The organism is Streptomyces sp. NBC_00203, assembly GCF_045206325.1.
In the GTDB taxonomy this organism is placed as follows: Bacteria; Actinomycetota; Actinomycetes; order Streptomycetales; family Streptomycetaceae; genus Streptomyces; species Streptomyces lutosisoli.
Map to the genome: position 1 here is coordinate 6,125,488 of NZ_CP108126.1, position 453,199 is coordinate 6,578,686.

414 protein-coding genes, 4 tRNA genes, 4 pseudogenes and 2 riboswitches (2 of these 424 running past the window's edge) are annotated in these 453,199 nt (G+C 69.8%); of the genes and pseudogenes, 282 read left to right on the top strand and 140 right to left on the bottom strand.

Annotated features, from left to right (window positions below; all coding sequences use genetic code 11):
* On the top strand, positions 1–1,418 hold the 3' portion of the coding sequence (locus OG975_RS27420; protein WP_406332041.1) for an ATP-binding protein. It extends 82 nt beyond the left edge of the window; only the last 1,418 of its 1,500 coding nucleotides appear in the window; its start codon lies off the left edge, out of view; the stop codon is at positions 1,416–1,418.
* A 283-nt stretch (positions 1,419–1,701) separates the two neighbouring features.
* Here OG975_RS27420 and OG975_RS27425 read toward each other — a convergent pair whose 3' ends face one another.
* A complete protein-coding gene (locus OG975_RS27425) occupies positions 1,702–3,663 on the bottom strand; it encodes an amino acid transporter (RefSeq protein ID WP_406332042.1) in 1,962 nt (653 codons plus the stop codon).
* A 690-nt stretch (positions 3,664–4,353) separates the two neighbouring features.
* On the opposite strand from OG975_RS27425, the gene OG975_RS27430 reads away from it, so the two are divergent.
* Positions 4,354–5,766 carry a hypothetical protein gene (locus OG975_RS27430; RefSeq protein ID WP_406332043.1) on the top strand — a complete coding sequence of 471 codons (1,413 nt, stop codon included), beginning with the start codon at positions 4,354–4,356 and terminating at the stop codon, positions 5,764–5,766.
* A gap of 299 nt (positions 5,767–6,065) precedes the next feature.
* On the opposite strand, the gene OG975_RS27435 is transcribed toward OG975_RS27430, so the two are convergent.
* Together OG975_RS27435 and OG975_RS27440 are read right to left on the bottom strand one after the other, a co-directional pair.
* Positions 6,066–8,051, bottom strand: a complete 1,986-nt coding sequence (locus OG975_RS27435; protein ID WP_406336491.1) for an amino acid permease — start codon at positions 8,049–8,051, stop codon at positions 6,066–6,068.
* 94 nt (positions 8,052–8,145) lie between these two features.
* Positions 8,146–8,700: a hypothetical protein gene (locus OG975_RS27440; RefSeq protein WP_406332044.1), complete on the bottom strand. Its 555-nt coding sequence runs from the start codon at positions 8,698–8,700 to the stop codon at positions 8,146–8,148.
* Positions 8,701–9,051: 351 nt separating this feature from the next.
* Between OG975_RS27440 and kdpF the strand changes: the two genes are divergently transcribed.
* From kdpF to OG975_RS27460, 4 genes are read left to right on the top strand one after another with little or no spacing between them, the layout of a single operon-like run.
* The gene (kdpF, locus tag OG975_RS27445; RefSeq protein ID WP_406332045.1) at positions 9,052–9,141 is read left to right on the top strand and encodes a K(+)-transporting ATPase subunit F; all 90 of its coding nucleotides are present in this window, start codon (positions 9,052–9,054) and stop codon (positions 9,139–9,141) included.
* 8 nt (positions 9,142–9,149) lie between these two features.
* Complete coding sequence (gene kdpA, locus OG975_RS27450; RefSeq protein ID WP_406332046.1) at positions 9,150–10,850, top strand: potassium-transporting ATPase subunit KdpA; 1,701 nt, start codon at positions 9,150–9,152, stop codon at positions 10,848–10,850.
* A 59-nt stretch (positions 10,851–10,909) separates the two neighbouring features.
* The gene (gene kdpB, locus OG975_RS27455; protein ID WP_406332047.1) at positions 10,910–13,003 is read left to right on the top strand and encodes a potassium-transporting ATPase subunit KdpB; all 2,094 of its coding nucleotides are present in this window, start codon (positions 10,910–10,912) and stop codon (positions 13,001–13,003) included.
* 24 nt (positions 13,004–13,027) lie between these two features.
* On the top strand, positions 13,028–13,696 hold the full coding sequence (locus tag OG975_RS27460) for a potassium-transporting ATPase subunit C (RefSeq protein ID WP_406332048.1): 669 nt from the start codon (positions 13,028–13,030) through the stop codon (positions 13,694–13,696).
* Positions 13,697–13,954: 258 nt separating this feature from the next.
* Here the strand turns inward: OG975_RS27460 and OG975_RS27465 are convergent, their stop codons facing one another.
* Positions 13,955–15,427 carry a sensor histidine kinase gene (locus tag OG975_RS27465; protein WP_406336493.1) on the bottom strand — a complete coding sequence of 491 codons (1,473 nt, stop codon included), beginning with the start codon at positions 15,425–15,427 and terminating at the stop codon, positions 13,955–13,957.
* An 89-nt stretch (positions 15,428–15,516) separates the two neighbouring features.
* Positions 15,517–16,266 carry a response regulator transcription factor gene (locus OG975_RS27470; protein ID WP_406332049.1) on the bottom strand — a complete coding sequence of 250 codons (750 nt, stop codon included), beginning with the start codon at positions 16,264–16,266 and terminating at the stop codon, positions 15,517–15,519.
* A 361-nt stretch (positions 16,267–16,627) separates the two neighbouring features.
* Between OG975_RS27470 and OG975_RS27475 the strand changes: the two genes are divergently transcribed.
* The gene (locus OG975_RS27475) at positions 16,628–17,155 is read left to right on the top strand and encodes a GNAT family N-acetyltransferase (RefSeq protein WP_406332050.1); all 528 of its coding nucleotides are present in this window, start codon (positions 16,628–16,630) and stop codon (positions 17,153–17,155) included.
* On the opposite strand, the gene OG975_RS27480 is transcribed toward OG975_RS27475, so the two are convergent.
* Positions 17,142–18,158 carry a M56 family metallopeptidase gene (locus OG975_RS27480; protein ID WP_406332051.1) on the bottom strand — a complete coding sequence of 339 codons (1,017 nt, stop codon included), beginning with the start codon at positions 18,156–18,158 and terminating at the stop codon, positions 17,142–17,144. The two genes, OG975_RS27475 and OG975_RS27480, sit on opposite strands and share 14 nt — an antisense overlap.
* A 14-nt stretch (positions 18,159–18,172) precedes the next feature.
* Entirely contained in the window at positions 18,173–18,562 is a 390-nt protein-coding gene (locus tag OG975_RS27485; protein ID WP_406332052.1) for a BlaI/MecI/CopY family transcriptional regulator, read from the bottom strand.
* Positions 18,563–18,887: 325 nt separating this feature from the next.
* Between OG975_RS27485 and OG975_RS27490 the strand changes: the two genes are divergently transcribed.
* Together OG975_RS27490 and OG975_RS27495 are read left to right on the top strand one after the other, a co-directional pair.
* Positions 18,888–20,555, top strand: coding sequence for an MGDG synthase family glycosyltransferase (locus tag OG975_RS27490; protein ID WP_406332053.1), 1,668 nt, complete (start codon positions 18,888–18,890; stop codon positions 20,553–20,555).
* Positions 20,552–21,424 (top strand): polysaccharide deacetylase family protein, encoded by an 873-nt coding sequence (locus OG975_RS27495; protein ID WP_406332054.1) that lies wholly within the window; start codon positions 20,552–20,554, stop codon positions 21,422–21,424. Before OG975_RS27490 ends, OG975_RS27495 begins: the two co-directional genes overlap by 4 nt.
* On the opposite strand, the gene OG975_RS27500 is transcribed toward OG975_RS27495, so the two are convergent.
* Both OG975_RS27500 and OG975_RS27505 read right to left on the bottom strand, forming a co-directional pair.
* Entirely contained in the window at positions 21,385–22,065 is a 681-nt protein-coding gene (locus tag OG975_RS27500) for a class F sortase (protein ID WP_406332056.1), read from the bottom strand. The genes OG975_RS27495 and OG975_RS27500 overlap by 40 nt on opposite strands.
* 169 nt (positions 22,066–22,234) lie before the next feature.
* Entirely contained in the window at positions 22,235–23,128 is an 894-nt protein-coding gene (locus OG975_RS27505; RefSeq protein WP_406332057.1) for a hypothetical protein, read from the bottom strand.
* Between the two features lie 485 nt (positions 23,129–23,613).
* Between OG975_RS27505 and OG975_RS27510 the strand changes: the two genes are divergently transcribed.
* The 3 genes from OG975_RS27510 to OG975_RS27520 all read left to right on the top strand — a co-directional run bounded on the left by OG975_RS27510 (position 23,614) and on the right by OG975_RS27520 (position 26,919).
* Positions 23,614–25,428, top strand: coding sequence for an APC family permease (locus tag OG975_RS27510; protein WP_406332058.1), 1,815 nt, complete (start codon positions 23,614–23,616; stop codon positions 25,426–25,428).
* A gap of 94 nt (positions 25,429–25,522) precedes the next feature.
* Positions 25,523–26,632, top strand: coding sequence for a magnesium and cobalt transport protein CorA (locus tag OG975_RS27515; RefSeq protein WP_406332060.1), 1,110 nt, complete (start codon positions 25,523–25,525; stop codon positions 26,630–26,632).
* On the top strand, positions 26,629–26,919 hold the full coding sequence (locus OG975_RS27520) for a hypothetical protein (RefSeq protein WP_406332061.1): 291 nt from the start codon (positions 26,629–26,631) through the stop codon (positions 26,917–26,919). Before OG975_RS27515 ends, OG975_RS27520 begins: the two co-directional genes overlap by 4 nt.
* Positions 26,920–26,998: 79 nt before the next feature.
* Here OG975_RS27520 and OG975_RS27525 read toward each other — a convergent pair whose 3' ends face one another.
* Positions 26,999–27,835: an SAM-dependent methyltransferase gene (locus OG975_RS27525; protein WP_406332062.1), complete on the bottom strand. Its 837-nt coding sequence runs from the start codon at positions 27,833–27,835 to the stop codon at positions 26,999–27,001.
* A 33-nt stretch (positions 27,836–27,868) separates the two neighbouring features.
* Complete coding sequence (locus OG975_RS27530; protein WP_406332063.1) at positions 27,869–28,504, bottom strand: hypothetical protein; 636 nt, start codon at positions 28,502–28,504, stop codon at positions 27,869–27,871.
* A gap of 455 nt (positions 28,505–28,959) precedes the next feature.
* Between OG975_RS27530 and hemL the strand changes: the two genes are divergently transcribed.
* The 10 genes from hemL to OG975_RS27580 all read left to right on the top strand — a co-directional run bounded on the left by hemL (position 28,960) and on the right by OG975_RS27580 (position 39,177).
* The gene (gene hemL / locus OG975_RS27535; RefSeq protein ID WP_381246995.1) at positions 28,960–30,276 is read left to right on the top strand and encodes a glutamate-1-semialdehyde 2,1-aminomutase; all 1,317 of its coding nucleotides are present in this window, start codon (positions 28,960–28,962) and stop codon (positions 30,274–30,276) included.
* Entirely contained in the window at positions 30,273–30,974 is a 702-nt protein-coding gene (locus tag OG975_RS27540) for a histidine phosphatase family protein (protein WP_406332064.1), read from the top strand. Before hemL ends, OG975_RS27540 begins: the two co-directional genes overlap by 4 nt.
* 218 nt (positions 30,975–31,192) lie before the next feature.
* The gene (locus OG975_RS27545) at positions 31,193–32,440 is read left to right on the top strand and encodes a hypothetical protein (RefSeq protein ID WP_406332065.1); all 1,248 of its coding nucleotides are present in this window, start codon (positions 31,193–31,195) and stop codon (positions 32,438–32,440) included.
* A 90-nt stretch (positions 32,441–32,530) separates the two neighbouring features.
* Positions 32,531–33,157 carry a TlpA family protein disulfide reductase gene (locus OG975_RS27550; RefSeq protein WP_406332066.1) on the top strand — a complete coding sequence of 209 codons (627 nt, stop codon included), beginning with the start codon at positions 32,531–32,533 and terminating at the stop codon, positions 33,155–33,157.
* 21 nt (positions 33,158–33,178) lie between these two features.
* Positions 33,179–33,940: a cytochrome c biogenesis protein CcdA gene (locus tag OG975_RS27555; RefSeq protein ID WP_327435150.1), complete on the top strand. Its 762-nt coding sequence runs from the start codon at positions 33,179–33,181 to the stop codon at positions 33,938–33,940.
* A gap of 3 nt (positions 33,941–33,943) precedes the next feature.
* Positions 33,944–35,836: a cytochrome c biogenesis protein ResB gene (locus OG975_RS27560; RefSeq protein ID WP_406332067.1), complete on the top strand. Its 1,893-nt coding sequence runs from the start codon at positions 33,944–33,946 to the stop codon at positions 35,834–35,836.
* Positions 35,833–36,942: a c-type cytochrome biogenesis protein CcsB gene (ccsB, locus tag OG975_RS27565; protein WP_330306519.1), complete on the top strand. Its 1,110-nt coding sequence runs from the start codon at positions 35,833–35,835 to the stop codon at positions 36,940–36,942. The genes OG975_RS27560 and ccsB overlap by 4 nt, the downstream gene beginning before the upstream one ends.
* A 113-nt stretch (positions 36,943–37,055) precedes the next feature.
* The gene (locus tag OG975_RS27570; RefSeq protein WP_406336495.1) at positions 37,056–37,658 is read left to right on the top strand and encodes an RNA polymerase sigma factor; all 603 of its coding nucleotides are present in this window, start codon (positions 37,056–37,058) and stop codon (positions 37,656–37,658) included.
* A complete protein-coding gene (locus OG975_RS27575; protein ID WP_406332068.1) occupies positions 37,655–38,659 on the top strand; it encodes a CU044_5270 family protein in 1,005 nt (334 codons plus the stop codon). Before OG975_RS27570 ends, OG975_RS27575 begins: the two co-directional genes overlap by 4 nt.
* An 83-nt stretch (positions 38,660–38,742) precedes the next feature.
* On the top strand, positions 38,743–39,177 hold the full coding sequence (locus tag OG975_RS27580; RefSeq protein WP_406332070.1) for an SRPBCC domain-containing protein: 435 nt from the start codon (positions 38,743–38,745) through the stop codon (positions 39,175–39,177).
* Here the strand turns inward: OG975_RS27580 and OG975_RS27585 are convergent.
* Together OG975_RS27585 and OG975_RS27590 are read right to left on the bottom strand one after the other, a co-directional pair.
* The gene (locus tag OG975_RS27585) at positions 39,172–40,716 is read right to left on the bottom strand and encodes an ABC transporter substrate-binding protein (protein WP_406332071.1); all 1,545 of its coding nucleotides are present in this window, start codon (positions 40,714–40,716) and stop codon (positions 39,172–39,174) included. The two genes, OG975_RS27580 and OG975_RS27585, sit on opposite strands and share 6 nt — an antisense overlap.
* Positions 40,716–42,839, bottom strand: coding sequence for a hypothetical protein (locus tag OG975_RS27590; RefSeq protein ID WP_406332072.1), 2,124 nt, complete (start codon positions 42,837–42,839; stop codon positions 40,716–40,718). Before OG975_RS27590 ends, OG975_RS27585 begins: the two co-directional genes overlap by 1 nt.
* A 308-nt stretch (positions 42,840–43,147) precedes the next feature.
* Between OG975_RS27590 and OG975_RS27595 the strand changes: the two genes are divergently transcribed.
* The gene (locus tag OG975_RS27595) at positions 43,148–44,848 is read left to right on the top strand and encodes a serine/threonine-protein kinase (RefSeq protein ID WP_406332073.1); all 1,701 of its coding nucleotides are present in this window, start codon (positions 43,148–43,150) and stop codon (positions 44,846–44,848) included.
* 1 nt (position 44,849) lies between these two features.
* Here the strand turns inward: OG975_RS27595 and OG975_RS27600 are convergent, their stop codons facing one another.
* Together OG975_RS27600 and OG975_RS27605 are read right to left on the bottom strand one after the other, a co-directional pair.
* A complete protein-coding gene (locus OG975_RS27600; RefSeq protein WP_406332074.1) occupies positions 44,850–45,833 on the bottom strand; it encodes an isopenicillin N synthase family dioxygenase in 984 nt (327 codons plus the stop codon).
* Positions 45,826–46,296: a nucleoside deaminase gene (locus OG975_RS27605; protein WP_327430742.1), complete on the bottom strand. Its 471-nt coding sequence runs from the start codon at positions 46,294–46,296 to the stop codon at positions 45,826–45,828. Before OG975_RS27605 ends, OG975_RS27600 begins: the two co-directional genes overlap by 8 nt.
* Before the next feature lie 100 nt (positions 46,297–46,396).
* Here OG975_RS27605 and OG975_RS27610 point away from each other — a divergent pair, with 100 nt between their 5' ends.
* On the top strand, positions 46,397–47,767 hold the full coding sequence (locus OG975_RS27610; protein ID WP_406332075.1) for a PucR family transcriptional regulator: 1,371 nt from the start codon (positions 46,397–46,399) through the stop codon (positions 47,765–47,767).
* A gap of 100 nt (positions 47,768–47,867) precedes the next feature.
* On the top strand, positions 47,868–48,443 hold the full coding sequence (locus tag OG975_RS27615; protein WP_406336496.1) for an SPFH domain-containing protein: 576 nt from the start codon (positions 47,868–47,870) through the stop codon (positions 48,441–48,443).
* 36 nt (positions 48,444–48,479) lie between these two features.
* Here the strand turns inward: OG975_RS27615 and OG975_RS27620 are convergent, their stop codons facing one another.
* Positions 48,480–49,184: a class I SAM-dependent DNA methyltransferase gene (locus OG975_RS27620; protein ID WP_406332076.1), complete on the bottom strand. Its 705-nt coding sequence runs from the start codon at positions 49,182–49,184 to the stop codon at positions 48,480–48,482.
* Between the two features lie 86 nt (positions 49,185–49,270).
* Entirely contained in the window at positions 49,271–50,245 is a 975-nt protein-coding gene (locus OG975_RS27625; protein ID WP_406332077.1) for a zinc-binding alcohol dehydrogenase family protein, read from the bottom strand.
* Positions 50,246–50,355: 110 nt separating this feature from the next.
* Here OG975_RS27625 and OG975_RS27630 point away from each other — a divergent pair, with 110 nt between their 5' ends.
* Entirely contained in the window at positions 50,356–50,712 is a 357-nt protein-coding gene (locus OG975_RS27630) for an ArsR/SmtB family transcription factor (protein ID WP_406332078.1), read from the top strand.
* Here the strand turns inward: OG975_RS27630 and OG975_RS27635 are convergent.
* Together OG975_RS27635 and OG975_RS27640 are read right to left on the bottom strand one after the other, a co-directional pair.
* Entirely contained in the window at positions 50,685–51,101 is a 417-nt protein-coding gene (locus OG975_RS27635; protein WP_406332079.1) for a hypothetical protein, read from the bottom strand. The two genes, OG975_RS27630 and OG975_RS27635, sit on opposite strands and share 28 nt — an antisense overlap.
* The gene (locus OG975_RS27640) at positions 51,098–51,316 is read right to left on the bottom strand and encodes a hypothetical protein (protein WP_406332080.1); all 219 of its coding nucleotides are present in this window, start codon (positions 51,314–51,316) and stop codon (positions 51,098–51,100) included. The genes OG975_RS27635 and OG975_RS27640 overlap by 4 nt, the downstream gene beginning before the upstream one ends.
* A gap of 113 nt (positions 51,317–51,429) precedes the next feature.
* Between OG975_RS27640 and OG975_RS27645 the strand changes: the two genes are divergently transcribed.
* From OG975_RS27645 to OG975_RS27655, 3 genes are read left to right on the top strand one after another with little or no spacing between them, the layout of a single operon-like run.
* Entirely contained in the window at positions 51,430–52,374 is a 945-nt protein-coding gene (locus OG975_RS27645; protein WP_406332081.1) for a Scr1 family TA system antitoxin-like transcriptional regulator, read from the top strand.
* On the top strand, positions 52,337–52,450 hold the full coding sequence (locus OG975_RS27650; protein ID WP_406336497.1) for a DUF397 domain-containing protein: 114 nt from the start codon (positions 52,337–52,339) through the stop codon (positions 52,448–52,450). The genes OG975_RS27645 and OG975_RS27650 overlap by 38 nt, the downstream gene beginning before the upstream one ends.
* 5 nt (positions 52,451–52,455) lie before the next feature.
* Entirely contained in the window at positions 52,456–52,662 is a 207-nt protein-coding gene (locus OG975_RS27655) for a DUF397 domain-containing protein (protein WP_406332082.1), read from the top strand.
* A 121-nt stretch (positions 52,663–52,783) separates the two neighbouring features.
* Here OG975_RS27655 and OG975_RS27660 read toward each other — a convergent pair whose 3' ends face one another.
* The 6 genes from OG975_RS27660 to OG975_RS27685 all read right to left on the bottom strand — a co-directional run bounded on the left by OG975_RS27660 (position 52,784) and on the right by OG975_RS27685 (position 57,034).
* Positions 52,784–53,059: a hypothetical protein gene (locus OG975_RS27660; RefSeq protein ID WP_406332083.1), complete on the bottom strand. Its 276-nt coding sequence runs from the start codon at positions 53,057–53,059 to the stop codon at positions 52,784–52,786.
* Between the two features lie 46 nt (positions 53,060–53,105).
* Complete coding sequence (locus OG975_RS27665; RefSeq protein ID WP_406332084.1) at positions 53,106–53,372, bottom strand: hypothetical protein; 267 nt, start codon at positions 53,370–53,372, stop codon at positions 53,106–53,108.
* 93 nt (positions 53,373–53,465) lie between these two features.
* On the bottom strand, positions 53,466–53,654 hold the full coding sequence (locus OG975_RS27670) for a hypothetical protein (RefSeq protein ID WP_327430758.1): 189 nt from the start codon (positions 53,652–53,654) through the stop codon (positions 53,466–53,468).
* A gap of 5 nt (positions 53,655–53,659) precedes the next feature.
* Positions 53,660–54,235 (bottom strand): DUF5994 family protein, encoded by a 576-nt coding sequence (locus tag OG975_RS27675; protein WP_406332086.1) that lies wholly within the window; start codon positions 54,233–54,235, stop codon positions 53,660–53,662.
* 405 nt (positions 54,236–54,640) lie between these two features.
* The gene (locus OG975_RS27680) at positions 54,641–55,882 is read right to left on the bottom strand and encodes a PP2C family protein-serine/threonine phosphatase (RefSeq protein ID WP_406332087.1); all 1,242 of its coding nucleotides are present in this window, start codon (positions 55,880–55,882) and stop codon (positions 54,641–54,643) included.
* A 549-nt stretch (positions 55,883–56,431) separates the two neighbouring features.
* Positions 56,432–57,034, bottom strand: coding sequence for a TetR/AcrR family transcriptional regulator (locus OG975_RS27685; RefSeq protein WP_406332089.1), 603 nt, complete (start codon positions 57,032–57,034; stop codon positions 56,432–56,434).
* A 113-nt stretch (positions 57,035–57,147) separates the two neighbouring features.
* Between OG975_RS27685 and OG975_RS27690 the strand changes: the two genes are divergently transcribed.
* Together OG975_RS27690 and OG975_RS27695 are read left to right on the top strand one after the other, a co-directional pair.
* On the top strand, positions 57,148–57,888 hold the full coding sequence (locus OG975_RS27690) for a hypothetical protein (protein WP_406332090.1): 741 nt from the start codon (positions 57,148–57,150) through the stop codon (positions 57,886–57,888).
* A 55-nt stretch (positions 57,889–57,943) separates the two neighbouring features.
* Positions 57,944–59,764, top strand: coding sequence for a protein kinase domain-containing protein (locus OG975_RS27695; protein WP_406332091.1), 1,821 nt, complete (start codon positions 57,944–57,946; stop codon positions 59,762–59,764).
* Between the two features lie 93 nt (positions 59,765–59,857).
* Here OG975_RS27695 and OG975_RS27700 read toward each other — a convergent pair whose 3' ends face one another.
* A complete protein-coding gene (locus OG975_RS27700; protein WP_406332092.1) occupies positions 59,858–61,255 on the bottom strand; it encodes a purine-cytosine permease family protein in 1,398 nt (465 codons plus the stop codon).
* A 187-nt stretch (positions 61,256–61,442) separates the two neighbouring features.
* Here OG975_RS27700 and OG975_RS27705 point away from each other — a divergent pair, with 187 nt between their 5' ends.
* Entirely contained in the window at positions 61,443–62,417 is a 975-nt protein-coding gene (locus tag OG975_RS27705; RefSeq protein WP_406332093.1) for a DMT family transporter, read from the top strand.
* On the opposite strand, the pseudogene OG975_RS27710 reads toward OG975_RS27705, so the two are convergent.
* A pseudogene (locus tag OG975_RS27710) lies at positions 62,320–63,201 on the bottom strand (LysR family transcriptional regulator); the annotation flags it as partial. The gene OG975_RS27705 and the pseudogene OG975_RS27710 sit on opposite strands and share 98 nt — an antisense overlap.
* Entirely contained in the window at positions 63,201–63,593 is a 393-nt protein-coding gene (locus OG975_RS27715) for a PLD nuclease N-terminal domain-containing protein (protein ID WP_406332094.1), read from the bottom strand. The gene OG975_RS27715 and the pseudogene OG975_RS27710, both read right to left, overlap by 1 nt.
* A gap of 389 nt (positions 63,594–63,982) precedes the next feature.
* On the opposite strand from OG975_RS27715, the gene OG975_RS27720 reads away from it, so the two are divergent.
* From OG975_RS27720 to OG975_RS27785, 14 genes are all read left to right on the top strand, one after another.
* Positions 63,983–65,440: a menaquinone biosynthesis decarboxylase gene (locus OG975_RS27720; protein ID WP_406332095.1), complete on the top strand. Its 1,458-nt coding sequence runs from the start codon at positions 63,983–63,985 to the stop codon at positions 65,438–65,440.
* Positions 65,437–66,339, top strand: coding sequence for a menaquinone biosynthesis prenyltransferase MqnP (gene mqnP, locus OG975_RS27725; protein WP_406332097.1), 903 nt, complete (start codon positions 65,437–65,439; stop codon positions 66,337–66,339). The genes OG975_RS27720 and mqnP overlap by 4 nt, the downstream gene beginning before the upstream one ends.
* A gap of 31 nt (positions 66,340–66,370) precedes the next feature.
* Positions 66,371–67,051 carry a UbiX family flavin prenyltransferase gene (locus OG975_RS27730; RefSeq protein ID WP_406332098.1) on the top strand — a complete coding sequence of 227 codons (681 nt, stop codon included), beginning with the start codon at positions 66,371–66,373 and terminating at the stop codon, positions 67,049–67,051.
* 132 nt (positions 67,052–67,183) lie between these two features.
* Entirely contained in the window at positions 67,184–67,639 is a 456-nt protein-coding gene (locus tag OG975_RS27735; RefSeq protein ID WP_406332099.1) for an Lrp/AsnC family transcriptional regulator, read from the top strand.
* A gap of 49 nt (positions 67,640–67,688) precedes the next feature.
* On the top strand, positions 67,689–68,852 hold the full coding sequence (mqnE, locus tag OG975_RS27740) for an aminofutalosine synthase MqnE (RefSeq protein ID WP_330306542.1): 1,164 nt from the start codon (positions 67,689–67,691) through the stop codon (positions 68,850–68,852).
* Between the two features lie 177 nt (positions 68,853–69,029).
* Positions 69,030–69,716, top strand: a complete 687-nt coding sequence (locus OG975_RS27745; protein WP_406332100.1) for a 2OG-Fe dioxygenase family protein — start codon at positions 69,030–69,032, stop codon at positions 69,714–69,716.
* Between the two features lie 5 nt (positions 69,717–69,721).
* Positions 69,722–70,510, top strand: a complete 789-nt coding sequence (locus tag OG975_RS27750; protein WP_406332102.1) for a class I SAM-dependent methyltransferase — start codon at positions 69,722–69,724, stop codon at positions 70,508–70,510.
* On the top strand, positions 70,507–71,817 hold the full coding sequence (locus OG975_RS27755) for a diaminopimelate decarboxylase family protein (RefSeq protein WP_406332103.1): 1,311 nt from the start codon (positions 70,507–70,509) through the stop codon (positions 71,815–71,817). The genes OG975_RS27750 and OG975_RS27755 overlap by 4 nt, the downstream gene beginning before the upstream one ends.
* Positions 71,814–73,064: an MFS transporter gene (locus tag OG975_RS27760; RefSeq protein ID WP_406332105.1), complete on the top strand. Its 1,251-nt coding sequence runs from the start codon at positions 71,814–71,816 to the stop codon at positions 73,062–73,064. The genes OG975_RS27755 and OG975_RS27760 overlap by 4 nt, the downstream gene beginning before the upstream one ends.
* Positions 73,061–74,344 (top strand): ATP-grasp domain-containing protein, encoded by a 1,284-nt coding sequence (locus OG975_RS27765; protein ID WP_406332106.1) that lies wholly within the window; start codon positions 73,061–73,063, stop codon positions 74,342–74,344. The genes OG975_RS27760 and OG975_RS27765 overlap by 4 nt, the downstream gene beginning before the upstream one ends.
* A complete protein-coding gene (locus OG975_RS27770; RefSeq protein ID WP_406332107.1) occupies positions 74,341–75,504 on the top strand; it encodes a GNAT family N-acetyltransferase in 1,164 nt (387 codons plus the stop codon). The genes OG975_RS27765 and OG975_RS27770 overlap by 4 nt, the downstream gene beginning before the upstream one ends.
* Positions 75,410–76,003, top strand: coding sequence for a GNAT family N-acetyltransferase (locus tag OG975_RS27775; protein ID WP_406332109.1), 594 nt, complete (start codon positions 75,410–75,412; stop codon positions 76,001–76,003). The genes OG975_RS27770 and OG975_RS27775 overlap by 95 nt, the downstream gene beginning before the upstream one ends.
* Positions 76,004–76,171: 168 nt before the next feature.
* Complete coding sequence (locus tag OG975_RS27780; protein WP_406332111.1) at positions 76,172–76,480, top strand: DUF4229 domain-containing protein; 309 nt, start codon at positions 76,172–76,174, stop codon at positions 76,478–76,480.
* Positions 76,481–76,527: 47 nt separating this feature from the next.
* Positions 76,528–77,178, top strand: a complete 651-nt coding sequence (locus OG975_RS27785; RefSeq protein WP_406332112.1) for a TetR/AcrR family transcriptional regulator — start codon at positions 76,528–76,530, stop codon at positions 77,176–77,178.
* Here OG975_RS27785 and OG975_RS27790 read toward each other — a convergent pair.
* The 3 genes from OG975_RS27790 to OG975_RS27800 all read right to left on the bottom strand — a co-directional run bounded on the left by OG975_RS27790 (position 77,165) and on the right by OG975_RS27800 (position 80,575).
* A complete protein-coding gene (locus tag OG975_RS27790) occupies positions 77,165–78,184 on the bottom strand; it encodes a hypothetical protein (RefSeq protein ID WP_406332113.1) in 1,020 nt (339 codons plus the stop codon). The two genes, OG975_RS27785 and OG975_RS27790, sit on opposite strands and share 14 nt — an antisense overlap.
* Positions 78,181–79,473 (bottom strand): DUF6716 putative glycosyltransferase, encoded by a 1,293-nt coding sequence (locus tag OG975_RS27795; RefSeq protein WP_406332114.1) that lies wholly within the window; start codon positions 79,471–79,473, stop codon positions 78,181–78,183. Before OG975_RS27795 ends, OG975_RS27790 begins: the two co-directional genes overlap by 4 nt.
* A gap of 220 nt (positions 79,474–79,693) precedes the next feature.
* Positions 79,694–80,575 carry a MaoC/PaaZ C-terminal domain-containing protein gene (locus OG975_RS27800; protein ID WP_406332115.1) on the bottom strand — a complete coding sequence of 294 codons (882 nt, stop codon included), beginning with the start codon at positions 80,573–80,575 and terminating at the stop codon, positions 79,694–79,696.
* Positions 80,576–81,359: 784 nt separating this feature from the next.
* On the opposite strand from OG975_RS27800, the gene OG975_RS27805 reads away from it, so the two are divergent.
* Positions 81,360–83,276 carry an AMP-dependent synthetase/ligase gene (locus OG975_RS27805; protein ID WP_406332116.1) on the top strand — a complete coding sequence of 639 codons (1,917 nt, stop codon included), beginning with the start codon at positions 81,360–81,362 and terminating at the stop codon, positions 83,274–83,276.
* A 66-nt stretch (positions 83,277–83,342) separates the two neighbouring features.
* On the opposite strand, the gene OG975_RS27810 is transcribed toward OG975_RS27805, so the two are convergent.
* Together OG975_RS27810 and OG975_RS27815 are read right to left on the bottom strand one after the other, a co-directional pair.
* Positions 83,343–83,660 carry an AzlD domain-containing protein gene (locus OG975_RS27810; protein WP_406332117.1) on the bottom strand — a complete coding sequence of 106 codons (318 nt, stop codon included), beginning with the start codon at positions 83,658–83,660 and terminating at the stop codon, positions 83,343–83,345.
* Positions 83,657–84,340 carry an AzlC family ABC transporter permease gene (locus OG975_RS27815; protein WP_406332118.1) on the bottom strand — a complete coding sequence of 228 codons (684 nt, stop codon included), beginning with the start codon at positions 84,338–84,340 and terminating at the stop codon, positions 83,657–83,659. Before OG975_RS27815 ends, OG975_RS27810 begins: the two co-directional genes overlap by 4 nt.
* A gap of 68 nt (positions 84,341–84,408) precedes the next feature.
* Between OG975_RS27815 and OG975_RS27820 the strand changes: the two genes are divergently transcribed.
* Positions 84,409–84,984: a helix-turn-helix domain-containing protein gene (locus tag OG975_RS27820; RefSeq protein ID WP_406332119.1), complete on the top strand. Its 576-nt coding sequence runs from the start codon at positions 84,409–84,411 to the stop codon at positions 84,982–84,984.
* 111 nt (positions 84,985–85,095) lie between these two features.
* On the opposite strand, the gene OG975_RS27825 is transcribed toward OG975_RS27820, so the two are convergent.
* Positions 85,096–85,299: a cold-shock protein gene (locus OG975_RS27825; RefSeq protein ID WP_003998944.1), complete on the bottom strand. Its 204-nt coding sequence runs from the start codon at positions 85,297–85,299 to the stop codon at positions 85,096–85,098.
* 345 nt (positions 85,300–85,644) lie between these two features.
* Between OG975_RS27825 and OG975_RS27830 the strand changes: the two genes are divergently transcribed.
* Positions 85,645–86,493: a menaquinone biosynthetic enzyme MqnA/MqnD family protein gene (locus OG975_RS27830; RefSeq protein WP_406332120.1), complete on the top strand. Its 849-nt coding sequence runs from the start codon at positions 85,645–85,647 to the stop codon at positions 86,491–86,493.
* Positions 86,494–86,566: 73 nt separating this feature from the next.
* Positions 86,567–88,309: a serine/threonine-protein kinase gene (locus OG975_RS27835; RefSeq protein ID WP_406332121.1), complete on the top strand. Its 1,743-nt coding sequence runs from the start codon at positions 86,567–86,569 to the stop codon at positions 88,307–88,309.
* Here the strand turns inward: OG975_RS27835 and OG975_RS27840 are convergent.
* Positions 88,302–88,916 (bottom strand): hypothetical protein, encoded by a 615-nt coding sequence (locus tag OG975_RS27840; protein WP_406332122.1) that lies wholly within the window; start codon positions 88,914–88,916, stop codon positions 88,302–88,304. The two genes, OG975_RS27835 and OG975_RS27840, sit on opposite strands and share 8 nt — an antisense overlap.
* 117 nt (positions 88,917–89,033) lie before the next feature.
* Between OG975_RS27840 and OG975_RS27845 the strand changes: the two genes are divergently transcribed.
* On the top strand, positions 89,034–91,463 hold the full coding sequence (locus OG975_RS27845) for a protein kinase domain-containing protein (protein ID WP_406332123.1): 2,430 nt from the start codon (positions 89,034–89,036) through the stop codon (positions 91,461–91,463).
* Between the two features lie 74 nt (positions 91,464–91,537).
* On the opposite strand, the gene OG975_RS27850 is transcribed toward OG975_RS27845, so the two are convergent.
* The gene (locus tag OG975_RS27850) at positions 91,538–96,106 is read right to left on the bottom strand and encodes an FtsK/SpoIIIE domain-containing protein (RefSeq protein ID WP_406336498.1); all 4,569 of its coding nucleotides are present in this window, start codon (positions 96,104–96,106) and stop codon (positions 91,538–91,540) included.
* Between the two features lie 240 nt (positions 96,107–96,346).
* On the opposite strand from OG975_RS27850, the gene OG975_RS27855 reads away from it, so the two are divergent.
* Positions 96,347–96,652: a WXG100 family type VII secretion target gene (locus tag OG975_RS27855; RefSeq protein WP_381246874.1), complete on the top strand. Its 306-nt coding sequence runs from the start codon at positions 96,347–96,349 to the stop codon at positions 96,650–96,652.
* Positions 96,653–96,737: 85 nt separating this feature from the next.
* Here OG975_RS27855 and OG975_RS27860 read toward each other — a convergent pair whose 3' ends face one another.
* Positions 96,738–97,430 carry a hypothetical protein gene (locus tag OG975_RS27860; protein ID WP_406332124.1) on the bottom strand — a complete coding sequence of 231 codons (693 nt, stop codon included), beginning with the start codon at positions 97,428–97,430 and terminating at the stop codon, positions 96,738–96,740.
* A gap of 85 nt (positions 97,431–97,515) precedes the next feature.
* On the opposite strand from OG975_RS27860, the gene OG975_RS27865 reads away from it, so the two are divergent.
* The 8 genes from OG975_RS27865 to OG975_RS27900 all read left to right on the top strand — a co-directional run bounded on the left by OG975_RS27865 (position 97,516) and on the right by OG975_RS27900 (position 102,910).
* Positions 97,516–97,821 carry a hypothetical protein gene (locus OG975_RS27865; protein ID WP_406332125.1) on the top strand — a complete coding sequence of 102 codons (306 nt, stop codon included), beginning with the start codon at positions 97,516–97,518 and terminating at the stop codon, positions 97,819–97,821.
* Positions 97,818–99,134 carry a putative T7SS-secreted protein gene (locus tag OG975_RS27870; protein WP_406332126.1) on the top strand — a complete coding sequence of 439 codons (1,317 nt, stop codon included), beginning with the start codon at positions 97,818–97,820 and terminating at the stop codon, positions 99,132–99,134. Before OG975_RS27865 ends, OG975_RS27870 begins: the two co-directional genes overlap by 4 nt.
* Positions 99,135–99,185: 51 nt before the next feature.
* Positions 99,186–99,764 carry a hypothetical protein gene (locus OG975_RS27875; RefSeq protein ID WP_406332127.1) on the top strand — a complete coding sequence of 193 codons (579 nt, stop codon included), beginning with the start codon at positions 99,186–99,188 and terminating at the stop codon, positions 99,762–99,764.
* Positions 99,761–100,429 (top strand): hypothetical protein, encoded by a 669-nt coding sequence (locus tag OG975_RS27880; RefSeq protein ID WP_406332128.1) that lies wholly within the window; start codon positions 99,761–99,763, stop codon positions 100,427–100,429. Before OG975_RS27875 ends, OG975_RS27880 begins: the two co-directional genes overlap by 4 nt.
* Positions 100,426–100,989: a hypothetical protein gene (locus tag OG975_RS27885; RefSeq protein ID WP_406332130.1), complete on the top strand. Its 564-nt coding sequence runs from the start codon at positions 100,426–100,428 to the stop codon at positions 100,987–100,989. Before OG975_RS27880 ends, OG975_RS27885 begins: the two co-directional genes overlap by 4 nt.
* Before the next feature lie 126 nt (positions 100,990–101,115).
* Positions 101,116–101,670, top strand: coding sequence for a hypothetical protein (locus OG975_RS27890; protein ID WP_406332131.1), 555 nt, complete (start codon positions 101,116–101,118; stop codon positions 101,668–101,670).
* Positions 101,667–102,461 carry a hypothetical protein gene (locus OG975_RS27895; protein WP_406332132.1) on the top strand — a complete coding sequence of 265 codons (795 nt, stop codon included), beginning with the start codon at positions 101,667–101,669 and terminating at the stop codon, positions 102,459–102,461. Before OG975_RS27890 ends, OG975_RS27895 begins: the two co-directional genes overlap by 4 nt.
* A gap of 8 nt (positions 102,462–102,469) precedes the next feature.
* Positions 102,470–102,910: a hypothetical protein gene (locus tag OG975_RS27900; protein WP_406332133.1), complete on the top strand. Its 441-nt coding sequence runs from the start codon at positions 102,470–102,472 to the stop codon at positions 102,908–102,910.
* 26 nt (positions 102,911–102,936) lie between these two features.
* On the opposite strand, the gene OG975_RS27905 is transcribed toward OG975_RS27900, so the two are convergent.
* The 7 genes from OG975_RS27905 to OG975_RS27935 form a co-directional block, all read right to left on the bottom strand.
* Positions 102,937–103,809, bottom strand: a complete 873-nt coding sequence (locus tag OG975_RS27905) for a hypothetical protein (protein ID WP_406332134.1) — start codon at positions 103,807–103,809, stop codon at positions 102,937–102,939.
* Positions 103,810–104,071: 262 nt separating this feature from the next.
* Complete coding sequence (locus OG975_RS27910) at positions 104,072–104,320, bottom strand: DNA-binding protein (RefSeq protein WP_381246849.1); 249 nt, start codon at positions 104,318–104,320, stop codon at positions 104,072–104,074.
* Between the two features lie 13 nt (positions 104,321–104,333).
* Positions 104,334–108,674 carry a DUF6531 domain-containing protein gene (locus OG975_RS27915; protein ID WP_406332135.1) on the bottom strand — a complete coding sequence of 1,447 codons (4,341 nt, stop codon included), beginning with the start codon at positions 108,672–108,674 and terminating at the stop codon, positions 104,334–104,336.
* 7 nt (positions 108,675–108,681) lie between these two features.
* A complete protein-coding gene (locus tag OG975_RS27920; RefSeq protein ID WP_381246844.1) occupies positions 108,682–108,993 on the bottom strand; it encodes a hypothetical protein in 312 nt (103 codons plus the stop codon).
* A gap of 393 nt (positions 108,994–109,386) precedes the next feature.
* Positions 109,387–110,436 carry a hypothetical protein gene (locus OG975_RS27925; protein WP_406332136.1) on the bottom strand — a complete coding sequence of 350 codons (1,050 nt, stop codon included), beginning with the start codon at positions 110,434–110,436 and terminating at the stop codon, positions 109,387–109,389.
* On the bottom strand, positions 110,424–111,080 hold the full coding sequence (locus OG975_RS27930; protein ID WP_406332137.1) for a hypothetical protein: 657 nt from the start codon (positions 111,078–111,080) through the stop codon (positions 110,424–110,426). Before OG975_RS27930 ends, OG975_RS27925 begins: the two co-directional genes overlap by 13 nt.
* 156 nt (positions 111,081–111,236) lie before the next feature.
* On the bottom strand, positions 111,237–111,962 hold the full coding sequence (locus OG975_RS27935) for a hypothetical protein (protein ID WP_406332138.1): 726 nt from the start codon (positions 111,960–111,962) through the stop codon (positions 111,237–111,239).
* A 202-nt stretch (positions 111,963–112,164) separates the two neighbouring features.
* Here OG975_RS27935 and OG975_RS27940 point away from each other — a divergent pair, with 202 nt between their 5' ends.
* The 16 genes from OG975_RS27940 to OG975_RS28015 all read left to right on the top strand — a co-directional run bounded on the left by OG975_RS27940 (position 112,165) and on the right by OG975_RS28015 (position 127,053).
* Complete coding sequence (locus OG975_RS27940) at positions 112,165–112,815, top strand: hypothetical protein (RefSeq protein ID WP_406332139.1); 651 nt, start codon at positions 112,165–112,167, stop codon at positions 112,813–112,815.
* Between the two features lie 124 nt (positions 112,816–112,939).
* Positions 112,940–113,263, top strand: coding sequence for a hypothetical protein (locus OG975_RS27945; RefSeq protein ID WP_406332140.1), 324 nt, complete (start codon positions 112,940–112,942; stop codon positions 113,261–113,263).
* 53 nt (positions 113,264–113,316) lie between these two features.
* The gene (locus tag OG975_RS27950; protein ID WP_406332141.1) at positions 113,317–114,042 is read left to right on the top strand and encodes a hypothetical protein; all 726 of its coding nucleotides are present in this window, start codon (positions 113,317–113,319) and stop codon (positions 114,040–114,042) included.
* A gap of 457 nt (positions 114,043–114,499) precedes the next feature.
* Positions 114,500–115,219: a hypothetical protein gene (locus OG975_RS27955; protein ID WP_330306583.1), complete on the top strand. Its 720-nt coding sequence runs from the start codon at positions 114,500–114,502 to the stop codon at positions 115,217–115,219.
* 20 nt (positions 115,220–115,239) lie between these two features.
* A complete protein-coding gene (locus OG975_RS27960; protein WP_381246825.1) occupies positions 115,240–116,091 on the top strand; it encodes a hypothetical protein in 852 nt (283 codons plus the stop codon).
* Positions 116,088–117,401 (top strand): CpaF family protein, encoded by a 1,314-nt coding sequence (locus OG975_RS27965; protein WP_406332142.1) that lies wholly within the window; start codon positions 116,088–116,090, stop codon positions 117,399–117,401. Before OG975_RS27960 ends, OG975_RS27965 begins: the two co-directional genes overlap by 4 nt.
* A 122-nt stretch (positions 117,402–117,523) precedes the next feature.
* Positions 117,524–118,462 (top strand): type II secretion system F family protein, encoded by a 939-nt coding sequence (locus tag OG975_RS27970; protein WP_406336499.1) that lies wholly within the window; start codon positions 117,524–117,526, stop codon positions 118,460–118,462.
* Complete coding sequence (locus tag OG975_RS27975) at positions 118,459–119,382, top strand: type II secretion system F family protein (RefSeq protein ID WP_406332143.1); 924 nt, start codon at positions 118,459–118,461, stop codon at positions 119,380–119,382. Before OG975_RS27970 ends, OG975_RS27975 begins: the two co-directional genes overlap by 4 nt.
* Before the next feature lie 47 nt (positions 119,383–119,429).
* Positions 119,430–119,681 carry a hypothetical protein gene (locus OG975_RS27980; RefSeq protein WP_028805786.1) on the top strand — a complete coding sequence of 84 codons (252 nt, stop codon included), beginning with the start codon at positions 119,430–119,432 and terminating at the stop codon, positions 119,679–119,681.
* A gap of 122 nt (positions 119,682–119,803) precedes the next feature.
* Positions 119,804–120,184, top strand: a complete 381-nt coding sequence (locus OG975_RS27985; protein ID WP_406336500.1) for a TadE family protein — start codon at positions 119,804–119,806, stop codon at positions 120,182–120,184.
* Positions 120,184–120,639, top strand: coding sequence for a TadE/TadG family type IV pilus assembly protein (locus OG975_RS27990; protein ID WP_406332144.1), 456 nt, complete (start codon positions 120,184–120,186; stop codon positions 120,637–120,639). The genes OG975_RS27985 and OG975_RS27990 overlap by 1 nt, the downstream gene beginning before the upstream one ends.
* A gap of 89 nt (positions 120,640–120,728) precedes the next feature.
* The gene (locus OG975_RS27995) at positions 120,729–121,145 is read left to right on the top strand and encodes a pilus assembly protein TadG-related protein (protein ID WP_406336501.1); all 417 of its coding nucleotides are present in this window, start codon (positions 120,729–120,731) and stop codon (positions 121,143–121,145) included.
* A 293-nt stretch (positions 121,146–121,438) separates the two neighbouring features.
* A complete protein-coding gene (locus OG975_RS28000; RefSeq protein ID WP_406332145.1) occupies positions 121,439–124,438 on the top strand; it encodes a BTAD domain-containing putative transcriptional regulator in 3,000 nt (999 codons plus the stop codon).
* A 146-nt stretch (positions 124,439–124,584) separates the two neighbouring features.
* Positions 124,585–125,322: a prepilin peptidase gene (locus OG975_RS28005; RefSeq protein WP_406332146.1), complete on the top strand. Its 738-nt coding sequence runs from the start codon at positions 124,585–124,587 to the stop codon at positions 125,320–125,322.
* Positions 125,323–125,393: 71 nt separating this feature from the next.
* The gene (gene mqnC / locus OG975_RS28010) at positions 125,394–126,593 is read left to right on the top strand and encodes a cyclic dehypoxanthinyl futalosine synthase (RefSeq protein WP_327430835.1); all 1,200 of its coding nucleotides are present in this window, start codon (positions 125,394–125,396) and stop codon (positions 126,591–126,593) included.
* 7 nt (positions 126,594–126,600) lie between these two features.
* On the top strand, positions 126,601–127,053 hold the full coding sequence (locus tag OG975_RS28015) for an imidazolonepropionase-like domain-containing protein (protein ID WP_406332147.1): 453 nt from the start codon (positions 126,601–126,603) through the stop codon (positions 127,051–127,053).
* 87 nt (positions 127,054–127,140) lie between these two features.
* On the opposite strand, the gene OG975_RS28020 is transcribed toward OG975_RS28015, so the two are convergent.
* Positions 127,141–128,178, bottom strand: coding sequence for a chitinase (locus OG975_RS28020; protein ID WP_406332148.1), 1,038 nt, complete (start codon positions 128,176–128,178; stop codon positions 127,141–127,143).
* Between the two features lie 307 nt (positions 128,179–128,485).
* Between OG975_RS28020 and OG975_RS28025 the strand changes: the two genes are divergently transcribed.
* From OG975_RS28025 to OG975_RS28040, 4 genes are all read left to right on the top strand, one after another.
* Positions 128,486–128,863, top strand: coding sequence for a hypothetical protein (locus tag OG975_RS28025; protein ID WP_406332149.1), 378 nt, complete (start codon positions 128,486–128,488; stop codon positions 128,861–128,863).
* 19 nt (positions 128,864–128,882) lie between these two features.
* Entirely contained in the window at positions 128,883–131,219 is a 2,337-nt protein-coding gene (locus OG975_RS28030; RefSeq protein WP_406332150.1) for a bifunctional polysaccharide deacetylase/glycosyltransferase family 2 protein, read from the top strand.
* Complete coding sequence (locus OG975_RS28035; RefSeq protein WP_406332151.1) at positions 131,220–132,680, top strand: acyltransferase; 1,461 nt, start codon at positions 131,220–131,222, stop codon at positions 132,678–132,680.
* 168 nt (positions 132,681–132,848) lie between these two features.
* The gene (locus OG975_RS28040) at positions 132,849–133,544 is read left to right on the top strand and encodes a demethylmenaquinone methyltransferase (RefSeq protein WP_330306601.1); all 696 of its coding nucleotides are present in this window, start codon (positions 132,849–132,851) and stop codon (positions 133,542–133,544) included.
* Between the two features lie 44 nt (positions 133,545–133,588).
* Here the strand turns inward: OG975_RS28040 and OG975_RS28045 are convergent, their stop codons facing one another.
* Together OG975_RS28045 and OG975_RS28050 are read right to left on the bottom strand one after the other, a co-directional pair.
* Positions 133,589–133,921, bottom strand: a complete 333-nt coding sequence (locus tag OG975_RS28045) for a PASTA domain-containing protein (RefSeq protein ID WP_369261233.1) — start codon at positions 133,919–133,921, stop codon at positions 133,589–133,591.
* Positions 133,922–134,002: 81 nt separating this feature from the next.
* Complete coding sequence (locus OG975_RS28050; RefSeq protein ID WP_406332152.1) at positions 134,003–134,509, bottom strand: GNAT family N-acetyltransferase; 507 nt, start codon at positions 134,507–134,509, stop codon at positions 134,003–134,005.
* Between the two features lie 98 nt (positions 134,510–134,607).
* Between OG975_RS28050 and OG975_RS28055 the strand changes: the two genes are divergently transcribed.
* Positions 134,608–135,912 (top strand): geranylgeranyl reductase family protein, encoded by a 1,305-nt coding sequence (locus OG975_RS28055; protein WP_406332154.1) that lies wholly within the window; start codon positions 134,608–134,610, stop codon positions 135,910–135,912.
* A gap of 12 nt (positions 135,913–135,924) precedes the next feature.
* On the opposite strand, the gene def is transcribed toward OG975_RS28055, so the two are convergent.
* Positions 135,925–136,551, bottom strand: coding sequence for a peptide deformylase (def, locus tag OG975_RS28060; protein WP_406332155.1), 627 nt, complete (start codon positions 136,549–136,551; stop codon positions 135,925–135,927).
* A gap of 87 nt (positions 136,552–136,638) precedes the next feature.
* On the opposite strand from def, the gene OG975_RS28065 reads away from it, so the two are divergent.
* Positions 136,639–138,447, top strand: a complete 1,809-nt coding sequence (locus OG975_RS28065; protein ID WP_406332157.1) for an FAD-dependent oxidoreductase — start codon at positions 136,639–136,641, stop codon at positions 138,445–138,447.
* A gap of 96 nt (positions 138,448–138,543) precedes the next feature.
* On the opposite strand, the gene OG975_RS28070 is transcribed toward OG975_RS28065, so the two are convergent.
* Entirely contained in the window at positions 138,544–139,374 is an 831-nt protein-coding gene (locus OG975_RS28070) for a C40 family peptidase (protein ID WP_327430847.1), read from the bottom strand.
* Between the two features lie 713 nt (positions 139,375–140,087).
* On the opposite strand from OG975_RS28070, the gene OG975_RS28075 reads away from it, so the two are divergent.
* The 14 genes from OG975_RS28075 to nuoN are packed head-to-tail and all read left to right on the top strand — an operon-like array spanning position 140,088 to position 155,982.
* Complete coding sequence (locus tag OG975_RS28075) at positions 140,088–140,447, top strand: NADH-quinone oxidoreductase subunit A (protein WP_007383963.1); 360 nt, start codon at positions 140,088–140,090, stop codon at positions 140,445–140,447.
* A 14-nt stretch (positions 140,448–140,461) separates the two neighbouring features.
* Complete coding sequence (locus OG975_RS28080; protein WP_056552623.1) at positions 140,462–141,016, top strand: NADH-quinone oxidoreductase subunit B family protein; 555 nt, start codon at positions 140,462–140,464, stop codon at positions 141,014–141,016.
* A complete protein-coding gene (locus OG975_RS28085) occupies positions 141,013–141,753 on the top strand; it encodes an NADH-quinone oxidoreductase subunit C (protein WP_327430848.1) in 741 nt (246 codons plus the stop codon). Before OG975_RS28080 ends, OG975_RS28085 begins: the two co-directional genes overlap by 4 nt.
* Entirely contained in the window at positions 141,750–143,093 is a 1,344-nt protein-coding gene (locus OG975_RS28090) for an NADH-quinone oxidoreductase subunit D (protein WP_330306608.1), read from the top strand. The genes OG975_RS28085 and OG975_RS28090 overlap by 4 nt, the downstream gene beginning before the upstream one ends.
* Before the next feature lie 29 nt (positions 143,094–143,122).
* A complete protein-coding gene (gene nuoE, locus OG975_RS28095) occupies positions 143,123–143,866 on the top strand; it encodes an NADH-quinone oxidoreductase subunit NuoE (protein WP_406336502.1) in 744 nt (247 codons plus the stop codon).
* Positions 143,866–145,248, top strand: a complete 1,383-nt coding sequence (nuoF, locus tag OG975_RS28100; protein WP_406332159.1) for an NADH-quinone oxidoreductase subunit NuoF — start codon at positions 143,866–143,868, stop codon at positions 145,246–145,248. Before nuoE ends, nuoF begins: the two co-directional genes overlap by 1 nt.
* Positions 145,245–147,749 carry an NADH-quinone oxidoreductase subunit G gene (locus OG975_RS28105; RefSeq protein ID WP_406332160.1) on the top strand — a complete coding sequence of 835 codons (2,505 nt, stop codon included), beginning with the start codon at positions 145,245–145,247 and terminating at the stop codon, positions 147,747–147,749. The genes nuoF and OG975_RS28105 overlap by 4 nt, the downstream gene beginning before the upstream one ends.
* Positions 147,746–149,119, top strand: coding sequence for an NADH-quinone oxidoreductase subunit NuoH (gene nuoH / locus OG975_RS28110; protein ID WP_406332161.1), 1,374 nt, complete (start codon positions 147,746–147,748; stop codon positions 149,117–149,119). The genes OG975_RS28105 and nuoH overlap by 4 nt, the downstream gene beginning before the upstream one ends.
* Positions 149,112–149,723 (top strand): NADH-quinone oxidoreductase subunit NuoI, encoded by a 612-nt coding sequence (gene nuoI / locus OG975_RS28115; protein ID WP_406332163.1) that lies wholly within the window; start codon positions 149,112–149,114, stop codon positions 149,721–149,723. The genes nuoH and nuoI overlap by 8 nt, the downstream gene beginning before the upstream one ends.
* On the top strand, positions 149,720–150,535 hold the full coding sequence (locus OG975_RS28120) for an NADH-quinone oxidoreductase subunit J (RefSeq protein WP_406332165.1): 816 nt from the start codon (positions 149,720–149,722) through the stop codon (positions 150,533–150,535). The genes nuoI and OG975_RS28120 overlap by 4 nt, the downstream gene beginning before the upstream one ends.
* Positions 150,532–150,831, top strand: coding sequence for an NADH-quinone oxidoreductase subunit NuoK (gene nuoK, locus OG975_RS28125; protein WP_018568277.1), 300 nt, complete (start codon positions 150,532–150,534; stop codon positions 150,829–150,831). The genes OG975_RS28120 and nuoK (OG975_RS28125) overlap by 4 nt, the downstream gene beginning before the upstream one ends.
* A 14-nt stretch (positions 150,832–150,845) precedes the next feature.
* Positions 150,846–152,759: an NADH-quinone oxidoreductase subunit L gene (nuoL, locus tag OG975_RS28130; RefSeq protein WP_406332167.1), complete on the top strand. Its 1,914-nt coding sequence runs from the start codon at positions 150,846–150,848 to the stop codon at positions 152,757–152,759.
* A 5-nt stretch (positions 152,760–152,764) separates the two neighbouring features.
* Positions 152,765–154,336: an NADH-quinone oxidoreductase subunit M gene (locus OG975_RS28135; protein ID WP_406332168.1), complete on the top strand. Its 1,572-nt coding sequence runs from the start codon at positions 152,765–152,767 to the stop codon at positions 154,334–154,336.
* A complete protein-coding gene (gene nuoN / locus OG975_RS28140) occupies positions 154,333–155,982 on the top strand; it encodes an NADH-quinone oxidoreductase subunit NuoN (RefSeq protein WP_406332169.1) in 1,650 nt (549 codons plus the stop codon). Before OG975_RS28135 ends, nuoN begins: the two co-directional genes overlap by 4 nt.
* A gap of 76 nt (positions 155,983–156,058) precedes the next feature.
* Here nuoN and OG975_RS28145 read toward each other — a convergent pair whose 3' ends face one another.
* Positions 156,059–156,709 carry a hypothetical protein gene (locus OG975_RS28145; RefSeq protein WP_406332170.1) on the bottom strand — a complete coding sequence of 217 codons (651 nt, stop codon included), beginning with the start codon at positions 156,707–156,709 and terminating at the stop codon, positions 156,059–156,061.
* 296 nt (positions 156,710–157,005) lie between these two features.
* Here OG975_RS28145 and recQ point away from each other — a divergent pair, with 296 nt between their 5' ends.
* Complete coding sequence (gene recQ / locus OG975_RS28150; RefSeq protein ID WP_406332171.1) at positions 157,006–159,021, top strand: DNA helicase RecQ; 2,016 nt, start codon at positions 157,006–157,008, stop codon at positions 159,019–159,021.
* A 77-nt stretch (positions 159,022–159,098) separates the two neighbouring features.
* Here the strand turns inward: recQ and OG975_RS28155 are convergent, their stop codons facing one another.
* The 7 genes from OG975_RS28155 to fahA all read right to left on the bottom strand — a co-directional run bounded on the left by OG975_RS28155 (position 159,099) and on the right by fahA (position 167,461).
* Positions 159,099–161,849: a fumarate reductase/succinate dehydrogenase flavoprotein subunit gene (locus OG975_RS28155; protein ID WP_406336503.1), complete on the bottom strand. Its 2,751-nt coding sequence runs from the start codon at positions 161,847–161,849 to the stop codon at positions 159,099–159,101.
* Between the two features lie 44 nt (positions 161,850–161,893).
* Positions 161,894–162,700 carry an ABC transporter ATP-binding protein gene (locus tag OG975_RS28160; RefSeq protein ID WP_406332173.1) on the bottom strand — a complete coding sequence of 269 codons (807 nt, stop codon included), beginning with the start codon at positions 162,698–162,700 and terminating at the stop codon, positions 161,894–161,896.
* Positions 162,684–163,643 carry an ABC transporter permease gene (locus tag OG975_RS28165; RefSeq protein WP_406332175.1) on the bottom strand — a complete coding sequence of 320 codons (960 nt, stop codon included), beginning with the start codon at positions 163,641–163,643 and terminating at the stop codon, positions 162,684–162,686. The genes OG975_RS28160 and OG975_RS28165 overlap by 17 nt, the downstream gene beginning before the upstream one ends.
* On the bottom strand, positions 163,640–164,989 hold the full coding sequence (locus tag OG975_RS28170; RefSeq protein WP_406332176.1) for an ABC transporter substrate-binding protein: 1,350 nt from the start codon (positions 164,987–164,989) through the stop codon (positions 163,640–163,642). Before OG975_RS28170 ends, OG975_RS28165 begins: the two co-directional genes overlap by 4 nt.
* Positions 164,990–165,004: 15 nt before the next feature.
* A complete protein-coding gene (locus OG975_RS28175; protein WP_030347217.1) occupies positions 165,005–165,232 on the bottom strand; it encodes a ferredoxin family protein in 228 nt (75 codons plus the stop codon).
* Between the two features lie 33 nt (positions 165,233–165,265).
* Positions 165,266–166,045, bottom strand: a complete 780-nt coding sequence (locus tag OG975_RS28180) for a GntR family transcriptional regulator (RefSeq protein WP_406332179.1) — start codon at positions 166,043–166,045, stop codon at positions 165,266–165,268.
* 189 nt (positions 166,046–166,234) lie between these two features.
* A complete protein-coding gene (gene fahA / locus OG975_RS28185; protein ID WP_406332181.1) occupies positions 166,235–167,461 on the bottom strand; it encodes a fumarylacetoacetase in 1,227 nt (408 codons plus the stop codon).
* Between the two features lie 228 nt (positions 167,462–167,689).
* On the opposite strand from fahA, the gene OG975_RS28190 reads away from it, so the two are divergent.
* A complete protein-coding gene (locus OG975_RS28190; protein ID WP_406336504.1) occupies positions 167,690–168,961 on the top strand; it encodes an ATP-grasp domain-containing protein in 1,272 nt (423 codons plus the stop codon).
* A 28-nt stretch (positions 168,962–168,989) separates the two neighbouring features.
* On the top strand, positions 168,990–170,231 hold the full coding sequence (locus OG975_RS28195) for an FAD-dependent oxidoreductase (RefSeq protein WP_406332182.1): 1,242 nt from the start codon (positions 168,990–168,992) through the stop codon (positions 170,229–170,231).
* 47 nt (positions 170,232–170,278) lie between these two features.
* Here OG975_RS28195 and OG975_RS28200 read toward each other — a convergent pair whose 3' ends face one another.
* Entirely contained in the window at positions 170,279–170,875 is a 597-nt protein-coding gene (locus OG975_RS28200; protein ID WP_406332183.1) for a hypothetical protein, read from the bottom strand.
* Between the two features lie 380 nt (positions 170,876–171,255).
* Here OG975_RS28200 and OG975_RS28205 point away from each other — a divergent pair, with 380 nt between their 5' ends.
* Positions 171,256–172,068, top strand: coding sequence for an HAD family hydrolase (locus tag OG975_RS28205; protein WP_406332184.1), 813 nt, complete (start codon positions 171,256–171,258; stop codon positions 172,066–172,068).
* 34 nt (positions 172,069–172,102) lie between these two features.
* Here the strand turns inward: OG975_RS28205 and OG975_RS28210 are convergent, their stop codons facing one another.
* The 4 genes from OG975_RS28210 to OG975_RS28225 form a co-directional block, all read right to left on the bottom strand.
* Positions 172,103–172,870, bottom strand: coding sequence for a transglycosylase SLT domain-containing protein (locus OG975_RS28210; protein WP_406332185.1), 768 nt, complete (start codon positions 172,868–172,870; stop codon positions 172,103–172,105).
* 3 nt (positions 172,871–172,873) lie between these two features.
* A riboswitch (cyclic di-AMP (ydaO/yuaA leader) is annotated at positions 172,874–173,030 on the bottom strand.
* Between the two features lie 269 nt (positions 173,031–173,299).
* Positions 173,300–173,629: a hypothetical protein gene (locus OG975_RS28215; RefSeq protein WP_406332186.1), complete on the bottom strand. Its 330-nt coding sequence runs from the start codon at positions 173,627–173,629 to the stop codon at positions 173,300–173,302.
* Positions 173,630–173,662: 33 nt separating this feature from the next.
* Entirely contained in the window at positions 173,663–175,660 is a 1,998-nt protein-coding gene (locus OG975_RS28220) for a CocE/NonD family hydrolase (RefSeq protein ID WP_406332187.1), read from the bottom strand.
* A gap of 10 nt (positions 175,661–175,670) precedes the next feature.
* On the bottom strand, positions 175,671–177,188 hold the full coding sequence (locus OG975_RS28225) for a peptide MFS transporter (protein ID WP_406332188.1): 1,518 nt from the start codon (positions 177,186–177,188) through the stop codon (positions 175,671–175,673).
* Positions 177,189–177,440: 252 nt separating this feature from the next.
* On the opposite strand from OG975_RS28225, the gene OG975_RS28230 reads away from it, so the two are divergent.
* The 5 genes from OG975_RS28230 (at position 177,441) to OG975_RS28250 (ending at position 183,055) form a co-directional block, all read left to right on the top strand.
* Positions 177,441–178,451, top strand: coding sequence for a polyprenyl synthetase family protein (locus tag OG975_RS28230; RefSeq protein ID WP_406332190.1), 1,011 nt, complete (start codon positions 177,441–177,443; stop codon positions 178,449–178,451).
* A 134-nt stretch (positions 178,452–178,585) separates the two neighbouring features.
* Positions 178,586–179,611, top strand: coding sequence for a CHRD domain-containing protein (locus OG975_RS28235; RefSeq protein WP_406332191.1), 1,026 nt, complete (start codon positions 178,586–178,588; stop codon positions 179,609–179,611).
* A 242-nt stretch (positions 179,612–179,853) separates the two neighbouring features.
* The gene (locus OG975_RS28240) at positions 179,854–181,074 is read left to right on the top strand and encodes a LolA family protein (protein ID WP_406332192.1); all 1,221 of its coding nucleotides are present in this window, start codon (positions 179,854–179,856) and stop codon (positions 181,072–181,074) included.
* Between the two features lie 33 nt (positions 181,075–181,107).
* Positions 181,108–182,163: an ABC transporter ATP-binding protein gene (locus tag OG975_RS28245; protein ID WP_406332193.1), complete on the top strand. Its 1,056-nt coding sequence runs from the start codon at positions 181,108–181,110 to the stop codon at positions 182,161–182,163.
* The gene (locus OG975_RS28250) at positions 182,150–183,055 is read left to right on the top strand and encodes an ABC transporter permease (protein WP_406332195.1); all 906 of its coding nucleotides are present in this window, start codon (positions 182,150–182,152) and stop codon (positions 183,053–183,055) included. The genes OG975_RS28245 and OG975_RS28250 overlap by 14 nt, the downstream gene beginning before the upstream one ends.
* A gap of 19 nt (positions 183,056–183,074) precedes the next feature.
* On the opposite strand, the gene OG975_RS28255 is transcribed toward OG975_RS28250, so the two are convergent.
* Both OG975_RS28255 and OG975_RS28260 read right to left on the bottom strand, forming a co-directional pair.
* Positions 183,075–183,650 (bottom strand): flavodoxin family protein, encoded by a 576-nt coding sequence (locus tag OG975_RS28255; RefSeq protein WP_406332196.1) that lies wholly within the window; start codon positions 183,648–183,650, stop codon positions 183,075–183,077.
* Between the two features lie 102 nt (positions 183,651–183,752).
* Positions 183,753–186,410, bottom strand: a complete 2,658-nt coding sequence (locus tag OG975_RS28260; RefSeq protein WP_406332197.1) for a hypothetical protein — start codon at positions 186,408–186,410, stop codon at positions 183,753–183,755.
* Between the two features lie 50 nt (positions 186,411–186,460).
* Between OG975_RS28260 and OG975_RS28265 the strand changes: the two genes are divergently transcribed.
* Positions 186,461–187,015: a hypothetical protein gene (locus OG975_RS28265; RefSeq protein WP_406332198.1), complete on the top strand. Its 555-nt coding sequence runs from the start codon at positions 186,461–186,463 to the stop codon at positions 187,013–187,015.
* Between the two features lie 37 nt (positions 187,016–187,052).
* Here OG975_RS28265 and OG975_RS28270 read toward each other — a convergent pair whose 3' ends face one another.
* The 12 genes from OG975_RS28270 to OG975_RS28325 form a co-directional block, all read right to left on the bottom strand.
* Positions 187,053–187,604 (bottom strand): NUDIX domain-containing protein, encoded by a 552-nt coding sequence (locus OG975_RS28270; RefSeq protein ID WP_406336505.1) that lies wholly within the window; start codon positions 187,602–187,604, stop codon positions 187,053–187,055.
* Between the two features lie 88 nt (positions 187,605–187,692).
* Complete coding sequence (locus OG975_RS28275) at positions 187,693–188,850, bottom strand: zeta toxin family protein (RefSeq protein ID WP_406332199.1); 1,158 nt, start codon at positions 188,848–188,850, stop codon at positions 187,693–187,695.
* Entirely contained in the window at positions 188,847–189,164 is a 318-nt protein-coding gene (locus OG975_RS28280) for a hypothetical protein (RefSeq protein ID WP_406332200.1), read from the bottom strand. Before OG975_RS28280 ends, OG975_RS28275 begins: the two co-directional genes overlap by 4 nt.
* A gap of 55 nt (positions 189,165–189,219) precedes the next feature.
* Positions 189,220–189,639, bottom strand: coding sequence for a DUF4913 domain-containing protein (locus OG975_RS28285; protein ID WP_406332201.1), 420 nt, complete (start codon positions 189,637–189,639; stop codon positions 189,220–189,222).
* The gene (locus tag OG975_RS28290) at positions 189,636–191,387 is read right to left on the bottom strand and encodes a TraM recognition domain-containing protein (protein WP_406332202.1); all 1,752 of its coding nucleotides are present in this window, start codon (positions 191,385–191,387) and stop codon (positions 189,636–189,638) included. Before OG975_RS28290 ends, OG975_RS28285 begins: the two co-directional genes overlap by 4 nt.
* Positions 191,388–191,600: 213 nt before the next feature.
* The gene (locus tag OG975_RS28295) at positions 191,601–193,088 is read right to left on the bottom strand and encodes an ATP/GTP-binding protein (RefSeq protein ID WP_406336506.1); all 1,488 of its coding nucleotides are present in this window, start codon (positions 193,086–193,088) and stop codon (positions 191,601–191,603) included.
* 17 nt (positions 193,089–193,105) lie between these two features.
* Positions 193,106–194,599, bottom strand: a complete 1,494-nt coding sequence (locus OG975_RS28300) for an SCO6880 family protein (RefSeq protein WP_406332204.1) — start codon at positions 194,597–194,599, stop codon at positions 193,106–193,108.
* Positions 194,600–194,753: 154 nt separating this feature from the next.
* Positions 194,754–195,944: a hypothetical protein gene (locus OG975_RS28305; protein ID WP_406332205.1), complete on the bottom strand. Its 1,191-nt coding sequence runs from the start codon at positions 195,942–195,944 to the stop codon at positions 194,754–194,756.
* Between the two features lies 1 nt (position 195,945).
* A complete protein-coding gene (locus tag OG975_RS28310; protein ID WP_406332206.1) occupies positions 195,946–196,719 on the bottom strand; it encodes a hypothetical protein in 774 nt (257 codons plus the stop codon).
* 40 nt (positions 196,720–196,759) lie between these two features.
* Positions 196,760–197,059: a hypothetical protein gene (locus OG975_RS28315; RefSeq protein WP_369261268.1), complete on the bottom strand. Its 300-nt coding sequence runs from the start codon at positions 197,057–197,059 to the stop codon at positions 196,760–196,762.
* A gap of 336 nt (positions 197,060–197,395) precedes the next feature.
* Positions 197,396–197,668 (bottom strand): hypothetical protein, encoded by a 273-nt coding sequence (locus OG975_RS28320; protein WP_406332207.1) that lies wholly within the window; start codon positions 197,666–197,668, stop codon positions 197,396–197,398.
* Positions 197,669–197,741: 73 nt separating this feature from the next.
* Entirely contained in the window at positions 197,742–198,278 is a 537-nt protein-coding gene (locus tag OG975_RS28325; protein WP_406336507.1) for a DUF6668 family protein, read from the bottom strand.
* A 232-nt stretch (positions 198,279–198,510) separates the two neighbouring features.
* Here OG975_RS28325 and OG975_RS28330 point away from each other — a divergent pair, with 232 nt between their 5' ends.
* From OG975_RS28330 to OG975_RS28345, 4 genes are read left to right on the top strand one after another with little or no spacing between them, the layout of a single operon-like run.
* Entirely contained in the window at positions 198,511–199,545 is a 1,035-nt protein-coding gene (locus tag OG975_RS28330) for a peptidoglycan DD-metalloendopeptidase family protein (protein WP_327430892.1), read from the top strand.
* 14 nt (positions 199,546–199,559) lie between these two features.
* Positions 199,560–200,246, top strand: coding sequence for a hypothetical protein (locus tag OG975_RS28335; RefSeq protein WP_406332208.1), 687 nt, complete (start codon positions 199,560–199,562; stop codon positions 200,244–200,246).
* Positions 200,247–200,254: 8 nt separating this feature from the next.
* Positions 200,255–201,865: a hypothetical protein gene (locus OG975_RS28340; protein WP_406332209.1), complete on the top strand. Its 1,611-nt coding sequence runs from the start codon at positions 200,255–200,257 to the stop codon at positions 201,863–201,865.
* Positions 201,855–202,346 (top strand): hypothetical protein, encoded by a 492-nt coding sequence (locus OG975_RS28345; RefSeq protein ID WP_406332211.1) that lies wholly within the window; start codon positions 201,855–201,857, stop codon positions 202,344–202,346. Before OG975_RS28340 ends, OG975_RS28345 begins: the two co-directional genes overlap by 11 nt.
* A gap of 181 nt (positions 202,347–202,527) precedes the next feature.
* Here OG975_RS28345 and rarD read toward each other — a convergent pair whose 3' ends face one another.
* Positions 202,528–203,499 carry an EamA family transporter RarD gene (gene rarD / locus OG975_RS28350; protein WP_406332212.1) on the bottom strand — a complete coding sequence of 324 codons (972 nt, stop codon included), beginning with the start codon at positions 203,497–203,499 and terminating at the stop codon, positions 202,528–202,530.
* A gap of 156 nt (positions 203,500–203,655) precedes the next feature.
* The gene (locus OG975_RS28355; RefSeq protein ID WP_406332213.1) at positions 203,656–204,510 is read right to left on the bottom strand and encodes an SDR family oxidoreductase; all 855 of its coding nucleotides are present in this window, start codon (positions 204,508–204,510) and stop codon (positions 203,656–203,658) included.
* An 89-nt stretch (positions 204,511–204,599) separates the two neighbouring features.
* Between OG975_RS28355 and OG975_RS28360 the strand changes: the two genes are divergently transcribed.
* Positions 204,600–205,064: a winged helix-turn-helix transcriptional regulator gene (locus tag OG975_RS28360; protein ID WP_406332215.1), complete on the top strand. Its 465-nt coding sequence runs from the start codon at positions 204,600–204,602 to the stop codon at positions 205,062–205,064.
* Positions 205,065–205,086: 22 nt separating this feature from the next.
* Here the strand turns inward: OG975_RS28360 and OG975_RS28365 are convergent, their stop codons facing one another.
* The 5 genes from OG975_RS28365 to OG975_RS28385 all read right to left on the bottom strand — a co-directional run bounded on the left by OG975_RS28365 (position 205,087) and on the right by OG975_RS28385 (position 212,190).
* On the bottom strand, positions 205,087–206,166 hold the full coding sequence (locus tag OG975_RS28365) for a 2-oxoacid:ferredoxin oxidoreductase subunit beta (protein WP_406332216.1): 1,080 nt from the start codon (positions 206,164–206,166) through the stop codon (positions 205,087–205,089).
* Positions 206,159–208,090 carry a 2-oxoacid:acceptor oxidoreductase subunit alpha gene (locus tag OG975_RS28370; protein ID WP_406332217.1) on the bottom strand — a complete coding sequence of 644 codons (1,932 nt, stop codon included), beginning with the start codon at positions 208,088–208,090 and terminating at the stop codon, positions 206,159–206,161. Before OG975_RS28370 ends, OG975_RS28365 begins: the two co-directional genes overlap by 8 nt.
* Before the next feature lie 303 nt (positions 208,091–208,393).
* The gene (locus tag OG975_RS28375) at positions 208,394–209,053 is read right to left on the bottom strand and encodes a response regulator (protein WP_406336508.1); all 660 of its coding nucleotides are present in this window, start codon (positions 209,051–209,053) and stop codon (positions 208,394–208,396) included.
* Between the two features lie 318 nt (positions 209,054–209,371).
* Positions 209,372–210,727, bottom strand: coding sequence for a sensor histidine kinase (locus OG975_RS28380; RefSeq protein ID WP_406332218.1), 1,356 nt, complete (start codon positions 210,725–210,727; stop codon positions 209,372–209,374).
* 254 nt (positions 210,728–210,981) lie between these two features.
* The gene (locus OG975_RS28385) at positions 210,982–212,190 is read right to left on the bottom strand and encodes a sensor histidine kinase (protein WP_406332219.1); all 1,209 of its coding nucleotides are present in this window, start codon (positions 212,188–212,190) and stop codon (positions 210,982–210,984) included.
* Positions 212,191–212,527: 337 nt separating this feature from the next.
* Here OG975_RS28385 and OG975_RS28390 point away from each other — a divergent pair, with 337 nt between their 5' ends.
* From OG975_RS28390 to OG975_RS28455, 14 genes are all read left to right on the top strand, one after another.
* Positions 212,528–212,941, top strand: a complete 414-nt coding sequence (locus tag OG975_RS28390) for an NADH-quinone oxidoreductase subunit A (RefSeq protein WP_406332220.1) — start codon at positions 212,528–212,530, stop codon at positions 212,939–212,941.
* A complete protein-coding gene (locus OG975_RS28395) occupies positions 212,932–213,564 on the top strand; it encodes an NADH-quinone oxidoreductase subunit B (protein WP_406332222.1) in 633 nt (210 codons plus the stop codon). Before OG975_RS28390 ends, OG975_RS28395 begins: the two co-directional genes overlap by 10 nt.
* Complete coding sequence (locus OG975_RS28400) at positions 213,561–214,976, top strand: NADH-quinone oxidoreductase subunit C (RefSeq protein WP_406332223.1); 1,416 nt, start codon at positions 213,561–213,563, stop codon at positions 214,974–214,976. Before OG975_RS28395 ends, OG975_RS28400 begins: the two co-directional genes overlap by 4 nt.
* The gene (locus OG975_RS28405) at positions 214,973–215,941 is read left to right on the top strand and encodes an NADH-quinone oxidoreductase subunit H (RefSeq protein WP_406332225.1); all 969 of its coding nucleotides are present in this window, start codon (positions 214,973–214,975) and stop codon (positions 215,939–215,941) included. Before OG975_RS28400 ends, OG975_RS28405 begins: the two co-directional genes overlap by 4 nt.
* A gap of 2 nt (positions 215,942–215,943) precedes the next feature.
* Positions 215,944–216,654, top strand: a complete 711-nt coding sequence (locus OG975_RS28410; RefSeq protein ID WP_406332226.1) for a 4Fe-4S binding protein — start codon at positions 215,944–215,946, stop codon at positions 216,652–216,654.
* Positions 216,651–217,355 (top strand): NADH-quinone oxidoreductase subunit J, encoded by a 705-nt coding sequence (locus OG975_RS28415; RefSeq protein ID WP_406332227.1) that lies wholly within the window; start codon positions 216,651–216,653, stop codon positions 217,353–217,355. The genes OG975_RS28410 and OG975_RS28415 overlap by 4 nt, the downstream gene beginning before the upstream one ends.
* The gene (gene nuoK / locus OG975_RS28420) at positions 217,355–217,729 is read left to right on the top strand and encodes an NADH-quinone oxidoreductase subunit NuoK (protein ID WP_327430908.1); all 375 of its coding nucleotides are present in this window, start codon (positions 217,355–217,357) and stop codon (positions 217,727–217,729) included. Before OG975_RS28415 ends, nuoK (OG975_RS28420) begins: the two co-directional genes overlap by 1 nt.
* Positions 217,726–219,723 carry an NADH-quinone oxidoreductase subunit L gene (locus tag OG975_RS28425; RefSeq protein ID WP_406332228.1) on the top strand — a complete coding sequence of 666 codons (1,998 nt, stop codon included), beginning with the start codon at positions 217,726–217,728 and terminating at the stop codon, positions 219,721–219,723. The genes nuoK (OG975_RS28420) and OG975_RS28425 overlap by 4 nt, the downstream gene beginning before the upstream one ends.
* 6 nt (positions 219,724–219,729) lie before the next feature.
* Positions 219,730–221,307 carry an NADH-quinone oxidoreductase subunit M gene (locus OG975_RS28430; protein WP_406332229.1) on the top strand — a complete coding sequence of 526 codons (1,578 nt, stop codon included), beginning with the start codon at positions 219,730–219,732 and terminating at the stop codon, positions 221,305–221,307.
* On the top strand, positions 221,304–222,803 hold the full coding sequence (locus OG975_RS28435) for an NADH-quinone oxidoreductase subunit N (protein WP_406332230.1): 1,500 nt from the start codon (positions 221,304–221,306) through the stop codon (positions 222,801–222,803). Before OG975_RS28430 ends, OG975_RS28435 begins: the two co-directional genes overlap by 4 nt.
* 222 nt (positions 222,804–223,025) lie before the next feature.
* Positions 223,026–223,889, top strand: coding sequence for a zinc metalloprotease HtpX (htpX, locus tag OG975_RS28440; protein ID WP_327430912.1), 864 nt, complete (start codon positions 223,026–223,028; stop codon positions 223,887–223,889).
* Entirely contained in the window at positions 223,886–224,278 is a 393-nt protein-coding gene (locus OG975_RS28445) for a YccF domain-containing protein (protein WP_406332231.1), read from the top strand. Before htpX ends, OG975_RS28445 begins: the two co-directional genes overlap by 4 nt.
* 33 nt (positions 224,279–224,311) lie before the next feature.
* A complete protein-coding gene (locus OG975_RS28450; protein ID WP_406332233.1) occupies positions 224,312–225,454 on the top strand; it encodes a barstar family protein in 1,143 nt (380 codons plus the stop codon).
* Between the two features lie 51 nt (positions 225,455–225,505).
* Complete coding sequence (locus OG975_RS28455; RefSeq protein ID WP_406332234.1) at positions 225,506–226,072, top strand: SMI1/KNR4 family protein; 567 nt, start codon at positions 225,506–225,508, stop codon at positions 226,070–226,072.
* A 160-nt stretch (positions 226,073–226,232) separates the two neighbouring features.
* On the opposite strand, the gene OG975_RS28460 is transcribed toward OG975_RS28455, so the two are convergent.
* The gene (locus OG975_RS28460) at positions 226,233–227,477 is read right to left on the bottom strand and encodes an APC family permease (RefSeq protein WP_406332235.1); all 1,245 of its coding nucleotides are present in this window, start codon (positions 227,475–227,477) and stop codon (positions 226,233–226,235) included.
* 191 nt (positions 227,478–227,668) lie between these two features.
* Here OG975_RS28460 and OG975_RS28465 point away from each other — a divergent pair, with 191 nt between their 5' ends.
* A complete protein-coding gene (locus OG975_RS28465; RefSeq protein ID WP_406332236.1) occupies positions 227,669–227,935 on the top strand; it encodes a GlsB/YeaQ/YmgE family stress response membrane protein in 267 nt (88 codons plus the stop codon).
* A gap of 123 nt (positions 227,936–228,058) precedes the next feature.
* On the opposite strand, the gene OG975_RS28470 is transcribed toward OG975_RS28465, so the two are convergent.
* Positions 228,059–228,547 (bottom strand): YajQ family cyclic di-GMP-binding protein, encoded by a 489-nt coding sequence (locus OG975_RS28470; RefSeq protein ID WP_028805132.1) that lies wholly within the window; start codon positions 228,545–228,547, stop codon positions 228,059–228,061.
* A gap of 202 nt (positions 228,548–228,749) precedes the next feature.
* Between OG975_RS28470 and OG975_RS28475 the strand changes: the two genes are divergently transcribed.
* From OG975_RS28475 to OG975_RS28485, 3 genes are all read left to right on the top strand, one after another.
* Positions 228,750–228,831 (top strand) — tRNA-Tyr (locus OG975_RS28475).
* Positions 228,832–229,118: 287 nt separating this feature from the next.
* Positions 229,119–229,313, top strand: coding sequence for a hypothetical protein (locus OG975_RS28480; protein ID WP_406332237.1), 195 nt, complete (start codon positions 229,119–229,121; stop codon positions 229,311–229,313).
* 4 nt (positions 229,314–229,317) lie between these two features.
* Complete coding sequence (locus tag OG975_RS28485) at positions 229,318–229,530, top strand: hypothetical protein (protein ID WP_406332238.1); 213 nt, start codon at positions 229,318–229,320, stop codon at positions 229,528–229,530.
* A 120-nt stretch (positions 229,531–229,650) separates the two neighbouring features.
* Here the strand turns inward: OG975_RS28485 and OG975_RS28490 are convergent, their stop codons facing one another.
* Positions 229,651–230,307, bottom strand: a complete 657-nt coding sequence (locus OG975_RS28490) for an SDR family oxidoreductase (RefSeq protein ID WP_406332240.1) — start codon at positions 230,305–230,307, stop codon at positions 229,651–229,653.
* A 65-nt stretch (positions 230,308–230,372) separates the two neighbouring features.
* Here OG975_RS28490 and OG975_RS28495 point away from each other — a divergent pair, with 65 nt between their 5' ends.
* Positions 230,373–231,485, top strand: a complete 1,113-nt coding sequence (locus OG975_RS28495) for a hypothetical protein (RefSeq protein WP_406332241.1) — start codon at positions 230,373–230,375, stop codon at positions 231,483–231,485.
* A gap of 176 nt (positions 231,486–231,661) precedes the next feature.
* Here the strand turns inward: OG975_RS28495 and OG975_RS28500 are convergent, their stop codons facing one another.
* Entirely contained in the window at positions 231,662–232,912 is a 1,251-nt protein-coding gene (locus OG975_RS28500; RefSeq protein ID WP_406332242.1) for an amidohydrolase family protein, read from the bottom strand.
* 440 nt (positions 232,913–233,352) lie between these two features.
* Between OG975_RS28500 and OG975_RS28505 the strand changes: the two genes are divergently transcribed.
* The 5 genes from OG975_RS28505 (at position 233,353) to OG975_RS28525 (ending at position 234,759) form a co-directional block, all read left to right on the top strand.
* Positions 233,353–233,425: transfer RNA gene (locus OG975_RS28505), tRNA-Thr, on the top strand.
* Positions 233,426–233,471: 46 nt separating this feature from the next.
* Positions 233,472–233,544: transfer RNA gene (locus OG975_RS28510), tRNA-Met, on the top strand.
* An 88-nt stretch (positions 233,545–233,632) separates the two neighbouring features.
* Positions 233,633–233,797, top strand: a complete 165-nt coding sequence (gene rpmG / locus OG975_RS28515) for a 50S ribosomal protein L33 (protein ID WP_004571794.1) — start codon at positions 233,633–233,635, stop codon at positions 233,795–233,797.
* Positions 233,798–233,876: 79 nt separating this feature from the next.
* Positions 233,877–234,329, top strand: coding sequence for a MaoC family dehydratase N-terminal domain-containing protein (locus OG975_RS28520; RefSeq protein WP_327430949.1), 453 nt, complete (start codon positions 233,877–233,879; stop codon positions 234,327–234,329).
* Position 234,330: 1 nt separating this feature from the next.
* Positions 234,331–234,759: a MaoC family dehydratase gene (locus OG975_RS28525; RefSeq protein WP_369261295.1), complete on the top strand. Its 429-nt coding sequence runs from the start codon at positions 234,331–234,333 to the stop codon at positions 234,757–234,759.
* 161 nt (positions 234,760–234,920) lie between these two features.
* Here the strand turns inward: OG975_RS28525 and OG975_RS28530 are convergent, their stop codons facing one another.
* Entirely contained in the window at positions 234,921–235,850 is a 930-nt protein-coding gene (locus OG975_RS28530; protein WP_406332245.1) for a PhzF family phenazine biosynthesis protein, read from the bottom strand.
* Between the two features lie 296 nt (positions 235,851–236,146).
* Here OG975_RS28530 and OG975_RS28535 point away from each other — a divergent pair, with 296 nt between their 5' ends.
* From OG975_RS28535 to OG975_RS28550, 4 genes are all read left to right on the top strand, one after another.
* Entirely contained in the window at positions 236,147–236,716 is a 570-nt protein-coding gene (locus OG975_RS28535; protein ID WP_406332246.1) for a TetR/AcrR family transcriptional regulator, read from the top strand.
* 127 nt (positions 236,717–236,843) lie between these two features.
* Positions 236,844–238,298, top strand: a complete 1,455-nt coding sequence (locus OG975_RS28540; protein ID WP_406332247.1) for a DHA2 family efflux MFS transporter permease subunit — start codon at positions 236,844–236,846, stop codon at positions 238,296–238,298.
* A 21-nt stretch (positions 238,299–238,319) separates the two neighbouring features.
* The gene (locus OG975_RS28545) at positions 238,320–238,700 is read left to right on the top strand and encodes a DUF3291 domain-containing protein (protein ID WP_327430954.1); all 381 of its coding nucleotides are present in this window, start codon (positions 238,320–238,322) and stop codon (positions 238,698–238,700) included.
* Between the two features lie 485 nt (positions 238,701–239,185).
* Complete coding sequence (locus tag OG975_RS28550; RefSeq protein ID WP_406332248.1) at positions 239,186–240,241, top strand: UDP-N-acetylmuramate dehydrogenase; 1,056 nt, start codon at positions 239,186–239,188, stop codon at positions 240,239–240,241.
* Positions 240,242–240,300: 59 nt separating this feature from the next.
* On the opposite strand, the gene OG975_RS28555 is transcribed toward OG975_RS28550, so the two are convergent.
* Positions 240,301–240,933: an NAD(P)-dependent oxidoreductase gene (locus OG975_RS28555; RefSeq protein ID WP_406332249.1), complete on the bottom strand. Its 633-nt coding sequence runs from the start codon at positions 240,931–240,933 to the stop codon at positions 240,301–240,303.
* A gap of 136 nt (positions 240,934–241,069) precedes the next feature.
* Here OG975_RS28555 and OG975_RS28560 point away from each other — a divergent pair, with 136 nt between their 5' ends.
* Complete coding sequence (locus OG975_RS28560) at positions 241,070–241,708, top strand: TetR/AcrR family transcriptional regulator (protein WP_406332250.1); 639 nt, start codon at positions 241,070–241,072, stop codon at positions 241,706–241,708.
* A 306-nt stretch (positions 241,709–242,014) separates the two neighbouring features.
* Here OG975_RS28560 and OG975_RS28565 read toward each other — a convergent pair whose 3' ends face one another.
* Together OG975_RS28565 and OG975_RS28570 are read right to left on the bottom strand one after the other, a co-directional pair.
* Positions 242,015–243,043 carry an adenosine deaminase gene (locus tag OG975_RS28565; RefSeq protein ID WP_406332251.1) on the bottom strand — a complete coding sequence of 343 codons (1,029 nt, stop codon included), beginning with the start codon at positions 243,041–243,043 and terminating at the stop codon, positions 242,015–242,017.
* A 131-nt stretch (positions 243,044–243,174) separates the two neighbouring features.
* Positions 243,175–244,401 carry a pyridoxal phosphate-dependent aminotransferase gene (locus OG975_RS28570; RefSeq protein WP_330306685.1) on the bottom strand — a complete coding sequence of 409 codons (1,227 nt, stop codon included), beginning with the start codon at positions 244,399–244,401 and terminating at the stop codon, positions 243,175–243,177.
* Between the two features lie 248 nt (positions 244,402–244,649).
* Between OG975_RS28570 and OG975_RS28575 the strand changes: the two genes are divergently transcribed.
* The 11 genes from OG975_RS28575 (at position 244,650) to OG975_RS28625 (ending at position 259,074) form a co-directional block, all read left to right on the top strand.
* Positions 244,650–244,722 (top strand) — tRNA-Trp (locus tag OG975_RS28575).
* A gap of 107 nt (positions 244,723–244,829) precedes the next feature.
* The gene (gene secE / locus OG975_RS28580; protein ID WP_067367170.1) at positions 244,830–245,111 is read left to right on the top strand and encodes a preprotein translocase subunit SecE; all 282 of its coding nucleotides are present in this window, start codon (positions 244,830–244,832) and stop codon (positions 245,109–245,111) included.
* Between the two features lie 77 nt (positions 245,112–245,188).
* The gene (gene nusG / locus OG975_RS28585) at positions 245,189–246,067 is read left to right on the top strand and encodes a transcription termination/antitermination protein NusG (protein ID WP_406332254.1); all 879 of its coding nucleotides are present in this window, start codon (positions 245,189–245,191) and stop codon (positions 246,065–246,067) included.
* Positions 246,068–246,260: 193 nt separating this feature from the next.
* Positions 246,261–246,695, top strand: coding sequence for a 50S ribosomal protein L11 (rplK, locus tag OG975_RS28590; RefSeq protein WP_019072313.1), 435 nt, complete (start codon positions 246,261–246,263; stop codon positions 246,693–246,695).
* 94 nt (positions 246,696–246,789) lie between these two features.
* Complete coding sequence (gene rplA, locus OG975_RS28595) at positions 246,790–247,515, top strand: 50S ribosomal protein L1 (protein WP_330306688.1); 726 nt, start codon at positions 246,790–246,792, stop codon at positions 247,513–247,515.
* A 192-nt stretch (positions 247,516–247,707) separates the two neighbouring features.
* Positions 247,708–248,622 carry a hypothetical protein gene (locus OG975_RS28600; RefSeq protein ID WP_406332256.1) on the top strand — a complete coding sequence of 305 codons (915 nt, stop codon included), beginning with the start codon at positions 247,708–247,710 and terminating at the stop codon, positions 248,620–248,622.
* Positions 248,623–248,754: 132 nt separating this feature from the next.
* Positions 248,755–249,624 carry a DUF1396 domain-containing protein gene (locus OG975_RS28605; protein WP_406332258.1) on the top strand — a complete coding sequence of 290 codons (870 nt, stop codon included), beginning with the start codon at positions 248,755–248,757 and terminating at the stop codon, positions 249,622–249,624.
* Between the two features lie 289 nt (positions 249,625–249,913).
* The gene (gene rplJ / locus OG975_RS28610; protein WP_406332260.1) at positions 249,914–250,444 is read left to right on the top strand and encodes a 50S ribosomal protein L10; all 531 of its coding nucleotides are present in this window, start codon (positions 249,914–249,916) and stop codon (positions 250,442–250,444) included.
* A 109-nt stretch (positions 250,445–250,553) separates the two neighbouring features.
* The gene (rplL, locus tag OG975_RS28615) at positions 250,554–250,937 is read left to right on the top strand and encodes a 50S ribosomal protein L7/L12 (protein ID WP_361676750.1); all 384 of its coding nucleotides are present in this window, start codon (positions 250,554–250,556) and stop codon (positions 250,935–250,937) included.
* Positions 250,938–251,574: 637 nt separating this feature from the next.
* The gene (gene rpoB, locus OG975_RS28620) at positions 251,575–255,060 is read left to right on the top strand and encodes a DNA-directed RNA polymerase subunit beta (protein WP_406332262.1); all 3,486 of its coding nucleotides are present in this window, start codon (positions 251,575–251,577) and stop codon (positions 255,058–255,060) included.
* Between the two features lie 114 nt (positions 255,061–255,174).
* Entirely contained in the window at positions 255,175–259,074 is a 3,900-nt protein-coding gene (locus OG975_RS28625; protein WP_406332264.1) for a DNA-directed RNA polymerase subunit beta', read from the top strand.
* Between the two features lie 78 nt (positions 259,075–259,152).
* On the opposite strand, the gene OG975_RS28630 is transcribed toward OG975_RS28625, so the two are convergent.
* The 6 genes from OG975_RS28630 to OG975_RS28655 form a co-directional block, all read right to left on the bottom strand.
* The gene (locus OG975_RS28630) at positions 259,153–260,496 is read right to left on the bottom strand and encodes a M48 family metalloprotease (protein WP_406332266.1); all 1,344 of its coding nucleotides are present in this window, start codon (positions 260,494–260,496) and stop codon (positions 259,153–259,155) included.
* A 32-nt stretch (positions 260,497–260,528) separates the two neighbouring features.
* A complete protein-coding gene (locus tag OG975_RS28635; protein ID WP_406332268.1) occupies positions 260,529–261,047 on the bottom strand; it encodes a Pycsar system effector family protein in 519 nt (172 codons plus the stop codon).
* Positions 261,044–262,447 (bottom strand): PE-PGRS family protein, encoded by a 1,404-nt coding sequence (locus OG975_RS28640; protein WP_406332269.1) that lies wholly within the window; start codon positions 262,445–262,447, stop codon positions 261,044–261,046. Before OG975_RS28640 ends, OG975_RS28635 begins: the two co-directional genes overlap by 4 nt.
* Before the next feature lie 3 nt (positions 262,448–262,450).
* Entirely contained in the window at positions 262,451–264,628 is a 2,178-nt protein-coding gene (locus tag OG975_RS28645) for a hypothetical protein (protein ID WP_406332270.1), read from the bottom strand.
* Positions 264,625–265,500, bottom strand: a complete 876-nt coding sequence (locus tag OG975_RS28650) for a hypothetical protein (RefSeq protein ID WP_406332271.1) — start codon at positions 265,498–265,500, stop codon at positions 264,625–264,627. The genes OG975_RS28645 and OG975_RS28650 overlap by 4 nt, the downstream gene beginning before the upstream one ends.
* 403 nt (positions 265,501–265,903) lie before the next feature.
* Positions 265,904–266,605, bottom strand: a complete 702-nt coding sequence (locus OG975_RS28655; protein WP_406332272.1) for a Crp/Fnr family transcriptional regulator — start codon at positions 266,603–266,605, stop codon at positions 265,904–265,906.
* Positions 266,606–266,986: 381 nt separating this feature from the next.
* Between OG975_RS28655 and rpsL the strand changes: the two genes are divergently transcribed.
* The 6 genes from rpsL to OG975_RS28685 all read left to right on the top strand — a co-directional run bounded on the left by rpsL (position 266,987) and on the right by OG975_RS28685 (position 275,691).
* Positions 266,987–267,358: a 30S ribosomal protein S12 gene (gene rpsL, locus OG975_RS28660; protein WP_003948652.1), complete on the top strand. Its 372-nt coding sequence runs from the start codon at positions 266,987–266,989 to the stop codon at positions 267,356–267,358.
* A gap of 2 nt (positions 267,359–267,360) precedes the next feature.
* Positions 267,361–267,831 (top strand): 30S ribosomal protein S7, encoded by a 471-nt coding sequence (gene rpsG / locus OG975_RS28665; RefSeq protein WP_003974303.1) that lies wholly within the window; start codon positions 267,361–267,363, stop codon positions 267,829–267,831.
* Positions 267,832–267,870: 39 nt separating this feature from the next.
* Positions 267,871–270,000 (top strand): elongation factor G, encoded by a 2,130-nt coding sequence (fusA, locus tag OG975_RS28670; protein ID WP_327430975.1) that lies wholly within the window; start codon positions 267,871–267,873, stop codon positions 269,998–270,000.
* 142 nt (positions 270,001–270,142) lie between these two features.
* Positions 270,143–271,336, top strand: coding sequence for an elongation factor Tu (gene tuf / locus OG975_RS28675; RefSeq protein ID WP_327430976.1), 1,194 nt, complete (start codon positions 270,143–270,145; stop codon positions 271,334–271,336).
* A 220-nt stretch (positions 271,337–271,556) separates the two neighbouring features.
* Positions 271,557–274,580, top strand: coding sequence for a glycosyl hydrolase 115 family protein (locus OG975_RS28680; RefSeq protein ID WP_406332274.1), 3,024 nt, complete (start codon positions 271,557–271,559; stop codon positions 274,578–274,580).
* A gap of 46 nt (positions 274,581–274,626) precedes the next feature.
* Entirely contained in the window at positions 274,627–275,691 is a 1,065-nt protein-coding gene (locus OG975_RS28685; RefSeq protein WP_406332275.1) for an endo-1,4-beta-xylanase, read from the top strand.
* A 6-nt stretch (positions 275,692–275,697) separates the two neighbouring features.
* On the opposite strand, the gene OG975_RS28690 is transcribed toward OG975_RS28685, so the two are convergent.
* On the bottom strand, positions 275,698–276,924 hold the full coding sequence (locus OG975_RS28690) for a cytochrome P450 (protein ID WP_406332276.1): 1,227 nt from the start codon (positions 276,922–276,924) through the stop codon (positions 275,698–275,700).
* A 224-nt stretch (positions 276,925–277,148) separates the two neighbouring features.
* Between OG975_RS28690 and OG975_RS28695 the strand changes: the two genes are divergently transcribed.
* From OG975_RS28695 to OG975_RS28715, 5 genes are all read left to right on the top strand, one after another.
* Complete coding sequence (locus tag OG975_RS28695) at positions 277,149–277,397, top strand: hypothetical protein (RefSeq protein ID WP_406332277.1); 249 nt, start codon at positions 277,149–277,151, stop codon at positions 277,395–277,397.
* A 684-nt stretch (positions 277,398–278,081) separates the two neighbouring features.
* On the top strand, positions 278,082–278,555 hold the full coding sequence (locus OG975_RS28700) for a hypothetical protein (RefSeq protein ID WP_406332278.1): 474 nt from the start codon (positions 278,082–278,084) through the stop codon (positions 278,553–278,555).
* A gap of 110 nt (positions 278,556–278,665) precedes the next feature.
* A complete protein-coding gene (locus OG975_RS28705; protein WP_406332279.1) occupies positions 278,666–283,153 on the top strand; it encodes a hypothetical protein in 4,488 nt (1,495 codons plus the stop codon).
* Between the two features lie 92 nt (positions 283,154–283,245).
* Positions 283,246–283,431 (top strand): hypothetical protein, encoded by a 186-nt coding sequence (locus OG975_RS28710; RefSeq protein WP_327430983.1) that lies wholly within the window; start codon positions 283,246–283,248, stop codon positions 283,429–283,431.
* A gap of 19 nt (positions 283,432–283,450) precedes the next feature.
* Positions 283,451–283,747, top strand: a complete 297-nt coding sequence (locus tag OG975_RS28715) for a hypothetical protein (protein WP_369261323.1) — start codon at positions 283,451–283,453, stop codon at positions 283,745–283,747.
* A 69-nt stretch (positions 283,748–283,816) separates the two neighbouring features.
* Here OG975_RS28715 and OG975_RS28720 read toward each other — a convergent pair whose 3' ends face one another.
* From OG975_RS28720 to OG975_RS28730, 3 genes and pseudogenes are all read right to left on the bottom strand, one after another.
* The gene (locus OG975_RS28720) at positions 283,817–284,698 is read right to left on the bottom strand and encodes a hypothetical protein (protein WP_406332280.1); all 882 of its coding nucleotides are present in this window, start codon (positions 284,696–284,698) and stop codon (positions 283,817–283,819) included.
* A gap of 39 nt (positions 284,699–284,737) precedes the next feature.
* Positions 284,738–285,604, bottom strand: a complete 867-nt coding sequence (locus OG975_RS28725; protein WP_406332281.1) for a helix-turn-helix domain-containing protein — start codon at positions 285,602–285,604, stop codon at positions 284,738–284,740.
* 233 nt (positions 285,605–285,837) lie between these two features.
* Positions 285,838–286,301: pseudogene (locus OG975_RS28730) on the bottom strand (ATP-binding protein).
* A gap of 140 nt (positions 286,302–286,441) precedes the next feature.
* On the opposite strand from OG975_RS28730, the gene OG975_RS28735 reads away from it, so the two are divergent.
* The 45 genes and pseudogenes from OG975_RS28735 to OG975_RS28955 all read left to right on the top strand — a co-directional run bounded on the left by OG975_RS28735 (position 286,442) and on the right by OG975_RS28955 (position 317,960).
* Positions 286,442–287,290 carry a helix-turn-helix domain-containing protein gene (locus OG975_RS28735; protein ID WP_406332282.1) on the top strand — a complete coding sequence of 283 codons (849 nt, stop codon included), beginning with the start codon at positions 286,442–286,444 and terminating at the stop codon, positions 287,288–287,290.
* Entirely contained in the window at positions 287,287–287,538 is a 252-nt protein-coding gene (locus tag OG975_RS28740) for a DUF397 domain-containing protein (RefSeq protein WP_406332283.1), read from the top strand. The genes OG975_RS28735 and OG975_RS28740 overlap by 4 nt, the downstream gene beginning before the upstream one ends.
* A gap of 154 nt (positions 287,539–287,692) precedes the next feature.
* Positions 287,693–288,043: a hypothetical protein gene (locus OG975_RS28745; protein ID WP_406332284.1), complete on the top strand. Its 351-nt coding sequence runs from the start codon at positions 287,693–287,695 to the stop codon at positions 288,041–288,043.
* Between the two features lie 437 nt (positions 288,044–288,480).
* Positions 288,481–289,023 carry a hypothetical protein gene (locus tag OG975_RS28750; RefSeq protein ID WP_406332286.1) on the top strand — a complete coding sequence of 181 codons (543 nt, stop codon included), beginning with the start codon at positions 288,481–288,483 and terminating at the stop codon, positions 289,021–289,023.
* Positions 289,024–289,076: 53 nt separating this feature from the next.
* Positions 289,077–289,541, top strand: a complete 465-nt coding sequence (locus OG975_RS28755; protein WP_406332287.1) for a hypothetical protein — start codon at positions 289,077–289,079, stop codon at positions 289,539–289,541.
* A 17-nt stretch (positions 289,542–289,558) separates the two neighbouring features.
* Positions 289,559–290,032, top strand: coding sequence for a hypothetical protein (locus OG975_RS28760; protein WP_406332288.1), 474 nt, complete (start codon positions 289,559–289,561; stop codon positions 290,030–290,032).
* Between the two features lie 203 nt (positions 290,033–290,235).
* Positions 290,236–291,411: a hypothetical protein gene (locus OG975_RS28765; RefSeq protein ID WP_406332289.1), complete on the top strand. Its 1,176-nt coding sequence runs from the start codon at positions 290,236–290,238 to the stop codon at positions 291,409–291,411.
* Between the two features lie 443 nt (positions 291,412–291,854).
* Positions 291,855–292,163: a 30S ribosomal protein S10 gene (gene rpsJ, locus OG975_RS28770; protein WP_003948644.1), complete on the top strand. Its 309-nt coding sequence runs from the start codon at positions 291,855–291,857 to the stop codon at positions 292,161–292,163.
* A gap of 17 nt (positions 292,164–292,180) precedes the next feature.
* On the top strand, positions 292,181–292,825 hold the full coding sequence (rplC, locus tag OG975_RS28775; protein WP_369261333.1) for a 50S ribosomal protein L3: 645 nt from the start codon (positions 292,181–292,183) through the stop codon (positions 292,823–292,825).
* A 5-nt stretch (positions 292,826–292,830) separates the two neighbouring features.
* Complete coding sequence (rplD, locus tag OG975_RS28780; RefSeq protein ID WP_362511807.1) at positions 292,831–293,487, top strand: 50S ribosomal protein L4; 657 nt, start codon at positions 292,831–292,833, stop codon at positions 293,485–293,487.
* Positions 293,487–293,903, top strand: a complete 417-nt coding sequence (gene rplW, locus OG975_RS28785; RefSeq protein ID WP_190037503.1) for a 50S ribosomal protein L23 — start codon at positions 293,487–293,489, stop codon at positions 293,901–293,903. Before rplD ends, rplW begins: the two co-directional genes overlap by 1 nt.
* A gap of 39 nt (positions 293,904–293,942) precedes the next feature.
* Positions 293,943–294,779 carry a 50S ribosomal protein L2 gene (gene rplB, locus OG975_RS28790; RefSeq protein WP_006376052.1) on the top strand — a complete coding sequence of 279 codons (837 nt, stop codon included), beginning with the start codon at positions 293,943–293,945 and terminating at the stop codon, positions 294,777–294,779.
* Positions 294,780–294,791: 12 nt separating this feature from the next.
* Positions 294,792–295,073, top strand: coding sequence for a 30S ribosomal protein S19 (gene rpsS / locus OG975_RS28795; protein WP_075028518.1), 282 nt, complete (start codon positions 294,792–294,794; stop codon positions 295,071–295,073).
* Positions 295,074–295,115: 42 nt separating this feature from the next.
* Positions 295,116–295,463, top strand: a complete 348-nt coding sequence (gene rplV / locus OG975_RS28800; protein ID WP_006604878.1) for a 50S ribosomal protein L22 — start codon at positions 295,116–295,118, stop codon at positions 295,461–295,463.
* Positions 295,463–296,296 (top strand): 30S ribosomal protein S3, encoded by an 834-nt coding sequence (rpsC, locus tag OG975_RS28805; protein ID WP_330306716.1) that lies wholly within the window; start codon positions 295,463–295,465, stop codon positions 296,294–296,296. Before rplV ends, rpsC begins: the two co-directional genes overlap by 1 nt.
* Before the next feature lie 5 nt (positions 296,297–296,301).
* A complete protein-coding gene (gene rplP / locus OG975_RS28810) occupies positions 296,302–296,721 on the top strand; it encodes a 50S ribosomal protein L16 (protein ID WP_004927269.1) in 420 nt (139 codons plus the stop codon).
* Positions 296,721–296,945, top strand: coding sequence for a 50S ribosomal protein L29 (gene rpmC / locus OG975_RS28815; RefSeq protein WP_003998824.1), 225 nt, complete (start codon positions 296,721–296,723; stop codon positions 296,943–296,945). The genes rplP and rpmC overlap by 1 nt, the downstream gene beginning before the upstream one ends.
* Positions 296,945–297,229: a 30S ribosomal protein S17 gene (gene rpsQ / locus OG975_RS28820; protein WP_327431000.1), complete on the top strand. Its 285-nt coding sequence runs from the start codon at positions 296,945–296,947 to the stop codon at positions 297,227–297,229. Before rpmC ends, rpsQ begins: the two co-directional genes overlap by 1 nt.
* A gap of 99 nt (positions 297,230–297,328) precedes the next feature.
* A complete protein-coding gene (gene rplN / locus OG975_RS28825; RefSeq protein WP_003992364.1) occupies positions 297,329–297,697 on the top strand; it encodes a 50S ribosomal protein L14 in 369 nt (122 codons plus the stop codon).
* 2 nt (positions 297,698–297,699) lie between these two features.
* Entirely contained in the window at positions 297,700–298,023 is a 324-nt protein-coding gene (rplX, locus tag OG975_RS28830; protein WP_327431001.1) for a 50S ribosomal protein L24, read from the top strand.
* Positions 298,023–298,580 carry a 50S ribosomal protein L5 gene (gene rplE, locus OG975_RS28835; protein ID WP_067367099.1) on the top strand — a complete coding sequence of 186 codons (558 nt, stop codon included), beginning with the start codon at positions 298,023–298,025 and terminating at the stop codon, positions 298,578–298,580. Before rplX ends, rplE begins: the two co-directional genes overlap by 1 nt.
* 5 nt (positions 298,581–298,585) lie before the next feature.
* Entirely contained in the window at positions 298,586–298,771 is a 186-nt protein-coding gene (locus OG975_RS28840; protein ID WP_003948630.1) for a type Z 30S ribosomal protein S14, read from the top strand.
* A 212-nt stretch (positions 298,772–298,983) separates the two neighbouring features.
* Entirely contained in the window at positions 298,984–299,382 is a 399-nt protein-coding gene (rpsH, locus tag OG975_RS28845; RefSeq protein WP_190037509.1) for a 30S ribosomal protein S8, read from the top strand.
* A gap of 21 nt (positions 299,383–299,403) precedes the next feature.
* Positions 299,404–299,943 (top strand): 50S ribosomal protein L6, encoded by a 540-nt coding sequence (gene rplF / locus OG975_RS28850; protein ID WP_327431002.1) that lies wholly within the window; start codon positions 299,404–299,406, stop codon positions 299,941–299,943.
* Positions 299,944–299,946: 3 nt separating this feature from the next.
* Entirely contained in the window at positions 299,947–300,330 is a 384-nt protein-coding gene (gene rplR, locus OG975_RS28855; protein WP_327431003.1) for a 50S ribosomal protein L18, read from the top strand.
* Between the two features lie 40 nt (positions 300,331–300,370).
* Positions 300,371–300,973, top strand: coding sequence for a 30S ribosomal protein S5 (gene rpsE, locus OG975_RS28860; RefSeq protein WP_055513610.1), 603 nt, complete (start codon positions 300,371–300,373; stop codon positions 300,971–300,973).
* A 2-nt stretch (positions 300,974–300,975) separates the two neighbouring features.
* Positions 300,976–301,158, top strand: a complete 183-nt coding sequence (gene rpmD, locus OG975_RS28865) for a 50S ribosomal protein L30 (protein ID WP_030788246.1) — start codon at positions 300,976–300,978, stop codon at positions 301,156–301,158.
* Positions 301,159–301,160: 2 nt separating this feature from the next.
* The gene (gene rplO / locus OG975_RS28870) at positions 301,161–301,616 is read left to right on the top strand and encodes a 50S ribosomal protein L15 (protein WP_266519687.1); all 456 of its coding nucleotides are present in this window, start codon (positions 301,161–301,163) and stop codon (positions 301,614–301,616) included.
* 241 nt (positions 301,617–301,857) lie between these two features.
* On the top strand, positions 301,858–303,174 hold the full coding sequence (gene secY / locus OG975_RS28875) for a preprotein translocase subunit SecY (RefSeq protein ID WP_406332292.1): 1,317 nt from the start codon (positions 301,858–301,860) through the stop codon (positions 303,172–303,174).
* Positions 303,174–303,830 carry an adenylate kinase gene (locus tag OG975_RS28880; protein ID WP_406332294.1) on the top strand — a complete coding sequence of 219 codons (657 nt, stop codon included), beginning with the start codon at positions 303,174–303,176 and terminating at the stop codon, positions 303,828–303,830. Before secY ends, OG975_RS28880 begins: the two co-directional genes overlap by 1 nt.
* 351 nt (positions 303,831–304,181) lie before the next feature.
* Positions 304,182–305,018, top strand: coding sequence for a type I methionyl aminopeptidase (gene map, locus OG975_RS28885; RefSeq protein ID WP_327431006.1), 837 nt, complete (start codon positions 304,182–304,184; stop codon positions 305,016–305,018).
* A gap of 98 nt (positions 305,019–305,116) precedes the next feature.
* Positions 305,117–305,281 (top strand): annotated as a pseudogene (locus OG975_RS28890) (type I methionyl aminopeptidase); the annotation flags it as partial.
* A 141-nt stretch (positions 305,282–305,422) separates the two neighbouring features.
* On the top strand, positions 305,423–305,644 hold the full coding sequence (gene infA / locus OG975_RS28895; protein WP_003948620.1) for a translation initiation factor IF-1: 222 nt from the start codon (positions 305,423–305,425) through the stop codon (positions 305,642–305,644).
* A gap of 70 nt (positions 305,645–305,714) precedes the next feature.
* Positions 305,715–305,828 (top strand): 50S ribosomal protein L36, encoded by a 114-nt coding sequence (rpmJ, locus tag OG975_RS28900; protein ID WP_003998809.1) that lies wholly within the window; start codon positions 305,715–305,717, stop codon positions 305,826–305,828.
* A 210-nt stretch (positions 305,829–306,038) separates the two neighbouring features.
* On the top strand, positions 306,039–306,419 hold the full coding sequence (gene rpsM / locus OG975_RS28905; protein ID WP_266455950.1) for a 30S ribosomal protein S13: 381 nt from the start codon (positions 306,039–306,041) through the stop codon (positions 306,417–306,419).
* A 69-nt stretch (positions 306,420–306,488) separates the two neighbouring features.
* The gene (gene rpsK / locus OG975_RS28910; RefSeq protein WP_003956432.1) at positions 306,489–306,893 is read left to right on the top strand and encodes a 30S ribosomal protein S11; all 405 of its coding nucleotides are present in this window, start codon (positions 306,489–306,491) and stop codon (positions 306,891–306,893) included.
* A gap of 129 nt (positions 306,894–307,022) precedes the next feature.
* Positions 307,023–308,045, top strand: coding sequence for a DNA-directed RNA polymerase subunit alpha (locus OG975_RS28915; RefSeq protein ID WP_003966937.1), 1,023 nt, complete (start codon positions 307,023–307,025; stop codon positions 308,043–308,045).
* 161 nt (positions 308,046–308,206) lie between these two features.
* Entirely contained in the window at positions 308,207–308,719 is a 513-nt protein-coding gene (gene rplQ, locus OG975_RS28920; RefSeq protein WP_327431007.1) for a 50S ribosomal protein L17, read from the top strand.
* Positions 308,720–308,814: 95 nt separating this feature from the next.
* Positions 308,815–309,672, top strand: coding sequence for a tRNA pseudouridine(38-40) synthase TruA (gene truA / locus OG975_RS28925; RefSeq protein ID WP_406332295.1), 858 nt, complete (start codon positions 308,815–308,817; stop codon positions 309,670–309,672).
* Positions 309,673–309,943: 271 nt separating this feature from the next.
* Positions 309,944–311,578, top strand: a complete 1,635-nt coding sequence (locus OG975_RS28930) for a glycosyltransferase family 2 protein (protein ID WP_406332296.1) — start codon at positions 309,944–309,946, stop codon at positions 311,576–311,578.
* Positions 311,575–312,582, top strand: a complete 1,008-nt coding sequence (locus OG975_RS28935) for a glycoside hydrolase family 26 protein (protein ID WP_406332297.1) — start codon at positions 311,575–311,577, stop codon at positions 312,580–312,582. Before OG975_RS28930 ends, OG975_RS28935 begins: the two co-directional genes overlap by 4 nt.
* Positions 312,579–314,306, top strand: coding sequence for a hypothetical protein (locus tag OG975_RS28940; protein WP_406332298.1), 1,728 nt, complete (start codon positions 312,579–312,581; stop codon positions 314,304–314,306). The genes OG975_RS28935 and OG975_RS28940 overlap by 4 nt, the downstream gene beginning before the upstream one ends.
* Positions 314,303–315,832, top strand: coding sequence for a glycosyltransferase family 39 protein (locus OG975_RS28945; RefSeq protein ID WP_406332299.1), 1,530 nt, complete (start codon positions 314,303–314,305; stop codon positions 315,830–315,832). The genes OG975_RS28940 and OG975_RS28945 overlap by 4 nt, the downstream gene beginning before the upstream one ends.
* Before the next feature lie 38 nt (positions 315,833–315,870).
* Positions 315,871–317,211, top strand: coding sequence for a UDP-glucose dehydrogenase family protein (locus tag OG975_RS28950; RefSeq protein ID WP_406332300.1), 1,341 nt, complete (start codon positions 315,871–315,873; stop codon positions 317,209–317,211).
* Positions 317,208–317,960, top strand: a complete 753-nt coding sequence (locus OG975_RS28955; protein ID WP_406332301.1) for a polyprenol monophosphomannose synthase — start codon at positions 317,208–317,210, stop codon at positions 317,958–317,960. The genes OG975_RS28950 and OG975_RS28955 overlap by 4 nt, the downstream gene beginning before the upstream one ends.
* Before the next feature lie 26 nt (positions 317,961–317,986).
* Here OG975_RS28955 and OG975_RS28960 read toward each other — a convergent pair whose 3' ends face one another.
* Entirely contained in the window at positions 317,987–318,874 is an 888-nt protein-coding gene (locus OG975_RS28960; RefSeq protein ID WP_406332302.1) for a hypothetical protein, read from the bottom strand.
* Positions 318,875–318,948: 74 nt separating this feature from the next.
* On the opposite strand from OG975_RS28960, the gene OG975_RS28965 reads away from it, so the two are divergent.
* From OG975_RS28965 to glmM, 4 genes are all read left to right on the top strand, one after another.
* Positions 318,949–320,160, top strand: coding sequence for a glycosyltransferase family 87 protein (locus OG975_RS28965; protein WP_406332304.1), 1,212 nt, complete (start codon positions 318,949–318,951; stop codon positions 320,158–320,160).
* Positions 320,161–320,345: 185 nt separating this feature from the next.
* Positions 320,346–320,789 carry a 50S ribosomal protein L13 gene (rplM, locus tag OG975_RS28970; RefSeq protein WP_319206688.1) on the top strand — a complete coding sequence of 148 codons (444 nt, stop codon included), beginning with the start codon at positions 320,346–320,348 and terminating at the stop codon, positions 320,787–320,789.
* A 44-nt stretch (positions 320,790–320,833) separates the two neighbouring features.
* Positions 320,834–321,361 (top strand): 30S ribosomal protein S9, encoded by a 528-nt coding sequence (gene rpsI, locus OG975_RS28975; protein WP_327431018.1) that lies wholly within the window; start codon positions 320,834–320,836, stop codon positions 321,359–321,361.
* Positions 321,362–321,541: 180 nt separating this feature from the next.
* A complete protein-coding gene (gene glmM, locus OG975_RS28980; RefSeq protein WP_406332305.1) occupies positions 321,542–322,900 on the top strand; it encodes a phosphoglucosamine mutase in 1,359 nt (452 codons plus the stop codon).
* Positions 322,901–323,012: 112 nt separating this feature from the next.
* On the opposite strand, the gene OG975_RS28985 is transcribed toward glmM, so the two are convergent.
* The gene (locus OG975_RS28985; RefSeq protein ID WP_406332306.1) at positions 323,013–323,948 is read right to left on the bottom strand and encodes a DUF389 domain-containing protein; all 936 of its coding nucleotides are present in this window, start codon (positions 323,946–323,948) and stop codon (positions 323,013–323,015) included.
* A gap of 23 nt (positions 323,949–323,971) precedes the next feature.
* On the bottom strand, positions 323,972–324,961 hold the full coding sequence (gene coaA, locus OG975_RS28990; protein WP_406332307.1) for a type I pantothenate kinase: 990 nt from the start codon (positions 324,959–324,961) through the stop codon (positions 323,972–323,974).
* A 159-nt stretch (positions 324,962–325,120) separates the two neighbouring features.
* Between coaA and glmS the strand changes: the two genes are divergently transcribed.
* Complete coding sequence (glmS, locus tag OG975_RS28995; protein WP_406332309.1) at positions 325,121–326,968, top strand: glutamine--fructose-6-phosphate transaminase (isomerizing); 1,848 nt, start codon at positions 325,121–325,123, stop codon at positions 326,966–326,968.
* Here glmS and OG975_RS29000 read toward each other — a convergent pair.
* From OG975_RS29000 to OG975_RS29010, 3 genes and pseudogenes are all read right to left on the bottom strand, one after another.
* A complete protein-coding gene (locus OG975_RS29000; RefSeq protein WP_406336509.1) occupies positions 326,929–327,150 on the bottom strand; it encodes a DUF397 domain-containing protein in 222 nt (73 codons plus the stop codon). The two genes, glmS and OG975_RS29000, sit on opposite strands and share 40 nt — an antisense overlap.
* Positions 327,142–327,321: pseudogene (locus OG975_RS29005) on the bottom strand (DUF397 domain-containing protein); the annotation flags it as partial. The gene OG975_RS29000 and the pseudogene OG975_RS29005, both read right to left, overlap by 9 nt.
* An 8-nt stretch (positions 327,322–327,329) precedes the next feature.
* Positions 327,330–328,175, bottom strand: a complete 846-nt coding sequence (locus OG975_RS29010; protein WP_406332310.1) for a helix-turn-helix transcriptional regulator — start codon at positions 328,173–328,175, stop codon at positions 327,330–327,332.
* Positions 328,176–328,414: 239 nt separating this feature from the next.
* Here OG975_RS29010 and OG975_RS29015 point away from each other — a divergent pair, with 239 nt between their 5' ends.
* Both OG975_RS29015 and OG975_RS29020 read left to right on the top strand, forming a co-directional pair.
* Positions 328,415–328,831 carry an ATP-binding protein gene (locus OG975_RS29015; protein WP_406332311.1) on the top strand — a complete coding sequence of 139 codons (417 nt, stop codon included), beginning with the start codon at positions 328,415–328,417 and terminating at the stop codon, positions 328,829–328,831.
* 182 nt (positions 328,832–329,013) lie between these two features.
* On the top strand, positions 329,014–329,877 hold the full coding sequence (locus OG975_RS29020; RefSeq protein WP_406332312.1) for a hypothetical protein: 864 nt from the start codon (positions 329,014–329,016) through the stop codon (positions 329,875–329,877).
* Between the two features lie 28 nt (positions 329,878–329,905).
* Here the strand turns inward: OG975_RS29020 and OG975_RS29025 are convergent, their stop codons facing one another.
* A complete protein-coding gene (locus OG975_RS29025) occupies positions 329,906–331,627 on the bottom strand; it encodes a M16 family metallopeptidase (protein ID WP_406332313.1) in 1,722 nt (573 codons plus the stop codon).
* Positions 331,624–332,619, bottom strand: coding sequence for a hypothetical protein (locus OG975_RS29030; protein ID WP_406332314.1), 996 nt, complete (start codon positions 332,617–332,619; stop codon positions 331,624–331,626). Before OG975_RS29030 ends, OG975_RS29025 begins: the two co-directional genes overlap by 4 nt.
* Before the next feature lie 153 nt (positions 332,620–332,772).
* Here OG975_RS29030 and OG975_RS29035 point away from each other — a divergent pair, with 153 nt between their 5' ends.
* The 6 genes from OG975_RS29035 to tsaE all read left to right on the top strand — a co-directional run bounded on the left by OG975_RS29035 (position 332,773) and on the right by tsaE (position 339,061).
* On the top strand, positions 332,773–333,144 hold the full coding sequence (locus OG975_RS29035; protein ID WP_327431026.1) for a holo-ACP synthase: 372 nt from the start codon (positions 332,773–332,775) through the stop codon (positions 333,142–333,144).
* A 122-nt stretch (positions 333,145–333,266) separates the two neighbouring features.
* Complete coding sequence (locus OG975_RS29040) at positions 333,267–334,697, top strand: NAD(P)H-hydrate dehydratase (RefSeq protein WP_406332315.1); 1,431 nt, start codon at positions 333,267–333,269, stop codon at positions 334,695–334,697.
* Positions 334,698–335,098: 401 nt separating this feature from the next.
* Positions 335,099–335,998 carry a L,D-transpeptidase family protein gene (locus tag OG975_RS29045; RefSeq protein ID WP_406332316.1) on the top strand — a complete coding sequence of 300 codons (900 nt, stop codon included), beginning with the start codon at positions 335,099–335,101 and terminating at the stop codon, positions 335,996–335,998.
* A 110-nt stretch (positions 335,999–336,108) separates the two neighbouring features.
* Positions 336,109–337,266 carry an alanine racemase gene (gene alr, locus OG975_RS29050; protein WP_406332317.1) on the top strand — a complete coding sequence of 386 codons (1,158 nt, stop codon included), beginning with the start codon at positions 336,109–336,111 and terminating at the stop codon, positions 337,264–337,266.
* 60 nt (positions 337,267–337,326) lie between these two features.
* Positions 337,327–338,562, top strand: a complete 1,236-nt coding sequence (locus tag OG975_RS29055; protein ID WP_406332318.1) for an alpha/beta fold hydrolase — start codon at positions 337,327–337,329, stop codon at positions 338,560–338,562.
* On the top strand, positions 338,528–339,061 hold the full coding sequence (gene tsaE / locus OG975_RS29060) for a tRNA (adenosine(37)-N6)-threonylcarbamoyltransferase complex ATPase subunit type 1 TsaE (protein ID WP_406332319.1): 534 nt from the start codon (positions 338,528–338,530) through the stop codon (positions 339,059–339,061). The genes OG975_RS29055 and tsaE overlap by 35 nt, the downstream gene beginning before the upstream one ends.
* Positions 339,062–339,606: 545 nt before the next feature.
* Here tsaE and OG975_RS29065 read toward each other — a convergent pair.
* Entirely contained in the window at positions 339,607–340,161 is a 555-nt protein-coding gene (locus OG975_RS29065) for a hypothetical protein (RefSeq protein ID WP_406332320.1), read from the bottom strand.
* Between the two features lie 111 nt (positions 340,162–340,272).
* On the opposite strand from OG975_RS29065, the gene tsaB reads away from it, so the two are divergent.
* The 13 genes from tsaB to OG975_RS29130 all read left to right on the top strand — a co-directional run bounded on the left by tsaB (position 340,273) and on the right by OG975_RS29130 (position 354,061).
* Positions 340,273–340,926, top strand: a complete 654-nt coding sequence (tsaB, locus tag OG975_RS29070; protein ID WP_406332321.1) for a tRNA (adenosine(37)-N6)-threonylcarbamoyltransferase complex dimerization subunit type 1 TsaB — start codon at positions 340,273–340,275, stop codon at positions 340,924–340,926.
* A 17-nt stretch (positions 340,927–340,943) separates the two neighbouring features.
* Positions 340,944–341,426: a ribosomal protein S18-alanine N-acetyltransferase gene (gene rimI, locus OG975_RS29075; protein WP_406336511.1), complete on the top strand. Its 483-nt coding sequence runs from the start codon at positions 340,944–340,946 to the stop codon at positions 341,424–341,426.
* On the top strand, positions 341,419–342,534 hold the full coding sequence (tsaD, locus tag OG975_RS29080) for a tRNA (adenosine(37)-N6)-threonylcarbamoyltransferase complex transferase subunit TsaD (protein ID WP_406332323.1): 1,116 nt from the start codon (positions 341,419–341,421) through the stop codon (positions 342,532–342,534). The genes rimI and tsaD overlap by 8 nt, the downstream gene beginning before the upstream one ends.
* Complete coding sequence (locus tag OG975_RS29085; protein ID WP_381254368.1) at positions 342,531–342,782, top strand: hypothetical protein; 252 nt, start codon at positions 342,531–342,533, stop codon at positions 342,780–342,782. The genes tsaD and OG975_RS29085 overlap by 4 nt, the downstream gene beginning before the upstream one ends.
* A 100-nt stretch (positions 342,783–342,882) precedes the next feature.
* Positions 342,883–343,926, top strand: coding sequence for a LacI family DNA-binding transcriptional regulator (locus OG975_RS29090; RefSeq protein ID WP_406332324.1), 1,044 nt, complete (start codon positions 342,883–342,885; stop codon positions 343,924–343,926).
* A gap of 239 nt (positions 343,927–344,165) precedes the next feature.
* Positions 344,166–345,476, top strand: a complete 1,311-nt coding sequence (locus OG975_RS29095; RefSeq protein ID WP_406332325.1) for an extracellular solute-binding protein — start codon at positions 344,166–344,168, stop codon at positions 345,474–345,476.
* Between the two features lie 9 nt (positions 345,477–345,485).
* Positions 345,486–346,517, top strand: coding sequence for a carbohydrate ABC transporter permease (locus tag OG975_RS29100; RefSeq protein WP_406332326.1), 1,032 nt, complete (start codon positions 345,486–345,488; stop codon positions 346,515–346,517).
* Positions 346,514–347,389, top strand: coding sequence for a carbohydrate ABC transporter permease (locus tag OG975_RS29105; protein ID WP_406332327.1), 876 nt, complete (start codon positions 346,514–346,516; stop codon positions 347,387–347,389). Before OG975_RS29100 ends, OG975_RS29105 begins: the two co-directional genes overlap by 4 nt.
* Before the next feature lie 56 nt (positions 347,390–347,445).
* Positions 347,446–349,671: a glycoside hydrolase family 3 N-terminal domain-containing protein gene (locus tag OG975_RS29110; protein ID WP_406332328.1), complete on the top strand. Its 2,226-nt coding sequence runs from the start codon at positions 347,446–347,448 to the stop codon at positions 349,669–349,671.
* A gap of 97 nt (positions 349,672–349,768) precedes the next feature.
* Entirely contained in the window at positions 349,769–350,806 is a 1,038-nt protein-coding gene (locus OG975_RS29115) for a LacI family DNA-binding transcriptional regulator (protein ID WP_406332329.1), read from the top strand.
* A gap of 108 nt (positions 350,807–350,914) precedes the next feature.
* Positions 350,915–352,321 carry an endo-1,4-beta-xylanase gene (locus OG975_RS29120; RefSeq protein ID WP_406332330.1) on the top strand — a complete coding sequence of 469 codons (1,407 nt, stop codon included), beginning with the start codon at positions 350,915–350,917 and terminating at the stop codon, positions 352,319–352,321.
* Positions 352,322–352,406: 85 nt separating this feature from the next.
* Entirely contained in the window at positions 352,407–353,474 is a 1,068-nt protein-coding gene (locus tag OG975_RS29125) for an LCP family protein (protein ID WP_406332331.1), read from the top strand.
* 164 nt (positions 353,475–353,638) lie between these two features.
* Positions 353,639–354,061 carry an FG-GAP repeat protein gene (locus tag OG975_RS29130; RefSeq protein WP_406332332.1) on the top strand — a complete coding sequence of 141 codons (423 nt, stop codon included), beginning with the start codon at positions 353,639–353,641 and terminating at the stop codon, positions 354,059–354,061.
* A gap of 31 nt (positions 354,062–354,092) precedes the next feature.
* Here the strand turns inward: OG975_RS29130 and OG975_RS29135 are convergent, their stop codons facing one another.
* Entirely contained in the window at positions 354,093–355,382 is a 1,290-nt protein-coding gene (locus OG975_RS29135; RefSeq protein ID WP_406332333.1) for a hypothetical protein, read from the bottom strand.
* A 361-nt stretch (positions 355,383–355,743) separates the two neighbouring features.
* Between OG975_RS29135 and OG975_RS29140 the strand changes: the two genes are divergently transcribed.
* The 3 genes from OG975_RS29140 (at position 355,744) to OG975_RS29150 (ending at position 360,894) form a co-directional block, all read left to right on the top strand.
* Positions 355,744–359,007 carry an NACHT domain-containing protein gene (locus tag OG975_RS29140; RefSeq protein WP_406332334.1) on the top strand — a complete coding sequence of 1,088 codons (3,264 nt, stop codon included), beginning with the start codon at positions 355,744–355,746 and terminating at the stop codon, positions 359,005–359,007.
* A 156-nt stretch (positions 359,008–359,163) separates the two neighbouring features.
* Complete coding sequence (locus OG975_RS29145; RefSeq protein WP_406332335.1) at positions 359,164–359,520, top strand: YciI family protein; 357 nt, start codon at positions 359,164–359,166, stop codon at positions 359,518–359,520.
* A 45-nt stretch (positions 359,521–359,565) separates the two neighbouring features.
* Positions 359,566–360,894: an RNA polymerase sigma factor gene (locus OG975_RS29150; RefSeq protein WP_406332336.1), complete on the top strand. Its 1,329-nt coding sequence runs from the start codon at positions 359,566–359,568 to the stop codon at positions 360,892–360,894.
* A 74-nt stretch (positions 360,895–360,968) separates the two neighbouring features.
* Here the strand turns inward: OG975_RS29150 and OG975_RS29155 are convergent, their stop codons facing one another.
* Positions 360,969–362,162 (bottom strand): THUMP-like domain-containing protein, encoded by a 1,194-nt coding sequence (locus OG975_RS29155; protein WP_406332337.1) that lies wholly within the window; start codon positions 362,160–362,162, stop codon positions 360,969–360,971.
* Positions 362,163–362,294: 132 nt separating this feature from the next.
* On the opposite strand from OG975_RS29155, the gene OG975_RS29160 reads away from it, so the two are divergent.
* The 4 genes from OG975_RS29160 to groL all read left to right on the top strand — a co-directional run bounded on the left by OG975_RS29160 (position 362,295) and on the right by groL (position 366,351).
* Entirely contained in the window at positions 362,295–363,179 is an 885-nt protein-coding gene (locus OG975_RS29160) for a polysaccharide deacetylase family protein (RefSeq protein ID WP_406332338.1), read from the top strand.
* On the top strand, positions 363,176–363,934 hold the full coding sequence (locus OG975_RS29165) for a polysaccharide deacetylase family protein (protein ID WP_406332339.1): 759 nt from the start codon (positions 363,176–363,178) through the stop codon (positions 363,932–363,934). Before OG975_RS29160 ends, OG975_RS29165 begins: the two co-directional genes overlap by 4 nt.
* 360 nt (positions 363,935–364,294) lie before the next feature.
* Positions 364,295–364,603 carry a co-chaperone GroES gene (gene groES / locus OG975_RS29170; protein ID WP_077796719.1) on the top strand — a complete coding sequence of 103 codons (309 nt, stop codon included), beginning with the start codon at positions 364,295–364,297 and terminating at the stop codon, positions 364,601–364,603.
* A 119-nt stretch (positions 364,604–364,722) separates the two neighbouring features.
* Positions 364,723–366,351: a chaperonin GroEL gene (gene groL / locus OG975_RS29175; protein WP_406332340.1), complete on the top strand. Its 1,629-nt coding sequence runs from the start codon at positions 364,723–364,725 to the stop codon at positions 366,349–366,351.
* A gap of 162 nt (positions 366,352–366,513) precedes the next feature.
* Here groL and OG975_RS29180 read toward each other — a convergent pair whose 3' ends face one another.
* The 3 genes from OG975_RS29180 to OG975_RS29190 form a co-directional block, all read right to left on the bottom strand.
* The gene (locus tag OG975_RS29180; RefSeq protein ID WP_406332341.1) at positions 366,514–367,221 is read right to left on the bottom strand and encodes an ester cyclase; all 708 of its coding nucleotides are present in this window, start codon (positions 367,219–367,221) and stop codon (positions 366,514–366,516) included.
* Positions 367,222–367,329: 108 nt separating this feature from the next.
* Complete coding sequence (locus OG975_RS29185) at positions 367,330–368,103, bottom strand: SDR family oxidoreductase (protein ID WP_327431057.1); 774 nt, start codon at positions 368,101–368,103, stop codon at positions 367,330–367,332.
* A 97-nt stretch (positions 368,104–368,200) separates the two neighbouring features.
* Complete coding sequence (locus tag OG975_RS29190; protein WP_406332343.1) at positions 368,201–368,869, bottom strand: MOSC domain-containing protein; 669 nt, start codon at positions 368,867–368,869, stop codon at positions 368,201–368,203.
* Positions 368,870–368,949: 80 nt separating this feature from the next.
* Between OG975_RS29190 and OG975_RS29195 the strand changes: the two genes are divergently transcribed.
* Positions 368,950–369,846: a LysR family transcriptional regulator gene (locus tag OG975_RS29195; protein WP_406332344.1), complete on the top strand. Its 897-nt coding sequence runs from the start codon at positions 368,950–368,952 to the stop codon at positions 369,844–369,846.
* A 91-nt stretch (positions 369,847–369,937) separates the two neighbouring features.
* Here OG975_RS29195 and OG975_RS29200 read toward each other — a convergent pair whose 3' ends face one another.
* Positions 369,938–370,267 (bottom strand): WhiB family transcriptional regulator, encoded by a 330-nt coding sequence (locus OG975_RS29200; RefSeq protein ID WP_327431060.1) that lies wholly within the window; start codon positions 370,265–370,267, stop codon positions 369,938–369,940.
* A 391-nt stretch (positions 370,268–370,658) separates the two neighbouring features.
* On the opposite strand from OG975_RS29200, the gene OG975_RS29205 reads away from it, so the two are divergent.
* The 4 genes from OG975_RS29205 (at position 370,659) to OG975_RS29220 (ending at position 375,254) form a co-directional block, all read left to right on the top strand.
* The gene (locus tag OG975_RS29205; RefSeq protein ID WP_003948568.1) at positions 370,659–371,270 is read left to right on the top strand and encodes a response regulator transcription factor; all 612 of its coding nucleotides are present in this window, start codon (positions 370,659–370,661) and stop codon (positions 371,268–371,270) included.
* A 268-nt stretch (positions 371,271–371,538) separates the two neighbouring features.
* Complete coding sequence (locus OG975_RS29210; protein WP_327431061.1) at positions 371,539–372,114, top strand: sigma-70 family RNA polymerase sigma factor; 576 nt, start codon at positions 371,539–371,541, stop codon at positions 372,112–372,114.
* Positions 372,115–372,519: 405 nt separating this feature from the next.
* Positions 372,520–374,025 (top strand): IMP dehydrogenase, encoded by a 1,506-nt coding sequence (gene guaB / locus OG975_RS29215; protein WP_406332346.1) that lies wholly within the window; start codon positions 372,520–372,522, stop codon positions 374,023–374,025.
* 104 nt (positions 374,026–374,129) lie between these two features.
* Entirely contained in the window at positions 374,130–375,254 is a 1,125-nt protein-coding gene (locus OG975_RS29220; protein WP_330306767.1) for a GuaB3 family IMP dehydrogenase-related protein, read from the top strand.
* 92 nt (positions 375,255–375,346) lie between these two features.
* On the opposite strand, the gene OG975_RS29225 is transcribed toward OG975_RS29220, so the two are convergent.
* A complete protein-coding gene (locus tag OG975_RS29225) occupies positions 375,347–375,949 on the bottom strand; it encodes a hypothetical protein (protein WP_406332348.1) in 603 nt (200 codons plus the stop codon).
* 154 nt (positions 375,950–376,103) lie between these two features.
* Complete coding sequence (locus OG975_RS29230) at positions 376,104–377,312, bottom strand: nucleotide sugar dehydrogenase (RefSeq protein WP_406332350.1); 1,209 nt, start codon at positions 377,310–377,312, stop codon at positions 376,104–376,106.
* 271 nt (positions 377,313–377,583) lie between these two features.
* Between OG975_RS29230 and OG975_RS29235 the strand changes: the two genes are divergently transcribed.
* The gene (locus OG975_RS29235; protein WP_406332351.1) at positions 377,584–379,290 is read left to right on the top strand and encodes a glycerol-3-phosphate dehydrogenase/oxidase; all 1,707 of its coding nucleotides are present in this window, start codon (positions 377,584–377,586) and stop codon (positions 379,288–379,290) included.
* Between the two features lie 215 nt (positions 379,291–379,505).
* On the opposite strand, the gene OG975_RS29240 is transcribed toward OG975_RS29235, so the two are convergent.
* Entirely contained in the window at positions 379,506–380,615 is a 1,110-nt protein-coding gene (locus tag OG975_RS29240; protein WP_406332352.1) for a serine hydrolase domain-containing protein, read from the bottom strand.
* A 149-nt stretch (positions 380,616–380,764) separates the two neighbouring features.
* Between OG975_RS29240 and OG975_RS29245 the strand changes: the two genes are divergently transcribed.
* The 5 genes from OG975_RS29245 (at position 380,765) to OG975_RS29265 (ending at position 391,487) form a co-directional block, all read left to right on the top strand.
* A complete protein-coding gene (locus tag OG975_RS29245) occupies positions 380,765–383,035 on the top strand; it encodes a serine/threonine-protein kinase (protein ID WP_406336513.1) in 2,271 nt (756 codons plus the stop codon).
* Positions 383,036–383,206: 171 nt separating this feature from the next.
* The gene (locus tag OG975_RS29250) at positions 383,207–386,089 is read left to right on the top strand and encodes a protein kinase (RefSeq protein WP_406332353.1); all 2,883 of its coding nucleotides are present in this window, start codon (positions 383,207–383,209) and stop codon (positions 386,087–386,089) included.
* A 178-nt stretch (positions 386,090–386,267) separates the two neighbouring features.
* Entirely contained in the window at positions 386,268–387,893 is a 1,626-nt protein-coding gene (locus OG975_RS29255) for a serine/threonine-protein kinase (protein WP_406336515.1), read from the top strand.
* Between the two features lie 68 nt (positions 387,894–387,961).
* Positions 387,962–389,644 carry a serine/threonine-protein kinase gene (locus tag OG975_RS29260; RefSeq protein WP_406332354.1) on the top strand — a complete coding sequence of 561 codons (1,683 nt, stop codon included), beginning with the start codon at positions 387,962–387,964 and terminating at the stop codon, positions 389,642–389,644.
* Positions 389,645–389,753: 109 nt separating this feature from the next.
* Complete coding sequence (locus tag OG975_RS29265; RefSeq protein WP_406332355.1) at positions 389,754–391,487, top strand: serine/threonine-protein kinase; 1,734 nt, start codon at positions 389,754–389,756, stop codon at positions 391,485–391,487.
* 23 nt (positions 391,488–391,510) lie between these two features.
* On the opposite strand, the gene OG975_RS29270 is transcribed toward OG975_RS29265, so the two are convergent.
* Positions 391,511–392,350 carry a hypothetical protein gene (locus tag OG975_RS29270; protein WP_406332356.1) on the bottom strand — a complete coding sequence of 280 codons (840 nt, stop codon included), beginning with the start codon at positions 392,348–392,350 and terminating at the stop codon, positions 391,511–391,513.
* 212 nt (positions 392,351–392,562) lie between these two features.
* On the opposite strand from OG975_RS29270, the gene OG975_RS29275 reads away from it, so the two are divergent.
* Positions 392,563–393,129, top strand: a complete 567-nt coding sequence (locus OG975_RS29275) for a barstar family protein (RefSeq protein WP_406332357.1) — start codon at positions 392,563–392,565, stop codon at positions 393,127–393,129.
* A gap of 26 nt (positions 393,130–393,155) precedes the next feature.
* Positions 393,156–393,605 (top strand): hypothetical protein, encoded by a 450-nt coding sequence (locus OG975_RS29280; RefSeq protein ID WP_406332358.1) that lies wholly within the window; start codon positions 393,156–393,158, stop codon positions 393,603–393,605.
* Positions 393,606–393,627: 22 nt separating this feature from the next.
* Here the strand turns inward: OG975_RS29280 and OG975_RS29285 are convergent, their stop codons facing one another.
* Together OG975_RS29285 and OG975_RS29290 are read right to left on the bottom strand one after the other, a co-directional pair.
* Positions 393,628–393,816 (bottom strand): DUF397 domain-containing protein, encoded by a 189-nt coding sequence (locus OG975_RS29285; RefSeq protein WP_406332359.1) that lies wholly within the window; start codon positions 393,814–393,816, stop codon positions 393,628–393,630.
* Positions 393,817–393,830: 14 nt separating this feature from the next.
* Positions 393,831–394,682: a helix-turn-helix domain-containing protein gene (locus OG975_RS29290; RefSeq protein ID WP_406332360.1), complete on the bottom strand. Its 852-nt coding sequence runs from the start codon at positions 394,680–394,682 to the stop codon at positions 393,831–393,833.
* A gap of 241 nt (positions 394,683–394,923) precedes the next feature.
* On the opposite strand from OG975_RS29290, the gene OG975_RS29295 reads away from it, so the two are divergent.
* The 3 genes from OG975_RS29295 to OG975_RS29305 all read left to right on the top strand — a co-directional run bounded on the left by OG975_RS29295 (position 394,924) and on the right by OG975_RS29305 (position 399,349).
* Positions 394,924–395,403 (top strand): ATP-binding protein, encoded by a 480-nt coding sequence (locus tag OG975_RS29295; RefSeq protein ID WP_406332361.1) that lies wholly within the window; start codon positions 394,924–394,926, stop codon positions 395,401–395,403.
* Positions 395,404–395,755: 352 nt separating this feature from the next.
* A complete protein-coding gene (locus OG975_RS29300) occupies positions 395,756–397,459 on the top strand; it encodes a succinic semialdehyde dehydrogenase (RefSeq protein ID WP_406332362.1) in 1,704 nt (567 codons plus the stop codon).
* A gap of 33 nt (positions 397,460–397,492) precedes the next feature.
* Positions 397,493–399,349, top strand: coding sequence for a GMC oxidoreductase (locus OG975_RS29305; RefSeq protein WP_406332363.1), 1,857 nt, complete (start codon positions 397,493–397,495; stop codon positions 399,347–399,349).
* Between the two features lie 119 nt (positions 399,350–399,468).
* Here the strand turns inward: OG975_RS29305 and OG975_RS29310 are convergent, their stop codons facing one another.
* A complete protein-coding gene (locus tag OG975_RS29310) occupies positions 399,469–400,470 on the bottom strand; it encodes an LPXTG cell wall anchor domain-containing protein (protein WP_406332364.1) in 1,002 nt (333 codons plus the stop codon).
* Between the two features lie 207 nt (positions 400,471–400,677).
* Here OG975_RS29310 and OG975_RS29315 point away from each other — a divergent pair, with 207 nt between their 5' ends.
* Positions 400,678–401,838, top strand: a complete 1,161-nt coding sequence (locus OG975_RS29315; protein WP_406332365.1) for a hypothetical protein — start codon at positions 400,678–400,680, stop codon at positions 401,836–401,838.
* A gap of 586 nt (positions 401,839–402,424) precedes the next feature.
* Here the strand turns inward: OG975_RS29315 and OG975_RS29320 are convergent.
* Positions 402,425–402,709, bottom strand: coding sequence for a chorismate mutase (locus tag OG975_RS29320; RefSeq protein WP_327431083.1), 285 nt, complete (start codon positions 402,707–402,709; stop codon positions 402,425–402,427).
* Between the two features lie 527 nt (positions 402,710–403,236).
* Here OG975_RS29320 and guaA point away from each other — a divergent pair.
* On the top strand, positions 403,237–404,823 hold the full coding sequence (gene guaA / locus OG975_RS29325) for a glutamine-hydrolyzing GMP synthase (protein ID WP_406332366.1): 1,587 nt from the start codon (positions 403,237–403,239) through the stop codon (positions 404,821–404,823).
* 9 nt (positions 404,824–404,832) lie between these two features.
* Here the strand turns inward: guaA and OG975_RS29330 are convergent, their stop codons facing one another.
* Together OG975_RS29330 and OG975_RS29335 are read right to left on the bottom strand one after the other, a co-directional pair.
* The gene (locus OG975_RS29330; protein WP_406332367.1) at positions 404,833–405,306 is read right to left on the bottom strand and encodes a pyridoxamine 5'-phosphate oxidase family protein; all 474 of its coding nucleotides are present in this window, start codon (positions 405,304–405,306) and stop codon (positions 404,833–404,835) included.
* Between the two features lie 55 nt (positions 405,307–405,361).
* Positions 405,362–405,892 (bottom strand): hypothetical protein, encoded by a 531-nt coding sequence (locus tag OG975_RS29335; RefSeq protein ID WP_406332368.1) that lies wholly within the window; start codon positions 405,890–405,892, stop codon positions 405,362–405,364.
* 167 nt (positions 405,893–406,059) lie between these two features.
* Here OG975_RS29335 and OG975_RS29340 point away from each other — a divergent pair, with 167 nt between their 5' ends.
* Entirely contained in the window at positions 406,060–406,854 is a 795-nt protein-coding gene (locus tag OG975_RS29340; RefSeq protein WP_406332369.1) for a class II aldolase/adducin family protein, read from the top strand.
* On the opposite strand, the gene OG975_RS29345 is transcribed toward OG975_RS29340, so the two are convergent.
* Positions 406,851–407,732, bottom strand: a complete 882-nt coding sequence (locus tag OG975_RS29345) for a DUF4429 domain-containing protein (protein WP_327431088.1) — start codon at positions 407,730–407,732, stop codon at positions 406,851–406,853. The genes OG975_RS29340 and OG975_RS29345 overlap by 4 nt on opposite strands.
* A gap of 198 nt (positions 407,733–407,930) precedes the next feature.
* Here OG975_RS29345 and OG975_RS29350 point away from each other — a divergent pair, with 198 nt between their 5' ends.
* Together OG975_RS29350 and OG975_RS29355 are read left to right on the top strand one after the other, a co-directional pair.
* Positions 407,931–409,244, top strand: a complete 1,314-nt coding sequence (locus OG975_RS29350) for a hypothetical protein (protein ID WP_406332370.1) — start codon at positions 407,931–407,933, stop codon at positions 409,242–409,244.
* Positions 409,245–409,815: 571 nt separating this feature from the next.
* The gene (locus OG975_RS29355) at positions 409,816–410,346 is read left to right on the top strand and encodes a DoxX family membrane protein (protein WP_330306788.1); all 531 of its coding nucleotides are present in this window, start codon (positions 409,816–409,818) and stop codon (positions 410,344–410,346) included.
* A 22-nt stretch (positions 410,347–410,368) separates the two neighbouring features.
* On the opposite strand, the gene OG975_RS29360 is transcribed toward OG975_RS29355, so the two are convergent.
* Both OG975_RS29360 and OG975_RS29365 read right to left on the bottom strand, forming a co-directional pair.
* Positions 410,369–410,593 carry a hypothetical protein gene (locus OG975_RS29360; protein ID WP_406332371.1) on the bottom strand — a complete coding sequence of 75 codons (225 nt, stop codon included), beginning with the start codon at positions 410,591–410,593 and terminating at the stop codon, positions 410,369–410,371.
* Complete coding sequence (locus tag OG975_RS29365) at positions 410,580–412,019, bottom strand: PspC domain-containing protein (RefSeq protein ID WP_406332372.1); 1,440 nt, start codon at positions 412,017–412,019, stop codon at positions 410,580–410,582. The genes OG975_RS29360 and OG975_RS29365 overlap by 14 nt, the downstream gene beginning before the upstream one ends.
* A 184-nt stretch (positions 412,020–412,203) precedes the next feature.
* On the opposite strand from OG975_RS29365, the gene OG975_RS29370 reads away from it, so the two are divergent.
* Positions 412,204–413,526 (top strand): PspC domain-containing protein, encoded by a 1,323-nt coding sequence (locus tag OG975_RS29370; protein ID WP_406332373.1) that lies wholly within the window; start codon positions 412,204–412,206, stop codon positions 413,524–413,526.
* Positions 413,523–414,290: a LuxR C-terminal-related transcriptional regulator gene (locus OG975_RS29375; protein ID WP_406332374.1), complete on the top strand. Its 768-nt coding sequence runs from the start codon at positions 413,523–413,525 to the stop codon at positions 414,288–414,290. The genes OG975_RS29370 and OG975_RS29375 overlap by 4 nt, the downstream gene beginning before the upstream one ends.
* A gap of 4 nt (positions 414,291–414,294) precedes the next feature.
* On the opposite strand, the gene OG975_RS29380 is transcribed toward OG975_RS29375, so the two are convergent.
* A complete protein-coding gene (locus tag OG975_RS29380) occupies positions 414,295–415,377 on the bottom strand; it encodes an NlpC/P60 family protein (RefSeq protein ID WP_406332375.1) in 1,083 nt (360 codons plus the stop codon).
* 395 nt (positions 415,378–415,772) lie between these two features.
* Here OG975_RS29380 and OG975_RS29385 point away from each other — a divergent pair, with 395 nt between their 5' ends.
* Complete coding sequence (locus OG975_RS29385; protein WP_330306794.1) at positions 415,773–416,126, top strand: hypothetical protein; 354 nt, start codon at positions 415,773–415,775, stop codon at positions 416,124–416,126.
* Here OG975_RS29385 and OG975_RS29390 read toward each other — a convergent pair.
* Both OG975_RS29390 and OG975_RS29395 read right to left on the bottom strand, forming a co-directional pair.
* Positions 416,104–417,081, bottom strand: a complete 978-nt coding sequence (locus tag OG975_RS29390; protein ID WP_406332376.1) for a tellurite resistance/C4-dicarboxylate transporter family protein — start codon at positions 417,079–417,081, stop codon at positions 416,104–416,106. The genes OG975_RS29385 and OG975_RS29390 overlap by 23 nt on opposite strands.
* 97 nt (positions 417,082–417,178) lie before the next feature.
* Positions 417,179–418,345, bottom strand: coding sequence for an NlpC/P60 family protein (locus OG975_RS29395; RefSeq protein WP_406332377.1), 1,167 nt, complete (start codon positions 418,343–418,345; stop codon positions 417,179–417,181).
* A gap of 7 nt (positions 418,346–418,352) precedes the next feature.
* Positions 418,353–418,526: riboswitch (cyclic di-AMP (ydaO/yuaA leader) on the bottom strand.
* 223 nt (positions 418,527–418,749) lie between these two features.
* Here OG975_RS29395 and OG975_RS29400 point away from each other — a divergent pair.
* Both OG975_RS29400 and pcrA read left to right on the top strand, forming a co-directional pair.
* Entirely contained in the window at positions 418,750–418,902 is a 153-nt protein-coding gene (locus OG975_RS29400; RefSeq protein ID WP_406332378.1) for a hypothetical protein, read from the top strand.
* A gap of 75 nt (positions 418,903–418,977) precedes the next feature.
* Complete coding sequence (gene pcrA, locus OG975_RS29405) at positions 418,978–421,449, top strand: DNA helicase PcrA (protein ID WP_406332379.1); 2,472 nt, start codon at positions 418,978–418,980, stop codon at positions 421,447–421,449.
* Positions 421,450–421,557: 108 nt separating this feature from the next.
* Here the strand turns inward: pcrA and OG975_RS29410 are convergent, their stop codons facing one another.
* Both OG975_RS29410 and OG975_RS29415 read right to left on the bottom strand, forming a co-directional pair.
* Positions 421,558–423,156 carry a peptidoglycan DD-metalloendopeptidase family protein gene (locus OG975_RS29410; protein WP_406332380.1) on the bottom strand — a complete coding sequence of 533 codons (1,599 nt, stop codon included), beginning with the start codon at positions 423,154–423,156 and terminating at the stop codon, positions 421,558–421,560.
* Positions 423,157–423,382: 226 nt separating this feature from the next.
* The gene (locus tag OG975_RS29415; RefSeq protein ID WP_406332381.1) at positions 423,383–424,264 is read right to left on the bottom strand and encodes a lipase family alpha/beta hydrolase; all 882 of its coding nucleotides are present in this window, start codon (positions 424,262–424,264) and stop codon (positions 423,383–423,385) included.
* Positions 424,265–425,015: 751 nt separating this feature from the next.
* Between OG975_RS29415 and OG975_RS29420 the strand changes: the two genes are divergently transcribed.
* Complete coding sequence (locus OG975_RS29420) at positions 425,016–425,432, top strand: cobalamin B12-binding domain-containing protein (protein WP_327431103.1); 417 nt, start codon at positions 425,016–425,018, stop codon at positions 425,430–425,432.
* 212 nt (positions 425,433–425,644) lie between these two features.
* Here OG975_RS29420 and OG975_RS29425 read toward each other — a convergent pair whose 3' ends face one another.
* On the bottom strand, positions 425,645–427,267 hold the full coding sequence (locus OG975_RS29425) for a DUF5691 domain-containing protein (RefSeq protein WP_406332382.1): 1,623 nt from the start codon (positions 427,265–427,267) through the stop codon (positions 425,645–425,647).
* A gap of 253 nt (positions 427,268–427,520) precedes the next feature.
* Entirely contained in the window at positions 427,521–428,876 is a 1,356-nt protein-coding gene (locus OG975_RS29430) for an SWIM zinc finger family protein (RefSeq protein ID WP_406332383.1), read from the bottom strand.
* A gap of 133 nt (positions 428,877–429,009) precedes the next feature.
* Between OG975_RS29430 and OG975_RS29435 the strand changes: the two genes are divergently transcribed.
* From OG975_RS29435 to sucD, 7 genes are all read left to right on the top strand, one after another.
* Positions 429,010–430,176: an AAA family ATPase gene (locus tag OG975_RS29435; protein ID WP_406332384.1), complete on the top strand. Its 1,167-nt coding sequence runs from the start codon at positions 429,010–429,012 to the stop codon at positions 430,174–430,176.
* Positions 430,173–432,635 (top strand): DUF5682 family protein, encoded by a 2,463-nt coding sequence (locus tag OG975_RS29440; protein WP_406332385.1) that lies wholly within the window; start codon positions 430,173–430,175, stop codon positions 432,633–432,635. Before OG975_RS29435 ends, OG975_RS29440 begins: the two co-directional genes overlap by 4 nt.
* Positions 432,632–433,822: a VWA domain-containing protein gene (locus OG975_RS29445; RefSeq protein WP_406332386.1), complete on the top strand. Its 1,191-nt coding sequence runs from the start codon at positions 432,632–432,634 to the stop codon at positions 433,820–433,822. The genes OG975_RS29440 and OG975_RS29445 overlap by 4 nt, the downstream gene beginning before the upstream one ends.
* A 182-nt stretch (positions 433,823–434,004) precedes the next feature.
* The gene (locus OG975_RS29450; protein ID WP_406332387.1) at positions 434,005–434,880 is read left to right on the top strand and encodes a hypothetical protein; all 876 of its coding nucleotides are present in this window, start codon (positions 434,005–434,007) and stop codon (positions 434,878–434,880) included.
* A 168-nt stretch (positions 434,881–435,048) separates the two neighbouring features.
* On the top strand, positions 435,049–436,551 hold the full coding sequence (locus OG975_RS29455; RefSeq protein WP_406332388.1) for a hypothetical protein: 1,503 nt from the start codon (positions 435,049–435,051) through the stop codon (positions 436,549–436,551).
* 432 nt (positions 436,552–436,983) lie between these two features.
* Positions 436,984–438,162, top strand: coding sequence for an ADP-forming succinate--CoA ligase subunit beta (sucC, locus tag OG975_RS29460; RefSeq protein ID WP_406332389.1), 1,179 nt, complete (start codon positions 436,984–436,986; stop codon positions 438,160–438,162).
* A 21-nt stretch (positions 438,163–438,183) separates the two neighbouring features.
* Positions 438,184–439,068 (top strand): succinate--CoA ligase subunit alpha, encoded by an 885-nt coding sequence (gene sucD / locus OG975_RS29465; protein ID WP_406332390.1) that lies wholly within the window; start codon positions 438,184–438,186, stop codon positions 439,066–439,068.
* 144 nt (positions 439,069–439,212) lie between these two features.
* Here sucD and OG975_RS29470 read toward each other — a convergent pair whose 3' ends face one another.
* Complete coding sequence (locus tag OG975_RS29470; protein ID WP_406332391.1) at positions 439,213–440,385, bottom strand: helix-turn-helix domain-containing protein; 1,173 nt, start codon at positions 440,383–440,385, stop codon at positions 439,213–439,215.
* Positions 440,386–440,493: 108 nt separating this feature from the next.
* On the opposite strand from OG975_RS29470, the gene OG975_RS29475 reads away from it, so the two are divergent.
* Positions 440,494–442,050 carry a DUF6350 family protein gene (locus OG975_RS29475; RefSeq protein WP_406332392.1) on the top strand — a complete coding sequence of 519 codons (1,557 nt, stop codon included), beginning with the start codon at positions 440,494–440,496 and terminating at the stop codon, positions 442,048–442,050.
* Positions 442,051–442,352: 302 nt separating this feature from the next.
* On the opposite strand, the gene OG975_RS29480 is transcribed toward OG975_RS29475, so the two are convergent.
* Positions 442,353–443,216: a hypothetical protein gene (locus OG975_RS29480; protein WP_406332393.1), complete on the bottom strand. Its 864-nt coding sequence runs from the start codon at positions 443,214–443,216 to the stop codon at positions 442,353–442,355.
* A gap of 453 nt (positions 443,217–443,669) precedes the next feature.
* Here OG975_RS29480 and purN point away from each other — a divergent pair, with 453 nt between their 5' ends.
* Positions 443,670–444,290 carry a phosphoribosylglycinamide formyltransferase gene (gene purN, locus OG975_RS29485; protein ID WP_406332394.1) on the top strand — a complete coding sequence of 207 codons (621 nt, stop codon included), beginning with the start codon at positions 443,670–443,672 and terminating at the stop codon, positions 444,288–444,290.
* Positions 444,287–445,867, top strand: coding sequence for a bifunctional phosphoribosylaminoimidazolecarboxamide formyltransferase/IMP cyclohydrolase (gene purH / locus OG975_RS29490; RefSeq protein WP_406332395.1), 1,581 nt, complete (start codon positions 444,287–444,289; stop codon positions 445,865–445,867). The genes purN and purH overlap by 4 nt, the downstream gene beginning before the upstream one ends.
* 99 nt (positions 445,868–445,966) lie before the next feature.
* Here the strand turns inward: purH and OG975_RS29495 are convergent, their stop codons facing one another.
* Positions 445,967–446,602, bottom strand: coding sequence for a hypothetical protein (locus OG975_RS29495; protein ID WP_406332396.1), 636 nt, complete (start codon positions 446,600–446,602; stop codon positions 445,967–445,969).
* A gap of 243 nt (positions 446,603–446,845) precedes the next feature.
* Between OG975_RS29495 and OG975_RS29500 the strand changes: the two genes are divergently transcribed.
* The 5 genes from OG975_RS29500 (at position 446,846) to OG975_RS29520 (ending at position 452,308) form a co-directional block, all read left to right on the top strand.
* A complete protein-coding gene (locus tag OG975_RS29500; RefSeq protein ID WP_327431119.1) occupies positions 446,846–447,700 on the top strand; it encodes a bifunctional methylenetetrahydrofolate dehydrogenase/methenyltetrahydrofolate cyclohydrolase in 855 nt (284 codons plus the stop codon).
* 76 nt (positions 447,701–447,776) lie between these two features.
* Complete coding sequence (locus OG975_RS29505) at positions 447,777–448,235, top strand: DUF3017 domain-containing protein (RefSeq protein ID WP_406336517.1); 459 nt, start codon at positions 447,777–447,779, stop codon at positions 448,233–448,235.
* A 330-nt stretch (positions 448,236–448,565) separates the two neighbouring features.
* Entirely contained in the window at positions 448,566–449,156 is a 591-nt protein-coding gene (locus OG975_RS29510; RefSeq protein ID WP_406332397.1) for a helix-turn-helix domain-containing protein, read from the top strand.
* A 379-nt stretch (positions 449,157–449,535) separates the two neighbouring features.
* Positions 449,536–450,804 carry a DUF2690 domain-containing protein gene (locus OG975_RS29515; RefSeq protein WP_406332398.1) on the top strand — a complete coding sequence of 423 codons (1,269 nt, stop codon included), beginning with the start codon at positions 449,536–449,538 and terminating at the stop codon, positions 450,802–450,804.
* A 514-nt stretch (positions 450,805–451,318) separates the two neighbouring features.
* Positions 451,319–452,308, top strand: a complete 990-nt coding sequence (locus tag OG975_RS29520) for a malate dehydrogenase (RefSeq protein WP_330306816.1) — start codon at positions 451,319–451,321, stop codon at positions 452,306–452,308.
* A gap of 146 nt (positions 452,309–452,454) precedes the next feature.
* On the opposite strand, the gene OG975_RS29525 is transcribed toward OG975_RS29520, so the two are convergent.
* Positions 452,455–453,199: the 3' portion of a GNAT family N-acetyltransferase gene (locus tag OG975_RS29525; protein WP_406332399.1), read on the bottom strand. 155 nt of this gene lie beyond the right edge of the window; the window shows 745 of its 900 coding nt (coding positions 156–900); its start codon lies off the right edge, out of view; the stop codon is at positions 452,455–452,457.

Consider the following 453,199-nt stretch of genomic DNA (forward strand, 5'->3'; position numbering starts at 1 on the left):
ACGACGCCGCCGCCCGGCTGGTGCGCGTGGACCAGCAGACCGTCTTCGCCGAGGTCGTGCAGGACCTGCGTGACCAGGTGCGCGAGCATCCGCTGCAGCCGGGCGACTTCGCGTCGTCCGACCCCGACCACGACGGGCCGCTCGACGACATCATCCGGCCCAGCCGTACGGACGTTCAGGTGCTCGGGCCCGGCGGCGCGATCGTCGACCGCGGCAACCCGCAGCTGCCCGTGGGCAGCCACGACCGGGCGATCGCGGACGACGGCACGGCGGGAAAGATGGAGGAGCACAAGGAGGTCGACGTCGGCGGCGACCGCTACCGGGTGGCGACCGTCGCGCTCGGCGGCGGGCGGGGCGCGGTGCAGGTGGCGCAGCAGTTCAGCGACACAGAGGATCTGCTGCGGGAGCTGCAGCAGCGGACCGTGCTGCTCGTCGGGGCGGTAGTGATCGCGGCGGGGCTGTTCGGGTGGTGGCTGGCCCGGCGGATCACCCGGCGTCTGGTGCGGCTCGCGGGGGCCGCCGAGGACGTCGCGCGCACCGGGCGGCTCGGTATCCAGGTGCCGGTCACCGGGTACGACGAGGTGGCGCGGCTCGGCCGTTCCTTCGACCGGATGCTGGGCCGGCTCGCCCAGTCCGAGGAGGACCAGCGGCGGCTGGTCCAGGACGCGGGGCATGAACTTCGTACGCCGCTGACCTCGCTGCGTACGAACATCTCCATGCTCCGTCGCATCGACGAGCTGCCGCCCGAGGCCCGGGAGGAACTCGTCGCCGACCTCGCCCTGGAGTCGCGCGAACTGACCGACCTCGTGAACGAGCTGGTCGCCCTCGCGGCCGGGCAGTCCGACACCGAGCCCGTACGGCGGCTCGATCTCGCGGACCTTGCCGAGGATGTCGCGATCGTTGCCCGGCGGCGGACTGGGCGGGACATCACCGTGCGGGTGAGTGGGGACACGGAGGTCGATGGGCGGCCCACCGCTCTTCAGCGGGCGATTTCCAACCTTGTGGAGAACGCGGCCAAGTTCGATCGGGACGGGAGGGCGCCGATCGAGATCGCGGTTACGGGGATGGGGGGCCGGGGTGTGGGGCTGGGTTCGCGTTCGGGTTCGGGTTCGGGTGCCGGTCGTGGGGTTGCCTTTGATTCCGGCGGTGACGTGCCCGCCATCGGTCGTCCCGGGCCGGTTCGCGTCGAGGTTCTCGACCGTGGTCCCGGTATCGCGGATGGTGACCTGGTCCGTATCTTCGACCGGTTCTACCGGGCCGCCGATGCCCGGAGCCTGCCCGGTTCCGGGCTTGGGCTGTCCATCGTTCGTGAGGTGGCCACGGGGCATGGCGGCACGCCGTTCGCCTTTCGGCGGGATGGGGGTGGCACGGTGATCGGGTTCACGGTGGACGGGGACGGTCCGGCGGACGAGGGCTGAGGGAGGGGTCTTTCGCCCCCGCCGCCCCTACCCGTCCCATCCCCAGGGGCTCTGCCCCTTCGACCCCGTTCGGTTGTGTGTCAGGTGCGGGTGGGTGGGGGCTGGTCGCGCAGTTCCCCGCGCCCCTTAAAGCACCTGGGGCGGGCCGGCGGTTGTTTAGGGGCGCGGGGAACTGCGCGAGCAACCCCCACCCACCCGCAGCCAAAGAACCGGCCTACGGGGTCTGGGGCGGAGCCCCAGGAACGGGATGGGACGGGTAGGGGCGGCGGGGGCGAAAACCCTTCTAGCCGACGTGGATGCGTGGGCGTCGTGAGCGGTTGGGTTCTGCCTCGCGGAGGACCTCTCGGGTGACGGGAGCGACCTCGCCCTGGCCGAAGAGGAAGAAGCGGAGGAAGTTGGCGAAGGGGTTGCCCTCGGTCCACTCGAAGTAGATGTGGGGGATGCAGCCGGTGGTGTCGCGGACGTGGAGGAGGAGGGCGGCGAGGGCGTTGGGGATGGAGGAGGACTCCAGGGTGAGTACGCGGTAGCGGCCGTGCAGGACCTCGCCGCGTACGTTCAGGCCCGCCTCGAATTCCGACGGGTCGAGGACGGTGACCTCGACGAAGACGAAGTCCTCCTGGGTCGGCAGGTCGTTGTCGGCCCGGATCTGCTCGATCTTCTCCCGGTACTCGGCTTTGTCGCGCTTGTCGGGCTCGTTGGCGATGAACCGGATCCGGCGGCTGGCGATGTCCCGTACGAAACGCTCAGCCATGTCGTCCATCGTCACGCTGGTGACCCGCAGTTCGAAGGCGCGGGCCAGCCGGGACAACAACGACACGAGGATGATGCCCGCGATGAAGCAGGCGCCGATCTTGACGCCGTCGGGGCGCTCGATGACGTTCACGACGGTGACGTAGAGGAGCACCGCGGAGACGATGGCGAAGCCGATCGTCCAGCCGCGCTGCCCTGCGCGGCGGGCGGCGATGGTCACCGCGATCGCGGCGGAGGACATCAGGACCAGGACACCGGTCGCGTAGGCGCCGCCCTGGGCGTCGACGTCGGCGTCGAAGATCCAGGTGACCAGGAACGCGACCAGGGTGAAGACGATCACCATGGGGCGGACGGCGCGGGCCCAGTGCGGGGCCATGCCGTAGCGGGGCAGGTAGCGGGGCATGAGGTTCAGGAGTCCGGCCATGGCCGAGGCTCCCGCGAACCACAGGATGGCGATGGTGGAGATGTCGTAGACGGTGCCGAAGGCGTTGCCGAGGTATTCGTGCGCGAGGTACGCGAGTGCGCGGCCGTTGGCCTGGCCGCCGGACTCGAACTCCTTCTCCGGGATGAGGAGCGTGGTGATGAAACTGGTGGCGATCAGGTAGACGCTCATGATCACGGCGGCCGTGGTCAGCAGCTTCTTCGTGCCCCGGATACGGCCCGCCGGCTTCTCCTCGGTGTCCTCCGCGTCGCCCTCGACGTGCGGCATGACCGCCACGCCGGTCTCGAAGCCGGAGAGGCCGAGGGCCAGTTTCGGGAAGACCAGCAGGGAGACGCCGATCATGGCAAAAACGTTTCCGTGGTCGGCGGTGAGGCCGGTGGTCCAGTCGGTGACGACGTGCGGTTCCGTCGCCACCTGCCAGAACCCCACCACCACGACTACGGCGTTGAGCGCCAGGTAGATCCCCACCAGGACGACCGCGACCCCGATCGCCTCCAGGAAGCCCTTGAGGAACACCGCGCCGAGCAGGGCCACCAGAACGAGGGTGATCACCATCTGCTTGTCGTGCAGCACGCTGGTGAGGTGGGGGTTCTCCACCAGGTGGGTGGAGGCGTCTGCCGCCGACAGGGTGATGGTGATCAGGAAGTCGGTGGCGGCGAAGCCGAGCAGGGTCAGGACGAAGAGCTTGCCCTTCCAGAACGTCAGCAGCCGCTCCAGCATCGCGATCGAGCCCTCGCCGCGGGGGCTCTCCTCGGCCACTCGCCGGTACACGGGCAGTGCGCCCGCCAGAGTGACGATGACGAGCACGATGGTGGCGATCGGTGACAGCAGTCCCGCCGCCAGCGCGGCGATGCCCGGCTGGTAGCCCAGTGTGGAGAAGTAGTCGACACCCGTCAGGCACATCACGCGCCACCACCGCTGCCCCTTGTGCACGGGCTCGGGCACCGGCTCGGCGGCCCGGGGCACCTGGCGGCCCTTGCCCATGTCGGACAGCCCCTCCAGCATCCACGCACGCAGGCGACTCGTGCGGGCGTCGTGGTCGAGGGTGGCCATCGGTGCGCTCCTGACGTACGGCTCTTCGAAAGGTTCCGGCCATCGAGGACACGGCAGCATCAGCGTATGCAGAGAGTGATCCGTGGGCCCACGGGTAGTTGGGCCGAATGCGTCAAGATGGCGTTAAGACCGGCCGGTCGGGCATTTTCGCGGGTCGCGCTCCTGTCGGCGGTGGGCGACGGCCGCTTCGTGCGGGACGGGGTTTCGCCCCCGCCGCCCCTACCCGTCCCATCCCGTTCCTGGGGGCTGCGCCCCCAGACCCCCCTAAAAGATTGCGCAGTTCCCCGCGCCCCTTAAGGGGCGCGGGGAACTGCGCGGCCGGCCCCCACCGGCCCGCAGCCGAACGAACCAGCGGGCGGACCTTGGGCCGGTGGCGTCAAGGTCCCGTCAAGGTCACCTGAGGAGGCGTCAGGGGGGCGTCAAGGATTGGCGTCGGTGGCCGAAACCGGTCGCAGACTGAGCGGCACGGGGGACACGGGCGACCGTCCGTGGCGTGACGTTGGGGGGCTCGTGACCATCACGGCCGGCACCAGGCGCGGTCCTGAGGCGGGGGCCAGGACCGGCGCACAGGCACAGCAACAGCGACAGCGACAGCACGGAACGGTCGCCCCGCCCGGGGGCAGTCCCGGTCCGAGGCCACGAGGGGGGTCGCGGCCGAGCCGCCCCGGGCGGCGCCTCCATCGGCAGACCGTGGCCGCGCGGGCCGCTCTGCGCCGCCGCTTCTGGACCACCCTGCCCGGGCGGCTGCGCCTCCTGCGCGCGGTCACGGTCCTGCTCGCCGCCGCCCTCGCCCTGCTGCTCGGGCTGGCCGGGCTCGCCGCCTCCGGCACCTGGAACGCCGTCGCGAACCGCGACGCGCCCCGCACCACCAGCGCCGCCGACCTCAACCTCGCCCTCAACGACATGGACGCGCAGGCCGCCAACCTCCTGCTGTCCAGCGGCGACGCGGGCAGGGGGCGCCTGGAGACGCCGTACCAGAAGGCGTTCGTCTTCTACGGTGACGCCCGCAAGACCATCGGCCACGATCTGCGCGCCCTCGCCGTCGCCGCCCAGGGCGACCGGGCCGACGAGCGGACCGTGGAGTCGCTCACGGACAATTTCGCCGAGTACCAGGAGCGAATAGGGCGCGCCCTGGAGAACGACTCCCGCGCGGGCGGCAAGGCGGCCGCGCTCGACGACTACCGCACGGCGACCGATCTGCTCCGGGCCACACTCCTGCCGGAGGCCCGCACGCTGGTCGACTCCAACGACCGGGCCTTCGACGCCGAGTACGACCAGGCCCGTTCGACCCTCTTCGTCCAGCTCGCCGCCGTCGTGAATCTCGGCGTGCTGCTGCTGGTCGCGCTCGGTGTCCTCCAGTGGTACCTGGCCCGACGCTTCCACCGGATCCTCAACCCCGGCGTGCTGGGCGCCACGGTGTGCGCCCTGCTCGCCGTGCTCCTCGGCACCCAGGCGCTCGCCGCCTCCGCCGTCCATCTGCGTGTCGCCCGCCACGACGCCTTCGACTCCGTCGTCGCCCTCTCCCGCGCCCGCGCGATCGCCTACGACGCGAACGCCGACGAGAGCCGCTGGCTCCTCGACCCGGACCGGCGCGGCCAGTACGGCCCGTCCTTCCTCGCCAAGTCGCAGAAGCTGTACGGGCTTTCGGGCGCGACCCTGTCCGAGTACGACGCCGAGCTGAGCCGGACGTGGCAGATGTACGGGACCGATCACCGCGACCTGGAGTTCACGGGTGAGTTCCGGCGCGAGCTCGACAACATCACCTTTGGCGGTGAGCGGGCCGCCGCCGAGAAGACGGTGGAGGGGTACGCCGTCTACCAGCGTGACGACCGGAGGATCCGTGCTCTGGTCGCCGCGGGCAAGGAACGCCAGGCCGTCGAGTTCTGCATGGACTGGCGACCGGGCACGTCCAACGTGCACTTCGCGGCGTGGATGGCCGCGCTGGACAAGGTGACCGGCATCAACCGGCAGCACTTCGTGGCCTCGGTCGAGGCGGGTCGTTCCGAAGCCGCCGGGGTGCTGCCCTGGGCGTGTGGGCTGCTGCTGGCGGGGGGTGTGCTGACGTTGCTGGGCCTGCGGCCACGGTTCGCCGAGTTCCGCTGAGGGCGGGGTTCTTCGCCCCCGCCGCCCCTACCCGTCCCATCCGTTCCTGGGGGCTGCGCCCCCAGACCCCCGCTAAAAGATTGCGCAGTTCCCCGCGCCCCTTGAAGACGGGGTGGTTCGTCGGGTGCGGGGCGGTGGGGGTTGCTCGCGCAGTTCCCCGCGCCCCTAAAAGACCCGGGGCGGGCGGGGAATGCGGGGCGAAGCCCCGCTCTTCAGGGGCGCGGGGAACTGCGCAATCTTTTGGACCAGCCCCCACCCACCCGCAGCCGACACACAACCTCCGGGGCGGCGAGGGCGAACTACTCCTGGCGGGAGCCGACCCGGGGCTCCGGGCCCTGGGGCTCGCCGCGGCGGAAGGAGCCGGGGGCCCGGGCGGCGGGGCGGTCGGCGTGGGCCGAGGATGTCAGTTGCCAGGGGACGCTGGTGACCATGACACCCGGGGTGAAGAGGAGGCGGCTCTTGAGCCACAGGGCCGACTGGTTGTGGAGGAGGTTCTCCCACCAGTGGCCGACGACGTACTCGGGGATGAAGACGGCGACGACGTCGCGCGGGCTCTCGCGCCGGATGGAGCGGACGTATCCGACGACCGGGCGGGTCACCTCGCGGTAGGGGGAGTCGATGATCTTCAGGGGGATGTCGATGCCGTACTCCTCCCAGCGCTCCCGCAACGCCGCGGCCTCGTCCCGGTCCACCGACACACTCAGCGCCTCCAGCCGGTCGGGACGGAACGCACGCGCGTAGGCGAGCGCCCGCAGCGTCGGCTTGTGGATCCTGGACACCAGCACGATCGCGAACACCCGGCTGGGCGGGACGAGTTCGTCGTGCGGGTCGGTCACCGCCAGTTCGGCGGATGTGGCGTCGTAGTGGCGTCGGATTCCGCGCATCATCACCCAGAGGACGATCGCGGCTAGGACGGCCAGCCACGCGCCCTGCGTGAACTTGGTGGCCAGCACGATGACCAGGACCAGGCCGGTGACCACCGCACCGATCGCGTTGATCACCCGGGCCGTGTGCTGGGCGCGGCGCGCGGCGGGCGCGAGCTCGGTGCGCAGCTCACGGTTCCAGTGCCGGACCATGCCGAGCTGGGAGAGCGTGAAGGAGGTGAACACGCCCAGGATGTAGAGGTGGATGAGGCTGGTGACGTTCGCCCGGAAGCCCCACAGGAGCAGCGCGGCGACGATCGCGAGCGCCAGGATGCCGTTGGAGAAGGCGAGCCGGTCGCCGCGGCTGTGCAACTGGCGGGGGAGGTAGCGGTGTTGGGCGAGGATCGACGCCAGGAGCGGGAAGCCGTTGAAGGCCGTGTTCGCCGCCAGGACCAGGACGAGGGCCGTCGCGGCCTGGATGAAGTAGAAGCCCACGCTGTGCTCGCCGCCGAACACCGCCGCCGCGATCTGCGCGATCACCGTGCGCTGGGTGTAGGTGGCGCAGTCGCCCTCAAGGCCCGTCAGCCGGCACGCGTCGTCCGTGATGTGCACCTTCGTGATCAGCGCGAGCGCGGTGACGCCGACGAACATGACGATCGCGGTGCTGCCCATCGCCGCCATCGTCGTGGCCGCGTTCTTCGACTTGGGCTTGCGGAACGCCGGCACGCCGTTGGAGATGGCCTCCACGCCGGTCAGCGCCGTACAGCCGGAGGAGAATGCGCGCAGCACCAGCATGAGGAGGGCCAGGCCCGCGAGGTTCGCGTCCGACGGGTCCGGCGTGATGCCGTACTGCGCGCTCTCGGCGACCGGCGCGTCCCCGAGGACGTACCGGATCAGGCCCGTGATCACCATGACGAGTACGCCGCCGATGAAGAGGTACGTCGGCGCGGCGAAGGCCCGTCCCGACTCGCGGACGCCCCGCAGGTTCATGGCGGTCAGGATCGCGACGAAGCCGATCGCCATCAGGACGCGGAAGTCCGCCAGTTGGGGGATCGCCGAGATGATGTTGTCGACTCCGGAGGCGACCGAGACCGCCACCGTCATGACGTAGTCGACGAGGAGTGAGGCGGCGACGACCAGGCCGGCCGACGGGCCGAGGTTCGTGGACACCACCTCGTACGAGCCGCCGCCGCTCGGATAGGCGTGCACCACCTGGCGGTACGACAGCACCACGACCGTCATCAGCGCCACCACCGCGGCCGCGATCCATGGCGTGAAGTGCAGATACGCCAGTCCGCCGAGCGTGAGGACCAGCAGGATCTCCTGCGTCGCGTACGCCACCGACGACAGCGGGTCCGAGGCGAAGATCGGCAGGGCGAGCCGTTTCGGCAGCAGCGTCTCGTGCAGCTCTTCACTGCGCATGGCCCGGCCGATCACCAGCCGCTTGAGGATCTCCGTCACGTTGAACACGGGCGGAGGGTAAGCCGGGGGAGGGGGACTGACGGGGCCCCGACACTCACTCCAGCCCGGACACCTTGAACACCGTCTGCGCCGTCTCACGGTCGATACGGTCCGACACGCGGCGCAACGCGGTCGCCCCGCACAGGAGCGAGCCGCGGAGGGCGGAGACGCGTGCGTCCTCGTCCAGGCGATGCCACAGCGGGGGGTTGGAGACCAGGACCCGGGGGTCGATCTCGACGCGCGCGCCGAACGTGTCCCGCAGGACGAGCCGCCGGCCCACCCCGTCCAGACAGCGCACCGACACCAGATGGTCGGTCCGCACCCGCCGCACGCGCAGCAGCCCGCGCGAGGTCAGCCAGCCCTCACCGGCGGCGACCCGGGCGGGGCAGAGGACCAGGAACAGCACTACCGCGAGCGTGACCCACAGCAGGGCCCGCGGGTCCGTGAGGGTGCCGGCGGCCCGGTCGATCAGCAGCAGAAGGGCGAGAAGTACGCCGGCACAGCGGATCGCGCTGCGCACGTCCCGGGCCCAGAGGCGGTCGTACGCCACTTCCGCGGGCGGCGGGGTGGGTGCGTCGACCGCGTCGCGCGCGTCGTTGCGGCGTTCCATAAGACCGACGGTAGAGACCCGGGAGGCCGGAGGCAGCATGCCTTGACGGGTCTCTGACGGGCCGGGGCGTCAAGGATTCGACAAGGTCCCGGGCCCTCCTGGAACAGGGGTCCGCATGTCTCGGAACCCGGGTTCCGAAGGTGCCCGTAAGGGATGCGTCAAAGGCGTACCGCGCCCCGTATGGGAGCCGTCAACGGCGGTCGATTCCGGCCACGGAGGAGCTTTGCTCTAACCGTCTGATCCGTTTCCGCACCTCTTCTAGGAGCTCACGATGGCCGACGTGGCCTTCGTCGTCACCACGATCGCGGTGTTCGCGCTGGTGGCCCTCGTCGCCAAGGGGGTGACCAAGCTGTGACCACCGAGAACATCGTCGGCCTCGTCGTGGCCGTCGCCCTGCTGGGCTATCTCATCCTCGCCCTCGTTTTCCCGGAGAGGTTCTGAGCACCGACATGAGCCCCGTCCTCGCCGGCGTGCTCCAGCTGCTCGCTCTCATAGCGGCACTGGCACTCGCCTACCGTCCCCTCGGCGACTACATGGCCAAGGTCTACTCCTCCGACAAGCACCTGCGCGTCGAGAAGTGGATCTACAAGGGCATCGGCGCCAACCCGAACACGGAGATGCGCTGGCCCGCGTACCTGCGCGGCGTCCTCGCCTTCTCCGCCGTCAGCGTGCTCTTCCTGTACGTCCTCCAGCGCGTCCAGGGTTCGCTGCCCGGCTCTCTCGGCTTCAAGTCCATCGACCCGGACCAGGCGTTCAACACCGCCGCGTCGTTCGTGACGAACACCAACTGGCAGTCGTACTACGGCGAGCAGGCCATGGGCCACGTCGTGCAGACCGGTGGCCTGGCGGTGCAGAACTTCCTGTCCGCCTCGGTCGGCATCGCGGTGGCCGTCGCCCTCGTGCGCGGCTTCTCCCTCCCCCACTCTCGGCTGCGCTCGAGCGGGGGGACCCCCATCCGCACCGGTGAGCTCGGCAACTTCTGGGCCGACCTTGTGCGTGGCACCGTACGCATTCTGCTTCCGATCTCCGTCGTCGCCGCGATCGTGCTCGTGGCGTGCGGCGCGATCCAGAACTTCTCCGGCATCCACTCGGTTGGTCAGTTCTTCGGCGGGTCGCAGCAGTGGAACGGCGGCGCGGTCGCCTCGCAGGAGGCCATCAAGGAGGTCGGCACCAACGGTGGCGGTTACTTCAACGCCAACTCGGCCCACCCCTTCGAGAACCCCTCCCCGTTCTCCAACCTCTTCGAGATCTTCCTGATCCTGCTGATTCCGTTCGCGCTGACGCGGACCTTCGGCCGGATGGTCGGCAGCCTGAAGCAGGGCTACGCGATCCTCGCCACGATGGCCACCATCTGGATCGGCTTCACCGCTCTGATGATGTGGACCGAGTTCGCCCACCACGGCCCGGCGTTCGACATCGCCGGCGGCGCGATGGAGGGCAAGGAGACCCGCTTCGGCGTCGGCGGCTCGTCCATCTTCGCGGTGGCGACCACCCTGACCTCGACCGGCGCGGTGGACTCCTTCCACTCCTCGTTCACCGGACTCGGCGGCGGCATCACCATGCTGGGCATGCAGCTCGGCGAGATCGCGCCCGGCGGTACCGGATCCGGCCTCTACGGCATGCTGATCATGGCGATCATCGCGGTGTTCATCGCCGGTCTGATGGTCGGCCGCACCCCCGAGTACCTGGGCAAGAAGATCGGCACCCGCGAGATCAAGTTCGCGGCCTGCTACATCCTCATCACCCCGGCGCTGGTGCTCATCTTCACCGCCGCGGCGATGGCCCTGCCCACCCCGGGCCACTCGATGACCAACAGCGGGGCGCACGGCTTCTCCGAGATCCTGTACGCCTACACGTCCGGCGCCAACAACAACGGCTCGGCCTTCGCCGGTCTGAACGCCGACACGCAGTGGTTCAACACCACCATCGGGCTTGCCATGCTGCTCGGCCGCTTCGTACCGATGATCTTCGTCCTGGCGCTGGCGGGCACGCTCGCCGAGCAGAAGCCGGTCCCGGCGACCGCGGGCACCCTGCGCACCGAGAAGCCGCTGTTCACCGGCCTCCTGGTGGGCGCGATCCTGATCATCACCGGTCTGACCTACTTCCCGGCCCTCGCGCTGGGTCCGCTGGCCGAGGGGCTGGCGTCATGACCACCGACGTATCGAATCAAGACGTGACTAATCAAGACGTAGCGAATCAAGAGGGCTCGATGTCCACAGCCACTCCGACCCGGGCGCCGCACAGCGATGTGCCGACCGGCCACAAGGACGAAGGCAAGGTCGGCGCCGGTCTGTTCGACCCGAAGCAGCTGCTGAAGTCGCTGCCGGACGCCCTCCGCAAGCTCGACCCGCGCATCATGGTCAAGTCCCCCGTGATGTTCGTGGTCCTCGTCGGCTCGGTGCTGACGACGGTCTTCTCCTTCAAGGATCCGGGCGACTGGTTCGGCTGGGCGATCAGCGCCTGGCTGTGGCTGACCGTGATCTTCGCCAACTTGGCGGAGGCGGTGGCCGAGGGCCGCGGCAAGGCGCAGGCGGACACCCTGCGCAAGGCCAAGACCGACACCGTGGCGCGCCGCCTCGACGGCAAGGTGGAGGAGCAGGTTCCCGGCACCGAGCTGCGCGTCGGCGACCTGGTCGTCTGCGAGGCGGGCGACATCATCCCCGGCGACGGTGACGTCGTCGAGGGTGTGGCGTCCGTGGACGAGTCGGCCATCACCGGTGAGTCGGCGCCCGTCATCCGCGAGTCCGGCGGCGACCGCTCGGCCGTCACCGGCGGTACGAAGGTGCTCTCCGACCGCATCGTCATCAAGATCACGACGAAGCCGGGCGAGACCTTCATCGACCGGATGATCGCCCTGGTCGAGGGCGCGGCCCGGCAGAAGACGCCCAACGAGATCGCGCTGAACATCCTTCTCGCGTCCCTCACGATCGTGTTCCTGCTGGCCGTCGCCACCCTGCCACCGTTCGCGGACTACGCGGGTACGCATCTGACGATGGTCGTGCTGGTGGCGTTGCTCGTCTGCCTGATACCGACCACCATCGGCGCACTCCTCTCCGCGATCGGTATCGCGGGCATGGACCGGCTGGTGCAGCGGAACGTACTCGCCATGTCCGGCAGGGCAGTTGAGGCGGCGGGCGACGTATCGACCCTCCTCCTCGACAAGACCGGCACCATCACCCTCGGCAACCGCCAGGCCTCCGAGTTCGTGCCGGTGACCGGCACCACCGAGGCCGAGGTCGCCGACGCCGCCCAGCTCTCCTCGCTGGCCGACGAGACGCCCGAGGGCCGCTCCATCGTCGTCCTGGCGAAGGAGAAGTACGGGCTGCGCGAGCGGCACCAGGGCGAGCTGGCCGGTGCCGAGTGGATCACCTTCACCGCCCAGACCCGGATGTCGGGTGTGGACGTCGACGGCAGGAAGATCCGCAAGGGCGCGGCCGGTTCGGTCATCACCTGGGTCAAGGATCAGGGCGGCACGGTCTCCAAGGATGCTGACACCCTCGCCAACCGGATCTCCGAGGCGGGCGGCACCCCGCTCCTCGTCGCCATCGAGGACGCGGAAGGCGCCCGCGTGCTGGGCGTCATCCACCTCAAGGACGTCGTCAAGGAAGGCATGCGCGAGCGGTTCGACGAGCTGCGCCGCATGGGCATCAAGACCGTCATGATCACGGGTGACAACCCGCTGACGGCCAAGGCGATCGCGGACGAGGCCGGCGTCGACGACTTCCTCGCGGAGGCGACTCCCGAGGACAAGATGGCGCTCATCAAGCGTGAGCAGGCGGGCGGCAAGCTCGTCGCGATGACCGGTGACGGTACGAACGACGCTCCCGCGCTGGCCCAGGCGGACGTCGGCGTGGCCATGAACACCGGTACTTCGGCCGCCAAGGAGGCCGGGAACATGGTGGACCTGGACTCCAACCCGACCAAACTCATCGAGATCGTGGAGATCGGCAAGCAGTTGCTGATCACCCGTGGTGCGCTCACGACCTTCTCGATCGCCAACGACGTCGCGAAGTACTTCGCGATCATCCCGGCGCTGTTCGCGGTGGTCTACCCGGGCCTGGACAAGCTCAACATCATGCACCTGTCCTCGCCCGACTCCGCGATCCTGTCCGCGGTCATCTTCAACGCGCTGATCATCATCGCGCTGGTGCCGCTCGCCCTGCGGGGTGTGCAGTACCGGCCGATGAGCGCCGACAAGATGCTCCGCCGCAACCTCGGGATCTACGGCATCGGCGGACTGATCGCGCCCTTCATCGGCATCAAGATCATCGACCTGATCATCTCCCTCATCCCCGGGCTGTAATTTTTCGAAAGCGTGCTGATCACCATGAACAACTCGGTTACCAACACTGCCCGGTTGCTGGGGGCCGGCCTGCGCGCCCTGCTCGTCCTGACCCTGGTCACGGGCGTCATCTACCCGCTGGCCGTCACGGGCATCGCCCAGGGTCTGTTCTCCGACAAGGCGAACGGCTCGGAGATCAAGGCGGACGGCAAGGTCGTCGGTTCCTCGCTCATCGGCCAGGCCTACAACCTGCCGCTGAAGAAGGGGCAGGAGACGCCGGAGCCCGACCTGAAGTGGTTCCAGGGCCGTCCACAGAACGGATTGGGTGTGAACTCGGTCAACACCCAGTACAAGCTGATCCTGTCCGGCGCCACCAACCGTTCCGGTGACAACGCCGACCTGATCAAGTGGGTCAAGGACGCCAAGGCCGCCGTCATCAAGGACAACTCGGTCAACGGCTACACCGTCAAGGCCTCCGACGTGCCCGCCGACGCGGTGACGTCCTCCGGCTCCGGCCTGGACCCGGACATCTCCCCGAACTACGCGGACATCCAGGTCCACCGGATCGCGGAGAAGAACAACCTGTCCGTCGCCCAGGTGCAGAAGCTGGTCGACGAGCACACCGACGGCCGCACCCTCGGCTTCATCGGTGAGCCCCGCGTCAACGTCCTCGAACTCAACATCGCGCTCAAGGAACTCGTGACGAAGAGCTGACGACTCCCGCGTGGTGCGCGTAATGGCCGGTGGGGGCTGGTCGCGCAGTTCCCCGCGCCCCTTAAAAGCACCCGGGGCGGGCCGGCGGTTGTTCAGGGGCGCGGGGAACTGCGCAATCTTTTGGACCAGCCCCCACCCACCCGCACCCGACACACAACCCCCCGGGGTCGAAGGGGCGGAGCCCCTGGGGATGGGACGGGTAGGGGCGGCGGGGGCGAAGAAGACACCACGCCCCCAGCGCGCACGGGCCCCGGAAGCTCAGGTCTGCGGGAGGACGAGCCGGAACGTGCAGCCCTTGCCCGGGGCTGTGTCCAGTTCCAGGCGGCCGGCGTGGCCCTGGGCGATCGCGGCGGCGATGGCGAGGCCGAGGCCGCTGCCGCCCTGGCTGCGGGAGCGGGCCGGGTCGACGCGGTAGAAGCGTTCGAAGACGCGCTGGGCGTCCTCGGGGGCCAGCCCCGGGCCTTCGTCGGCGATCTCCAGTACCGCGACGGGAGTGCCGTAGGGGAGGGGCGGGGAGGCGCTGGTGCGGCCGGGGGTGTCCACACCGCCCGTGGCAGGACCCGCCAGGCCCGTTCCGACGCGTACGTGGACGGGGGTGCCCGGGGGAGTGTGGGTCCGCGCGTTGGAGATCAGGTTCTCGACGACCTGCCGCAGCCGGTGCGGATCACCGGCGGTCTCCACCAGTTCCAGTTCCGCCACCTCCGGGAAAAGGGGATCGAGGGTGACCGGGCGGCCGGGCGCGCCCAGGGCGGCGGGGCTCACGGCGTCGGCGGCGAGTGAGAGCAGGTCGACGGGCTCCTGGCGGTAGGAGGGTTCCTGGTCGAGTTGGGCGAGCAGTTGGAGGTCGTCGACGAGCAGGCTCATGCGTTCGGCGTTCTGGGCGATCAGCCGGTTCGCCTCGCGTCGGCCCTCGGCGGGCTGCTGCTCGTGGCGCAGCGCCAGTTCGGCGAAGCCCTGGATCGTGGTCAGTGGCGTACGCAGTTCATGGCCGGCGTCGGCGACGAAGCGGCGCAGTCTGGCTTCGGAGGTCTCGCGTTCGCGCAGGGCGCCCTGGAGTCGTTCGAGCATGGTGTTCAGGACCCGGCCGAGCCGCCCGGTCTCGGTGCGCCCGTCGGTGTCGGGCAGCCGCAGGTCGAGGTTGCCGTCGGTGATGTCCTCGGCGGTGCGCTCCATCCGGGTCAGTGGGAGGAGCCCCAGCCGGACGACCCAGCGGCCGAGCAGGACGACACAGGCGATGGTGAGGGCGAGCAGGACGCCGTCCACCAGGAGGATCTTGGAGGTGGCGCCGTCCACGGTGTCCATGGGCAGTGCGACCACCGACTTCATGCCGTCGGGGCCGTCCCGCAGGACGACCCGCCAGTGGCCGTCGCCGATGGTGGCGGGCACGGTCGTGGGCCGTCCCGCGGTCAGGGCGAGGTCGTCGGCCGAGAACGCCAGTTCGGGTTCCGAGGGCTGCGGGTCGCCGAGCGAGGCGGTCAGGAGGTGGCCGTCGGAGCCGTAGAAGAAGATCCGGAAGTCGGAGGGCAGCGCTCCGGGGGTGGTGAACCTGCTGGGGAACCCCTTCTCGCTCGCCGCGTCCGTGTACGCCTTGCGGTGTGTCTGGAAGTGGGTGAGCTGGTCGTCGAGGCTGTCCATCAGCCAGGACCGCAGCACGACGAAGCCGACGACCTCGGCGGCCAGCACCGCGGTGGTGGCGACGACGGTGATGCCGAGGACGAGACGGCGCCGCAGGCCCGCCGGACGAGTACGGCGCCGCCCGAAGAGCCGCCCGAAGAGCCGCCCGAAAAGCCGTGCGAAGAGTGGTGCGAACGGACGCCGTTTCACCGGTCGGCGGCCCGGTCCTGGCCGGGGACGCGCGGCAGCCGCAGGCAGTAGCCGATCCCGCGGACCGTGTGGATCAGCGGCGGCTCGACGCAGTCGATCTTCTTGCGCAGGTACTTCACATACGTCTCGACGATGCGGGCGTCACCGGCGAAGTCGTAGCCCCACACGTGCTGCACGATCTGGGTCCGGCTCAGCACCCGGTTGGCGTTGGTCATGAGGTAGCCGAGCAGCTGGAACTCGGTGGGGGAGAGCGGAATGTACCGGTCCGCGCGGTGCACCTCGTGCGCGACCTCGTCGAGCCGGAGGTCGGCGAAGAGCAGGATGCGGTTGTCGTCAGGATCGCCGGACGGCTGCTCCTCCACGCCGGTGCGGCGCAGGATCGCCTGGATCCGCAGCAGCACCTCTTCGAGGCTGAAGGGCTTGGTGACGTAGTCGTCGCCGCCGGACCGCAGCCCGGCGATGCGGTCGGACAGGTCGGTGCGCGCGGTCAGGAACAGTACGGGGGTGTCCTTGCCGGCCGCCCGCATCGCCCGCGTCACCTCGAACCCGTCGAGGTCGGGCAGCATCACGTCGAGCAGCACCAGATCGGGGCCGAACCGCTCCATCTCCCGCAAGGCGGCCGCCCCGGAGTCCGCGCTGCTCACGTCGTAACCGGTGAGCCGCAGCGTCGACTCCAGCAGGGCGCGGATACTCGCCTCGTCCTCCACGATGAGGAGCTTGTGCGGGGGCGTGGAGTGCTCGGCCATGGCGCAGACTCTCTCCCGCGCACATGAGGAGCGGCTGGGAGAAACCTGGGGGTTTTCTGAGAGCGGCCCATGTAAAAGGCCCCGGGCTCCTCCACTGTGGGAGCCCGGGGCCGCCCCGTGTATGACTGAGACCTGGCTCTGACCTGGCTCCACGAGGTGCCCCGCAGACTAGGGGCGGCCCGTGGGAGACCCCGGGAAGAATGCTGAGAGATCCATGTGGATCGGCGCTGGGGGACTAATTGGTCTCGGGCGGCGAGGTGTTGAGTGTGGACAGGGAGCACGTGCGTGTGCGGGTGCGTGCGCAGTCGGCGGCGGAAAAACTCTTCGCGCGCCGGGCGGCGCTGCATGAACACTGAACCGCATGACCGATTACACCGATCACGCCGATCACATCGATCTCAGGGAACCGCCGGGTCTCGTGTGGCCGACGGCGGCTGTGCGGGACTCGTATCTGGCCGGTGAGCGGGCCGATTGTGTGGCGGAGGGGCGGAGTGCGGAGTGGCTCGGTCCTGCGGGCGACGACTTCGAGGCCTTCGTCGAGGAGAGACGCGGCGTACGGGTCCGCTGGGGCGTCCCTTCCACCGTGTTCTGGTACGTCTCCGGTGCGCACTACCTCGGCTCGCTGGTCGTCCGGCACAGCCTGACACCGGAACTGGCCGAGGCCGGCGGCCATGTCGGATACCACGTCGTCAGGCCGTGGCGCCGGCAGGGCCACGCGACGAGGATGCTCGCGGCGGGGCTCGTCGAGTGCCGCCGGCTGGGCCTCGACCGCGTCCTGCTGACCTGCGACGCCGACAACGAACCGTCACGCCGGGTGATCCGGTCCAACGGCGGCGTCCCCGACGGCCGGGCCCACGGCGAGGACCGCTTCTGGATCAGCCCCGGCTGACGGTGGTGAGCAGAGCCGTGTGGTCCGGGCCGTCCATGCCGGCGTGATGGGGGCCGTGGTGCGCGATGCCCACGAGTTCCAGGAACGCGTGCAGGTCGTGGGTGGCCGCGACGGTGGACAGCACCGTGAGGGCGAGGACCGCCGTGGTGGCGAGGGCGAGTCCGGGGCGGCGGGCGAGCGGTGGGGCGAGGAGGGCGGCGACGCGGCGGGGGACCGGGCCCGCGCCGGCGAGCGGGTTGCGGCGGCCGAGGAAGCCGCGGAAGCCGAGGGCGGCGGGGCGCAGGGGTGACAGCGAACCGTGCGCGGCCAGGGCTGCCTTGCCCACCGCGCGGGCCACCCGCCTGCGGTCGCCGGTGGCGCGGACGGCCTGTTCGTCGGCCCAGCGTTCCACGGTGTAGGTGACGGCGGTGGCGAGGGGGCGGAGCAGGGGGTTGGCGGCGGCGCCCAGGCCGGCGAGGGCGACGAAGGCGTAGTGGTGGGCGGCGAGATGGGCGCGCTCGTGGGCCAGCAGGATGTCGTGCTCCGACGTGTCCAGGGTGCGCAGCATGCCGGTGGAGACGACGACGCGGCCGGGCAGTCCGGGCAGCGCGTACGCGTCCGGCGTCTCGTCCTCGACGATGACCAGGCCGTCGTGCGTGGGCATGCACGCGGCGTCCCAGAAGGCGGAGGCGAGGGACCTCGCGCGGCGCCAGAGCATACGGCCCGCGGTGAACAGCGCGCCGCCGAGCAGCAGCCCGGCGAGGAGCGCGACGGGCGGTTCGGCGGGGTCGTTGATCTGCGCGGTGCGGGCCGACCAGTGGCCGAGCGCGGCGAGGAGCGGGACGCCGGTCAGGCCGGTGATCGCCAGCAGTCCCAGGGAGATGGTGGTCGCCGTGCCGAGTATCAGCGCGCAGGCGGTGAGCAGCCAGGTGGCCAGGCGGGGTTCGCAGCGTTCGGAGAGCGGGCGCGCGCCGAACGGGACGAGCACGGACAGCAGCAGCGGGAGATAGACGGCGATGCGCATCCGGGCGGGCCTCTCTACCGGTCGTTGTCCGCGTCGGGCCCCAGCAGCTGGCGCAGCAGGTCCGCGTCCGTGTCGGACAGGCTGTCGGCGAAGCGCGCCAGCACCGCCTCGCGGTCGGAGCGCTCCTCCAGGACGGTGCGCATCCGGCGGGCGGCGAACCCGGGGTCGTCGGTGACGGGCTTGTAGGCGTAGGCCCGCCCGCGCCGGCTGCGGTGGAGCAACTGCTTGGTGTGCATGCGGGTGAGGATCGTGACCACACTGCTGTACGTCAGCTCGCCGCCGAGCAGTTCGGCGACCTCGCCCGGGGTCAGCGCGTCCTCGGCCCGCTGGAGCACCCCGAGGATCTCGGTCTCCCGCTCACCGTTGGCCCGCTTCGGGCCCCGCGCCTGTGCATCGCCGCTCATGGGGTTTGTCGTTCCCTCGCCCATCTTCTACAGTCGTGTAGAACTTCTACGGCGGTGTAAAAGCTGCCGTGGTCCGAGTCTGCCATGCGCGCCCGCCCGGGGAAAGCTCCGCCCCTCTCCCGGGCGGGCGCCGGGACCAACCCCGTACTCCCGCGCGGACCACAGGAACTGCGGCGACCCCGCACCCCTGCCGCGACCGCACGTTCCACCACGCGCCGCCGCGTCCTCGCCGGCCGACCGCTCCCGTTCACCCCGCCCCGCCACGCTCCTGCCGACCGCTCACTACGCCCCGCCGCGCCCGCATCACTTCGGAGGCTGATCTGCTGTGCCGTACCTCGACAACCCGGCGGACGGACAGCCGGGCGCGCCGTCCGCCGTCGACCTCGGCGGCCCGGGCCCCCGGCGGATCACCGTCATCTCCGCGAGCATGGGAGCCGGACACGACGGCGCCGCGACCGAACTCACCCGCCACCTCACGGCGTTGGGCTTCCTCGTCGACCGGCACGACTTCCTCGATCTGCTGCCCGCCGGGATCGGGAAGCTGCTCTGCGGCGCCTACCTCCGGCTGCTGACCTGGGCCCCCACCGGCTACCAGCGCATCTACGCCGCCACCGAGCACGACCGGCGACCGGGCCCGGCCGTACGGGCCTTGCTGCGCGGTGCGCGGCGCCGCACCCTGGCCACCGTCACCCCCGAGACCCGCGCGGTCGTGTCGACGTACCCCGGAGCCAGTCAGGTCCTCGGCGCGCTGCGGCTGCGCGGCAGACTCGGGATACCGGCCCTGACGTACCTCACCGACTTCTCCGTCCACTCCCTGTGGGTGGCGCCCGGCATCGACGCGCACCTCGCCGCACACGCGATACCCGCCGCCCAGGCGCACGAGCAGGGCGCCGCCGGCGTCACCGTGACCGGGCCCCTGACCGACCCGCGCTTCACCCCCGCCACCGAGGACGACCGGCGCTCCGCCCGCGCCCGCTTCGGCCTGCCCGAGGACGCGCCGCTGGCCCTGCTCGTCGCCGGTTCGTGGGGCGTCGGCCCGGTGCGGGAGGCCGCCGCCGAGATCCGCGACACCGGGGCCGCGCTGCCCGTCGTGGTGTGCGGACACAACCACGCCCTCGCCGAACGGCTCCGCGCGGACGGCATCACCCACGTCCACGAGTGGGTCGACGACATGCCCGGCCTCATGCACGCCTGCGACGTCCTCGTCCAGAACGCGGGCGGCCTCACCTCCCTGGAGGCGCTCGCCAGCGGCCTCCCGGTCGTCAGCTACCGCTGCATCCCCGGCCACGGCCAGACCAACGCCGCCGCGCTGGAGGAGGCGGGCCTCGCCCCCTGGATCCGCGACCCCGGCCGACTGGCGCCGACACTGACCCAACTCCTGCACGGCCCACGCCGCCAGGCCCAGCGCGCGGCCGGTCTCGCCCTGTACACCTCCGCCGCGTCCGGCCCCGCCCAGACCGTCGCGGCGATGGCCCGACGGCCGCTGTCCGTCGTACGGCCGCTGTCCGTCGTACGGAAGGGGGTGCGGGGGCGTGCGGTCGCGGTGCCGTCCGAGGCGCTGGGGCTGCTGGCCGCCGCCGTACCGACCGAGGAGCGGGGCCTCCCGCTCGCCGCGTTGCCCGGGCCGTCGCGCCGGGGGTCCGCCGGGCGGCGTGCGATACCGGGGCTTCCGGCCGCCCTGCGGCGCTCGACGCCGGCGCTGACCGCCGCCGTACGGTCCGCGGCATCGGTGCTCCCGGGCGCGGTACGGGCCGCGGCGCCGGGGCGCCCCGCCGTCGTACGGTCCGCGGTGCCGGCGCCCGGCGAAACGGCGGCCGCCCGGCTCGCGGTCACGGCGCCTCGGCACGGCCGGCGGCGGATGATCCTGATGGCCGTCGCCGTGGCCGCCACCGTCTCGCTGGGGATCGGCGCCCCGCTCGCCGACGCCTACGGCGAAGCCCCCGGCCACCACCTCGGGGCGCTCACCCACTACTTGGAGGACGACGACCGATGAGGGCGGAAGAGATGAGGGCGGAAGAGATGGGGGCGGAAGCGATGGGGGCGGGTACGACGGGGGCGAGAGCGATAGGGGAGGCGGACCGGCTCGCGCGCGCCGCGCGGTGGGCGGGGGCGGTGGCCCTGCCCGTGCTCGCCGCTGTGCACGCCGCGCCGGTGATCTCCACGTTCGGCCCGCTGCGCAACCGGGCCATGCCCCGGCTCGCCGGACGCGGCCGCGCCGACCACATCGCCCTCACCTTCGACGACGGTCCCGACCCGCTGTCCACCCCGCACTTCCTGCGGCTGCTGGACGCCCGCGGTGTCCGCGCGACCTTCTTCCTCCTCGGCTCCATGCTCCACCGCGCACCGGGCCTGGCCAGGGAACTGTCCGCCGAGGGCCACGAGATCGGCATCCACGGCTGGCACCACCGGCCCCTGCTGCTGCGCGGCCCCGGTGCCACGTACGACGACATCGCCCGCGCCCACGACGCCGTCGCCGACGTCACCGGCCGGCCGCCCACGCTGTTCCGGCCCCCGTACGGGGTGATGAACACCGCCGCCCATCTCGCCTGCCGCCGCCTCGGCCTGGCCCCCGTGCTGTGGACCGCATGGGGCGAGGACTGGCGCGGACGGGCCACACCGGAGTCGGTCCACCGCACCGTCACCCGCGATCTGTCCGGCGGCGGCACCATCCTGCTCCACGACTCCGACTGCACCTCCGCCCCCGGCTCCTGGCGGACCACCCTCGCCGCCCTGCCCCGCATCCTCGACACCTGCGAGACCCAGGGCTGGGGGATCGGCCCGCTGCGCGACCACGGCATCCCGGGCGCCCGTACCTCCGCGGTTCAGACGAGGTGGGCGAAGACGACCAGGTTCTCGGTGTAATCCTTCGCGGCATGGTCGTACGAACCGGCGCAGGTGATCAGCCGGACCTCGGCGTCGGAGGTGTCGGCATACACCCGCTTGTCGGGAAAGTCGTCCTTCTCGAACGTCTCGGCACTGTCGACCACGAACGAGGCCTTGCGCCCGTCGGCCCTCTTGACGGTGAACTTGTCGCCCTTGTCCAGGTCACTGAGCTCGGCGAACACGGCTGGGGACGTCGTCGTGTCGACGTGGCCGGCGATGATCGCGGTGCCCGCCTCGCCCGGGGACACGCCCTTGGCGTACCAGCCGACCAGGTTCGTGTCGCCGGCGGCCGGCGGTTCGAGCTTGCCCGACGAGCCGATGGCGAGGGTGGTGAACGGGGCGTCCACCGAGATCTTCGGGATGAGCAGCCGCGTCGGCTTGGACCGCGGCAGCGGCTTCGCCCTCTTTCCGACGGCTCGCGCGGCCGACGACGACGGCGCGGGCGCTGCCACGGTATGGGGCTTGGCGGAGGCGTCGGACGTCTCGTCCTGGCCACCGAACAGACTCAGCGCCAGGACCAGGATTCCGGCGCACCACACCATCAACGGCACGCGGGGGCGAGAGCCCTGCCCCGGGGGCACGGACTTGGTTTCTGCGGGGGAGGGCAACCGGGATGCCATCGGGCACCACCTCACTAGGACGGGGCAGCAGAGCGGGCACAGCGGGAAACAGGCACATCGGGAAACAGGAAGACAACGCAGCAGGGAGAGAACAAGCAGGACGAGAGCGAGCCGGGCCGCCGCGCGGGGCGCGGGCGGCGGCCCGGGCTGCTATGTCGTCAGGCATGGGTCAGGACACACCGCCCTCCGCGTTCCTGCGACGCACCGCGTACGCACCGGCCGCACCGAGCGCCAGGACCGCCAGCCCACCGGCCGTGAGACCCGGCGAGGCGAGCCCGCCGCCACCCGTGTGCATGCCGCCGCTGGGCTTGCCGTAGTCGGAGTCGGAGTCGTCCTTGCCCTTGCTGTAGCCGGAGTCCGAGTCGTCCTTGCCCTTGCTGTAACCGGAGTCCGAGTCGTCCTTGCCCTTGCCGTGGTCGGAGTCCGAGTCGTTCTTGTAGGTCTCCGGGTCGAACTTCTTGTCACCGCCGTCGTCCTTGGACCAGTCGTCGCCCTTGATGGCGGTCAGCGCGCCGCCACCCGTGTGCATGCCACCGCTGGGCTTGCCGTGGTCCGAGTCGGAGTCGTCCTTGCCCTTGCCGTGCTCGGAGTCGTCGTCGCCCTTGCCCTTGCCGTGGTCGGAGTCCGAGTCGTCCTTCTTCTCGTCGTCGCCCTTGGTCCAGTCGTCACCGTTCACGAAGGTGAGGAAGCCGCCGCCGGTGTGCATGCCGCCGCTGGGCTTGCCGTGGTCGGAGCCGGAGTCGTCCTTGCCGTGCTCGGAGTCGTCGTCGCCCTTGCCCTTGCCGTGGTCGGAGTCCGAGTCGTCCTTCTTCTCGTCGTCCCCCTTGGTCCAGTCGTCGCCCTTGATGGCGGTCAGCGCGCCGCCACCCGTGTGCATACCGCCGTTCGGCTTGCCGTGGTCGCTGTCCTTGTCGTGGTCGCTGTCCTTGTCGTGCTCCTTGCTGTAGGAAGAGTCATCGTCACCACCCCAGTCGCCCGCCGTCACGGCGTGGGCGCCAGGAGCGGCGATCGCGAGGGCGGCCGTAGCCGTCGCGGTGGCGAGGAGCATGCGGGCAGATCGCATCGTCGGAGTCCTTCCGTCGCAGCCGGGCCGCTGATACCGCATCAGCTCAAGAGAACCCGACCCCGACGTGATCCACCGTCAGGCCGTCCCGCCCCGCGCACCACTCGAGCCGCGCACCTGGCGCACCACTGAGGTCACGCTCACTTGGCCTTCCCTCGCTCGCCCGGGGGTCGTCAGATCCCCTCTGACCTGGTGTTTCGCCATAGCTCAGCAGTCGCGTCCCGGGTCCGCGCCACGCCGTCGGCACAACCCGATCGGTCGCGACACGAGTGCCCGCACGAGGGAGCGTCAGGTCCGCCTGGAGTAAGGGGAGTCGCCCCCTTCCTGAACCCCTCCGAACCTTCCCGAACCTTCCCGGAGTGCTCGCGTCCTTGGCGCGTCCTTGCCGTCCCGCACCACCGGGAGCCGGTCACACTGACCTCGAAGCAGCCCCCGCCCCAACCCTCAACCCCCAACCCCCCGCCCCCTGCACCGCGAGGTTTTCGATGGCGTACGGCCTGGCCCGCCGCGAACTGCGGCCGAGAGTTCCGCTGCGGCACGGGGAGGGCGACCGGTCCCACCTCACCAGCCTCGAAGGGCTCGCCGCGCTGTCGCTGGACGCGTTGAGCTCGGTGGCGTACGGCCCCGAGGCGATCGTGCTCGTGCTGATCACCGCCGGAACGAGCGCGCTGACCGCCACGCTGCCGGTCACGCTGGTCATCGCCGCGCTGCTGGCGGTGCTCGTCGTGTCGTACGGACAGGTGATCGCCGTTCATCCGGACGGGGGTGGCGCGTACGCCGTGGCCAAGAAGGACATCGGGCCGACGGTCAGTCTGCTCGCGGCGGCCAGTCTCGTCGTCGACTACGTGCTGACGGTGACCGTCAGCCTGGCGGCGGGCGCGGCCAGTCTCGCGTCCGCCTTCCCCTCCCTCGGCTCGTACCTGCTGGAGATGTGTCTCGCCGGGCTCGCGCTGCTCACGGCGGTGAACCTGCGGGGCGTGGCCGAGAGCGCCCGGGTGCTGATGCTGCCGACCGCGCTGTTCATCGTGAGCATCCTCGGGATCGTGGTGCTCGGGCTGCTGCGCACCCATCCGGCGGCCGTCGTGGGCACCGCCCAACCCGTCCACGCCACCGAGGCGTTGGGCGTCTTCGTGCTCCTCAAGGCCTTCTCCTCCGGCTGCTCCGCGCTCACCGGGGTCGAGGCCATCGCCAACGGTGTGCCCAGCTTCCGCGAGCCGCGCGTCAGACGGGCCCAGCGCACCGAGCTGATGCTGGGCGCGCTGCTCGGGCTGATGCTGATCGGGCTCGCCGTGCTGATCGTCCGGGACCATGTGGCCCCGCGCGGCGGCGTGACCGTACTCGCGCAGCTCACGGCGGGCTCGTACGGCACGGGATGGCCGTACTACGCGACCAATCTCATCGTCACCCTCGCGCTCGCCTTCGCCGCCAACACCAGCTTCGGCGGCCTGCCCGTCCTGATGAGCCTGCTCGCCAGGGACCACCGGCTGCCGCACCTCTTCGGTCTGCGCACGGAACGGCCGGTGTACCGCTGGGGAGTCGTCGCCCTCGGCCTGCTGGCCGCGCTGCTGCTGATCGCGGTCGACGCCGACACCCACCGCATGATCCCGCTCTTCGCGATCGGCGTGTTCATCGGCTTCACCATCAGCCAGATCGGGCTCGTACGGCACTGGGCGGGGGAACGGCCGCCCGGCTGGGTGCGGCGCGCGCTGCTCAACGGGCTGGGCGCGGTGCTGACCGCGGTGGCGGGCCTGGTCCTGCTGACCACCAAGTTCCTGGAGGGGGCCTGGGTGGTGGTCGTCGCCATTCCGCTGCTGATGCTGCTGTTCGCCCGCGTCCAGCGCTACTACACGGCGGTCGGCCGGGAGCTCGGGCTCGGCGAGGTCCCACCACCGCCGCGGGTCACCGACTCCCTCGTCATCGTTCCGGTCGGCGAGGTCAGCAAGCTCACCCAGCTCGCGCTGACGGCCGCCGGTGCCCTCGGCCACGAGGTCGTCGCGGTCGCCGTACACGGAAATCCCGCCAGGGCCCGTGCCCTGAAGGAGAGTTGGGACCGCTGGGACCCGGGCGTACGGCTGGACGTCATCGACAGCCCGCAGCGCTCGCTCGTTCAGCCGATCGTCGAGTACGTGCAGCGGGCGGCGGAAGGGGGACGGCAGATCGCCGTCCTCATCCCGGAGGTCGAGCCCCGCCACCGCCGCTACCAGATCCTCCAGAACCAGCGCGGCCTCCTGCTGGCGGCCGCGCTGCGGGCCCGTACCGACGTCGTGGTGTGCGTGGTGCCGTACCGGCTGAGCCTGTGAGCCGGGCGGCCTACGGCCGCCGGGATGGGCGTTGACGTCGTCCTTACCCCTTCCTGGCACACTGGCTGGCCGCACCCCGCTCAAGGAGTACCGCATGTCGATGGTCGACAACCTGCGCAAAGTCGCCCGTCTGGCACGGGGGCGGGGACGCCGGGTGGACCTCAGCCACCCGGCCCGCTCCCCGCTCGGCTCCACGGTGGTCAACTGCGTCATCTACCGCGACGGCAAGCGCCAGGAGGCCGAGCCCAGCGTCGAGGAGTCCGTCGCCCGGGTTCGCGGTCGCGGCGGTCGCGGCGGTCACGGCTTCGTCTGGCTGGGGCTGCACGAACCCACCGAGACGGAGTTCGCTCGGGTCGCCGAGTTGTTCGGGCTGCACCCGATCGCCGTCGAGGACGCGGTCCACGCCCACCAGCGGCCGAAGGTCGTGCAGTACGGCGACGTCCTGTTCGCCGTCTTCAAGTCGGTGACCTACGTCGAACACGCCGAACTCACCGAGACCAGCGAGGTCGTCGACACCGGCGAGATCATGGTCTTCGCGGGCCCCGACTTCGTGGTGACCGTACGGCACGGACGGCACGGCTCCCTCGGTCCGCTGAGGGAGGGCCTCGAAGCCGATCCGAGCCAGCTGGCCAAGGGCCCGGCCGCGGTGCTGCACGCCATCGCCGACCATGTCGTCGACGACTACCTGACCGTCACCGACGCCGTCCAGAACGACCTGGAGCAGGTGGAGACGGACGTCTTCTCACCCCGCAGCCCCCGCAGCGCGGACGCCGGCCGCATCTACCAGCTCAAGCGCGAACTCCTGGAACTCAAGCGGGCGGTGGCACCCCTGGCCCGCCCCCTCCAGCTGCTGGCCACCGACCCGGGGCGCGCGATCGCCCCCGAGATACAGGCGTACTTCCGCGACGTCGCCGGCAACCTGGCCCGCGTCACCGAGCAGCTCGCCGCCTTCGACGCCCTGCTCGACTCCATCCTCCAGGCGCACCTCGCCCAGGTGACCGTCGCCCAGAACGAGGACATGCGGAAGATCACCGCGTGGGCCGCGATCATCGCCGTACCGACCATGGTCTGTGGCGTCTACGGCATGAACTTCGACCACATGCCCGAACTCCACTGGCGCTACGGCTACCCGCTCGCCCTCGCAGTCATCGCGACGGCCTCTTTCGTCATCCACCGAGGGTTCAAGAGGAACGGCTGGCTGTGACCTCCCGTGAGATCCGCATCCCCCTCGACGAGGTCGTCACGGTCCTCCAGGACCTGAACGAGTTCGTCGTCTCCCTCGACCGGCTCGGATCCCGCATGGCGTCCGGCACCGCCGACGAGCACACCGTCGGCACCTTCGTCCTCGACTGGGATGTCGCCCGGCGGCTGTCCCGCGCCCGACGCTTCATCGACGTCGCGCTGGACGCGCAGCTGAGCGAGGAAGAGAACGCGGAGATCGACGCCCTGTGCGACGCGGGCCGCTTCTACGGCGACGAGAGCGAGCGTTGAGCAGGGGCAGGGGCAGGGGCAGGGGCAGGGGCAGGGGCGGGGGCGGGGGCGGGATCGGGCCGACGGTTCTTCCGGCCGGTCAGCCGTTCTTGCGGGCCACTCCGCCGTAGATACCGATCGGCGGGGCGTCGCGCTCCGGGGGCTCGTCGGGGCGCCAGTCCGGGACCTGGACCAGGCCCGGGGCGACGAGGGTGAAGTCGCCGAAGAAGTCCTGGACCCGGTCGTGGGTGCGGAGGTTCAGGGTGGCGGTGGCCTTGTTGTAGACGGACGCCGCGTCCTCGCGCCGGTCCTCGTGGATGTCGCCCGTCGCGTGCGACAGGACGAGGTAGGAACCGGTGGGCAGCGCGTCGCGGAGGGTGGCCACGATGCCGTCCGGGTCCTCCGCGTCGGAGAGGAAGTGCACGACGGCCACCAGCAGCAGCGCCACCGGCCGGCCGAAGTCGATGGCCTTGCGCACCTCGGGGTGGTCGAGGAGGGCGCGGGGATCGCGCAGGTCGGCCAGGACGACGGAGGTGAGGGTGCTGTCGGTGCCATTCATGAGGGCCGTCGCGTGGGCGCTGACGATCGGATCGTTGTCGACGTAGACGACGCGGGTCCCGGGAGCGATGGCATGCGCGATCTGGTGCACGTTGGGCTCGGTGGGCAGGCCCGTCCCCACGTCGAGGATCTGCCGGATACCGCCCTCCGCGACGACGTGCCGGACGGCGCGGTGCATGAAGCGGCGGTTGGCGCGCACGCCGTCCCGAACCTCCGGTGCCACCTTGATGAACTGCTCGGCGGCTTGCCGGTCGACCTCGTAGTGGTCCTTCCCGCCGAGGAAGTAGTCGTACATCCGGGCCGGGTGGGGCTTGCTCGTGTCGATCGCTAATGGGTGGGCGGCGCTGCCGCCGGTGTCGTCACTGCGGGGAGAGGTCATGGTGCCTGGCTCCGTCCTGGACTCGTGTCGGGATCAGGGCCAGACCAGGCAGTACGGCTGATGCCCCGCCTCATGCAGACGATGGCTGAAATCCTGCCACTCGTGGAGGAGCTGGTAGACGTTGAAGGCGTCCCGGGGGCCGCCCCGGTCCGGCACGGTGGACCAGATGAAGGCGGCCGCGCCGACGGCCTCCTCGCCGATTCCGCGCAGGGGGTCCACGACGGTCATGGGGAGCTTGACCACGGCGTAGTCGGGGTGGAGGACGACCAGTTCGAGCGGGGGCACCTTGTGGAGGGGGACGCCTTCTATGCCGGTGAGGACCATCGCGGCCATCGTCTCCGGCTTGATCTTGGTGAACATTCCGTTCATGCCGAGCTCGTCGCCGCCGAGTTCCTCGGGGCGCATGGAGATCGGGACGCGGGCTGCCGTCGCTCCATCCGGCGCGCCGAAGTATTTGTACGTCACCCCCACCCGGCCACCATTCCCGCTCCCCGCCCGCAGCCGGTCGACCGTGCGGTCGAGCCGCTCGGCGTCACCACCCTGCGATCCTTGTGTCTGTCCGGCCCGGGTCTCGGCCGCTTCCTCCGCCTCGCGCCGGTGCTTTCCCCGCCGGGCACGCCGAGGACCGAGGTCATCGGTCCCCTCGCCCAGTCCGCCACCGCGATGCATATCTCCACCCGACTGCTTTTCTAAGGCGCGCGACCCCCGCCACGCAACCCGATCATCGTGACAGTGACCTCCCCCACGGCCGCACGCCGAAACGTGCGCTGAAACACCTGTCCGCAGGATCTTCGCGGCCTCTGAACACCCATGATTCATGTGAGCTGTCCGTACGCGGTCCCAGTTTCGCAGATGGCCGGGGAACCGCGCCCGGTTGTCGTACCGGGCATCGGTCCACCGGCCCCCGCGATGGCCGGGATCTTCCGTACGAGGAGCCGTACGACTCCTCGTATGAGGAGCCGTACGTCGCGCCGGGATCGTCCGTTCACGGTCCCGTGCTCTTCCGGTCACGGCGGCGGATGCTTCCGGTCATGGTGCCGCACTCTTCCGCTCACGGCCGCCCGGAGCCGCTGGCCTACCCTGAGGAGGTCACTAGCCCCCCGGAGTCGGAGACGTCGCAGGTCATGACAGAACTGCCTTATCCCTACGAAGCCCCAGCCTCGCAGTCGCTGTTCGACCGTGCGGCGGCCGTCACACCCGGCGGCGTGAACTCTCCCGTACGCGCCTTCCGCGCCGTGGGCGGTACGCCCCGGTTCATGGTGTCCGGTACCGGTCCGTACCTGACCGACGCCGACGGCCGTGAGTACGTGGACCTCGTCTGTTCCTGGGGGCCCATGATCCTCGGGCACTCCCACCCCGAGGTCATCGCCGCCGTCCAGGACGCCGTCTCCCGCGGTACGTCCTTCGGTACGCCCGGTGAGGGTGAGGTCGCCCTCGCCGAGGAGATCGTCGCGCGTGTCGAGCCCGTCGAGCAGGTCCGGCTGGTCTCCAGCGGCACCGAGGCGACCATGTCCGCGATCCGGCTCGCCCGCGGGTTCACCCAGCGGGCGAAGGTGATCAAGTTCGCCGGCTGCTACCACGGGCATGTGGACTCGCTGCTCGCCGCGGCGGGCAGCGGCCTGGCCACGTTCGCCCTGCCCGACACCCCCGGCGTCACCGGGGCCCAGGCCGGCGACACCATCGTCCTTCCCTACAACGATCTCGAAGCCGTGCACGCCGCCTTCCACGCGCACCCCGGTGAGATCGCCTGTGTGATCACCGAGGCCTCGCCCGGCAACATGGGTGTGGTGCCTCCCGCGCCCGGGTTCAACCAGGGGCTCAAGGACGCCTGCGCCAAGAACGGCGCCCTGTTCATCTCCGACGAGGTCATGACGGGCTTCCGTACCAGCAAGGCCGGTTGGTATGGGATCGATGGCGTACGTCCGGATCTCATGACCTTCGGCAAGGTCATGGGCGGTGGCTTCCCCGCCGCCGCCTTCGGTGGCCGCAAGGACGTCATGGCCCACCTGGCTCCGGCGGGGCCGGTGTACCAGGCGGGCACGCTGTCGGGTAACCCCGTCGCCACCGCCGCCGGGCTCGCCCAGCTGCGGCTGCTCGACGACGCCGCGTACGCGAAGGTCGACGCGGTGTCGGAGCGGATCCGGACGCTGGTGACCGAGGCGCTCACCAAGGAGGGCGTGGCGCACCGGCTGCAGAACGCCTCCAACATGTTCTCGGTGTTCTTCACCGGGCGTCAGGTGCGCGACTACGAGGACGCGAAGGGGCAGGAGTCCTTCCGGTACACCGCGTTCTTCCACTCGATGCTGGCGCAGGGCGTGTATCTGCCGCCGTCCTCGTTCGAGTCGTGGTTCGTGTCGACGGCACACGACGAGCAGGCGGTTCAGCGGATCGCCGACGCCCTTCCGGCGGCGGCACGGGCAGCGGCGGAGGCCACGGCATGAGTGAGACCATCGACACCACCGACAACAGCGCCATCACCGTCGTCCACGTGATGCGGCACGGCGAGGTCGCCAACCCGGACGGGGTGCTGTACGGGCGGCTGCCCGGGTATCACCTGTCCGAGCTGGGGCGGCAGATGGCCGACCGGGTCGCCGAGCACCTCGCGTCGCGCGACGTCACGCATGTCGTCGCCTCGCCGCTGGAGCGGGCGCAGGAGACGGCCACCCCGATCGCCAAGGCGCATGGTCTCGACCTCGCGACGGACGGCCGGCTCATCGAGGCCGACAACGTCTTCCAGGGCAAGACCTTCGGGGTGGGCGACGGCGCGCTGCGGCGGCCGGAGAACTGGAAGCACCTCGTCAACCCGTTCAAGCCGTCGTGGGGCGAGCCGTACGTCGATCAGGTCGTACGGATGATGGGGGCGCTGGAGGCGGCCAAGGACGCCGCCCGCGGGCATGAAGCGGTGCTGGTCAGCCATCAGCTGCCGATCTGGATCGTGCGGTCCTTCGTGGAGAAGCGGCGGCTGTGGCACGACCCGCGCAAGCGGCAGTGCACGCTGGCGTCCCTGACGACCTTCACCTACCGCGGCGACAAGATCGTTTCCGTGGGCTACACCGAGCCCGCCCGCGATCTCGTCCCGGCCCATCTCCTCGCGGGCGCCAAGCCGGTGAAGGGGAAGGACAAGGCGTTCGGGGCCTGAATAGGCCGCTATCTGATGGGCTTACTGACCGGTGTACTGACTGGCGCACTGACCGGCGTACGCCCCGTCACAAAGCGTATGCAGTCATGTCATCCGAGCGTATCTTCGTAAAATCATATAAATCTGCGCGAGTTTGACGGAACCCCCGTCTTCGTCGGGCCCTCTCATTGGGTGCCAGCTGGGAGCCAGCTGAGAGGGCGCGATGAGATGGGGACCGCATGCGGGACATCAGCCGGAGGGGAATGATCGGCCTCGGGGCAGGTGCCGCGGCCACGCTGGGACTTGCCGCGTGCGGTACCGCTTCGCTAGACGGTCCGAGCCGGGGCAGCGGTTCCAGCAGCGGCCGGCCCGGCGCCCCGAAGAACCCCGCGCGTCCCCTCGGTGACGGCTCCACCTCCTACACCGGCAAGCAGCCCCATCAGCCGAAGCGGCCCGAGCCGCTGGAGCCCGGCGAGACCCCTCCGCAGTTCGTGATCTTCTCCTGGGACGGGGCCGGAGAGGTCGGGACCGGTCTCTTCGACCGTTTTCTCGAACTCGCCAAAGACCACGAAGCCCACATGACGTTCTTTCTCTCCGGGCTCTATCTGCTGCCCGAGTCGAAAAAGCGCATGTACTTGCCGCCCAATAACCCCAAGGGCGCCTCGGACATCGGTTATCTCACCGACGAGCACATCAAGGCGACGCTGAAGGGCGTCCGCCAGGCCTGGCTCGACGGCCACGAGATCGGCACGCACTTCAACGGCCACTTCTGCTCCGGCTACGGCACGGTCGCCAACTGGACGCCCGCGCAATGGCGCAGTGAGATCGACCAGGCGAAGTCCTTCGTGAAGGAGTGGCGCACCAACACTGGCTGGACCGACATGCCCGCGCTGCCCTTCGACTACGAGAAGGAGCTCATCGGCGGCCGCACCCCGTGTCTGCTCGGCCAGAACAACCTGCTGCCCACCGCCAAGGAACTCGGCTGGCGCTACGACGCCTCCTCGCCCGGCGGCCGCCAGCGCTGGCCGCAGAAGAACCAGGGCGTGTGGGACCTGCCGCTCCAGGCGATGCCGTTCCCCGGGCACTCCTTCGAGGTGCTCTCGATGGACTACAACATCCTCGCCAACCAGTCGATCAACACGACCAGGGCGCCCTCGTACAACTACCCGGCCTGGCGCACCCAGGCGACCCAGTCCTACATCGCCGGATTCAAGCGGGCATACGAGACAAATCGCGCACCCTTCTTCATCGGCAACCACTTCGAGCAGTGGAACGGCGGCATCTACATGGACGCCGTCGAGGAAGCGTTCAAGCACATCGCGCGCGAGAAGGAGAAGGGTGCCGACGTGCGCCTTGTCTCCTTCCGGCAGTTCGTGGACTGGCTGGACGTGCAGAAGCCCGAGGTGCTGACCAGGCTTCAGTCGATGGACGTGGGCCAGGAACCGGCCGGCGGCTGGAAGTCCTACCTGGGTGGACAGGCCGCTTGAGCCCCCGGTGGGCAGGCCGCCTGATATGCGGGTTTCCGCCCGCAAGGGGGGTGCGGAAGATCCCCGAAACGGGCATGCGAAACTTTTCACATGAGTGCCGCCTGCCGCGCCGACCAGCGCCCGAACCGCACCTCTCGTAGCCGCGCCGCCCTGCTCACCGCCGGGGCCGCCGTCGCGGCGCTCGTCCTGTCCGCGTGTGGTTCCGGGGGAACCTCCGGAGGAGCGGGCAACACCAACTTCATCGCCGGCAAGAACGGCATCGACACCGCCTCCAAGGGGGACCGGGACGCCGTCCCCGACCTCTCCGGCAAGACCATCGACGGCAAGCAGCTCGATGTCGCCGACTACAAGGGCAAGGTCGTAGTCGTCAACGTCTGGGGCTCCTGGTGCGGGCCGTGCCGCGCCGAGGCCAAGAACCTCGAGAGGGTCTACCAGGACACCAAGGACCAGGGCGTGCAGTTCGTCGGGATCAACACCCGCGACACCAGCACCAGTCCGGCCGTGGCGTTCGAGAAGGAGTTCGGGGTCACCTACCCGAGCCTGTACGACCCGACGGGCAAGCTGATGCTCCGCTTCAAGAAGGGCACGCTGAACCCGCAGCTGATCCCCTCCACGCTCATCATCGACCGGAACGGCAAGGTCGCCGCCCGGACGCTGCAGGCGCTCAGCGAGGAGACCCTGCGCAAGATGCTCAACCCCGTCCTCGCGGAGAAGTGACCTGACGTGTCCCTTCTCGCCATGACCCTGGCCGAGTCCACCGGCAGGAACGAGACGGTCTACAGCGGCGCGCTGCTGATCGCCCTGCCGATCGCCATGCTCGGCGGACTCGTCTCCTTCTTCTCGCCGTGCGTGCTGCCGCTGGTACCCGGCTACCTCTCGTACGTCACCGGGGTCAGCGGCACCGATCTGGCCGAGGCCAGACGGGGGCGGATGGCGGCGGGCGCCAGCCTGTTCGTGCTCGGCTTCACCGTCGTGTTCGTCTCCGGCGGGGCGCTCTTCGGGTACTTCGGCTCGACCCTGCACGAGCACCAGGAGACGCTGTCCAAGGTGCTCGGCGGGCTCATGATCCTCATGGGCGTCTTCTTCATGGGGCTGATGCCCTGGCTCACCCAGCGCGAATTCCGCTTCCACAAGCGGCCGGTGGCCGGACTCGCGGGCGCTCCGATACTGGGCGCGCTCTTCGGGATCGGCTGGACCCCCTGCATCGGCCCGACCCTCGCCTCCGTGCAGGGTCTCGCGATGACCCAGGCGGGCGCCGGGCGAGGGGCCATACTGACCGTCGCGTACTGCCTCGGTCTCGGCATCCCCTTCGTCCTCGCCGCGGTCGCCTTCCGCAAGGCGCTCGGCGCCTTCGGCTGGGTCAAGCGCCACTACACGTGGGTGATGCGGATCGGCGGCGGCATGATGATCGCGACCGGCCTGCTGCTGCTGACCGGTGCGTGGGACAGCATCGTGCAGGAGATGCAGACCTGGTCCGACGGCTTCACGGTAGGGATCTGATCCATGAGCACGACTGACACCGGCCGGACGACGGACGGCGCCGACGAGACGGCGGACGACACCGGCCAGGCGACGGAACCGGCGGCGGCCCCCAAACGGCACATCGGCGTGAGCGCCGACGGCGAGCTCGGCGAAGCCGGTTCGCAGCTCTCCACCGCGCCGGTGGACACCGCGATGCCCGGATCCTTCGGTGGTGCCCGGGCCCCCGGTGCCAAGGGATGGATCGCCTGGACCGGGCGTGAGGTCATCGGCTGGGCCCGCTGGTTCTGGCGGCAGCTCACCTCCATGCGGGTCGCGCTGATCCTGCTCTTCCTGCTGTCGCTCGGCGCGATCCCCGGCTCGCTGATCCCGCAGTCCGGGACCGACGCCCAGAAGGTGGCGGACTTCAAGGACGCGCACAGCCTGCTGGGGCCGGTCTACGACAAGCTCGGGCTGTTCCACGTCTACAGCTCGGTCTGGTTCTCGGCGATCTACATCCTTCTCTTCGTCTCGCTCATCGGCTGCATCGTGCCCCGCACCTGGCAGTTCGTGGGGCAGCTGCGCGGCCGTCCGCCGGGCGCCCCGAAGCGGCTGACCCGGCTGCCCGCGTACGCGACCTGGCGCACCGACGCCGAGCCCGAGCAGGTCCGTGAGGCCGCCCTCAAGGTGCTCAAGCAGCGCCGCTTCCGGGCGCATGTCGCCGGGGACGCCGTCGCCGCCGAGAAGGGCTACCTGCGCGAGACCGGCAACCTGCTCTTCCATATCGCGCTGATCGTGATGCTCGTCGCCTTCGCCTGGGGCCAGCTCTTCAAGTCCGAGGGCAACAAGCTGATCGTCGAGGGCGGCGGCTTCTCCAACACGCTGTCGCAGTACGACGACTTCAAGTCGGGCAACCTCTTCAGCAACGACGACCTCACGCCGTTCAGCTTCAACCTCAAGCAGTTCACCGCGACGTACGAGCGGACCGGCCCCAACAAGGGCACCCCGCGCACCTTCCAGGCGGACCTCACCTACAGCGTGGGCGCCTACGGCAAGGCGAAGAAGACCACCGTCAAGGTCAACGAGCCGCTGAAGATCGGCGACTCGAAGGTCTACCTCGTCAGCCACGGCTACGCGCCCGTCGTCACCGTCCGGGACGGCAAGGGCAACGTCGTCTTCCACGAGGCCGTGCCCATGCTGCCGCTCGACGCGAACGTCACCTCGCAGGGCGCCATCAAGGTCATGGACGGCTACAAGAACGGGCAGGGGCGCAGCGAACAGCTCGGCTTCTCCGCCTTCTTCGTGCCGACCTTCGCGGGTGCGGGCAAGGGCACGATGTTCTCCCAGTTCCCCGCGCTCGACTTCCCCGTGCTCGCGCTGTCCGGCTTCCACGGCAGCCTGGGGGTCAACTCGGGCATCCCGCAGAACGTGTACCAACTCGACACCTCCAACATGAAGCAGTTCAAGGACTCGAAGGGCGACATCCTCAAGAAGAGGCTGCTGCCCGGCGAGACCATGAAGCTGCCGAACGGCGCCGGCTCGATCACCTTCGAGAAGGACATCAAGGAGTGGGCCGGCTTCCAGGTCACTCAGCAGCCCGGCAGTGACTGGGCGCTGGTCGGGGCCTTCACCGCGATCTTCGGTCTCGCCGGGTCGCTCTTCATCCAGCGCCGCCGCGTCTGGGTGCGGGCCACCACCGGCGCCGACGGTGTCACCGTCGTCGAGATGGCGGGCCTGGGCCGCAGCGAGTCCGCGAAGCTGCCCGAGGAACTCGGCGACCTGGCCGCGCTGGTGCACGAGCAGGCGCCGACCAAGTCCGACGAAGACGAAGCTGAAGCCGCAGACGCCGCCACAGCCGCAGCCGTAGACGCAACAGACGAAGACGAACCGCACCCCGACGCCGAACCCCCCGTACCTGCCGAAGGGCCTGAGAAGTGACTCTCGCCACCGCAACCGAGCTGGCCACGGCCACCAACGAACACCTCGCCAATATCAGCAACACGCTGATCTACTCCGCGATGGCCGTCTACATGCTGGCGTTCTTCGCGTACATCGCCGAGTGGCTCTTCGGCAGCCGCAGCAAGGTCGCCCGCACGGCCAACGCGCTCACCGCGCAGAACGACAAGAGCGCGAAGGCCAAGGCGGCTCCCGCTGTCACGGTGAAGAAGGCGGGCGGCACCACCGTCCTGGAGCGGCCGCAGGTCGTCACCCGGTCCGCGGTCGGCGCGCGTGACGTGCCCGACGGGCCCGGTGCGCATGGCGGGGACGAGCAGGGCGACCTCTACGGCCGTATCGCCGTGTCCCTCACCGTGCTCGCGTGGGCCGTCGAGGCGGCGGGTGTGGTGGCCCGCGCCACGTCGGTGCGGCGTGCCCCGTGGGGCAATATGTACGAGTTCAACATCACCTTCTCCACCGTCGCCGTCGCCGTGTACATCGTGCTGCTCGCGCTGAAGAAGAACGTCCGCTGGATCGGCCTCCCGCTGGTCACCACGGTCCTCCTCGATCTCGGTCTCGCCGTCACTGTCTTGTACACCGCGAGCGACCAATTGGTTCCCGCGCTCCACTCGTACTGGCTGTACATCCATGTCTCGACGGCGATCATCTGCGGCGCGGTCTTCTACGTGGGCGCGGTCGGCACCCTGATGTACCTCTTCAAGGACTCGTACGAGAACAAGCTCGTGAACGGCGGCCAGCCCGGCCGCTTCGCGACCTCCGTCATGGAGCGACTGCCCTCGGCGGCCTCGCTCGACAAGTTCTCGTACCGCGTGAACGCCGCCGTCTTCCCGCTGTGGACCTTCACGATCATCGCGGGCGCGATCTGGGCGGGCGACGCCTGGGGCCGCTACTGGGGCTGGGACCCGAAGGAGACGTGGGCGTTCATCACGTGGGTCGCCTACGCCTGCTATCTGCACGCCCGCGCGACGGCCGGCTGGAAGGGCCGCAAGGCGGCGTACATCGCGCTGATCGCCTTTGCCTGCTTCCTCTTCAACTACTACGGGGTCAACATCTTCGTGAGCGGCAAGCACTCGTACGCGGGTGTCTAGCCGGTAAGTCCTTCTCGGCCGAGGCCGGTTCCTGTGGCGTGAGTCACGGGAACCGGCCTTCGTCGTACGGACAGGGGGAAGGTGTGGATACGACTCCGAGCACTCCGAGCACTTTGAGGAAACGCATCCGCGCGGGGGACCACGACGCCTTCGGCGAGCTCTTCGACGCGTACGCGCGCTCCGTCTACAACCACGCCTATCGCCTTACGGGGGACTGGGCGCAGGCCGAGGACGTGGTGTCGCTGACCTTCCTGGACGCCTGGCGCCTCCGCGACAGACCCGACGAGGAGGGCGGCTCGCTGCGGCCCTGGCTGCTCGGGATCGCCACCAACGTCACGCGCAACACGCGCCGGGCGGCCCGAAGGCACGCGGCGGCCGTGGCCCGGCTGCCCCGCGACGAGGCGGTGCGCGACTTCGCCGACGAGGTCGCCGGGCGTCTGGACGACGCCGCCCAGCTGGCCCTCGTACGCACGGCCCTGCGGACACTGCGGCGGGCCGAGCGGGAGGTGCTGGCCCTCTGTGTCTGGTCGGGGCTCGACTACGCGGCGGCGGCCGAGGCGCTCGGGGTGCCCGTCGGCACCGTACGGTCGCGGCTCTCCCGCGCGAGAACAAAACTCGCGAAACATCTGAAAACTTCGGAACTGCCCTCGGGGCGCGGACAGATGAGAGGTGACCGCACCACCGCGGTCGGGCCCATGAGGGAGGGAAACCGATGAACCAACTTCCCGAATTTCCTGAGCGAGACCTTCCGCCGGGCCGTCACCGACTCCTCAAGGAGCATCTGATGACCGAGATCCGGCAGGACGAGCAGGCAGCGCAGGAAGAGCGGCGGGCCGGGGTGCCCGCGCGCAGAGGCACCGCGTGGCTGCGGCCCGCGATCGCGGCGGCGGCCGTCGCTACCGCCGCGGCCGTCACCTTCGTCGTGCTGCCGTCCGGGCAGAGTGGCACCCCGTCCGCGCGGGGCGGCACGGCGTCCACCGCCGAGGCGGCCACGGACGCCGCCCAGCTCCTGGAGAACATCGCGCTGGCGGCGGCGGAGACCAAGACCGGCGAGATCCGCGACGACCAGTACACGTATGTCAGGACCAAGAGCGCGTACGGCATCCAGGGGCACCCCTGCACAGCTGCCACCGCCGGGCCGCTGCACACCAGGGAACTGTGGAGGGCCGTCGACGGAAAGCGGGCGGGACTGCTGCGCGACCCGGACCTCCTGGGTGAGGTGCCGCTCGAAGCGGACAAGAAGACCTACCGGCAGGCCACGTTCTACCGCAACCTGGAGAAGCTGCCGACCGACCCGGACAAGATGCTCGCGTGGCTGTACAAGAACAAGACGGGTGAGGGGCGCAGCGACGAGGATCTGGCCTTCGACCAGGCGGGCGAGCTGCTGCGGGAGACCTTCCTGCCGCCCAAGGTGAGCGCCGCGCTCTACCGCGCCGTCGCGAAGATCCCCGGCATCGTCGTCGTGCAGGACTCCGTGGACGCCGTGGGGCGGCACGGGATCGCCGTCGGGTATGTCGGCAAGGGCAAGATCTCACGGGACGAACTGATTTTCGACAAGAAGTCGCTGAATTTCCTCGGCGAGCGGGACGTCGTTCTCAAGGACGCCAAGACCAACAAGGGTCAGGTCTGCGACGGCGTCATCAAGGCCGGGTCGGTCACCGGCACCAACGCCGTGCTGGAGCGGGCAGTCGTCGACAAGGCGGGGCAGCGGCCCTGAGCGGCCCGCTCCCTCACTTGTAAAGGAGCAGGTCAGCGGCCTTATCGGGTGCGGAACGCCCCGCCACGCGCCACGCTGGAGTCATGACCCGACCCATCGACCGACCACCCATCGAAGAGGGCGTCACCGAGACCCGGGGGGACGCGCGGGTCCTGCACTACCTGCTGCGTCTTCCCCAGCCTGTGGAGAAGGTCTGGAAGGCGCTGGCCACCCCCGAAGGCCTGCGGGGGTGGCTGGCCGCCGCCGAGGTCTTCGAGCCGCGGCTCGGCGGGGCCGTCACCCTGCACGGGCTGGGCAGCGGGCGGATCACCGCCTGGGACGTGGAGCGCGTCGCCGAGTACACCGTGGAGGGGCGTGGGCGGGTCCGGTTCCATCTGGAGCGCGGGGCGCCGGACGGCACCGGCACCACGGTCCGTTTCACCCACGAGCTGGAGGAGGAGCGGGAGCCGCCTTGGCGGGCTCGTTTCGAGCGGCTCCGGGCCGCACTCGGAGGCCAGGAGCCGACACAGGCCCTATGACGGCGGCAGGCACTCCTGCGCCGGAGGCTTCCCCTCCGGCCAGGCGATCTTCACGAAACGGGAGCGGCTGTCGGGGGTCAGTTCCACGATCGGTACGGCCTTGTCGTACGGATTGCCGTGGGCGTCGAGGCAGATCCACCCGCTCGCCCCGTTGACCCGCAGCTGCTTGCCCTTGACCTGCGGCCACTGGAGGCCGACGTCCGCGAGGGCCGGGATCTTGCCGGTGGGCGACGCCCCGCGGATGCCGTGCACGGCGAGCCGCATCGCGTCGTACGCGATGATCAGCTGGCCGTCGTCCAGCGCGACCTTGCCGACCGGGCCGACCGGTTCCCGCCCGGCGCTGTCGAGCAGCTGCTGGAGCACCTTGGCGTCGGCCGCGCTGCCGCCGGTCTTCGCGGTGTCCTTCAGCCAGGCGTCCGGGTGGGCGAGGGCGGTGTACCGGACGGTCAGCCGCGGGTCCTTGAGGGCGGCCGGGTCGAGGTCCTTGTCCCCGGCGAGGTACGAGCCCTCGTCGCCGGTGAGCACGGTGAAGCGGCGGTCGGAGCAGCCGCGGGTGCCCAACGCGTTGATGAACTGGCGCAGTTGGGTGTGCCTGCCCGCGAAGAGGATGGTGTCCGTGGTCTTCGGCGTGTTGCACAGGATGTTGGCGATCTGCGCGAAGACGTTGGCGGTGCTGCCCTCCTTGCTGCGGTCGGCGGGCGGCGTGAACGGCTGGGCTTCGTAGCGCGCGCCCTTGAGCATCTTCTCGAACGACTTCTGGAGCGTGCGTGTGTACGGGTCGCCCGTGCGGTCGTACACCAGGAACGCGTTGGCGGCCGAGACCTGGGCGAAGGAGGCGAGGGCGCGCGCCTCGTCGGTGTTGGTGGGGGAGACGCGGGCGAGCCCGGGGAAGGGGTCCTTGCCGTTCTGTCCGTTGGCGAGGTTGTCGGCGGTGATCGAACTCCCTATCACCGGGATGCCGAGGCGGGTCAGCTCCTGCACGGCCTTCTTGTTGTTCTCGGTGCTCAGGCCCACCCCGGTCACCGCGCGCAGCCGGTCGCGTCCCTTCGTCATGCCTTCCAGCTGGTCGACCGTGTGCCGCCAATACGCGCCGGTGGAACCGGGGTTGGCGAGCACCAGCCGGATCTTCGGCTTCAGCCCGGTGGTGACATGGTTGGCCTGGTACTGGGCCAGATAGGCGCCCTGGAGCTCATGCAGCACATCGCCCAGGTTGTCGGCGTCGGTCGCGGTGAAGGGTTCGAGCAGGGCGACGGTGACGTAACTGCCGGGCTTGAGGCGGTGGTTCTCACGGTTGATCGCCTGGACGGTCTCGGCGAACTGGGGCCGTCCGAAGGCGTACGTCGTCGACGAGACGCCCACGCATTCGTCACTGCCCTTCGGCTGGACGACCCCCGGGGCGCAGGACCGGTCCTCCTTCGTGGCCGTCATGCCGCCCCAGACGCCGAGGGCCGCGAGGGCGGCCGCGAGTGTCAGCGCGACATACCTGCGGAATCGAATCTCCCAGACGTCCTCGCGCAGCCAGGTCCACACGCGTGCCATCACCGGCCCCCGTCCCCGTTCTCGTCGTCGTCGCCCGGGATGCGGAAGGGGCGGCCGGCCAGGGCGTCCGACGGCCAGTCCCGCGAGGCCCGCCACAGCAGGGCGTTGCCCGCGGGCCGCAGATTCGACAGCTGCTCCAGCTCGAACCGCAGCCGCTCGGTCACCTTCGGGTCCGGCAGGACCAGCGGATCGGTCAGCTGCCACACCGCGTGCAGCAGCCGTCGTACGCGCAAGTGCAGTACGGCGTCCACGCTGTCCGGCGGCTGCTGGGCCGCGTCCGTGTGCCCGAGCGCGACGGAGGCCCGGTCGTCGTGGCCGTCGAAGTCGTGGCCGTCCGGGTCGTGTGCGTGGTAGTAGGGCGCGGACGCGATGAAGACCAGGGACGACAGCCAGGCCCTGGTGTCGGTGCGCGGGAAGGTGTCGCGCAGGTGCGCCACCGCGAAGTCCGCCTTGCCCAGGGCGAGTTCGTGGTGCAGCCGGTAGCGGGCGTTGGCGTGCGGGTCCTCGTCGTCGTAGTGGTCGATGAGGGTGCGGTGCACGGCCCGCCACCGCTCGTGGTCCCGGTCGCCGTGGTGCAGCCGCAGCAGGAGCAGGGCGCGCAGGAACGGGTCGCCGACGAACTGCCCGGCCGCCGTCGGCCAGCCCTCCGCCGAGAGCCGCTCCTCCAGGTCGAGGACGCCCGACGCGCCGAAGTCCTCCGGGAGTTGGGCCTGGGCGAGCGCGCACGCCGAGTCGCGGTCGTGGGCCGCGGCGAGCACGGTCAGCTCGTCCAGACGGCCGCCGGGCACGAGCCGGTCGAGGAGTTCCTGATAGGTGGGGCGGCCGTCGTGGTCCTCGTGCACGGCGACGTCCGCGGTGAGCAACGCGCCCAGCGACGCGGCCCCTTGGGGCAGGTTCTGCCGGGCCGACTCGGCGAGCAGGGTGATGCCGAGCGGGCTGCCGCCCGTCAACCGGTGGGTGGCGTGCGGGAGTTGCGGCGGCACGACTGTTGTGCCGGAGGACGCGCCCAGCCGGTCGGAGGCGGTGTCCACGATGTGCAGCGTGTCGTCGGGCGTCAGCGGCGGCAGCGACACGAGCAGCGCCCGCGAGGACGGCGAGGTGCCCGGCGTCCAGCCGGACTCCCGGGCGGTCTCGGGGAGCGTAAGGCGGCCGGCGTTGCGCAGCGCCGGGTGGCTGTACCCGCGGAGCGCCGTGAAGAACACGACCTGATCGGCGATGCCGTCGGCGCGGTCCCGCAGCACCGGCTCCAGCAGCCCTAGACCCGCGGGTTCCTGCACGTTGTCGATCAGCACGAGGGGGCGCCCCCGGCGGTGCGAGCGCTGCATGACCCCCGCGTACGCGTCGTCGAGGTCGGCCAGCAGGGCCCGTACGAGATAGCGCTCGGCGTGTCTTCGCGAGTCGCCGCCGGCCCTGAAGTGCCGGGACAGGAGGATCAGCGCGAGCTTGGGGCTGCCGCCCGCGTTCGGATAGTCGCGGTACCAGGCGGCGGCCCTGCGCAGCCGGCGGGGGGCGGGGCCGATCCCCTCGGCGAACGCCTCCAGGGTGGCTTCGATGATCGGCGCGATCACCGGACCCGTACCGCTCAGCGAGGCGATGACCTTGGAGATCACCTTGCTCACCCAGCGGCCCGCGAACCCCGACAGCCGGCCGCCGCCGGTCTCGTTCAGCAGCAGGATCCGCTCGGCCTCCTGCCGGATGCGCGGCACGTCACGGTCGCTCCAGCCGCCCGCCGCGACCGCGAGCAGCCCCGCCGCCAGCCGGGGAAAACCGATCCGCCCGGCGCCCGTCACCGGCTCGGCCAGCTGCTCCGCGACCGTGGTCAGCGCCTGCCCCACCGGCGACCACGACTCCACCGGGCGCTCGGCCGGAGGACCACCGAACTGCCGCTCCTCACCGTCGATCAGCGCGACCGGGGTGTGCCCGCGATAGGCGTCGCGCAGCTCGCCCAGCACGGCACTCTTCCCGAGCCCCCGCCCGCCCGCGAACACCACGAACGGCAGCTCGTCAGCGTGCTCGTACGGTGTCGCCCGAAGCTGATACGGCCGCAGACCGACAAGCCGTGACGCAAGCCCCGGCGGATCGGTGTCGAACAGCCCTCCCCGGCCGTGCAGCCCTCTGTGCACCGCATCTCCCCCTGTTGCGGTCCGAGTCCCGCCTGCTGCTGATCCCGCTGCTGTTCCTGTCGTCATGGCTGCTTTGAGGTGTAGCAACAACAGTTTAAAAAGGGGGAGTTGGTTCGGGATAGGGCGCCTGGTGTCCGTTGGGTTACGAAAGTGTCGGGACCGTGGACCTGCTTTGAGCGAGAAGGACCTCTGCCGTATCTTCTGCCGCGCCTCATCTGCTGTCGCGCCTCGTGACTTCTGCCAAAGCGCGCGTCACAGGGCTACCTTGATCGGTGGCAGCCGGGGCAGGTTGGCGCGGGGGGAGCGGCATGGAGGCACTCGGGGTCGGTGACCCGCCATACATCGGGCCGTACCGGCTGATCGGGCGGCTCGGCGGGGGAGGCATGGGGCAGGTCTATCTCGCCCGGTCGGCGGGCGGGCGTACCGTCGCCGTGAAGGTGGTCCAGGCCGGGTACGTCCAACACCCGGAGTTCCGGCGGCGGTTCGCGTACGAGGTCGAGGCGGCACGCAAAGTCGGCGGCACCTGGACGGCGCCCGTGATCGACGCCGACACCGAGGCCGGGACACCGTGGGTGGCCACGAGGTACGTCGTGGGGCCCGATCTGCACACGGTGGTCGCGGGGCCCCACGGGCCGCTGCCCGAGGACTCGGTGCGGGTGCTCGCGAACGGCCTCGCCCACGCGCTGCGGGACATCCACGCGGCCGGCCTCATCCATCGTGACCTCAAGCCCTCCAACGTCCTTGTCACCGTCGACGGGCCCCGCGTCATCGACTTCGGCATCGCGCGAGCCCTGGACACCATGGTGGAGGGGATCCGGACGCGCACGGGCGCGGTGATCGGCTCGCCGGGGTTCATGTCGCCGGAGCAGGTGCGCGCACAGCGGCTGACACCCGCGTCCGACGTGTTCTGCCTGGGATCGGTGCTCGCGTACGCCGTCTCGGGGCGGACTCCTTTCGGCCAGCCCGACAGCGAGCTGCACGTCCTGATGTTCCGGGTGGCCGAGGAAGAGCCCGACCTCACCGGAGTCCCTTCCGGTCTACGGGAGTTGGTGAGCGACTGCCTGGCCAAGGACCCGGCTCGGCGCCCTGACGTCGACGAGGTACTGCGGCGTACGCGGGCGGGGACGAGTCCGTGGCTGCCCGGGGAACTGCTCGCCGATCTGGGGCGGAGGGCGGCGCAGTTGCTCGATACGGAGGGCGGCCATGAGCCGTCGGCGGCACCTGCCGCGCCATCGGCTCCGGCCTCGCCTCCGGCCTCAGCTCCGGCTCCGGCCTCGCCTCCGGTTGTGGCGGCGCCATCATCACCCACATCGGTTCCGGTCCAGCCGCCGAAGGCCCCGCCGCTCGCGGACCTGCCCCCTGCGGCTGCGCTACTGCCCACGGCCACCGCGACGGTCTCGCCTTCCTCCGGCACCCCGGCGGCGCCGCCCCGGCCGAAGCGGCGCCGCGGCCGCACGCTCACCGTGGCGCTGGGCGGTGCGGCCGTCGTGGCGGCGCTCGGAGTCACGCTCGCGATGAATCTGCCGGGCGGCTCGGAGGGCGACACGGGGGGCGCCACGGGCGGCTCGACGGGAACCACGGCGAAGGCCACGGCGAGCGCCACGGGAGCCACGGCGAGCGCCACGGGCGGCGGAAACCGTCCCGAGTCCTTCGACGGGGTGTGGGAGACCGAGTCCACCAGCGGTAAGAACGCCCCGTACCGGCGTATCGACCTGACCGGCGTGGACACGGACTACGTGAATGCGGGCACGGCCACGTTCACGTTCCGCAGACAGGGCAAGCACTGCTGGGGTACGGCGACGGTCGAGTCCCGCGGCGACGACAAAGTCGTGCTCACCACCACGACGGCCAATTACGACCCGGCCGGCACGACCTCCGAACCCATGTGCGCCGGGGCGGGCACCAAGTACACGGTGGAAAAGAGGGACGGCGGCCTGCGTTGGACGGCCTACGGCTACACCGCGGACCTGGAGCGCACGACGGATCAGCCGACTGGCTCGGCCGACTAGCTCAGCCGACCGTGATCGAGTCCAGCTTCTCGCGCAGATAGACGTGGGAGTCGACGGGGCCGTACGCGACCCGGCCCACCGGCGCGGGCACGGACTCCACGACCGTCCCCGGTGTGCACTCGCCGAAGTAGACCAGCGACATCAGCTCCTCGGCGGGGACGTCGGAGGGCGGCGGCAGGACGCGGTGGCGGCCGGAGCGCCAGCGGTCGCCGGTCCAACGGGCCATCAGGTCGCCGATGTTGATGGTGAAGGCGTCCGGGTCGAAGGGGGCGTCCTCCCAGCCGCCCTCGTCCGTGTAGACCTGGAGGCCGCCCTTGCCGGCCTGGCGGTCGAGGATCGTGACGGTGCCGAAGTCGGTGTGGGGGCCGATGCGGAACTGGCCCGGCTGGGGGTTCCCGATGACCTCCGTGCCCGGGTACCAGTTGATGTTGAAGCCGTACGTCGGGTGGTCCATGTGCTTCGTGAAGAAGTCGGGGTCCAGGCCGAGGGCCTCGCCGAGGAGGGCGAGGAGGTGGTTCTCCAGTTCGCCCATCCTCGTCAGGTACTCCTCGCACAGCTTCTGGAGTTCCGGGGTCTCGGCGGGCCACACGTTCGGCGCGTACCACTCCGCGTTGGTCTCCGGGTCCTCGAAGGGCTCGTGCGTCGCGAAGGTCAGCGACTCCTTGAGGTCCGGCGGGGTCTCCGTACCCTCCGAGTAGCCGTTCGCCTCGGCGCCCGGGCCGAGCCAGCCACGGCCGCCGACCTGGGCGGCGTACGGCTGCTTCGTCTCGGTGGGGAGGGTGAAGAAGGCGCGGGCGGCCTCGCGGATGCGGATGCGGAGGGTGGGGTCCACGCCGTGGCCGGTCACCAGGAGGAAGCCGGCCGTCTGGAGGGCTTCGTCGACCGTGCGGGCGGTGTCCGCGCGGGATTCCGGGTCCCCCGAGAGCCAGGGGCCCAGGTCGATGGTCGGGATGCGCGGGGCGCGGGGGGTACGGGCGTCACTCACCGATGTCCTCGTTCCACAGTGCCGGGTTGTTCTTGATGAAGTCGCGCATCAGGGATGTGCACTCGGGGTCGTCCAGCATCACGATGTCCACGCCGTGCTCCGCCAGCCAGTCGTGGCCGCCGTGGAAGGTCTCGGCCTCGCCGATCACCACCCGGGAGATACCGAACTGGCGGACCAGACCGCTGCAGTACCAGCACGGCGAGAGGGTGGTCACCATCGTCGTACCGCGATACGTCCGTTGCCGTCCGGCGTTGCGGAAGGCGGCCGTCTCCGCGTGCATCGAGGGGTCGTCGTCCTGGACGCGGCGGTTGTGGCCGCTGCCGAGGAGGGTGCCGTCCGCGCCGTACAGCGCCGCCCCGATGGGGATACCGCCCTCGGCGAGCCCGGCGCGGGCCTCCGCGACGGCGGTGGCGAGCCATGCGCGTGCCTGTGCCTGATCGACTGGTTGATCGATGCGCTCCATGACTCCACTCTGCTGTGGCCGAAACACGAGGGCAACGTGCGGAAAGTACTCTCCGGGCAGCCCGCACCCGGACGGACTGTCAGCGCCTCTGGAGGTTCCCGTGCCCGCACTCACCCTCCGAGACATCCTGGCCCTCGACCCCGTCCGTGGTACCGAGCCCGAACTCCTCGCGGGCGAGGGCGCCCTGGACCGGCCCGTCCGGTGGGTGCACTCCAGCGAGGTGTACGAGGGCGCGAACTTCCTCGACGGTGGCGAACTGCTCCTCACCAACGGCTTCGGGCTCACCGACGCCGACGAGGCGACGCGCCGACAGTACGTCCGTGAGCTGGCCGCGCGCGGTGCGGCGGGGCTGGCCGTGGAGGTCGGGCGGTCGCTCGTGCTGATGCCCGAGGAGGTCGTCGACGAGGCCCGCCGGCTGGGGCTGCCGCTGATCGCCCTGCACCGGGTGGTGCCCTTCGTCCGCATCACGGAGGCCGCGAACCGGGCGATCGTGGCGCGCGGCCTGTCGGGGCGCGGTTCCGCCGTACGTCCCTGGGGCGACGATCACACCGCCGCCCTGCTGGCCGACCTCGCCGACGGGCAGCCGCTCAACCAGCCCGAGGTGGAGGCGCGCGCGGCGCTCGCCGGGTTCCATCCGGGGGCGGACGCGCGGCTCATCGGGGTGTCGGTGCACGGCGCGCGCGACCTGGGCGTGATCGACCGCGCGGCGCGGGCGCTGGGCGGGGCGTCGGTGCTGCGGGCGGTGTTTCCGGGGGATGCGCTGGCGTTGGTGGCATGGGCGGGAACGGGCGCAGGAGCGGGAGAGGGGGCGCGGGGCATGGTGGTGCGCGACGGCGCGCGAGCCAGGACTACTCCTCCGCGCACAGCGCACGCCGGAGCGCGGCCGGGCAGCACGCGCGACCCTGTGCGCGCCGTGCAGGACGCCTTCCGCGCCGCTGCCTCTGCCGAGCCGGACCTGACCGTGGCCGTCGGGCACGCGGTCGCGGTGGGGAGCGGATGGCTGCGCTGGAGCGACACGTTGCGAGCGGCCCGTACGACCCTGGAGCTGGCCCTCACCGTGCCGCCCGCCGAACCGCCCACCGCACAGGGCCCGACCGTGACTTCCTCGCGGGCGCTCGCTCTGGAACGGGAGCTGACCCGAGGCGGTGTCGACGCCAACCGCGACCGCCTCGCCCGTCTCGTCCAGCACACCCTGGGCCCCCTGCTGGCCTGGGAGGCGGCCCACCCCAGCGACCTCGTCCGCACCCTGGAGGTCCACCTCCGCCACGGCTGCTCACCCACCCGCACGGCCGCGCTCCTGCACATCGGCCGTCAGTCCCTCTACCAGCGCCTCGAACGCATCGAGACCCTGCTGGGCCTGGAGATCGACGACCCCGACCTGCTGGGGGAGTTGCTCGCGGCGGCTTGTGCGCATCGGGTGGTGCGGGGGAGGGGAGAGGCTTCGGTACGGGGGCTTCGCACGGTGGCCTGAGACCGGGAGGTCTGGGACACTCCGGACAGCGGCATCCGAGGGGCACGACACGGTGGCCCGGGGGACGGGGGGAGTCGCGATGAAGACGCGCTATGGGTTCCTGATCGCCGGGGGAGCAGTCCCCCTAGTCCTGGGGACGTTCATCCGGCGCCTTCCACAGGCCAACGCCGTCGTTGTCGAGCGCTTCGGCCGCTACACGCGGACGCTCAACGCCGGCCTCAACATCGTGGTGCCGTTCGCCGATGTCATGCGGAATCGGATCGACCTCCGCGAGCAGGTCGTGTCGTTCCCTCCGCAGGAAGTCCTCACCCTGGACACCCTGGCCGTCAAGATCGACACCGTCGTCTACTTCCAGGTGACCGACGCCCGGGCCGCCACCTACGAAGTCACCAGCTACCTGCGGGCCATCGAGCACCTCACGGTCACCTCCCTGCGCGACTTCTGCGGCTACATGGACCTGGAACGCATCCTGAGCTCCCGCGAGGAGATCAGCGCGGGCCTGCGCGGCATCCTCGACGAAGCCACCGGCAAGTGGGGCATCCGGATCAACCGCATCGTCGTCAACACGATCGACCTGCCCGCCGCCGCCCGTGAGGCGCTGGAGCGGGGGGCGCACGCCAGGAGCGACGGACGCGTAACCCGCCTGCGGGCCGGGGACGAAGCCGGCGAGCTGTAAGGGGAGCACTGGGCAGGGCGGCTCATGGCTCCGTGCTCAGGGTGCCGCCTCCGCCTCCGCCCCTGACTCCGCCCCCGCCTCTGCATCCGCCTCCGGCTTCCGGGCGAGGATGAACGCCTGCGCCGTGTTCTCCCGCGCGTCGGCCTCACGCACGAGCCGGGCGACCTCGACGAGCCCGGCAGTACGCAGCAGTTCGGCGACACGCTCGGGCGGGAAGCGGTAGACGTGGAGGTCCACGTCATGGCCGTAGGCGTGCTCCAGGCGTACCCGCTCGTCGCCCACCTTGAAGGCGATGAGCAGGTGGCCGCCGGGCGCCAGCACGCGGTTGAACTCGCGGAAGAACAGCGGAAGTTCGTTCAGCGGCGTGTGCACCGTGGAGTACCAGGCGAGGGCCCCGGCGAGCGAGTCGTCCTTGATGTCGAGGCCGGTCATCGAGCCGACCTCGAACCGCAGATGCGGGTGACCGCGCCGGGCCACCGCCACCATCTCGGGCGACAGATCGATGCCGTACGCATCCAGCCCGAGCCCCTCCAGATGTACGGTCACCCGCCCCGGCCCGCACCCCAGGTCCGCGACCTCTCCGCCCCCACCGGCCCGCACCTTGTCCGCGAAGGCGGCCAGCATGGCCCGGTCGAACGGCTTGTTCTCCAACTCGTCCTTGAGGAGCTCGGCGTAGTCGACGGCGACGGTGTTGTACGAGGCCCGGATGGCTTGGAGGTGAGAGGTCGGGTGAGAGGTCATGGCGGTGAACCTAGCGCGAGGCGGCCCAGCGGTTCGAGAGACCGCGTGACAGACCAGGAACACGCGGTCCGTACCTACGCGGCCCCTCAGCCGCCCACCCGCAGCAGCAGCTTGCCCGTGCTGCTGCGGGTTCCCATCAGGCGGTGGGCCTCGCTCGCCTCCGCAAGCCCGAACTCCGCGGTCACCGGCAGGGAGACGACCCCCTCGACCACGGTCCGGAACGCCTTCTCGGCGATCGCGCGCAGCTCGCCCGGTGCCGTCTGGGCCAGCCCGAGGATGGAGAACCCGGCGACCGACAGCCCCGTCGGATAGAGCTCCGGCTGCCCCACCTTCCACGGCTCGGCCGAGCTGGCGTTGCCGAAGGAGACCAGGCGGCCGAAGGGGGCGAGAGAGGCGAGGCTGCCCCGGAATGTCTCGCCGCCGACCGGGTCCAGAGCCAGCTCGACGCCCCGGCCGTTCGTCGCGGCTCGCACTTCCTCCGTGAAGGAGCCGACGAAGACCTCGTCGTAGCCGTGGTCGAGGGCGTATTTGGCCTTCGGCTCGGCCGACACGACGCCGTACACCGCCCCGGCCCCTGCCGCCTTCGCCAGCTGCCCGGCCACCGTGCCGATTCCGCCCGCCGCGCCCTGCACGAGGACCGTCTCGCCGGGTTGCAGCCGGCCCACGGTGTGGACGAGGGCGTACGCCGTCGGAAGCACCGTCGGCAGGGTCGCGCCCGTGCGCAGGTCCACGCCCTCCGGCAGCGGGAAGACGGTCACCGCGTCGGCCACCGTCACCTCCGCGTACGCGCCGCCGTCCGTGAGGGCAGCGACCTCCTGGCCGACCGCCAGCCCCTCGACGTCCGCTCCGACGGCTCGGATCCGGCCCGAGACCTCAAGTCCCGGACGGAACGGGAGACTTGCTACGCGATAGCCCTCCGAGCGCGCCTTCAGGTCCGCGAAGTTCACGCCGACGTAGGCCACGTCGATGCTGACCTGCCCCGGGCCGGGCTCGGGGGCCTCCGTCTCCACGATCTTGAGGACGTCGGGACCGCCGTACTCCAGGAACTCCACCGCACGCATGGCACACCCCTACCGAGTGCTCGACTGTTCAATGAAAAGCGAACACTCGGGAGTGTATGGTTTTCATCGAACACTCTGCAAGCAGGCACGAGAGGCTCAAGGAGGCGGGCATGGTGGAGCGCACCAGCCATCGGGCGGCGCCCGAGCACACCCACCCCGACGAGGTCCCCGTGCCGACCGCGCTCGCCGCCCTCGCCGATCCCGTACGCATCACGCTCGTACGGGAGCTGGCGGGATCCCCCGAGTGGACACGCAGCTGCGGCAGCTTCGATGTGCCGGTCGGCAAGGCGGCCCTCAGTCACCACTTCACGGTGCTGCGCGGGGCGGGTCTCGTGGAGCAGCGGGACGAAGGGCCCAAGCGCGTCAACCGGCTCCGCCGCGAGGAGTTCGACGCCCGCTTCCCGGGGCTGCTCGCGCTCGTACTCGCTGAGGAGCACGGTCAGCGTGGGGGCTCCATCACCGCGTAGTCCGCGAAGTTGCGGCGGTAACGCGCGTGCCGGGTCTCCTGGGTGTGCCTGCGCTGCCACTCCTCGACGTCCGCCGGGTCGCTGCGCGGACCGGACCCGGCACCGCAGTCGGCCTCGGCCCCCGAGACGCACCGCGCCTCGTACTCCGGCTCCGCCGTCGCGTCCTGCACGATAGTGAACGGCGCGTACCGGAAGATCCGGCGGCGGGCCGGGGTGCCCCCGTGCGCCGCCCTCAGGTGTCGGCGCAGCAGTACGTTCGCGTCGGTCTCCTCGGTGCCGTCGCATCGGACGCGGGCGTCGTCGCGCCGCACGGCGAGGTCCCAGCATGCCGCGCAATCGGGGACGGGTACGGGCGGGCGGCTCACCTCGCCACCCTGATTCTCCGTCACAGTGACATCCCTGAGCGGTAGTTGACGGCCTTCACCTCGGCGCTGAGCCGTTCCTCCGGTGTCGCCGCGCGGATCAGCGTCGGGTCGGCCTGCCACTCCCGGCCGCCGCCGAGCGGGCGCAGCATCGCGTAGGGGCCCGCCTTGCCTCGGTACTCGCCTACCTTGCGAGCCTGTGGGTCGTAGATGAGGGTCCCCGGTTCCACCTGATCGAACATGCTCACTCCGAATGCACTTCGTTACTCTCGGTGTATTCAGCGTTGCTCAAGGGAACGGTCCGTATCAACGCTGGACGCGTGCCACTCGTCCACTGTCACGTGGGGGGACTGCTGTGACGCGACGCAACGCCGAGGGAAGTTCGGCCGCGAGTACCGCTGTTGTGTTCGGTGAGCTGCTGAAGCACTTCCGTGAGGCGGCACTGTTCACCCAGGAGGCGCTGGCGAGAGAGGTCCCGTGCGACCGGTCCCACGTGGCCAAGATCGAGGCGGGGACGCGGGTGCCGCAGGACACGTTCGCCAAGAAGTGCGACGAAGTCCTGGACACGGGTGGGGTGTTGCTGCGGATGTGGCGGCGCATCGACTGGTACCCGGAGGTGCAGCATCCGGACTGGTTCGAGCGCAGGGCCGAGATGGATGCGAAGGCGGTGGCGCTGCGGGAGTATCAAGAGCGGGTCATGCCCGGCATGTTGCAGACACCGGGCTACGCACACGCACTTTTCTCCCGCATCGCGAGCGGTGATGAGGTGGAGGAGCGAGTCCGGGCCAGGCTCAGTCGCCAACCGCGGTTCTTCGACGATGGTGGTCCGCTGTACGTCGCCCTCCTGGACGAGAGTTGTCTGCGCAACGCGGTAGGGGGCGCGGAGGTCATGCGTGACCAATGCGCCCATCTGTTGAGTGTGGGGCAGCGCCCCAACGTCCGTGTCCAGGTGGCCCCGGCGAGCTTCCCCGAGCTTCTGCGCCCCAACGTTTCCATGTCGTTGATCGAGCTGCCCGACGGGCACCGGTGGGTGTATTCGGAGTCGTTGGACCGTGGCCATTTCAACGACGATCCGACCATCTATGCGCGCCACAGCCACGCCTATGATGTGCTCAGGGCGGACGTCCTGTCAGCCCGCGAATCCGCCGCTCTGATCAGCGACGTGATGGAGGGGTACGGGCACGATGGACAGGCACGAACTCAGCGCGGCGACTTGGATCAAGAGCAGCTACAGCGGCGAGAACGGCGGCAACTGCGTCGAAATCGCCCCCGGTTTCCCCGCCGTGGTCCCCGTGCGTGACAGCAAGGCCCCCGAGGGCCCGGTTTTGGTCGTCACCCGGTTGGCCTGGTCGGCGTTCGCGTCGGCTCTGCGGTGACGCCCATGGAGATTCGCGAACTCGCCCTGGCGACCTGGATCAAGAGCAGCTACAGCGGGGACAACGGCGGCGACTGCGTCGAAATCGCCCCCGGTTTCCCCGACTTCGTCCCCGTCCGGGACAGCAAGAACCCTGACGGCCCGGTCATGGTCGTCACCCGCTCCGCCTGGTCGGCGTTCACCGGCCGTGGGGACCAGTGGAACAGCCAGTAACGCTCAGTATTTGATCTTGGTCTCGGGGACTCGGAGAACCCGGGTCGGATCGTGCACCAGGGGACGCGGAACTGACGCACTGGGTACCCGCGTGCCAGGCCCTTCACGTGTGCGAGGGGATTCAGCCGTGCTCTTCCTCCTCCTCGGATTCCATGTGCCGGATTCCCTCGTGGGTGAGGGTGACCATCGCGGGGGTGTTGCCCGGGTCCCAGTCGACGGTGATCAGGCCTTCGCCCGCCAGGTAGGTGCAGGCGGCGGCCAGGTCCTGTTCCGGTACGTGGAGGTCGTGCCGCAGCTGTGCCCCGGTGACGCCGAGGAGACGGTTCCCTTCGACGGCTTCGTACAGGACCCGGAGCACCTGTTCGCGGTAGGTCTTGCGTTCCCGCAGTGTGGCCATGACCGCGTCCTCTCGTGTGCGGGGGTGGGCTCCGGGCCCGGGGCTCTCAGGTCTCGTCGGAGTGGGCGCCCGCGCCGACAGGGGTCCGGCTGGTGGCCAGCCAGGAGCGGGCGGGGCCGGCGGGTGCTGCCGTGTCCACGGTGAGGTGGAGGCGAGTGTCGCCGTGAAGGCCGGGATAGCTGCGCTGTTCCGCTCCGGCGAAGCAGTGACGAAGCGCTTCCGCGACCGCGCGGGCGGCTTCGGGCGTGTGCGCGATGATCCGGACCTCGGCGTGCCCGGGCGACGGCAGTATCTGGGGTTCGATGTTCTTCACGGGCGTGTTCCCTTTCGGAGTGGGCGAGAAGCCGGCGGGTGGGGGCGCCGTGGCGCCCCGTCCGCTGCCCCCGGTCGGAGGAAGGTCTGTTCCTCACCGGTCGGCATCCGTGCGGTGGGCTCGACGACTGGTGTCGTCCGGCAGGCCGGGAGGTCTCGGCAGGGGGTCGCTGAAGTGGTAGGCCGCGATCCGCGCGTCGTGCTGGGCGTTCAGCAGGTGGATCCAGAGCATTCCGATGCCGGTTGCCAGGATGATCAGCGCGACGAGGACGATGGTCTCCATGTCGCTCACCTCCAGGTGCTTCCGGGCAGCGGGAGGGCGCTTCGTCCCATCGGGTACCCGAAGGGGGACATACAGGCCCCGCCTTCGCCCTCCCAGGTGGCTTCCCGGCGCACGGCGTCGCGGATGCCGCGCCTGATGGCGGCTTCGTCGGCCATCAGAACGCCGGCGGTGAGGACGCTGCCGGGGATCGCGGCGGCGGCCATCAGGCGGGCCGCGGCGGCGGGCTCGGTCTCGGGCGGGATGACGAGGAGGTCCCAGCGCCCCACGGTGTAGGAGAGCAGGATCAGCTTGTCGGGGTCCTGTTCGGTGAACCAGGCCACGTGCAGCGTGCGCCCGTCCACGGGCACCGTGTGGGGGATGACCGGCCAGCGGGTGGGGTTCACGGTGACGCGGGTGATGCGCCCCCAGGGTTCCTCCAGGGCGGTGGCGAGCGGGGGGAGCTCGGCTGCAAGGTCGCGGGAGTAGGGCCACCAGGCCCCGTCCAGCTGGCCGGCGAGGGCGGTCTTCGGGGTGAGGGACAAGCGTGCCGGGAGCTCTGCGGCGAGGTCGCGGGGCGCGGTCCGATCGAGGGTCGTGGTCATGATGCGGACCTGCCCCCGGACTGCCCGTCGGCAGTCCGGTTTTTAGGCGATCGCCAGAAATGACACCCGCATGAAAGCGGGTGCGCGAAATACTTCCGGTGCTTTCACTGTACGCCTGTTCGATGTGTCATGACCGGTGTGACCAGGTATTTTCCGGCGGAGGCGCTGTGAAGAGCGGCGGTGCGGGCGGCGGGAGTACCGCGAAACGACGGCGGGCTCGCAAACGTCGCCGGCCGGGCACCGGCGCCGACCTGCTACGAGGCACGGCCGCACCCCGTAGACGGGCGGACCCGCATGGCTGACTCCGACATTCCCGATCTTGGGGAACATTGGTACAGCCGTTGGAGCCGAGAATAATCACGGGGTCTAGCTGCGGATCTCCGTGTTCGTGGTGCGGCTTTCGACTCAGTCCAGGGCGGCGAGGTGATCGGCGGCGCCCCCGCGCCACTCCATCAGGAAGAGGGTCGCGTCGTCGCTGGTCGTGCCGCCCCGTTCCTCCATCAGGGCGTGGGAGAGGGCGCGCACCACCGCACGCACTCGTTTCTCCGCGTGCTCGATGCGGTTGATCCAGTGGACGAGTTGTTCCTCGCCGAACTGCTCTTCGCCGGCCACGTGCTCCTCGATGAGGCCGTCGGTGAAGCACAGCACCCGGTCGCCGCGTTGGAGGGTCTGCTCGCTGATTTGGGGCTGTTCACCGCCGAAGCCGACCGGCAGGGTGGTCGGGCTCTCCAGTGGCTGGACGACCTCGTGGTTACGGATCAGCAGCGGTGCGGGATGGCCCGCGTTGACCCATTGCAGATGGCCCGTTGCGATATCCAGGCGCATCATCTGCGCGGTGACGAAGTGCTCGGGCCCGAACTGCCCGGCGATGGCCTGGTCCATGAACGCGTAGATCTCAGCCAGTCCGATGTCGGCGCGTCTGGCGTGCCGGTAGGCGCCGATGGCGACGGTCGCCATGGTGGCGGCGTTCAGGCCGTGGCCCATCGCGTCGATCACTGCCAGATGCAGGATGTCGTCATTGAGGGCGTAGTCGAAGCTGTCGCCGGCGACCTTGTAGGCGGGCTCGAGGATTCCGGCCACCTCGACCTGCGGGACGGACATGGCCAGCGGGGGCAGCAGGGACCACTGGATCTCCGCGGCCAGGCTCATCGGCTCGCGGCGCCGGGCCTGGAAGAACCGGTCGGTGTAGCTGTGCTTGGTGACCAGCGTGTCGGCGACCAGGCCGGCGAGCCTGCGCAGCAGTCGCCGGTCGTCATCATCGGCGGTGTCCAGGGTGAGGGCCATCACTCCCACCTGGTCGCTGCCGTCCAGCAACGGCAGGTACATCCGGATACCGTCGGCCTGTGACACCTCCACAGGCGTCGCGGACAGGAAGGCCGTGCCGGCGTGGGAGTCACCGATCGGCTCGGGCTCGCCGACGGTCAGCCGCCTACCCGGCAGCGGCACCAGCACCCGCTGGCCGTAGTCCTGCAGGAGGATCGAGACGTCGCGGCCGCCGACCCTGGCCACCTCTTCCGCGACCAGCGGGGCGATCAGCTGTGGCGGCATCTCGTGCGCCCGGTCCAGCAGCACCCCCAGTAGCCGCTCACCGAACCCTTCAGACCGGTCCACCATGGCCTTGTCAGGCCACCGCTCGCTGTCCGCCATGGCCGCCTCCTTCACTCCACCAGAGCCGATTTCGCCTGCTGGATGGGTGTTCCGAGGGGCCGCTCACGGGGCGGCACGGTGTTCGGCCTCGGGGGCTTGGAGCTGGCCCGGCTCACCTTGCACCGCAGAGCCGACGCCTGCCCCGACACGCTCGGGTCCACCCGGCGGTCACGGCAGATCCGCTCGAAGACCCACTCATCTGTACACACGGGCTCCTGACACGACCGTGATCAACCCGCACAGAGTGACGTGGCCGACCAGCCTGAAGAGCCCATTACGCCAAAAGCGGCATGTCGTACCAGGTCGGGACGGGTGGCTCTCAACTTCGGCCTCGGGGAACATCGGTAGTCGGCTCCTCGGCGAACTTCCCGTACGTCCAGCCCGCTCATCAGTCAGAGAAATTCCACCGGCATGCGGCGGACGGTAGCCACCCCCCGCCAGTGATCGAGGATCTTCCTCCGAACCCCCGCACGGGACCGATCATCTGTGCTGCACGGCCAAGATCACGTGCGTGGCGTTACTGACTGTTACGTCGGTCCCCACGGCTGTTCACGTCGGCTCTGCGCTGACCGACCGCCAGATCCTCTCCGGCAGGAGCCGCGCGGCCTCGTCGAGGTCGACGTCGTCGATGCCGGACAGCCAGCGGCGGGCGACGGCGACGACGGGGCCCAGGACCAGGGACTCGATGAGCGCGGGGGGAAGCGGCGCGACCTCGCCGGACTCGATGTGCGCGCTCAGCCACACCGCGAACGGCGACAGCCTGGCCTCCTGGGCGTCGCGGAGTTCCTTGCCCTGGGCCATGGAGAACCGGTCGGCCGTGGAGGAGTGCAGGAGCAGGGCGGCGTCCCGGTGTTCCTGGACGAATTGCAGATACGCCCGTACGACGGCCTGGATGCCCGTGCGGGCGGTGCGGGTATGCCCCAGGGCCGTGACCATCTCGCCCAGCAACCGGCCCAGCCAGCGCTGCGTGAGCGCGGCGAGGAGGCCGTCCAGGCTGCCGAAGTGGTGGTACAGGCTGCCGAGACTGACGCCGCTCGCCTTGGTGACCGCGCTGACGGTCAGGCCCTGCTCGCCCGCGTCGGCGTACACGCGCAGGGCGGCGTCCAGGAGCAGCTCGACGGTGGCCTCGCCACGTTGTTGCTTGGGGCTCATCGAACGGCTGTCCTCTGTCTGGTGCTGTCGCAGCCAGCGTAGATCACATCGTTTCTAGATCGAATTTCTAGAAAGGTGTTTCAGTACGGGTGCCCGTTGGCCACACTGGCTCCGTGGAAATCTCCATATCGCTCACGCCGCAACAGGCCGCTTCCGGTGCCGTCGTCACCGTTCCCCTGCCGTCCGGCGCCACCCAGGTCCGTATCCCGCCCGTCCGGGACGGTGACGTCGTCCGGATCCGTGTCGGGGGGAGCGAGGTGCTCCTGCGTATCCGTGTCACGAGCCTGATGAACCCGTCGAGCCCATCGAGTTCATTGCGCGGCGCCCAATGGGTGGGGGTGCTCGCGGTTGTCGTCGTACTCGTGGTTCTGGTGGTGCTGATCAGGGGGTCCGGCGGCGGCGACAGCGACAGCGCGGCCCCCTCCGTCGACTCGTCCGGCTCCCCGTCCTACGACCCGTACAGCGCGGATCCGTACAGCGCGGATCCGTACACCCAGGATCCGTACAGCGAGGATCCGTACACCCAAGACCCGTACAGCGCGGACCCGTACACCGAAGACCCGTACGACACACCGACCGAGACACCCACCCCGTACTCCTCCGGCACCTGTCTCAACGGAACGCTGCCGGACTCCACGACCGCGCAGGAGGTCAGCGGCGTCGAGGAGGTCTCCTGCTCGGCGTCCGACGCCCACTACGAGGTGATCGACACGATCCCGCTGACGTCGGACATGAGCCGCTGCGACAGCAACTCCCGTACGCAGTACGCGTTTTCCTACACCTATACCCTCAACGGGACGCCGATCAATCAGTACGTTTACTGCTTGATCGGCCTTGGCTCGTACGCGCGCTGAAACGCGTACGCGCACCGAAAGAGGAATCACCGTGAACGGGGAAAACGGGGCAGGCGTGACAGATCTGAACGGCAGCGGAGCCGAGCCGCTGGAGGCGGAGGATCCGCGGTGGATCGGGGAGATCCCGCTGGTGGGCCGGCTCGGGTCCGGAGGCATGGGGCGGGTGTACCTCGGCGTGCACGAGGGGCGGTACGCCGCCGTCAAGCAGGTGCTGCCCTCCGTCGTCGCCGAGGACAAGGACTTCCTGCGGCGCTTCGGACATGAGCTGGACAACCTCGCCCGGCTGCCCGGGGAGGCCACCGCGCCGCTGCTCGCCAGTGACCGCGACGCACGGCCGCCGTGGTTCGCCACCGCGTACGTTCCCGGGCTCACCCTGAGGGAGGCCGTCGAACTGCACGGGCATCCGCTGCCCGCCGACGCCCTGTGGCTGCTGCTGCGGGAGGCGGCCTCGGGGCTGGCCGCGGTGCACGCGCTGGACATGGTGCACCGGGACCTCAAGCCGTCCAACGTCATGCTGACCCTCGACGGGCTCACCCTCATCGACTTCGGTGTCGCCCGTGCCGCCGAACAGAGCCAGCTGACGAGGACCGGCATCGTCGTGGGCACGCCCGCCTACATGTCGCCCGAACAGGCCTCGGGGAAACGGCAGTTGAGCGGCGCCGTCGATGTGTTCGCGCTGGGGTCGATGGCCGCGTACGCGGCGTGCGGCCGGCCGCCCTTCGGCGACGACTCCGGGCACGCCGTGCTCTACCGCATCGTCCACGAGGAGCCCGACCTGGCTCCGCTGCGCGCGCTGGATCCCGAACTCGCCGAGGTCGTCGCGGCCTGCCTCGACAAGAATCCCGAGGGCCGCCCCACTGCTGCGGAGTTGACCGAACTCGCCGGGCGGCACGGGCCGTTCGCCGATCCGCCGTGGCCGGAGACCATCGCCGAGCCGCTGTCCGAGCGGGCCGCTTTCGCGGCGACGGTCCCGGATGCCGACAAGCTGCCCGCCCGTCCCGTGCCGACGCTGCCCTCTCCCGAGCCGAAGGCGGAATCGGACAAGCCGAAGCCTCCGGAGTCGGAGTCGGAGCCGACCCCGGAGGCCGCTCCGGACCCGAAGCGACGCGAACGCCGCCGGACCCGCGTCCTGTTCGCCGTCGTTCCCGTCGTGGTCGTGGCGACCGGCACGACCCTCGCCATCCAGCTGCTGCCGTACGCGTCCTCGCCGGACGACGAGGCACGGACCACGCCCTCCGCCTCGGTTTCGGCGTCGCTCGACCCCACGTCGCCCTCCTCGGGCACGACGAAGTCGCCGTCCTCGTCAGCGGATCCGAGCGGCAAGGGTAAGGACAAGGGCAAGAGCAAGGGGACAGGCGGAACGCAGGCGGACGCCGGGGGCACGAACACAAGCACGGGCACGGGCGCGCAGGACAGCTCCGGCGGGTCCGACACCTCGGACAGCGACGGCTCGGGCGGAAGCAGTAGCAGCTCGGGCAGCTCAAGCAGTTCCGGCAGCACCTCGACGAAAGCCCCCGCCGGCGGCTACTACCAGCTCACGAACGCCGCCGACGGCCAGTGCCTGGTGATGAGCGACTACAGCGGCGCGGTCCTCGGGGAATGTTCGGACAGCCCGGCGGCCTCATGGGCCTACAAGAGCGTGTCGAGCGGCGGATTCCACGTGGTCAACGAGCACACCGGCAAGTGCCTGAGTGTGAGCGCCTACAACATCGTGACGGCCGACTGCGACCAGAGCACCCAGCTGTCCTGGCGCACGGGCTCCGGCGGCACCCTGCAGAACCTGTACAACAGCCGGTGCCTCGACGAGTCCGCAGGCTGGCCGGTCACCTCGACCTGCGTGTCCGGGACGGCATCGCAGCGCTGGACGAGGACATGACCTCCCCTGGCGCCCCTATTGCCCCTGTCGGCCAGTTGGAGTTGGCCTGGCCGACAGGGGCGACAGGGAGCGATCGCCGGTGTTCTCGTTTTCTCAGGCCTTGGCGGCGAAACGTCCGCGCAGCACCGCGTACAGCCCCGCGCTCACCGCGAACCCGACCAGGCAGGTGATGTCACCGAACGACGCCCAGTGCTCCGGCACCCACCCGACGTATTTCTCCTGGTTGGAGAAGAGCGGCACCGACACCGCGACGCCGATCAACAGGGCCGCCAGACCGGGCCAGTTGGTGTAGGAGGCGTCGCCGAGGCGGCGGGACAGTTCCTCGTCCGTGGCCGTGCGGGACTGGAGCCACCGCTCGGTCAGGACGACGCCCAGCCACGGGCCCACCCAGTACGCGATGATCAGCAGGAACGCCTCGTACGCCGATCCCGCGTCCGACAGGGACGCCCACGCCGCCGCCGTGCCGACGACCCCGGACAGCACGACCAGCACGCTGCGGCCCAGCCAGGCGGGGAGCTTCAGGCCGAGCGAGGTGATGGAGATCGCGGAGGAGTAGATGTTCAGGGCGTTCGCGGAGACCGCGCCGAGGATGATGGCGAGCAGCACCAGGTTGCCGAGCCAGCCGGGCAGATGGCCGGTGAAGGCCGCCGTCGGGGTGGCGTCCTTCGGGGCCACGATCGTCGCCGAGGCCGCGCCGATGATCGCCACGATCGCGACCGACACGAACAGCCCGACCGCCGGGTAGAGGACCGTCTTGAACTTGCTCGCCGTACGGGGGAGATAGCGCGAGTAGTCCGTGGCGTACGGGTTCCAGCCGGCCGCGTAGCCCCACGCCGTGCTGAACGCCAGCAGGAAGCCGCCGAGGCCGCCGCCCCCGCCGCCTGTGCCGAGGTGCGCGTCCTTGAACGTCCACACGCCGGCCAGCAGGAAGACCACCGCGAGCGCCGGGAACGCGTACTTCTCGAAGACGTGCACGAAGTTGTGGCCGATGAAGCCGATCAGGATCTCCGCCACCACCACGAGCAGCAGGGAGGGCAGCGGCCGCAGGTCGGTCAGCGTGTTCAGCGCGAAGGCCGCGCTCAGGCTGTTCACCGCGAACCAGCCGACGCCCGCCACCACCGCGTTCACGCCGGACGGCAGGAGGTTGCCCTTGTGGCCGAAGGAGAACCGGCCTATCACCATCTGCGGCACGCCGAACCGCGGCCCGTCCAGGGACAGCACGCCCTGGGTGAGGGCGCCGATCGCGGTGCCGAGGAGGATGGCGGCGGCGGCCTGCCAGAAGCTGAGGCCGAAGAAGAGGACCGAGATCACGCCGATGTAGACGGTCGCGAACTCGATGTTCGGCGACGCCCAGGTCCACAGCAGCTGCAAGGGGCTGCCGTGCCGTTCGGCGTCGGGGATGGGTTCCGAGCCCGCCGTCTCGACGGCGATGACCCGGTCGCCGTACTCGGGGGCGATCGTGGTGGGTGAGCTGGCGGGAGCAGTCGTCATGCGAGGTAAGTGTCCGGCCCGGGCGGGGTCCGGCCCAGGGGCGCATTGTCCGCTTCGGGAGGCTCGTCGGCGTACAACCTGCACGCATCGGCCGACCTGTGGGTATCGGCGGCGCCGATGAGCCCATCGGCAGGACGCCCCACTGGCGCGTGGACCGGCCGCACCGCCCGCTCGTAGCTTCGTCGGCATGACCTCAGAGAACAAGGGCACGGCCCAGCTGACGACCGCGATGGTGCTCTCCGGCACCCTCGGCGTCTTCGTCGTCGAGTCGGGCGCCTCGCCCTTCAACGTCGTCTTCTTCCGCGTCCTGTTCGGCGCCCTGGCGCTGGGCTCCTACGTCGTCGCCCGCGGCTGGCTGCGCGGCCACGGCTTCACCCCGCGCACCCTGGGCCTGGCCGTCCTCGGCGGCGTGTTCATCGTCTTCAACTGGGTCTTCCTCTTCCAGGCGTACGAGAACACGTCGATCTCCGTCGCGACGGTCGTCTACCACACCCAGCCGTTCTACGTGGTCCTGCTGGGCGCCCTGTTCTTCCGCGAGCGGCTCACCGCGGCGAAGGTCGGCTGGGTGGCCGTGGCCTTCGCGGGGCTGATCCTCGTCTCGGGCGTCACGCCCGGCGACTTCACGAGCGGCGGATCGTACGTCGTCGGCGTCGGCCAGGCTCTCCTCGCCGCGCTCCTCTACGGCCTGTCCACCCTGGTCACCAAGCGCATCACCGGCGTCCGCCCGCACCTCATCGCCCTCGTCCAAGTCCTCGTCGGCATCCCCCTGTTGCTCCCCTTCGCCGACTTCGGCGCGATGGCCGGGACAGGCGCCGACTGGGGCTGGCTCGCCGGCCTCGGGCTCATCCACACCGGCCTGATGTACGTCCTCATGTACTCGGCGTACGCCAAGCTCCCGACCGCCAAGATCGCCGTACTCGCCTTCACCTACCCGGCGGTCGCGATGGTCATGGACTGGGCGGTGTACGGCCACCACATCGGGCTCGTGCAGGCGCTGGGCGTTCCGCTGATCGTGACGGCCAGCCTGAAGGTCACCCTTGCGAAGACCGCGAAGACCGCCGCAGCTCCTCTGACACCAGCTTCCGCGCCTGCTCCACGAACAGCCGCACATGCGCCGGAAGCCGCTTCCCGGACCGCCACGCCAGCTGCGTCCGAAGCGTGAACGGCGGCTTCCAGGGCAGCCGTACGAGAGAGCCTTCCGTGAGTTCCGCGGCGACCGTCACCTCGGGCAGCAGTGCGACCCCGAGGCCGGCCGCCGCGGCGCGTTTGGTCGCCTCGATCGTGCCGAACTCCGTGAAGGAGACGGGGCTGAGGGAGTTCAGATTCAGCTCCCGCTCGAACAAGTCCCGGTAGGCGCAGCCGGGTTCGGTGGCGAGCAGCGACTGTCCTACGAGGTCGGCCGTCACGACCGGTTTCCCGGACAGCGCGTGCCCGGGCGCCGCCACCAGTGCTAGCGGCTCCACCGTGAGCACCTCGGAGTCCAGCCCCGCGTGCTCGGTCTGCTCCTCCATCAGGAAGCCGATGTCGTACGTTCCCTGGCGCAGCGCCTGTCGGGTCTCGTCGCCGATGGTGGTGCGGAGTGAAAGGCGTACGCCCGGGTAGCGGTGGTGGAACAGTTCCAGGAGCGGCAGCAGCCGGTACGAGGTCAGCGACTCCATCGTGCCGACGGTGAGCGCGCCGGACGGTTCCTCCGTGCCGACGACCGCCGCCCGTGCCTCCTCGCTCAGCTCGATGAGCTGCCGGGCGTAGGGGAGCAGCCGCTCGCCCGCCTCCGTCAGCCGGATACGGCTGCCGAGCCGGTCGAAGAGCTCCGTGCCGAGTGACGACTCCAGGGCGCGGATCTGGCTGGTCACGCTGGACTGTGCGTACTTCAGCTCGGCGGCGGCCTGGGTGAAGCTCAGCACGGTCGCGACCTTCTCGAAGGTGACCAGCAGCCGCAGCTCCATCAGCTCTCGTTCTCCTCGCCGCGCTCGCGCCGGCGCAGCTCCTCCTCGCGGCGCCGGAGGTCGGCCTCCCAGTCCTTCAGGAGTGCCTCGTCCTTCTTGTTCTCGGCCTTGAGGGAGTTCAGGAACTCGGGGTTGTCGTCCGGGGCGACGAACTGGGTGCGCTGGTTGCGGTGCCACTCGGAGGGGGTGGCGCCGTTTGCCGGGGTCTGGCGGGTCTTGCCCGCCACCAGCCAGGCGATCGGGCCGACCAGGACCTCGCCGAAGAGCAGGATGATGATCACCCACACCACCTTCGGCAGGCCCCGTACCTGCTCCTCGGGTGTGTTCAGGCAGTCGATGAACGCGTAGATCCACAGCGCCAGGACCAGCAGGAAGGGCAGATACCTGAGCATGGCCGAACGATCCCCCAGTGAGCGTTGGTTGTTCGGGGCGGTGTGGGGCCCCGGTGACGCGCACAGGTTAGCGGGTGCCCTCCAGTGGGGTGGGGCGGGTTTCCTCGCCCCCGCCGCCCCTACCCGTCCCATCCCTGGGGGCTGCGCCCCCAGACCCCCGCTCAAAAGATTGCGCAGTTCCCCGCGCCCCTTTTAGGGGCGCGGGGAACTGCGCAATCTTTTGGACCAGCCCCCACCCACCCGCAGCCAAAGAACCGGCCCACGGGGTCTGGGGCGGAGCCCCAGAAGGATGGGACGGGTAGGGGCGGCGGGGGCGAAGAACCGCCCGGTCGCCCCGTGACGGTGGGGCGCGCGCAGGCGTGGGGTGGGGCTCGGCGATACTGGAACGCATGGCTTACGACGATCTTCGCTCCCTGCTGAGGGCACTGGAGCGCGAGGGCGACCTCAAGCGCATCAAGGCCGAGGTGGACCCGTACCTGGAGGTCGGGGAGATCGTCGACCGGGTACAGAAGAGTGGTGGGCCCGCGCTGCTCTTCGAGAACGTGCGCGGGGCTTCCATGCCGCTCGCCATGAATGTGTTCGGGACCGATCGGCGGCTGCTCAAAGCCCTGGGGCTGAAGTCGTACGGCGAGATCAGCGACAAGATCGGCGGGCTGCTCAGGCCCGAGCTCCCGCACGGGTTCGTCGGCGTCCGCGAGGCCTTCGGCAAGCTCGGCGCCATGGCCCACGTACCGCCGAAGAAGGTGAAGTCCGACAACGCGCCCGTGCAGGAGGTCGTCCTGCACGGTGACGAGGTCGACCTCGACGCCCTCCCCGCTCTCTTCACCTGGCCTCAGGACGGCGGCTCCTTCTTCAACCTCGGGCTCACCCACACCAAGGACCCCGAGTCCGGCATCCGCAACCTCGGGCTCTACCGCCTCCAGCGCCACGACAAGCGCACCATCGGCATGCACTGGCAGATCCACAAGGACAGCCGGAACCACTACCAGGTCGCGGCCCGCCGCGGTGAGCGGCTGCCCGTCGCCATCGCCTTCGGGTGCCCGCCGGCAGTCACCTATGCCTCCACCGCTCCCCTCCCCGGCGACATCGACGAGTACCTCTTCGCCGGGTTCATCCAGGGCAAGCGGATCGAGATGGTGGACTGCAAGACCGTTCCGCTTCAGGTCCCCGCGAACGCGGAGGTCGTACTCGAAGGGTGGCTGGAACCCGGGGAGATGCTCCCCGAAGGGCCGTTCGGCGACCACACCGGGTTCTACACGCCGCAGGAGCCGTTCCCGGCGCTCACCATCGACTGCGTCACCATGCGCAGGCGCCCGCTGATCCAGTCGATTGTTGTGGGGCGACCGCCGACCGAGGACGGGCCCCTCGGGCGGGCCACCGAGCGGTTCTTCCTTCCGCTTCTCAAGATCATCGTGCCGGACATCGTGGACTACCACCTCCCCGAGGCCGGCGGCTTCCACAACTGCGCGATCGTCGCGATCGACAAGAAGTACCCCAAGCATGCACAAAAGGTGATGCATGCCATTTGGGGTGCGCACATGATGTCCCTGACGAAGCTCATCGTGGTCGTCGACTCGGACTGCGACGTCCACGATCTGCACGAGGTCGCGTGGCGGGCGCTGGGGAACACCGACTACGGCCGCGATCTCACGGTCGTCGAAGGACCGGTCGACCACCTCGACCACGCCTCCTACCAGCAGTTCTGGGGCGGCAAGGCGGGCATCGACGCGACGAAGAAGTGGCCCGAGGAGGGCTACACCCGGGACGGCGGCTGGCCCGAGATGGTGCTGTCCGACCCGGAGACGGCGGCGAAGGTCGACCGCCGTTGGAAGGAGTACGGCCTGTGAGTTCAGCTTCCGCGGCGCTCCCGCAGCCGGGCCGCACCAAGGCGTTCCTGCGCCTCGTCATGATCGAGCACTCGGTGTTCGCGCTGCCGTTCGCGTACATCGCCGCGCTCACCGCGATGTTCCAGTGGGACAAGAACATCCACTGGGGGCGGCTGCTGCTCGTCACCATCGCGATGGTCGGCCTGCGCACCTTCGCCATGGCCGCGAACCGGATCATCGACCGCGAGATCGACGCCCGTAACCCGCGTACGGCCCATCGTGAGCTGGTCACCGGCGCGATGAGCGTGAAGCACGCGTGGACGGGTGCGTTGGTGGCGCTCGTCTTCTTTCTGGGGGCCGCGGCGCTGCTCAACCCGCTCTGCCTCGCCCTCGCGCCGATCGCCGTGATCCCGATGGTCGTGTACCCGTACGGCAAGCGGTTCACGAACTTTCCGCAGGCCATCCTGGGTCTCGCCCAGGCGATGGGCCCGGTCGGCGCCTGGATCGCCATCTCCGGCGAGTGGTCCTGGGACGCCGTCGTCCTCGGTCTCGCGGTGGGCGTCTGGATCGGTGGCTTCGATCTCATCTACGCCTGCCAGGACGTCGAGACCGACCGCGAGGTCGGGGTCATGTCCGTCCCCGCGCGCTTCGGGATCCCGGCCGCGATCTGGGGTGCGCGTGTCTGTCACGCCGTCACCACGGCCCTGCTCGTCTGGTACGCCCTGGCCACCGGGGCCGGTGCCTTCTTCTGGTTCGGCCTGGTGATCGTCGCGGGCGCCTTCCTCTACGAGCACTCCATCGTCAAGCCGAACGACCTGTCCCGTCTGAACCGCGCGTTCTTCAGCGTCAACGGATTCATCGGCATCGCCCTCTTCGCGTGCGCCCTGCTCGATCTGCTGGTGCGCGGGCTCACGGTCTGAATCTCGGCGGTGGCCGGATAGGCTCGACACCATGAAGCCAGGACAGACGCAGCGCCGGCCTTGGATCGTGGGGGTGTCGGGCGCCTCCGGTACGCCGTACGCCGCCGCTGTGCTGCGTGCGCTTCTGGAGGCGGGGGAGAGCGTCGACCTGGTCGTCAGCAGGGCCTCGCGGCTCACGCTGCTCGACGAGACCGGCCTGCCCTTCCGTGACGCCCACTGGCAGAACGACCTGCGGGAATGGCTGGCGCGCGGCGCCGACGGCAAGCCTGGCACCTTCGACGTGAACATCGATGACGTACGTCATTGGAGCGCCGGTGACCTGGCGGCGGGGCCGTCCTCGGGCTCGTACCCCACGAAGGGCATGCTCATCGTGCCCGCCTCCACCGCCTGCGTGGCCGGCGTCGCCCTCGGGCTGTCGAAGGACCTGTTGCAGCGTGCGGCGAGCGTGACCCTCAAGGAGGGGCGGGGGCTCGTCGTCGCGGTCCGCGAGACTCCGTTGAACGGGCAGACGCTGCGGCACCTGGTCTCCCTGGACGACGCGGGCGCGACCGTGCTGCCCGCCTCGCCGGCGTTCTACGCGGGGGCCACGCACATCCAGGACCTGGTGGACTTCGTCGCCGGACGGGTCCTCGACGCGGCGGGCGTCGAGCACGGCCTGTACCGGCGGTGGGAGGGCGAACTGGGCGGCGGGTCCCGGTCCGGCACCACCTGAGCAGCACCTGAGCAGCACCTGCACAGCACTTGAACAGCACCTGAGCACGTCGCACTACCCGCTCAGCACGCAGCATTCAGCACTTACTTCAGGAACACTCTCCAGACCTTTTCAGTGGAAGGCTTCGATCGCATGGACGCGGTGGACAGGCAGCTCATCCAGGCCCTGAGGGAGAACGGCCGGGCCTCCTACGCGGAGCTGGGGCGCCTCGTCGGTCTGTCGGGACCCAGCGTCACCGACCGCATCAACCGGCTGGAGGCGGCGGGCGTCATCACCGGCTACCGCGCGACGGTCGACGCGGCCTCGCTCGGCCTCGGCGTCACCGCCCTGATCGGCATCTCGCTCTCCGACGCCGCCGACCACGAGGACGTGGCCCGGCGGCTGCGGGACCTCAGCGAGATCGAGGACTGCTGGTTCATCGCGGGCGACGACTCGTTCATGCTCAAGGTGCGGTCGAGCGACGTGGACGGCCTGGAGAAGACCATCCGGCGGCTGTCGGGAACGAAGGGCGTCTCCCGGACCCGTACGACGATCGTGCTCTCCACGAAGTGGGAGAACCGGGTCGGAGAGCTGCCCGAAGAGGAGTGATGGGGTAGGCGTACGGTTGGGTTGGTTCGTCACGAGGAGAGGTAAAAGCATGGATGTCGGGCTCAAGCGCGAGCTGGAGGACAAGGTCCGGGCCGGTGAGCGGCTGACCCGTGAGGACGGCATCGCGCTGTACGAGTCGGACGACCTGGCCTGGCTGGGCGGGCTCGCCCACGAAGTGCGGACGCGGAAGAACGGCGACGTCGTCCACTTCAACGTCAACCGTCACCTCAACATGACGAACGTGTGCACCGCGTCCTGCGCCTACTGCTCGTTCCAGCGCAAGCCGGGCGAGAAGGACGCGTACACGATGCGCATCGAGGAGGCCGTCCGCCTCGCCAAGGCGATGGAGGGCGAGAACCTCACCGAGCTGCACATCGTCAACGGCCTGCACCCGAACCTGCCGTGGCGCTACTACCCGCGGTCGCTGAGCGAGCTGAAGAAGGCCCTCCCGAACGTCTCGCTGAAGGCGTTCACGGCGACGGAGATCCACCACTTCGAGACCATCTCCGGGCTGTCCGCCTCCGAGATCCTCGACGAGCTCATCGACGCGGGGCTCGAATCCCTCACCGGCGGTGGCGCCGAGATCTTCGACTGGGAGGTCCGGCAGCACATCGTGGACCACCGGACGCACTGGGAAGACTGGTCGCGCATCCACCGGCTCGCGCACGAGAAGGGTCTCAAGACCCCGTGCACGATGCTGTACGGCCACATCGAGGAGCCCCGCCACCGCGTCGACCACGTGCTGCGGCTGCGTGAACTCCAGGACGAGACCGGCGGCTTCCAGGTCTTCATCCCGCTGCGCTACCAGCACGACTTCGTGGACATGAAGGACGGCAAGGTGCGTAACCGCCTTCAGGCGCGTACGCAGATGGCCACCGGCGCCGAGGCACTGAAGACCTTCGCCGTCTCCCGGCTGCTGTTCGACAACGTGCCGCACGTCAAGGTCTTCTGGGTGATGCACGGCGTGCAGACCGCTCAGCTCGCCCTTCAGCACGGCGCCGACGACATGGACGGCTCGGTCGTCGAGTACAAGATCACGCACGACGCGGACAACTACGGCACGCCGAACAAGCTGACCCGCGACGACCTGCTCGACCTGATCCGCGACGCCGGGTTCCGGCCGGTGGAGCGGAACACGCGGTACGAGATCATCCGCGAGTACGAGGGTGCCGACCCCGAGCGCCGGGAGTCGCCGCAGCCGATGCGGGTCTGACCCCCCGAACTCCCGACAAGCCCCGGCTCTCCGCCGGGGCTTGTCGCGTTTTCACAGCCAAGGCAAAGCTCCTGGAAACATCGATTTAACACGCAGACATCTACGCGTGTTGACTCTGCTGACTACAGTCTTGATCCCTCGTCAACCAGCTGAAGCTGAAGGGGAGTTGGACAGGGAATGGGGCTCAACGCACAAGGCTTCACGATCTTCGACATACCGGCGCTGGACGAGGAGGCGCTGGCGGAGTTCGCGAAGCTTCCGCTCGACAAGTACACGGGGTCACGGCAGCGCTACCGCCGCTACTCGCAGTTCCGGCTGACGCACGAGGAGAGCTGGACGGCCGAGCTGCTGCCGCACCGGGAGTTCGCGCAGTCGAAGGAGTACAACCCGCTCGTGGGCGGCCAGGCGCGCGGCTTCGAGCCGCTCACCGTCATGCCGGCGGCGCTGATCTCCGCCGCCGCCGAGGCCCTCGGGCTCGACCGGGACGCGGCCTGGCAGATCAATCTGCACCAGGTGCGCATCGTCTCCGCCCCCGGCGTCCAGGGCGTCGCCGTACCGGAGGGCCCGCACCGCGACGGCCACCACTACACCGTCACCGCGGTCAGCCGCCGCCACAACATCAGCGGCGGCGAGACCCAGCTCATGCCGTCCGGCGGCGGCGAACCGTTCTTCCGTACGGTGCTGCAGCCCGGTCAGGCCATCGCGCTCAACGACCGCGAGATGTTCCACCACGCCACCGACATCGAGCACCTCGACGAGAGCGGCGGGCTGCGCGATGTGTGGCTGATGGCCGTGAACCCGTGGGACGAGCGGCGGTACGGGGAGGAGTGGGAGGCGAAGGTCCTCCAGGGACAGCGGGCGTAGCCGCGATGACGACAGAAGCACTGTTGGAGCAGGCGGCGCTCTACGACCGGATCGGCATCGGCTACGCGGGGGTGCGCAAGCCCGATCCGCGCTGGGCCGCCGCGATCCGGGAAGCCGTCGGCGAGGCGCGCAACGTCATCAACGTCGGCGCGGGCGCGGGTTCCTACGAGCCGGCGGACGTGCCGCTGCTCGCGGTCGAACCGTCGGCCGCGATGCGCGCCCAGCGCCCGGCCGGCGCCGCCCCCTGCCTGATCGGGCGGGCCGAGGAACTGCCCTTCGACACCGGGCAGTTCGACGTGGCCCTCGCCGTGCTCACCGTGCACCACTGGTCGGACCTCGCGGCCGGGATCGCCGAACTGCGGCGCGTGGCACGGCGGTTCGTGGTCGTCACGTACGACATGGCGGTGCAGCGGGAGTTCTGGCTGACCCGGGAGTATCTGCCGGAGATCGCGGAGGCGGAGGAGTCCCGGGTGCCGTCGCTGCCGTATCTGACGGAACTCCTGGGTACGGATGCCCCGGAAGTGCCGGACGTGCGGGTGCTGCCCGTGTGGCACGACTTCACCGACGGTTTCATGACCGCCTTCTGGCGGCGGCCCGACGCCTATCTGGACCCGGCTCGCCGCCGGTCCTGTTCGGCGTTCGCGCTGACCGACCCGGGGGCGGTGGAGCGGGGCATCGGGCGGCTGCGCGCCGACCTGGAGTCCGGGGCGTGGGCGCGGCGGCATGCCGGGCTGCTGGAGCGGGACCGTATCGACGCCGGGTTCCGGCTGATCACAGGGGGGAGCGGCGGATGACGGGCGGCACGCGGGGCGGGGACACCCCCGGCGGGGACACGCGGGGCTGGGACGGCGAACGGCTCGCGGAGATCGCGGGGCGGTACGGCACCCCCGTACACGTCCTCGACATCGCGCGGGCCGAGCGCGCGGCGGACGACCTGCTGGCCGCGCTCGGCGGGCTCGGGCGGCCGGGGCGGGCGTACTACTCGGTCAAGACCAACTATCTGCCCTACCTGCTGGAGCGGTTCGCGGGGCGCGGGCTCGGCGCGGACGTGGTGTCCGGCTATGAGCTGCGGGCCGCGCTGCGCGCCGGGTTCGCGCCGCGGGACATCGTCTTCAACGGGCCGGTGAAGACCGAGGACGAACTCGCCCTGGCGGTACGGGAGTCGGTGCGCGTCAATATCGACGGCGAGCACGAGATCGCCACGCTGGAACGGGCGGCGGCGTCGGCCGGGGTGACGGCGGAGGTCGGGCTGCGGCTGTTTCCGGGCGTGCCCGTCGCCACCTCCAGCGACCCCGCGTTCGTGGCGGCGGCCGAACGGACCGCCGTGCGGGGGAGGTTCGGCTGGCCGACCGGCTCGCGCGAACTGGAGCGGGTCATAGGCGCGATACGGGCGGCCCCGCATCTGCGGCTGACCGCCGTCCACGCGCACCTCGGCAGCCAGATCGTCTTCCCCGAGCTGCTTCTCGCCGCCCTCGACCCGGTGCTCGCCGAGGCGGCGCGGCTCGGGGTGCGGGAGGTCAACATCGGCGGCGGCTTCGGCGTGCCGGGGATTCTCCGGCCGCGCGGCACCGACCGCTCACCGGGGCCCGGGCTCGACCCGGCCGCCTTCCTCACCTCGGTCGACAAGCGGATGGCCGAACTCGGCCTCGCGGACGCAGTGGTGGCGTGCGAACCGGGGCGGCTGCTCGTCTCCGACGCGATGTGCCTGCTCACCCGGGTCATGTCCCGCAAGGAACTCCCGGACTCCCGCTGGCTGATCCTCGACGCGGGGCACCACATCGCACCCTGGACGGGCACGGGCGAGGTCCACCGCTTCCAGCCGCTCGGCCGTGACTTCTCGCCGGACCTCGTCCCCTGGTCCCTGGCGGGCCCGCTCTGCTACGAAGCGGACATCCACGCCCCGGACTCCGAGCTGCCGGCCGACCTGAACGTGGGCGATCTGCTGGTGATGCACGACTCGGGCGCGTACGCGCTCGGGCGCAGCAACAACTTCATCCGCATGCGCGCCGGTGTCGTCGCCATCGAGGGGGAGCGGGCGGACGTGGTGTGGCGGGCCGAGACGGACGAGGACGTGTTCCGGTTCGCGGTGGCGCCCTCATGAAGGGGCTCGTCGCGCGCTACGGCGAACTCCTGCGCCTCCCCGGCGCCCGCGACGCCGTCGTGTACGCCGCCTGCGCGCGGCTCGCCGTGACCATGATCCCCGTCGCGCTGCTGCTCACCGTCGTGGAGGCGGGGCGCTCGTTCGGGGTCGCGGGCGGGGCCGCGGGGGCGTACGCCGTCGGCAGTGCCTGCGGGCAGCCGGTGGCGGGGCGGATCATGGACCGGGCGCGCGCCTCCATCGTGCTGCGCGTCCTGGGGACGGCCGTGTTCGTGGCGCTGCTCGGCACGGCGGGCGCCGCCCGGCACGCCCCGGTCGCCGCCCTGTTCGGCTGCGCGCTCCTCGCGGGCGCCCTCGCGCCCCCCGTCGGCGCCTCCGTGCGCGCGCTGTGGCCGAGGCTCACCGACGACGAGACCCTGCGGCAGCGGGCGTACTCCTTCGAGGCCACGCTGACCGAGTTCCTGTACATCGCGGGGCCCTCGCTGATCACGCTGCTCGCGGCGACGATCGGCGCGTTCGAGGCGCTCCTGGTGGCGGCCGTGGTGATGGCCTCCGGCACATGGGGGTACGCGCGGGCGCACGTCGTGAGGGATCTGCGCCCCTCGCGCGCCGTGCGCGCCCCCGCCGAGCGCCGGAAGCGGCGCCCGGTCGCCGCGCTCACCGTCCTCACCGCCATCGGCCTGACCGCCGCCCTCTCCAGCGCGCTCGCCGTCGCGGTCGCCGCCCTGCTCGACGACATCGGCTCGACGACCGCGCTCGCCGGGGTACTGCTCGCCTCGCAGTCGGCCGGCAGCGTGGTGGGCGGCCTGGTGTACGGATCGCGGCACAGGTCGGGCACCACGTACGCCCGCTACATACGGCTGCTCGTCGTGCTCACCCTCGGCCTCGCCCTGCTGCCGCTGGCGGCGCTCGCGCACGGCACCGTCGCCGTCGTCGTGCTCGCCGTGCTGCTGATCGGCAGCGGTACGCCCATCGCGCCCGCCGGAGCCGAGGAGTTCCAGCTCATCGGCGACATGACCGAGGACGGCCGGATGACCCAGGCCTTCGCGGGCGTCGGCAGCTTCATCCAGGCCGGCAGCGCCGCCGGGTCCGCGGCGGCGGGCGTCGTCGCGCAGCATCTCGGCGCCTCGCCCGCACTGCTGATGCCCGCCGCGTGCACGGCGCTCGCCCTCGTCCTCGTCTGCGCCGCGCGGCGCCCCATCGCGGCGGCGACCACCCCCCTCGGCCCGTTGGAAAGGAACCCCGCATGACCAGCGCCACCCCGACTCCCGTGATCGCCGTCATCGAGAGCCAGCTCTCCGACTTCGGGCTCACCCCGCTGCGCGCCGCCCACGAACTCGGCTACCGCGCCGTCCTGGTGAGCAACGACCCCGACCGCTACCGGGCCGTCTCCACCGCCGACGAGGTGTACGCCAAGTACATCGACGGCATCCTCACCGCCGACACCAACTCGGCCGAGGCCGTGATCGAGGCGCTCACCCCCTTCCACACCGAGGGTGTGCTGCGCGGGGTGATGACGGTGACGGACTACAACATCCCGATCGTCGCCCGGATCGCCGCCCACTTCGGGCTGCCCGGCATGGACGTGGACGCGGCCGCCGCCTGCCGCGACAAGCTGGTCCAGCGGGAGATGATGCGGGCCGCCGGCGTCGCCGTACCGCGCTTCACGCAGGCGGTGACCCAGGAGGACGCGCTCGCGGCGGCCGAGGAGTTCGGGCTGCCTGTCGTCGTCAAGCCGATGACCGAGTCGGCGAGCATCGGCGTCAGCCTGTGCCGCACCCCGGAGGAGGTCGCCGCCGCGCACCACGCCATCGCCTCCGTCCCGCTGAACTTCCGCGGCCAGCCGCGCCGCCCCGGCGCACTCGTCGAGGAGTACCTGATCGGCTACGAGCTGAGCGCCGAGATCGTCCACGACGGCACGGAGCACCGGGTGATCGGCCTGACGGACAAGGCGCTCGGCCCGCACCCCTACTTCGCCGAGCTCGGCGAGATCTTCCCCTCCGTGCTCTCCGAACCGGTGCGGACGGCCTGCTCGGACCTCGTGATCAGCGCCCTGCGCGCCGTCGGCCATGACTTCGGCGCCGCGCACGTCGAGGTCAAGGTCACCCAGGACGGCCCGTACATCGTCGAGATCAACGGGCGGATGGCCGGCGCCGAGATCCCCCGGCTGATCCTGGAGTCCACCGGCATCCACATGCAGCGCGAGGTCACCCTCCTGCACGCGGGCCGCCCCGCCGACCTCACCCCGACCCAGGACCGCGCCGCCGTCTCCCGCTACCTCACCGCGTCGACGGCCGGTGTGCTGGCCGGCGTCGAGGGCGCCGACCTGGCCCGCCGTGTCCCCGGTGTCGTCGCGGTCGTCCTGCACCCCAAGAACGGCAAGCCGGTGAAGCCCGCCCAGAGCAACCTCGACTACCTCGGCACGGTCGTCGCCACCGCCGACACCGCGGGCGACGCCCTGCGCTGCGCGGACGCGGCCGTCGGCCAGCTGACCCCGGTCGTCGTCGCCGAGGCGGGGGGCGTCGCGTGAAGGTACGGATCCAGCGCAGCCCGCACGGCCTGGACGCCACCTGGGACACGGCCTTCGGGGCGCGGTCCTTCTTCTCCGCGACCCCCTGGCTGAAGCACGCGTACGCGACTGCGGCGACCGCCCCGTACTACTTCATGGGCCACGAGGACGACGACCTCCTCGCCGCGCTCCCCGCCCACCCCCTCGAAGCCGACGTGCCGTACGTCTTCTGCCGGCCCGACTTCGTGCTCGGGCGCCGTTACGACGTGCCCTGGGCCGAGGAGCTGATGCCCGCGCTCGCGCTCGGCGGGCGCAACCCCTCGCACGGGAAGGCGGCCGCCCGGGACGCGGGCGCGCTGCGGGCCGTGCTGGAGGCCGCCGAGGAGCGGGCGCGCGAGGACGGCATGCGGTCCGTGTGCTTCCTGTACGTCGACGAGGACGACGAGGCGCTGCGGGCGGCGCTCTCCGGGGCCGGGTACACGGACCTGCCGTTCGAGACGGCGTACTCGCTCGCCGTGCCGTCCGCGGCCGAGGGCGGCTTCGACGCCTACCGGGCCCGCTTCGGGCGAGAGACACGGCGCCGCATCCGCCGCGACCTGCGCGCCCTGGACACCGCGGGCGTGACGTACCGCCTGGAGGGCCTGACCGACGACCTCATCGACCGGATCGCCCCCCTCGAACTCAACCTGTACGCCAAGTACGGCACCCCCGCCGACGCGGACGCCTTCCGCCGCGTCCTGCACAGCATCGCGACGCACACCGGCGACACCGTCCGCGTCCTCACCGCCGAGCTGGACGGGAAGCTCGCGGGATTCGTGCTCTTCTTCACCCACCGCGGCGAGATGTACGCCCGCCAGACCGGCTACGACTACACGGTCAAGGGTGAGGTCCCCCTCTACTTCGGCCTCCTCTATTACGAGCTGCTCCAGCTCGCCGTCTCGGAGGGCGTGACGGCGATCCACTACGGCACCGGCTCGGGGAACGTGAAGCTGTCGCGCGGGTGCGTGGGGCGGGCGCAGCTGGCGTACGTGAAGGCGTTCGACCCGGTCACGGCGGATCGGGTGGCGGAGCTTACGCTCGCTGAATATGGAGCGGATATCCCAGGAGAGCCAGAAGGGGCAGGAGAGCCAGGAGGGGCAGCCGAGCCAGGAGAGGCACGAGAGGCTGACCTTCCGGCTTGACCCCGAGCTCACGCCCGCGTTCCTCGACGAGCTGACCCGGCTGTGGGCGGACGTCAGCAACGCGGGCGGCGCGATCGGCTTCGCCGGCACGGTGACGGACGAGGAGGTACGTCCCGAAACCGACCGGTACGCGCAGTCGCTGGCCGCCGGCCGCCACCGGCTGCTCGCCGGGCTCGACTCCGCCGGACGGCTGCGCGCCACCGCCTTCCTCGGCTTCAACACGCACCGGCTCCAGGGCCACTGGGCCTGGCTGACCACGGTCATGATCGACCCGTCGCTCCAGCGCGGCGGCCATGGCCGGGCCCTGCTCGACGCCGCCGAGGAGCACGCCCGCGCGCTGGGCCTGGAGGCCCTGAAGCTGACCTGCCGCGGCGGCCACGGCCTGGAGCACTTCTACGCCTCCTGCGGCTACAAGGAGGTGGGCCGGGTGCCCGGGGGACTGCGGGTGTCGGCCGACGACTACCGCGACGACATCATGATGTGGCTCCCGCTGCTCTGATCTGCCGCCGGTACCCACCGATGCCGATGCCGATGCCCCTGCCGCTGCCGCTGCCGCTGCCGCTGCTGCTGTCGCGGCCCCCGTGCAAGATCGCCGCCCGGGCGTGCTTCACTGGACGGTGCCCTTTGGGAACGTTCGAAACGGTTCGGAACGGAAGAGTGGATTGACATGGGCCGCTACACGCTGATGCGCCTTGGGATCTTCGCGGCCTGCCTCGTGGTCGTCTGGGGCCTCGTCTACTCCGGCATCGCCCCGCGCGGACTCGGCGACTCCAACTACATGTGGGTCGTCCTGCTCTCCCTGCTGATCTCCGCCCCGATCAGCTTCGTCGTGCTGCGCAAGGAGCGCGACCGGGCCTCGGCCCAGGTCGTCGCGCGTGTCGACCGCATGAAGGCCAACCTGGAGAGCAACCGCAGCCAGGAGGACGAGACCGTGGACGACGCCGCCCGCCAGGGCGCGCAGGGTCAGACCTCCTGAACCTTCCCTGTGCACGGTAAGCGGTGGCCGATCGTACGCTTGCCCGCATGGGTGCTGTGAAGAACAAGCGCATGCCGCGTGCGGTACGTGAACAGCAGATGCTGGACGCGGCCGTACGGACCTTCGGGCAGCGGGGGTACCGGGCCGCGTCGATGGACGAGATCGCCGAACTGGCAGGCGTGTCCAAGCCGTTGGTGTATCTGTACCTGAACTCGAAGGAAGACCTCTTCACCGCGTGCATCCGGCGCGAGGCCAAGGCGCTCACCGACGCCGTCCGCGCGGGCGTACAGCCCGGTCTGGCCGCCGACCGTCAACTCTGGGAAGGGCTGGCGGCGTTCTTCACGCACACCGCCGAGAACCCCGACGGCTGGGCTGTCCTGCACCTCCAGGCCCGTACGCACGGCGAGCCGTTCGCCGCCGAGGTCTCCGCGATGCGCGAGGAACTCGTCGTGTTCGTCACGCAGTTGATCGTCGTCGGGGCTCGCGAGGCACACCGTGACCCGACCCTGCCCGAGCGCGAGGTCGCCGGGCTCGCGGAGGCGCTGGTCGGCGCCGCCGAGTCCCTCGCGGCCTGGGCCAACGCGACCCCGGGCGTCTCCGCCAAGCAGGCCGCCGCGACCCTGATGAACTTCGCCTGGGCGGGCCTGGGCGACCTCATGGAGGGGCGGCCCTGGTCACCTCCCGTCAGGAGTGGATGACCTCCGTCAGGAAGGCCTCCGCCAGGAAGGCCGCCGCCCGCTCGGACGTGTCCGGCTCCAGCCAGTCGGTGACATCCGCGCACACGGTGACCTCCACACCCGTACCGGCGAGGACCGGGGGCAGGGTGTGCAGGGCCGTGGACGGCAGCGCGACCAGGGTGTCGGCGACCGGCCCCTTCAACAGCATGATCTCCAAGGGGAGTTCGGGGCGTACGATCTCCAGCTCGCCGTACTCGGCGAGCAGGCGCAGCTTGTCCGGGTCCTCGCGGCGGTGCGCGAAGTAGCGTTCGGCGTTCAACTGGTGGGCCAGCGCCGCCACTTCATGGACGTACCGGCCGGGGTCGACCAGTCCCGTCTCGGCGAGCGAGGTGCCGATCATGTCGACGCCCGGGCGCACCTGCGGCGGCCCGTACCGCTGCCGCGCCCAGCTGTAGCTGTGGAGGGAGACGATCGCGCCGGGAGGCGCACTCGTGGCCGCCCGGCAGGTGAAGACCTCAAGTCGTGTGCCGGGCCCGGGAGTCAGGCGGCGAGCGGCGCGGGCGGCCGCCCCCGGCGCGGATCCCGTGTGGTGCCAGCGGACCAGCGGACGGCCCGCGAGCGGCTCGGGGGAGAGCTCCAGGGCGGCCGTGCCGTCGTCGAGCAGGACGAAGTCCCGGGTACGGGCGAGGGGCAGCAGCCGCTGAATGATCCCCGAGAAGGGGTCGCCGATGACGAGCCGGTCGGCGGTGGTGAGCTTCCGTACGAGCGAGGCCAGGGCGTGCGCGAAGCCGACCGGCACCTTGCGGATGTCGTACAGGCCGACGTCGATGCCCTCGGCGCGGGCCACGTCCGCCATCACCCCCAGCTGGTGACGGGTGGCCGGGTCGAGGGGAAGGAGTACGGCGGCCTCGCACCGTACGGGCTCCGGGGCTCCGTCGCGCTCGCCGAGCGCCCACTCCAGAAGGTTGAGGAGCTGGGCGGGGCTCTCGACGAGGGCGAGGGCGAGGGCGACCGGGCGGGCTGTCATCCCTGTCCCCAGCGGCGGAGGGTGGGGGCGACCTTCTCGCGGCCCACGCGGTAGAGGGACTTGGCGCCGCTGCGCGCGACCCGGCGGACGACCGCCTTGACGGGGCCCGCACCGCCCGTGCCCAGGGGGACCGGCAGCGGCCTGCCCTTCTCGTCGAAGCCGTTGCGTTCCAGGATGCCGCCGAGGTAGACGCCGGCGCGCTGCGGTGAGTAGTACGGCCGCAGCGGTGGCAGCGGGCCGGCGGCACGCAGCGCGGCGAGGCGGGCGCGGGCGGCGGCGTACGGGTCGGTCTTGCCGATGCCCTGACGTGCCGCCCACGCCGGGTCGGGGAGGGGCCGCGCGCCCGCGTCGAGGTCGTCCCAGGAGGCGAGGCAGCCGGAGTGCACGAAGTAGTGGTTGCCGTGCGCCTCGCGGACACCGAAGTCGGTGAGGATCGCGGTCGGGATGTCCCGGTGCATCGACTCCAGCGCGGCCGTGGAGCTCACGGTCACCAACAGGTCGGTGCGGTCGAGGACTTCGCCCATGTGACCGTAGACGAGCTGGAGGTTGGGCGGCGCGGGCTCGGCCAGCTCCTCGATGAGCACCTGGTACGGGTTGGCTTCGACATGGGTCGTGTGCTCGCCGGGGAGGCTGCGCAGCTTCATCAGGACGAGCCGGTCGGGATGGCGCCGGGCGTGCGCGGCGGCGCGTTCCAGCAGCTTCAGCCGGGATTCGCGGCCCTTGGGCACGGAGGGCTGGACGGCGAAGGTGAGCGTGAACGGCCGGTCGGGGGAGGGCGTGTACGGATCACCGCCGAGGAACGGCAGCGCACACTCCACCACCGCGTCCGGATCGACACCGACACTCGCGAAGGCTTCGCGGAACCGGTCGGCGTCGTACGCGCTGTTGGCGAGGACGACATCGGTGCCGGCGCGGGTGAGGAGCCCGTCGACCATCTTCTCGTAGACGACGCCGACGTACCCGGTGACGGTGACCGGCCGCCGCTCGCGCGCAGCCCAGGCGATCCCCAGGCTGTGGGTGAGCGCCAGCGTCGTACCACCGGCGGTGGCCAGGACGACGACATCCGCCCCGGCCAGCTCCTCGTCGTCCACCAGCTCGGCCGCCGCGACCTCGCGCCGGGTGTCGGGCACGATCCCGATCTCCGCGAGCTGGCGTTCCGTCGGGGTGGCCCGGGTGCGCAGGAAGACGGCGTCGAGCGCGTGCTCGGGCGCGATCTGCCGTGCGACCGACGCGCCCCACTTCCAGCGGGTGTCCGAGTCGGCGAGTACGGCGATACGTCTGGGGGGCATGGCTCAGGAGCCCTTCCTGGCGTGGGTGCGGCGAAGTGAGCCGAGGCTAGGAACGGTGTCTGAGCGTGGGATGAGGACCTGCTTGAAGGAACCTTGGGTGGCTAGGGACAGCCTGTGAGGGATTTTTCAACCGGCGCCGCTGACCTGCGGTTTGGCGATGACGTTCCGGTCGGCGCGGTTGCCCGCCCCGCAAACTGTTCGCCCGCTATTGGCCCGCTGTTCATCCGCTTTCCACGGGCAAGGGCCGTACCTCGCCGGTGAGATGCACGCGCTCACCGCCACGGAGCTCGAAAGCGGGCCCCTCGGCGGCGTACGTGACGGTTCCCGGCAGCAGCACCGGCGCCTTGAACGCGGCCCGCACGGTCACCGCGTCCCGCGGCCCGTACTCGGCGAGGCAGCGGGCGACGGTCCACATGCCGTGGGCGATGGCGCGGGGGAAGCCGAAGAGGCGGGCGGTGAGGGGGTGCAGGTGGATGGGGTTGCGGTCTCCGGAAGCGGCGGCGTAGCGACGGCCGACGTCGCCGGCGAGGCGCCATTCGGGGAGGACGGGGAGGGCGGACAGGGGGTTGGTGTCCCCGGGTTCGTGCGGGACGGCGGGTGCTTCGGTCGCTGTGTCCCGGCGCTTCTGGCCGTGCCGCGCGAGGTACGTACTCCTCGACTCCCATACGAGGCTGCCGTCCACCCTCGCCTCGGTCGCGACGGTCGCTTCGGTGCCCCGCCGGTGTGGCGCCAACCCCTCCACGTACACGGTGAGTTCGTATGCGGCCGTGGCTGCCAGCTCCCTCCGTTGCGTGATCTCGATCGAGGTGTGCACCAGGCCGAGCAGCGGGAGCGGGAACCTGCGGCTCGCCATGATCCGCATGGCCACCGGGAATCCGAGGATGTGGGGGTACGTGACGGGCAGTGCGTCCGCTCCTGTGGCGAATCCGCAGACTCGTTCGTAGGCGGCGAGGCGGGCGAGGTCGACGCGGGTGTCGGGAAGGACGAGTCGGGTTGGGGGGACGGTGGCGTTGGGGTGGGGGTGCTTGAGCGGGGAGAGGAGGGCTCCGCGGGCGAGGAGGGGGGTGAGGGAGGGGGGTGCGGTGAGGGTGAGGGTGTGCATGGGGGGCTCCAGGGGGGTGGGTTGAGGTTTCCGTGGGTGGTTCCTTCGCCCCCGCCGCCCCTACCCGTCCCATCCTTCTGGGGCTCCGCCCCAGACCCCGTAGGCCGGTTTTTTGACTGCGGGTGGGTGGGGGTTGCTCGCGCAGTTCCCCGCGCCCCTAAAGACAGGGGGGTGCGCCCGGGGTTCTTTCAGGGGCGCGGGGAACTGCGCGCCCAGCCCCCACCGTCCCGCAGACGACGAACAACCCCAGCCTTTTCAGGGGCGCGGGGAACTGCGCAATCTTTTAGGGGGGTCTGGGGGCGCAGCCCCCAGGAACGGGATGGGACGGGTAGGGGCGGCGGGGGCGAAAGAACCCCGAACTCGACGACGGCCGCGGGACGTTCGGTGCCGGTGAAGCGCAGACAGCGGACGGCCATTGTCCAACTCCCAGCTCGGACGTGCATTTACTCTGGAGTAATGTTACCCAGGGTAAGGCTACGTGAAAGGCGGGGAACGGGTCGAGATGGGCCCCGGCGGACTGTGCCCGGCGCCGGTTCCGGAACATCCGCGCCGCGGCTGTCCAGGAGTGAACATGACACGCCCTCACGTAGCCTCCGAGGTTGCACAGGCCCGGCTCCGGACCATCCCCGAACCCGCACAGCCCCCTCACGTGGGCCCCGTACGATCCCCTACCTACCGCCGGTAACCCTTTTCTGGGGGTGCCCGTCGGTGAACGCCTCGGTGCGCGAGGCACGTACGTCATGCAGCAAGGCAGTTTCGCCGCTGCACGCCTCAGGAGCCGCCCGTGTCCACTCCTTATGTCCACTCCACCGACTACGACGGCACACCCGTCCTCGTGGAGCCCGAGACACGTCGGCTGGACGGGTCGGTGCGAGAGGTGTCCATGCCGCCGTTCGCCCCTCCGGTGACGCACGGATCGCTCGCCGACCTGCCCTTCGACAACGCGAGCGCGGCTCCGGGCGCCGTGGTGCTCAGCCGTAAGACGCGGGACGGCGGCGGCTGGACGGACGTGACCGCCGCCGAGTTCGCCGCCCAGGTGCTGGCCGTGGCGAAGGGGCTGATCGCCGAGGGGCTGGCGCCGGGCGACCGGATCGCCATCATGGCGCGTACCACGTACGAGTGGACGCTGCTGGACTTCGCCGCCTGGGCGGCGGGTCTGGTGACGGTCCCCGTCTACCCCACGTCCTCCGTCTTCCAGGTCCGCTGGATCCTCCAGGACTCGGGCGCGGTGGCTCTGGTCACCGAGACTGTCGCCCAGGCGTCGGCTCTCGGCCCGGAACGCGAACGGCTGCCCGACCTGCGGCACATGTGGGTCATCGAGAAGGGGCACGTGGAGCGTCTGGCGGAGCTGGGCGAGCAGGTCCCGGACCAGGAAGTGGAGATCCGCCGGGGCATGCTGCTCCCGGACACACTGGCCACCCTGATCTACACCTCGGGCACCACGGGCCGCCCCAAGGGCTGCGCGCTCACCCACGGCAACTTCTTCGCCGAGGTCGACAACGCGATCGAGCTCCTCCACCCGGTCTTCAAGGCGGACTCCGGCGACGACGTGTCCGTCCTGCTCTTCCTGCCGATGTCGCATGTCTTCGGCCGGATGGTCGCCATCGCCTGCGTCCGCGCGCGGGTACGTCTCGGTCACGCGCCGAGCCTCAAGGCGGACGATCTGCTCCCGGACCTGGCGAGCTTCAGACCGACGTGTCTGCTGGCCATCCCGTACATGCTGGAGAAGATCTTCAACACCGCCCGCGCCCGCGCCGAGTCGGGCGGCCGGGCCGCGTCCTTCGACCGCGCGGCGGGTGTGGCCATCCGGTACGGCGAGGCCATGGAGGCCCGGCAGACCGGCACCGGTCCCGGCCCGGGCCGCGCGCTGAAGACGGCCCGCGCCTTCTACGACCCCCTCGTCTACCGCCGCATCCGCAACGCCATGGGCGGCCGGGTGCGCAACGCGATCTGCGGGGGCTCCCCGCTCGGCCGCCGCCTCGCCGCGTTCTACGCCGGCGCGGGTGTCGAGATCTACGAGGGCTACGGCCTCACGGAGACCACGGGCGCGGCGACCGTGACGCCCCCGCTCAAACCCCGCCTCGGCACGGTCGGCTGGCCGATGCCCGGCACCAGGGTCCGCATCGCGGCGGACGGCGAGATCCTGCTGGCCGGCGACCAGATCCTGCGCGGCTACTGGGACCCCCAGGCGGGCGGCGTGGTCCCGGCCGCCCCCGACGGCTGGCTCGCCACCGGCGACATCGGCGCCCTCGACGACGACGGCTACCTGACCATCACCGGCCGCAAGAAGGAACTCCTGATCACCTCGGGTGGCAAGAGCGTGGCACCGGCCCCCATGGAGAACTGGCTGCGCTCCCACCCCCTGATCTCCCAGTGCATGCTCCTCGGCGACGCCCGCCCCTACGTCACCGCCCTGATCACCCTGGACCTCGACGGCACCGCCCACTGGCGCCAGATGAACGGCAAGCACTCGGTCCCCGCCGAACTCCTCGTGGACGACCACGAGTTGCGGGCGATCCTGCAACGGGCCGTGGACGAGGCCAACAAACTGGTCTCCCGTCCGGAGTCCATCCGCCGCTTCGCCATCCTGCCCGTGGACTTCACCGAGGAGGCCGGCCATCTGACCCCGTCGATGAAACTACGACGGGAGGCGGTCATGCGGGACTTCGAGCGGGAGGTGGAGGGGCTGTACGAGAAGTGAACGGATCGCTCACCGATGTCGGGTGACGTCGGGTCGTGCGTTCGCTTCGGTGGCCTGCGTGCCGCCTCACGCCACCCCCGTCGCCCGCAGCAGCGCCGTTGTCGCCGCCGCGCCGAGGACGACGGCCACGAACGGTGCCTGCCGCCACGCCAGCACCCCACCGACGAGCACCCCGAGGGGGCGCGCCCACCCGGCGAACCCGTGGGCCTCGGTGAGCGCCCCCGTGACGAGCAGCGCGGCGAGCAGGACCACCGCACCGGCGGACAGCAACTCCTGCACCCGTACGGAAAGTTCGATCCGCCCGTGCAGCAAGGGCCCCACCAGCCGAAAGGCGTACGTGCCGACGGCGAGGACAAGGATGGCGGCGGCCACGGCCGATGTCATGCCGCCCTCCTTGCGGCCAACAGCCCCGCCAACGCCAGCAGTACGGGCACCCCGGCGGGGACGACCGGCGTCACCGCCAGCGCCACCGCCGCTCCGGCGAGCGCGGCCCGCCGTACCCCCGCGTCCTTCCGCAGCGCGGGCAGCACCAGCGCCGCCAGCACCGCGGGGAACGCCGCGTCGAGCCCGTACGTCTCGGTGTCGCCCAGCGCGCTCCCGGCGAGGGCACCGCAGAGAACGCAGAGGTTCCACGTCGCGAACAGGCCGATGCCGGAGATCCAGAAGGCGGCCCGGCGCCGCCCCGGATCGGGCTGGGCCAGGGCGAAGGCGACCGTCTCGTCGGTGACGAGGTGGGCGCCGACGAGCCGGGTGACGCGTCCGCTTCCGATGATGTCGGCGACGGCGAGGCTGTAGGCGGCCGTACGTGTGTTGAGCAGCAGTCCGGTGGCTGCCGCGGCGAACGGTCCGCCCCCGGCCAGCAGCACTCCCACCGTGCTGAACTGGGCGGAGCCCGCGTACACCACCAGCGACATCACCACCGGCACCCAGACGGGCAGCCCGCCCGCGACGGCGATCGCCCCGAACGAGACGCCGACGACCCCGCCGGCGAGACAGACGAGGGCCACGTCCCGGAGCAGCTCCGGATCGCGTACGACAAGGGGTGTTCGGAGAAACGAACGCATGTTTTCTACAATGAACAGTGAGCCCCCTGTTCGTCAAGGCGAACGATCGTACCGACGGAGCGAACAACGTGACCGAAGCAGAAGGCGGCCCCCCGTCCCGCCTCCCCCTCGACTGGATCGCCGCCTCCTTGCGCCGCGAACGCACCCGCGCCGGACTCTCCCTCTCCGAGCTCGCCAAGCGCGCCGGGATCGCGAAGTCCACGCTGTCGCAGTTGGAGGCGGCGAGCGGCAATCCGAGCATGGAGACGCTGTGGGCGCTGGGTGTGGCACTCGGTGTGCCCTTCAGCGCGCTGGTCGAGCCGCCGGCTCCGGCGGTCCAGGTGATTCGTGCCGGCCGGGGGCCCGCAGTCGCCTCGGAGCGGGCCGACTACGTCGCGACCCTGCTGTCGGCCAGCCCGCCCGGCGCCCGCCGGGACATCTACCACCTGCGGGCGGAGCCGGGCGCGGCCCGGGAGTCGGAGCCACACATTCCGGGCACGGTGGAGCATCTGATCGTGAGCACGGGGAGGGTGAAGGCGGGGCCTGTCGGGGACGCGGTGGAGCTGGAGCCCGGCGACTACATGGCGTACCGCGGCGACGTACCGCACGCGTACGAGGCGCTGGAGCCCGGGACGACGTTCGTGCTCGTGATGCAGCACGTGTGAGGCGGCGTCCGGGGACATAAAGGCAGGAGCCCCGCGACCGGCTGGCGCGGGGCTCCTTGGGTACTGCGATCCGTTCCGGATCAAAGCATTGGGCTCATGGAGCCCGCAGGCTTAGACCGGGGTGACGTTCTCCGCCTGCGGGCCCTTCGGACCCTGCGTGACGTCGAAGGAAACCGCCTGGTTCTCTTCGAGAGAGCGGAATCCGCTCGCGTTGATCGCGGAGTAGTGGACGAAGACGTCCGGGCCGCCGCCTTCCTGGGCGATGAATCCAAAGCCCTTTTCAGCGTTGAACCACTTCACGGTTCCGGTAGCCATAAGCCCTCCTTGGGCCCAAAGGGTTGCCCTGCTCCAGAACCTGCGATTGTAAAAACAACTGCATACGTCTGAAAACGACGAGAGCCCGCGGTTACATGCGCTCCGCAGGCTCTGTACTGCAAGGGAAACCAAACTGCAACTTGCGGCGAGCCTAGCACTCGGGCGGCCGAAAGCAATAGAGGGCAAGATCACGTCACCCGGAGGTTTGACCTGGGGCGGATCTGGGTTGACATCGAGGATGTCGAATCCCTGTCACAGGGGTTGACACGAGAGGGCGGGAGGGTTTCCGAAACCACACCGGACCCTGGAGACTGCACCGTACCTCATGGGGTCTAGCCTCGCGATGTGGACAATCCTCGCAACCGGCCGCGCGTCGGCCACATCCAGTTCCTGAACTGCCTGCCCCTGTACTGGGGGCTCGCGAGAACGGGCACGCTCCTCGACTTCGAGCTCACCAAGGACACCCCCGAGAAGCTCAGCGAGAAGCTGGTGCAGGGCGACCTCGACATCGGGCCCATCACGCTCGTCGAGTTCCTCAAGCACGCCGATGAGCTGGTCGCCTTCCCTGACATCGCGGTCGGCTGCGACGGTCCGGTGATGTCCTGCGTGATCGTCTCGCAGGTCCCGCTGGACCAGCTGGACGGCGCCCGGGTCGCCCTCGGCTCCACCTCTCGTACGTCTGTTCGACTCGCGCAGCTGCTGCTGGCGGAGCGCGTGGGCGTCCAGCCGTCGTACTACACGTGCCCGCCCGACCTCAGCCTGATGATGCAGGAGGCCGACGCCGCCGTACTCATCGGTGACGCGGCACTGCGCGCCAACCTCCTCGACGGCCCGAAGTTCGGCCTGGAGGTGCACGACCTGGGCGCCCTCTGGAAGGAGTGGACGGGCCTGCCGTTCGTCTTCGCCGTGTGGGCGGCCCGCCGCGACTACCTGGAGCGCGAGCCCGCCGTCACCCGCAAGGTGCACGAGGCGTTCCTGGCGTCCAGGGACCTCTCGCTGGACGAGGTCTCCAAGGTCGCCGAACAGGCGGCCCGCTGGGAGGAGTTCGACGAGCAGGTCCTGGAGCAGTACTTCACCACGCTCGACTTCCGTTTCGGCGAGCCGCAGTTGAAGGCCGTACGGGAATTCGCCCGGCGGGTCGGCTCGACCACCGGGTTCCCGGCGGACGTACGGGTGGAGCTGCTGACGCCCTGAGCGGGTTCCCGGAGGCGTACGGAACTACCCTGCTGGGCAGTGCGTCCGTGCGTACGGGGGAGGTGTGAGCGTCATGCAGCCGCTCGGAGTCGACGAACCCACGGTCGTGGGGCCCTACCGGCTGCTCGGCCGGCTGGGCTCCGGCGGCATGGGGCGGGTGTATCTGGGCCGCAGCGCGGGCGGGCGTACGGTCGCCGTCAAGATCGTGCACCCGCACTTCGCGCTCGACGAGGAGTTCCGCGCCCGCTTCCGCCGCGAGGTCGAGGCCGCGCGGCGGGTGGGCGGCGCGTGGACGGCACCGGTCCTGGACGCGGACCCGGAGGCGTCGGTCCCGTGGGTCGCCACGGGGTACGCGGCCGGCCCGTCGCTCGCGGCCGCCGTCGCGGACGGCGGCGGTCCGCTTCCGGCGCATTCGGTACGGGTACTGGGCGCGGGCCTGGCCGAGGCGCTCTCGGCGGTCCACGCGCTGGGTCTCGTCCACCGCGACGTGAAGCCCTCCAACGTCCTGCTCACCCTCGACGGCCCCCTCCTCATCGACTTCGGCATCGCCCGCGCCACCGACGGCACGGCGTCCCTGACGTCGACGGGCGTCTCGGTCGGCTCCCCCGGCTACATGTCCCCCGAGCAGATCCTCGGCAAGGGCGTCGCGGGAGCGGCGGACGTCTTCTCCCTCGGCGCGGTACTCGTGTACGCCGCGACGGGCGAGCCGCCCTTCCCCGGAGACTCCTCCGCGTCCCTCCTCTACAAGGTGGTGCACGAGGAGCCCCAGTTGGGCGCCGTGGAGGGGGAGCTGCGGGAGCTGGTCGCCGCGTGCCTGGCCAAGGACCCGGCCGCCCGCCCGACTCCGGACGAGGTGGCGGTCCGGCTCGCTCCGCAGAGCGCGGCCCGGCTGGTGACGGCGGGGTGGCTGCCGGGAGCCCTGGTGGAACAGGTGAGCCGAAGTGCCGTACAGCTGCTGAACCTTGACGCCACGGAGGCGACGCCTTCCGGGCCGGTGGGGTTCAGCAGTCCTTCGGTGGGGGCGAGTTCAGGTTCCGGGTCAGGGTCAGGGGCAGGGGCAGGGGCAGGGGTCGAGGGGCCGGTGTCCGATGGGGTGTTCGGGCCGCCGCCCGTGATGCCGGCGTACGGACCGGGCGCTGGGTCCGGCGTACCGGGGCAGCGCGAGGTGCTGCGGGTGCCCGAGCCGCAGGATGCGATCCCATCGCCCGCCGACCGCCCGGGCAGGGTCTCCGTCAGCGTGGCCGCGACCTCCGTCCCCGGGGCGAACGGCCGTGGCCGCAGGATGAGTTGCACGGTCGCCCTCGCGGTTGCGGGAGCGCTGGCGGCGGTGACGGTGGGGTCCACGTTCCTGTTCCACCTGCTGCCGGACGGCGGCGGGACGAACGACGCGGGCAGCTCGGCGGGCGGCGCACATCCCTCGGCCACCGCGAGCGCGAGTGTCCCGGGCCCCGGGGAGCAGCCGTCCACGATCCCGGCCTCCTATCTGGGCACCTGGGAGGGCGACGGCCTGGCCCTCAACGGCGCACTCCCCATGGGCACCTTCCGCGTCACCGTCCACCAGGCCGCCGTGGGCGAGGAGTTGGGCACCTTCCGGCAGACCGACCAGATCGGCGGCATCTGTGACGACGTACTCATCCTGAAGAAGGTCACGAAGAAGCAGCTCGTCGTCACGAGCGTCGCCAAGGAGTCCAACCGCGACGTGTGCACCAAGGGCAGGCACGAAGTGCGGCTCACTCCCGTCGGGAGCGACCTCAAGTACGAGACGGACAACGCGGATGCCGGTGATCCGGTGGCCCGGATGACGAAGGTCAAGTAGCGCGCTGCTGGGCCTTGTTGAGGTCCTTTCTGCGGGACCTCAGGTAGAGGGCGCCGATCAGCAGCGCGGCGGCGGCCACGGTCGCGGCGAGGCCCACCGCCCAGATGTACGGGTACTGGTCGTGAATCCAGCAGGGGTTGCCCCTCCGCCAGCAGCCGGGGTGACGGGAGCGACGTATGGGCCGCCCGCTCGCGAAGACCACGATCAGGCAGAACAGGATCGCGGCCAGCCCCGGAACGGTGGCGGCCACCCGGGCGAGCGAACGGGCCCTGCTCTTCTTCCAGTTCATGCGCAGCAGAGGCGTGATGGCGGCGGCCACCGCCAAGGGCAGGGCGGTGCCGACGGTGACCGCGAAGCCGTATCCGCCGCCGGGCCAACCGGGAGCGATGTCGCCCCAGAGGTCAGGCCCCCAGGTCTCCGTCGTGAACCCGAAGGAGACGAACGCGCCGATGATCGAGAGGACGAACAGCCAGGCGAAGAGCACCTCCCCCTTCGACATCTTCTCCTTGGCCCGCTGCCACGACGAGGGAGGCCGCTCCCGTGTGTGCTCGTAGCGCAACGCGGGCGCCGCGGCCCGTCGTCGCTTGGGTCTCGCCGATCCGCTCAAGGGACCTGCCCCCCTCATCAGTCCCGCCCCTCACTACTGTGTCTGCGATAGCGAACACCATTACCACCGCCGCACGCACGGGAAAAGCGAACGCGGACAACGGGGAAGGGCCCGACCATGGAGACACTGCAGCCGGACGATCCGCGGGAGTTGGGAAGCTACCGGTTGCTGCGAAGACTCGGTGCGGGCGGCATGGGCCGCGTGTATCTGGCCCGTTCGCCCGGCGGACGCACGGTCGCGGTGAAGGTCGTACGCCAGGACCTGGCCGCCGACGCCGACTTCCGCCGCCGCTTCGAGCACGAGGTCGAGATAGCGCGGGCGGTCTCGGGCCGCTACACCGCCCCGGTCGTCGACGCCGACCCGAGCGCGGCGCTGCCGTGGCTGGCCACGTCCTACGTGCTCGGCCCGGACCTCACCGACGTGGTGGAGGCCCACGGCGCCCTCCCCGAACGCACGGTCCGCGCGCTGGGCGCCGGGCTGGCCGCCGCGCTCCAGGAGATCCACGCGGCGGGCCTGATCCACCGCGACCTCAAGCCCTCGAACGTCCTGCTGGCCGCCGACGGCCCGCGTGTCATCGACTTCGGCATCGCGCGGGCGGTGGACGGAAACCGCATGACCCAGACGGGAGTTGTGGTCGGCTCACCCGGCTACATGCCGCCGGAGCAGGCCCTCGGCCGCGATGTCGGCACCCCGGGCGATGTCTTCTCCCTCGGCGCCGTCCTGACCTTCGCGGCCACCGGCCACAACGCGTTCGGCGACGACGCGGCCTCCCACGCGGCCATGCTCTACCAGATCGTCCACGGCGAATCCGACCTCACGGGCGTGCCGCAGTCCCTGCTCGGCCTGATCCGCGCATGCCTGCAGAAGGACCCGGCCCAGCGGCCCGCTCCCGCGGAGATCGTGGCCGCCCTGGCGCCGGGCGGCACCGCGACCGTACTGACCAACTGGCTTCCGTCGGCTGTGGCTTCGACGATCGCTACGCATGCGGCGGGGATCCTGGACCTGGAGGCCCCGGACGCGCCGGCTCCGGCTCCGGTGTTCGGCCCGGCGCCGACGATGTCGCCCAACGGAACATCCGGGTACGGGACTTCGGCTCCGGGGTACGGGACTCCGCCCGGTGGGACGCCTGTTCCGGGATACGGGACTCCGCCCAGCGGTTCGCCGGCTCCGGCGTACGGAACTCCGCCCGGTGGCACTCCTGCCCCGGCTTACGGCACCCCGGCCCCCGCTTACGGCACCCCACCCGGAGGCGCCCCGGCGGACCCCGCCACCGGAACCCCCCTCCCCGGCACCGTCCACCTCGGTGCGTCGGCTCCCGCCGCGCCCGCTCCCTCCCGCCGCCGCTTCCTCGGCCTGACCGCCGGTGTCGCGGGTGTCGCGGTCGTCGGTGGCGGCACCGCCTGGTGGCTGTCGCGGGACAGCGGTTCCGCCGGGGCGTCGGCGGGGGCGAACGGCAAGGGCGGCTCGACCGAGCCCGCCGCGGAGAACTTCACGACGCCTCCGGCGGGCGTGGCCCCGCAGCCGCTGTGGCACAAGTCGGTGGCGGAGGACAGCATCAGCACCAACGTGCCGCTCCTCACCCACGACGGCCTGCTGCTGATCAGCGGCGACCCGCTAGTGGCGTACGACGTGAAGACGGGCAAGGCCCGCTGGTCGAAGAAGGGCATCTGCCGCCCTGGCGCCCAACTCCTCTTCCATGATGGCAAGTTGTTTCTGTCCGACGGTGAGTACGACGGCGTGCTCGTCGCCCGTGACGTGGCGACCGGCGAGGAGGTCTGGCGCAGCCGCCTCGGCAAGGAACTGACCGTCGTGGACACGATCGCCATCGACGACAAGAACGTCTACGTCACGGTGACCGACTACAGCGACTCGAAGAGTGCCACCGACTACCGCACGGCTGTCGCCGCCATCAGCCACAGCACCGGAAAGAAGGTGTGGCTACAGAGGCGTGACTGGGGCACCAAGGACTACGACGTCCAGGGCACCGTCTCCGGCAAGTACCTGGTGTACGCCGATTCCAGCTACAACCTCACGGTGCGATCCACCGCCACGGGCGAGCAGCTGTGGACCAAGAAGGTCGGCGACGACTGGAGCTGGCAGCCCACGGTCGCCGCAGGTCTTGTCTTCCTCCCGGGCGAGAAGCTGACCGCCGTCGACGCGGACACCGGCGCGACCCGCTGGACGCTCTCGCCCAACGGCCGCCGCGGCTTTGTGAATCCGACGGTCATCGACGGTGTCCTCTACACCAGCGACTACGACGACGGCGTCTGGGCCGTCCACGTCAAGACCGGCAAGCGGATCTGGCTCTGCGAGGACCCGGGGGCGGACGAGGCGCCGGAGATGTTCCTGCGCGCCGGAACAACCCTCTACGGAGCATCGGGCCCGCTCGACGGAGGCGGCATCGTCGCCCTCAACGCCAAGACGGCCAAGGCCCGTTGGATGTACGACGACAACAAGGAGTCGGGCGAGCCCTGGCAGGTCGCGCTCGAAGGCAACCGCCTTCTGGTGACCCACGGCTTCGAGATCTACGCGCTGCCCGCGGTGTAAAACAGAGCGGGGCAGTGGGGTGTCCGTCCGGTCGACCCCACTGCCCGTTCCTCGATCCATGGGCGCCGCGCGCCCTACGTCGGCGTCGTCACCGTGACGTGCTCCCCGCTGCCCAGGTGCAGCATGCCCTTGCCCGGCGAGACGGGGCCGCCGACCATGCTGCGCGTCGTGCGGATGCCGATCAGTTCGCCCGAGCCCGACTCCTGCGGCGACAGCAGGATGCCGCGGCGGGCCTTCTTCGCGTCGACCTGCCAACCGGAGAAGCCGTCGCAGATCTCGTCCTCGTCACCGGCGATGACGACGGCCAGGCCTTCCTCGGCGCCGCGTTCGACGATGCGCTTGAAGACGTCCTCGGCGTCGCAGTCGTCCAGCACCTCGGCGTCGTCGACCAGGACGACGATCGGCTGCGCGGGCGTGGCCGACCCGATGGCCTCCTCAAGCTCGTCCTCGTCGACATCGCGGCCGGTGAAGACCTTCAACACGCCTTCCTGGCCGTCGAGTTCCCGCAGGGGCGACGGGCGCGGCGCCGCGATGATCAGGCGTACGCCCTGGGTGAGGTAGGAGCGGGCGAAGTTCAACAGGACCGTGCTGCGGCCGGACTTGGCGGGGCCGCCGATGACGAACGCCGGGATGCCCTGGGCGAGGTCGGGGCCGAAGGCGGTCAGCTCGTCGCCGCCGACGCCCGCGAGGGCCCACAGCGGGGCGGAGGCCGTTGCCGGGTCGCGCATCGCCCACGCGTCCGCGAAGGAGATGCGGCTCGGCAGGACGTCCACTCGGAACGGGCGCCGGGAGCGTGGGACTTCGGTGTCCCGGGCCGCCGCGGATTCGCCGATGGCGACCAGGGCGGCCGCCTGGCCCTGACCGGTGGTGTCCTCGGAGAGCAGGGCGAACTGCGTCTCCGTGGCGGTCTCGTTGCGGAAGGCGCGGCCGGGCGGGATCTCCTCGGGAACCTTGCGGGAGTTGATGTCCAGCATCGAGAAGTCGGCGCGGTCGGCGAGGCGCAGTCCGAACTTGTCCTCGGTGAGCGAGGAGATGCGCCCGGACAGGATCTGCCGGTCACCGGTGATGACGAGATGGATGCCGACGCTCGCGCCCTCGCGCATCATCGCCATGACCGTGTCGGTCAGGTCACCGTGGTTGTGCTCGCCGAGAGTGGGCAGCCAGCCCTCCCAGCGGTCGAGCAGCAGCACGATGTGCGGCAGCCGCTCGTCCTCGGTGACGGAGGCACGCTGCTCGCCGATGTCGGCGTAACCCTTGTCGGCAAGCAGTTCCTGGCGGCGGGTCAGTTCGCCGCTCAGTCGGCCGATGAGCCGCTCGACCCGCTCCAGCTGATTGCGGCTGACGACCGCACCGCAGTGCGGCAGGCGGGTCAGCGCGTTCAGGGCGCCGTTGCCGCAGTCGATGCCGTACAGGTGGACGTCGGCGCAGGAGTTCGTGCGGGCCAGCGAACCGGCAATGGTGCGCAGCACCTGCGAGCGGCCGGTGCGCGGGGCGCCGGCGACGATGAGGTGCCCGAAGGTGGCGAAGTCGACAGCCACCGGGCGGCGGGCCTGGTCGGCCGGGAGGTCCTCGATGCCGAACGGGGCGGCGGGCAGCGCACCCTGGCCGCGCACCGCCGGGAAGTCGTCCAGGAGGAGGGTCTCGTCCAGGGCCGGCAGCCATGGGGAGTGCTGCGCCGGGATGGCCAGCGCCGTGTTGGCCTCCCGTACGGCGTCCACCAGCACCTTGAGGTCGGTGATCTCGTCGTCCCGGCGCGCCTCGGTCTTGGGCTTCTGCAGCGCGGCCCGCCCCAGGTCCTGCCAGGTGAGCGGACCGGCCCACGGTGCGAGGGTCGCCGGATCGGCGGCGCCGGGGCGCCGGCCACCGACGCGGCCCGACTGGAAGGGGATGAGGGAGGCGTGGCCGAGGCGGACGTACGCACGACCCGGCGTGCTCTTGGAGATGTGCCCGGCCTCGGGCGCGTCGATGACGTCGGTGGACTCGCCGGCGTCGGTCACGCGCAGGGCGATGCGCAGGTTGGTGTTGGCGCGGATCTCGGGGGAGACGACACCACTCGGGCGCTGCGTTGCCAACAGGAGGTGAATACCGAGGGACCGGCCTCGCTGGGCGATGTTGACGAGACCCGTCACGAAGTCGGGCAGGTCGCGGACCATGGACGCGAACTCGTCGATGACGATGAGGAGTCGGGGCACCGGAGGGTGGGACGGATCCCGTCGCACCAGATCCTGATAGTCCTCGATGTCCTTGGCGTCGGCGGCGGCGAGGATGTGCTCGCGCCGCTTCAGCTCGGCGCCCAGCGACTCCAGGGCCCGCTCGACGAGGTGGGCGTCCAGGTCGGTGACCATGCCGACGGTGTGCGGGAGCTTGACGCAGTCCTTGAAGGCGGATCCGCCCTTGTAGTCGACGAGGACGAAGGTCATGTTCTCGGGCGTGTTGGCCACGGCGAGTGAAGCGACGATGGTCTGCAGCAGCTCGGACTTACCGGAACCGGTCGTACCGGCGATGAGGCCGTGCGGGCCGTCCTTCCGCATATCGATGCCGAACGGACCGTCGTAGGACTCACCGATGACGGCCATCGTCGACTGCCCGCCCATGCGCCATCGCGCGGCGATCGCGTCGCGCGTCGGCGGCTCCAGCTGCAGCACGTCCAGCAGACGGCTGGAGCCGGGCAGCGCGGAGTCCTCGCTCTCGCCGCTGATGTCGCGCAGGGGGGAGAGGGACCGGGCCAGCCGCGCGCACCAGGCGGGCGAGACGAAGTCGGGCCGTACGTTCGACTTCCGCAGCGCGCCGGTCTGTTCGACCCGCAGTCGCAGCTCGTGGACCTGCTCGGTGTGCTGCTCGGTCTGCTGGGCGGACGGGTGCCAGGCCTGGAAGGAGGGGAAACCGCCGACGGACTGCTGGGCCACGGGGGCGGCGGGGTTGCTGTTGTCGTCGGTGCGCCGGGGCTCGGCGACGACGAAGGCCTGGCACTCGCCGGGCAGGAACCGCTCCTCCTCGTCCAGGCAGATCGCGTAGATGGCGACGGCCGGACCTTCCCGCAGCAGTCGTACGACACCCGGCATCGACCGCAGCCGCCGCGACCCGTCCCATACGACGATGACGTCGGGGTCGGCGAAGGCGGGACCGTCGGTCTTGCTGCGGTTGCCCTCCCGCATGGCCTTCTGCCGCGCGTCGAGCAGCTGGGTCAGCTCGCCGACGCGCGCGCCGACGGTCTCGGAGTCGGTCCCGATGAGGACGTTGATGTCCTGCCCGCCGGACGGGCGGGCGTGCGGCAGCCAGCGCACCCAGTCCCAGCGCGTGTGGGCGTCGTTCTCCGTGAGCACGATGAACTGCACGTCCATCGGGCTGTGCAGCACCGCGGTCTGGGCGACGGCCCAACGCCCCAGCGCGTGCGCGGAGTCACCAGGTCCTGCGACGCCGATGACACCGAGGTCCTTGAGCGGCAGGGCGACCGGCGCGTCCTCGATGTACCACCGGACCTTGCGCTTGTGCTCGTCCTGCTCCGGGTCGTCGAGCTCGACGTCGGACGGCACGCGCCCGGTGCCGAACCGCAGCAGCAGATGGTCGGCGTCGGTGCGGCGCCGCTCCCACAGCCGGGTGCGCGGACCGGTGCCGGTGGCGAGGACGGCGGCGGGGTCGGGAACGGCCTGCCGCCGGTCCGACCGCTCGGTGCCGAGAGCCTCCTGAGCGTCCTTCTCGATCCGCTCCTTGTGCTCCTTGTACTCCTTGAGCTGCTTGGCGTGCGACTTCCGGCCGTGCTTCTTGTCGTTGAAGTAGTTGGCGAAGAGCATGATCGGGCTCATCACGGCCATGATCAGGTAGTACCAGCGCCCGAACATGAAGACCGACACCACGGCACCCACGAGCGGCAGCAACGCCATCAGCCACGGCAGCGGGCGCGCCTCGTAGTCACTGGGCGGGTTCGGCAGCGAGAAACGCGTCTGCCGCTCGGCGGGGCGCAGCCGCGGGGGCCGGTTGTAGTCGAGCCCGGCGCCGTCTTCGGACCACTTCAGGGCCGCGTTGGGCGGGGAGTAGGCGGTGAGCTCCAGGAGGCTGTTGCCCAGGGCGAGTTGGGCGCCGAGGGGCCAGTCGCCGCCGTCGAAGTCTTCGCCGTCGAGACGGGAGGACTCGTCGCTCTTGTTCTCTTTGTCGCGATGCAGGGTGACTTGGCAGGTGCCGTCGATGGCGATGGAGAGGGTGGCGGCGCGATGGGCGAGCTCGGTGTCGTCGACGCGAATGTGGGCGGCGGGCCCGCTGCCGATGTCGTATCTCCCGACCCCGAGCCGGTGCACGGCGCCGGCCGCGGGACCGCCGGCCACGCGGAACTCCACGACGCCGGTGGGCTCTCCGAGGATGCAGCCGGCGGGGTCGTGGAGGCTGACGACGGCGCCGTCGCGCAGGGGCGAGCCGACGACGGTGGCGCCGGGGTCGAGGGCGTACCCGTCGACGTAGGCGTGAGGTGCTGTCGATCCCCCGGGGCCGCGATGCGCCCCGATGGGGATGATCTGGGCGCCGCCACCCAAACCGACATGCCGCGCCAACTCCTGGGCTATGTCACCGACCGTGGACTCCGGATCGGCGTCGAGCACCACATCGGCACTGGCCCCGCCGAGCGGGTCGACGACGGTCAGACTGAGGCGCACGTTCATCCCCCAACACACTGAGAACACTCAACACAGTGGAAGTGACCTTAGCCGCCACCGCTTTGCTGGATGTAACGGGATGTACACCGGTTCACGATTCCCTTGCAACAGGCCACTGCGGCCACACGGGCCACACCCGTAAGATCTTTGCTCATGCGGACGGCCGACGGACAGTCGCCCGATCCGCGCGAACAGTGCCACGGGGAAGGCCCTGCGGCCACAACGGGAGGGAGAGCCGTCATGGGCAAGGGCAAAGACGCAGACCTTACTTATCACGAGATGGAGAAGGTCGCGGGTGACCTGATCAAGGACATGCACGACCTGGAAGACAAGATCAAGAACGTCGAGAAGCGGGTCAGCAACCTGGTGGAGCAGGGCTTCACCACCCAGAAGGCCTCCGGAGCGTACGACGACTCCATGAAGGACTTCAGCAAGGGCGCGACGAAGACCATCCAGGGCCTGCACGGTCTGTCGGACTTCCTGAAGAAGGCCAAGGAAGCGTACGAGCAGCTGGATGACCAGCTCGCCAAGCAGGCCAAGGGCTGACAAGCCCTCGACCGGTTTGCTGCTGGGGGCGGTGGGGCGCGATTCCGCGATTCACGGTGGGTTCATGCCTCACCGCACCCTCGGTTCATGCTTCGGCGCTGCTGACCTCGCCGGTCTGCGGATGGCGCATCAGGTACTTGTGGAGATCACTGCGCATCTCCTCCGTCGTCAGAGCCAGCCAGGAGCCGTCCGCGAAGCGGATGCGCAACTTGTTGTTCTCGTACGCGGGGAGCAGGTCCTCCAGGACGGCCTCTCCGGCGGGAATCTCGGCGACGACACGCATGCGGTCCTCCCTGCGGACGGAGACCCGCTTGGGTGGTGCGGCCAGCAGGATGCGGCCCTCGGAGAGCACGACGAACCGCTGGTGGTGGGAGGAATGGCTGTACCAGCGAAGCAGGAACTGGGCGGCTGCCCCGTTCCAGTCGCCGTCGAAGGTCTGGTCGAGGCCGAGTTCGACGATGGCCTCGTCGCGCCGCTTGGTGTCGCGGTCCTCGGCGAGGACACGCTCGCGTTCCTCTCCCGTCGCCAGCCAGTTATTGAGCGCCTGCCCGCAGGTGACGATCAGGGCCAGCAGCATGAGGACGAGAATGAACGGTCCGCCGAGTACGAGACCGAGCACATTGAGCGGCCTCATGAACGCAGGCCTCAGCGCTCCCGCTCCGGCGGCTTCGCGTACATCCGAGGGAGGCTCCGGAATCTTGCCGATCGTGCACCAGGATCCGGCGTCCGGGGTGACGCCGAGGCGGATGCGTATGGCGCGGGCGGTGCTCCTGGACAACCGGTCTCACCTTCCTCTTCCTCGCTGCTCTCGGGGGGCGAAGCCTCGCAGCAGTGTCTCATGTTCACAATGGGGGAATTCTTCAATGGCTGACAAAACCGCGTACGACCTCGACATGATTAAGGGGTGTTCGCGAACACTCGGCAAGATCCATCGAGAGTTCGAGCACCACGGAAATCCCGCGGACGGTTACGGCGACGATCTCGGGCATGGTGGCCTGAAAGACGCCTTTGATGACTTCGGCGACACCTGGAAGAAGACGCGCAAGAAGCTCACGAAGGAACTTAAGAAGTTGGCTGACTACACCTCAGCTGCGGCCCAGAAGTACGAAGAGATCGATCATGAGTTGGCGAAGGCCATTGCCAGTGCCACGGGGAAGGGCAAGAAGTGAGCAGGCGATCGAGCGACTGGCCGCCCCTTTGGGATGACGACCCCACACCGGGTGATCCCGATGAAGTCGCGGCGCTCGGGCGCAAGTTGCGCAAAATGGCCGAGATGATCGACGAGCAGTCGAAGGTCATCAAGGCGTTGTCCTCGGTGGAAGGCTGGGACAGCGATGCCGGGCGGGCCTTCAACGAGATTGCCGACGGAGCCGGCGACCGACTCAAGAAGGCCTTCGACAGGTACGACGAGGCGGCCAGCGCGCTCGGCACCAAGGTCGCTGAGGGTGAGTCCCAGGAATTCGCCGGCGAGCTGCACCGAGCTCAGAAGAAGGCCGACAAGGCACTTGCAGATTATCGGGAGGCCAAGAGCGATCACGACCTTGCGCAACGGGAAGTGAAGAAGTTCACGGACAAGTATCTCGTGAGTCAAATTCCCGAGGCAGACATGCCCGAGTATGAGCGGTGGAAGAAGAAGCAAAACGAGGCGTTGCATCGCATCGGGCAGGCACGCAAAGACGTGAAGGGCGCCAAGGACATCTTCGACGATGCCGGGGACCGCGCTGCCAGACGTATTAGGAACGTGGTGCACCATGACGCCGTCCGTGACCCAGGCGGATTCATGAACTTTCTTGCCGACTGGGCGGATATGTTTTCCAATATATCGGCGATCTTGTCCGCCCTGACGGTAATCTGCGCGTTCATCCCCCCGTTGCAGTTCCTCGTGCCGCTCTTCGCCACTCTCGCGGTGCTCACGAGCGCTGCGGCGTTGGCAGGCCACGCGTACGACATGTCGGTTCGTGGTGGAAAGGTGGACTGGCTGAGGCTCGGAACGGATTTCCTTGGTGTCTTGCCGGGGCTTGGAGCGTTCAGGGGCTTTACGGCACTCAAAGGCCTCAAGGGCCTCTCCAAGCTGAGGGGATTGAGTGTGTTCAAAGGCGGAACTGCGGTTGAAGGAATCGGACAGAACCTGCTCAACGGCTTCAGCGTGAAGATCGTGAACGGAACCCTTGCCAAGGGCATCAAGATCGGTAGCAAGTTCAAGATTCCCAACATGCCCAAGGAGTTCGTGCCGATCGACGGTAAGCGGATCACCGGAGTGATCAAGGGAACGGGACTTGCGAGTGCTCTGCACCGGATGTTCAGCGGAGAGAACGGTGATAGGACCGGGTACGTGCTGCCGCCGGATTCGCCCGCCCCTTCCCCCACCCCGGGCCTGACACCGTCGCCGAAGACCGGTGACCAGGAGTCGCCGGCCACGACGACCCCCAGCCCTTCCCCAGGTGTTTCGGCGGCGCCATTCCATGCGGCCTTGGCCGCCTGAGTAGAGCGTCACGACGACTAGTTGAAGCCGTATGAAAGGAGGTTGGTTGGTGTGACTGATTCAGTCGAACTCGAAGAATGGGAATTCATTGGCCGCAGGGGAGGCGATCCTGTGCGGCTCGTGCCCGGCGAAGTGATTTTCGCGGTCCCTGCTGTCAAGGCGCGTGCGGAGGAGGCGAACAAGGAGCTCCGCTTCGACTTCGTGGACGACGGGGCCGTACTGAAAATGCTCCGGCAACGGCATCGCGACGAGGAAGCAATGTTCGGCGCGGGTTTCAAGTGGGGTGTCCCCCTTGCGATCATCGGTTTCGGCGCGGCTGTCTACTGGGGCGGTGTGGCACAGTACTGGGAGTCGAGTTCGGCGCGGAGCGGGTATCTCGCTGCGGCCGCAATCGTCGTCGTGTCTCTGCTTGCTCTCTTTGTCCGCAGTGCGGTGAAGCACTGGGGCGATCCGGTCCGACAGAACCTCCGAGCCCGTGCCCGCAAGTACCGGGAGCTGGCGCACATGGCCCGTAGCGGAGGAGCGGATATTCCTGCCCACTATCCTCACTACGGCCCCTATCCCTTCGCGGCGAATTTCCACCCGGACGCGGAGAACGCAGAAACCACTGATGATGAAGGCCGGCCGTGACAGCGACAACATCTGAAGAAGGCCTCCGGGGATCGGTCGGAAGCGGGGGAATCGATGTCCGCTGGATCATGCCGGAGGGAATGTTCGAGATCCCGATGGACGCGGAGGACTTGGACGATACCGCGGAGCAACTGATTGATCTGGCCCGCAAGGTGATGCCGGAGGCGACCTTCGAGGTGCAACTGGAGTGGGCCCTCATGGTCGCCGCCCACTACGACTCCTTCGTAGAGGCCGGCATCCAGTACTCGGGCTTCGTCATGACCGAAGTGGAGGGCACCCGTTGCACCGCCACGGTGAGTGTGAGCATGATCGACCTGGATGAGCGCACGGGTTCCGACCCCGCTGGCTTCATCGGCTCGACGATGCGGCACCTCGGGCTCGGACAGGTCAGCGAGATCGAACTGCCCTGTGGACCAGCCGTCTCCTGCATCGGAAGGCGGAAGAGCAGCCTGGACGGGAGCCTTACGGCTTCCGGAGAGGATGAGCCGATCTGGACATCCTTCATCCAGGTTCAGATACCGCTGAACAATGGGACTCTTCTGGTCATGGAGATGGGGACTCCGACCCCCGAGGGCTGGGAGGTCTTCTCGTCCATGTTCGCGGGCGTGGTCAAGAGCGTCCGTCTGTTCAACGATGCGGGCAAACCGCTTGTGATGCCGAGATGACGGCAGGCCAGATGGCTGAGTCGCCGCCCAAGGACTATCGGTTGCTCGTCCCCCGGGACTGGTTCCGAATCGACCTCACCCAAGACCGTTGGCGTGGGCAGCTGAAGACGTTCGTGGACCGTCAAGCTGATGGGAAGAGCGTCCGGGCGGAAACCAAGCAAGACGCCTGGGCCGCCCTGCGCAACACCGCCGAGGCCGGGGTCAGAGAGGGAGCACTCGAGTACTTCTTGAGGCCTGAGCTGGATGACGGCAGCATCATGCCGGCCTCGCTCATCGTTTCCCTGATTCCTCGAACCGGATCCCTGGCACCTCGGGACCTTGCGCAGTCGTTCGAGGTGAGGGAGGAACAGAACGGCCGCGCCGCAGAGGTATCGATCCTCAGCCTCCCCGCCGGCGAAGCGGTACGGATCCTCACCCCGACCACCCTGGACCTGTACGTCGAGATGCCCGCAGCTGTTGGCTATCTGGTGCTCGCGTTCGCGGTACCGGTGACCGGGATGCAGGGACCGATGCTCAGGCTGTGTACGTCGATTGCGGAGTCCCTGCGCTGGATCGTGTGACTCCGAGCCCAGACGGGTCGGAGTCCCTCTTCCCGACACCGCAACCAAGCCTTGCGCCAGCCTCGTCCATGCTCCACGGGAATCTGCAGGATAGGGAGAAAGAGACCCGTGGGTGATTACCACGCTTTGAAGTTCGGGCAGTTCGTCGATGACCAAGGGACCACTCACAACATGGTCTCCTCGTCGGTCATCGCCGCCGTTCCCGCAGCGAAGGCTGCAGCGGAGAGCTACGGGCGGGAGGTGCACTTCGACTTCCTTGATGACCAGGCCGTCCATCGGCTGCTGTTCCACCGGTGGGAGGACAACAGGAAATGGCGCGGACGCGGGTGCCTGGCGAGCATTCCGCTGTTCGTCTTCGGAGTCGGTGCCTGGCCGTTCTGGGACCTCGTGGCGTCCCAGAAATCACGCTCCTTTCAAATCACCTTTATCGGCGCGGACGCACTGATTGTCGTCGGAATGCTTGTCGGGCTGTATCTGTGGCGACGTCCCAGCCTGCGCGACCCGTCACTGCGCAACGTACGCATCCGGGCACGCAGATACCGCGAAATCGCGGGCATCGCCCGCCGGGGCGGAGCCGATATCCCGGCCACGTACCCCTACTACGGGATGTACGCCGCGTCCCGGAAGTTCTTCCCGGACGCTCCCGAACTGCCCATCCCCGAAGAGGAACAGCCTGCGTGACGACCCCTCCCGAACTGTCCGCCCTGATTCCGTCCCAGCCCGCGCCGCCCGCCCTCCACGCGGACGACATCCACGTCCGCTGGGTCATGCCGGAGATCTTCCACGACCTCCCCCTCCACGAGCCGGACGACGACGAGGCGGTCCGGCTGGTGGAAGAACTTGTGGAAAGGGCGCTCCCAGGTGCGGGAGAGGACGACAGGACAAGATTCGGACTTATCTGCGCGCTGAGTGTCGACGATCTCCGGGCCGCCGGCACCGAGTACGCCGCCGTCTGCTTGACTGCGGTGAACGACTCCTTCTGCAGCGCCACGATGTTCGCGTCTCTTGTCGACAGCCCGGACGTCGATGGAGTTTGGGGTGCGGTCAAGGCGATCTCGTCGAGCCTCCGCGGGATCGAAGCGGGCGAGATCTCCGAGCTCGAACTCCCCTGCGGACTCGGGGTCTCCTGCGTCGGGACCCGACAGGAGACGCTTCCCGACGGACTGACCGAGCACGGCGAGAAGCTCGGCTTCCCGACCGCATCCATCCGTGTCTACGTCCCCCTCCCCAACGGCACCACCGTGGTCATGGAGATGTCCACCCCCACCATGACCGGCTGGGACACCTTCTCCACGATGTTCGGAAACACCGTCAGCAGCATCCGCCTCTTCAACGCCGACGGTTCGCGGCTGATCACGTGCGGGACCGGGGAGTGGCGAGCACAGGGACTCCGCCCTCCGACTACCGGCTCCTCGTACCCCGTGACTGGTTCCGGGTCGACCCCACGCAGGAGCGCCGGCGCCGCCAGTTGAAGACTTTCGTGGACAAGGAGTCCGCAGGAAGCGGTGTCCCGGCGGACGTTGCCCGCAGTGTGTGGACGACCTTGCGCAACACCGCCGAGAGCGGGCTCGCGCGGGGCGCGTTGGAGTTCTTCCTCAAGACGGAGTCACCTGGTGGGCCAGGTCTGCCCGCATCGCTCCTGATCTCGCTGATACCCATGTCCCCTGAACTGACGCCGGAGCCGGACGAGTTCGCCCGAGCACTCGCTGATCGCGCGGGTCCGGAGGTTCAGGTGGACGTCATCGAGCTGTTCGCGGGCCGGACCGTCCGCGCCCTGACGGAGACGACCATGGACTTCCACGTCCACATGCCCGGCGATGTGGGGTACTTGCACTTGGCCTTCTCCGTCCCGCTGAGCGGCACCAGGAGCTCTATGGGCGAACTGCGCGATGCCATCGCCCATTCCTTGCGGTGGGTCTGAGGCGCACCGCAAGGAATGGATCAGGCTCAGAGGTCACCTTCCTGATACGTCACGTCTTCGCCCTCGGGCCCCATCAGCCGCCAGTCCACCGTGGCGCCGTGACGCGCGCTGACGTCCAGGGATTTCCTGGCCGCGATCAAGTAGTTGCCGCTGGGACGACGCGTGACCAGGGCCGGGCCGACGGCGCCCACCTTGGCCAGGAAGTCGTCGAGCGCCTTTCGCTGGCCGGGGGTGAGGGCCTCGGGCCTGATCGGTTCCGACGCGGCTGACAGGTGGCGGACCAGCGGGCCGCCGTGGCTCGACGCGAGCTGGCACCAGGAGCCGCCCGCGAAGACGAGCCGGATGTCGGGCTCGCCGTGACCGAACGTCTTGCTCTCGACCGCGGCGATCTCGGCCCGCCCCGCTTCCTGGAGGACTTCCTCCCAGGGCTCGTCGTCATCGTCGAGCATGCTGATGAGGACGAGACGGCGGTCGGTCACGACGGCATGCGTGCGGTCGGTGTCGGGTCTCCGTGCGGGATCGAGCTGCCAGGGCAGCGTGCGGGCCAGGGTGCCTGGAGATGCACACATCACTGGGAAGTCATCGACCTCGTTCTCCGGGCCGTCGGAGCGGCCGAGCGTGCCCACATTGCCCACGCCTGTGCCTCCGAGAGCGGCGGCGATCCCGATGACGACCAGCGCGAGAGCGGTTCTCCCGACGCCCCGGGCAAGGCGGTTGGTTTTTGAGCGCACGGTGTTCGTGGGGCCTGCAGGCCAACCGGGCAACTCCCGTTGGATGTCGCACCGGTCGGCGTCACGAAACCAGCGTCGCCCGGAGACCGGGGTGGCGGCGCCGGTGGCGAAGGTGACGGGGACACGGGCGAGTACGCGCTTGCCGGGGTCGGGTCGCCAGCGTTCCATGAAGGGGAGACTCTCAGGTCGTGCTGTAGCTGGGGAGCGGAGATTGCCAGTCGCGCCCGGAGCCTTGGGAGTGGGTGTTTCAGCCGAGGACGAGCACGCGCCGGTCCGTTACGACCAGGTGGGTGGGGTGGTCGGTGTCGGACGGCGGGCCGGATCGATTTGCCGGGGGAGCGTACGGGCAACAGGGTCGGGGCCGCCGAGGGGGCTGGTCGCGGCCGCGACGGTCCCGATGGCTTCCGTCAGTACGACATCGGGCTACCGTTCATGAACCTTCATTGCCGTCGCCGAATTCGGCGACCCAAGAATCGAAATCCTCCTGACCATGCATATACTCCCCTGGCCCCACCATGAGGTCAGCGCCGGAAAGGCGGTCCAGTGCCGTCCAGATCCGCTCATCACGTAGTTCCGGTGCATCGGAGTCCATCATGCGCAGGGCCCATTCAGCTGCTTCCTCTGCAGTGATCGTACCGGCCGCCAGTGAACGCAGGTACGAGCGAGTTACTGCTTCCATTTCTTCATTCCCATCAGAACGTCCCTATGAGTTTTCCATTCCTGTCGAATTGATAGTGCACCTTCTTCCCGCCGGTCACGCTGACGTCAGGGCGCACGATCCTCACTTTCCCATTCGTATCCAGAGTCTCGTGCCATATTCGTTTGGCACCTGTCGCGGGGTCCCACTCGCGAACCAAGCGCCTACCTATCATCTCACCCGGATTTCGAGCCGGAGTGATCTCACCATAGAATCTGAACCGGCCGTTGGCCAGTTCCCTGTAGCCGCCCTTCCCGTACTTGTCTGCCTGCGCATAGAAATCCTGCAACTGCGCCGCGTTGGCGGTTCTCGGACAGGGGGAAAGGCCGAGCGGGTCGATCCACAGGAGTGGATTCTCTACGTATGTGTAGGAATTGTCCGCCGGTTCGAGGCCGAGCGGGTCAGGCGTGGTGTAGCGGGCCGTATCGGGAACGTAGTACCGGAAGTAGTTGTAGTGGTGGCCGGTTTCTTTGTCGTAGTACTGCCCCGGAAAGCGAAGAGGCGTGTAAGCGCGACTGTCCGCCGACCATGCCGTGGCACCCCATAGGGTTGCCCTTGCCCGCCAGGCGATGTGCCCCTGCTCGTCCACCAGTTCAGCGGGAGCGCCGACCAGATCCGTGACAATGGCGAAGAAGCGTCTGTCAACTTCCCGTTGCGGGGCTTCTGCAATGCTGATTCGTTCGATCTGAGATACGGGGTGAAGGTCGTCGTGATCCCAGGTCAAGGTGACGAGATGGGGAAGTTCGGCTACCCATGTCGTCTCTTCGCAAAGCGTTGGGCCATCCCAGGTGAAGTCGATTTGTTCGGCCACAGTTTCACCGCCGGGAGCGGCCATGCGTAGTTTCGCAATGCGTCGCCCCAGCGGATCGTACTTATATCTCCACTCAGTTCCGTCCGGTGTGCGGACCGAAGTCAAGTGATTCTCGGCATCCCATTCGAATCTCCAGGTATCGGGCTTCCGTGAGAGACGAGTCTGCTGACTCAAGGTCAAACGGCCCGCCGCATCGTGTTCGTAGCGCGTGGCTCCGGCCCGTGTGATGCGGGTTCCTGTGTACTCGCGTGCGCCTCGGGTTTCCTGTCCTGGGTGCCGTTCGGGCCAGGATGCGTCGGCTTGGTTGCCCGCGGCGTCGTAGGCGTAGGACTCCTGCCACCCCTTCGCCTGTACACCGGTCACCCGGCCGACCGGGTCCAGAGAGTATCGCCGGGCGCCGTTCAACTGATCCTCGACGCCCGTGACATAGCCGTCCACGCGGTAGGAATAGGCGCGTTCCTGCACAGTGCGTCCGTCCGTACCGATCACCGACTGTGTGCGCAGTCGCCCCATCTCGTCGAAGGTGTGCGCGAGACGGACATGCTCCCCCACCTGCCGTCCGACCTCACGGCCTGCCGCATCGCGCGCGAATGCCAGGGTCCTCCCAGCCGTGGTAAGTCCGGTGAGACTCCCCACCGCGTCGTACGTCAGAGTGCTCACGGCGCCCGACGGGGTCGTACGGCGCTCACGGCGCCCCAATGCGTCGTATGTGTAGGCGAGTTCCCTGCCGTTGACGGTTTCCGACAGCACCCGGCCGGTCGGGTCGCGCAGGATCTCCATCACCGCGTCCGGGCCGGCAGCATGGGTCAGCCGTCCTGCCAAGTCGTAGGCGAAGTCGGTGATCTGCCCGGCCGCGTCCCTGCGCAGCACTTGGCCCAGTGTGTCCCGTTCGAAACGGATCACCTCACCGAGCGGCGTGATGTGCTCAGTGAGCTGTCCGCTCGCGTCGTGGTGGTATCGCTGTACCCGGCCATCGAAGTCCGACTCCATGACCAGTCGGCCTGCCGCGTCGTACTCGTAGTCCCACTTCAGCCCCTGCGGATTGAGCACCTGGACGAGCTGGAGCTCTGTGTCGTAAGTGAACTCATAGCGCACCCGGTCCAGGCCCGTGCGAGTCGACATCAGATCGAAGGACGTGTACTCGAAGCGTGAGACGCCGCCGTTCGCGTCCGTGTGACACGTGCAGTTGCCCTCACCGTCGTAGAGCCAAGTCTCCTCCGAACCGTCGGCCGCCGTGCGTCGGGCAGGCTTGCCCTCGACGGTCCACTCCATGCGGGTCTGCGCGCCCGTTGGATCCGTCAGTAGGACGGTCCGGCCGAACGCGTCGCGTTCATAGGCGGTGACCGCGCCCAGCGCATCCGTCACCTCGACAGGCATCCCCGCCGTGTCGTTGCGAACCAGGGTGTTGTGACCGAGGGCGTCGGTGATGTACTTGAGGCCGCCGAGTTTGGCGTAGGTGAAGCGCGTGGTGCGACCGGCGGGGTCCGTGACGGCCACCGGGTTTCCCGCCCCGTCGTAATCCTGGACCCACCGCGACCCGTCCGGATCCACTACCAGCGTCGGCAGACCCAACTCGTTGTACTCGGTGGAGAATTCAGCCCCGTCCGGCCGTACGACGCGGATCACACGCCCTTGCTCGTCGTGCGCGTACCGCGTCGTCCTCCCCGATGGATCGGTCACCGCGATGAGTTGCAGGTCCTCGTTCCATTCCTGCGTTGTGACGTTGCCGAGCGGATCGGTTTCGCGGATGAGGCGGAGTGCCACGTTGTGTTCGTAGACGCGAGTGTGGCCGAGGGAGTCGGTCACGCGAGTGGTGCGGGTGCCGTCGTCATAGGCGAGGGTGGAGGCCAATGCGTCGCCGGTGCCGCCGGTGGCGACCACTCGGCCCCGTTCGTCGTAGGCGTACCAGTAGGCGGTGCCGTTGCGGTCGGTCCACGAGGTGATGCGGCCATCGGCGTCGTAGGTGTAACGCATCGGCAGGCCCGAGGAGTTGGTCTCCTCGGCCAAGTGGCCCTGCTCGTCGTAGGTGAAGGTGAGCAGGGTGGTGCCGGGGGCGTCCGGGGCAGCGGGGTCGATCAGGCGCAGACCCGTGATGCGGGACAGGGACGGATGCCGGTCCAGCGCGATGCGGTAGCCGCCGGAGTGGACGACCGCGCCGGGTATGTCGCCCTCGGTGTAGACGATGGTGATGCGGTTGCCGTTGCGGTCCTGGGTGTGTTGCAGGGGCAGGTCGACCGTCGTGTCGTCCGATGTCGCGACGGGGCTGTGGAAGACGTGGATCAGGCCGCTGTCGGGGTCGGTGATGCGGATGGCGCCGTCAACCTCGTCGTCCCAGGACAGGGTCAGGCGCGAGCCCGGGGTTTCCGGGAGGACCGGGGTGTTGGCCTCGACGTCCGGCCGGGGGAAGCACAGGCGGGCGCCGTCCGCGGCCGCGTACACGAAGCCGTCCTCGTCGGCCTGCACACGCTGGTCGAGGGTGGAAGCCCAGGACGGGCCGAACCAGCCGCCGAACCGGTACGACGAGAGGTGGGTGCGCTCCAGAATCAGCGGCAGCACGCCCGGCAGCTGTACGTCCGTGCGCGGCAGGGCCATGTCGCCCGTGGCCACGTCGATCGGGTCCCGCACGAACTTCTTGATCATGTTGCGGATCGAGGCCGGCAGCTTGTTGAAGCCCGGGTTCAGCTTGAGGCGCTCGAACGAGGCGCAGTTCAGCTTGAACAACTTGCTGAGCCTGGACAGCTCGGCAGGCTTGAGCGCCTTCAACCCCTTGCCCAGCGCCTTGCCGAGCACGCCGAAGCCGATACCCATCAGGGCACCCTCGGTGAGGATGCCGGCCAGCTTGTCCGGGTCCTTGAACGCGCCCGGGTCCTGCAGCAGCGTCTCGAAGGCGGAGAACTTCGCGCCCTCCTTGGCCATCTTGGCCACCGCCGCGACGCCCTTGATCTCCTTCAGCGCCCTCAGCGCCCGCTCCACGCCCCGGATGACCTCCATCACCCCGCGCACGGCTGATCCCAGCGCGGTGCCCTCCTCCTCGATCCGCCCGATCAACGCGATGACCTTCAGCGCGCGCTCACCCGCCATCAGGCTGGAGGCCACCTCGGACGCCCCGGCGGTCAGCACGGACAGTGCCAGACCCGCGATCTCGAACTCGACGATCTCCGCGAGGATGACGCCGATCTCGGAGAGCAACTCGTGCGCTTTGTCGGCGAAATCGTCCAGCGCCTTGGCACCCTCCCGCAGGGAGTGCGCCATGTCGGTCGCGTTCTTACGGGTCGCCTTGGCCCGCTTGTGGAAGGCCTTGGCGGTCTTGCCCTCCCACTCCACATCCGACAACGCCCGACCCGCGGCGGCGGCCGCGTCATCCAGGCCCGTGGCCAGATGCCGCCACTTCTTCGCGATCTCCCGCACACCGTCCGGATCCACCGCCGGATCGGAGATCCCCAGGAACTCCAGACCGCTGGCGACACTGTCGCCGAACATGTGGTTGAACTTGTTGATGTAATGCAGCGGATTGAGGTCGACCACGAGAGCCTCAGCCCTTCTTCCCGCGAGCCGCCGCGGCCAGCAGCACATCCAGCAGGTCGAAGGCATCCGAGACGTCGCCCATCAGCTTCGCCTCCGCCTGCCACTCCTCATCCAGCTGCTTGGTCAGCTTGGCCAGGGTGTGCATGCCGTCGCGTATGTCGTCCTTCGCACCCAGCAGCGAACCGAGCTTCCCCAGCGCCCCCAGGTCATCCGACTCCGCCTTGAACTCCTGCAACGGCTTCGCCGTGTGATGCCCCACCTTGCGCAACCCGGACGCAGCCTTGTGCAACGACGCCGCTTCCTTCTTCAAGTCCGACATGCGAGCCCGCCCCCGTAGTTCACTCTGTGCACATGCCAACCCAACGACCGTAGTGAAGAGGGTTATTGTGCTGGCATACCAGAAGTCAAGAGAAGGTAAATGATGTTGTGCCCTGCAGTGTTTCCAGCCCCAGCTGTTGCGCGCGGTCGCGGACGGTGTGGGCGTATCTCCCGGGCGGTTTTCTACTTCACATAGGAGTGGGTTCACGCCAGTGAAGTCGCGAGGATTGGGCTGAGGAGGATGCAGCGGGTGCCCCAGCTGCGGGGCTCTGATGCATTCGCGATCCTGTATTGCGAAGGGTGGACGACTGAGGTGCGCAGCCGGGAGCGGCTGCGCACCTCCGGCCGCAGTGATCGTGCGATCGGCGGACACTGCCCGTCTCAGGTTGCCCCGTCACCGGTTGACGGACTGGATCTCCTGAACGGTGACGTTCTGGGTGTTGCCGAAGGTGCCGTTCGGAAGCTTGCCGCCCGCGCCGCCCGTGCCGGTCCAGGTGATCTGCCAGGTGATGGTCGCCCGGAGCTTGTACGTCCCGTCGCCCGACGAGCGCAGGTACTTGATCCCGCACGGTGGCGTCTCGTCGGCCTTGCCCTTGGTGTAGGCCTCGCCGATCGAGCCGTCATCGTTGAATGTGCACTCGCCGGAGGCGGGATAGGTCTCGGCGTCGCTCGTACCCGGTTCAAGCTTGAGGGAGACGGGCTTTGCCGTCGTGGTGGCCTGGATGTTGAGGCCGTTGACATTGAGGGACGCGGTGACCGAGACGTCCTTGAACTTGGCCTTGTCCAGCCACGCCCAGGTGGGCAGGTTCACCTTGGTGGTGTCCTCGGGGGCGAGGGTGACCTCCGTGTCCGGGACCTGGACGCGGTTGTAGGCGAGCTCGGCGAGTACCTCGGGAGTGACGGCGTTCTCCACGTTCGGGGTGTCGCCGTTCTCGACCCAGAAGGGCTGCTTGTCGCACTTCTGGGCCTCATCGGTCAGCCAGCGGTCCGGGTCCCGCGTGGCGACCCACCAGTTGCCCTCGTCCGCCTTGTCCTTGTTGTAGTTCTTGTACTCGCCGTCTTTGTAGTAAGAGCGGTACTGAGCAACGGCGTTCTTGGCGTAGCTGGGCTGCTGGGGGTCGTTGGCGACGAGGTCGTACCCGTCCTCCGTACTCTTCGCGAAGTCGTCCGGAGAATACGGTTCGTACCAGCAGGCGGGCGGGGTCCAGTTCTCGGTGGGGGTGAGGCCGCCGGACGACGTGCCGCCACCGCCCTTGGTGGAACCGCTGAACGTGATGCGGGATTCAAGGGTGTGGCCGTCGCTCGAACCCTGCTGCTTCGTGCCGGCTCCCTCATTGCCCTTGCCGAGATCCACGTCGGCGTACGCGGGAGGGGCGAGGAGCGCGCATACGACGGAAAGGCCCGACACCATCAGCCACTTGCGCGTGGATATCACGGGGTGCATGCGCTGTTTCCCCTCTCGGAGTTGAGTACGGCGGTCTGCCACACGCCCTTGTCGCTCTTCTCCAGCCGGGTGGAGTAAAGGAGATAGGACTTGTTGGTCACCGGGGTCTTGTCGGCCGTGCCCGTCTTCCTGTCCTTGACGTACGCCTTGCCCTCGAACGAGCAGTAGGAGAGTGTCGCCTTGCCCTTGGCGTACACATCGACACGGGGCTTGAAGAAGCGGGTCTCGCCCGTCATGGACTTCTTGGCGTCCACGAACTCCTTGACCCACTGGGAGGCCCCCACCAGGGCATCCCCCTTGTAGTAGAAGCCGAGCACCGAATCGTCCGCGTTGCCCTGGGTGATGGCGTAGTCCAGCGCGTCGATACGACGGGACACGTCCGCCAGTACGGCGTCCTTCGTCGCGTCGCCCGTCTTCCAGCTCTCGAAGACGTTGGTGACATCGCCGGGCAGTGTGACCTTCGGGCGCTGAGCCGAGTCGGCGGCACTCGCGCTCGGCGAAGCCGACGTCTTCGTGCCGCCGTCGTCGGCCCCCGCGATCTTGTCGCTGTCCTTCGAGCTGTCGCCCCCGCCGCCGCACGCCGTCAGCAGCAGGGCTGCGGTCGCGGCGAACGCGGCAGCAACGGGCAAAGAGCGGCGCTTCACAGTGGACTCCCCGTGAGACATCAGTTCAGTCAAGTCAGTCAAGGGCAATGACGGTATCCGTGGGGCTCGCGGTTTCGCCACACTGAACTTCCTTCAGGACGGGGGTAATCCTGGATGATCGGTGTGAAAGGGGCGACTTTCGTGACGCACTCCACCTCACCCCAGCTTTGCGTTCTGAACCTTCACAAGTCCAGCCGGAACCTTCGCATCCCCGGCCCCCGCACCCATCACGGCCCCCGTGTCCATGCTGAAGTACGTGACGACGGTGTCGCCGAAGCGGCTGACCTGGGTGCGGACGCTCTGGGTGTTGCCGTTCGCGTCGAAGGCGGCGGCGAAGGCGAGGGACTCGTCGCCGGCCGTGGGGGCGGTCTCCGTGGTGACCGAGTCGTACGGGTTGCTGCCGCCGCTCCCCTTCGCCGTGAAGCCGCCGGCGCAGGGCTTGAGGGACTTGGAGAGGTCGGCCATGGCGGTCCGGGCCGCGCCGGACGCGTACGTGGAGAGGGTGACGTACGTGGTGACGGCGTCCGCCTTGTCGGCCCTCGCGGTACGCGTCAGCGTGGCCTGCGGCTTGCCGAGGGGGAGCTGGTTCATCGCGTACGCCAAGGACGCGCACGCCGTCTTGTCGACGGTGACATCGTCCTGGGACTTGGCCATCGCGTACTCGGTGCCGGCCTTGTCGACCGTGTACCCGGGGGCCTCGGCCGTGGTGACCATGAGCCGCGCGACCTGCTCCGCGGGGCTGAGCGTCTTGGTGGGCGAGGCTGACGTATCCGGCTTGCTGTCCGTGTTCGCGTTCGCGTCCTTGTCCGTGCCGCCTCCGCAGGCGGTGAGTACGGCGGCGAGGGACAGCGTGGACGCGACGGTCAGGGCGGTGCGCTTCATGTGGGGGGAACTCCTCGGTCGGGCGGGCCGATCCCATACGTCGGCCGAGCGACGGTGGCGGAAGCAAAGGACGATAGTGGAGCGCGACGGTTTCCGGATCGTGGACATCCTGAATGCCGGGTCACCTCGCGTCTTGCCGCAACGGGACGCGGTCATCCAGCACATGATGGGTCAGTTCTAGAAAACCGTGAGGCGTGGAACAGTGTCAGGACAGATCACTCCCGTTCCGGAATCGACGCTCGCGCGGGAGATCTTCGGGCCGCTCGGCGGAATCGTGGAGATCGGGGCGGTGGTCGCCACCGACGGCTGGGCCGTTGCCGAGGCCTCCGTGGGGGAGTTGGTGGCCCGGCGGCAGGACGAGGTGGACCAGCTTCTCGCTGCCGTCCGTGCGCTCGGTGGTTTCAGCGATGCGGCCATGGCGATCGCCGATGAACTGGGATGGCTGCGAGAGCACCAGGTGACCGCTCCGTCCCTGCTGCTCTGGTCCGGCTGCATCGAGGAGATCTCGCCCCACCGACTTGAAGAACTCGAGCGACCGACGGCCGTGCGGCGCATGTGCCACATGGGGGCGGATCTCCAACTGGCCTGTTTCTTGCAGGCGTTGGTCACCGCTGCCATCGCTGGTGGCGTGGATGCGGGACAGGGCACGGAGCGGGTGGCCGAAGCCCTTGCCCTCGCCGTCGCTCTCGCGGACGACGCGGGGCGAAGCGGAGCCGCCGACACGTTCAGGACGTGGCGGGTCACCTTCCTTCCCGGGATCCTTCGTCCCGACTCCACCGCGCCGGAGGGTGGAAAGGCAGGATTCCGCGCCTACGCCCACGCCTTGGAAGGGCTGCTCGACACGGCTGACTGATCGATTTCACCACCGAGTCACTGGGTTCGGTGTTGCGTGGGAACTGGGAACTTAGAGAGAGGCTGAGACGCTGGTGCTGCGGGTTACGGATGAAGTCGGTGAGACCTGGGACGACCCCACTGAGGTGCAGATTCAGCGCCTCTTCGCCGGGCTGAATCTGAGGTGCCGGTTTCTCGTCCTGGACCGGCCCGACGTGTCGGACGACGGTCAGACCTACCTGCAGATCCGCCTCAACGACGACCTGACCATGGTGGTTGAGTACCGGGAAGGCGGCCCCGACTCGCACTATCGAGCCGAGGTGCCGTTGTCGGCCGAACAGGGTGGCGATGAGCTCGTCACTCCCGTACTGCTCGGCTGGGCGTTCCGACGTGAGGGATGGCGCGGTGCTCTGCCGTGGGTGCGATGGGACGTCGAGCGAGAACACCCGTGGGAAAAGTATCCGGACTGACATGTATGGGGGGATGCGTGGATCTCCGCGCTGTTGTGAGCCGATTCCGGAGTGTGGAGCCTCTTCCGGGGCTGGCCGACGGCTGGCACTGGACCCTGGCGCCGGGCATCGAGTTCGCCGGTGCGCTCTCAGCCGACGGGCGGCGGCTGCTTCAGTTGAGCGGCCGTAACTCGTACGACGAGGACTTGGTGGTCGCGACCCTTGAGTTCGCCCGGGAGCACGAGGAGGTGATCTTCGCCCGGAATACCCACCTCGGCGTGGGGGAGGGGTTCAAACCGCCCGGCGGAAGCGGTGGCGGCAACGGCGGAGGCTTCGATGTCGTGGTCGGTCTCGGGCCCGAAGTGCATCGCTTCTATGACGTACAGCACCCCGACCTGACGCCGTTCGTCCGCCTGATGTTCCCGGCGTACGCCTGCGAATTCTCCGGCCGGGAGACGCTCGACGAGGCGGTGACGCGTTACGAGATGCTGCGTCTGAACAATCTTGCCCGCGATCCCCTGCCCTTCCTCAAGATGCGCTATGCCAACACGCGCACCAAGGGGTGGAGCACCAACCCTGGCTGCGGATTCACCGAGCCGCGGCGCCTCTTGGAGGAGCTCCAGTGGCTGGAAGGCGGTCAGGGGAGCTTCGTCGAGTTCGAGAATCGGCATGGCAAGGTATGGCGGATCGAATGGCATGGGGCGTGGCTCATCGCGGAGTGGGACACGCAGGACGGGGCGCCGCGGGAGATCGGGCTCCATGAACTACTGGAGTTCGCGGAGCGGGCGCTGCGCGTCTGACGTACGCCACCATCCTTCACCCAGTCACCCAGTCACCCAGTCACCCAGTCACCCAGTCACCCAGGTCACCCCTGTGACTGAAAGATCACCCTGCCCGGCCCCCCATCCGTGAGCACCTCGTGCAGGCCTCGTGCACACCCCGTGACACCCTCCGAGCTCGGGCGGACACCGGATTCGCGTGCGCACAGCGCGCCGGTGCTCCGATTCCCCGGCCCAACAGGGAACCGCCCGCCTCCCGTTGCGCGTGGAGAACACCGAGCCCCCCGAGGTTCGCGAGTCATAACGCGCCTTGAGGGGCTTATGTGCGGCTGATACGGTGCCATGGCTTGACACTCGCTTCAGCGCTGGCTATTTGGCCAGGTCGGGCGGTACGTCTGACTCGGGCGTACCGGGGTGAAGTGTCCCAATTGGCATGTGAATTGGCAGAAATCTTCTTGGGTGTACGGGGAGCGGTTGCGTGAAGATCCAAGAGCGTACGGGGGCGGGCAACCACCGTTCCGCTGCGTCGGCCCAGCCGGCGATGGGTGAGCGTCTTCCCACGCCGCCTCGCGAGCGCAAACCCGCGCTCGCCGCTCTCGCGGTGCTCCTGATCCTCGTCGGCGCGCTCGGTGCCACGATGCTGGTGTTGCGCGCCGGGGATCGCGTCGAGGTCGTACAGGTGACGAGCGACATCCAGGCCGGTGAGTCCGTGGGCAGCCACGTGACCTCCGTGATGGTCGCGGACGACACCAGCGTCAACTACGTCAGGTGGGACCAGCTCACGACCCTCAAGACGCTCAAGGCGCGGTCCACCATCTACAAGGGGACTGTGGTCATCGGCGAAATGTTCGCCAGCAAGAGCAACCTCCCCGCAGGCAAGGCCTCCGTCGGCCTGGCCCTCAAGGAGGGCCAGTACCCGGCGGACATCAAGGCAGGCGACATCGTGTCCGCCTACCGCGTCGGCGACGACACCTCCAGCTCCCGCTCCAGCAGCAGTTCGTCCGGTACGTCGTCGAGCAGCAGCAACTCGCTGATCGTCGAGAACGCGCGCGTCAACACCAAGAGCGACACCAGTGACGCGACCGTGAGCACCGGCAATCTCTCCATCACCCTGCTCGTCGACCAGAGCGACGTGCCCGCCCTCACCGCGGCCGCCGCGGCAGGCGACGTCTCCGTCGTTCTCGTTCCCGGCAACTAAAGGCGAGTGAGTAAAGAGACATGGCGCTCATCGCCCTCGCCGCAGACAAGGGTTCCCCTGGCGTCACCACCGCCGCGGTAGCACTGTCGGCGGTCTGGCCCCGCAGAGTCCTGCTCGCCGAGACCGACCCGGCCGGCGGCGACCTCGTCTACCGCAGTGCCGCGGCGCACGGCGGGCCCCTCAACCCCAACACCGGGATGCTGTCGATAGCGGCTACCGCCCGCCGAGGCCTCGTACCCGACCAACTCTGGGACCATGTGCAGCCGTTGAGTGGCGGGCTCGAGGTGCTGGTCGGGCTCGGTGTCGCCGAGCAGGCCACCGGGCTCGCGGGCCTCTGGCCCACCCTCGGCCGCGCCTTCGCGCAGCTCGCCGATTCGCCGCACGCGCCCGCCGACGTCATCGCGGACTGCGGGCGGATCAGCGGGGACACCCCGGCCGTCGAGATGTTCTCGCAGGCTGCCCTCGTGCTGCTCATCTCGCGCACCGAGCCCGAAGCCATCGCGCGGGTACGGGACAGGGCGGCCGCCCTCAGCGCCAAGCTGCACGGTGGCCCCCGCGGTGCGGCCACCCTCGCCACGCCCCTCATCGGCGTCATCCTCATCGCCGACCCGAGCGACTCCGCCAAGCTCGTCCACCAGGTCAACGACATGCTGGTGGCGGCGCAGACCGGTGCGCGGGTCGTGGGCACGCTCGCCGACGACCCGGCCGGCGCCGACCAGTTGGCCGGCCGCAAGCGCGGGCGGCTCGACAAGTCGCTGCTCATCCGCTCGGCCCGTAAGGTCACCGCGGATCTGTATCAGCAGTACGGCGCCGCCTGGGCCGTACCGGCCAATGGACCGCATGGTCAGCCCGCCGCCGGGGCCGGTCGATGACCGCCGTCGACCATCAGCTGGTCAAGCGGTTCCGGCAGGACGCCGGTGACCGTATCGCCGAGCAGCGCCGCGAGGACCAGGTCCGCAACGTCACGCCGATGTCCAACGAGGACGAACGGCACTACGCGCGAGCGGTGATCGCGCAGATACTCGAGGACTACGCGCGCACCGAGATCAACCTCGGCCGCACCCCCCTCGACGCCGAGACCGAGGAGCAGTACGCGGCCGCCGTGCACGCCGCCCTCTTCGGCGTCGGGCGCCTCCAGCCGCTGCTCGACAACCCGGAAGTCGAGAACATCGACATCAACGGGTACGACCAGGTCTTCATCGGGTACGCGGACGGGCGGGAGGTCAAAGGGGATCCCGTCGCCGAGAACGACGAAGAGCTCATCGAGCTGATTCAGGTCCTCGGCGCCTACTCCGGACTCTCCTCCCGGCCCTTCGACTCCGCCAACCCTCAGCTCGACCTGCGGCTGCCGGACGGATCGCGTCTGTCCGCCGTCATGGACGTGACGCGTCGGCCCGCCCTGTCCATCCGTCGCGCGCGCATGGGCAAGGTCTTCGTCTCCGACCTCGTCGGCAATGGGACGATCACGCCCGAGGTCGCGCACTTCCTCGCCTGCGCCGTCCGGGCCCGTAAGAACATCATGATCGCGGGCGCCACCAACGCCGGTAAGACGACACTCCTGCGCGCCCTCGCCAACGAGATCCCGCCGCACGAGCGTCTCATCACCGTCGAGCGCGCCCTGGAGCTCGGGCTCGACACCTTCGCCGACCTGCACCCGAACGTGGTGGCCTTCGAGGAGCGCCTGCCCAACTCCGAGGGCCAGGGCTCCATCACCATGGCCGAGCTGGTGCGGCGATCCCTCCGAATGAACCCCTCCCGCGTCATCGTCGGTGAGGTCCTCGGCGACGAGATCGTGACCATGCTCAACGCGATGTCGCAGGGCAACGACGGCTCGCTGTCCACGATCCACGCGAACAGCTCCAGCGAGGTCTTCAACCGTATTTCCACGTACGCGCTCCAGGCGAACGAGCGGCTGCCCATCGAGGCCAGCCAGATGCTCATCGCGGGCGCGGTGAACTTCGTCGTGTTCGTCCAGCGGCGCAACAACTACCAGAGCGGCGGCCGTCTCCAGCGCGTGGTCACCTCCGTGCGCGAGGTCAACGGCGTCGACGGACGCGTGCTGTCCAGCGAGGTGTTCGCCGAGGCCCCGGATGGCCGGATCGTCCCGCACGCGCCGATCGCCTGCCTCGACGACCTCATCCAGCACGGCTACCGGCTGCCCGGCGGCGGGAGTTGGGGATGACCTTGACCCATGAGGTGGCCATGAGCCGTGAGATGGCGATGACCCACGAGGTGGCCATGAGCCATGCGATGAACACGCCTCACGACACGACGTCTCTCGCGGCGCTCGACTCGCTCGGCTCCATGGGCGGCCTGTTCTCCACGACCGTCCTGTACGCGCTCGCGTCCGGTATTGCCGTCGGCGGCGGCCTCGCGTTGTTCGCCGTCGCCGTGCGCGGACTGCCCGCCAAGCCCGAGTACGAGAAGCAGAAGGCCAGCGAACGGGCCAGTGAGCTGGTGCGGTTCGCCGGTCAGCGCGGTTCGATCGCCGCCATCGCCGGTCTCGTCGTCCTGCTGCTCACCCGCTGGGCCGTCGCCGGTATCGCGGCCGGCATCCTCGTCTTCTTCTGGGACAAGCTCTTCGGCGGCGCCTCGGAGGAGCGGGCCGCCATGCGGCGCGTGGAGGCCCTGGCCTCCTGGACGGAGTCTCTGCGCGACACGATCGCGGGCGCGGTCGGCCTGGAGCAGGCCATCCCCGCCTCGGCGCGCGCCTCCGCTCCCGTACTGCGGCCGCATCTCGACGCGCTGGTGGACCGGCTGCGCTCCCGTACGCCACTGCCCGAGGCTTTGCAGCACCTGGCCGACGAGATCAACGATGCCTCCGCCGACATCATCGTGGCCGCGCTCATCCTCAACGCGAGGCTGCGCGGGCCCGGTCTGCGGCAGGTGCTGGGCGCGCTGGCCAAGTCGGCGCGCGAGGAGGTCGACATGCGGCAGCGGGTCATGGCGCAGCGCGCCTCGACCCGCCGCTCGGTCCAGATCGTCGTCGCGGTGACCATCGCCTTCGTCCTCGGCCTGTCGATCTTCAATCGCGACTTCGTCGAGCCGTACGGCACGGCGGTCGGACAGCTCGTACTCGCCTGTGTCTGCGGCCTGTTCGCCCTCGGCTTCTGGTGGCTGCGCAAGCTGTCCACCATCGAGACGCCGGAGCGGTTCCTGGTGCGGGACGAGTCGTCGGTGCAGTTCGTACGGCCGCGTATGTCCGGCACCCCGGCTTCTGCGGATGAGGCGGTACGCCGATGAACCTGACCATGCCGATCACGATCGGCGCCATCCTGGGCCTGGGCGTCTACGCCCTCGTACGCGCCCTCATGCCGTCCAAGCGCAGCGCGGTCGCGCAGGTCGCGCGCATCGACGCGATGCGGGCGCGCGGGGCGGCGTACGAGTCCGCGCATCATGCCCAGCAGGAAGCCGGACGGCTCGGCACCGTACGGGCCCAAGTGGGCGCCCGGGTCGCCGAGTTCTATCTGCAGCAGGGCTGGGAACAGCGCTCGCTGCGGGCCGACCTGGCCGTCCTGGACCGGAGCTGGGAGAGGTTCCTCGCGACGAAGGTGCTGCTCGCCGCGGCGGGCGTGTTCTTCGGGCCGTTCCTCTTCGCCGTCGTCTGGACGCTCGGCTTCGGCAGCAGCCCGATCATCCCGGTCTGGCTGGCGCTGCTCTTCGCGCTGGTCTTCTTCTTCCTGCCGGACGTAGAGGTACGGCGGGACGCGGCGGACAAGCGGCGTGACCTGCGGCGCGTGATCGGCGCGTATCTGGACCTGGTGTCGATGAGCCTGGCCGGCGGCCGTGGTCTTCCCGAGGCGCTGATGGCCGCCGCCGAGGTCTCCGACGGCTGGGCCACGCAGCGCATCCGCAACGCCCTCAACGACGCCAGGATCACCGGCATCAGCCAGTGGCAGGCGCTCGGTTCGCTCGGCGAGGAGCTGGGCGTCGAGGAACTGAAGGACCTGTCGGCCTCGCTGGCGCTGGTCGCGGACGACGGCGCGAAGGTGCGCGAGTCGCTCGCCTCGCGCGCCGAGACCATGCGGCACCGCGAACTCTCCGAGATCGAGGGCAGCGCGGGCGAGAAGTCGCAGTCGATGCTGGTCGCTCAGCTGCTGCTGTGCGCGGGCTTCCTGGTCTTCCTGATCTTCCCGGCGGCGATGCGCGTGTTCCAGGTCTGACGCTCCCCACCACTGCTTCATCCCGAATTTCGAGAGGACAACTCACCATGAACGGACGGAACTTCAGCACCGGGATCCCGGGGGTGGACTTCCTGATCACCTTCCTCCAGGGCCGGGTGCAGCGCGCCCGCTCCGGCGAGCTCGACCGGGGTGCGTCCGCGGTGGAGTGGGTCATCATCTCCGCCGTCGTCGTCGCGATCGTCGGCGTGGTCGCCGCGATCATCAACGCCGCGCTGAGTGACGGCGCCAACAAGGTCGGTGACTGCATCAAGGGCGCGGACGCGGGCAAGACCTGCTGACCTCTTCGTCTCTTTCTCATTCGAGTATTTCTCATACGGGGATACGGGTGCGCGCACGTCGAGGGGTACGTCGCTGGGTACGCCGCCGGGTGGAGGCCGCCTCCGCCCGCGGTGACTCCGGCATGACCGCGATCGAGTTCGTGCTGCTCACGCCGGTGCTCTTCTTCATGATCTTCGCGACGGTGCAGTTCGCGCTGTACTTCTTCGCGGATCACGTGGCCCAGGCGGCGGCCCAGGCGGGCGCCCGCAAGGCCCGCGCCATGGCCGACGAACAGCCGGGCGCGTGGCGCGGCGAGGCGCGCGACGTGGTCGACAGCTACATTCGCCAGCTCGGCCCCCAGCTGGTGCTCTCCCCGAATGTGACGATGCTCCAGCCCGAGCAGAACACGGTGGGCGTGGAGATCACGGCGAAGGTCCCCACGGTGTTCCCGGGGCTCGACCTGACGGTGCACGCGCAGTCTTCGGGCCCGGTGGAGAGGTTCGTGAAGGAGGACGGGAACTGATGGGTCCGTTCTCTCTCCTGTGCGACCTCCTGCGGGACCGGGTTTCCCGCGGTCGAGGTCGCAACCGCGACCGTGGGCTGTCCACGGTCGAGGTGGTGATCCTCGCCCCGGTGATGATCCTCTTCATCCTCGTGCTGGTCTCCTTCGGCCAACTGGTCGACGGGCGAGGGGCATTGGACGGCGCCGCACGCGATGCCGCTCGCGCCGGTTCGATCCAGAAGGAAGAGGGTGTCGCCATGTCGGAGGCCCAGAAGGCGGCCGACGCCGACCTGGGGGACGTCTGCTCCGGTCCGGTGACCGTGACCAAGACCAGCACCGGCTGGGCGAACGCCGATCTCTTCACGGTCGAGGTGAGCTGCGAGGTGCGGGGCCTGGCGATGCTAGGCCTGGACGTTCCGACGCGGCTGACGTCTACGTTCACGTCGCCGCTGGATCCCTTCAAGAGGAAGGCGTGATGGGGGAGTTGAGGGAAGACGTGACGGCGGAGACGGGCACGTTCGGCAGGGCGGCCGCAGTCAGGGCCTGGGGGGCACGACGTGGGCGGATGGACGACCGCGGTTCGGGCGCCGGCGCGGTCATCATCTTCGCGCTCGTCTTCCTCTCCCTCTCGGCCTTCGTCATCGACGGCGGCATGTCGATCTCCAAGCGGGAACGCGCCGCCGACATCGCCGAACAGGCCGCCCGGTACGCCGCCGAGGACATAGACCTCGACTCCCTCTACGAGAACCAGAACGGCCCGGCCCCCATCAACTACCAGAACTGCGGCACCCGCGTGAAGGCCTTCGCCCGGGAGATGGGCATGTCCGCCGCGGACATCGCGGCCACCCACTGCGTGGCCGCCGACGCCGAACAGGTCGAGGTGGAGGTCCAGCTCACCTACTCCCCGGTCTTCACAGGCATGTTCTACGGCGGCGACGTGGTCGTGCACGGCCAGGCGGTGGCGGAGAACGAGGTCGGCTGAGGGCAGCCGGCTCGGTTTGTCAGACGAGACGGAAGCATTCGAAGGGTAAGCGTGTCGCCCCAGCCGGCCTGGCCGCCGGACGTCCCCCTGGATTGTGTGGGGACCGTGAGAACTGTGACATGGCGGTCACGAAGAGGGTGGCGCAACTCGGGCGTAGCGGGCGGGCGGTGAGTAATCGGGCGTGCGGTGGGTCCTCGGCCCCTGTCTGGCCTTCGACTCCCTCTCTAAGATCTCGGTAGGCTCAGTACACCCCCGCCCTCACTCCCTCCCCACACGACCCCAGGACACCCGCCATGGCGCGACGCACCACTTCCAGCTCGACGGGCAGCTCGCCGGGTCCGAGGAACCGGACGCCGCAGCCCCTGCCCCGGCGTCGTCGGACGTTCGGGGACTTCGTGAAGGCGTTCGGGGCGTTCGTCGCCCTGGTCGTGCTGCTTGTCGGGGTGCCGGGGGCGCTGGTCGTCAGCGTCGGGTGGCCGTTTCCGCACGGGACGCCCGAGCTGGCGTGGTTGCAGCAGGAAATCACCGTCGGCACGTTCATTCATGTGCTGACCGTGATCGTGTGGTTCGCCTGGGCCCAGTTCACCGCCTGCGTGCTCGTCGAGATGAAGGCCGCGCTGTCGGGCGTCGGGCTGCCGAACCGCGTACCGGGCGCGGGGGGCAGCCAGTTGCTCGCGCGACAGCTCGTCGCCGCGCTGCTGCTCGTCGGGGCCACCGCGGCCAGCCTCACCCCGGGGCTCTCGCAGCTCGGGCAGAGCCTGGAGGGCAACCAGCGGGGGAGCGTCGCCGTCGCGCAGCAGACGCCGGGCGGACTGTTCGGGCAGCAGCAGGAGCAGGCCGCCTCCAGCGCGGCCGCCGCGATCGCCGAGCAGGCCGCCAACGCGGCGGCACACGCCGACAGCGGGGGCGCTCACGCCGCCAAGGAAGGCGACACCAAGTACTACCGGATCCAGCCGCCCGAGGGACGCCACCACGACTCCCTCTGGGAGATCGCCGAGCGGCATCTCGGCGACGGGCGCCGGTACAAGGAGATCTACCAGCTCAACAAGGACCGCACGCAGCCCGACGGCTCCAAGCTGTCGGAAGCCAGCCTGATCCGGCCCGGCTGGATCCTCGAAATGCCCGGCGACGCCCACGGCGGCGAACTCGTCCAGATGCCCGACGAGGCGCCCAAGGTCTCCGAGCAGGTCCAGCAGCAGATCCACGACTACTCCCAGACCGGGGATCACGCGCAGGGCGGCGGCCAGAAGCAGCAGGGTCAGGGCGACCGGGACACCGCGCACATCCAGCTGCCTCATCAGCGGCCCGGCGGTGACCAGGGAAGCGGTCACCAGCGGCAACAGAACCAGAACCAGAATCAGCAGCAACAGCGCGCGCAGGCCGGGTCGGAGGAGGGGAGCGGGTTCTCCTTCGGGCTTCCCGAAGCCCTCGTCGGCGCGCCCCTCCTCGCCGCCGGCCTCCTCGGCGCCCTCGGCCGCCGCCGCCGTCAGGCGCTGTGGCAGTCGGCGCTCGGTGCCGTCGGCGGGCGGCGCGGCATGGAGCCGCCGATCCCGACCGGGTCCGCCGCGGACGCCCAGGACGCGCTGCTCGTGGGCGCCGACCCCGAGGGCGTACGACTGCTCGACCTGTCGTTGCGCGGACTCGCGGCGGCGCTCGCGGCCGAGTCGCGCCCGCTGCCGACCGTCTACGCGGCCTGGCTCAGCGGCAACGGCGATCTGCATCTGCAGCTCGCCCAGCCGGCCGGCAAGCCGCCCGCGCCATGGCAGCTCGGTCAGGACCAGACGTTCTGGATGCTGGCGCGGACGGACGCGGAGCGGTACGAGGACGTCGACACCGCCGCTCCCTACCCGGGCCTGGTGAGCCTCGGGACCATGGACGACTCCCGGCTGCTCCTCAACCTCGAGTCCGTTCCCGGCATCGTCTCCCTCAGCGGCAGCGCGAGCGACCGCGCGGGCGTCTTCGCCTCCGTCGCCGCCGAGTTGGCCACCAACGGGTGGTCCGACCGCATGACGATCACGCTCGTCGGCTTCGGGCAGGATCTGACCCCGCTCGCGCCCAGCCGGCTGCGCCACCTCGACGACATCGAGGCGCTGGTGGAGACCATGGAGGCGGAGACGCGGCAGCGCCGCGGTGCGCTGGGGGCCGCCGGGCACGACTCCGTGCTCACCGGCCGCACCGGGCCCGCCCAGCACACCCGTTGGGCCCCGCACCTCGTGCTGCTCGCCGCCGAACCGTCCGCCGACGACGCCGTCAAGCTCGCCGAACTCGCCGCCGACGCGAGCCGGCTGGGCATCGGCTATCTCGTCGGCACCGAGAGCGGCGATCTGCCGGGTGCCGCCTGGGAGATGGAGATCACCAGCCAGGGCAAGCTGCTCGCGCCGCTCCTCGGGCTCGAACTCGACGCGCAGCTGCTGCCGGTGGAACAGCAGCGGGCGGTCGTCGAGTTGTTCGTCGAGGCGGACCCCGAGCGGGAGGACGCGAACGCGTCGGCGCCGCCGTTCCTCGTCGACATCAGCGAGCAGGGGCGCCCTGCGGTGTACGCGCGGCTCGTGGGCCCGTACGAGATCATCGGCCTGGAGACGCCCGACGGCGAACGCAGTCCTCTGATGCACGAGGCGCTGGCACTGCTGCTCCTGCACCGCGAGGGTGTGCACCCCCGGGTGCTGTCCTCGGCCCTCTGGCCGCGCGGTGTCACCGAGGACGTACGCGACGCGCTCGTCGAGCGGCTGCGCGGCTGGCTCGGCCACGACCCCGACGGCACGCCCCGCCTCGGTACCGACGCGACCGGGCGCCTGACGCTCGCCAAGTCGGTCGTGTCCGACCTGGACGTACTGCGCTCCCTCTACCACGAGGCGACGCAGGGCAAGGGCGTCAACAGCCGTGCCGTACGCGGGCGTCTGCTCACCGACGCGCTCGTCCTCGTACGCGGGCCGCTGCTCGCCGACCGCGTCCAGGGGCGCTACGGCTGGCTCACCCACGAGATCATCGACGCCCAACTCCCGCTGCTCGTCGCGGACATCGGGCTCGCGCTCTCCGCGTTCCACCTGGAGAAGGACCGCGCGGGGCAGGCCATCGAGGCGTTGAACGCTTCGCTGAACTCGGCGCCGGGAGATGAGCGGTTGTGGAACGAGTTGCTGCGGGCCACGCATGCGACGGGTGACAGTGACCGGTTGAAGGCTCTGGCTGCCGACCTGGTGTCTCGTAGTGGGGCTCGGGGGCTGCCGCCGCGGACCGAGGCCCTCCTTGACGAGTTGCTGCCGACCTGGCGGAGTGGGGTAGCTGCGGCTGGGTGACGGGGCGTTGGGGCTGGACCTCGGTGTTCAGGTACCCGGCGCTGATGGCTGTGCCCACCCTCCCCCACTCTCGGCTTCGCTCGAGCGGGGGGACCCCCATCGCCCTGCGGAACGATTGCCCACAGTGGTAAGCGGTAGGAGAACACGTGGATCTCGACCTCTGGCTGACCCTCGTCGCCGCCCTCTGGGGCGCCGCCGCCGGGCTGCTGGTGCCCCGGGCCGCGTACCGCTTCTCCGTCGAGCCGGACCAGCCGTGGCGCGACCGCTGCCCCGAGGGGCACCTGATCACCGGGGTCGCACGCGGCTGGATCGGGCTCGCCCGGTGCGCGGACGGCACCCGGTACGGCCCAGGCACCCCCCTCCTCTCCCTCGCCACCGCCCTCGTCTGCGCCGGGCTCGCGCTCGCCACCGGTACCCGGCCCGAGCTCGCGGTCTGGCTGCTGCTCGCGCCCCTCGGTGTGCTGCTCGCCGTCGTGGACTTCACCGTGCAGCGGCTGCCCGATGTGCTCACGCTGCCGCTCGCGGGTGCCGCGCTCGCGCTGCTCGGGGCGGTCGCGGCGGTGCCCGAGCATGCGGGGGACTGGCTGACGGCGCTGTTCGGGGCGCTCGCGCTCGGGGGCGCGTACTTCCTTCTCTTCCTCATCAACCCGAACGGCATGGGGTTCGGGGACGTGAAGCTCGCGCTGGGCCTCGGCGCCGTGCTCGGCTGGTACGGCTGGAGCGTGGTGTTCCTGGGGACCTTCGCCGGGTTCCTGTTCGGCGGGTTGTACGGGATGGGGCTCGTCGTGGTGCGGCGCGCCGGGCGGAAGACATCGATCCCCTTCGGCCCGTTCCTGATCGCGGGGGCATACGCGGGGCTTCTGATCGGGGCGTACGCGGCCTGACGTCGGGCGATCGAAGGGGCTGGCGTAGGCTGGTTCGGTCCGTCCACAACCCTTACGAAAGGGACGCCCCGGTGACCGAGAAGGCCGACCTTCAGTCCGTCCTCGACCGTGCCGCCGAGGGTGGGCGGATCACCCCGGAAGAGGCGCTCGACCTCTACCGCGACGCCCCGCTGCACGCGCTGGGCGCCGCCGCCGACGCCGTGCGCCGTCGCAGGTACGCCGGTACGGAGCACATCGCGACGTACATCATCGAGCGCAACATCAACTACACGAACGTGTGCGTCACGGCGTGCAAGTTCTGCGCCTTCTACGCGGCCCCGAAGGACACCGACAAGGGCTGGACGCGCGACCTCGACGACATCCTGCGCCGCTGCGCGGAGACCGTCGAGCTCGGCGGTACGCAGATCATGTTCCAGGGCGGGCACCACCCGGACTACGGCGTCGAGTACTACGAGAAGCACTTCGCCGCGATCAAGGCCGCGTACCCGCAGCTGGTCATCCACTCCCTCGGCGCGTCCGAGGTCGAGCACATGGCCCGTATCTCCAAGGTGAGCGTCGAGGAGGCCATCCAGCGCATCCACGCGGCCGGTCTGGACTCCTTCGCCGGCGCCGGCGCGGAACTCCTCCCCGCGCGCCCCCGCAAGGCGATCGCGCCCCTCAAGGAGTCCGGCGAGCGCTGGCTGGAGATCATGGAGACCGCGCACGGGCTGGGTGTCGAGTCGACGTCCACCATGCTCATGGGCACCGGCGAGACCAACGCCGAGCGCATCGAGCACCTGCGGATGATCCGTGACGTACAGGACCGGACGGGCGGCTTCCGCGCCTTCATCCCGTACACGTACCAGCCCGAGAACAACCACCTGAAGGGCCGCACGCAGGCGACGCTCTTCGAGTACCTGCGCATGATCGCCATCGCGCGCCTCTTCATGGACAACATCGCCCACATCCAGGGCTCCTGGCTGACCACCGGCAAGGAGGTCGGCCAGCTCTCCCTGCACTACGGCGCGGACGACCTCGGCTCGATCATGCTGGAGGAGAACGTCGTCTCCTCGGCGGGCGCCAAGCACCGCTCCAACCGCATGGAGATCATCGACCTGATCCGCAAGGCGGGCCGTGTCCCGGCCCAGCGGACCACGACGTACGAGCACATCGTCGTCCACGACGACCCGGCGAACGACCCGGTCGACGAGCGGGTCATGTCCCACATCTCCTCGACCGCGATCGAGGGCGGCACGGCACATCCCGAGCTGAAGCTGCTCGCGTCCAACTGACCTCAGAATGCTGACGATTCACGCCGCCGACGAGCTGCGGTTCGGGTGGGACGACTCCGAGCCCGTCAAGGGCGGTGCCGTCGTGGTGGAGGGCGCGAGGGTCGCCGCCACGGGGCCGCTGAGCGAGCTCCAGGAGCGGTTCCCGGGGGCCCGCGTACGCCGCTGGCCCGGCGTCCTCGGCCCCGCCCGCATCCACGAGGGACCACTCCCGGACGCCCCGACACCGCGTGAACGCATTCACGCGGTGTTGAAGCTGGGCGCGGCGGCCGTCTTGGCAGAGCACGCCGACTCGCCCGAACTGCGGGCCGCCGCCGAACGGAATGACGTTGTAGTCCTCCCTAGCGCGGAGCGGCGGCCCGCGATCATCCAGACCGGCCGAGCCGACCTCGCCGTGTTCGACGAGACCGGCGCGTGCATCGCAACGGTGTGCGCGGGCCGCTTGGTCCACAGACGCCGCTGAACTATTCCAGCCAAGGGTTTCGGGAGCGCCCCTTTAGGGGCGCGGGGAACTGCGCGACCAGCCACAGACGACCCGCACCCGACAAACTCACCCAGCGAACGCCTCAGCAAAAGCCCCCGAGTCCTGCTCAACCCCGCTGCAATCAGTAGCCGCATCATCAGACGCAGAGTCATCGTCCTCGCACTGCTGATCCCGGAACGTCGACCACATGGACACCCACGCCACCTCCTTCTCCTCAGCGAACGCCCGCACCTGCGCCGCGTCCGAGAGGCTGAACGTCTCGCCCGAGACGTCGTTGTCCCCGATCATCGACGTGAGCGCGAGCCCCTGCCACGCCCCCGCGCTGGACAGCCCGAAGACGTCCTCCAGCTGATCGTGGGCCGCCTTGGCGGACGTGATGGCGTAGTCGCCCATGTCACCGCTGTACGAGGTGCCGTAGTTCATCGTCATGATGTTGACGGTGGAGACCTTCACGGAGGAGTCGTTGGCGGACTCCAGCAGCGCCAGGCTGTCGGAGTCGAGGCCGGACGGCATGACCGGCAGCGTGAAGGAGACCTTCAGGTCGGGGCGCTCCTTCTGGAGCACCGCGATCGCCGCCGAGCGCATCTTGACCGAGGCGGAGTCGGTCAGCTGGTCGCCCTCGATGTCGAAGTCCGCCTGCGTCGACCCGGCGGCGTCCAGCGCCGCCCCGTAGGCCGCGGCCAGCTCGGTCACGCTGTCGCAGGTGGACGCCAGCTCCTTCCCGGACGCCCCGCCGAAGGAGACGCGCACGCTCGCGCCGGACTCCTTGAGCGCCGAGATCCGGGACTTCACGGCCGCGTTGCCTATGGCGTACGTCCCGTTCCACTTCGCCGCACAGTCGCTGCCGTCCGAGATCACGAAGGCCAGGTTGTACGTCGTCGGTGACCCGGCCGAGTCCATGTCGGACGCGGTGGTGGCGCTCACGTACGGGGCGTACGAGGTGGAGGACGAGGACGACGACTCGCTCTCGGAGGGTGCCGCACTCGTTTGCGGGGTCTGCGTGGGCGCGGCGTCCGACGTGTCGTCACCGCCCGAGGAGCACCCCGCACAGGCCAGAGCCACCAGGCAGACGAGCCCGGCGGCCGGCTTCAGGAAACTCCTCATTGCACATGCACCCGCTCTCGTGATTTCTGTCTCAGGACGGAAACAAAGTGCGATTCCGGAGTTCAAAGGTGGCACATGCGGTGGAGATCCAGAAACGCGGAAGGTGCATGGAAAGTGCATAGGGAAATGGGTGCAAATCGGATGAATCGGTCGTGAAAATGGGGCATAAGGTCTGTATGTATCGGGCCTGAGCTGCGCAGATGTTCATGGATTCTCTCAGGGAATGAACAGGTTGAGGCCAGTCTCATGGTTCTCTCACATGAGAACCTTGGAATTGGCCACATAAAGGCCTCCTAATATCCGGGGAATGCAATCCGAGTCAGTCATCGAAAACCGCGCCGAAGTGCGCGGACGCCGCCGCAAACGCGGCAGCGGGGCCCTGGAAGGTCCCGTGTTCGTGGACAACTCTGGGCGCAGAGCCCGCCTGCTGCGCAGAGTCGGCATCCTCCTCGGCGTCGTATGTCTCGGCTACGCGGCCGTGCTCGGCATGGCCTTCATGGGCTGGGGCACCTCGCTGACGCCGTCCTCGCTGTTCCCCTTCAGCGGCGGCCAGTCCGGTTCCGCTCCGGGCGGCAACTTGCAGCCGCAGGGCGGCATCGCCCCCAGCGGCGTTCCCACCGGTGTTCCCACCGGCACCCCGCCCTCCTCCGCTCCCTCCGTGTCCGCCTCCACAGGCGCCAAGTGACCGGGACGCACCCACTCTCATGACTACGACGACGCCCTCGCGCGGCCGTCGGCGCGCCCCCTCCAAGATGGAGCGGGCGGCCGGCAAGGCCGCGGCGCTGCAGAAGCCGCGTGTCATCCTCGCCCTGCTGCTCCTGCTCGGACTCACCAGCGTGATGCTGCTCGACGGCTACCTGCGCTCCGAGATCGGCAACGACTCGCGGGTACGCGACGGCGCGGCCTACGACAAGGTCCCCGAGAAGATCCTTGACGGCGGCCCCATCCTGACCTTCAACAACGGCACGGCGAAGACCCAGTCCGTGCCCAAGAAGACCATCGTGCTCACCTTCGACGACGGGCCGACCGGGGAGTGGACTCCGCAGGTCCTCAAGGTCCTTGAGGAGAACGACATCGAGGCCACCTTCTTCATGGTGGGCTCGATGGTCTCGCGCTATCCGAGCGTGGTGAAGAACCTGGTGGACCAGGGCAACGAGGTCGGCATCCACACCTTCACGCACGTCGACCTCTCGTACCAGAGCACGGCGCGCCTCAAGCGCGAGCTGCTACAGACCCAGCTGGCCCTCGCGGGCGCGGCGGGCGTCACCACCACGCTGTTCCGTGCCCCGTACTCGTCGGAGATCAACGCCGTCGACAACTACAGCTGGCCGGTCTACCAGGAGATCGGCGGCCTGGGCTACACCAGCGTCTTCGTCAACACCGACAGCGACGACTGGAAGAAGCCGGGCGTCTCGAAGATCGTCCAGTGGGCCACGCCGAAGAAGAACAAGGGCGCCATCGTCCTCATGCACGACGCGGGCGGTGACCGTTCGCAGACGGTCAAGGCGCTCGACACGTACATCAAGAAGATGAAGGCGAAGGGCTACACCTTCACCACGGTCAGCGGCGCCCAGGCCAAGCTGAACCAGGCCGCGCGGGCGAGCAGTGGCGCGGGGCAGGCCGCCGGGGCCGCCGGTCAGCAGGCCGGCCAGCAGCCGCCCGGTGCCACGGGCGGGACCTCGGGTTCGGGTACGGCCTCGGGTTCGGGCACGGCCGTCAAGATCAATACCGCGCAGGCCGCCCACCGCACGGCCACCGGCACCACGCTCTATGAGGGCAAGGCCCTCATCTGGGCGGTCGCGGTCGCCGAATGGGTCGTACCGGCGCTGTCCTGGTTCCTGGTCGTCGTCGGCGTCGCCGTGATGGGCCGGTTCGGGATGATGCTGATCCTCGCCCGCCGCCACTACAGACAGCGCAACAGGAAGCGCGGCAGGGGCGGGAAGTTCAGCTGGGGCCCGACGGTCACCCGGCCGGTGACCGTGATCGTGCCCGCGTACAACGAGAAGGAGTGCATCGCCAACACCCTCAAGTCGCTGGCGAAGAGCACCCATCCGATCGAGATCATCGTCGTGGACGACGGTTCCGAGGACAACACGTCCGAGATCGCCGAGTCGCTCGGCATGCCGAACGTCCGCGTCATCCGGCAGGAGAACGCGGGCAAGCCGGCCGCCCTCAACAACGGTGTCCGCAACGCGAGTTACGACATCGTCGTGATGATGGACGGTGACACGGTCTTCGAGCCGGACGCCGTGCACCAGCTCGTGCAGCCCTTCGCGGACCCGGAGATCGGCGCGGTCGCGGGCAACGCCAAGGTCGGCAACCGCAACACGATGATCGGCGCCTGGCAGCACATCGAGTACGTGATGGGCTTCAACCTCGACCGCCGTATGTACGACCTGCTGCGCTGCATGCCCACCATCCCGGGCGCCATCGGCGCGTTCCGCCGGGACGCCGTCCTTGAGGTCGGCGGCATGAGCGAGGACACGCTCGCCGAGGACACCGACATCACCATCGCCATGCACCGCGCGGGCTGGCGGGTCGTCTACCAGGAGCACGCCAAGGCCTGGACGGAGGCGCCCGGCTCGCTGAAGCAGCTGTGGTCGCAGCGCTACCGCTGGTCGTACGGCACCATGCAGGCGCTGTGGAAGCACCGCAAGTCCCTGACGGACAAGGGGCCTTCGGGCCGCTTCGGTCGCGTGGGCATGCCCCTGGTCGTGCTCTTCCAGATCGTCACGCCGGTCTTCGCGCCGCTCATCGACGTGTTCACCGTCTACTCGATGATCTTCGTGGACTTCCAGGCCGCGCTGCTCGCCTGGCTGGCCGTCCTCGCCGTCCAACTGGTCTGCGCGGCCTACGCGTTCCGACTCGACCGGGAGAAGTACCGCTACCTCGCGATGCTGCCGCTGCAGCAACTCGCGTACCGCCAGATGATGTACCTCGTTCTGATCCACTCCTGCGTCACGGCCCTGACCGGCGGACGTCTGCGCTGGCAGAAGCTCAAGCGCACGGGTGAGGTCGGGACTCCGGCAGGAGTGAGCTAGATGAGCTGGGGCTCGGAACAACAGGGACAACAGGGACAGCAAGGACAGCAAGGACAGCGAGGGCAGCAAGGGCCGCAGGGCCAGCAGGGTTACGGCTACGGCGGGTACGGGGGGCAGCAGGCCCCGCCCCAGCAGTACGGGCAGGGATACCCCCAGTACGACCAGGGTTACGGCCAGGGCTATGCCCAGCCCCAGCCCCAGCCCCAGCCGTACACCCAGCCCGTGCAGCGGCAGCCGTACGCGCAGCCCGTACAACCCACGCAGTACGAGCAGCCGTGGTCGTACGCGCCCGAGGAGCCGGAAGCGGCCTCCACCACCGCTCAGCTGGACCCCGTTCCGTCCGAGCCCCCCGCTCAGACCCCCGCTCCCGCCGCGGCGGAGGAGCCGCCGCCCACGGAACCGGAGGAGCCGAAGCCGAAGGCGAAGGCCGGCGGCCGTGACCGCTACTTCGACGCCCTGCGCGCCGTCGCCCTGGTCCGCGTCGTCACGTACCACACGTTCGGGTGGGCCTGGGCCGGCATGGTCTTCCCCTCCATGGGCGTGATGTTCGCGCTCGCCGGCACCCTGATGGCCAAGTCCCTGGAGCGCCCCGCGTTCAAGGTGGTCAAGAGCCGGATGCGGCGGCTGCTGCCGCCCTTCTGGTTCTGGGGCTTCTTCGTCGTGGTCGCGATGATGATCCACGACTGGATGCCGGGCTGGCAGATCGTCTTCTGGGTCGTCCCGGTCGGCGACCCGCCGGGCAACCAGTGGGGCATCCAGGCCTGGGAGATCCTCTGGTACCTGCGTACGTACCTCTGGTTCGTGCTGCTCTCCCCGCTGCTCCTGTGGATCTTCCGCAAGGCCCCCATCCCGGTCCTGCTCCTCTCCCTCGTACCGATCGTGGTCTTCCAGTACGGCTGGACGCCGCCGTGGGACCGCTTCGGCAGCGCCATCACCGACCTGGCCACCTATCTGTTCTGCTGGCTCGTCGGCTTCGCGCACCGCGAGGGCGTGCTCCAGCGGCTGAAGCCCGCCCTGGTGGTGGCGGCGTCGCTGGCCGCGATCGTGTACGGCGGCTGGTTCGCCTTCGGCCACCAAGGGGACTTCGGCACCTACGACCTGGACGAGATCCCGATCGCCCAGGCCTTCTGGTCGGCCGGCTTCGTCACGCTGCTGATGTACTTCAAGGCGTACTACAACGTCGACTTCGCATGGCTCGCCCGCTTCAAACGGCTCGACCGGATCGTGACGATCTTCAACGGGCGCGCCGTGACGATCTACCTCTGGCACGAGATCGCCCTCATCCTCGCGGTCCCGCTGATCGACCAGTTCTGGAAGGTGCCCGCCTTCGAGAAGTGGCTGCCGCTGGAGAGCCAGTGGTTCATGTTCGGCATCGGCTGGGTGCTGATCTGGGTCGCGATCCCGCTGTTCGGCTGGGTCGAGGACGTGGCCGCGAAGAAGAAGCCGAAGCTGCTGCCCTGAGGGCGGCCCCGCGAGGTTCCCTGGGAGTGGCCCCCGGGGGGTTCCCCGGGAGTGGCCTCCGAGGGCCCCCGGATAGGGGCGCCGAGGGGGCGCCGAGGGGGTCGCATAAGACCGGCGTACGGGCCGGGCGCTGGAGAGTCGCCCGGCTCGTACTGCCACAATGGGACCGTGACCCGCGCATCCCTGGACAAGCAGCCGCACGAAGTCGCCTCGATGTTCGACGACGTGGCGGAACGGTACGACCTGACGAACGACCTGCTGTCGCTCGGGCAGGACCGGGTGTGGCGCCGGGAGGTCGCGAAGGCCGTCGACGCCCGGCCCGCGCAGAAGATCCTGGACCTGGCGGCCGGTACGGCGACCTCGTCCCTCCCCTTCGCCCGCACCGGCGCGTACGTCGTGCCCTGCGACTTCTCCCTCGGCATGCTCCGGGTCGGCAAGAGAAACCACCCCTGGCTGCCGCTCACGGCGGGCGACGCGACGAAGCTGCCCTTCAAGGACGACACCTTCGACGCGGTCACGATCTCCTTCGGGCTGCGCAACGTGCAGGACACCGACGCCGCGCTGAGCGAGCTGTACCGGGTGACCAAGCCCGGCGGCCGTGTCGTGATCTGCGAGTTCTCGCACCCCACGTGGGCGCCGTTCCGCACGGTGTACACCGAGTACCTGATGCGCGCGTTGCCGCCGGTCGCCCGTGCGGTCTCCTCCAACCCCGACGCGTACGTCTACCTCGCCGAGTCCATCCGCGCCTGGCCGAACCAGCCCGAACTGGCCGAGCGGCTGCGCAAGGCGGGCTGGTCGAAGGTGGCCTGGCGGAACCTGACGGGCGGCGTCGTGGCGCTGCACCGGGGCTTCAAGCAGGCCTGAGCACGCCTTTCCCGCTTGGCCGGGTCACCTGACGACCGGCCGGGTCACCTGAGGACCTCGAACGGGTCGCCCGGCTCGTCGAGCTCGCGACGCATCCCGCCCGACGGCGGACGTGGCAGCCGCGGCTCGCGCACCCCCGTGCCGCCCTCCGCGTCACCGAGGTCGAACCATACGGTGACCACGGCACCGCGCGGGATCTCGGCGCCGGGCGGGGGATATTGCCGTACGACGTAATCGACGACCGTGAGATGGAAGTCGGGCCGGTCGGGCGCGGCGAGCAGCACCCCTCGCGCCTCGGCCGTCTCGCGCGCGTCCACGGCCATCAGGCCCACGAGCCGCGGTACGCGCACTTCGGGTGTCTTGGGTGTTATGCGCACTGACGTCACCCCCAGCGGTACCGGAAGGGTAAGCCTCGCCCGTGCCCTTCCGGAAGCCGTAAGGAGACGTGCCCGGCTCCGTCAGAGGGCCAGCCGGTAGCGGTGCCCCTCCTGCCCCGAGGCCGGCAGGGTGAACCGCTCGGCGAGCTCCATGCCGAGCCGCCGCGTCACCGCGATGGAGCGTTCGTTGCGGGCGTTGACCATGGCGACGACGTGGCCGACGCCCGCCGCGCGAACCCGCTCCAGGGTGGTGCGGGCGGCCGCCGTGACATACCCCTTGCCCCAGTGCGCCCGCCCCAGCCGCCAGCCGATCTCGATCTGCCCCGCCGGCCCCCAGGCGTGCGGCCACGGCTGCGCGCCGGTGAAGCCGAGCACGTCACCCTCCGAGTCGACCATCGTCCACAGACAGAACCCGTACTCGGCGTCGTGCCGCCGCTGCCGTGCGGTGAGCTCCTCGTACACGGACAACTCGGCCGCCCTGCCCCCGTGGAACTCCATGACCTCCGGGTCGGCGAAGATACGGTGCCAGGCGAAGGCGTCCTCGTCGGTGGGGACTCGGAGCTGTACGTCGGGGAGAGCTCGGTTCACGGGGCAGCCCTTCAGCCAGGTGATCAGTACCGCTGCATAGACTGCCCATGTCCAGTGCCCGTCGGCACGTTGATTCCGAATCTTGGGGAGAACCCGCCGTGACCGAGCCCCAGCCCCTCTCCGAGAACACCGCCGATGTCATCGTCGTCGGGGCCGGACCAGCCGGTTCCACCACCGCGTACTACCTGGCCAAGGCCGGACTGGACGTCCTGCTCCTGGAGAAGACCGCTTTCCCGCGCGAGAAGGTGTGCGGTGACGGCCTGACCCCGCGCGCCACCAAGCAGCTCGTGTCGATGGGCATCGACATCTCGGAGGAGGCCGGCTGGCTCCGGAACAAGGGCCTGCGCATCATCGGCGGCGGCGTCCGACTCCAGCTGGACTGGCCGGATCTCGCCTCCTTCCCCGACTACGGCCTCGTACGCAAGCGGGACGACTTCGACGAGCAGCTGGCGCGGCAGGCGCAGAAGGCGGGCGCGCGGCTGTACGAGCGCTGCAACGTGGGCGCTCCGATCATCGACGACCGCACGGGCCGGATCACCGGCGTGCACGCCAAGATCGGTGACGCGGACTCCAAGGAGAAGCGCGAGGTCACCTTCCATGCCCCGCTGGTCGTCGCCGCCGACGGCAACTCCACCCGCCTCTCCCTGGCGATGGGCCTGCACCGCCGCGAGGACCGCCCGATGGGCGTCGCGGTCCGTACGTACTTCACCTCCCCGCGCCACGAGGACGACTACCTGGAGTCGTGGCTGGAGCTGTGGGACAAGCGGGGGCCGGGCGAGGACCGCCTGCTCCCCGGCTACGGCTGGATCTTCGGCATGGGCGACGGCACCTCGAACGTCGGCCTCGGTGTCCTCAACACCTCCGACTCCTTCAAGGAACTGGACTGGCGCGAGGTCCTGAAGGCGTGGTGCGCCTCGATGCCGGAGGACTGGGGCTACACCCCCGAGAACATGACCGGCCCGATCCGCGGCGCCGCCCTCCCGATGGCCTTCAACCGCCAACCGCACTACACCAAGGGCCTGTTGCTGGTCGGCGACGCCGGCGGCCTGGTGAACCCCTTCAACGGCGAGGGCATCGCCTACGCCATGGAGTCCGGCCAGATCGCCGCCGACGTCATCGTCCAGGCCCACGCGCGCGCCACCCCGGGCCAGCGGGAGCTGGCGTTGCAGCGCTACCCGCAGGTCCTCAAGGACACCTACGGCGGCTACTACACCCTCGGCCGCGCCTTCGTGAAGCTCATCGGCAACCCGAAGGTCATGAAGATCGCCACCCAGCGCGGCCTGTCGCACCCCCTGTTGATGAAGTTCACGCTGAAGATGCTCGCGAACCTGACGGACCCGACGGGCGGCGACGCGATGGACCGCATCATCAACGGCCTTTCGAAGGTGGCCCCGAAGGCGTGAGCCCCGCGCGGGCTACCGGCTGAGCTCCGCCTCCTTGTCGGCGCGGCGGGCGAACACCCGCTCGCGCCGGTCCGCCATCTGCCGCAGAGCGTCCCGCCGTTCGCGCTGGGAGAGCCGGTCCAGGTAGGTCTGGCCGTTGACGTGGTCGGTCTCGTGCTGGAGGCAGCGGGCGAAGTACCCCGTCCCCTCGATCACCAGGGCGTTCCCGTCCTGGTCGAAGCCGCGTACGACGGCGCGGTCCGGCCGGAGTACGTCCATGACGGCGCCCGGTACGGAAAGGCATCCCTCGCCCTCGTCGAGGAGGCGCCGGCCGGCCGGGTCGAGTGGGTCCAGGACCGGGTTGGCGATGTGCCCGACGTGCCGGACGCCGTCGTCGTCCGGGCAGTCGTACACGAAGAGCCTCAGATCGACACCGACCTGGTTCGCGGCGAGCCCCGCGCCGTCGGCGACATGCATGGTCAGGAACATGTCGGCGATGAGCGCGGCGAGATCGGGACCGAACTCGGTCACGTCCCGGCACGGCCGGTGCAGGACCTCCTCGCCCACCTCGGTGATCCGCCGCACCGATCCGTGCCGGGCCTCCGGCGAGAGTCGCGGATACGTGTCGACGGGCCTTCCCTGAACGAACACACGGGGCATCGCTGTCTCCTTCGGGTGTGAGGATGCTGTGGGTGGCCGGGTCGCGGCCTTCCGGCCTCCGGCGCCGCTCCCTACCCTCCCGTATTCATGACAACAGAACACGCGCAACAGCCTCAGGAGCAGACCGGCCACACCCGCAGACGCTTCTTGTCGGGGGCCGGTGGAGCGGTCGGTGCCGTCGCGTTATGGCCCGGCAGCGCGAGCGCCGCCTCCGGCAAGCGCGTCGCCGTGCTGGGCGGCGGCGTCTCCGGTCTCAGTGCCACCCATGAACTCGCCGAGCGGGGCTACGCGGTGACCGTCTACGAGTACTACGACGTCCTCGGCGGCAAGGCCCGCTCGATGGACGCGCCGGGGACGGCGGGCGGCGGACGCAAACCCCTCCCCGGCGAACACGGCTTCCGCTTCTTCCCCGGTTTCTACCGAAACCTCCCGGACACGATGCGCCGGATTCCCTTCCCCGGCAACGCGAACGGCGTCCACGACAACCTCCGCGGCGGCACCGAGGCCCTGTTCGCCCGCGCGGGCGGCCGCCCCGACCTGCACTTCCCCCTGCGGCGGGTGACGACCCCGCCCGCGCCCGGCGACCTCACCCCGTCGTGGATCCGCGACCAGCTCCTGTCCGTCCTCGACCTGGGCACCCGGCTGCCCGCCCACGAGGCCGCGTACTTCGCCGACCGTCTCCTCGTCCACCTCACCAGCTGCGACGCCCGCCGCGAGGACCAGTGGGAGAAGACCTCCTGGTGGGACTTCATCCGCGCCGAGGACATGAGCGAGGAGTACCGGACGCTCCTCGGCATCGGCCAGACCCGCAACCTCGTCGCCACCCGCGCCGAGGTGGCCTCCACCCGGACCGTCGGCCGCGTCATCATCGAGGCCCTGCTGCTATGGGGCCTCCTCGGCCGCGGCATGGACGGCGACGCCGACATCGACCGCGTGCTCAACGCCCCGACGAGTGAGGCGTGGATCGCCCCCTGGGAGACATATCTGCGCTCCCTGGGCGTCGAGTTCGTGACGCGTACGCAGGTGCGCGAGGTCCTGTACGCGGGCGGGCGTGTCACCGGCGTACGAGTATCGGCCCCCGACGGCAGCCAGGAACGTACGGTCACCGCCGACCACTACGTCTCCGCGCTCCCCGTCGAGCACGCCCGCGGCACCTGGGGCCCGGCCCTGCGCGCCGCCGACCCGCAGCTCGCCAAGTGCGACGCCCTGAAGACGGACTGGATGGTGGGCATCCAGTTCTATCTGCGCACGCCGACGCCGGTGGTGCACGGGCACATCAACTGCCTCGACTCACCCTGGTCGGTGACGGGCATCGGACAGGCTCAATTCTGGGACGTACGCGACTTTTCGGCCGACTACGGAGACGGCGCCGCCCACGACTGCCTCTCCGCGATCGTCTCGGAGTGGGACAAGCCCGGGATCCTGTACGGCAAGACGGCCCGTGAGTGCACCAAGGAGGAGATCGTCGCCGAGACCTGGGCGCAGCTCAAGGACGGCCTCAACGACTCCGGGAAGACCACGCTCACGGACGCCGACCGGCTCGGCTGGTTCATGGACCCGGCGGTGACGGGACTCGGCGGCCCGGACCCGCAGAACCGCGAGCCGCTCCTCATCCATCCGACGGGAACCCTCTACAACCGCCCCTCCGCCCGGACCGCGGTGCCGAACTTCTTCCTCGCCGGCGACTACGTGCGCACCGACGTGGACCTGGCGACCATGGAAGGCGCCAACGAGTCCGCGCGCCGGGCGGTCAACGCGCTGCTGGACGCGGACCATTCGGGCGCCGAGCGCTGTGAGATCCGGGAGCTGTACCGGCCGCCGGAGATGGAGCCGCTCAAGCGCGTGGACGAACTCCGCTACAAACTGGGCCTGCCCAACACATTCGACCTCGGATAGGGCGAATCGGAAGTGCTGAACGAGATGGGGTGAATGGGGTAGCCCGAAAGGGCCGCTGCCCGATGGGGGAGCGGCCCTCCGGAAGACACCCGCGGGTCAGAGAACGCGCACCGCGCCCGTGGCCGGGTAGCCCGAAAGGTCCTGAATCACCACACCCTTGGAGGGGTTGGCGGCGTCCAGGTACTGGCCGTTGCCGATGTACACACCCACGTGGTACGCCGAACCGGCCGAACCCCAGTACAGGATGTCGCCGACCTGGATGTTGGACAGGGAGACCGGCGTACCGGACGTCGACTGGTCCTGCGAGACGCGCGGCAGGTCGACGCCGACCTGCTTGAACGCGGCCTGCACGAGACCGGAGCAGTCCCACGCGTTGGGGCCGGTACCGCCCATGACGTAGGCGTCGCCGACCTGCGCCTTGAGGAAGGCGATGACGGTCGCGACACTGCCGCTGGCGGGGGCCGAGACGCTCGTGGACGCGGAGGCGGACAGGGTGGTCCGCGCGGAGGAACGCGAGACGGCCTCGGCGGCGGCGGCCTTGCGCGCGGCCTCGGCCGCCTTCTTCTTGGCCTCCGCCTTCTCCTTGGCGTCCGCGAGGTCGGCCTTGGCCTGCTTGGCGGCCTTCGCGGCGGCCGCGTCACGCTCCGCCTGCAGCTCGTAGTTCGCCGCGGCCTGCTGTGTGGCGTCCGCGGACTGCGCGACCTGGGCGGCCAGGTCGGCCGTCAGGGCGGGCAGTTCGAGGGTCTGCGTCGTGGACTCGGCGGCGTTCGCCGAACCGGACGCACCAGCCACTGCCAGGGTGCTGAGAACGCCACCGGCAACTCCGGCGCGCATCGCGAGCGACGACGCGTTGCGGCGGGGCTTCCGGTGGCTGCGTATGTGAGCGGTGTGGGACATGAGTACAAGCGGTACCAGGGGGTCCTCCATACCTTCAAGAAACGTGTGCTGCGCCACAGTTGTTCAATCCACGGCCGAATTCATCGCGCGTCACTCTTTATTGACGCCGTAACGGGCATTGCGGACACGGCCCATCAAGCCCGTGATCAAGGCCTTTCCGTATTACGTCCGAATTGCCCGTCGCCTACCACCGGTTGAAGCGGATGGCCAAGCCCGGCTTATCTGACTCATAGGGAGATGTGGCGCAGGTCACGGAACGGCCACCGCGGCGGTGGCGTCTCGCGCGGGAGTCCCGGCCGCCTCCGCTCGTGAACGCGTGCACGCGTCCACACCCGACCGCGCAGCTCCCTCTGAAGTGTGAACGCGCTCCTCTATCAAGGCTCCGCGTCCATCACCAATTTGCATGCAGGGGAACTCTCTTGATATGGAGACGCCGCCTTGGACCTGCGGTGACGAGCGGAAATGTCACCTCTGGTGATCACCCGGACGCTTCGCGTATGAAGATCACTGCTCATCCGACTTCATGATCGTTCGTCAGGTGGTGGAGATCACAAAGCTTGTGTAATACCCCGTGTCGCAGATCACAGGACGCCGGGCATAAGATGCGAGGCAGTTGGGCTTGTGACCTGCTTCACATGTTCGCGATCTTCGCCGGGACGGGTGTGGTTCGTGGGGCTGGTGAGGCAGAAGTGCTTGCCCGCCGAACCGCCACCAGTCAGTGCCGACTGAGAGGAGCGAGGAGCGTGAACGCGTATGCGCCGATCCTCGTACTGGGAGCCCTCGGGGCAGGCTTTGCGATCTTCTCCGTGGTCATGGCCACGCTGATCGGTCCGAAGCGGTACAACCGCGCCAAGCTCGAAGCGTACGAGTGCGGTATCGAGCCGACCCCCACGCCGGCCGGCGGCGGGCGGTTCCCCATCAAGTACTACCTGACGGCGATGCTCTTCATCGTCTTCGACATCGAGATCGTCTTCCTCTACCCCTGGGCCGTCACCTTCGACGCCCTGGGTGTTTTCGGGCTCGTGGAGATGTTGCTCTTCGTGCTCACCGTCTTCGTCGCGTACGCGTACGTATGGCGGCGCGGCGGCCTGGAATGGGACTGAGGGGCCTTTAAGACATGGGACTCGAAGAAAAGCTGCCGAGCGGATTCCTGCTGACCACCGTCGAGCAGGCCGCGGGCTGGGTGCGCAAGGCGTCCGTCTTCCCCGCCACGTTCGGACTCGCCTGCTGCGCCATCGAGATGATGACGACCGGCGCGGGGCGCTACGACCTGGCGCGCTTCGGTATGGAGGTCTTCCGCGGATCGCCGCGCCAGGCGGACCTGATGATCGTGGCCGGCCGGGTCAGCCAGAAGATGGCGCCGGTGCTGCGGCAGGTCTATGACCAGATGCCCAACCCCAAGTGGGTGATCTCCATGGGGGTTTGCGCCTCATCAGGTGGAATGTTCAACAACTACGCCATTGTGCAGGGAGTCGACCACATCGTCCCGGTCGACATCTATTTGCCCGGCTGTCCGCCGCGGCCCGAGATGCTGCTGGACGCGATCCTCAAGCTCCACCAGAAGATCCAGACCTCCAAGCTCGGCGTGAACGCCGAGGAGGCGGCCCGCGAGGCGGAGGAAGCGGCGCTCAAGGCGCTTCCCACCATCGAGATGAAGGGCCTGCTGCGGTGAGCGACGCGAACAGCAACGGGGTCAACCCCGAGAAGGACCTCGGCGCCTCGAACCTCCCCGGCCAGCGCGGCGACGGCGGCGAGGAGATCCGCGTCCAGCGCGGCATGTTCGGCGCCAACAACGGCGGCGACACCTCCGGCTATGGCGGCCTGGTCCGCTCCGTCCGGCTCCCCGGCCCGGCCACCCGCCCCTACGGCGGCTGGTTCGACGAGGTCGCCGACGAACTGGAAGGCGCCCTGGAGGAACAGGGACTCGTCCCCGAGAACGCCATCGAGAAGACGATCGTCGACCGCGACGAGCTCACCTTCCACATCGAACGCGAGTACCTGGTCCGCGTCGCCCAGACCCTGCGCGACGACCCGGCCCTCCGCTTCGAACTGTGCACGGGCGTGAGCGGAGTGCACTACCTCAGCGACAAGGGCCGCGAACTGCACGCCGTCTACCACCTGCGCTCGATCACCCACAACCGGCTGATCCGCCTGGAGGTCAGCGCCCCCGACGCCGACCCGCACATCCCCTCGCTCGTCTCCGTCTATCCCACGAACGACTGGCACGAGCGCGAGACGTACGACTTCTTCGGGCTGATCTTCGACGGTCACCCGGCGCTGACGCGGATCATGATGCCGGACGACTGGCAGGGCTTCCCGCAGCGCAAGGACTACCCCCTCGGTGGCATCCCCATCGAGTACAAGGGCGCCCAGATCCCGGCTCCGGACCAGCGGAGGTCGTACTCATGAGCACACAGACCCCTTCTTCCGCGGCATCACCCGCTTCGGGCCGCGAGACGACCGAGGGCACCGTATATACGGTCACCGGCGGCGACTGGGACGAGATCGCCCAGTCCGCGGCGAAGTCCGACGATGAGCGCATCATCGTCAACATGGGGCCGCAGCATCCGTCCACGCACGGCGTGCTCCGGCTCATCCTGGAGATCGACGGCGAGACGGTCACCGAGGCCCGCTGCGGCATCGGCTACCTCCACACCGGCATCGAGAAGAACCTCGAATACCGCACGTGGACCCAGGGCACCACGTACGTGACGCGCATGGACTACCTGACGCCGTTCTTCAACGAGACGGCGTACTGCCTCGCCGTCGAGAAACTCCTCGGCATCACGGACCAGATCCCCGACCGCGCCACGATCATCCGCGTGCTCCTGATGGAGCTGAACCGGCTCTCCTCCCACCTGGTGTGCATCGCCACCGGCGGCATGGAGCTGGGCGCCACCACGATCATGATCTACGGCTTCCGTGATCGTGAACTCATTCTCGACATCTACGAGCTGATCACCGGCCTGCGGATGAACCACGCGTTCATCCGCCCCGGCGGACTCGCCCAGGACCTGCCCCCGGGCGCGGTGGACCAGATCCGTGAGTTCGTGAAGAAGATGAACAAGAACCTTCCCGAGTACGACAAGCTCGCCACCGGGAACCCCATCTTCAAGGCCCGTATGCAGGACGTCGGCTACCTGGACCTGGCCGGCTGCATGGCCCTCGGCGCCACCGGCCCGATCCTCCGCTCGGCCGGCCTGCCGCACGACCTGCGCAAGTCGCAGCCGTACTGCGGCTACGAGACGTACGACTTCGACGTCCCGACCGCCGACACCTGCGACTCCTACGGGCGCTTCCTGATCCGGCTGGAGGAGATGCGCCAGTCGCTGCGGATCGTCGAGCAGTGCCTGGACCGGCTGCAGCCCGGCCCGGTCATGGTCGCCGACAAGAAGATCGCCTGGCCCGCCCAGCTCGCGCTCGGCCCCGACGGTCTCGGTAACTCCCTCGATCACATCAAGAAGATCATGGGCACCTCCATGGAGGCCCTGATCCACCACTTCAAGCTGGTGACCGAGGGCTTCCGCGTCCCGCCGGGACAGGCGTACGCGGCGATCGAGTCACCCAAGGGCGAACTCGGGGTGCACGTCGTTTCCGACGGAGGCACCCGCCCCTACCGGGTCCACTACCGTGACCCGTCCTTCACCAACCTGCAGGCCATGGCGGCGATGTGCGAGGGCGGCCAGGTCGCCGATGTCATCGTCGCCGTCGCGTCCATCGACCCTGTGATGGGAGGCGTCGACCGGTGACCACCACCCCCGAGGGCGTCAGCCTGGGCATGCCCCAACTGCCCGCGCCCGACTACCCGGACGACGTTCGAGCCCGGCTCGAAGCGGACGCGCGCGAGATCATCGCCCGCTACCCGGACTCCCGCTCGGCGCTCCTTCCGTTGCTGCACCTCGTGCAGTCGGAGGAGGGCCACGTCACGCGCACGGGCATGCGGTTCTGTGCGGACGTGCTGCGTCTGACCACGGCCGAGGTCACCGCGGTCGCGACCTTCTACTCGATGTACCGGCGCAAGCCGAGTGGTGACTACCAGGTGGGTGTCTGCACCAACACGCTGTGCGCGGTCATGGGCGGCGACGCGATCTTCGAGGCCCTCCAGGACCACCTGGGCGTCGGCAACGGCGAGACCACCGGCGACGGCAAGGTCACCCTGGAGCACATCGAGTGCAACGCGGCCTGCGACTTCGCGCCGGTCGTGATGGTCAACTGGGAGTTCTTCGACAACCAGACCGTGGACTCCGCCAAGCGCCTCGTCGACGAGCTGCGCGCGGGAGCCCAGGTCGAACCCACTCGCGGCGCCCCCATGTGCACCTTCAAGGACACCGCCCGGATCCTGGCGGGCTTCCCCGACGAGCGCGAGGGCGCCGTGGAGGCCGGTGGCAGCGCGGGCCCGGCATCACTGATCGGGCTGCGCCTGGCCAAGGGCGAGACGCAGCCTGCGCGCGTAGTACATCCGCGTGGTGAGGGTCCTCAGGACGAGCGGCCTGCCGGCCCGGCAGCAGAGGAGGGGGAGTGATGACCTTGGCACCCGAGAATGGGGGCACCGCCCGCGTGAGCGAATTCGAGCGCGGGGGAGAGACCAGCCCCGAGAAGCTGCTCGCACCCGTGCTGTCGGCCTTCTGGGACGAGGAGAAGTCCTGGACGCTCGACGTCTACCGAAGGCACGAGGGGTACGAGGGACTGCGCAAGGCGCTCGCGATGTCGCCCGACGACGTGATCGCGTACGTCAAGGACTCCGGGCTGCGCGGCCGAGGTGGTGCGGGATTCCCGACTGGAATGAAGTGGCAGTTCATTCCTCAGGGTGATGGCAAACCTCACTATCTAGTTGTCAACGCCGACGAATCGGAGCCGGGAACCTGCAAGGACATCCCGCTCCTCTTCGCGAACCCGCATAGCCTCATCGAGGGCATTGTGATCGCGTGTTATGCCATCCGGTCTTCGCATGCCTTCATCTATCTGCGCGGTGAAGTGGTCCCCGTATTGCGGCGGTTGCACGAGGCCGTGCGTGAGGCCTACGCGGCGGGCTACCTCGGCGAGAACATCCTGGGCAGCGGACTCGATCTCCAACTCACCGTGCACGCGGGCGCGGGCGCGTACATCTGCGGTGAGGAGACCGCGCTGCTCGACTCGCTCGAAGGCCGCCGTGGTCAACCGCGGCTTCGTCCCCCTTTCCCTGCCGTCGCGGGCCTCTACGCGTGCCCGACTGTGGTGAATAACGTCGAATCGATCGCGTCAGTTCCCGCAATTCTCCACAAAGGCAAGGAATGGTTCAGGTCGATGGGGAGCGAGAAGTCTCCTGGCTTCACGCTCTACTCGCTCAGCGGCCACGTCACCAATCCCGGCCAGTACGAAGCCCCGCTCGGCATCACCCTCCGTCAGCTCCTCGACATGAGCGGCGGGATGAGGCCCGGCCACCGGCTGAAGTTCTGGACACCGGGCGGCTCCTCGACCCCGATGTTCACCGACGAGCACCTCGACGTCCCTCTTGATTACGAAGGAGTGGGTGCCGCGGGTTCCATGCTCGGCACCAAAGCGCTCCAGTGCTTCGACGAGACGACGTGCGTCGTCCGCGCCGTCACCCGCTGGACCGAGTTCTACGCCCACGAGTCCTGCGGCAAGTGCACGCCGTGCCGCGAAGGAACGTACTGGCTCGTGCAGTTGCTGCGCGACATCGAGGCCGGCAAGGGCGTCATGTCCGACCTCGACAAGCTGAACGACATCGCCGACAACATCAACGGCAAGTCGTTCTGCGCCCTCGGCGACGGCGCCGCCTCGCCGATCTTCTCCTCGCTCAAGTACTTCCGCGAGGAGTACGAGCAGCACATCACGGGCCGCGGCTGCCCCTTTGACCCGGCCAAGTCCACGGCTTGGGCCGATCGCACGGAGGTGAACGCATGACAGTGACCACCAGCGCTCCCTCCGGAGGCGGGGAGGCGGCGGTCCCGCGGGAAGATCTCGTCTCGCTGACGATCGACGGCGTGGAGATCAGCGTGCCCAAGGGCACCCTGGTCATCCGGGCCGCCGAACAACTCGGCATCGAGATCCCACGGTTCTGCGACCATCCGCTGCTCGACCCGGCCGGCGCCTGCCGCCAGTGCATCGTCGAGGTCGAGGGCCAGCGCAAGCCCATGGCGTCCTGCACGATCACCTGTACGGACGGGATGGTCGTCAAGACCCACCTCACCTCGCCCGCCGCCGAAAAGGCCCAGAAGGGTGTGATGGAGCTCCTGCTCATCAACCACCCGCTGGACTGCCCGGTCTGCGACAAGGGCGGCGAGTGCCCGCTGCAGAACCAGGCCATGTCGCACGGCCACTCCGAGTCCCGCTTCGAGGGCAGGAAGCGGACGTACGAGAAGCCGGTCCCGATCTCCACCCAGGTGCTGCTCGACCGCGAACGGTGCGTGCTGTGCGCCCGCTGCACCCGGTTCTCCAACCAGATCGCCGGCGACCCGATGATCGAGCTGGTCGAGCGGGGCGCGCTCCAGCAGGTCGGCACCGGCGAGGGCGACCCCTTCGAGTCGTACTTCTCCGGGAACACCATCCAGATCTGCCCGGTGGGTGCGCTGACGTCGGCGGCGTATCGCTTCCGCTCGCGCCCCTTCGACCTCATCTCCTCGCACTCCGTGTGCGAACACTGCTCCGGCGGCTGCGCCACCCGCACCGACCACCGGCGCGGCAAGGTCATGCGCCGCCTCGCGTCCCCCGACCCGGAGGTCAACGAGGAGTGGCTCTGCGACAAGGGGCGGTTCGGGTTCCGCTACGCGCAGCAGCGGGACCGCCTGGACACGCCTCTCGTCCGCAACGCCGACGGTGTCCTTGAACCCGCCTCCTGGCCGGAGGCGCTCGAAGCGGCGGCCGAAGGGCTGCTGGCGGCTCGCGGCAGGACCGGCGTCCTGACCGGTGGCCGGCTCACCGTCGAAGACGCCTACGCCTACAGCAAGTTCGCGCGCGTGGCCCTCGACACGAACGACATCGACTTCCGCGCGCGCGTGCACAGCGCCGAGGAGGCCGACTTCCTGGCCGCCCGGGTCGCCGGACGCGGTCGGGACCTCGACGGTACGGGCGTCATGTACACCTCTCTGGAGAAGGCGCCCGCCGTTCTGCTCGTCGGGTTCGAGTCCGAGGAGGAGGCCCCCGGCGTCTTCCTGCGGCTGCGCAAGGCGTGGCGGGGGCACGGGCAGAAGACCTTCTCGCTCGCCACGTACGCGACGCGCGGCCTGGAGAAGGCGGGCGGCACGCTGCTGCCCGCCGCGCCCGGCACCGAGACCGAGTGGCTGGACGCCCTCGCGAGCGGCGTCGGCCTGGAGGGCGACGGCGCCAAAGCCTCCGAGGCCCTGCGCGCCGAAGGCGCCGTGATCGTCGTGGGCGAGCGCCTGGCCGCGGTGGCGGGCGGGCTCACCGCCGCCGTACGGGCCGCGTCCGCGACCGGCGCCCACCTGGTGTGGATTCCGCGCCGGGCCGGGGAGCGCGGCGCGATCGAGGCGGGCGCGCTGCCGTCGCTGCTGCCGGGCGGACGTCCGGCCACCGACCCGCGCGCGCGGGACGAGGTCGCGGCCGCCTGGGGCGTCTCCGAACTCCCGCACCGCTACGGACGCGACACCGGCCAGATCGTCGAGGCCGCCGCCGGGGGCGAACTGCGGGCCCTGCTGGTCGCCGGCGTGGAGATCGCCGACCTTCCGGACCCGGCACGCGCGCGTACGGCACTGTCCGAAGTGGGCTTCCTGGTGTCGCTCGAACTGCGCCCCGGCGAGGTCACCGAGCACGCCGACGTCGTCCTTCCGGTCGCCGCGGTCGCCGAGAAGCCGGGCACCTTCCTCAACTGGGAAGGCCGGGTCCGTCTTTTCGAGGCGGCACTCAAGCCGGACCAGATGACCCGTCGCCTGGCGCCCACCGACGCGCGCGTCCTGCAGATGCTGGCCGACGCCATGGACGTACACCTGGGTCTGCCGGATCTGCGCACTGCGCGCGGGGAGCTGGACCGGCTCGGTTCCTGGGACGGACCGCGGGCCACCGAACCCCTGGAGGTGTCAGCCCAGTTGCCGCGTCCGGCCGCCGGAGAGGCCGTACTGGCAGGGCACCGGATGCTGCTCGACCAGGGCCGCCTCCAGGAGGGCGACGACGCGCTCGCCGGGACCCGGCACGCCGCACGCGCGCGTGTGTCGGCCGCCACCGCCGCCGAGGCCGGCGTCAAGAACGGCGACGTCCTCGCCGTGACCGGCCCCTCCGGAGTGGTCGAACTCCCGCTGGAGATCACCGAGATGCCCGACCGCGTGGTCTGGCTCCCGCTGAACTCCACCGGAGGGGGCGTCGCCTCCGACACCGGGGCGCTGCCCGGCGCACTCGTCCGCATCGGCCCGGCGACCCTCGCCGCCGAGGCCCCCAAGGAGGTGGAGGCATGAGCCCGTACCTCGCCGCTGAAGACCTCTCCATGTTCGGCCGCGACCCCTGGTGGCTGGTCGTCATCAAGGCGGTCTTCTGCTTCGCCTTCCTGATGGTGACCGTGCTGTTCTCCATCGTGTGGGAGCGCAAGGTCGTCGCCTGGATGCAGCTGCGCATCGGCCCCAACCGGCACGGCCCCTGGGGGATGCTCCAGTCGCTCGCCGACGGCGTCAAACTGATGCTCAAGGAAGACGTCATCGTCAAACGCGCGGACAAGGTGGTCTACGTCCTCGCGCCGATCGTCGCGGCCATCCCGGCCTTCATGGCGATCGCGGTGATCCCCTTCGGGCCCGCCGACAACGAGATCTCGATCTTCGGGCAGCGCACCACGATGCAGCTCACCGACCTGCCGATCGCGATGCTCTACATCCTCGCGGTCGCCTCGGTGGGAATCTACGGGATCGTGCTGGCGGGCTGGAGTTCCGGCTCCACCTATCCGCTGCTGGGCGGCCTGCGGTCCTGCGCGCAGATGATCTCGTACGAGATCGCCATGGGCGCCGCCTTCGCCTCGGTGTTCCTCTACTCCGGGTCGATGTCGACCTCGACGATCGTCGAGCAGCAGCACGACCGCTGGTACATCATCCTGCTGCCGGTCTCCTTCGTGATCTACATCATCACGATGGTCGGCGAGACCAACCGCGCCCCCTTCGACATGCCGGAGTCCGAGGGCGACCTGGTCGGCGGCTTCAACACCGAGTACTCGTCCATCAAGTTCGCGCTGTTCATGCTCGCCGAGTACGTGAACATGGTGACGGTCTCGGCCGTGTCGACCACGCTCTTCCTGGGCGGCTGGCGGGCCCCCTGGCCGATCAGCACCTTCTGGGAGGGCGCCAACCACGGCTGGTGGCCGATGGCCTGGTTCGTGCTGAAGGTGCAGCTGCTGCTGTTCTTCTTCATCTGGCTGCGCGGCACGCTCCCGCGCGTCCGCTACGACCAGCTGATGAAGCTCGGCTGGAAGGTCCTCATCCCGGTCTCCGTGGTCTGGCTGATGCTCGTCGCGACCGTACGGACGCTGCGGAACGAGAACTACGACTTCGCGGACATCGCCCTGTACGTCGGTGGAGGCGTCCTCGTCCTGCTGCTGCTCTCGTTCGCCGCGGACATCTTCCGCGACAAGCAGGGTGCTCAGGAGGCGCCCGCCGAACCCGCCGCCTTCGACCCGATGGCCGGTGGATTCCCGGTACCGCCGCTGCCGGGACAGGAGCTGCCGCCGGTGCCGCGGCGCCGCCCGCGCCGCGAGCGGGAGCTGATTGTCAGTGGTGGGTCCGATACTGCGAGTGACGGATCAATTGGCGGATCTCGTGACGGAAAGGAGGGGTCCGATGGCTGAGGAGCCGAAGGAGACCGGGCAGACGAAGCCTGGCTTCCAGAACCCCGTCGCCGGCTTCGGCGTGACCTTCAAGGCCATGTTCAAGAAGCGGCTGACCGAGCAGTACCCGGAGCAGCAGAAGACCACGGCCCCGCGGTTCCACGGCCGGCACCAGCTCAACCGCCACCCGGACGGTCTGGAGAAGTGCGTCGGCTGCGAGCTGTGCGCCTGGGCCTGTCCGGCGGACGCCATCTATGTGGAGGGCGCGGACAACACCGACGAGGAGCGCTACTCGCCGGGCGAGCGGTACGGCCGCGTCTACCAGATCAACTACGCCCGCTGCATTCTGTGCGGCCTGTGCATCGAGGCGTGCCCCACACGCGCGTTGACGATGACGAACGAGTTCGAGCTGGCCGACTCGAGCCGCGCCAACCTCATCTACACCAAGGAGCAGCTGCTCGCCGGTCTCGACGAGGGCATGGTCGACACACCGCACTCGATCTTCCCCGGCACGGACGAGCAGGACTACTACCGGGGCCTGGTGACCGAGGCGGCACCCGGCACGGTGCGCCAAGTCGCTGTCTCCAAGGGCGAGCAGCCCGCTGGAGAGGAGGTGGAGGCATGAGCAATCTGGCCGCCTACTCCACCTCCACCGGAGAGGCCTTCCAGTTCTGGGTCCTCGGCACCGTCGCCGTGATCGGCGCCCTGTGCACCGTCTTCATGAAGAAGGCCGTGCACAGCGCCCTGTGCCTCGCCGGGACCATGATCGTCCTGGCGGTGTTCTACCTCGCCAACGGCGCGTACTTCCTGGGCATCGTGCAGATCGTCGTCTACACCGGCGCGATCATGATGCTGTTCCTGTTCGTGGTCATGCTCGTCGGTGTCACCGCGGCGGACTCCCTGAAGGAGACCATCAAGGGCCAGCGCTGGCTGGCCCTGGCGTGCGGCCTCGGCTTCGGCGTCCTGCTGATCGCAGGCATCGGCAACGCGTCCATCAAGGACTTCAACGGCCTGGGCAAGGCGAACGCGAACGGCAATGTGGAGGGCCTCGCCGCCCTCATCTTCACGAAGTACGTGTTCGCCTTCGAAATCACCGGCGCCCTGCTCATCACGGCCGCCGTCGGCGCCATGGTGCTCACGCACCGCGAGCGCACCGAGCGCGCCAAGACCCAGCGTGAGCTGTCCGAGCAGCGCGTACGGGAGGGCAAGCACGTACCGCCGCTCCCGGCGCCCGGTGTCTACGCCCGGCACAACGCGGTGGACATCGCGGGCCTCCTCCCGGACGGCACCCCGTCCGAGCTGACCGTCAACAAGACGCTGCGGGAGCGCGGCCAGATCCGGGACGTGTCCTCCGAGGCGCTGAGCGATCTGAAGGCCCTGGAGCAGCGCGCCGAGGAGCGCTTGGAGCGCACGAAGACGGAGGAGGCGTCCAAGTGAACCCGGTCAACTACCTCTATCTCGCCGCCCTGCTGTTCACGATCGGTGCCACCGGCGTACTGATCAGGCGGAACGCGATCGTGGTGTTCATGTGCGTCGAGCTCATGCTCAACGCCTGCAACCTCGCGTTCGTGGTCTTCTCCCGTATGCACGGCAATCTCGACGGCCAGATCATCGCCTTCTTCACGATGGTCGTCGCCGCCGCGGAGGTCGTGGTCGGGCTCGCGATCATCGTGTCGCTGTTCCGTTCCCGCCACTCGGCCTCGGTCGACGACGCCAGCCTGATGAAGCTGTAAGGGGTCGCTGAATCGTGGAGAACCTGATTGCGCTGCTGGTAGCGGCGCCTCTGCTCGGAGCGGCCGTACTGCTGTGCGGCGGAAGGCGGCTTGATGCCGTCGGCCACTGGATCGGTACCGCGCTCGCGGCCACCTCCTTCGTGATCGGCGTCGTGCTCTTCGCCGACATGCTGGGGAAGAGCGCCGGGGAACGGACCCTGACGCAGCACCTGTACAGCTGGATCGCCGTCGGAAACTTCCGGGCGGACGTCGGCTTCCAGCTCGACCAGCTGTCGATGACCTTCGTCCTGCTGATCACCGGCGTCGGCTCGCTGATCCACCTGTACTCGGTCGGGTACATGGAGCACGACGAGCGCAAGCGCCGCTTCTTCGGCTATCTGAACCTGTTCCTCGCGGCGATGCTGCTCCTCGTCCTCGCCGACAACTACCTGCTGCTGTACGTCGGCTGGGAGGGCGTGGGCCTCGCCTCGTACCTGCTCATCGGCTTCTGGCAGCACAAGCCCAGCGCCGCCACCGCCGCGAAGAAGGCCTTCCTGGTCAACCGCGTCGGCGACATGGGCCTGTCCATCGCCATCATGCTGATGTTCACGACCTTCGGGACCTTCGCCTTCGGGCCGGTGCTCGGCACCGAGGAGCACCCGGGGCTGGTCGGAGACGCCACCGAGGGCAAGCTGACCGCCGTCGGCCTGATGCTGCTGCTCGCCGCCTGCGGCAAGTCCGCCCAGGTGCCGCTGCAGTCCTGGCTCGGGGACGCGATGGAGGGCCCGACCCCGGTCTCGGCCCTCATCCACGCCGCGACCATGGTGACCGCGGGTGTGTACCTGATCGTCCGCTCGGGCGCGATCTTCAACGCGGCGCCCGACGCGCAGCTCGTCGTCACCGTGGTCGGCGCCGTCACGCTCCTCTTCGGTGCGATCGTCGGTTGCGCGAAGGACGACATCAAGAAGGCGCTCGCCGGCTCGACCATGTCGCAGATCGGCTACATGGTGCTGGCCGCGGGCCTCGGCCCCATCGGCTACGTCTGGGCGATCATGCACCTGGTGACGCACGGCTTCTTCAAGGCCGGGCTCTTCCTCGGCGCCGGTTCGGTCATGCACGGCATGAACGACGAAGTCGACATGCGGAAGTACGGCGGCCTTCGGAAGTACATGCCGATCACCTTCGTCACCTTCGGCCTCGGCTACCTCGCCATCATCGGCTTCCCGTACCTGTCCGGCTTCTTCTCCAAGGACAAGATCATCGAAGCGGCCTTCGCCAAGGGCGGCACCGAGGGCTGGATCCTCGGCGGCGCGGCCCTGCTGGGCGCGGCCATCACGGCGTACTACATGACCCGCGTGATGATCATGACCTTCTTCGGCGAGAAGCGCTGGCAGCCGGACGCGGAGGGCCATGAGCCGCACCCGCACGAGTCCCCGAGGTCCATGACGATCCCCATGATCGTGCTGGCCTTCGGGTCGGTCTTCGCGGGCGGTTTCTTCAGCATCGGCGACCGCTTCCTGAACTGGCTGGAGCCGGTCACCGGGCACTCGGAGGGCGACTCGCCCGTCAGTGCCCTCACGGTCACGCTGGCCACCATGGCGCTGCTCGTCGTCGGCGCCGGAATCGCGTACGCCCAGTACGGGCGCAGTCCCGTCCCGGTCGTCGCCCCGCGCGGCTCCCTGCTCACCCGGGCCGCCCGGCGCGACCTGCTCCAGGACGACTTCAACCACGTCGTGCTGGTGCGCGGCGGTGAGCACCTCACGCGCTCCCTGGTGTACGTCGACCACACCCTGGTCGACGGGGTCGTCAACGGGACGGCGGCCTCGATGGGCGGCCTCTCCGGGCGGCTGCGCAAGCTGCAGAACGGCTATGCGCGCAGTTACGCGGTCTCGATGTTCGGCGGTGTGGCGATCCTCATCGCCGCGACCCTGCTGATGAGGGCGGTCTGATACCGATGTCCTTTCCACTGCTGACAGCGACGGCGGCGCTCCCGGCCCTCGGGGCGATCGCCACGGCCGCCGTGCCGGCCGCGCAGCGCGTAGCCGCCAAGTGGCTGGCGCTGCTCGTCTCGCTCGGCACCCTGGTGCTCGCCGCCGTGACCCTGGTGCGCTTCGATCCCGGCGGCGACCGCTACCAGCTCACCGAATCCCACTACTGGATCAAGGACTTCGGGGTGCGGTACCAGCTGGGGGTGGACGGCATCGGGGTGGCGCTCGTCTCGCTGACCGCCCTGCTGATCCCGTTCATCATCCTGGCGGGCTGGCACGACGCGGACCCGCACGAGACCGGCAACAAGAGGTGGCGGCCGACGCAGGGCTTCTTCGCCCTGATCCTGGGCGTCGAGGCGATGGTGATCATCTCCTTCGAGGCCACCGACGTCTTCCTCTTCTACATCTTCTTCGAAGCCATGCTGATCCCGATGTACTTCCTCATCGGCGGCTTCGGGGACAAGGCCCACGAACACGGCGACGAAGTGGCGGCCACACAACGGTCGTACGCCGCGGTGAAGTTCCTCCTCTACAACCTGGTCGGCGGCCTGATCATGCTGGCCGCCGTCATCGGCCTCTACGTAGTCGCCGGGAACTTCTCGCTCCCGGAGATTGTGCAGGCCCGCGCCAACGGCTCGCTGCACATGGCGACCAGCACGGAGCGGTGGCTGTTCCTCGGCTTCTTCTTCGCGTTCGCGGTGAAGGCGCCTCTGTGGCCGCTGCACACCTGGCTGCCCAACGCCATGGGTGAGGCCACCGCCCCGGTCGCCGTGCTGATCACGGCGGTGGTCGACAAGGTCGGCACCTTCGCGATGCTCCGCTTCTGTCTCGGGCTCTTCCCGGAGGCCAGCAAGTGGGCGACGCCGGTCATCCTCGTACTCGCCCTGATCAGCATCGTCTACGGCGCGCTGCTAGCGGTCGGCCAGCGGGACATCAAGCGGCTGGTCGCGTACGCGTCGATCTCGCACTTCGGGTTCATCATCCTGGGCATCTTCGCGATGACCAGCCAGGGCCAGTCGGGCGCGACGCTCTACATGGTCAACCACGGGATCTCGACCGCCGCCCTGATGCTGGTGGCGGGCTTCCTGATCTCGCGGCGCGGCTCGCGTCTGATCGCCGACTACGGAGGAGTGCAGAAAGTCGCCCCGGTACTCGCCGGCACCTTCCTGATCGGCGGCCTCGCGACCCTCTCACTCCCCGGGCTCGCGCCCTTCGTGAGTGAATTCCTCGTCCTGGTCGGCACGTTCACGCGCTACCCGGTCGTCGGCATCATCGCCACCTTCGGCATCGTCCTCGCCGCGCTCTACACGCTCGTCCTCTACCAGCGGACGATGACGGGCCCGGTGAAGGCGGAGGTCGCCGAGATGCCCGACCTCAGGGTGCGCGAGCTCCTGGTGGTCGCTCCGCTGATCGCACTGCTGATCTTCCTGGGCGTCTACCCGAAGCCGGTCACCGACATCGTCAACCCGGCGGTCCAGCAAACCATGTCAGACGTACACAAGACGGACCCCAAGCCCGAGGTGGAGGCGGCCAAGTGAGCGCAGCAGCCGTCCACAGCCTGTGGACAACCGCGGCCGACCCGATCTCCAAGATCGACGCGCCGAAGATCGAATACGGGCAATTGTCGCCCACCTTGATCGTCATTGGTGCGGCGATCGTCGGGGTGTTGATCGAGGCGTTCGTGCCGCGCAAGTCGCGCTACTACGCCCAGGTGTTCGTCGCCGTCGTCGCACTCGCCGCCGCGTTCGCCGCGGTCGTCGCGCTCGCGGCGGGCGGATACGGCACGACGAAGGCGCACATCGCGGCGATGGGCGCGATCGCCGTCGACGGACCGGCCCTGTTCCTCCAGGGCACGATCCTCCTGGCCGGACTGCTCGGCGTGTTCACCTTCGCCGAGCGACGCCTCGACCCGGAGGCGCACGGAAACCGCGTCGACTCGTTCGCCGCACAGGCCGCGTCCGTGCCAGGCAGCGACAGCGAGAAGGCCGCCGTGAAGGCCGGGTTCACCACCACCGAGGTGTTCCCGCTCCTGCTCTTCGCGATCAGCGGCATGCTGGTCTTCCCGTCGGCCAACGACCTGCTGACGCTGTTCATCGCGCTGGAGGTCTTCTCGCTCCCGCTCTACCTCCTGTGCGCCGTGGCCCGCCGCAAGCGGCTCCTGTCGCAGGAGGCCGCGGTGAAGTACTTCCTGCTCGGCGCCTTCGCCTCCGCGTTCACGCTCTTCGGCATCGCCCTGCTGTACGGGTACGCGGGCTCGGTGTCGTACGCGACGATCGCGCAGGTCGTCGACGGCACCATCCAGAACGTCGACCCGGCGCTCGCCGGCACCATGGGCAACGACGTGCTGCTGCTCATCGGCGCCGCCATGGTCGTCATGGGCCTGCTCTTCAAGGTCGGCGCGGTGCCGTTCCACATGTGGACGCCGGACGTCTACCAGGGCGCGCCGACACCGGTCACCGGCTTCATGGCGGCGGCGACGAAGGTGGCCGCCTTCGGCGCGCTGCTGCGTCTGCTGTACGTCGTCCTGCCGGGCCTGCGCTGGGACTGGCGGCCGGTCATGTGGGCCGTCGCGATCGTCACCATGCTGGGCGGCGCGATCGTGGCGATCACCCAGACCGACATCAAGCGGCTCCTGGCGTACTCGTCGATCGCGCACGCGGGCTTCATCCTCGCGGGTGTCATCGCGACCTCGCCGGACGGTGTCTCGTCGGTGCTCTTCTACCTGGCCGCGTACTCGTTCGTCACGATCGGCGCCTTCGCCGTCGTGACGCTCGTACGGGACGCGGGGGGCGAGGCCACGCACCTGTCCAAGTGGGCCGGTCTCGGGCGCAGGTCGCCGCTGGTGGCGGCCGTGTTCGCGGTCTTCCTGCTGTCCTTCGCGGGCATCCCGCTGACCTCCGGTTTCGCCGGAAAGTTCGCCGTGTTCAAGGCGGCGGCGGAGGGCGGCGCTGCCCCCCTGGTCGTGGTCGGTGTGATCTCCTCGGCGATCGCGGCGTTCTTCTACATCCGGGTGATCGTGCTCATGTTCTTCAGTGAGCCGCGGCCGGAGGGCCCGACGGTCGCCGTGCCGTCGCCGCTGACCATGACGGCGATCGGGGTGGGCGTGGCGGTCACGCTGGTACTGGGTGTGGCGCCGCAGTACTTCCTGGATCTGGCAGGGCAGGCGGGGGTCTTCGTCCGCTGAGCCAAGCCGCTGCCGGTGAACCAAGCAGAACCGGGCCCCGCATCCTCCTCGGGAGGGAGCGGGGCCCGGGCCATGTTCAGTGGGCCATGTCGGCCATGTCGGCCATGTCGGCTGTTTGGGCCGTGGGGGTCTTGGGTGCCGTGGGAGCCGTTGGGGATGTGTGGGCTGTGTGGGCCGGGCGGGGTGGGCACTTCACCGTGGGATTCCACCGGTCGAACAAGCCGTTGGGGTTGTCCTTCCAGATCCAGACGTGCAGGTCGTAGTGGATCGGCATGGTGGCGTTGTGGCCGGGCATCGGGCCGTCGAACTTCTGACCGCCGAACATCGAAGGTCTGTCGTTGCTGGTCTTCAGGTTGTGGTCGGCGTCCGGAACGATCCACTCCACCCCGGCGAGCCGGCGCTTCCCGTTCTCCCCGTCCTCATAGAGGAGAGACGCGGGTTTCGCCGGGTCGACCGAGCCGTAGAGGGACTCCTTGAAGTAGTGGTAGCCCATGCTGCCGTGCCCCGCGGGGTCGGAGGAGCACGGATTGGGGACGTATCCATCGGCGATCGCGACCGACTCGTCGAGGTACTTCGCGGTCGCGGCATACGCCGTGGCCAGCTCCAACTGGACCTTCGGGTCGTCGGGGTCGTCCGCGGTGGCGTGGGCGGGGACGGTGGCCAGAGCGAAGGACGCCGCGGCGGCGGTCGCGAGGGCGATGGCGGTCCTGAGGGGACGCTGGGACATGCGATGACTCCTAGAGGCACGAGAGCACGAGAGGCGTACGGGACGGCGCCGGCCCGTCGGGCGCGGGCCCCCTCCTCCCCGCCCGAGCAGCATGTCCCTTGGTCGCGGGGCGTCGCCATGCATAGGGGGCCAACGGGCTGAACGCCGGCGGGTGCGCCGCCCGGGGGAGAGCGGGGAGCCGGGAACCGGTGCGGACGGGAGTCGACCGGTCGCAGCCTGTGGATAACTCTGAGGCTGTCGGTGCGGAGCCCTATGGTGGCTGTCGTGGGCGAAGCACGACGGACGGGGGACGGGCGATGGGCGGGACGGGTGTGATGACCGAAGCGGACGCGACGGAGACACGGAGTGACAGCGAGGCACTGGCCACGCTCCACCGGGTCTTCGGGTACGACGCCTTCCGCGGCGAGCAGGAAGCGATCATCGAGCATGTGGTGGCGGGCGGTGACGCCGTCGTCCTGATGCCGACGGGTGGCGGCAAGTCGCTCTGCTACCAGATTCCGGCACTGGTCAGACCCGGTACGGGCGTCGTGGTCTCCCCTCTCATCGCGCTGATGCAGGACCAGGTGGACGCGCTGCGCGCGCTGGGCGTGCGTGCCGGGTTCATGAACTCGACGCAGGACTTCGACGAGCGGCGGGTGGTCGAGGCGGAGTTCCTGGCCGGGGAGCTGGACGTGCTCTACCTGGCTCCGGAGCGGCTGCGTCTGGACACCACCCTCGACCTGCTGTCGCGCGCGAAGATCTCGGTCTTCGCGATCGACGAGGCGCACTGTGTGGCCCAGTGGGGTCACGACTTCCGTCCCGACTACCTGGCGCTGTCGCTGCTGGGCGAGCGTTGGCCCGACGTCCCGCGGATCGCGCTGACGGCCACGGCCACCCGCGCGACGCACAAGGAGATCACCCAGCGTCTGGGCATGCCGAGCGCCCGCCACTTCGAGGCGAGCTTCGACCGTCCCAACATTCAGTACCGGATAGTTCCGAAGGCCGACCCCAAGAAGCAACTGCTGTCCTTCCTGCGCGAGGAGCACACGGGCGACGCGGGCATCGTGTACTGCCTCTCGCGCAACTCGGTGGAGAAGACCGCCGAGTTCCTCTCCCGCAACGGCATCGAGGCGGTGCCGTACCACGCGGGCCTGGACGCGGGCACCCGCGCCACCCACCAGTCGCGCTTCCTGCGCGAAGAGGGCCTGATCGTGGTCGCCACCATCGCCTTCGGCATGGGCATCGACAAGCCGGACGTACGGTTCGTCGCCCACCTCGACCTGCCGAAGTCCGTCGAGGGCTACTACCAGGAGACGGGCCGCGCGGGCCGCGACGGACAGCCGTCCACGGCATGGATGGCTTACGGCCTCCAGGACGTGGTCCAGCAGCGCAAGATGATCCAGAGTTCGGAGGGCGACGAGGCGTTCCGCCGCCGGGCGGCCGCCCACCTGGACTCGATGCTGGCCCTGTGCGAGACGGCGCAGTGCCGGCGCTCCCAGCTCCTGGCCTACTTCGGCCAGGACCCGAACACCCCCGCGTGCGGCAACTGCGACACGTGTCTGACGCCGCCCGAGACCTGGGACGGCACGGTCGCGGCGCAGAAGCTGCTGTCCACGGTGGTGCGCTTGCAGCGCGAGCGGGGGCAGAAGTTCGGCGCGCTCCAGATCGTCGACATCCTGATGGGGCGCCGGACCGCCAAGGTGATCCAGTTCGACCACGACCAGCTGTCCGTCTTCGGTATCGGCGAGGAACTCTCCGAGTCCGAATGGCGGGGTGTCGTACGGCAGTTGCTGGCCCAGGGGCTGCTCGCGGTCGAGGGCGAGTACGGGACGCTGGTGCTGACCGAGGACAGCGGGACGGTGCTGCGGCGCGAGCGCGAGGTGCCGTTGCGCAAGGAGCCGCCGAAGCCGGTGACCTCCCGGTCGGGGTCCGGTTCCGGCTCGGGCCGCGGCGAGCGCAAGGCCAAGGCCGCCGTCGCCGAGCTGCCTCCGGAGCTGATCCCCGCCTTCGAGGCGCTGCGCACCTGGCGCGCCGAACAGGCCCGCGAACAGGGCGTCCCGGCGTACGTCATCTTCCACGACGCGACACTGCGGGAGATCGCCACGGCGTGGCCCACCTCGGTGAGCGGCCTGGGCGGCATCAGCGGGGTCGGTGAGAAGAAGCTGGCGACGTATGGCGAAGGCGTGGTGGCGGTCCTCGCGTCACTGGGAGGGGCTCCTGGAGCTGCTCCTCAAGCCGCTCCCGAGCCGGCTCCCGCGCGGGTGATCGCTGAGGCGCCGGACCCGGACTGGCCGGAGATGTACGAGGAGCCGGCGCCGGAGGACTGGATATAGGGGTGCGGGCGGGGTGTCAGTGTCCTAGCCACACCCCGCTGTGGGCGTGCGTGCCGCGAGGGGAGCCGACCGGGAGGTCACAGCGCCCGTGACGCATACGCCCTGACGTCCGCGTCCGGGTCCGACACAGCCGTGGCGAGGGCGGCACGGGCGTCCTCGTCGACCCCGGCGTGGCGGACCAGCGCCAGTACCGCCGCCTTGCGGACGTCGGCGTTCGCGTCGCCGAGGGCTTTGGCGAGGGCGGGGACGGCCACGTCGGCGACCGTGCCGGACAGCGCGGTGGCGGCGCCGGCCCGGACCTGCCAGGCGGGGTCGGCCTGGGCGGCGACGGCACGGATGGCCAGCGGCGTCGGGCACCCCGTGGCGGCCAGCGACTCGAAGGCCGCCGCGCGGACCAGGGCGTCGGGGTCCTCGGTGAGCTGATCGAGGGTGCTCTCGGCCAACGCGACTGAGGTCACGTTGGCCAGGGCCTTGGCCACGGTCACGCGGACCTCGCGGGAGAGATCGTTCGCCGCCCGGCTCAGCGGCTCGGCGGCATCGACGGAGACGAGTGCGCGCACGGCCTCGATACGGACGGAGATGTCGGGATCGGCGAGGGCGTCCACGAACAGTGCCGCGTCACCCAGGCGCAGCGCACGCAGGACGTCCAGGGCGGCGGCTCGCACGACGGGATCGTCCTCGACGAGGGCGGAGGCGAGGCCGTCGCGCAGCTCGGGCTCGGGCCGAAGGGTCTCGACCAGCTCGCGCAGTGAGGCCGCGGCGGCGGCCCGTACGTCGCCGTGCGGGTCGCGCAGCGCGGCGGCGAGAGCGGGCCCGCTGCCGGTGGGCACGGTCTCGGTGAGTACGGCGACGGCCGCGCGCCGGACGGCGGCGGCCGGGTCGTCCAAGTAGGGCTGCAGGGCGGTGAGTTCGGGCTCCTCTTCGGCGAGGGCGAGGAGTTCGAGCAGACGGGGTGAGGAGTCGCCGCCCTCGCCCTCGCCCGAGTGATCACCGGCGCGGCTGCCCACGGCGTCGGTACCCGGGGCCGTCGTGACCGCAGGCCGCGAGGCCACCGGTGCCGCATCCCGCGCACCCGCCGTGGCCACCCCCTCCGCGTGCACCTCGCCGAGGTGTCGGGAGGGCCCGCCGGCGGGGGCGAAGTCGGGGACGGGGACGAGATAGGGAGCCACGGGTCGGGCCGTGAACTCCATCGAGCCAGAGGGGGACTTGTGCAGATCGAGGTGGTGGAACCAGGAGGCGTCGTCACGCGCGGGATGGTCCGTACGGTCGTGGTACAGACCCCAGCGGGACTCCGTGCGGGCGAGCGACGCGCGCGCGGCCATCTCCGCGCAGTCGCGGATGAAGGTGACCTCGGCGCACCGCATCAGCTCGTGCGGAGTGCGGGCACCCATCTCCGCGATGTCCGCGCGCATCCGCTCGAACGCCTCCAGGGCGAGAGAGAGCCGGGCGCCGGACTTCGGCGGTGCCACGTAGTCGTTCACGAAGCGGCGGAGCTTGTACTCGACCTGGGGCTGCGGCGGCCCGTCCGGGTTGCGCAGCGGGCGGTAGATCAGCTCGTGCGCGTCACGAAGCTGGTCCGGCGGCAACTCACCTTCGTAGGGCTTGTACTGGGCGGCGTCCGCGCCCGCAAGGTCGCCGAAGACGAAGGCGCCGATCATGTAGTTGTGGGGGACGCAGGCCAGGTCCCCGGCGGCGTACAGGCGCGGCACGGTCGTACGGGCGTGGTCGTCGACCCGTACGCCGGAAGCGGAGTGGCCGCCGCACAGGCCGATCTCGGAGATGTGCATCTCGATGTCGTGGGTGCGGTAGTCGTGACCCCGGCCGGCGTGGAAGGTGCCGCGGGTGGGGCGTTCCGTGGTGTGCAGGATGGATTCGAGGGCGCTGATCGACTCCTCGGGCAGGTGGCTCAGCTTCAGGTACACCGGGCCCCGGTCGGAGGCGACCTCCGCGGCGAACTCCGCCATCATCTGGCCCGACCAGTAGTCGGAGTCGACGAAGCGTTCGCCGTGCCGGTTGACCTGGTAGCCGCCGAAGGGGTTGGCGACGTAGGCGCAGGCGGGGCCGTTGTAGTCCTTGATCAGCGGGTTGATCTGGAAGCACTCGATGCCGGTGAGCTCGGCGCCGGCGTGGTAGGCCATGGCGTAACCGTCGCCGGCGTTGGTGGGGTTCTCGTAGGTCCCGTAGAGGTAGCCGGAGGCGGGCAGGCCGAGGCGGCCGCACGCCCCGGTGGCGAGGATGACGGCACCGGCGCGGACCGACACGAACTGCCCTGTACGGGTGTTGAAGCCCGCGGCGCCGACCGCGCGGCCGTCCGCCGTGAGGACCCGTACCGGCATCACGCGGTTCTCGATGCGGATCCGCTCGCGCATCTCGCGGCGCCGCAGCTGCCGGTAGAGGACCTTCTTGACGTCCTTGCCCTCGGGCATCGGCAGCACATAGGAGCCGGACCGGTGCACCTGGCGGACCGCGTACTCGCCGTGCTCGTCCTTCTCGAACTTCACGCCGTACGACTCCAGGCGCTGGACCATGGCGAAGCCGCGGGTCGCGGTCTGGCGGACGGTGGACTGGTCGACGATGCCGTCGTTGGCGCGGGTGATCTCGGCGACGTAGTCGTCGGGTTCGGCGCGGCCGGGGATGACGGCGTTGTTGACGCCGTCCATGCCCATGGCGAGGGCGCCGGAGTGCCGGACGTGCGCCTTCTCCAGGAGCAGAACGTCGGCGCCGTGCTCGGCGGCGGTGAGGGCCGCCATGGTGCCGGCCGTGCCGCCGCCGATGACGAGGACGTCGCAGGACAGCTCTTCGGCGTCAGCGAGCGCGGGGATCTCCACAAGGGTGTCCGCGAGGGTGTCCACGAGGGTGCCTTTCCGGTTCTTCAACTGCCGAGTGAGGTGAGGACCTCGCGGCGCAGGGCGAGCCGCGCCGGGTCGTCGAGTGCGGATCGCTCGCGTGGGCGCGGGACTTCGCGTACGGCGAGGAGCGTGCCGGTGGTGCCGGGCGCACCGTTGCCGGCCTGGCGGTCGGAGCCCAGGAGCGTCACCCGGTCGCCCAGGAAGAGCGCCTCGTCCACGTCGTGGGTCACGAAGACGACGGTCGCGCCGGTGCCGTGCAGTACCTCGACGAGGAGCTCCTGCATGCCGGCACGGTTCTGGGCGTCGAGGGCGCCGAAGGGTTCGTCCATCAGGACGGCGCGGGGTGCTCCGGCGAGGGCGCGGGCGAGTTGCACGCGTTGGCGCTGGCCGCCGGAGACGCGGTGCGGCAGCTGCCGTTCGCGGCCCGCCAGGCCGACGCGGTCGAGCCAGGCCGAGGCCTGTGCCCGGCGTTCGGCTCGGGGCAATCCCTTGATGGCCAGGGGGAGTTCGACGTTGGCGCGCAGGGTGCGCCACGGCAGGAGGGCGTCCTCCTGGAAGACGAGAGCGCGGTCGGCGGCGGGGCCCACCAGCGGGCGGCCGTCCTGGGCGACTGTTCCCGCGAGGGCGGGCAGCAGTCCGGCGAGGGTGCGCAGCAGGGTCGACTTGCCGCAGCCCGAGGGGCCGACGACGGTGAGGATCTCGCCGGGGGCGATGTCGAGGTCGACGCCTTCGAGGACGGGGGAGCCGGGGCGGCCGAGCGAGGCGTTCACGAGGGAGAGCCGGGTGCCGCGCGTGGCCACGGACCTCTCCGTCTCAGACGAGGTGTTCATCGCGCACCCCTTCGGGGGCCGTGGTCGCCGGCGCGGGGGAGACCGGGGAGGCAGCCTTGCGTACGCGCGCCCCCACGGCACGTGCCCGCCTCCCCGTGCCACCCGCGCGCGCCCCGGTGACGTACTCCGTGCGGGGCAGCCACCTGGTGAGCCGTCGGCCCACGCGTTCGACGGCCGTGGAGGTGACCCAGCCGAGCACGCCGATCGTGACCATGCCGACGAAGACGCCGGGGTAGTCGACGACGGTGTAGTCCTGCCAGGTGCGGTAGCCGACGCCGTACTGGCCGGAGATCATCTCGGCGGAGATGACGCAGATCCACGAGACGCCGATGCCGACCGAGAGGCCGCCGAAGATCCCGGGGAGGGCGCCCGGCAGGACCACCGAGCCGAGCACCCGCCACCGGCCGCCGCCCATCGTGCGCACCGCCTCCTCCCACACGGGAGTCAGCGCGCGGACCGCGTGCCGGGTGGAGACCAGGACGGGGAAGAAGGCGGCGGTGCAGGTGATGAAGACGATGCCCTGTTCGTTGAACGGGAAGAGGAGGATCGCGACGGGGACGAGCGCGATGGCGGGGATCGGGCGGACCACTTCCAGGACCGGGCCGAGCAGGTCCTCGGCGAGGCGGGAGCGCGCGACGAGCACTCCGGTGGCCACGCCCAGGACGGCCGCCAGCAGGAAGCCGGTGAGGATACGGGTGAGGCTGTCGGTGAGGTCCGTCCAGTAGTCGTCGCCGCCGAGCCGGTCGCCGAAGGCGCGGGCCACGTCGGCGACGGTCGGGAACTGCGAGAAGCGCAGCCAGAGATCGACGTTGAGGCCGGTCAGCAGCTGCCAGGCGGTCAGGGCCGCGGCGAGCGACGCGCCCCTGACGAGATATCGGCCGAGGTACCCGCCGAGGTACCCGCCGAGATGCCGGCCGAGATGCCGGCCGAGACGCGGGCTCATGACGCCCGCTCCAAGGCGGCGGCGTAAGAGATCGTGCGCGCGCCCTGGTGGCCGGCGATGTAGGCCCGGGCGGTCGCCGCCGTGACGAACGGGTGCAGGCCGGCGCCGTCGGCCACCCACACCGCCCTGTCGGCGAACCACAGGGTGCCGGTGGTGGCGTCGGGGACGTAGGCGGCGCGCAGGGCGGTGCGATGTGCGGCCACGTAATGGAGAAGGGAGGAAGGGGAGTTGAAGGTACGCGTGCTGGTGGCGCCCTTGGGCCATGCCTCGCTCGCTGCCGGTGGGGGCGTCGCGGCGAGCTGGTCGGCGTACGCGGTCGGGCCGAGCGCGCGCTTCACGTACTGGTCGTCGACGAAGGCGTCCACGTCCACGTCACCGACGAGCTTCGCCGACTTCAGGACGGACACGTCCTTCTTCAGGGCGGAGATCAGGCGTGGTTGGAGCGCCGGACCGAAGGTGGCGATGCCATGGGCGCCGTTGTAGAGGTAGACGACCTCGGCGGGCAGGCCGGTCGCCTTCGCGACCTTCTCCGCCGCGGCCACCGGGTGGTCGTGGAGGTAGGCCGTCGCGTCCGACTGCGCCTTCAGGAACGCCTCCAGCACGGCCGGGCGGTGCCGGGCGAAGTCCTCCCGCGCTGTGACGCCGTGGAAGGTCGGCAGGTTCAGTTCGGCGCCGTCGTACAGGGCCTTCGCCTTGCCCTGGTAGGCGAGCAGACCGGGCCAGGCGACGAACTGGGAGAGCGCGTCCGTACTGCCCGCCGCCAGGGCCGAAGCACCCACCGCGGGCTGCTGGTTGAGCTTCTCGATGCCCTTGTCCGGGTCGATTCCGGCACGCTGGAGGGCCCGTACGAGGGTGCCGTCGGCCGCCGAGCCGATGCTGGTCGACACCTTCTTGCCGCGCAGGTCATCCAGCGAACGGAGCTTCGAATTCGGTGCCGTGACGATGGTGTTGAGGCCGCCGCGGAGGTTGTAGCCGGTGACGGAGACCAGGTGCGTGGGGCGGCCGAGCTGTGTGCCGCGGGCCGCGTTGATGAGGAGCGGGAAGTCGCCCATCGAGCCGATGTCGATCTTCCCCGCGGTCATCTGGGCGGTGATCGGGGCGCCGGTCGCGTAGTCCTGCCAGTCCACTTTGTAGGTGGTGCCGTCTCCGAGGGCGTTCAGCTCCTTCTCGAAAGAGCCGAGCGAGCGAAGCAGGGTTCCCGCCGTGACGGTGTTGATCGTCTTGGACTGGTAGCCGACCGTGACGGTGACCGTGGAGCCGTCACCGGATCCGGTCTCGGCGCCGCAGCCGGTGAGGGGGAGTGTGAGGGCGGCCGTGGTCAGGACTGCAAGTGCCTTGTGGTTCATGGGAGTTCGGGCCTCTCACCGGAGCAGATAGGGCATGTTGACCGTGACGGCTCCGGTGGGACAGCGGGCCGCGCACGGGCCGCAGTACCAGCACTCGTCGACGTGCATGTACGCCTTGCCGCTGCTCTCGTCGATGGCGAGGGAGTCCAGCGGGCACATGTCCACACAGAGGGTGCAGCCGTCGATGCACTTCGACTCGTCGATGGTCACGGGCACGTCGGCCCGCTGGGGCGCCAAGGGCATGGCTGTCTCCAGGGATCGGTACAGCGAGGGGGACTACAGCGCGCGGCGGAGCTGGCCGCTCATCGTGATGCGGTCGCCGCGGAAGCGGATGAACTCCAGGTCGACGGGGCGGCCGTCGGCGAGGTGCGTGAGGCGTTCCAGCATGAGTACGGCGGTGCCGCGTGGGGCCTGCAGTACGGCAGCGGAGTGCGCGTCCGCGTTCACGGCCTCCAGGGTGATGTCGGCGTGCCCGAGGGGCTGCCCGGTGATGGCTTCCAGAAGGCGGAAGACATCGGTGTTCTCCAGGTCGGCGCCGAGCAGGGCGGTGCCGAGGTCGAGCGGGATGTAGGTGAGGTCGAGCGAGAGGGGAAGGCCGTCGAGGCGGCGGAGGCGTTCGATGTAGAGGACGTCGGCGCCGGGGGCGATGCGGAGGCGGTCGGCCACCGGGGCGGGCGCGGCCACGGGGCCGACGGTGCGGACTTCGTTGGTGACCTGGCCGTGTTCGCGCAGGGTTTCCGCGAGTCCCATCAGCCGGTCGAGTCCGTGCGGGTACTTCTGGGCGACGACGACCGTGCCGACGCCGGGGAGGCGCTCCACCAGGCCCTCCGCACGGAGCAGGTCGAGGGCTTGGCGGACGGTGTTGCGCGAGGCGCGGTAGTCGGCGCCGATGGCGGCCTCGTGCGGCAGGGCGCCGTCCGGGAAGCCGCCGGTCAGCACCTGGTGGCGGAGCAGGTCGGCGAGTTGCCGGGCCCGGTCGGCGCGCAGCCGGCGCCGGCGGGCGGCGACGGTGGTCGCGCCTTGGCCGGCGTGGTCTCGGATGCGTTCGGTGGGCATGCGACGGACCATACCGACGGGGTGTGGGGTGTGGTGTTGCTGGAGTGTTGCGCCACCTGGGGGTGGGGTGGGGGCTGCGTTGACCTGGAGTTTTCCCGTGTCCTGGGGAAGATCTGCCACCGCCGGGGGTGGTGGTCGGTGCCTGGGGGCTCGGCCCCCAGACCTCCGTACCGCGCTTCGCGCTCGTCCTCAGACGCCGGACGGGCTGATGCGTCCCCTCACCTCGCCCAGGCCCACCCGCGTGCCACCCGGCCCCGGAGCCCACGCCGTCAGTGTCACCTCGTCGCCGTCCTCCAGGAACGTGCGCTTGCCGTCGGGGAGGTCGAGGGTGTCGCGGCCGTTCCAGGTGAGTTCGAGGAGGGAGCCGCGTTCGGTCTCGGAGGGGCCGCTGACGGTGCCCGAGCCGTACAGGTCGCCGGTGCGCAGGGAGGCGCCGTTGACCGTCATATGGGTCAGCTGCTGGGCGGCCGTCCAGTACATGGTGGAGAAGGGGGGCTCGGAGACGACGTGGCCGTTGATGGCGACGGAGATACGGAGGTCGTAGCCGCCGGGATCCTCGGAGGAGTCGTCGAGGTAGGGGAGAAGGGGGTGGGTGCGCGTGGGGGGCGCGACACAGGCGTCCTCCAGGGCGTCCAGCGGGGTGATCCAAGCCGACACCGACGTGGCGAAGGACTTGCCGAGGAAGGGGCCGAGGGGGACGTACTCCCAGGCCTGGATGTCGCGCGCCGACCAGTCGTTGAGGAGGCAGAGGCCGAAGACGTGGTCGCGGAAGGAGGACAGGGGGACAGACGTGCCCATGGCCGACGGGGTGCCGACCACGAAGCCGACCTCCGCCTCGATGTCCAGGCGAATGGAGGGGCCGAAGACGGGAGCGGCGTCGGCAGGGGCCTTCCGCTGGCCCGAGGGGCGGATCACCTCCGTCCCCGACACCACCACCGTGCCCGAACGGCCGTGGTAACCGATCGGCAGGTGCTTCCAGTTGGGGGTGAGGGAGTCGGCGGCGTCGGGGCGGAAGATCTGGCCGACGTTCCGGGCGTGGTTCTCGGAGGCGTAGAAGTCGACGTAGTCCGCCACGTCGAAGGGGAGGTGCAGGGTCACCTCGGAGAGGGGGTGGAGATGGGGTGCGAGGGTCTCCCGGTGGGACGGGACCGTCACCCAGGCCGTGAGCGCGCGCCGTACGTCGGACCAGGCCGTGCGCCCCGCCGCGAGCAGCGGGTTCAGGGTCGGCCGGCCCAGCAGCTCGGCGTACGGGGAGCCGAGTGCCCGGGCCGCCGCGCCCGCGTCGAGTACGTGGTCGCCGAGGCGGACGCCGACGGTTCGTTCCGAGGAGCCGGCCGCGTCGTTCGGGGAGAACACGCCGTACGGAAGGTTGTGCGGGCCGAAGGGATCGCCCTCGGGGACATCGAAGGGGGGCATCGGTTGGTGCCTCGCTTTCGGATTCGTACTCGCCATGTGATCCATGTGTTCCACGCGTTCCATGTGGTCGCGGCACACGTTACGGGGGAGTGACCGTGCTGTGGCAGTGCCTAAAGAGTTCGCAATGTCCGAATAGGCCTTGTCGGACGAGTCAATTCCGGCTTAGCGTCCTTTGGGGGACACGGACGGGGTGGGTCCGGTCCGTAGGGGGGACGCGTGGGGGGACCCGTGGCCAAGGGCTCCAGCAGTGTCCCGGTCGACGCCGACCGGGATGTGCCTGGGCTCATCGTGAAATTCGGCGACTATCCGCTGCACCACGGCGGGGTGGGCGCCATCCGAAGCCTGGGCCGGCTCGGCATACCGATGTATGCGATCACGGAGGACCGTTACACACCGGCCGCGGCTTCGCGCTATCTGCGCCGCGCCTTCGTCTGGCCGACCACCGGGACGGAGGAGCCGGAGCGGCTCGTCGAAGGGTTACTGCGCATCGGCCGTCGCATCGGCAGGCCGACCGTCCTCGTCCCGACGGACGAAGAGGCCGCTGTACTGATCGCCGAACACCAGGACGAGCTGGGGGACCGCTTCCTCTTTCCGCGCGTCGACGCCAAGCTGCCGCGTCGCCTCGCCAGCAAGCAGGGGCTGCACGAACTGTGCGTGGAGCATGGCATTCCGAGCCCCGCGGCGGCCTTTCCGCAGTCGTACGAGGAGATCGTGGCGTTCGCGCAGAGCGCCCGTTTCCCGCTCGTCGCCAAGAACCGCGAGGCGTTCGTGCGCCGCAGCCAGCCGGCGGTGCACGGGACGACGAAGATCGCGACCCGCGAGGGGCTGCTCACGCTCGCCCGGGACTGGGGTGCGCAACCCGGCGTGATCCTCCAGGAGTACCTGCCGAGAGAGGAGGCAGAGGACTGGATCGTGCACGCGTACTTCGACGCGGACTCGACGCCGCTCGCGATGTTCACGGGCGTGAAGGTCCGCTCCTGGCCGCCGCACGCGGGAATGACGGCGAATGCGTACGTCGTCGACAATCCGGAACTCGCGGACCTCGCCGCGCGTTTCATCAAACAGATCGGCTTCAGCGGCGTCATCGACCTGGACCTGCGCTTCGACCGGCGCGACGGACAGTACAAGCTCCTTGACTTCAACCCACGCATGGGCGCGCAGTTCCGGCTCTTCGAGAACGAGTCGGGGATCGACGTCGTCCGTGCCATGCATCTGAATCTGACCGGGCGCAGCGTTCCTGAGGGGGAACAACGCGCCGGTCACCGGTACATCGTGGAGAACATCGACCTGCCGGCCCTGCTCGCCTACCGGCGCAGCGGCTATACGACACCGCACGCGCCGGCTCGCGCGAGTGGTACGGAGCTGGCGTGGCTCGCGGGTGACGACCTGCGGCCGTTCTTCACGATGCTCGCGCGCTTCGTGCGGCCGGGCGCGAAGCATCTGTATCAGCTGTGGCGGACCAACCGCCGCGGCAGCACCAACAGTTCCACCACGAAGTAGACGTAGTACGTCCTGGGGAGGGGACTTCGTGATTCATCCGGTAGCAGTCATCGGTGCCGGGCCATTCGGCCTGTCCACCGCCGCCCATCTGCGGGCGCGTGGTGTTCCGGTGCGTGTGTTCGGCGAGCCCATGGTGAGCTGGCGCGATCACATGCCCGAGGGAATGCTGCTCAAGTCGACCCCGGCCGCGTCCAGCATCGACGCCCCGCAGCGCGGGCACACGCTTCGTGACTACTGCGACGCGGCGGGGATACCGCGGCTGGTCACGGACGAGGACATCATCCCGGTCGAGACGTTCATCGCGTACGGGGAGTGGTTCCAGCAGAAGCTCGTGCCCGAGCTGGAGCGGGTGCGGGTCGTCTCGGTCGACCGCAAGGGCGGCCGCGATGGATCCGGGGGCTCGGGGGGCTCCGGTGGCTCCGGGGGCTTTGAACTCAAGCTGGACTCGGGGGAGTTGTTCACGGCGCGGGCGGTCGTGGTGGCCACCGGGCTGTCCGGCCTCGCCCATCTGCCCGCCGAACTCGCGGGTGCGGCGGCGGACGGGCCCACGCCCACGGGCCCGGTCTCCCACAGCTCCCAGCACCACGACCTGAAGCGGTTCTCCGGCAAGGAGCTCATCGTCGTCGGCGCGGGCCAGTCCGCCCTGGAGACGGCGGCGCTCGCGGCGGAGGCGGGTGCGCAGGTGCGGCTGGTGTCCCGCGGCAAGGGCGCCGTCGACTTCGGCGCGCCGCCGTGGAAGCAGCCGAAGCTGCGCCCCGAGTCGCCGTTCGGCCGTGCCTGGTCCCTGTGGGCGCTGAGCTACTACCCGCAGCCCTACCGCTACCTGCCCGCCCAGGCCCGGCACTTCCTGGTCCGCCGGGTGCTCGGGCCGCTCGGTGCCTGGTGGCTCCGGGACCGTTTCGAGGGCAAGGTCGGCGTCCGCGAGGTCTTCCGGATCGTTCGCGCCGGGGCCACCGACGGCAGCCCCGTGCTCTCCGTCCAGACCCACGGCGGCAGGGTCGAGGAACTCTCCGCCGACCACGTCATAGCCGCGACCGGCTACCGCGTCGACATCGCCGCGATGGACTTCCTCGGGCACGAGTTGCGTACGGAGCTGGGGGTGAGCCGGGGCACGCCCAAGCTGGGCGCCGGGTATCAGTCCTCCGTGCCCGGGCTGTACTTCACGGGGTTGCCGGCGGCGGCTTCGTACGGGCCGGTGATGCGGTTCGTGTGCGGGACGGAGTTCGCTTCACCGCGGTTGGCGAAGCATCTGGTGGCCGCGCACGGGTGAGGCCGCACGGCTGAGGGGCGCCGCCCGTCGGCCGCCGCCCCTCGGCGTCACGCCGACTTCTGCCAGGCCAGGTAGTCGGTGATGAGCTCCGGTGGGTTGGCGGCTTCGGTCGCCTCGATCTCCCAGCCCGGGCAGTCCATGTCGAAGACCACGACGGGCAGCGGGCGGCCGAAGACCTTCTCGATCAGGCCGCTCGCGTGCAGGTGGCGGGCGAGGTCGACGCAGGCGTCGTAGAAGTGGAGCCGGAGCAGGTCGGACCTGGCGTCCAGCTCGTCCTCCTCTTCCTCGGGCAGATCCATGGTGAGGAAGTCGTACTCGCCGTCGAACCAGATCCTCAGCCCCTTGACCTCGTTCACGTACAGGGGGCTTCCGGTGGGGTCCTCGGGCACGTTGCCGAGCATCTCGAAGCCGTCTAGCAGCCAGCAGGCGTAGTTCCAGCGGGCCTCTCCCGGGTCCTCCGGGTAGGTCTGCTGCTCGTACTGGGTCTCGGTGTTGTACCCGATGGCCACGTACGGGTGGCGATCGTCGCCGTCGATTCGCCAGATACGGAAGGAGAGGGCGTAGATCTCGGGCTTGAGGGCCTCCGGGAAGCGCCGGATGACGTCTTCGGCGGCGGTTCGGAGGTGTTGCCGGAAGGGGGTCACCGCGTGGCGTCCGGGAAGAAGGCGGCCTGGGTGACGGTGAGTTGGGTGACGGTGAGCTGGGGGCCGACCGAGCTGCTGTAGCCGCTCTCGGTCCACTTGTCAGGCTTGAGGTTCATGTGTCTCCCCGCACTCTCTCGATGAAGGCCGGCGGCTCTTGGGGCGTCAGGGCCTGCGCCCGGATCATTTCACCCCGCCAACTCCCCGCCCCCACCGACCACTTCACCGTCCTCCTCTCCGCGCCCCCCGAGAGGTGCTCGTGCTGCCCGAACCGGCCGCGCTGTCCGCGCCGCCCGTGCGGTGAACGGCGTTGCGGACGGGATACCGGACGTCGTCCGGTTCACGCCGGGCCGATGTGTCGTTCGATCCGTATTCTTCGGATCATGGCCGCTCCGACTGCATATTCACTCATCGCCACTGACCTGGACGGAACGCTGCTGCGCGGCGACGACACACTCTCCGACCGGTCGCGGGCCGCGTTGGCGAGAGCCACGGCCGAGGGGGCCCGGCATCTGGTGGTGACGGGACGGCCGGCGCCGAGGGTCCGACCGCTCCTCGACGAACTCGGCGGCGAGGGGCTGGCGGTGTGCGGTCAGGGGGCGCAGTTGTACGACGCCGGGGCGGACCGTCTGCTGTGGTCGGTGACCCTGGACAGGGAGCTGGCGGAGACGGCGCTGGGCAAGATCGAGGCGGAGGTCGGGCTGCTCTACGCGGCGGTGGACCAGGACGGCGTGGACGGGCTGACGCTGATCGAGCCGGGGTACGTGATGCCGCATCCGACACTGCCGGCGGTGCGGGTGCGGCGGCGCGACGACCTGTGGACGGAGCCGATCAGCAAGGTGTTGCTCCGTCACCCGTCCTTGTCCGACGACGAGTTGGCGTCGGCGGCGCGCGGAGTGGTGGGTTCCCTGGCGACGGTCACCATGTCGGGGCCGGGCACCGTCGAACTCCAGCCATGCGGCGTGACCAAGGCGACGGGGCTCGCCCTCGCCGCCGAACACCTCGGGCTCGGCCCCGCCGCCACCCTCGCCTTCGGTGACATGCCCAATGACATCCCGATGTTCGACTGGGCCGCCCACGGCGTCGCCATGGCCAACGCCCACCCGGAACTCAAGGCGGTGGCCGACGAGGTGACCTTGTCGAACGAGGACGACGGGATCGCCGTGGTGCTGGAGCGGCTGTTCGAGGCTCGTTAGGCCCGGCCGCGCCGACACCCCCGTCGAGGACTGGTCAGTAGGCCCCGTTGACGTTGTCGATCGAGCCGTACACCGCCGCCGCGTAGTTGCAGGCCGCCGTGATGTTCGCGACCGGGTCGTAGGGGTTCGTCGAGGTGCCGGCGACGTGGTAGGCGTTGAAGGTCGGGTCGATGACCTGGAGGAGGCCCTTGGACGGGGTACCGGCGGCGGCGTTGGAGTCCCAGTTGTTGATGGCCAGGGGGTTGCCCGAGGACTCGCGCATGACGTTGCGGTAGATGCCGTTGTAAGTGCCCGGAATGCCCGACTTGGCCATGATGTCCAGGGACTGCTTGATCCAGCCGTCGAGGTTGTTGGCGTACGTCGTGGTGGAGGCGGGGGTGGCCTTGGTCGCCGCGGACTTGGCGGTCGCCGTGGTTGCCTTCGTCGTCGAGCTCGACTTCACGGTCTTCGTGCCCACCGTCAGCGTCAGGCCCGGGCGGATCGCAGCCGGGTTCGCGCCGATGACCGCACGGTTCGCTTCGTACAGCTTCTTCCAGCCGCCGCTCGTGGGGTTCTTCTGCGCGATCGTGGAGAGGGTGTCGCCCGCGGCCACCTTGTAGGTGAGGAGCTGGACGTCCAGGGTCGTGGTCGCGGCGGTCTTGGCGACCTGCGCCACCTGTGCCGCCTGTGTCGGTGTGGCCGCGTGCGCGCCGGTCGCGCTCACGAGGGGGAGTGCGAGCGCGGCTCCGCTCGTGCCGACGGCGACCATGCCGCGGGTGAGAGTGCTGGTCTTCGTACGGCGGTGCTTGCCTCGTGCGGGCATGGCGATTTTCCTCTCCGGTGCCTGCGAGGTGAGCTGTCGGGTTCGGGCGGGAGATGCCCGGCCGCGCTGTGGACGCGGCTTCACCCCTAGCCGAACCGGGGTCCGGATCGGCGGCTTACCTGGGTCCCCCGCTCCTGCCGTGCGTGGGTGGGTGGGGTTTCCGGGCGGCGGCAGGATTCGGCGTTCCGCTCGGATCGGGGCGAACGTATGCGAGAGCACATGTCGGGAACAAGACCTGATGTCGCAGTGAAGATCGCTTTAGCCTGGATATGGCGAGGGCGAAACGTCCGATTGCGCCGGAATTCGATCCTCAACTTGCCTTTTGCAAAGGGGGAGTCGCCGAGGGGGCTTTGGCGCGGGGTCCGGTCGGGCGTGACCCAATTCACGCGACCAAGCGCAACCAAAGCGGCAAGCCAGGCAACTCGGGCATTACGGTTCGAGCGTCCAGACGGGGGAGTGCCTCGGCGGAGCCGGCCGGACCTCCCACACGGAGAGATCCGTGTCGGGGTCGTCGTCGGGGAGGCGGCCCGCGTTGGGCTTGAAGTAGAGGCCGTAGCCCCAGTATTCGGGAAACTCGTGGCACATCAGGTCGGGGTACGGCTCGAACTGCTGCCCCTCGTATGCCCTGTTGATCCTCGCCACCGCCTCCGCCCGCGAGATCCCGAAGCGCGTGACCATCTCCTGGGCCATCTCACGGAAGTACGCGAGCATGCCCTCGTCGAGGTCCATCAGGAATTCCCCGGTCCGCGATCGCGCCATGGTGCGATCGTTCCCTATGGCGCCCCCGGGCCTCTAGCCCGCGGTTCGGGGGATTCTCCTCTCCCATGTCCGGTGGAAGACCACCTCGTCGCCGTCCTTGCAGATCACCTCGTTGGAGGTGATGAAGTCCTCGGCGTCGCAGGTGATCTCGGACGTCGTGGACACCCGCGCGTCCCACGGCAGGTCCGGTCGGTGGAGGCGGACCGACCAGGTCGAGCGGGCGCGGGCCGACAGGGGATCGGAGGCGTCGATCGTGTACGTCTCCAGCGCGTCCTCGGTGAATTCGAGACCGTCGGGGTACACGCGCGTGCCGCCGTAGCGCGGGTCCACCTCCAGACGCCAGGTGCCGGCGGCCACGTCACGGACGACCAGGCGTTCCGGGCGGGGTTCGTCCAGCGTCGTGGGGACGACGACTCCCAGGGGCTCGGACTGCTCCGGTTCCTCGAACGTGAGGGAGGGTGCCGACTCCCGTGCCCGCAGCGGGAGTTCCAGCGCGCTGCCCGCCGGGTCCAGGGTGAAGCCGGCCTCCGAGCCCGGCTGGGGCCAGATCCAGGGCCAGTACGCCGAGGAGACGGAGAGGCGGATGCGGTGGCCCGCAGGGAACGCGTAGCCGATGCCGTTCAGGTCGAAAACCACGTCCTCCGTAGTGCCCGGTTTCCAGGAAACCGCCTGGTCACGGCCGTAGCGCGCTGACAGGTTCAGTACACCTCGGGTGACGAGCGTCGAGGCTCCGTCGGGGGCCACGTCGCAGAGGCGGGCGATCACCTGGCCCCGGGGGGCCGAGGACGTCAGCCGCAGCCGGACCCGGGTGCGGCCCAACACCCAGGTGTCCTCCGGCACTTCGAACTCGAAGCACGCTGATCTCGCGTCCTCCTCCCGCTGGTCCGGCGGCAGATCCGCGTCGTTCCCGAAGGGGAAGAAGCGGCCCGCGTCCACCCCCGTGTACTGGGGGGAACGGACCAGGACCGGCGCCCCCTGGAGCGCGTACGAGACCGGGGTCACCGAGGGGGAGGGCCAGGCGGGGTCACCCACCCAGCGGCCGGGCAGGGACGGGTACGTCGTCGCCGGGGGGTGCGCGTCCATCACGTACGAGCGGAGCACGGGGGTGGCCATGGCGCCGGTGTCCTTGTCCCGGAGCCAGTGGTCCCACCAGCGCAGGGTCTCCTGGAGGAAGCCGATCGCCGGGCCCGGTGGCAGGCCCCGGTCCGGGTACTGGTGCGACCAGGGGCCGATCAGGCCTCGTACGCGGTCGGGCGGCAGGTTCTCGACCAGGCGCAGCACCGTGTCGCGGTACGGGTCGTGCCAGCCGCCGACCGCCAGGACCGCCGCGCGGATGGCGCCGTAGTCCTCGCAGGCGCTGCCGTGGCGCCAGTACGCGTCCCGGGTCTGGTGGGACAGCCAGGTGTGGACGAACGGGTCGACCGCCTCCAGGCGCTTCACCCACATGTCCCGCCACATCACCTCGCCCACGTGCACCGGGTCCGGCGGGCGGGAGACGAAGGCGAGCATCGTGGCCGCCCAGGCGTGCATGTCGACGGCGAGGACGGAACCTCCCATGTAGTGCACGTCGTTGTCATAGCGGTCGTCCGTCGAGCAGACCGTGACGATCGCCTTGAGCGGCTCGGGCGCGAGGGCCGCGATCTGGAGGGAGTTGAAGCCGCCCCAGGAGATGCCGAACATGCCGACCTTGCCGCTGCACCAGGGCTGGGCGGCCAGCCATTCCACGACCTCCACCCCGTCGGCCAGCTCCACCTGCGAGTACTCGTCCGTCGGCATGCCCTCCGAGTTGCCGTGACCGCGGACGTCCACGCGGACGGAGGCGTAGCCGTGGCCCGCGTACCAGGGATGGCGTTGCCAGTCGCGGGGCGCGGTCCAGTCCGTGAGGCGGTACGGGAGGTATTCGAGGAGGGCGGGCACGGGCTCGTCGGTCAGCGGGCGCCAGATCCGGGCGTACAGACGGGTGCCGTCCGGAAGGGGGATGAGGACGTCCTCGTGAGTCGTCTCGTAGGGGAAGGACGTACGGATGTGCATGAGTGTCACCTCAGTGGACGGGGTGCATCGTGCGGCGCAGCCAAGGGGCGAGCGCCATCACGGCGAGGCCGGCCGCCACCGCGATCGCCCCGTTGACGCCGAAGTACGCCGGCTTGGAGACGTCGTCGTACAGCTTCACCGTCTGGGCCTGGATGCCGTTGGCGAGCGCGAGGGACAGGAACCAGAGGGACATCGTCTGGCTGGAGAAGGCGACCGGGGCGAGCTTGGTGGTGGCGGACATGCCGGAGGTTTCGAGGAGGACGTCGCCGAGGCCGAGGAGCAGGTACGAGCCGACGATCCACCAGGCCGACATCAGGTAGTCGTCGCTCGAGTGGCCGCTGGTCGGCAGCACCATCAGGAGGAAGGACAGACCACCGAGTACGACGCCGATCGCAATCTTGTTCGAGGCGTGCGGCTGGCTGTGGCCCATCCGGACCCAGAGGGCGGCCACGACCGGGGCGAGGCCGACCTCGAAGGCGCCGAGCGCGGAGGCGTACCAGCTCGCCGGGAAGTCGAAGCCGAGGATCGTCGTCTCGGCGTTCGACGCGGCAAGCAGCATCATCGTCGAGTACGCCTGGAAGAGGATGAAGTTGAAGACGGTCGAGGCGAGGAAGAGGACCACGTACGGGCGCAGCCGGCCGCGCTCCTCGGGCGTCACCCGGGGGCTGGTGAACATCACCGTGAAGTAGACGACCGGCGCGATCACCGAGACGAGGGTGAGGAGATCGACGAAACGGCCCATCGTCAGCCAGCCGCCGACCGCGAGGAGCACCGCGAGCACGGCGACCGTCAGCAGGCCCGCGACGATCAGCCGGACGGCGCGGCGCATTCCTTCCGGTGTGAGGGCGAATTCCGCCGTGTGTCTGCGTCCGGCCAGGTGACGGCGGCCCATCACATACTGGATCAGGCCGAACGTCATGCCGATCGCGGCCGCCGAGAAACCCCAGTGCCAGCCCTTGTGGTCGCCGAGCCAGCCGGTGATGAGAGGGCCCGCGAAGGCGCCGATGTTGATCGCCATGTAGTAGAGGGCGAAGCCGGCGTCGCGACGGTCGTCGTCGGTGCGGTAGAGCTTGCCGACCATCGTGGCGACGTTGGGCTTGAGCAGGCCGGTGCCCGCGCTGATCAGGCCGAGGCCCACCCAGGTCATCGTGGCCGTGGGTACCGCCATGGAGTAGTGGCCGCAGGCGATCAGGATGCCGCCCCACAGGACCGCGCGGTACGAGCCGAGCATGCGGTCGGCGAGCCAGCCGCCGGCGACGGAGACCAGGTAGACGAGCGTTCCGTACGCCGCCGACACCGACGCGGCGGTGCCCGCGGCCATGCCCAGGCCGCCGTGGGCGACGGAGTCGGCGAAGTAGAGGACCAGGATCGCCTGCATGCCGAGGAACGAGAAGCGTTCCCAGACCTCCAGGCCGGAGAGGGTCAGCAGGCCCCTGGGCTGGCCGAAGAAGGCGTGGTCGTCACCCGGCGGCGGCTGGCTGCCGGGCTCGGCTTCGACGGTGCTTCGGGCCACGGGCGCCTGCCTCATCGCAAGTCGGTACATATCATGTCGTATCAACTGATCCAGAACATACCGTCCGTGATCCGATACCGCCCGGGCGTAGGGGGGTACCTCCCCCTGGAGCGAAGTCGCGCGAGGGACGGTGGGCGCTCGTGGTGATCGAAACGTGACCGGATACGCTGACTTGAGTGATGGCAGCGACACATCGACAAACCGTGTCATCGACCGAATGATCGACCGAGTTCGCCATGTGATCGTCAGCAGACAGGAGAACCTCTCGTGACCGTCGTCGGGCCGTTCGGGCTGAGCGTGCGGGACCAGGCTCTCGAAGCCGATGTCCAGGCCGGATTGGCGGCTGTCGAGGAGGGTTTGCTCGAAGCCACCAAGAGTGAGGTCCCCTTCATCACGGGAGCCGCCCAACACCTCGTGCGGGCAGGCGGGAAGCGGTTCAGGCCGCTGCTCGTGATGCTCGCCGCGCAGTTCGGTGACCCCTACGCGCCGGGTGTCGTGCCCTCGGCGGTGGTCGTCGAGCTGACCCATCTCGCCACGCTGTACCACGACGACGTGATGGACGAGGCCGAGGTGCGGCGCGGGGTGCCCAGCGCGAACGTCCGCTGGGGCAACTCGGTGGCCGTCCTCACCGGCGACTTCCTTTTCGCGCGCGCCTCGTACATCCTGGCCGACCTCGGGCCCGAGGCCGTCCGGATCCAGGCCGAGGCGTTCGAACGGCTGGTGACGGGGCAGATCCTGGAGACGGCCGGTCCGCGCGACGGGCGCGACCCGGTCGACCACTACCTCGATGTGCTGAGCGGCAAGACCGGCTCGCTGGTCGCCGTCGCGTGCCGGTTCGGCGCGATGATGTCGGGCGCCGACGAGACGGTCGTGGACGTGCTGACGCAGTACGGGGAGCGGCTGGGCGTCGCCTTCCAGCTCGCGGACGACGTGCTGGACATCGCCTCCGACTCGCACGAGTCCGGGAAGACGCCGGGCACGGATCTGCGCGAGGGCATTCCCACGCTGCCGGTACTCCGTCTTCGTGAGCGCGTGGAGCGGCTCGGGCTCGCCGAGGACATCGCGCTGTGCGAGCTGCTCGACTCCGACCTGACGGACGACGCCCGGCACGCCGAGGCGCTCTCCCGGCTGCGGGTCCACCCCGCCCTCGAACAGGCCCGCCGGGACACCGTGCGGTACGCGGAGGACGCGCGTGCGGCGCTGGCTCCGCTGCCGGAGTGCGATGCGAAGGCCTCGCTGATGGAGCTGGTGGACGCTGTGGTGCACCGGGCCGGCTGACCTGCCGCCCACAGCGTCGGTGGTGTGATCCAGGTCACATGCTTGGATTGAGTCCAGGATCAGATCCATTCCGTACTCATGCCCAGAAGCTGACGCAGGGGGTGTCAGCTGAGATACGGGGAGAAAACAGAATCATGGGATCGAACGCCACGTTCACCACGCGTCGCAAGAGCCTGATCCTGACCGGTGTCGCGGTAGCCGCCGCGGCCGGTGTCGCGGCCGCCGTCATCCCGGCGGTCGCCGCCGGCGGCAGCCACGGCAAGAGCAACGGCATGGCCGGCATGAGCCACTCCGCGCACGACGACCAGACCATCGTCACGCAGAGCGGCGTCATGGGCGGCAGCGGCGGCACCATTCTCGCCACCAGCCTCAACGGCGCCAACGAGGTGCCCGTCCAGGGCGGCCCCGCCGTCGGCGACAAGGACGGCGCGGCGCTGGAGTTCATCAAGGTCAAGGGAAGCAAGGTGTCCGTCGCCGTGACCTGGCGCGGCACCGGCAGGCCGACCCTGCTCCACATCCACCAGGGCGCCAAGGGCACCAACGGCGGCGTCAAGATCGACTTCACCAAGCTGCTCGACAGGATCAAGGGCCACAGCGTCGTCGGCACCGTCAAGGTCGAGGACGCGGCGCTGCTCGACGCGCTGAAGACCGACCCCGGTTCCTTCTACGCCAACCTGCACACCACCGAGTTCCCGGGCGGCGCCGTCCGCGGCCAGCTCCACAAGGTGACCGGCTCCTTCGACTTCCGCAACGCCCTGAACAACTTCCAGGCCTCGGTCGTCAAGGGCAAGCAGATCTACGAGTGCAAGGCGGTCGAGGGCGGCGGCTACGCCTTCGCGCAGCGCGACGTCGCGGCCCTGCTCGGCGGCCACATCGCACACTCGTTCGTGAAGCCCAACTCCGGTACGCCGCAGTGGGTCGCGCCCGACCACAGCGCGGTCACCGGCGCGCTGATCTCCAAGACCCCGAACGGCGCCACGAACATCCCCGAGCTCGACCTCAAGGCCACCCAGTCCGGCAAGCACCGCGGCCTGCTGGCCGGGACGCAGGAGATCCTGCGCCTCAACACCGTGGGCGGCGTCGCCCCGGCCGGGTCCTGCTCGCCGGGCACGATCGTGGGCGTGCCGTACCAGGCGGACTACGTGTTCGTGCAGCGCTGAGCCACGGCTGGAGCAGGGGCGGCGTCTTTCCCGTACAACGACCCTTACGGGTCAGGGGAGGCGCCGCCCTCTCACGTCATACCGCAGGAGTACGTGGAGTTGAGTCCGGGGTCTGACGCTTCTCACGGGCCGATTTGGTCAGATTGGTAGCACCACTCCTCACCGGTTCGGGTGAGAATGGCGGCTCGGGGTGGAATGTGCAGGGACGGTAAGCCGCCGCCGACGACGGAGGTAAGGCACACATGGCACCGTACGCATCCGACGACAGCACGAAGGCCGACGAGGCCGAGGACGTGCGCGCCGGCCGACGCAAGGCCGCGCGTTATGTCGTCCCGGTCGCGGTGGTGGGGGTGGCGGCGGCGACCATCGGGCTCGTCCCGGCGCTCGCCGACTCCGGTGACCCCGACCTGCCGAAGATCACCGCGCAGCAACTCATCGAGAAGATCGCCAAGTCGGACGTCCAGCAGCTGTCCGGCACGGTCAAGATCAGCACCGATCTCGGACTGCCCAGCCTGGGCGGCCTGGAGAGCGGCCTTCTGTCCGGCGCGGCCAAGGGCGACGGCGGCTCCTCCGCCGACCCGCAGTCCAAGCTCCTCGAACTGGCTTCCGGCACGCACACGCTGCGCGTCGCCACCGACGGCCAGGACAAGACCAAGATCTCCCTCCTGGACAGCGCCGCCGAGTACAGCCTCATCCACAACGGCAGCGACGTATGGGGGTACGACAGCAAGTCGAACGAGGTGTACCACTCGACGGCCACCAAGCCCGAGAGTACGAAGGAGAAGGCGCCCCAGGACGCTCCGGCCACGCCCGGGGAACTCACCGACGAGGCCCTGAAGTCGGTCGACGACACGACCTCCGTGACCGTCGACGGCACCGCGCAGGTCGCGGGCCGTGACGCGTACAAGCTGCTCATCAAGCCGAAGCAGTCCGGCTCCACGATCGGCGCGATAACCGTCGCGGTGGACGCGAAGACGGGGCTGCCGCTGAAGTTCACGCTGACCCCGGCGAGCGGCGGCGCGGCCGTCGTGGACGCGGGCTTCACCAAGGTCGACTTCGCCAAGCCGGCCGCGTCGACGTTCGACTTCACTCCGCCGAAGGGCGCGAAGGTCACGGAGGGGGACAGCGGCGAGAAGGCGTCGGAGTCCGCGCCGAAGCCCGGCGAGGACTTCTCCAAGGGCGGCCTCGGCGGCCTCGACGCCCTCAAGACGCTCGGCAAGGGCTGGAACTCCATCGCCGAGTTCGACACGGGCGGCCAGGGCGTACCGTCGGGCTCGTCGTCCGGCAACAGCGACGTCTCCGGCTTCCTCGACTCCCTCGGCGACCACGTCACCGGCAAGTTCGGCTCGGGCACGGTCTACTCGACCCGCCTGGTCAACGCGCTGATCACGGACGACGGCAAGGTGTACGCCGGTGCCGTCACCAAGGACGCACTGGTGAAGGCGGCCAACGCGGCCCAGTAAGTCCCGTACCGGCAGACCGAACCGAGGGAGCCCATGGAGGAGCTGTCCGCCGCCGAGCGTGACTCGGCGGGCGACACGGGAGGCACCGGCACGGTGTCCGTCGAGGAGACGGTGGCGGTCGGGGAGTCCGTGCCGATCGGGGAGTCCGTGCCGGTCGAGGAGACCGTGATCGCCACCCGTGCGCTCACCAAGCGCTACCGCGGCGGACAGCTCGCCGTCGACGGCCTGGACCTGACCGTCCCGGCGGGCAGCGTCTTCGGCTTCCTCGGGCCGAACGGCTCGGGCAAGACCACCACCATCCGCATGCTGATGGGCCTGATCGAGCCGACCTCGGGCACGGCGCGCGTCCTGGGGCAGCCCATGCCCCGGGCCACCCGCGCCGTGCTCCCGCACGTGGGCGCCCTGATCGAGGGCCCCGCCCTGTACGGCTTCCTCTCCGGGCGCGACAACCTCATCCGGTACGACTCCGCCGACCCGACCGCCGACCCGCGCACCCGGCGTACGCGCGTCGCGGCCTCCCTCGACCGGGTCGGCCTCACCGCCGCGGCCGGCAAGAAGGCGAAGGCGTACTCCCTGGGCATGAAGCAGCGGCTGGGGCTGGCCGCCGCGCTGCTCCAGCCCCGCCGGCTGCTTGTCCTGGACGAGCCGACGAACGGCCTGGACCCCCAGGGGATGCGGGAAATCCGTTCCCTGGTCAGGGAGCTGGCCTCCGACGGCACGACCGTCTTCCTCTCCTCGCACCTGCTCGACGAGATCGAGCAGGTGTGCACGCACGCGGCCGTGATGGCGCAGGGGCGGCTCATCACGCAGGGGCCGGTGGCCGACCTCGCGGCGGGTGCGCGCGGCCGCCTCGTGGTGACCACGCCCGACCCGGCGGACGCGGCCCGCGTCCTGAAGGAACAGGGTGTGGCCGATGTGGTCGTGGCGGAGGAGCGGGTGACCGGGGAACCCCCGGACCGTGAACTGGCCGAGGTGAACGCGGCGTTGGTGGCAGCCGGGGTCCGCGTCCGCGGCTTCGGGGTCGAACGGGCCTCGCTGGAGGACGCGTTCGTGGCGTTGACGGGGGAGGGGTTCGATGTCGCGGGCTGAGGTCCAGGTCCTTGAGGTCCTCCCGGATGCCGCGGTCAGGCGCGCGCCCAGCCCGCTGTGGACGTTCGGGCTCTTCCGCAGCGAGCTCGTCACCACTTTCCGGCGCTGGCGGACGATCGCGCTGCTCGCCGTGCTCGCGGCCGTACCGATCCTCATCGGCGTCGCCATCAAGATCGAGACGAGCGACGGCTCCACGGCGGGCGGTGGTGGTGGCGGCGAAGGGCCGGCGTTCATTGCGCAGATCACCAACAACGGCCTGTTCCTGGTGTTCACGGCGCTGGCCGCGACGCTCCCTTTCTTCCTGCCGATGGCGATCGGCGTCATCGCGGGCGACGCGATAGCGGGCGAGGCGAACGCCGGAACGCTCCGCTATCTGCTGGTCGCCCCCGCGGGCCGCACCCGCCTCCTCCTCACCAAGTACGCGACCACGATGACGTTCTGCCTGGTCGCGACCCTCGTGGTGGCGGCCTCGGCACTGGCGGTGGGTGCGCTGCTGTTCCCGCTGGGCGAGCTGACGACGATCTCCGGAACCCGGATCGGCCTCACCGAGGGACTCGGACGCGCCCTGCTCATCGCGCTGGTCGTCGCCGCGTCACTGATCGGCGTCGCCGCGCTCGGCCTGTTCATCTCCACGATGACGAACAGCGGTATCGCGGCGATGGCGACGACGGTCGGGCTCCTCATCACCATCCAGATCCTCGACCAGATCCCCCAACTGCACGCCCTCCAGCCGTACTTCTTCTCCCACTACTGGCTGTCCTTCGCCGACCTCATGCGCGACCCGGTGTACTGGGACGACCTGGTCCGCAACCTCGGCCTGCAAGGGCTCTACGCCGCGGTGTTCGGATCGGCGGCGTGGGCGCGCTTCACGACGAAGGACGTCACGGCGTAGGCGCGTCCGGGGAAGCCCCCTAGTGCGGGAAGCGGGCGAGCGGCGGCTCCTGTGCGAAGAAGGTCTTCGCACGCGCCAGAGCCTCGGTGTCGTCCAGTACGTCGCCGGGCTTGCTGCCGTTGCCGAGCAGGACCCCGCCGAAGCGCATGCCCATGTAGGCGGCCGAGTGGTTGAGGGTGCCGATCAGCGGGTCGGCGACCACCGGCTCCTCGTCCGCCATCGCGGTGACGCCCCAGAGGGTACGGCCCGCCAGCGTGGCCTTGAAGTCGACGCCGGGGGTGCGCAGCCAGCCCGACCAGTAGTCGAGGTAGCGCTTGGTCTGGGCGGACACCGAGTACCAGTACAACGGCGAGACGATGACGATGTCCGTCGCCGCGAGCGTCGCGTCCAGCAGCAGGCCCTCGTTGCCCTCGGTCGGGCGGGCGTGGTCGCTGTCGTGGCGCAGGTCCTCGAAGTCGGGCAACGGGTGCGCGGCGAGGCTCAGCCAGTGCTGCTCGACGTCTGCGGGTAGCTGTTCCGCGGCCTTGCGGGCCAGCAGTTCGGAGTTTCCGTCGGGGCGGCTGCTGCCGAGTACGAACAGGAAGTGGCGGGTCATGGGTCCCCCTTGAATATACGGCGTACGGCGACTACATGCGCAAACAATATATGCGTACGCATGCAGTCGTCCAGCGGGTCACCTCGCGGCGCGTGTGCGGGGTCACCGCCCGGGCGCGCCACCCCCGCCGCCCGGCTGCGGGGGCCGAGCGATACGCGGGGGCTGCCCGGGTGTGGCGGGTCCGGGCGCCGAGCCGGAGACAGGGCCGCCGGGGGTGGCCGAACCCCGGGCGGACTGGCGGCGGGCGGCGCTTGCGATGGGGTTGCCGGAGCCGGGCGTCGCCGGGGCGCCCGTCGCGGGGGCGGCCGTCGTCGAACCGGCCGGCGTGGGACCGGTCGGTGTCGAACCGGCCGGCGTGGGGCCGGCCGAAGCCGGACCCGTCGGTGCGCGCCCCGTCGCTGCGGGCCCCGTAGGCGTCGGGTTAGGTGAGGCCGGTGTCGTGCTCGGACCCCCCGGGCCGCCCTCCGCCGCGCGGTGTCTGGCCAGGTGGGAGCCCTGTAGAGCGGTCGCCATGAAGCCGGCCGAGACGTTGCCGCTCTCCGCCGGGGCCGTCTTGGGGTCGAGGGCGGTCAGGCGGGCCATGTCGTCCTGGGAGAAGACGTTGCCGGGGAGCATGCGGGAGGCCGCGCCGGTCACGTCGACCGTCTGCTTCTGGCCGGCCGCCTCGAACTCCAGGCGGTAGCCCAGGTACTGGCGGTCCTTGTCGAAGAGAAGCTCGCCGCGGACCTGGCCGCCCGACTCGCGCGCCCAGGACTCGACGGAGTCGAGGGCGTGCGGGAGCCGGGAGACGCGGCCGAGGCAGGCGACGTACGCGTCCCCTTCGATGCCGAGCGAGCGGCCCTGGTCGTCGAGGGCCGCGACACGCACCTGGCCGTCGGGCGCCGTCACCGTCCCGACCTCGCCGAGGCGCCGGTCGGAGTAGGTCACCAGGCGCCCGTCACCGCCGTGCTCGGCGTCGTGCGCGCGCCGCAGCGCCGTGTACTGGGCGTCGTTCTTGAGCACGAACGGCGCGTCCTTGCCGACCATGGACACCTTCGCGTCCGGGTTGGCCTGGAGGATGATCTCCGCGTTGGCGATGGCCGCGCCACCGACCCCGGCGATCACCCACTCGTTCGCCGCCCGCGGGTTGTAGTCGCCGTCGCCGACCTCGTCGCCCATGAGCACGCGGCCCGGCGCGGCGGCGACGGCCCGTTCCCAGGCCGCGGTCGCCCGGAGGGTCTCGGCGGCCCCGGTCACCCGCGGGTCGCCGGCGGAGCGGAGGGCGTCGGCGACCCGGGGGTCGGCGAGCGCGTCGAGCGACGCCGCGGCGCGGCCCTCGCCCGCGGGCAGCGAGAGCAACTGGTCGCGCGCCCGCAGTGCCTCCGGCGTACCCGCCGCGGTGAGGTGCTCCGCGAGGACGCCGGTGGCCTCCGGCACGGTCGGCACCTGGCGGTTGGCCCCGGGGATGATCTCGGGCGGGATACCGGTGGCGACGAGCGGGGACCCCTGCACCTCGACCTTGACCGGGGACGAGCCGTCGGCCGGGGTGATCTCGGCGATCAGCCGGCCCTCCGCGCCGATACCGAGCCCGGCGCGCCCGTCCACGAGAGGGCCGCGGGCCGCCGCGGTGTCCTCCCAGAGCTGCAACGCCGGCAACGGCACCCGCTGCTGGGGGTCGGCGAACTGGTACGGGTCGCCCATGCCGCTCTGCCGCAGATGCCGCACCTGGTCGGCGGACTGCACGATCGCCTCGATGGGGTCCACGTGCCACCGCCCCCGCGCGTCCACCAGCAGGACGTCGGGATCGCGCCCGGCGAGCGCGGCACCGCCGCCGATCATGATCTGGCGCTGCGGATACCGGCCCTCGGGCAGGGTGGCCTGCTCCGCGCGCAGCGCGTCCAGCGTCCGGCCGCTGAGCGCGGTGCGCTGCTCGGCCACCTCTGCGGCGGCCCGCGCCAGCTCCTCGCGGGGGATCGGCGTCCCGTCGGCGCGCAGACCGGGCATGGGGAACGACGGGTTCGCACCCAGCGCGGACACCTGAGTGCCCCGCGCCTGTGCCTGTGCCTGCGCACGCGCTTCGCCCAGTGCCCGGGCGTCCTCGGCCCCCAACCGCTCGATGGGCACGGCGAGTTCGGCCATCGCGTCACGTGCCGGTTCCCGCAGATGGGGGCGTGCGATGTCCAGTCGTACGTTCGCCGTGTACTGCTCGACGGAGTGCGCGGCGGTGTCGTGGGCCGGGGAGACGGGCCGCAGACCCGATTCGTCGATCAGTGCGGAGAACCGGTCGTGGGCCTCCCGGCGCTCGGGGGCGCCGGCCGACGCGTCGTTCATGCGCGTCGCCAGGTAGTTGAACTCGCCGACCCGGCCCAGGTCCTCCTCGGACAGCCGCGGACGCGCGGGCAGCGTGGCGCCGCTCGCCAGCAGGTTCTCCCGCGGCGCCGTGCCGTTCACGGCGGCCCGGTCGCGTACGGCGAGCAGTTCGCCGACCTCGCGGCTCAGCACCTGGCCGAGCCGCTCGGGCGGCAGCCGGTCGGAGAGCTGCATCACATAGCGGTCGTACGTGGTGTTGGTGAAGGTCCGCGACAGGCTCCCCTCGGGCAGCGGGGCCGTGTCCAGGCGCAGCTCCAGCCGCTTGCCCGCGGTGTCGTTCAGCGCGAAGAAGCGCCGCCCGCCTTCTTCGACGAGGTCTCCGCCGCGCAGCCGGTCGGCGTACAGGTCGCGCAGCACGGCGGGCAACGCCGCCTCGGCCTCGGCGAGCAGCCGTCTTTCGTCGGTGCTCACGTTCACTGACGTTCCCCCGTCCAGCGTCTTGATTCCCGTAGGATCATGACATGTTGATCGCTCGTTCCTTGCAGGAAGCGCACCTCTACATGGACCTCCACGCCTGTGTGTGCGGCGCGGAGGAGTTCGATCGGCAGCACCGCCTGGAGGACCGGGACGGGGTCCTGGTCACCGTGTACGAGGGCGTGTGCCCGCAGTGCGGTCGTACGCGCTCGTTCGAGTTCGCGCTCGCCGGCGAACAGCCGCCCGCGCCCCCGGTGTTCGGCGGCCCGGAGCCCTCGCGGATCATCGACCCGGGCGAGTTCGTGTGGATCGGCGACCGGGTGTCGACCGAGTCGGGGCTGCGGCTGCTGAACACACCGCTCGCCGAGCACCGCGAGATCCGTCCGGCCACCGCGTACGCGATCGCCGCGTTCGAAGAGGTCGCCAAGTTCCTTCCGGAAGGCGCCGACCGCATCCCCGAGGAGCGGTTCACCTCCGAGCGCGGGCGCGAGGTGTACGCCAAGGACCCGACGCGGTTCACGCGCAAGGAGATCGACGCGGCGCTGGAGCTGAAGCGGAAGATCCTCGCGGACATCGACCGGTTCAGCCCGCCGCAGGGCTGAGTGGCGCAGGGCTGAGGGCGCTCCCGGGGCCACCCGGTCAGGCACCCAGCAGCGTCGCCCACGCACCCTGCTCCAGCAGCAGGGCCATGACCCCGACCAGCGTCGCGCTGCTCACGATCTCCCGGCGGGCGATCATCCCGGGAATCGCGGCCAGCGGGATCCACTCCAGCCGGTCGGACTCGTTGCGCTCGGTGGGCTCGCCGATCCGTGTCGCCCCGTCCGCGCGGAACACGAAGTGCTGGGAGTCGGTGATCCCGTTCGCCGGCTGCGCGTACATCAGCTCCCGCATCGATTCCGGGCGCCATCCCGTCTCCTCCTCCAGTTCCCGTGCGGCGGCCTCGACGGGCCGCTCGCCGTCCTCGACCAGTCCCATGGGCAGCTCCCAGGCCCAGGTGTCCGTGACGAAGCGGTGGCGCCACATCATCAGGACCCGCCGGCGGTCGTCGACGGCCGCCGTCACGGCGAGGTCCCGCAGGCGTACGACGTGGTAGTCGCCGCGGGTGCCGTCGGGCCGTTCGACGTCCAGTGAGCGCAGCCGCACCCATGGCGTGTCCTGGAGTGTGTGCTCGCCGTGGACGGTCCACCGCATGTCGGTCCTGCCTCCGCTCACTTCTCGAATTTCCCTGTTTTCAGCACCCTGGTCTCAGCACCCTGGGATTTCTGGGTCCCAGGGCCGCTCACCTCGCGGGTCCGCCGCCCCCGCCCTGTACTTGAGCCGGCCGGGGAACGCGCGGTGCCGTCGCGGGCGCGGCGTTGTTGGTGGCGGCGCCCGCGACGGCGGCCGTACCCGAGCCGGAGCGGATCCTGCTCGCGGCGGCCGTACGGATGGTGGCGTCGTTCTGCTGGAAGGCCGGTGACGCCTCGACGGGGCCGCCCGTGCGGACGGCCGGCCCCTGACCGGTGGCCTGACCGGTGGTGGGCGCACCCGTTGCCGTCGGTACGCCGAAGTTCCCCCGCTCGGACGTGATCAGCCCCGTCGCGAGTCTGCTCTCCACCAGTTTCTCCGCGTTCTCCCGCCCGATGGAGAAGCCGCGCCCCGAACCGCTCTGCGCGTAGATGTCCTTGATCAGGCCTTCGGGAGCCATGCGCCCGCCGTACCAGTCGCGGCCCGCGTCGAACTCGGCGCGTCCCTGCTGCCAGCGGTTCGCGTTCTGGGCCAGGCACTGCTCGACAGGCACCTCGACCGACAGCAGGACGCGCTTGTCGTAGCCGTCCTGGCGCAGGTCTTCGAGGAGCTTCCCGGTCCGGTCCCCGTCACGCAGGGCGGTGTCGTAGAGGAGGTTGTGGCCCTCGGACCTGGCCCACTGCTCGACGACGCCCAGGAGGTACGCCGATTCCCGGTGGGTGAGCGAGGCCATCTCGGACGGTGAGACCTGTCGGCCGTCCGGCAACTCGCGGGCCTGCGGGTCCAGCTGAGGAGCGCCCCCGTGCTCGAAGATGGCCACCTTGAGCTCATCGGGATCGAGGACCACGTAATCGCGTACGTCGACACCGTGCACCTCGGCCAGCGAGCGCCCCAACTCGCTGTCCTGGCCCTGCCATTCGGCCAGCCCGCGCAGTGCGCCGCCCTTGCCCGAGCCGGGCGCGCCCGCGGTGAACATGGCCGCGTGGCCGTCGCGGGGCAGCCCCTCGCAGCGGGACTTGAAGTCGTCGAGGATCGCGGCGTGCATGCGTTCGCGCTCAGGGGTCCAGAGCACTCCATCCCGGAACTGCCCGAAGGTGTCCCGGTCACTGGGTCCCAGATCGCCGCCGAAGGAAATGCGGCCCTGCAACTCCCGGTACAGAGTGCGGTATTCGGGTGCGAGTCCGGTCTCCGGCCCGTGGTCGGATGTCATGACCGCCGCCCCTTCCGGCCGGTCCGGCCCGTCCGGTCCGCCCGGTCGATGCGGCGCTGGATCTCCTCCACGTCCTCGCGCGTCAGCTGTCCGAGCAGGCGGGCCGAGGCCACCACCAGCATCGTGTTGTCCTGGTGGCTCGGCTCGGTGTGCCCCTCGTCCACCTCCTCCTCGGCCTCGAAGGGCCAGGAAGCCACGGTGGCGATCATCTGCTCGCGCGCGACCAGTCCGGTGGCGTAGAGCCCTAAGTAGGCGCGGAGGGAGGGGGTGGTGGTCGGGTCGCCGGTGGGGGCGACGCGGGGGATGTCGGTCATGAGAGGTGGTTCCTCCTTGTTGGGGGGAGGGGTGGGAAGGGGACTCGCCGTAGGCCTAGACAGCGCGCCCGGTGTCGTACGGTTCGGCCGTTGGCGCCGCCTTCGCCCGGTGGCTGCCCGCCTTGCAGCCCGCGAACGGCCCGCTGGGCGACCGGAGTTCCGCGAGCACGGGCCCGACATGGTCGCGATGCCAGACGGCGGGGCCGGACGCGCCCGCCGCCGGGTCCGTGAGCTCCTGCCAGGCCAGCCACAGGCCGTGCAGCCGGGCGACCGCCTCCAGGTGTTCCCACCAGCGCGGACACCACGGCTGCTGGGAGGTGACCTCACGGCCGTAGACGGGCAGGAGCAGGTCGGACACCCAGACGGCCAGGCCGCTCATCTCCTCGGCGTACTCCTGGCCGTCGAGGTAGAGGATGAACGGCGGGGCGGCGGGCGCTTCCTGCTGGACCTGCTCGGGCTCGGTGGCGGTGGTCATCGGGTGATCCCTTCGACGGCGCGGGCGGTGATGGCCTTGACCTCGGTCTGCGCCGCGGTCGCGATCCGGTCGGCGCCGGGTTCGGCGTACCAGGGGCGCAGTCTGACCAGCGCGGGCTTGATGCCGGTGGCGAGGAGCAGTGCGGTGCCCTTGGGCAGGGCGCGGATGCGGTCGGCGGGCAGGATGCGCTCCAGGCGGTACGAGGTCGAACGGGACCGCCCGTCCTTGCTCTTGGACCAGCTCACCGTCGACACGTCGTGCTCGCCGACCAGCCGGGAGATCTTCTCCACGAAGTCCGCGTCGTCCAGGCCCGCGCCGAGCAGCTTGATGGTGGCGGCTCCCCACAGGGCGTCCATACCGGCCTCGCCCCACACCCGCGCGCCCTGCCGGTAACTCTGCAGCAGCGTGACGATGTTGATGCCGCGCGAGCCGAAGTGCGAGTACAGATCCGGGAGATCGGAGATCCGGCAGACGTTGGCCGCCTCGTCGAGCACCGCCGTCATCGGCGGATCGAGCCGCCCGCCCATCCGCTCGGCGGCGACGACTCCCGCACGCAGTACGGAGTCCGCGGCCGCCGCGATGACACCGGCCGCCGAGCCGCCGCCGTCCTTGGAGAGGAGGTACAGCGTGTCGGTGGACAGGACGTGCCGCTCCGGGAAGAACTGCGGCAGGTCGGGGTCCGGGGTCACCCAGGCCGCGATGGCGGGGTCGAGCAGACAGGCCACGCACTGGCGGGCCGTCTCGTAGATTCCGTCGCGGGTCTCCACGGCGCCCTGCATGGTGCCCTGGAGCTGGTCCGCGAGGGCCGCCATTCCGGCGTCCCGCAGCAGGTCGACGGGGGTCCGGTCGGCCGGGTCGGCCAGCCATGCGAGCACCTCGCCGATCTGCTGCTTGCCGCGGTACGCCGCGTGGAAGAGCGCCGTGAGGGTGTTCTGCGCGGCCGAGATCCAGAAGTCGCGCTTCGACGCGTCGTCGTTCACCGCGCCGACGAAGTGGCCCGCCAGGCGGCGGGCGCCCTCGATCGTGGCGGCGTCGGCGAGCATGTCCCACCACAGGGCGCGGGGCGTGTGGGCGATGCCCTGGGGGTCGAACGTCCAGACCCGCCCCACGCGTTCGCGCTCCGCGCGCGTCACGGCGTACACGTCCGCCTTGTTCGACGTCAGCAGCACGCTGCCCCGGGCCCGCAGTACGCGCGGTACGGCGATGCTGGTGGACTTGCCCGCGCGGGGCGCCATGAGGTCCAGCTCGACGTCCTCGTAACTGGACCGCAGCTCCGGGCCGTTCGGCTCCAGGTTGCCGAGCAGGTTCCCGGTGTCGTCCGCGGTGACCTTGCCCAGCTTGGCGAGCGACGGCCTGAGTTGGCGGGCCCGTTGCGCGGCGCCCTTGGGGAGGAGGCCGGCCAGTTCCTTGCGGCCCGCGAGGCCGGTGGGCCTGGCGATCCGGCGCCGTACGAGGGCGATCAGTACGACGATGACGGCGACGACCGTGCCGAACACGCCTGCCATGCCGGCCTCGACCGCCTCCGCCGACGCCGTGGGCCACACCGCGCTCGGCCCCTCCTTGACCAGCGTCGACAGGGTCGACAGCCCGAACGGCGGCGGGTCCCATCCCGCACCGCTCGCCGCCGCGCCGACGGTTCCGCCCAGCCATGCCCCGAAGAACAGGGTGCCGATGAGGAAGGCTGCGCCCGGCACGATCCAGGGCAGCAGGTCCTCCCCGCTGTGCGAACTCTTACGCGTGCCACTCATTCCCGTTCCCCCGTCCGATGTTCATCGCCCCCGCCGCCCCTACCCGTCCCATCCCTGGGGGCTGCGCCCCCAGACTCCCTGGGCTGTGTGTCGTCTGCGGGGTGGTGGGGGTTGCTCGCGCAGTTCCCCGCGCCCCTTAAGGGGCGCGGGGAACTGCGCGATCTTTTAGACCAGCCCCCACCCACCCGCAGACGGCACACAACCCGGGCGACGTCACCGCACCCCACCCTCCCGCTTGGAGAGCGACGGCTTGCCCGCCTCCGACCAGCGGGTGTTCGTGTTGTGCAGCGCCCGCTCCGTATCGGTGATGGCGACCTTGATCGGGATACCAGGACGCCCGCCCACCTTGATGAGGAAGCGGCCGCGCCCCGGCGGCTCCTCGTTCCCGCCCGTGCTCGCCCAACCCGGCGGCGACGACCAGGACGACACCAGTTCGATCTCCCGCTCGGACATGCCCACGATCTCGCCGAGTTCCTTCATTTCCTGACGGGGAAGCCCGGCGCAGACGACCATTCCCGCCCGCTCGACGAACCCGCGCGCCTTGGCCCGGTCCGCCTCACTCCCCAAGGCCTCGGCGTCCTTCAGGGTGTGAGTGATCTTCGCGTCGCCCAGGCCGAGCGAACGGTTCAGCCGCGTCAGCGCATCGATCCGCTCGACAATGCCGGAGGCCGCCCGCAGCGGACGCCACAGCTCGTCGAGCACGGTGAAGAACCACCGCTGCGGAGCGAGCCCGGCGTCCGCGAGCGCGTGCGCGGCGGCCACCGTGCCGAGCCCGTCCGACCACGCGGCGAGCATCGCGGCGGCGGTCAGCTGGGTGTCCGCCTCGCCGATACGGGAGATGTCCACGCAGACCGCCGGAGAGGCGGGGTCGATCCGGGTCGATGTCTCGGACGCGAACGTGTCGCCGAGCGGCCCGTCCAGCACACCCAGCAGCGAGCGGTGCAGCGGATCAACCGCCTCCTGGTAGCGGGCCTCGTTGCCGCGGTCGAGCGTCACCGCCCTGACCCGGTCCGGCCCCTCGTCCAGCACCTTCAGCAGATCCGGCAGCAATGGCGCCCGCCCCGGCTTCGTACGCTCTGCGAGATGGTGCAGGCACGCGGACAGCACCGACTGCTCGTGGTCGTCCATCGGGCGGCCGCGGACGATGGTGATGAGCGCCGCGACCATGTTCAGGACGCGGCCGTGGGCCTCCGCCGCGAGGATGCGGCCCCGCTCGCCCCCGATCCGTACCGCCGCCTCACCCATCGCGCCCGGGTCGAGGACGTTGATGCCTCCGACGCCCCGGCCGATCGAGATCACCTGGCCGCCCAGCGCCCGTACGGTGTCGGCGTAGTCGGGCTTGAGGTCGCCGAGCACCAGCGGAGTGATGCCCGTCGCCGCCATGCCGATCAGCATGCGGTTGACCAGCGTCGACTTGCCCAGGCCCGGCATGCCGAGCATGAACAGGGACGGGTTGGAGATGTAACGGGCGCGGGTGAACCAGGAGATGGGGTCGCCGCAGACCGTCGCTCCGGTGTGCAGGTGCTGGCCGAGCGGGACCCCGGTCATGGGCGCCCCGGAGCCCGCCGCGAAGGGCCAGAGGCCGCACGCCTGGACCGTGGTCGCGCGCCACATCGAGGGCGGGTCCAGATGCCCGACCTGCCCGCCGCCGGGCCCGTACCAGCCGCGCGGCGGCACGGACGGCATGGGCGGCACGGACATCGCGGACTTCGACGCGCTCACAGCGCCTCCCTGATCTGGTACGGAACGAGGGTGTGCTCCCACGGCAGCAGGCCGACCGGCAGCGTGCAGGTGAAGGCCGAGGCCTGCATCCGGTCCGCGGGGCGCATCAGGATGCGGGACGACGCCTGGAGGTTGCGCACGGCGATGCCCGCGTCCTGCAGCTGCTCCTCGTCGTCGACGGTGACCGTCACCATGAGGGAGAACTCCACGAGCCCGGCGCCCGCCGCCTCCTCGGCCGCCGTCTGCTCGGCGGCCTGCATCTCCGAACTGGCCCGCGCCTGGACGAGACCGCGCCGCGAGCCCGCCATGAAGTGCGCGGTACGGCGGTCGGACTCCACGATGCGGGCGGAGGTCGCCGGGTCGATGGGGCGGTAGATGAGGGAGACCCGCTTGCGCCGGGTGCCCGACGCGGGTTCGAGCAGGCCGCGCAGAACGCTGGAGCGGACCGTGCCGCGCGGCGCGAGCGTCAGCATCCAGGTGCGCGAGACACCCGAGTCGTGCTTGTACGAGGTGACGGTCTCGACGGCGGCCGCGGGGCCGGCGTCGTCCCACTCCAGGCCGGTGGTCGCGTGCTCGGCGCGGGCGCTGAGCACGTCCGGGGCGATCGCCGGGTCGTAGGCGACCCGCACGATCTCGGCGAGCCGGTCCGCCGCGAGCGGATAGGCGGAGCCGCCGCCCGCCGCGACCAGCCCGGACAGCAGGCCCGGCAGCCGCATCGACAGGTCGGTGATGATGTCGTCGACGTTGCGCTTGGGGCCGCCCGTCGGGCCGTACGTCAACGCGATGTACGTGTGCATCTCCGAGGACGCCGACGGATAGCGCGCGACGACCTCCTCCATCACGGCGCGGGCCGCGGCCGGGGCGTCCGGGGCGATGCGCGGAAGTACCTCGGACGCCAGCCGCGTACCCGTGTCCGGGGCGGTCTCGACGACCACCTGGGCGCCGCGCAGGCCCGGCTCGTGCGAGAGACGCGCGAGCCAGTCGCCCCAGGACGCCACCCAGATGTCGACCTGCTCGGGGTCGACCAGCGAACCGCCGTCCGGCTCGCAGGCCAGGACCACCGTGTACAGGCCGCGGCCCGGGTGGTGCAGCACGCCGAACGTACGGTTGTAGGCGTCGCGGCCCTCGTACATCTTGGTGCGCGCGAGCAGTCCTGGCGGCTGGAAACGGCCACCGGGGCGCTTGGACAGCGGCCCGGAGACGTAGGTGTGCGAGCCGCTCGACTTCCGCTTCATCCAGCCGATACGGAGCGCGAGGACCTGGTAGACGTTGCGGCCGTCGACCGTGCGCAGCGCCAGCGGGGCGAGGAAGAGCCCGACCGGCACCAGCACGACGATCGCGGCCGCCAACGAGACCAGCGAGGCCAGCAGCGCCACCAGGAGTCCGCCGAAGGCGACGACGGTGCCGAGCAGACCCAGCGGGCCGAGGCCGGGACGGCGGGGCCTGCGCCAGTTTCCGTACGTGGGACGCGTCATGGCGTCGGTGGACATGGGGTTCCTTCTTCCGGCTCGGAACGGCTCAGAACGGCGTAGGACGGCTCGGAACGGCTCAGAATGCTTGATGGGTACGGGAGTTCGGGAGTAACGGGAGTACGGGATGGGGGTTCGGGACGGTCGGCGCCCCGAACCCCGGCATCTGGCGGGCCTACTGGTTGTGGCCCTTCATCCCGTCGTTGTCGTCGAGGGAGCCCGCGACCTGCGACGCCGCCTGGACACCGGTCTGTACGACGACCGCGGCGGCCTGCACCGCGAGGGCCGCGCCACCCGTGGCCGCACCCGCGGCGGCCATACCCGCGCCACCGGCGGCGCCACCCGCGCCCCCGGCCGAGGCGCCTCCGGCAGAGCTGCCGGCGCCCGAGGACGGGGAGCCCTGCGGGCCGGCCGAGCCGCCGCCACCACCCCCGCCTCCGCCGCCCCCAGCGCTGCCCGCGGCGATGCTGACGGCGCCGCTGGCGATGTTGTTCGTCGCGCCGAGGGCGATCGTGCCACCCGACGTGCCGCCGAGCGCCGCCGTCGCCGGAACGATCAGCTTGAGCAGCGCGGGCAGTGCGAAGACCGAGAGGATCAGCATGCCCATGCCCGCGATGGTCGCGTTGAGGTCCGCGTCGCCGTTCGCGTTCTTGGTGCTGGTCATCGTCGTCGCCGAGTAGATGATGAGGGCGGCGGCCGGCTTGTAGAGCAGCCAGGCCGCGAGCCAGCCGATGTGCTTCTTCCACCAGCCCTCCCCCCACCCGGTCATCGAGGAGGCGGCGGCGAGCGGAAGGGTGCCGATCAGCATGATCAGCACGCCGATGCGGATGTACATCAGACAGATCTGCACGAAGCTCGACAGCATGACCAGCAGGCCGAAGATCAGGACGAGGCCGGGCTGCTCCAGCACCATCACCCCGAGCATCTCGGCCGCCTTGTCGCCGAGATGGGACTTGCCGTAGACCTCCGCGGCGTACGCGTCCGACGCCACATTGAGGGACTGCACGACCGACACGGCGATCCCGCTGACCAGGATGACCTTCCACATGCCCATGAACGCCTGCTTCATGGGCTGGCCCTTGCGGTCGATCGCCGTGCGCATCGCGGCGAACAGGATGGAGGCGACGGCGACATAACCGACGAGCCAGCTCGTCTCGTTCATGATGGTCGTGGCCGGGCCCCCGGCGTCGTTCATCTTGATGCCCATCCAGACGCCGTTGAGCGCTTTCAGGACCTCGGAGGCGCCCTCGCCGATCGCCTTGGCGAAGGTCTCGACGGCGCCGTTGGCGAGTGCCTCACCGGTCTGCCCGAGGCCCCACTTCAGGCCGTCGCCCAGGCAGTCGTAGACCTTGAAGGTGCAGGCCATCTCAGGCCTCCCAGGTGACGAAGCCGGTGGTGCCGTTGACCTGCGCCATCCCCGAGTAGACCGTGCCGTCCGGGTCGGGCGCGAGCTTCCAGTCGCCGTCCTGCCACCGCACGGTCACCGACGCGGAGCCGTAGGTACCGGCGTTGGGACTGCGGAGCAGGAACATCAAGGTCGCCTCATCCTTGTTGTACGAGAGGACCGAGAATCCGGCGTAACCGCCGGCGTCGGCCTTGCCCGAGGTGGGCTTGTCGTCCTCCTGGGAACGGCTGGCGATCAGCGCGTCCCGGCCCGTGCCGGGGACGACCTGCCGCTCGACGACCTCGCGCCAGCCGGGGTAGCTGAGGTGGTCGGTGATGGCGTGGGCTGCGAGGACCGCCCCCATCGGCGTGTGCGCGTAGCAGGACCAGACCGGCCCGTCGTACTTGAGCGGGCCCGCGGTCTTGGAGACGGGCACCAGGCCGGTGCCGTCCGCCTTCCAGCGGAAGTCCGCGGGCGCCTTGGCCGGCTTGGCCTGGTCGCTGTCGTCGGTGCGGCAGCCGGCGGGCCGGGCGTTCGATCCGTTGCCGCCGCCGTCGCTGTCCTTGGTGGCGCTCGGTGTCGGGCTCGGGGCGGCCGACGCGCCCGCCGGGTCCTCGTCACCGCTGCTCACCATCGTGAAGACGGCGAGGACGAGCAGCACCAGCAGGAACCCGGCCGACAGGATCCAGCCTCGCTGCTGCCAGAACGGCTGCTCCCACTCCCCGCTGCCCCCACGGGACCGGCCGGAATTCAGCATGGTCGCGCTCCCTTCGAATCAGGTTCTGACCGGACGTGGATCAGGCGAAGACGAAGGTGACGACGGGACCCGCGGTGGCGACCAGGACACAGCCGCCGAGAACCATGCCGAGGCGGCCCATGTGCTCCGAGCCCTCGCCGCGGCGCATCGAGATCGCCATCATCGCGCCGGTGATGAGCACACCCGCGACACCCGCCGCGGTACCGGCCCAGGCGAGGATGCCGAGGACGGTGTCGACCTTGCCGGTCAGCGCGCCGGGCGCGTCGCGGTTGGGGTTGGGGACGGTGCCGTCCGCCAGATAGACGTACTCGTGGGCCTTGGCGGCTATTGCCTTGAACATGGCTTCTCCCCGATGTGGTCGGCTGCCGGCCGACAACGTGCCTGATGTGAGCGGTGCTTGACGGTCCGTCAGCGTGCTCGTGAATGCTTGAGGGATGCGTGAGGGCTTTTGCGACGCCCGAGTTCCCGGTTGCACAGTGAGCTTGGCGACTGCTGTGGGTTCCGGCCAAGCGATGTAGTGATCCAGCACCTGTCGGTGACGTGTCCGTGACAGACGGGAAGAGATCGTCATGACCGGGGTGCCGACGGGACATCGGAGACGGCAGCCCGGGCGCGGCAGCCCGGACACGCCGAACCCCCGCCCAATGGACGGGGGTTCGGTGGGAAGAGGGTCTGCTCAGGCGTAGACGAAGGACACGATCGGCCCGGCCGTGGCACCGATGACGCAGGCGCCCATGACTACGGCGAACTGGGTCAGATGCTCCTGGCCCTCGCCGCTGCGCAGGGAGATCGCCATGCGTGTACCGATGATGAGCAGCCCGGCCACCGCCGCGACGGTGACGAACCAGGCCATGTAGCCGAGGACTTGGTTGAGCGGACCGGTGACATCGCCGCCGGGGGTATAGGCATCGGCGAGCAGGAGGCCGCTCGCCGTATGGACAGCATTCACTGCGTTCTCCTTGGGAAATTCGGGGAGTTCGGAGAATCCGGGGAGTTCACGGAGTTCGTGGAGTTCATGGAGTTCACCTCGGGGTGGCGGGCGGGGCAGCGGTCAGCCGGGCCAGCGCCGCCGTCTCGCGCGGCAGCGGCACGGTGAGCTCGCCGGTGCGCCACGCGGGCATCCACGGCACCCGGTAGACGTCGATGACGGAGCTGATCACCTTGATGCGCTGGGTGAGTTGACGGGGCAGCCGTCCGGGCGCGTCCGCGACCAGCACGATGGCGTCGAGGTCGAGCCCTGGGGGCGCGTCGCCGCGCCGGAAGATGTCGAGGGTGTGCGAGACGGCGTCCAGACCGGCCGCGTGCGTACGCCCGACGAGCAGCACCGACCCCGGTTCACCCTGGTCGGGACGCGGCCAGTTGCGGCCGGCGTCATGGCCGCCGAAGACGGCGGCGAGCGTCGAGGCGCCGGCCCCGCCGTGCGTGGCCACCCAGGCGAACCGCCGTGCGCTCACGGCGAGTTCGGCGGGCTCGTCCCGCTGCTGCGGTTCCGCCTCGCCGACCGGCCCGCGAATCCAGACCTCGGGTCCGTCGGGCCCCTGCCGCTCGCCCCCTTGCATTGCCACCCCTTGCATTGCCACCCCTCGCATCGCCACCCCCTGCATCGCCACTCTCCTCTGTCTCCGTCGTCGGACCTTCGGCTCACCGATCTTCACGGCGCCCGGACAGGTTAGGTAACGGGGCGTGAGTTCCTGGGACGAGCCTGTGACGCCGTGGTGACGCAGGAAACGGGTGGGAGCCGAGAGACTCAACAGCATGTACACGACCGGATCTTGAGGCTGAGGGGAGCCGATGTCCAACGGGGGCGGAAGCACCATGACCTGGGTGGTCGGCGGCTGTCTCGCCGCGGTGATCATGCCGCTGGTCATGATGGTGGCGGTGAGCGGATCGCCGAGCGAGGCGGACACGGGGTCGGGCACGGGAGGCGGACTGAAGGACGGCACCGTCCCGCAGCAGTACGTGCCTTGGGTCCTGAAGGCGGGCGCGTTGTGCGACGTCATCAAGCCCGCGGTCATCGCCGCGCAGATCGAGGCGGAGTCGGGCTGGAACCCCAACGCCCAGTCGCCGGTGGGCGCCGAGGGGTTGTCACAGTTCATGCCCGGCACCTGGACGACCTGGGGCCGGGACGACGACGGCAACGGCCGAATATCCCCGTACGACCCGGGGGACGCGATCATGGCCCAGGGCCGTTACGACTGCGCCCTGGCCAAGCAGGTCGAGGGCTACAAGAACCGCGGCGAGGCGTCGGGCGAGACCCTCGACCTCGCGCTCGCGGCGTACAACGCGGGACCGGGCGCGGTGCACCAGTACCACGGCATGCCGCCGTACACCGAGACCCAGAACTACGTCGCCCGCATCAAGTCGCTGATATCCAAGTACGAGTCGATCGACGACGCGCCGGGCAAGATCCCGGCCGGGCAGCAGATGGCGATGCCGATCGGCGGCAACCCGCCCGTCACCTCGCCGTACGGCATGCGCATGCACCCGATCCTGCACGTCTACAAGCTGCACACCGGCATCGACTTCGGCGCCGCGGCCGGTACGCCGTTCAAGGCGGCCCGGGACGGCACGGTCACCTCGGCCGGCTGGTCCAACGGCTACGGCAACCGTGTGGTCATCTCCCACGGAACCATCAATGGCGACCAGATCTCGACGACGTACAACCACATGTCCGCCATTGACGTCAGTGTCGGACAGAAGGTGACAGTCGGCCAGCGGGTCGGCGCGGTGGGCTCCACCGGCTACTCGACCGGACCGCACGCGCACTTCGAGGTCATGCAGAACGGCAAGTACGTGGATCCGGCACCCTGGCTGGGGCTGAAGTGAGGAGGGAGGCGAGGATGCGTACGAGGACGATCATCGCCGTGGTCGTGTCCGTCACGGGGCTGCTGGCGTTGACGGGCTGTGGTCTGCGGGACCAGGGTGAGTCCGTGGGCGCCGCCGGTTCGTCGCCCTCCGCGGCGCCGTCGGTCGCGCCCAAGGCGCCGCTCCCGTCGGGCAAGCCGCTGGGAGCGGACGCACAGGTGCCGAGCCCGTCGGGTGTCGACGGGACGAATGCGACGGAGGTGTCGGAGGCGTGGGCGGAAGTGGCGTACGGCTACGACACGAAGTACGACTCCGGTCCGCACGACGCCGTGCTGCGCTCGGCGCGCTGGTTCACGGCGAAGAAGGCCGCCGCCGAGCGGTCGTACCGGCCCGCGAGCGGGGCGGGCGACGACTGGAACACCTGGGCCGGCCACAAGGCGTGGACCACGGTGGACGTGACCTCGGACGACGACGGCGACGGCCCCACCGACACGGCCGTCCTGGCCTACCGCGCCCTTTTCGTCGAGGGCTCGGCGCACGGCCGCGACGGCTGGACGGGCACGGGTCCGCGCGCCAACGTCTTCCTCAAGCTGACGCGAACGGGCCGCGGAGAGCCGTGGCACGTGGCGGAGGTGACGGCGGTGGAGGCCGCGGTCCCGCCGTCCCCGTCTTCCTCTTCTTCCTCTCCGTCCACCCCTTCCTCCCCTGATCACCCCGAGTGAGGGAACCGATGTCTCGACTCAGCCGCGAACAGAAGCGGGAACTCAAGCGGCAGCGCGCGGCCGGTGCCGTGCCCGGGGGGCAACAGGCCGCCGGGGTGACACCGATCGAGGTGCATGTGCCGGCGCCTACAGCCGGGTCGGCGGGGGGTGCCACGGTCGGCGGGATGCCGGTCGTGGCCGCCCCCGGTGAGACCGTCCAGGCCGCCGTCCTGAACTACCTCCACCGCCTCGCCCTCGCCACCGGCCACCCCGTCCTCGCCACCATCCACGACGAATGCATCGGCTTCGTCGTACCGCTCCAGGTGTACGTCGACGGCTCCAGCCGGTATGCCGGGGAGCCGGTGCGGGTGGGCGCGGGGACGGGCACTTCGGCCGTGGGGAGTACGGGGGAGGAGCAGCCGCAGCCACAGCCGCGCCGCCAGGTCCAGCAGCCGCAGCCGCCGGCGCCGCCGTCCGCACCGGTTCCGCCGGCTCCCGTATCCGCTGCGCGGGTGCAGGAGGAGCCGCCGACCGGAGCGCCCGTGGCACCCGAAACTCCGCCGGCCCCGCGTCGGGACAAGGCGACGTACGTGCTGCGAGCGGTACCGGAGCCGACACCGGAGCCGGCGGTCGCGCCCGCACCTGCGCCTGTCGCGAGGCCGGAGCCCGCACCCGCACTTGCGCCCACGCCGGAGCCCGAGCCGGTGCAGACGTCGACACCGATGCCGGAGCCGGCGGCGAGCCCCGCGGCGTCCGCCGTTCAGGCACCCGCACCCGAACCCGTACGTTCCCCCGCGCCGAGCACGCCCAGTCCTACTCCCACTCCGCCCCCCACCCCCACCCCGTCGACCTTCGTCCTCCGGGCGGTGCCGGAGCCCAAGCCGCTGCCCGGGGCCGCGGCGACGCATGTGCTGCGGGCGGTGCCGGAGTCGGCGGCCGGGGTCGTGGCGGCGCCGACCGGGGAGTTCGGGCCGGCTCCGGTGGCCGAGCCCGCTCCCGTGCGGAAGCCGGTCCCCGCGATGGAGGCCATGTCCTTGATGGAGCCCGAGCCGGAGCCGAAGCCCGCTCCGGTGCGGGGCTTCGACGCCGTCGCCGAGGCGGTGCTGGCGCCGAGTACGGCTCCGGAGGGAGAGGGCGAGGGTGCGGCGGCGTTCCTCGTGGAGCCCGTGGCGCGGATCAACGAGGCCGTGAAGATGGGCCGGATCGAAGCGGCCGCGGGGATGGCGGAGCGAGCCGTCGCGGAGGCGGCGCAGTCGCTGGGCGAGGAGCACCAGGAGGTGCTGAAGCTGCGCGAACTGACCGCGTACATCGCCTACTTGGCCGGTGACGCGCTCAGGTCGTTCCACCTGTCGCTCGACCTCGCCAGGGTCCGCCGTCGCCACCGTGACCCGCGCGCCGCGTACGGCAACGTACAGAGCGCGGCCGCGGCCTGGCGCGCCGTCCGCGACCCCTTGCAGGGTCTGCACCTCGGACGCGACCTGATCGGTGTGTGGACCGAGCTCACGGCCGACGGTGGCCCCGCCGCCGACGACATCGAGCAGCTCGAATCGGCCCGCACCCGCATGGGCCGCCTCGCCGAACGCGCCCGCGTCCTGGCGGACAACCCCTACACCCAGAGCCCGCGCGCCCATGGCCAGTGACGACCGCGACCGGGCCGCGGCCGCGCGCCGCCGCTCACCGCGAAGAGGTGCACCGCGCCCGCGCACCGAGGTGTACGTCAATGAGCTGACCGGCACGATGAGCTGGCGCACGGTCCGGCCCGGCGGAACCGACCGCGACGGCCGCCCGCGCACTCGCGTCACCGCCCAGGGTGCCGCTCCTGTCCCCACACACCCGGCCGCCGTACGGTCCGCGGTGAGCGTCCCCGTCGAGGGGCTCACCGCGGACCAGTTGCAGCATCACCTGGCCCGTGTCGGCGCCCTGCGCTCCCACGTCGCGGCCGACATCGCCGCCGGCACGCGCATGCCGAGAGCCGTGGCGGCCCGGGTGCGCTCGGGCTCCACACCGGCGGCCGCACACGCCCTCACCACGGGTTTCGCCCCCGCCGCCCCTACCCGTCCCATCCCTGGGGCTGCGCCCCCAGACCCCGCTAAAAGATTGCGCAGTTCCCCGCGCCCCTAAAGACAAAAGACAACAGCACCCGGGGCGGGCCTGGGGCGAAGGGGCGCAGCCCCGAGCCGTCAGGGGCGCGGGGAACTGCGCGACCAGCCCCCATCCACCCGCACCCGACACACAACCGAACGGGGTCGAAGGGGCAGAGCCCCTGGGGATGGGACGGGTAGGGGCGGCGGGGGCGAAAACCCTACGCGGGCTCCCGCGCCGGGCTCACCGTGTCGCCGGAGGCGTTGGGGTTGGCGTTGGCCGAGGCGCGTAGCGCACGAGCCCCCCGTCGCGCGGCACGCAACGCGTCAAACGTGAGCAGCGACAACGCGACCCAGACCAGCGCGAACCCGGCCCAGCGCTCGGGCGGCATGGCCTCATGGAAGTAGAGGATGCCGAGGAGGAACTGGAAGACGGGGGCGAGGTATTGGAGGAGCCCCAGCGTGGACAACGGCACCCTGATCGCCGCCGCACCGAAGCAGACCAGCGGAAGCGCGGTCACCACCCCCGTCGCCGCGAGCAGCGCCGCATGCCCCCCACCCTCCGTAGCGAAGGTCGCCTCCCCCTTCGCCCCCAGCCACAGCAGATAGGCCAGCGCGGGCAGGAACTGAATCGCGGTCTCGGCGGCGAGCGACTCGATACCGCCGAGGTTGACCTTCTTCTTCACCAGCCCGTACGTACCGAAGGAGAAGGCGAGGCAGAGAGAGATCCACGGCGGACGGCCGTATCCGATCGTCAGAACACCGACCGCGGCGAAACAGACACCGACCGCCGCCCACTGCACCGGCCGCAGCCGTTCCTTCAGAAGCAGCACACCCAGCGCGATGGTGACGAGCGGATTGATGAAGTAGCCGAGGGACGCCTCGACCACGTGTCCGCTGTTCACGGACCAGATGTAGACGCCCCAGTTGACGGTGATGACCGTCGCCGCGATCGCCACGAGGCCGAGCTTGCGCGGCTGACGCACCAGCTCGCCCGCCCAGGCCCAGCGCCGCATCACCAGCAGCACGGCGCCGACGACGACGAGGGACCACACCATCCGGTGGGCGAGGATCTCGACCGCGCCGGAGGGCTTCATCAGGGGCCAGAAGAGAGGGACGAGCCCCCACATGCCGTATGCGGCGAAGCCGTTCAGCAGACCTATGTGCTGCTCGCCCTTCGGCTTCCCGGCCACCGGCGCCTCCCTCTCGTCACACGGCCGCTCCCATGGTGCGGAGCGGCACGGAAGAAGGTAGCGCCGAGCACCCCTGCCTGTCATGCCCGTATCGCCATACGGTCATGACAGGCAGGGGTGGGGGTGGGGAAGGCGGCGCCCAGGCCCGAGGGGGAGTCAGCCCTTCAGCGCCGCCGCGATCGACTCGGTGATCGGCGTGGTCGGACGGCCGGTCAGCCGGGACAGGTCACCGGGGGTGCCGGCCAGCTCGCCGTTCTCGATGGACACGTCCACGCCCGCGAGAATCGCGGCGAACGGCCCGGGCAGCCCGGCGCCGGTCAGGATGCCGGTGTAGACCTCGACGGGGACGGCGTTGTAGGCGATCTCCTTGCCGGCGTACTCGGCCACCGAGGCGGCGTACTCGGCGAAGCTCCACGCGGTGTCGCCGCTCAGCTCGTACGTCTTGTTCTCGTGGCCCTCGCCGGTGAGTACGGCGGCGGCGGCGGCCGCGTAGTCGGCGCGCGCGGCGGAAGCGACCTTGCCCTCGCCGGCGGCCTGCGTGACGGCGCCGTACTCGAGGACGGGGGCGAGGTTCTCGGTGTAGTTCTCGTTGTACCAGCCGTTGCGGAGCAGGGCGTAGGGCACACCGGACGCGACGATCGCCTGCTCGGTGCCCCGGTGGTCGTCGGCGAGGGCGGCCGTCAGGCTGCCCGGGGCGCTGGTGTACGCGAAGAGCGCGACCCCGGCGGCCTTGGCGGCGTCGAGGACGACCTGGTGCTGGCCGACGCGGCCCTTGTCGAACTCGTTGCCGGAGATCAGCAGCACCTTGTCGCCGGCGGCGAAGAGGCCGTCGAACGTCCCGGGGGTGTTGTAGTCGGCGACCGCGAGCTTCACACCGCGGGCCGCGAAGTCGGCGGCCTTCTCCTTGTCGCGGACGACGGCGGTGATCTGGTCGGCCGGGACCTTCTCCAGCAGCTGCTCGACGACGTGACGACCGAGGTGTCCGGTGGCTCCGGTGACGACGATGCTCATGAGTGAACTCCTTGTGGGGTGGGTCTGCCACTAACCATAGGAGGTGCGCTAACTCTACGAAAGTACCCACTTTGAAGTAAGGTACTGGCATGGCCGTAAGTACCGCAGCAGCAGCCGACACCTCAGTCGCGAGCAAGTCGGGCGAGTCAGGTGAGTCAGGCAAGTCAGGCAAGTCGAGCAAGTACGACACCGGCGAGGCGACGTGCCCGTACCGCCTGGTCCTGGAGCACGTGACCAGCCGCTGGGGCGTCCTCGTCCTGATCGAGCTCCTGGACCGCTCCTACCGCTTCAGCGAGCTGCGCCGCGCCATCGGCCGCGTCAGCGAGAAGATGCTCACCCAGACCCTCCAGACCCTGGAGCGCGACGGTCTCGTCCATCGTGACGCCAAGCCCGTGATCCCGCCACGCGTCGACTACTCCCTCACCGACCTGGGCCGCGAGGCTGCCGAACAGGTCCGCGGGCTGGCCCTGTGGACCAGCGAGCGCATGACCGACGTGGAGAAGGCCCGCCGGACATACGACGAGGCCCGGGCCGTCAGGGCCCGGGCCTCGTAAACCGTCGGCGGACTCGGCGGACTCAGCCGACGACCGTCCAGGTGTCGCCGCCGGCGAGCAGTGCGGCCAGGTCGCCCTTGCCGTTCTGCTCGATGGCCGTGTCCAGCTGGTCGGCCATCTGCGTGTCGTAGACCGGCCGGTCCACGGAGCGGAACACGCCGATCGGTGTGTGGTGCAGGGTGTCGGGGTCGGCGAGCCTGCTGAGCGCGAAGGCCGTGGTCGGGGACGCGGAGTGGGCGTCGTGGACCAGGATCTGGGACTCGTTGTCCGGCGTGACGGTGACGACCTTCAGATCGCCGGTCCGCTGATCCCGTACGACGCCACGCGCGCCGTCCGGTCCGAAGCGGATCGGCTGTCCGTGGTGGAGGCGGATGACGGCTTCCTCGGCCTGCTGCTTGTCCTTGAGTGCCTCGAAGGCGCCGTCGTTGAAGATGTTGCAGTTCTGGTAGATCTCCACGAGTGCCGTGCCGGGGTGGGCGGCGGCCTCGCGCAGTACCCCGGTGAGGTGCTGGCGGTCGGAGTCGATCGTCCGGGCGACGAAGGACGCCTCCGCGCCGATCGCCAGGGACACCGGGTTGAAGGGCGCGTCCAGCGAACCCATCGGCGTCGACTTGGTGATCTTGCCGACTTCGGAGGTGGGGGAGTACTGGCCTTTGGTGAGGCCGTAGATCCGGTTGTTGAAGAGCAGGATCTTCAGGTTGACGTTGCGGCGCAGGGCGTGGATGAGATGGTTGCCGCCGATGGACAGCGCGTCGCCGTCACCCGTGACGACCCATACGCTCAAGTCCCGGCGGCTGGAGGCCAGTCCGGTCGCGATGGCGGGTGCGCGGCCGTGGATGGAGTGCATGCCGTAGGTGTTCATGTAGTACGGGAAGCGCGACGAGCAGCCGATGCCCGAGACGAAGACGATGTTCTCCTTGGCCAGGCCCAGTTCCGGCATAAAGCCCTGGACCGCCGCGAGGATCGCGTAGTCACCGCAGCCGGGGCACCAGCGCACTTCCTGATCGGACTTGAAGTCCTTCATGGACTGCCTGGCCTCGGCCTTGGGAACGAGAGAGAGCGCCTCGATCGTGCCCGTGCCTTCCGTGGACGTCTCAGCCATCGATGGCCTCCTTGAGAGCCGTGGCGAGTTGTTCGGCCTTGAACGGCATGCCGTTGACCTGGTTGTACGAGTGCGCGTCCACCAGGTACTTCGCCCGGATGAGGGTGGCGAGCTGGCCGAGGTTCATCTCGGGGATCACCACCTTGTCGTAACGCTTCAGCACGGTGCCCAGATTCCGCGGGAAGGGGTTGAGGTGGCGCAGATGGGCCTGCGCGATGTTCTCCCCGGCGGTGCGCAGCCGGCGTACTGCGGCGGTGATGGGTCCGTAGGTGGAGCCCCAGCCCAGGACGAGGGTGGTGGCCTCGCCGGACGGTTCGTCGACCTCGATGTCGGGGACGTCGATGCCGTCGATCTTGGCCTGGCGGGTGCGGACCATGAAGTCGTGGTTGGCGGGGTCGTAGGAGATGTTGCCGGAGCCGTCCTGCTTCTCGATGCCGCCGATGCGGTGCTCCAGGCCGGGCGTGCCCGGGATGGCCCAGGGGCGGGCGAGGGTCTGCGGGTCGCGCTTGTAGGGCCAGAACACCTCGGTGCCGTCGTCGAGGGTGTGATTGGGGCCCTGGGCGAACTGCACGCGCAGGTCCGGGAGTTCGTCGGTGTCGGGGATACGCCACGGCTCGCTGCCGTTGGCGAGGTAGCCGTCCGAGAGCAGCAGGACGGGCGTGCGGTACGTCAGCGCGATCCGGGTGGCCTCGATGGCGGCGTCGAAGCAGTCGGCCGGGGTGCGAGGAGCCACGATGGGAACCGGCGCTTCGCCATTGCGCCCGAACATCGCTTGCAGCAGGTCGGCCTGCTCGGTCTTGGTCGGCAGACCGGTCGAGGGACCGCCGCGCTGGATGTCGATGACGAGCAGCGGCAGTTCGAGCGAGACGGCGAGCCCGATGGTCTCCGACTTCAGCGCCACACCGGGGCCGGAGGTGGTGGTGACGCCGAGCGAGCCGGCGAACGCCGCGCCCAGGGCGGCGCCGATGCCCGCGATCTCGTCCTCGGCCTGGAAGGTGCGTACGCCGAAGTTCTTGTGCTTGCTGAGCTCGTGCAGGATGTCGGAGGCCGGCGTGATCGGGTACGAGCCCAGGTAGAGCGGCAGATCCGCCTGCCGGGAGGCCGCGATCAGGCCGTACGACAGCGCCAGGTTCCCGGAGATGTTGCGGTAGGTGCCGGTCGGGAAGGTGTGGGCGGCCGGAGCGACCTCGTAGGAGACGGCGAAGTCCTCGGTGGTCTCACCGAAGTTCCAGCCCGCCCGGAACGCGGCGATGTTCGCGGCCGCGATGTCGGGCTTCCTGGCGAACTTGGTCTGAAGGAACTTCTCGGTGCCCTCGGTGGGCCGGTGGTACATCCACGACAGCAGACCCAGCGCGAACATGTTCTTGCTGCGCTCGGCCTCCTTGCGGGAGAGCGAGAACTCCTTCAGCGCCTCGACCGTCATCGTCGTGAGGGGGACGGGATGGACGCTGTAGCCGTCGAGCGATCCGTCCTCCAGCGGACTGGCCGCGTAGCCGACCTTCGACATCGCCCGTTTGGTGAACTCGTCCGTGTTGACGATGATCTCCGCGCCGCGCGGCACATCGGCGATGTTCGCCTTCAGAGCGGCGGGGTTCATCGCGACCAGGACGTTCGGCGCGTCACCGGGCGTGAGGATGTCGTGGTCCGCGAAATGCAGCTGGAACGACGAAACGCCCGGCAGGGTGCCTGCGGGCGCTCGGATCTCGGCGGGGAAGTTCGGAAGGGTCGAGAGGTCGTTGCCGAAGGAAGCTGTCTCGGAGGTGAAGCGGTCACCGGTGAGCTGCATACCGTCACCCGAGTCACCCGCGAACCGGATGATCACCCGGTCGAGCCGGCGGACGTCTTTCGCCCCCGCCGGTTTTCGCTGTTCTCCTACGACGGCTCCATCGGCGTGCTCCGCTGGGCTACTGACCTGGCTCGTCACTGAACTGGACCTCCCTCGAGGCGGCTGTCTGGGAGCGGCCTTCCCGCAGGCCCTTCCCTTTTCAACCCTACGTCGGTAAGGGTCGCCTTCCTGCGGCCATTCGCATGATGGACACCATTTTGAGACGGCCGGACGCCCTGACTTGTCATGATTTACCCGCCCCCGGTCCTTCCTTGGAAGACGCTCCCCGCTCATCCTTTGGTTCTAGGTGGGCCCTGGATGGCTCTGGCTGGTTCCAGGGCTGGTTCCAGGCTCCTCGTGGCACATCGAGTCGCACTCAACAACTGACACAGTGTCAGGTGGTCATGAGTTCAGGTAGGTGAGTACGGCCAGAACACGCCGGTGATCCCCGTCACTTGGAGACAGGCCCAGCTTCAGGAAGATGTTGCTGACGTGCTTCTCGACCGCGCCGTCGCTGACCACGAGCTGCCGGGCGACGGCCGAGTTCGTCCGCCCCTCGGCCATCAGTCCCAGGACCTCCCTCTCCCGCGGGGTGAGCCCCGCGAGCACGTCCTGCTTGCGGCTGCGGCCGAGCAGCTGCGCCACGACCTCCGGGTCGAGCGCGGTACCCCCCTGGGCCACCCGCACCACCGCGTCCACGAACTCCCGCACCTCGGCCACCCGGTCCTTGAGCAGATAGCCGACGCCGCGGCTCGAACCGGCCAGCAGTTCGGTGGCGTACTGCTCCTCCACGTACTGTGACAGCACGAGCACACCGAGTCCGGGATGCGCCTTGCGCAGCTGCACCGCCGCCCTGATCCCCTCGTCGGTGTGCGTCGGCGGCATCCGTACATCGGCGACGACGACGTCCGGCAGCGCGTCCTGCGCCGCGAACTCGGTAATGGTCTTGATCAGCGCCTCGCCGTCGCCGACACCGGCCACGACGTCATGCCCACGGTCGGTCAGCAACCGGGTCAGGCCCTCCCTGAGCAGCACTGAATCCTCGGCGATGACCACCCGCACCCTGTCCTCCACGATTCTCGGCCCCCCAGAGCCCGGACAGTGCCGGGTTCGTCCCCGCTCGTACGTCAGGCCCCCAGCATTCCAGCATTCGCACCGGCCTGTGCCCGGGTAAGTCTTTTAGGGGCGCGGGGAACGGCGCGATCAGCCCCCACCGTCCCGCAGACGACGAACTACCCCCGTCTTTCAGGGGCGCGGGGAACTGCGCAATCTTTTAGGGGGGTCTGGGGGCGCAGCCCCCAGGAACGGGATGGGACGGGTAGGGGCGGCGGGGGCGAAAACCCTCCTACCCCAACCCGCCGTACCGACCGACGTACCGACTCACCCCCGCCACGGCAGCTCCGCGGTAACCCGAGTAGGCCCACCCACCGGCGAATCCACCACCAGAATCCCGTCCACCGCATCCAGCCGCTCCGCCAGCCCAGCCAGCCCCGACCCCCCGGAGACATCGGCCCCACCCGCACCGTCGTCGCAGACCTGGATCATCAGCCGGTCCTCGACCCGCCACACATCCACGCTCGCGCTGCCCGCCCGCGCATGCTTGCTGATGTTCTGCAACAGCTCGGACACCGTGAAATACGCGATCCCCTCGATCGCGGGCGCCGGCCGTGACGGCAGATCCACCTCGACCCGCACCGGCACCGTGCACCGTGAGGCCACCGCCGACAGCGCGGCGTCCAGACCCCGGTCGGTCAGCACCGCCGGATGGATCCCACGGGCCAGATCCCGCAGCTCCTGCAAGGCCGTCTTCACCTCACCGTGCGCCTCGTCCACCATCCGCGCCGCGGCCTGCGGATCCTCGGTCAGCTTCTCCTTCGCCAGCCCCAGGTCCATCGCCAGCGCGACCAGCCGGGCCTGCGCCCCGTCGTGCAGATCGCGCTCGATGCGCCGCAGGTCAGCCGCGGCGTGGTCGACCACGACCCCCCGGTCGGACTCCAGCTCCACCACCCGCGTCGCCAGCCGCGACGGGCCGAGCAGCCCGCGCACCATCAGCCGGTCCACGATCGTCAGCGCCCGCACGATCCACGGCGTGGCCATCGTGAAGAGCAGCCCCACCAGCGCGGTCACCGTGATCTCGAACGGGTTGTCGAGGTAGATGGAGTGCGTGCCGTCGCCGTACAACTGAAGCCCGCCCTGCCCGCCGTACATCGGGAAGAGCCAGAACCACAGCGGATACGTCAGCAGCGCCCACCCGTACGCCCAGAAGTTCAGCGCCACCACGAAGGAGAACACCGACCACGGGAACTGGAGCACCGCGTACAGCAGATGCCGCCACGACGCACCGCTCTTGAGGACCGCGCCCATCCACGCCATCGCCCCGTGCTTCTTCATACGCAGCGGCTCCGGCTCGGCCACCTCGATGCCGAGCAGCCCGCGCGCCCGCGCCCGTTCCAGCGCGCCGAAGCCGCGGCAGCCGGCGAGGGCGGCGGCGAGTACCGGTATCCCCAGGAAGGTGATCAGCAGGCCGGCGCCGAGCGAGACCATCGTGACGGCGAACGTGAACATGATGATCCCGAGCGGCAGGCTCAGCATCACATAGCCGAACTCACGCCAGCTGCGGGCCTCGATCGGCGCCCGCAGCGGGGCCGGGAGACGGTGCCGCCGCTCATCGGCGCCCGCCCCGTGGAACCCGGGCCCGTTCCGGTGCCCGTATCCCTGTCCGTACTCCGTGGCCATCGGTCCCGTCCGTTCTGCTCGTCCTGCTCGCCGACTCGTACCTTCACCCTGCTGTCCGGGGCGCCCATCGGCCATGGAGCGGGTCGGCGTCTTGGAGCGGGGGTTTTCCCTACCTCGGGCAGTGGGCCGCATCCTGAGGGGCGGGCCGGAGCCGCACCGGCACTTCGAGCGGCGGGCCGGAGGCCTCCCGGAACCCGAGCGGCGAGCCGGAGCCGTACGCACGGCTGCCGTGCGAGCCGGGGTCGTACGGACCGCTACCGCGCGGGCGGGCTCGGCTGGTCCTGCCGGTCCCGCCACGGCAGCTCCGCCGTGATGACGGTGGGACCGCCGGCCGGCGACTCGATGACGAAGAGCCCGTCGACCGCACCGAGCCGGTCCGCGAGCCCCGCCATCCCGGTGCCGCCGTCGAGGCCGGCCCCGCCGCGCCCGTCGTCCCACACCTGTATGAGCAGCCGCTGGTCCGCCCGCCACACGTCGACGGACGCGGACCGCGCCCCGCTGTGCTTGCTCACGTTCTGCAGCAGCTCGGAGACGGTGAAGTAGGCGATGCCCTCGATGGCCGCGGCCGGTCTCGTCTCCAGCGCGGCCGACACCTTCACCGGCACGGTGCAGCGCGAGGCGACCGACGACAGCGCCGCGTTCAGACCCCGGTCGGTGAGCACCGCCGGGTGGATGCCGCGGGCCAGATCGCGCAGCTCCTGCAACGCGAGCTTCACCTCGCCGTGCGCCTCGTCGACCATCGCCGCCGCCGCGTCGGGGTCCTCCAGAAGCTTCTCCTTGGCCAGGCCGAGCCCCATCGCGAGGTTGACCAGGCGGGCCTGCGCCCCGTCGTGCAGATCGCGTTCGATGCGCCGCAGGTCAGCCGCGGCGTGGTCGACCACAACCCCCCGGTCGGACTCCAGTTCGGCGATCCGCCGCTCCAGCTCGTCGGAGGGCGACAGCAGCCCGCGCACCATGGCGCGGTCCACGTTCGTCAGCCCCCGCGCGATGAACGGCAGCACCGGCCACAGGACGAACAGCGACACGGACATGACCGTGAAAGTGACGATGCCCCACGGCAGCCGGATGAAGTCGTACAGCACCGTCCGCCAGGCCACCGGGTCCTTCAGGCTCGACCACAGCCAGCCGAAGAAGCCGGTCCCGCTCACCGGCATCGGGCTCGGCTCGTCGATCCGCACACCCAGCAGCGCCCGCGCCCGCGCCCGCTCGGCCTTGCCCAGCAGACGCGCGCCCGCCAGCCCGCCCGCGAGCAGCGGCAGCCCGACGACCGTCACCGCGAGCCCCGCGCCCGTGAACACCAACGTCACGACGTACACGAAGCTGAAGATGGAGACCGGCAGATTGGCCAGCAGATGAGCGATCTCCTTCCACGTCTGCCCGTCGAGGGCGAAGCGCGCGGGAGGCAGCCGGTCGCCGTCGGACGTCTCGTCCGACGGACCGGTGAGCGTGATGCGTTCGGTCATAATCGCTAGCCTGCCCGGCGGCGAGCCGCCGCGCCATGAGGTGGACCGCCACGATCCACTGGGGAAAACCCCACCCTCGCGAGGTGCGGACGCGAGGTACGGAGAGGTGCACAGGGGAACCCTGAGGACCGCCGCGAGGTGAAGAAGGGAACCCTGCGGCGCGTGAGCAGGACGAGTCCGAGGCGCGTTCCCGTTGATCGAGGCGTGACAGGCTGCTTACGGTCTCTTTAGCAGGCCCTAGACTCCCGTCCGTACAGATCGTCGAACACGGCGCATCACAGAGTGCGCGACGGCGTACTCCGGGGCGCACAACGAGGTCAGGGAGCGAGGGGCTGACGTGCCGGAACCGACCGTTGTCACGGCAACCGGGACCGAGGTCGCGGCGGGCTACTTCCAGTCCTACTCGGTCGTCGGACTGCTAGCCGTCGTGGGCGTGCTCTTCGTCGCCGTCGCCTTCGGGGCCGGCCGCCTGCTGCGTCCCGTGGTCCCCACCCCCGAGAAACTCCTGACCTACGAGTGCGGCGTCGACCCCGTCGGTGAGGGCTGGGCCCACACCCAGGTCCGCTACTACGTCTACGCGTTCCTCTACGTGATCTTCGCCGTCGACTCGATCTTCCTCTTCCCCTGGGCGACGGTCTTCGCCGCGCCCGGCTACGGCGCCGCGACGCTCGTGGAGATGTTCATCTTCCTCGGCTTCCTCGCCGTCGGCTTGCTGTACGCATACAAGAAGGGCGTCCTGACATGGACGTGACCCCTGAGACGACCTCCGAGCCGGTGCTGCTGCCCGAGCCGAAGCGGCTCGGCGCGCTCTCCCGGCTGGCCCCCGAGCCGATGAAGGTGGTCCTGAACTGGGGCCGCCGCTACTCGCTCTGGGTCTTCAACTTCGGGCTCGCCTGCTGCGCGATCGAGTTCATCGCCGCGTCCATGGCCCGCCACGACTTCATCCGGCTCGGCGTGATCCCCTTCGCGCCCGGCCCGCGCCAGGCCGACCTGATGGTGGTCTCCGGCACGGTCACGGACAAGATGGCCCCGGCCGTGAAGCGCCTCTACGAGCAGATGCCCGAGCCGAAGTACGTCATCTCCTTCGGCGCCTGCTCCAACTGCGGCGGCCCGTACTGGGACTCGTACTCCGTCACCAAGGGCGTCGACCAGATCATCCCCGTCGACGTGTACGTCCCCGGCTGTCCGCCCCGCCCCGAGGCACTGCTCCAGGGCATCCTCAAGCTCCAGGAGAAGATCGCCCGGGAGTCCCTGGGCGAGCGCTACGGCACCGGTTCGGCCCGCCCGTCCACGGCCGCGCTCCAGAGCGACCTGGTGAAGCCGCCCGTTGCGGGTGCCTCGGGTGCCGCGGGTGCCGTGGGGGAGGACCGATGAGCATCGGCTGGCTCCCCGCCCCCGTCGAGGAACTCTTCGGCCCGGAGGCCACGGCCGAGGAGTCGTACGGCGTCCTGACGGTCGATGTCCCGCCGACGTCTTGGGTCGCGGCTCTGGAGACGGCCCGGACCGCGCTGACCTGCACATACTTCGACTGGCTGAGCGCCGTCGACGAACCGGGCACCGGCTTCCGCGTCTTGGCGCACGTCGTGGCGCTGTCTCCCGTACGCCGCCTCCTCGTCCGTACGACGGTCTCGCACGAGTCCCCCGTACTCGCGTCGGCGGTCTCCGTGTACGCGGGCGCCGGCTGGCACGAGCGCGAGACCCACGAAATGTTCGGCGTGATCTTCGAGGGCCACCCGGGGCTGACACCCCTGTTGCTGCCCGAGAGCTTCGAAGGCCACCCCCTCCGCAAGGACTTCGTCCTGGCCGCCCGCGTCGCCAAGGCCTGGCCCGGCGCGAAGGAGCCCGGCGAGTCCGAACACGGCGGCCCGAAGCGCCGCCAGATGCTTCCGCCGGGCGTCCCCGACCCCAACGAATGGGGCCCCCTCAAGGGCCAGCTCCCCCCGGCCCCGGCCCGCCCCGCCCGCGGCGCCGCCCGCGCAACCGGCGACCGCCCCGTCCGCCGGGCCCGCACAGCGGGAGAGGGCTCAGCGAGCCAGACTCCCGCTGGGGGAGTGGCTGGGAGTACGGCTACCGGTACGGGTCCGGCAGGTGCTGGAGCTGAACCGGGCACCGGTACGAGCGCCGCCGCCAGTGCTGCTCCGCAGACCCCGGCATCGCCCCGCCGCGCCCGCAGCGCGAGCCAGGGTTCGGCCGGCCAACAGGCCCAGGCCCCGGCCTCGGACCAGCAGGCGCCCGCCTCGGCCCCGGCACCCACCGAACCAACGCCACCCGCCACAGCAACAGCTCCGGCAACAGCTCCTGAAACAGCTCCTGAAACAGCTCCAGAAACGGCAACGGCTCCCGCCACCCCGTCCAAGCCCGCCGCACCCCGCAGCTCGGACGCCCCGTGGCACCACGCCCGCCCCGCTTTCGACGAGCCGGAGCCGGAGCCCGCGTCGGAGCCTGAGTCGGAGCCGAAGCCGGAATCGAACCCGGAGCCGGAGCAACGCGCTGCGGTCACCCCGGAGTCCGATGCCGCCCCCGAGCCCGAGACTGCCCCGAAGCCTGAGGCCATCTTGGAATCTGACGCCGGCCCGGAGCCCGGGTCGAACCCGGAGCCGGAGACGAACCCGGAACCGGAGGCGACCCCAGAACCGGGAGCCGCCCCGAACCCCCCAGCCGCACCCGATGCCGCACCCGACGGCACACCCGACGGCGCTGCGGACCCCGCCCCCAAGACTCCCGCCCCCAAGACTGCCGACGCCAAGACACCCGACCCCGACGACCCCACCGGAGGCACGCCGTGAACGACGCTCTCGACGTCGCCCTACGCCTCCTCGTCGTCTTCATTGTGTTCCTGACGTTCCCCCTGATCGTCGGTCAGACCGAGCACAAGGTGATGGCCCACATGCAGGGCCGCCTCGGCCCGATGTACGCGGGCGGCTTCCACGGCTGGGCCCAGCTCGTCGCGGACGGCGTGAAGTTCGCGCAGAAGGAAGACGTCGTCCCGACCGGCGCGGACCGCCGTATCTTCCAACTCGCCCCCGCCGTAGCCCTCCTCCCGTACCTCCTCGTCCTCCTCGCCATCCCGATCGGCCCGGGCGAGGGAGCGGTCGGCGAGGTCATCGACGCGGGCATCTTCTTCGTCCTGGCCGTCATGGGCGTAGGCGTCCTCGGCTCGCTCATGGCGGGCTGGGCCTCGGCCAACAAGTTCTCCCTCCTCGGCGGCCTGCGCACCGCCGCCCAGCTCCTCGCGTACGAACTCCCGATGCTGCTGACTGCCGCCTCCGTCGCGATGGCGGCCGGCACCGTCTCCCTCCCGGGCATCGTCGACGCCTTCGAGTGGTGGTGGCTGCCCTGGCAGATCGTCGGCGGGATCGTCTTCTTCGTGGCGGGCCTCGCCGAACTCCAGCGCCCGCCCTTCGACATGCCCGTAGCCGACTCGGAGATCATCTTCGGCGCGTACACCGAGTACACGGGCCTGCGTTTCGCGCTCTTCCTCCTCGCCGAGTACGCCGGAATCGTCGTCCTGAGCGGTCTGACCACCGTCCTCTTCCTGGGCGGCTGGCACGGCCCGTGGGGCGCCGACGGCCTCGGCTGGGTCTGGACCCTGCTGAAGTCGGCCGTGCTCGCCTTCATCGTCATCTGGCTCCGTGTTACCTATCCCCGCCTCCGCGAGGACCAGCTCCAGAAACTCTCCTGGACCCTCCTCGTCCCTCTCTCCCTCGCCCAGATCGCCCTCACCGGCATCGTCAAGGTGGTGATCTCGTAACCATGGCCCCCATTCCTGGCTCCGGCCTCGCCAAGGGCCTGGCCGTCACCCTCCGCACGATGACGAAGAAGACCGTCACCGCGCAGTACCCGGACGCCCAGCCCGAACTCCCGCCCCGCACCCGCGGTGTCATCGGCCTCTTCGAGGAGAACTGCACGGTCTGCATGCTGTGCGCCCGCGAGTGCCCGGACTGGTGCATCTACATCGACTCCCACAAGGAGACGGTCCCGCCCGCCGCCCCCGGTGGCCGTGAGCGCAGCCGCAACGTCCTCGACCGCTTCGCCATCGACTTCTCCCTCTGCATGTACTGCGGTATCTGCATCGAGGTCTGCCCCTTCGACGCCCTCTTCTGGTCCCCGGAGTTCGAGTACGCCGAGACCGACATCCGCGAACTCACCCACGAACGCGACAAGCTCCGCGAGTGGATGTGGACCGTCCCGGCCCCGCCGGCCCTCGACCCCGCCGCCGAGGAACCGAAGGAACTGACCGCCGCCCGCAAAACCGCCGAAAAGCTCGCCGCCGAGGCGACCGCGTCAGCGGAGGCATCGGAGCCGGCCGAACAGCCGGCCCAGACCGAGCCCCCAGCCCAGACCCAGGCTCCCGCCCAGGCCGAGCCCCCGGCTACGGGCACGTCCGAGCCTGCCAAGCCTTCCGAGTCGGCCAAGCCTTCCGAGCCCGCCAAGCCCTCCGACCCACAGGACGGTGAGTCGTGAGCCTCGCAGCAGCAACGGCCGCCGCGGCACGGGCCACGACCACCGCCGTCGCCGCCGAAAGCCACGGCTTCCTCTCCCCGACCGGCGTCGAGATCGCCTTCCTCCTCGTCGGTCTGGTCACCTTCGGCGCGGCGATCGTCACCGTCACCACCAAGCAGCTGGTGCACGCCGCCCTGTGGCTGGTGGTGACGCTCGGCGGTCTCGCCGTCGAGTACCTCCTGCTCACGGCCGAGTTCATCGCCTGGGTGCAGGTCCTTATCTACGTCGGTTCCGTCGTCGTCCTCCTCCTGTTCGGTCTGATGCTCACCAAGGCCCCCATCGGCCGCTCGCCGGACGCCGACTCCGGCAACCGCTGGGCCGCCCTGACCGTGGCCGGCGCCTCGGCCGCCGCCCTGGTGTGGGTCGTCGTCGACGCCTTCCGCACGACCTGGGTCGACCTGGGCGGCGCCGCCGCCGGCTCCACCGAGGTGACCGGAGCGAGCCTCTTCCAGAGCTGGGTCCTCCCCTTCGAAGCGCTCTCCGTCCTCCTCCTCGCCGCCCTGGTCGGCGCGATCGTCCTCTCCCGCAAGGCCGCCGCGGACAAGGCCACACCGGCCCTCCCGACGCCGGGCACGCCGTCGGGCACCCTGCCCCCGAGCCGCACCGCCGGCGGCGCGACGGCCCCCGGCGAGCAGCCCCCGGCCAAGGAAGGGACCCGCTGATGCACCTCGCCTATCCCGCCGTGCTCTCCGCCCTCCTGTTCTGCACGGGCCTGTACGGAGTCCTCGCGCGCCGCAACGCGATCCTGGTCCTGATGTCCGTCGAGCTGATGCTCAACGCCGTCAACCTGAACCTCGTCGCCTTCGACGTCTGGCTGTCCAAGACCGCCCGCGACACGCTCCACTCCGGCCAGGCACTGACCCTGTTCACCATCGCCATCGCCGCCGCCGAGATCGGCATCGGCCTGGCGATCGTGCTCTCCGTGTACCGGGGCCGCGGCACCTCGGACATCGACAAGCTCCGCGACAGCGCCGAGCCGCACGGCCCTGAAGGAGCCACCGCCACGGCAGACGAGAAGGCTGAGGCCACCGCGTGACCACGACCACCCTCGCCGTCCTCGTCCCCCTCCTTCCGTTCCTGGGCGCCGCGGCCGGACTCCTCCTCGGCCGCACGGCTCCCGGCTTCGTACGCCCCCTCGCCGTTCTGCCGCCCCTCACCTCGCTCGTCCTCGCCGTGCTGGTCGCGGTACGCCAGGGCGGCGGCGGCCAGGCCATCGACGCCTCCACCGAACTGACCCCGACCGGCTCGATCCCCATCGAACTCGCCCTGCACATCGACGGCTTCGCCGCCCTTGTCGCCGTGCTCGTCGGCGTCGTGGCCACCTGCGTGCAGATCTACTCGACGGGCTATCTGCGCGACGACCCGCGCTACCCCTCGTACGCCGCTCTCGTCTCCCTCTTCACCTCCGCGATGCTGCTCGTCGTCTACTCCGGCGACCTGATCGTGCTGCTGGTCGGCTGGGAAGTCATGGGCATCTGCTCGTACTTCCTGGTCGGCCACTACTGGGAGACCCCCGAGGCCCGCGCCGCCTCGATCAAGGCCTTCCTGGTCACCAAGCTCGGCGACGTCCCCTTCCTCATCGGTCTGTTCGCCCTCGCCACCGACGCCGGGTCCTTCCAGATCACCACGGTCCTCGACACCGTCGCGAGCGGCGGACTGCACCATCCGACACTGATCGCCCTGCTGCTTCTGGCCGGTGTGGCGGGCAAGTCGGCGCTGTTCCCGCTGCACACCTGGCTCCCCGACGCGATGGCGGGCCCCACGCCCGTCTCCGCGCTGATCCACGCCGCGACGATGGTCGCCGCCGGTATCTACTTCGTCGCCCGGCTCCTTCCCGTCTTCCAGGCCTCCTCGGCCGCGATGGTCGTCCTCGCCGTCATGGCCGCCGTCACGATGGCCGGTTCGGGGCTCGCCGCGCTCGCCCAGGACGACATCAAGCGCGTCCTCGCGTACTCGACCATCGGCCAGCTCGGCTACATGGCCGGCGCCCTCGCCGTCGGCGACCGCGGTGCCGCCGTCTTCCACCTCCTCGCCCACGGCGCCTTCAAGGCGCTGCTGTTCCTCGCCGCGGGCGTGATCATCCACGCCTCCGGCACCAACTCGCTGGCCGTCATGACCCGTATGAAGGACCTGCGCGCCCGCGTCCCCGACGCCTACTGGACGATGACCGTGGCGCTGCTTGCGCTCGCCGCGATCCCGCCGTTCAGCGGCTTCTTCTCCAAGGAGGCCGTCCTCGGCGCCGCCGAGCACGTCGCCACCGGCCACACCGAGCACGCCCCCGGCGCCGCGGGCTGGATCGTCCTCGTCGCCGGCCTGATCACCGCCGTGCTCACCGCCGCGTACGCCACCCGCCTGTGGCTGCTCGCCTTCCGCGGCCGGGGCGCCGAGGCTCCCGACCACGGCAGGCAGCCGCTCACCATGACGGTCGTGCTGTGGGTCCTCGCCGTCCCGTCGCTCGCCTTCGGTCTGGCGTACGGCCCGCTGCCCGACTGGTTCGACGGCCGCGACCTGACACCGGTCCTCACCACCTCCGTCCTCGGCACGGGGCTCGCCCTGGTCGGCGGACTCGTCACCTACGGCGCCTGGCGGCACACCAGCGCGATGGCAGCAGCCCGCGTACCGATGGGTGCGGTCGTGGCCCACCCCGACGCCGACGCCGGAGCGGTCGAGGCCGAGGCCATCGCGCTCCACGAGCAGGCGTTCGGAGACGTGGCCTACGCCGCCGACCCTGCGGATCCGGGCCGGCTGCTGCTCGGCCCGCTGCACCGCCACGCGGCTGTCGGCTTCCACCTCGACGCCGTGTACACGGCGCTGTTCGTCCGCCCGGTCCAGGCCGGAGCCGTACTCGTCCGGTTCCTCGACCGCGAGGTCGTCGACACCTACGTACGCGGTGCGGGCGCCCTACCCCGCTGGCTGGGCGCCGCCGTACGGCGTGCCCAGACCGGCAATGTGCAGACCTATGTGAGCGCGCTGCTCGCCGGCACCGTCGTCCTGGTGGTCGCCGCCCTCCTCGTCGCCACGGGAGCGTGAGCAGGCGTGATCGATATCAGTGAATCCGTGATGCAGATCCTTCTGGCATTCATCGTCGTCGGCCCGCTCATCGGCGCCGCCGCGGCTCTTCTGCCGGCCCCGCCCGGGCTGAAAGGGAAGTCGCCCGAGCAGGCCGTGCTGCGGCACGGTGTGACCGTGACCGGCGCGGTGCTCATCGCCGCGATCGTCCTCGCGCTCGGCTTCGACCACGACCAACCGTCGAAGATGCAGGCCACGACGGACATCAGCTGGATCCCCGCACTCGACGTGCGAATCCACCTCGGCGTCGACGGCATTTCCCTCCCCCTTCTGGTCCTGACCGCGCTGCTGACCTTCCTCTGCGCGCTGTACTCCTACTTCAAGATGCCCGCGGGCCCGACCCCGAAGGCGTTCGTCGCACTCGTCCTCGTGCTCGAGTCCGGCACCCTCGCGACCTTCGCCGTCCTCGATCTGCTGCTGTTCTTCCTCGCGTTCGAGATGGTGCTCATCCCGATGTACTTCCTCATCGCCCGCTGGGGCGGTGCGCAACGGCAGGCCGCGGCCTGGAAGTTCATCCTCTTCACCCTGCTCGGTTCGGTCGTCATGCTGCTGGGCCTGCTCCTGATCGGAATCAAGGCGGGCACATTCGACATGGTGGCACTCGCCACTGACAACGGCCGGTCGCTGACCACATCCGTGCAGGTCATCGCCGTTTTGTCGATCGGAATCGGGCTGGCGGTCAAGACGCCGATGTGGCCGCTGCACAGCTGGCTGCCGGACGCCCACACCGCCGCGCCCACCGTCGGCTCGGTCCTGCTGGCCGGCGTGCTGCTGAAGATGGGTACGTACGGGTTCGTGCGGATTCTGCTGCCGATCGCGCCCGACGGGATGCGGACCTTCGCGCCGTACCTCGCCGCCTTCGCCGTGGTCGGGATCATCTACGGATCCCTGGCCTGCCTGGCCCTCGCCAAGCAGGGCGCGAAGGGCGATCTCAAGCGGCTCATCGCCTACTCGTCCGTCGGTCACATGGGCTTCGTACTGCTCGGCATCGCGACCATGACCCCGACCGGCGTGAACGGCGCGCTGTTCGCCAACATCGCCCACGGCCTCATCACCGGCCTCCTCTTCTTCCTCGTCGGCGCGCTCAAGGACCGCACGGGCACGACCGACCTCGACACCCTCGCCGAGGAGACCGGCGCCGCGCTCTACGCCAGGACCCCGCGCCTCGGCGGCCTGCTCGCCTTCGGCGCCGTCGCCTCGCTCGGGCTGCCGGGCCTCGCCGGGTTCTGGGGCGAAATGCTGGCGCTGTTCGGCGCGTTCAAGCCCGCCGGCGACCTCAGCCGCCCCGCGTTCCTCACCTTCATGGCGATCGCCGCCTTCGGCACACTGCTCACCGCCGCGTACATGCTCGCCGTCGTACGCCGCGTCTGCATGGGCGCCACCCCGCAACAGGGGAGCCCGCAGCTCGCCGACGTCCAGAGCTACGAGTTCGCGGCCTGGACGCCGCTCGTCGCCCTCACCGTCGTCGCCGGCCTCTGGCCCAAGGCCCTCCTCGGCCTGACCGATCCGGCCGTTCAGCAGCTCCTCGCAGGAGGCACCCGATGAGCTCCCTGGTCCAGTCCGTCGACTGGCTCGCCATCGCACCGCCCACCATCGCCGCGGTCGTCGGACTCGTCGTGCTCGTCGCCGACCTCTTCATCGGCGACACGAAGAAGGCGGTGCTGGGCTGGGTGTCGGTGGCCGGACTCGCCGTGTCCGCGCTGATGCTGCTGCCCATCCTGGACGGCGACCGCGCCACCTTCTGTCTGACGGGCGACGCGAACGCCTGCAGCTACACGGCGGACCGGTTCACGCTCGTCATCCAGTTCCTGGTTCTCGGCGGTGCCCTCCTGACGGCCCTGCTGTCGGTCACCGCTCTGAAGGACGCCAACAGGGAACTCCCCGAAGGGGAGTTCTGGTTCCTGCTGCTCTCCTCGGCCGCGGGCGCCGCCCTGCTGCCCGCCTCCCGCGATCTCGCGACCCTCATCGTCGCCCTGGAAGTCGCCTCCCTGCCCGCCTTCGCGCTCGTCGGCATCAAGCGCGGCGACAAGAAGTCCTCCGAAGCGGCCCTGAAGTTCTTCCTGTCCTCCGTCACCGCGACCGCCGTGAGCCTGATGGGCGTCAGCTTCGTCTACGCGACCACCGGCACCCTGTACCTCACCCAGATCGCGGACAAGATCCAGCACGTCGACGGACAGTTCCACACGCTCGCCCAGGCGGGCGTCGTCCTCACCCTCATCGGCTTCGCCTTCAAGACGGCCGCCGTGCCCTTCCACTTCTGGGTGCCCGACACCTACGTAGGGGCGCCTTTGCCGATCGCCGCCTACTTGTCCGTCGTCGGCAAGGCGGTCGGCTTCTCCGGGCTGATCCTCGTCACCGTCGTCGCCTTCCCGTCGTACGCGGACGCCTGGGGTCCGGCGCTCGCCGCGCTGGCCGCCCTCACCATGACGGTGGGCAACGTGGGTGCCCTGCGACAGCAGGCCACGCGCGCGTACAGCGCGGTACGCCTGCTCGCCTGGTCCTCCGTCGGCCAGGCCGGCTACCTCCTGGTGCCGATCGCGGCCGCCGCCTACTCCAAGGACGCCGAGAACGCCATCGGCTCCACCGTGGCGTACGCCCTGATGTACGCCGTTGTGAACCTGGGCGCCTTCGCCGTGGCGGCCCTCGTCGGCCGTACGAGCCCCCTGAACCGCATCAGCGACTACCGGGGCCTCTACGCCGCGAGCCCCCTCTCGGCGCTGGTCCTCGGCTTCTTCCTGCTCTGCCTCGCGGGCCTGCCGCCGGGCATCATCGGCCTCTTCGCCAAGGTCACCGTGTTCTCGGCGGCCGTCGACGCGGGGCTCGGCTGGCTGGCCGTGGTCATGGCCGTCAATGTCGTGATCGCGCTCTTCTACTACCTCCAGTGGACGACACTCCTCTTCCGCGCCCCCGAGGGCGAACCCGCGGAGCACCGCGTCCCGGCCCCGCTGACGGCCGCGATCGCCCTGACAGCCGTCCTGGGGGTCGTCCTCTCCGGGGCACCCCAGCTGGTCCTGCGCTTCTCGGCGACCAGCCTCTTCTGATCGTTCCGCAGGACCGGCCCCCAAGAAACACCTCGCAAAACACCCCGCGCGCGCGTGGCCGCCGTCCGCCATCACCCGGACGGCCTACGCGCGCCGGTGCGCGCACAAGGGAACTAGTGCTCCCCGTCTGGCGTTGACCAGTACGGGAGGGTCCACTGAAGAGTGGAAGCAGAGCATCAGCAGGCAAAGGGTTCCCCTGCCGCACCACTTGGAGGGCGTACCGTGCACCGCCGGCACAACGGGCTCAGGACCGCCGTACTCCTCGGGGGACTGTCCGCACTCATCATCGTCATCGGCAGTTTCTTCGGGCGTACCGGTCTCATCGTCGCGCTGTTCATCGCGATCGGGACGAACGCGTACGCGTACTGGAACAGCGACAAGCTGGCTCTACGCGCGATGCGCGCGCGCCCGGTGAGCGAATTCGAGGCCCCGGCCCTGTACCGCATGGTCCGCGAGCTCTCCACTCAGGCCCGTCAGCCCATGCCACGTCTGTACATCTCGCCGACGGAAGCGCCGAACGCCTTCGCGACAGGCCGCAACCCCCGCAACGCGGCCGTGTGCTGCACCGAAGGCATCCTGCGTCTGCTGGACGAGCGTGAGCTGCGCGGTGTCATCGGCCACGAGCTCAGCCACGTCTACAACCGCGACATCCTGATCTCCTCGGTCGCGGGAGCCCTGGCCTCCGTGATCATGTTCCTGGTCAACTTCGCCTGGCTGATCCCGGTCGGCCGGTCGAACGACGACGACGGTCCCGGCATCCTCGGCATGCTGCTCATCATGATCCTGGGCCCGCTCGCCGCATCCGTCATTCAGCTCGCCATCAGCCGCTCCAGGGAGTACGAGGCGGACGCGTCCGGCGCCCAGCTCACCGGCGACCCCCTCGCCCTCGCGAGCGCGCTGCGCAAGCTCGACGCGGGCACCAAGCAGCTGCCGCTGCCCCCGGAGCCGCGCATCGAGACCGCAAGCCACATGATGATCGCGAACCCCTTCCGCCCGGGACAGGGAATGTCGAAGATGTTCTCTACGCATCCGCCGATGGCGGAGCGCATCGCCCGGCTCGAGCAGATGGCAGGTCGTCACAAGTGAAGACAATTCTGAACGTCATTTGGCTCGTCCTGAGCGGCTTCTGGCTGTTCCTCGGGTACTTGGCCGCCGGTGTGCTGCTGTGCATCACCATCATCGGCATTCCCTTCGGCATCGCCGCGTTCCGTATCGGTGTCTACGCCCTGTGGCCGTTCGGCTATACGACGGTGGAGCGCCATGACGCGGGCGCGCCGTCCTGCATCGGCAACGTCCTGTGGTTGGTCCTCGCGGGCTGGTGGCTCGCCCTCGCCCACATCGTCACGGGCATCGCCCTGTGCATCACGATCATCGGCATCCCGTTCGGCATCGCCAACTTCAAGCTCATCCCGGTCTCGCTGCTCCCCCTGGGGCGCGAAATCGTGCGCACGGACCAGCCGTTCGCGACGCGCTAGCGGGTGAGCGCGGGGGTGGAGCCGCCCAGGTACGTGCTCCTTTCGTACGACGCCGAAGCCGAGTTCAACGGCGAGGACGGGTACGAGGAGACGTGGGCCCTGTGCGCCGACGCCGAGGGTCTCTTCGGCGATCCGCCCCCTCCCGCGCGCGGAACGTACGAACTGCTCGGATGTACACCCGGGGGCGAGTTGAGAACCGCCCTCACACGCGCGCGTGCCGAAGGTTCCGCGCCGCTCGGCACCCTCGTTCTGGAAACCCTCGACAAGAAGGGCGAGCGCGTGGGCGTGTGGCTGTGGCAGCTGGACGACGTACGCGTCCTCGGCGACCGCCCGTGCGCGCGTGACCTGTCGCTGCGCGACATCACGATCGAGGCGTCCGAGTCCGAGGACAACGCGTCCGACTATCCGCAGTGCCCGCCGCTCTCCCCGGGCTACCGGATCCTCAGCGCCGACGAAGCCCCGTGGGGCACCTGCAAGGACCTGGCACACGTCCGATATGAACCCGAACTGGCAGAACCCCCGCTGCGGCTGCTCGGCTGCTCCCCTCGCGGAGCCCTCCAGACGGCACTGAACGCGGGCGAGGAGGACCTGGGACACGCGAAGGTGCTCCGACTCGGCGCGCACGGCCGCACCGTCCAGCCGGCCGTAGAGGGCGAACTCACCGCGTGGATCCCGTCAGCGCGCGGCCGCGGCCTGATCGACCTCACCCTCGAACCGTGGTCGGAGCGCCCGCCGAACGCGGCCTCCGAGGTCTGGGACCTGTGGTGGCGGGGCCGCCCGTCCGAGACCGGCCTCTGGGCCCGATGCAGCCCCGAGGGCCGCGACTTCTGGCTCGGCACTGCCCGGGACAACCGCGTACACGGAGAGCCGGACGATCCCCCCGGCGGCACCTACCACCTCGACGGCCGCCACATCATCGACGAGCGCGGCTTCTTCTGCGCGCTCGGCGAAGCGGTGAACGGCCCCGGCGGGTACTTCGGCTGGGGCCTCGATGCCCTCACGGACTGCCTGCGCGGCCGCTGGGGTGCCGAGCCGCCGTTCACGCTCGTCTGGCACGACGCGGACGTCGCCCGCAGCTGCCTCGGCGTCACCCCGCACACCGGCTACCGCCCGCTGACCTTCGAAGAACTGCTCGCCTTCCTCGCCGAAAAGCGCGTCGACGTCCGTCTCGATTGAGGGTTATCCACAGGCTGCCCGATTGTCAGTGGCGCGCTGCATCATGAACCCATGACCGAAATCGAGCAGTTGCTGGCACGGGTCGCTTCCGAGGCCCGTAACACCCGCCCGTGGGGCTGGCCTTCGCTCCCCGAGCCCGTGGACGAGGCCGCGCTCTCCCGCGCCGAGACCGCCCTCGGCTTCGCCCTGCCTCCCCTGCTCGCCGCGCTCTACCTGCGTATAGGGGACGGCGGATTCGGTCCGGAATACGGCCTGTTGCCCCTGCTGGACAGCCCTCCGTCGGGCGAGCCGGCGGTCGTTCCGCAGTACCTCGCCAACCGCGAGAGCGGCCGCAAGGACCCCGACTGGCCCTGGCCCGAGGGCGTCCTGCCGATATCCCACTGGGGCTGCGGAATGTATGCGTGCGTGGACTGCCAGAGCCCCGAGGGCCGGGTCCTGCTCTTCGAGCCGAACGCCGACGGGGCCGACGACGCCTGGTACGTGGACGCACCCGATCTGGCGACCTGGCTGCACACCTGGCTCGACGGCGCGGGATGGTACGAGGAGTCCAACGACGGCATGGACATGGACCCTTGGCCCGACTTCCGCATACGCACGGCGGCGACACAGGCCTCCTAGCCCACCGTCCTGCCTACGGCGGAGCGGCACGAGGGCGCGGAAGCGGGCCACACCGTCGGCGCCGACGGTGGCGTACCGCGACCCCGTCGTCGGCTCAGAGGTGACGCGCCCGCGACTCCGTCGTCGAGACAGGCGGTGGCGCGCCCGCGACCCGTTGCGGCTACCGCGAAGCCGCCCACCGTCGTACGCCATACGCCGCAGCCCCGACCGCCAGCACAGCCGTGCCCACGACCACGGAAACCACCGGCAGCGCGAACGCCAGCGTCACGCACCCGACGAGTCCGACCACCGGTACCACCCGCGTAACCAGGGCCGAACTCAGCGTCCAGGCGGACGCGTTGGCCACCGCGTAGTACGCCAGCACACCGAAGGAGGAGAACCCGATCGCGCCCCGCACATCCACCGTCGCGGCCAGCGCGGCGACCACCGCGCCCACGGCCAGTTCTGCCCGGTGCGGCACTTGGAAGCGCGGATGTACGGCGGCCAGGGCGCCCGGCAGATGATGGTCACGGGCCATGGCCAGCGTCGTCCGCGAGACGCCCAGGATCAGGGCGAGCAGTGAGCCGAGCGCGGCCACGGCGGCCCCCACCCGCACCACCGGCACGAGCTCCGGCACACCGGCCGCCCGCACCGCGTCGGCCAGCGGCGCCGAGGCCTGCCCGAGCCCAACCGACCTGAGCACGGAAAGGACAGCCACCGCGACCGCCGCGTACACCACGAGCGCGAGGCCCAGAGCCAAGGGGATCGCGCGCGGGATGGTGCGCGCCGGATCCCGTACCTCCTCACCGAGCGTCGCGATCCGGGCGTACCCGGCGAACGCGAAGAACAGCAGCCCCGCCGCCTGAAGCACCCCGCCCGCGCCGGCGGAGAGCCCGATGTCCAGCCGCCCGGCGTCGGAGGCGCCCGAGCCGAGGCACACGACCACCACGGAAGCGAGGACCGCCAGGACCACCGCCACGATCGCCCGCGTCAGCCAGGCCGACTTCTGTACGCCGCCGTAGTTCACGGCGGTCAGGGCCACCACGGCCGCGACCGCCACCGCGTGCGCCTGCCCCGGCCAGATGTACGCGCCCACGGTGAGCGCCATCGCCGCACAGGAGGCTGTCTTGCCGACGACGAACGACCAGCCCGCCAGATACCCCCAGAAGGCCCCGAGTCGCTCCCGCCCGTACACATACGTGCCACCGGAGGCGGGATACAGGGCCGCCAGCCGCGCCGAGGCCATCGCGTTGCAGTAGGCGACCACGGCGGCGACCGCGAGGCCGAGCAGCAGACCGGATCCGGCCGCCCGCGCCGCGGGGCCCAGCGCCGCGAAGATCCCGGCACCGATCATCGAACCGAGCCCGATGACCACGGCGTCCCCGACGCCAAGAGTGCGCCGCAACTCGGACTCGGACTGTGTCATGGGCCGCACCCTACTGATCAGTGCAACCGACAGGCGCCGAGGAGACGTCCTGCTCTTCAACACGGCACCAACACACGTGCGACCCACGGCAGGCAACATCCGCGCAGGCGCAGGCGGATTCACAGCCCGGCCGGACCGACGTCACAGCGCCGGGACAGCGTGGGCACAGCGCGGAAGGGCAGGTTCAGGGCATGGGCATCATCAGCTGGATCATTCTGGGGCTGCTGGCCGGCGCCATCGCCAAATTCCTGCTGCCGGGACGCGACCCGGGCGGCTTCATCGGAACGACCCTCATCGGCGTCGCCGGCGCGTTCATAGGCGGCTGGATATCAGCCCGCTGGCTGGACCACCCCATCACCAAGCAGTTCTATGACGGAACCACCTGGGCAGCCGCGATCGGCGGTTCGCTCGTCCTGCTGGTCATCTACCGCATCCTGTTCGGCGACTCGCGCCGCTGAGCGCGTACCCCTGAGGCCGCGGCCAGCAGGCGAGAAGGGTGGGCACTTCGGTGCCCACCCTTCCTCGTACGCGCAACGAACCGACCACGGGGGCCGGTTGACGAATCACCGCCGGCGGTCGTTCTACCGGTAGTTCACGAACTGCAGCGCGAAGTCGAAGTCCTTGCCCTTGAGCAGGGCCTGCACGGCCTGCAGGTCGTCACGGCTCTTCGAGCTGACGCGCAGCTCGTCGCCCTGCACCTGTGCCTTCACGCCCTTCGGGCCCTCGTCGCGAATGATCTTCGCCACCTTCTTCGCGTTCTCCTGGGAGATGCCCTCCTCGATCGACGCGAAGATCTTGTACTCCTTGCCGGAGAGCTGGGGCTCACCGGCGTCCAGCGCCTTCAGCGAGATGCCGCGCTTGATCAGCTTGGTCTCGAACACATCGAGGATGGCCTTCACCCGCTCCTCGGAGTTCGCCTCCATCAGGATCTTCTCGCCGGACCAGGAGATGGAGGCGCCGACGTTCTTGAAGTCGTAGCGCTGCGAGATCTCCTTGGCGGCCTGGTTGAGGGCGTTGTCGACCTCCTGCCGCTCGACCTTCGAGACGATGTCGAAACTGGAGTCGGCCATGTCCTGTGGCTCCTTGTATCGGGGTGCGTAGGGGCGGCCGTCGAGCCCGGCGTAGGCCCCCGGCCGCATCCGCATAAGCCTAGCCACCCCCCTCCCCCCAAGCGTCGATCAATTGGGTGGCGAAGCACCCCCGAGCATCAGGTATCGTTTACGTCGTTGCCACGGAGCACCGCCCCAAAGCGGGTCTCACGGCAGCAACCCCGGCGGTGTGCCCGAGCGGCCAAAGGGAGCAGACTGTAAATCTGCCGGCTCAGCCTTCCCAGGTTCGAATCCTGGCGCCGCCACATGAAGGTAGACCCCCTCCGAACTGCGATTCCGTAGTTCGGAGGGGGTTTCTTCATGTGCGGGGTCCTATTCGGTTGGCGACGCTCGTGGGCGGTCGGGATCCTCTCCCGCATGGCCAACTGGGCAACCTTCGTCGTCGTGTCGGACGACGGCGGTCATGAGGTGTACGAATCCCGCTTCGGAGTGGTCGGACTCGATATCGATCTGTCCGCGGGGCCCGGGGCCGTGCTGCCGTTCATCCGTGCCAAGAGTCGGGTGGAGGGCCCATGGCGGGACGACACCACGTGTGAAGGGTCGGCGGTGGCCCGGCTGGACCGTCGAGTGGCGGCGGGGCCGGTGGGACGAGCACGTGCGCGCCGCGAACGGCCTGTTCGTGCCGCCGTCGGTCCGCATGCTCCGTGCCCGTGCGGAGATCCGGGAGGAGGCGCGCCGTCACTGGAGCCGCACCCCGATACGACCCGCCGCCCACGGGGCACACTGATCCCATGTCATCGCGTCGCAGGAACTGCCCCGAGTGCCGTCGGGAGATCGCCGTCGTCGCGGGGCGGTTCGCTCGGCATGATCCGCCGGGTGCGCGGGGGAGCGGGGAGCTGGTCTCGTGTCCGGGGTCGCGCCGACAGACGCAGCTCGGGGCGGCTCAGCCGGCGCTGGACGGGTACGCCGTTCCGGAGTTCCCCGGGCAGCTTCCGCTGTTCTGACCGGCCGGGCACCCGACCAGGCACCCGACCAGGCACCCGACCGGGCACGCCCTTGGCATTGCATGCCACGAACCCCGCGCCCGCTCCTCGCCCCTTGGCTTCCCCCTGGCTCCTCGCCGCCTAGTTCCCCGCCACCGCCTTGACCGCCACCGAGATCGGTGTCGAGCCGCTGATCAGTTCCAGGGTCAGGCCGGCTGTCGCCGGGGTGTCCACCAGTTCGGCGAGGGCCGCGGCGACGTCGTCGCGGGGAATGGCTCCGCGGCCCGTGGAGGCCTCCAGTCGTACGAGGCCGGTGCCGGCGTCGTCGATCAGGCTGCCGGGGCGCAGGATCGTCCAGTCCAGGCCCGTACGACCGCGAACGTACTCGTCGGCCTCGCCCTTGGCACGCAGATACGCGTCGAAGACGTCGTCGCCCGGGTGCGCCGGGTCCGCGCCCATCGAGGAGACGACCACGTGACGGCGTACGCCCGCGCGTTCCGCCGCGTCCGCGAACAGGACGGCGGCGCCCCGGTCCACCGTGCTCTTGCGGGCCACGCCGCTGCCCGGGCCCGCGCCCGCCGCGAAGACGGCCGCGTCCGCGCCCTGCAGATGCGCGGCGACCTCCTCCACCGAGGCCGACTCCAGATCGCACAGGACCGGCTCGGCGCCGGCCGCCCGCAGATCGTCGCCCTGTTCGGCGCGGCGGATGATCCCCGCGACCTCGTCGCCGCGCGCGGCGAGCAGCCGCTCCAGCCGCAGCGCGATCTGACCATGACCTCCAGCGATGACAATGCGCATGTTTCCGACCGTACGCCCGGACGGACGCGTTCGCCGCACAACCCTGTGGACAACTCGTGTGTCACATGTGTGATCAATCGAATGAGCGAACGAGGGGATGTCGTGCGAACCCGCGCGGCATCGCAGAGGAGACCATCATCACCGCCATACGCAAGACCGTCACCGCGGCCGGCTGCGCCGCCGTCCTGCTCGCCACGGCGGCCGCCTGCGGCACGGTCCAGAACCTCACCGCCGGGCAGAAGGTGGACCACGCCGTCGACCGGCTCGGCGAACAGAAGTCGCTCGCCTTCCAGTTGGACCTCGACGCGGACTCCGACGCGCTCACCGCGCTGGCGGGCGACTCCGGCTCGGACGATGCCATCCCGCCGGAGGCCGCGAAGTTCCTCACCGGGCTGCGCGTCGACGTCGCCGTCAAGTCGAAGAAGCCGCTGGCGGATTCGGGCGAGAAGGACCTCATCGGTACGAGCATGAAGATCACGGGGGCCGACGGCGTCCTGGTCGAGTACCGGATCGTCGGCGACTTCACGTACTACCGCGTCGACATGAAGGCCGTCGGCGAGGCGATGGGCGTTCCCATGCCGACCGCCGACGAACTCCCGGACAGCGAGAAGGAGTTCAAGCACGTCCTCGAAGGCGACTGGGTGAAGATGAACACCCGCGACCTGGAGAAGGCCCAGAAGTCCTCGCAGGGCTCCGCGAAGGGAGCAGACAGCGCCGGCGACGTCGACGCCAAGACCCAGCGGAAGATCGTCAAGGCCGTGCGCGGTGTCATCGCCCACGACGTCACCTTCCGTGCCAAGGACGGCAGCGACGGCACCGAACACGTCATCGCCAGCGGCAACTTCCGTACCCTGATCAGGGGCGTCTTCGACAAGCTCCGGCCGCTGCAGGGCGACCTTCCGGCGGGCGCGGACCTCCCCTCGGACAAGGACCTCAAGGACGCCCCGAACAAGAAGGTCGCCGTCGACTTCACGCTGAAGAACGGCGACCTCACCCAGGTCAAGGTCGACCTCGCCCTCCTCGCCGAGGACCCGAAGGCCACCAAGCTGCCGCTGGTCCTGAAGTTCTCCAAGGCGGGCGACATCAGCGCGCCGGCGGGGGCCACGGAGATCCCCGCGGACAAGATGCCCGGGGGCAGCCCCCTCGGCGGCGGGCTGTTGGGCGGCAGCGAGCTCTGAGGACCCCGGCCCGCCGGTGGCACCAGCGGGTCATCACCGGGCACGCGCGCGTGGACGTTACGACGCGTGGACGTACGAGTGGACGTACAAAAGCATCCACGCGCGCGTGACGGCCTTTAGTGGCCCTCCACGCGCGCGTGGAGGGCCACTAAAGGCCGCTTCCCGTAACCGCTCTCCTATGACGGCTCTCCCCGCCCCTGCCGAGGCAACTCCATCCCCGCCGCGGCCGCCGAGTTGCAGTACTCCCGCACCGCGCTGGTCCGCGCCACCACGCGCCCCCGGTGCACCACGATCCGGCTGTACGCCAACGACAGCGCCCCCGCGAGCCGGTCCCCGCGCACGGCGAGCAACTCGGCCGGAAATCCAGCCTCCACGCGCACCTCGGGCAGTCCGAGCGCGGCCCGGGCGGCACAACTCACCGCGTCGTAGGCGTCCTCGGGCCGCAGCCCGTACCGCGAGGCCAGCAGATACGCGGCCTCCAGCGGGTCGCCGCGCCCCACCGGGTTCGATACGTCGCGCAGGGCGCCACTGCCCGCCGCGACCCGTACCCCGGCCGCCCGCAGCAGCCGTACGGGAGCGGTCCCGCGCCGTTCCACGGCCCCGCAGTCGCCCTGCGGCAGGCACACCACGGTCACGCCCGCCGCGGCGAGCTGATCGGCTGCCCGGGAGGCCGCCGCGGAGGGCAGCCGGCCGAGCCCGCCGCACGGGCCGAGCGTCACCCCGGGGCGCAGCCCGCCGGCCATAGCCGCGAGCCGGGCGAGCCGGGCGGGGTCCGCGCCGTCCGTGTGCAGGTCGACCGGGCAGCCGTGCTCGGAGGCGAGCTCCAGGATCGCCTCCACGTACCCCGTCGGATCGGGGTCGGCGTCCGGGCAGCCGCCCACCACGGAGGCGCCCATCTTCACCGCGTCCCGCAGCATGGCCAGTCCGTCGGCCCCGGCCACCCCGGTCAGCACCCGCGGCATCGCCACCGTCGTCAACTCGGCTAGCCCGCGCAGCGAACGGCGCGCCTGGAGCACAGCCGCCAGCGCGTCGAGCCCCTGTACGTCGCCGACGTGCACGTGCGAGCGCAGCGCCGTCGCGCCGTGCCCGAGTTGCAGCAGGGCGGCCTCGGTGGCCCGGCGCTGGACCTCCTGGGCGTCGTACGTGAGGGGGCCGTCGTCCTCGGCCGTCAGGGCCGTGTCGCTGTGGGCGTGCGGCTCGGCCGGGGCCGGCAGGAGGAGGTAGCCGTCGAGGTCCACCTTCGCCGCGAGGGCCCCGGGGGCGCCCCTCGTCAGGCTCCCGGCGGTGCCGACCGCCTCGATCCGTCTGCCGCCCAGCCGCACGTCCACGGTCCGGCCGTCGGTGAGCCGCGCCCCGCACAACAGGAGCGTGGCCGTGTCGGTCTGTCCCGACCGGGAGTGGGGTGGCTGCGGCTGACTGTCGGGCATCGCGCTCCTGGGGCTCGGGGGCGGCTGCGGGAGGGGCGACTGCGGAGCGTGAGGACACAAGATCACGCAGCGTGAGTCGAGCCTAGGGCGGCGATCCGTCCGCGTCGGGGAGGAGCGCAATAGTCGTACCGGTGTGGTCCGTGGCCGTATCGGTGTGGTCCCGCGGCTCGCATCCGTGGTGTTCCACGGCTCGTACGCGTGGTGTTCCGTGGCTCCTACCCGTGTGGTCCCGCGGCTCGTAACCGCGTGGCCGCCCGGGTGAGGGCGGGCCTACCGGTATGGGCGGGAACGCACCTGTGGTCGGAGGTGATCCGTGGTGCGTGAGGGGCTCGTGAACGGCTGCGGGAACGCCTGGGGAAACGGCCGGGAACAGGCCGGGGCGGGTGCCGCGAAACGGATTTGGGCGATCGGCGGCCGACCGTGTAATGTCTTCATCGCTCGCCCCAATAGCTCAGTCGGTAGAGCGTCTCCATGGTAAGGAGAAGGTCTACGGTTCGATTCCGTATTGGGGCTCTGGTGGGTGAGGTTCCCGTCGCAAGGCGGGACCTGATCCCATCAAAGCGGTGTAGCTCAGTCGGTAGAGCAAGCGGCTCATAATCGCTGTGTCACCGGTTCAAGTCCGGTCACCGCTACTGACAGTAGCCGATTGTGGGGTCGGTCCTTCGATCGGCTACTCTTCTATGCGTTAATCGTCCCATCCGTTCGTCAAGGAGCACTCCTGTGGCTGCCACCGACGTCCGCCCGAAGATCACGCTGGCCTGCGTGGAGTGCAAGGAGCGGAACTACATCACCAAGAAGAACCGGCGTAACGACCCGGACCGACTGGAGATGAAGAAGCACTGCCCGCGTTGCAACGCGCACACCGCGCACCGCGAAACGCGATAAATCAGGCTCGTACACGAGGCCGTCCCCTTCACGGGGGGCGGCCTCGCGTCGTTATAGAGAACCAGGAGGTGCCGAGCCCATGGCGCTCGACCAGTCCTTCGTGGGGCGGTCCTACCCGCCCACCGACCCCTATGAGGTCGGCCGGGAGAAGATCCGCGAGTTCGCGGAGGCCGTTGGGGACAGTAACCCTGCGTACACGGACCCGGAGGCCGCCAAGGCGCTCGGCCACCCCGATGTGATCGCCCCGCCGACTTTTGTGTTCGCGATCACGTTCAAGGCCGCGGGCCAGGTCGTCCAGGACCCGCAACTGGGCCTCGACTACAACCGCGTGGTGCACGGCGACCAGAAGTTCGCCTACACCCGCCCGGTGCGCGCGGGCGACCGGCTCACGGTCACCTCGACCATCGAGTCGATCAAGTCCCTGGCGGGCAACGACATCCTGGACATCCGTGGCGAGGTCCACGACGAGGCGGGCGAGCATGTCGTGACGGCCGTCACCAAGCTCGTGGCGCGCGCGGCGGAGGTGGGCTGACATGACCGCGAAGATCTCTTACGCGGACGTCGAGGTCGGCACCGAGCTGCCGGCCCAGACGTTTTCCGTGACTCGTGCCACGCTCGTGCAGTACGCCGGTGCCTCCGGGGACTTCAACCCGATCCACTGGAACGAGAAGTTCGCGGTCGAGGTCGGTCTGCCCGACGTCATCGCGCACGGCATGTTCACCATGGCCGAGGCGATCCGCGTCGTCACCGACTGGGTCGGCGACCCGGGCGCGGTCGTCGAGTACGGCGTCCGCTTCACCAAGCCCGTCGTCGTCCCGAACGATGACAAGGGCGCGACCGTCGAGGTCAGCGCCAAGGTCGGTGCCAAGCTCGACGACAACACCGTTCGCGTCGACCTCACCGCGACCAGCGCGGGTCAGAAGGTCCTGGGCATGTCGCGCGCGGTCGTACGACTGGCGTGAACGCGTAGCGCGGGCAGTAGCTGTGCGTGAAGTAATGCGTAGCGCGGGCTGTTGCAATGTGTGAAGTGGCGCACAGCCCCGGCGGTAGTCATGCGAGGTAGCGCATGGCGTCGGCCGTGGTCGTGCGTGAAGTAAGGGGCGCTCGCCATTGCGGGCGCCCCTTACTGATCATTCAGCCGGACCACGCGGGTGAGTCTCGCGGCGCCGCCCAGGTGGATCACCGGCCCCGCTGGGCCGGGCTGTGCCGTGGCGGTGATCGTGGCCGGGCTGCCCAGGGAGTCGCCCATGTCCACGGCGATACGGGTGATGCCCTGACCGGCCAGGTGGGCGGCGAGGCAGGCGGTGCTGTTGGCGTTGGCGATGTCCTCGGGGACGCCGATCGACGGGGCGAACATACGGGCGGCCGCGCGGCCCGTGGGCTCCGGCACGGAGTAGACGTAGCAGCCGAGGAGGCCGAGCCGGTCACAGGCGGCCCGCAGTGCAGCGGAGTCCGGGGTGAGCGCGGCGAGGGCGGACCGGGTGGTCAGGGGGACCAGCAGACGCGGCCGTCCCACCGAGGCGACGGCGGCACCGGGCGCCAGCGTGTCCCGGGTGATGCCGAGAGCGGTGAGCACGGCCCCGCACTCGCTCTCTGTGGGCTCCCGCAGATCCACGGGGCCCGGTTCGAAGGCCGCGTTCACCGACGCCCCCTGAGGCGTCCCCTCGGACGTCCCGTCACATGTCCCGTCGCGCAGGCACCAGCCCTCGAAGACGCGTCCTGAGGCGTGCAGACGGGTCCGGTACCCCTCGCCTCCGGCTCGTGCGGCGAGGAAGGCCAGGGCGGCGACCGTTCCATGGCCGCAGGCCGGCAGCTCTCCCTCGGAGGTGAAGAAGCGCAGGGAAACCGCCGCACCGCTGTGCTGGGCGCCGGACGGGGAGACGAAGACCGCATGCGATGTCCCGGCCAGCACCGGCACACGACGACGCTGCTCATCGCTGAGCGGCGTCTCGTCCAGCACCGCCGTCGGGCTCCCGCCGCCGCCGTTCCGCAGACAGGCGTCCACGATCGCGACTGGTAGTCCATGGGCGAGGGGCAGTCCATGCGCACTCATCGGCAGCCGGCCGACACGGCAGTGAACATCACGCCAAGCAACGTACCAAGTAGGCGACTTGGGAATCCTGGACGCCGGTCTGCGGATCGCCGGATCGCCGGATCGCCGGATCGGCCAGTCCGGATCGGCCAGCCGGGCTTGCCCGGCCAGCCCGGCCAGCCCGGCAGAGAGTCCGTCGGCAGAGAGCCCGCCGTCGGGGATGTCGGCGACTCCGGCCGGGCGCCCCCTCGGTCCAGTCGGACGACGTCCCAGAACCCCCCTTGACGTAGTTAGTGATTGAGTACTAACTTAGTCGCATGGTCAGGATGAGCGCAGAAGAGAGGCGCGAGAGCGTCATCCGCGCGGCGATGAGCGAGTTCGCCCGAGGCGGCTACTACGGCACGTCCACCGAGGCGATCGCCAAGCGTGTGGGTGTCTCGCAGCCGTATCTCTTCCGGCTCTTCCCGGGTAAGAAGGCGATCTTCCTCGCGGCGGCGGAGCGCTGTATGGAGCTCACGCAGCGCACCTTCGAGGAGGCCTCCAAGGGGTTGGAGGGCGAGGAGGCCCTGCACGCCATGGCGAACGCGTACGTGAAGGTCATCGCGGAGCAGCCCGAACGACTGCTCATGCAGATGCAGATGTACGTGGCGGTGTCGGCGGCCGAGGAGGCCGGCGACCGCGAACTCGGCGAGGCGGTGCGGGCCGGCTGGATGCGGCTGTGGGACACCGTTCATGTGCCGCTCGGGGCCGATGTGGACGAAACCGCGACGTTCATGGCGTACGGAATGCTCATCAACTGCCTGGTGTCCATGGGGTTTCCGCCCGAGCACCGGGTCTGGGAAGGGCTCTACCCGTCGGCGCGCGTCACGGGCCGGCTGGAGAAGTAGGGCGGAAGTAGGGCGAAAAGCAGGGCAGGGAAGGCGGAGATCGGCGCCTTTTCGTGGGCACGTTCATGGGTGCAAAAGTTAGTCATCAATAACTAACCGTTGGCAGTAATCACGCTCTGGGGGAGCGATGTCACAGCAAACCGCACAGACCGCACGTCGCGGGGGAGCCGTCTGGGCCCTCGTCATCACCAGCGTCGCCGGATTCATGGCGGCTCTCGACAACCTCGTCGTCACCACCGCACTGCCCTCCATCCGCAAGGACCTCGGGGGAGCGCTGGGCGACCTGGAGTGGACCGTGAGCGCCTACACGCTCACCTTCGCCGTGCTGCTGATGTTCGGCGCGGCTCTGGGTGACCGGTTCGGCCGCCGTCGGCTCTTCATGACCGGACTCACCATCTTCACCGGCGCGTCCGCCGCCGCGGCGCTGGCGCCGGGCATCAACTCCCTGATCGCGGCCCGCGCGGTCCAGGGCGTCGGCGCGGCCATCATGATGCCGCTCACCCTGACCCTGCTGACAGCCGCGGTCCCGGTCGCCAAGCGCGGGATGGCGTACGGGATATGGGGCGCCGTGAACGGACTCGCGGTCGCCTCCGGACCCCTCATCGGCGGCAGTCTCACCGAGCATGTGTCCTGGCAGTGGATCTTCTGGCTGAACGTCCCGTTGGGCCTGGCCGTGCTGCCGCTCGCCCGGCTGCGGCTCGCCGAGTCGCACGGCACCGGCGCACCGCTGGACATCCCCGGCACCCTGCTCGCCAGCGGCGGTCTCTTCGGCATCGTCTACGCCCTGATCCGCGGCAACATTGACGGCTGGACCAGCGGCCCCGTGCTCACCGGCCTGATCGCGGGCGGTGCGCTCCTCGCCGGCTTCGTCTACCACGGGATCCACAGCAAGAACCCGATGCTGCCGATGCGCCTCTTCCGCAGCCGCGCCTTCTCCGCGATCAACGCCGCGAGCCTGCTGATGTTCGTCGGGATGTTCGGATCGATCTTCCTGCTCAGCCAGTTCCTCCAGGGCGTCGTCGGCTACTCGCCCACCGAGGCGGGTCTGCGGATGCTTCCCTGGACCGGGATGCCGATGATCGTCGCCCCCATCGCCGGATACCTCTCGGACCGGATCGGCGGCCGCCCGGTCGTGACCGTCGGTCTCGCGCTGCAGGCTGTCGGGCTCGGCTGGTTCGCCATGATCGTGTCGCCCGACGTGTCGTACGCCGCCCAGCTCCCCGCCCTGATCATCAGCGGGATCGGCATGGCGCTGTACTTCGCCCCGGCCGCGAACCTCGTGATGTCCAGCGTCCGCCCGTCCGAACAGGGCATCGCCTCCGGCGCCAACAACGCCCTCCGCGAGGTCGGCGGCGCCCTCGGCATCGCGATCCTGGCCTCGGTCTTCTCGGCCCAGGGCGGCTACGAGTCCGCACAGCGCTTCGTGGACGGGCTCTCGCCGGCGCTGTGGGTGGGTGCGGCGCTGGTCGGCGTGGGAGCGGTGGCGGCGGCGCTGCTGCCCCGGCGGCAGCCGGTGACCGAGACGCCCGCGGCTGCCTCGGCCTCGGCCTCGGCGCCCGCTCTCGAAACCGTCTCCCACTGAAATCCCGGAAGGAGCCTCGCGATGCCTACTCTGCCCTGGACCGTGCCGAACACGCCGCCGCTCCACGCCGAGGTGCACGTCATGGCCTCCCGGTTCGAGACCCGCACCTTCTGGGGAGCGCTCCGGTTCCTCGTACGGACGCCGGGCGTGTGGCGCCAGGTCGGCAAGGCGCCCGGCGCGTACGGCGCCTCCCTGAAGGCGGCGCCCCTGCGGCGGACCTTCTGGACCCTGTCTGCCTGGGAGTCGCCCGCGGCGCTCAAGCAGTTCGCACGCTCTGGCGCGCACGCCCCGTCCGCGGGCGGCCTCCGGACCCAGATGAAGGACGCGACCTTCCTCACGTGGACGGCGTCCGCCGACGAACTGCCCCTTGACTGGGCGCAGGTGCTGCGGCGCTTCGACTGAGCCGCGGATGAGCGCGAACGGCCCTGCCCTGACGGGCGGGGCCGTTCGCGTGCGGTGCGCGCCGGGGGCGTGAACTCGCGCACCGCGTGCCGGGGGCGTGGAGCCTGGGTTCGCGCGCGGGGGAGGAGGCGTGGGCTTGTGTCTTGCGTGCGGGGCTTGAGCGCATGCCTTGCACGCGGGGCGTGAGCATGAGGCCTTGCGCGAGGGGTGCGATCCCATGCCTCGCGCCAGGAGCGTGAGCCCCCGGGGTGCGCGCGACGGACGTGAGCCCCGGGTCGTGCGCGCCGGACGTGAGCCGCGTGTCTCGCGAGAGGGGCGTGAGGGCGGGCCTTGGATGAGGGGCGTGAGCGGGCCTTGGATGGGGGCGCGAGTGCACGCCTGGCGCGCGGGGCGTGCGTGCATGCCTTGCGCGCCGGTGGTGCGATCCCATGCCTCGCGCCCCCGGGTGGCCAAGCGATCCCCCGCCTTCTCGTACTCTTGGGCCCGTGCAGGAACTCCACGATGCCCCGCTCGCCCCGCTGACCACCTTCCGGCTGGGGGGTCCCGCGACCCGGCTGATCACCGCCACGACCGACGCCGAGGTGATCGCCGCCGTGCGCGAGGCCGACGACGCCGGTACGCCGCTGCTGGTCATCGGCGGTGGATCGAACCTGGTCATCGGTGACAAGGGCTTCGCCGGGACCGCCCTGCGCATCGCGACGAGCGGCTTCGCCCTCGACGGTACGAGGCTGGAGCTGGCGGCGGGCGAGGTGTGGACCGACGCGGTCGCCCGCACCGTCGAGGCCGGGCTCGCGGGCGTCGAGTGCCTCGCCGGCATCCCCGGCTCCGCGGGCGCGACGCCGATCCAGAACGTGGGCGCGTACGGTCAGGAAGTGTCGTCGACCATCACCGAGGTGATCGCGTACGACAGGAAGACGCGCGAGACGGTCACGCTGACGAACGCCGACTGCGCGTTCTCGTACCGCCACAGCCGCTTCAAGGCCGACCCCGAGCGCCATGTCGTGTTGCGCGTCCGCTTCGAGCTGGAGGACGCGGAGGGCCTGTCGGCGCCGATCAAGTACGCGGAGACGGCTCGCGCGCTGGGCGTGGAGGCCGGGGACCGGGTGCCGCTGGCCGCCGCCCGCGAGACGGTTCTCAAGCTGCGCTCGGGCAAGGGCATGGTGCTCGACCCCGAGGACCACGACACCTGGTCCGCCGGGTCGTTCTTCACCAACCCGATCCTCACGGACGAGGAGTTCGCCGCGTTCCACGCGCGCGTGGAGGATCGGCTCGGCGCGGACGCCGTGCCGCCCGCGTACCCGGCGGGCGACGGCCACACCAAGACCTCCGCGGCCTGGCTGATCGACAAGTCGGGCTTCACCAAGGGCTACGGCAGCGGGCCCGCCCGGATCTCCACCAAGCACACGCTCGCCCTCACCAACCGGGGCGAGGCCACCACCGAGGATCTTCTCGCGCTGGCCCGCGAGGTCGTCGCCGGCGTCCGCGACGCCTTCGGGATCACGCTGGTCAACGAGCCGGTGACCGTCGGAGCCGAGCTCTAGCCGGTCACGCGTCCTGGCACGCGGCGAGGCTCCAGTGGCCACGGCCATGGTCGCGAGCACTAGTAGGCCACGCCCACCCCCTGCTTCACCGTCCCGGCGTCGCCGATCATCGCCAGCATCGCGTGGGCCACGTCGGCGCGGCCGATGAACCGGCCCTTGAGCGGGAAGCTGCCGACAACCGTGCGGTACGTGCCGGTCACCGGCTTGTTCTGGAGGCGTGGCGGGCGGACGACCGTCCAGTCGGTCGCGCTGCGGGCCAGCTCGTCCTCCATCTCCTTCAGGTCGGCGTAGACGTCCTTCAGGATCCCGGAGATCACGCCCCGCATGGCACGGTCGACGAGTGCGGAGCCCTCCGGGTCGGGGCCGACCGGACTCGCGCTCACCACCAGCAGCCGCCGGGCGCCCTCCGCCTCCATGGCGCCCAGCACCGTTCGGGTCAGCCGGGCCGCGACCCCGGCGTCCTTGCGGCTGCGGGCGCCGAGTCCGGAGAGGACCGCGTCCCTTCCCGCGACCGCGGGGCACAGCGCCCCCGGGTCCGTGAGGTCGGCGCGGAACACCTCCAGGCCCGCGCCCGTGACCGTCAGCCGCGCGGGGTCCCGTACGACGGCCGTGACCTGGTGGCCCGATTCCAGGGCCTGCCGGACGATCTCCTGGCCGATGCCGCCTGTGGCACCGAAAACGGTGAGTTTCATGGCCTGCTCCCCTTCCGCTCCCCGTGGATGGATGAGTGGTGGGTGAGTATTCACTCACCCTCTCGCCTCCTAGAGTGAGTAAGTACTCACCCACCCGTCAAGCTTGATTGGTTGCGCCATGGAATCCTTGGGCCCCATGCAGCAGAAATCCGCCGCGGAGCCCGCGCCGCAGAAACCGGCCAGGATCCGCATTCTCGACGCGGCGCACCAGCTCATGCTCACCGTCGGACTCGCCCGCGCGACCACCAAGGAGATCGCCAAGGCGGCGGGCTGCTCCGAAGCGGCGCTCTACAAGTACTTCGCGAGCAAGGAAGAGCTGTTCATCCGCGTCCTGGAGGAGCGACTGCCCACACTGGGCCCCCTCCTGGGCAGGCTCACGGCGGAGCCGGGGGAGCACACCGTCGAGGAGAACCTCACGGAGGTCGCCCGCCAAGCGGCCCTCTTCTATGAGCAGAGCTTTCCGATCGCCGCCTCCTTGTACGCGGAAACGCAGCTCAAGCGCCGCCACGACGCGGCCATGCGGGCCATGGGCGCGGGCCCGCACATGCCCATCAGGGGCGTCGACGCGTATCTGCGCGCGGAACAGCGGGCCGGGCGCATCCACCCCTACGCCGACACCTTCGCGGCCGCGTCACTGCTCCTCGGCGCGTGCGCCCAGCGGGCCTTCGCGTACGACTCGACGGACGAGGGCGAGCCGCCACCCCTGGACACCTTCGCCCCGGCCCTGGCACGCACGCTGCTGCGGGGCATCTCCGTCGCCGAGGGCCCGTACTGAGCCGCGCCACACCTCGCTGTGTGACCCCCTGGGTGGTTCGTCGGAAGGTGGGGGCTGGTCGCGCAGTTCCCCGCGCCCCTAAAAACACGACCCCGCACCCGGCGACGCACAGGGCCCCACCCACCCCCAGCCAAGACGGCGGCGCAGTCGGCGACGCAGCGAAGGGGCCGTGCCGGTACGTCCAGCCCGTCGCATACGTGGTTATGGCCAAGTTCATGCTGTGGCAGCAGGCAGCAATGCCCACCGGCGACGGGGTGGACGTACCGGCACGGCCCCGACCCACCCACCGGACCGCCTACGCGCACTTCAAGCGACCGGACCGCTGAGCCAGTCGTCCACCCCGGCCAGCAGCTTCGCCCGTACGTCCGCCGGGGCGGCCGAGGCGCGGATGGACTGCCGGGCCAGCTCGGCCAGTTCCGCGTCCGTGAAGCCGTGGTGGTGGCGGGCGATCTCGTACTGGGCGGCCAGCCGGGAGCCGAAGAGCAGGGGGTCGTCGGCGCCGAGGGCCATCGGGACGCCTGCCTCGAAGAGCGTGCGCAGGGGGACGTCCTCCGGCTTCTCGTAGACCCCCAGAGCGACGTTCGAGGCCGGACAGACCTCGCAGGTCACCCCGCGGTCCGCGAGCCGCTTCAGCAGCCGCGGGTCCTCGGCGGCACGCACCCCGTGGCCGATCCGCGAGGCGCCCAGGTCGTCCAGGCAGTCGCGGACGGAGGCCGGCCCGGTCAGCTCGCCGCCGTGCGGAGCGGACAGCAGCCCGCCCTCCCGCGCGATCGCGAAGGCCCGGTCGAAGTCCCGCGCCATGCCCCGCCGTTCGTCGTTGGAGAGCCCGAAACCGACGATGCCCTGGTCCGCGTACCGCACGGCCAGGCGGGCCAGCGTACGGGCGTCCAGCGGGTGCTTCATCCGGTTCGCGGCCACCAGGACACGCATCCCGAGCCCGGTCTCGCGCACCGTCGTGTCCACCGCGTCCAGGATGATCTCCAGGGCCGGGATCAGACCGCCCAGGCGAGGTGCGTACGACGTCGGATCGACCTGGATCTCCAGCCACCCCGAGCCGTCCTTGAGGTCCTCCTCGGCGGCCTCGCGCACCAGGCGCCGAATGTCCTCGGGGTCCCTCAGGCACGACCGCGCGGCGTCGTACAACCGCTGGAACCGGAACCAGCCGCGCTCGTCCGTCGCCCGCAGCTTGGGCGGCTCCCCGCTGGTCAGCGCGTCGGGCAGATGGATCCCGTGCTTGTCGGCCAGTTCCAGCAGGGTGGTGTGCCGCATCGAACCGGTGAAGTGCAGGTGCAGATGGGCTTTTGGCAGTTCAGAGACATCACGTACACGCTCCATCCCAGGATCTTGCCGTACGTGGATGGCGTGCCGGTAGCGCTTTCCCTGATCGGGGGCTTGCCCGAACGAAGAAGCGGGCCGCCTCCCCGAAGGGAAACGGCCCGCACACGCACGCGTGGAGCGCGAAAACGTCAGTCCCGCGCCTCGGCCAGCAGCTTCTGGATCCGGGAGACGCCCTCGACGAGGTCCTCGTCACCCAGGGCGTACGACAGACGCAGGTAGCCCGGCGTGCCGAAGGCTTCGCCCGGGACGACCGCGACCTCGGACTCCTCCAGGATGAGCGCGGCCAGCTCGACCGTGTCCTGGGGGCGCTTGCCGCGGATCTCCTTGCCGAGGAGGGCCTTCACCGAGGGGTACGCGTAGAAGGCGCCCTCGGGCTCCGGGCAGAGCACGCCGTCGATCTCGTTCAGCATGCGCACGATGGTCTTGCGGCGGCGGTCGAAGGCCTCGCGCATCTTCGCGACGGCCGTCAGGTCCCCGGAGACGGCGGCGAGCGCGGCGACCTGGGCCACGTTCGACACGTTCGACGTGGCGTGCGACTGGAGGTTGGTCGCGGCCTTGATGACGTCCTTCGGGCCGATGACCCAGCCCACGCGCCAGCCGGTCATCGCGTACGTCTTGGCGACGCCGTTCACGACGATGCACTTGTCGCGCAGCTCGGGCACGACCACGGGCAGCGAGTGGAACTCGGCGTCCCCGTAGACCAGGTGCTCGTAGATCTCGTCGGTCAGGACCCACAGGCCCTTCTCGGCGGCCCAGCGGCCGATCTCCTCGATCTGCTCGCGGGTGTAGACCGCGCCCGTCGGGTTGGACGGGGAGACGAAGAGCAGCACCTTGGTGTTCTCGGTGCGGGCGGCCTCCAACTGCTCGACCGAGACGCGGTAGCCGGTGGTCTCGTCGGCGACCACGTCCACGGGGACACCGCCGGCGAGACGGATCGACTCCGGGTACGTCGTCCAGTACGGCGCCGGGACGATGACCTCGTCGCCCGGGTCGAGGATCGCGGCGAAGGCTTCGTAGATGGCCTGCTTGCCGCCGTTGGTGACGAGGACCTCGGCGGCCTCCACCTCGTAGCCGGAGTCGCGCAGGGTCTTCGCGGCGATCGCGGCCTTCAGCTCGGGCAGGCCGCCGGCGGGCGTGTAGCGGTGGTACTTGGGGTTCGAGCAGGCCTCGATGGCGGCCTGGACGATGTAGTCCGGGGTCGGGAAGTCCGGTTCACCCGCGCCGAAGCCGATCACCGGACGCCCGGCGGCCTTCAGGGCCTTGGCCTTGGCGTCCACGGCGAGAGTGGCGGACTCGGAGATCGCGCCGACTCGGGCGGAGACCCGGCGCTCGGTGGGAGGGGTTGCAGCGCTCATGGGCCCCATCGTTTCAGACCGGAAACGCCCCCGGCACGCGGGTTTCACAGACTGAACATCGGCAGAACATTCATCCGGATCCGGACGGCTCACCAGTCGATCTTCGGCGGACAAAGCCCGTACGGACACTTTCTGTTCGACGACCGGCCCCGGACCACGTACACTCTCACCTCGTTGGCCTTCACGGGCCGCACTCACCCGGTGCACACCGAGCACTCGGGCGGATGCGGTACGTTGGGGGAAATCAAAGGGTCGTAGCTCAATTGGTAGAGCACTGGTCTCCAAAACCAGCGGTTGGGGGTTCAAGTCCCTCCGGCCCTGCTACACACTCCTTCGCCAGGATGTGTGCGCATGTACGTACTGCAATGCACCGCCGTGCGGCTCAACCGGGCGCGGCACGGCCACGACCCGGAATCAGGTGAGGACGAGTGACGGACGCCGTGGGCTCCATCGACATGCCTGATGCCGAGGCGCCCGAGTCCCAGAAGAAGGCCCGCAAGGGCGGCAAGCGTGCCAAGAAGGGCCCGCTGAAGCGCCTCGCCACCTTCTATCGCCAGATCGTCGCGGAACTCCGCAAGGTCGTCTGGCCGACTCGCAATCAGCTGACGACGTACACCACAGTGGTGATTGTGTTCGTCGTCATCATGATCGGCCTGGTGACCGTGATTGACTATGGGCTCAACCACGCCGCCAAGTACGTCTTCGGCTGAGCCGAGAGCGAAGGGCGCCGTCACCGGCGCCCCTTTCGCGTGTTCCACCCCCATGTATCCAGGAAGAAGCAGCCACCGTGTCTGACCCGAACCTGAACGACGCCATCGAGTCGGTCGAGTCCGTAGACGACGAACTCGACATCGTCGAGGGCGCGGACGTCGAGGACGACGAGGTCGAGGCTGCCGACGCCGCCGCCGGCGAGCCCGCCGAGGAAGCGGCCCTGCACGTCGAGGACGAGTCCGGTGAGGACGTCGAGGACGAGGACGTCTCCGAGGAGGACCTCGCCGTCGAGGCCGAGGACGCCGACGAGGAAGAGGCCGAAGAAGAGGCCGAGCCCGTCGACCCCGTCACCGCCCTGCGCGAGGAACTGCGCACGCTCCCCGGCGAGTGGTACGTCATCCACACGTACGCCGGTTACGAGAACCGCGTGAAGACCAACCTCGAGCAGCGCGCCGTCTCGCTGAACGTCGAGGACTTCATCTTCCAGGCCGAGGTGCCGCAGGAAGAGGTCGCGCAGATCAAGAACGGCGAGCGCAAGACGATCAAGCAGAACAAGCTCCCGGGCTACGTCCTGGTCCGCATGGACCTGACGAACGAGTCCTGGGGCGTCGTCCGCAACACCCCCGGCGTCACCGGCTTCGTGGGTAACGCCTACGACCCGTACCCGCTGACCCTGGACGAGATCGTCAAGATGCTCGCCCCGGAGGCCGAGGAGAAGGCCGCCCGCGAGGCCGCCGAGGCCGAGGGCAAGCCCGTCCCGCAGCGCAAGCTCGAGGTCCAGGTGCTGGACTTCGAGGTCGGCGACTCGGTCACCGTCACGGACGGCCCGTTCGCCACGCTGCAGGCCACCATCAACGAGATCAACGCCGACTCGAAGAAGGTCAAGGGCCTCGTCGAGATCTTCGGCCGCGAGACCCCGGTCGAGCTCTCCTTCGACCAGATCCAGAAGAACTAGCTCCTTCTGGACGTACGTCTTCCGAACAGGTCAGACGGGCTGTCACAGCCGGTCTGACCTGCTCGGTTTTTAGCTGCACATGGATACCCGTTATCGTTGTGCGGTATGCCTCCATCCGGATCATCACCTCGGTTGAAGGCAGCCGTCCGGGGCGACTCGGACGTAGGAAGGCGAAAACGAAAGAGGACCCGGAATGCCTCCCAAGAAGAAGAAGGTCACGGGGCTTATCAAGCTCCAGATCAACGCCGGTGCGGCGAACCCGGCCCCGCCGGTCGGCCCCGCGCTCGGTCAGCACGGCGTCAACATCATGGAGTTCTGCAAGGCCTACAACGCCGCGACCGAGTCGCAGCGTGGCTGGGTCATCCCGGTGGAGATCACGGTCTACGAGGACCGTTCCTTCACCTTCGTGACCAAGACTCCGCCGGCCGCGAAGATGATCCTCAAGGCCGCGGGTGTCGAGAAGGGCTCCGGCGAGCCGCACAAGACCAAGGTCGCCAAGATCACCCAGGCGCAGGTCCGCGAGATCGCCACGACCAAGCTGCCCGACCTCAACGCCAACGACCTGGACGCCGCGTCGAAGATCATCGCCGGCACCGCCCGTTCCATGGGCATCACGGTCGAGGGCTGACACCCACCTTCGTAGGAACCATGCGGCTTCGGCCGCACGTGGCAGGGCCTGCTCGGTCCGCACCACGACTCCTCAGAACACATCAGGAGCAGCAGTGAGCAAGCGCAGCAAGTCTCTCCGCGCTGCGGACGCCAAGATCGACCGGGAGAAGCTTTACGCCCCGCTCGAGGCCGTCCGTCTCGCCAAGGAGACCTCCACCTCGAAGTTCGACGGCACCGTCGAGGTCGCCTTCCGCCTGGGTGTCGACCCGCGCAAGGCCGACCAGATGGTCCGTGGCACCGTGAACCTCCCGCACGGCACCGGTAAGACCGCCCGGGTCCTGGTCTTCGCGACCGGTGACCGTGCCGAGGCCGCACTCGCCGCGGGTGCCGACATCGTCGGCTCCGACGAGCTCATCGACGAGGTCGCGAAGGGCCGTCTGGACTTCGACGCCGTCGTCGCCACCCCGGACCTCATGGGCAAGGTCGGCCGCCTGGGCCGCGTGCTCGGTCCCCGTGGCCTGATGCCGAACCCGAAGACCGGCACCGTGACCCCGGACACCGCCAAGGCTGTGACCGAGATCAAGGGCGGCAAGATCGAGTTCCGCGTCGACAAGCACTCGAACCTGCACTTCATCATCGGCAAGACCTCGTTCGACGAGACCAAGCTGGTGGAGAACTACGGCGCCGCGCTGGACGAGATCCTTCGTCTGAAGCCGTCGGCCGCCAAGGGTCGCTACATCAAGAAGGCCACGATCAGCACCACGATCGGCCCCGGCATTCAGCTCGACTCGAACCGCACCCGCAACCTCCTCGTCGAGGAGGACCCGGCCGCCGTCTGAGCCTCCCGCTCACCCTGGTGACCGCGTCGCGTACGCGTTCTTGACACGGGCCCTGCAACCTTTCGAGGTGCGGGGCCCGTCTCCTTTTCCGGAGACGTTCCCGGGGCGAACCCGCGGACGATATTCCGGATACGAGTGTCAGTGGGCTGCGCTAGCGTGCAGAGCACAGGATTCGCATAGGGGTGGGGACCAATGAAGAGCACGACCGTGCGCCGCGTGACCCTTTCGATCGCGCTGACGACCGCTCTGGCGGGGGTGGCCGCCTGTGGTTCCTCCGGCGGCTCGGGGAGCTCCGGCAAGGACGACAAGGCGGTGCACAAGGGCACGACGCACGTCAGCCCGATAGCCGCCCTGCGCTCCGTTGATAAATCCACCGACAATGCGGATTCCGTCAAATTCGACTCCACGACGACCCTGGGCACGATGACGTCCGTCAAGATAGACGGCGCCCTTCAATGGGCCGATGGTCACAACACCGGCAACGCCACGATCACGTACACGGGCGGCACGTCCGCCGAGATGATGCGTCAGCTGGGCAGTACTTCAATTCAGGCTCGCTATCTGCCAGACGCCTACTACGCGAAGATGGGCGACAAGTTCGCAGAGCAGGCGGGCGGCAAGCACTGGATCAAGTACGCGTACGACGACCTGGCAAAGCTCGGCGGGGGCTCAGGCGCGTTTCTGAAGGACCAGATGCAGAACACCACGCCGAACCAGTCGGTGAAGCTCCTGCTGGCCTCCGGCGACGTCAAGAAGGTCGGCGAGGACAGGGTGCGCGGTGAGCAGACCACGCACTACTCGGGCACGGTGAACGTGGCGGACCTGGCGACCAAGACCTCCAACCTCAGCGCGAGCCAGCTGGCCGACCTGAAGAAGCAGCTCACGGCGGCCGGCGTCACCACGGAGAAGGTCGACATCTGGGTCAACGGCGACAACCTGCTGGTCAAGAAGGTCGAGAAGGGCGAGCTGTCCAGCGGCACGATGTCCTCGACGGCGTACTACAGCGACTACGGCGTGAAGGTCTCCGCCACGGAGCCCCCGGCGAGCGACACCGCCGACTTCAAGGACCTGCTGAAGGCGCAGAGCACGGGCGGCACCACCTCCTGATCGCGATCTCCTGATCGCACCTCCGGATCGAACCTCCTGAACCCCACAGAACTCAGAAGACCGCCTGAACCCCCTGGGCTACGCTCACGGCCGACTGTCTGTGAATCGACCATTTGTTTCCTGGGGGGAATTATGGGGTTTTCTGTGGATGCGGCCGTGCGGCGCAGGGCGGCGGGCGTGACGCTCGCCGTCCTGGTCCTCGGCGGGGGCGGCGTCGCCTGTACGAAGAGCGACGCGGGGGAGTCGCCCAAGATGTCGCCCGCGGCGGCCGTCGCCAAGGCGGCGAAGAACGCGGACGACATCACCTCCCTCCGCTACCGCATGTCGGGCCGGGTCCCGCAGGAGGGCAGGGTCGGGGGCGAGGGGGCGCTGAGCCTGAAACCGTCGGCCATGAGCCTGAGGACGGCCGCGCTGGACGGGCCCGACAAGGGGAAGAGCGTCGAGATGCGGCTGGTCGACGGGGTGCTGTACATGGGCGGGGGCGCCGAACCCGTCGGGGGGTCGGGCGGCAAGCACTGGATGAAGTTCGACCTGTCCGGGCACAGCCGCACGTCCGGCGGGATGACGTTCGACACCACCAAGTGGCGGGACGAGACCGGCAAGAACCCGGCCCAGGAGGCCGGCTTCCTGGCCGGCTCCAAGGACGTGAAGAAGGTCGGCACCGAGAAGGTCGGCGGCGTCCGGACCACCCACTACAAGGGAACGGTGACCCTCGACGCCATCCGCGCGGACCTGAAGACCAAGGACAAGGCGGTGCGGGAGCGGCGCGAGAAGAACCTCAAGCAGTACGAGGAGATGGGCGCCGACAAGCTCACGATGGACCTGTGGATCGGTCCGGACGACCACACCAAGCAGTTCCGGGTGCGCGCCGCCGCCGACAAGGGCCCGTTCGACGTCACCATGACCTTCCTCGACTACAACAAGCCGGTGACCATCAAGGCCCCGGCCGCCAAGGACACGGTCGACCTCGCCCAGGCGATGAAGGGCGCCCAGAAGGGCTGAGCCAGGGCCGTGCTGGGCGGATTTGCTTGACAGTGACCCCTTCACGTACTCTTCCCCAGAAGCCAAAGACCGCTGGTCGTTGCCTTGCGCTCGTAAGAGGGCGGGGTGGCCGAAGGATCCGCTGAAACTGCGGACGACCCGCGTAGGTGACCGTGGAAGTGCTCCCGGGGTTCGCATGCCCAGCTTGCGGACGTACCGGTCGAGCTACGCCCCGTGCGCCTGCGCCGGGGCGTTTCGTTTTGACAGCCCCTTCTGAGCGGTCCTCATCACCCGGAAGGAGGCCACGCTTATGGCAAGGCCCGACAAGGCTGCCGCGGTAGCCGAGCTCGCGGACCAGTTCCGTAGCTCGAACGCCGCTGTGCTGACCGAGTACCGGGGTCTCACCGTGGCGCAGCTCAAGACGCTGCGTCGTTCGCTCGGTGAAGACGCCCAGTACGCCGTGGTGAAGAACACGCTGACCAAGATCGCGGCCAACGAGGCCGGGATCTCCACGCTCGACGACCTGTTCAACGGTCCGACGGCGGTCGCCTTCATCACCGGTGACCCGGTGACGTCGGCGAAGGGTCTTCGTGACTTCGCCAAGGACAACCCGAACCTCGTCATCAAGGGCGGTGTCCTTGACGGCAAGGCGCTGTCCGCCGACGAGATCAAGAAGCTTGCGGACCTCGAGTCCCGCGAGGTTCTGCTCAGCAAGCTGGCCGGTGCGTTCAAGGGCAAGCAGTCCCAGACTGCCTCGCTCTTCCAGGCGCTCCCCTCGAAGTTCGTCCGCACCGCGGAGGCGCTTCGTGCCAAGCAGGCCGAGCAGGGCGGTGCCGAGTAATTCGGCTCGCGCATTGACCGCCGCCTGAGGCGACGGTCGTAGCGGGCCGAACGTACGCCCGCCTCACCAGTACATCCGGCACCTGCCGAATTAGTGGAAGGACGCCATCATGGCGAAGCTGTCCCAGGAAGAGCTGCTCGAGCAGTTCGAGAACCTCACCCTCATCGAGCTCGCCGAGTTCGTGAAGGCCTTCGAGGAGAAGTTCGACGTCACCGCCGCCGCCGCGGTCGCCGTTGCGGGTCCCGCCGTTGCCGGCGCCCCGGCCGAGGCCGCTGAGGAGCAGGACGAGTTCGACGTCATCCTCACGGGTGCCGGCGAGAAGAAGATCCAGGTCATCAAGGTCGTGCGTGAGCTGACCTCGCTGGGTCTGAAGGAGGCCAAGGACCTCGTCGACGGCGCTCCGAAGCCGGTCCTCGAGAAGGTCGCCAAGGAGGCCGCCGAGAAGGCTGCCGAGTCCCTCAAGGGCGCCGGCGCCTCCGTCGAGGTCAAGTGACCCGACGAGTCGTCACGACTCCTCTCGCGGGCTGACACAGCCGCTCAAGTAGCGCTGTAACGCTGACGCACTGAAGAGCGATCACCCATCTGGGTGGTCGCTCTTCGGCGTTCCAGGGGTCCCCGTAGCGGCTGCCTTGCGCTGTCGGTCGCGACGAGTATGGTGATCTTCGTTCGTGTCTCCAGCCGCCCGTGACGGGCTGCAGGACGGGTTGCAAGACAGGCGGCACGTGACGATCGCAGCACTTGCTCAAGGCATGGGGGGCCTTGACGAACCGCACGCAGCGCGCAATTCTCAGGACGCGTCGTCACAACGATCCGGATCCGAGGCATGGATCGACGGCGAAGAGGGCAGTATCGATGTGCATTGAGGGCGTGGCTTGCCGCAGGTGTTGAGAACAACGAGGGTCTCAAAAAACCGGGACTGGACATCAGTGGGCCTTGTGGCTACACTGACCCTTTGCGCTGCCTGTTAGCTGCCTCCTGCCCGTCACCAGGGGCATGCCCTCGCTTGACACCGATGACTTGATCATCCCTGACCTGGCCTTATCCGGCTGAATCAGGAACGGCCTGTCTCTGTGTCCCAGTGGGGGGCCGGTACGCGCGTAGTGAGTCCGAGCCCTCGGAAGGACCCCCTCTTGGCCGCCTCGCGCACTGCCTCGACCGCGAATATGAACAACGGCGCCAGCACCGCCCCGCTGCGCATCTCCTTTGCAAAGATCAAGGAGCCCCTCGAGGTTCCGAACCTTCTTGCGCTGCAAACCGAGAGCTTCGACTGGCTGCTCGGCAACGCCGCGTGGAAGGCTCGTGTCGAGGCGGCTCTGGACAGTGGACAGGACGTCCCCACGAAGTCCGGTCTGGAAGAGATCTTCGAGGAGATCTCTCCGATCGAGGACTTCTCCGGGTCGATGTCGCTGACCTTCCGCGACCACCGCTTTGAGCCTCCGAAGAACTCCATCGACGAGTGCAAGGACCGTGACTTCACGTACTCCGCGCCGCTCTTCGTCACCGCCGAGTTCACCAACAACGAGACCGGCGAGATCAAGTCCCAGACGGTCTTCATGGGCGACTTCCCGCTCATGACCAACAAGGGCACCTTCGTCATCAACGGCACCGAGCGTGTCGTGGTGTCGCAGCTCGTCCGCTCGCCGGGTGTCTACTTCGACTCCTCCATCGACAAGACGTCCGACAAGGACATCTTCTCCACGAAGGTCATCCCGTCCCGGGGTGCCTGGCTGGAGATGGAGATCGACAAGCGCGACATGGTCGGTGTCCGCATCGACCGCAAGCGCAAGCAGTCCGTCACCGTTCTCCTGAAGGCTCTTGGTTGGACCACCGAGCAGATCCTCGAGGAGTTCGGCGAGTACGAGTCCATGCGCGCCACCCTGGAGAAGGACCACACCCAGGGCCAGGACGACGCGCTGCTCGACATCTACCGCAAGCTGCGTCCGGGCGAGCCCCCGACCCGTGAGGCTGCGCAGACGCTGCTCGAGAACCTCTACTTCAACCCGAAGCGCTACGACCTCGCGAAGGTCGGCCGCTACAAGGTGAACAAGAAGCTCGGCAGCGAAGCGCCGCTGGACGCCGGGATCCTGACCGTCGAGGACATCATCTCGTCGATCAAGTACCTGGTGAAGCTGCACGCCGGTGAGACCGAGACCGTTGGTGACAACGGCGCTTCGATCGTCGTCGAGACCGACGACATCGACCACTTCGGCAACCGTCGTCTGCGCAACGTCGGCGAGCTCATCCAGAACCAGGTCCGCACGGGTCTGGCTCGTATGGAGCGCGTCGTCCGCGAGCGCATGACGACTCAGGACGTCGAGGCGATCACGCCGCAGACCCTGATCAACATCCGGCCGGTCGTCGCCTCCATCAAGGAGTTCTTCGGCACCAGCCAGCTGTCGCAGTTCATGGACCAGAACAACCCGCTGTCGGGTCTCACCCACAAGCGCCGTCTGTCGGCGCTTGGCCCGGGTGGTCTCTCCCGTGAGCGGGCCGGCTTCGAGGTCCGTGACGTGCACCCGTCGCACTACGGCCGCATGTGCCCGATCGAGACGCCTGAAGGCCCGAACATCGGCCTGATCGGTTCGCTCGCCTCGTACGGCCGGGTCAACGCGTTCGGCTTCGTCGAGACGCCGTACCGCAAGGTCGTCGAAGGCGTCGTCACCGACGACGTCGACTACCTGACGGCCGACGAAGAGGACCGATTCGTCATCGCCCAGGCGAACGCGATCCTCTCCGAGGACATGCGCTTCGAGGAGTCCCGCGTCCTGGTCCGCCGCCGTGGCGGCGAGATCGACTACATCCCGGGCGACGACGTCGACTACATGGATGTCTCGCCGCGCCAGATGGTGTCGGTCGCGACCGCCATGATCCCGTTCCTCGAGCACGACGACGCCAACCGTGCCCTCATGGGCGCGAACATGATGCGTCAGGCCGTGCCGCTGATTAAGTCCGAGGCGCCGCTCGTCGGCACCGGCATGGAGTACCGCTGCGCCGTCGACGCCGGCGACGTACTCAAGTCGGAGAAGGACGGTGTGGTCCAGGAGGTCTCCGCGGACTACGTCACCACCGCCAACGACGACGGCACGTACACCACGTACCGCCTGCACAAGTTCTCCCGCTCGAACCAGGGCACCTCCGTCAACCAGAAGGTTGTCGTGGACGAGGGCGCCCGGGTCATCGCCGGCCAGGTTCTGGCCGACGGTCCGGCGACCGAGAACGGCGAGATGGCGCTCGGCAAGAACCTGCTCGTGGCGTTCATGCCGTGGGAGGGTCACAACTACGAGGACGCGATCATCCTGTCGCAGCGCCTCGTGCAGGACGACGTCCTCTCCTCGATCCACATCGAGGAGCACGAGGTCGACGCCCGTGACACCAAGCTCGGCCCCGAGGAGATCACCCGGGACATCCCGAACGTCTCCGAAGAGGTCCTCGCCGACCTCGACGAGCGCGGCATCATCCGCATCGGTGCCGAGGTCGTCGCCGGCGACATCCTGGTCGGCAAGGTCACGCCCAAGGGTGAGACCGAGCTGACCCCGGAGGAGCGCCTGCTCCGCGCGATCTTCGGTGAGAAGGCGCGCGAGGTGCGCGACACCTCGCTGAAGGTGCCGCACGGCGAGATCGGCAAGGTCATCGGCGTCCGCGTCTTCGACCGTGAAGAGGGCGACGAGCTGCCGCCGGGCGTGAACCAGCTGGTTCGTGTCTACGTGGCGCAGAAGCGCAAGATCACGGACGGTGACAAGCTCGCCGGCCGCCACGGCAACAAGGGTGTTATTTCGAAGATCCTTCCTATCGAGGACATGCCGTTCCTCGAGGACGGAACTCCGGTCGACATCATCCTCAACCCGCTCGGTGTGCCGTCCCGAATGAACCCGGGACAGGTTCTGGAGATCCACCTCGGCTGGCTCGCCAGCCGCGGCTGGGACGTCTCCGGCCTCGCCGACGACTGGGCGCAGCGCCTGCAGGCCATCGAGGCCGACGTGGTCGCCCCGGGCACCAACGTCGCCACCCCCGTCTTCGACGGTGCGCGTGAGGACGAGCTCGCGGGTCTGCTGCAGCACACCATCCCGAACCGCGACGGCTCGCGCATGGTCCTCCCGACCGGCAAGGCGCCGCTGTTCGACGGCCGCTCCGGCGAGCCGTTCCCGGAGCCGGTCTCGGTCGGCTACATGTACATCCTCAAGCTCCACCACCTGGTCGACGACAAGCTGCACGCCCGGTCGACCGGTCCGTACTCGATGATCACCCAGCAGCCGCTGGGTGGTAAGGCCCAGTTCGGTGGCCAGCGCTTCGGTGAGATGGAGGTGTGGGCGCTGGAGGCTTATGGCGCCGCGTACGCCCTCCAGGAGCTGCTGACCATCAAGTCCGACGACGTGACCGGCCGCGTGAAGGTCTACGAGGCCATCGTCAAGGGCGAGAACATCCCCGAGCCCGGCATCCCCGAGTCCTTCAAGGTGCTCATCAAGGAGATGCAGTCTCTCTGCCTCAACGTGGAGGTGCTGTCCAGCGACGGTATGTCCATCGAAATGCGTGACACCGACGAGGACGTCTTCCGCGCGGCGGAGGAGCTCGGCATCGACCTGTCCCGGCGCGAGCCGAGCAGCGTCGAAGAGGTCTGACGGGAGTCCGACGGGCCTTCGACCACCTGTGGAAAAGGTGACGAAGGCCCGCCGGCCCCAGGACCCCCGTATCAGACCCCTAAGACTTACAACCCTGAGAGGGATTGACGCATAGTGCTCGACGTCAACTTCTTCGATGAGCTCCGGATCGGTCTGGCCACCGCTGACGACATCCGTCAGTGGAGCCACGGCGAGGTCAAGAAGCCCGAGACCATCAACTACCGCACCCTCAAGCCCGAAAAGGACGGACTCTTCTGCGAGAAGATCTTCGGTCCGACCCGGGACTGGGAGTGCTACTGCGGCAAGTACAAGCGCGTCCGCTTCAAGGGCATCATCTGTGAGCGCTGTGGCGTCGAGGTCACTCGCGCCAAGGTGCGTCGTGAGCGGATGGGCCACATCGAGCTGGCCGCTCCTGTCACCCACATCTGGTACTTCAAGGGCGTTCCGTCGCGGCTGGGCTACCTGCTCGACCTCGCCCCGAAGGACCTCGAGAAGGTCATCTACTTCGCGGCGTACATGATCACGTACGTCGACGACGAGCGCCGCACCCGTGACCTGCCCTCGCTGGAGGCGCACGTCTCCGTCGAGCGTCAGCAGATCGAGAACCGTCGCGACTCCGACCTCGAAGCCCGCGCCAAGAAGCTCGAGACCGACCTGGCCGAGCTTGAGGCCGAGGGCGCCAAGGCCGACGTACGCCGCAAGGTGCGCGAAGGTGCCGAGCGTGAGATGAAGCAGCTGCGTGACCGTGCGCAGCGCGAGATCGACCGTCTCGACGAGGTGTGGACCCGCTTCAAGAACCTCAAGGTCCAGGACCTGGAGGGCGACGAGCTCCTCTACCGCGAGCTGCGTGACCGCTTCGGCACGTACTTCGACGGTTCGATGGGTGCTGCGGCGCTGCAGAAGCGCCTGGAGTCCTTCGACCTGGAGGAGGAGGCCGAGCGCCTCCGCGAGATCATCCGCACCGGCAAGGGCCAGAAGAAGACCCGTGCGCTGAAGCGGCTGAAGGTCGTGTCTGCCTTCCTGCAGACCTCCAACAGCCCCAAGGGCATGGTCCTCGACTGCGTCCCGGTCATCCCGCCGGACCTTCGCCCGATGGTGCAGCTGGACGGTGGCCGCTTCGCGACCTCCGACCTGAACGACCTGTACCGCCGTGTGATCAACCGCAACAACCGCCTCAAGCGACTCCTTGACCTCGGTGCCCCCGAGATCATCGTGAACAACGAGAAGCGCATGCTTCAGGAGGCCGTCGACGCGCTCTTCGACAACGGCCGTCGTGGTCGCCCGGTCACGGGCCCCGGCAACCGTCCGCTGAAGTCGCTGTCCGACATGCTCAAGGGCAAGCAGGGTCGATTCCGTCAGAACCTGCTCGGCAAGCGTGTGGACTACTCCGCGCGTTCCGTGATCGTCGTCGGTCCGCAGCTGAAGCTGCACCAGTGTGGTCTGCCCAAGGCCATGGCGCTGGAGCTCTTCAAGCCGTTCGTGATGAAGCGCCTGGTCGACCTGAACCACGCGCAGAACATCAAGAGCGCCAAGCGGATGGTCGAGCGCGGCCGCACGGTCGTCTACGACGTCCTCGAAGAGGTCATCGCCGAGCACCCGGTTCTGCTGAACCGTGCGCCCACGCTGCACCGCCTCGGCATCCAGGCCTTCGAGCCGCAGCTGGTCGAGGGCAAGGCCATCCAGATCCACCCGCTCGTCTGCACCGCGTTCAACGCGGACTTCGACGGTGACCAGATGGCCGTGCACCTGCCGCTCTCCGCGGAGGCGCAGGCCGAGGCCCGCATCCTGATGCTGTCCTCGAACAACATCCTGAAGCCGGCTGACGGTCGCCCCGTCACCATGCCGACCCAGGACATGGTTCTTGGTCTGTTCTTCCTCACCACCGACGGTGAACTCCGCGACGTCAAGGGCGAGGGCCGTGCGTTCGGCTCCACCGCCGAGGCGACGATGGCGTTCGACGCCGGCGAGCTCGCGCTCCAGTCGGCCGTCGACATCCGCTTCCCGGTGGGCACCATCCCGCCGCGCGGCTGGACCCCGCCGGCGCGCGAAGAGGGCGAGCCGGAGTGGCAGCAGGGTGACACCTTCCGCCTCCGTACGACTCTGGGCCGTGCGCTCTTCAACGAGCTGCTGCCCGAGGACTACCCGTTCGTCGACTACTCGGTGGGCAAGAAGCAGCTCGGCGAGATCGTCAACGACCTGGCCGAGCGCTACCCCAAGGTCATCGTGGCGGCGACGCTCGACAACCTGAAGGCGGCGGGCTTCTACTGGGGCACCCGCTCCGGCGTCACCGTGGCCATCTCCGACATCGTCGTCCCCGAGGCGAAGAAGGAGATCGTCAAGGGCTACGAGGCTCAGGACGAGAAGGTCCAGAAGCAGTACGAGCGCGGTCTGATCACCAAGGACGAGCGCACGCAGGAACTCATCGCGATCTGGACCAAGGCGACCAACGAGGTTGCCGAGGCGATGAACGCGAACTTCCCGAAGACGAACCCCATCTTCATGATGGTTGACTCGGGTGCCCGAGGAAACATGATGCAGATGCGTCAGATCGCCGGTATGCGTGGTCTGGTGTCGAACGCCAAGAACGAGACGATCCCGCGTCCGATCAAGGCCTCCTTCCGTGAGGGCCTGTCGGTGCTGGAGTACTTCATCTCGACGCACGGTGCTCGTAAGGGTCTGGCGGACACGGCCCTCCGTACCGCCGACTCGGGTTACCTCACCCGTCGTCTGGTCGACGTCTCCCAGGACGTCATCATCCGCGAGGAGGACTGCGGCACCGACCGTGGCCTCAAGCTGCACATCGCGGAGCGCGGCGCGGACGGTGTCCTGCGCAAGGCGGAGAACGTCGAGACCAGCGTGTACGCACGTGCGCTGGCCGAGGACATCACCGTCGACGGCAAGGTGCTGGCCCCGGCCAACACCGACCTCGGCGACGTCCTCATCGACGAGCTCGTCAAGTACGGCATCGAGGAGGTCAAGACCCGCTCGGTCCTGACCTGCGAGTCCGCCGTCGGTACCTGCGCCATGTGCTACGGCCGTTCGCTGGCCACCGGCAAGCTGGTCGACATCGGTGAGGCGGTCGGCATCATCGCCGCCCAGTCCATCGGTGAGCCCGGCACGCAGCTGACGATGCGTACCTTCCACACCGGTGGTGTGGCCGGTGACGACATCACCCAGGGTCTGCCCCGTGTCGTCGAGCTCTTCGAGGCTCGTACGCCCAAGGGTGTCGCCCCGATCTCGGAGGCGGCCGGCCGCATCCGTATCGAGGAGACCGAGAAGACCAAGAAGATCGTCGTCACCCCGGACGACGGCAGCGACGAGACGGCGTTCCCGATCTCGAAGCGTGCCAAGGTCATGGTGCACGAGGGCGACCACGTCGAGGTGGGCCAGAAGCTCACCTTCGGTGCGACCAACCCGCACGACGTGCTGCGGATCCTCGGTCAGCGCGCGGTCCAGGTCCACCTGGTCGGCGAAGTCCAGAAGGTCTACAACTCGCAGGGTGTGTCGATCCACGACAAGCACATCGAGATCATCATCCGGCAGATGCTGCGCCGTGTGACGATCATCGAGTCGGGCGACGCGGAGCTGCTGCCCGGCGAGCTGGTCGAGCGTTCGAAGTTCGAGACCGAGAACCGTCGTGTGGTCCAGGAAGGCGGCCACCCGGCCTCCGGCCGTCCGCAGCTGATGGGTATCACCAAGGCCTCGCTGGCGACCGAGTCGTGGCTGTCGGCGGCGTCCTTCCAGGAGACGACCAGGGTTCTGACGGACGCGGCGATCAACGCCAAGTCCGACTCCCTGATCGGCCTCAAGGAGAACGTCATCATCGGTAAGCTCATCCCGGCCGGTACGGGTCTGTCCCGCTACCGCAACATCCGGGTCGAGCCGACCGAGGAAGCCAAGGCCGCGATGTACTCGGCCGTCGGCTACGACGACATCGACTACTCGCCGTTCGGCACGGGCTCCGGCCAGGCCGTCCCGCTGGAGGACTACGACTACGGTCCGTACAACCAGTGAGCGGTAGGCAGTAAGCAGTAGGAGGTACGAAGGGCGGTCACCCCAGTCGGGGTGGCCGCCCTTCGGCGTTCGCCGGCCTCAGCGCGGCAGTTGCAGGTACGGCTCCAGGGCGCGCAGCCGGGTGTAGTTGTCCGGGTGGCTGGTCAGGAGCTTGGCCAGCCCGCCCGGCTCCTTGAGCTTCTTGCCCTGCGCGGCGGCGTACGCCTTCGCCGCGTCCTCCTCGGCCTGGAAGTGGTGCAGGACCTGGGCCATCTCGGTCGCGAAACCGAGGGCCGCGGCCTGCTGGTCGGCGCGCAGCTCGCCGAGGCGGCCGGCGTAGGCGAGCAGGTAGGGCGCGATGACGAGGGGGATGGTGATGTACCAGGCGACGATGAACCCCGCGACCACGAACATCCCCATGAAGAGGACCAGGATCCCGGTCGCGGCCAGCGAGAAGACACTGGCGACGGCGAGCGCGATCCGGGCGAGCCCCCGGGTCAGCGCCCAGGCGATCCGGCCGGGCAGCGAGTACCAGTAGCCGAGCAGCCCGGACCAGGCGTGACCGCCGGTGTGGTGACCGAGTTCATGGGCGAGTACGGCGGCGAGGTTGCTGCTCGGGATCCGGTTCAGCGAGTAGGTGGTGACGCTGACGACATGGCCGGCGACCGCGGACGCGTTGAGGTCGTCGCTGTTCTCCACCATCAGTTCGTACGTGTCGGCCTCGATGCCCGCGCGGGCGGTGACCTCGCGCCAGATCGGCTCCAGGCGCGCCCGCTCCTCCGCCAGCGGCGCCCGCAGCTTGATCACGCGCCGGGCGAACAGCAGCTCGGTGGGCCGGTGGAAGACGAGGGCCCCGGAGGCCAGCCAGGCCACCACGACCAGCCATCCCACCACCGAGCCGAACAGGGGCACCGCGACCGCCGCGACCACGGCGAAGCTCACCAGGAAACCCGGGATCTGCGTCGCCAGCTGCCCTATCGCCGTGGCGTCGGCACCCCGCTGATGAGCCGCCACGTGGACGCGGGAGCCCTCGTGGCGGTAGTCGAGGTCGTCGGGCGCGACGGCCGGCCGCGGCACGAAGGGGGCCGGCTGCGGGGCCTGGGCGGGGTACTGCGGGGCGGGGCCGGGGTACGGAGCCGCGGCTCCCGGGTGCTGCGGGGGCGCGCCGGGGTAGGCGGGAGGAGCCGTCGGGTACTGGGGCGGCGCGGGGGTGGCCTGCGGGTAGGACGGGGGAGCGGCCGGGGCACCTGGGTACGGGTACGGGGGCGGGGTCGCGGCGCCGGGGTACTGCGGCGGGGTCGCGGCTCCCGGGTATGAGGGCGGGGGAGTGCCGGCTCCCGGGTACTGGGGCGGGGGAGCGGAGGCGCCGGGGTACTCGGGCGGCGGTGTGGCCGTGCCCGGGTACTGGGGCTCCGGGGACGCCGGTTCTGGTGGCTGGGACATGGGGCTCCTTCGGGTCTTCCTGTCTGGGGACGTCAGCCGATGAGCAGGGCGGTGGGCAGCAGGGCCGTGCCGGCGCAGAAGGCGATCAGGCCGGTGCGGATCCACTGGTGCTTGCGGGCGGCGATACGGCTGGTCTCGGTGAGCGCCGCCGTGAGTCCGGCGGCGGGGTCGCGGTCGGTGTCGGCGAGCGCGGTGGCCAACTGGCCCTCGCGTACGGCCTGTTGGATGTCGCCGAAGTAGCACAGCGGCTGGCCGGGCGCCCAGGAGCCGCGGCGGTAGCGGGGGAGTACGGCGAGGAGCAGCGCGAACAGGGAGAGCGCCAGAGCGGCGGCCCCGGCCCACCACAGGGCGGTCCCGGCCCAGGTCAGTTCCCTCGGCGTCCAGTCCCGCCCGGCCAGCAGCCCGCTGAACACTCCCGCCGTCATCCCGAGCGCCGCCACCAGCACGGACGCCTTGCTGTCGGCCCGGGCGATCTCGCCGCGCAACTCGGTGAGCAGCCGCTCGGCGGTACGGGCGCCACCGGTCGCGGGCAGGGTGCCAGGGGTGGTCACGCGGACCCCGCTTCGGGGGAGTCCTGCGGCGGTACGTCGGCGGCGGCGGCCTCGCCCGTGCCGGGGGCCGGGGGCACGACGGGGGCGGGGCCCGCGGCGGCGTACGGCGGCGGCGGTGCGTAGGGGGCGCTGGGCGGCTGCGACGGGCCGTACGGGGCACCTGGCGGCTGCTGCTGGGCGTACGGCGGTGCCGGTGGCCGGTCCTGCGGTGCCGGGCTGTACGGCTGCTGCGGAGGGGCGGGAGGCGGCGCGGCCTGACCGGCGTACGGGGGCTGGCCGGCGTACGGAGGCTGACCGGAGTAGGGAGGCTGAGGCGCGTACGGCTGTGCGCCGGGCTGTGGCGGCTGGCCGGGGTGGGACGGCTGGCCCGGATACGGCGGCTGCGGCGGTACGTACGGCTGTCCGGGTGTCGCCCCCGCGGGCAGCGCCGCCTGGCCGCCGTCCTGCGCCGGCGATGTCTGCTGCTGGATCAGGTCGTTGACGGCGCGCAGGGTCGAGCGGGCGGACTCGGCTCTCTGGAAGTCCTCCAGGGTGTCCCCGGCGATCAGTTCCAACTGGGTCTTGATGATGGACAGTTGGTCTCTCTGGATGGAGCCGACGACCAGCTGGGTGTCCTCGGGGTGCTGGGCGAGGTGCAGGGCCCAGGCGCCGACGCCGCCGTGCTGGAGGTGGTACTGGTAGAAGTTGATCTTCTCGGTGATCAGCTGGTGGTTCTGCTGCTGGCGCAGGGCCTCCAGCTCGTACTGCTGCCGGGCCTGACGCAGCCGGAACTCGTGCTCGGGGTCGAGCATTTCGGACTCGTAGCGCAGACTCCGCTGCCGCTTGCGGTGCGCGATCGCCTCGTCGTCCAGTCGAAGGCGTACGACACAGGTCACGGCGAGGCCGATGCCGGCCGCGAAACCGCCTGTCTCGACGGCCTGTTGGACCGCGCGCTCGGCGGACGGGCTGTCCTCGATGGGGAAGCGGCGGCTGACCGGCCGCGCGAACTGGTGGAGTTCACGGGTCAGCCTCGTGGGCACGTCACGCTCACCGCTCGCCACGTACGCGATCGGATCCGCCACCCGCCAGGTCAGATCGGCCGTGGCGCCGAAGGAGAACGCGTCGTCGTCGCTGGGCAGTTCCAGGTCCAGCTGCACCGGGTGGCTACCCATGTCCACCTCGTACACCGAGGTGTAGCGGCGGGTCGCCGCGTCCGAGCGGCTCGGCCGGTGCGGCGGGATGTAGACGTCGTACGAGCCCTTGGCGGTGACGAAGACGAGCGCGTGGTCGATCGCGGTCATCTGGCGCCGGGCGGTGTAGTCGAAGCGCGAGATGGGCTTCACGGTCAGCACGGGGTCTCTCAGTGTGCTGTGCCGGTTGGCGTCCTGCTGCCACTCCGGCTGACGGCGGAACTCCGCCATGGTTCAACTCCTCGATGGATCTGGATCTGTGGTGGAGGGGATCAGTACGCCGAGCAGCCGGTCGGCGATCGGTGGGCGCGGGCCGCCGTCCGGGGCGCGCAGGTTGAGCAGTTCGTGGCTGAGGCGCTTGTGGTCGTCCGCCGTCACGACCAGCGCGGGCAGCAGGAACTCCAGGGCGTTGGCCGCGTCCGCCCGGCGTCCGGCGGTGTGCACCCAGGTGTGCAGGGCGTTCAGGGCCCCGCGGGTGTGTGTGCGGTCGCCGAGCGCGGTGCGCCAGAGGGTGGCGAGGTCGCGGGCCGAGTCCGGCTCGTACATGCCCGTGGTGGCGTACCACTCGACGAGCGCGTCCTCCTCGTCGTTGTCGCAGGCACGGACGAACGCGGCGAGCGCGAGCGCGCGGACCGAGGCCGTGTCGTGGTGGAGCAGCCGCACCAGCTCGGAGAGCATCTCGCCGCGCCGGACGCCCACGGAGAGCAGCAGGGCCGTCGAATCGATCAGGTTGTCCGCCTCGGCCTGGCTGCTGCCCCCGGCGCGGGCCCGGGCGGCGAGCGCGCTCAGTGCGGGCCCCGCGAGGTCGGGGCGGAGCGGTGTGAGCAGTCCGAAGGCGCGGATCGCGGTCCAGCGGCGGGCCCAGTGGGAGTCCGTGCACCACTGGGTGAGCAGGCGCAGCACGACAGGCGCGTCGAGGAGCTGGGCGAGCGTGAGCGTGTTCGCCGCGGTGACCCGGGGGCCGAAGGCCTTGGAGACGGCCCAGCCGTCGATCAGCAGCGCCACCGCCGAAGGCAGGTCGGCACGGGCGAGCAGCGCGGTGGCCGCGGCGGCCCTGGTCCGGACGACCGGGCGGCCGTCGCGGGCCAGCTCCTTCAGCCAGGCGACCAGCGCGGGCCGGGCCGACGGATGGCCCGTCCACACCTCGGTGAGCAGGACGCGCGGGGTGTTCTCCTTGCGGAAGTACGCCGTGAACTGCGGAACCGCGCCCCATTCGGTCGCCTCGTCGCGCACTTCCCCCGCGGCCCGCGCCCGCTCCAGGCGCGTCTCGGCGGCCAGCCCGAACACCGGGATCTCCGGCGGCTGTTCGGGGTGCTGCAAGCGCTGGAAGTGCACGAACAGCTTGTCGGCGAGTTCGGCGGCGAGGACGTACGGGGCCTGGTCGAAGACGGCGAGCGAGATGAGGAACGCCTTGTCCCGCAGGGTGGCTTCGGGGTCGCTCAGCCACTCCCGGCACTGCTGCTCGACCGCGGCCTGCCCGAAGTCCGCGAGCCGTGCCGCCGCTTCCTCGCTGCCGTCGTAGCCGGCCACCTCCGCCGCGAACTTGGCGGCCTCGGCGGGACGGTGGGCGCCGCGGGAGAGGAAGTCGCGCACGGGCGAGAGGGCGAGGAGACCGTCGATGTCCCGGTGGCCGGTCAGGTGTGCGCGCAGCACGGCCGCCGCCTCCGGTGCCTCCCAGCGCGACGGAGTGACTCCCAGCAGGAACGGGGTGTTCTCGACGGTCACCACCAGATACCCGTCGACCTTCTTGAGCTGGTCGCGGGCCGCGAGCAGCTGGGTGTCCCGCAGCGGCCGATTGCGGCTCAGCGGCAGGTCGCGCAGGACATGGCCGCCCGGCGCGGAGAGGTGGGTGGCCAGGGCCGCGGGGCTCGTCTCCGAGGAGAGGGCGTGCACGGCGGGGACGCCCAGGCGGCGCAGCAGCATGCGGGCGGCCGCGTACCGGCCGCTGGAGTGGGCGCCCGCGAGGACGAGGACGCGTTCCTCGCGCAGCCGGGCCAGGGCGGCCGTGAACGCCGGGGTCTCGACGAAGACCGCGGCCAGCGCGTCGAGCTGCTGTGCGGGGATCTCTCCGGAGGCGTAGGCCGCCGAGGCAGCCGGGCCGTGGTGGTGGATCTCCGTCTTGCCGCCCATGAACACATCACGGGCGACACCGCCGGAGACGCCGTGCTGGTCGCCGCCGACCAGGCTGCCGCCGAAGGACGCGGCCTCGCCGAGGATGAACCCCGGGGTGTGCGCGACGAGTTCGCGCTGCGCGGCCCGGGCCTCCTGGGTCCGCTCCACGGGCTCCTCGCCGTGGTCGTTTCCGTGGTCGCCGCCGTCGGCGTGGTGCGGTTCGGCGGTTCGGTGCGGCTCTCTCGGCTCTGCCGGTGGTACGTCGTCGGGGGCCGGCGCCGCGGGCGGGGGCACCGTCACGCCGACTCACCCCCGGACCCGCCCAGGTGTACGTCTCCGGTGACCTGGCCGCCGGAGACGCCGTGCTGGTCGCCGCCGACGAGGCTGCCGCCGAAGGTGGGGGAGCCGCCGTTGAACTGGATGACGACGCCGCCGGGAGGGGTGGCGGGACTGGCGGAACCGGCGGGGCCGGCAGGTCCGGGGGAAGCGGGCGGTTCCGCGCCCGGCGCCGGGCTCTCCCCCGAGTCACCCGGCGCCGGGGCTCCCCCCTTTTCACTGTGGTCGTCGGTGCCGCGCGTCCCGCTGTGCTCGTCGGCGCCGTGCGGTACCGGGCCGTGCAGCCAGGCCCGCAGCGCACCGTTCTTGCTGTCCACCGTCACCGGGTGGAAGTCTTCCGCCGGGATGCCTGGGTGGCCGTGGCGCACGATCCCCGTGTGCACGCCCTCCGAGACGCACAGGGCGAAGTCGTCCGCCCGCTCGCGCAGGGCCGCGCGCAGCAGCTGGGCGTCGAGGAGGCGGCAGGCGTGGTTCAGGTCGGAGCCGACCCAGCCGTCGTGGTCGTCGATGGCGACGTAGCCCGTGGCGACGACGCCGCGCAGGCGGATCTGGGCGGAGCTGGATGCCATGCGGTTGACCGCGCGCAGCTGGACGGGGACCTCGGTGAGGAGGGCTCGGAGGAGGGCGGTGACCGAGGCGTTGGCGTCGATCAGTTCCATCACGGAGTCGCCGCGGTCGGCGCGGAGCCTCAGGCGTTCGTCGATGCCTGCGCTTTCCAGGGTGCGGTCGGTGATGTCGTACAACATCCGCCGCAGATAGGCCTGTTCGACGTCGTCCCGGTCGCTGTACTTCTCGATGTCGAGCAGAAGGATGGTCCGGCTCACGGGGTCGGTCATGGTCGCCTTTCGGTGGGGGCCTTGCCTGGCAAGCAGGGTGGCGGCCACGGGGGGCGATGTGTGAGGGCGGATTTCCCACTTGAAGTGTGACGGGGTGCACAGAACCCGGCGGGCGTCACTTGAGCCACGGTTCTTCGCCCCCGCCGCCCCTACCCGTCCCATCCCTGGGGCCTGCGCCCCCAGACCCCCGCTAAAAGATTGCGCAGTTCCCCGCGCCCCTTAAGGGGCGCGGGGAACTGCGCGAGCAACCCCCACCCACCCGCAGCCTACGAACCGGGGCGGGCGGGGGATCACGGGGCGCAGCCCCGCGCCTTAGGGGCGCGGGGAACTGCGCAATCTTTTAGACCAGCCCCCACCCACCCGCAGCCGACACACAACCGAACGGCGGGGGGCGGAGAACGGCTCAGCCGCGGGCGATCTGGCGTAGTACATCCATCCGTACGATCACCATCGCCCGGCGCCCCGTCACGACCGCCCCCCGCTCGCGCAACTCCTTCAGCAACCGTTGGACCATCTCCCGCGACGCCCCCACCGACCCCGCCAGCTCCTGCTTGCTCAGGGGGACGGAGAGTTCGATGCCCTCGGCGGTGCGGCGGCCGTTGGTGCGGGCGAGGTCGAGGAGGAGGGCGGCGAAGCGTTCGCGGACGCTCATGGAGGCGAATTCCAGGCGGCGGCGGTCGGCGGCGCGCGTCCGGTCGGAGGTGAGGCCGAGGAGGGCGAAGGAAACGGCGGGGGAGCGGGCGAGGAAGGCCGTGAAGTGTTCGCGGACGACTGCGACAGTGCGGACGGGTTCCAGGGCGGTGACCGTGGCCGAGCGGGGGCGGCCCGTCAGTGCCGCCGACTCGCCGATGATGTCGCCGGGGCCGCGCAGCGCGAGCAGCGCCTCGTAACCGTTGGCGGCCGCCGCGGTCACCTTCGTCCAGCCGTGCGTGACGATCAGTACGTGCGAGGACGGCTCGCTCTGGTGCAGGAGCACCATGCGGGGGGCGTAGGAGAGCTCGTGGCCGAGGGAGAGCAGCGCGGAGCGGTCCTCGCTCTCCAGGCGGGCCAGGAACGGCACCCGGTCGTCCAGGCCTTCGTCCCCGGGTAAGTGTGCGGCCGTCATGAAGTCCCCCGTCCCCCGTCCCTCATCCCCGCGATCGATCAACGTACTGAACGGTTCATAGTCAGCGCCGCGAAACCGCACATATTCACAGAGTGACCGGCTGCAACGGCCGAAGAGAAGCGTGACAAGTCCGGCGTGTCGGGCCCCACGGCATTTGTTTTGACCGAAGTCCGTGAGGTAGGTACGCTCAGACCTTGTGCCTGGGGTGTGCCCTGGCTCCCGTGCGTGCCTTCAACCGCACAGGGGGAGCCGTAGGCGGCCACCGTATTCTGCGCTCTTTCCGCCTCGCGGCGGGAGTCTGCAGCTTCGACACACCCGACCGCGTGGGTCGGCGACGTTCCAGGTTAGCTTCACCATCGGCACACAGAAACCGGAGAAGTAGTGCCTACGATCCAGCAGCTGGTCCGGAAGGGCCGGCAGGACAAGGTCGAGAAGAACAAGACGCCCGCACTTGAGGGTTCGCCCCAGCGTCGCGGCGTCTGCACGCGTGTGTTCACGACCACCCCGAAGAAGCCGAACTCGGCCCTGCGTAAGGTCGCGCGTGTGCGCCTGACCAGCGGGATCGAAGTCACCGCTTACATTCCGGGTGAGGGACACAACCTGCAGGAGCACTCCATCGTGCTCGTGCGTGGTGGCCGTGTGAAGGACCTGCCGGGTGTTCGCTACAAGATCATCCGAGGTTCGCTTGACACGCAGGGTGTCAAGAACCGCAAGCAGGCCCGCAGCCGCTACGGCGCCAAGAAGGAGAAGTAGAAATGCCTCGTAAGGGCCCCGCCCCGAAGCGCCCGGTCATCATCGACCCGGTCTACGGTTCCCCTCTGGTGACCTCCCTGATCAACAAGGTGCTGCTGAACGGCAAGCGCTCCACCGCCGAGCGCATCGTCTACGGCGCCATGGAGGGCCTGCGCGAGAAGACCGGCAACGACCCGGTCATCACGCTCAAGCGCGCTCTGGAGAACATCAAGCCGACCCTCGAGGTCAAGTCCCGCCGAGTCGGCGGTGCGACGTACCAGGTTCCGATCGAGGTCAAGCCCGGTCGCGCCAACACGCTCGCGCTGCGCTGGCTCGTCGGTTACTCCCGCGCCCGTCGCGAGAAGACGATGACCGAGCGTCTGCTCAACGAGCTTCTCGACGCGTCCAACGGCCTTGGTGCCGCTGTGAAGAAGCGCGAGGACACCCACAAGATGGCCGAGTCCAACAAGGCCTTCGCGCACTACCGCTGGTAGTCGCTACCCCCATCGAGACCGAGAGAAGACCGAAGCCTTATGGCTACCACTTCACTTGACCTGGCCAGGGTCCGCAACATCGGGATCATGGCCCACATCGACGCGGGCAAGACGACCACCACCGAGCGGATCCTCTTCTACACCGGCGTCAGCTACAAGATCGGTGAAGTCCACGACGGCGCTGCCACCATGGACTGGATGGAGCAGGAGCAGGAGCGTGGCATCACGATCACCTCTGCTGCCACCACCTGTCACTGGCCGCTTGAGGACAACGACTACACCATCAACATCATCGACACCCCGGGTCACGTGGACTTCACGGTCGAGGTGGAGCGTTCGCTCCGCGTCCTCGACGGTGCCGTCACCGTGTTCGACGGTGTCGCCGGTGTTGAGCCGCAATCCGAGACGGTGTGGCGTCAGGCCGACCGTTACGGCGTGCCGCGCATCTGCTTCGTGAACAAGCTGGACCGCACCGGCGCCGAGTTCCACCGCTGCGTGGACATGATCAAGGACCGGCTTGGCGCCGTTCCGATCATCATGCAGCTGCCGATCGGTGCCGAGATGGACTTCAAGGGCGTTGTGGACCTGGTCCGCATGAAGGCGCTCGTGTGGTCCGCCGAGGCGGCGAAGGGCGAGATGTACGACGTCGTCGACATCCCCGCCACGCACGCTGAGGCTGCCGAGGAGTACCGCGGCAAGCTGGTCGAGACCGTCGCGGAGCACGACGACGAGATCATGGAGCTGTTCCTGGAGGGCCAGGAGCCCACCGAGGAGCAGCTGTACGCCGCGATCCGTCGCGTCACCATCGCGTCCGGCAAGTCCAACGACGTCACGGTCACCCCGGTGTTCTGTGGCACCGCGTTCAAGAACAAGGGCGTCCAGCCCCTGCTCGACGCGGTCGTGCGCTACCTCCCGACCCCGCTTGACGTCGAGGCCATCGAGGGCCACGACGTGAAGGACTCCGAGGTCGTGGTCAAGCGCAAGCCGTCCGTGGACGAGCCGCTGTCCGCGCTCGCGTTCAAGATCATGAGCGACCCGCACCTGGGCAAGCTCACCTTCGTCCGGGTGTACTCGGGCCGCCTGGAGACCGGCACCGCCGTGCTGAACTCCGTCAAGGGCAAGAAGGAGCGCATCGGCAAGATCTACCGCATGCACGCGAACAAGCGTGAGGAGATCGAGGCGGTGGGCGCCGGCGACATCGTCGCCGTCATGGGTCTGAAGCAGACCACGACCGGTGAGACGCTCTGCGATGACAAGAACCCGGTGATCCTGGAGTCCATGGACTTCCCGGCGCCGGTCATCCAGGTCGCCATCGAGCCCAAGTCCAAGGGTGACCAGGAGAAGCTGGGTGTAGCCATCCAGCGTCTCGCGGAGGAGGACCCCTCCTTCCACGTTCACTCGGACGAGGAGACGGGCCAGACCATCCTCGGCGGTATGGGCGAGCTGCACCTTGAGGTGCTGGTCGACCGTATGAAGCGCGAGTTCAGGGTCGAGGCCAACGTCGGCAAGCCGCAGGTCGCGTACCGTGAGACGATCCGCAAGGCCGTCGAGCGTCACGACTACACCCACAAGAAGCAGACCGGTGGTACCGGTCAGTTCGCCAAGGTGCAGATCGCGATCGAGCCGATCACCGAGACCGACGGTCCGGCGTACGAGTTCGTGAACAAGGTCACCGGTGGCCGCATCCCGAGGGAGTACATCCCTTCGGTCGACGCGGGTGCGCAGGAGGCCATGCAGTTCGGCATCCTGGCGGGCTACGAGATGACGGGCGTCCGCGTCACTCTTCTCGACGGTGGCTACCACGAGGTCGACTCCTCCGAGCTCGCGTTCAAGATCGCCGGTTCGCAGGCCTTCAAGGAGGCCGCGCGCAAGGCTTCTCCCGTGCTTCTTGAGCCGATGATGGCCGTCGAGGTCACCACGCCCGAGGACTACATGGGTGAGGTCATCGGCGACATCAACTCCCGTCGTGGCCAGATCCAGGCCATGGAGGAGCGGATGGGTGCCCGGATCGTCAAGGGTCTGGTGCCGCTCTCGGAGATGTTCGGCTACGTCGGCGACCTCCGCAGCAAGACCTCGGGTCGCGCAAGCTACTCGATGCAGTTCGACTCCTACGCCGAGGTTCCCCGGAACGTCGCCGAGGAGATCATCGCGAAGGCCAAGGGCGAGTAACACACCCCGTTTACACGCTTTAGGCTTGACACCGACCGCCGGGGATGACCCGGGAGGGAAAACCCCGGCGGGCGGCATCCCAGCAAAGATCACCTGGCGCCGATGAGTAAGGCGTACCAGAACCACTCCGCAGGAGGACCCAGTGGCGAAGGCAAAGTTCGAGCGGACTAAGCCGCACGTCAACATCGGCACCATCGGTCACATCGACCACGGTAAGACGACCCTCACGGCCGCCATTACCAAGGTGCTGCACGACGCGTACCCGGACCTGAACGAGGCCTCGGCCTTCGACCAGATCGACAAGGCTCCTGAGGAGCGCCAGCGCGGTATCACGATCTCGATCGCGCACGTCGAGTACCAGACCGAGACGCGTCACTACGCCCACGTCGACTGCCCCGGTCACGCGGACTACATCAAGAACATGATCACGGGTGCGGCGCAGATGGACGGCGCCATCCTCGTGGTCGCCGCCACCGACGGCCCGATGCCGCAGACCAAGGAGCACGTGCTCCTGGCCCGCCAGGTCGGCGTTCCCTACATCGTTGTCGCCCTGAACAAGGCCGACATGGTGGACGACGAGGAGATCCTGGAGCTCGTCGAGCTCGAGGTCCGTGAGCTCCTCTCCGAGTACGAGTTCCCGGGCGACGACCTGCCGGTCGTCAAGGTCTCGGCGCTCAAGGCGCTCGAGGGCGACAAGGAGTGGGGCCAGACGGTCCTCGACCTGATGGCCGCCGTCGACGAGGCGATCCCGACCCCCGAGCGTGACGTCGACAAGCCGTTCCTCATGCCCGTCGAGGACGTCTTCACGATCACCGGTCGCGGTACGGTCGTCACCGGCCGTATCGAGCGTGGTGTCCTGAAGGTCAACGAGACCGTTGACATCATCGGCATCAAGCAGGAGAAGACCACCACCACGGTCACCGGCATCGAGATGTTCCGCAAGCTGCTCGACGAGGGCCAGGCCGGTGAGAACGTCGGTCTGCTCCTCCGTGGCATCAAGCGCGAGGACGTCGAGCGCGGCCAGGTCATCATCAAGCCCGGTTCGGTCACGCCGCACACCGAGTTCGAGGCCCAGGCCTACATCCTGTCCAAGGACGAGGGTGGCCGCCACACGCCGTTCTTCAACAACTACCGTCCGCAGTTCTACTTCCGTACGACTGACGTGACCGGTGTTGTGACCCTCCCCGAGGGCACGGAGATGGTCATGCCGGGCGACAACACTGAGATGACCGTTACGCTCATCCAGCCCGTCGCCATGGAAGAGGGCCTGAAGTTCGCCATCCGTGAGGGTGGCCGGACCGTGGGCGCCGGCCAGGTCACCAAGATCAACAAGTAGTTTCTTGTTGGCTTGACTGCCTGGTAGCTCCTTAGAGCTCCTGAAGGGGCCCGTACGACTTCGGTCGTACGGGCCCCTTTGCCATGCCCGCGTGCGGGGTGCCCCGAGGGTGCTCCGAAACTATTCGACGCCGACGACCCATTCCCCCCACGTGACCCTCCCTCCACTATTTGTCATGCCGCTGAGCAAATTCGTACGCCGTCGGGGCGAGGGGTGAGGCATGTCTGGAGACGTCAGCCGCAGAACCGTTCTCGGTGCCGGGATCGCCGGGTTGCCGGTGCTGTCGGGGGTGGCGTGGGCGGCGGACTCGGGGCCGCGGGCCACCGACCCCGGCGCGTACATCTCCTTCACCGGTGGGGCCTTCTCGCTCGTGGGTGCCCCGGTGGTGGTCTCCCCGGAGGATCACCCCGGAGTCGTACGGGTAGCGGGGGATCTCCGGGACGACATCGAACGGGTGACGGGCGTGCGGCCCGGTGACGCGATGGCGCGTGAGGTCGTCCTGGTCGGGACGATCGGGCGCAGCCCGCTGATCGACGGGCTCGTCGCCTCCGGGAAGCTGGACGTCACAGGGGTGCGGGGGAAGTGGGAGACCTCGCTGCAGACCGTCGTGGAGCGGCCGATGCCCGGGGTCGACCGGGCCTTCGTCGTCGCGGGCAGCGACCCGCGCGGGACGATCTTCGGTGCGTACGACGTCTCGTACGGCATCGGGGTCTCGCCCTGGTACTGGTGGGACGACGTACGCCCGGTCCACCGTGACGCGCTCTACGTGCTGCCGGGGCGGCACACCCAGGGCACGCCGGTGGTGAAGTACCGCGGGATCTTCGTCAACGACGAGAACCCGGCGCTGGGCACCTGGGCGCCCGCGTACTTCGGCCCCGGCAAGGCCCCCGGCCACGACGGCGGCTTCACCGCGGACTTCTACGCCAAGGTCTTCGAGGTGCTGCTGCGCCTGAAGGCGAACTACCTGTGGCCGGCGGTGTGGGGCCGCGCCTTCGCCGAGGACGACCCGCAGAACCATGCCCGCGCCAAGGAGTACGGCATTGTCATGGGCACGTCTCACGAGGCGCCCATGATGCGGGGCATCGAGGAGTGGAACCGGCACGCGGTACCCGCCGTGCGCGACAGCGGGGGAGCCGTCGTGACGCCGGGACACGACCCGTACGGCGGTACGGGGGAGTGGTCGTTCCGCCGCAACGCCGACGCGATCAAGGCGTACTGGCGCGAGGGCATCCGGCGGATGGCCGACCAGGACTTCGAGGGCGTCGTCACGCTGGGCATGCGCGGCAACGGCGACACGAGCCTGCCGGACGGTGACGGCGTCGAGCTGATGCGGGAGATCATCGACGCGCAGCGGGAGATCATCGCCGAGGTCACCGGCCGTGATCCGGCCTCGGTCCCGCAGGTGTGGACGCTCTACAAGGAGGTCCAGCGCTACTGGGACCGCGGGCTCAGGGCGCCGGACGACGTCACGGTCGTCCTCACCGACGACAACTGGGGCAACATCCGCAAGCATCCCGACCCGGCCGAGCCCGCGCGGACCGGCGGCTACGGCCTGTACTACCACTTCGACTACGTCGGGGCCGGCCGCAACTACAAGTGGGTGGACACCACCTCCCTCCCGAACCTGTGGGACCAGCTCCACCAGGCCGTCGCGTACGGGAACCACGGGCTGTGGGTCACGAATGTGGGAGACCTCAAGGGCAATGAGCTGCCCACCGAGTTCTTCCTCGACTACGCCTGGAATCCGGACCGTTGGGACCTGTCGTCGCTCGGCGAGTGGGAACGCCGGTACGCCCGGCAGAACTTCGGCCCGGCGCAGGCCTCGGAGATCGCGGACGTACTGGCGACATACGGGCAACTCCAGTCGCGACGGAAGCCCGAGCTGCTCAACCGCCGTATCACGGGGAGCGGTTCGGACATCGTGTACGACGACCGGGCCACCCCCTTCTACGGGCGCGAGCTGGAGCGGGTGACGGACGAGTGGCGGGAGCTGGCGGCGCGGGCCGGGCGGATCGCGCGGCGGCTGCCGGAGTCGGCGCAGGACGCGTGGTTCGAGCTGGTCGGGTACGAGGTGCTGGCGACGGCGAACCTGTACGAGCTGCGGGAGGCGGAGTTCACGAACCTGCGGTACGCCGAGCAGGGCCGGGCGGCGACGAACGGCCTGGCGGCAGCGGCGGAGGCCGGCCTGGCGAAGGACCTGGCCCTTGCCGAGCGCTTCAACTCCCAGGTGGCGGGCGGGAAATGGCGTGGCTTCCAGACGCAGCCGCACATCGACTACGGGGATGTGGAGCGGTACGGGGCGAACGCGGGGTGGCAGCAGCCGGAGCTGAACAACGTGGCACTGCCCGATGTGCTGTTCCCCGCCGTGCGGCGCATCTCGCTTCCGGACGCGGCCGAGCTGGGGGTGGCCGTCGACGGCTCCCTGGACGAGACGGTCGTGCTGAACCCGTACCGGACGGGCCCGGCGTCGTACATCGAGGTGTTCAACCGGGGCCGTGACGCCTTCGACTACCGGATCGAGGTGTCGGTGCCGTGGATCACCGTGGACCGCCCGCGGGGGAGGGTCTCGGACCAGGTGCGGGCCGTGGTGAAAGCGGACTGGTCGCGGGCGCCCCTGGGCCGTACGGAGGCGGAGATCACCGTGCGCGGCGCGGATGCCGCGGTAGCCGTACCGGTGATCGCCGAACATCCGTCGCCGCGTGGCCTGCGGGGATTCGTGGAGGCGGGCGGGTATGTCGCGGTGGACGCGGACCATTACACGCGGGCCGTGGGCACCTGGCAGCGGATCGAACGGATCGGCCGTACGGGGGCGGGGATGACACCGTTCCCGGTCACGGCGGCCCGTCAGGCTCCGGGGCGTGCGGCCTCGCCCCGCCTGGAGTACGAGGTGAGCGTACTGACGCCGGGTGCGGTGACCGTCTGGGCGTACGTGTCCCCGCGCAACCCGGCGCTCGCGACCGGTGGCCTGCGCTACGCGCTCTCCTTCGACGACGCCGAGCCGCAGACGGTCGACATCCACGCGGTCACCGGCGCGGACGACGGCCTGATGAACAAGCAGTGGGCGCGCCACACCTCGGACAACGTGAACGCGACGTCGACGAGGCACACGATCACGGCGCCCGGCGTGCACCGCCTGACGTTCTGGACGGTCGACCCGACCGTGGTGCTCCAGCGCCTGGTGATCGACACCGGCGGGCTGACACCGACGTACCTGGGTCCGCCGGAGAGCCACCGCGTCGGCTGACGACCGACCCGCACCCCCATCGCCGTACCTACGGAAAGGACCGCACATGAAGAACCTCCGCATGCCCGCACTCGCCCTGATGGGCGCCGCTCTGCTGGTCACGGGCGTCGCGCAGTCGGCGTCGGCGCACTCCTCGCAGCCCGCCCCGCTCCGGGCACTCGCCGACCGGGCGGACATCCGGATCGGCACCGCCGTGAACATGACGGCGCTGGCCGACGACACCACGTACCGCCGTACGACCGCCCGCGAGTTCAGCTCGGTGACGGCCGAGAACGTCATGAAATGGGAGTCGGTCGAACCCCAGCGCGGGACGTACGACTGGTCGCAGGCGGACGCGCTGGTGCGCTTCGCGCGGGACCACGGCCAGGCCGTACGCGGGCACACCCTGCTCTGGCACAACCAGCTGCCGGGCTGGCTGACGACGGGGGTCGCGGACGGATCGATCGGCGCGGCGGAACTGAGAGGGATTCTGCACGACCACATCACCACCGAGGTGAAGCACTTCAAAGGCAAGATCTACCAGTGGGACGTGGTGAACGAGGTCTTCAACGACGACGGCACCCTGCGGAACTCGATCTGGCTCCAGCAGCTCGGCCCGTCGTACATAGCCGACGCCTTCCGCTGGGCTCACGCGGCCGACCCGAAGGCGAAGCTCTTCCTGAACGACTACAACGTCGAGGGGATCAACGCGAAGTCGACGGCGTACTACGAGCTGGCGAGCCGGCTGCGCGCCGAGGGCGTACCGGTGCAAGGGTTCGGCATCCAGGGCCACTTGGGCATTCAGTACGGCTTCCCGGGCGATGTCTCCGACAACCTCGCCCGCTTCGCCGGCCTGGGCATGCAGACGGCCTTCACGGAGGTGGACGTGCGGATGGTCCTGCCCGTGGACGCCGAGAAGCTGGCGACCCAGGCGACGTACTTCCGCGGTCTGCTGGACGCCTGCCTCTCCACCCGTAGCTGCACGTCCTTCACCGTCTGGGGCTACACCGACAAGTACTCGTGGGTGCCGGGCGTCTTCGCGGGGCAGGGCGCGGCGACCCTGATGGACGAGGACTTCGTGACGAAGCCGGCGTACGCGGCGGTGCGGGAGGGCTTGGCAGCTGGTCGGTGAGACCGGTCACCAGGCGATCGGCAGGGAGAGGGGGCCGCGGATCATGGTGCGCTGCCGGAAGGGGACCTCGTCGGCGGGCACGGCGAGGCGGAGGTCCGGGCAGCGTGGCAACAGGGTGTCGAACAGCATCTCGATACCCATACGGCACAGGACGGCGCCCGTGCAGTAGTGCGCCCCGTTGCCGAACGCCACATGTGCGCCGGCGTCCCGGTCGAAGTCGATGCGGTCGGGGTCGGGGAAGACGTCCGGATCGCGGTTGGCGGCCAGGTAGGAGACGTAGACCGGTTCGCCCGCGCGGATGCGGATGCCCTGGATCACGACGTCCTCCAGGGCCACGCGGGGCAGGCCGACGGCGGCGCGGTGCGGGATGTAGCGCAGGAGCTCCTCGATGGCCGCGGGGCGCGCTGCGGGGTCGTTGCGCATGCGTTCCATCAGGTCGGGCCGGGTCAGCAGGAGGTAGAACATCTGGCCGCTGTTGTTGGTGAGCGCCTCGCCGCCGATCTGGAGCGGGCCGGCGACGCTGACCGCCTCCTCCTCCTTGAGCTCACCGCTCTTCACCGCGCCGCTGAGCAATGACAGGACGTCGTCCCCGTCGCCGTCCTGCCGGTCGCGGATGGCCTGCGTGATCCACCCGAACAGGTTCTTCTTGGCGCGCTCGGAGGCCTCGGCGCCGCCCGCGATGGAGATGATCTCCCGCGTCCAGGTGTGCACCTTCTGCCGTTCGTCGGCGGGCACGCCCATGATCTCGCAGACGACGGAGATCGGGAACGGTTCGAGGACCCGCTCCACCAGGTCGGCGGGCGGCCCGTCCTGCACCATGGCGTCGACCAGCTCGTCGAGGATCTCCTGGGCGCGGGAGCGCAGTCGCTTCACCGCGCTCACCGTGTACGCGGTCGAGGCGGCGCGGCGCAGCCGGTTGTGGTCGGGCTGGTCGGCCCACGCCAGCGCCCCGGGCCGGGGCGCGAAGTGCGGCGCCAGCCGGGTGAACTGCCGCACGGAGGCCTCACGGCGGCTGAACCGCGGATCGTTCGTGATCATCTTCACGTCGTCGTACCGCGTCGCCAGCCACGCCCACTTCTCCTCCCCATGAGAAAGCCGGATCCGCGTCAGCGGCCCTTCCTTCATCAGCTCCGCGAGCACCGGCTCGAACTCGGTCCCGTCCAGATGCCCGACGGGCCAGTCATGAACGGGCGGAAGGGGCGGCTCGGCCAGGGTGATGGTCTCTTCTGCCATGGGTCCACCATCGGGCGCGGGGCGTGAGCTGTCGCGGGGGAGTGCTCCAGACGGAGGTCGGGGCTCAGTCCTCCACGAAGCGGGGACTCGGGGCCGGCAGTCGCGGCAGCGTCCAGGGGCTGGGGCGCGGAAGGCGCGGTCGCAGCCGTCGCAGTTCTGGAGTGGGGCCGGCGGGTGAGCACTGGAGCCGCGGGCAGGGGCGGAGGCAGGAGTTCCGTGAGGCGGTGGGCCAGCAGGGCCGCCGGGTGGTGCAGGGGTTCGCGAGGGAAGCTCGCCGTCCGAGTGCGGCGTACGGCTTCGGGGGCGGCGCCGCGCTCCAGCCAGGCGGTGACGGCCGGGGCGAGGTGGTGGACTTCGCGCTCGGGGAGAAGGAGGCGGGGGTCGTCGCGGTGCAGGCTGGCGAGGAGCGCGGTGGCCGTGCGGTGGCTGTCCAGGTCGGGGGTGTGCGGTACGGGGAGTCGGTCACCCCGTGAATCGTTCACCTCGATGCGGAGGACGCTCTCCGTCGCCGTAAGGCTGAGGTGGAAGTCCCTTCCCGGACGCGCCCATGCGTCGCCGCGTTGGCCGCCAACTCCGCGACGACGTGTGCCGCGTCCTCGAATGGCAGCCCCCACGCCCGGAGTTGCTCAATCGCCGACAGCCGAGCCAGCCGGGCACCACGCTGTGGCGGAGAGCTGGACGGTGAACTCACGTGGAGCGACGGCGGTTTGGGCGCCTTTGGCGGCGCCCGAGCGGGGGCAAAGCGGTCGGACGATCCAACGGTGCGTTCAATGGCCGCGCCTCCGAGGTCTGACTCCTCGTCAACTGAACTTTGCTCGCCTGTGGTTGATGCCATGGGCGAGGTATCTCTTTGTTCGGTGCGGGGTTTGAGTCGTTGCATGTTGTGGTGCACGTCACTGCACATGCAAAGGTCGCGGAGAGTAGCTACCCAAACGGGGCGCATGTTGAAATTTTGAGTGAAATCCGATCGGGCTACAACGAGTTCGCTACTTTCAGGCGTTGCCCCTGTCCGGCGCGCAGGATTTTATGCGTTGCCTGTGAAGAGTCTGGGTGGCTACAGTCCCGACGTCTTCATTCGAACGGGGATTTGAACGGGGAGGCCAGTCCTCGTCCCGCCGTGGAGATGCTCCGTAACACGACTAATTCCAGGGGGACTTATGTCTGCATTCAGTAGGAACCTGACTCGCCTCGCCGTAGCCGCCTCAGCCGTCGCCGCGATGGGAGTCGCCGTGCCGAGCACCCCGGCGGCCGCCGCTTCCGCGACGGTCTGCGGCACCGGGTACGAGTTCACCGACGCCAAGGCGCTGCCCAACGCCACCACGCGCTACGCGACGCTCTTCTTCTACATGAAGGGCAACAGCGCCTGCGCGATCCTCGACAACAACACGGGCGGCGCCGCCAACTACATGGACCTGCAGATGTGGCCGGGTGACAACAAGGCGGCCGGTGACCGTGACCACGGCACCTTCTCGGAGTACGCGGGTCCGGTGTACAGCAGCACCCTCGCGACCGGAGGCCGCTGTGTCGGCATCTCCGCGCTGATGAAGAACGACGCGGGCACCTCCAACCTCGTCAACTGGAAGGGCGGCTACGTCTTCGCCGTCGACAGCAGCTCGTCCGACTGCGCCTGACCGCCCGACCGGCTGCCCGCCCTGACCCGGCGGGCGGCATCGCGGATCCGAACTCTCAAGTAAATCGGGGAACTTCAGCCTTGAGACCCAGGCGAAAACTTCATAGACCTTTGGTCGTCATAGCGGCGTGCACCGCGTTGAGCGGTGGCCTGCTGAGTGCCGCTCCGGCGTTCGGTGCGCCGGACGCCGGAACCGACTCGCAACCCAGGTCCGGCCACAACACGCAACCCGGCTCGGCCTCCGCAACCCCGGGTCCGTCAGGATCCGGCCGGGTCAAGGATCCAGGCAAGAAGCTCGGCACCGGGTGGAAGTCCTCGCCCGACCGGGCCGTCACGGCCGCCGCCGACGCCGACGGCCTGCACATTCTCGTGGCGGACTCGAAGGAAGCGTACGCGTGGAAGACCGCCGCGATCCTTGCCGAGCCCGGGATGCCGGCCGATTCCTGGATCGGCAACCAGTGCCTGATGGACCGGGACCACGCGGCCGTCGTCTACGCGCCGCGTACCTTCACGAACAAGCCCGACCTGTTCCAGGGCGGGGCATTCACGGCGATCGTCAACACCAGCACGGGCGCGGTCACCAAGCTCGGGTTCACCGCCTCGCTGGCGTACTTCGACCCGACCTGTAACACCTCCGCCCACACGGCCGCCTTCACCGCGTACCGGGACATGAACGACCCGGCCGCGGTGAAGACCCGTGTGGTCACCGTGAACACGGCGGGCAAGCAGCTGACCCAGGCATCGGTGCACGGCGAGGTCACCTCGGCCGCGCCGGTCACCGGCGGTGCCATCGGCGCGATCGGCCGCGATCTGGTGCGACTCGGCGACACCGGCAAGAGCAAGGCCGGGAAGACCAGCAAGGTGACGTCCGTCGACGCGGTCGCCTTCGACATCCGGCCGCTCGACGCCCGTGGCAAGGAAATCGCCTTCGTCGAGCGCGGCAACAAGAAGCACACGGCGAAGATCTGGCGCGGTCACGGCAGGCCGGCCACGGTCGCCTCCGGCGCTCCCGGCGCGCTCGACCTCGCCCCCGGCGCTCCCGGCAAGGCGTTTCTGACCGGGAAGACGACCGGTGTCGTGCACACGAAGGGCACGGGCATCACCCGGCTCGACGCGCCCGCCGACTCCGATGTCTCCACGCAGGGCCGGCTCGCCGTCGACCCCGTGCTCATGCCCGGCATGAGGGCCGGCCTGGAACGCATCGCAAACGCCGGCCGCGGCTTCACCAAGGCCTCGCAGACCGAGCACGGCAAGGCGGCGGCCGAGTCCGCCGTACCGCCGAAGACGTTGGCGAAGACGGCGCCGACCACCATCACCTCCACCGCCACCACCACGGGCACCGAGGTGACCCAGCAGGTGGCGCCGCAGACGGCGGCGGGTACCGAGGAGCCCTCGCCCGCCCTTGGCGGCAGCACCAAGCCGGTCACGGAGACCGCGCCGGGTGGGCTGAGCACCCAGATGGAACGCACAGCCCTCACCACCACCGCCACGGCCTCGGACCCGGCGCACGAGCCGACCGACCCGGACCGCTGGTGCTCGATCTCCCGCAACGACGTCAGCGCGCAGGCGCTCCAGCCGACCTCGAACCAGGTCGAGTGGGCCGCCGACATGGCCGTACGCGGCAACCTCACCTCCGGGTGGATCCGGCAGGGCGGCTACCGCGACCAGGCCGGTCTCGGAACCGTCGACCCGCAGGGCCTCTTCCCCCGGCCGACGCTGGACGGCAAGACCGGCGCCCAGATCCCGGTCAACGTCCTGCTCGGCATCCTGTCCCAGGAATCGAACCTGTGGCAGGCCGAATCCGGCGCGGTCCCGGGCCAGATGGGCAGCCCGCTCGCCGCGGTGGACGGCTACTACGGCCACAAGACCGGCGGCACGGTCGCCGACTTCTGGAACATCCACTGGGACAAGTCCGACTGCGGCTACGGCGTGGGCCAGGTCACCGACGGCATGCGCATGGCAGGCCACGAGAAGGACCACGAGACGGCGCTCTCCCCGGCGAAGCAGAAGATCGTCGCTGTCGACTACGCGAGCAACATCGCCGCGTCGATGAAGATCCTCGCCGACAAGTGGAACGAGGTGCACAAGGCCGGGCAGACGGTCACCGTCAACAACGACGACCCGTCGAAGGTGGAGAACTGGTTCACCGCCGTCTGGAACTACAACCTCGGTTTCAACCCGCCCGGTGCTTCCGGCGCCTCGTGGGGCCTGGGCTGGTACAACAACCCGGCCAACCCCGTGTACAAGAACGACAACCCGTTCATGGACACCACCGTCGACTCCAACGCCAACCACGACGCGGCACACCCGCAGGACTGGCCGTACGAGGAGAAGGTGATGGGCTGGGCCGCCTGGTCCACGGACACCGGATTCTCCTACGCCACCTCCGGGCGCCAGGACTGGGCGGGCGAGTCCGGGTTCTCCTCGGTGGGCTTCCGCCCCGCCTGGTGGATCAACAACATCCAGCGTTCCTGGGTCTCCCCGTCCAAGAGCACCTTCTGCAACAGCAACAACAACTGTGACCCGAGCAGTCCCCCGGACTGCCCGGACGCCGACTGCTACAAGAAGTACTGGTGGAACCAGTCGAACGCGACGTGGAAGGACGACTGCTCCAGTACCTGCGGCAACGAGAACATCAAGTACCAGTCGCTCGTGGCAGAGCCGGGCCGCGGCTACCGGCTGAAGAACGGCACCCCTGTGTGCAGCGGGGCCCCGTCGGGCGCCACGGTCGTCGCCTCCGTACCGAACGGCACCCCGACCTGGAGCGACTGCGGCGCGGTCAAATCCGACGGCACCTTCCGCTTCACGTTCTACGCGGACGTCCAGGGACAGTACGAGGCCAAGGCCGACCTGCACCAGATAGGCGGCGGCTACGGCGGTCACTTCTGGTACGCGCACAGCCGCGACACCGACCATCTGGGCGGCACCACCTCCGGCCCGCTGACGGTCCGCGGCACGTGGATCCCGAACGGTAGCTTCGACCTCGCCCAGGTCTGGGTGCACGTCCCCGACACCGGAGCGCAGGAGAAGCGCGCCCACTACGAGATCAGCGGTGCCGTCGGCGGTCCCTACGACCGGTATGTCAACCAGGACGGCAACAACAACAAGTGGGTCTCGCTGGGTGCCTTCAAGTTCAACAGCACCCCGACCGTTTCCCTGTCCAACTACTCGCCCACCGGGTCCGCGGACAAGGACGTCGCCTACGGCGCCATCGCCTTCCAGCCGGTGAAGGGCACGTTCGTCCACCGCACCCTGACCGCGGCCTCGGTCTTCGACCCCAACCAGGAGCTCAACTCCAACTGGCCGGTCACCGAACTCAACACGCCCATCCGGTCGGAGAAGTCGCTCTACGACTGGGCGACCGAGCTCTCCCACGGGACGGACGGCGGCCCGCTGTGGGATGGCGCCGCCAGCAACTCCGTGTCGTCGGAGGGGCTGACGGGGTGGCCCCGGTGCACGGACGAAGCGAACAAGGACGAGTGCGTGGGTCCCAAGACCTATGACGCGGGCAAACAGTGGTACCAGGACGTCAAGGCCGGCGGGTACACGCCGAACGCCGACGGATCGGTGCCGTCGATGTCCATTCCGATGTGGATGGGCATGTCCAACATCCGTCCGAACCCGTCGGCCTCTCCTGACCAGGCGTACCAGGACGCGAACAGCTACAAGATCAAGAGCGATGTCGACGTGACGTTCGTGAAGGACGACACGGGACACATCATCCCGGGCAGCGAGAGCGCGAGCTACGACGCCCGGGTCGGCAACGCCCACCTGCCCGTCTTCGTCACCCAGCTGATCAAGGCGATCTCGGCGGACTACCACATCGCTGCCCCCGACCTGACCTACACGACCCCCGACGCCCTGGAGTACGGGCGTACCTACACCGCGGATCCGCTCGTGGACGGGGACACGCCGGGGCAGGCGTACTTCCCGCACTTCAGGGGCGCGCGTCTGAACTCGGACAACACCTGCGTGGACTTCCGTGCCGTGGGTGGAGGCGTCCACGGATACCGCGCCATGGTCGGCCACAAGTCCATCAACGACAACGTCAAGGCCTGGCTCGACAAGGTCAACGCCAGCCCTGACACCAACTTCTCGGTGCGCCGGGCGGCGGGGGACATCTACTCGATGTTCTTCAAGAACTCCGGCGAGTGGAACAACAACATGTGGGGCAGCATGATCGGCAACGCGCCGCCGATCTGGCACGACATCGCCGCAGCGTTCTGCGCGGACGGCTCCGTGAAGCCGACGCACCTGCAGGCGAACAATGACGCGGATCCGAGCAATGGCCTCGTGTGGCAGAGCTACATGCCCGATCTCTACGTCTACATCGACGGAAAGATGTCGGACGACCTCGGCCGTCCGGCCGGCGGCCGGGTGCACGTGGGGGACTGGAAGAACTTCTCCAACTTCCCCGCCAGCGCTCCCAACGGCAATGGGTTCGCCAGCTGCGATGCCTTCCACAGAGGAAGCGGCGGTAACCCGTGGAGCGTGGACGCACCTGTCCCGGTCTTCGGCGACGGTCCCGGAAACCGGCCGTCGAGCGTCGTCCACTGTGACGATTCGAGCGTCAAGTTCACGACCAACCTGACGCAGTGACCACGGATGATTGAATGACAGGGGGCCGGGCCACAGGCCCGGCCCCCTGTGTCCGTTGCGGGCAATGCCTCGGTGAGACAGAAAGGTGCGTCGTGGGAGCGGGATTCCTGTTCATATTCGTCCCGCTGTTCCTGTACCTGACCCCCATGACCCTGCTGTGCGTGAAAATCGCCGACAGGAACTCGTGGAAAATGGGACTCGTATTCGCGAGCGGCCTCATCTTCCTCCCCGCCGTGCTGGTCACGGTCTGGATCCTCGTGGGGACCGGAGCCCTGTGATGCGAAAGGCCGAAGACGCGTGACTGTCATAGTCGTCGCACTGGCGGTGGCACTCATGGCCACTTCGTACGTATGGCCGTTCGTACCGTTGGTCATCTACCCGATGCGCAGATGGCGAGGGTTCTGGGCCGCGCTCTACTGCGGTGCGCTCGGTGCGGTCTGCGCGGTGGAGTTCCGTGACTTCCACTACATGGTCGGCGATTTCTTCGAGATCTCCGTAGCCGTCTCGGTACTCAGAGCGATCGTCGAAGCGTCTGGGCTCGCGGAGCCGGCTCGCAGAAAGCGGCAGGAGTCCCGGGCCCGCGCTCCGCGATGAGCCAAGAAACCACCATCGGGCGCGGGGCGTGAGCTGTCGCGGGGGAGTGCTCCAGACGGAGGTCGGGGCTCAGTCCTCCACGAAGACCTCGGACGCCGATGTGGCGGTGATGGCCCGATCCAGCCAGCGGTCCAGCATGTCGAGGTCGTCGCAGGACGCGATGCGCTCACGGTCCTCGTCCGAGACGTCGATCCCACGGCGGTCCAGGACTCGCAGTATGGCTCCGGCCCTTCCTTCGGCCCTGCCTTCATCCCGGATTTCCTCGGCCAGAGGGGACTGGAAGAAGGAGAGGTCGACGGCCATGAGGTGCCTCCACAGATCTGCGCCCGGAGCTTTGCCCAGGCCCTGTGCGATGAGTTCGATGAAGATGTCCGCGCTGTTCTCGTCGCGTTCCTTCAGGTCCTTCAGGGCGACTGCCAGTGCCTTCAGTATGGCACCGCCCTCCGGATCGCTGTGGTGCAAGACCGCTGACAGAACCGCCAGAGGGATGTCGCGGGCGACTTCGTCGGGGGTGTCGATGACGGGGACGTTGTCCGGCCCCAGGACGAGTGGCCGCAGAGTGAGTGAGGGCCACTGGGGAGGGCCGATCTGCACGTGCCGGGCGGCCCAGGCGGCCGTGCCTCTGTCACGGCAGACGACGACCAGGACCGGAGGCAACTGATACTTCGCGTACAGGTAGGCAAGGTAGTACGCCCAGCTCGCGGGCTTGTCCGGGTCTCTCTTCCCCTGTGCCTCAACGGCGAGCACGAAGCTGCCCGAGTCGGCGGTGTCGATGCGCAGCAGTGTGTCGACGCGCCGCTCGAGAGGACGGTTCTCGGTGAGGTCCGTCGGTAAGGGCGAGGTGGAGACGGGGTCGGCGAACGGCACCCCGAGTGCTCTGGCGGCGCGGACAAAGACGCCGGGGTCCTGTTGGAAGATCCTGTGCATCGCCTCATGCGGGGAACTGACCATAGTGCTGTCGGGAACCTTTCGTGGGGCTGACGTTGCCCGTCAGGCGGCTGCGGGAACTCGGGGCCGGCAGTCGCGGCAGCGTCCAGGGGCTGGGGCGCGGAAAGCGCGGTCGCAGCCCTCGCAGTTCTGGAGGGGCTGCGGGCGTAAGACCACTGGAGCCGCGGGCAGGGGTGGAGGCAGCAGTTCCGTGAGGCGGTGGGCCAACAGGGCCGCCGGGTGGTGCAGGGGCTCGCGAGGGAGGCTCGCCGTCAGAGTGCGGCGTACGGCTTCGGGGGCGGCGCCGCGCTCCAGCCAGGCGGTGACGGCCGGGGCGAGGCGGTGTACGTCGCGCTCGGGGAGCAGGAGGCGGGGGTCGTCGCGGTGCAGCCCGGCGAGGAGCGCGGTGGCCGTGCGGTGGCCGTCCATGTCGAGGCTGTGCGGTACGGGGAGCGCGGGCTTCGGTGGGGGTGCCGCCTGCGGCAGAGCCTCGGGGGCATGCCGTACGGGGACGGGTGCGGACCTTGGCGGGGAAGCGGGCCGGGGTTCCGGAGCGGGCCGAGTGGCCGGGTTGTGGAGCCCCCTCGGCTGGTTGTACGACACCGTGTGCGTCACCACCCGCCCGCTCGGCAACCGCTCCCGCGTGCGGGACAGATAGCCGTGCGCCTCCAGCTCCCGCAGGGCCGCCGCGATCCTCGTCTCGCCCTCGGGGAAACGGGCGGCCAGCGTCTTGATGTCCACGCGGGCCTCGGCGGGCAGCGACTGGATGTGGACGGCGAGGCCGATCGCGGTGAGGCTCAACTCGCGGTGCTGGGCGAGGTGGTTGCCGATGACCGTGTAGCGGGTGGTGTGGCGGACGTTGATGTGGGTGACGCCCCGCGGAATCCGGGCCTGGGCGCACGGGGGCGCGCTAGGGTTCTGCGTATCCATCGGGAAGCTCCTACTTCCTCGGTGGTCAGGCCCTCGATCGGGATGCCAGTCCCGGCCGGGGGCCGTCGCATGTCTGCGGTTGTGGTCGTGAGCATATGCGTGCCAACGGGCAGAAAATCCAGCCGAGTTGGTGATCGTCACCCTTGCGAGTGACGGGAGGCTGGTGGGGTTGGGAGGGTTTTTCTCCCTGGGGGATTGAAAGACTTTGATGTCGCGACCGACCGCTTCCCGGTTCACCGGGACGTGCCGGACCGCGTCCCGGTGAGAGCCCCTTCCGGTACTTCCGGTACTTCCGGTACGAGGAGCAGCTCGGCCCAGACCGTCTTGCGGGGCGCCGGGCCGGACGTCACGCCCCAGCGATCCGCCAGCGCCTCGACCAGCACAAGCCCGCGCCCGGACTCGCCCTCGGAGAATGCCCGTTGAGCCTCGGGGAGTCGGTCACCCCGTGTGTCGGTCACCTCGACACGGAGGGCGCTCTCCGTCGCCGTAACCGCGAGGTGGAAGTCCCTTCCGGATACGCGCCCATGCGTCGCGGCGTTCGCCGCCAGCTCGGCACGACCTGGGCCGCCTCCTCGGACGGAAGTCCCCACTCACGGAGTTGCTCCGTAGCCAGCAGTCGGGCCAGCCGGGCGCCGCGCGGCGTGGCGGAGAGCTGGACGGTGAACTCGCGTGCGGCGACGGTGGTTTCGGCGTTCATGTGACTCAGCGTGGCCGAAGCTGCCTACGCTGAGCAGTGATGATGCCTGTGCGTACGGTGACTGTCCTGCCGTTGTCCGGTTCTGTCTTGGCTGTCCTGGGGGTCGTACGGGTACGGCTGCGCGTTGGAGGTGGGTGGCGATGAGTGGCGAGGGAACGGACGAGCCAGGGTGGGATGTCAGCCCGGAGGACGAGATCGCTCCGGTGGTGGAGTCGACGGGGCGGCAGGTGAGGCTCTGGCGGGAGGCGGCGGGGATGCGGGTCGCCGACTTCGGGCGGGCCATCGGGTACGGGGAGGATCAGGTCCGGAAGGTGGAGCGAGGGGCGCGGATTCCTCGGGCGGACTTTCTGGAGCGGGCGGATGAGGTGCTGAACGCGGGTGGGCATCTCAAGGCCTGCAAGGAGGACATGGAGAAGGCTCGGTATCCGAAGAAGGTGCGAGCGCTGAAGTTGCTGGAGGAGCGTGCGGTCGAGCTGCTGATGTATGGCAACCACAACATCCATGGGTTGTTGCAGACGCCGGAGTACGCGCAGGCGCTGTTCGAGACGCGTCAGCCCGCGCTCTCGGCGAGTGAGGTTGAGCGAGAGACAGCAGCGCGCATGGGCCGGAAGGCGATCTTTGAGCGGTCACCTGCTCCCGCGCTCAGCTTTATCCAGGAGGAGGTGACGCTGCGGCGCCCGATCGGAGGGAAGATGGTGTTACGCCGCCAGCTCGAACACCTAATGGAGGTGGGGCAGTTGAGGAACGTCTCCCTTCAAGTCATGCCGACCGATCGAGAGGATCACGCCGGAATGCAGGGTCTGATCCAGGTGCTGAAGTATGGCGACGGCACGGCGGTCGGGCGTTCCGAAGGCGCGTTCAGCGGCCGCCCGGTCTCGGACCCCAAAGACCTGCGGATCCTTGAACTGCGGTATGGCATGATCCGGGCCCAGGCTCTCACCCCGAGGGAGTCGCTGGCCTTCATCGAGCAAGTGCTGGGAGAACAATGACCGCCCCGGAACTCCGCTGGTTCAAGAGCAGCTATAGCGACAGCAGCGAACCCGGCGACTGCGTCGAAGTGGCGCTGGCGTGGTTCAAGAGCAGCTACAGCGACAGCAGCAACGGCAACGACTGCGTCGAGATAGCCCCCACCCCCACCACCATCCACCTCCGCGACTCCAAGAACCCCCAAGGCCCCTGCCTCACGGTCACCCCCACCACATGGGCGGCCTTCCTGCCGTACGCCTCGCAGAGCTGACGCTGACGCGTTCTGGTGAACGGCCCCCGCCTGGCTGAGACTTGGCGGATGCATGAGCAGAGGGCCGGCGATTCGGACAGAGCGGCAGCCGTGCTGCGCCGGTGGGGCCTGCGGGTGGTGGGCCACAGTTCATCGCGTGGTGGGGGCCGAGCTCATGAGTACCGAAGAATTCCTTATCCCTCTCGACGAGGGGATGCTCGAGTACTTTCGGGAAATGGTGGACGTGCTGGTGGAGCACTGCGGGATCTCTCGGGCCGAGGCTGTTGCCAGGATCAATGAGAGGTATGGGCAGAAAGAGATGAGCGTTCTCGAACAGAACCTCATGACCCATGAGTTCCCGGAGTTCTGGGCCTACGGTGTGTACTACCTCCCCGACGACGAGTACAGGCTCCCGACCGGGGACGCGGACGCGGACGCGGGCATCGACTTCGAACAGCTGCCGGTCCGTCCTGCGCCGCCCAGGGACTCGCCGGTATGGACTCTCCCGGACGAGCTAGGCGATTGATCCGCTTGCACCACTGGAGTGCGTCTCAAGCTATGACGGAAGAATCCTGAGGACCTCCTGTCGTACCACCCCGATGGCTCGACCTCGTTGTCGGCCCGGGGATCCGTCGGCAGGGAGAGGGCGGCGGTTCGGCGAGCGCCTCAGCGATGTCCGTCTGCGTCGGAAGATCCTTGCCGAGGTGTGGAGCAGGCAGCCGGCGCCTGGTCAGCCCGAAGGGCCGACAGACGAGGAATTCGAGACCCTCCGCTCGCTCAAGCGAGGACGGCATGCGCCCTGGCTAGTCGACACGGACCCGACACCGCTCATGCCGGTGGCCCAGTTGTACACACGTGACGTGCGACGTCCCGGAGCACTTGGAGGACCTGATGACCAACACGCCGGGAGCAGCCCGATGACGGCTACGAGTACTTCCCGAAACAGCTGAAGGTGTGAATGGGTTGGCGGGCGAAGCGGAGCGCGGCCGGGCACGGCGGGGCAGGAAGCGTGCACCGTGCGACGTCTTCTGGGCAGCGCCGGAAACCAGGGCCGTGTGGGCCGAGTTGCCCGAGCGGGCCCTTGAGGCGATCGCCGACCGGGACGCGGAGCGGCTGGAGTTGGAGCGGTCGCGGGTCGCGCCGCAGCTGCGGGAGAAGATGACGGCTCCCGTCTACTCGGTGGCGGACCGCTTCGCCTCCTGGGAACGCGTGGTGTGCCGGATGGAACCGGGCTGGTCGAGCGAGGACTTCTATCCCATCAGCGCCTACGACAACGACCTCGACTCCCGGGACACGCTGGAGGAGTTGATGCAGGCTCTCCCCGCGAAGCTGCGCGAAGGTGCCCTGGGACGACTGCTGGCACGGCTGGACGCACGCTTCCGCACAGCGAGCACCCCTGACCCAGAACGCTCGCTGCGCCCCTGGGTACGTCCGACGAAGGGGAAGCCCGAGGCCGAGCTCGGGGAGTGGTGGAAGCGCAAGCCGGTGCGCGAGCCCTGGGACTGAGCAGTGAGGGCCGATGTGCCGTATGGCCGCCGATTTGCAAATGGGAGTCCGCTATGACGTCCGCATACAACTGGGAAAGCGGCGAGGGTCTGCTGGGCATCGACGATCCCGCCGATTGGGACGCCGCGTTCGAGCGTGGTGAGCAGCATCTCGGTACGGCAGTGATCGGGTTGGCCTTCAACTGTTCGCTGGAGGACGCGTCGCCCCGGATTGTCAGGGCGATGCAGCTGCCGGACGCCGGTCAGCGGGGGTTCGCGTTCACCGCAGCGGGGCACGCGGCCCGGCTCAATGGGGAGTTGACCCCGGAGCTGTTCGCGGCCCTGCGAGCCGAGGGGCCCGGCGGTGTCGCCGAGCACCCCATCAGAGACACGCTGGGGTTCGTACCGTTTCGGAAGCTGCCGCCGTGGTTCAAGCGGCGGTGGGTGCTTGTGACTGTGCGCAACAAGCTGGAGAGCTGGTGGCTGCGGTCCGGGGAAACGGTTGAAGACGTATGGCGGGCCCTGCGCCGACGCAGCTGACATCGGGAGAGGCGAACATGGTGTCCGGGTGGAACTGGGACGGCGACGAGAGCCTGCTGCGCTTCGACGACCCCGTCGAGTGGGACGCGGCGTACGAACGCGGCGAGGGCCCACTGGGCTCCGCCGCGATCGGGCTGGCCTTCAACTGCTCTCTGACCGAGGCCTCGCCGCGGATTGTCCGCGCGATGCAGTTGCCGGACGTCGCACAGCGCGGCTTCGCGTTCACCGCGGCGGGCATCGCGGCGCGGCTCAACGGTGAGCTGACGCCGGAGCTGTACGCCGCGCTGCGGGCAGAGGGCCCCGGTCGCATGAGCATCGCCGTGAACGCCGTCAACGACACCCTCGACTACGTGCCGTTCCGGCAGCTGCCGCTGTGGCTCAAGTGCTGGAAGGTCGTGTCGAAGGTGCAGGACAAGCTGGAGACCTGGCGGCTGGAGTCCGCGTACGCGGTCAGTGACGCCTGGAAGGCCCTGCGCGGCCGCTGCTCCTGAGCCGGTAGCCCGCGCCGGCCCCTGTGACGCCCGGCGGGACTGCCACCCGCCGTGACCGCCCGCCGTATCCACCCGCCGTCACCGCCCCCGCACCGTTGCCATGCCGTGATCATCACCCCCCCCGCGGAAGCACAGCCTCCGGTCGTACCGTCTCCCCCTGAATGCCTCACGGCATGTTCACGCCACGGTCAGGGGGAGCCCGTATGCGTAGATCCACTCCGTTCGCCAGAGCCCTCGGGGGCGCCGCGCTGGTGTGTGCCGCGGTCGGGATGGTGCTCGGGGTCGCGCGGTACGCGGCCGGGACGCCGCGGCTGGACGCCCTGGTCCCGCTCGGTCTGGCCGCTGTCCTCGCCGGTGGCTGGGTGCTCGCCGTGCGCGCGGCTCCGCCGGTGGAGGTGCTGGTGGCGGCGGGGGCGCCGGCCGGGGTGCCCGCCGCGCTCGGGCCCATCCGGCGGGACTGGGGATACGTCGCCGGGGCCTATCTGCTCATGTGGGCGCCGTACGCCGCCGCGCGGGTCGCGTACGGCACCGACTACGGCAAGAGCGGGTCGCTGGCCGCGAGCGCCCTGTGCGCCCTCACCCTGCTCTACGCCGTCGTCGGCTCCCTGTACGGCATCGGCCTGCTCGGCAGGCAACTCGGCGCCGCCCAGCGGCTGTTGCGGGAGGACGCCGCCGCGGGGCGCGTCCATGCCGTACGGGTACGGAACGCCGGCGCCGTCCAGGAGAACTACCGCAGCCCCGCCCGCACCGGCGTCGGCAAGACCGACGTCTCCGTCTCGCGCTGGCTGGAACTGGAGGCGGACGGCGCGGGCGATGCCCGGCCGGCGCGGCTGAGGGCGATGGAGGGCGTCAACTTCAAGATCGCCACGGGGGAGAAGCACCTCTCCCAGGCCGCATCCCAGCTGGCCGGGCACGAGGGATGGCTGTGCTGGCACACCCGGTGGAAGGAGATCGCGGCCACCGACCGGCGGATGATCCTCCCCGCCGCGTTCGTCACCGACAGCGGGCATGTGGTGTGGGGGTGCATGTACGAGGAGGACTGGCGGCCCTGGCTGCGCGGCGAAGCCGCCGGCGCGGGCGACACCGAGCCGGGTCTCGCCGCCGTACACAGCACCGAGCCGGGCCGCGCGGCCGTGCCCGCGCCGCGGCCCTCCCGGTTCACGGCCGCGTACCGTGGGTTCCTGTCGGTCCTCCTGGCCGCGCTGCTCGCCACCGTTCCGTACCTGCTCGGCCTGGTGCCGGTGCTCGCCGCGGCGGGGCTGGCCGCGCTGTCGGGCTTCCTGACCTTCTTCGGCGCCGCGATCCTGTCGGGCAGCGGCACGGATGGCGGGCCGGACGTATGGGCCGTGCGCGAGGAGCTGCACCCCTCGCTGCGCTGAGCACCCCGCGCCGACGCGCGGCGGACAGGGTTTGACGTGCGTCACCTTCGGGGTACGATCCTCGGCTCGATTGGCCAGGCCCCTGTCGCATATGGCAGACTGTCGGAGTTGCTCGGTCGAGTGCCGATGCTGCGCGCCTCCCGTCGGGAGGACCGGAAGCGAGTCCCACAGTACTCGTCGCCTCAACTGCCGTAAGGCAGCGCTGGGGCGGACGTACGGGAATCTTCCGGGAAGTGTCAGCGGGGTGCAGGCCAGGCACCCGGTGGGTGTTTTGCCCCCGGTCCAGCGGTTGCTTTCGGGCGAGCCGCGTCCCTCGCAGGGAAATCCGTAACGGATATCTGTGCGGCAGGAGCGCGACACACCCGACCGCGTGGGTCGGAGGACAGGACGCGAACCCCCGGGTTCCAGAGCGTTTTCACTAGACAAAGGACTACTGAGTAGCCATGGCGGGACAGAAGATCCGCATCCGGCTCAAGGCCTACGACCACGAGGTCATCGACTCCTCGGCGAAGAAGATCGTCGAGACGGTGACCCGCACTGGTGCGTCGGTTGCAGGCCCGGTGCCGCTGCCCACTGAGAAGAACGTGTACTGCGTCATCAAGTCGCCGCACAAGTACAAGGACTCGCGCGAGCACTTCGAGATGCGCACGCACAAGCGCCTGATCGACATTCTCGACCCGACGCCCAAGACCGTTGACTCTCTGATGCGACTCGACCTCCCGGCCGGTGTCGACATCGAGATCAAGCTCTAGGGATCGGTGATCTGAGAATGGCTAAGCAGATCAAGGGCATCCTGGGCGAGAAGCTCGGTATGACGCAGGTTTGGGACGAGAACAACCGTGTTGTTCCCGTGACTGTCGTCAAGGCCGGGCCCAATGTCGTTACCCAGGTCCGCACGAACGACACCGACGGCTACGAGTCGGTCCAGATCGCCTTCGGCGAGATCGACCCTCGCAAGGTGAACAAGCCCCTCAAGGGCCACTTCGCCAAGGCCGACGTCACCCCCCGTCGTCACCTCGTCGAGATCCGTACCGCTGACGCCAGCGAGTACACCCTCGGCCAGGAGATCACCGCCGAGACCTTCGAGGCCGGCGTCAAGGTGGACGTGACCGGCAAGAGCAAGGGCAAGGGCTTCGCCGGTGTCATGAAGCGTCACAACTTCAAGGGCCTCGGCGCCGGTCACGGCACCCAGCGCAAGCACCGCTCTCCCGGCTCCATCGGTGGCTGCGCCACCCCGGGCCGCGTGTTCAAGGGCCTCCGCATGGCGGGTCGCATGGGCAACGAGCGGGTCACCACCCAGAACCTGACCGTTCACGCCGTTGACGCGGAGAAGGGCCTGCTCCTTATCAAGGGCGCGGTTCCTGGTCCGAACGGCGGCCTCGTCCTGGTCCGCACCGCGGTCAAGGGGGCCTAAGGACTATGAGCACCATTGACATTCTGTCGCCCTCCGGCGACACCGCTGGGACCGTTGAGCTCCCGGCCGAGATCTTCGATGTAGAGAAGATCAGCATCCCGCTGCTTCACCAGGTCGTCGTTGCGCAGCTGGCCGCTGCCCGTCAGGGCACGCACAAGGTCAAGCGTCGTGGCGAGGTCCGCGGTGGCGGTAGGAAGCCTTACCGCCAGAAGGGCACCGGCCGCGCGCGCCAGGGTTCGACCCGTGCGCCGCAGTTCGCCGGCGGTGGCGTCGTCCACGGCCCCACGCCGCGTGACTACTCGCAGCGGACCCCGAAGAAGATGAAGGCCGCGGCCCTGCGCCACGCCCTCACCGACCGGGCCCGCAACGCTCGCATCCACGTCATCACCGGCGTGATCGAGGGCGAGACCATCTCCACCAAGGCCGCGAAGAGCTTCCTCGGCAAGATCTCGGAGCGCAAGAACGTGCTCCTGGTCATCGAGCGCTCCGACGAGGCCGCGCTGCTCTCCGCGCGCAACCTGCCCCAGGTCCACATCCTGGAGCCGGGCCAGCTGAACACGTACGACGTTCTCGTCTCGGACGACGTGGTCTTCACCCAGGCCGCTTTCGAGTCCTTCGTGTCTGGCCCCCAGGCCGCTGACACCGAAGGGAGCGAAGCCTGATGGCTACGCGTCACCCGAGCATTGCCTCGAAGGCCGCCAAGGCCAAGAAGGTCGCACGCGTCGCCAAGGCGAAGCGCCACGAGACCGAGGGCAAGAACACCGTAGAGACGCCGCTGAGCAAGAGCTTCACGGATCCCCGTGACGTCCTCCTCAAGCCGGTCGTCTCCGAGAAGAGCTACGCGCTTCTCGACGAGGGCAAGTACACCTTCGTCGTGGACCCGCGGGCCAACAAGACCCAGATCAAGCAGGCCGTCCAGGCGGTCTTCTCGGTCAAGGTCACCGGAGTGAACACGATCAACCGTCAGGGCAAGCGCAAGCGGACCAAGACGGGCTTCGGCAAGCGTGCTGACAGCAAGCGCGCGATCGTGACCCTCGCTGAGGGCGACCGTATCGACATCTTCGGCCAGGCCTCCTAACGGAGCGCCCTGGTCCGAATATCGGACGAGGACTGAGAAATGGGAATCCGCAAGTACAAGCCGACTACGCCGGGCCGTCGTGGCTCCAGCGTCGCCGACTTCGTCGAGGTCACGCGGTCCACGCCGGAGAAGTCGCTGGTTCGCCCGCTGCACAGCAAGGGCGGCCGTAACAATTCCGGTCGTGTGACCGTGCGCCACCAGGGTGGTGGCCACAAGCGCGCCTACCGAGTGATCGACTTCCGTCGTCACGACAAGGACGGCGTGCCGGCGAAGGTCGCGCACATCGAGTACGACCCCAACCGCACCGCGCGCATCGCGCTGCTGCACTACGCGGACGGCGAGAAGCGCTACATCCTCGCCCCCCGCAACCTGTCGCAGGGTGACCGCGTCGAGAACGGTCCTGGGGCCGACATCAAGCCGGGCAACAACCTGGCGCTCCGCAACATCCCGGTCGGTACCACGATCCACGCGATCGAGATCCGTCCCGGTGGCGGCGCCAAGTTCGCCCGCTCCGCCGGTGCCTCGGTGCAGCTGCTCGCGAAGGAGGGCACCATGGCCCACCTCCGCATGCCCTCCGGTGAGATCCGCCTGGTCGACCAGCGCTGCCGCGCCACGGTCGGCGAGGTCGGCAACGCCGAGCAGAGCAACATCAACTGGGGTAAGGCCGGCCGCAAGCGCTGGCTGGGCGTTCGCCCGACCGTCCGCGGTGTGGCGATGAACCCGGTTGACCACCCGCACGGTGGTGGTGAGGGCAAGACCTCCGGTGGTCGCCACCCGGTCTCCCCGTGGGGTCAGAAGGAGGGTCGTACTCGTTCGCCGAAGAAGGCTTCGAACAAGTACATCGTCCGCCGCCGCAAGACGAACAAGAAGCGCTAGGAGCGGGTTTAGATGCCGCGCAGTCTCAAGAAGGGACCCTTCGTCGACGGACACCTCGTAAAGAAGGTGGACGTACAGAACGAAGCCGGTACCAAGAACGTCATCAAGACCTGGTCCCGTCGCTCGATGATCATCCCGGCCATGCTCGGTCACACGATCGCGGTGCACAACGGCAAGATCCACATCCCGGTGTTTGTCACCGAGTCGATGGTCGGCCACAAGCTCGGCGAGTTCTCGCCGACGCGCACCTTCCGGGGTCACGTCAAGGACGACCGGAAGTCGAAGCGCCGCTAACGCGGGGTGGAATCGACCATGACAGACACTGGAAGGACAACCATGGAAGCCAGGGCCCAGGCGCGGTACATCCGCGTTACGCCCATGAAGGCCCGCCGCGTGGTGGACCTTATCCGTGGCATGGATGCCACGGAGGCTCAGGCGGTCCTGCGTTTCGCCCCGCAGGCCGCGAGCGTGCCCGTTGGCAAGGTGCTTGACAGCGCCATCGCCAACGCCGCGCACAACTACGACCACACCGACGCCGGCAGCCTCGTCATCTCTGAGGCGTACGTCGACGAGGGTCCGACCCTGAAGCGGTTCCGTCCGCGCGCCCAGGGCCGTGCCTACCGGATCCGCAAGCGGACCAGCCACATCACCGTGGTCGTCAGCAGCAAGGAAGGAACCCGGTAATGGGCCAGAAGGTTAACCCGCATGGGTTCCGGCTCGGCATCACCACGGACTTCAAGTCCCGTTGGTACGCCGACAAGCTGTACAAGGACTACGTCAAGGAAGACGTCGCCATCCGTCGGATGATGACGTCCGGCATGGAGCGCGCCGGCATCTCGAAGGTTGAGATCGAGCGCACCCGTGACCGCGTGCGGGTGGACATCCACACCGCGCGTCCCGGCATCGTCATCGGCCGCCGTGGCGCCGAGGCCGACCGCATCCGCGGTGACCTCGAGAAGCTCACGGGCAAGCAGGTCCAGCTGAACATCCTCGAGGTCAAGAACCCCGAGACCGACGCTCAGCTGGTTGCTCAGGCCGTTGCCGAGCAGCTGTCCTCCCGCGTCTCCTTCCGTCGCGCCATGCGTAAGAGCATGCAGGGCACGATGAAGGCCGGCGCCAAGGGCATCAAGATCCAGTGTGGTGGCCGTCTCGGCGGCGCCGAGATGTCCCGCTCGGAGTTCTACCGCGAGGGTCGTGTGCCCCTGCACACGCTCCGTGCGAACGTCGACTACGGCTTCTTCGAGGCCAAGACGACCTTCGGCCGTATCGGTGTGAAGGTCTGGATCTACAAGGGCGACGTCAAGAACATCGCCGAGGTCCGCGCCGAGAACGCCGCTGCCCGCGCCGGCAACCGCCCGGCCCGTGGCGGCGCTGACCGCCCGGCCGGCCGTGGTGGCCGCGGTGGCGAGCGTGGCGGTCGCGGTCGCAAGCCGCAGCAGGCTCCCGCTGCCGAGGCCCCCAAGGCCGAGGCTCCGGCGGCTGCCGCTCCGGCTGAGAGCACCGGAACGGAGGCCTGACCGACATGCTGATCCCCCGTAGGGTCAAGCACCGCAAGCAGCACCACCCGAAGCGCCGTGGTCAGGCCAAGGGCGGTACGACGGTTGCGTTCGGCGAGTACGGCATTCAGGCCCTCACGCCGGCGTACGTGACGAACCGCCAGATCGAGGCCGCGCGTATCGCGATGACCCGCCACATCAAGCGTGGCGGCAAGGTCTGGATCAACATCTACCCGGACCGCCCGCTCACGAAGAAGCCTGCCGAGACCCGCATGGGTTCCGGTAAGGGTTCTCCCGAGTGGTGGATCGCGAACGTGCACCCGGGCCGGGTCATGTTCGAACTGTCCTACCCCAACGAGAAGATCGCCCGTGAGGCCCTCACTCGCGCAGCCCACAAGCTGCCGATGAAGTGCCGGATCGTCAAGCGCGAGGCAGGTGAAGCGTGATGTCGGCCGGTACCAAGGCGTCCGAGCTGCGCGAACTGGGTGACGAGGAGCTTCTTGCGAAGCTCCGCGAAGCCAAGGAAGAGCTGTTCAACCTCCGCTTCCAGGCGGCGACCGGTCAGCTCGAGAACCACGGTCGGCTCAAGGCCGTCCGCAAGGACATCGCGCGGATCTACACCCTGATGCGTGAGCGCGAGCTGGGCATCGAAACGGTGGAGAGCGCCTGATGAGTGAGAGCAACGTGACTGAGACCGCTGAGGCCCGTGGCTTCCGCAAGACCCGTGAGGGTCTCGTCGTCAGCGACAAGATGGACAAGACCGTCGTCGTCGCCGTCGAGGACCGCGTGAAGCACGCGCTGTACGGCAAGGTCATCCGCCGTACCAGCAAGCTCAAGGCCCACGACGAGCAGAACGCCGCCGGCGTCGGCGACCGCGTCCTCCTCATGGAGACGCGTCCGCTGTCCTCGACGAAGCGCTGGCGCATCGTCGAGATCCTCGAGAAGGCCAAGTAATTACCTGAGGGGTATCCCTCAGGTTCGTTCCGCCAGGCTCGGGGCGGGGCGCCGTAAGGCACCCCGCCCCGGGAACCGGCAGACAATCAGGAGATAGACGTGATCCAGCAGGAGTCGCGACTGCGTGTCGCCGACAACACTGGTGCGAAGGAAATCCTTTGCATCCGTGTGCTCGGTGGCTCCGGTCGCCGCTACGCGGGCATCGGTGACGTCATCGTCGCCACCGTCAAGGACGCGATCCCCGGCGGCAATGTGAAGAAGGGTGACGTCATCAAGGCGGTCATCGTTCGCACCGTCAAGGAGCGCCGCCGTCCGGACGGCTCGTACATCCGCTTCGACGAGAACGCCGCTGTCATTCTCAAGAACGACGGCGACCCTCGTGGCACCCGTATCTTCGGCCCTGTCGGCCGTGAGCTGCGCGAGAAGAAGTTCATGAAGATCATCTCGCTCGCGCCGGAGGTGCTGTAAGCATGAAGATCAAGAAGGGTGACACGGTTCAGGTCATCACCGGCAAGGACAAGGGCAAGCAGGGCAAGGTCATTGCCGCTTACCCGCGCGACGAGCGCGTCCTGGTCGAGGGTGTCAACCGGGTCAAGAAGCACACCAAGGCCGGCCCGACCGCCAAGGGTTCGCAGGCCGGTGGCATCGTCACGACCGAGGCCCCGATTCACGTGAGCAACGTTCAGCTCGTCGTGGAGAAGGACGGCAACAAGGTCGTCACGCGTGTCGGTTACCGCTTCGACGACGAGGGCAACAAGATCCGCGTTGCCAAGCGGACGGGTGAGGACATCTGATGGCTACCACCACCACTCCGCGTCTCAAGACGAAGTACCGCGAGGAGATCGCGGGCAAGCTGCTTGAGGAGTTCTCGTACGAGAACGTCATGCAGGTTCCCGGTCTCGTCAAGATCGTGGTCAACATGGGTGTCGGAGACGCCGCCCGTGACTCGAAGCTCATGGACGGTGCCGTCCGTGACCTGACCACGATCACCGGTCAGAAGCCGGCCGTCACCAAGGCCCGCAAGTCCATCGCGCAGTTCAAGCTGCGTGAGGGTCAGCCGATCGGTGCCCACGTCACGCTCCGTGGCGACCGCATGTGGGAGTTCCTGGACCGCACCCTGTCGCTCGCGCTGCCGCGCATCCGCGACTTCCGTGGTCTGTCCCCCAAGCAGTTCGACGGCCGTGGCAACTACACCTTCGGTCTCACGGAGCAGGTCATGTTCCACGAGATCGACCAGGACAAGATCGACCGTACCCGGGGCATGGACATCACCGTGGTGACCACGGCGACCAACGACGCTGAGGGCCGCGCCCTTCTCCGTCACCTCGGCTTCCCCTTCAAGGAGGCGTAAGCGAGATGGCGAAGAAGGCTCTGATTGCCAAGGCTGCTCGTAAGCCCAAGTTCGGCGTTCGTGGCTACACGCGCTGCCAGCGCTGCGGCCGTCCGCACTCCGTGTACCGCAAGTTCGGCCTGTGCCGCGTCTGCCTTCGTGAGATGGCTCACCGTGGCGAGCTGCCGGGCGTGACCAAGAGCTCCTGGTAGTCCCCGCTTTTCAGGGATTCCAGGGCTCTCGGTAAGCAAAGGGTTCGGTCAGGTGCCCTGCTCTCCATGGCTTAGGCTAGGAGGGTTGGGCGCCTGCCGCCCCAATCGACTTACTACGCCGTAGGTCCCCGCACCGCACCCGTCCCGCCACTGAGTGGGGAGAGGGATGGCGCATACAGGAAACCCCGGCGAGAGAGGCCGAAGGCCAATTCATGACCATGACTGATCCGATCGCAGACATGCTTACGCGTCTGCGTAACGCGAACTCGGCGTACCACGACACCGTGGGAATGCCGCACAGCAAGATCAAGTCGCACATCGCGGAGATCCTCCAGCAGGAGGGCTTCATCACGGGCTGGAAGGTCGAGGACGCCGAGGTCGGCAAGAACCTCGTCCTCGAGCTGAAGTTCGGCCCGAACCGTGAGCGCTCCATCGCGGGCATCAAGCGGATCTCCAAGCCCGGTCTCCGGGTTTACGCGAAGTCCACCTCCCTGCCCAAGGTGCTGGGCGGCCTCGGCGTGGCGATCATCTCCACGTCGCACGGTCTCCTCACCGACAAGCAGGCCGGCAAGAAGGGCGTAGGCGGAGAAGTTCTCGCCTACGTCTGGTAGCGGAAGGGAACGGAAGAAGCTATGTCGCGTATTGGCAAGCTCCCCATCACGGTTCCCGCCGGCGTGGACGTCACCATCGACGGCCGTACGGTCTCGGTGAAGGGCCCCAAGGGCACCCTCTCCCACACCGTCGCGGCGCCGATCGAGGTCGCCAAGGGTGAGGACGGCGTTCTGAACGTCACCCGCCCGAACGACGAGCGTCAGAACAAGGCCCTGCACGGCCTGTCCCGCACGCTGGTGGCGAACATGATCACCGGCGTGACCCAGGGTTACGTGAAGAAGCTCGAGATCAGCGGTGTCGGTTACCGCGTCCTGGCGAAGGGCTCCAACCTGGAGTTCTCGCTCGGCTACAGCCACTCGATCACTGTCGAGGCCCCCGAGGGGATCTCCTTCAAGGTCGAGAACCCGACGCGGTTCTCGGTCGAGGGCATCGACAAGCAGAAGGTCGGAGAGGTTGCGGCCAACATCCGCAAGCTGCGCAAGCCCGACCCGTACAAGGCCAAGGGCGTCAAGTACGAAGGCGAAGTCATCCGCCGCAAGGTCGGAAAGGCGGGTAAGTAAGCCATGGCATACGGTGTCAAGATTGCTAAGGGCGACGCTTACAAGCGTGCTGCCATCAAGCGTCGTCACATCCGGATCCGTAAGCACATCTCGGGTACGGCTGAGCGTCCGCGCCTGGTCGTGACGCGCTCGAACCGTCACATCGTGGCCCAGGTCATCGACGACGTTAAGGGTCACACCCTGGCGTCGGCGTCGACCCTGGACACGACGGTCCGCGGTAGCGAGGGCGACAAGTCCGCGCAGGCCAAGTCGGTCGGCGCCCTGGTCGCCGAGCGCGCCAAGGCCGCCGGTGTCGAGGCTGTCGTATTCGACCGTGGTGGCAACCAGTACGCCGGGCGCATCGCCGCCCTGGCGGACGCCGCCCGCGAAGCCGGACTCAAGTTCTGAGCCGCTTCCGTAGCTAGCGGAAACAGAGAGAGGTAATCCAATGGCTGGACCCCAGCGCCGTGGAAGCGGTGCCGGTGGCGGCGAGCGGCGGGACCGGAAGGGCCGTGACGGCGGCGCTGCTGCCGAGAAGACCGCGTATGTTGAGCGCGTTGTCGCGATCAACCGCGTCGCCAAGGTTGTAAAGGGTGGTCGTCGCTTCAGCTTCACCGCGCTGGTCGTGGTGGGCGATGGTGACGGCACCGTGGGTGTCGGTTACGGCAAGGCCAAGGAGGTGCCGGCCGCGATCGCCAAGGGTGTTGAAGAGGCCAAGAAGCACTTCTTCAAGGTCCCCCGTATCCAGGGCACCATCCCGCACCCGATCACGGGCGAGAAGGCCGCGGGCGTCGTCCTGCTCAAGCCTGCTTCCCCCGGTACCGGCGTTATCGCCGGTGGCCCGGTGCGTGCGGTGCTCGAGTGCGCCGGCGTTCACGACATCCTGTCGAAGTCGCTCGGCTCGTCCAACGCGATCAACATCGTGCACGCGACCGTGGCGGCCCTCAAGGGCCTGCAGCGTCCCGAGGAGATCGCGGCTCGCCGTGGTCTGCCCCTCGAGGACGTCGCCCCCGCGGCTCTGCTGCGTGCGCGTGCGGGAGCGGGTGCGTAATCATGGCTCAGCTCAAGATCACGCAGACGAAGTCGTACATCGGCAGCAAGCAGAACCACCGCGACACCCTGCGTTCGCTCGGGCTCAAGCGCCTGAACGACGTGGTCGTCAAGGAGGACCGCCCCGAGTTCCGCGGAATGGTGCACACCGTCCGCCACCTCGTGACGGTTGAGGAGGTCGACTGATCATGGCGGAGAACAACCCGCTCAAGATCCACAACCTCCGTCCCGCCCCGGGCGCCAAGACCGCGAAGACCCGTGTGGGTCGCGGTGAGGCGTCGAAGGGTAAGACGGCCGGTCGTGGTACCAAGGGCACGAAGGCTCGTTACCAGGTTCCGGAGCGCTTCGAGGGTGGCCAGATGCCCCTCCACATGCGTCTCCCGAAGCTCAAGGGCTTCAAGAACCCCTTCAAGGTCGAGTTCCAGGTCGTGAACCTGGACAAGCTCGCCTCGCTGTACCCCGAGGGTGGCGAGGTCACCGTTGAGGGCCTGGTCGCCAAGGGCGCCGTTCGCAAGAACAGCCTCGTCAAGGTCCTCGGCCAGGGCGAGATCTCCGTGGCGCTGCAGGTGACGGTCGACGCCGTCTCCGGCTCCGCCAAGGAGAAGATCACCGCCGCCGGCGGTACCGTCACCGAGCTCGTCTGATTTCAGACGTCTCGATGACATGAGCGATCCCGACCGGGGATGCCCCACAAAAGGGGCATCCCCGGTTGGTCGTTCCAAGGGGGGCAGTGTCGCCGGTAAGGTGGCCTGCACTGCAAATTTTCGTCCAGGGTGACCCAAGGGAACTCCTGGCGGCCTTTGACTGTTGGTTAGCTGTCCCTTATCCGTCGAACCTCAAGACCGTCACCTCTGACGCAGTAGCGCGGGGGTCGCAGGAGGCACCGTGCTCACCGCGTTCGCCCGGGCGTTCAGGACGCCCGACCTGCGCAAGAAGCTGCTCTTCACGCTCGCCATCATCGTGGTCTACCGGGTCGGTACCCACATCCCGATCCCTGGCGTGGCCTACAAGAACGTCCAGACCTGTATCGACGCGGCGTCGAAGGGCAACCAGGGTCTGTTCGGTCTGGTCAACATGTTCAGTGGTGGCGCGCTGCTGCAGATCACGATCTTCGCGCTCGGCATCATGCCGTACATCACGGCGAGCATCATTCTGCAGCTGCTGACCGTGGTGATCCCGCGCCTCGAAGCCCTCAAGAAGGAGGGCCAGGCAGGCACCGCGAAGATCACGCAGTACACGCGTTATCTGACGGTGGCGCTGGCCATCCTCCAGGGCACCGGCCTGGTCGCGACCGCGCGCAGCGGCGCGCTCTTCAGCAGCTGCCCCGTGGGCAACCAGATCGTCCCCGACCAGTCGATCTTCCAGACCGTCGTCATGGTCGTCACCATGACCGCCGGTACGTGTGTCGTCATGTGGCTCGGCGAGCTCATCACCGACCGCGGCATCGGCAACGGCATGTCGATCCTGATGTTCATCTCGATCGCCGCGACGTTCCCGTCCGCGCTGTGGGCCATCAAGGAGCAGGGTTCGCTGGCCGGCGGCTGGATCGAGTTCGGCGCGACCATCGCCGTCGGGTTCGTCATGGTCGGCCTGGTGGTCTTCGTCGAGCAGGCTCAGCGCCGCATTCCCGTCCAGTACGCGAAGCGCATGATCGGCCGTCGGTCCTACGGCGGTACGTCCACCTACATCCCATTGAAGGTGAATCAGGCGGGTGTGATTCCCGTCATCTTCGCGTCGTCGCTGCTCTACATCCCGGCGCTGATCGCTCAGTTCTCCAAGGACACTTCCGGTTGGAAAACCTGGGTTGAGCAGAATCTGACCAAGAGCAACCACCCGATTTACCTCAGCTTGTACTTTTTGCTGATCGTGTTCTTCGCGTTCTTCTATGTGGCGATCTCCTTCAACCCCGAGGAAGTCGCCGACAACATGAAGAAGTATGGTGGCTTCATCCCGGGTATCCGGGCTGGCCGACCGACCGCTGAGTACCTCAGCTACGTACTCAACCGGATCACCTGGCCGGGTTCGCTGTATCTGGGTCTGATCGCTCTCGTACCGACGATGGCGTTGGTTGGCTTCGGGGCAAGCCAGAACTTCCCGTTCGGTGGTACCAGCATCCTGATCATCGTGGGTGTCGGTCTGGAGACGGTGAAGCAGATCGAGAGCCAGCTTCAGCAGCGCAATTACGAAGGGTTCCTCCGCTGATGCGAATCGTCCTCGTCGGGCCGCCCGGTGCCGGCAAGGGAACGCAGGCCGCGTTCCTCGCCAAGAACCTGTCGATCCCGCACATCTCCACGGGCGACCTCTTCCGCGCCAACATCAGCCAGCAGACGGAACTCGGCAAACTGGCGAAGTCCTACATGGACAAGGGCGAGCTGGTGCCGGACGAGGTCACCATCGCGATGGCCAAGGACCGCATGGAGCAGCCCGACGCGGAGCACGGCTTCCTGCTCGACGGCTTCCCGCGCAACGTCTCGCAGGCCGAGGCGCTGGACGAGATGCTCAGTGCCGAGGGCATGAAGCTGGACGGGGTTCTGGACCTGGAGGTCCCCGAGGACGAGGTGGTCAGGCGTATCGCCGGCCGCCGCATCTGCCGCAACGACTCGGCGCACGTCTTCCACGTGACGTACAAGCCGGCCAAGACCGAAGGCGTCTGCGACGTCTGCGGCGGCGAGCTGTACCAGCGGGACGACGACTCCGAGGACACCGTCCGCACGCGTCTTGAGGTCTACCACACGCAGACCGAGCCGATCATCGACTACTACAAGGCCCAGGGCCTGGTGGTCACGATCCTGGCGCTCGGCAAGGTGGAAGAGGTCACGGCGCGCGCGATGGAGGCGCTGTCCCGCCAGGCCGCGTAGGCGGTCTGACGCAGGTTGTACGTTCCTTCGGCCGCGGTACCCCTGGTGGGTGCCGCGGCCGAGGTGTGGGGTGGGTGTCGCTCCCGGTTCGTGTGGGTCGGGGCCGGGGCGGGGGGTATCCGTCCTCGGTCTGGCGCGGAATCGGTGGGGTTTCAAGAGCTCGGCGTTGACGCGCCAGCCGCTGCGGGCGGACACCCCCGCCCCGGCCCCTTGGCGCCGTCAGCGGCTGCCTGTGCGTGGTGGCTGTCGTCCCTGCGCTTCTGTTGTAGGCGGCCGGGCCGCGGAGCCGGTGCTGTCACCCGTATCGTTGATGTCGTCCGTACTCTCCGGTCCAGAAAGGCCGCAGCCGACATGGTGCAGATCAAGACCCCCGAGCAGATCGCCAAAATGCGCGAGGCGGGGCTGGTCGTCGCTGCCATCCACGCGGCGACGCGTGAGGCGGCCGTGCCGGGGGCGACGACGAAGGATCTGGACGAGGTCGCCCGGAAGGTGCTCGCCGAGCACGGGGCGAAGTCGAACTTCTTGGGGTACGGCGGGTTCCCCGCCACCATCTGCACGTCGGCCAACGAGGTCGTCGTCCATGGCATCCCGGACGAGAAGACCGTTCTGAAGGACGGCGACATCATCTCCATCGACGCCGGCGCGATCGTGGACGGCTGGCACGGTGATGCCGCTTACACCGCGTTCGTGGGCTCCGGTCACGCTCCGGAGCTGATCGAGCTCTCCCGGGTGACCGAGGAGTCGATGTGGGCCGGCATCGCGGCCATGAAGCTCGGCAACCGCCTGGTCGACGTCTCCCGCGCCATCGAGACGTACATCCGCCGCCAGCCGAAGCCCGGTGGCGGCAAGTACGGGATCATCGAGGACTACGGCGGCCACGGCATCGGCACCGAGATGCACATGGACCCGCATCTCCTGAACTACGTCGAGCGCAAGCGGGGCAAGGGCCCGAAGCTGGTCCCCGGCTTCTGCCTCGCCATCGAGCCGATGGTGTCCCTGGGCACCCCGAAGACCGATGTGCTTGAGGACGACTGGACGGTCATCACGACCGACGGCACCTGGTCCTCGCACTGGGAGCACTCGGTTGCCCTGACGGCGGAGGGCCCGCTGGTTCTGACGGCGCCTGATGGCGGCAAGGCCAAGCTGGCGGAGTACGGGATCACTGCCGCCCCGGATCCGCTCGCGTGAAGACGGCCCTCGCCGCGACCGCCGGTCGGAGGCCGGCGCAGCCGCTCGAAGCTTGTGAGGCGCCTCTGGCGCCGAGCCCGCGAGAGGGGCGTCGGGGATCGGTCGACTGGACGGTCATCACGACCGACGGCACCTGGTCCTCGCACTGGGAGCACTCGGTTGCCCTGACGGCGGAGGGCCCGCTGGTTCTGACCGCTCCCGATGGTGGCAAGGCCAAGCTCGCCGAGTACGGGATCACCGCTGCGCCGGACCCGCTGGCTTAATGATCTCCATAGCAGGGCATTCTTTCTCGATTCGTCTTTCCGAGGGCCCTGACGTAGACTGACTCGTCGGCTCTCGTGCACCCGCATGTCTGCATGCACTCGTGCGAAGTCGATCAAGGTAGTCGATTCGAAGGGCGAAGCGTGGCCAAGAAGCAAGGTGCCATCGAGATCGAGGGCACTGTCGTCGAGTCTCTTCCGAACGCCATGTTCAAGGTTGAGCTCCAGAACGGCCACCAGGTTCTGGCACACATCAGCGGCAAGATGCGTATGCACTACATCCGCATCCTCCCTGACGACCGGGTCGTGGTGGAGCTGTCTCCGTACGACCTGACGCGTGGCCGGATCGTCTACCGGTACAAGTAGATCTTGCCTTTACTCCGTGTTCCCGGTTCCGGGGCACGGGGGGTGGCACTGACCCGGAGAACCTCACCTAATGAAGGTCAAGCCGAGCGTCAAGAAGATCTGCGACAAGTGCAGGGTGATCCGCCGTCACGGCCGGGTCATGGTCATTTGCGAAAACCCGCGCCACAAGCAGCGCCAGGGCTGACGCACGACCGCACCTTCTGCACCCGCAGATACTTCGCGCGACGCAAGCAGTACATGTTCATACGCAGAATCCAGGGCTGATTCTCATCAGGCCTGACACCCCCGGTCGGAGGCCGGGGACCCGGTTCGTACCGAATCTTCCGAAGGGGAGACGACGGCGGGCGGGATTCGGTTCTGCGGAAGACCTCCGAACGACAACTGGAGCCATTGAATGGCACGCGTTTCCGGTGTTGACATCCCGCGTGAAAAGCGTGTGGAGGTCGCCCTCACCTACGTGTTCGGCATCGGCCGGACCCTCTCGCAGAAGACGCTGGCCGAGACCGGCGTCAACCCCGACACCCGCGTTCGTGACCTCTCCGAGGAGGAGCTGGTCCGGATCCGCGAGTACGTGGACGCCAACTTCAAGACCGAGGGTGACCTCCGTCGCGAGGTTCAGGCCGACATCCGCCGCAAGGTTGAGATCGGCTGCTACCAGGGTCTGCGCCACCGTCGTGGTCTGCCCGTCCACGGTCAGCGCACCAGCACGAACGCTCGTACCCGCAAGGGCCCGCGTCGCGCCATCGCCGGTAAGAAGAAGCCGGGCAAGAAGTAGTCCTCAGCGGACAACGCTTCACCAGCGGTCTTCGCTGTAGGACCGACCACCTCCCCGTAGGAGTAATAGATGCCCCCCAAGGGTCGTCAGGGCGCTGCCAAGAAGGTGCGCCGCAAGGAAAAGAAGAACGTCGCTCACGGGCACGCGCACATCAAGAGCACGTTCAACAACACGATCGTCTCGATCACGGACCCCTCGGGCAACGTGATCTCCTGGGCCTCCGCCGGCCACGTCGGCTTCAAGGGCTCGCGCAAGTCCACCCCCTTCGCCGCGCAGATGGCCGCCGAGTCGGCCGCCCGCCGCGCGCAGGAGCACGGCATGCGCAAGGTTGACGTCTTCGTCAAGGGTCCCGGCTCCGGCCGTGAGACCGCGATCCGCTCCCTCCAGGCCACGGGCCTCGAGGTCGGTTCGATCCAGGACGTCACCCCCACGCCGCACAACGGCTGCCGTCCGCCCAAGCGCCGCCGCGTCTGACGCACGGCCGCCGGCTGGTGGTTTGAGGTTTTCGGGCGGTACGGCTCCGCAAAGGGGCCGTATCGCCCGTACCCTTGCAGTACTCAAGGGCATCAAATAGTGGGTGTCCATGACTGAAGGATTCACTTCATGCTGATCGCTCAGCGTCCCTCGTTGACCGAAGAGGTCGTCGACGAATTCCGCTCCCGGTTCGTGATCGAGCCGCTGGAGCCGGGCTTCGGCTACACCCTCGGCAACTCCCTGCGTCGCACGCTCCTCTCCTCGATCCCCGGTGCGGCTGTCACCAGCATCCGGATCGACGGCGTTCTGCACGAGTTCACCACCGTGCCGGGCGTCAAGGAGGACGTCACCGACCTGATCCTCAACATCAAGCAGCTGGTCGTCTCCTCGGAGCACGACGAGCCGGTCGTGATGTACCTGCGCAAGCAGGGCCCGGGTCTGGTCACCGCCGCCGACATCGCGCCCCCGGCCGGTGTCGAGGTGCACAACCCCGACCTCGTCCTCGCCACGCTCAACGGCAAGGGCAAGCTGGAGATGGAGCTGACCGTCGAGCGCGGTCGCGGTTACGTCTCCGCCGTTCAGAACAAGCAGGTCGGTCAGGAGATCGGGCGCATCCCGGTCGACTCGATCTACTCGCCGGTTCTCAAGGTCACCTACAAGGTCGAGGCGACCCGTGTCGAGCAGCGCACCGACTTCGACAAGCTGATCGTCGACGTCGAGACCAAGCAGGCCATGCGTCCCCGTGACGCCATGGCGTCCGCGGGCAAGACGCTGGTCGAGCTCTTCGGCCTCGCCCGCGAGCTCAACATCGACGCCGAGGGCATCGACATGGGCCCGTCCCCCACGGACGCCGCCCTCGCCGCCGACCTGGCGCTGCCGATCGAGGAGCTGGAGCTCACGGTCCGCTCTTACAACTGCCTCAAGCGTGAGGGCATCCACTCCGTGGGTGAGCTCGTTGCCCGCTCCGAGGCCGACCTGCTCGACATTCGCAACTTCGGTGCGAAGTCGATCGACGAGGTCAAGGCGAAGCTGGCCGGCATGGGCCTGGCCCTCAAGGACAGCCCGCCCGGATTCGACCCGACCGCTGCCGCCGACGCCTTTGGTGCCGACGACGACGCGGATGCCGGGTTCGTCGAGACCGAGCAGTACTAGTCGCTCCGCGATACGGTCGAAATTCGGCTGCGGGGCCGTTGTGGCTGGTCGCGCAGTTCCCCGCGCCCCTTACGGGGCGCGGGTCTCCGACGGGTGATCGCCCGCTCGGACACTGACCTCGGTACCTGATACGGCCGGGGCAGACACCTAGGAGAAACACCATGCCGAAGCCCACCAAGGGTGCCCGTATGGGCGGCAGCGCCGCGCACGAGAAGCTGCTCCTCGCGAACCTCGCGAAGTCGCTCTTCGAGCACGGCCGCATCACCACCACCGAGGCGAAGGCCCGTCGCCTGCGCCCGTACGCGGAGCGTCTGGTCACCAAGGCGAAGAAGGGTGACCTTCACAACCGCCGTCAGGTGCTCGCGGTGATCACGGACAAGAGCATCGTGCACACGCTCTTCACCGAGATCGGCCCCCGCTACGAGAACCGCCCGGGTGGCTACACCCGTATCACCAAGATCGGTAACCGTCGTGGCGACAACGCGCCCATGGCTGTCATCGAGCTGGTGGAGGCCCTGACCGTGGCCCAGCAGGCCACCGGTGAGGCCGAGGCGGCCACCAAGCGTGCCGCCAAGGACGCCGAGGTCAAGGCTGAGGCTCCGGCCGAGGTCGTCGAGGACGCCAAGGTCGAGGACGCCGCTGAGGCTCCCGCCGAGGAGTCGAAGGACGCCTGAGGCACTGCCTTGCTGTGAGCGGGTCCGTCCCTTCGGGGGCGGGCCCGCTTTCGCGTATCTGAATGAAGTGGTTGCGGTGCTGAGAGGATCTAGGTGTGAGTGACGAAGCACAGCCCGGTTTCGTGCGGGTGCGGATGGATCTGTCGTACGACGGGACCGCGTTCTCCGGGTGGGCCAAGCAGGCCAGCGGGCGCAGGACCGTACAGGGGGAGATCGAGGACGCGCTGCGGACGGTCACCCGGTCGAAGGACACCACGTACGAGCTGACCGTCGCCGGGCGCACCGACGCCGGTGTGCACGCGCGCGGGCAGGTGGCGCATGTCGATCTGCCCGAGGAGCTGTGGGCCGAGCACGAGGAGAAGCTGCTCAAGCGGCTGGCCGGGCGGCTGCCGAAGGACGTGCGGATCTGGTCGCTGAGGGAAGCCCCCAGCGGGTTCAACGCGCGGTTCTCCGCGGTCTGGCGGCGGTATGCGTACCGGGTGACGGACAGCGCCGGGGGAGTGGATCCGCTGCTGCGCAATCACATCCTCTGGCACGACTGGCCACTTGACGTCGATGCCATGAACGAGGCCGCCCAACGGCTCGTCGGAGAGCACGACTTCGCCGCCTACTGCAAGAAGCGCGAGGGCGCCACGACCATTCGTACGCTCCAGGAGCTGAGCCTGGTGCGGGGTGAGGACGGCATCATCACTGCGACCGTGCGCGCCGATGCCTTCTGCCACAACATGGTGCGGTCGCTGATCGGGGCCCTGCTGTTCGTGGGGGACGGGCACCGCGGGCCGGACTGGCCCGGGAAGGTGCTGGGCGCCGGCGTACGGGATTCGGCCGTGCATGTCGTACGGCCGCACGGGCTGACGCTGGAGGAAGTCGGCTATCCGGCGGACGAGTTGCTGGCCGCGCGGAACAAGGAGGCGCGGAATAAGCGGACGTTGCCTGGGGCGGGCTGCTGCTGAGCGTCGAATGATTGGTGGGCCCCGGGATAAAGGGCGCGTGCGCAACCGGTGTGCCTGATGTGAAACCTGTTAGTTACCTATAATTTCCACGCAGATTAGTCCCATGTCGGGACTTACCTGGCGTAAGTCACTAGATGACCCTTACATCATTCTTACCTCTCGGATAGCCTTTCGTCTCTCGGTCTCGCGTTCGATGCGAGGCCGTTTGGGGTGGGGGTAACACGGGCCATCGGCCCGGAGGGTGGGAATGTCATCAACTGACTCTGCCCGCATGTCTGGAGCGGCCGGCGCCGGGGGGCGCAGGGCCGCACGGCACGGAGGACGGCGTGGTGCTGCCGAAGCACCGCTCGGGCTGCTGCCCGCGCCGCCCTCGCATGCGGAGAAGTATTCGTACGTGAAGCGGCGCCTGTGGGTGCTGACGCTGGCGTCGGTCGTCAGCTTCGGCTGCCTGACCGTCAGTCAGGTGGCGCTGGCGCAGGCCAGTCCCCTCATGTGGATCTTCGCGCCGCCGCTCGCCTTCACGGTGGTCTATTACCTGGTGTCGCTGAAGGTGAACGGTTTCACCAGGGACTTCGACTTCAGGTACCACCAGGAACTGGTGCGCGGCTGGCGGCCGGCGGTCTACCCGACCGTCGATGTCTTCCTGCCGGTGTGTGGCGAGCCCATCGAGGTGCTGCACAACACCTGGACGCACGTACGGCAGTTGGCCGACCGGTATCCCGGGCGGTGCGTGCCCTTCGTGCTCGACGACGGGGCGAGCCCGGAACTGGCCGCGATGGCCGCCGATTTCGGGTTCCGCTACGGCACTCGGGAGAACCGCGGCTGGTTCAAGAAAGCCGGCAATCTGCACTACGGCTTCGGACAGTCGGACGGCAAGTACATCCTCATCCTCGACGCCGACTTCACGCCGCGCTCCGACCTCCTGGAGGAGCTGCTGCCGTACATGGAGACGGACGAGCGCGTCGGCATCATCCAGTCGCCGCAGTACTTCCGGGTGCTCGACTCGCAGAACTGGATCGAGCGGGGTGCGGGCGCCGTACAGGAGCTCTTCTACCGTTCCGTGCAGGTGTCACGGCAGGGGAGCGACGGTGCGATATGCGTCGGCTCGTGTGCCATCTACCGGCGGGCCGCGCTCGACACCAACGGCGGTACGACGCTGATCGAGCACTCCGAGGACGTGCATACCGGCTTCGACCTGCGCGGACTCGGCTGGGACCTGAAGTACGTGCCCGTCGCGCTGTCGACCGGGGTGTGCCCGGACACGGCCGGGGCCTTCTTCAACCAGCAGTACCGCTGGTGCTCGGGCTCGATGTCGCTGCTCGGCAGCAAGAAGTTCTGGGACGCGCCGATCCGGTTCTCCAGCCGGCTCTGCTACATGTCCGGGTTCTTCTACTACATCCACACCGCGCTGTTCACCTTCGTGGCGCCGCTCGTGCCGATCCTCCTGCTGCTCACCAGCCCCGAGATGCTCCAGGTCAAGCACCTGGTGTGGGTACTGCCCAGCATCGTCTACACGACCATGATCTTCCCGATGTGGCACAAGTCGCCGTACCGGCTCGAGGCCTGGTCGGCGCGGATGATGTACGGCTGGGCGCATGTCTTCGCCATCTGGGACATCCTGCGCAAGCAGCGCATGGGCTGGCAGCCGACCGGGTCCAAGGGCGCGAAGAAGAACAAGACCCGGCGGTTCTGGCTGGGACTGTGGCTCTGGAGCGGCGGTACGGCCGTGGTCTGGGTAGGCGCCGCCGTGTACCGGCTGTTCACCGGCTATCCGCCGGACTTCGCCCTCGTCCTGTCCTCCGGGCTGTTCTACGCGCTGGTGGTTGCCCGCGCGCTGATCCAGCCCAAGGAGCATCACACCGAGGCGCAGGCCCCGGAGCTCCAGACCGTAGGTGACACCGCATGATCCGCAAAACGCTGCTCCCGCTGGCCCTGGTGCTCATGGCCCTCGCGGGGGTCTCCGGCTGCGGCCTGCTCGGGGGCGACAGCGACCCCGCGGCCGACGCCGCCCGTGAGCCGTCCGCCGGTGCCTCCTCGACGCGAGCACCGCAACTGCCGTACGACGTGAAGAAGCTGCTGCACCCCGCCAAGAAGTACTTCGGGGTCGCCGTGGACGGCGCGCCCAGCTCGATGAAGCCCGTGGACGCCTTCGCCAAGACCGTCGGAAAGCAGCCGAACCTGGTCGGGTCGTACTCGTCGTGGGGCGACGGCTTCAACGCCGAGGGTGCGAAGAACGTCTTCGAGGACGGCGGGATGCTGTACGTCTCGTGGGAGCCGTTCAAGCCCAGCCTCGCCAAGATCGCGGACGGTTCGCAGGACTCGTACATCAGGAAGTACGCGGCGAGCGTCCGTAAGACGAACGTGCCCGTCGCGATCAGCTTCGGGCACGAGATGAACGGCCACTGGTACCCGTGGGGGACCAAGGACACCAAGGCCGCGACCTTCGTGATGGCGTGGCAGCACATCCACAACCTCTTCCAGGAGGTCGGCGCCACCAACGTCATCTGGGTGTGGAGCCCCAACGTCATCAACCCTGTCCCGTCCGTGAAGCTGAACTGGTACTGGCCCGGTGACGCGTACGTCGACTGGGTCGGGATCGTCGGTTACTGGACGACGTCCGGTGCCCACACCTTCGACACCCTGTACGGGCCCACCCGGCGACAGGTGGCCACGTTCACCGACAAGCCGGTGCTGATCAGCGAGACCGCGGCGGAGCCCGGGGAGCGGCGGCGCGCCGATGTGCGTGGGTTGCTCGGCGGGGTGGAGGACAACGACGACGTCCTCGGCTTCCTCTGGTTCAACATCACCAAGCGGGCCGACTGGCGCATCCAGAGCAGCCCGCTGGCCCTGGCCGAGTTCAAGCGCCTGATCGCCGACGACGCCTTCGGATTCGAGGTGCCGCGGTCATGAGCAATGAGCAGCAGCAGGAGTACGAGCGGCAGCAGGAGTACGCGCGCCAGCAGGAGTACGCGCGCCAGCAGTACGAGCAGCAGTACTGGCAGCAGCAGGCGTCGCAGGCCTCGCAGGTCCCGCATGTTCAGGAAAGTCAGGAATCGTTTCCGCGACAGTCGGGCCAGCCGCAGCCGGGGTATCAGCAGTCCACCCAGCAGCCGACCCAGCCGCACCCGGGCCACCCGGGCGCCTGGCAGCAGCAGTACCCCCCGTACAGCGCCCCGCAAGCCCCCGCCGACGAGCCCGAGTCCGACGCCGACTACTACGTCCCGCACTACACGGTCCTCGCACCGGAACCCGAGCCCGAACCCGGCTATGTGCTGCCCGAGGTCCCCGTCTCCGCCTGGTCGGTCGACAACAGCCGCTCGGCGTGGATCAGCCGCGGTGTGCTGGTGCTGATCCTGCTGGTGCAGGCGGGGCTGTCCTTCCGGCTGGACGGCAGCGCCTTCCCGCAGGAGGCGAAGTTCCTGCTGTCCGACGGCACCTTCTCGGGGCCGCTGGCCGACCTTGGGCTGACCGGTGTCCGGACGCTGAGCCTGGCCTGGGCGCTGGGCGCGACGGCCCTGCTGTTCGGTGCGACCAGACTGCTCTTCAACGCGCGGGCTGGTCTCGCGGCCGCCGCGATGTATTCCGTACTGCAGTCGACCGCCTTCACCGGCCGGTACGCCTCGCTGCACTCCCTGTCGCTGTTCCTGCTCGCCGCGGCCCTGTGGCTGCTGGCCAGGACCCGGCAGTCGAGCCCCGCGGCCGTGTTGGTGGCGACGCCCTTCGCGGCGCTCGCGCCGTTCGCCGCGTACTCGGCGGCGCTGTACCTGCCGTCGCTGACGGTGCTCGCTGTGCTGACCGCCTACCGTTTCCGCGGGGCGGGCGCCTTCGTGCGCGGGGCGTTCTTCGCGGCGGCCACCGGGGTCCTGTGCTTCGTGGGCGTCCAGCTGAACGGCACGCCGGGCGGCTGGAACGTGCACGACACCGACAGCGCGACGAGTCTGCTCAAGGAGAGCGCCGAGTGGGGCGGGGTCGTCCTGCTGGTGGCCGTGATCGGCGCCGTCGGCTTCGCCCGCCGGGCCCGGATGGGCGAGATGCCCTGGTCCGAGAGCTCCGCGCCGGGCACGGTCCGCCGGTCCGCGCTGGGCCTGACGATGTGCGCCACGGCGCTGCTCGCCCCGCTCTACCAGGCCTACCTGGGCAACGGCAGCTCGCTGCACATCCACGTCGGCTTCGGTCTGCTCTTCGCGGTGCCGATGGCGGGCCTAGGCATCTCCCGGATGATGGGCGCGCACTTCCGCTACCCGCAGATCGGCATCATGCTCTACGTCGCCGCGCTGGTCGTGGGTATGGCGCAGACCCAGGAGCTGTACCGGCCGCCGGACTCGGCCGCAATGATCGGCGCGCTGCGCGAGGTCGCGGACGGCAAGGGCAGCTACCTCACCGACGAGCCCGAGATCTCCGCGTACTACCTGCGCGCGAAGACCGACCCGGGCCAGTGGCACCGGGCCGGGCGCGGGGCCGCGCTGACCTCCGCCGTGAAGAAGGGCTCGTACGACGCGATCGTGCTGCGGGCCGCCTCCGTGCCCGACGTGCTGCGCGGCAACGCGCACTACCGCCTGCTCGCCGTGCTGCGGCCGGCCGACAAGGACAGCGCCGGCGGGCGGGCGCCGTACCGGATCTGGGTGAAGCAATGACGGCGTACGCACAGGCTCCGCATGCGGAGCCGGAGGCCACGGAAGGGCGCGCGGCCAGACGTCGTGCCGACCGCGGCGGGAAGGGCTCCGCGCTGCTCGTCTTCGCGCTGCCCGCGCTGGTCGCGCTCGCCTGTGTGCTGCCCGGCCTCGGCAAGCGTCAGCTGTGGCGCGACGAGCACGCCACCTGGTGGGCGTCCTCACTGTCGTGGCACTTCCTCGGGCGGCTGATCGACAACATCGACGTCGTCTTCACGCCGTACTACGCGGGCATGCACCTGTGGATCGCGGTGGCCGGTGACTCGCCGGCCGCGCTGCGGTTGCCGGGTGCGCTGGCCATGGGAGTCTCAGCCGGTCTGGTCGGGCTCCTCGGGCGGCGGATGTTCGCCGTGCGGACCGGGCTGCTGGCCGGGCTGCTGTTCGCGGTGGTCCCGGCGATCACCCGGTACGGGCAGGAGTCGCGGCCGTACGCCTTCGCGACGCTCTTCGCGTTGCTCGCCACGCTGCTCCTGCTGCGTGCTCTGGAGAAGCCGAGCCTGCGGGACTGGACCCTGTATGCACTCGCGATCGCGGCGACCGGATTCGGTCACCTGGTCTCGATGTCCGTGCTCGCCGGGCATCTGGGCCTGGTCGTCCTGGCGAAGAAGCGCGGCGACCGGATCGCGCACTACGCCTTCGCGGGCGCGGCGCTGCTCGGTCTGTCCATCACCATGCCGATGGTGGCGCAGGGGTCCGGGCAGAGCGGGCAGATCGCCTGGAACAACCCCACGACCGAGGACCTGATCGACTTTCCGAAGGACCTGTTCGGTTCGTGGATCACCGGCGGGGCCGTGATGGGCCTCGGCCTGCTCGGGCTGCTGGCGGCCCGTCGTTACGCGCTGTTGCTCGGCACCTGGGCGGTCCTGCCGCCCGTGCTCACCTTCCTGACCGCCGATCAGCTGCACCTGTTCCTGCCGCGCTATCTCCTCTTCATCATCCCGGCGTGGACCCTGCTGGTCGCCGCCGCGGTCACCCGGCTCGCGGGGCGGCTCGACCCCGAGAACCGGCCGGGCGCCGCGGCGAAGGCGGTCGGCGGGCTGCTGGTGGCGGCCGTCGCCGCCGGGTACGCCTTCGTGGCGTGGCCCGCGATCGGTGTCGCCAAGAAGGACCTGCCCATGGAGCCGGACTACGCGGCGGCGGCGAACGCGATCGCGTCCGGCGAGAAACCCGGCGACGGAATGATCTTCAACGGCGGGATGTCCGAGCGCCGCGCCATCGCGTACGAACTGCGGGACCGCAAGGCCCCCAAGGACGTGCTCATGGAGTGGACCCCGCAGCAGAACGGCTCGTACGGCGCGAGCGAGTGCAAGCGCCCGGCCCGCTGTCTCAAGGGTGTCGACCGGCTCTGGCTGGTGTCGACGATCAGCGACGGCCGGCCGCTGCTGACCGGCGCGGACAAGAAGAAGGCCGCGGCGATCGAGAAGGACTTCAAGGCCACGCGCACGGTGAAGCTGAACCACGTCGTCGTGCAGGTGCTGGAGCGCAAGTAGCGGTGGTCGACAGCATGAAAGGTAAGGAGGCCGCCCGTATGCGGCTCACAGTCATAGGCACCGGCTATCTCGGTGCCACCCACGCCGCCTGTATGGCGGAGCTCGGCCACGACGTGCTCGGTGTCGACGTCGACCCCGACAAGGTGGCCGCGCTGGCCGCCGGGCGGGTGCCGTTCCACGAGCCCGGGCTCGGCGAGCTCGTGCGGAAGCACCTCGCCTCGGGGCGGCTGCGCTTCACGACCTCCTGTGAGGAGGCGGCGGCTTTCGGACAGGTGCACTTCGTGTGTGTCGGGACCCCGCAGCGCAAGGACTCCGAGGGTGCCGACCTCACGTACGTGGACGCGGCGTTCGCGGCGATCGCCGGGCACGCGTCCGAGGACGCGCTGCTCGTCGGGAAGTCCACCGTGCCCGTGGGGACCGCCCGGCGGCTCGCGGACGCGCACGCCGTGGAGGTCGCCTGGAACCCGGAGTTCCTGCGCGAGGGCTTCGCCGTTCAGGACACGCTGCGGCCGGACCGGCTGGTGTTCGGGGTCGAGTCGGAGCGGGCGGAATCGATCCTCCGGGAGGTGTACGCCCCCGTCCTCGCCGCCGGGACCCCGCTGGTCACCGCCGACTTCCCGACCGCCGAGCTGGTCAAGACGGCGGCCAACGCCTTCCTCGCCACGAAGATCTCGTTCATCAACGCGATGGCGGAGGTGTGCGAGGCCGCGGGCGGTGATGTCTCCGTACTGGCCGAGGCCCTGGGGCACGACGAGCGGATCGGCGGCAAGTTCCTGCGCGCCGGTGTCGGCTTCGGCGGCGGCTGTCTGCCCAAGGACATCCGCGCCTTCGCGCACCGCGCCGGCGAACTGGGCGTCTCGCTCGACTTCCTGCGCGAGGTCGACGCGATCAACATGCGGCGCCGGGACAAGGTGGTCGCGCTGGCGCGCGAGCTGTGCGGAGGCGGGGTGCTGGGCGCGCGGATCGCCGTCCTGGGCGCCGCCTTCAAGCCGGACTCGGACGACATCCGCGACTCGCCCGCGCTGAACGTGGCCGCACGGCTGAAACTCGACGGTGCCGACGTCACGGTCTACGACCCCGAGGCGATGGACAACGCCCGCAAGGCGTTTCCGCTCCTCGGGTACGCGGTCTCGGCCGAGGAGGCGCTGCGCGGGGCCGACCTCGTGCTGCATCTGACCGAGTGGCCGCAGTTCCGTGCGCTGGACCCCGGGCGGCTCGCTTCGCTGGTCTCCCGTCCGCGGATCGTGGACGGCAGGGGGGTGCTCGACGCGGACCGCTGGACCGCGGCGGGCTGGCAGTTCCGGGCGCTGGGAAAGCCCGCGCCCGCTGGTGAGGGGCCCTATGGGGAGGGCTCATTTGGGGAGGGAACACAGAGATGACGGACGAGAGCTACGCCGGGGTGCCGGTCACCGTGGTGATGCCGACGTACAACGAGGCCGCGAATCTGCCCCGGATGGCTGAGGCGGTCCTTCAACTGCCGCTCGCCGGGCTCCACTTGAAGATCGTGGACGACTCCAGTCCGGACGGCACCGGGCGGATCGCCGACGAGCTCGCCGAGAAGTACAACGCCGACGGACGGCGCCGGATGAGCGTGCTGCACCGGACCGAGAAGGACGGTCTGGGGCGGGCGTACACGGCCGGGATGAGCGCCGCCCTCGACGAGGGCGCCGAGTACGTGGTGCAGATGGACGCCGACGGCAGCCACCCCGTGGACGCCGTGCCCCGGATGCTCGGCACCGCCGTGGCCACCCGCGTGGGGCTCGTCATCGGCAGCCGGTACGTCGAGGGCGGCTCGCTCGACGAGGACTGGGGCGCGCACCGGGTGCTGCTCTCGCGCTTCGCGAACGGGTACGCGCGCGCCGTGCTCGGCACCAAGATCCGGGACATCACCGCCGGGTTCAACCTGTGGTCGGCGGCGACCCTGCGCGATGTCGACCTGGCCACGCTGGACAGCGCGGGCTACAGCTTCCAGGTCGAACTCAAGTACAAGGCCGTACGCGCCGGACACAGCGCGGTGGAGATCCCGATCCGCTTCGAGGAGCGGACCGAGGGGGTCTCCAAGATGACACTGCGTACGCAGCTGGAGTCGGCGGTCGTGCCGATCCGGCTGCGGCTGAAGCACAAGTAGCGGGCTCCCGCGTCGGCGGTGGCCGGTTACTCGTTGGCCGCCGCCGACGCCTGGGCCTCGCCCCGCCGGCGGATCTGCCGGAAGGCGAACTCGGCGAGGTCGTCGCCGGTCGTGAAGACCTTGGTGTCCTTGGTCGTCACGTCCTTGCCGTTGGTGAAGCCGGCGAGCGTGAAGTAGGCGTAACGGCCGTAGGAGTTGGTGGTCGAGCGGCAGACCGCCGCGTCGCAGAAGGACTTGACGCCGTTGCCGGACAGCGAGTTGATGATGCTCTTCTTGTCCGCGTCGCCCTTGGCCTTGGTCGCCTGGGCCTCGGTGTCGAAGACGGCCACGCCGACCGTCACCGCGACGCCGTCCCTGGTGTAGGTGACGCGCAGGACGCGCGTGCAGTCGTTCTTGGTGAGGACGGCCGGGAGGCTGCCCTTCACGGCCGAGGCGCACTTCGTCGTGTCGGCCGTCGGGCCCTTGCGGTAGACGCGGTCACCCATCGTGAGCTGCGTACCGGGGAAGAGGATGTCCGGGCTGAGCGCCGCCGTGTCCTTCTCCGCGCTGGATATGAAGTCCTTCGGATCCAGCGGGGGAGGGGCCGAGGTCGGCGCGAACGACGGGGCCGGAGCGGTGGTCTCGCTCGGGATGGTCGCGGTCGCCGGCAGGTTGGAGGGCTGGTTCGAGGCCTGGGTGTCCCCGTTCGCGGACACGACGGCCACGGCGACGGCCGCGCCGACCGCGACCGTGGCGAGCGCTCCGCCGCCGATGAACAGCACTCTGCGGCGCTTGTTGCGTGACTCGGACGCCTCGGCGAGTGCCGCCCAGTCAGGAGTCCGATCGGCGTTCTGGCCGCCCCACTGAGGCTGCTGAGAACCCGGCTTCCAGGGATCCCACGGGGGCTGCCCCTGCCCACCCTGCCCATAACTCATGCGCCGCATCTTAGACGGGCGTCGGGGGGTGCCGTTCCGCTTCACAGCGCACCTGAGCCCCTAGCGTGACCTGCATGGATACGGATAAAAGCGATATCTCCGGGTGGTTGGTGCGCCGCGCTCCCCGGCACGCGTGTGCGGTGCTGGCCGCGGTGCTGTGCCTGCGGGTGGTGAACGTCGCGCGCGCCACCTCGGACGGCGGGATGGACAACGCGATCGTCGTCCGGGCCGCCCGGACCTGGCTGGACGGGGGCTCGCCCTACGCCGACCCGCACTTCCTCTATCTGCCCGGCGCGGTGCTCGCGGCCGTCCCGCAGGCGCTGCTGCCGCTGTCCGCACTGCGGGTGCTGGTCCCGCTGACGGTGACCGCGCTGCTGGTGGCGGGCTGGGCCTGCGCGCTCCGGGTCCATGAGATCTCCTGGCGCAGCCGCTTCGCCGTGCTCGGCCTGACCGCACTCGCGCTGGGCTTCGCGCCCTTCGGCCATCTGGTGACGCTCGGCAACTGGACCGTGACGGCGGCGGCCGCGCTGCCGCTGGGGCTGCTGTGCGCGGTGCGCGGGCGATGGGTCCTGGCGGGGGCGGTGATCGGTACCGCGATCGTCCTGAAGCCGCTGCTCGCACCGATGGCGCTGCTCTTCGTCCTCGCCCGGCGGTGGCGGGGGCTGGCCGCCCTGGTGCTGGTCCCGGCGGTGGTCTCCGGCGGGGCGGCCCTGCTGATGCCCGACCCTGCGGGATTCGTCACACGGACGCTGCCGTTCCTGCTGCGGGGGCACGACAATTTCGTACGGCAGTACGAGGCGTCGCCGGGGGCGGTGCTGACCCGGCTCGGGGTGCCGCAGGGGGCGGCGGCCTCGCTCGCCCTCGCGGCCGCCGGCGCGGGGGTCTGGTGTGCGTACCGGCGCTGGAACCGTGCCGATCCCGGGCCGCTGCGGCTCGTCGAGACCGCCGCGACGCTGATGCTCTCGGCGTTCCTGGTGTCCCGGCCGTCGTACGACCACTATCTGCTCGTCGTCCTGCCGCTGCTCCTCGCGGGTGTGCCGCACCCGGGTTCGGTGGCCCGTAGCCCCTGGTTCTGGCTCGCCCTGCTGCCGCAGGTTCCGGGCTTCAGCTGGCCCTGGCTGGAGCCGGTGACGCGCCGGGCCTTCCGGGACTGCCTTACCCTTTGTGTACTGGCCGCCGCGGTGGCGACAGCCCGGCGCCCGGCGCCGGACGGACCCGCAGCGGCACCCAGGCCAGTCACGGACCGCGAGGCCCGCGTTTTGACCCGTACGGGGCAGCGCGGGTAAGCTCGCAGTTCGTTATGTGTATTGGCTTGCTCATTCTCACGTGAGGGGCCCTTACACCGGTCCACCGGGGCCGATGACCAGCGACCAGCGTGCGGTATGCGTCACCGCCATGCGGTCAGGGCTGTCGTGATCGTCCGTGGTGGCCATGTCAGGACCCACTCACTGAAGAAGCGAAGGCTACGACCGTGCGTACGTTCAGCCCCAAGCCCGGCGACATCACTCGCCAGTGGTACGTCATCGACGCCCAGGATGTCGTCCTGGGTCGTCTCGCGACCACTGCCGCGAACATCCTGCGGGGCAAGCACAAGCCGATTTTTGCCCCCCACGTCGACGCTGGTGACTTCGTCATCATCATCAACGCGGACAAGGTGCACCTGTCCGGCAACAAGAAGACCCAGAAGATGGCTTACCGCCACTCCGGCTACCCGGGTGGTCTGCGCTCCGTCCGTTACGACGAGCTGCTGGCCAAGAACCCCGAGAAGGCCGTCGAGAAGGCCATCAAGGGCATGATCCCCAAGAACACCCTGGGCCGTCAGGTGCTCTCGAAGCTGAAGGTCTACTCGGGCGACCAGCACCCCCACGCTGCCCAGCAGCCGGTGCCGTTCGAGATCACCCAGGTCGCGCAGTAGTTCCGGCCACACCCCCAAAGACAGAAAAGAATCTGAGGAGCATCGTGGCCGAGACCACCGTTGAGCAGCCGGTCGAAGAGACTGAGACCGAGCTTGTCGACATCGAGAGCTACACCAGCGAGTCCGAGGTGCCCGTCGAGGGCGAGTACACCTCCGAGTCGCTCGCGGGCCGCTTCGGCGACCCGCAGCCGGCCGCCGGCCTGGGCCGTCGCAAGAACGCCATCGCCCGCGTCCGGATCGTCCCGGGCACCGGCAAGTGGAAGATCAACGGTCGCACCCTTGAGGACTACTTCCCCAACAAGGTGCACCAGCAGGAAGTCAACGAGCCCTTCAAGGTGCTCGAGCTCGACGGCCGCTACGACGTCATCGCCCGCATCTCGGGTGGCGGCGTCTCCGGTCAGGCCGGTGCCCTGCGCCTCGGCGTGGCCCGCGCCCTGAACGAGGCCGACGTGGACAACAACCGCGGCGCCCTCAAGAAGGCCGGCTTCCTCAAGCGCGACGACCGTGCGGTCGAGCGCAAGAAGGCCGGTCTCAAGAAGGCCCGCAAGGCCCCGCAGTACAGCAAGCGTTAATCTTCGCTGCCTGCTCGTACGCGTCGCAGTACGCGTAGTACGTCCGATCGCCCCGGCGGCACGCCACAGTGCCGCCGGGGCGTTCGTTTATCACAGTCATGGGCGTATAACGGCACAAGGTGCTCAAAGGCTCGTGTGATCGGATGACTTCCGAACTCTGAAGCTTCCTCAGGAGGACAAGTGGGACGACTCTTCGGCACGGACGGCGTGCGCGGTGTCGCCAACGCGGATCTGACGGCCGAGCTCGCGCTCGGGCTCTCCGTGGCGGCGGCGCACGTACTGGCCGAGGCGGGCTCGTTCGAGGGCCACCGGCCGGTCGCCGTGGTCGGGCGGGACCCGCGCGCGTCCGGGGAGTTCCTGGAGGCCGCCGTGGTCGCGGGCCTGGCCAGCGCGGGCGTGGACGTCCTGCGGGTCGGTGTGCTGCCCACCCCGGCGGTGGCGTATCTCACCGGCGTGCTCGGCGCCGACCTCGGCGTGATGCTCTCGGCCAGCCACAACGCCATGCCGGACAACGGCGTCAAGTTCCTCGCACGCGGCGGGCACAAGCTCGACGACGAGCTGGAGGACCGGATCGAGGCCGTCTACGACGAGCACCGCACCGGCGCTCCCTGGGACCGGCCCACCGGCTCGGGCGTCGGGCGCGTGCGCTCCTACACCGAAGGGTTCGACCAGTACGTCGCCCACCTCATCGGCGTGCTCCCGAACCGTCTCGACGGTCTGAAGATCGTCCTCGACGAGGCGCACGGCGCCGCCGCCCGGGTGTCGCCCGAGGCCTTCTCGCGCGCCGGTGCCGAGATCATCACGATCGGCGCGGAGCCCGACGGCCTGAACATCAACGACGGCTGCGGCTCCACCCACCTCGGCCTCCTCAAGGCCGCCGTCCTGGAGCACGGCGCCGACCTCGGCATCGCGCACGACGGCGACGCCGACCGCTGCCTCGCCGTGGACCACACGGGTGCCGAGATCGACGGCGACCAGATCATGGCCGTACTCGCGCTGGCGATGCGGGAGCGTTCCGCACTGCGCTCCGACACCGTTGTCGCGACTGTCATGTCCAATCTGGGCTTCAAGCTGGCCATGGAGCGCGAGGGAGTCTCCGTCATCCAGACCGCGGTCGGTGACCGTTACGTCCTGGAGGAGATGAAGGAGCACGGCTACGCGCTCGGCGGCGAGCAGTCCGGGCACGTGATCATTCTCGACCACGCCACCACCGGTGACGGCACGCTGACGGGGCTGCTGCTGGCGGCGCGGGTCGCTCAGACCGGGCGTACGCTCCAGGACCTCGCGTCCGTCATGGAGCGGCTGCCGCAGGTGCTGATCAATGTGCCTGACGTCGACAAGTCGCGGGTGGGGACGTCTGCCGAGCTGGCTTCGGCGGTGGCTGACGCCGAGCGGGAACTTGGGTCTACGGGGCGGGTGTTGCTGCGGTCTTCTGGGACCGAGCCGCTGGTTCGGGTCATGGTCGAGGCTGCGGATATTGACCATGCGCGGTCTGTGGCTGGGCGGTTGGCTGATGCGGTGAAGTCTGCGCTGGGGTAGTGCGGGGGCCTCCGGGTAGGGGGTGGGGGATCTGTTCGTTGCGGGCTGCGGGAGCGTCGTGGCTTGTCGCGCAGTTCCCCGCGCCCCTTAAGGGGCGCCCAGTTCCCGGCGTTTAAAGGGGCGCGGTGTCGCGTTGTTTGGCCCAGAACCATTTCTGGGCCAGCAGGGTGAGGGTGCCCGCCAGGACGATGCCGCCCAGGTTGGCCAGGAGTTGCCAAGTGGAGCCCCACATTTGGGAGTAGTCCGTGTAGCTGAGGGCTACGGCGGCGTTTGCGGCGGCTGGGACGGTTGTCACTGAGATTGCCACGCCGATCAGGGCGCCGGACTTCGCGGAGGTGAGGGACAGGGTGCCCGCGATGCCCGCGAGGAAGGCCACGACGAAGGACATCCAGTCGGGCTTCCAGATGAAGGCGGTGTTCGGACGGGGCGCCTCCACCATGGACTTCTCGAAGAGTCCGAGCGCGTCCAGCAGCCAGCTGAAGCCCGCCGTCAGCACCATCGCCACCGCGAAACCGGCGAGCAGCGCCCACAGTGAGCGCCACACCAGGTGCGGGGCCCGCCGCACCAGGGCCGTGGAGATGCCCGCGAGCGGGCCGAACTCCGGGCCCACGGCCATCGCGCCGACGATCAGGATCGCGTTGTCGAGCATCACACCGCAGGCCGCGAGCATCGTCGCGACCGCCAGGAGCGCCACATAGGTGACGCTGAGCGTCGACTCCTCGTGCGAGGCGTCCGCCAGGTGCTCCCACAGCACCGCGTCCGCGCCCTCGCCCGGCGCCTCGGCCTCCGCCTTGTCGGCGCGCTTCGACAGCGACAGGTCGATGTCCTCGACGGCGATCGAACCGGTCTTGTCGAGCTCCAACTCCCTGAGACCACCGATGAGTTCGTCGCCCGCCTCGCGCGCGACGTCGCACATCACGACGTCCCCGGCCGGGTTGCGGGCCGCGCCCGGCAGGACCACGAGGTGAGTGGTGCCGACCGTCTTCTCGATGAGCCGTACGACGTCATCGGTGCGGTCGGCGGGCGTGATCAGGCGCAGGTGCAGCATGGGCGCAGAATAGTCGTACGGGATTACAGCTTGCGCAGGCTCAGCCGCTGCACCTTGTGGTCCGGGCCCTTGCGCACGACGAGGGTCGCCCGGCCGCGCGTCGGGGCCACGTTCTCCAGCAGGTTCGGCTTGTTGATGGTCCGCCAGGTCGTGCGGGCGTAGTCGAGGGCCTCCTCCTCGGAGACCTGGGTGTACCTGCGGAAGTACGAGTCGGGCTTCTGGAAGGCGGTCGCGCGCAGCTTGCGGAAGCGGTTGAGGTACCAGGCCTCGATGTCCTCGGCGCGGGCGTCGACGTACACGCTGAAGTCGAAGTAGTCCGCGAGGCCGACGCGGGTGCGGCCGTCCTTGCCGGGCAGGGCGGGCTGGAGCACGTTCAGGCCCTCGACGATGAGGATGTCGGGGCGGCGGACCGTGAGCTTCTGGTCGGGCACGATGTCGTAGATGAGGTGCGAGTAGACGGGTGCCGTCACCTCGTCCTTGCCCGCCTTGATGTCGGCGACGAACCGGGTCAGGGCGCGGCGGTCGTACGACTCGGGGAAACCCTTGCGCGACATCAGGCCGCGCGCCTCCAGCTCATTGGTGGGGAGCAGGAAGCCGTCCGTGGTGACCCGCTCGACGCGCGGGTGCTCGGGCCAGCGCGAGAGCAGGGCCTGGAGGAGGCGGGCGACGGTGGACTTGCCGACGGCCACGGACCCGGCGACCCCTATGACGAACGGGGTACCGGCCTGGGAGCCCTTCTCCCCGAGAAACGTGTTCAGGGCGCCTCTGAGCCCGTCGGTGGCACCGACGTACAGATTGAGCAGTCTGGACAGCGGCAGATAGATGTCCCGCACCTCGTCGAGGTCGATGACATCGCCCAGACCGCGCAGCTTCTCGACCTCCTCGGCGTTCAGCGGGAGCGGCGTCTTTTCGCGCAGCGCGCTCCACTCGGCACGGGTGAGGTCGACGTAGGGAGTCGCCTCCGGCTTGGGCCGGTGGGCGCTCCGCTGCAACGGGGAGACCGGAGAGATCACAGTCCATTGTTACGGGAGTATGGACGGGATGGGGCGTGGGGTCCGTCACGCGGGGTACCCGCGGGGTACCTGGCGGCCTCTGCCGAGGGCGGCTGGAATTTCCGATATCGGGCACGAGGTGCCGGATTCGGGCGGGCCTTGGACCGTAGGCTGCGGGCCATGTGCGGAATCGTGGGATACGTGGGGTCGCAGTCGGCGCTTGACGTGGTGATGGCCGGACTGAAGCGACTGGAGTACCGGGGATACGACTCGGCGGGTGTCGCCGTGCCGGCGGACGGGGGGCTCGCCGCCGCGAAGAAGGCCGGCAAGCTCGTCAACCTGGAGAAGGAGCTCGTCGACCGGCCGCTGCCGACCGGGACGACGGGCATCGGACACACCCGCTGGGCCACCCACGGGGGCCCCACCGATGCGAACGCGCATCCGCATCTGGACAACGCGGGCCGGGTCGCCGTCGTCCACAACGGCATCATCGAGAACTTCGCCCTGCTGCGCGCCGAGTTGGCCGAGCGCGGGCACGAGCTGGCCTCCGAGACGGACACCGAGGTGGTCGCGCATCTGCTCGCCGAGGAGTTCTCCTCGTGCGCGGACCTCGCGGAGGCGATGCGGCTGGTGTGCCGGCGGCTGGAGGGCGCGTTCACGCTGGTCGCGGTGCATGCCGACGATCCGGACGTGGTGGTCGGGGCGCGCCGGAACTCGCCGCTCGTGGTCGGCGTCGGAGAGGGCGAGGCCTTTCTCGCCTCGGACGTCGCCGCGTTCATCGCCCACACGCGCTCCGCGATCGAGCTGGGCCAGGACCAGGTGGTGGAGCTGCGCCGGGACGGCGTGACGGTCACCGGCTTCGACGGCCGGCCCGCCGACGTGCGCTCGTTCCACGTGGACTGGGACGTCTCGGCGGCCGAAAAGGGCGGCTACGACTACTTCATGCTCAAGGAGATCGCCGAGCAGCCCAAGGCGGTCGCCGACACGCTGCTGGGGCGCATCGACACGTCCGGCCTGCTGAAGCTGGACGAGGTGCGGATCCCGGTCCATGAGCTGCGCGAGATCGACAAGGTCGTCATCGTGGCCTGCGGGACCGCCTTCCACGCCGGGCTGATCGCCAAGTACGCCATCGAGCACTGGACGCGGATCCCGTGCGAGGTGGAGCTCGCGAGCGAGTTCCGCTACCGGGACCCGATTCTCGACACCCGGTCACTCGTGATCGCCATCTCCCAGTCCGGCGAGACCATGGACACGCTGATGGCCCTGCGGCACGCCCGCGAGCAGGGCTCCAAGGTGCTGGCGATCTGCAACACGAACGGCTCGACCATCCCGCGCGAGTCGGACGCGGTCCTCTACACCCACGCGGGCCCGGAGGTCGCCGTCGCCTCGACCAAGGCGTTCCTGACCCAGCTGGTCGCCTGCTATCTGGTCGCCCTGTACCTGGGCCAGGTGCGCGGCACCAAGTGGGGTGACGAGATCCTGGCCGTGATCCGGGACCTGTCCCACATCTCCGGCGAGGTCGAGCGGGTCCTGGAGACCATGGAGCCGGTACGGGAGCTGGCGCGTTCCCTCGCCGACAAGAACACTGTGCTGTTCCTGGGGCGGCACGTGGGCTACCCGGTGGCGCTGGAGGGAGCCCTGAAGCTCAAGGAGCTGGCCTACATGCACGCCGAGGGCTTCGCGGCGGGCGAGTTGAAGCACGGGCCGATCGCGCTGATCGAGGACGACCTGCCGGTCGTGGTCGTGGTGCCGTCACCCCGCGGGCGGTCCGTCCTCCACGACAAGATCGTGTCCAACATCCAGGAGATCCGGGCGCGGGGTGCGCGCACCATCGTCATCGCGGAGGAAGGCGACGAGGCGGTCGTTCCCTACGCCGACCATCTGATCCGGATCCCGGCCACGCCGACGTTGCTTCAGCCGCTGGTGGCCACCGTTCCGTTGCAGGTGTTCGCCTGTGAGCTGGCTACGGCTCGGGGGAACGAGGTGGATCAGCCTCGGAACCTGGCGAAGTCGGTGACGGTGGAGTGAGTTTTTAGGGCTGTGATGAAGGGGGTGAAGGCTCCGGTCGGGAAGGTGAGGGGGGTCCTGGCCGGGGTCTTGGAGTCGCGGACGGCGACGTGGGTGGGGGAGTTGGCTATCGCCACGCACTCGTTGCCATCGTCGGGGCCTGAGTAGGACGACTTCCGCCAGTTGTCGAGGGTGTCCTTCAAAGCCTCGACGAAGGTGGTGAAAGCCCTGGTTGGGAAGGTGAGGGTGGCCCTGGCCGGGGTCTTGGAGTCGCGTACGGCTATGCAGGTGTCGCGGTTCGCGATCTCCACGCAGTTGTTGCCGTCGTCGCCGCCGGAGTAGGACGACTTCCGCCAGTTGTCAGGGATGGCCATGGGGTGCCTCACAGCTCTTTCGCCAGCCTGTTGATGAAGTCACGTGACCTTGTGGGGTCGAGTGATACGTCCTCCACCTTACGGAAGCGCGTTCGAAAGGCGCTGAGTTGGGCCTCGGAATCGACGAAGCCTGAGCCGTGGGGCACGTCGCGCACGACCGTGTCCAACTTGGGGACAGGGCCGCCGACGTACGTCATGGTGCTTCCGGCCCTGGCGAAGTCGTCGAGGTCGAAGGGGATGACACGCACGGTGATGTGGTCGGCTTCGGTGAGTTCCAGGATCCGGGTGAACTGAGCCCGTGCGGCTGATCGGTCGCCGACTCTGATGCGCAGTGCCGCCTCGTGAATCACCGATTCGTACGGGATGGGGGAGGGGCGCTCGGTGATTACTCGGCGGGCCATGCGGTGGCGGACGCGCAATTCCAGCTCGTCTCGGGTGAGTTCGGGCACCCTGGATGAAAAGACTGCACGGGCGTAGTCCTGCGTTTGCAGCAAGCCCGGCACGTACAGGATGGCGATCTCGCGCCAGGACGTGGCGTGGTGATCGAGCTCTGAAAGGTCCAGGAACGAAGTTGGGATCAGACCCCGGTACTCCTCCCACCAGCCGCGTGTGCGATCGGTTGCCATTGCGACCAAGGCGTCGATGAACTCGTTGTCCGCGCAGGCGTAGTGGGACGCAAGGCGGCGAAGCCGCTTCTCGCTCACGCCCGCGAGTCCGGACTCGATGTGAGTGATCTGGGCGGGGCTCACCCCGAGTAGTGCTGCCGCCTGGCGGGCGTTGAGGTCTGCCGCCTCGCGGAGTCTGCGCAGTTCAGTCGCCAGACGCAGCTGGCGTGCCGTTGGTTCGCGCCTCAAAGCTCTCGACTGCTCCTAGGTTCAACGCGCCTACGGGCGCGACTCGTTCGGCGTCAGATTACGCGATCGGCTTGCCGTATCTCTAGATTTAGATCTACCGTCGGTGACGCGACGCACACTCTGCGGAACACCGGGACCCCGGAAGCGCACCGCCCCGTCCTGCCATGACGGCTGCGGCCATGCCACCGCCCGCCACCCGTAGATCTCCGAAACCCCCACCACCGAACCGGAGTTGCCGCATGCCCGAAAACGAACCCGACGCCTCCTGGGAGTACTCCCTCTACATCCCCAACGACCTCCGAGCCGTCACCGTCAGCCGCCGCACCGTCCGCCTGATCCTCACCATGCACGGCCTGATCGGACTGGTCGACACCGCGGAGCTCCTCGCAGCGGAGCTGGTGTCCAACGCCGTACGCCACACCAAGGGACCCGCCGCTCTCCGCGTCCGCTGGTCGGCGGGCGTCCTGCGGATCGGGGCGTGGGACGCCGACCCCGAGCCGCCCGAACCGCCGGGGAAGCTGGAGCGGCTGGGTGAGGCGGAGGAGGGGCGGGGGCTGGCACTGGTCAGGGCGTGTTCGGACCTGTGGGGGTGGCAGCCGCTGTCCAGGCTGGGCCTGCGGGGCAAGTACGTGTGGTGCGAGCTGGCCGCGGCGTAGCGGGTGAGTGATTGGCGGTTCTGTGCCGGCCCGGGCAGCCGCGACCAGGCCCTTCCGAGGTGATGCGTGGCACACAACTGCCAATCCCACAGTGGTCCGTATGTACGATGCCAGGTCTCAACAGGCCTGGCCGGGGGGAGAGTTCGGCCGGGCCTCTCGACCTCTTCACTGTGGGGGATTCCATGCGTATACGCGCTGCTGCCGTCGTTCTTTCCAGCGCCGTCGTTCTTTCCGCGCTCGCCCTTCCGGCCGTCGCGCAGGCGTCGGAGCGTGCGGACGGGGCGACGAAGCTCAGATCCTTCGCCTCGAAGACCTCGAAGACCGTGTCGCCGAAGGACTCGCTGGGTGCCACCAAGTTCTCGGACGCGGTCATCAACGGCGGCAAGGACATCGTCCTCGGCGTGACCGCCAAGAAGTCCGTCACCGTCACGTACACCGCCACCAACGAGAGCGGCATCGCCCTCACCGAGGCCTTCCTGTGGCAGGGCACCGACAGCTCGAACGTGGACGACATCACCGGCTCGCTGGGGACGGACGACGACGCCACCTGCACGGAATCGACGACCCAGCAGGGCGTCTACAGCTGCAAGGCCGTCTTCAACATCGACCCCGCGCACGACTTCGCGGACGGCAACGGCGTCGCGGGCACCTGGAAACTGTTCCTCGGCGCCTGGGACCTCTACGCGAACGCCAGCTACAACGACGACGTCACCACCACCAAGCTCAAGCGCGCCGCCACGCTGACCGTCAACGCCTCCCCGGAGCCGGTGAAGAAGGGCAAGACCATCACGGTCACCGGCAAGCTGAGCCGCGCCAACTGGACCACGGGGCGGTACGCGGGCTACTCGACCCAGCCGGTGCTGCTGCAGTTCCGCAAGAAGGGAAGCGACACGTACACCACCCTCAAGACGGTCACGTCCAGCAGCACCGGCACCCTGACGACCACCACCACGGCCGGCGTCGACGGCTACTACCGCTTCGCCTTCGCCGGGACCACCACCACCGGCTCCAAGAAGGCGACCGGCGATTTCGTCGACGTCCAGTAGGTGTCGACGTCCAGTAGGTAGGGCGGGATCAGCCGCGCCTGCGGCGGCGGTACAGCCGCCACGTCAGGAAGAGGCACGGCAGCTCCATCACCCACACCCCGATGATGGCCGCGGAGTCAGGGTTTGCCGCACCGGCCTCGTCGAGGGTGACGAGCACGCTGAGCAGGCCCCACACCGCGGCCACCGAGCCGACGAGCCAGAGCGCGAGCGTCCAGCCCCAGTGCGCCTTGCCCTGGGAGCTGGGGGCGGGCGTGCGTGCCTCGGGTTGTGGGATGCGGGACGGGTCCCGCTGCGGCATCCGCACCACCGCCGCGGGCGGTACGGCCGCGTCCACCGCCGCGATCCGCTCGGGCGTCACGCTCTTGTAGAGGGTCGGCTCGATGGTGACCGAGAAGCCGTCGTACCCGGTCAGCGTGCGGGCTCCGTCCGGGCGGGCGGCCATCGCCGCGCAGGCGTCGTACCGAACGGTGACCGGGCCGCGCGGCGTCGTCAGGGACACCCCCTCCGCCCCGATCGTCAGCGTGACGTGCTCGTCCTCCAGCGAACGGTGCCGGGTACCGGTCAGCGCGTGCGTCGAGTACTGCGGGGCGAGGAAGAACCCCGCCCAGTCGGCGCCCCGGCCCGGTACCTGGAGCAGCCCGGTCGACCACATCTCGCGGGCCGCCTCGCGCAGATCCTCGACGGTCAGCGCGCGCAGCTCGGCCCGGTGCTCGTCCGGGCTGAGGATGGGATGGCCGAGGAGCAGGCTGAGGGCGTACGAGGGCAGTGACACGGCGGCGAGTTCCGGGGTGTCGTACATCTTCAGGGCCTTGGTGCGTGCCGAGTCGAGCTCGGCCTGCTCGATGCGGCCCGCGCGCAGCCGCGCGAGGACGTCGACGAAGCCGCCGACCACCGCGTCCTGCTTCTTGGGCAGCGCGTCGGCGTACGCCGTCAGGGTGGCGCAGTCGGCGTCGCGCGGGGTGTAGTCGGCCTCGGCCGAGTACGAGTAGCCGCCCTCCTGGCGCAGGTCCTGGAAGAGGGCGCGGCCCAGGACGTCGGCGAGGACGGCGCCCGCGGTGGAACGGGGCAGCACCGCGTTGAAGACGACGTGGCCGTCGTCGCCGTGGATGTAGGCGGGGGTGACCGGCAGCGCGTTCGAGGCGGCGGGCGCCGGGAGGCGTGTACCGGCGGGCAGCGTCAGATCGAGTCCCTCCGGCACGGAGTCGCTGGTGATCCACAGCACCGCGTTGTCCCGGGTGAAACGCGTCTGCGCCCAGTGCCGCACCTCGTCCGGGGTCAGCCGCCAGGTGCCCAGCTCGCTGTAGCTGGACAGGCCGTAGCTCTGGGCGCCGTAACGCCACAGCGGCATCTGGTGGCTGGGCCCGCCACCGCGGCCGGCCGCCTCCGTCCGCAGGATCTCCTTCTCGGTCTCCAGCCGGTCCAGCGGCAGGTCGCGCAGGGCCGCGCAGACGCTGTTGAGGTAGGCGACCACCTCGTCCTCGCTGCCCGTGACGTGGAAGAGGGTGTACGCGTTCGCCGTCGCGCCGTTGTAGTGCAGGTCGGACAGGCCCAGCCGGTGCAGCGCGAGATGCTCGACGAGATGGGTGATGCCGGCCGTGGCCAGGGTCTCGTCGGCGCGGCCCACGCGGAAGAAGAGCCCGGCGGTGATCTCGCCCTGCTTGGGCGTGTAGAGCGTGGGGATGCCCTGGGTGGTGGTGTGGCCGACGAGCCCCGCCAACTTGGCTACGGGGTTGGTGACTTCGGTGGTCATCGCGACTCCCCCCAGGCCGCCGACAGTGCGGCCTTGCGGTACTTGACGAAGGCGGCCGCCGGGTCGGGCGTGTACTGCCACGGGAACTCGGCGGCCCGGTCCTCGAGTTCGAGGAAATGCGGGATCGCGTCCTGGTGGTGGCCGCCGAGCGAGAAGGCGAGGGCGAACGCGCTGTGCGCGCCGATGCCGTGGAAGCCGGGCCGGTAGTCCTTGTGCAGCACGGACACCTGGGCCGCGAACCGCAGATCGTCACGGACGGGCACGCCCCGCATGTACGCGGCGGCCTCCATGCCTCCGTCACCCAGGAGCTCCAGCCAGTGCTCCAGATGCGCGATGGCCACCAGGGCACCGGAGTGCGAGCCGTCCGGGGCCGCTGCCGCACACTCGCGGGCGAAGCCGTGCGCCGCATCCCAGGAGCCGCTCCACTTGGGGCACAGGTTCTGCAGCAGCTGCATCTGCGCCGGGTAGTGGTGCGGGTGGTGGGCGGCCAGCCGGTCGTAGCGGCGCCGGGCCTCGGCCTGCCCGAGCTCCAGACCGCGCGCGGTGGTCAGGCGCACCGTCCAGGCGTGCGCGTACGAGGGGTGCTCCGCGCACACCTCGATCAGCAGCTGCTCGGCCCGCCGCAGCCACTCGTGGAACCGGTCGAACTGGTCCCGCGACACATGCTGCGCCCGGGCGCCGCTGCGGATGTCCCAGCCGATGTGCAGATACCGGTCGGCGAGCAGCGTACGGGGCAGCGGGTCGCCGGGCAGGGCGGCCACGGCCTGCTCCAGATACCGCTCCACTCCGTCGGTGTCGGCCAGCAGGCCCGCCGCGAAGGACCGCTGCGCCTCCGTGCCGAGGCCCGCGAAGAACGCCGCCGTGGCGGCCCAGTCGCCGTGCGCCGCCGCGGTGCGCAGCGGGACGAGTTCGGGCAGGGTGTCGAACGGATCGAAACGAGGCGGCGCGGATATCCCTGGTGCTCCGCTCACGCCGCCGGTTGTGCTGGTCATGCCTCCGCCCCCATGGCGTACTTGGAAGTGTCACGCACCGGCAGGCCCCCCGTGCCTGTGCGCTCGATATGAAGTCGCCGCAGGCTAGCAGGGGGGTGAGACATTCCCGGCGGCTGGACCGGGGCCCGTGCCGCGCCCCATAGGCTGCGAGGCATGAGCATCATCGGGGTCGGTATCGACGTGGCCGAGATCGACCGGTTCCGGGCGTCGCTGGAGCGCACACCCGGACTGGCCGAACGGGTCTTTGTGGAGCAGGAGTTGCATCTGCCGAGCGGGGAGCGGAGAGGTATCGCGTCGCTGGCCGCCCGGTTCGCCGCGAAGGAGGCGCTCGCCAAGGCGCTCGGCGCCCCGGCCGGTCTGCACTGGACCGACGCCGAGGTCTACGTCGAGGACAGCGGGCAGCCGCGGCTGCGGGTGAAGGGCACGGTGGCGGCGCGGGCGGCCGAACTGGGCGTGCGGTCGTGGCATGTGTCGCTGAGCCATGACGCGGGGGTGGCTTCGGCGGTGGTGGTGGCGGAGGGGTAGCCGCTGCCCTGGGGGAATCGCTCGTCGCGGGTGGTTCGTCGGCCGCGGGATGTCCGTATGTCCGTGGTTGCTCGCGCCGTTCCCCGCGCCCCTCGCGGGGCGCTGATGCGAGACTCGGGCCTATGCGTACTGCCTACAGCGTGGAGACGGTAAGGGCGGCCGAGCGGGAGCTGATGGCGCGGCTCCCCGAAGGGGCGTTGATGCAGCGCGCCGCCGCCGGACTGGCCGCGGCCTGTGCCGATGTGCTGGGGCGGGTGTACGGCAGCCGGATCGTGCTGCTGATCGGCAGCGGCGACAACGGGGGCGACGCGCTGTACGCGGGGGCCCGGCTGGCCCGGCGCGGGGCCGGTGTCACCGCCGTACTGCTCACCCCCGAACGGACGCATGCCGGGGGGCTGGACGCGTTGCGGCGCGCGGGCGGCACGCTGGTCGCCCCCGGTGCCGCCGAGCAGATCGTCCGCCGTGCCGACCTCGTCGTCGACGGCATCGTCGGGATCGGCGGCAAGGGCGGGCTGCGGCCGGACGCGGCGCGACTGGCCGAGCTCGCCGCGGACTCCCGTGCCGCCGTGGTCGCCGTCGACCTGCCGAGCGGCGTTGAGGCGGACACCGGGGAGGTCCTCGGCGCGGCGGTCCGTGCCGACCTGACCGTCACCTTCGGCACGCACAAGCCGGGGCTGCTCATCGATCCGGCGCGTGAGTACGCCGGTTCCGTACGCCTCGTCGACATCGGTCTCGAACTGCCGGACCAGGCAGAGCTGGAGGCGCTCCAGCACGCGGATGTCGCGGCGCGGCTGCCGGTGCCGGGGGCGGCGAGCGACAAGTACAGGCGCGGTGTCGTCGGGATCGCCGCCGGGTCCGCGCGCTACCCCGGGGCGGCGGTGCTCGCCGTGTCCGGTGCGCTGCGGGGTGGGGCGGGGGCCGTGCGGTACGTGGGGCCCGCCGGGGACGCGGTGATCGCCGCCTTCCCCGAGACGCTGGTTTCCGACAAGGGGCCCCACAAGGCGGGGCGGGTCCAGGCGTGGGTCGTGGGGCCCGGGGCCGGGGACGACGCGTCGGCGGTCGCCGAGGTGCTGGCCGCGGAGGTGCCGGTGCTGGTGGACGCGGACGGGTTGCGGCTCGCGGAGCGGGGGTCCGTGCGGGCGCGGAGTGCGCCCACGCTGATGACTCCGCATGCCGGGGAGGCGGCGGCGTTGCTCGGGGTTTCGCGTGCGGTGGTGGAGGGGGCTCGGCTTGCTTCTGTGCGGGAGCTTGCGGGGCTTTATGGGGCGACGGTGTTGCTCAAGGGGGCGACGACGTTGGTGGCTGATGCGGGGGGTGGGGTCGTGCGGGTGAATTCGACGGGGACGGCTTGGCTGGCGACCGCGGGGAGTGGGGACGTGTTGTCGGGGCTTGCGGGGTCGTTGTTGGCGGCGGGGTTGTCCGCGGTGGATGCGGGGAGTGTTGCTGCGTACGTTCACGGGCTTGCGGGGCGGTTCGCGGCCGACGGGGCGCCTGCGGGGGCCCATGACGTGGCTTCGGCCATCCCGGACGCGTGGCGGGACATCCGCGACTGACGCCCACCGGGGGTTTTCGCCCCCGCCGCCCCTACCCGTCCCATCCCGTTCCTGGGGGCTGCGCCCCCAGACCCCCGAAAGATTGCGCCGTTCCCCGCGCCCCTGAAAGTCGGCTGCGGGACGGTGGGGGCTGGTCGCGCAGTTCCCCGCGCCCCTAACGGCTCGGGGCTGCGCCCCGTCGCCCCCGGCCCGCCCCGGGTGCTTTTAGAAGCGCGGGGAACTGCGCGACCAGCCCCCACCCACCCGCACCCGACACACAACCGAACGGGGTCTGGGGCGGAGCCCCAGGAACGGGATGGGACGGGTAGGGGCGGCGGGGGCGAGAGAACCGTCCGGGCGAATGGGGGACCCCTTCCGCGCGGCTCACTCGGGGAAGGGGAGGGGGTGCGTTGGGTGGTCGCATGATGATCAGACGAATGGTGTGGTGGGGTCGGAGTGCGGCGGTGCTGCTGGCGCTGCTGGCGGTGTTGCCCGGGGAGAGTGCCTTGGCCGTGGGTGGGCCGCCCGCTCCCGGACCGGGGAGCGAGCTGGTGCCGGGCGTGGCGCCGGGTCCGCATCAGCCGTGGCAGATCGATACGCCGGACCAGATGCTCGCACCCAAGGTGTACACACCCACCGCCGCAGAGGATGCCGTCGAGCCGCGCAACGCCCCAGCCGGCACGGACACGCTCATCGAATACGTACCGCTCAGCGACGCCGCCGCAGGCACGGCGGTGACATGCAGCAAGCGGACGGGACCGTATCAGCGGCAGGTCGAGCGGTGGCTGAAGTTGAAGGTGGACGGGAAACAGTCCGCTGCCGATTGTCTTGCCATCCGTGCGTTCCAGACGCGGTACAAGATCAAGCCGACCATCGGCTTCGCCGGACCCGTCACCTGGGCCCACATGCAGCTGCTCTCCGCGATGAAGAACCCGAACGCCGCCGGAAAGTGTCCCGTGCGGTCGTACCGGATCGCCTGCGTGGACCTGGCACGGCAGCTCACCTGGGTGCAGAAGGGGAAGAAGGTCGTGTGGGCGCCGGTGCCGATGCGCAGCGGGCGGGCCGGGTACCGGACCCGTACCGGCTGGTTCAAGATCTACTGGAAGCACAAGAACCACTGGTCGACCCTCTACAACAGCCCCATGCCGTACAGCCAGTTCTTCAGCGGCGGACAGGCATTCCACGCCATCTACGGCAGCATCTACAACCCCAACGGCTCGTGGGGCTGCGTCAATCTGCGGCTCGCCGACGCCCGCACGTTGTGGAGCGTCCTCAAGACGGGCGACCACGTCTACGTGTGGGGCCGTAGAGCCGGCACCTGATGCCGCGGACGGCCAGACGAGGTCCGTACGAGGTCCTCCGAGGTCCTACGGGGTCCTATCCGTACCGGCGCCGGGGTGCTGTCAGGCCCCTCTGAGACACTGGGGGCGCGATGAACGAGACAGCACCCCTGCGCGCCCGCGCCGAGATCGACCTGGCAGCCCTGCGGGCCAACGTGCGGACCCTGCGCGCCCACGCGCCGTCCGCGGCCCTGATGGCCGTGGTCAAGTCCGACGCGTACGGCCACGGGGCGGTGCCGTGTGCCCGAGCGGCGCGCGAGGCCGGCGCCACCTGGCTCGGCACCGCCACCCCCGAGGAGGCCCTCGCGCTGCGGGCGGCCGGACTGCCGGGGCGGATCATGTGCTGGCTCTGGACACCGGGCGGGCCGTGGGCACAGGCCATCGAGGCCGACCTCGACGTCTCGGTCAGCGGGATGTGGGCCCTGCGGGAGGTCGTGGCAGCCGCTCGGACGGTCGGCGCGCCCGCCCGCGTCCAGCTCAAGGCCGACACGGGCCTCGGGCGCAACGGCTGCCAGCCCGACGACTGGCCTGAGCTCGTCGGCGAGGCCCTGAACGCCGAGGCCCGCGGGCTCATCACCGTCACCGGCCTCTGGTCGCACTTCGCCTGCGCCGACGAGCCCGGACACCCCTCCATCCAGGCCCAACTCACCCGCTTCCGCGAGATGGTGGCGTACGCCGAGGAGCAGGGCGTCCGCCCCGAGGTGCGGCACATCGCCAACTCGCCCGCCACGCTGACCCTCCCCGAGAGCCACTTCGACCTCATACGCACCGGCATCGCGGTCTACGGCATCTCGCCCAGCCCCGAGCTCGGCACCCCGGCCGACTTCGGGCTGCGCCCGGTGATGACGCTGAGCGCGTCGCTCGCGCTGGTGAAGCACGTCCCCGGCGGCCACGGCGTCAGCTACGGGCATCACTACACGACGCCCGGCGACACCACCCTCGGCCTCGTGCCCGTCGGCTACGCGGACGGCATCCCACGCCACGCCTCCGGCACCGGACCCGTCCTGGTCGGCGGCAAGTGGCGTACGGTCGCGGGCCGGGTCGCGATGGACCAGTTCGTCGTCGATCTGGGCGGGGACGAGCCCCCGGCCGGGACGGAGGCGGTCCTGTTCGGGCCGGGCGACCGCGGCGAGCCGACCGCCGAGGACTGGGCCCGGGCGGCGGGCACGATCGCTTACGAAATCGTCACCCGGATCGGAACCCGCGTTCCCCGCGTCTACGTGAATGTGAACGAGGAACAAGACGGGTAGTACCCAATAACCGAGCAGACCCCGGCGAAGAGCTGACAGCGAAGCGAAGAGGAGCGGGACGTGAGCGAGAGCAGCGCGGAGGCCGTCGCGAGTGCGGCCTCGGCGGTCGCCGCCTCCGCCGGGAACTGGCGCAGGGCCGGTGTCGCCGGCGCCGCGATAGGCGTCGTGGCAGCGGGCGCCGCCGCCGGAGTCGCCATAGAGCGCCTCACGGTCGGCCGCGGCATGCGCAGGAAGGCCCTCCTCGCGCTCGACTCCACGGGCCCTTACGGCGCGCTGCGCGGCACCCCCGGCAAGGCGTACGCCGACGACGGCACCGAGCTTTACTACGAGGTCGACGACGCGGAGCCGGAGGCCCCCCTCGCCCCGCGCCGTCGCCGGCTCTTCGGCCGCAAGGCGCCGGCCCCCGTCACCGTCGTCTTCAGCCACGGCTACTGCCTCAACCAGGACTCCTGGCACTTCCAGCGCGCCGCGCTGCGCGGTGTCGTGCGCACCGTCCACTGGGACCAGCGCAGCCACGGGCGGTCCGGGCGGGGCGTCGCCCAGCTCAAGGACGGGACGCCGGTCACCATCGACCAGCTCGGCCGCGACCTGAAGGCCGTCATAGACGCGGCCGTGCCCGAGGGCCCCATCGTGCTCGTGGGCCATTCGATGGGCGGGATGACCGTCATGGCCCTCGCCGACCAGTACCCCGAGCTGATCCGCGACCGGGTCGTCGCCGTCGCCCTCGTCGGTACGTCGTCGGGGCGACTCGGCGAGGTCAACTTCGGGCTGCCCGTCGCGGGCGTCAACGCGGTGCGGCGCGTGCTCCCCGGCGTACTGCGGGCGCTCGGGCAGCAGGCCGCCCTGGTGGAGCGGGGGCGGCGGGCCACCGCCGACCTGTTCGCCGGGGTCATCAAGCGGTACTCGTTCGCCACCCGGGACGTCGACCCGGCCGTCGAGCGGTTCGCCGAGCGGATGATCGAGGGCACCCCGATCGACGTGGTCGCCGAGTTCTACCCGGCGTTCACCGAGCACGACAAGACCGCGGCGCTCACCCACTTCGCCGACCTGCCCGTCCTCGTCCTCGCCGGGGTCAAGGACCTGGTGACCCCGAGCGAGCACAGCGAGGCCATCGCCGACCTGCTGCCGGACGCCGAGCTGGTGCTCGTCGCCGACGCCGGGCACCTCGTCATGCTGGAGCACCCCGAGGTCGTCATAGACCGTCTCGCCGACCTCCTCATGCGCGCGGGAGCCGTCCCGGCAGGAGCTACCGTGGGTGGCTATGGAAGCACCAGCAGCAGCGCACAACCAGGCTGAGCCCGCGCAGGACGGGGTCAACGCGCAGATTACCGTCAACTCCCCCGAACAGATGCGGGAGTTGGGCCGCCGGCTCGCCAAGCTGCTCCGCGCGGGCGACCTCGTGATGCTGAACGGGGAGCTGGGCGCGGGCAAGACCACGCTGACCCGGGGGCTCGGCGAGGGGCTCGGCGTGCGCGGCGCGGTCACCTCCCCGACCTTCGTCATCGCCCGCGTGCACCCCTCCCTCGGGGGCGGTCCGCCGCTCGTCCACGTGGACGCGTACCGCCTCGGCGGCGGGCTCGACGAGATGGAGGACCTTGACCTCGACGTCTCGCTCTCCGACTCGGTGATCGTCGTCGAGTGGGGCGAGGGCAAGGTCGAGGAGCTGACCGACGACCGGCTGCACGTGGTGATCCACCGGGCCGTCGGGGACACCACGGACGAGGTACGGCATGTGACGGTCACCGGTCTGGGGGAGCGCTGGGTGACGGTCGACCTGAGCGTGCTCTCGGCCTGACCGGCACCGTTGTCACCGCGCCGGCGCGTCTGCCGTTCGTAGTTTTGCTTAACGTTCCGACAAGACGTCGGCAAGATATTGCGTTCGGTGTCCCGGCCGTGTTCACATGGACATCAGTCCGTAGTTAGGTCTACCTAACCACGCTTGCCCCCGAAGACCGCAGGAGGCGTCCATGTCGGCTTCAGAACGTCCTGACGTGCCGGTGGCTCCGCCGGTTGCGGGTGTGGTGGCTGGGGTGTCGATGCGGGAGCTGTTGGCGTCGTGTGCGGCGGCCGACGCGGTGTCCTTGCCGCCGCGTGCGCCTCTGGCGGAGGCGGCGGCGGTTGAGGAGCCCCGCAAGGCTGCGTGAGCGCTCCGCTGGGGGCGCCGTTTTTGTCTGCGGGCCCGGTGGGGGCTGGTCGCGCAGTTCCCCGCGCCCCTAAAAGATTGCGCAGTTCCCCGCGCCCCCAAAAAGGTTGCGCAGTTCCCCGCGCCCCAAAAAGGTTGCGCAGTTCCCCGCGCCCCTAAAAGACTGCGCAGTTCCCCGCGCCCCTAAAGGGGCGCTGCTACTGGATGACCTCGACCTTTACGCCGATTGTCGCGAACTCCCACATCGCGGTGCCGTTCTTGCGGGACTCGCGGATGCCGCCGAGTTTCTTGGTGGAGTCGGGGGAGGCCGTGGAGCCGTTCACCGCCGCGCTGAAGCCGATGGCGATGCCGTCGACCAGGGTGAAACGGACGACGTGCTCGATCTGCGTGCCATCCGATCCGGTGACCGCGTTGGAGCGGGTGGTGACGGCGTAGGTGCCGACGGCCGGGTCGATCGTGCCCGGGGTGATCTTGAAGGTGTGCTGGACCTTGTTGTCCGCGCCGACCAGCCATACGCGGTCGTCGTCGGTGGAGTAGACGACCCGCTCGCCCGTGCCGGACTGGGTGGGCAGTGCCGCCGGGTTCTTCTTGTCCCGGGGGGCCTTCGAGACGGATGCCTTGGGCGAGGCGCTCGCGCGCGGCTTGCCCAGGGTGTCCGGCACGCTCGCGGACGCCTGGTAGGCGAGGAAGCTGACTGCGGCGACGGCCGCCACGGTGAGCCCGGCCACGATTCCCGAGCTGCTCCTAGCCACCTTTTGTGCCCACCTCTCGTACTGCGTACGTCCTTGCTGTTGACGGTAGCAGCCGGGGCGCGGCACTCCCGGGCGGCCGTACGTCCGGCTCGGGCGCCGTAGGCTGTTTGCGTGCTCTTGCTCGCTCTGGATACCGCCACCCCCGCCGTGACCGTCGCCCTGCACGACGGCACGTCCGTCATCGCCTCGTCGAGCCAGGTGGACGCGCGCCGGCACGGAGAGCTGCTGCTGCCGGCCGTCGACCGGGTGCTCGCCGACGCAGGCCTCAAGCTGGACGCCGTCACCGGCATCGTCGTCGGCGTCGGCCCCGGCCCGTACACGGGGCTGCGTGTCGGCCTCATGACCGCCGACACCTTCGGGCTCGTGCTCGGGGTGCCCGTGCACGGCCTGTGCACCCTTGACGGGCTCGCCTACGCCGCCGAGGTCGAGGGCCCCTTCGTCGTCGCCACGGACGCACGGCGCAAGGAGGTCTACTGGGCGCGGTACGCCGACCGCCGTACGCGCGTGTCGGAGCCCGCCGTGGACCGGCCCGCCGAGATCGCCGACGCCGTGGCGGGACTGCCCGCCGTCGGCGCGGGCGCGCTGCTCTACCCCGACGCCTTCCCCGACGCCCGCGAGCCCGAGCACGTCGCGGCCGCCGCGCTCGCCTCCCTCGCCGCGGAGAAGCTCGCCGCGGGCGAGGAGCTGGAGGCCCCCCGGCCGCTCTATCTGCGCCGCCCGGACGCCCAGGTCCCCAAGAACTACAAGGTGGTCACCCCCAAGTGACCGCCGAGCTGCGCGAGATGCGCTGGTGGGACATCGATCCCGTACTGGAGCTGGAGAAGGACCTCTTCCCCGAGGACGCCTGGTCGCGGGGGATGTTCTGGTCCGAGCTGGCCCACGCACGCGGGGCGGAGGCGACACGACGGTATGTCGTGGCCACCGAGGGGGAGCGGCTCGTCGGGTACGCCGGACTCGCCGCCGCCGGGGACCTGGGTGACGTACAGACCATCGCCGTACGCCGCGAACAGTGGGGCACGGGGCTCGGCGCCCGGCTGCTCACCGAGCTGCTGCGGGCGGCGACCGCGTTCGAGTGCGCCGAGGTGATGCTCGAATGCCGCGTGGACAACGTCCGCGCGCAGAAGCTGTACGAGCGCTTCGGCTTCGAGCCCATCGGCTTCCGGCGCGGCTACTACCAGCCAGGGAACATCGATGCCCTGGTGATGCGCCTGACCGACCCATCGACTTCAGTACAAGGAACAGAGAGCACAGAGAGCAATGGCTGACGAACCGCTCGTCCTCGGCATCGAGACCTCCTGCGACGAGACCGGCGTCGGCATCGTCCGCGGCCACACCCTGCTCGCGGACGCGATCGCCTCCAGCGTCGACGAGCACGCGCGCTTCGGCGGGGTCGTGCCCGAGGTCGCCTCCCGCGCCCACCTGGAAGCGATGGTGCCGACCATCGACCGGGCGCTGAAGGAAGCGGGGGTGAGCGCGAAGGACCTGGACGGGATCGCGGTCACCGCCGGGCCCGGGCTCGCCGGTGCGCTGCTCGTCGGGGTCTCCGCGGCGAAGGCGTACGCGTACGCGCTGGGCAAGCCGCTGTACGGGGTCAACCACCTCGCCTCCCACATCTGCGTGGACCAGCTGGAGCACGGCGCGCTGCCGGAGCCGACGATGGCCCTCCTCGTGTCGGGCGGGCACTCCTCGCTGCTCCTGTCCACGGACATCACCTCCGACGTACGGCCGATGGGCGCGACCATCGACGACGCGGCGGGCGAGGCGTTCGACAAGATCGCCCGCGTGCTGAACCTCGGCTTCCCGGGCGGCCCGGTCATCGACCGGTACGCGAAGGAGGGCGACCCGAAGGCGATCGCGTTCCCGCGCGGGCTCACCGGGCCGCGCGACGCGGCGTACGACTTCTCCTTCTCCGGTCTGAAGACCGCCGTGGCCCGCTGGATCGAGGCCAAGCGGGCGGCGGGGGAGGAGGTGCCGGTGCGCGATGTGGCCGCGTCCTTCCAGGAGGCCGTGGTGGACGTGCTCACCCGCAAGGCCGTACGGGCCTGCAAGGACCAGGGCGTCGACCACCTCATGATCGGCGGCGGCGTGGCCGCCAACTCCCGGCTGCGCGTGCTCGCCCAGGAGCGCTGCGAGGCCGCCGGGATCCGGCTGCGGGTGCCGAGGCCGAAGTTGTGCACGGACAACGGTGCGATGGTCGCGGCCCTCGGCGCGGAGATGGTGGCGCGGAACCGGGCCGCCTCCGACTGGGATCTGTCCGCGGACTCCTCGCTGCCGGTGACGGACCCGCATGTGCCGGGACACGGGCATGCACAGGGGCATGGGCAGGGGCACGACCATGTGCACGAGGTCTCGAAGGAGAATTTGTACTCGTGACCGTCGCGCTGATGTGGGAGGCGCGGGCCGTCCCCGGGCGGGGCGAGGAACTGCTTGCCTGGGCGCGGGCGCAGGAGCTCGCGGTCCCGCCGCTGCGCCGGGAACTCTTCCGGGCTCCTCAGGACCGCGTGCTCGTCATCACCTGGTGGGACGCGGCGTACGACGCCGAGCTGCCCGAACTTCCCGAGCCGGGCGCGGAGTTGGTGACCCGGGCGGTCCATCGGTGGCGGTTCGAGTCGGTCTCCTGACGCCGTCGTTCCCGGCCGGGCTTCACGCCGAGCTCGCTTTTCCGGAAGACTCCTGCAAAGTTTCGCTGGTGCGGGCGGCACGGTAGGGGGAGTCTTGGACATGTCGACGGAGGTGGGCACAGTGGCCCGGGAGAGCATCAAGAACAAGGTGACGATCACCGAGATCGCCCGGCAGGCCGGGGTCTCGGTGCCCACCGTGTCGCGTGTCGTCAACGGCCGCTCCGATGTGTCGCCGGAGACCCGGGCCCGGGTCGAGGACCTGCTGCGGCACCACGGCTACCAGCGCAAATCGTCCGCGCCTGGCGACCGGGCCGCCCTCATCGACCTGGTCTTCAACGATCTCGACAGCCCCTGGGCCGTGGAGATCATCCGGGGCGTCGAGGAGGTCGCGCACGCCTCGGGCGTGGGCACGGTGGTCTCCGCGATCCACGGCGCCTCGGGCTCGGCCCGGCAGTGGATGACCAATCTGCGCGCCCGCGCCTCGGACGGCGTGATCCTCGTGACCTCCGTCCTCGAACCCCGGCTGCACGAGGAGCTGCGGCGCCTCGGTGTACCGCTCGTCGTCATCGACCCGGCGGGGTCGCCGTCCCTGGACGCGCCCACCGTCGGCGCCACCAACTGGGCGGGCGGCATGGCCGCGACGGAGCATCTGCTCGGCCTCGGCCACCGCCGGATCGGCTTCATCGCCGGGCCGGTGCGGTTGCTGTGCTCGCGGGCGCGGCTCGATGGGTACCGGGCGGCGCTGGAGGGGGCCGGTGTCGATGTCGACGACGCCCTGATCGTGCCGGGCGACTTCTATCACCAGGCGGGGTTCGACGGCTGCAACACCCTGCTCGACCTGGGGGAACCGCCCACCGCGGTGTTCGCCGCGAGTGACCAGATGGCGCTGGGGGCGATCGAGGCGTTGCGGCGGCGGGGGTTGCGTGTGCCGGAGGACATGAGCGTGGTGGGGTTCGACGACCTGCCCGAGGTGCGGTGGTCCGCGCCACCGCTCACGACCGTGCGGCAGCCGCTGGCGGACATGGGGAAGCTGGCGACGCGAACGGTGTTGCGGCTCGCGCTGGGGGAGGAGCCGGCGTCTCCTCGGGTGGAGCTGGCCACCGAGTTGGTTGTGCGGGCGAGTACGGCTGTGCGGGCCGTCTGAGGTGGTTCGTCGCCTGCGGGCCGGTGGGGGCTGGTCGCGCAGTTCCCCGCGCCCCTAAAAGATTGCGCAGTTCCCCGCGCCCCTTAAGGGGCGCGGGGAACTGCGCGACCAGCCCCCACCCACCCGCAGTCAACGAACCACCGATATTTGTCAGGAGCGTTGACATACCCGACGCACACCCGTAATTTCCGAGCGCACTCCACCGATAATTTTCGGCCCTCTTCCGGAAGGTGCGCGCGATGCGAGCGTTGGGCAACACCTACACCCCCCTCAACCGCCGGAGGTTCCTGGCGGCGACCGCGGCCACCGGCCTCGGCGCGGCAGCCCTGAGCGCGTGCGGCTCGTCCGGCAGTGGGAACAGCTCGGGCAAGACCACCGTCGAGTGGTGGAACATCACCACCACCCAGCCCGCGAAGAAGCTGTGGGCTCAGCGCGCCAAGGAGTTCGAGGCCGCGCACCCCGACGTGAAGATCAAGATCGTCACGTTGGAGAACGAGGCGTACAAGTCGAAGATGACCGCGCAGATCGCCTCGGGGAAGCTGCCGGACATCTTTCACACCTGGGGCGGCGGCGTCCTCAAGCAGCAGATCGACGCGGGCCTGGTCGAGGACCTGACGGACAAGGTCTCCTCCTGGACGAAGGACTACGTGCCCGCCACGCTGACGGCCTACCAGTTCGACAAGAAGTTGTACGCGGTTCCGTTCGACATCGGCATGGTCGGTTTCTGGTACAACAAGGCGCTCTTCAAGAAGGCCGGGATCGACACCCCGCCCACGACTTGGGCCGGCTACCTCGACGCCATCAAGGCGCTCAAGAGCGCGGGCATCACGCCCATCGCCCTGGCCGGCAAGGAGAAGTGGCCCGGCATGTACTACTGGGCGTATCTGTCGATGCGTGTCGCCGGGCTCGACGCGATGCAGAAGGCCGCCACCGACGCCGACTTCACCGGCGAAGGGTTCGTCACGGCCGGTCAGCATCTCAAGGACCTCGTCGCCCTCGAACCCTTCCAGAAAGGGTTTCTCGGTGCGGCCTACTCCACGCCCAACGGCGAGGCGGCCGCGATGGGCAACGGCAAGGCGGCCATGGAGCTGATGGGCCAATGGGCGCCGATCGTCGAGAAGGACTCGGGGAAGGGGCTCGGCGACGACCTCGGCTTCTTCTCCTTCCCCTCCGTGGAGGGCGGAAAGGGCGCGCTCACCGAGGTGTTCGGCGGGGGCGGCGGCCACGCGGTGCGCAAGGGCGCGCCGGACGCGGCGGTGGAGTTCCTGAAGTTCTTCGCCGAGAAGGAGTTCGCCGCGAAGCTCGTCAAGGAGACCGGCCTGATACCGGTGTCCAAGGACGTGCGCTCGGCCCTGACCGACCCCAACCTCACCGCCGTGTCCGACGCGCTGAACACGGCCACCGGCTTCCAGCTCTACCTCGACCAGGCGTACGCCCCCGCCGTCGGCCAGGAGATCAACGACAGCGTCGCCGCACTCATCGCGGGCTCCAAGTCGCCCGAACAGGTCGCCCGTTCGGTCACGTCGGTCGCGAAGAGCGAGAAGAGCTAGCGGCCGCCGATGACGCACTCGACGACATCGACGACTTCGACGAGTTCGGCGGCATCGACGTCCGCGCCGGGCGTCGGCAAGTCTCGCGGCCCAGCGGCCGGTTCATCCGGCCCGGCGGCCCGCCGTTCCACCGCGCGCCGCGTACGCGACTGGTTCGGGGCCTTCGTCTTCACGGTCCCGGCGCTCGTCCTGTTCGGGCTGCTCGTGCTCGTCCCGATGGGCTACGCGTTCTACATCAGCTTCTTCAACTGGGGCGGGTTCGGGTCGCCTTCGGACTCCGTGGGCTTCGCCAACTACACCCGGCTCCTGGACGACCCGGTGTTCCTCGGCGACCTGTGGCGCGGCCTTCTGCTGGTCGCCTTCTCGATCGTCCTCCAGCTACCGTTCGCGCTGGCCATGGCCGTGCTGCTCAACCAGCGGCTGCGCGGCCGGGCCGTCTACCGGATGCTGTTCTTCGCGCCGTATGTGCTGTCCGAGGTCATCACCGGCGTGCTGTTCAGCATGATCTTCGCGCCGGACGACGGTCTCGCCGACAAGGTCCTCGGCGCGGTGGGACTCGACGGCGTGGGCGGACTCTGGTTCGCGGGACAGAACACCGTCCTGCCGACCCTCTTCCTCGTCATGACCTGGAAGTACTTCGGCTTCCACATGATGCTCTACCTGGCCGGACTCCAGGGCATCCCGGCCGAACTGCACGAGGCGGCGCGCATCGACGGAGCCGGCGCCTGGCAGCGCTTCCGGCACATCACGCTGCCGCTGCTCGCGCCGACGCTGCGGATCAGTGTGTTCCTGTCCGTGATCGGTGCCATCCAGCTCTTCGACCTGGTGTGGGTGATCTCCACGGGCGGGCCCGACCATCACTCCGAAACCATGGTCATCAGCATGTTCCAGTACGGCTTCAAGCGCTACCAGATGGGCTACGCCAGCGCCATCAGCGTGGCGATGTTCCTGATCAGCCTCGTCTTCGCCCTCGCCTACCAGCGTTTCGTGCTGCGCCGCGACACCGAAGGAGCCATCACCAGCATGCGAGCCAACCGATGAGCGCGTCGCCGAGTGTCCCGTCGCAGAGCGTCCCCAAGAGCGTCGTACGCCGTCGGCGGCTGCGCACCCTGCCCGTATACGTGATCCTCTGGGTGGTCGCCGCGGTCATGGTGACGCCGCTGCTGTACGCCCTCATCTCCGGTTTCAAGTCGACCGAGCAGCTCTCCAGCAACACCTTCGGGCTGCCGGACCCGTGGGTGACCTCGAACTACACGTCACTGCTCGGCTCGGGCTCCTTCTGGCGGGCCGTCGGCAGCAGCACCGTGATCGCGGTGGCGACGGCCGTCCTGACGGTCGGGGCGTCGGCGCTCGCCGCCTACGCGCTCGCCCGATTCGCCTTCCGGGGACGGGAGTTGCTGTTCACCGTCTTCACCATGGGGCTGATGTTCCCGTTCGCGGTGGCGATCCTGCCGCTGTTCATCCTGCTGCGCACCTTCGGGCTGCTCGACAACCCGTGGGGCGTGATCCTGCCGCAGGCGGCCTTCGGGCTGCCCATGACGATCGTCATCCTGCGCGGCTTCTTCCGGGAGATCCCCGGCGAGCTGGAGGAAGCGGCGACCCTCGACGGCTGCTCCTCCTTCGGTTTCTTCTGGCGCATCCTGCTGCCGCTGGCCCGCCCGGCGCTCGGCACGGTCTCCGTCCTCGCCATCGTGGGCAGTTGGAACAACTTCCTGCTGCCGCTGCTGGTCTTCAGCGAACCCACCTGGTGGACGGTCCCTGTCGGCATCCAGCAGTTCCAGGGCCAGTACGCCTCCGACGTGGCCCGCATCTTCGCCTATCTGGTGCTCGCCATGGCCCCCGCCCTGGCCTTCTACGCGGTGGCCGAACGACAGCTGATCGGCGGCATCACGCTCGGCGCGACGAAGGGCTGAGCGGCACCAGGGGCACCACCGATGCCCCGGATTCCCTTACAGATGTGAGGAGTTACATGATCCACCCCTGGCAGGACCCCGCTCTGCCCGCAGGCGTCCGCGCCGCCGATCTGCTCGCCCGGATGACCCCGCAGGAGAAGATCGCCCAGCTCTACAGCGTCTGGCCCGGCTCGAACGAGACCCCGGGCGGTGACATGGCGCCGCTCCAGCACGCCCTGTCCGAGGACATCGACCTGACCGCGCTGCTCCCGCACGGCCTCGGCCAGTTGACCCGCCCCTTCGGCACCGCGCCGGTCGACCCCGCCGAGGGCGCCGCCCGCCTCGCCTCCCTCCAGGAACGCGTCCGCTCCGCCAACCGCTTCCGGCTGCCCGCCCTCGCCCACGAGGAGTGCCTCACCGGCTTCACGGCCTGGCAGGCGACCATCTTCCCGACGCCGCTCGCCTGGGGCGCGAGCTTCGACCCGGCCCTGGTGAAGGAGATGGCGTCGGCGATCGGCGCCTCGATGCGCTCGGTCGGCATCCACCAGGGACTGGCCCCCGTCCTCGACGTCGTACGGGATCCCCGCTGGGGCCGCACGGAGGAGTCGATCGGCGAGGACCCCTACCTCGTGGCGACCGTCGGCACCGCCTATGTGCAGGGCCTGGAGTCGGCGGGCATCGTCGCCACGCTCAAGCACTTCGCCGGGTACTCGGCCTCGCGCGGCGCCCGCAACCACGCGCCCGCCTCGCTCGGCCCGCGCGAACTGGCGGACGTCATCCTGCCGCCGTTCGAGATGGCCGTACGGGAGGGCGGCGCCCGCTCGGTGATGGCGGCGTACAACGACCTCGACGGGCTGCCCGCCCACGCCCATCCCCGGCTCCTCACTCAACTCCTACGGGACGAATGGGAGTTCACCGGCACGGTCGTCGCCGACTACTTCGGGGTGTCCTTCCTGGAGTCGGCGCACGGGCTCACCGACTCCCCGGCGGGGGCGGCCGCGCTCGCGCTCGCGGCGGGCGTGGACGTGGAGCTCCCGGCGGTGCGCTGCTACGGCGCCGGGCCCCTCGACGAGGAGTTCGTCGACCGGGCCGCGCTGCGCGTGCTGACGCAGAAGTGCGAGCTGGGGCTGCTGGACCCCCACTGGGCGCCGCCCGCCGCCGAGGCTCCCGTAGATCTCGATCCGCCCCATATGCGGGAGCTGGCACGGCAGTTGGCGGAGGAGTCGGTGGTCCTGCTGGCCAACGGCGGTACGTTGCCGCTGGCGCCCGGGGTGCGGCGGATCGCCGTACTCGGTCCGCTCGCCGACGACCCGGCGGCCATGCTCGGCTGCTACACCTTCCCGCGCCATGTCCTCCTGGACCACCCCGAGGTGGAGACGGGGGTCGCCGTGCCGACGCTGCTCGAGGCGCTGCGCACGGAGCTGCCGGACACGGAGTTCACGGACGATCCGGTGGCGGCGGACGTGTGCGTGGTCGCGGTCGGCGACCGCTCGGGGCTGTTCGGACGCGGCACGTCGGGCGAGGGCTGCGACGCGGCCGACCTCGAACTGCCCGACGGACAGGCGGAGTTGGTGGACAAGGCGCTGGCCTCCGGGACGCCGGTCGTGCTGGTGCTGCTCTCCGGGCGCCCCTACGCGCTCGGGCGCTGGGCGGACCGGTGCGCGGCGGTGGTGCAGGCGTTCTTCGCCGGCCAGGAGGGCGGGCCCGCGCTGGCCGGGATCCTGTCGGGGCGGGTCAACCCGTCGGGGCGGCTTCCGGTGAGCGTGCCGCGCGACCCCGCCGGACAGCCGTGGACGTATCTCGCCCCGCCGCTCGGGCAGCGCGGCGGGGCGAGCACCCTCGACCCGACGCCGTTGTTCCCGTTCGGGCACGGGCTGTCCTACACGTCGTACGCCTGGCAGGAGCCGACGGTCGACGACGCCGCGTTCGCGACGGACGGCGAGACGACGCTGCGGCTGACCGTCCGCAACACGGGGGAGCGGGCCGGTACGGAGGTCGTCCAGCTCTATCTGCACGACCCGGTCGGCAAGGTGGCGCGACCGGTGGCCCGGCTGATCGGCTACGCGCGGGTGCCGCTGGAGGCGGGGGCGTCGGCGGAGGCGCACTTCACGGTCCCGGCGGACCTGGCCGCGTACACCGGACCCGACGGCGACCGGATCGTCGAACCGGGGGCGCTGGAACTGCGGTTGGCGGTCTCCAGTGCCGACGGCGACGTGCGGTACGCGGTGCCGGTGACGCTGACCGGGCCCGAGCGGGTGGTGGGGCCCGGGCGGCGGATGCGATGCGAGGTGCGGGTGAAGTGAGGGTCGAACCTTTCGCACCGCCGGTCGAAATTTCCGGGAGGTGTATGGCGTCAAAAGGGGGTTCGACGCGACGGTGCGCGAGGCTACGATCGCGCTCATGAACCCCTCGAAGCCGCTGACCGCACGGTCGACGCAGACCGCGACGCTCGCCGAGATCGCCCGCGAGGCCGGCGTATCGGCTCCGACTGTTTCGAAGGTGCTCAACGGCCGCGCCGACGTGGCCCCGGCGACCCGCACCCGCGTCGAGGAGCTGCTGCGCTCGTACGGCTACCGGCGGCGCAGGGCCGAGGCGACCCGGTCACCCCTCATCGACCTGGTCTTCCATGAGCTGGAGAGCGCCTGGGCGATGGAGGTGATCCGGGGCGTCGAGAACGTCGCCCGGGACGAGGGGCTGAGCGTGGTCCTCTCCGAGAGCGCGGGGCGGCTGACCCCCGGCCGCACCTGGGCCGACCAGGTCGCCGCGCGCCGCCCGTACGGGGTGATCCTCGTGCTGTCCGGGCTCGACGAGTCCGGACGGGCGCTGCTGACCAGCAGGTCCATCCCGTTCGTGGTGATGGACCCGGCCGGCGACCCCGGCGACGACGTGCCGTCGATCGGCGCCACCAACTGGCACGGAGGGCTGGCCGCGACCCGCCATCTCGTCGAGCTGGGGCACACCCGGATCGGCGCGATCAGCGGGCCTTCGCGGATGATGTGCAGCCGTGCCCGGGTCGACGGCTATCGCGCCGCGCTGGAGACGGCGGGGCTGCCGGTCGACCCGGCGCTGATCCGGCCGGGCAACTTCCACCACGAGAGCGGATACCGGGCGGGGCTCGAACTGCTGCGCATGCCCGACCGGCCCACCGCCGTCTTCGCGGGCAACGACCTCCAGGCGCTCGGCCTGTACGAGGCCGCGCGCGAGCTGGGGCTGCGCGTTCCCGAGGACCTCAGCGTCGTCGGGTTCGACGATCTGCCGGTGGCGCGCTGGGTCGGGCCGCCGCTGACGACCGTACGGCAGCCGCTCACTGAGATGGCGGAGGCGGCGGCACGGCTGGTGCTCGAACTGGGGCGTGAGCAGGGGGCGTCGGCGGCGACAAGAGTAGAACTGGCCACAAGCCTCGTGGTGCGCAGCAGCACCGGCGCGCCGCCGGCGTAGGGGCGTGGGGATACGGCCGTGACGGATGTCTTGACGAGGCGTGGGAGCGGTCCCACACTGCTCCGAAGTCAATCGGTTGCACGACCGAAACTTTCGGAGGCACCCGCAATGAGAACCTCCAGAACCCCCAGAACTCCCGGAACCTCGTTACGCCCGCGAACCCCCAGAACCTCGTTACGCTCGCGCCTCACCGCCCTGCTCACCGGCGCCGCGGCCGTGGGCGCCCTGCTCGCGGCCGGGACGACGGCGCACGCCGCGGACACCCCGCTCCGCGACCTCGCCGCCGCCAAGGGCAAGGTCATCGGCACCGCCGTCACCGGCTCCAAGCTCACCGGGACGTACGGCGACATCGCCGGGGCCCAGTTCAACTCGCTGACCCCGGGCAACGCCATGAAATGGGGCTCCGTCGAGCCCACCCGGGGCACCTTCAACTGGGCCGAGGCCGACCAGATCGTCGCCTTCGCACAGGCCCACAACCAGCAGGTGCGCGGCCACACCCTGGTCTGGCACAGCCAGAACCCGAGCTGGCTGACGAACGGCACCTGGACGTCCGCCGAACTGAGCACCCTGCTCCAGGACCACATCACCACCGAAGTCACCCGCTACAAAGGCAAGCTGGCCGCCTGGGACGTGGTCAACGAGCCCTTCAACGAGGACGGCACCTACCGCTCGACCCTCTGGTACAACGGCCTCGGCGCCGACTACATCGCCAACGCCCTGACCTGGGCCCACGCGGCCGACCCGAGCGCCAAGCTCTACATCAACGACTACAACGTCGAGGGCGTCAACGCGAAGAGCACCGCCCTCTACAACCTGGTCAAGTCGCTGAAGGACCGCGGCGTCCCCATCGACGGGGTCGGCCTCCAGGCCCACCTCATCCTCGGCCAGGTGCCGTCCACGCTCCAGCAGAACATCCAGCGCTTCGCCGACCTCGGCGTCGACGTCGCGATCACCGAGCTGGACATCCGGATGCAACTCCCGTCCGACAGCACGAAGCTGGCGCAGCAGGCCGCCGACTACAAGGCCGTGTTCGACGCGTGCGTGGCCGTGTCCCGGTGCTACGGCGTCACCGTCTGGGGCTTCACGGACTCCGACTCCTGGATCCCGGACGTCTTCTCGGGATACGGCGCGGCGACACCGTACGACGAGAACTACGCGCCGAAACCGGCGTACTACGCGATCGCGACCTCGCTCGGCGGGACGACCACCCCTCCGACGACGGGCGCGTGCACGGCGACGTACAGCGTCACGAACCAGTGGAACACCGGGTTCACGGGCCAGGTGAAGATCGCCTGCTCCGGGGCCGCGCTGTCGTCGTGGAAGGTGAGCTGGACCTATGGCGCGGGCCAGCAGATCACGCAGGCCTGGAACGCGACCTGTACACCATCGGGTGCGGCCGTGAGCTGCGTCAACGCCTCCTACAACGGGACGGTCGCGGACGGCGGATCGGTGACGTTCGGGTTCAACGCGTCATGGAGCGGCAGCAATCCGGTGCCGACAGTGACGCTGGGCTGAGGTCCGCCTGAGAAGTGTGAGATTTTCCGAAGGAAACCCGAGAAGTGGTTCCTGCTCGTAATAATTCGGACTTACGTTCCTCCGCGTGACTTCTGAAGACGAGCACGGGGATGACAAAGAGGGCGCCGCGAGACGCGGCGGCCGGCGGTCCGGCCTGCTGAAGGCCGCCGGCGTCGTGCTCGCCGGCGCCCTCGTCCTCTCCGCCGCGGGGGCGGGCTGGGCGTACTGGCATCTGAACCACAACATCAAGAGCGTCGACATCAACAGCGCGCTCGGCGACGACCGTCCGGCGAAGTCGGTGACGACACCGACCGCGTCCGCCTCGGCCTCCGCCGCTCCGCTGCCCAGCGGCGCCGTGAACATCCTCGTCCTCGGCTCCGACTCCCGCAGCGGCAAGGCGAACGCCAAGCTCGGCGGCGGCAACAGCTCCGGCGCCCGCTCGGACACGGCGATGGTCGTCCACATCGACGAGGGCCGCACCAAGGCGACCGTGGTGAGCATTCCCCGGGACACCCTGGTGAACCGCCCGTCGTGCCCCACGTCGTCGGGCGGGACGACATCGGTGGCGTACAACGCGATGTTCAACAGCGCCTATTCGGTGGGCGGTCCGGTCTGCGCGGTGAAGACGGTCGAATCGATGACCAACGTCCGTATGGACCACTACATCGAGATCGACTTCTCCGGTTTCGCGAAGCTCGTCGACGCGCTCGGCGGCGTCACCGTCACCACGGACGAGGACATCGACGACGACAAGAGCCATCTGCACCTGAAGGCCGGCGAACACCACCTGAACGGCACCAAGGCGCTGGCGCTGGCCCGCACCCGCCACGGCATAGGCGACGGCAGCGACCTGGGGCGCATAGGTCTCCAACAGAAGCTGGTGAAGGCGCTGTTGAAGCAGATCTCCTCGACGGATCTCCTCACCAATCCCACCAAGCTGTACAAGGTCGCGGACGCGGTGACCGGAAGCCTCACGACCGATACGGGCCTGGACTCGCTGGGCGAGCTGATGAAGCTCGGCCAGAGCCTCAAGGGGCTGTCGTCCGACGAGGTCAAGACGGTCATGATGCCGGTGGTGACGGCGCCCTCGGACCCCAACCGGGTGGTGGCGAACGAGCCGGAGGCGAGCGATCTGTGGGCCTCGCTGAAGTGAGCGTCCGTGAACCGAGCTTGCGTGAACTCGGCGTCCGTGAACCTGACTTCGATACAACCAAACCCTGAGCCGGAGAGTCTCGTGCGGTGACCATGTAGCCGTAATGGGAGGGTTCTCCGATATTTTCCCTGCGTTCGCGTGCTCGTTGGGCAGGACCGCTGGCGGTGGGCCTTGTCGCCCTGGGGGTCGGCTCGCTGGGCACGGCCGACGGTGCGGCCGCCGCCACCGCCGCCCCCTGCGAGAGCCTGGGCGAGGCCCAGTGCGCCGGCGCCGTCACCCTCCTGCACGGCAGCCGCTCCGGCCTCACCGCCACCGGCGCCCAGTTCATCAGCCAGAACACCGTCGGCATCCCCGGCACGAACGAGGCCGGCGACGACTTCGGCTACGGCCTCCAGCTGCTCGACATCAACGGCAACGGCTACGCCGACCTGGCCGCGAGCGGCTCGAGCGAGAACAACGGCAACGGCGCGGTCTGGTCGCTGCGCGGCCGCCCGACCGGGATCGTGCCGGACGCGGCGCTCGTGTTCGGCGGGAAGACGATCGGGGCGCCCTACACGAAGGCGCAGTTCGGCTTCGAGATCGGGTAACGGATGTGGGGGCGGGTGGTCCCGGGCCTCCTCAGCTCCGCGGTACGAACACCGCGGTGTATCCGTCCGGGAGCTGCCCGTCCGCATAGCTGGAGTCGTCGAACAACGCCGCGTCCGCGCCGATCTGGGCCGGGACGAGGGTGCCCTTGGGCAGCGGCGAGGCCTTGCCGGTGGTGAGCGAGAGGCTCGCCGCGGTGAGGGTGACCGAGCCGACGCTGTCGGTCTTCGTGGCGAAGCCGTACGCCGTGCCCGTGTTGTCGACGGAGGCCAGCGGGATGCGGTTGCGCGCGGCGCTCGCCCCCACGCAGTAGCCCTTCTTGGCCTTCAGGTCGAAGGCGACGACGTCATTGACGAGGTACTGGCCGTTGGCGGACAGCCGGTACGGATTCTTGTTCTGCGCGTCGTTGCCGTCGTAACGGTTCTCGCAGGTGACCGACGCCTCCAGCGCCCCGGACTTGGTGTCCTGCACGGTCCACAGCAGCTCGCCGGCCGAACCGGGCTGTCCCTTGGTCTCCCAGGTGGAGAGGGTCCTGCCGCCCGCGTACAGCCTGACGACCGCCTCCGCGTCGCTGTCCGTGCTGACCCCGGCGGGCCGGTCGTTCTCGCTGTACCAACCGCCGTCGCCGCCCCGCCAGTAGGTGAAGACGCCGTTCACGAGGGGCCCGTACGGCGTGACGGCGACGAGCTCGGGATTGACGTCACAGTTGGAGAAGCCCTCGTAGCAGCCCTTGGCGTCGGTGGGGGCCTTGAGCTTGGTGTCCGGGTACGCCGTCACCGCACCGGAGACCACATCGACGGCCGTGGGATCCGGGTTGGTCCCGAAAACCATGGTGCCGTCGTCCTGCATGGCGCCCAGCCGCGTGGCCCCCTCGACCTCGGACTCCTTCACCGGCACCACCGCGTCGCCGGACGAGTCGACCGCGTAGGCGGCGGTCCGGGCCACCGCCGTGGCCTTGTTCACCCCGTCGTCCCCGCTGGTGCCGTACGCGTCGAGGACCGCGTACGCCTTCCCGTTCTCGCTGGTCACCGAGAGCGCGGCGGAGTTGATGCCGCCGCCGTCCGACACCGGCATCTTCCACGGCGTGCCGCTCCAGCGCACGGCACCGGTCGCCAGATCGCGGGCGACCACGGTGGCGGTGTTCGCGTCGCTGTCCTGCCGTACGAACAGCACGACGTCACCGCCCGGCGCGACGACCGGCGACGTCAGCCCCTCCGACTCCTTGACGGCCCAGCCCTTGCCGGCGTCGAACCCGGCGGGCACCTTCAACTCGGGCGCGGCGGCGGCCTTTCCTCCCCCGCTCCCCTTCCCGTCGCCCTCCACACCGGTGCCGGACCCGCCGAGGAGTCACAGCCACTGAGCACCGCCGCGACCGCCAACCCCGTCACCGCGACCCCCGTCGCCCTGCTGTGCCTGCGCATGAACGCTCCCCTTGCTCTTGGTGACATGAAGATCATGAAGATAAAGGAAGAGGGTGACATCCCAACTCGCCTGCCCGCACAGGCGTTTCACGAATCACACAGCGCACGACGGGGGAGCGAGGGTGTGCGGCGCGGTTCGGGGTGATTCGGCCGGGCACCATGCCGGAGTGCTTTCAGGGCCCTCACGAGACTCACGGCGCCGTGTGGTGCGCCGCTCGATCCTTGCCGCTGTGGCGGTGGTGTGCGTCGGTACCGCGGTGTGGATGCTGCTGGACAGGTCGGTGGTCGGGAATCTGGCCACGGTCTGCGGGCTGTTCGTCGGGATCGCTTCGCTGCTCCTCGCGCTGCTGGACTTCTTCCGCCAGGAGCCACCCCGCCCCGACCCGGCCGCCCTCGCCGACGACCTCGCCCTCCGGCTCCGCGAACAGTGGCTGGAGGAGGCGCAGGCACGGCAGTTGCGGGACCCGCGGGTGCTGCCGCTCACGTGGACGACGACGAGCAGGGACGTCGTCGACACGCCCGGGGCCGGAGCGGCGAACGCCAGGGTGCTGCGCATCCGCCTGGACGGCCGGCTGGACGGCCGCTTCGACGAGGTGATCAGTCGACTCGCCGCAGGCTACGCCCAGGTTCCCAACCGCCGTCTGGTCGCCATCGGCGAGCCGGGCTCGGGCAAGACCGTCCTGGCGATCCTGCTCACGCTCGGCCTCCTCGGCGTCCGGGAGCCCGGCGGGCCCGCCCCGGTGCTCCTGCCGGTCTCTTCCTGGGACCCGGTGCGTGAACGGCTGGACGACTGGATCGTCCGCACCCTGGCGCAGCCGTACTACAACGGCCGCGCGGAGATCCCGCGCGCGCTTCTCGCGCACGGGCTGCTGCTGCCCGTCCTCGACGCCCTCGATGAGATTCCCGAGTCCGCGCGACGCAGTGCCATCCGCGGCATCAACCAGGCGATCGGCGGCGAGCGCCCCATCGTGGTGACCTGCCGTGCCACGGAGTACGAGGACCTGATCCGTGGAGGCGCGCCGACTCTGCGCAGGGCCGCGGTGGTGGAGGTCTCGCCGCTGCCACCCGAGGACGTCGTCGGGTATCTGAGGGAGGTGGACTGGCCGGCGGACGTCGACTGGGAACCCGTCTTCGCCCGACTGCGCGCGGAGCCGGACAGTCCGGTCGCGGCCGCGCTGTCGACGCCGCTCATGGTGACGTCGGCACGGCTCGTCTATCAAAGAGGCGGCGGGCAGCCGGGGGAGCTGCTGGACCGTGACCGCTTCGACTGCACGTACGCGGTGGAGGACCACCTCACGCATGGGCTGGTCGACGCGGCGTACGCGCCGGACCCGCACCTGACGGAGGAGGAGGCGGCGCGAGATCCATGGACCGCTGAACAGGCCCGGCGCTGGCTGACGTTCCTGGCCTGCTATCTGCACGACCGGCGGGAACGGGATCTGGCCTGGTGGCTGATGAGCGGTCGGCTGCTGTCGCCGTGGGCGGGCCCGGTCACGGGACTCGGGCTCGGTGTCGTGCTCGTGCTGGCCGCCGTCGTGTGGATGTCGGCGACCCAGAGCATCCAGCCGGACGACAGAAGTACCGCCATCGTCGTGACCCTGTGCGTCGGCGGCGCCTTCGCTCTCTTCAACTCCCTTGTCTGGTACACCTCCGGAGCCCGACCGCCCGGCCGGCTCACCTGGTCGTTGCGCGGGTCTACGGTGCGGCTGCTGAGCGGGTTCCGCAGCGGGGCGCTGCTGGCGCTGGTGTCCGTGGTCCCCCTGCTCCTCGGCTTCACCGCCAAACGCGTCATCGACACCCCCGGCGGGCGCGGGATGCCCAGGGCCACCGAGCTGTACGTCGAGGCGGTCACCACCTCGGCCGCACTCGCCGTCGTCGTGGGGCTGGCACTCGCGGCGCGCAACTGGCTGGACGCGCCCCCGCTGCGCGCGACGCAGGTCAGCCCCGTGAACTCACTGGCACAGGACCGTCGTTCGTCGCTGCTCAGTGCTGCGGTCGCCGGTCTCGTGGTCGGGCTGCTGGGCCTGCTCGGCTGGTACGCGGGGGTGGTGTCCGGGGACCTCCTGCTGCGCGTGCTCACCCACTGGTCGGGTTGGCCGGCCCGCAACGCCGCCGGGGAGCTCGCCGCGGACCGCTGGGATGAGTTGTCGGGAACGTTCGGCAACTGGGGCTCGGAGGTGGGGATCGCCATGCTGCTCCCGGGGACGTTCGTCGCCCTGCTCGTCCTCATGGGCCGGGCCTGGCCCCGCTTCCTCGTGGCCAGGGTCTACCTCGCGGCACGCGGCAGGCTGCCGTGGCGGCTGATGGCGTTCCTTGCCGACGCCCGGCGGCGTGAGCTGCTGCGACAGTCGGGCGGGGTCTACCAGTTCCGGCACATCCGGCTGCAGGAGACGCTGGCGGGGGAGCCGACGTACGCCGACGAGCAGCAGGTGCGGGCGGCGGCGCGGCGGGCCGTGCGTCGGCGGGTGGTGCTGGCGGCGGGAGTCGGGGTGGCGCTCGCGGGCTCGGCGAAGGCGATCAGCGGGCGCAGGGACGAAAGCGTCGAGGTACTTGCGGAGCCGAAGCGCCGGGCGGTCCTGCGGGTGGCGATGGAGCCGGGGCGAGGCCGTGAACTCGCCTATCTGGTCGGAGACCGGTCGGTGTGGCGCTGGAGCGGGCACACCGACCAGCCGCCGGAAGTTGTGCGTGAGGCGTTACCCGAAAACTCTGTCGGCGGGTACGCGCTGGCATTCCCCACGGACGGCAGCCTCCTTGTGATGGGCAGTCAGGGAGGGGCGGAAATCCGAGATCCGCACCGTGCCAGGTCAACGGGCAGCAAGCTCGTCCAAGACAGTCTCAGCGGGGATTTCTCGTTCGACATCGTGGCCTTCCACCGCGCGCGGCACTATCTGGCCTGCGGCGAATCGTCGTGGACGGGGGTGTGGAAGAAATCCCCCGAAGGCACGTACACCTTTTTCACGACAGTCGACTTGGATGATGTCTTAGACAATGTCGGCCGTGGCAGCAGGCAAGTCACGGCGCTGGACTTCTTCACGAACGGCAGTCTGGCGCTCATGGATGACAGGGGCGGGATCTGGCGGAGTCCGGCGCCAGGGTTCGGGAAGCCCGAGGCCCTGCCGCTGAAGTCGGATCTCTGGAAAGTCAGCGACGACTTCTTGTTCAACCACGATTACGGCGCCGGTCTCGCCGTCAGCCGCTCCGACGACAGCCTCGCCCTGTTCGGCCCCAAGGGAGGAGAGCTGTGGCGGCGCCGTCCCGGCGGCTGGGGCACCCGGCCCTTCCAGCTGGGGGCGGCGCGGACCGGGGTGTTCCATCCGACCGGACGGCTCCTGGCCGTCGCCGACTTCTACGGGGGAGACGTACAGCTCTGGCACACCGGCGGGACCTCCGACCCGTACAAGGGAAGGAAGCTGACCGGCCACGACGACTCGGTCCTGGCCATGGACTTCAGCCAGGACGGACGCCGACTGGCCACCGCCGGAGCCGACGGCACCGTACGCCTGTGGAAGATCGACGACCTGTCGTGACCTTGTGAGGTACTTCGCCCGCACTCCGCGGAAGAAATCTCAAAGAATTCCGGAGACAGTGTCGAAAGCAGCGTCTCCCGATCGACGCATGGGTGAGAGGCAGGAAGAAGCCCCGCCTCCGGAACACACGAGACACACGAAACACGAGGAGTCACCATGCCGCGCTACCTGTCGCTGGTCCAGATCGACGAGGCCACCGCCCCCGCCGAGGGCCCCAGCCCCGAGCTCATGCAGCGGATGGGCGAGCTGCTCGAGGAGATCACCAAGGCGGGCGTCATGCTCGCCACCGACGGGCTGACGCCGTCCGCCCAGGGCAAGCGGGTGCACTGGGAGGCCGGGCAGCTGTCCGTCACCGACGGGCCCTTCACCGAGTCCAAGGAGGTCGTCGGCGGCTACGCGCTCATGCAGTGCAAGGACATGGCCGAGGCCATCGAGTGGACCAAGCGGTTCCTGAAGGTGCACGAGGAGCACTGGACGGTGACCTGCGAGGTGCGGGAGATCGCGGAGGGCTGAGTCGCGGCTTGGCCTCACGGCCCGGCGGGTGTCTGATGGTGGGTTGTGGAACCACAGCCCACCGTCACCCCGGCCGACGCCGACCTGGCCGGTACCGACCCGGCCGAGGCCACCGCGGCCGATGCCACCACCTCCGGCACCGGCGACGCCGTCGAGACGATCTTCCGCATCGAGTCGCCCCGCATCATCGCCGGCGTCGCCAGGATCGTCCGTGACGTCGGTATCGCCGAGGAGCTCGCGCAGGACGCCCTGGTCGCGGCGCTTGAGCAGTGGCCGCGGGATGGCGTGCCGGAGAACCCGGGTGCCTGGCTGATGGCCACCGCCAAGCACCGCGCGATCGACCTCGTACGCCGCCGGGAACGGTACGCGCGCAAGCTGGAGGAGATCGGGCGGGACCTGGACACGACCACCCCGTTCGAGGAGCCCGCCGACCCGGACGACATCGACGACGACCTGCTGCGGCTCGTCTTCACCGCCTGCCACCCCGTTCTGTCCGCCGAGGCCCGCATCGCGCTCACCCTGCGGCTGCTGGGCGGCCTGACCACCCCCGAGATCGCCCGCGCCTTCCTCGCCCCCGAGGCGACGATCGCCCAGCGCATCGTGCGCGCCAAGCGGACGCTGGCGACGAAGGGGGTCGCCTTCGAGGTCCCGTACGGCCCGGAGCGCGAAGCCCGGCTCGGGTCGGTCCTCGAAGTCATCTACCTGATCTTCAACGAGGGTTACGCCGCCACCGCGGGCGACGACCTGCTGCGCCCCGCCCTGTGCGAGGACGCGCTGCGACTGGCCCGGGTGCTCGCCGAGTTGATGCCCAAGGAGCCCGAAGTGCACGGGCTGGCCGCCCTGTTGGAGCTCCAGGAGTCCCGCGCGGCCGCCCGCACCGGCCCCTTGGGCGAACCGGTGCTCCTCAAGGACCAGAACCGCCGCCGCTGGAACCGCCTGCTCATCCGCCGGGGCTTCGCCGCGCTGGGCCGCTCCAACGCCGTCGCCACGGCAGGCCCCGGCCCGTACGCCCTCCAGGCCGCCATCGCCGCGTGCCACGCGCAGGCGTACGCGTACGAGGACACGGACTGGGCGCAGATCGCCACCCTGTACGGGCTGCTGGCGGCCCGCTCCCCTTCCCCGGTCGTCGAGCTGAACCGCGCGGTCGCCGTCTCGATGGCGGAAGGCCCGGAACCCGCCCTCGCCCTCGTCGACGGTCTCGCCACCGAACCCGCCCTGCGCGACTACCACTTGCTGCCCAGCGTGCGCGGGGACCTGCTGGCCCGGCTGGGGCGTACGGCGGAGGCGCGGGCGGAGTTCGCACGCGCGGCCTCGCTGGCGCGGAACGAGCGCGAGCGGGCACTGCTGCTCGCCCGGGCCCGGGAGTGCGGCTGAGCCACGCCCACTTCTCCAAGTGGCCGTCGTCGTACTCCTCCTACCCGATCACGGCGAGCACCGACGAGGGCGCCTCAAGACGGTCCACCCCCAGTAGACGGCGTGGCGGGCGCCCCCACCAGCATGGTCGGGGCACCCGCCACCCGCGTCAGGAACACGGTCGCCGCATGCGGCCCCTGGGGCTTCACCTTCCGCCGCAGCTCCTCCGGCTCGACGGCCGACCCCCGCTTCTTCACCGTCAGCACGCCGACCCCCCGCTCCCGCAGCAGCGCCTTCAACTTCTTCACACCGAAGGGCAGTTGGTCGGTGATCTCGTACGCGGTGGCATACGGCGTCGGCCGTAGCTCGTCCGCGGTGACGTACGCGATCGTCTCGTCGACCAGCCCGCCCCCCAGCTCCTCGGCCACCTCCGCGACCAGATGCGCGCGAATTGCGGCGCCGTCGGGCTCGTACAGATAACGTCCGACCGGTCGCACGGCGGGATCCGGCAGCCCCCGCCCGCGCAGCACCCGCGGGCCCGGCAGCAGTGTGGCCCGCACCAGGCCCGGCTCCGTGCCGAACCACAGCACGGCCTCCTTCACGTCGCCGCTGTCGGAGATCCACTCGGCCTCCGCCTCGGCGGGGATCGCCTCGTGGGGGATGCCGGGGGCGATCTTCAGGGCGGCCAGGGGTGCCGCGAGCGCCGTCCCGATCGCCCAGGACAGTGGCGGCGAGTACGCCTCCGGGTCGAAGATCCGGCCACGTCCGCCGCGCCGCGCGGGGTCCACGAAGACCGCGTCGTACGGCGCCGTGTCCACCTCGGTGACATCCGCCTCGCGCACCTCGATGAGGTCGGCGAGGCCGAGGGCGTCGGCGTTCGCGCGGGCGACCACCGCGGTCAGCGGGTCGCGGTCGACGGCGAGGACGCGGATCCCGGCGCGGGCCAGCGCGATCGCGTCGCCGCCGATGCCGCAGCAGAGGTCGGCGACCGAGCGGACGCCCAGCTCCTCGAATCGCCTCGCGCGGTGCGTCGCGACCGTCGTACGGGTCGACTGCTCGACCCCGTTCGGGGTGAAGTACATCCGCTCCGCGTCCTCGGCCCCGAACTTCGCCACCGCCCGCTGCCGCAGCCGCGCCTGTCCGAGCGCCGCCGAGACCAGCTCGGCCGGGTGCTCGCGGCGCAGCCGGGTGGCGACGGCCAGCTCCTGTGCCGGTTCGGTGCCGCGCACCTCGTCGAGCAGGGCGCGGCCCTCGGGGGTGAGGAGGGAGGCGAAGGAGACGTCGTTCACCGGGCCATTGTGGGCCAGTCGGTGGACGGCGCGCTTCCGGCCGCGGTGTCGGGGCCCCGCAGGGGCCATGGCCTGGGAGGATCCCGCATCATGCGACCAGTGCGACAAAATTATAAAAATGGGGCGAAGTGGATGGGTCTTCGCGGTGGAATCGCCCTGCTCGCCCTCACCGCCGTCGTCTCCGGCTGTGCGGAAGACGGCTCCGGCGGTGTGTGGCCGGCCCATGGTCAGCAGCCGCTGAAGGCACCCCCCGCCCGCGCCCTCGACGCGTACGCCTCCAAGCTCCGCCTCGCGCAGGCCCAGCGGGTCGCCGCGGCCAAGCGCTGGGGGCTGGCCGAGACGCCGCTGACGGCCCCGCCCGCACCCGCCAGGAAGCCGGTGATCAAGGCGCGCAAGGGGTTCGAGGTCGACGGCCAGGAGGAGCTGGGGCTGCCCCCGGTCTTCACGACCATCCCCACCAAGAACAGGGTCGTATTCCTCACCATCGACGACGGCGCGGAGAAGGACCCGCGGTTCCTGCGGATGATGAGCGAGCTGAAGATCCCGTACACCGCGTTCCTCAGCAACTACCTGGTCAAGGACAACTACCGGTACTTCCGCAAGATGCGCGACCGGGGCATCACCCTCAACAACCACACGCTGACCCACCCCTACCTGCCCGGACTCTCCTACGCGGAGCAGAAGGACGAGATCTGCGGCATGCAGCGCGTGATGAGGAAGCAGTTCGGCAGGCGCCCGACGGTCTTCCGGCCCCCGTACGGCAACTACAACGGGGACACCCTGCGCGCCGCGAAGGCCTGCGGCATCAAGTACGCGCCAATCTGGGACGAGGAAGTCTTCGTCGACCACTGGGAGTACCGCGAGTGGGACCGCGACCTGCACCCCGGCGACATCGTCCTCAGCCATTTCAGGGGCCGGAACGACTGGAAGGGCACCATGCCCGACATGGTCCGCCGCTTCATGAAGAAAGTGACGGCCAAGGGGTACGCGGTGGCCCGCCTGGAGGACTACCTGTGAGGCACCGGGTGCGCGCCCTGGCCGCCGGGCTGCTCGCGGCCGCGCTGCTCACCGGCTGCGCCCAGTCCGTCGACCCGATCGAACGGCTGGGCAAGAAGGCGGCGCAGAAGGTACGGCCGCACCCGTCGGCGTACCGCCGCTGGGGGCTCGCCGCCCCGCTCGCCCGGCCGCCGAAACCACCCGCCAGGACCACCGCGCGCACCGCGGGCCCGGGGCTGCCGCCCGTCGTGGACCACGTCCGGACCCGCGACAAGGTCGTCTTCCTCACCTACGACGACGGTGCCGAACGCGATCCCCGGTTCGTCGACATGGTCCGTGAACTGCGGCTGCCGGTCAGCATGTTCCTCACGAACAGTGTCGTCGGGCCGGGGTACGGGCACTTCGCGCAGCTGGGCGAGGTCGGCGCCAGCGTGCAGAACCACACCCTCGACCACGCCTCCCTGCGCGGCCTGCCCTACGCCGGCCAGCGCGCCGAGATCTGCGGCCAGCAGGACAAGCTCAAACAGCGCTTCGGCATCCGGCCCCGGCTGCTGCGTCCCCCGTACGGCACCTACGACACCACCACCCTTCGTGCCGCCGCCGACTGCGGGGTCGCGGCGGTCGTCCTCGGCCGCCCGGCCGACGCCCACCCGCTGCGGCCCGGCGACATCCTCTCCGGCTTCAGAGAACCCAACCTCACGGACGCGACACTCAGGCTCCTCAAGCGCATCCAGGCGGAGGGCTTCACCCCGGCACGCCTGGAGAGCTATCTGTAGCTATGTGAGGACGGCTGCCGATACTTCAGCGCGGCCGGTGTCACTTCAGCGCGGGCCAGCACTATTCAGCCCGTCCGGCGTTTGAGGACAAGGCCGTTCAGGCCGATAAGGGGGGTCTGGGGGCGCAGCCCCCAGGGCACGCCCACACCCACGCACGGCTCCCAGAACCCCACGCCACGCCGGAGGCCTTTGGCACTCCGCTTGACCGAGTGCTAATCGCAGTCATAGTCTCAGGTCTGGCACTCCCCACTGGAGAGTGCCAATAGCGACGGGCAGGTCCGGCACCCGCGACGACGGATCGACCTGGTCGCCACCTCAGACAGTTAACCCCGTGAGATCTCCGAAGGGGGAGGTCGGATCGTGACGACCGCCAGCTCCAAGGTTGCCATCAAGCCGCTCGAGGACCGCATTGTGGTCCAGCCGCTCGACGCCGAGCAGACCACGGCCTCTGGCCTGGTCATCCCGGACACCGCGAAGGAGAAGCCCCAGGAGGGCGTCGTCCTTGCCGTGGGCCCGGGCCGTTTCGAGGACGGTAACCGTCTTCCGCTCGACGTCACCGTCGGCGACGTCGTGCTGTACAGCAAGTACGGCGGCACCGAGGTGAAGTACAACGGCGAGGAGTACCTCGTCCTCTCGGCTCGCGACGTGCTCGCGATCATCGAGAAGTAATTCACCTCAGTTTTGCAATGAACTGCGCCCCTGGCCCCCGCGACCTAAGAAGCCGGGTGCTGGGGGCGCAGTTCGTTCTCCCCAGTTTTCCAGAGTTTCGAGAGGGCTGAATCGCTCCCATGGCGAAGATCCTGAAGTTCGACGAGGACGCCCGTCGCGCCCTCGAGCGCGGCGTCAACAAGCTTGCCGACACGGTCAAGGTGACGATCGGCCCCAAGGGCCGCAACGTCGTCATCGACAAGAAGTTCGGCGCTCCCACCATCACCAACGACGGCGTCACCATCGCCCGCGAGGTCGAGCTCGACGACCCGTACGAGAACCTCGGCGCCCAGCTGGTGAAGGAGGTGGCGACCAAGACCAACGACATCGCGGGTGACGGTACGACCACCGCCACCGTGCTGGCCCAGGCGCTCGTCCGCGAGGGCCTGCGCAACGTCGCCGCGGGTGCCTCCCCGGCCGCCCTGAAGAAGGGCATCGACGCCGCCGTCAAGGCCGTGTCGGACGAGCTCCTCGCGACCGCCCGCCCGATCGACGACAAGGCCGACATCGCCGCCGTCGCCGGTCTGTCCGCCCAGGACCCGCAGGTCGGCGAGCTCATCGCCGAGGCGATGGACAAGGTCGGCAAGGACGGTGTCATCACCGTCGAGGAGTCCAACACCTTCGGTCTGGAGCTGGACTTCACCGAGGGCATGGCCTTCGACAAGGGCTACCTGTCGCCGTACATGGTCTCCGACCAGGAGCGTATGGAAGCCGTCCTCGACGACCCGTACATCCTCATCCACCAGGGCAAGATCAGCTCCATCCAGGACCTGCTGCCGCTGCTGGAGAAGGTCATCCAGTCCAACGCCTCCAAGCCGCTGCTGATCATCGCCGAGGACGTCGAGGGCGAGGCCCTGTCGACCCTGGTCGTGAACAAGATCCGCGGCACGTTCAACGCCGTCGCCGTGAAGGCCCCCGGCTTCGGTGACCGCCGCAAGGCGATGCTGGGCGACCTCGCCACCCTCACCGGCGGTCAGGTCATCGCCGAGGAGGTCGGCCTCAAGCTCGACCAGGTCGGCCTGGACGTGCTGGGCACCGCCCGCCGCGTGACCGTCACCAAGGACGACACCACGGTCGTCGACGGTGGCGGCGACCACGAGGCCGTCCTCGGCCGCGTCAACCAGATCAAGGCCGAGATCGAGAACACCGACTCCGACTGGGACCGCGAGAAGCTCCAGGAGCGCCTCGCGAAGCTGGCCGGCGGCGTGTGCGTGATCAAGGTCGGCGCCGCCACCGAGGTGGAGCTCAAGGAGAAGAAGCACCGTCTGGAGGACGCCATCTCCGCGACCCGCGCCGCGGTCGAGGAGGGCATCGTCTCCGGTGGTGGCTCCGCGCTCGTCCACGCCGTCAAGGTCCTCGAGGGCAACCTCGGCAAGACCGGCGACGAGGCCACGGGTGTCGCGGTGGTCCGCAAGGCCGCCGTCGAGCCGCTGCGCTGGATCGCCGAGAACGCCGGCCTGGAGGGTTACGTCATCACCTCCAAGGTCGCCGAGCTCGACAAGGGCCAGGGCTTCAACGCCGCCACCGGCGAGTACGGCGACCTGGTCAAGGCCGGCGTCATCGACCCGGTCAAGGTCACCCGCTCCGCCCTGGAGAACGCCGCCTCCATCGCCTCCCTGCTCCTCACGACCGAGACCCTGGTCGTCGAGAAGCCGGCCGAGGAAGAGGCCGAGGCCGGTCACGGCCACGGTCACGGCCACTCCCACTGAGGTTCGTAGCTGACAGCTCGCTGCTGACAGCTCGTAGCTGATACCGAAGGCCCGGTCCCCCTGGTGGGGGAGCCGGGCCTTCGTGCTGCGGAGTCGCCTGAGTCCGTCGGAGTTTCTGAGTCCGTCAGAGTTTCCGGAGTCCGGCGGAGTCACTGGGGTCCGTCAGAGTTCAAGCTGGTCCAGAACGCCGAGCTGGCCCATCAGCCCCAGCTGGTCGTACTGCCACCAGCCCTCGGCGATCTTGCCGTCGTCCTGGCACCGGAAGACGGTCGTGCCGGTCATGGTGACCTGCTTGCCGGTCGCCGCGATCCCGCGGAAGTCGCCCGTGTGGGTGCCGTTCCAGGTCCAGCGCGTGCAGACGCGATCGGCCTCGGTGACCTGGTCGTCGATGGTGAACGTGAAGTCGAACGCGCCCCGCCACATCCCGATCTCGCGCCGTATCGCGTCGAGCCCGATGGTGTCCTGCTCGTTGGCGGGATCGTGGTCGTGGTAGTTCTCCGCGATCAGGTCGTTGAGCGGTGACAGCTCACCCTTGAGAGCTATCGTCTCGAAGAACTTGCGGATGTTGGCCGAGTACAACTGCTCGTCGCGGACCACGTCCAGGTCCGTGAATGTCGGCATCTCGTCGCAGAGAGCCACCATCTCCTGGAAGATCCGGTCCGTCTCGGGAAGATTCGAGTTCAGCATCGCGTCTTCGTACGACGGGAACTCCACGATCTCTATGTAGTGGGTCGCGTCGGACCGGTCCTTGCCGATCACGTTGTGCGTCGCGGTCCGCTTGCCCTTGGTCTGTTCGACCCATGTGTCCATCAGCTGGTTCATCTCGTCGAACCGGCTGGTCTTGCAGTCGATGAGCTGTACGAATGTCATGGCGCCACCTCCGGCCCCCTGGGTCCGGTTGAACACCCTCATTTTCCCACCGGAGGGACGACACCACCTATTGAACGGCGGCCCTTTCTCAGAGCCGTACGTCCACCGTCACTGAGGGCCGTACTTCCGCCCCGTCTTCGACGTGATCCCGCCCAGCAGCGACCGCGGGGCCAGCTTCACCACACCCATCAGTGCCTTGTAGCGCGGGTCGGGGATCGACAGCGACTTGCCGCGGGCCAGATCCGCGAGCGCCGCCGCGACCAGCTTGTCCGCGTCGAGCCACATCCAGTTCGGGATGTTGTCCGTGCCCATCCCGGCCCGCTGGTGGAACTCGGTGCGCACGAAACCGGGGGCCAGCGCCATCAGCCGTACGCCGCTGCCCGCCAGATCCCTGGCCGCGCCCTGCGTGAACTGCACGACCCACGCCTTGGACGCCCCGTACGTACCCCGTGGCACGAACGCGGCCACCGACGCGACATTGACGACCCCGCCCCGGCCGCGCTCCCGCATCGACTCGGTCGCCGCCGACGTCAGCCGGAGCACCGCCTCGCAGTGCACCTTGAGCATCTTCAGCTCGTCGGCCATCGATACGTCGAGGTAGCGGCCCTTGTTGCCGAAGCCCGCGTTGTTGACCAGCAGGTCGACGGGGTTCTTGCGGTCGCCCAGTCGCCCGGCCACCGCTTCGATGCCGTCGTCGGTCGCCAGATCCGCCGTCAGCACCTCCGCCTCGATGCCGTGCCGGTCGTGCAGTTCGGTGGCCTGCTCGCGCAGTCGCTTCGTATCGCGCGCCACCAGGACGAGGTTGTGCCCATCAGCCGCCAGACGCCGCGCGAAGGCCGCGCCGATTCCCGCGGTCGATCCCGTAATCAGAGCCGTTGTCATGGCGCAAGGTTAGTGACCTGGCCAGGCGTCCGGCGCCCCCCGCCACCCAACGCCCGGCCAAGCTCCACGAGTTCCGCGCACCCTGGTTTTCAGGGGCCTAGCCCGCGTACTTCGCCACGTACTTCTCCGCCGTCTCCAGCGACTCCGGATGCAGCGCCTCGGCCGCCGCCAACAGCCTTGGCAGCAGCTCCCGTTCGGTCGTGACGGCGCGGAACTGGAGGGCGACCGTGACGTCGTGACCAGGCCGGTGCACGATCTCGATCGGGTCGCCGGAGCGGATCTCGCCGGGCTCGACCACCCGCAGATACGCGCCGGGCGCGCCCTTCTGGGTGAAGCGCTTCACCCAGCCCCTCTCCCCGACGTGCCCCTGGAAGGTGAGGCAGGGGATGCGCCCGCAGGTGACCTCCAGGACGACCTCGGAGCCGACGCGCCAGCGCTCGCCGATCCGCGCGCCGGACACATCGAGCCCCTGCGTCGTGAGGTTCTCGCCGAACACGCCGTTCGGCAGCGTGCGGCCGAGCTCGCGCTCCCAGTCGTCGAGGTCCTCGCGCGCCACCGCGTACACGGCCTGGTGGTCCCCGCCGTGATGCCGCATGTCGCACACCGCGTCCCCGGCGAGGCCGCTCGCGCCGACCCCCTTGGGCCCGGGCGCGGTCACCCGGACGGGCCCGTCCACGGGCTGCTTGTCGATGCCGGTCACGCCCTCCGGCTGGTCCGTGTACTCGACGGCCCGCGCACGGCCCAGATTCAGCGACAGAAGCTTCATGACAACAACGCTAGGCGATGGCGGTCAAAGCGGCGACGCAATATTCGGCGACACCCCCAAGACTCGCTTATGCTCGACGCATGATCGAGGCCCGTCATCTCCGCGTGCTGCGCGCCGTCGCCACCACCGGCTCCTTCTCGGCGGCGGGGCGCGAGCTGGGCTGCACCCAGCCCGCCGTCAGCCAGCAGATGAAGGCACTGGAGTCGTCCGTCGGCACACCGCTGCTGATCCGCACAGGGCGCGAGATGCGCCTGACCCAGGCGGGTGAGGCACTGGTCCGGCACGCGGCGGGCATCCTTTCCGGGCTCACGGCCGCCGAGGAGGAGGTCGCCGCGATCGCGGGCCTGCGCGCGGGCCGGGTCCGGCTCGTCTCCTTCCCCAGCGGCAGCTCCACGCTCGTCCCGACGGCCCTCGCCGCGCTGCGCGCCGCGCACCCCGGCACCCGTGTCTCCCTGGAGGAGGCCGAGCCGCCCGAGTCCGTCGAGAAGCTCCGGGCCGGCGACTGCGACATCGCGCTCGCCTTCCGGTACGAGGGAGCGGCCGGCGCCGAGGAGTGGGACGACCTGGTCGTACGGCCGCTGCTGACGGACCGGCTCGTCGGGCTCGTGCCCGAGGGGCACCGCCTCGCCCGGGCGGAGTCGGTCGCGATCGGCGAGTTCGCCGGAGAGCCGTGGATCGCCGGGTGCCCGCGCTGCCGCGGACAGCTGATCGAGGTCTGCCGCAGCGCGGGCTTCGAGCCCCGTATCGACTTCGCCACCGACGACTACCCGGCCGTGGTCGGCCTCGTCGGCGCGGGTCTGGGGGTGGCCGTCCTGCCGGAGCTCGCCATCGAGTCCGTACGTCCCAAGGGGGCACGCACGGTGACGGTGGAGCCCCCGGTGCGACGGGAGATCGTCGCGCTCACGCTGCCTGATCTGGCCCAGGTGCCGGCGGTGGCGGCAACGCTGGACCGGCTGGCCCGGGCCGCGGCGCGGTAGCCGGGAAAGGCGGTACGGGGAAGGCGGGAAAGGGCGGTAGCGGGGAAAATAGGGGCACGCGTGCGCGTGCCCACCGTGCAGAAACGTTCCTTCAGTTGTTCGAAGCGTGACCGCTTCCGGTGGCCGCCGCCGAGACCAGCCGGTTGCGCGCCCGACCCATGAGTTCTTCGCGCTCGTCCTCGGTCAGTCCGCCCCACACGCCGTACGGCTCACGCACCGCCAGTGCGTGCGCCGCGCACTCCGCGCGTACCGGGCATCTCATGCAGACCTCTTTGGCCGAGTTCTCACGAGCGCTCCGTGCCGCACCGCGCTCGCCCTCCGGGTGGAAGAAGAGCGAGCTGTCGACCCCGCGGCAGGCCGCGAGAAGCTGCCAGTCCCAGAGGTCCGCGTTCGGACCGGGAAGGCGGGAGAAATCTGCCATTGCGTGTCCCCTTGTTGCCGTTCTGGGCTGCTCTGTGCCCACCGACCGTACATCTACGATCTAAGGAGATGAAAATATGACTCATTGCGAATCTAGCCGCAGACACCAGCAAAGGGGAAGAAATCGGGCTAAATGGGGCATAGGTTGTGATGAAACATTGAGGGTCCGTTGTGCATGTCTGCACCGTGTCCGCACCCTCACGTAGAGTGCCGAAGATGACCGACTGCCCCGTAACTCTTTCGAGTGACCATCGTTGAGAGTGCGGATGCGGTTGAAGGAACAAGCGCTCGGGCAGGCGGCAGTATCCGCCGGCGAGTGTCAACCGCACAGGTGACGATTCGTACCCAGCCTGGAGGCTCAAGGTGACGCGCATCAGCTGCGGAGGGCGGCCATGACATCCGTCCTCGTCTGCGACGACTCCCCGCTTGCCCGAGAGGCGCTCCGCCGCGCGGTCGCGACCGTGCCCGGCGTCGAGCGTGTGACGACGGCGGCCAACGGCGAGGAAGTCCTCCGCCGCTGGGGTGCCGACCGTTCGGACCTGATTCTGATGGACGTACGCATGCCCGGACTGGGCGGCGTGGAGACGGTCAGGCGGCTGCTGTCCGCCGACCCCGGTGCGCGCATCATCATGCTCACCGTCGCCGAGGACCTGGACGGCGTGGCGCTCGCCGTCGCCGCCGGTGCCCGCGGCTATCTGCACAAGGACGCCTCCCGCGCGGAGCTGCGGGCGACCGTGACGCAGGCACTCGCCGACCCCACCTGGCGGCTCGCCCCGCGCAGACTGCGCTCGGCCGAGATGGGTGCCGCGCCCACGCTCACCGCGCGTGAGATCCAGGTGCTGGAAGGCATGAGTCACGGCCGCTCCAACGCGGAGATCGGCCGTGAGCTGTTCCTCTCCGAGGACACCGTCAAGACCCACGCCCGGCGGCTGTTCAAGAAGCTCGGCGCCTCGGACCGCGCGCACGCCGTGGCGCTCGGTTTCCGGTGGGGTCTGGTTCGCTAGGTGAGCCGCCTCGAGGGTATGACGGTAGTAGCCCCTGCCCGCCTCATGGCGGGTGGGGCCGGGCCCTCAGGGCGAGTCTCTTCGGTGCCCGATCCCGGTTTCCCGGCGGATGCCGCATCCTTGAGGTGTGGAGTCTCTTGGGGACGAGTCGGTCGAGCGGAAGGGGAGGGCGCAGGAGATGAGTTCCGGCGCACCTGCTCATAACGCTTCGGTGCACAACTACGGACGCGGTGCCACGGATCGGACGACGCCCAGGCACCATGGACCGATGCGCGACGACGGGACGACGGTGATCGGTGCGCTCGTCCATCGCGCGGTCGACGGCGACGAGCAGGCCACACACGACCTGCTCGCCCATGTACATCCGCTGGCTCTGCGCTACTGCCGCACCCGTCTGTCCCGACTTCCGGGCGACGCGCGGCACTTCGTGGAGGACCTGGCGCAGGAGGTCTGCGTCGCGGTGCTCCTGGCGCTGCCGCGCTACAAGGACACCGGGCGTCCCTTCGAGGCGTTCGTCTTCGCCATCGCCGCGCACAAGGTCGCTGACCTGCAACGCGCCGCGATGCGCCACCCCGGCTCGACGGCCGTCCCCTCGGACGAGATGCCCGAGCGCCCGGACGACTCGCTCGGCCCCGAGGAGCGTGCCCTCCTCAGCAGCGACGCCGAATGGGCCAAGAAACTCCTGGCCAACCTCCCCGACAACCAGCGCGAGCTGCTGTTGCTGCGCATCGCGGTGGGCCTCACGGCCGAGGAGACGGGCCAGATGTTGGGAATGTCACCAGGGGCCGTACGGGTGGCACAGCACAGGGCGCTGAGCCGCTTGCGGGCGCTGGCGGAGCAGTAGGAATTTCTTCTGCCGGGGTGGCTGTGTCTCGGCCGCCCTGGGCCGGTTCTTTGGCTGCGGGTGGGTGGGGTTCCCCAAAAAGAACCCGGGGTGCGGCCCTGCTTTCAGGGGCGCGGGGAACTGCGCGACCAGCCCCCACCGGCCCGCAGACGCATTCAGGGGCGCGGGGAGGTTTCCCTCTGTCGGGGCCGGGTTTCCTTCCGCCGCGGGGCAGCTTTTTTCTTCTCCGCTCCTCTCCGCCGCAACGGCATCCCGGAGCCTCCCCGGCAAGCGGCTGAACAGGGATGACACCAGCCACGTACGAACATACGAAGCCCAATCACACCCTCAACCGTGGAATGGGAGAGCCGTGCTTCCCGTTAGCATGGACATCCGCACCGATCAAGGCCATATGGGGAAGGTGTCATGACTGCCAACGTCGACGGAGTGCCCGCCAAATTCGCGACACTCGGGCTGACCTACGACGACGTGCTGCTGCTGCCGGGCGCCTCCGAAGTGCTGCCCAACGCGGTCGACACCTCGTCCCGTATCTCCCGCAACGTACGTGTGAACATCCCGCTGCTCTCCGCGGCGATGGACAAGGTGACCGAGTCGCGCATGGCGATCGCCATGGCCCGGCAGGGAGGCGTCGGTGTACTGCACCGCAACCTCTCCATCGAGGATCAGGTCAACCAGGTCGACCTGGTGAAGCGCTCCGAGTCCGGCATGGTCACCGACCCGATCACGGTGCACCCGGACGCGACGCTGACCGAGGCCGACGCGCTGTGTGCCAAGTTCCGCATCAGCGGCGTCCCCGTCACCGACGCCGGCGGCAAGCTGCTCGGCATCGTCACCAACCGTGACATGGCCTTCGAGACCGACCGTTCGCGCCAGGTGCGTGAGGTCATGACGCCGATGCCGCTGGTCACCGGCAAGGTCGGCATCTCCGGCTCGGACGCCATGCAGCTGCTGCGCCGCCACAAGATCGAGAAGCTTCCGCTGGTCGACGACGCGGGTGTCCTCAAGGGCCTCATCACGGTCAAGGACTTCGTGAAGGCCGAGAAGTACCCGAACGCCGCGAAGGACGCCGAGGGCCGCCTGCTGGTGGGTGCCGCCGTCGGCGCCAGCCCCGAGGCCCTGGAGCGCGCTCAGGCGCTGGCCGAGGCCGGGGTGGACTTCCTGATCGTCGACACCTCGCACGGGCACAACAGCAACGCCCTCAACTGGATGGCGAAGATCAAGTCGAGCGTGGGCGTCGACGTGATCGGCGGCAACGTCGCCACGCGTGACGGCGCCCAGGCGCTGATCGACGCCGGTGTCGACGGCGTCAAGGTCGGCGTGGGGCCCGGCTCGATCTGTACCACCCGTGTGGTCGCCGGCATCGGCGTCCCGCAGGTCACCGCCATCTACGAAGCGGCCCTCGCGGCCCGCGCCGCGGGTGTCCCGGTGATCGGCGACGGTGGTCTGCAGTACTCCGGCGACATCGGCAAGGCGCTGGCCGCCGGTGCCGACACGGTGATGCTCGGCAGCCTCCTGGCGGGCTGTGAGGAGTCGCCCGGCGAGCTGCTCTTCATCAACGGCAAGCAGTTCAAGTCGTACCGCGGCATGGGCTCCCTCGGCGCCATGCAGTCCCGGGGTCAGGGCAGGTCGTACTCGAAGGACCGCTACTTCCAGGCGGAGGTGGCGTCCGACGACAAGCTCGTGCCCGAGGGCATCGAGGGACAGGTGCCCTACCGCGGCCCGCTGGCCAACGTGCTGCACCAGCTCGTCGGCGGTCTGCGCCAGACCATGGGGTACGTGGGCGCGGCCACCATCGACGAGATGGAGTCCAAGGGCCGGTTCGTCCGGATCACCTCGGCGGGCCTCAAGGAGAGCCACCCGCACGACATCCAGATGACGGTCGAGGCGCCGAACTACAGCCGTAACGACTAGCCGTACATGTACTTGAGGGCGGTCCCGGAGGCTCCGGGGCCGCCCTTGTCGTAGGCGTCGGGGATACTGGGAGGCGCAGAAGCGAAGAGGGAAAGGCCACACACGTGACTGAGATCGAGATCGGGCGCGGCAAGCGCGGCCGCCGGGCGTATGCCTTCGACGACATCGCCGTCGTCCCGAGCCGCCGTACGCGAGACCCGAAGGAGGTCTCGATCGCCTGGCAGATCGACGCCTACCGCTTCGAGCTGCCGTTCCTGGCCGCCCCGATGGACTCGGTCGTCTCCCCGGCCACCGCGATCCGCATCGGCGAGCTGGGCGGCCTGGGCGTCCTCAACCTCGAAGGCCTGTGGACGAGGTACGAGGACCCGCAGCCGCTGCTCGACGAGATCGCCGAGCTGGACGTGGACGCCGCGACCCGCCGCCTCCAGGAGATCTACGCGGCTCCCATCAAGGAAGAGCTGATCGGGCAGCGCATCAAGGAGGTGCGCGACTCCGGCGTCGTCACCGCCGCGGCCCTGTCCCCGCAGCGCACGGCGCAGTTCTCCAAGGCCGTCGTGGACGCGGGCGTGGACATCTTCGTCATCCGCGGTACGACGGTGTCGGCCGAGCATGTCTCGGGCGCTTCCGAGCCGCTGAACCTGAAGCAGTTCATCTACGAGCTGGACGTCCCGGTGATCGTCGGCGGCTGCGCCACGTACACCGCGGCCCTGCACCTGATGCGCACCGGCGCGGCCGGTGTCCTCGTCGGCTTCGGCGGCGGCGCCGCGCACACCACGCGCAACGTGCTGGGGATTCAGGTCCCGATGGCCACCGCCGTCGCGGACGTGGCCGCGGCCCGCCGCGACTACATGGACGAGTCCGGCGGCCGGTACGTGCACGTGATCGCCGACGGCGGCGTCGGCTGGTCCGGCGACCTCCCCAAGGCCATCGCCTGCGGTGCCGACTCCGTGATGATGGGCTCCCCGCTGGCCCGTGCCACGGATGCGCCCGGCAAGGGCCACCACTGGGGCATGGAGGCGGTCAACGAAGAGCTGCCGCGCGGCAAGAAGGTCGACCTCGGCACCGTCGGCACGATCGAGGAGGTCCTCACGGGCCCCTCGCACACCCCCGACGGTTCCATGAACTTCTTCGGCGCCCTCCGCCGCGCCATGGCCACCACCGGCTACAGCGAGCTCAAGGAGTTCCAGCGCGTCGAGGTGACGGTCGCGGACTCCCAGCACAAGCGCTAGTTCGTACGACAGCTCGTAGGCGCGAAAGTTCGTAGCGCACGAAGGGCCCGTCCACCACATGGTGGACGGGCCCTTTCTCATGCCGTTTCCGGCTACTGACCGGCCTTGCGGGCGCTCGAGAACGCCACGTACGCGGCGATCGCGAAGAAGACGAAGGTCAGCGGGTCGGCCTCGGCCTTCCAGGCTTCCTGGACCACGTCGAAGTGGTCGAAGAACAGCTCGTTGAAGCCGATGCCGACCTCCTTGGAGCCGATCATGGCCTCGCCGACCAGCTGGCCGAGGTAGACCGAGCCGACGGACAGCACCACGCTGACGATCGGCAGGATCGGGTTGCGGCCGCCGAAGCGGCCCGCGGCGAGGCCGATCAGGAAGCCGACGCCGACGGCGGCCCAGCCGATCTCGTGCTTGGTGAGGCCGATGATGGCGCCGTAGACGCCCGCCGCGACCAGGGCGGCACCGACGGCGGCGGCGAGGCCGAGCCCGAGGTTGTTGCGCACCGGAGCGGCCGGGGCGACGGGGGCCATCGGGAAGCCGGGCTGGGGCGCGCCCAGCGGGGCGCCCTGCTGCGGGATGCCGGCCTTGTCGGCACCCTGCTCCGGGGCGGGCGGCTGGCCGGGCTGGCCGGCGTACGGGTTCTGGCCCGCGTACGGGTTGTCGACCGGTGGACCGGACGGCGGCGGAGTCGACTGACTCATGTGGTTCCCCCCAGGGAATGTGTGCGCACTTGAGATGTGCGCCAGGGACGTGAGCGCACATCTGAGGGCGCCCGGGACGCGGGCGCACTTGTGTGCGAGAGCTGCCGCACATTAGCAGGCCGGAGTGACAGCCCGTGAGGAGATTTCGGGGAGGTCAGAGCCGGTGCGCCGCCCCGGTCGGGGTCGCCCCCCGGGTGTCCAGCAGCAGCTGGGCCTTCACGGACAGTCCTTGAAGGTCGTACGTGCGGTGCTGCTGGAGCAGGATCGTGAGGTCGGCGTCGGCCGCGGCCTCGTAGAGGGAGTCCGCGCGCGGGACGGGGCGCCCGAGGACACTCCAGGCCGGGACGTGCGGGTCGTGGTAGCTGACGGACGCGCCGAGTTCCATCAGGCGCAGCGCGATCTCGTGGGCGGGGGTGCCCTGCTGGTCGGCGAGATCGGGCTTGTAGGTGACGCCGAGGAGGAGCACGCGCGCGGCGCGGGCCGATTTCCCGTGCTCGTTGAGGAGCGTGGCGGCGCGCTGGATGACGTACTGCGGCATGTGGCTGTTGACCTGCTGGGCCAGTTCGACCATCCGGAGTGAGCGGGTCGTGTGGCCGGTCAGGTCCTGGGGGATGCCGTGACCGCCCACACCGGGGCCCGGCCGGAACGCCTGGAAGCCGAACGGCTTGGTCTCGGCGCAGCGGATGACGTCCCACAGGTCGACGCCCAGGTCGTGGCAGAGCACGGCCATCTCGTTGACGAGGGCGATGTTGACGTGCCGGTAGTTGGTCTCCAGGAGCTGCACCGTTTCCGCTTCGCGTGGTCCACGCGCGCGTACCACCTTGTCGGTGAGGCGCCCGTAGAAGGCGGCGGCCGACTCGGTGCACGCGGGGGTCAGACCGCCGATGACCTTCGGTGTGTTGGCGGGACCGAAGTCGCGGTTGCCGGGATCTACCCGACTGGGTGAGTACGCCAGGTGGAAATCACGCCCCGCGCGCAGCCTGGAGCCCTCTTCGAGGAGCGGGCGGAGGAATTCCTCCGTGGTGCCGGGGTGCACGGGTGATTCCAGGATCACCGTGGTGTGCGGGCGCAGCTGCGCGGCCAGGGTGCGGGCGGCGGCCTCCACCTGGCTGAGGTCGAGGCCGCCGTCGGCGCCCCGTGGGGTCGGTGCGCAGATGACCGCGGTGCGTACGCGGCCGAGCTCGGCCGGGTTGCCGGCGGGCCGGAAGCCCCCCGAGAGCATCCGGCGCAGTTCGGCGGGCGTGAGGGAGCCGCCTTCCGGCCCTGTTTTGTAGCCGAGCGTGGGGATGCCGGCGGCGACGGCGGCCTGGGCCAGCGGCAGGCCGAGATGACCGAGTCCGATGACGGCGAGATCTGCGGGCATGGCGTGGGCCGTCCTTCCCAGTAACCGAAGCGGGACAGGTGCGCAAGCCCTGTGGACAGGATGGGCGAGCGCAATGTCAGACTAGGAGTAAATATGACCGATTTGCTGGATTGTTCGGCCGTGATTCCTAGCGAGTCGCCGAGAGTTGTCCACAGGCTGCGGGCGGGCGGTGGCCGATGTCGGGCTAGGAGGTCAGACTTTGGGCATGGGGGATGTGAGCCGGGCGTCGCCCGACAGGTGCGGCCAACGCGACATATAGCGGGAGGCAGCGGTGAGGACAGCGACACTGGGGCCGGCGGAGCGCGCCGAGTCACTGGCGGGATTGGCCGAGCACGAACTGGATGTGCTGGTCGTCGGCGCGGGCGTGGTCGGCGCGGGTACCGCACTCGACGCCGTGACACGCGGCCTGTCCACGGGCCTGGTCGAGGCGCGTGACTGGGCGTCGGGCACGTCGAGCAGGTCCAGCAAGCTGATCCACGGAGGACTGCGCTATCTGGAGATGCTCGACTTCGCACTGGTGCGCGAGGCCCTGAAGGAGCGCGGTCTGCTCCTCGAACGGCTAGCACCGCACCTGGTGAAGCCCGTCCCGTTCCTCTACCCGCTCCAGCACAAGGGCTGGGAGCGGCTGTACGCGGGCTCGGGCGTCGCCCTCTACGACGCCATGTCGATTTCGAGCGGCCACGGCCGAGGACTGCCCACACACCGTCACCTGACCCGCGGCCACGCCCTGCGCGTCGCCCCCGCGTTGAAGAAGGACGCGCTGGTCGGCGCCTTGCAGTACTACGACGCACAGATGGACGACGCCCGTTATGTGGCGACCCTGGTGCGTACGGCGGCCGCGTACGGCGCGAAGGTCGCCAACCGCGCGCGCGTGACCGGATTCCTGCGCGAGGGCGAACGCGTTGTCGGCGCAAGGGTGCAGGATGTCGAAGGCGGCGGGGAGTACGAGATCCGCGCCAAGCAGGTCGTCAACGCCACCGGCGTGTGGACCGACGACACCCAAGGGATGGTGGGAGAGCGCGGGCAGTTCCACGTCCGGGCGTCCAAGGGCATCCACCTGGTCGTACCGAAGGACCGGATCAACTCCTCCACAGGTCTGATCCTGCGCACCGAGAAGTCCGTGCTGTTCGTGATCCCCTGGGGACGCCACTGGATCATCGGCACCACCGACACCGACTGGGACCTCGACAAGGCCCACCCGGCGGCGTCCAGCGCGGACATCGACTATCTGCTGGAGCATGTGAACTCGGTGCTCTCGGTGCCGCTCACCCGCGACGACGTACAGGGCGTCTACGCGGGGCTGCGGCCGCTGCTCGCCGGCGAGTCGGACGCCACCAGCAAGCTGTCGCGCGAGCACACCGTGGCCCATCCGGTGCCGGGGCTCGTGGTCGTGGCGGGCGGCAAGTACACGACCTACCGGGTGATGGCCAAGGACGCGGTGGACGAGGCGGTGCACGGCCTCGACCAGCGGGTCGCCGAGTGCGTCACCGAGGACATCCCGCTCCTGGGCGCCGAGGGCTACCGGGCGCTGTGGAACGCGCGAGCGCGGATCGCGCAGCGCACCGGGATCCATGTGGTGCGCGTGGAGCACCTGTTGAACCGATACGGGGCGCTCGCCGAGGAGCTCTTCGACCTCATCACCGAGACCCCGTCCCTGGGCGAGCCCCTGCCGGCCGCCGACGACTACCTCAAGGCCGAGATCGTCTACGCCGCCTCGCACGAGGGCGCCCGCCACCTGGACGACGTGCTGACCCGGCGCACCCGCATCTCGATCGAGACCTTCGACCGCGGCACGCGCAGCGCCCGCGACGCCGCCGAGCTGATGGCACCGGTCCTCGGCTGGGACAAGGACCAGATCGAGCGCGAGGTGGAGCACTACGAGAAGCGGGTCGAGGCCGAGCGGGAGTCCCAGCGCCAGCCGGACGACCTGACGGCGGACGCGGCGCGGCTGGGAGCGCCGGACATCGTGCCGCTGTAGATCCGTAGATCCGGAGATCCGTGGGGTGCGGTGCCACGGGCTGGATGGCGTGCGCCGGCGAGGTGCGCCACGGGCCCTGTCGAGGGGCCCTGCCGATGGGTCGTGTCGACGGGTGCGCCGACAGGACCCGCTCGGCACATCCCGCCGGGCCGCCCGGCGGGATGTCACCCGAACGAGTGTCGCGTTCCGGGATCTTCGTTCGGAACCCGCACGTTCTACGAGGTGCGGGGGCAGAACTCGGCAGCGAGCAGCGCGGGTTCGAGGTCGGGGTCTGCCATCGCATCCGTGTTCACCCGGAAGGTGAGGACACGACGACCGTCGACGGTGGCCGCGGTGCGCACGTAGCTGCCGGAGATCCGGCCGTTGTGCCCCCACACCGTGGTCCCGCACGGCAGCTTCACGGGGAACAGCCCCATGCCGTACTCGCCCTGTGCGGTACGGGTGTTGAGCATCTCGCGCAGCCAGTGCGAGGGCAGCAGGTCGCCGCCCAGCAGGGCGGAGTAGAAGCGGTTGAGGTCGGCGAGCGTGCTGACCAGCTCACCCGCCGCGCCGGCCACGCGCGGGTCGAGCTCAGTGACGTCCAAGCCGTCGGCGGTGTACGAGCGACCGTGCGGCGAGGGCAGCGAGGTGCGGGCACCCGGGAAGGAGGTGCCGGTCAGACGGAGAGGAGCGATGATCCGGCGCTCGGCCTCGGTGGCGTACGAGTGACCGGTGACCTGCTCGACGACCATGCCGAGCACTACGTAGTTGGTGTTGGAGTAGGCGAAGCGGCCGCGGTCGGCCGGGGGGTGGGTGAGTGCGATGCGTACGGCCTGAAGCGGGGTGACGGGGACCAGGCCCTTGGTGTCCGCGGTGAAGTCGTACAGGCCGCTGGTGTGGGTGAGCAGGGCGCGCAACGTCAGCCGGCGGCCGTCGTTGCCCGCGCCGCGCACCAGGCCCGGGAGGTGATCGTCCACGGAGTCGGACAGGGACAGCCGGTGCTCGGCGGCGAGTTGCAGGACCACCGTCGCGATGAACGTCTTGGTCATGCTGCCCGCGCGGAAGTGGTCGGAGCGGGCGATTCCGGATCCGGCGCGGGCGAAGCGTGAGCCGGAGTCGTCACCGGCCAGCATGGCCGCGGCCGGGGCCTTGCCGCGGGTGACGAGGAGGGCGAGGGCAGCGTCTGTCGCCGGGGATGTGAGGGCTGGTGAGGCCGTTGGGGTCGCGGAGACGGGGGAGGTGAGGGGGGACGGGGTCAGGATCAGAAGACCGCTCGGGGCCAGGCCGAGCAGCGCCAGGGACACAGGTATGGCCAGAAGTGTCCGAGGTGTCCTGGTCGCAGGCATCGGCGGTCCTTCCTTGTTCCGGCCCATCATGTGGGACGGAGCTGTGTGGACGCCGGGCGGTCGGGGCGTGAGGGGGCCCCTGGGCGTTGAGTACTTGTCGGGTGAGGGACAATGGAGGCTCTGTCAGGGCGGGTTGCATGAGGGGACGCATGTCGGAGGCGGAGCGGGCGGGAGCATCCCGTCAGGACAAGAGCGAACGTCTCCTCGCCGGGCGATACCGGTTGGGGGATGTTCTCGGCCGCGGCGGCATGGGCACGGTGTGGCGGGCCAAGGACGAAACCCTGGGCCGCACGGTCGCCGTGAAGGAGCTGCGGTTCCCGTCGAGCATCGACGAGGACGAGAAGCGGCGGCTGATCACGCGCACGCTGCGCGAGGCCAAGGCGATCGCGCGGGTCCGCAACAACGGCGCGGTGACGGTCTTCGACGTGGTCGACGAGGACAACCGGCCGTGGATCGTGATGGAGCTCGTCGAGGGCAAGTCGCTCGCCGAGGTCATCCGCGAGGACGGCCTGCTCACGCCGAAGCGCGCCGCCGAGGTCGGCCTGGCGATACTCGACGTGCTGCGTTCGGCGCACCGTGAGGGCATCCTGCACCGGGACGTGAAGCCGTCCAACGTGCTGATGTCCGACGACGGCCGGGTGGTGCTGACCGACTTCGGTATCGCCCAGGTCGAGGGCGACCCGTCCATCACCTCGACGGGCATGCTCGTCGGCGCGCCCTCGTACATCTCGCCGGAGCGGGCGCGCGGGCACAAGCCCGGTCCCGCGGCCGACCTGTGGTCGCTGGGCGGGCTGCTGTACGCGTCGGTGGAGGGCGTGCCTCCGTACGACAAGGGTTCCGCGATCGCGACGCTCACCGCGGTGATGACCGAGCCGGTGGAGCAGCCGAAGAACGCGGGGCCGCTGGAGAACGTGATTTACGGGCTGCTCGCCAAGGACCCCGAGCAGCGGCTCGACGACGCGGGCGCCCGGGCGATGCTCAACAAGGTGCTGAACGCGCCCGAGCCCCGGGAGACGGTGCCGGAGCCGGCGGACGCGACCAAGGTCGTGGCGTTGCCGCCGGTGCCCGACGAGGGCCGGGGCAAGGGGAGTTCGGGCGGTTCCGGGGTCAAGCGGGGCGAAGAGGCGGCGGATCGTTTTCGCGGGGCGCTGCGTTCCGTGCGGAAGGCCGCCTCGGCGGCCGGGGCTGCCACGGCGGCGGCCACCGCGGCGGCGACGGCGCGCGCGAAGGCTGTCGGCACGGAGGGTTCCGGGTCGGCGGCGGGCGACGGGGCGGCTTCCGCGGGTGCGGGTGCCGGTGTGTCCGGTGTGTCCACGGCTGCGTCGCCTTCGGCGCCGGTGCCGCCCGCGCCGCCCGCACCGCCTGTGTCGCCCGGGTTGCGGAAGGCTTCCGGCGCTGGCGCTGGCGCTGGTGCTGGTGCGGCTGCCGCGGGGACGGGTTCCGGTGCCGGTGCGGCTTCCTCCGGGAAGGCGGGGGTTCGTGACAGTACGTCGGTGAACTCCAGTTCGGCGGGCACAGCTGGTGCTGCTGCTGGTGCCGCGGGTTCCGTGGGTGCTGGTGGGTCGGCCGGGCGGGCCTCGGGATCCGGGTGGCCGGTGGCTCCGGAGCGGCCGCCGCGGCCGGTGCCCCGGGCGCCGTTGACGGATGTGGTGCCGAAGCGGACGTTGGTGATCATCGCGCTGGTCGTGGTGCTGGCCGTGCTCGGGACCGTGCTGGCGCTCACGCTCGGTGGCGGGGACGACAACGGGTCGAAGGGCGGCAAGAGCGGCGACACCAAGGCGTCCGCCTCCAGCGGGGCGACCGCGGGAAGCGGCGGCAAGGACAGCAGCGGCAGCGGCGGCGACCACACGGACAGCGGTGCCAAGACGGGCTCCACCGCGGGTTCCGGCCTGGAGGAGACCGCGAACGCCACGTCGGGCGCGAGCGCCAGTGCGAGCGCGTCGAGCGGGACGGACAGCGGCGGCAAGGAGTCGGGCTCGTCGGGCTCCACCGCGGTGACGACGTACAAGGGCGGGCAGGGGTTCTCGATCGGGCTGCCGAAGGGGTGGAAGTACGAGTCCACGGGCAGCGCGGGAGCCCGGTTCACCGGCCCCGACGGGCAGAAGCTTCTGGTCGGCTGGACGACGACGCCCAAGGACGACCCCGTCGCGGACTGGAAGAACCAGGAGCGGTACATGACGCGCTCGCAGTACAAGCGGGTGCGCATAGAGAAGGTGGAATACCGCGGCTGGAACACGGCCGACTGGGAGTTCACCTACACGGAGAGCGGCACGAAGTACCGGTCGATCGACCGCGGGTTCGTCGTCAACTCCCATCAGGGATACGCGCTGATGTACACGGCTAAAGCGGCCAAGTGGGACAGTGAGCTGCGCAAGGACACATGGAAGACATTCACCACGACGTTCCAGCCGAAGTCGTGACGTACCGCTCGCCGGTGTGACGTTCCGCCACGCATGGTGGCCGTGAGATCTCGCAATCCCCACTTTGCGGGTTGCCTCCGGCACGTATCGTGAGTGGTTGCGGACCGTACGAAGCCGTAACGGGACGCAAGGCGAACGGAATTGACCAACCGGTCGGCCGGGGGAGGCATCGTGGACGACTATGCGGGACGGGTACTCGCCGACCGCTACCGCCTGCCGCTCCCGCCGTCCGACGAGTACGAACTCGCCGAGTCCCGGGCCTTCGACACCTACAGCGGGCAGGAAGTCCTGGTACGGCAGGTGCCGTTGCCGGAGGTCGTCGAGGCCGAGGTACTCGACGCGGACGGGCTGCCCGAGGGGTTCGTGCCACGGGACGGCGGGGTGCGACGGGCGTCCGCGCGGACCACGCGACGGCCCACCGAACCGGCCGTTCGGCGGGCGATCGAGGCCGCTCAGGCCGCCGCGCAGATCCCCGACCATCCCCGGCTCGACCAGGTCTTCGACGTGTTCGCCGAGGGCGGGTCGCTGTGGATAGTGAGCGAGTTGGTGCCCGCGAGGCCGCTGGCCGCGCTGCTCGCCGAGAAGCCGCTGAGCCCCTATCGGGCCGCCGAGGTCGCCTCCGACGTCCTCACCGCGCTGCGAGTGCTGCACGCACACGGCTGGGTGCACCGGAACATCACCGCGCGCACCGTGCTCGTCTGCGACGACGGCCGCGTCATGCTGACCGGGCTGGCGGCGGGGGCCGCGGAAGAGGCGCTGTGCGGGTACGACCCGGTACCGGTGCGGGAGGACGTGGAGGCTGAGCCCGGGGCTGGTTCCGGGTCCGGGTCCGGTTCCGGTGGACACACCGGGCGGGCGGGGAACGGCGGTTCGCCCGGCGTGGGCGGTGCCCAGCGCGGCGCCGGCGCCGGCACCGGTGGGGCTGTGCCTGGTGCGCTCGGCGGGTCCAGCGGTTCCGGTGTACGTGGTTCCGGTGGGGTCGGGTTCGGCGGCGGAGGTTCGCCAGGCGCCGACCCCGAAGCCGCGCGGCGGGCCGCGATCGAGGCTCGGGCGGAGCAGGGGACGCCCGTACCGGGTACGCCCGCGGGCGGTGCGCCCGGTGCAGGTCGGCGTGCGCTCGAAGCGGGCGGATCGGGCGGGACAGGGAGCGCGGGGGGCGCGGGGGGTGCTGAGGCCGACGTTCGCGCGGCGCGCGCCGGGGCCATCGCCGCGTACCGCGCCGGGGCGCGTGCCGCTGCCCGCGTGCAGGAAGAACAACGGGGCAACCAGGTCGCGCTGCCCGCGCCCCGGCCCTCGGCGCAGTCCGAACAGGCCGGGACGCCCGGACAGTCCGCCGCCTCGGCACCCCCCGGCCAGATAGCCGACCCGTACGGAGTGGGGGGCGGCGCCAGCTGGCATGGCGCCCAGCCGCGTACCGGCACCGTCGGCGATGGCAACGGCCAGGGGCGCGCGGCGCTTCCCGGAGGCGCGAACGGCGCTGCGGCCGCTGGGTACGGCACTCCCGCGCTCGCGCCCGGGCAGCAGTCCTCCCCCACCGGGCGTGGCGGCGGACCTGGCGCCCAGGCTCCCGCCCGCACACCCGACAACAGCCGAGAGCCCGACTACAGCCGAGAGCCCGACTTCACCCGAGCTTCCCACCACCCCCAAACGCCTCAAACCCACCAAGCTCCCCATACCGCCCCCAATGCCCATGGCCAGGGCGGTCGTTGGGACGAGCTCGTCGCCGGTGCGCCGCCGCGCCGGGGGCCCAGCACCGCGCTCGCCGCGGAGCGGGCCCGGCAGGCGCGGATGGCTGTGGTGGGGCCGGTGACCGAGCGGTGGGCGCCGGAGCAGGCCGGGCCGGTGCACGAGAACTGGCAGCTGGCGGCGCCGATCGGGCCCCGGACCGACCTGTGGGCGCTGGGGGCGCTGCTCTTCCGGGCCGTGCAGGGGCACGCGCCCTATCCGGAGGAGAACACCGCCGAGCTGGTGCAGCTGGTGTGCGCGGAGCCGCCCGCGTTCGCCGAGGAGTGCGGGCCGCTGCGGCCCGTCGTGGAGTCACTGCTGCGCCAGGACCCCACCGAGCGGCTCGACTTCGAGGAGTTGCGCGGCTGGCTGCGTTCCCTCGTACGGTCCGCGCCGGAGCCCGAGGCGGGCGCGCATGTCGTCGCCGCGCCCCCCGTCGACCCGAGCCGGCTGCCGATCGTACGGCGCCGGGGCGAGCTCGTCCGCAGGCGCCGCGTCGGGCTGCCCGCGACCAGCCCGCACGCCCGCCACAAGCGCGCCAAGCAGGACAGGCCGGCCAGGCAGGCCAAGGCGACGAGATCGGCCAAGCCCCGCCGCCTGGGCCGGAATCTGCTCCTGCTCGTCCTGCTCCTGCTGGCCGCGGCGATCACGTACGCCATGGTCTTCATGCCGAAGGCCGAGTCGAGCAGCGGCAATGGCAGCGGTACGGACGGCGAGCGGACGGGCGCCGCCGGAGGTGTCAGCCCCGCCCCCGACACCAGCGGGGACGGCAAGGCGAGCAGTGAGCCACGGCCGGACCAGACCTCGCCCGGCGCGGACAAGAGCCCCTCGGGGTCGTCCAGTTCGACGAAGTCGCAGACCGGCGACCCCGATGTCGCCCAGGGGTTCAAGCTCCGCAAGGACGCCGAGGGCTTCAGCGTCGCGGTGGCCGACGGCTGGGACCGTACGCCGAAGAACGGCAGCGGCCAGGTCGTGTACTCCCACGGGGACTTCGAGCTCATCGTCGTACCCGGCCGCGACAGCACGTCGACGTACGGCAGCGACCCGATGACGTACCAGCGGGAGAGCGAGAAGGAGCTGCAGCCGTTCCGGGACTCGACCTGGGCCACGTCCAGTGGGATGCGGCGGATCGAGGTGGGCGGACGGACCATGGCCGAGGGGCAGTTCACCTGGCAGGACTCCGCGGGACGCTCGCTCTATGTGCGCAACCTCGCGATCGTCATCGGCGGGCGCTACCACGTGGTGCAGGTGCGCGGCCCGGAGGCCGAACGGGACGAGGTGACACGGCTGTACGAGCAGGCGTCGGCGACGTATCAGGTGACCGGCTGAACCGGCCTCAGCCCCTCACCCGGCCCATGTGGCCCTGAACGCCGAACGGTTCCCTCCCGTACCCGGAAGGGAGAACCGTCACAGTGCGGTCTCCGTACGACCGCGCCGGTTCCCTCTGCGGGGCGCCGCTCCTTACTCTGACCCCTGTCAAGAACATTGCGGGGAAAACGTGAATCAGATGCAGGGCCTGCTCCTCGCGGGCCGCTACCGGCTTGCCGACATCATCGGCAGCGGTGGCATGGGCCGGGTGTGGCGCGCGCACGACGAGGTGCTGCACCGCGCGGTCGCGGTCAAGGAGCTGACCGCCGCGCTGTATGTCGCCGAGAGCGACCTGGCCCGGCTGCTCGCGCGTACCCACGCCGAGGCGCGGGCCGCCGCACGGATCAACCACTCGGCCGTCGTCACCGTGCACGACGTCCTGGAGCACGACAACCGGCCGTGGATCGTCATGGAGCTGGTCGAGGGCAACTCGCTGGCCGACGAGGTCAAGGAGCGGGAGCGTATTGAACCGGTCGAGGCGGCGCGGATCGGGCTGTGGGTGCTGCGCGCGCTGCGGGCCGCGCACGCCGCCGGCGTCCTGCACCGTGATGTGAAACCCGGGAACGTACTTCTCTCCGCCGATCGGCGCGTGCTGCTCACCGACTTCGGGATCGCGCAGGTCGAGGGCGATACGACGATCACGCGCACCGGCGAGATCGTCGGCTCGGTCGACTATCTGGCGCCCGAGCGGGTGCGCGGCCACGACCCGGGGCCCGCCTCCGACCTGTGGGCGCTCGGAGCCACGCTGTACACGGCGGTGGAGGGGCGGTCGCCGTTCCGGCGTACCTCGCCGCTGACCACCATGCAGGCCGTGGTCGACGAGGAGCCCGCGCCGCCGCGACAGGCCGGCCCGCTGGAGCCCGTCATCACGGCGCTGCTGCGCAAGGATCCCGCTCAGCGCCCCAGCGCGTCGGAGGCCGAGCAGATGCTCGCCGAGGCGGCGGAGGGGCGACGCCCGAAGGCCGCGCAGGCGTATGTGCCGACGCAGCACATGGAGGGCGGTGGTGGAGGCGACGCGGCGACCGCATCCGTACGCCCGCCCCAGGCCACCCCGGTCGTGACCCTGCACCAGCCGCTGCCCGCGCCCGCCTCCGCCGCGCCCAGGAAGCGGCGCCGGGGCCGCACGGCCGCCCTCGTGATCGTCATGGCCGCGCTCGTCGGGGGTGGCAGCGCCGCGGCCATGCGGTACGCGGACGGTTGGCGCAAGGACACCACAGTGTCGACCGGCACCGTGGGCGGAAAGGGCAGCTCGGGTGGGACGGCCGGGACGGGTGGGAAGAGCGCGACGCAGACGCCCGCCGGTGCCGTCCCCGACAACTGGCACCGGGTCGACGACGTCGAGGGCTTCAGCCTCGCTCTGCCCAAGGGCTGGGAGCGGCAGGCCAACGGCACCCAGGTCGACTACACGCCCGACGGCGGCGAGCACTTCGTCCGCATCGCGGTGGACGACTCGCCCGACTTCGACAACCCGTACATGCACCAGCTGGACCTGGAGCAGCAGTTGACGAAGCTGAGCGAGTACCAGCGGGTGAGCCTCCAGGCCAACACCTTCCGGGACTGCCACGGTTCGCTGTGGGATTTCACCTGGACCGCGCTGCCGAAGCAGACGCCGTTCCCGGGGCCACGCCGGGCCATCGAGCAGACGTATCTCGCGCGGGACGGCGTCGAGTACGCGATCTACATGTCGGCGCCGGCGGCGGACTGGGACACCGCGCGTCAGCAGTTCGACGCGATACTGCGCGGCTGGCGTCCCCAGGCCGGGTAAGGCCGGATAACAGCCACCGAAAAGCCGAGGCCCGGAGGGTATCCGTCCGGTGCGGCATGATGGGGCCCATGGGGACCGAGGGGGAGAACGTCCGTGTGATCGCGGGCCGGTACCGGCTGGAGGCCAGGATCGGGCGGGGCGGCATGGGCGTCGTGTGGCGCGCCACCGACCAACTGCTCGGCCGCCGGGTCGCGGTGAAGGAACTCGCGGTCGACGACTCGCTCTCGGAGGACGAGGCCCGGCAGCAACGGGACCGCACCCTGCGCGAGGCCCGCGCCGTCGCGCAACTGCAGCACCCGCACATCATCGTCGTGCACGACGTGGTCGTCGATGACGAACGGCCGTACATCGTGATGGAGCTGATCGACGGGGGCTCGCTGGCCGAGCGGATCTCCGCCGACGGTCCGGTCGACGCGCGGGAGGCCGCCCGCATCGGCATCGGCCTCCTCGGCGCGCTGCGCCGCGCGCACGACGCGGGCGTCCTGCACCGGGACCTCAAGCCCGCCAACGTCCTGATGGAGGCCGGCACCGACCGCGTGGTCCTCACCGACTTCGGCATCGCCCAGGTCGCGGGCGCGACCACGCTCACCGAGAGCGGGGCGTTCGTCGGCTCGCCCGAGTACACCGCACCCGAGCGGATGTCCGGGGTCAGGACGGGCCCCGAGTCCGACCTGTGGTCGCTCGGCGCGCTGCTGTGCACGGTGCTGAGCGGCGAATCACCGTTCCACCGCGACTCGTTGGGCGGCATTCTGCACGCCGTCGTCGTCGATGAGATTCGTCCACCCGCCCAGGCCACGCCGCTGCTGCCCGTCGTACGGGGGCTGTTGGAGCGCGACCCCGAACGGCGGCTCGACGCGGCGGAGGCGGAGCGCATGCTGCGCGCCTTCCGGGACACGGGCCGTACGCCACGGCTGCTGACCCCGTACACGCCCACACAGCGGGACGTACCGAAGCGGAAGCCCGCACCGCAGTCGCAGTCGGCCTCGTCCTCGCCCTCGTCCTCGCCCGCCACGGTGGAGGAACGATCCGCGAAGCACTCCACGCGCGGCATCCTCGTCGCCGCCGCGCTGGTCGCCGCGATGGCCGGGGCGGGCGTCTCGGCCGCGGCGCTGCTGATGAACGACGGCGGGGGCGGGGGCGGTACGCCGTCCCCGCCGAGCACGTCTTCGTCTTCGTCCAGGTCTACGTCATCTACGTCTACGTCCAGGGCTACGGCGGGAGGTGCGTCGGGGTCCTCCTCGACATCCGCGAGCCCCGGGCCCACCGTCACCGTGACCCGGCAGCAGACTCCGACCTCCACCGCGCGTACGGCGCCCTCGGGTTACCGCGTCGCCGACGACCCGTACGGGTTCTCGCTCGCCGTGCCCAAGGACTTCACACGGGATCCGCAAGGTGAGCGGGTCTTCTACATGTCACCGGGGCAGACCTTCCGCCTCGGCATCAAAGTGACCGATCCCGAGACGGGCGGCCCGCTCGGTGTCATGCAGCGGGCTGACGCCAAGGGCCCGTCCACGAACCCGGGTTACCGCGACGGCACGGTCACGCAGACCACGCACAACGGAGAGACCGCCGCGCTCTGGGAGTTCACCTGGAACGGCTTCACCAAGGCGGAGGGCGCGCGACACACGTACGACCTCTGCTGGGAGGAGGGCGGCCGGATGTACGACGTGTGGGTGTCGGCGCCCGTCGGGAAGGTGACGGAGGCGAAGGAGTACTTCGACGTGGCGGTGGACACCTTCGTACGCACATAAAATTCGTACGTACATAAAAACCGCATAAGCGGCGAGGTGCGTCACGGGTGTGTGACCACGAAGGAATGGGGCTGGATGACGGAGCGCCTGCCGCGATAGAGATGGACTCATGAGCAGCAACGGGGGAGTCCCTTACGGGTCCGACGAGCCAACGAGTTTTGGTCTGCAACCGCCGCGTCCGGCGGTGCCGGGGCAGCAGCCGGGTGGTCCCGGACAGCCTCCCGCGGTCCCGTACCCGGGGAATCCGTATGCCGCCCCCACTCAGGTCGTACCGCAGCAGCAGGCGCGGACGGATGCCCAGACGGATGCCCCGGCGGACGCTCAGGAGCCGGGCGCAGGGCGGTTGATCGCCGGGCGCTACCGGCTTCTCTCCAAGCTCGGCCACGGTGGCATGGGCACGGTCTGGCGGGCCAAGGACGAGACGGTGGACCGTGAGGTCGCCGTCAAGGAGCCGCGCGTTCCGGACCATCTTCCCGAGCGCGAACGCGCCAACGCCTTCGAGCGGATGCGCCGCGAGGCGCGGGCGGCGGCGCGGCTCGACCACCCGGCGGTCGTGAACGTCCACGACGTCGCCGTCGTCGACGGACAGCCCTGGATCGTCATGGAGCTGGTGCGGGGCCGCTCGCTCGGCGACGCCCTCCAGGAGGGCACGCTCGGCGTGCGCGAGGCCGCGCGTGTCGCTCTGGAGGTGCTCGGCGCGCTGGAGGCCGCGCATGCGGCGGGCATCCTGCACCGTGACGTCAAGCCCGACAACGTCCTGCTCGGCCGCCACGACCGCGTCGTCCTCACCGACTTCGGCATCGCCCAGATCGAGGGCGAGACGAACCTGACGGACACCGGCGGCTTCGTCGGCTCACCCGAATACATCGCCCCGGAGCGGGTGCTGGGCCAGCGCCCGGGCCCGGCATCCGACCTCTGGTCGCTCGGCGTGGTGCTCTACACGGCCACCGAAGGCGTGTCACCCTTCCGCCGCAGCAACACGCCCGCCACCCTCCAGTCGGTCCTCAACTCCACGCCCGCGCCCCCCGGTTCGGCCGGCGGACCGCTCGCCGAGGTCATCAACGGCCTCCTGGACAAGGACCCCTCCCGCCGCCCCGGCGCGGGCCAGGTCCGCAGCCTCCTGGAGGACGCCGCGAAGCCACCCGCGCCGGCGCCTACGCAGGTCGTGCGGATGGAGGGGCAGCAGACGGCAGTGCAGCTCGCGGGGCGGAGCGGCAAGGGCGTCTGGGTGGGCCGCAAGGCGCTGTTCGGTATTGGCGCGTCGGTCGTCGCGGCGGCGGTGGCGGCGTACCTGGTGATCGCGAACCCGTTCGCGGGACCACTGCCGGACGGCTGGAAGAAGCACCACGTGCAGGATGTCGCCGCGACGCTGTCGGCGCCCGCGTCCTACAAGCTCTCCACGCCGGACCGGTCGACGGACAAGGGGCACTGGGTCACGTACACCGACCCGAGCAGCAGCATCTGGATCGGCCTGACCCTCGCCAAGAAGTCCGAGGACACCAACAAGGCCATCAAGGACTCCGCGGCGGCCGAAATGTACGCCGACAACGACACGTTCAAGGCTGACGGCGAGTACGACCTCGGCATGCCCGAGAACCCGAAGACGACGCCGGACGACAACACGACGTACAAGAACAACAAGTCCGCCGAGAACACGGTGACCTACACGACCACCGACAGCCAGAACCCCCGCCCCCGCGAGCTGAAGATCTTCTACTACGAGTCCAAGGCGGGCGACATGTACAAGCTCACGATCAGCTACCCGGGCCAGGGCGACTTCACGGCACGGGGCCGTGAAGTCGCCAGGACGGCGATCGCGAACTTGGACATCGACAAGTTGTGAGATGAGGGGCTGTTCGCGGAGGCTCAGGCGAGCTTGGCGGCCTGGGCCTTGATGACGTCGGCGGGGATTTCGTAGTCGCCGGCGCCGTCCTCGCCGGAGAAGGCCGCCAGGCTGAAGGCGTAGTACGTGGCGATCGTGCTGCCATGGCGTACGACTTCGCAGTGCACGACGACGTCGTCACCGTCCGCGTCGCCGGTCACCGCGAACGCCAGTGACTCGTCGCCGGTCCCGGACGCCTTCTCGGCCTCGACCTTGGTGAACTTCTCGGTGTCGTCCTTCGCGCCGCCCTTCGGCGTGGCCGTGAACCCGCTCGCGCATCCCTTGATCGCGTCGGAGACCGAGGACATGGTCTTCTGGGCGCCCTCACCCTCGTACGACGAGAGCGAAACGATCGTCACCGTCTGCCCGAGGGCGCCGGTGATGTTCTTCATCGCCTCCTCGAACTCCTCGTCCGTCATGTCCTCCATGCTCTTGGTGGAGGACGCGCTGGGCGAGGCGGCCTGCTGCGAGACCATGCGGTTGACGAACGCGGCCGAGTCGCCGGGCGCGAAACCGGTGAGGACGTACGCGAGCGGCTCGCACTTCTCGTCCACGACCGCGACGTCCTCCTTGGAGGACGCGAATCCGGCGGTCTGGTCCGCCGCTCCGACCTTGTAACCGTCGACGTCACCCGTCGCGATGATCCGGCTCTTCAGCTCGGTGGCGCTCAGGGCCTTCGCGGCGGCCGTCGACTTGTCGGAGCCGCCGGCCTTGTCGCTGTCGCCCGAGTCGGATCCGCTGTCGGAGCAGCCGGCGGCCAGGGCGAGCGAGAGGGCCGAGGCGGCCACTGCGATACCGGTGCGCGACAGCGCGAATCTCTTCATTTTTAAGGAGGTTCCTTCGATGCTCGTGAGGTGAAGGGACTATGAGGCTCAGGTCAAGGGAACGTCAAGTTCTTAAAATCCTGACGCCCGGCTTGACCGGATCCGCGCCACATGGCCTGTGGATGAGCTGTGAGCTCACGGGCGACGAACGGTGGGGCTGGTAACGGTTGTTAAGGTCCAGCTCTCGCCAACTCGGCATAGAGGAGGGCCCTGTGGCGCGCCTGGACGATCCTGGCCGGAGTCCGTTCGAGCTCACTCGTCGTGAGGAGCCGTGGGTTGTCTTCGCCCCGGAGGGTGACGTGGCGCTGGCGCGGCAGTTGGCCGTACTGGAGTGGCAGCGGGGAGGTCTGGTCGTTCACCTGCCCGCGGAGGAACTGACGACCCCCGAGAGCCTGTTCCTGGCCTTCGCCCGCTCGCTAGAGTTCCCCGGCTACTTCGGCCACAACTGGGACGCCCTGGTCGACTGCCTGGACGACCTGCACGGCTCCTGGCACGGGAACCGTGACATCGCGGTCGTCGTCGACAACGCCGACCTCCTGCTCGACGTCGACCACCTGCCGCTCTTCGTCTCCGTTCTCTGCCAGGCCGCCGCCCGCGCCAACTCCGCGGTGGACGCCGACGGCGACTCCCGGGACGACAGACCGGCGATCGCCCAGCACTTCGTCTTCGTGTGCCGCGGTGTCCCGCCGGGGGAGTTCGCCTCGCGGCTCGTGCGGCCGGACGTGGATGTCGAGTCGTGCGGCGCGTACGTGACTGTGACTGCGCCAGTGGCCCAGTAGGCCACCAGTAGGAGGGATGGCGTCGTATGACCTACGGAAGCCGCCCGGGCAACCTCCCGGGCTTCATGAACGACCCGAACGACGACGACGGTAGCCAGGTCGTGAAACTGGACCACGCCGAGAGCCGTGAGCTGGAGGCCCTGAGCCTGAACAGGTTTCCGCCCACCGTGAGCGCCGGTCTCGACTGGGACTCGGCCGTGTACGACGAGCGGCGAAGCTGGGACGACGAGGACGACTGGGCGAAGATCGCGGCGGATCTGCTCACCCCCTACGTGTCGGAAGGCAGGCGCGTCGCCGTCTTCTGGGGAGACCTCAGGGTCCCGACGGTGACCATTCCGGCGGAGGCGGCGGTACGCCACGCGCGCAAACTCCTGAGCATGGAGCCCCACTTCTGGGTCTACCCGCTGGGCGGCCCGCTCCTCATCGAGTGCCTGATGGACGGCCAGGTGACGGTCGCGCCGATTCCGTCCGGCTGATGAGTAAAGGGGACCTGCTCTCCTACTGGCCCTGATCCGAGTCCCGCAAGGTGGCTATCAGGGCGTCGATCTGGCGTAGGCCGGTGGTGAGGACGACCTCCGGTTCGTCGCTTTCGCGGAGGAGGATCGTTCCGGCGGGGGTGGTGGCGAGGTAGACGCAGGAGGCCCCCGACTCGCTGTAGGTGGACTTCTGCCAGTTGAGTTCGGTCACGGGGTGTCAGTTCCTCAGGTGTCCTTGGCGATGCGGCGGATGAGGTCTCGGGATGCTGTGGGCTTGAGGGTCGCCCGTTCCATGCGGTCCAGGACCAGTCGGTACGTCTCCAACTTCCCTGCGGCGTCGATAAGTTCGCTGCCGTGGCTCGTATCCAACTGCGCGGTGTCAAGGGCGGTTACCGGGCCGTGTGCGTAGTCGAGTCCGTGACCTGCGGTCGGGAACGAGGTTCCGTCGAAAGGGATGACGCGAAGGGTGACGTGCGGTTGTTCGCTGATCTCGATGAGGTGGCGGAGCTGGCCTCGGGTCACCTCGCGGCCACCGAACTGCATGCGCAGGGCGGCCTCGTGGATGATCGCGGTGTACGGCACCGGATGGTCTTGGAAGAGGACGACCTGGCGCTTGATGCGGTGCGAGACGCGGTGTTCGATCTCGTGAGGGCGTAGCGCCGGGACGGCTTCGCCGAAGAGGGCGCGGGCGTGGTCGGGTGTCTGGAGCAGGCCGGGAATGTTGATGACCTGGGCGACGCGCAGCGCGGTGGCGTGGTGTTCCATCTCGGCCACGTCCAGGTGGGGCGAGGGCAGGGTGTCGCGGTACTCCTCCCACCAGCCGCGCGTGCGGTCGGCGGCCATGTCCGCGAGGGCGTCGATCAGCGGCTGGTCGGTGCAGTCGTAGATGTGGGCGAGGGTGCGCACGCGGTCGGCGCTCACGCCGAATCGGTTGGCCTCGATGTTGCTCATCTGGCCTTGAGTCGTGCCCAGGGCGCGAGCCGCCTCTGCCGCAGTCATACCGGCACGTTCGCGCAGCCGGCGCAGCTCGACGCCGATGCGGAGGCGGCGCGCTGACGGTGCGCTCCTCGGTGCCATGTCCTCGCTCCGTTCCGTACACCTGGCGTGGTGGTCACTCACACGAGGTAAATATCTGAAGGTTTTGCTGTGCTCTGCAAAACCTTCAGCATTCGCAGTCTACGGTGAGTCCCAAGCCGCCCAACTGGCCCCACCGGTAAGCCGGAAGCGCACCGCGCAGCCCATCCGCACGCACGCGACATGCCACCGCCCAGCCGGGCCAGTAGAGCGAACCCAAATCCCCCCACCGCAGGAGGCGTTCATGGTCACCGTATCCCCGCCGAAGTCCGATGCGTCCGCATCTTGGGCGTACGCCCTCCAGTTGCCGCACGACCGACTCGCCCCGCGCATCGCCCGCGCCACCCTCCGGGCCGTCCTCGCCGGGCACGGCATGACCCAACTCGCCGACACCGCCGAACTGTTGACCTCCGAACTCGTCACGAACGCCTACCGCCACTCCACCGGCCCCGCGACCCTCCGCCTCCGAGCCCTCGGCGGCGCCCGCCTGAGGCTGAGCGTCTGGGACGCCAACCCGCACATCCCGCCCCCCTTCGACAAGCGCCCGGGCCCGCTGCACCCCGTCCCGGCCGAGGCGGGCGGCGGACGTGGACTGTTCCTCGTATGCCACTACGCGGACGCATGGGGTGGCTACCCGCTCGGCGACGACCTCTTCGGGCGGGGCGGGAAGCTGTTGTGGTGCGAGGTCGAGGCGCCGGCTGCCGACCGTATGGCTGCGGCGTGAGGGCCGCCGGGCGGCGGGCGGCAGCCATGGGCAGTCCTTCAACCGGAGCCTTTGAGGAGATGCTCCGGATCGTCGAGGAGCTGGAAACGGGAAGCCCCTCCACGTACCCGCACCCTTCGACTTCGAGCTCGACACCTCCGGTTTCGCCGCCCGCCCGGACGGTGAGGCCCAGCAGGAGGCCAGGAAGAACGCCGAGAAGGATGTCCAGGAGTGATCAACCCGTGATCGTCGGGCGAACAACGGCCTGATCAGCGCATTCGTTGCCAGCGATCACTGGCGCCGTGTGTGCGGTCGGTGAAAGCCGATTACCGACGGGTACCCAAAGCCGCCGGTCGGGCATACCCTGCGGCTCATGACGGACTCGCAGGCCGCGGAGCAGGCCAAGGAAGACGCCGGTACGGACGCCCCCGGCACGGACGCCACGGATGTCGTGGACGACGCGGACGCCACCACCGGCGCTGCCGCCAAGGTCGGCACCAACCCGCTGGCCGCCGCCCCCGCCGGCGCCCGAACCGCCGTCGACGTGGTCACCCCCGAGCTGGTCGCGCAGCTCACCAAGGGTGTCGTCGGTTCCGGGCGGACCGCCAACCACACGCCGTTCACCGGCGAGAAGCTGGCCGATCTGCCCGAGTCCACCCCCGAGGACGTGGCCAAGGCCTTCGAGCGGGCCCGCGCCGCCCAGGTCGCCTGGGGCGCCACCCCGGTGCGGCAGCGCGCCGCCGTACTCCTCCGCTTCCACGACCTCGTGCTCGCCCGCCAGGCCGAGGTGCTGGACCTCATCCAGCTGGAGACCGGCAAGGCGCGGCTGCACGCGCACGAGGAAGTGCAGGCCGTGGTCGTCGCCGCGCGGCACTACGGGCGCAAGGCACCCTCGTACCTCCGTCCCAAGCGGCACACCGGCGCCGTCCCGACCCTCACCAAGGTCACCGAGCTGCGCCACCCGCGCGGGGTCGTCGGCCAGATCGCGCCCTGGAACTACCCGCTCGAACTGTCCGTCGGCGACGCGCTGCCCGCCTTCGTCGCCGGCAACGCCGTCGTGATGAAGCCCGACACCGAGACGTGCCTCACCGCCCTCTGGGCGCGCGACCTGCTCATCGAGGCCGGGCTGCCCGCCGAGGTGTTCCAAGTCGTCATCGGGGACGGGCCTGTTGTCGGCCCCGAGGTCGTCAAGCACGCCGACTACGTCTCCTTCACCGGGTCCACCCGGACCGGGCGCGAGGTCGCGCAGGGCGCCGCCGCCCGACTCGTCGGCGTCTCCCTCGAACTCGGCGGCAAGAACGCCATGGTGGTCCTTGAGGACGCCGACATCGACAAGGCCGCCGCGGGCGCCGTCCGCGCGTGCTTCTCCTCCGCCGGTCAACTCTGCATCTCCATCGAGCGGTTGTACGTCCACGAGTCGATCGCCGACGCGTTCGCGGAGCGGTTCGCCGCCCGCACCAAGGCCATGCGGCTCGGCACGTCGCTCGCGTACGGCGCCGACATGGGCTCGCTCGTCGGGGAGCGGCAGCTGGAGACCGTGACGCGGCATGTGGAGGAGGCCGTGGCGAAGGGGGCCAAGGTGCTTGCGGGTGGCGTGGCCCGCCCGGACATCGGGCCGTACTTCTTCGAGCCCACGATCCTCGACGGCGTCGAAGCCCCCATGGCCGTCTGCGCCGAGGAGACCTTCGGGCCCGTCGTCTCCCTCTACCGGTTCAAGACCGAGGACGAGGTCGTCGAACTCGCCAACTCCACGTCGTACGGCCTCAATTCGTCCGTCTGGACCAAGGACGGGCGGAGGGGACGCGCCGTCGCGGCCCGGCTGCGCACCGGGACGGTGAACGTCAACGAGGGGTACGCGCCCGCGTACGGCAGCGTCCAGTCGCCCATGGGCGGCATGAAGGACTCCGGCCTCGGCCGCCGGCACGGCTCCGAGGGCATCCTCAAATACACCGAGGCGCAGACCGTCGCCCAGCAGCGGCTGCTGCCGATGGCGCCGTCGCTCGGCATGGACGACGAGGGGTACGCGGCCTTCATGAGCCGAAGCCTCAAGGTCATGAAGGCATTCCGTCTGCGCTAGGCCGCAAACAGTTCTCAACGAGGAGAGCAGCACGTGTCACAGGAGAACTCTGTCCAGAGTCAGCCGGACGAAGGCCCGCACGAAGGCCCGCGCGAGGCAGCCCATGAAGCGGCCCCCGAAGCGGCCTACGACTATGACGTCATCGTCGTCGGCTCCGGCTTCGGCGGCTCCGTCACCGCCCTGCGGCTGACGGAGAAGGGCTACCGCGTCGGCGTCCTCGAAGCGGGCCGCCGCTTCACCCGTGACACGCTGCCCAAGAACTCCTGGGACATCAAGAACTACCTCTGGGCCCCGAAGCTCGGCATGTACGGCATCCAGCGCATCCATCTGCTGGGCAATGTGATGGTGCTGGCGGGCGCCGGCGTCGGCGGCGGTTCCCTGAACTACGCCAACACCCTCTACGTACCGCCGAAGCCCTTCTTCGAGGACCCGCAGTGGAAGGACATCACCGACTGGGAAGGGGAGTTGAAGCCGTACTACGACCAGGCCCGGCGCATGCTGGGCGTGCGGCTCAACCCGACCATGACGCCGTCGGACGTCCATCTCAAGGCGGCTGCCGAGCGGATGGGCGTCGGCGACACCTTCCACATGGCGCCGGTGGGCGTCTTCTTCGGGGACGGGGAGGACGCCGACGGGAGCGCGAAGGCCAAGGCCGGCGAGGAGGTCGCCGACCCGTACTTCGGTGGTGCCGGACCCGCCCGCAAGGCCTGCACCGAGTGCGGCGAGTGCATGACCGGCTGCCGCCACGGCGCGAAGAACACGCTCAACGAGAACTATCTCCACCTCGCCGAGAAGGCGGGCGCCGTCGTCCATCCCATGACGACCGTCGTGTCCGTCACCGACGACTCGCAGGGCGGGTACGCGGTCCAGACCCTCCCCACGGACGAGAAGCGCAAGGGCGCCGGGCGGACCTTCAAGGCGCGCAGGGTCGTCATCGCCGCCGGTACGTACGGCACCCAGACGCTGCTGCACCGCATGAAGGCAGGCGGTCAACTTCCGTATATATCAAGCAAGTTGGGCGAGCTCACCCGCACCAACTCCGAGGCCCTCGTGGGCGCCCAGACCGACAACCGCCGCTACCGCAAGGTCACCGGTGAGCCGAAGGTCGACTTCACGCGCGGAGTCGCCATCACGTCCTCGATCCACCCCGACGAGAACACCCACATCGAGCCGGTCCGCTACGGCAAGGGATCCAACTCGATGGGTGGCCTGTCCATCCTCCAAGTCCCGTACGCCGAGGGCTCGTCGAGGGTGGTGGGCTGGCTGGCCAACGCCGCGAGGCATCCGATGCTGGTGCTCCGCTCGCTCTCCAACCGCAAGTGGTCCGAGCGGACCATCATCGGGCTGGTCATGCAGTCGCTCGACAACTCCCTGACCACCTATCTGAAGCCGAAGGGTGCGGGGAAGGGTCTGCTGACGGCACGTCAGGGCCATGGCGCCCCCAACCCGAAGCAGATCAGGGCCGCTTCGGAGGCCGCCTCCGCGATCGCCGCCGAGATCAACGGCTTCGCGGGGAGCAACGTCGGTGAGCTGATGGGTACGCCGCTGACCGCGCACTTCCTGGGCGGCTGCCCGATCGGTGCCAGTGCCGAGGACGGGGTCATCGACCCGTACCACCGGCTGTACGGCCACCCGGGCATCTCCGTCGTCGACGGCGCCGCGGTCTCCGCCAACCTCGGCGTCAACCCGTCGCTCACGATCACCGCCCAGGCCGAGCGCGCGATGTCGTACTGGCCCAACAAGGGCGAGGCCGACCCGCGCCCGGCGCCCGGCGCGGCGTACGAGCGCCTCGCCCCGGTCGAGCCACAGCACCCCGCCGTCCCCGCGGACGCCTTCGGCGCACTGAAGCTGCCGTTCCTGGGGATGCCGACGGTGCCGCCGAAGTCGTAACCCCGCGACACCTCTTAGTTTTCGTACGGACAAACAAAGAAGGACCTGCGCCCCCCTCCGAGCGCAGGTCCTTCTTCTCTTACGAGGCGTGATGCCTGCGTGGACTGTGTCCGGCCGCCTTACGCGGTCGCGTCACCCGACTTGCGGCGACGAACGACGAACACCGCACCGGCACCGGCGACGACGGCGAGACCGCCGGTGAGGCCGATCAGCGGCAGGCCGGAGCTGGAGCCGGTCTCGGCGAGGCTGCCGTCGACCTCCGGCGTGTTGCCCTTGTCGGCGGGCTTGTCCGAGACCGGGGCCTTGCCGCCTTCCTGCGGCTTGGTGCCGTCGGTGTCCGTACCGGCGGCGACGATCTGGAACTTGTACGCGACCTCGCCGTAGCCCGTGCACTCCGCGTCGGCGTCGCCGTAGATGCTGGCGCCGAGGGAGAAGCCGGCGCCGACCGGGGCGCTGGACTTCACGTTGATACGGAGCGGGATGTCGACCTCGTAGTCGGGCTTGAGCTCGTCGGTGTAGCCGACGAAGCCGACCGCGTAACCCTCGGAGTCGACGTCCTCCCAGACCTTGTCGTCCGGGTTGTAGGCCTGGAGCTGGACCTTCTTGCTCTGGAAGAGGTCCTCGCCCGCCTGGTCGGAGGACGCGCCGGCGAAGAAGCCGAGGTCGCTCAGGGTGGAGTCGGAGTTGTTGAGCACGTTCAGGGAGAACTTGTGCCAGCCGCTGCCCGCCGCGATCTTGCCGGGCAGACCCGTGATGGACACGTCGACCTTGGAGTCCTCGCACTCGGAGGGCTCCGGGTCCGGCGACTCGGACTCCTCGGGCGCGGAGGTGCTCGGCGCCGGGGTGGAGGCGGAGGCGGACGCGCTCGCGCTCGCGGAGTCGCTCGGGGCCGGAGCGGTCTCGCTCGCGGACTCGGACACGGACGCGGAGGCGGTCGCCTCGGGGGTGGTCTCGGCCGCGGTCGGCGACGGCGACTCGCTCGGAGACTCGGACTCGGGCGCGGACGCACTCGCGACCGGGGTGGCCGTCTCGTCGGCGAACGCGGCCGGCGCCGACAGCAGCGCCAGCGGAGCTATGGCAGCCGTCGCGGCCGCGACGGCCATGGCACGGCGAAGCTTCATGAAGACCTCGGAAGTCCAGGTGCACCGCGGAATCGCGGCGCTCGAGTGTGTGTGAGGCCTCCGCGTGTGGGGCGCGGGTGTGGCCGATGGTTCAGCAGGTGTGACCCGTGATGGCTGCAAATGGTTGTCCGTCCTCTCACAGAATTTTTATGTGGGCTGAGTCACACCCAAGTGCTGCTTGTGCAAGGGCTTTCGATCCACTTAGAAATGTTCCTCGTGTCTGACAAGCAGCCCGAGCAGCCCTCTGTCCCTGACGATGTTTGGGAGCGCTTCGCGCGCGACACCGAACGCGACATCCGCACGTCGGCTCCGAAAGAGCCGTCCGCGCGGGCGCGCATGGTGACCGAGCGGCTGCGGCAGGAGGAAGCGCGGGGCGCTCAGCCGGAGGGCTGGCGGGCGGCCCCCGCATGGCGTGAAACGAACGGTCGCGCGGCCCGGCGCCGCCGCCTGTGGGCGATCATCGGCGTACCGCTCGCGGCAGCCGTCGCGGTGGTGGCGATGAAGCCGTCACTGCTGCCCGGCGATCCCTTCGGCATGTCGTCCGACGGGCCCACGGCCGCCGCCGCGCTGCCCGACGAAACCGCGCCCCCGACCGCGGCGCCCTCCTCCATGGCGCCCGACACACCCACCCTGGACAGGCCGTTCGCCGGATCACCCGCCGAGCGCTGGGCCGACGGCGCGGCCGGCATCGTCGTACCCGAGGCCAAGCCGGTCGGTTCACTCACGCGGGCCCAGGTGGCCACCGCCCTGCGACAGACGAAGACCCTTCTCGTCGACGCGAACCTCAACCCCGCGACCCTGCGCGGCGAACGCCCCGAGGCCGCACTCGGCACGCTCGACCCGAAGCAGCCCAAGATGCTCGACGATGCGCGGAGCTGGCTGCGCGAGCCGGGCAAGGGGCATGATCCGCTGTCGCTGTTCAGCCGGTTCGATCCCGAGGAGACGCGGCTGGTCGGCGATGTGGTCAAGACCCGCGGCCGTATGACGTTCAAGGCGGGCGAGCACGCGTCCGTCGCCATCCACGTCGACTACACCTTCGTCTATCCGGTGGCCCCCGCCGACCAGAGCTCGGACCAGGCCTCTGACGGCGGTTCGACCGAGGTGACCCGCACCATCGTGCGTCGCGTCCTCGACCTGGAGGTCTCCGACCCGACGAAGTACCGGGTCACTCCCGGCAAGTTGGCGGTCGCCCGATACGACGAGAATCTCGCCAACTCGGCCTGCGCCGTCTACGACGGCTTCCTGCACCCGCACTTCCCCTCGGCCGCCCCCACCGGAGCGGCCCCGACCGGTCCGACCACCGACCCGTACGACCGGAGCCGCGACATTCAGCATTCCGGGACCTGCGGCACGGTGTCCCGCACCTGAACCGTTCGGCGAGGAGCGAGGGCGAGCGAGGGCGAGCGAGGGCGAGCGAGCGCATGACGAAGGGCCCCGCAGGACGGATCTGCGGGGCCCTTCTTTCGTCAGCACCGACGTCAGGGCAGCGCCGGTGCCTGGGAGCGGCGCCGGGGGGTTGCGCCGCTGGTTCGGGTGGCCTCCGGTCGTGCGCCCCGGCGCATGGGGGGCGCGCACGTGGTGTCGACCATTGGCAGTGAACTTGGGGCTGTTCTCGCATCGTGCTGGATGGGCGACGGCCTCCGCAACCGTCGCGACCACCTCTGAACAGATTCCGCCGGTCGGCCCCGGGCGTCCCCGGAGCCGGCCGTTCTCTTGTGTGACCGGGCTGCTGTCCCCTGCCGTCCGGTCACAACCCTGGAGCGAGGTCCCACGACGCACAGCACGATCCGTACGTCTCATCGCTCCAGCGGAGCCAGCCACGCGTGGTTCTTTCGGGCCCGCCCCTGGCTGACACGGACACCGGGACCAACGAAGCCCGCGGGGGCCCGGTCACGCGCCGTATGGGTGAGACGGGATGCGTACGTGCGTACGCCGTGCACGTTCCGTACGGGGTTCAGATGCGGCCGCGGCACAGCTCCAGCAGCGTCATCGCCAGCGCGGTGCCCGGCTTGCCCAGCGCGTCGCTGAAGTGGCCGAGGACCTCCATCTCGCGGGAGAGGTTCACGCGGCGGCCGCCGGACTCGATCCGGGCCTTCTGGATCACCGCCGAGACGGCCATCCGTTCCTGTACGAGGCCGATGATGCGGTCGTCGAGCGCGTCGATGCGTTCGCGGGCGCCGGTGATCACGTCGGCGGCCTCGTCGGTGCGGGCGCCGGTCTTGTCGAGTACGTCGGCCATGGTGGGGCTCCTCTGGTTTCTCGGAAGGGGTGCCCCGGAGCGGCAGGGCCCGGAAACGGCAGACGCCCCGGGCCTTGTCGGCCCGGGGCGCCTGGGAAGTCGCTTGTCAGTTGCTCAAGCAGCACGACCATGGCAGCCGGTGGGCCGGTTGCCATAGGTAAACAGGAAGGTCGTGTGCGTGAGCATGAGGGCAGTATGCCCGGGTGGGCGTGCCGGGACCAGGTTGGTTCGGATGGTGAGACTCGGGTGCCGGGATGGGTTGTGTGTCGGGTGCGGGTGGGTGGGGGCTGGGCTAAAAGATTGCGCAGTTCCCCGCGCCCCTTATAGGGGCGCGGGGAACTGCGCGAGCAACCCCCGCCGGCCCGCAGCCGACGAACTACCCCGGGGGGTCTGGGGGCGCAGCCCCCAGGTACGGGATGGGAGGGGTAGGGGCGGCGGGGGCGAAAAAGCCCGGCGTAGGCAGGTCCGTGCCGGCCCCCGGTAGAATCGGCAACACAGACCCCTCGCTCACCGCCGGAAGGCAACCCGTGTCATCAGCGACCCCCGCTGCCGCCACCCCCGACACCGTCCTGGTCGTCGACTTCGGTGCGCAGTACGCCCAGCTCATCGCCCGCCGAGTCCGCGAGGCCCGGGTGTACAGCGAGATCGTGCCGAGCACCACGCCGGTCGCGGAGATGCTCGCCAAGAACCCGGCGGCGATCATCCTCTCCGGCGGCCCCTCGTCGGTGTACGCGGAGGGCGCCCCCCGCCTCGACCGCGAGCTCTTCGAGTCCGGCGTCCCCGTCTTCGGCATGTGCTACGGCTTCCAGCTGATGGCGACGACCCTCGGCGGCACCGTCGACAACACGGGCGCCCGCGAGTACGGCCGTACGCCGCTGCATGTCTCCAAGTCGTCCTCCACCCTCTTCGAGGGCACCCCGGACGAGCAGCCGGTGTGGATGTCGCACGGCGACGCCTGCTCCGCCGCCCCCGAGGGCTTCACCGTCACGGCCTCCACGGACGTCGTCCCGGTCGCGGCCTTCGAGAACGACGAGAAGAAGCTGTACGGGGTCCAGTACCACCCCGAGGTCATGCACTCCACGCACGGCCAGCAGGTGCTGGAGCACTTCCTGTACCGGGGTGCGGGCCTCAAGCCCAACTGGACCACCGGCAACGTCATCGACGAGCAGGTCGCCCTCATCCGCGAGCAGGTCGGCACCAAGCGCGCCATCTGCGGCCTCTCCGGCGGCGTGGACTCCGCCGTCGCCGCCGCCCTCGTCGCCAAGGCCATCGGCTCCCAGCTCACCTGCGTGTACGTCGACCACGGTCTGATGCGCAAGGGCGAGAGCGAGCAGGTCGAGAAGGACTTCGTGGCCGCGACCGGCGTACAGCTGAAGGTCGTGGACGCGGAGGAGCGCTTCCTCACCGCGCTGGCCGGGGTCTCCGACCCCGAGGAGAAGCGGAAGATCATCGGCCGCGAGTTCATCCGGGTCTTCGAGCAGGCGCAGGCGGAGATCATCGCCGAGGCCGCGGAGGGCGAGGACGTCGCCTTCCTCGTCCAGGGCACCCTCTACCCGGACGTGGTCGAGTCCGGTGGCGGCACCGGCACCGCCAACATCAAGTCCCACCACAACGTGGGCGGCCTCCCCGAGGACCTCGAGTTCGAGCTCGTCGAGCCGCTGCGGAAGCTGTTCAAGGACGAGGTCCGGATGGTCGGCCAGGAGCTGGGCCTGCCGGACGAGATCGTCCAGCGCCAGCCCTTCCCGGGCCCCGGCCTCGGCATCCGCATCGTCGGTGAAGTGACGAAGGAGCGGCTCGACCTGCTCCGCGAGGCCGACGCCATCGCCCGCGAGGAGCTGACGGCCGCCGGTCTCGACCGTGACATCTGGCAGTGCCCGGTGGTCCTGCTCGCGGACGTCCGCAGCGTGGGCGTCCAGGGCGACGGCCGGACGTACGGCCACCCGATCGTGCTGCGTCCGGTGTCGAGTGAGGACGCCATGACGGCCGACTGGTCGCGGCTGCCGTACGAGGTGCTCGCCAAGATCTCGACGCGGATCACGAACGAGGTCGCGGACGTCAACCGGGTCGTCCTCGACGTGACGTCGAAGCCGCCGGGCACCATCGAGTGGGAGTGACGCCCCGGCTCACTTCCGCCTGAGAGCGCGCACCGGCTCTCCTGGCTTCCAGATTTCGGCGACCAGATACGTGTCGTCCTCGACGTAGGTCCGTACGACCTCCGTCAGCTCGGTGCGGAAGAGGTGGAACGGCTCCGGCGGTTCCACCTCTTTCACGTACGCGGCCTTCGCTGCGGAGTCCTCGACCTCGATCGCCCGCCCGCTGATCCGGACATCGCCTCCCGCCATCTCCGTGCCCGGCCCCGGGTTGGCCTGGAGCGCGAAGCGCGGGTCTCGGCGCAGGTCGAGCGCCTTGAGAGAGTTCGGCATCATGCCGAGCCAGAGCTCGCCGTGCAGGAAACGGACTTCGAGGCCGGTGGTCCGCGGCGAACCGTCCTTGCGGAGGGTCGCGAGCGTGTGGTGGGTGAAGCTTCCGAAGCGGTCCTCGACCTTCTTGGCGAGGTCCGGTTCGGCGGTGGTGAAGGCTGCCCAGTTCGACGTCATACGGGGAGTGTGGCGCGGATACCCGACATCTTCTGTCTGGTTTCTTTGGCCCTGGTCAGCCGGACATCGGGACTGCCGCCTGGACGCGGCGCGCGATCCTGCGGCGGCGGACGACGTCCAGGTACAGGAAGCCCATGAACCAGGCGTCCGCGCCGAAGAAGGCGATGAGTGTCGCCTGCCAGCCGGCGGCGAGAAAGCACAGCGAGACGACGGCGGAGCCGCCGGTCACGATCGCCGCCCGGGACCGCACGCTCAGACTGCCGGCCATGGCGTCGAGCTCGATCCGATCCCTGAACAGCCGGACCGCCGGTGCCGCCTCCGGCAGCGGTCTGAGGGTGCCGGGGCGCAGTCCGGGGACCGAGGCGGAGTCCGGCGGTCGCGTGTCGGCGTGCTCGGTGCGTACGAGGTGGATCTGTAGCGCCCGGCCCACCCCGTGCGCCTCCGCGTACCGGAATCCGTGCTGCTCGGCGACGTACGCGAGCACGGCGAGCCGGCGCGGGGAGCCGCCGACATCGCTGAGGACGACGAAGTCCCGCTCCGCGAGCTGGCGGAGCAGGGCGAGGATCCGCCGCTCTGCGCGGTTCATGCGTGCCTCCAGGGTTTCACCGGGTCGTCGCAGGCATCGATTCATCCAGGCAGACAAGTGACCCCTGGCCACGGTTGTGCTCATCTCTTCACCGAACTGCTCTGTTCTCCTGCGCTGACCGGGGGTAACTTCCGCTCCGTACCGAATCCGCCAGTGCTGGAGGACACATGCACGGGCCCACCCCGCCGCTGCCCCTGCCCACCGATCAGCTGCGGTTCGCCATGCCGCCGATGCACGAGTCGCCGGAGGACGAACGGCGGCATCGCAAGGAACGGCTGGCCGGAGCGCTGCGGCTCTTCGGGCGGCTCGGATTCGAGGACGGGGTCTCCGGGCACATCACGGCGCGCGACCCCGAGTACAGCGACTGCTTCTGGGTGAACCCCTTCGGGATGCCGTTCAAGCACGTCACCGTGAGCGACCTGGTCATGGCCAACGAGGACGGGCAGGTGATCGAGGGCCGCTACCACGTGAACCAGGCGGCGTTCACCGTGCACGCCCAGGTGCACGCCGCCCGGCCCGATGTCGTCGCCGTCGCCCACTGCCACTCCGTGCACGGCCGCGCCCTGTCCGCGCTCGGCGACCTGCTCGACCCGATCACCCAGGAGAGCTGCGCCTTCTACGAGGACCACGCGCTGTACGACGCGTACAGCGGCGTCGCCGTCGACGCCGAGGAGGGCCGCCGGATCGCCTCCGCGCTCGACACCCACAAGGCGCTGGTGCTGCGCAACCATGGGCTGCTGACGGTCGGCGACTCCGTGGACGCCGCCGCCTGGTGGTTCCTGTCCATGGAGCGGTCGAGCCAGGTCCAGCTCACCGCGCAGGCCGCCGGGCGACCGATCCTCATCGACCACAAGCAGGCGGTCGCGACCCGCGAACAGCTCGGCGGCGACCTGGTGGCGTGGATCAACTACCAGCCGCTGTGGCAGGACATCAGCCGCAGTGAGCCCGACCTCCTCAGTTAGAAGCCTCGGAGCACCGCCGCCTTCGTCGCCGCGAACTCCTCGTCCGTCAGTACACCGTCGCGGTGCAGCTCACCCAACTCCCGCAGACGGCGCAGGAGTACGTCGTGATGGTCGGACTGCGGTGGTACGGCGGAGGCGAGTTGGGGGCGGTCCACGTACTCGCCGGTGCGGATGGACGGATGCGGCAGGCGCGCGGTCACCGCGGCGGCGACCAGCGCCGTGAGGAGGTCGCGGCGGGCGCTGCCCCACAGGTCGAGGGCGTACGGGTCCTTCTCGGGCGGCAGTTTGGAGAACACCGTCTCGCGCGTCACAAAGCGCAGAAAGCCGTCCTCGTAACCGGAGTTGGGCAGCCACTCGACCTGTACGAGGTCGCCCACGGCGATGATCCGCGGCCCCGTCGCCCGCTTGACCCGGTCGGAGGTGTCCGCCCAGTCGATCCGCACCTGCGCGCCGTCGAACGAGACCGTGCCGTCGCTGGAACGGACGGACACGGGGACGGGTGGCCCGGCGAGGAGGTAGGTCTTCGCGGGTTCCTTGGGGATCTGGTCCAGGAGCAGCGCGCGGCGGATCTCCTCGGCGACGTACTCGGCGACCCCGGAACGGTCGATGTCGACGTGGAGTTTGTAGGGGTCCGCCGACTCGGGCAGCCGGCCGCCGGTCGCCTGCAGCAGCGGGTCGGCGCCCTCGCGGAGTCTGAGGCGCAGGCGGCCGCGCTTGCGTTCGGGTTCGTAGACGATGCCTGAAACCGCCTCCAGGGGGATGGCGATCTCTCCGTACGTCTGCCGGAACAGCGGCACGGAGCGATGGAGTCCCGGCGTGATCCTGACCGTGCTGCCGTCGAAGGCCCAGGTCCCGTCGCGCTGGATGATCTCGGCCATAGGGAAATTCTCGCAGCCGGGTCAACACGGGGTAACCGCACTTCACCCGCCTGACCAGACCTGGCGGATGCGGGCGGTGATTCGTACGGCACAATTCGCTGTCATCGCGAGGCAGTTGTAAGGCAGTTGTACGGCAGTCAGGCGTACGGAACGTCTGGCCGCACGGTGTTTTCTGGCGCGGGGAAGGCGGCAGTGGGCGTGGCGGTGCAGGAGGCGAGACACGGCGAGGGGCGCGGTGCCGGGCTGGGCGCGGGGCTGGGCGGGGGCCAGGGTGCGCACGAGGGTGGCTGCACCTGCGGGGACTGCCCGCACGGGGCACGTGCGGGGCACCGGCGTGCCGTCGCCGAATTCCTCGCGAAACGCGACGAGTTGGCGTCCGGACAGGGGCTGCCCGCCGGCGTCGCGCACTCGGCGTCCGCGTCCCGGCAGTGGGTCTCCGACGAGCTGACACAGTCCGCGGACCTCGTCGCCGAGCGCGGGCGGGTCGACGGCGAGGCGTGGCTGGGGCGGCTCTGGCGGTACACCGCGTGCGCCGTCTGGGGCGGCGCTGTGGCCCTGCTCCTGGTGCAGGCGCTCACCGCGATCGGGGCGGGGTGGACGGCCGCGCGGACGGCCGGGCTGCTCGCCGGGCTGGTCCTGGCCGGACTGCTGACCGGGGCGGCCTGGCTGCACCGGGCCCGTGGTGGTGCCCTCGCCCCGGTCATCGGCGAGGACAACCGGCTCTCCACCTCCCGCGCGGTGGCCGCCGGATGGGTCCTGTTCGTGGTGTACGCGGTGCTCGTGCTGGTCGGGCAGCTCGCGGCGGCCTCCGCGCATCGCTCGCGCGACGAGCTGATCGCGGGGCTCGAACTCGCCCGGGGTGCCGGTGTGGTGACCGTCGTCGCCGTGGTGTGCGGGATCGCGGTGCTGGTGCGGCGGGTGGTGGGGCTGCGGGTGCTGGGGCAGCGGCTGCAGAAGGTACGCGCGGACCGGCCGCGCGCCGCCGATCTGCTGACCGACGACTCCGGGCGGGGCAGCTTCGCCGACATCCAGTACGTCGTGATCTGCGCCGTCGCCCTTGTCTTCGCGGCGGTACGGCTGGCCCGGCGGCCCTCGCAGCTGCCGGATCTGCCGTGGGGGCTGGCGCTGCTGGTGCTGGTGTCGGCCGCGACGTACCTCGCCGGGAAGTACGCCGAGGGCGGGCGTCCTGTGATCCTCTCCGTCGTCCGCTCCCGCGAGGCGGGGGACCTGGACGCGCCGATCCGCACCGGCGACGACATCGAGATCCGGGGCGCCGGGTTCGTGCCGCCCGGCGCGACGACGGCCGACCGGTTGTCGCGGATGGTGGTCCGGATCGGGGCGGTGCATGTGCATGTGCCGTTGGTGCCGGTGGCCGGGGGGTTCAGCAACCCTACGGATGCGGTGCTGACGGTGCCTGTGCCGGTGGATGTGGAGCCGGGGCGGGTGGAGGTGCAGGTGGTCACGGCGGCCGGGGTCGAGACGAACCGGTGCGTGATCGATGTGACGGACTGAGGTGCCGGGTGGGGCGGTTCGGTGGGTTCGGTTCGGTGGCGTTGGGGGTCGGGACCGTGCCGGTACATCCAGCCCGTCGCCGGTGGGCATTGCTGCCTGCTTCCACAGCATGAACTTGCCCATAACCACGTAAGCGACGGGCTGGACGTACCGGCACGGCCCCTTGGGTGCGTCGCCGACTGCGCCGCCATATCGGGTGGGGGGTGGGCGTGCGTCGCCGACTGCGGGTGCGGTTCCGTGTGGCGAACGGTTCCTGGGGGATCGTGGGGCGCAGCCCCGCGCCTTTGCTTTTAGGGGCGCGGGGAACTGCGCGACCAGCCCCCACTGCCCCGCAGACGACGAACAACCCCGGTCATTTCAGGGGCGCGGGGAACTGCGCAATCTTTTGGGGGTCTGGGGGCGGAGCCCCCGGGAAGGGATGGGACGGGTAGGGGCGGCGGGGGCGAAGAACGTCTTTGGTTGGGCCGAAGCCAGGAAAAAACGGGCTCCGAGGATTGAGCGGAGGTCGGCTGTCGTACGTATGGTCTGTTTGAGGGGTCAACGGCACGCGGGTGAGAGGCGGCGGAGAGCGATGACTCACGGTATGCGGACGGATACTCACTCGCCCTACCTCGACGAGAGGCGGGACTGGCGGGACACCGCCACCCGCTACGCCCTGCTACCCCTCCGCGTCTTCCTCGGCGTCACCTTCATCTACGCCGGCCTGGACAAACTCACCAACAGCACCTTCATGCACGACTCGGGATCGGGCTCGATCGGGGACCTGATGCGCAGCGTGCGCGACTCCTCCGCGATCCCGGCGCTGGTCGACCTGGCCCTGAAGAGCCCCGTCGGCTTCGGCTACGCCATCGCCCTCGGCGAACTGGCCGTCGGCATCGGCACCCTGCTCGGCCTGCTGGCCCGCCTCGCCGCACTGGGCGGAGCACTCATCTCCCTCAGCCTGTGGCTGACGGTGAGCTGGGCCTCCGACCCGTACTACTACGGCAATGACCTCGCCTATCTGATGGCATGGCTCCCGCTCGTCCTCGCGGGTGCCTCGGTCTTCTCCCTGGACGCGGCCCTGCGAGCCCGGCGCGGGCAGCGCGCCGGGGGCTATCGCTAGGGCCTGTCCGGCGGATCAGGCCCTAGACGCTGACGTCGGACCGGCTGGGTTCGGCGCGGCGTCTGCGGACGGCGTGGGTGACGAGTGCCACCGCGCCTGCCAGACAGAGGCCGCCCGTGACGACGGGGATCACCACGAACCACGGGGTGTCCCAGGCGTCCCCCGCGTCACCGGCGTAGATGACGCCCGTGAGGGTGAGGAAGAAGCCCGCGATCAGCTTTCCCGGCTGGAACTCATGACGTAGCACGGGTCACCTCCGCCTGTCCCACGCCGACCTGGAGGTCGAGCTCGAGGGTGCCGCCGTTCTTGTCGCCTGTCGTGGGCGACAGGGTCACCTGCTTGTGCTTGCCCGGTTCCACGTCCACGTCCTTCTTGCCGTCGCCCGGCAGCTGGATGTCTCCGACGCCCACCTCGATGTTCAGCTTCACGGTCGCGTCGTTGGGGATGATCACCTTCAGCCGGCCCGCACCCACCTCCGCGTTCGTCTTCACCTTCTGGCCCTTGGCGAGGTTCAGGTGGGTGAGGTCCAGGGTGCCGACGCCCGTGCCGAGGTCGTAGCTCTTCTGTACGTCGGCCGTGGCCGTGGGCGTCCACTCCGTCCGTATCCAGTGGGTGCTGATGTCCTTCGGGAGGGCCGCGGAGGCGGCGAGCAGGGCCGCCGTGAGCACGGCGAGGAAGATCGAGCCCGCGCCCGTGCGTCCCAGGAACGAGCTGATCGCTATGCCCAGGCCGAACACGATCAGCGCGCAGGCCAGGCCGGTCTGCAGGCTGGTGCCGAGCGCGTGGTCGTTCCAGGTGAGACCGGTGCCGAGGCCGCCCGCGAGGAGCGCGAACAGGAAGACCCGGCCGCCGATCCAGCGGGGGCCGCGCGGCTTCGGCTCGCGGGTGGTGCGTATGTCCGGGCGGGTCGTGCCGCGGGCGATGTTGACCGCTGCCGCGACATCCCGGTCCCGCGCGTCCTTCGGGCCCCACAGATAGCCGGTGCCGCCCACATGCGATCCGTCCTTGACGATCGGGTCGCGCCACCAGGAGGGGTAGGAGGCGGGGACGGGCGGCGCCTGCGCCTCGGGCGGGGCGTCGGCGACGGCCTGGGCGGCGAGCGGGTCGGGGTCGGGGGTGCCGCGCTGCTGCGACCAGTACCCCGCGCCCGCCAGGAGGAGGGAGAGGACGACGGCGAAGGTCAGCACCCCGCCGTTGTTGAGCATGGAGAGGAACACTCCGCAGCCGACGAGCGCGAAGAGAACGGCCGTCAGTGCCTGGCCGTCCACACGGCCGGTGAGCAGCTTGCGTACCTCGTTCTCCTCCTCGTCGTCGTACGGGACGAACAGCCACACGAAGCCGTAGAAGATGAGGCCGATGCCGCCGGTCGCGGCGAGCACCGCGAGGACGATCCGGAAGATCACCGGGTCCATGTCGCACTGCCGGCCGAGACCGGCGCACACCCCGCCCAGGATCTTCTGCCGACGGTCGCGCCGGAACTTGCGCGGGACGTCGGGCTGGAGCGGGGCGGAGGGCTCGGCCGGGTCCTCGTGCGCGCGCGGCTCCTCACCTTGGGCACCTTCGGCAGGGCCCGGTGCGGGCGGCACGGCGTCCCGCGGCCCGGTGCCCGGCGGTGGGGCGCCCGGGCCGGGGCCGGGGTCCGGCTCCGCTGCCGCGTGCTGCTGATCTGTCATGCGTCCATGGTGACGGGCGGGAAGGCGTGACGGCAGTCGGGATGACCCTGGCCGAACCCTGATATCGGCCCTGATGGGGGTGGAGGGGGGCGGAGGCGGGGAGGGGAACTGCCGATCGTCGGTTTCCCCCCGCGGATCCCTCGCCGGATTTCGAAGATCAGGGGCGTCTCGGGGGTCGACCCTGATGCCCGGGCCCGCCGGGCGTGTGAACATCGATGGCATGCCGGAAGCCGCAGTCATGCCCCTCGACGACCCGCGGCCCCCGCGCAAGCTCTACCGCAGCAGCGACGGACGCTGGCTCGGGGGCGTGGCGCGAGGGCTCGCCGGGCATCTCGGGCTGCCGGTGATCTGGGTGCGGCTCGTGTTCGCCGGACTGTTCATGGCGGACGGGCTGGGGGCGCTGCTGTATGCCGCGTTCTGGTTCTTCGTGCCGCTCGGCGTCGGCGGCGTCGGCTCCGGGCGTACGCCGGCCTTCACCACCGAGACCGCTCCGGACGGCCGCCGCAGACTCGTGGCCCGCAAGCCCGACAAGGGCCAGATCGTCGCGCTGCTCCTCATGGTCGTCGTGGCCATGGTCTTCGTCGGCAATGTGAATCTCGGGGGCGGGGCGAAGGCCTATCTCTGGCCGACCGTTCTCGTCGGCGCGGGCGTCGCCCTGGTCTGGCGCCAGGCGGACAACGCGCGGCGGGCCCGCTGGGTGGAGGTCGGCCGCCGCCGCCGTACGATCACGCTGCTGCGTTCCGCCGCGGGCGTGCTGCTGGTCACCGCGGGCGTCTCCGGGATATTCGTCCTCCAGGGCTCCGCCGCCCACCTCGGCTCCGTCCTACAGGCGGCGCTGGCCGTGCTCGTCGGCATAGCGCTCCTCGCAGGCCCCTACCTCGTCCGCATGACCCAGGACCTCTCCGAGGAGCGCCTCATGCGTATCCGCGCCCAGGAGCGGGCCGAGGTCGCCGCCCATGTCCACGACTCCGTTCTGCACACCCTGACCCTGATCCAGCGCAACGCGGACAATGGCAACGAGGTACGGCGGCTGGCCCGAGCCCAGGAGCGCGACCTGCGCGCCTGGCTCTACAAACCGGAGGGCACGGGCAAGGACGAGGCCGACGAGCCCGACACCCTCGCCGAGGCCGTCCGGCGGCATGCCGCCGAGGTTGAGGACAAGCACGGCGTCCCCATCGAGGTCGTCATCGTCGGCGACTGCCCGCTCGACGACGGCCTGACCGCACAGATGCAGGCCGCGCGGGAAGCGATGGTGAACGCGGCCAAGTACGGTGGCGAGGGCGGCGCCGTACAGGTCTACGCCGAAGTCGAGGGCAGGACGGTCTTCGTGTCCGTCCGCGACCGCGGCCCCGGCTTCGACTTCGACGCGATACCCGCCGACCGCATGGGCGTTAGAGAATCGATCATCGGCCGCATGGAGCGCAACGGCGGCACGGCGCGACTGCGCGCGGTGCCGGACGGCGGCACCGAGGTCGAGCTGGAGATGGAGAGGGCGAAGACGTCATGAGTGACGCGAACGGGCCTGTGGAGTCCGGCAGTTCTGCTGAGGAGACCCCTTCGGCCGCCGCATCCGGAGAGGCCGCGGGCGCGGCCGATCCGGCCGGGGGCGGGCGTCGGGTGCGCGTCGTGCTCGTCGACGACCACCGAATGTTCCGTACGGGCGTGCAGGCCGAGATCGGGCAGACCGAGCGGACCGGCGTCGAGGTGGTCGGCGAGGCAGCCGACGTCGACCAGGCGGTCACGGTCATCACGGCCACCCGGCCCGAGGTCGTCCTGCTCGACGTCCATCTTCCGGGCGGCGGCGGTGTCGAAGTGCTGCGCCGCTGTGCCCCGTTGATGGCCGACGCCGAGCAGCCGGTCCGCTTCCTCGCGCTGTCCGTGTCGGACGCGGCAGAGGACGTCATCGGGGTCATCCGCGGCGGCGCCCGGGGGTACGTCACCAAGACGATCACCGGCACGGACCTCGTGGACTCCGTCTTCCGTGTCCAGGACGGCGACGCGGTCTTCTCACCCCGCCTCGCCGGGTTCGTCCTGGACGCGTTCGCCTCGACCGACGCCCCGCCCGTAGACGAGGACCTCGACCGCCTCACCCAGCGCGAGCGCGAGGTCCTGCGCCTCATCGCCCGCGGGTACGCGTACAAGGAGATCGCCAAGCAGCTGTTCATCTCCGTCAAGACGGTGGAGTCCCATGTCTCGGCGGTCCTCAGGAAGCTCCAGCTCTCGAACCGGCACGAGCTGACCCGCTGGGCCACGGCTCGACGGCTCGTCTAGTCGCTCACACCACCCGAGTGGCCCCCGCGAACGGCATCTCGTCGATCGGCGCCACGCGTACCGGCGCCGTCGGGTTCGGGGCGTGGATCATCATGCCGTTGCCCACGTAGATGCCGACGTGACTGATGCCGGAGTAGAAGAACACCAGGTCGCCCGGGAGGAGTTCGGAGCGCGAGACACGGCGTCCCGCGTTGATCTGGGCGTAGGTCGTCCGGGGCAGCGAGATGCCCGCCGAGCGGTACGCGGCCTGGGCGAGGCCCGAGCAGTCGAATGCGTCGGGGCCCGTGGCGCCCCAGACATAGGGGCTGCCGAGCTTCGCGTAGGCGTAGGAAATGGCCGCCGCCGCACGGGAGTTGGGGGCCGCGACGGTACCGGACGACGACACCGGGTCCAGGTCTCGGGACGACGAGCGCGAGGCGCGCTGCCCAGCGCCGTCGACGCCGCCGGCTCCGCCGGTCTCCCCGAGCCGCGCGCGCTGATCGGGGCTGAGCTGGGACAACAGCAGCCGTGCCGCGTCGAGTTTTCCGTTGATCGTCTTCTTGTGCCGCTTCAGCTCGGCCTGCCGCGACTTGAGCGAGGCGAGTTCCACGTGCGCGGCGCCGCGCAACTGCTCGATCTCCCGCAGCTGCTTGCGTACGCGGCCCACGGCCGCCGCCTGCCGGCTGCCCGCCCGCTCGGCGAACGCGGCCCCGTCCAGGTACTGGTCGGGATCGTCGGAGAGCGCGAGCTGCAGTGCGGGGTCGAGGCCGCCGCTGCGGTACTGCGCCGCCGCTATCGAACCCAGGGCGTCTCGCGCCGAGTTGAGCCGGTCCTCCTTGCGCGCGGCCTCGTCGCGCAGCGTGTTCAGCCGCTCCTCCGCCTTGTCGGCCTTCTCCTTGGCGCCGTTGTACTTCTCGGTGGCGACCTCCGCATCCTCGTACAACTTGTCGACCTTGGCCTTCACCTGCGCCGGAGACAGCTGCGGATCGGCGTGCCCGGTCCCGTCGAAGCCGGTCGCCGTCGCCGCGCCCGCGAGGGCGATCGTGGCGGCTGTGCGGGCCGTGTTTCCACCGAGCGAGCGCGGTCTCGGCTTGCGGTGCGCTGCCACGAGGGCCACATCCTTCGGTACGACCGCGAGGGGAGCGCGGTCAGCGGTAACGCGTCCGGCGGCGGCCCACACAGGGGGAGCGAGCCGCCGCCGGACCTTCTCGGCGGTGGTGGCCGGCTGCCGCCCCTGGCCCGGGCGGCGTTGGGGAGCCGGTCACCTGGTGGAGGACGCTAAACCTGGGAGTGAGGCGTTGGTAACGCCATGTACGGAACTGTCGCCACTGGATCGGTCAGTGACCGTATGTGACCGTGATCCCCGCCTGGCGTCGCCGACTTCACGCGGTGCGATGACCGATGCGGCGAATCCGGGAAAACCGGGGTTGCCCGGGTGCTAGGGGTTACAAGGGGTGGGCCGGTGACAAGAGGGACTTGGGCCTCCGATTAGGCTCCGGCCTCATGGACGTACTCATCCATCTCTTCGTCGGCCTGCACATCATCGGCATCGCCTCGCTTCTCGGCGGCTTCCTCACCCAGATGAAGGCGATGGGCCAGGGCACCGCTCGCTTCGTCCCCGCGATGCTGCATGGCGCGCTGACCATGCTGGTCACGGGCGTCGTGCTGGTCGGCCTCAACCAGGCCGACGACAACACGGTCAACACCATCAAGATCGGCGTGAAGCTGGCCCTGCTGATCGTGATCCTCGGGCTCGTCTATGTGAAGCGGGACGACGAGAAGGTGGACAAGGGCCTCTTCGGGCTCGTCGGGCTGCTGACCACCGCGAACATCTTCATCGCGGTGCTCTGGACCTGACGGCCACGGCGGACGACCGCACGGCTCCCGCCGCGACGGCCAGCCACCCCGCCACCGCGATCCACAGCAGCACCTGCCCGGGCCCCTTGAGCCAGGGGATGTCGAGGGCGGTCGCGACCGACAGGGCCGCCACCGCCGTCATCCCCATCGGGAAGACGGACGCCCAGCGTCGTACGTCGTGCCGGGGTCTACGCCACACCAGCTCCGCGACGACGAGGACGCAGTACCAGAAGAGGTCGAGCACCAGCAGCGCGACGGTCACGGCGCGCAGGACGCGCTGGTCGTCGTTGTTCCACAGGTACGGGTTCACGTGGTGCGCGGTGATGAGCTTGGCCCCGGCCAGCGCCGAGATGGCGAGCGCGCCGCCCGCGATCCAGTGGTCCCCGGCGCCCCGGGCCACCTCCCGGAGGTCGAAGTGCGCGAGCGCCACCCCGTAGAGGGCGATCCCGAGCCAGAACAGCACCAGCGCCGTATGCGCGAGCCACTCCGGGCCCACGGCCGCGGCGAGCGTGGCGCCCAGCACCGCGAGCCCCTGCGTGGCCACGCACACGAGGAACACGACTCCCGTCATACGGCGCTTCCAGTGCCGCATGACGTTGAGGAGCAGCACCGGCCAGAGGACGGCCGACAGTGCGAGCAGGGCCTCGGCCGGCCCCTGCCACCCCAGTGCGGACAGCCCCGTACCGAGCACGGTGGTCGCCGCGACGGCGGTGAGCCCGGCCGGTGTGCCCGCCTCCTCCACCCACCGCTCCCGCTCGCGCAGCAGCCGGACGACGAAGTCCGCGGCGAGCGCGAGCCAGCCGGCGGACGCCAGGGCCAGCGCGATACGGGACAGGGTCTCGTAGCCGGTCAGATGCAGCCCGACCGAGATGATGCCGGTGGCCATGACGGCGGCACCGGCGGCGGGCGGTCGCTGGGCCCACCAGGTGCGGAGCGGGGAGACGGCTGCTGGCATGGGCCCGATGCTAGGGATCTTCGGGCCGGTTGCCCGCGGGCCACGCGCGCGCGTGGCGGATGACAAGCCTCACGCGCGCGTGCCCCGCAGGAACGCGTTACGCCGGACGCACCACGCTGTGGATGATCGAGGTCCCGGCGTAGTAGATCGACTCCTCGCGGACGTACGCACCCGGCTTCGGCGCGTGGATCATCATGCCGTTGCCGATGTAGAGACCCACGTGGCTGACGTCGTCGTAGAAGAAGACCAGGTCACCGGGCTGGGCGTCGGAGAGGGAGACCGTCGTGCCCGCGTTCACCTGGTCGGTTGTGACGCGCGGCAGTGTGACGCCGGCGGCCTTCCAGGCGGCCTGGGTGAGTCCGGAGCAGTCGTACGAGCCGGGGCCCGTCGCGCCCCAGACGTACGGCTTGCCGATCTGGGCGCGGGCGAAGGCGATGGCCTTGGCGGCCTTGGTGGCGTACGAGGAGTCCGTGGTGGTCGAGCTCGACGAACCGGTCGAGGTGCTCGACGACGACTCCTGCTGGGCCGCCTTCTCGGCCGCCGCCTTCTCCGCGGCTGCCTGCTGCTGTGCCAGCGCGGCCGCCTTGCGGTCGGCCTCCTCCTGCTTCTTCTTCTCGATCGCCGCGAGCCGCGCCTTCTCCTCGGCGGTCAGGTCCGAGAGCAGTTCGCGGGCCGCGGAGAGCTTCTTCTGGACGTCTGCCTTGGACGTCTTGAGCGCGCTCTGCGAGGTGGTCAGCGTCTGCAGGCTCTTGGAGGCCTCCGCGCGCTTCTTCGTCGTGGCGGCCTGCTCCGTGATGTAGTCGTCGACGGCCGCCTTCTGGCGGGTGGTCAGACGGCTCATCAGCTGGGTCTGGTCGAAGTAGTCCTGCGGGTCGTCGGCGAGCAGGAGGGTCGCGGTGTCGGGGGCGGAGGCCCCGGTGCGGTACTGCGCCGCCGCGAACGAACCCAGCTCCTCGCGCGAGGTGTTGAGCTTCTCGGTGCGCTTGGCGACGTCGTCGAGGAGCGTGTCGACCTTCTTGCGCTGCTTGGAGGTCTTCTCCTTCGCCGCGTTGTACTTCTCGGTGGCCGTCTCGGCCTGGTGGTAAAGGTCGTTGACCTTCTTCTCGACTTCTTCGAGGCTCGGCCTGGGCTCGGCCGAGGGCGCGGCGTTCGCCGTCTGGGAGAGCAGGGCCACCGAGGTGAGCGCCGCCGTCGCCAGGGCGGCGGGGGTCCGTATGCCTGCTACGCGCGTACCCGTAGGACGCGGTGTGCGATGCGACGCCAAGAGAGGCGACTCCTTCCGTCATCCGCCTACCGAGTTAGCTGTCGGGTTCGGGCGGGTGGTTCCGGAAGGTTTGCCCTACGGTCCTTGCCCCACAAGGCAGGTGGACCGATTCACCCCAAGGTCGGTTGGGTCCCCGGCTCCGGCTGCCGCGAGGGCGCGCCGAACTCGGCGGAGGCCGCACGGCCCGGCGATGTTCGCCGGTGCGGGTCGAGCGGCCTGCCCGGCACGCTAGCCAACTCGTGTGGCCCGTGTGAAGGTTGATGTGCGATATGCCCGATACATTTTCGTGACCTTTGCCCTGGGCGTCACCCCGCGCGGTCAATTCGGAGTGATCTATGGCGACTTGTCGGGAGTGGTGACGTCCGCCCCGCTCCGGGCGTTAGCTTGCAATCGGTCACGGTCGGATGCCGCGTCGGCTCTCGTGCGACAGCGGGCAGCCGTACGTCGCCGAAGCCGGGGTGCCCGGCAAGGCGACGATCGTCGCCGACCGTGACGGACCGGGTCTGGAGGGTGAGAGGGTGCCGGGCGACCGGCTCCGGAAGATCCTGGGCTTCTGAGCCGCGTCACGACTTCCGGTCGAGTTTTCAGGGTGGCGGCGGGCTGTCAGTGGGGCGGCCTAGACTCGGAGAGCGATGAGCAGCCTCTTTGATGACAGCTTCCTGGCGGACCTCAAGCCCTCACGGGCCCACGAGGAAGAACCCCCGCCGCCGCCCGAGGACGATCACGTACCGGAACCCGTTCCGGACGATCTGTTCGGCGGGAAGTTCGACGTGCCGCCGGACCGGGACGCGTACTACCGCGACGGCGCGCCCCGGCCCGCCGTGGACGCGGCGGCGCTGCTGGACGGGCTGAACGAGAACCAGCGGGCGGCCGTGGTGCACTCCGGCTCCCCGCTGCTCATCGTGGCCGGCGCGGGCTCCGGCAAGACCCGTGTGCTCACGCACCGGATCGCGTATCTGCTGGCCGAGCGCAATGTCCACCCCGGCCAGATCCTCGCGATCACCTTCACGAACAAGGCCGCGGGCGAGATGAAGGAGCGCGTCGAGCACCTCGTCGGCCCCCGCGCGGGTGCGATGTGGGTGATGACCTTCCACAGCGCGTGCGTGCGGATCCTGCGCCGCGAGAGCAAGAAGCTCGGCTTCACCTCCTCGTTCTCGATCTACGACGCCGCCGACAGCAAGCGTCTGATGGCCCTGGTCTGCCGCGACCTGGACCTCGACCCCAAGCGCTTCCCGCCGAAGTCGTTCAGCGCCAAGATCTCGAACCTGAAGAACGAGCTGATCGACGAGGAGGACTTCGCGGCCCAGGCCGCCGACGGCTTCGAGAAGACCCTCGCCCAGGCCTACGCGATGTACCAGTCGCGGCTGCGCGAGGCCAACGCGCTCGACTTCGACGACCTGATCATGACGACGGTCAATCTGCTCCGCGCCTTCCCGGACGTCGCCGAGCACTACCGCCGCCGCTTCCGCCACGTCATGGTCGACGAGTACCAGGACACCAACCACGCGCAGTACGCCCTGGTCAGGGAGCTGGTGGGGCCCGCCGACAGCGACCCCGGCGAGCTGTGCGTCGTGGGCGACGCCGACCAGTCGATCTACGCCTTCCGCGGCGCGACCATCCGCAACATCCTCCAGTTCGAGGAGGACTACTCGGACGCGACGACGATCCTGCTGGAGCAGAACTACCGCTCCACGCAGACGATCCTGTCCGCCGCCAACGCGGTCATCGAGCGCAACGAGTCCCGCCGCCCCAAGAACCTGTGGACCAACGCGGGCGCCGGTTCGAACATCACGGGCTATGTCGCCGACACCGAGCACGACGAGGCACAGTTCGTCGCCGACGAGATAGACCGTCTCACCGACGCGGGCGAGGCCAAGGCGGGCGACGTCGCCGTCTTCTACCGTACGAACGCGCAGTCCCGCGTCTTCGAAGAGATCTTCATCCGCGTCGGCCTGCCCTACAAGGTCGTCGGCGGTGTCCGCTTCTACGAACGCAAGGAGGTCCGGGACGTCCTCGCGTATCTGCGCGTGCTGTCGAACCCGGAGGACTCCGTCCCGCTGCGCCGCATCCTCAACGTCCCCAAGCGCGGCATCGGCGACCGCGCCGAGGCGATGATCGACGCACTGTCGCAGCGCGAGAAGATCAGCTTCGCGCAGGCCCTGCGCCGCGTCGACGAGGCGTACGGGATGGCGGCGCGCTCGACGAACGCGGTCAAGAGGTTCAACACGCTCATGGAGGACCTCCGTACGATCGTGGAATCGGGCGCCGGCCCGGCCACCGTGCTGGAGGCGGTCCTCGAACGCACCGGCTATCTCGCCGAGTTGCAGGCCTCGACCGACCCGCAGGACGAGACCCGTATCGAGAACCTCCAGGAACTCGCCGCCGTGGCCCTGGAGTTCGAGCAGGAGTCCGGCGAGGGCGAGGCAGCGGGCGAGACCGCGGCGCCCGTCGGGCTCGCCGCGTTCCTGGAGCGGGTCGCGCTCGTCGCCGACTCCGACCAGATCCCGGACGAGGACGACGGCAACGGCGTCATCACCCTGATGACCCTGCACACCGCCAAGGGCCTCGAATTCCCCGTGGTCTTCCTGACCGGCATGGAGGACGGCGTCTTCCCGCACATGCGTGCGCTGGGACAGGTCAAGGAACTGGAGGAGGAGCGGCGCCTGGCGTACGTCGGCATCACGCGCGCGCGGGAACGGCTGTATCTCACCCGGTCGTCCATGCGCAGCGCGTGGGGGCAGCCCTCGTACAACCCGCCGTCGCGCTTCCTGGAGGAGATCCCGGAGGCCCACCTGGACTGGAAGCGCACGGGTGCCATGGCTCCCGTGTCGTCGGGTCCGGCCTCGGGCATCGCGGCGTCCCTGTCGTCCTCGCGCTCGCGGTCCGCCGCCTCGGGGGCCTCCGGGTTCGCGACGCGCCGCGGTGCCTCCGAGAAGCCGGTGGTCTCGCTGGCGGTCGGGGACCGCGTCACACACGACCAGTTCGGCCTCGGAACCGTCGTCGGCGTGAAGGGGACGGGCGCGAACGCGGAGGCGACGGTCGACTTCGGGGAGCCGAAGCCGAAGCGGCTGCTGCTGCGGTACGCGCCGGTGGAGAAGCTGTAGGGCGGTAGGCGTGGGCGGGGCCCGGCAGTTGTTACGCCGGGTCCCAGGCGCAGGCGATGACCCCGGTTGTATGCCAGGGGTTGTTACGTCGCGGGGGTTCGAGGGTTGTTACGTCGGGTCCAGGCCGTGGCTGCGCAGCCACGGCAGCGGGTCGATCGCCGAGCCGCCGGCCGGGCGGACCTCGAAGTGCAGGTGCGGACCGGTGGAGTTGCCGGAGTTCCCGGAGAAGGCGATGGGGTCACCGGCCTTGACGGTCGTGCCCGACGCGACCTTGTAGCTGGAGAGGTGGCAGTACCAGGTCTCCGTGCCGTCCTTGGCGGTGACGATCGCCATGTTCCCGTACGCACTGTTCCACTGCGTGCGGACGGTCCCGTCGGTCGCGGCCATCACCGTCGTACCGTACGAGACCGGGAAGTCGATGCCCGTGTGCACGGACATCCAGTTGATGCCCGCCTGGCCGAAGTAGGCGCTGAGCCCCTTCTGCGTGACCGGCAGCGCGAACTTCGGCCGCAGTCGCTCCTTGCGGGCGGCTTCCGCCGCCGCCTTCTGCTTCTCGGCTGCCTGCTGGGCCTTGAGGTCGATACGTTCCTGCGTCCGGCTGGCCCGGTCGGCGAAGTCGTCCGCGCCCGCGGAGAGACTCTGCAGCTGGGTGTCCAACTTGTTGTTGGCGGCGGACGGTTTCACCGAGGTCGCGTCGGCCGCGCTGGCCGAGGTGTCCTTGCTGTCGCTTCCGCCGATGCTGCCGACGGAGGCCGCGGCGATCCCGGCGACGCCCATCACACAAGCCGAGGGCACTGCGACGGTCAGCAGAGCGGAACGTTTCGCGGGAGTACGGCGACGGGAGCGGGAGGCGGACCGCGAAGCGGCGCGCGGGGCCGGGGTGACCTCTTCCATGTCGTCGAGCAGCGGCGTCTCGTACTCGTCGCCGGTGTCGTCCGTGTCGGCGGAGGTCTCGAACTCGTCGTCCGCGGCGGCGGGTTGTTCGTACGGGAGCTGCTCGAACGTGGAGGTCGCCTGCTGGTCGAAGGACTCGGGCGCGAGCGGCTCGGCCTGGTGCTCATACGACTCGGCCTGCGGATGCTGCTGTTCGTACGCGTCGGCCTGCGGGTGCTGGTGCTGGTGCTCGTACGCGTCGGGCTGTGTGTGGTCGTACGACTCGTAAGTGTCGTGGCCGCCGACGGTGTTCCACTGCGTCGCGTCGTACGCGCCCGTCTCCTGGGACGGCGCGCTCCACTGCTGGGTGTGGTCGAGCGGCTGATCGGTCTGGAGCCAGGCGGTCGCGTCCCACTGGCCCGAGGTGTCGGGGCCCGGATGCTGCGCGGGGATGTCGGCGAGCTGCTGGTAACCGGTCGCCCACGTGGTCGTTTCGTAGCTGCCGGTGTCGTACGCGGCCTGGTGCTGTGCGGCGTACGGGTCGTAGTTCAACGTCTGGTGACTGCCGGTGCTCCACTGCGTGGCGTCGTACGAACCCGTGCCGCCGCCCTGGCCCGTCATGTCGCCGAAGAGGGGGTCGGTCGCGAAGCTCGTGGTCGCGTAACTGCCCGTGGCGCCCGCGCCGGTGTCAAAACCGGTGGTGGTGTAGCCGTCGTAGGTGGTGAAGTCGCCGTACTGGACTTCCTGCCCGCCGTACGACGCGTAGAGCGCCGAGGCGGCATCGGAAGCCGGAGCCGGGGGAGTTGCGGTCCCCGACGGGTGACGGTCGTTCACCAACTTCTCTTTCGCCTCGACAACAGGGGCTGGTAGAGCAGTGCGGCTGGCAGAGCAGTGCGGTGACTGTACCCGGCGGTACGCGGGCGGGACAATCTTCGGCAGGTTTCCCTCGCGCAGGAAACGGGCATTCGGCCGTGTTTCGGGGGAGGGCAGGCACGGCTTTGGCCTGACGTTCGAAGAGTGTTCGAAGCCAAGAGGGTGTTGGGCGGCTGTATGGCGCCTGTTACGCCACTGTCAGGCCGTCGGTCTGGGTGCCGGAGCGGGTGGCGGAGCCGACTCCTGGCTCCTCCATGTCGAGCGCCTGCCGTATCCCTGCCGCCACGGCGGGATGCACGGGCAGGGCGAGATGGCCGACTCCGCTCACGCGCACGTTCTGCGCGAGCAGGTCCGGGTGGTCGACGCAGGCCGTCTCCAGCGGGTCCATCAGATGGTCGAGATCGCTCCAGAAGCTGACGAAGTGCGTACGGCAGCCCGGTGCGGGCCGGCGCAGTTCCTCGATGACCTCGGAACCCGGGCGCATCTGGCGGACGATCGGGTGCGCGTTCATCAACGGGGCGACACGGGTGCCCGAGTGCGGGGTGCCGAGCGTGACGAGGGTGCGTACATGGAGGTCTCCGCCGAGGCACTGCACGTAGTAGCGCGCGATCAGTCCGCCGAGGCTGTGTCCGACGATGTCCACCTGGTCGTGACCGGTGCGCTCACATATCTCCTCTATGTGGCGGCCGAGCAGTTCCGCGGCGGTACGGATGTCGCAGGTCAGCGGTGAGTAGTTGAGCGACTCGACGTGCTGCCTGCCGTGCTGGGCGAGGTTGCGGCGCAGCAGGACGAAGACCGAGCGGTTGTCGATGAAACCGTGCAGCAGGACGACCGGGGGCTTGGCCTCGGTGGGCAGCCGGGCGGCGTCGGGCGACGGGAGGGCGGGGGCGGTGCGGCGCTCCGGGGTGATGCCCGAGGGGTAGAGGAGGAGGTGCCCGGCGAGGATCGCGAGTTCCAGGGCCGTTGCCTTCAGGAGGGTCACCGAGAGTCCGGCCAGTCCGGCCAGTCTGCTCGGGAGCAGCCGCTGACAGAGGGGGAGAAAGGGCGACGTCGCCCGGGTGACCTTCATGGCCGACCTCCAGTCGGCACGCGGAGGACCGCTCTGTCCCCCGTGTGCCCTCGTGGAAAGCCACGGTGGCGGTGACGGCGGTGGCCGACGGTGCGTGTGCGGCGTGTGAGGTGCCGGTTACGCTACGGGGTTTCCCTGCCGGGGGGTGTGAGGGGTGCGATGGGTGGCGCGACGGTACGAGGGGCGCGACCGTCGCGGATTCCCGTCGTTCCGTCGTTCCGCAGTTCCAAGTTCCATCGTCCTCGTGCCGGCGTGGCTCCCCGCTGTCGTGCCGTTGCCGTTGTGCCCCACCACCACGGTGTCCCGCTGACGGTGCGGTGGTGCGGCCACCTGGTCGCGGCTCTCCTTGCGCAGGCTCCGGTTGTGGCCCCTGTGCCACAGATCCCTGCGGCACGTGTGCCGCAGGATGTGGAGCATGCGCGGCTAACTTGTCCCAGTGTGTGATTTCCCCCTCGGTCTCCACCGCGAAACTGCCGGTTGCGGGATGCTGGCGATAACGTTCGTTCACTTCCCCGGCGGGTTTGGTGCGGGATGCCTGTGCTGGGTGGTGTATCCGGTGTAGTGGGCGGCGAAATATGCGATACGTATCGGTATTCGGTAGTTGGCAATCAGTAGTCGGTAGTTAGCGGTTCGTAGTCGCCTCTTGGCGGTCCGTAGCCGGTCGCTAGCGGTCGGTAGTCGGTAGTCAGTTGTCAGTGGCCATGTGTCGGTAGTCGGTACAGGTTGATGTAGTCGGTTCATGGAGGCAGTGATGGGTGTGGCAGCCGGTCCGATCCGCGTGGTGGTGGCCAAGCCGGGGCTCGACGGCCACGATCGGGGGGCCAAGGTGATCGCGCGGGCGCTGCGCGACGCCGGTATGGAGGTCATCTACACCGGCCTCCATCAGACCCCCGAGCAGATCGTCGACACCGCGATCCAGGAGGACGCCGACGCGATCGGTCTCTCGATCCTCTCCGGCGCCCACAACACGCTCTTCGCGGCCGTCATCGAGCTCCTCAAGGAGCGCGACGCGGAGGACATCAAGGTCTTCGGCGGCGGCATCATCCCTGAGGCGGACATCGCGCCCCTCAAGGAGAAGGGCGTCGCGGAGATCTTCACGCCCGGGGCGACGACTGTGTCGATCGTGGACTGGGTGCGGGCGAATGTCAGGCAGCCCGCAGGCGCGTAGCGCCTCCGGCGGGGCGCGGGCCGTCCCATCCCTGGGGGCTGCGCCCCCAGACCCCCGCTGAAGAGATTGCGCAGTTCCCCGCGCCCCTTAAGGGGCGCGGGGAACTGCGCGACAAGCCCCCACCCACCCGCAGCCGAAGAACCGGCCTACGGGGTCTGGGGCGGAGCCCCAGACGGATGGGACGGGTAGGGGCGGCGGGGGCGAAAACCGCCTCATGGCGCCGCGAGCTCTGATGCCATGGTCGCGCGCAAGCGCAGTGTGGTGACGAGGCGTTGGAAGGCCTCGGCCCAGTAGCTGCCGGCTCCTGGCGCGGTGTTCTCCGACTCGTCGGGCACAGAGGTCAGCCCATCGAGCCGCACAGCCTCCCCCGGATCGAGGCACCGCTCGGCCAACCCCATCACCCCACTGAAGCTCCACGGATAACTCCCGGCATCCCGCGCGATATCGAGCGCGTCGACCACGGCCCGCCCCAAAGGCCCCGCCCAGGGAACCGCACACACTCCGAGCAACTGAAACGCCTCGGACAACCCATGCGTACCGATGAACCCCGCCACCCACTCGGCCCGCTCCCCGGCCCCCAACGTGGCCAGCAGCTTCGACCGCTCAGCAAGGGACACCGCCCCCGGCCCGCCGGCCTCCGGCGCGGAGGGTGCCCCGAGGAGCGCCCTGGACCACCCGGGATCACGCTGCCGCACCGCCGCCCGACACCACGCGGCATGCAACTCGCCCTGCCAGTCGTCCGCCACGGGCAATGCCACGATCTCCTCCGGCGTACGGCCCCCGAGCCGACCCGGCCACGTCCCGAGCGGCGCTGCTTCGACCAACTGGCCCAGCCACCAGGACCGTTCGCCCCGCCCCGCCGGAGGCTTCGGCGCCACACCGTCCCGCTCCATGCCCGCGTCGCACTCGTGCGGTGCCTCGACGACGATCATGGGCGTGCCCCGCATGCGGTCGACGGCCACGCACGAACCGGCCCGGGCCGCCATCCGCGCGGCGAGCGCGGAACCCGGCAGCGCGGACAGCAACTCCGCCGCCGTCGCCCGTACATTGCGGCTCCGGTCGGTCAGCGCCCGTTCCAGGAACGGCTCGTCCGCCGCGCACAGCCCCGACCGCAGCGAGTCGAGGAACATCAGCCGGTCCTCGGCCCGCTCCGTCGCCCAGGTCGTGGTGAGCAACTCGCGTGCGGCGTCGGGTTCCTTGGCCCGTATCGCCGAGAGCAGCGCGACCCGCTCGGCGAAAAGCCCCTCCTGCCACAGCTGTTGTACGCGCTCGGCCTCCTCCGGTCCCGGCAGCGCGGCCCCGCCGCCCGGTGCGGAGCGCAGCGCGAACCGCCACTCCTGGTTCAGCCGCGCCAGCCAGAACGCCCGTGGCCCCGCGAAGGCCAGGGCCGCCGGCCGTAGATCCGTACGTCCCCGGGCCGCGTCGAGCAGCGCGGGCAGGGCCTGCGGGGGTGCCGCGAATCCGCGCGCGTTCGCGAGCGTGAGCCACTGGGGGAGCAGCTCCATGAGGTCCGGCGCCGTCCCCCGGCGGCCACCGCCTCCCGCGCCGGGCCGGTCCGCCAGCAGCATCGCCAGCCTGCGGGCCGCCGCGGGTGGCAGGGCCGGCCGGGGATCCCGCGCCGCCGGCTCCGGACGGGCCGCCGCCCGGGCGGGCCGCACCCCGGCCCGCCGCCGCAGCGTCTCCACCGCGGCCGCGTCCAGCAACGCCACCGGGGCCTCCCGCCCCGGCCCCCACCCCGGAGGCGTACGCCGCTCGGTCCCGAGCAACGCCACGGTGACGAGCTCCTCCCAGGAGCCGCCGGCGGGCGCGCCCGCGGAGGCCGAGGTCGTGTTCATGAGCGTCCTTTCCGTACGGAGTTGGTTGGCGCGGAGGTGATGGGCGCGGGGTTGGCGGGCGCGGGGTTGGTGGCCACGGAGGTGATAGGCGCGGGGTTGGTGATCACGGAGGTGATAGGTGCGGAAGTGGTGGTCGCGGATGTGATGGGCACGGAGGTAGTAGCCACGGATGTGGTGATCACGGATACGCCGCGGGTGCCCGGGGTGCCCGGGCTGCATAGGACGCCCAGGCCCCCCAGGGCGCCCGCGTTGGTCAGCACAGCGCCACCGCTTCCCCCGCGCCCTCCGGCCAGGCCGTCAGTGGAGTGAAGCCGCGGTGGCCGCACTCGCCGAAGACTGTGACGGGGGCGCCGCCGGAGAGAGCGACGAGCCGCCACAGGTCGGGGCGGGATAGGGCGGAGTGCGTGAGGGGGAGGGCCAAGCCGCCCTCGGCATCGGCGAGTTGCCAGGTGTCGCCGTCCGGGGTGGGGACGACCCGGTCCAGGGTGACCGGGCAGGAGTCCAGCCAGGGGTCGGCCCGCAGAGCCTCTCCGTAGCGGGCGGCAGCCTGGGGTGTGGTCAGCCCCGGTGGCCGTATCGCCGCGGGTGCGGGAGGCGTGAACTGCTCGCCCAGCGCGGCCCGCAGCTGTCCGGCGCCAGGGTACGAGGACACCTCCGCCTCGAAGGCCAGCCCCACGGGCAGCGTCAGCTCCGGTGCGCGGCCGGCCGCGCCGTAGGAGAGGAGCAGGACCGTGCGGTCGGACTCCGTGCCGTGCAGCCAGATTCTGCGCGTCGTGAGACGGGCGTCCGCCGTGTCGTACTGGGCGAGGACCAGCCAGCGGTCCCGCAGCGGCGGGCCGTCCGCCGAGCCGGACAGTCCGACCCGTGAACGGACCGTCGCGGCAAGGCCGTCCGGCAGCCGCTCGCGTCGCAGCCAGCCCTGGTCGAGGAGGTGGAGCAGCGCGCACTCCTCCAGCAGTCGCACCGGCCAGCCCGGACCGGACGACGGGATCGCCCCCAATTCCCTCACCCGCGCGGCCAGACCGGGTGCCTGTGCGTCGACCATCCGGGCCGCCGCCTCCTCCCACAGCCCGTACCCCTCCCGCTCGGCCGAGGCGAGGCCGCCGCGCAGCAGATCCGCCAGCCGCTGCTCCAGCTCCGCCGCCCCCGCGGTGATCCGCTCGGCCCGCCGCTCCGCCCTGCGCCGGGCCGCCTCCGGGTCACCCGACGGCGCGGCTCCAGATGCCCCGCCCGCCGTCGTCCTCTCCTGTGCGCGCTTCTTTCTCCCCTCTATCCACTGCTCCGCCCAGTCCGGCGCCTGCCCCGGCGGCACCGAGCCGTCCGCGCCCGCCCAGAGCAGCAGCAGCCCCAGCGCGTGCTTGCACGGGAACTTGCGGCTGGGGCAACTGCACTTGTAAGCGGGCCCGGTGGAGTCCGCGATGTCGATGACCGTCTGATACGGCTTGCTGCCACTTCCCCTGCACAGTCCCCACACCGTCCCCTCGTCAGAACTGCCTGCCTCGGACCACGGTCCGGCCGCGCCGAGTTTGCTCCCCGCCTTGCGTGACGCGGCGTCAGGCGCCAGTGCCAGCACCTGATCCGCCGTCCAGCGCACCGCCTGCTGAGTCATGTCATCGAAGGTAGATCCCGCCACTGACAATCGGCCCTCGCGAGCATGTTTGTGCAGGTCAGAGCGCATTGTCAGTGGCGTGGTGCACGGTGGTACCAGATCCGAACCGGCCGAGCTGGAGGGGGACCGAGCCATGTCCGTGTCCGTTGAACCGACGTCCGTCGATATGCCTGCGGGAGAGCGCGCGGGAGAGCGTGCGGGAGCGACCGCGGACGAGACGGGCGAGGCGCTGCGACCGCACGCCGAGCATGCCTTCGCCGCCGAACTCGCCGCGCTGGCAGCGCAGGACGACCGGCCCCGCCCGGCCCGCTGGCGGCTGTCGCCGTGGGCGGTCGCGACCTATCTGCTCGGCGGCACCCTGCCGGACGGCACGGTGATCACTCCCAAGTACGTGGGACCGCGCCGCATCGTCGAGGTCGCCGTCACCACGCTCGCCACCGACCGGGCGCTGCTCCTCCTCGGCGTGCCCGGCACCGCCAAGACCTGGGTTTCCGAGCACCTGGCCGCCGCGGTCAGCGGCGACTCGACGCTGCTCGTGCAGGGCACGGCCGGCACGCCGGAGGAGGCGATCCGGTACGGCTGGAACTACGCGCAGCTGCTCGCGCACGGACCCAGCCGGGACGCGCTCGTGCCCAGCCCCGTCATGCGCGCCATGGCCGAGGGCATGACGGCCCGCGTCGAGGAGCTGACGCGCATCCCGGCCGACGTACAGGACACGCTCATCACGATCCTGTCGGAAAAGACGCTGCCGATACCGGAGTTGGGCTCGGAAGTGCAGGCCGTCCGCGGCTTCAACCTGATCGCCACGGCCAACGACCGCGACCGCGGGGTCAACGAACTGTCGAGCGCGCTGCGCCGCCGCTTCAACACGGTGGTGCTCCCGCTGCCGGAGAGCGCCGACGCCGAGGTCGACATCGTCTCGCGCCGCGTCGACCAGATCGGCCGCTCCCTCGACCTGCCCGCCGCGCCCGACGGCACCGACGAGATCCGCCGCGTCGTCACCGTCTTCCGCGAGCTGCGGGACGGGATCACGGCCGACGGGCGTACGAAGCTGAAGTCGCCCAGCGGCACCCTGTCCACCGCCGAGGCCATCTCGGTCGTCACCAACGGCCTCGCCCTGGCCGCCCACTTCGGCGACGGCGTCCTGCGGGCGAGCGACGTCGCGGCCGGAATTCTCGGCGCCGTCGTCCGCGATCCGGCGGCCGACCGCGTCATCTGGCAGGAGTACCTGGAGGCGGTCGTCCGCGAGCGGGACGGCTGGAAGGACTTCTACCGGGCCTGCCGGGAGGTGAGCGCATGACGGTCTTCACCGCGGGGCCGTTGCTGCTGGGGGTGCGGCATCACGGCCCCGGGTCGGCGCGGGCGGTACGGGCCGCGTTGGAGGCGGCCGCTCCCCGGGTCGTGCTGATCGAGGGACCCCCGGAGGCGGACGCACTCATCCCGCTCGCCGCCGACAAGGAGATGCGGCCCCCGGTCGCCCTCCTCGCCCATGTCGTGGACGAGCCCGGCCGCTCCGCCTTCTGGCCGCTGGCCGAGTTCTCACCGGAGTGGGTGGCGATCCGGTGGGCCCTGGACCACGGGCTGCCGGCTCGCTTCATCGACCTTCCGGCGACCCACACGCTGGCGTGGGGCAAGGAGGAGCCGCCGCCCGAACCCGACCGGCCCCCCGGCGAACCCGGCCTGCCCGCTGACGAGCCCGATCTGTCCGCGGACGAGGCAGTGCGGATCGACCCCCTCGGTGTACTCGCCGAGACGGCCGGCTACGACGATCCCGAGCGCTGGTGGGAGGACGTGGTCGAGCACCGAAGCGGGGCGGGGAGCGATCCGTTCGCGCCGTTCGCCGTGCTCGAGGAGGCGATGGGGGCGCTGCGGGAGGCGTACGGGGTCGGGGGACACGACCGGGACCTGGTCCGGGAGGCGCACATGCGGCTCCAGCTGAGGGCGGCGCAGCGGGAGTTCGGCGACGAGGTGGCCGTGGTGTGCGGGGCCTGGCACGTGCCCGCGCTACGGCAGAAGACCACGGCCGGCGCCGACCGGGCGCTGCTCAAGGGGCTGCCCAAGGCGAAGGCCGACATGACGTGGGTGCCCTGGACGCACCGCCGGCTGGCCCGGATCAGTGGGTACGGCGCGGGCATCGACTCGCCGGGTTGGTACGGGCATCTGTTCGCCGCCCCCGACCGCCCCGTCGAGCGCTGGATGACCAAGGTGGCCCGGCTGCTGCGCGACGAGGACCGGATGGTGTCGTCCGCGCATGTCATCGAGGCGGTGCGGCTGGCCGACACGCTCGCCGCGATGCGCGGCCGCCCGCTGCCGGGACTGACCGAGACCACCGATGCCGTACGGGCCGTGATGTGCGAGGGCTCGGACGTGCCGCTGGCCCTCGTGCGGGACCGGCTCGTGGTGGGCGATGTGCTGGGGGAGGTGCCGGAGTCCGCCCCCGCGGTGCCGTTGCAGCGCGACCTGGCGCGGCTCCAGCGCCGGCTGCGGCTCAAACCGGAGGCGCTGGAGCGGGAGCTGGAGCTCGACCTGCGCAAGGAGACCGACGCCGAGCGCAGCAGGCTGCTGCACCGGCTGCGGCTCCTCGGCGTCGAGTGGGGCGAGCCCTCCGCGTCGCGGAGCAGTACCGGCACCTTCCGGGAGACCTGGCGGCTGCGCTGGGAGCCGGAGCTGTCGGTGCGGGTCGCCGAGGCCGGCGTATGGGGCACGACGGTACTCGCCGCCGCGACGGCCAAGACCGAGTCGGACGCCGTCGCCGCGCCCTCGCTGGCCGATGTCACGGCACTCGCCGAGCGCTGTCTGCTCGCCGAACTCCCGGACGCCTTGCCGGTGGTGATGCGGGTCCTCGCCGACAGAGCCGCCCTTGACGCGGACGTCGGCCACCTCGCCCAGGCCCTGCCCGCCCTGGTCCGCTCCCTGCGGTACGGCGATGTGCGCGGCACGGACACCCACGCCCTGACCGGCGTCGCGGTGGGCCTCGCCGAGCGGATCTTCGTCGGCCTCCCCCCGGCCTGCGCGGCCCTCGACTCCGAGGCCGCCGAGGACATGCGCGGCCATGTGGACGCGGTGCAGGGGGCCGTGGGACTCCTGGGGGAGACGTCCACGACGTCACCCGGTGGCGTACAGCCGTCCGGCGACGGACCGGCGTCCCGCGGTATACGCGGCCGCTGGCACTCCGTGCTCCGGGTGCTGGCCGGGCGTGACACCGTGCCGGGGGTGATCCGCGGGCGGGCCGTACGACTGCTGCTGGACGAGGGCGAGTTGGCGCAGGACGAGGCCGCGCGGCTCATGGGCCTTGTGCTGTCGCCGGGGACGGCGCCCGGGGACGCGGCCGCGTGGATCGAGGGCTTCGTCGGGGGCGGCTCCGGCGGCGGGATGCTGCTGGTGCACGACGAGCGGTTGCTCGGCCTGGTGGACGCATGGCTGACCGGGGTGCCGGCGGAAGCGTTCACGGATGTGCTGCCGCTGCTGCGGCGGACGTTCTCGGCATACGAGGCGGGCGTGCGCAGGACGCTGGGCGAGCTCGTCAGGCGTGGGCCGGGAGCCCCGGGGCGCACCGCGGCCGCCACCTCCGGGATACCCGGGTTCGCCCCCGACCTCGACCGCGAGCGCGCGGACGCCGTACTGCCCGTGCTGAGCCTGCTGCTGGGGCTGGACGAGACCGACGACGGCGACTCCGAGGACAGCGACGCTGACGAGAACAACGCCGAGAACAACGCCGACGACAACGCCGACAACAACCTTGTGGAGGTGGCCCGATGACCGCAGCGCCGGTGGACGCGCCGGGCACGGCCCGTACGGCCGATGTGCGCGACGAGCGGCTCCGGCGCTGGCGTCTCGTGCTCGGCGGTGACGAGGCGGACGGCACCGGATGCGTGCTCGCCGGGCAGGACGCCGCGATGGACGGGGCGCTCGGCGCGCTGTACGGGAAGGGGGGCAAGGGGCAGCCGGGGCGGGACCGTTCGGCGGGGCTCGGGGCGTCGGCGCCCTCGGTCGCGCGCTGGCTCGGGGACATCCGGACGTACTTCCCGTCGTCCGTCGTCCAGGTCATGCAGCGCGACGCCATCGACCGGCTCGGGCTGTCCACCTTGCTGCTGGAGCCCGAGATGCTGGAGGCGGTGGAGGCCGACGTCCACCTGGTGGGCACGCTCCTCTCCCTCAACAAGGCCATGCCGGAGACGACGAAGGAGACCGCGCGGGCCGTCGTGCGCAAGGTCGTCGAGGATCTGGAGAAGCGGCTCGCCACCCGCACCCGGGCCACACTCACCGGCGCCCTGGACCGCAGCGCCCGGATCAGCAGACCCCGCCACCACGACATCGACTGGAACCGCACGATCGCGGCGAACCTGAAGCACTACCTGCCCGAGTACCGCACGATCGTGCCCGAGCGGCTGATCGGGTACGGGCGCGCCTCGCAGTCCGTGAAGAAGGAGGTCATCCTCTGCATCGACCAGTCGGGATCGATGGCGGCGTCCGTCGTCTACGCCTCCGTGTTCGGCGCCGTCCTCGCGTCGATGCGGTCCATCTCCACCCGGCTCGTGGTCTTCGACACGGCGGTCGTCGACCTCACCGACCAGCTCGACGACCCGGTCGACGTCCTCTTCGGCACCCAGCTCGGCGGCGGCACGGACATCAACAGGGCGCTGGCGTACTGCCAGTCGCAGATCACCCGGCCCGCCGACACGGTGGTCGTGCTCATCAGCGACCTCTACGAAGGGGGCATACGGAACGAGATGCTGAAGCGGGTCGCGGCGATGAAGGCGTCCGGGGTGCAGTTCGTGACGCTGCTGGCGCTGTCCGACGAGGGGGCGCCCGCGTACGACCGTGAGCACGCGGCGGCGCTCGCGGCCCTGGACGCACCGGCGTTCGCCTGTACGCCCGATCTGTTTCCCGAGGTGATGGCGGCGGCGATCGAGAAGCGTCCGCTGCCGATACCGGACACCAGGTGAGAGGAACGGCAAACCCGGACATGAATACCCATCGGTAACAGGGGACTTGCGCAACCTCGGGAGCCCCGTGCGAGGATCGACGCGGCCTCAGAGCCTTCACCCGGCAACCCTCACCCGCCGTCGTGCACCATCCCCCGCCCTTACCCGCCCTCACCCGCCTTCGCACGGGAGGACCCACCCCCTTGACCCTGTCAGCCGCACTGCCCGGTGCCGCTCTGCGCGTGATGCGTACGGCGGCGGGACGGCGTGCGCTGCAAGTGGTGGTGCTGGTGGGCGGGTTGTTCGCGCTCGGATTCCTCTGCGGGGAGCAGGCGCACGCCGCCGACGGGGTGGTGCCGACGACTCCGGCGCAGGTGGTTCAGTCGGTGAAGAGCTCGGTGAAGAGCTCGGTGACGAGTTCCGTCGAGAAGGGGACTTCGGTCCCTGAGGACGGTTCTGCCGCGTTGAGCACCGTTGTGCCTGTCACCGACACCGCCAAGCACGTCACCGACACCGTCCGGCATGTCGTACGGCCCGTCGGTGATCTGGTGGAGACGGTCACCGACGGGCTGCCGGAGAACCCGCCCGAGATGCTGCCGTCCCTGCCCGGGCTCCCGGATCCGTCAGACCTGCCGGGCCTGCCCGCGCTCCCGGGCACGGGCGGACAGACTCCGCCCGCCGCCGGTGGTTCGGTGCCGCAGGGGCCGGCCGGAGCGACGGGGCAGTCGCACGCCGCGGCGGCCGAACGCGGTGCGGGGCGGCGCGCAGCCGTGGAGGCCACCCCCGCGTACGGGCCGAGCGGCGTTCGCACGGACACCGGTGCCGGTGTCGACGTGCGCCGCGATCACGACGGCGTACGGGCTGGACAGGCCCCCGCCCGCCAGGCGCCCCCTGGCGACCCGACCGGCGCACTGGTCAACCAGGCCGCGGTCGGCGACGGTGCGCCGCGGCACGGCGATCCGCATGCCGTCACTTCTGACCACCGGGCGCCGCTGCGGCTCGCGCCCGGCGCCTCCGCGGTGATGACCGCGGCCGAGACCCGGGACAGGTACCGGGACATTCCCGTTTTCCCCGGCTAGGGCAGCCCTTCCCCCGCTGAACGACCTGCCGCGCGGGGGCGGAACAGGTCTGCCCGCCGTCCGGACACCTCTCCGATCCCCGGACGGATGCCCCGGAATTCGCCAGAAAGCACCGCGAATTCCCGGAATGTCCCGAACTCTCGGAATCCCGAAGGATCTGACGTACCCATGAACAAGAACATCCGCCGTTCCATCGTCATAGCCGCCGGTGTCACCGGCGCGTGGGCGCTCGGCTCCGCCGTCGCCAGCGCGGACGAGCTGCCCGCGTCGTCCCTGTCCACTTCCGACGTGAGTGTCGACGTGACCGACACCGTCGGCGCGGTCACCGACACCGTCGACGGAGTCGTCGGGAACGTGACGAACGACGTGCAGAGCACGGTCTCCGGCGTCACCGACGGCGTCACCGACGGCTCGGCCGTCGACGGCGCGACCTCGACCGTCACGGGCACCGCCGCCAACGCGCAGTCGACGGCCACCACCGTCGCGTCCACCGCCCGGAAGGCCGCGCCGGTGAAGACCGCGGCCACGAAGACCGCCGACCACGCCCGCCGCTACGTCGACGCCGAGGTCCCCTCCGTCACCCCTCTCTCGCAGGCCAAGGCCGCCGTCGCCGCGACCGCGGAGCACGGCACCGGCAAGGCCCGGGAGACCGTCGCCGACGTCAGCGCCCCGCAGGACGAGATCGACTACCTGTTCGGCCCGCTCGGGGCCTTCGCGCCGGAGCTGGAGGAGGCCCTCGCCGGGGCGCAGAGCAGGCTCGCGGCCGCCCAGCGCACCGCGGCCGCCGTGCCGTCCGCCGCGCGGACCAAGGTCCAGCAGACCGTCGCCACGGCAGGAAACACGGCGGGCGACACGGTGACCGGCGCCCGCAGGACCGTCACCGGAGCCCCCGCCCAGGTCCAGGGCGCCGTCGGCACCGCCACCGGCCTCGCGATCCCGGTCGTCGACGAGACCGCCGCCGCCGTCCTGCCGCCGGTCGCCACCACCGCCGTCCACGGCGTCACCCCGGTCGTGGACCACGCCGTCGGAAACGTGACGGCACTGGCGTACGGCGCAGTCGGTGACGTGCGGCCGTTCGCCGGAGGCCTCGTCGGGCAGGTCGCCGACGACACCGTCGCCGCCGTCCTGCCGCCCGTCGCCGCCACCGCCGTGCACGGTGTCGTCCCGGTCGCCGGGCAGGCCGTCGGGGACGCGGGCGCACTGGCGTACGGCGTGGCCGGTGACGTCCAGCCCTTCGCGGGCGGTGTCGTGGGCGACGCGGGGACGCTCGCGTACGGGGTCACGGGCCAGGTCGGCCCCTTCGCGCACGGCGTGACCGACCAGGTGCAGCCCTTCGCCGGCGGCGTGGCCGGCGCGGTGCAGCCCGTCGTGCAGACCGTGGTGGATCAGGTCCAGCCCGTCACGTACGGCGTCGGCCACAGCGCCAACAACCTGGCGTACGGCGTGGCCGGCGACGTCCAGCCGTTCGCGGGCGGAGTCGTGGGCGAGGTCGACCCGTTCGCTCACGGTGCCGTCGGCCAGGTCTCCCCGTTCACGCAGGACCTGACCGGAACCGTCGAGGCGACCGGCGGCCCCCTCGCGGGCAACGCCGGCACCGGCGTCCAGGGGGTGGCCCAGTCGGTCGCGCCGAGCTACCTGCACGGCGCCCAGTACGGCACGTACAGCATCTGACGCCCACCCCCCTGGCCGTACGACGACTTACGACGACGACCGGCGAAGCCGTCGCACGGCACACGACCGACTCCGCGGGGTCACACACCCGGACGGCCGAAACCCATCGGTCCGTCCGGCCGAGACCTCACGGAAGGGCCGGGTGGTCCCCATTGGGGTGGGGACCGCCCGCCCTGGGCCCCTTCGGGGCCGTTCGAGGGGCCTCACCAGGTCAACCCCAGCCTGGTGAGGCCCGCTCTGTGACAGGTATCACCGCTCATCTGTGAGATGCGATTTAGGGGTGCGCGGCCAGCGGCGATAACCTGCGAGACGGACATGCCGCGCGCTCGGACACCGTGTGCGCCACCCTTGTGACAGCGGACGTCACGTTGCCCTTCGCGGCACGCCCACGCATCCAACGAACCGCGAGATCACTGATAGGGACGGACGCGCGTGGACCTGTTCGAGTACCAGGCGAGGGACCTCTTCGCCAAGCACGGTGTACCGGTGCTGGCCGGTGAAGTCATTGACACGCCTGAGGCAGCCCGCGAGGCGACCGAGCGTCTTGGCGGCAAGTCCGTCGTCAAGGCCCAGGTGAAGGTCGGTGGCCGTGGAAAGGCCGGTGGCGTGAAGCTCGCCGCCACCCCGGACGAGGCCGTCGCCCGCGCGACGGACATCCTCGGCATGGACATCAAGGGCCACACGGTCAACAAGGTGATGATCGCCGAGACCGCGCCCGAGATCGTCGAGGAGTACTACGTCTCGTACCTCCTCGACCGCACCAACCGCACCTTCCTCGCCATGGCGTCCGTCCAGGGCGGCGTGGAGATCGAGGTCGTCGCGGAGGAGAACCCCGAGGCCCTCGCGAAGGTCCCGGTGGACGCCAACGAAGGCGTGAGCATCGAGAAGGCCCGTGAGATCGCCGCCCAGGCGAAGTTCCCGGCCGAGGTGGCCGAGCAGGTCGCCGAGATCCTGGTGACGCTGTGGGACACCTTCATCAAGGAGGACGCCCTCCTCGTCGAGGTCAACCCGCTGGCCAAGGTCGCCTCCGGCAAGGTCATCGCCCTTGACGGCAAGGTGTCCCTGGACGAGAACGCCGAGTTCCGTCAGCCGGACCACGAGGCGCTGGTCGACCACGCCGCCGCCAACCCGCTCGAGGCGGCGGCCAAGGCCAAGAACCTCAACTACGTCAAGCTCGACGGCGAGGTCGGCATCATCGGCAACGGCGCGGGTCTCGTCATGAGCACCCTCGACGTCGTCGCGTACGCCGGTGAGAACCACGGCGGCGTGAAGCCGGCCAACTTCCTCGACATCGGCGGCGGCGCCTCCGCCGCGGTCATGGCGAACGGCCTGGAGATCATCCTCGGCGACCCGGACGTCAAGTCCGTGTTCGTCAACGTCTTCGGTGGCATCACCGCCTGTGACGAGGTCGCCAACGGCATCGTCCAGGCGCTCCAGCTGCTCAAGGACAAGGGCGAGGAAGTCACCAAGCCGCTGGTCGTGCGTCTGGACGGCAACAACGCCGAGCTGGGTCGCAAGATCCTGTCGGACGCCAACCACCCGCTCGTGCAGCGCGTGGACACCATGGACGGCGCGGCCGACAAGGCCGCCGAGCTGGCCGCGGCCAAGTAAGGGACGAGGGAAAACCAAGCCATGGCTATCTTCCTCAACAAGGACAGCAAGGTCATCGTCCAGGGCATGACCGGTGCCACGGGCATGAAGCACACCAAGCTCATGCTGGCCGACGGCACGAACATCGTCGGTGGCGTCAACCCGCGCAAGGCGGGCACGACGGTCGACGTCGACGGCACCGAGATCGCGGTCTTCGGCACGGTCGCCGAGGCGATCGAGAAGACGGGTGCCAACGTGTCCGTCCTCTTCGTGCCGCCGGCCTTCGCCAAGGCCGCCGTCGTCGAGGCGATCGACGCGGAGATCCCCCTCGCGGTCGTCATCACCGAGGGCATCGCCGTCCACGACTCCGCCGCCTTCTGGGCGTACGCGCAGTCGAAGGGCAACAAGACCCGCATCATCGGCCCGAACTGCCCCGGTCTCATCACCCCGGGCCAGTCCAACGCCGGCATCATCCCGGGCGACATCACGAAGCCGGGCCGCATCGGCCTGGTCTCGAAGTCCGGCACGCTGACGTACCAGATGATGTACGAGCTCCGTGACATCGGCTTCTCGTCGGCCGTCGGCATCGGTGGCGACCCGGTCATCGGTACGACGCACATCGACGCGCTCGCCGCGTTCGAGGCCGACCCCGACACCGACCTGATCGTCATGATCGGTGAGATCGGCGGCGACGCCGAGGAGCGTGCGGCGGACTTCATCGCGAAGAACGTGACGAAGCCGGTCGTCGGCTACGTCGCCGGCTTCACCGCGCCCGAGGGCAAGACCATGGGCCACGCCGGCGCCATCGTCTCCGGCTCCTCCGGCACGGCCGCCGCGAAGAAGGAGGCCCTCGAGGCCGCCGGCGTCAAGGTCGGCAAGACGCCGACCGAGACGGCGAAGCTGGCGCGCGAGATCCTCGCGGGCTGAACTTCTTAGCGCGCTGTGAGCGTGCTTCAGCTGAACGCCGGTGGGCCCGCACCCCTTGTTGGGGTGCGGGCCCACCGGCGTTGGCCCACAGAAGCACCGGTACGGGCCTCAGCGGCCTCAGCAGTCTGAGCGGCGTCAGCGGCCTCAGCGGTTCTCCGGGACCAGCCTTTCCGGGCCGTTGACCGTCTCCGACTTCAGCTTCGCGTGGAGTTTCAGCTCCGCGTGGGACAAGGGGCCCGGGCCGGCCCGAGGGGGTACGCCCGCCACCGTCTCGCCCGGGGCCAGCGGCGCCTCGTAGTGGTCCGGGGCCGTCCGGAGCGTCAGCGTCGTGGCGCCGATGAGGAGGACCGTGAAGGCGATGGCCGCGCGGGTCCAGTGCCGGGCGCGACGTTCGCCGCCCCAGCGGACCGTGCGGGGCTTCGCCGCCCGCAGCCGCTCGATGCTCGCGAGTTCGGCGAGCCGCCGGTGCAGCTCCTGAGGCACCGCCAGCTCCGGCAGGCGCGCCGCGACGGCCGCACGCGCGTGCAGCAGCCGGTTGGCCGCCGCAGGCGTGCTCGCCTCCGTCTCGGCCGCGGTCTCCGGCAGATCGAGCCCGACCCCGTCGTACAGCAGCAGCGTTCGCCGGTACACGGGAGGCAGCTTCAGGAGTACGTCGAGCAGCGCGCGGTCGGAGGCGCCCGCGGGCGGCGCCTCCGGGTGCCGGTGCCGCAGGCGCATCCGGTGCCAGGGGGAGAGCGCGTACTCGTACGCCGTCGCCCGCACCCACCCGGCCGGATCCCGGTCCACGGCCACCTCGGGCCAGCGGTGCCAGGCCAGTTGAAAGGCCTTCTCCACGGACTCCCGTGCCAGCTCACGCCGCCCGGTGAGCAGATACGTCTGCCGTACGAGGGCGGGGGCGCAGAACGCGTACAGGGCGTCGAAGGCCTGAGTGGGCGTCAGCGAAGGCACCGGGAGCGCGGATTCCACGTCCTCGGGCGGCTGCTCCTCGGCGCGATGGGCGCCATCGGCGCGTTCGGCGTGATCGGTGCGCTCGGGGTGATCGGCGTGAGGTGTCGCGCCGGCGCCCACCAGCGCGGGAACGGCCTGCTCGTGACGAACGGTCACCTCGGCACCCGTGCGCGCGGGCTCGGTCAGCAGCTTTGCGTACGCTTCCCGTGTGCTGCCGCGCGGTGTCGTACGGCCGGTCTCCCACGAACGCACCGTCTCGCGGGTGACGCCCACCCGGGCGGCGACGTCGGCCTGGGTCAGCGACTTGGCCTCGCGCAGACGACGGCGCTCATGGGGGGCCGGCATCGGGGTAGCGGGGCTCCGCGTCATGTCGCACCCCACAGGGCGCCCCCTCGTACGAAAAAGTACATAGCTGCATATTGAGCGACACATCCGTAGTTCGCCTGTTACGACGAGAAAGCGCGTGTCGTTGGGAGCATGACGGTCGTGACCCAAATGACCGACCGCAGGCTGTCGTTGTCGCCCCTGCTCACCCGGATGCGCGACCGATCCCCCGGACTGGCCGCCAGCTTCCTGGGTGGCGCCCTCGCGGCGGGGCTCGGACTCGGCTCGTTCGCCGTCCTCGTCATGGTGCTGTGGATCAGCTCGCCGTACCCGGACAGCGGACCGGGCGGAGCGCTGCACGTGGCCGCGGCCCTCTGGCTCCTCGCCCACGGGGTGGAGCTGATCCGCACCGATACGTTGTCGGGCCTGCCCATGCCGGTGGGCGTGACGCCGCTGCTCCTGCTCGTGCTCCCGGTGTGGCTGCTGCACCGGGCGGCGCGCGACGCGGCCGACGCCGAATCCGAGGCGCCGCCGCGCACCGCGTGGGCCGGGGCCGTCGCGGGCTATCTGTCCGTCGGAGCGGCCGCCGCGCTGTACGCCTCGGGCGGCGCGCTGCGCCCCTCCTGGGTGTGGACCGCCGTATGCCTGCCGCTGCTTGCCGCGGGCGCGGCCGGGGCGGGGGTGTGGACGGCGTACGGGCGTCCGCGGGGGCCGATGCCGGCGTGGGTCGGGCGGTTCGCCGAGGCCCCGCCGCTGCGTCTGCTCTCCGGCGTACGTCGTTTCGTTGCCGGGGCAGACGCCCGGCTCCTCGGGGGTGCGGTGCGGGCCGCCGGGGCCGGGGCGGCGGCGCTGGTCGGGGGAGGGGCCTTGCTGGTGGCCGTGTCGTTGGTGTGGCACGGGGGGACGGCTCGCGACTCGTTCCTCCAGCTCACCGAGGTGTGGTCGGGGCGATTCGCCGTCCTGCTGCTCTGCCTGGCCCTGGTGCCGAACGCGGCGGTGTGGGGGGCGGCGTACGGGCTCGGGCCCGGGGTCGTGCTGGGTGCGGGGCATGTCGCGGGGCCACTGTCGGCGTCCGCGCCGGGGCCGCTGCTGCCCGCGTTTCCGCTGCTGGCGGCGGTGCCGGGGGTGCCGTTGAGTTGGGCGAGCGGGGTGGTGCCGGTGGCCGCGGGGGTGACGGTGGCGTGGTTCGCGGCGGCTGCGGCCGTGCCCGGGGGTGGGGCCGCGGGACGGGACGCGGCTTGGTCCCGGCGGCGGACGGTTGCCGCGGTCGCGCTGGCCGCCGGGTTGTGCGGCGTCGCGCTCGCGCTGCTCGCCGCGTGGGCCGGGGGGCCGTTGGGGGTGGCTGCGCTGGCTCATTTCGGGCCGGTGTGGTGGCAGGTGGGGGCTGCGACGGTGGTGTGGACGGGGGTGGTGGGGGTTCCTGTGGCGGTGGGGGTGCGGGGGTGGAGGCTTCGGGAAGCTTGGGGCGGAGGGGTGCGGGGTCCTTTGGCGCGGCCCTCGCGGGGGGCCGGTCTGCCGTCAACGCCGCCGCCGGTTGCCGCGCAGCCTCTTGCCGAGGGGCCGGACCCCCTGCTTGACCCCTTCGAACCGTACGAATTCCTCCCCGCCGACCCCACGGTTTCCCCCTGGCGTGAGGACGCCTCCCGCGAGGCCCGCTGGGCGGCCCTGAAGGAGGCCTCCACTCCTCCGCAGCCAACGGATCCGACCTGAGGTGGTCCTGGGTGAGTTCCTCGCCCCCGCCGCCCCTACCCGTCCCATCCCTGGGGGCTGCGCCCCCAGACCCCCGCTAAAGGATTGCGCAGTTCCCCGCGCCCCTAAAAGGGGCGCGGGGAACTGCGCAATCTTTTGGGCCAGCCCCCAACCGCCCGCAGCCGAACGAACCAGGGCGGGCCGGGGGCGATGGGGCGCAGCCCCGAGCCGTTAGGGGCGCGGGGAACTGCGCGACCAGCCCCCACTCACCCGCAGCCAAAGAACGCACCTACGGGGTCTGGGGCGGAGCCCCAGGAACGGGATCAGCCCTGCGTCCCCAGCAAGCCGCGCAGCTCCTTCGGCAGGAGGTCGTTGCAGGACTGCTTCGCCGCGTTCGTGAGAGCGTCATTCGTACAGGAGTAGTAGTCGCTGTAGACGAGGTGCGCGGTGAAGGTCGCCGCGACCATGACGATGGCGAGCGACGCGGTGACAAGCCCGCTCACCGCGGCGGTCGTCTGGGGACGCACATTCGGATCGGGCGCCGGGGCGTCCGGGTCCGGAGTACGGGGCTTGGCCCGGAGCGCACTGCCGCCCCAGTACAGAGCGAGCGCACCGAGCAGCAACGCCACATACGGCCAGTTGAAGAGGGCGAAGAAGAACGCCCACATGCCGGAAAGCAGGGCATAGCGCGCACGTCGCTGCGCCGGGTCCGTCGGGTCCCAGCGCATCCCGGTCCCCGGCCCGCCCGGACCACCGCCGGACCCTTCCGGACCACCCGGACCGCTCGGACCCTGCGGAGCCCCCGGCCGGTCACCGAAACGGCCGCCGGTCGAAGGCCCGGGCTGCCGGTCGCTCCACTGGCTGCCCCACGGGGACTGCCCGTTCTGGCCGGCCCCGCCGTTCTCGTCCGCACCCTGCCCGCTCGCGGGCCGTCTCGGCTGCCACGGCCGGTCGGGAGTCCCCTCGGGCGGCGGCGCGAACGGATTGTCGTCCGAGTCGGGAGCGTCGGGGCCCGTCCCGCCCGAGGAACCGTTTCCACCCGCCGAGCCGTTTCCGCCCACGGGGCCACGTCCGCCTGCGGAGCCGTTCCCGCCCGCCGGCACGTCCCCGCTCGACCGCGGCGGGGTAGGCGAAGGGCGCTGCTCGCGCAGCAGGAGCGGAGGGAGTCGGAGACTGCGGTCCGGCATCAGGTGTGCGTCTTCCCCTTGGTGGTTCTGGCGGGCGGCGTGTCCACACAGCATCGTGCTCGCGACGCGCGCCCCGAGCTTCTGCACTCCGGGCTCACACCCTGAGCGTCATACCCAGGGCTCGCACCCCGGGCAACGTGCCCCGGAATCGCGCCCCGGGGATTCCTGCCCAGGGCTCGCGCCCCAGGTATTCCTTCCCAGGGCCCGCGCCCCGAGCGTGCGTACCCGTCCAGGGTCAACGTCCCGCGCACGCAGGGCGTTCCCCGTGCTGGACGGTGTTCCCGGGTGGATCCTCCCCAGACGCTACCTTCCGGCCACGCCCCCGTCCCGTGGGGGCCGCCCGGTGTGCCGGTATCGTTGCTGACGGTCGGCCGGTTCGTAGACTTCCCCGTATCCCGGGGCGCGAAGCATTCGTACGACCGTACAAACGCTCCCCCGAGAAAGGGCCCCGCCGTGGCCAAGACCAAGCGCCTCGTCGTGCTGGTCTCCGGATCAGGTACGAATCTGCAGGCATTGCTCGATGCCATCGCGGAGGACGGACCCGAGGGCTACGGGGCCGAGATCGTGGCCGTGGGCGCCGATCGCGAAGGCATCGAAGGGCTCGCGCGTGCCGAGCGGGCCGGGCTCGCCACCTTCGTGCGACGCGTCAAGGACTACGACAGCAGGGACGAGTGGGACCGCGCGCTCACCGAGGCCGTCGCCGCCCACGAGCCCGATCTCGTCGTCTCCGCCGGGTTCATGAAGATCGTGGGGAAGGAATTCCTCGCCAGGTTCGGGGGGCGGTTCGTCAACACGCATCCCGCCCTGTTGCCCAGTTTCCCGGGGGCCCACGGCGTACGCGACGCGCTCGCGTACGGCGCGCGGGTCACCGGATGCACCGTCCACTTCGTCGACGACGGCGTCGACACCGGACCGATCATCGCTCAGGGCGTGGTGGAGATCCGGGACGAGGACGACGAGAGCGCTCTGCACGAGCGCATCAAGGAAGTCGAGCGAAGGCTGCTCGTCGATGTCGTGGGGCGGCTCGCCCGCAACGGCTATCGCATTGAGGGACGAAAGGTAGTTATCCAGTGACCGCCGACATCACTGTCACGGCCGAGAGCAACCAGCGGGCCATTCGTCGCGCGCTCGTCAGCGTCTACGACAAGACCGGGCTGGAGGACCTGGCTCGCGGGCTGCACGAAGCCGGTGTCGAGCTCGTCTCCACCGGGTCCACCGCCGCGAAGATCGCCGCGACCGGCGTCCCCGTCACCAAGGTCGAGGAGCTGACCGGCTTCCCCGAGTGCCTGGACGGCCGCGTCAAGACCCTGCACCCGAAGGTCCACGCGGGCATCCTCGCCGACCTGCGGCTCGACAGCCACCGTCAGCAGCTCGCCGAGCTCGGCGTCGAGCCGTTCGACCTCGTCGTCGTCAACCTCTACCCGTTCCGCGAGACCGTCGCCTCGGGCGCGTCGCCCGACGAGTGCGTCGAGCAGATCGACATCGGCGGTCCTTCGATGGTCCGTGCCGCCGCCAAGAACCACCCGTCCGTGGCCGTCGTCACCAGCCCGGCGCGGTACGGCGGCGTCCTCGCCGCCGTCAGGACCGGCGGCTTCGACCTGCGCACCCGCAAGCGGCTGGCCGCCGAGGCCTTCCAGCACACCGCCGCGTACGACGTGGCCGTCGCCTCCTGGTTCGCGGACGACTACGCGGCCGCCGACGAGAGTGGTTTCCCCGACTTCCTCGGCCACACCTACGAGCGCAAGAACACCCTGCGCTACGGCGAGAACCCGCACCAGGGCGCCGCGCTCTACGTCGACGGCACGGGCGGCCTGGCCGAGGCCGAGCAGCTGCACGGCAAGGAGATGTCGTACAACAACTACACGGACACGGACGCCGCGCGCCGTGCCGCGTACGACCACGAGGACCCCTGCGTCGCGATCATCAAGCACGCCAACCCGTGCGGGATCGCGGTCGCGTCGAACGTCGCCGAGGCGCACCGCAAGGCGCACGCCTGTGACCCGCTGTCCGCGTTCGGGGGTGTCATCGCCGTCAACCGGCCGGTGACGAGGGAGATGGCGGAGCAGGTCTCCGAGATCTTCACCGAGGTCATCGTCGCGCCCGAGTACGAGGACGGCGCCCTCGAAGCCCTCACCAAGAAGAAGAACATCCGCGTGCTGCGCGCCCACAAGGCGCCCGCGAACCCGGTCGAGGTCAAGCAGATCGACGGCGGCGCGCTGCTCCAGGTCACCGACCGCCTCCAGGCCGACGGCGACAACCCGCAGAGCTGGACCCTCGCGACCGGCGAAGCCCTGAACGAGGGCGAGCTCGACGAGCTGGCCTTCGCCTGGCGGGCCTGCCGTGCCGTCAAGTCCAACGCGATTCTCCTCGCCAAGGACGGCGCCTCGGTCGGCGTCGGCATGGGCCAGGTCAACCGCGTCGACTCCGCGAAGCTCGCGGTCGAGCGGGCGGGCGCCGAGCGTGCCCGTGACTCCTACGCCGCCTCGGACGCGTTCTTCCCGTTCCCCGACGGCTTCGAGATTCTCGCCGAGGCGGGCGTCAAGGCCGTGGTCCAGCCCGGCGGTTCGGTCCGTGACGAGCTGGTCGTGGAGGCCGCGAAGAAGGCGGGCGTCACGATGTACTTCACGGGCACCCGCCACTTCTTCCACTGACCCACCCGCTAGATGTCGCGCACGTGACGCACCAGGGCCGTGCCCCCTCGTACAGGGGGCACGGCCCTGGGTGTGAACGGAGCGGTCGGCGCGGTGTGTTCAGTAGCGCGGGCGCGCGAACCAGGCGGTGCCGCTGGAGACGACCGGCGCAGCCGTGATGACGGTGGCGAAGACGACCCAGATCAGCGGCAGGATGACTGCGGACGCGAGTCCGGAGTCCAGGCCGGCGAAGAGCGCGATCAGGCCGACGATGCCGCCGAGCGCACCGTAGACGACGGTGGTGATGCGGACGCCCTGACCGCCCTTGCTGAACTTCACGCCGAGCGTGATGGAGAGGGTCGCGAGGCCGGCGGCGAGCAGAGCGATCACGACGAAGACCCCGGCGGCCATGTGACCGCCGTTGCCCACGTTGGTGAACCCGTAGTCGTCCGCGCTGTCCGACACGTCGTTCGCGAAGGCGGCGAGGTAGAACCAGAACAGCGCTGCGATGATCTGCGGCACCGAGATGATGAAGAGGAAGACGCGGGCCGTCATCAGAAGTCCCGGCATCGACTGCTGAAGCATCTGGTTGCCGCCGGGGTAGCCGGGGTACGCCGACTGCTGTGCATAGCCGTAGCCCTGCGGGGGTACGCCGGGCGGAGCGGCGGGGTAGCCGTAACCGGGAGCGGCCGGCGGAGCGGCGGGGGGCTGCTGGGGCGGCTGCCCGTAAGGGTTGTTCGGGTCGCCGAAACTCATGGCGGGTTTTCCTCCGTTGCCTGGTGCGGGGACGACGCGGCACGGTTCGGAGGAATTTCTACAGAGCGGTCCGTCCCCCCGGTACTGCCCGCGGCACTGTCTGCTCATCGTTCTTTAGCCGACTCTTACTTGTCCAGCCGCATTCCTTATGTGTTGTGCAAGTGCAACATCACTGATCATGGCCGGATACGGGTTGGGGGGCCTGATTGGAACCAGGGCCGGGTCATCCGGGAGGATGGGGCCATGACCGCCCAGATTCTCGATGGCAAGGCCACCGCAGCCGCGATCAAGTCCGATCTGACCGCCCGCGTGGCGGCCCTGAAGGAGAAGGGCGTCACGCCCGGCCTGGGGACCGTCCTGGTCGGTGACGACCCCGGCAGCCAGAAGTACGTCGCCGGCAAGCACCGCGACTGCGCTCAGGTCGGTATCGCCTCCATCCAGCGTGAACTGCCCGCGACCGCCACGCAGGAGGAGATCGAGGCGGTGGTCCGCGAGCTGAACGAGGACCCCGCCTGCACCGGCTACATCGTCCAGCTGCCGCTCCCCAAGGGCATCGACGAGAACCGCATCCTGGAGCTGATGGACCCGGACAAGGACGCGGACGGACTGCACCCGATGAACCTCGGCCGTCTCGTGCTGAACGAGCCGGCCCCGCTGCCCTGCACGCCCAACGGTGTCCTCACCCTCCTGCGTCGCTACGGCGTGGAGATCAAGGGCGCCGAGGTCGTGGTCGTCGGCCGTGGCGTGACCATCGGGCGCCCGATGCCGCTGCTGCTCACCCGGCGCAGCGAGAACGCCACGGTGACCCAGTGCCACACCGGCACCCGTGACCTCTCCGCCCACCTCAAGCGCGCCGACATCATCGTGGCCGCGGCGGGCTCCGCGCACCTCATCCGCGCCGAGGACGTGAAGCCGGGCGCCGCCGTCCTCGACGTCGGTGTCTCGCGCAGCGCCGAGGGCAAGATCGTCGGTGACGTCCACCCGGACGTCGCCGAGGTCGCCGCGTGGATCTCCCCGAACCCCGGCGGTGTCGGCCCGATGACCCGCGCCCAGCTGCTCGTCAACGTGGTGGAAGCGGCGGAGCGCAGTGTCGGCTGAGGGCGGCTCCAAGAATGGTGAGACGCGGGACGCCGAGGCGACCCTGCGGGATGCCGAGTCGGCCGTACGGGACTCCGTGAGCGCGTCCGGCGACGAGCCCACCGCGCTGGACGCCGTCAGCGCGCCCGACGCCGAGGGGAAGCCGCGGCGCACCACGCGACGCTTCCCGCTGTTCACCAGGGACACGGCGCGGCCCGAGGGCGGCGGCCGGGCGGCGCCCGGGGACGCCCCGGCGCCCGCGCGCCAGTGGCCCATCCTCACCGTGCTGTCGGCCGTCGGGCTCGGTCTGCTGCTGACCGCGCTCGATGTGTTCCGGGTCGGCACGATCCTGATCGGCGCCGCGCTGCTGGCCGGCGCCGTGATGCGCTGGATACTGCCCGACGTGGGCATGCTGGCGGTCCGCTCCCGCTTCACCGACATGCTCACGTACGGCGTGCTGGGCGTGGCCATCGTGCTGCTCGCGTTGATGGCGCAGCCCAATCCGTTGCTGGAGATCCCGTTCCTGGACGACACGCTGCACTTCACGGTGCGCTGAGCGCTAGAGCGCTAGAGCCCTGAGCGGCGCGCGCCGCGCGCTGCGGGCTGCGCCTTGGGCCGGACATGGATGCGGCCCGTCCCCTCCCCCGAGTAAGGACGGGCCGCGATCGGGCGGGTGTTCCGCCCAGGGCCAACACTTGTGCACGGGAACAGGCTGTTCAATATCTGTCAGTTCGCTGTGGCACGGAAGTGACCATTCCGCTACGGAGTCCGCGCCGTGCGACGGGAACCGGGTGCGTGCCGACCCTGACCCAGTCCATCGCCCCTGGGGAACCGTCCATGCCTCGGTGTCGTCCCTCCGCTGAGAGAACGCCGAGGGAGGTCATCGATGAGTGCGTGGCAGCCGCTGCCGGAGCAACTTCCGACGGAGGTACGCCACTTCGTCGAGCAGTTGCGGCGGCTCAAGGACAGCACCGGCCTCAGCCTGGTCGCCCTCGGCGCGCGCACCGCGTACAGCAAGTCCTCCTGGCAGCGCTACCTCAACGCGACCCAGCCGCCGCCCCGGCAGGCGGTCGTCGCGCTCTGCCGGGTCGCGGGTCTCGGGGGCGCGGACACCGAACGGTTCGGCGTGCGCTGGGAGTTGGCGGTGCGGGTGTGGCCGCGGGTGCCGGTGAGCGTGGGCCCGTCCGGCGACCTGTCCGGCGACTCGTCCGGCGACCCGTCCGCCGATGCGCCGGTCGACCCGCCTGTCGACCCTTCGGTCGGTTCCTCCGCCCGTCCTTCTGCCCTTCCCTCCGCCCGTCCTTCCTTCGGTGAGCCCATCCCTGATATGTACGAGGACGACCCCACGCTTCCTTGGTGGGACGTGCCCGAGGTTCCGGAGCCCAAGCCCGCCACGGGGCGTCTGCTTCTCTACGCCGCTCTGTTCCTGCTCGCTCTTCTCCTCGTCGCCCTCGCCGGGGCCGTCACCCTCGGGTGAGCTGATCACTCCCGTGGTTCCTGAGGACGTTCGTGTGTTCCCGTTGTGTCGATGTCTTGACAAGTTCAAGGATTTGCACTGATCCATCACAACAGCCGGGATAACGTGGTCAATCGGGACGGTCCGGTACGTCCCGTGCGGAGGTCAGAGGTTCGACCGGTCGTACACGATGCCGGTGGGACACTGGACCGCAGTCCAGCGGGCGTGCAACGGTGCATGCCCCGGCCCGAATGCTCCCGTGCGCCCCCATCCCGGGAACTGAGATCCTGGCCGAGTGCATCCCTGTGGGTAGCCAGAACGGGGACTCGGCGGAGGGGCGCCACGCGCGGGGAGAACAGTCAGGCACGTACGGGGGGAATGCAATGAGGGGGGAGAAGCAATGCCTCGTTGGAGGGCCTTGCCGGATGAACTCGATCCGCAGGTCAGGGAGTTCGCCAGTCAGCTGCGCCGACTCGTCGACCGGAGCGGGCTGAGCATCGCCGCCGTGGCCGACCGCACGGGCTACAGCAAGACGTCCTGGGAGCGTTACCTCAACGGTCGGCTGCTCGCGCCCAAGGGTGCGATCGTCGCCCTGGCCGAGGTGACCGGGACCAATCCCATCCATCTGACGACCATGTGGGAGCTGGCCGAGCGTGCCTGGAGCCGCTCGGAGATGCGCCACGACATGACCATGGAAGCGATCCGGATCTCCCAGGCGCGCGCCGCCCTCGGGGAGTTCGGGCCGACTCCGGCGAAGGGGAGCAACGGGCAGCAGGCCGCCCGCAAGAGCGGCAGTGCGACCGCGATGCCCGGGGTCGCCGGGCCCGCCGGAGTGGCCCCGACGTTCCCGCCGTCGGCGCCGTCCGTGCCGGCGCAGCCGTCCGGGCCCGACGCGGGGGAGTCGTCGTCATACGGGGCTTCGTCGTACGGGGGTGGCTCGCGCGGCGGTTCCGGTGCCGGCTCCGGCTCCGGTTACGGCGGGTCCTCGTCCGGTGGCTCCTCGTCCGGTGGGTCTTCGTCCGGTGGGGCCGGGCGGAGCGGCAGTTGGGGGGCCGTCGCCACGCCGTCCGACGGGGCCGGGCAGTTCGGTCCTGCGGCGCCGGTCGGGCCGGTTCGGCCGGCGGGGGGTCCGCCGCAGGACGCCCGGCCGGGTGGTGCGGGGAGCGGGGGCGGGGCGCGTCGGGGGCGGCGACTCACGATGTTCCTCGCCGGGATCGTCGGGGCGCTCGTGGTGATAGCCGTGGCCGTCTACCTCACCAGCGGCGGCGACAAGAAGAACGCGACCCACACGCCCACGACGCCCACGACCTCCGCCAGCACCAACCCCGACCTGCCGGCCGGGGTGAAGTGCAGCGGCGCGGACTGCACGGGCAAGGACCCGGAGAACATGGGCTGCGGTGGGGAGTTGGCCAAGACCACCACCAGCGTCACCGTCGGTACGACCCTCGTGGAAGTGCGCTACAGCAAGACCTGCGGTGCCGCCTGGGCCCGCATCACCCAGGCCGCGCCCGGCGACCGGGTCGAGGTGTCCTCCGGCACCGCCGCCAAGCAGACCGGGGCGGTCGACACGGACACCGACGCGTACACCCCCATGGTCGCGGTCAAGGACGCCGGCGACGCAACGGCGTGCGCGACGCTGAAGTCGGGCCAGAAGGGCTGCACGAAGTAGTGGTTGGCGGGGCACGCGTTCAAAGATTGCGCAGTTCCCCGCGCCCCTGAGGGCGCGGGGCTGCGCCCCGCGATTCCCCGACCACCCCGGTTCGTTCGGCTGCGGGCCGGTGGGGCCTGGTCGCGCAGTTCCCCGCGCCCCTAACGGCTCGCCCCCGCTCTTTTAGGGGCGCGGGGAACTGCGCGACCAGCCCCCACCCACCCGCAGCCGACTGTTGAGGGGCGCGGGGAACTGCGCAATCTTTTAGGGGGGTCTGGGGGCGCAGCCCCCAGGAAGGGATGGGTCGGGTAGGGGCGGCGGGGGCGAAAAAGGTCCTCCCGGGGGGTTCTGTGGGGTGGGCCACACGGACCCGGACGCCGGGGGTCCCGGATGCGCGATAGCCTGACGGCGGATCTCTCTTGACGCCGAGAGATCGATCATCGGTACCTTTGATCGATCATTGCGGCGGCCGCAGGGGAAGATCCTGCACCCGGGGCAGGGACGCCCCACCGCCAGCTGTCATACGGAGAACGCCATGACCCGCACTCCCGTGAACGTCACCGTCACCGGCGCGGCCGGCCAGATCGGTTACGCCCTGCTCTTCCGCATCGCCTCCGGCCAGCTGCTCGGCGCGGACGTGCCGGTCAAGCTGCGCCTCCTGGAGATCACGCCGGCGCTGAAGGCCGCCGAGGGCACCGCGATGGAGCTCGACGACTGCGCCTTCCCGCTCCTCGCGGGCATCGACATCACGGACGACCCGAACGTCGCCTTCGACGGCACGAACGTCGGCCTCCTCGTCGGCGCCCGCCCCCGTACCAAGGGCATGGAGCGCGGCGACCTGCTGTCCGCCAACGGCGGCATCTTCAAGCCGCAGGGCAAGGCCATCAACGACAACGCCGCGGACGACGTCAAGATCCTCGTCGTCGGCAACCCGGCCAACACCAACGCGCTGATCGCCCAGGCCGCCGCCCCGGACGTACCGGCCGAGCGCTTCACCGCCATGACCCGCCTCGACCACAACCGCGCGCTGACCCAGCTCGCGAAGAAGACGGGCACCACGGTCGCCGACATCCAGCGCCTGACGATCTGGGGCAACCACTCGGCCACCCAGTACCCGGACATCTTCCACGCCACGGTCGCCGGCAAGAACGCCGCCGAGACCGTGAACGACGAGAAGTGGCTGGCCGAGGACTTCATCCCGACCGTCGCCAAGCGCGGCGCCGCGATCATCGAGGCCCGTGGCGCGTCCTCCGCCGCGTCGGCCGCCAACGCCGCCATCGACCACGTCTACACCTGGGTCAACGGCACCGCCGAGGGTGACTGGACCTCCATGGGTATCCCGTCGGACGGTTCGTACGGCGTTCCGGAGGGGCTCATCTCCTCGTTCCCCGTCACCACGAAGGACGGCCAGTACGAGATCGTCCAGGGCCTGGACATCAACGAGTTCTCCCGCACCCGCATCGACGCGTCGGTGAAGGAGCTCGAGGAGGAGCGCGAGGCGGTCCGCAGCCTCGGCCTCATCTGAGCCAACTCATGACCTGAGCCGACTCACCATCTGATCCGGCTCATCGTGTGCCTGATGCCCGGGTGGCTTCCGCCGCCCGGGCATCAGTGCGTCCCCCGTCAGCCCGTCAGCCCGTCAGCCCGTCAGCCCGTCAGGCCATCAGCACGTCAGCGCGTCACGTCGAGGAGCCGCTTCTCGAACCAGTGGGCGGCGTAGACGTTGTCGTCGTAGCGCGGGATCTCGGTGTATCCCGACGCCCGGTACATGGCCTGCGCCTCCCTGAGTGCGGCGTGTGTGTCGAGCCGTACGACCTCGCACCCGCGCTCGACGGCCTGTCGCTCAAGGCCGTCGAGGATCCGCCGCGCGAGGCCCAGCCGCCGGGCCGCTGGGTGCACCCACACATGCCGGATCTCGCCCACACCGGGTTCGAGGCGGCGCAGTGCCCCGCAGCCCACGGGGCGCCCTTCCTCGTACGCGACCAGGAAGGCACCCGCGTCCCCCGACACCTCATGGGGCCGTACGAGGGCGGCGGGGTCGAAGCCTTCCGGGAACCGTTCGTCGATGTCGGCGGCGTACGCGGCGAGGCAGTCGCGCGCGTCTCGGGAGGCGCCGTCGACGAGCTCGACGGTGATCGAGGCCAGCCGCAGCAGCCGCTCGGCAACGGCCACGGCGGCGGTGAGTTCCTCGCGGCGGCCCGCGTCGAGACCGCTCAGCAGTCCTTCGGCCAGCGCGTTGGCCCGCCGGTTCTGCTCCTTGACCTCGACAAGCCCGGCCGGTGTGAGCTCCGCGATCCGCAGCCGGCTGTCGGTGGGATGCACACGCACCCGTACGAGCCCCTGCGCCTCCAGCGCCCGGATCATCCGGCTCAAGTACCCGGCGTCCAGGCCGAGTCGGCTCCGCAGTTCCCGCAGC

What these genes read in the sequence shown, in the direction of transcription:
- OG975_RS27425 (WP_406332042.1), bottom strand. Translation starts at nt 3,663, where the DNA reads ATGGCCACCCTCGACCACGACGCCCGCACGAGTCGCCTGCGTGCGTGG.
- OG975_RS27435 (WP_406336491.1), bottom strand. Translation starts at nt 8,051, where the DNA reads ATGCGCAGTGAAGAGCTGCACGAGACGCTGCTGCCGAAACGGCTCGCC.
- OG975_RS27440 (WP_406332044.1), bottom strand. Translation starts at nt 8,700, where the DNA reads ATGGAACGCCGCAACGACGCGCGCGACGCGGTCGACGCACCCACCCCG.
- kdpA (WP_406332046.1), top strand. Translation starts at nt 9,150, where the DNA reads ATGAGCCCCGTCCTCGCCGGCGTGCTCCAGCTGCTCGCTCTCATAGCG.
- kdpB (WP_406332047.1), top strand. Translation starts at nt 10,910, where the DNA reads ATGTCCACAGCCACTCCGACCCGGGCGCCGCACAGCGATGTGCCGACC.
- OG975_RS27460 (WP_406332048.1), top strand. Translation starts at nt 13,028, where the DNA reads ATGAACAACTCGGTTACCAACACTGCCCGGTTGCTGGGGGCCGGCCTG.
- OG975_RS27470 (WP_406332049.1), bottom strand. Translation starts at nt 16,266, where the DNA reads ATGGCCGAGCACTCCACGCCCCCGCACAAGCTCCTCATCGTGGAGGAC.
- OG975_RS27475 (WP_406332050.1), top strand. Translation starts at nt 16,628, where the DNA reads ATGACCGATTACACCGATCACGCCGATCACATCGATCTCAGGGAACCG.
- OG975_RS27480 (WP_406332051.1), bottom strand. Translation starts at nt 18,158, where the DNA reads ATGCGCATCGCCGTCTATCTCCCGCTGCTGCTGTCCGTGCTCGTCCCG.
- OG975_RS27485 (WP_406332052.1), bottom strand. Translation starts at nt 18,562, where the DNA reads ATGAGCGGCGATGCACAGGCGCGGGGCCCGAAGCGGGCCAACGGTGAG.
- OG975_RS27495 (WP_406332054.1), top strand. Translation starts at nt 20,552, where the DNA reads ATGAGGGCGGAAGAGATGAGGGCGGAAGAGATGGGGGCGGAAGCGATG.
- OG975_RS27500 (WP_406332056.1), bottom strand. Translation starts at nt 22,065, where the DNA reads ATGGCATCCCGGTTGCCCTCCCCCGCAGAAACCAAGTCCGTGCCCCCG.
- OG975_RS27505 (WP_406332057.1), bottom strand. Translation starts at nt 23,128, where the DNA reads ATGCGATCTGCCCGCATGCTCCTCGCCACCGCGACGGCTACGGCCGCC.
- OG975_RS27510 (WP_406332058.1), top strand. Translation starts at nt 23,614, where the DNA reads ATGGCGTACGGCCTGGCCCGCCGCGAACTGCGGCCGAGAGTTCCGCTG.
- OG975_RS27515 (WP_406332060.1), top strand. Translation starts at nt 25,523, where the DNA reads ATGTCGATGGTCGACAACCTGCGCAAAGTCGCCCGTCTGGCACGGGGG.
- OG975_RS27525 (WP_406332062.1), bottom strand. Translation starts at nt 27,835, where the DNA reads ATGACCTCTCCCCGCAGTGACGACACCGGCGGCAGCGCCGCCCACCCA.
- OG975_RS27530 (WP_406332063.1), bottom strand. Translation starts at nt 28,504, where the DNA reads ATGCATCGCGGTGGCGGACTGGGCGAGGGGACCGATGACCTCGGTCCT.
- hemL (WP_381246995.1), top strand. Translation starts at nt 28,960, where the DNA reads ATGACAGAACTGCCTTATCCCTACGAAGCCCCAGCCTCGCAGTCGCTG.
- OG975_RS27540 (WP_406332064.1), top strand. Translation starts at nt 30,273, where the DNA reads ATGAGTGAGACCATCGACACCACCGACAACAGCGCCATCACCGTCGTC.
- OG975_RS27545 (WP_406332065.1), top strand. Translation starts at nt 31,193, where the DNA reads ATGCGGGACATCAGCCGGAGGGGAATGATCGGCCTCGGGGCAGGTGCC.
- OG975_RS27550 (WP_406332066.1), top strand. Translation starts at nt 32,531, where the DNA reads ATGAGTGCCGCCTGCCGCGCCGACCAGCGCCCGAACCGCACCTCTCGT.
- OG975_RS27555 (WP_327435150.1), top strand. Translation starts at nt 33,179, where the DNA reads ATGACCCTGGCCGAGTCCACCGGCAGGAACGAGACGGTCTACAGCGGC.
- OG975_RS27560 (WP_406332067.1), top strand. Translation starts at nt 33,944, where the DNA reads ATGAGCACGACTGACACCGGCCGGACGACGGACGGCGCCGACGAGACG.
- OG975_RS27575 (WP_406332068.1), top strand. Translation starts at nt 37,655, where the DNA reads ATGAACCAACTTCCCGAATTTCCTGAGCGAGACCTTCCGCCGGGCCGT.
- OG975_RS27580 (WP_406332070.1), top strand. Translation starts at nt 38,743, where the DNA reads ATGACCCGACCCATCGACCGACCACCCATCGAAGAGGGCGTCACCGAG.
- OG975_RS27585 (WP_406332071.1), bottom strand. Translation starts at nt 40,716, where the DNA reads ATGGCACGCGTGTGGACCTGGCTGCGCGAGGACGTCTGGGAGATTCGA.
- OG975_RS27595 (WP_406332073.1), top strand. Translation starts at nt 43,148, where the DNA reads ATGGAGGCACTCGGGGTCGGTGACCCGCCATACATCGGGCCGTACCGG.
- OG975_RS27605 (WP_327430742.1), bottom strand. Translation starts at nt 46,296, where the DNA reads ATGGAGCGCATCGATCAACCAGTCGATCAGGCACAGGCACGCGCATGG.
- OG975_RS27620 (WP_406332076.1), bottom strand. Translation starts at nt 49,184, where the DNA reads ATGACCTCTCACCCGACCTCTCACCTCCAAGCCATCCGGGCCTCGTAC.
- OG975_RS27625 (WP_406332077.1), bottom strand. Translation starts at nt 50,245, where the DNA reads ATGCGTGCGGTGGAGTTCCTGGAGTACGGCGGTCCCGACGTCCTCAAG.
- OG975_RS27630 (WP_406332078.1), top strand. Translation starts at nt 50,356, where the DNA reads ATGGTGGAGCGCACCAGCCATCGGGCGGCGCCCGAGCACACCCACCCC.
- OG975_RS27640 (WP_406332080.1), bottom strand. Translation starts at nt 51,316, where the DNA reads ATGTTCGATCAGGTGGAACCGGGGACCCTCATCTACGACCCACAGGCT.
- OG975_RS27655 (WP_406332082.1), top strand. Translation starts at nt 52,456, where the DNA reads ATGGAGATTCGCGAACTCGCCCTGGCGACCTGGATCAAGAGCAGCTAC.
- OG975_RS27660 (WP_406332083.1), bottom strand. Translation starts at nt 53,059, where the DNA reads ATGGCCACACTGCGGGAACGCAAGACCTACCGCGAACAGGTGCTCCGG.
- OG975_RS27670 (WP_327430758.1), bottom strand. Translation starts at nt 53,654, where the DNA reads ATGGAGACCATCGTCCTCGTCGCGCTGATCATCCTGGCAACCGGCATC.
- OG975_RS27675 (WP_406332086.1), bottom strand. Translation starts at nt 54,235, where the DNA reads ATGACCACGACCCTCGATCGGACCGCGCCCCGCGACCTCGCCGCAGAG.
- OG975_RS27680 (WP_406332087.1), bottom strand. Translation starts at nt 55,882, where the DNA reads ATGGCGGACAGCGAGCGGTGGCCTGACAAGGCCATGGTGGACCGGTCT.
- OG975_RS27685 (WP_406332089.1), bottom strand. Translation starts at nt 57,034, where the DNA reads ATGAGCCCCAAGCAACAACGTGGCGAGGCCACCGTCGAGCTGCTCCTG.
- OG975_RS27700 (WP_406332092.1), bottom strand. Translation starts at nt 61,255, where the DNA reads ATGACGACTGCTCCCGCCAGCTCACCCACCACGATCGCCCCCGAGTAC.
- OG975_RS27705 (WP_406332093.1), top strand. Translation starts at nt 61,443, where the DNA reads ATGACCTCAGAGAACAAGGGCACGGCCCAGCTGACGACCGCGATGGTG.
- OG975_RS27715 (WP_406332094.1), bottom strand. Translation starts at nt 63,593, where the DNA reads ATGCTCAGGTATCTGCCCTTCCTGCTGGTCCTGGCGCTGTGGATCTAC.
- OG975_RS27720 (WP_406332095.1), top strand. Translation starts at nt 63,983, where the DNA reads ATGGCTTACGACGATCTTCGCTCCCTGCTGAGGGCACTGGAGCGCGAG.
- OG975_RS27730 (WP_406332098.1), top strand. Translation starts at nt 66,371, where the DNA reads ATGAAGCCAGGACAGACGCAGCGCCGGCCTTGGATCGTGGGGGTGTCG.
- OG975_RS27735 (WP_406332099.1), top strand. Translation starts at nt 67,184, where the DNA reads ATGGACGCGGTGGACAGGCAGCTCATCCAGGCCCTGAGGGAGAACGGC.
- mqnE (WP_330306542.1), top strand. Translation starts at nt 67,689, where the DNA reads ATGGATGTCGGGCTCAAGCGCGAGCTGGAGGACAAGGTCCGGGCCGGT.
- OG975_RS27745 (WP_406332100.1), top strand. Translation starts at nt 69,030, where the DNA reads ATGGGGCTCAACGCACAAGGCTTCACGATCTTCGACATACCGGCGCTG.
- OG975_RS27750 (WP_406332102.1), top strand. Translation starts at nt 69,722, where the DNA reads ATGACGACAGAAGCACTGTTGGAGCAGGCGGCGCTCTACGACCGGATC.
- OG975_RS27755 (WP_406332103.1), top strand. Translation starts at nt 70,507, where the DNA reads ATGACGGGCGGCACGCGGGGCGGGGACACCCCCGGCGGGGACACGCGG.
- OG975_RS27760 (WP_406332105.1), top strand. Translation starts at nt 71,814, where the DNA reads ATGAAGGGGCTCGTCGCGCGCTACGGCGAACTCCTGCGCCTCCCCGGC.
- OG975_RS27765 (WP_406332106.1), top strand. Translation starts at nt 73,061, where the DNA reads ATGACCAGCGCCACCCCGACTCCCGTGATCGCCGTCATCGAGAGCCAG.
- OG975_RS27775 (WP_406332109.1), top strand. Translation starts at nt 75,410, where the DNA reads ATGGAGCGGATATCCCAGGAGAGCCAGAAGGGGCAGGAGAGCCAGGAG.
- OG975_RS27780 (WP_406332111.1), top strand. Translation starts at nt 76,172, where the DNA reads ATGGGCCGCTACACGCTGATGCGCCTTGGGATCTTCGCGGCCTGCCTC.
- OG975_RS27785 (WP_406332112.1), top strand. Translation starts at nt 76,528, where the DNA reads ATGGGTGCTGTGAAGAACAAGCGCATGCCGCGTGCGGTACGTGAACAG.
- OG975_RS27790 (WP_406332113.1), bottom strand. Translation starts at nt 78,184, where the DNA reads ATGACAGCCCGCCCGGTCGCCCTCGCCCTCGCCCTCGTCGAGAGCCCC.
- OG975_RS27795 (WP_406332114.1), bottom strand. Translation starts at nt 79,473, where the DNA reads ATGCCCCCCAGACGTATCGCCGTACTCGCCGACTCGGACACCCGCTGG.
- OG975_RS27800 (WP_406332115.1), bottom strand. Translation starts at nt 80,575, where the DNA reads ATGCACACCCTCACCCTCACCGCACCCCCCTCCCTCACCCCCCTCCTC.
- OG975_RS27810 (WP_406332117.1), bottom strand. Translation starts at nt 83,660, where the DNA reads ATGACATCGGCCGTGGCCGCCGCCATCCTTGTCCTCGCCGTCGGCACG.
- OG975_RS27815 (WP_406332118.1), bottom strand. Translation starts at nt 84,340, where the DNA reads ATGCGTTCGTTTCTCCGAACACCCCTTGTCGTACGCGATCCGGAGCTG.
- OG975_RS27825 (WP_003998944.1), bottom strand. Translation starts at nt 85,299, where the DNA reads ATGGCTACCGGAACCGTGAAGTGGTTCAACGCTGAAAAGGGCTTTGGA.
- OG975_RS27835 (WP_406332121.1), top strand. Translation starts at nt 86,567, where the DNA reads ATGCAGCCGCTCGGAGTCGACGAACCCACGGTCGTGGGGCCCTACCGG.
- OG975_RS27845 (WP_406332123.1), top strand. Translation starts at nt 89,034, where the DNA reads ATGGAGACACTGCAGCCGGACGATCCGCGGGAGTTGGGAAGCTACCGG.
- OG975_RS27855 (WP_381246874.1), top strand. Translation starts at nt 96,347, where the DNA reads ATGGGCAAGGGCAAAGACGCAGACCTTACTTATCACGAGATGGAGAAG.
- OG975_RS27865 (WP_406332125.1), top strand. Translation starts at nt 97,516, where the DNA reads ATGGCTGACAAAACCGCGTACGACCTCGACATGATTAAGGGGTGTTCG.
- OG975_RS27885 (WP_406332130.1), top strand. Translation starts at nt 100,426, where the DNA reads ATGACGGCAGGCCAGATGGCTGAGTCGCCGCCCAAGGACTATCGGTTG.
- OG975_RS27905 (WP_406332134.1), bottom strand. Translation starts at nt 103,809, where the DNA reads ATGGAACGCTGGCGACCCGACCCCGGCAAGCGCGTACTCGCCCGTGTC.
- OG975_RS27910 (WP_381246849.1), bottom strand. Translation starts at nt 104,320, where the DNA reads ATGGAAGCAGTAACTCGCTCGTACCTGCGTTCACTGGCGGCCGGTACG.
- OG975_RS27920 (WP_381246844.1), bottom strand. Translation starts at nt 108,993, where the DNA reads ATGTCGGACTTGAAGAAGGAAGCGGCGTCGTTGCACAAGGCTGCGTCC.
- OG975_RS27925 (WP_406332136.1), bottom strand. Translation starts at nt 110,436, where the DNA reads ATGCACCCCGTGATATCCACGCGCAAGTGGCTGATGGTGTCGGGCCTT.
- OG975_RS27935 (WP_406332138.1), bottom strand. Translation starts at nt 111,962, where the DNA reads ATGAAGCGCACCGCCCTGACCGTCGCGTCCACGCTGTCCCTCGCCGCC.
- OG975_RS27960 (WP_381246825.1), top strand. Translation starts at nt 115,240, where the DNA reads ATGGCGCTCATCGCCCTCGCCGCAGACAAGGGTTCCCCTGGCGTCACC.
- OG975_RS27965 (WP_406332142.1), top strand. Translation starts at nt 116,088, where the DNA reads ATGACCGCCGTCGACCATCAGCTGGTCAAGCGGTTCCGGCAGGACGCC.
- OG975_RS27970 (WP_406336499.1), top strand. Translation starts at nt 117,524, where the DNA reads ATGGGCGGCCTGTTCTCCACGACCGTCCTGTACGCGCTCGCGTCCGGT.
- OG975_RS27975 (WP_406332143.1), top strand. Translation starts at nt 118,459, where the DNA reads ATGAACCTGACCATGCCGATCACGATCGGCGCCATCCTGGGCCTGGGC.
- OG975_RS27980 (WP_028805786.1), top strand. Translation starts at nt 119,430, where the DNA reads ATGAACGGACGGAACTTCAGCACCGGGATCCCGGGGGTGGACTTCCTG.
- OG975_RS27985 (WP_406336500.1), top strand. Translation starts at nt 119,804, where the DNA reads ATGACCGCGATCGAGTTCGTGCTGCTCACGCCGGTGCTCTTCTTCATG.
- OG975_RS27990 (WP_406332144.1), top strand. Translation starts at nt 120,184, where the DNA reads ATGGGTCCGTTCTCTCTCCTGTGCGACCTCCTGCGGGACCGGGTTTCC.
- OG975_RS27995 (WP_406336501.1), top strand. Translation starts at nt 120,729, where the DNA reads ATGGACGACCGCGGTTCGGGCGCCGGCGCGGTCATCATCTTCGCGCTC.
- OG975_RS28000 (WP_406332145.1), top strand. Translation starts at nt 121,439, where the DNA reads ATGGCGCGACGCACCACTTCCAGCTCGACGGGCAGCTCGCCGGGTCCG.
- OG975_RS28015 (WP_406332147.1), top strand. Translation starts at nt 126,601, where the DNA reads ATGCTGACGATTCACGCCGCCGACGAGCTGCGGTTCGGGTGGGACGAC.
- OG975_RS28020 (WP_406332148.1), bottom strand. Translation starts at nt 128,178, where the DNA reads ATGAGGAGTTTCCTGAAGCCGGCCGCCGGGCTCGTCTGCCTGGTGGCT.
- OG975_RS28025 (WP_406332149.1), top strand. Translation starts at nt 128,486, where the DNA reads ATGCAATCCGAGTCAGTCATCGAAAACCGCGCCGAAGTGCGCGGACGC.
- OG975_RS28030 (WP_406332150.1), top strand. Translation starts at nt 128,883, where the DNA reads ATGACTACGACGACGCCCTCGCGCGGCCGTCGGCGCGCCCCCTCCAAG.
- OG975_RS28035 (WP_406332151.1), top strand. Translation starts at nt 131,220, where the DNA reads ATGAGCTGGGGCTCGGAACAACAGGGACAACAGGGACAGCAAGGACAG.
- def (WP_406332155.1), bottom strand. Translation starts at nt 136,551, where the DNA reads ATGCCCCGTGTGTTCGTTCAGGGAAGGCCCGTCGACACGTATCCGCGA.
- OG975_RS28065 (WP_406332157.1), top strand. Translation starts at nt 136,639, where the DNA reads ATGACAACAGAACACGCGCAACAGCCTCAGGAGCAGACCGGCCACACC.
- OG975_RS28070 (WP_327430847.1), bottom strand. Translation starts at nt 139,374, where the DNA reads ATGGAGGACCCCCTGGTACCGCTTGTACTCATGTCCCACACCGCTCAC.
- OG975_RS28080 (WP_056552623.1), top strand. Translation starts at nt 140,462, where the DNA reads ATGGGACTCGAAGAAAAGCTGCCGAGCGGATTCCTGCTGACCACCGTC.
- OG975_RS28090 (WP_330306608.1), top strand. Translation starts at nt 141,750, where the DNA reads ATGAGCACACAGACCCCTTCTTCCGCGGCATCACCCGCTTCGGGCCGC.
- nuoE (WP_406336502.1), top strand. Translation starts at nt 143,123, where the DNA reads ATGCCCCAACTGCCCGCGCCCGACTACCCGGACGACGTTCGAGCCCGG.
- nuoF (WP_406332159.1), top strand. Translation starts at nt 143,866, where the DNA reads ATGACCTTGGCACCCGAGAATGGGGGCACCGCCCGCGTGAGCGAATTC.
- OG975_RS28105 (WP_406332160.1), top strand. Translation starts at nt 145,245, where the DNA reads ATGACAGTGACCACCAGCGCTCCCTCCGGAGGCGGGGAGGCGGCGGTC.
- nuoH (WP_406332161.1), top strand. Translation starts at nt 147,746, where the DNA reads ATGAGCCCGTACCTCGCCGCTGAAGACCTCTCCATGTTCGGCCGCGAC.
- nuoI (WP_406332163.1), top strand. Translation starts at nt 149,112, where the DNA reads ATGGCTGAGGAGCCGAAGGAGACCGGGCAGACGAAGCCTGGCTTCCAG.
- OG975_RS28120 (WP_406332165.1), top strand. Translation starts at nt 149,720, where the DNA reads ATGAGCAATCTGGCCGCCTACTCCACCTCCACCGGAGAGGCCTTCCAG.
- OG975_RS28135 (WP_406332168.1), top strand. Translation starts at nt 152,765, where the DNA reads ATGTCCTTTCCACTGCTGACAGCGACGGCGGCGCTCCCGGCCCTCGGG.
- OG975_RS28145 (WP_406332170.1), bottom strand. Translation starts at nt 156,709, where the DNA reads ATGTCCCAGCGTCCCCTCAGGACCGCCATCGCCCTCGCGACCGCCGCC.
- recQ (WP_406332171.1), top strand. Translation starts at nt 157,006, where the DNA reads ATGGGCGGGACGGGTGTGATGACCGAAGCGGACGCGACGGAGACACGG.
- OG975_RS28160 (WP_406332173.1), bottom strand. Translation starts at nt 162,700, where the DNA reads ATGAACACCTCGTCTGAGACGGAGAGGTCCGTGGCCACGCGCGGCACC.
- OG975_RS28165 (WP_406332175.1), bottom strand. Translation starts at nt 163,643, where the DNA reads ATGAGCCCGCGTCTCGGCCGGCATCTCGGCCGGCATCTCGGCGGGTAC.
- OG975_RS28170 (WP_406332176.1), bottom strand. Translation starts at nt 164,989, where the DNA reads ATGAACCACAAGGCACTTGCAGTCCTGACCACGGCCGCCCTCACACTC.
- OG975_RS28175 (WP_030347217.1), bottom strand. Translation starts at nt 165,232, where the DNA reads ATGCCCTTGGCGCCCCAGCGGGCCGACGTGCCCGTGACCATCGACGAG.
- OG975_RS28180 (WP_406332179.1), bottom strand. Translation starts at nt 166,045, where the DNA reads ATGCCCACCGAACGCATCCGAGACCACGCCGGCCAAGGCGCGACCACC.
- fahA (WP_406332181.1), bottom strand. Translation starts at nt 167,461, where the DNA reads ATGCCCCCCTTCGATGTCCCCGAGGGCGATCCCTTCGGCCCGCACAAC.
- OG975_RS28205 (WP_406332184.1), top strand. Translation starts at nt 171,256, where the DNA reads ATGGCCGCTCCGACTGCATATTCACTCATCGCCACTGACCTGGACGGA.
- OG975_RS28210 (WP_406332185.1), bottom strand. Translation starts at nt 172,870, where the DNA reads ATGCCCGCACGAGGCAAGCACCGCCGTACGAAGACCAGCACTCTCACC.
- OG975_RS28215 (WP_406332186.1), bottom strand. Translation starts at nt 173,629, where the DNA reads ATGGCGCGATCGCGGACCGGGGAATTCCTGATGGACCTCGACGAGGGC.
- OG975_RS28220 (WP_406332187.1), bottom strand. Translation starts at nt 175,660, where the DNA reads ATGCACATCCGTACGTCCTTCCCCTACGAGACGACTCACGAGGACGTC.
- OG975_RS28225 (WP_406332188.1), bottom strand. Translation starts at nt 177,188, where the DNA reads ATGAGGCAGGCGCCCGTGGCCCGAAGCACCGTCGAAGCCGAGCCCGGC.
- OG975_RS28235 (WP_406332191.1), top strand. Translation starts at nt 178,586, where the DNA reads ATGGGATCGAACGCCACGTTCACCACGCGTCGCAAGAGCCTGATCCTG.
- OG975_RS28240 (WP_406332192.1), top strand. Translation starts at nt 179,854, where the DNA reads ATGGCACCGTACGCATCCGACGACAGCACGAAGGCCGACGAGGCCGAG.
- OG975_RS28245 (WP_406332193.1), top strand. Translation starts at nt 181,108, where the DNA reads ATGGAGGAGCTGTCCGCCGCCGAGCGTGACTCGGCGGGCGACACGGGA.
- OG975_RS28250 (WP_406332195.1), top strand. Translation starts at nt 182,150, where the DNA reads ATGTCGCGGGCTGAGGTCCAGGTCCTTGAGGTCCTCCCGGATGCCGCG.
- OG975_RS28255 (WP_406332196.1), bottom strand. Translation starts at nt 183,650, where the DNA reads ATGACCCGCCACTTCCTGTTCGTACTCGGCAGCAGCCGCCCCGACGGA.
- OG975_RS28265 (WP_406332198.1), top strand. Translation starts at nt 186,461, where the DNA reads ATGTTGATCGCTCGTTCCTTGCAGGAAGCGCACCTCTACATGGACCTC.
- OG975_RS28270 (WP_406336505.1), bottom strand. Translation starts at nt 187,604, where the DNA reads ATGCGGTGGACCGTCCACGGCGAGCACACACTCCAGGACACGCCATGG.
- OG975_RS28275 (WP_406332199.1), bottom strand. Translation starts at nt 188,850, where the DNA reads ATGACATCCGACCACGGGCCGGAGACCGGACTCGCACCCGAATACCGC.
- OG975_RS28280 (WP_406332200.1), bottom strand. Translation starts at nt 189,164, where the DNA reads ATGACCGACATCCCCCGCGTCGCCCCCACCGGCGACCCGACCACCACC.
- OG975_RS28285 (WP_406332201.1), bottom strand. Translation starts at nt 189,639, where the DNA reads ATGACCACCGCCACCGAGCCCGAGCAGGTCCAGCAGGAAGCGCCCGCC.
- OG975_RS28290 (WP_406332202.1), bottom strand. Translation starts at nt 191,387, where the DNA reads ATGAGTGGCACGCGTAAGAGTTCGCACAGCGGGGAGGACCTGCTGCCC.
- OG975_RS28295 (WP_406336506.1), bottom strand. Translation starts at nt 193,088, where the DNA reads ATGTCCGTGCCGCCCATGCCGTCCGTGCCGCCGCGCGGCTGGTACGGG.
- OG975_RS28300 (WP_406332204.1), bottom strand. Translation starts at nt 194,599, where the DNA reads ATGTCCACCGACGCCATGACGCGTCCCACGTACGGAAACTGGCGCAGG.
- OG975_RS28305 (WP_406332205.1), bottom strand. Translation starts at nt 195,944, where the DNA reads ATGGCCTGCACCTTCAAGGTCTACGACTGCCTGGGCGACGGCCTGAAG.
- OG975_RS28310 (WP_406332206.1), bottom strand. Translation starts at nt 196,719, where the DNA reads ATGCTGAATTCCGGCCGGTCCCGTGGGGGCAGCGGGGAGTGGGAGCAG.
- OG975_RS28315 (WP_369261268.1), bottom strand. Translation starts at nt 197,059, where the DNA reads ATGTTCAAGGCAATAGCCGCCAAGGCCCACGAGTACGTCTATCTGGCG.
- OG975_RS28325 (WP_406336507.1), bottom strand. Translation starts at nt 198,278, where the DNA reads ATGCAAGGGGGCGAGCGGCAGGGGCCCGACGGACCCGAGGTCTGGATT.
- OG975_RS28330 (WP_327430892.1), top strand. Translation starts at nt 198,511, where the DNA reads ATGTCCAACGGGGGCGGAAGCACCATGACCTGGGTGGTCGGCGGCTGT.
- OG975_RS28335 (WP_406332208.1), top strand. Translation starts at nt 199,560, where the DNA reads ATGCGTACGAGGACGATCATCGCCGTGGTCGTGTCCGTCACGGGGCTG.
- OG975_RS28340 (WP_406332209.1), top strand. Translation starts at nt 200,255, where the DNA reads ATGTCTCGACTCAGCCGCGAACAGAAGCGGGAACTCAAGCGGCAGCGC.
- OG975_RS28345 (WP_406332211.1), top strand. Translation starts at nt 201,855, where the DNA reads ATGGCCAGTGACGACCGCGACCGGGCCGCGGCCGCGCGCCGCCGCTCA.
- OG975_RS28355 (WP_406332213.1), bottom strand. Translation starts at nt 204,510, where the DNA reads ATGAGCATCGTCGTCACCGGAGCCACCGGACACCTCGGTCGTCACGTC.
- OG975_RS28360 (WP_406332215.1), top strand. Translation starts at nt 204,600, where the DNA reads ATGGCCGTAAGTACCGCAGCAGCAGCCGACACCTCAGTCGCGAGCAAG.
- OG975_RS28365 (WP_406332216.1), bottom strand. Translation starts at nt 206,166, where the DNA reads ATGGCTGAGACGTCCACGGAAGGCACGGGCACGATCGAGGCGCTCTCT.
- OG975_RS28380 (WP_406332218.1), bottom strand. Translation starts at nt 210,727, where the DNA reads ATGGCCACGGAGTACGGACAGGGATACGGGCACCGGAACGGGCCCGGG.
- OG975_RS28385 (WP_406332219.1), bottom strand. Translation starts at nt 212,190, where the DNA reads ATGACCGAACGCATCACGCTCACCGGTCCGTCGGACGAGACGTCCGAC.
- OG975_RS28395 (WP_406332222.1), top strand. Translation starts at nt 212,932, where the DNA reads ATGGACGTGACCCCTGAGACGACCTCCGAGCCGGTGCTGCTGCCCGAG.
- OG975_RS28400 (WP_406332223.1), top strand. Translation starts at nt 213,561, where the DNA reads ATGAGCATCGGCTGGCTCCCCGCCCCCGTCGAGGAACTCTTCGGCCCG.
- OG975_RS28410 (WP_406332226.1), top strand. Translation starts at nt 215,944, where the DNA reads ATGGCCCCCATTCCTGGCTCCGGCCTCGCCAAGGGCCTGGCCGTCACC.
- nuoK (WP_327430908.1), top strand. Translation starts at nt 217,355, where the DNA reads ATGCACCTCGCCTATCCCGCCGTGCTCTCCGCCCTCCTGTTCTGCACG.
- OG975_RS28435 (WP_406332230.1), top strand. Translation starts at nt 221,304, where the DNA reads ATGAGCTCCCTGGTCCAGTCCGTCGACTGGCTCGCCATCGCACCGCCC.
- OG975_RS28455 (WP_406332234.1), top strand. Translation starts at nt 225,506, where the DNA reads ATGACCGAAATCGAGCAGTTGCTGGCACGGGTCGCTTCCGAGGCCCGT.
- OG975_RS28460 (WP_406332235.1), bottom strand. Translation starts at nt 227,477, where the DNA reads ATGACACAGTCCGAGTCCGAGTTGCGGCGCACTCTTGGCGTCGGGGAC.
- OG975_RS28465 (WP_406332236.1), top strand. Translation starts at nt 227,669, where the DNA reads ATGGGCATCATCAGCTGGATCATTCTGGGGCTGCTGGCCGGCGCCATC.
- OG975_RS28470 (WP_028805132.1), bottom strand. Translation starts at nt 228,547, where the DNA reads ATGGCCGACTCCAGTTTCGACATCGTCTCGAAGGTCGAGCGGCAGGAG.
- OG975_RS28485 (WP_406332238.1), top strand. Translation starts at nt 229,318, where the DNA reads ATGTCATCGCGTCGCAGGAACTGCCCCGAGTGCCGTCGGGAGATCGCC.
- OG975_RS28490 (WP_406332240.1), bottom strand. Translation starts at nt 230,307, where the DNA reads ATGCGCATTGTCATCGCTGGAGGTCATGGTCAGATCGCGCTGCGGCTG.
- OG975_RS28495 (WP_406332241.1), top strand. Translation starts at nt 230,373, where the DNA reads ATGTGTGATCAATCGAATGAGCGAACGAGGGGATGTCGTGCGAACCCG.
- OG975_RS28500 (WP_406332242.1), bottom strand. Translation starts at nt 232,912, where the DNA reads ATGCCCGACAGTCAGCCGCAGCCACCCCACTCCCGGTCGGGACAGACC.
- OG975_RS28520 (WP_327430949.1), top strand. Translation starts at nt 233,877, where the DNA reads ATGGCGCTCGACCAGTCCTTCGTGGGGCGGTCCTACCCGCCCACCGAC.
- OG975_RS28525 (WP_369261295.1), top strand. Translation starts at nt 234,331, where the DNA reads ATGACCGCGAAGATCTCTTACGCGGACGTCGAGGTCGGCACCGAGCTG.
- OG975_RS28530 (WP_406332245.1), bottom strand. Translation starts at nt 235,850, where the DNA reads ATGAGTGCGCATGGACTGCCCCTCGCCCATGGACTACCAGTCGCGATC.
- OG975_RS28535 (WP_406332246.1), top strand. Translation starts at nt 236,147, where the DNA reads ATGGTCAGGATGAGCGCAGAAGAGAGGCGCGAGAGCGTCATCCGCGCG.
- OG975_RS28540 (WP_406332247.1), top strand. Translation starts at nt 236,844, where the DNA reads ATGTCACAGCAAACCGCACAGACCGCACGTCGCGGGGGAGCCGTCTGG.
- OG975_RS28545 (WP_327430954.1), top strand. Translation starts at nt 238,320, where the DNA reads ATGCCTACTCTGCCCTGGACCGTGCCGAACACGCCGCCGCTCCACGCC.
- OG975_RS28555 (WP_406332249.1), bottom strand. Translation starts at nt 240,933, where the DNA reads ATGAAACTCACCGTTTTCGGTGCCACAGGCGGCATCGGCCAGGAGATC.
- OG975_RS28560 (WP_406332250.1), top strand. Translation starts at nt 241,070, where the DNA reads ATGCAGCAGAAATCCGCCGCGGAGCCCGCGCCGCAGAAACCGGCCAGG.
- OG975_RS28565 (WP_406332251.1), bottom strand. Translation starts at nt 243,043, where the DNA reads ATGGAGCGTGTACGTGATGTCTCTGAACTGCCAAAAGCCCATCTGCAC.
- OG975_RS28570 (WP_330306685.1), bottom strand. Translation starts at nt 244,401, where the DNA reads ATGAGCGCTGCAACCCCTCCCACCGAGCGCCGGGTCTCCGCCCGAGTC.
- rplK (WP_019072313.1), top strand. Translation starts at nt 246,261, where the DNA reads ATGCCTCCCAAGAAGAAGAAGGTCACGGGGCTTATCAAGCTCCAGATC.
- OG975_RS28600 (WP_406332256.1), top strand. Translation starts at nt 247,708, where the DNA reads ATGAAGAGCACGACCGTGCGCCGCGTGACCCTTTCGATCGCGCTGACG.
- OG975_RS28605 (WP_406332258.1), top strand. Translation starts at nt 248,755, where the DNA reads ATGGGGTTTTCTGTGGATGCGGCCGTGCGGCGCAGGGCGGCGGGCGTG.
- rplJ (WP_406332260.1), top strand. Translation starts at nt 249,914, where the DNA reads ATGGCAAGGCCCGACAAGGCTGCCGCGGTAGCCGAGCTCGCGGACCAG.
- rplL (WP_361676750.1), top strand. Translation starts at nt 250,554, where the DNA reads ATGGCGAAGCTGTCCCAGGAAGAGCTGCTCGAGCAGTTCGAGAACCTC.
- OG975_RS28630 (WP_406332266.1), bottom strand. Translation starts at nt 260,496, where the DNA reads ATGTCCCAGCCACCAGAACCGGCGTCCCCGGAGCCCCAGTACCCGGGC.
- OG975_RS28640 (WP_406332269.1), bottom strand. Translation starts at nt 262,447, where the DNA reads ATGGCGGAGTTCCGCCGTCAGCCGGAGTGGCAGCAGGACGCCAACCGG.
- OG975_RS28650 (WP_406332271.1), bottom strand. Translation starts at nt 265,500, where the DNA reads ATGACCGACCCCGTGAGCCGGACCATCCTTCTGCTCGACATCGAGAAG.
- OG975_RS28655 (WP_406332272.1), bottom strand. Translation starts at nt 266,605, where the DNA reads ATGACGGCCGCACACTTACCCGGGGACGAAGGCCTGGACGACCGGGTG.
- rpsG (WP_003974303.1), top strand. Translation starts at nt 267,361, where the DNA reads ATGCCTCGTAAGGGCCCCGCCCCGAAGCGCCCGGTCATCATCGACCCG.
- fusA (WP_327430975.1), top strand. Translation starts at nt 267,871, where the DNA reads ATGGCTACCACTTCACTTGACCTGGCCAGGGTCCGCAACATCGGGATC.
- OG975_RS28680 (WP_406332274.1), top strand. Translation starts at nt 271,557, where the DNA reads ATGTCTGGAGACGTCAGCCGCAGAACCGTTCTCGGTGCCGGGATCGCC.
- OG975_RS28685 (WP_406332275.1), top strand. Translation starts at nt 274,627, where the DNA reads ATGAAGAACCTCCGCATGCCCGCACTCGCCCTGATGGGCGCCGCTCTG.
- OG975_RS28690 (WP_406332276.1), bottom strand. Translation starts at nt 276,924, where the DNA reads ATGGCAGAAGAGACCATCACCCTGGCCGAGCCGCCCCTTCCGCCCGTT.
- OG975_RS28700 (WP_406332278.1), top strand. Translation starts at nt 278,082, where the DNA reads ATGTCTGCATTCAGTAGGAACCTGACTCGCCTCGCCGTAGCCGCCTCA.
- OG975_RS28720 (WP_406332280.1), bottom strand. Translation starts at nt 284,698, where the DNA reads ATGGTCAGTTCCCCGCATGAGGCGATGCACAGGATCTTCCAACAGGAC.
- OG975_RS28725 (WP_406332281.1), bottom strand. Translation starts at nt 285,604, where the DNA reads ATGGATACGCAGAACCCTAGCGCGCCCCCGTGCGCCCAGGCCCGGATT.
- OG975_RS28735 (WP_406332282.1), top strand. Translation starts at nt 286,442, where the DNA reads ATGAGTGGCGAGGGAACGGACGAGCCAGGGTGGGATGTCAGCCCGGAG.
- OG975_RS28740 (WP_406332283.1), top strand. Translation starts at nt 287,287, where the DNA reads ATGACCGCCCCGGAACTCCGCTGGTTCAAGAGCAGCTATAGCGACAGC.
- OG975_RS28745 (WP_406332284.1), top strand. Translation starts at nt 287,693, where the DNA reads ATGAGTACCGAAGAATTCCTTATCCCTCTCGACGAGGGGATGCTCGAG.
- OG975_RS28755 (WP_406332287.1), top strand. Translation starts at nt 289,077, where the DNA reads ATGACGTCCGCATACAACTGGGAAAGCGGCGAGGGTCTGCTGGGCATC.
- OG975_RS28760 (WP_406332288.1), top strand. Translation starts at nt 289,559, where the DNA reads ATGGTGTCCGGGTGGAACTGGGACGGCGACGAGAGCCTGCTGCGCTTC.
- OG975_RS28765 (WP_406332289.1), top strand. Translation starts at nt 290,236, where the DNA reads ATGCGTAGATCCACTCCGTTCGCCAGAGCCCTCGGGGGCGCCGCGCTG.
- rpsJ (WP_003948644.1), top strand. Translation starts at nt 291,855, where the DNA reads ATGGCGGGACAGAAGATCCGCATCCGGCTCAAGGCCTACGACCACGAG.
- rplC (WP_369261333.1), top strand. Translation starts at nt 292,181, where the DNA reads ATGGCTAAGCAGATCAAGGGCATCCTGGGCGAGAAGCTCGGTATGACG.
- rplD (WP_362511807.1), top strand. Translation starts at nt 292,831, where the DNA reads ATGAGCACCATTGACATTCTGTCGCCCTCCGGCGACACCGCTGGGACC.
- rplW (WP_190037503.1), top strand. Translation starts at nt 293,487, where the DNA reads ATGGCTACGCGTCACCCGAGCATTGCCTCGAAGGCCGCCAAGGCCAAG.
- rplB (WP_006376052.1), top strand. Translation starts at nt 293,943, where the DNA reads ATGGGAATCCGCAAGTACAAGCCGACTACGCCGGGCCGTCGTGGCTCC.
- rpsS (WP_075028518.1), top strand. Translation starts at nt 294,792, where the DNA reads ATGCCGCGCAGTCTCAAGAAGGGACCCTTCGTCGACGGACACCTCGTA.
- rplV (WP_006604878.1), top strand. Translation starts at nt 295,116, where the DNA reads ATGGAAGCCAGGGCCCAGGCGCGGTACATCCGCGTTACGCCCATGAAG.
- rpsC (WP_330306716.1), top strand. Translation starts at nt 295,463, where the DNA reads ATGGGCCAGAAGGTTAACCCGCATGGGTTCCGGCTCGGCATCACCACG.
- rplP (WP_004927269.1), top strand. Translation starts at nt 296,302, where the DNA reads ATGCTGATCCCCCGTAGGGTCAAGCACCGCAAGCAGCACCACCCGAAG.
- rpmC (WP_003998824.1), top strand. Translation starts at nt 296,721, where the DNA reads ATGTCGGCCGGTACCAAGGCGTCCGAGCTGCGCGAACTGGGTGACGAG.
- rpsQ (WP_327431000.1), top strand. Translation starts at nt 296,945, where the DNA reads ATGAGTGAGAGCAACGTGACTGAGACCGCTGAGGCCCGTGGCTTCCGC.
- rplX (WP_327431001.1), top strand. Translation starts at nt 297,700, where the DNA reads ATGAAGATCAAGAAGGGTGACACGGTTCAGGTCATCACCGGCAAGGAC.
- rplE (WP_067367099.1), top strand. Translation starts at nt 298,023, where the DNA reads ATGGCTACCACCACCACTCCGCGTCTCAAGACGAAGTACCGCGAGGAG.
- OG975_RS28840 (WP_003948630.1), top strand. Translation starts at nt 298,586, where the DNA reads ATGGCGAAGAAGGCTCTGATTGCCAAGGCTGCTCGTAAGCCCAAGTTC.
- rpsH (WP_190037509.1), top strand. Translation starts at nt 298,984, where the DNA reads ATGACCATGACTGATCCGATCGCAGACATGCTTACGCGTCTGCGTAAC.
- rplF (WP_327431002.1), top strand. Translation starts at nt 299,404, where the DNA reads ATGTCGCGTATTGGCAAGCTCCCCATCACGGTTCCCGCCGGCGTGGAC.
- rplR (WP_327431003.1), top strand. Translation starts at nt 299,947, where the DNA reads ATGGCATACGGTGTCAAGATTGCTAAGGGCGACGCTTACAAGCGTGCT.
- rpsE (WP_055513610.1), top strand. Translation starts at nt 300,371, where the DNA reads ATGGCTGGACCCCAGCGCCGTGGAAGCGGTGCCGGTGGCGGCGAGCGG.
- rpmD (WP_030788246.1), top strand. Translation starts at nt 300,976, where the DNA reads ATGGCTCAGCTCAAGATCACGCAGACGAAGTCGTACATCGGCAGCAAG.
- rplO (WP_266519687.1), top strand. Translation starts at nt 301,161, where the DNA reads ATGGCGGAGAACAACCCGCTCAAGATCCACAACCTCCGTCCCGCCCCG.
- OG975_RS28880 (WP_406332294.1), top strand. Translation starts at nt 303,174, where the DNA reads ATGCGAATCGTCCTCGTCGGGCCGCCCGGTGCCGGCAAGGGAACGCAG.
- map (WP_327431006.1), top strand. Translation starts at nt 304,182, where the DNA reads ATGGTGCAGATCAAGACCCCCGAGCAGATCGCCAAAATGCGCGAGGCG.
- rpmJ (WP_003998809.1), top strand. Translation starts at nt 305,715, where the DNA reads ATGAAGGTCAAGCCGAGCGTCAAGAAGATCTGCGACAAGTGCAGGGTG.
- rpsM (WP_266455950.1), top strand. Translation starts at nt 306,039, where the DNA reads ATGGCACGCGTTTCCGGTGTTGACATCCCGCGTGAAAAGCGTGTGGAG.
- rpsK (WP_003956432.1), top strand. Translation starts at nt 306,489, where the DNA reads ATGCCCCCCAAGGGTCGTCAGGGCGCTGCCAAGAAGGTGCGCCGCAAG.
- OG975_RS28915 (WP_003966937.1), top strand. Translation starts at nt 307,023, where the DNA reads ATGCTGATCGCTCAGCGTCCCTCGTTGACCGAAGAGGTCGTCGACGAA.
- rplQ (WP_327431007.1), top strand. Translation starts at nt 308,207, where the DNA reads ATGCCGAAGCCCACCAAGGGTGCCCGTATGGGCGGCAGCGCCGCGCAC.
- OG975_RS28930 (WP_406332296.1), top strand. Translation starts at nt 309,944, where the DNA reads ATGTCTGGAGCGGCCGGCGCCGGGGGGCGCAGGGCCGCACGGCACGGA.
- OG975_RS28935 (WP_406332297.1), top strand. Translation starts at nt 311,575, where the DNA reads ATGATCCGCAAAACGCTGCTCCCGCTGGCCCTGGTGCTCATGGCCCTC.
- OG975_RS28940 (WP_406332298.1), top strand. Translation starts at nt 312,579, where the DNA reads ATGAGCAATGAGCAGCAGCAGGAGTACGAGCGGCAGCAGGAGTACGCG.
- OG975_RS28945 (WP_406332299.1), top strand. Translation starts at nt 314,303, where the DNA reads ATGACGGCGTACGCACAGGCTCCGCATGCGGAGCCGGAGGCCACGGAA.
- OG975_RS28950 (WP_406332300.1), top strand. Translation starts at nt 315,871, where the DNA reads ATGCGGCTCACAGTCATAGGCACCGGCTATCTCGGTGCCACCCACGCC.
- OG975_RS28955 (WP_406332301.1), top strand. Translation starts at nt 317,208, where the DNA reads ATGACGGACGAGAGCTACGCCGGGGTGCCGGTCACCGTGGTGATGCCG.
- OG975_RS28960 (WP_406332302.1), bottom strand. Translation starts at nt 318,874, where the DNA reads ATGAGTTATGGGCAGGGTGGGCAGGGGCAGCCCCCGTGGGATCCCTGG.
- OG975_RS28965 (WP_406332304.1), top strand. Translation starts at nt 318,949, where the DNA reads ATGGATACGGATAAAAGCGATATCTCCGGGTGGTTGGTGCGCCGCGCT.
- OG975_RS28985 (WP_406332306.1), bottom strand. Translation starts at nt 323,948, where the DNA reads ATGCTGCACCTGCGCCTGATCACGCCCGCCGACCGCACCGATGACGTC.
- glmS (WP_406332309.1), top strand. Translation starts at nt 325,121, where the DNA reads ATGTGCGGAATCGTGGGATACGTGGGGTCGCAGTCGGCGCTTGACGTG.
- OG975_RS29015 (WP_406332311.1), top strand. Translation starts at nt 328,415, where the DNA reads ATGCCCGAAAACGAACCCGACGCCTCCTGGGAGTACTCCCTCTACATC.
- OG975_RS29020 (WP_406332312.1), top strand. Translation starts at nt 329,014, where the DNA reads ATGCGTATACGCGCTGCTGCCGTCGTTCTTTCCAGCGCCGTCGTTCTT.
- OG975_RS29025 (WP_406332313.1), bottom strand. Translation starts at nt 331,627, where the DNA reads ATGACCACCGAAGTCACCAACCCCGTAGCCAAGTTGGCGGGGCTCGTC.
- OG975_RS29030 (WP_406332314.1), bottom strand. Translation starts at nt 332,619, where the DNA reads ATGACCAGCACAACCGGCGGCGTGAGCGGAGCACCAGGGATATCCGCG.
- OG975_RS29035 (WP_327431026.1), top strand. Translation starts at nt 332,773, where the DNA reads ATGAGCATCATCGGGGTCGGTATCGACGTGGCCGAGATCGACCGGTTC.
- OG975_RS29040 (WP_406332315.1), top strand. Translation starts at nt 333,267, where the DNA reads ATGCGTACTGCCTACAGCGTGGAGACGGTAAGGGCGGCCGAGCGGGAG.
- OG975_RS29045 (WP_406332316.1), top strand. Translation starts at nt 335,099, where the DNA reads ATGATGATCAGACGAATGGTGTGGTGGGGTCGGAGTGCGGCGGTGCTG.
- alr (WP_406332317.1), top strand. Translation starts at nt 336,109, where the DNA reads ATGAACGAGACAGCACCCCTGCGCGCCCGCGCCGAGATCGACCTGGCA.
- tsaE (WP_406332319.1), top strand. Translation starts at nt 338,528, where the DNA reads ATGGAAGCACCAGCAGCAGCGCACAACCAGGCTGAGCCCGCGCAGGAC.
- rimI (WP_406336511.1), top strand. Translation starts at nt 340,944, where the DNA reads ATGCGCTGGTGGGACATCGATCCCGTACTGGAGCTGGAGAAGGACCTC.
- tsaD (WP_406332323.1), top strand. Translation starts at nt 341,419, where the DNA reads ATGGCTGACGAACCGCTCGTCCTCGGCATCGAGACCTCCTGCGACGAG.
- OG975_RS29090 (WP_406332324.1), top strand. Translation starts at nt 342,883, where the DNA reads ATGTCGACGGAGGTGGGCACAGTGGCCCGGGAGAGCATCAAGAACAAG.
- OG975_RS29095 (WP_406332325.1), top strand. Translation starts at nt 344,166, where the DNA reads ATGCGAGCGTTGGGCAACACCTACACCCCCCTCAACCGCCGGAGGTTC.
- OG975_RS29100 (WP_406332326.1), top strand. Translation starts at nt 345,486, where the DNA reads ATGACGCACTCGACGACATCGACGACTTCGACGAGTTCGGCGGCATCG.
- OG975_RS29105 (WP_406332327.1), top strand. Translation starts at nt 346,514, where the DNA reads ATGAGCGCGTCGCCGAGTGTCCCGTCGCAGAGCGTCCCCAAGAGCGTC.
- OG975_RS29110 (WP_406332328.1), top strand. Translation starts at nt 347,446, where the DNA reads ATGATCCACCCCTGGCAGGACCCCGCTCTGCCCGCAGGCGTCCGCGCC.
- OG975_RS29115 (WP_406332329.1), top strand. Translation starts at nt 349,769, where the DNA reads ATGAACCCCTCGAAGCCGCTGACCGCACGGTCGACGCAGACCGCGACG.
- OG975_RS29120 (WP_406332330.1), top strand. Translation starts at nt 350,915, where the DNA reads ATGAGAACCTCCAGAACCCCCAGAACTCCCGGAACCTCGTTACGCCCG.
- OG975_RS29140 (WP_406332334.1), top strand. Translation starts at nt 355,744, where the DNA reads ATGCTGCTGGACAGGTCGGTGGTCGGGAATCTGGCCACGGTCTGCGGG.
- OG975_RS29145 (WP_406332335.1), top strand. Translation starts at nt 359,164, where the DNA reads ATGCCGCGCTACCTGTCGCTGGTCCAGATCGACGAGGCCACCGCCCCC.
- OG975_RS29160 (WP_406332338.1), top strand. Translation starts at nt 362,295, where the DNA reads ATGGGTCTTCGCGGTGGAATCGCCCTGCTCGCCCTCACCGCCGTCGTC.
- groL (WP_406332340.1), top strand. Translation starts at nt 364,723, where the DNA reads ATGGCGAAGATCCTGAAGTTCGACGAGGACGCCCGTCGCGCCCTCGAG.
- OG975_RS29180 (WP_406332341.1), bottom strand. Translation starts at nt 367,221, where the DNA reads ATGACATTCGTACAGCTCATCGACTGCAAGACCAGCCGGTTCGACGAG.
- OG975_RS29185 (WP_327431057.1), bottom strand. Translation starts at nt 368,103, where the DNA reads ATGACAACGGCTCTGATTACGGGATCGACCGCGGGAATCGGCGCGGCC.
- OG975_RS29190 (WP_406332343.1), bottom strand. Translation starts at nt 368,869, where the DNA reads ATGAAGCTTCTGTCGCTGAATCTGGGCCGTGCGCGGGCCGTCGAGTAC.
- OG975_RS29195 (WP_406332344.1), top strand. Translation starts at nt 368,950, where the DNA reads ATGATCGAGGCCCGTCATCTCCGCGTGCTGCGCGCCGTCGCCACCACC.
- OG975_RS29200 (WP_327431060.1), bottom strand. Translation starts at nt 370,267, where the DNA reads ATGGCAGATTTCTCCCGCCTTCCCGGTCCGAACGCGGACCTCTGGGAC.
- OG975_RS29205 (WP_003948568.1), top strand. Translation starts at nt 370,659, where the DNA reads ATGACATCCGTCCTCGTCTGCGACGACTCCCCGCTTGCCCGAGAGGCG.
- OG975_RS29210 (WP_327431061.1), top strand. Translation starts at nt 371,539, where the DNA reads ATGCGCGACGACGGGACGACGGTGATCGGTGCGCTCGTCCATCGCGCG.
- guaB (WP_406332346.1), top strand. Translation starts at nt 372,520, where the DNA reads ATGACTGCCAACGTCGACGGAGTGCCCGCCAAATTCGCGACACTCGGG.
- OG975_RS29225 (WP_406332348.1), bottom strand. Translation starts at nt 375,949, where the DNA reads ATGAGTCAGTCGACTCCGCCGCCGTCCGGTCCACCGGTCGACAACCCG.
- OG975_RS29230 (WP_406332350.1), bottom strand. Translation starts at nt 377,312, where the DNA reads ATGCCCGCAGATCTCGCCGTCATCGGACTCGGTCATCTCGGCCTGCCG.
- OG975_RS29240 (WP_406332352.1), bottom strand. Translation starts at nt 380,615, where the DNA reads ATGCCTGCGACCAGGACACCTCGGACACTTCTGGCCATACCTGTGTCC.
- OG975_RS29245 (WP_406336513.1), top strand. Translation starts at nt 380,765, where the DNA reads ATGTCGGAGGCGGAGCGGGCGGGAGCATCCCGTCAGGACAAGAGCGAA.
- OG975_RS29255 (WP_406336515.1), top strand. Translation starts at nt 386,268, where the DNA reads ATGCAGGGCCTGCTCCTCGCGGGCCGCTACCGGCTTGCCGACATCATC.
- OG975_RS29260 (WP_406332354.1), top strand. Translation starts at nt 387,962, where the DNA reads ATGGGGACCGAGGGGGAGAACGTCCGTGTGATCGCGGGCCGGTACCGG.
- OG975_RS29265 (WP_406332355.1), top strand. Translation starts at nt 389,754, where the DNA reads ATGAGCAGCAACGGGGGAGTCCCTTACGGGTCCGACGAGCCAACGAGT.
- OG975_RS29270 (WP_406332356.1), bottom strand. Translation starts at nt 392,350, where the DNA reads ATGAAGAGATTCGCGCTGTCGCGCACCGGTATCGCAGTGGCCGCCTCG.
- OG975_RS29280 (WP_406332358.1), top strand. Translation starts at nt 393,156, where the DNA reads ATGACCTACGGAAGCCGCCCGGGCAACCTCCCGGGCTTCATGAACGAC.
- OG975_RS29290 (WP_406332360.1), bottom strand. Translation starts at nt 394,682, where the DNA reads ATGGCACCGAGGAGCGCACCGTCAGCGCGCCGCCTCCGCATCGGCGTC.
- OG975_RS29295 (WP_406332361.1), top strand. Translation starts at nt 394,924, where the DNA reads ATGGTCACCGTATCCCCGCCGAAGTCCGATGCGTCCGCATCTTGGGCG.
- OG975_RS29300 (WP_406332362.1), top strand. Translation starts at nt 395,756, where the DNA reads ATGACGGACTCGCAGGCCGCGGAGCAGGCCAAGGAAGACGCCGGTACG.
- OG975_RS29310 (WP_406332364.1), bottom strand. Translation starts at nt 400,470, where the DNA reads ATGAAGCTTCGCCGTGCCATGGCCGTCGCGGCCGCGACGGCTGCCATA.
- OG975_RS29315 (WP_406332365.1), top strand. Translation starts at nt 400,678, where the DNA reads ATGTTCCTCGTGTCTGACAAGCAGCCCGAGCAGCCCTCTGTCCCTGAC.
- OG975_RS29320 (WP_327431083.1), bottom strand. Translation starts at nt 402,709, where the DNA reads ATGGCCGACGTACTCGACAAGACCGGCGCCCGCACCGACGAGGCCGCC.
- OG975_RS29330 (WP_406332367.1), bottom strand. Translation starts at nt 405,306, where the DNA reads ATGACGTCGAACTGGGCAGCCTTCACCACCGCCGAACCGGACCTCGCC.
- OG975_RS29335 (WP_406332368.1), bottom strand. Translation starts at nt 405,892, where the DNA reads ATGAACCGCGCAGAGCGGCGGATCCTCGCCCTGCTCCGCCAGCTCGCG.
- OG975_RS29340 (WP_406332369.1), top strand. Translation starts at nt 406,060, where the DNA reads ATGCACGGGCCCACCCCGCCGCTGCCCCTGCCCACCGATCAGCTGCGG.
- OG975_RS29345 (WP_327431088.1), bottom strand. Translation starts at nt 407,732, where the DNA reads ATGGCCGAGATCATCCAGCGCGACGGGACCTGGGCCTTCGACGGCAGC.
- OG975_RS29355 (WP_330306788.1), top strand. Translation starts at nt 409,816, where the DNA reads ATGACTCACGGTATGCGGACGGATACTCACTCGCCCTACCTCGACGAG.
- OG975_RS29365 (WP_406332372.1), bottom strand. Translation starts at nt 412,019, where the DNA reads ATGACAGATCAGCAGCACGCGGCAGCGGAGCCGGACCCCGGCCCCGGC.
- OG975_RS29370 (WP_406332373.1), top strand. Translation starts at nt 412,204, where the DNA reads ATGCCCGGGCCCGCCGGGCGTGTGAACATCGATGGCATGCCGGAAGCC.
- OG975_RS29375 (WP_406332374.1), top strand. Translation starts at nt 413,523, where the DNA reads ATGAGTGACGCGAACGGGCCTGTGGAGTCCGGCAGTTCTGCTGAGGAG.
- OG975_RS29385 (WP_330306794.1), top strand. Translation starts at nt 415,773, where the DNA reads ATGGACGTACTCATCCATCTCTTCGTCGGCCTGCACATCATCGGCATC.
- OG975_RS29390 (WP_406332376.1), bottom strand. Translation starts at nt 417,081, where the DNA reads ATGCCAGCAGCCGTCTCCCCGCTCCGCACCTGGTGGGCCCAGCGACCG.
- OG975_RS29400 (WP_406332378.1), top strand. Translation starts at nt 418,750, where the DNA reads ATGCCGCGTCGGCTCTCGTGCGACAGCGGGCAGCCGTACGTCGCCGAA.
- pcrA (WP_406332379.1), top strand. Translation starts at nt 418,978, where the DNA reads ATGAGCAGCCTCTTTGATGACAGCTTCCTGGCGGACCTCAAGCCCTCA.
- OG975_RS29415 (WP_406332381.1), bottom strand. Translation starts at nt 424,264, where the DNA reads ATGAAGGTCACCCGGGCGACGTCGCCCTTTCTCCCCCTCTGTCAGCGG.
- OG975_RS29420 (WP_327431103.1), top strand. Translation starts at nt 425,016, where the DNA reads ATGGGTGTGGCAGCCGGTCCGATCCGCGTGGTGGTGGCCAAGCCGGGG.
- OG975_RS29425 (WP_406332382.1), bottom strand. Translation starts at nt 427,267, where the DNA reads ATGAACACGACCTCGGCCTCCGCGGGCGCGCCCGCCGGCGGCTCCTGG.
- OG975_RS29430 (WP_406332383.1), bottom strand. Translation starts at nt 428,876, where the DNA reads ATGACTCAGCAGGCGGTGCGCTGGACGGCGGATCAGGTGCTGGCACTG.
- OG975_RS29435 (WP_406332384.1), top strand. Translation starts at nt 429,010, where the DNA reads ATGTCCGTGTCCGTTGAACCGACGTCCGTCGATATGCCTGCGGGAGAG.
- OG975_RS29440 (WP_406332385.1), top strand. Translation starts at nt 430,173, where the DNA reads ATGACGGTCTTCACCGCGGGGCCGTTGCTGCTGGGGGTGCGGCATCAC.
- OG975_RS29445 (WP_406332386.1), top strand. Translation starts at nt 432,632, where the DNA reads ATGACCGCAGCGCCGGTGGACGCGCCGGGCACGGCCCGTACGGCCGAT.
- OG975_RS29455 (WP_406332388.1), top strand. Translation starts at nt 435,049, where the DNA reads ATGAACAAGAACATCCGCCGTTCCATCGTCATAGCCGCCGGTGTCACC.
- sucD (WP_406332390.1), top strand. Translation starts at nt 438,184, where the DNA reads ATGGCTATCTTCCTCAACAAGGACAGCAAGGTCATCGTCCAGGGCATG.
- OG975_RS29470 (WP_406332391.1), bottom strand. Translation starts at nt 440,385, where the DNA reads ATGACGCGGAGCCCCGCTACCCCGATGCCGGCCCCCCATGAGCGCCGT.
- OG975_RS29475 (WP_406332392.1), top strand. Translation starts at nt 440,494, where the DNA reads ATGACGGTCGTGACCCAAATGACCGACCGCAGGCTGTCGTTGTCGCCC.
- OG975_RS29480 (WP_406332393.1), bottom strand. Translation starts at nt 443,216, where the DNA reads ATGCCGGACCGCAGTCTCCGACTCCCTCCGCTCCTGCTGCGCGAGCAG.
- OG975_RS29495 (WP_406332396.1), bottom strand. Translation starts at nt 446,602, where the DNA reads ATGAGTTTCGGCGACCCGAACAACCCTTACGGGCAGCCGCCCCAGCAG.
- OG975_RS29500 (WP_327431119.1), top strand. Translation starts at nt 446,846, where the DNA reads ATGACCGCCCAGATTCTCGATGGCAAGGCCACCGCAGCCGCGATCAAG.
- OG975_RS29510 (WP_406332397.1), top strand. Translation starts at nt 448,566, where the DNA reads ATGAGTGCGTGGCAGCCGCTGCCGGAGCAACTTCCGACGGAGGTACGC.
- OG975_RS29515 (WP_406332398.1), top strand. Translation starts at nt 449,536, where the DNA reads ATGCCTCGTTGGAGGGCCTTGCCGGATGAACTCGATCCGCAGGTCAGG.
- OG975_RS29520 (WP_330306816.1), top strand. Translation starts at nt 451,319, where the DNA reads ATGACCCGCACTCCCGTGAACGTCACCGTCACCGGCGCGGCCGGCCAG.